At 39.9% G+C, this 461,373-nt stretch carries 337 protein-coding genes, 6 pseudogenes and 1 riboswitch (2 of these 344 running past the window's edge); of the genes and pseudogenes, 151 read left to right on the forward strand and 192 right to left on the reverse strand.

Translation table 11 applies throughout. From position 1 onward, the window contains the following. Positions 1–55: the end of an alkaline phosphatase D family protein gene (locus AC2CZC_RS23150; RefSeq protein WP_484585620.1), read on the forward strand. It extends 1,523 nt beyond the left edge of the window; 55 of the gene's 1,578 nt are visible here — the last part of the coding sequence; the start codon falls outside the window, past its left edge; its stop codon occupies positions 53–55. A gap of 198 nt (positions 56–253) precedes the next feature. After that, positions 254–703, forward strand: coding sequence for an Hsp20 family protein (locus tag AC2CZC_RS23155; protein WP_484585621.1), 450 nt, complete (start codon positions 254–256; stop codon positions 701–703). 91 nt (positions 704–794) lie between these two features. On the opposite strand, the gene AC2CZC_RS23160 is transcribed toward AC2CZC_RS23155, so the two are convergent. The 10 genes from AC2CZC_RS23160 to AC2CZC_RS23205 all read right to left on the reverse strand — a co-directional run bounded on the left by AC2CZC_RS23160 (position 795) and on the right by AC2CZC_RS23205 (position 15,347). Beyond that, complete coding sequence (locus AC2CZC_RS23160; protein WP_484585622.1) at positions 795–1,178, reverse strand: hypothetical protein; 384 nt, start codon at positions 1,176–1,178, stop codon at positions 795–797. A gap of 361 nt (positions 1,179–1,539) precedes the next feature. Continuing rightward, entirely contained in the window at positions 1,540–2,952 is a 1,413-nt protein-coding gene (gene cysS / locus AC2CZC_RS23165) for a cysteine--tRNA ligase (protein WP_484585623.1), read from the reverse strand. A gap of 272 nt (positions 2,953–3,224) precedes the next feature. Beyond that, positions 3,225–4,277, reverse strand: coding sequence for an efflux RND transporter periplasmic adaptor subunit (locus AC2CZC_RS23170; protein ID WP_484585624.1), 1,053 nt, complete (start codon positions 4,275–4,277; stop codon positions 3,225–3,227). Position 4,278: 1 nt separating this feature from the next. Further along, positions 4,279–7,344, reverse strand: coding sequence for an efflux RND transporter permease subunit (locus AC2CZC_RS23175; RefSeq protein WP_484585625.1), 3,066 nt, complete (start codon positions 7,342–7,344; stop codon positions 4,279–4,281). Beyond that, positions 7,329–8,567 (reverse strand): ATP-grasp domain-containing protein, encoded by a 1,239-nt coding sequence (locus tag AC2CZC_RS23180; RefSeq protein WP_484585626.1) that lies wholly within the window; start codon positions 8,565–8,567, stop codon positions 7,329–7,331. The genes AC2CZC_RS23175 and AC2CZC_RS23180 overlap by 16 nt, the downstream gene beginning before the upstream one ends. Positions 8,568–8,592: 25 nt before the next feature. Continuing rightward, the gene (locus AC2CZC_RS23185; protein ID WP_484585627.1) at positions 8,593–9,840 is read right to left on the reverse strand and encodes an MFS transporter; all 1,248 of its coding nucleotides are present in this window, start codon (positions 9,838–9,840) and stop codon (positions 8,593–8,595) included. After that, positions 9,833–11,314 (reverse strand): class I tRNA ligase family protein, encoded by a 1,482-nt coding sequence (locus AC2CZC_RS23190; protein ID WP_484585628.1) that lies wholly within the window; start codon positions 11,312–11,314, stop codon positions 9,833–9,835. Before AC2CZC_RS23190 ends, AC2CZC_RS23185 begins: the two co-directional genes overlap by 8 nt. Further along, positions 11,307–12,731 (reverse strand): KamA family radical SAM protein, encoded by a 1,425-nt coding sequence (locus AC2CZC_RS23195; RefSeq protein WP_484585629.1) that lies wholly within the window; start codon positions 12,729–12,731, stop codon positions 11,307–11,309. Before AC2CZC_RS23195 ends, AC2CZC_RS23190 begins: the two co-directional genes overlap by 8 nt. Positions 12,732–12,735: 4 nt before the next feature. Continuing rightward, positions 12,736–13,803, reverse strand: coding sequence for a trans-sulfuration enzyme family protein (locus AC2CZC_RS23200; protein WP_484585630.1), 1,068 nt, complete (start codon positions 13,801–13,803; stop codon positions 12,736–12,738). A gap of 77 nt (positions 13,804–13,880) precedes the next feature. Then, positions 13,881–15,347: a thioredoxin family protein gene (locus AC2CZC_RS23205; protein WP_484585631.1), complete on the reverse strand. Its 1,467-nt coding sequence runs from the start codon at positions 15,345–15,347 to the stop codon at positions 13,881–13,883. Positions 15,348–15,651: 304 nt separating this feature from the next. On the opposite strand from AC2CZC_RS23205, the gene AC2CZC_RS23210 reads away from it, so the two are divergent. Together AC2CZC_RS23210 and AC2CZC_RS23215 are read left to right on the forward strand one after the other, a co-directional pair. Then, entirely contained in the window at positions 15,652–16,575 is a 924-nt protein-coding gene (locus tag AC2CZC_RS23210) for a hypothetical protein (protein ID WP_484585632.1), read from the forward strand. Between the two features lie 302 nt (positions 16,576–16,877). Beyond that, complete coding sequence (locus AC2CZC_RS23215) at positions 16,878–18,062, forward strand: ATP-grasp domain-containing protein (RefSeq protein WP_484585633.1); 1,185 nt, start codon at positions 16,878–16,880, stop codon at positions 18,060–18,062. Positions 18,063–18,132: 70 nt separating this feature from the next. Here AC2CZC_RS23215 and AC2CZC_RS23220 read toward each other — a convergent pair whose 3' ends face one another. The 7 genes from AC2CZC_RS23220 to AC2CZC_RS23250 all read right to left on the reverse strand — a co-directional run bounded on the left by AC2CZC_RS23220 (position 18,133) and on the right by AC2CZC_RS23250 (position 26,680). Then, positions 18,133–18,303 (reverse strand): hypothetical protein, encoded by a 171-nt coding sequence (locus tag AC2CZC_RS23220; RefSeq protein WP_211036592.1) that lies wholly within the window; start codon positions 18,301–18,303, stop codon positions 18,133–18,135. Between the two features lie 105 nt (positions 18,304–18,408). Then, positions 18,409–20,640: a DUF4955 domain-containing protein gene (locus tag AC2CZC_RS23225; protein WP_484585634.1), complete on the reverse strand. Its 2,232-nt coding sequence runs from the start codon at positions 20,638–20,640 to the stop codon at positions 18,409–18,411. An 88-nt stretch (positions 20,641–20,728) separates the two neighbouring features. Further along, a riboswitch (cyclic di-GMP riboswitch) is annotated at positions 20,729–20,827 on the reverse strand. 269 nt (positions 20,828–21,096) lie between these two features. Continuing rightward, on the reverse strand, positions 21,097–22,356 hold the full coding sequence (locus tag AC2CZC_RS23230) for an ATP-binding protein (protein WP_484585635.1): 1,260 nt from the start codon (positions 22,354–22,356) through the stop codon (positions 21,097–21,099). A 29-nt stretch (positions 22,357–22,385) separates the two neighbouring features. Beyond that, positions 22,386–23,078 carry a response regulator gene (locus tag AC2CZC_RS23235; RefSeq protein WP_484585636.1) on the reverse strand — a complete coding sequence of 231 codons (693 nt, stop codon included), beginning with the start codon at positions 23,076–23,078 and terminating at the stop codon, positions 22,386–22,388. A 10-nt stretch (positions 23,079–23,088) separates the two neighbouring features. Beyond that, positions 23,089–23,457 (reverse strand): DUF3019 domain-containing protein, encoded by a 369-nt coding sequence (locus AC2CZC_RS23240; RefSeq protein ID WP_484585637.1) that lies wholly within the window; start codon positions 23,455–23,457, stop codon positions 23,089–23,091. A gap of 8 nt (positions 23,458–23,465) precedes the next feature. Beyond that, positions 23,466–24,314 carry a MipA/OmpV family protein gene (locus AC2CZC_RS23245; RefSeq protein ID WP_484585638.1) on the reverse strand — a complete coding sequence of 283 codons (849 nt, stop codon included), beginning with the start codon at positions 24,312–24,314 and terminating at the stop codon, positions 23,466–23,468. A 188-nt stretch (positions 24,315–24,502) separates the two neighbouring features. Further along, positions 24,503–26,680 (reverse strand): malate synthase G, encoded by a 2,178-nt coding sequence (locus AC2CZC_RS23250; protein WP_484585639.1) that lies wholly within the window; start codon positions 26,678–26,680, stop codon positions 24,503–24,505. Between the two features lie 230 nt (positions 26,681–26,910). Here AC2CZC_RS23250 and AC2CZC_RS23255 point away from each other — a divergent pair, with 230 nt between their 5' ends. From AC2CZC_RS23255 to AC2CZC_RS23265, 3 genes are all read left to right on the forward strand, one after another. Beyond that, positions 26,911–28,515, forward strand: a complete 1,605-nt coding sequence (locus AC2CZC_RS23255) for an isocitrate lyase (RefSeq protein WP_484585640.1) — start codon at positions 26,911–26,913, stop codon at positions 28,513–28,515. A gap of 454 nt (positions 28,516–28,969) precedes the next feature. Continuing rightward, entirely contained in the window at positions 28,970–31,006 is a 2,037-nt protein-coding gene (locus tag AC2CZC_RS23260; protein ID WP_484585641.1) for an ATP-binding protein, read from the forward strand. Between the two features lie 198 nt (positions 31,007–31,204). Continuing rightward, positions 31,205–31,681, forward strand: coding sequence for a hypothetical protein (locus AC2CZC_RS23265; RefSeq protein WP_484585642.1), 477 nt, complete (start codon positions 31,205–31,207; stop codon positions 31,679–31,681). 45 nt (positions 31,682–31,726) lie between these two features. Here AC2CZC_RS23265 and AC2CZC_RS23270 read toward each other — a convergent pair whose 3' ends face one another. The 6 genes from AC2CZC_RS23270 to AC2CZC_RS23295 form a co-directional block, all read right to left on the reverse strand. Continuing rightward, the gene (locus AC2CZC_RS23270; protein ID WP_484585643.1) at positions 31,727–33,184 is read right to left on the reverse strand and encodes a DNA recombination protein RmuC; all 1,458 of its coding nucleotides are present in this window, start codon (positions 33,182–33,184) and stop codon (positions 31,727–31,729) included. A 127-nt stretch (positions 33,185–33,311) separates the two neighbouring features. Further along, positions 33,312–34,001: a response regulator gene (locus AC2CZC_RS23275; protein WP_484585644.1), complete on the reverse strand. Its 690-nt coding sequence runs from the start codon at positions 33,999–34,001 to the stop codon at positions 33,312–33,314. Next, entirely contained in the window at positions 34,001–34,207 is a 207-nt protein-coding gene (locus tag AC2CZC_RS23280) for a hypothetical protein (RefSeq protein ID WP_063364233.1), read from the reverse strand. The genes AC2CZC_RS23275 and AC2CZC_RS23280 overlap by 1 nt, the downstream gene beginning before the upstream one ends. A gap of 303 nt (positions 34,208–34,510) precedes the next feature. Continuing rightward, a complete protein-coding gene (locus tag AC2CZC_RS23285; RefSeq protein ID WP_484585645.1) occupies positions 34,511–37,609 on the reverse strand; it encodes a DEAD/DEAH box helicase in 3,099 nt (1,032 codons plus the stop codon). Positions 37,610–37,756: 147 nt separating this feature from the next. After that, on the reverse strand, positions 37,757–38,722 hold the full coding sequence (locus AC2CZC_RS23290) for a transcriptional regulator (RefSeq protein ID WP_484585646.1): 966 nt from the start codon (positions 38,720–38,722) through the stop codon (positions 37,757–37,759). 17 nt (positions 38,723–38,739) lie between these two features. Beyond that, positions 38,740–39,969, reverse strand: a complete 1,230-nt coding sequence (locus AC2CZC_RS23295; protein ID WP_484585647.1) for an AAA family ATPase — start codon at positions 39,967–39,969, stop codon at positions 38,740–38,742. A 709-nt stretch (positions 39,970–40,678) separates the two neighbouring features. On the opposite strand from AC2CZC_RS23295, the gene AC2CZC_RS23300 reads away from it, so the two are divergent. Then, on the forward strand, positions 40,679–41,893 hold the full coding sequence (locus tag AC2CZC_RS23300; RefSeq protein WP_063364237.1) for a hypothetical protein: 1,215 nt from the start codon (positions 40,679–40,681) through the stop codon (positions 41,891–41,893). A gap of 46 nt (positions 41,894–41,939) precedes the next feature. Here the strand turns inward: AC2CZC_RS23300 and AC2CZC_RS23305 are convergent, their stop codons facing one another. Beyond that, positions 41,940–42,815, reverse strand: a complete 876-nt coding sequence (locus AC2CZC_RS23305) for a DNA replication terminus site-binding protein (protein ID WP_484585648.1) — start codon at positions 42,813–42,815, stop codon at positions 41,940–41,942. A 3,316-nt stretch (positions 42,816–46,131) separates the two neighbouring features. Here AC2CZC_RS23305 and AC2CZC_RS23310 point away from each other — a divergent pair. After that, on the forward strand, positions 46,132–47,487 hold the full coding sequence (locus AC2CZC_RS23310; RefSeq protein WP_484585649.1) for a class II 3-deoxy-7-phosphoheptulonate synthase: 1,356 nt from the start codon (positions 46,132–46,134) through the stop codon (positions 47,485–47,487). A gap of 26 nt (positions 47,488–47,513) precedes the next feature. Here AC2CZC_RS23310 and ppsR read toward each other — a convergent pair whose 3' ends face one another. Continuing rightward, positions 47,514–48,323 (reverse strand): posphoenolpyruvate synthetase regulatory kinase/phosphorylase PpsR, encoded by an 810-nt coding sequence (gene ppsR / locus AC2CZC_RS23315; RefSeq protein WP_484585650.1) that lies wholly within the window; start codon positions 48,321–48,323, stop codon positions 47,514–47,516. A 141-nt stretch (positions 48,324–48,464) separates the two neighbouring features. Between ppsR and ppsA the strand changes: the two genes are divergently transcribed. Further along, positions 48,465–50,840, forward strand: coding sequence for a phosphoenolpyruvate synthase (ppsA, locus tag AC2CZC_RS23320; protein WP_484585651.1), 2,376 nt, complete (start codon positions 48,465–48,467; stop codon positions 50,838–50,840). Positions 50,841–51,054: 214 nt separating this feature from the next. On the opposite strand, the gene nosR is transcribed toward ppsA, so the two are convergent. After that, positions 51,055–52,356 (reverse strand): response regulator c-di-GMP phosphodiesterase, NosR family, encoded by a 1,302-nt coding sequence (gene nosR, locus AC2CZC_RS23325; protein WP_484585652.1) that lies wholly within the window; start codon positions 52,354–52,356, stop codon positions 51,055–51,057. Between the two features lie 95 nt (positions 52,357–52,451). Between nosR and AC2CZC_RS23330 the strand changes: the two genes are divergently transcribed. From AC2CZC_RS23330 to AC2CZC_RS23370, 9 genes are all read left to right on the forward strand, one after another. After that, positions 52,452–53,531 carry a response regulator gene (locus AC2CZC_RS23330; RefSeq protein ID WP_484585653.1) on the forward strand — a complete coding sequence of 360 codons (1,080 nt, stop codon included), beginning with the start codon at positions 52,452–52,454 and terminating at the stop codon, positions 53,529–53,531. Continuing rightward, positions 53,528–54,067 (forward strand): heme NO-binding domain-containing protein, encoded by a 540-nt coding sequence (locus tag AC2CZC_RS23335; RefSeq protein WP_484585654.1) that lies wholly within the window; start codon positions 53,528–53,530, stop codon positions 54,065–54,067. Before AC2CZC_RS23330 ends, AC2CZC_RS23335 begins: the two co-directional genes overlap by 4 nt. 2 nt (positions 54,068–54,069) lie before the next feature. After that, positions 54,070–55,020, forward strand: coding sequence for a sensor histidine kinase (locus tag AC2CZC_RS23340; RefSeq protein WP_484585655.1), 951 nt, complete (start codon positions 54,070–54,072; stop codon positions 55,018–55,020). Between the two features lie 504 nt (positions 55,021–55,524). Next, positions 55,525–58,647: a glycosyl hydrolase family 18 protein gene (locus tag AC2CZC_RS23345; protein WP_484585769.1), complete on the forward strand. Its 3,123-nt coding sequence runs from the start codon at positions 55,525–55,527 to the stop codon at positions 58,645–58,647. A gap of 80 nt (positions 58,648–58,727) precedes the next feature. After that, positions 58,728–60,161 carry a lytic polysaccharide monooxygenase gene (locus AC2CZC_RS23350; RefSeq protein WP_484585656.1) on the forward strand — a complete coding sequence of 478 codons (1,434 nt, stop codon included), beginning with the start codon at positions 58,728–58,730 and terminating at the stop codon, positions 60,159–60,161. 69 nt (positions 60,162–60,230) lie between these two features. Next, positions 60,231–62,690 (forward strand): glycosyl hydrolase family 18 protein, encoded by a 2,460-nt coding sequence (locus AC2CZC_RS23355; RefSeq protein WP_484585657.1) that lies wholly within the window; start codon positions 60,231–60,233, stop codon positions 62,688–62,690. A gap of 153 nt (positions 62,691–62,843) precedes the next feature. Next, on the forward strand, positions 62,844–63,602 hold the full coding sequence (locus tag AC2CZC_RS23360) for a substrate-binding periplasmic protein (RefSeq protein ID WP_484585658.1): 759 nt from the start codon (positions 62,844–62,846) through the stop codon (positions 63,600–63,602). Between the two features lie 9 nt (positions 63,603–63,611). Then, complete coding sequence (locus AC2CZC_RS23365) at positions 63,612–64,019, forward strand: hypothetical protein (protein ID WP_484585659.1); 408 nt, start codon at positions 63,612–63,614, stop codon at positions 64,017–64,019. 4 nt (positions 64,020–64,023) lie between these two features. Further along, a complete protein-coding gene (locus AC2CZC_RS23370; RefSeq protein ID WP_484585660.1) occupies positions 64,024–65,208 on the forward strand; it encodes an anhydro-N-acetylmuramic acid kinase in 1,185 nt (394 codons plus the stop codon). Here the strand turns inward: AC2CZC_RS23370 and AC2CZC_RS23375 are convergent. Continuing rightward, positions 65,197–65,691, reverse strand: coding sequence for a hypothetical protein (locus AC2CZC_RS23375; RefSeq protein WP_484585661.1), 495 nt, complete (start codon positions 65,689–65,691; stop codon positions 65,197–65,199). The genes AC2CZC_RS23370 and AC2CZC_RS23375 overlap by 12 nt on opposite strands. Positions 65,692–65,807: 116 nt before the next feature. Then, the gene (locus tag AC2CZC_RS23380; protein WP_237139586.1) at positions 65,808–66,947 is read right to left on the reverse strand and encodes a Na/Pi symporter; all 1,140 of its coding nucleotides are present in this window, start codon (positions 66,945–66,947) and stop codon (positions 65,808–65,810) included. A 333-nt stretch (positions 66,948–67,280) separates the two neighbouring features. On the opposite strand from AC2CZC_RS23380, the gene AC2CZC_RS23385 reads away from it, so the two are divergent. Then, on the forward strand, positions 67,281–69,260 hold the full coding sequence (locus tag AC2CZC_RS23385) for a sensor histidine kinase (protein ID WP_484585662.1): 1,980 nt from the start codon (positions 67,281–67,283) through the stop codon (positions 69,258–69,260). A 76-nt stretch (positions 69,261–69,336) separates the two neighbouring features. Next, on the forward strand, positions 69,337–69,840 hold the full coding sequence (locus AC2CZC_RS23390; protein ID WP_484585663.1) for a YcgN family cysteine cluster protein: 504 nt from the start codon (positions 69,337–69,339) through the stop codon (positions 69,838–69,840). A 68-nt stretch (positions 69,841–69,908) separates the two neighbouring features. Here the strand turns inward: AC2CZC_RS23390 and minE are convergent, their stop codons facing one another. The 3 genes from minE to minC are packed head-to-tail and all read right to left on the reverse strand — an operon-like array spanning position 69,909 to position 71,690. Continuing rightward, the gene (gene minE, locus AC2CZC_RS23395; protein ID WP_039610476.1) at positions 69,909–70,172 is read right to left on the reverse strand and encodes a cell division topological specificity factor MinE; all 264 of its coding nucleotides are present in this window, start codon (positions 70,170–70,172) and stop codon (positions 69,909–69,911) included. Between the two features lies 1 nt (position 70,173). Beyond that, entirely contained in the window at positions 70,174–70,983 is an 810-nt protein-coding gene (minD, locus tag AC2CZC_RS23400) for a septum site-determining protein MinD (RefSeq protein WP_063362891.1), read from the reverse strand. Between the two features lie 5 nt (positions 70,984–70,988). Then, positions 70,989–71,690 (reverse strand): septum site-determining protein MinC, encoded by a 702-nt coding sequence (gene minC, locus AC2CZC_RS23405; protein ID WP_484585664.1) that lies wholly within the window; start codon positions 71,688–71,690, stop codon positions 70,989–70,991. 148 nt (positions 71,691–71,838) lie between these two features. Between minC and AC2CZC_RS23410 the strand changes: the two genes are divergently transcribed. Further along, positions 71,839–72,120, forward strand: a complete 282-nt coding sequence (locus AC2CZC_RS23410; protein WP_484585665.1) for a YcgL domain-containing protein — start codon at positions 71,839–71,841, stop codon at positions 72,118–72,120. Further along, complete coding sequence (locus AC2CZC_RS23415; RefSeq protein WP_484585770.1) at positions 72,113–73,129, forward strand: lytic murein transglycosylase; 1,017 nt, start codon at positions 72,113–72,115, stop codon at positions 73,127–73,129. The genes AC2CZC_RS23410 and AC2CZC_RS23415 overlap by 8 nt, the downstream gene beginning before the upstream one ends. A 64-nt stretch (positions 73,130–73,193) precedes the next feature. Here the strand turns inward: AC2CZC_RS23415 and cydB are convergent, their stop codons facing one another. From cydB to AC2CZC_RS23435, 4 genes are all read right to left on the reverse strand, one after another. Then, the gene (cydB, locus tag AC2CZC_RS23420) at positions 73,194–74,195 is read right to left on the reverse strand and encodes a cytochrome d ubiquinol oxidase subunit II (RefSeq protein WP_484585666.1); all 1,002 of its coding nucleotides are present in this window, start codon (positions 74,193–74,195) and stop codon (positions 73,194–73,196) included. Continuing rightward, positions 74,188–75,534, reverse strand: a complete 1,347-nt coding sequence (locus tag AC2CZC_RS23425) for a cytochrome ubiquinol oxidase subunit I (RefSeq protein ID WP_484585667.1) — start codon at positions 75,532–75,534, stop codon at positions 74,188–74,190. Before AC2CZC_RS23425 ends, cydB begins: the two co-directional genes overlap by 8 nt. Before the next feature lie 16 nt (positions 75,535–75,550). After that, a complete protein-coding gene (locus tag AC2CZC_RS23430; RefSeq protein ID WP_063362896.1) occupies positions 75,551–76,096 on the reverse strand; it encodes a GbsR/MarR family transcriptional regulator in 546 nt (181 codons plus the stop codon). Between the two features lie 403 nt (positions 76,097–76,499). Then, complete coding sequence (locus AC2CZC_RS23435) at positions 76,500–77,093, reverse strand: carboxymuconolactone decarboxylase family protein (protein ID WP_063362897.1); 594 nt, start codon at positions 77,091–77,093, stop codon at positions 76,500–76,502. Between the two features lie 66 nt (positions 77,094–77,159). Here AC2CZC_RS23435 and AC2CZC_RS23440 point away from each other — a divergent pair, with 66 nt between their 5' ends. Together AC2CZC_RS23440 and AC2CZC_RS23445 are read left to right on the forward strand one after the other, a co-directional pair. After that, a complete protein-coding gene (locus AC2CZC_RS23440; protein WP_484585668.1) occupies positions 77,160–77,762 on the forward strand; it encodes a MarR family winged helix-turn-helix transcriptional regulator in 603 nt (200 codons plus the stop codon). Between the two features lie 75 nt (positions 77,763–77,837). After that, positions 77,838–79,364, forward strand: coding sequence for a cytochrome-c peroxidase (locus tag AC2CZC_RS23445; protein ID WP_484585669.1), 1,527 nt, complete (start codon positions 77,838–77,840; stop codon positions 79,362–79,364). Between the two features lie 30 nt (positions 79,365–79,394). Here AC2CZC_RS23445 and AC2CZC_RS23450 read toward each other — a convergent pair whose 3' ends face one another. Next, positions 79,395–81,992: an ExeM/NucH family extracellular endonuclease gene (locus AC2CZC_RS23450; RefSeq protein WP_484585670.1), complete on the reverse strand. Its 2,598-nt coding sequence runs from the start codon at positions 81,990–81,992 to the stop codon at positions 79,395–79,397. Between the two features lie 521 nt (positions 81,993–82,513). Here AC2CZC_RS23450 and AC2CZC_RS23455 point away from each other — a divergent pair. Next, positions 82,514–83,500 (forward strand): hypothetical protein, encoded by a 987-nt coding sequence (locus AC2CZC_RS23455; protein ID WP_484585671.1) that lies wholly within the window; start codon positions 82,514–82,516, stop codon positions 83,498–83,500. Positions 83,501–83,561: 61 nt separating this feature from the next. Here AC2CZC_RS23455 and AC2CZC_RS23460 read toward each other — a convergent pair whose 3' ends face one another. From AC2CZC_RS23460 to AC2CZC_RS23485, 6 genes are all read right to left on the reverse strand, one after another. After that, positions 83,562–84,218, reverse strand: a complete 657-nt coding sequence (locus AC2CZC_RS23460) for a DUF1826 domain-containing protein (RefSeq protein ID WP_484585672.1) — start codon at positions 84,216–84,218, stop codon at positions 83,562–83,564. A gap of 176 nt (positions 84,219–84,394) precedes the next feature. Beyond that, positions 84,395–86,383, reverse strand: a complete 1,989-nt coding sequence (locus tag AC2CZC_RS23465; RefSeq protein ID WP_484585673.1) for a methyl-accepting chemotaxis protein — start codon at positions 86,381–86,383, stop codon at positions 84,395–84,397. A 551-nt stretch (positions 86,384–86,934) separates the two neighbouring features. Next, the gene (locus tag AC2CZC_RS23470) at positions 86,935–88,287 is read right to left on the reverse strand and encodes a DUF1501 domain-containing protein (RefSeq protein ID WP_484585674.1); all 1,353 of its coding nucleotides are present in this window, start codon (positions 88,285–88,287) and stop codon (positions 86,935–86,937) included. A 13-nt stretch (positions 88,288–88,300) separates the two neighbouring features. Beyond that, the gene (locus AC2CZC_RS23475) at positions 88,301–90,187 is read right to left on the reverse strand and encodes a DUF1800 domain-containing protein (RefSeq protein ID WP_484585675.1); all 1,887 of its coding nucleotides are present in this window, start codon (positions 90,185–90,187) and stop codon (positions 88,301–88,303) included. Between the two features lie 100 nt (positions 90,188–90,287). Then, positions 90,288–91,676, reverse strand: a complete 1,389-nt coding sequence (locus AC2CZC_RS23480) for a sensor histidine kinase (protein ID WP_484585676.1) — start codon at positions 91,674–91,676, stop codon at positions 90,288–90,290. Continuing rightward, the gene (locus AC2CZC_RS23485; RefSeq protein WP_484585677.1) at positions 91,669–92,343 is read right to left on the reverse strand and encodes a response regulator transcription factor; all 675 of its coding nucleotides are present in this window, start codon (positions 92,341–92,343) and stop codon (positions 91,669–91,671) included. Before AC2CZC_RS23485 ends, AC2CZC_RS23480 begins: the two co-directional genes overlap by 8 nt. Positions 92,344–93,012: 669 nt before the next feature. On the opposite strand from AC2CZC_RS23485, the gene AC2CZC_RS23490 reads away from it, so the two are divergent. The 15 genes from AC2CZC_RS23490 to AC2CZC_RS23560 all read left to right on the forward strand — a co-directional run bounded on the left by AC2CZC_RS23490 (position 93,013) and on the right by AC2CZC_RS23560 (position 112,201). After that, positions 93,013–93,384 carry a hypothetical protein gene (locus AC2CZC_RS23490; protein WP_484585678.1) on the forward strand — a complete coding sequence of 124 codons (372 nt, stop codon included), beginning with the start codon at positions 93,013–93,015 and terminating at the stop codon, positions 93,382–93,384. Positions 93,385–93,702: 318 nt separating this feature from the next. After that, a complete protein-coding gene (locus tag AC2CZC_RS23495; RefSeq protein WP_484585679.1) occupies positions 93,703–96,201 on the forward strand; it encodes a GH92 family glycosyl hydrolase in 2,499 nt (832 codons plus the stop codon). A gap of 210 nt (positions 96,202–96,411) precedes the next feature. Further along, positions 96,412–99,051, forward strand: coding sequence for an ATP-binding protein (locus tag AC2CZC_RS23500; protein ID WP_484585680.1), 2,640 nt, complete (start codon positions 96,412–96,414; stop codon positions 99,049–99,051). Next, positions 99,035–99,388 (forward strand): Hpt domain-containing protein, encoded by a 354-nt coding sequence (locus tag AC2CZC_RS23505; protein WP_484585681.1) that lies wholly within the window; start codon positions 99,035–99,037, stop codon positions 99,386–99,388. Before AC2CZC_RS23500 ends, AC2CZC_RS23505 begins: the two co-directional genes overlap by 17 nt. Continuing rightward, complete coding sequence (locus tag AC2CZC_RS23510; protein ID WP_484585682.1) at positions 99,378–100,565, forward strand: response regulator; 1,188 nt, start codon at positions 99,378–99,380, stop codon at positions 100,563–100,565. Before AC2CZC_RS23505 ends, AC2CZC_RS23510 begins: the two co-directional genes overlap by 11 nt. Positions 100,566–101,052: 487 nt before the next feature. Beyond that, positions 101,053–101,211 carry a hypothetical protein gene (locus tag AC2CZC_RS23515; protein WP_211037473.1) on the forward strand — a complete coding sequence of 53 codons (159 nt, stop codon included), beginning with the start codon at positions 101,053–101,055 and terminating at the stop codon, positions 101,209–101,211. Between the two features lie 432 nt (positions 101,212–101,643). Then, positions 101,644–102,384 (forward strand): MipA/OmpV family protein, encoded by a 741-nt coding sequence (locus AC2CZC_RS23520; protein WP_484585683.1) that lies wholly within the window; start codon positions 101,644–101,646, stop codon positions 102,382–102,384. After that, positions 102,374–103,444 (forward strand): efflux RND transporter periplasmic adaptor subunit, encoded by a 1,071-nt coding sequence (locus tag AC2CZC_RS23525; protein ID WP_484585684.1) that lies wholly within the window; start codon positions 102,374–102,376, stop codon positions 103,442–103,444. Before AC2CZC_RS23520 ends, AC2CZC_RS23525 begins: the two co-directional genes overlap by 11 nt. Continuing rightward, complete coding sequence (locus AC2CZC_RS23530) at positions 103,437–106,463, forward strand: efflux RND transporter permease subunit (RefSeq protein ID WP_484585685.1); 3,027 nt, start codon at positions 103,437–103,439, stop codon at positions 106,461–106,463. The genes AC2CZC_RS23525 and AC2CZC_RS23530 overlap by 8 nt, the downstream gene beginning before the upstream one ends. Before the next feature lie 19 nt (positions 106,464–106,482). Continuing rightward, entirely contained in the window at positions 106,483–107,148 is a 666-nt protein-coding gene (locus tag AC2CZC_RS23535) for a response regulator (RefSeq protein ID WP_063361712.1), read from the forward strand. Beyond that, a complete protein-coding gene (locus tag AC2CZC_RS23540) occupies positions 107,145–108,536 on the forward strand; it encodes a sensor histidine kinase (RefSeq protein WP_484585686.1) in 1,392 nt (463 codons plus the stop codon). Before AC2CZC_RS23535 ends, AC2CZC_RS23540 begins: the two co-directional genes overlap by 4 nt. Positions 108,537–108,555: 19 nt before the next feature. Continuing rightward, positions 108,556–109,011: a GNAT family N-acetyltransferase gene (locus AC2CZC_RS23545; protein WP_484585687.1), complete on the forward strand. Its 456-nt coding sequence runs from the start codon at positions 108,556–108,558 to the stop codon at positions 109,009–109,011. A gap of 156 nt (positions 109,012–109,167) precedes the next feature. Next, on the forward strand, positions 109,168–110,304 hold the full coding sequence (locus AC2CZC_RS23550; protein ID WP_484585688.1) for a glycosyltransferase family 4 protein: 1,137 nt from the start codon (positions 109,168–109,170) through the stop codon (positions 110,302–110,304). Between the two features lie 105 nt (positions 110,305–110,409). Further along, positions 110,410–111,075 carry a hypothetical protein gene (locus AC2CZC_RS23555; RefSeq protein ID WP_484585689.1) on the forward strand — a complete coding sequence of 222 codons (666 nt, stop codon included), beginning with the start codon at positions 110,410–110,412 and terminating at the stop codon, positions 111,073–111,075. A gap of 97 nt (positions 111,076–111,172) precedes the next feature. Beyond that, positions 111,173–112,201 carry a substrate-binding domain-containing protein gene (locus AC2CZC_RS23560; protein WP_484585690.1) on the forward strand — a complete coding sequence of 343 codons (1,029 nt, stop codon included), beginning with the start codon at positions 111,173–111,175 and terminating at the stop codon, positions 112,199–112,201. Between the two features lie 12 nt (positions 112,202–112,213). On the opposite strand, the gene AC2CZC_RS23565 is transcribed toward AC2CZC_RS23560, so the two are convergent. From AC2CZC_RS23565 to AC2CZC_RS23595, 7 genes are all read right to left on the reverse strand, one after another. Next, positions 112,214–113,089 (reverse strand): 2-phospho-L-lactate transferase CofD family protein, encoded by an 876-nt coding sequence (locus AC2CZC_RS23565; RefSeq protein WP_484585691.1) that lies wholly within the window; start codon positions 113,087–113,089, stop codon positions 112,214–112,216. A gap of 195 nt (positions 113,090–113,284) precedes the next feature. Further along, positions 113,285–114,607: a Na+/H+ antiporter family protein gene (locus tag AC2CZC_RS23570; RefSeq protein WP_484585692.1), complete on the reverse strand. Its 1,323-nt coding sequence runs from the start codon at positions 114,605–114,607 to the stop codon at positions 113,285–113,287. Position 114,608: 1 nt separating this feature from the next. Next, complete coding sequence (locus AC2CZC_RS23575; RefSeq protein WP_484585693.1) at positions 114,609–116,558, reverse strand: transglutaminase TgpA family protein; 1,950 nt, start codon at positions 116,556–116,558, stop codon at positions 114,609–114,611. Further along, positions 116,548–117,498 (reverse strand): DUF58 domain-containing protein, encoded by a 951-nt coding sequence (locus tag AC2CZC_RS23580; protein ID WP_484585694.1) that lies wholly within the window; start codon positions 117,496–117,498, stop codon positions 116,548–116,550. The genes AC2CZC_RS23575 and AC2CZC_RS23580 overlap by 11 nt, the downstream gene beginning before the upstream one ends. Beyond that, positions 117,498–118,409 carry an AAA family ATPase gene (locus AC2CZC_RS23585; RefSeq protein WP_484585695.1) on the reverse strand — a complete coding sequence of 304 codons (912 nt, stop codon included), beginning with the start codon at positions 118,407–118,409 and terminating at the stop codon, positions 117,498–117,500. The genes AC2CZC_RS23580 and AC2CZC_RS23585 overlap by 1 nt, the downstream gene beginning before the upstream one ends. Continuing rightward, entirely contained in the window at positions 118,406–118,789 is a 384-nt protein-coding gene (locus tag AC2CZC_RS23590) for a response regulator (protein ID WP_023399139.1), read from the reverse strand. The genes AC2CZC_RS23585 and AC2CZC_RS23590 overlap by 4 nt, the downstream gene beginning before the upstream one ends. A gap of 211 nt (positions 118,790–119,000) precedes the next feature. After that, positions 119,001–119,885, reverse strand: a complete 885-nt coding sequence (locus tag AC2CZC_RS23595) for a hypothetical protein (RefSeq protein WP_484585696.1) — start codon at positions 119,883–119,885, stop codon at positions 119,001–119,003. A gap of 341 nt (positions 119,886–120,226) precedes the next feature. On the opposite strand from AC2CZC_RS23595, the gene AC2CZC_RS23600 reads away from it, so the two are divergent. Then, positions 120,227–122,032, forward strand: a complete 1,806-nt coding sequence (locus tag AC2CZC_RS23600; RefSeq protein WP_484585697.1) for a ricin-type beta-trefoil lectin domain protein — start codon at positions 120,227–120,229, stop codon at positions 122,030–122,032. A gap of 283 nt (positions 122,033–122,315) precedes the next feature. Here the strand turns inward: AC2CZC_RS23600 and AC2CZC_RS23605 are convergent, their stop codons facing one another. The 3 genes from AC2CZC_RS23605 to AC2CZC_RS23615 all read right to left on the reverse strand — a co-directional run bounded on the left by AC2CZC_RS23605 (position 122,316) and on the right by AC2CZC_RS23615 (position 123,650). Beyond that, positions 122,316–122,651 carry a hypothetical protein gene (locus AC2CZC_RS23605; RefSeq protein WP_484585698.1) on the reverse strand — a complete coding sequence of 112 codons (336 nt, stop codon included), beginning with the start codon at positions 122,649–122,651 and terminating at the stop codon, positions 122,316–122,318. Between the two features lie 4 nt (positions 122,652–122,655). After that, entirely contained in the window at positions 122,656–123,153 is a 498-nt protein-coding gene (locus tag AC2CZC_RS23610) for a hypothetical protein (RefSeq protein ID WP_484585699.1), read from the reverse strand. Positions 123,154–123,245: 92 nt separating this feature from the next. After that, entirely contained in the window at positions 123,246–123,650 is a 405-nt protein-coding gene (locus tag AC2CZC_RS23615) for a type II secretion system protein GspG (protein WP_484585700.1), read from the reverse strand. Between the two features lie 480 nt (positions 123,651–124,130). Between AC2CZC_RS23615 and AC2CZC_RS23620 the strand changes: the two genes are divergently transcribed. The 15 genes from AC2CZC_RS23620 to gmtX all read left to right on the forward strand — a co-directional run bounded on the left by AC2CZC_RS23620 (position 124,131) and on the right by gmtX (position 174,551). Then, positions 124,131–124,304, forward strand: coding sequence for a hypothetical protein (locus AC2CZC_RS23620; RefSeq protein ID WP_484585701.1), 174 nt, complete (start codon positions 124,131–124,133; stop codon positions 124,302–124,304). 188 nt (positions 124,305–124,492) lie between these two features. After that, positions 124,493–124,945, forward strand: a complete 453-nt coding sequence (locus tag AC2CZC_RS23625) for a hypothetical protein (RefSeq protein ID WP_484585702.1) — start codon at positions 124,493–124,495, stop codon at positions 124,943–124,945. Between the two features lie 1,257 nt (positions 124,946–126,202). Next, entirely contained in the window at positions 126,203–126,913 is a 711-nt protein-coding gene (locus tag AC2CZC_RS23630) for a class I SAM-dependent methyltransferase (RefSeq protein WP_484585703.1), read from the forward strand. A 137-nt stretch (positions 126,914–127,050) separates the two neighbouring features. Further along, on the forward strand, positions 127,051–151,155 hold the full coding sequence (locus AC2CZC_RS23635; protein ID WP_484585704.1) for a non-ribosomal peptide synthase/polyketide synthase: 24,105 nt from the start codon (positions 127,051–127,053) through the stop codon (positions 151,153–151,155). Further along, positions 151,133–162,352, forward strand: a complete 11,220-nt coding sequence (locus tag AC2CZC_RS23640; RefSeq protein ID WP_484585705.1) for an amino acid adenylation domain-containing protein — start codon at positions 151,133–151,135, stop codon at positions 162,350–162,352. Before AC2CZC_RS23635 ends, AC2CZC_RS23640 begins: the two co-directional genes overlap by 23 nt. A gap of 2 nt (positions 162,353–162,354) precedes the next feature. After that, a complete protein-coding gene (locus AC2CZC_RS23645; protein WP_484585706.1) occupies positions 162,355–163,665 on the forward strand; it encodes an MFS transporter in 1,311 nt (436 codons plus the stop codon). A 127-nt stretch (positions 163,666–163,792) separates the two neighbouring features. Beyond that, entirely contained in the window at positions 163,793–165,043 is a 1,251-nt protein-coding gene (locus AC2CZC_RS23650; protein WP_484585707.1) for a type III PLP-dependent enzyme, read from the forward strand. A 50-nt stretch (positions 165,044–165,093) separates the two neighbouring features. Continuing rightward, positions 165,094–165,801 carry a YIP1 family protein gene (locus AC2CZC_RS23655; protein WP_484585708.1) on the forward strand — a complete coding sequence of 236 codons (708 nt, stop codon included), beginning with the start codon at positions 165,094–165,096 and terminating at the stop codon, positions 165,799–165,801. Positions 165,802–165,816: 15 nt separating this feature from the next. Continuing rightward, on the forward strand, positions 165,817–166,965 hold the full coding sequence (locus AC2CZC_RS23660; protein WP_484585709.1) for an efflux RND transporter periplasmic adaptor subunit: 1,149 nt from the start codon (positions 165,817–165,819) through the stop codon (positions 166,963–166,965). Next, positions 166,962–167,696 carry an ABC transporter ATP-binding protein gene (locus AC2CZC_RS23665; protein ID WP_484585710.1) on the forward strand — a complete coding sequence of 245 codons (735 nt, stop codon included), beginning with the start codon at positions 166,962–166,964 and terminating at the stop codon, positions 167,694–167,696. The genes AC2CZC_RS23660 and AC2CZC_RS23665 overlap by 4 nt, the downstream gene beginning before the upstream one ends. Then, a complete protein-coding gene (locus AC2CZC_RS23670; RefSeq protein ID WP_484585711.1) occupies positions 167,689–168,927 on the forward strand; it encodes an ABC transporter permease in 1,239 nt (412 codons plus the stop codon). The genes AC2CZC_RS23665 and AC2CZC_RS23670 overlap by 8 nt, the downstream gene beginning before the upstream one ends. A gap of 397 nt (positions 168,928–169,324) precedes the next feature. Beyond that, entirely contained in the window at positions 169,325–169,459 is a 135-nt protein-coding gene (locus AC2CZC_RS23675; RefSeq protein ID WP_484585712.1) for a transposase, read from the forward strand. Between the two features lie 387 nt (positions 169,460–169,846). Then, a complete protein-coding gene (gene gmtY, locus AC2CZC_RS23680) occupies positions 169,847–171,301 on the forward strand; it encodes a gamma-mobile-trio recombinase GmtY (RefSeq protein WP_484585713.1) in 1,455 nt (484 codons plus the stop codon). Positions 171,302–171,314: 13 nt separating this feature from the next. Then, a complete protein-coding gene (gmtZ, locus tag AC2CZC_RS23685) occupies positions 171,315–173,867 on the forward strand; it encodes a gamma-mobile-trio integrase GmtZ (protein ID WP_484585714.1) in 2,553 nt (850 codons plus the stop codon). An 18-nt stretch (positions 173,868–173,885) separates the two neighbouring features. Then, entirely contained in the window at positions 173,886–174,551 is a 666-nt protein-coding gene (gene gmtX / locus AC2CZC_RS23690; RefSeq protein ID WP_484585715.1) for a gamma-mobile-trio protein GmtX, read from the forward strand. A gap of 245 nt (positions 174,552–174,796) precedes the next feature. Here the strand turns inward: gmtX and AC2CZC_RS23695 are convergent, their stop codons facing one another. Further along, positions 174,797–175,174 carry a hypothetical protein gene (locus tag AC2CZC_RS23695; RefSeq protein WP_484585716.1) on the reverse strand — a complete coding sequence of 126 codons (378 nt, stop codon included), beginning with the start codon at positions 175,172–175,174 and terminating at the stop codon, positions 174,797–174,799. A gap of 869 nt (positions 175,175–176,043) precedes the next feature. Here AC2CZC_RS23695 and AC2CZC_RS23700 point away from each other — a divergent pair. Continuing rightward, positions 176,044–177,360, forward strand: a complete 1,317-nt coding sequence (locus tag AC2CZC_RS23700; RefSeq protein ID WP_484585717.1) for a trypsin-like serine protease — start codon at positions 176,044–176,046, stop codon at positions 177,358–177,360. Between the two features lie 62 nt (positions 177,361–177,422). On the opposite strand, the gene AC2CZC_RS23705 is transcribed toward AC2CZC_RS23700, so the two are convergent. Continuing rightward, a complete protein-coding gene (locus tag AC2CZC_RS23705) occupies positions 177,423–179,828 on the reverse strand; it encodes a PAS domain S-box protein (RefSeq protein ID WP_484585718.1) in 2,406 nt (801 codons plus the stop codon). A gap of 168 nt (positions 179,829–179,996) precedes the next feature. Between AC2CZC_RS23705 and AC2CZC_RS23710 the strand changes: the two are divergent. Next, a pseudogene (locus AC2CZC_RS23710) lies at positions 179,997–180,256 on the forward strand (response regulator); the annotation flags it as partial. A gap of 240 nt (positions 180,257–180,496) precedes the next feature. Here AC2CZC_RS23710 and AC2CZC_RS23715 read toward each other — a convergent pair. Both AC2CZC_RS23715 and AC2CZC_RS23720 read right to left on the reverse strand, forming a co-directional pair. Then, complete coding sequence (locus AC2CZC_RS23715; protein WP_484585719.1) at positions 180,497–181,861, reverse strand: DEAD/DEAH box helicase; 1,365 nt, start codon at positions 181,859–181,861, stop codon at positions 180,497–180,499. Beyond that, positions 181,858–182,418: a hypothetical protein gene (locus AC2CZC_RS23720; RefSeq protein ID WP_484585720.1), complete on the reverse strand. Its 561-nt coding sequence runs from the start codon at positions 182,416–182,418 to the stop codon at positions 181,858–181,860. Before AC2CZC_RS23720 ends, AC2CZC_RS23715 begins: the two co-directional genes overlap by 4 nt. Positions 182,419–182,518: 100 nt before the next feature. Between AC2CZC_RS23720 and AC2CZC_RS23725 the strand changes: the two genes are divergently transcribed. The 8 genes from AC2CZC_RS23725 to AC2CZC_RS23760 all read left to right on the forward strand — a co-directional run bounded on the left by AC2CZC_RS23725 (position 182,519) and on the right by AC2CZC_RS23760 (position 189,961). Next, entirely contained in the window at positions 182,519–182,842 is a 324-nt protein-coding gene (locus tag AC2CZC_RS23725; protein WP_484585721.1) for a helix-turn-helix domain-containing protein, read from the forward strand. Between the two features lie 566 nt (positions 182,843–183,408). Further along, complete coding sequence (locus tag AC2CZC_RS23730; protein ID WP_484585722.1) at positions 183,409–183,756, forward strand: hypothetical protein; 348 nt, start codon at positions 183,409–183,411, stop codon at positions 183,754–183,756. Position 183,757: 1 nt separating this feature from the next. Then, the gene (gene hxsB / locus AC2CZC_RS23735) at positions 183,758–185,164 is read left to right on the forward strand and encodes a His-Xaa-Ser system radical SAM maturase HxsB (RefSeq protein ID WP_484585723.1); all 1,407 of its coding nucleotides are present in this window, start codon (positions 183,758–183,760) and stop codon (positions 185,162–185,164) included. A gap of 79 nt (positions 185,165–185,243) precedes the next feature. Further along, positions 185,244–186,263, forward strand: a complete 1,020-nt coding sequence (gene hxsC / locus AC2CZC_RS23740; RefSeq protein ID WP_484585724.1) for a His-Xaa-Ser system radical SAM maturase HxsC — start codon at positions 185,244–185,246, stop codon at positions 186,261–186,263. Continuing rightward, complete coding sequence (gene hxsA / locus AC2CZC_RS23745; protein ID WP_484585725.1) at positions 186,260–186,838, forward strand: His-Xaa-Ser repeat protein HxsA; 579 nt, start codon at positions 186,260–186,262, stop codon at positions 186,836–186,838. The genes hxsC and hxsA overlap by 4 nt, the downstream gene beginning before the upstream one ends. Then, a complete protein-coding gene (locus tag AC2CZC_RS23750; RefSeq protein ID WP_484585726.1) occupies positions 186,835–187,200 on the forward strand; it encodes a TIGR03982 family His-Xaa-Ser system protein in 366 nt (121 codons plus the stop codon). Before hxsA ends, AC2CZC_RS23750 begins: the two co-directional genes overlap by 4 nt. A gap of 1 nt (position 187,201) precedes the next feature. Beyond that, positions 187,202–188,440 (forward strand): His-Xaa-Ser system-associated MauG-like protein, encoded by a 1,239-nt coding sequence (locus AC2CZC_RS23755; protein ID WP_484585727.1) that lies wholly within the window; start codon positions 187,202–187,204, stop codon positions 188,438–188,440. A gap of 168 nt (positions 188,441–188,608) precedes the next feature. Further along, positions 188,609–189,961 carry a phospholipase effector Tle1 domain-containing protein gene (locus tag AC2CZC_RS23760; protein WP_484585728.1) on the forward strand — a complete coding sequence of 451 codons (1,353 nt, stop codon included), beginning with the start codon at positions 188,609–188,611 and terminating at the stop codon, positions 189,959–189,961. Between the two features lie 512 nt (positions 189,962–190,473). Here AC2CZC_RS23760 and AC2CZC_RS23765 read toward each other — a convergent pair. From AC2CZC_RS23765 to AC2CZC_RS23830, 14 genes are all read right to left on the reverse strand, one after another. After that, the gene (locus AC2CZC_RS23765; RefSeq protein ID WP_484585729.1) at positions 190,474–192,552 is read right to left on the reverse strand and encodes a hypothetical protein; all 2,079 of its coding nucleotides are present in this window, start codon (positions 192,550–192,552) and stop codon (positions 190,474–190,476) included. Positions 192,553–193,560: 1,008 nt separating this feature from the next. Continuing rightward, positions 193,561–194,670, reverse strand: a complete 1,110-nt coding sequence (gene asd, locus AC2CZC_RS23770; protein WP_484585730.1) for an aspartate-semialdehyde dehydrogenase — start codon at positions 194,668–194,670, stop codon at positions 193,561–193,563. 652 nt (positions 194,671–195,322) lie between these two features. Continuing rightward, entirely contained in the window at positions 195,323–198,037 is a 2,715-nt protein-coding gene (locus tag AC2CZC_RS23775; protein WP_484585731.1) for a TonB-dependent receptor plug domain-containing protein, read from the reverse strand. A gap of 80 nt (positions 198,038–198,117) precedes the next feature. Continuing rightward, on the reverse strand, positions 198,118–199,770 hold the full coding sequence (locus AC2CZC_RS23780) for a hypothetical protein (protein ID WP_484585732.1): 1,653 nt from the start codon (positions 199,768–199,770) through the stop codon (positions 198,118–198,120). Positions 199,771–199,944: 174 nt separating this feature from the next. Next, complete coding sequence (locus AC2CZC_RS23785) at positions 199,945–201,249, reverse strand: tetratricopeptide repeat protein (RefSeq protein ID WP_484585733.1); 1,305 nt, start codon at positions 201,247–201,249, stop codon at positions 199,945–199,947. Between the two features lie 17 nt (positions 201,250–201,266). Continuing rightward, positions 201,267–201,872 carry an energy transducer TonB gene (locus AC2CZC_RS23790; protein WP_484585734.1) on the reverse strand — a complete coding sequence of 202 codons (606 nt, stop codon included), beginning with the start codon at positions 201,870–201,872 and terminating at the stop codon, positions 201,267–201,269. A gap of 9 nt (positions 201,873–201,881) precedes the next feature. Next, entirely contained in the window at positions 201,882–202,292 is a 411-nt protein-coding gene (locus AC2CZC_RS23795; RefSeq protein ID WP_039610430.1) for an ExbD/TolR family protein, read from the reverse strand. 18 nt (positions 202,293–202,310) lie between these two features. Further along, the gene (locus tag AC2CZC_RS23800) at positions 202,311–202,838 is read right to left on the reverse strand and encodes a MotA/TolQ/ExbB proton channel family protein (RefSeq protein ID WP_063361693.1); all 528 of its coding nucleotides are present in this window, start codon (positions 202,836–202,838) and stop codon (positions 202,311–202,313) included. A gap of 2 nt (positions 202,839–202,840) precedes the next feature. After that, positions 202,841–204,160: a MotA/TolQ/ExbB proton channel family protein gene (locus AC2CZC_RS23805; RefSeq protein ID WP_484585771.1), complete on the reverse strand. Its 1,320-nt coding sequence runs from the start codon at positions 204,158–204,160 to the stop codon at positions 202,841–202,843. Positions 204,161–204,220: 60 nt separating this feature from the next. Then, entirely contained in the window at positions 204,221–204,973 is a 753-nt protein-coding gene (locus AC2CZC_RS23810) for a DUF3450 domain-containing protein (protein ID WP_063361691.1), read from the reverse strand. Between the two features lie 185 nt (positions 204,974–205,158). Continuing rightward, complete coding sequence (locus tag AC2CZC_RS23815; RefSeq protein ID WP_484585735.1) at positions 205,159–207,048, reverse strand: methyl-accepting chemotaxis protein; 1,890 nt, start codon at positions 207,046–207,048, stop codon at positions 205,159–205,161. 177 nt (positions 207,049–207,225) lie between these two features. Then, positions 207,226–207,987 carry a basic secretory protein-like protein gene (locus tag AC2CZC_RS23820; RefSeq protein ID WP_484585736.1) on the reverse strand — a complete coding sequence of 254 codons (762 nt, stop codon included), beginning with the start codon at positions 207,985–207,987 and terminating at the stop codon, positions 207,226–207,228. A 2-nt stretch (positions 207,988–207,989) separates the two neighbouring features. Then, entirely contained in the window at positions 207,990–210,317 is a 2,328-nt protein-coding gene (locus AC2CZC_RS23825) for a GH92 family glycosyl hydrolase (protein WP_484585772.1), read from the reverse strand. A 185-nt stretch (positions 210,318–210,502) separates the two neighbouring features. Next, the gene (locus AC2CZC_RS23830; protein ID WP_063361687.1) at positions 210,503–211,774 is read right to left on the reverse strand and encodes a sugar MFS transporter; all 1,272 of its coding nucleotides are present in this window, start codon (positions 211,772–211,774) and stop codon (positions 210,503–210,505) included. A gap of 235 nt (positions 211,775–212,009) precedes the next feature. Here AC2CZC_RS23830 and AC2CZC_RS23835 point away from each other — a divergent pair, with 235 nt between their 5' ends. From AC2CZC_RS23835 to AC2CZC_RS23845, 3 genes are all read left to right on the forward strand, one after another. Beyond that, complete coding sequence (locus tag AC2CZC_RS23835) at positions 212,010–213,200, forward strand: AGE family epimerase/isomerase (protein WP_484585737.1); 1,191 nt, start codon at positions 212,010–212,012, stop codon at positions 213,198–213,200. Then, positions 213,200–214,150: a carbohydrate kinase family protein gene (locus AC2CZC_RS23840; RefSeq protein WP_484585738.1), complete on the forward strand. Its 951-nt coding sequence runs from the start codon at positions 213,200–213,202 to the stop codon at positions 214,148–214,150. Before AC2CZC_RS23835 ends, AC2CZC_RS23840 begins: the two co-directional genes overlap by 1 nt. Before the next feature lie 403 nt (positions 214,151–214,553). Next, positions 214,554–215,648, forward strand: a complete 1,095-nt coding sequence (locus tag AC2CZC_RS23845) for an MBL fold metallo-hydrolase (protein ID WP_484585739.1) — start codon at positions 214,554–214,556, stop codon at positions 215,646–215,648. A gap of 53 nt (positions 215,649–215,701) precedes the next feature. On the opposite strand, the gene rnd is transcribed toward AC2CZC_RS23845, so the two are convergent. The 3 genes from rnd to AC2CZC_RS23860 form a co-directional block, all read right to left on the reverse strand. Then, positions 215,702–216,832 carry a ribonuclease D gene (rnd, locus tag AC2CZC_RS23850; RefSeq protein ID WP_484585740.1) on the reverse strand — a complete coding sequence of 377 codons (1,131 nt, stop codon included), beginning with the start codon at positions 216,830–216,832 and terminating at the stop codon, positions 215,702–215,704. Between the two features lie 51 nt (positions 216,833–216,883). After that, positions 216,884–218,533, reverse strand: coding sequence for a long-chain-fatty-acid--CoA ligase FadD (fadD, locus tag AC2CZC_RS23855; protein WP_484585741.1), 1,650 nt, complete (start codon positions 218,531–218,533; stop codon positions 216,884–216,886). 118 nt (positions 218,534–218,651) lie between these two features. Continuing rightward, complete coding sequence (locus AC2CZC_RS23860; RefSeq protein WP_484585742.1) at positions 218,652–219,527, reverse strand: alpha/beta fold hydrolase; 876 nt, start codon at positions 219,525–219,527, stop codon at positions 218,652–218,654. A gap of 128 nt (positions 219,528–219,655) precedes the next feature. Between AC2CZC_RS23860 and AC2CZC_RS23865 the strand changes: the two genes are divergently transcribed. Next, the gene (locus AC2CZC_RS23865) at positions 219,656–220,951 is read left to right on the forward strand and encodes an alkaline phosphatase (RefSeq protein ID WP_484585743.1); all 1,296 of its coding nucleotides are present in this window, start codon (positions 219,656–219,658) and stop codon (positions 220,949–220,951) included. A 53-nt stretch (positions 220,952–221,004) separates the two neighbouring features. Here the strand turns inward: AC2CZC_RS23865 and AC2CZC_RS23870 are convergent, their stop codons facing one another. Beyond that, complete coding sequence (locus AC2CZC_RS23870; protein WP_484585744.1) at positions 221,005–221,523, reverse strand: DUF2867 domain-containing protein; 519 nt, start codon at positions 221,521–221,523, stop codon at positions 221,005–221,007. A gap of 259 nt (positions 221,524–221,782) precedes the next feature. On the opposite strand from AC2CZC_RS23870, the gene AC2CZC_RS23875 reads away from it, so the two are divergent. Continuing rightward, entirely contained in the window at positions 221,783–221,968 is a 186-nt protein-coding gene (locus tag AC2CZC_RS23875; protein ID WP_484585745.1) for a hypothetical protein, read from the forward strand. Between the two features lie 52 nt (positions 221,969–222,020). Here AC2CZC_RS23875 and AC2CZC_RS23880 read toward each other — a convergent pair whose 3' ends face one another. Next, positions 222,021–222,866, reverse strand: coding sequence for an alpha/beta hydrolase (locus tag AC2CZC_RS23880; RefSeq protein ID WP_484585746.1), 846 nt, complete (start codon positions 222,864–222,866; stop codon positions 222,021–222,023). 1,040 nt (positions 222,867–223,906) lie between these two features. Between AC2CZC_RS23880 and AC2CZC_RS23885 the strand changes: the two genes are divergently transcribed. Further along, positions 223,907–224,281: a hypothetical protein gene (locus AC2CZC_RS23885; protein ID WP_484585747.1), complete on the forward strand. Its 375-nt coding sequence runs from the start codon at positions 223,907–223,909 to the stop codon at positions 224,279–224,281. A 567-nt stretch (positions 224,282–224,848) separates the two neighbouring features. On the opposite strand, the gene AC2CZC_RS23890 is transcribed toward AC2CZC_RS23885, so the two are convergent. After that, positions 224,849–226,888 (reverse strand): alpha/beta hydrolase family protein, encoded by a 2,040-nt coding sequence (locus tag AC2CZC_RS23890; RefSeq protein ID WP_063361676.1) that lies wholly within the window; start codon positions 226,886–226,888, stop codon positions 224,849–224,851. Positions 226,889–227,480: 592 nt separating this feature from the next. Here AC2CZC_RS23890 and AC2CZC_RS23895 point away from each other — a divergent pair. Both AC2CZC_RS23895 and AC2CZC_RS23900 read left to right on the forward strand, forming a co-directional pair. Continuing rightward, on the forward strand, positions 227,481–229,058 hold the full coding sequence (locus tag AC2CZC_RS23895) for a S8 family serine peptidase (protein WP_484585748.1): 1,578 nt from the start codon (positions 227,481–227,483) through the stop codon (positions 229,056–229,058). 1,016 nt (positions 229,059–230,074) lie between these two features. Further along, on the forward strand, positions 230,075–233,356 hold the full coding sequence (locus AC2CZC_RS23900) for a TonB-dependent receptor (RefSeq protein ID WP_484585749.1): 3,282 nt from the start codon (positions 230,075–230,077) through the stop codon (positions 233,354–233,356). A 557-nt stretch (positions 233,357–233,913) separates the two neighbouring features. Here AC2CZC_RS23900 and AC2CZC_RS23905 read toward each other — a convergent pair. From AC2CZC_RS23905 to AC2CZC_RS23930, 6 genes are all read right to left on the reverse strand, one after another. Beyond that, positions 233,914–234,216: a hypothetical protein gene (locus tag AC2CZC_RS23905; RefSeq protein ID WP_484585750.1), complete on the reverse strand. Its 303-nt coding sequence runs from the start codon at positions 234,214–234,216 to the stop codon at positions 233,914–233,916. Between the two features lie 111 nt (positions 234,217–234,327). Further along, a complete protein-coding gene (locus AC2CZC_RS23910) occupies positions 234,328–234,933 on the reverse strand; it encodes a hypothetical protein (RefSeq protein WP_484585751.1) in 606 nt (201 codons plus the stop codon). 247 nt (positions 234,934–235,180) lie between these two features. Then, positions 235,181–235,774: a pentapeptide repeat-containing protein gene (locus AC2CZC_RS23915; RefSeq protein WP_063361670.1), complete on the reverse strand. Its 594-nt coding sequence runs from the start codon at positions 235,772–235,774 to the stop codon at positions 235,181–235,183. A gap of 478 nt (positions 235,775–236,252) precedes the next feature. Further along, complete coding sequence (locus AC2CZC_RS23920; RefSeq protein WP_484585752.1) at positions 236,253–237,809, reverse strand: alkaline phosphatase; 1,557 nt, start codon at positions 237,807–237,809, stop codon at positions 236,253–236,255. An 87-nt stretch (positions 237,810–237,896) separates the two neighbouring features. After that, the gene (locus AC2CZC_RS23925; protein ID WP_484585753.1) at positions 237,897–238,952 is read right to left on the reverse strand and encodes an alkaline phosphatase D family protein; all 1,056 of its coding nucleotides are present in this window, start codon (positions 238,950–238,952) and stop codon (positions 237,897–237,899) included. A 360-nt stretch (positions 238,953–239,312) separates the two neighbouring features. Continuing rightward, positions 239,313–241,664 carry a TonB-dependent receptor domain-containing protein gene (locus tag AC2CZC_RS23930; protein WP_484585754.1) on the reverse strand — a complete coding sequence of 784 codons (2,352 nt, stop codon included), beginning with the start codon at positions 241,662–241,664 and terminating at the stop codon, positions 239,313–239,315. A gap of 208 nt (positions 241,665–241,872) precedes the next feature. On the opposite strand from AC2CZC_RS23930, the gene AC2CZC_RS23935 reads away from it, so the two are divergent. Both AC2CZC_RS23935 and AC2CZC_RS23940 read left to right on the forward strand, forming a co-directional pair. After that, complete coding sequence (locus AC2CZC_RS23935; protein ID WP_484585755.1) at positions 241,873–242,586, forward strand: UTRA domain-containing protein; 714 nt, start codon at positions 241,873–241,875, stop codon at positions 242,584–242,586. Between the two features lie 112 nt (positions 242,587–242,698). After that, the gene (locus tag AC2CZC_RS23940; RefSeq protein ID WP_484585756.1) at positions 242,699–244,006 is read left to right on the forward strand and encodes a DUF5690 family protein; all 1,308 of its coding nucleotides are present in this window, start codon (positions 242,699–242,701) and stop codon (positions 244,004–244,006) included. A 65-nt stretch (positions 244,007–244,071) separates the two neighbouring features. On the opposite strand, the gene AC2CZC_RS23945 is transcribed toward AC2CZC_RS23940, so the two are convergent. Then, positions 244,072–245,118 carry a fibrinogen-like YCDxxxxGGGW domain-containing protein gene (locus tag AC2CZC_RS23945; protein WP_484585757.1) on the reverse strand — a complete coding sequence of 349 codons (1,047 nt, stop codon included), beginning with the start codon at positions 245,116–245,118 and terminating at the stop codon, positions 244,072–244,074. 284 nt (positions 245,119–245,402) lie between these two features. On the opposite strand from AC2CZC_RS23945, the gene AC2CZC_RS23950 reads away from it, so the two are divergent. Further along, positions 245,403–246,179, forward strand: coding sequence for a hypothetical protein (locus AC2CZC_RS23950; protein ID WP_484585758.1), 777 nt, complete (start codon positions 245,403–245,405; stop codon positions 246,177–246,179). Between the two features lie 145 nt (positions 246,180–246,324). On the opposite strand, the gene AC2CZC_RS23955 is transcribed toward AC2CZC_RS23950, so the two are convergent. Further along, a complete protein-coding gene (locus AC2CZC_RS23955) occupies positions 246,325–247,188 on the reverse strand; it encodes a hypothetical protein (protein ID WP_484585759.1) in 864 nt (287 codons plus the stop codon). Positions 247,189–247,765: 577 nt separating this feature from the next. Then, positions 247,766–248,314 (reverse strand): peptide deformylase, encoded by a 549-nt coding sequence (gene def / locus AC2CZC_RS23960; protein WP_484585760.1) that lies wholly within the window; start codon positions 248,312–248,314, stop codon positions 247,766–247,768. 568 nt (positions 248,315–248,882) lie between these two features. On the opposite strand from def, the gene AC2CZC_RS23965 reads away from it, so the two are divergent. Beyond that, entirely contained in the window at positions 248,883–249,026 is a 144-nt protein-coding gene (locus AC2CZC_RS23965) for a hypothetical protein (protein WP_196760638.1), read from the forward strand. Positions 249,027–249,123: 97 nt separating this feature from the next. On the opposite strand, the gene AC2CZC_RS23970 is transcribed toward AC2CZC_RS23965, so the two are convergent. From AC2CZC_RS23970 to AC2CZC_RS23990, 5 genes are all read right to left on the reverse strand, one after another. Beyond that, a complete protein-coding gene (locus AC2CZC_RS23970) occupies positions 249,124–249,603 on the reverse strand; it encodes a hypothetical protein (protein WP_484585761.1) in 480 nt (159 codons plus the stop codon). Between the two features lie 658 nt (positions 249,604–250,261). Next, positions 250,262–251,089 carry a S41 family peptidase gene (locus AC2CZC_RS23975; protein ID WP_484585762.1) on the reverse strand — a complete coding sequence of 276 codons (828 nt, stop codon included), beginning with the start codon at positions 251,087–251,089 and terminating at the stop codon, positions 250,262–250,264. 50 nt (positions 251,090–251,139) lie between these two features. Continuing rightward, a complete protein-coding gene (locus AC2CZC_RS23980; RefSeq protein ID WP_484585763.1) occupies positions 251,140–251,322 on the reverse strand; it encodes a hypothetical protein in 183 nt (60 codons plus the stop codon). A 190-nt stretch (positions 251,323–251,512) separates the two neighbouring features. Next, positions 251,513–254,587 carry an efflux RND transporter permease subunit gene (locus AC2CZC_RS23985; protein ID WP_484585764.1) on the reverse strand — a complete coding sequence of 1,025 codons (3,075 nt, stop codon included), beginning with the start codon at positions 254,585–254,587 and terminating at the stop codon, positions 251,513–251,515. After that, a complete protein-coding gene (locus AC2CZC_RS23990; protein ID WP_484585765.1) occupies positions 254,584–255,693 on the reverse strand; it encodes an efflux RND transporter periplasmic adaptor subunit in 1,110 nt (369 codons plus the stop codon). The genes AC2CZC_RS23985 and AC2CZC_RS23990 overlap by 4 nt, the downstream gene beginning before the upstream one ends. Positions 255,694–256,210: 517 nt before the next feature. Here AC2CZC_RS23990 and AC2CZC_RS23995 point away from each other — a divergent pair. After that, positions 256,211–256,456 (forward strand): hypothetical protein, encoded by a 246-nt coding sequence (locus AC2CZC_RS23995; RefSeq protein ID WP_484584915.1) that lies wholly within the window; start codon positions 256,211–256,213, stop codon positions 256,454–256,456. Between the two features lie 545 nt (positions 256,457–257,001). Further along, positions 257,002–257,187 (forward strand): hypothetical protein, encoded by a 186-nt coding sequence (locus AC2CZC_RS24000; protein ID WP_484584916.1) that lies wholly within the window; start codon positions 257,002–257,004, stop codon positions 257,185–257,187. Between the two features lie 907 nt (positions 257,188–258,094). Here AC2CZC_RS24000 and AC2CZC_RS24005 read toward each other — a convergent pair. From AC2CZC_RS24005 to AC2CZC_RS24030, 6 genes and pseudogenes are all read right to left on the reverse strand, one after another. Continuing rightward, positions 258,095–258,250 (reverse strand): hypothetical protein, encoded by a 156-nt coding sequence (locus AC2CZC_RS24005; RefSeq protein ID WP_484584917.1) that lies wholly within the window; start codon positions 258,248–258,250, stop codon positions 258,095–258,097. A 512-nt stretch (positions 258,251–258,762) separates the two neighbouring features. Further along, positions 258,763–258,846: pseudogene (locus tag AC2CZC_RS24010) on the reverse strand (Mobile element protein); the annotation flags it as partial. A gap of 97 nt (positions 258,847–258,943) precedes the next feature. Beyond that, a complete protein-coding gene (locus tag AC2CZC_RS24015) occupies positions 258,944–259,498 on the reverse strand; it encodes a hypothetical protein (RefSeq protein ID WP_484584918.1) in 555 nt (184 codons plus the stop codon). A 503-nt stretch (positions 259,499–260,001) separates the two neighbouring features. Continuing rightward, positions 260,002–260,643, reverse strand: a complete 642-nt coding sequence (locus AC2CZC_RS24020) for a hypothetical protein (RefSeq protein WP_484584919.1) — start codon at positions 260,641–260,643, stop codon at positions 260,002–260,004. 265 nt (positions 260,644–260,908) lie between these two features. Then, on the reverse strand, positions 260,909–261,880 hold the full coding sequence (locus AC2CZC_RS24025; protein ID WP_484584920.1) for a transposase: 972 nt from the start codon (positions 261,878–261,880) through the stop codon (positions 260,909–260,911). Between the two features lie 390 nt (positions 261,881–262,270). After that, a pseudogene (locus AC2CZC_RS24030) lies at positions 262,271–262,480 on the reverse strand (Mobile element protein); the annotation flags it as partial. Positions 262,481–262,557: 77 nt separating this feature from the next. On the opposite strand from AC2CZC_RS24030, the gene AC2CZC_RS24035 reads away from it, so the two are divergent. After that, on the forward strand, positions 262,558–262,821 hold the full coding sequence (locus AC2CZC_RS24035) for a hypothetical protein (protein ID WP_484584921.1): 264 nt from the start codon (positions 262,558–262,560) through the stop codon (positions 262,819–262,821). A 336-nt stretch (positions 262,822–263,157) separates the two neighbouring features. Here the strand turns inward: AC2CZC_RS24035 and AC2CZC_RS24040 are convergent, their stop codons facing one another. The 8 genes from AC2CZC_RS24040 to AC2CZC_RS24075 form a co-directional block, all read right to left on the reverse strand. Then, positions 263,158–263,541: a DUF7668 domain-containing protein gene (locus AC2CZC_RS24040; protein WP_247687032.1), complete on the reverse strand. Its 384-nt coding sequence runs from the start codon at positions 263,539–263,541 to the stop codon at positions 263,158–263,160. Beyond that, the gene (locus AC2CZC_RS24045) at positions 263,538–267,041 is read right to left on the reverse strand and encodes an RHS repeat-associated core domain-containing protein (protein WP_484584922.1); all 3,504 of its coding nucleotides are present in this window, start codon (positions 267,039–267,041) and stop codon (positions 263,538–263,540) included. The genes AC2CZC_RS24040 and AC2CZC_RS24045 overlap by 4 nt, the downstream gene beginning before the upstream one ends. A gap of 198 nt (positions 267,042–267,239) precedes the next feature. Continuing rightward, entirely contained in the window at positions 267,240–268,211 is a 972-nt protein-coding gene (locus AC2CZC_RS24050; RefSeq protein WP_484584923.1) for a transposase, read from the reverse strand. Between the two features lie 57 nt (positions 268,212–268,268). Then, on the reverse strand, positions 268,269–268,466 hold the full coding sequence (locus AC2CZC_RS24055) for a Type I secretion system protein TolC (RefSeq protein ID WP_484584924.1): 198 nt from the start codon (positions 268,464–268,466) through the stop codon (positions 268,269–268,271). A gap of 82 nt (positions 268,467–268,548) precedes the next feature. Continuing rightward, positions 268,549–268,941 carry an SMI1/KNR4 family protein gene (locus AC2CZC_RS24060; protein WP_484584925.1) on the reverse strand — a complete coding sequence of 131 codons (393 nt, stop codon included), beginning with the start codon at positions 268,939–268,941 and terminating at the stop codon, positions 268,549–268,551. 160 nt (positions 268,942–269,101) lie between these two features. Beyond that, a complete protein-coding gene (locus AC2CZC_RS24065; RefSeq protein ID WP_484584926.1) occupies positions 269,102–269,725 on the reverse strand; it encodes a hypothetical protein in 624 nt (207 codons plus the stop codon). A gap of 8 nt (positions 269,726–269,733) precedes the next feature. Beyond that, entirely contained in the window at positions 269,734–271,473 is a 1,740-nt protein-coding gene (locus tag AC2CZC_RS24070; protein WP_484584927.1) for an RHS repeat-associated core domain-containing protein, read from the reverse strand. A 244-nt stretch (positions 271,474–271,717) separates the two neighbouring features. Then, positions 271,718–272,689: a transposase gene (locus tag AC2CZC_RS24075; protein WP_484584928.1), complete on the reverse strand. Its 972-nt coding sequence runs from the start codon at positions 272,687–272,689 to the stop codon at positions 271,718–271,720. 262 nt (positions 272,690–272,951) lie between these two features. Between AC2CZC_RS24075 and AC2CZC_RS24080 the strand changes: the two are divergent. Next, positions 272,952–273,341: pseudogene (locus AC2CZC_RS24080) on the forward strand (integrase core domain-containing protein); the annotation flags it as partial. Between the two features lie 194 nt (positions 273,342–273,535). Here AC2CZC_RS24080 and AC2CZC_RS24085 read toward each other — a convergent pair. The 5 genes from AC2CZC_RS24085 to AC2CZC_RS24105 form a co-directional block, all read right to left on the reverse strand. Then, complete coding sequence (locus AC2CZC_RS24085) at positions 273,536–274,165, reverse strand: hypothetical protein (RefSeq protein WP_484584929.1); 630 nt, start codon at positions 274,163–274,165, stop codon at positions 273,536–273,538. Then, positions 274,141–285,072, reverse strand: a complete 10,932-nt coding sequence (locus AC2CZC_RS24090) for an RHS repeat-associated core domain-containing protein (RefSeq protein ID WP_484584930.1) — start codon at positions 285,070–285,072, stop codon at positions 274,141–274,143. Before AC2CZC_RS24090 ends, AC2CZC_RS24085 begins: the two co-directional genes overlap by 25 nt. Positions 285,073–285,177: 105 nt before the next feature. After that, complete coding sequence (locus tag AC2CZC_RS24095) at positions 285,178–286,611, reverse strand: Ig-like domain-containing protein (protein WP_484584931.1); 1,434 nt, start codon at positions 286,609–286,611, stop codon at positions 285,178–285,180. 578 nt (positions 286,612–287,189) lie between these two features. After that, positions 287,190–289,226 (reverse strand): S9 family peptidase, encoded by a 2,037-nt coding sequence (locus AC2CZC_RS24100; RefSeq protein WP_484584932.1) that lies wholly within the window; start codon positions 289,224–289,226, stop codon positions 287,190–287,192. Between the two features lie 269 nt (positions 289,227–289,495). Further along, positions 289,496–290,332 carry a DUF6597 domain-containing transcriptional factor gene (locus AC2CZC_RS24105; protein WP_484584933.1) on the reverse strand — a complete coding sequence of 279 codons (837 nt, stop codon included), beginning with the start codon at positions 290,330–290,332 and terminating at the stop codon, positions 289,496–289,498. A gap of 47 nt (positions 290,333–290,379) precedes the next feature. Here AC2CZC_RS24105 and AC2CZC_RS24110 point away from each other — a divergent pair, with 47 nt between their 5' ends. After that, positions 290,380–290,751, forward strand: a complete 372-nt coding sequence (locus AC2CZC_RS24110; protein WP_484584934.1) for a DUF3224 domain-containing protein — start codon at positions 290,380–290,382, stop codon at positions 290,749–290,751. Positions 290,752–291,292: 541 nt separating this feature from the next. Here the strand turns inward: AC2CZC_RS24110 and AC2CZC_RS24115 are convergent. Together AC2CZC_RS24115 and AC2CZC_RS24120 are read right to left on the reverse strand one after the other, a co-directional pair. Beyond that, positions 291,293–292,285, reverse strand: coding sequence for a hypothetical protein (locus AC2CZC_RS24115; RefSeq protein ID WP_484584935.1), 993 nt, complete (start codon positions 292,283–292,285; stop codon positions 291,293–291,295). A gap of 13 nt (positions 292,286–292,298) precedes the next feature. Next, complete coding sequence (locus AC2CZC_RS24120) at positions 292,299–292,688, reverse strand: hypothetical protein (RefSeq protein ID WP_484584936.1); 390 nt, start codon at positions 292,686–292,688, stop codon at positions 292,299–292,301. 530 nt (positions 292,689–293,218) lie between these two features. On the opposite strand from AC2CZC_RS24120, the gene AC2CZC_RS24125 reads away from it, so the two are divergent. After that, positions 293,219–294,571 (forward strand): M24 family metallopeptidase, encoded by a 1,353-nt coding sequence (locus AC2CZC_RS24125; protein ID WP_484584937.1) that lies wholly within the window; start codon positions 293,219–293,221, stop codon positions 294,569–294,571. A gap of 71 nt (positions 294,572–294,642) precedes the next feature. On the opposite strand, the gene AC2CZC_RS24130 is transcribed toward AC2CZC_RS24125, so the two are convergent. From AC2CZC_RS24130 to AC2CZC_RS24140, 3 genes are read right to left on the reverse strand one after another with little or no spacing between them, the layout of a single operon-like run. Beyond that, positions 294,643–295,302 carry a DUF6058 family natural product biosynthesis protein gene (locus AC2CZC_RS24130; RefSeq protein ID WP_484584938.1) on the reverse strand — a complete coding sequence of 220 codons (660 nt, stop codon included), beginning with the start codon at positions 295,300–295,302 and terminating at the stop codon, positions 294,643–294,645. Continuing rightward, the gene (locus tag AC2CZC_RS24135) at positions 295,292–295,618 is read right to left on the reverse strand and encodes an antibiotic biosynthesis monooxygenase family protein (protein WP_484584939.1); all 327 of its coding nucleotides are present in this window, start codon (positions 295,616–295,618) and stop codon (positions 295,292–295,294) included. The genes AC2CZC_RS24130 and AC2CZC_RS24135 overlap by 11 nt, the downstream gene beginning before the upstream one ends. Before the next feature lies 1 nt (position 295,619). Further along, entirely contained in the window at positions 295,620–295,952 is a 333-nt protein-coding gene (locus AC2CZC_RS24140; protein ID WP_484584940.1) for an NIPSNAP family protein, read from the reverse strand. Between the two features lie 84 nt (positions 295,953–296,036). Here AC2CZC_RS24140 and AC2CZC_RS24145 point away from each other — a divergent pair, with 84 nt between their 5' ends. Next, positions 296,037–296,735 carry an ArsR/SmtB family transcription factor gene (locus AC2CZC_RS24145; RefSeq protein WP_484584941.1) on the forward strand — a complete coding sequence of 233 codons (699 nt, stop codon included), beginning with the start codon at positions 296,037–296,039 and terminating at the stop codon, positions 296,733–296,735. A gap of 10 nt (positions 296,736–296,745) precedes the next feature. Here the strand turns inward: AC2CZC_RS24145 and AC2CZC_RS24150 are convergent, their stop codons facing one another. Beyond that, positions 296,746–297,492 carry a CPBP family intramembrane glutamic endopeptidase gene (locus AC2CZC_RS24150; protein ID WP_484584942.1) on the reverse strand — a complete coding sequence of 249 codons (747 nt, stop codon included), beginning with the start codon at positions 297,490–297,492 and terminating at the stop codon, positions 296,746–296,748. Positions 297,493–298,045: 553 nt separating this feature from the next. On the opposite strand from AC2CZC_RS24150, the gene AC2CZC_RS24155 reads away from it, so the two are divergent. After that, positions 298,046–299,113: an esterase-like activity of phytase family protein gene (locus tag AC2CZC_RS24155; protein ID WP_484584943.1), complete on the forward strand. Its 1,068-nt coding sequence runs from the start codon at positions 298,046–298,048 to the stop codon at positions 299,111–299,113. 106 nt (positions 299,114–299,219) lie between these two features. On the opposite strand, the gene AC2CZC_RS24160 is transcribed toward AC2CZC_RS24155, so the two are convergent. The 9 genes from AC2CZC_RS24160 to AC2CZC_RS24200 all read right to left on the reverse strand — a co-directional run bounded on the left by AC2CZC_RS24160 (position 299,220) and on the right by AC2CZC_RS24200 (position 308,550). Continuing rightward, positions 299,220–299,702: a helix-turn-helix domain-containing protein gene (locus AC2CZC_RS24160; RefSeq protein ID WP_484584944.1), complete on the reverse strand. Its 483-nt coding sequence runs from the start codon at positions 299,700–299,702 to the stop codon at positions 299,220–299,222. 255 nt (positions 299,703–299,957) lie between these two features. Continuing rightward, the gene (locus AC2CZC_RS24165; protein ID WP_484584945.1) at positions 299,958–300,773 is read right to left on the reverse strand and encodes a DUF4437 domain-containing protein; all 816 of its coding nucleotides are present in this window, start codon (positions 300,771–300,773) and stop codon (positions 299,958–299,960) included. Between the two features lie 292 nt (positions 300,774–301,065). Continuing rightward, positions 301,066–301,575: a phosphoribosyl-AMP cyclohydrolase gene (locus AC2CZC_RS24170; RefSeq protein ID WP_196760633.1), complete on the reverse strand. Its 510-nt coding sequence runs from the start codon at positions 301,573–301,575 to the stop codon at positions 301,066–301,068. A 467-nt stretch (positions 301,576–302,042) separates the two neighbouring features. Further along, a complete protein-coding gene (locus AC2CZC_RS24175; protein WP_484585773.1) occupies positions 302,043–302,804 on the reverse strand; it encodes an acyl-CoA desaturase in 762 nt (253 codons plus the stop codon). A 294-nt stretch (positions 302,805–303,098) separates the two neighbouring features. Next, on the reverse strand, positions 303,099–305,171 hold the full coding sequence (locus tag AC2CZC_RS24180) for an EAL domain-containing protein (protein WP_484584946.1): 2,073 nt from the start codon (positions 305,169–305,171) through the stop codon (positions 303,099–303,101). Positions 305,172–305,257: 86 nt separating this feature from the next. Then, a complete protein-coding gene (locus AC2CZC_RS24185; protein WP_484584947.1) occupies positions 305,258–305,548 on the reverse strand; it encodes a hypothetical protein in 291 nt (96 codons plus the stop codon). A gap of 40 nt (positions 305,549–305,588) precedes the next feature. Further along, complete coding sequence (gene tsaB, locus AC2CZC_RS24190; protein ID WP_484584948.1) at positions 305,589–306,275, reverse strand: tRNA (adenosine(37)-N6)-threonylcarbamoyltransferase complex dimerization subunit type 1 TsaB; 687 nt, start codon at positions 306,273–306,275, stop codon at positions 305,589–305,591. Then, positions 306,265–308,187 (reverse strand): DNA repair helicase YoaA, encoded by a 1,923-nt coding sequence (yoaA, locus tag AC2CZC_RS24195; RefSeq protein WP_484584949.1) that lies wholly within the window; start codon positions 308,185–308,187, stop codon positions 306,265–306,267. Before yoaA ends, tsaB begins: the two co-directional genes overlap by 11 nt. Before the next feature lie 132 nt (positions 308,188–308,319). Beyond that, on the reverse strand, positions 308,320–308,550 hold the full coding sequence (locus AC2CZC_RS24200; RefSeq protein WP_039610380.1) for a hypothetical protein: 231 nt from the start codon (positions 308,548–308,550) through the stop codon (positions 308,320–308,322). Positions 308,551–308,895: 345 nt separating this feature from the next. Here AC2CZC_RS24200 and hisG point away from each other — a divergent pair, with 345 nt between their 5' ends. The 12 genes from hisG (at position 308,896) to AC2CZC_RS24260 (ending at position 319,634) form a co-directional block, all read left to right on the forward strand. Further along, positions 308,896–309,795: an ATP phosphoribosyltransferase gene (gene hisG, locus AC2CZC_RS24205; RefSeq protein ID WP_484584950.1), complete on the forward strand. Its 900-nt coding sequence runs from the start codon at positions 308,896–308,898 to the stop codon at positions 309,793–309,795. A 3-nt stretch (positions 309,796–309,798) separates the two neighbouring features. Continuing rightward, the gene (gene hisD / locus AC2CZC_RS24210) at positions 309,799–311,094 is read left to right on the forward strand and encodes a histidinol dehydrogenase (protein WP_484584951.1); all 1,296 of its coding nucleotides are present in this window, start codon (positions 309,799–309,801) and stop codon (positions 311,092–311,094) included. Then, positions 311,094–312,143 (forward strand): histidinol-phosphate transaminase, encoded by a 1,050-nt coding sequence (gene hisC / locus AC2CZC_RS24215; protein WP_484584952.1) that lies wholly within the window; start codon positions 311,094–311,096, stop codon positions 312,141–312,143. Before hisD ends, hisC begins: the two co-directional genes overlap by 1 nt. Positions 312,144–312,152: 9 nt before the next feature. After that, complete coding sequence (hisB, locus tag AC2CZC_RS24220; RefSeq protein ID WP_484584953.1) at positions 312,153–313,214, forward strand: bifunctional histidinol-phosphatase/imidazoleglycerol-phosphate dehydratase HisB; 1,062 nt, start codon at positions 312,153–312,155, stop codon at positions 313,212–313,214. After that, complete coding sequence (gene hisH, locus AC2CZC_RS24225) at positions 313,211–313,801, forward strand: imidazole glycerol phosphate synthase subunit HisH (protein WP_063363734.1); 591 nt, start codon at positions 313,211–313,213, stop codon at positions 313,799–313,801. Before hisB ends, hisH begins: the two co-directional genes overlap by 4 nt. Before the next feature lie 13 nt (positions 313,802–313,814). Next, positions 313,815–314,549 (forward strand): 1-(5-phosphoribosyl)-5-[(5-phosphoribosylamino)methylideneamino] imidazole-4-carboxamide isomerase, encoded by a 735-nt coding sequence (locus tag AC2CZC_RS24230; protein WP_484584954.1) that lies wholly within the window; start codon positions 313,815–313,817, stop codon positions 314,547–314,549. After that, entirely contained in the window at positions 314,531–315,304 is a 774-nt protein-coding gene (gene hisF, locus AC2CZC_RS24235; protein ID WP_484584955.1) for an imidazole glycerol phosphate synthase subunit HisF, read from the forward strand. Before AC2CZC_RS24230 ends, hisF begins: the two co-directional genes overlap by 19 nt. Then, positions 315,301–315,912, forward strand: coding sequence for a bifunctional phosphoribosyl-AMP cyclohydrolase/phosphoribosyl-ATP diphosphatase HisIE (gene hisIE, locus AC2CZC_RS24240; protein ID WP_484584956.1), 612 nt, complete (start codon positions 315,301–315,303; stop codon positions 315,910–315,912). The genes hisF and hisIE overlap by 4 nt, the downstream gene beginning before the upstream one ends. A gap of 58 nt (positions 315,913–315,970) precedes the next feature. Beyond that, entirely contained in the window at positions 315,971–316,468 is a 498-nt protein-coding gene (locus tag AC2CZC_RS24245; RefSeq protein ID WP_284020686.1) for a hypothetical protein, read from the forward strand. A 450-nt stretch (positions 316,469–316,918) separates the two neighbouring features. Then, positions 316,919–318,037: a UDP-galactopyranose mutase gene (glf, locus tag AC2CZC_RS24250; RefSeq protein WP_237136637.1), complete on the forward strand. Its 1,119-nt coding sequence runs from the start codon at positions 316,919–316,921 to the stop codon at positions 318,035–318,037. Between the two features lie 3 nt (positions 318,038–318,040). Further along, positions 318,041–319,063, forward strand: coding sequence for a glycosyltransferase (locus tag AC2CZC_RS24255; RefSeq protein ID WP_237136636.1), 1,023 nt, complete (start codon positions 318,041–318,043; stop codon positions 319,061–319,063). A 418-nt stretch (positions 319,064–319,481) separates the two neighbouring features. After that, complete coding sequence (locus AC2CZC_RS24260; protein WP_155731913.1) at positions 319,482–319,634, forward strand: hypothetical protein; 153 nt, start codon at positions 319,482–319,484, stop codon at positions 319,632–319,634. Positions 319,635–319,706: 72 nt separating this feature from the next. Here the strand turns inward: AC2CZC_RS24260 and AC2CZC_RS24265 are convergent, their stop codons facing one another. After that, a complete protein-coding gene (locus tag AC2CZC_RS24265) occupies positions 319,707–320,171 on the reverse strand; it encodes a hypothetical protein (RefSeq protein ID WP_484584957.1) in 465 nt (154 codons plus the stop codon). 350 nt (positions 320,172–320,521) lie between these two features. On the opposite strand from AC2CZC_RS24265, the gene AC2CZC_RS24270 reads away from it, so the two are divergent. Continuing rightward, positions 320,522–321,073 (forward strand): YkvA family protein, encoded by a 552-nt coding sequence (locus AC2CZC_RS24270; protein WP_237136634.1) that lies wholly within the window; start codon positions 320,522–320,524, stop codon positions 321,071–321,073. A gap of 48 nt (positions 321,074–321,121) precedes the next feature. Here AC2CZC_RS24270 and AC2CZC_RS24275 read toward each other — a convergent pair. Then, positions 321,122–322,898: pseudogene (locus AC2CZC_RS24275) on the reverse strand (M61 family metallopeptidase). A gap of 174 nt (positions 322,899–323,072) precedes the next feature. On the opposite strand from AC2CZC_RS24275, the gene AC2CZC_RS24280 reads away from it, so the two are divergent. From AC2CZC_RS24280 to ilvN, 8 genes are all read left to right on the forward strand, one after another. Beyond that, positions 323,073–324,605, forward strand: coding sequence for a GGDEF domain-containing protein (locus AC2CZC_RS24280; RefSeq protein ID WP_484584958.1), 1,533 nt, complete (start codon positions 323,073–323,075; stop codon positions 324,603–324,605). A gap of 14 nt (positions 324,606–324,619) precedes the next feature. After that, the gene (ppnN, locus tag AC2CZC_RS24285; protein ID WP_063363724.1) at positions 324,620–325,963 is read left to right on the forward strand and encodes a nucleotide 5'-monophosphate nucleosidase PpnN; all 1,344 of its coding nucleotides are present in this window, start codon (positions 324,620–324,622) and stop codon (positions 325,961–325,963) included. Positions 325,964–326,075: 112 nt separating this feature from the next. After that, entirely contained in the window at positions 326,076–326,843 is a 768-nt protein-coding gene (gene xni / locus AC2CZC_RS24290) for a flap endonuclease Xni (RefSeq protein ID WP_484584959.1), read from the forward strand. Positions 326,844–326,921: 78 nt separating this feature from the next. Then, positions 326,922–327,317: a DUF3192 domain-containing protein gene (locus tag AC2CZC_RS24295; RefSeq protein ID WP_237136630.1), complete on the forward strand. Its 396-nt coding sequence runs from the start codon at positions 326,922–326,924 to the stop codon at positions 327,315–327,317. Beyond that, positions 327,307–328,992 carry a hypothetical protein gene (locus AC2CZC_RS24300; protein ID WP_484584960.1) on the forward strand — a complete coding sequence of 562 codons (1,686 nt, stop codon included), beginning with the start codon at positions 327,307–327,309 and terminating at the stop codon, positions 328,990–328,992. The genes AC2CZC_RS24295 and AC2CZC_RS24300 overlap by 11 nt, the downstream gene beginning before the upstream one ends. A 201-nt stretch (positions 328,993–329,193) precedes the next feature. Then, positions 329,194–330,201: an isocitrate dehydrogenase gene (locus AC2CZC_RS24305; RefSeq protein WP_063363720.1), complete on the forward strand. Its 1,008-nt coding sequence runs from the start codon at positions 329,194–329,196 to the stop codon at positions 330,199–330,201. 490 nt (positions 330,202–330,691) lie between these two features. Then, positions 330,692–332,413, forward strand: a complete 1,722-nt coding sequence (locus AC2CZC_RS24310; protein ID WP_484584961.1) for an acetolactate synthase 3 large subunit — start codon at positions 330,692–330,694, stop codon at positions 332,411–332,413. Beyond that, a complete protein-coding gene (ilvN, locus tag AC2CZC_RS24315) occupies positions 332,413–332,910 on the forward strand; it encodes an acetolactate synthase small subunit (RefSeq protein ID WP_063363718.1) in 498 nt (165 codons plus the stop codon). Before AC2CZC_RS24310 ends, ilvN begins: the two co-directional genes overlap by 1 nt. A gap of 182 nt (positions 332,911–333,092) precedes the next feature. On the opposite strand, the gene hupB is transcribed toward ilvN, so the two are convergent. From hupB to AC2CZC_RS24385, 14 genes are all read right to left on the reverse strand, one after another. Then, positions 333,093–333,368: a nucleoid-associated protein HU-beta gene (gene hupB / locus AC2CZC_RS24320; protein WP_023397797.1), complete on the reverse strand. Its 276-nt coding sequence runs from the start codon at positions 333,366–333,368 to the stop codon at positions 333,093–333,095. A 152-nt stretch (positions 333,369–333,520) separates the two neighbouring features. After that, the gene (locus AC2CZC_RS24325; RefSeq protein ID WP_484584962.1) at positions 333,521–334,039 is read right to left on the reverse strand and encodes a DUF2878 domain-containing protein; all 519 of its coding nucleotides are present in this window, start codon (positions 334,037–334,039) and stop codon (positions 333,521–333,523) included. Next, the gene (locus AC2CZC_RS24330; RefSeq protein ID WP_484584963.1) at positions 334,011–335,276 is read right to left on the reverse strand and encodes a class I SAM-dependent methyltransferase; all 1,266 of its coding nucleotides are present in this window, start codon (positions 335,274–335,276) and stop codon (positions 334,011–334,013) included. The genes AC2CZC_RS24325 and AC2CZC_RS24330 overlap by 29 nt, the downstream gene beginning before the upstream one ends. A 1-nt stretch (position 335,277) precedes the next feature. After that, entirely contained in the window at positions 335,278–336,003 is a 726-nt protein-coding gene (locus tag AC2CZC_RS24335; RefSeq protein ID WP_484584964.1) for a DUF1365 domain-containing protein, read from the reverse strand. Next, on the reverse strand, positions 336,000–337,253 hold the full coding sequence (locus tag AC2CZC_RS24340; protein WP_484584965.1) for an NAD(P)/FAD-dependent oxidoreductase: 1,254 nt from the start codon (positions 337,251–337,253) through the stop codon (positions 336,000–336,002). The genes AC2CZC_RS24335 and AC2CZC_RS24340 overlap by 4 nt, the downstream gene beginning before the upstream one ends. Further along, positions 337,250–337,963: an SDR family NAD(P)-dependent oxidoreductase gene (locus AC2CZC_RS24345; protein ID WP_484584966.1), complete on the reverse strand. Its 714-nt coding sequence runs from the start codon at positions 337,961–337,963 to the stop codon at positions 337,250–337,252. The genes AC2CZC_RS24340 and AC2CZC_RS24345 overlap by 4 nt, the downstream gene beginning before the upstream one ends. 2 nt (positions 337,964–337,965) lie before the next feature. Then, complete coding sequence (locus AC2CZC_RS24350) at positions 337,966–338,391, reverse strand: nuclear transport factor 2 family protein (protein WP_239032940.1); 426 nt, start codon at positions 338,389–338,391, stop codon at positions 337,966–337,968. Between the two features lie 2 nt (positions 338,392–338,393). After that, a complete protein-coding gene (gene phrB / locus AC2CZC_RS24355) occupies positions 338,394–339,776 on the reverse strand; it encodes a deoxyribodipyrimidine photo-lyase (protein ID WP_484584967.1) in 1,383 nt (460 codons plus the stop codon). Beyond that, positions 339,773–340,729 carry a YbgA family protein gene (locus tag AC2CZC_RS24360; RefSeq protein WP_484584968.1) on the reverse strand — a complete coding sequence of 319 codons (957 nt, stop codon included), beginning with the start codon at positions 340,727–340,729 and terminating at the stop codon, positions 339,773–339,775. The genes phrB and AC2CZC_RS24360 overlap by 4 nt, the downstream gene beginning before the upstream one ends. A 14-nt stretch (positions 340,730–340,743) precedes the next feature. Then, positions 340,744–341,424: a ChrR family anti-sigma-E factor gene (locus AC2CZC_RS24365; protein WP_484584969.1), complete on the reverse strand. Its 681-nt coding sequence runs from the start codon at positions 341,422–341,424 to the stop codon at positions 340,744–340,746. Beyond that, positions 341,417–342,040: a sigma-70 family RNA polymerase sigma factor gene (locus AC2CZC_RS24370; RefSeq protein WP_063363708.1), complete on the reverse strand. Its 624-nt coding sequence runs from the start codon at positions 342,038–342,040 to the stop codon at positions 341,417–341,419. Before AC2CZC_RS24370 ends, AC2CZC_RS24365 begins: the two co-directional genes overlap by 8 nt. A 58-nt stretch (positions 342,041–342,098) precedes the next feature. Then, a complete protein-coding gene (locus tag AC2CZC_RS24375) occupies positions 342,099–342,671 on the reverse strand; it encodes an LON peptidase substrate-binding domain-containing protein (RefSeq protein ID WP_484584970.1) in 573 nt (190 codons plus the stop codon). Between the two features lie 105 nt (positions 342,672–342,776). Next, on the reverse strand, positions 342,777–343,082 hold the full coding sequence (locus AC2CZC_RS24380) for an MGMT family protein (RefSeq protein ID WP_484584971.1): 306 nt from the start codon (positions 343,080–343,082) through the stop codon (positions 342,777–342,779). Continuing rightward, entirely contained in the window at positions 343,075–343,965 is an 891-nt protein-coding gene (locus AC2CZC_RS24385) for a LysR family transcriptional regulator (protein ID WP_063363705.1), read from the reverse strand. Before AC2CZC_RS24385 ends, AC2CZC_RS24380 begins: the two co-directional genes overlap by 8 nt. 107 nt (positions 343,966–344,072) lie before the next feature. On the opposite strand from AC2CZC_RS24385, the gene AC2CZC_RS24390 reads away from it, so the two are divergent. Continuing rightward, positions 344,073–345,152: an efflux RND transporter periplasmic adaptor subunit gene (locus AC2CZC_RS24390; protein WP_484584972.1), complete on the forward strand. Its 1,080-nt coding sequence runs from the start codon at positions 344,073–344,075 to the stop codon at positions 345,150–345,152. Positions 345,153–345,154: 2 nt separating this feature from the next. After that, entirely contained in the window at positions 345,155–348,220 is a 3,066-nt protein-coding gene (locus AC2CZC_RS24395) for an efflux RND transporter permease subunit (RefSeq protein ID WP_484584973.1), read from the forward strand. A gap of 33 nt (positions 348,221–348,253) precedes the next feature. Here the strand turns inward: AC2CZC_RS24395 and rluF are convergent, their stop codons facing one another. The 11 genes from rluF to AC2CZC_RS24450 all read right to left on the reverse strand — a co-directional run bounded on the left by rluF (position 348,254) and on the right by AC2CZC_RS24450 (position 364,742). Next, a complete protein-coding gene (gene rluF / locus AC2CZC_RS24400) occupies positions 348,254–349,150 on the reverse strand; it encodes a 23S rRNA pseudouridine(2604) synthase RluF (protein WP_484584974.1) in 897 nt (298 codons plus the stop codon). A 119-nt stretch (positions 349,151–349,269) separates the two neighbouring features. Next, on the reverse strand, positions 349,270–350,358 hold the full coding sequence (locus AC2CZC_RS24405) for an ABC transporter substrate-binding protein (protein WP_484584975.1): 1,089 nt from the start codon (positions 350,356–350,358) through the stop codon (positions 349,270–349,272). Then, entirely contained in the window at positions 350,359–351,450 is a 1,092-nt protein-coding gene (locus AC2CZC_RS24410) for a DUF418 domain-containing protein (protein WP_484584976.1), read from the reverse strand. It abuts the gene before it with no gap. Then, entirely contained in the window at positions 351,450–352,667 is a 1,218-nt protein-coding gene (locus AC2CZC_RS24415) for an EAL and HDOD domain-containing protein (RefSeq protein WP_484584977.1), read from the reverse strand. Before AC2CZC_RS24415 ends, AC2CZC_RS24410 begins: the two co-directional genes overlap by 1 nt. Before the next feature lie 142 nt (positions 352,668–352,809). Then, positions 352,810–354,339, reverse strand: coding sequence for a glycogen synthase (locus AC2CZC_RS24420; protein ID WP_484584978.1), 1,530 nt, complete (start codon positions 354,337–354,339; stop codon positions 352,810–352,812). A gap of 9 nt (positions 354,340–354,348) precedes the next feature. Then, positions 354,349–355,647: a glucose-1-phosphate adenylyltransferase gene (gene glgC / locus AC2CZC_RS24425; protein ID WP_484584979.1), complete on the reverse strand. Its 1,299-nt coding sequence runs from the start codon at positions 355,645–355,647 to the stop codon at positions 354,349–354,351. A 30-nt stretch (positions 355,648–355,677) separates the two neighbouring features. Continuing rightward, positions 355,678–358,161, reverse strand: a complete 2,484-nt coding sequence (locus tag AC2CZC_RS24430; RefSeq protein ID WP_484584980.1) for a glycogen/starch/alpha-glucan phosphorylase — start codon at positions 358,159–358,161, stop codon at positions 355,678–355,680. Then, a complete protein-coding gene (gene glgX / locus AC2CZC_RS24435) occupies positions 358,154–360,205 on the reverse strand; it encodes a glycogen debranching protein GlgX (RefSeq protein WP_484584981.1) in 2,052 nt (683 codons plus the stop codon). Before glgX ends, AC2CZC_RS24430 begins: the two co-directional genes overlap by 8 nt. 2 nt (positions 360,206–360,207) lie before the next feature. Continuing rightward, positions 360,208–362,445: a 1,4-alpha-glucan branching protein GlgB gene (glgB, locus tag AC2CZC_RS24440; RefSeq protein ID WP_484584982.1), complete on the reverse strand. Its 2,238-nt coding sequence runs from the start codon at positions 362,443–362,445 to the stop codon at positions 360,208–360,210. Next, positions 362,442–364,433, reverse strand: coding sequence for a 4-alpha-glucanotransferase (malQ, locus tag AC2CZC_RS24445; protein WP_484584983.1), 1,992 nt, complete (start codon positions 364,431–364,433; stop codon positions 362,442–362,444). Before malQ ends, glgB begins: the two co-directional genes overlap by 4 nt. Before the next feature lie 6 nt (positions 364,434–364,439). After that, entirely contained in the window at positions 364,440–364,742 is a 303-nt protein-coding gene (locus AC2CZC_RS24450) for an isoamylase early set domain-containing protein (protein WP_063363692.1), read from the reverse strand. 457 nt (positions 364,743–365,199) lie between these two features. On the opposite strand from AC2CZC_RS24450, the gene AC2CZC_RS24455 reads away from it, so the two are divergent. After that, the gene (locus AC2CZC_RS24455; RefSeq protein ID WP_484584984.1) at positions 365,200–367,113 is read left to right on the forward strand and encodes a putative bifunctional diguanylate cyclase/phosphodiesterase; all 1,914 of its coding nucleotides are present in this window, start codon (positions 365,200–365,202) and stop codon (positions 367,111–367,113) included. On the opposite strand, the gene AC2CZC_RS24460 is transcribed toward AC2CZC_RS24455, so the two are convergent. Then, positions 367,110–367,538 carry an Lrp/AsnC family transcriptional regulator gene (locus tag AC2CZC_RS24460; protein WP_063363762.1) on the reverse strand — a complete coding sequence of 143 codons (429 nt, stop codon included), beginning with the start codon at positions 367,536–367,538 and terminating at the stop codon, positions 367,110–367,112. The genes AC2CZC_RS24455 and AC2CZC_RS24460 overlap by 4 nt on opposite strands. Positions 367,539–367,689: 151 nt before the next feature. Here AC2CZC_RS24460 and AC2CZC_RS24465 point away from each other — a divergent pair, with 151 nt between their 5' ends. The 6 genes from AC2CZC_RS24465 (at position 367,690) to AC2CZC_RS24490 (ending at position 373,892) form a co-directional block, all read left to right on the forward strand. After that, positions 367,690–368,895, forward strand: coding sequence for an aspartate aminotransferase family protein (locus tag AC2CZC_RS24465; RefSeq protein WP_484584985.1), 1,206 nt, complete (start codon positions 367,690–367,692; stop codon positions 368,893–368,895). Between the two features lie 37 nt (positions 368,896–368,932). Next, a complete protein-coding gene (gene astA, locus AC2CZC_RS24470) occupies positions 368,933–369,958 on the forward strand; it encodes an arginine N-succinyltransferase (protein ID WP_063363689.1) in 1,026 nt (341 codons plus the stop codon). 71 nt (positions 369,959–370,029) lie between these two features. Next, a complete protein-coding gene (locus AC2CZC_RS24475) occupies positions 370,030–370,833 on the forward strand; it encodes a 2-oxoadipate dioxygenase/decarboxylase family protein (protein WP_484584986.1) in 804 nt (267 codons plus the stop codon). Between the two features lie 161 nt (positions 370,834–370,994). After that, the gene (locus tag AC2CZC_RS24480; protein ID WP_484584987.1) at positions 370,995–371,765 is read left to right on the forward strand and encodes a helix-turn-helix domain-containing protein; all 771 of its coding nucleotides are present in this window, start codon (positions 370,995–370,997) and stop codon (positions 371,763–371,765) included. 5 nt (positions 371,766–371,770) lie between these two features. Continuing rightward, positions 371,771–372,592 carry a polyphosphate kinase 2 family protein gene (locus tag AC2CZC_RS24485; RefSeq protein ID WP_484585774.1) on the forward strand — a complete coding sequence of 274 codons (822 nt, stop codon included), beginning with the start codon at positions 371,771–371,773 and terminating at the stop codon, positions 372,590–372,592. 1 nt (position 372,593) lies between these two features. Next, positions 372,594–373,892, forward strand: coding sequence for a DUF2252 family protein (locus tag AC2CZC_RS24490; protein ID WP_484584988.1), 1,299 nt, complete (start codon positions 372,594–372,596; stop codon positions 373,890–373,892). Here the strand turns inward: AC2CZC_RS24490 and AC2CZC_RS24495 are convergent. Then, positions 373,869–374,822 (reverse strand): ribonuclease Z, encoded by a 954-nt coding sequence (locus AC2CZC_RS24495; protein WP_484584989.1) that lies wholly within the window; start codon positions 374,820–374,822, stop codon positions 373,869–373,871. The two genes, AC2CZC_RS24490 and AC2CZC_RS24495, sit on opposite strands and share 24 nt — an antisense overlap. A 77-nt stretch (positions 374,823–374,899) precedes the next feature. On the opposite strand from AC2CZC_RS24495, the gene AC2CZC_RS24500 reads away from it, so the two are divergent. The 6 genes from AC2CZC_RS24500 to zapE all read left to right on the forward strand — a co-directional run bounded on the left by AC2CZC_RS24500 (position 374,900) and on the right by zapE (position 380,103). Beyond that, complete coding sequence (locus tag AC2CZC_RS24500; RefSeq protein ID WP_484584990.1) at positions 374,900–375,433, forward strand: isochorismatase family protein; 534 nt, start codon at positions 374,900–374,902, stop codon at positions 375,431–375,433. A gap of 49 nt (positions 375,434–375,482) precedes the next feature. Beyond that, positions 375,483–375,746 (forward strand): DUF3081 domain-containing protein, encoded by a 264-nt coding sequence (locus AC2CZC_RS24505; RefSeq protein ID WP_484584991.1) that lies wholly within the window; start codon positions 375,483–375,485, stop codon positions 375,744–375,746. Between the two features lie 52 nt (positions 375,747–375,798). Next, positions 375,799–376,056 (forward strand): hypothetical protein, encoded by a 258-nt coding sequence (locus tag AC2CZC_RS24510; RefSeq protein ID WP_484584992.1) that lies wholly within the window; start codon positions 375,799–375,801, stop codon positions 376,054–376,056. Between the two features lie 209 nt (positions 376,057–376,265). Further along, complete coding sequence (locus AC2CZC_RS24515; RefSeq protein ID WP_063363761.1) at positions 376,266–377,873, forward strand: AbgT family transporter; 1,608 nt, start codon at positions 376,266–376,268, stop codon at positions 377,871–377,873. A 317-nt stretch (positions 377,874–378,190) separates the two neighbouring features. Then, positions 378,191–378,826 (forward strand): glutathione S-transferase family protein, encoded by a 636-nt coding sequence (locus tag AC2CZC_RS24520; protein WP_484584993.1) that lies wholly within the window; start codon positions 378,191–378,193, stop codon positions 378,824–378,826. A 194-nt stretch (positions 378,827–379,020) separates the two neighbouring features. Further along, positions 379,021–380,103, forward strand: a complete 1,083-nt coding sequence (zapE, locus tag AC2CZC_RS24525) for a cell division protein ZapE (protein ID WP_484584994.1) — start codon at positions 379,021–379,023, stop codon at positions 380,101–380,103. 81 nt (positions 380,104–380,184) lie between these two features. Here the strand turns inward: zapE and AC2CZC_RS24530 are convergent, their stop codons facing one another. Next, positions 380,185–381,483, reverse strand: a complete 1,299-nt coding sequence (locus tag AC2CZC_RS24530; protein WP_484584995.1) for a DEAD/DEAH box helicase — start codon at positions 381,481–381,483, stop codon at positions 380,185–380,187. A 57-nt stretch (positions 381,484–381,540) separates the two neighbouring features. Further along, a complete protein-coding gene (gene dapA, locus AC2CZC_RS24535) occupies positions 381,541–382,455 on the reverse strand; it encodes a 4-hydroxy-tetrahydrodipicolinate synthase (protein WP_484584996.1) in 915 nt (304 codons plus the stop codon). Positions 382,456–382,604: 149 nt separating this feature from the next. Here dapA and AC2CZC_RS24540 point away from each other — a divergent pair, with 149 nt between their 5' ends. Beyond that, positions 382,605–383,258 (forward strand): DUF6058 family natural product biosynthesis protein, encoded by a 654-nt coding sequence (locus AC2CZC_RS24540; RefSeq protein WP_484584997.1) that lies wholly within the window; start codon positions 382,605–382,607, stop codon positions 383,256–383,258. Positions 383,259–383,367: 109 nt separating this feature from the next. On the opposite strand, the gene AC2CZC_RS24545 is transcribed toward AC2CZC_RS24540, so the two are convergent. Next, a complete protein-coding gene (locus AC2CZC_RS24545) occupies positions 383,368–383,643 on the reverse strand; it encodes a hypothetical protein (protein ID WP_237136587.1) in 276 nt (91 codons plus the stop codon). Between the two features lie 190 nt (positions 383,644–383,833). On the opposite strand from AC2CZC_RS24545, the gene AC2CZC_RS24550 reads away from it, so the two are divergent. Both AC2CZC_RS24550 and ykgO read left to right on the forward strand, forming a co-directional pair. Then, positions 383,834–384,091 carry a type B 50S ribosomal protein L31 gene (locus AC2CZC_RS24550; protein ID WP_063363675.1) on the forward strand — a complete coding sequence of 86 codons (258 nt, stop codon included), beginning with the start codon at positions 383,834–383,836 and terminating at the stop codon, positions 384,089–384,091. A gap of 99 nt (positions 384,092–384,190) precedes the next feature. Further along, positions 384,191–384,328: a type B 50S ribosomal protein L36 gene (ykgO, locus tag AC2CZC_RS24555; RefSeq protein WP_080672543.1), complete on the forward strand. Its 138-nt coding sequence runs from the start codon at positions 384,191–384,193 to the stop codon at positions 384,326–384,328. Positions 384,329–384,455: 127 nt separating this feature from the next. Here the strand turns inward: ykgO and AC2CZC_RS24560 are convergent, their stop codons facing one another. Together AC2CZC_RS24560 and AC2CZC_RS24565 are read right to left on the reverse strand one after the other, a co-directional pair. Next, positions 384,456–388,511: a rhombosortase-dependent cadherin domain-containing protein gene (locus AC2CZC_RS24560; protein ID WP_484584998.1), complete on the reverse strand. Its 4,056-nt coding sequence runs from the start codon at positions 388,509–388,511 to the stop codon at positions 384,456–384,458. Between the two features lie 272 nt (positions 388,512–388,783). Then, positions 388,784–389,170: a cytochrome b562 gene (locus AC2CZC_RS24565; protein WP_484584999.1), complete on the reverse strand. Its 387-nt coding sequence runs from the start codon at positions 389,168–389,170 to the stop codon at positions 388,784–388,786. 67 nt (positions 389,171–389,237) lie between these two features. On the opposite strand from AC2CZC_RS24565, the gene AC2CZC_RS24570 reads away from it, so the two are divergent. Together AC2CZC_RS24570 and AC2CZC_RS24575 are read left to right on the forward strand one after the other, a co-directional pair. Beyond that, positions 389,238–390,329: an ABC transporter substrate-binding protein gene (locus AC2CZC_RS24570; RefSeq protein ID WP_484585000.1), complete on the forward strand. Its 1,092-nt coding sequence runs from the start codon at positions 389,238–389,240 to the stop codon at positions 390,327–390,329. A 190-nt stretch (positions 390,330–390,519) separates the two neighbouring features. Then, positions 390,520–392,172, forward strand: coding sequence for a S8 family serine peptidase (locus tag AC2CZC_RS24575; RefSeq protein WP_484585001.1), 1,653 nt, complete (start codon positions 390,520–390,522; stop codon positions 392,170–392,172). Here the strand turns inward: AC2CZC_RS24575 and AC2CZC_RS24580 are convergent. From AC2CZC_RS24580 to dnaK, 6 genes are all read right to left on the reverse strand, one after another. Further along, positions 392,169–392,999: an EamA family transporter gene (locus AC2CZC_RS24580; protein WP_484585002.1), complete on the reverse strand. Its 831-nt coding sequence runs from the start codon at positions 392,997–392,999 to the stop codon at positions 392,169–392,171. The genes AC2CZC_RS24575 and AC2CZC_RS24580 overlap by 4 nt on opposite strands. A gap of 2 nt (positions 393,000–393,001) precedes the next feature. Then, on the reverse strand, positions 393,002–393,961 hold the full coding sequence (locus tag AC2CZC_RS24585; protein WP_484585003.1) for a phosphotransferase: 960 nt from the start codon (positions 393,959–393,961) through the stop codon (positions 393,002–393,004). An 85-nt stretch (positions 393,962–394,046) separates the two neighbouring features. Continuing rightward, entirely contained in the window at positions 394,047–396,299 is a 2,253-nt protein-coding gene (locus AC2CZC_RS24590; RefSeq protein WP_484585004.1) for an acyl-CoA dehydrogenase, read from the reverse strand. 211 nt (positions 396,300–396,510) lie between these two features. Beyond that, positions 396,511–396,969, reverse strand: a complete 459-nt coding sequence (gene ybaK / locus AC2CZC_RS24595; RefSeq protein ID WP_484585005.1) for a Cys-tRNA(Pro) deacylase — start codon at positions 396,967–396,969, stop codon at positions 396,511–396,513. Between the two features lie 522 nt (positions 396,970–397,491). After that, entirely contained in the window at positions 397,492–398,628 is a 1,137-nt protein-coding gene (gene dnaJ / locus AC2CZC_RS24600) for a molecular chaperone DnaJ (protein WP_039610309.1), read from the reverse strand. Between the two features lie 118 nt (positions 398,629–398,746). Further along, positions 398,747–400,675 (reverse strand): molecular chaperone DnaK, encoded by a 1,929-nt coding sequence (dnaK, locus tag AC2CZC_RS24605; protein WP_484585006.1) that lies wholly within the window; start codon positions 400,673–400,675, stop codon positions 398,747–398,749. A gap of 217 nt (positions 400,676–400,892) precedes the next feature. Between dnaK and AC2CZC_RS24610 the strand changes: the two genes are divergently transcribed. The 4 genes from AC2CZC_RS24610 to AC2CZC_RS24625 are packed head-to-tail and all read left to right on the forward strand — an operon-like array spanning position 400,893 to position 405,210. Beyond that, positions 400,893–401,702, forward strand: coding sequence for a thioesterase family protein (locus AC2CZC_RS24610; RefSeq protein ID WP_484585007.1), 810 nt, complete (start codon positions 400,893–400,895; stop codon positions 401,700–401,702). Between the two features lie 58 nt (positions 401,703–401,760). After that, positions 401,761–402,969, forward strand: coding sequence for a PqiA/YebS family transporter subunit (locus AC2CZC_RS24615; RefSeq protein ID WP_484585008.1), 1,209 nt, complete (start codon positions 401,761–401,763; stop codon positions 402,967–402,969). Beyond that, a complete protein-coding gene (pqiB, locus tag AC2CZC_RS24620) occupies positions 402,962–404,617 on the forward strand; it encodes an intermembrane transport protein PqiB (RefSeq protein ID WP_484585009.1) in 1,656 nt (551 codons plus the stop codon). Before AC2CZC_RS24615 ends, pqiB begins: the two co-directional genes overlap by 8 nt. After that, positions 404,614–405,210, forward strand: a complete 597-nt coding sequence (locus AC2CZC_RS24625) for a PqiC family protein (RefSeq protein ID WP_484585010.1) — start codon at positions 404,614–404,616, stop codon at positions 405,208–405,210. Before pqiB ends, AC2CZC_RS24625 begins: the two co-directional genes overlap by 4 nt. Here AC2CZC_RS24625 and AC2CZC_RS24630 read toward each other — a convergent pair. Beyond that, positions 405,203–405,718 carry a GNAT family N-acetyltransferase gene (locus AC2CZC_RS24630; RefSeq protein ID WP_484585011.1) on the reverse strand — a complete coding sequence of 172 codons (516 nt, stop codon included), beginning with the start codon at positions 405,716–405,718 and terminating at the stop codon, positions 405,203–405,205. The two genes, AC2CZC_RS24625 and AC2CZC_RS24630, sit on opposite strands and share 8 nt — an antisense overlap. Positions 405,719–405,810: 92 nt before the next feature. Next, positions 405,811–408,675 carry an insulinase family protein gene (locus AC2CZC_RS24635; RefSeq protein ID WP_484585012.1) on the reverse strand — a complete coding sequence of 955 codons (2,865 nt, stop codon included), beginning with the start codon at positions 408,673–408,675 and terminating at the stop codon, positions 405,811–405,813. A 339-nt stretch (positions 408,676–409,014) separates the two neighbouring features. Between AC2CZC_RS24635 and AC2CZC_RS24640 the strand changes: the two genes are divergently transcribed. Both AC2CZC_RS24640 and ushA read left to right on the forward strand, forming a co-directional pair. Next, positions 409,015–409,203: a hypothetical protein gene (locus AC2CZC_RS24640; RefSeq protein ID WP_484585013.1), complete on the forward strand. Its 189-nt coding sequence runs from the start codon at positions 409,015–409,017 to the stop codon at positions 409,201–409,203. 64 nt (positions 409,204–409,267) lie between these two features. After that, positions 409,268–410,851: a bifunctional UDP-sugar hydrolase/5'-nucleotidase UshA gene (gene ushA / locus AC2CZC_RS24645; RefSeq protein WP_484585014.1), complete on the forward strand. Its 1,584-nt coding sequence runs from the start codon at positions 409,268–409,270 to the stop codon at positions 410,849–410,851. A gap of 56 nt (positions 410,852–410,907) precedes the next feature. On the opposite strand, the gene AC2CZC_RS24650 is transcribed toward ushA, so the two are convergent. Further along, positions 410,908–411,831 (reverse strand): hypothetical protein, encoded by a 924-nt coding sequence (locus AC2CZC_RS24650; protein ID WP_484585015.1) that lies wholly within the window; start codon positions 411,829–411,831, stop codon positions 410,908–410,910. After that, entirely contained in the window at positions 411,828–412,718 is an 891-nt protein-coding gene (locus AC2CZC_RS24655; protein ID WP_484585016.1) for a hypothetical protein, read from the reverse strand. The genes AC2CZC_RS24650 and AC2CZC_RS24655 overlap by 4 nt, the downstream gene beginning before the upstream one ends. A 329-nt stretch (positions 412,719–413,047) precedes the next feature. On the opposite strand from AC2CZC_RS24655, the pseudogene AC2CZC_RS24660 reads away from it, so the two are divergent. From AC2CZC_RS24660 to AC2CZC_RS24670, 3 genes and pseudogenes are all read left to right on the forward strand, one after another. Continuing rightward, positions 413,048–413,789, forward strand: a pseudogene (locus AC2CZC_RS24660) (S1/P1 nuclease). A 44-nt stretch (positions 413,790–413,833) separates the two neighbouring features. Then, positions 413,834–416,968 carry a TonB-dependent receptor gene (locus tag AC2CZC_RS24665; protein WP_484585017.1) on the forward strand — a complete coding sequence of 1,045 codons (3,135 nt, stop codon included), beginning with the start codon at positions 413,834–413,836 and terminating at the stop codon, positions 416,966–416,968. A 215-nt stretch (positions 416,969–417,183) separates the two neighbouring features. Continuing rightward, positions 417,184–418,008, forward strand: a complete 825-nt coding sequence (locus AC2CZC_RS24670) for a hypothetical protein (RefSeq protein WP_484585018.1) — start codon at positions 417,184–417,186, stop codon at positions 418,006–418,008. Between the two features lie 50 nt (positions 418,009–418,058). On the opposite strand, the gene AC2CZC_RS24675 is transcribed toward AC2CZC_RS24670, so the two are convergent. Further along, complete coding sequence (locus AC2CZC_RS24675) at positions 418,059–418,505, reverse strand: MarR family winged helix-turn-helix transcriptional regulator (RefSeq protein ID WP_484585019.1); 447 nt, start codon at positions 418,503–418,505, stop codon at positions 418,059–418,061. Positions 418,506–418,623: 118 nt separating this feature from the next. On the opposite strand from AC2CZC_RS24675, the gene hmgA reads away from it, so the two are divergent. Together hmgA and maiA are read left to right on the forward strand one after the other, a co-directional pair. Beyond that, complete coding sequence (hmgA, locus tag AC2CZC_RS24680; protein WP_484585020.1) at positions 418,624–419,919, forward strand: homogentisate 1,2-dioxygenase; 1,296 nt, start codon at positions 418,624–418,626, stop codon at positions 419,917–419,919. A 75-nt stretch (positions 419,920–419,994) separates the two neighbouring features. Beyond that, complete coding sequence (gene maiA, locus AC2CZC_RS24685) at positions 419,995–420,621, forward strand: maleylacetoacetate isomerase (RefSeq protein ID WP_484585021.1); 627 nt, start codon at positions 419,995–419,997, stop codon at positions 420,619–420,621. 20 nt (positions 420,622–420,641) lie between these two features. Here the strand turns inward: maiA and AC2CZC_RS24690 are convergent, their stop codons facing one another. Next, the gene (locus tag AC2CZC_RS24690; RefSeq protein WP_237136562.1) at positions 420,642–420,872 is read right to left on the reverse strand and encodes a TIGR02647 family protein; all 231 of its coding nucleotides are present in this window, start codon (positions 420,870–420,872) and stop codon (positions 420,642–420,644) included. Between the two features lie 192 nt (positions 420,873–421,064). Here AC2CZC_RS24690 and AC2CZC_RS24695 point away from each other — a divergent pair, with 192 nt between their 5' ends. Together AC2CZC_RS24695 and AC2CZC_RS24700 are read left to right on the forward strand one after the other, a co-directional pair. Further along, complete coding sequence (locus tag AC2CZC_RS24695; RefSeq protein WP_484585022.1) at positions 421,065–421,349, forward strand: DUF1496 domain-containing protein; 285 nt, start codon at positions 421,065–421,067, stop codon at positions 421,347–421,349. Positions 421,350–421,374: 25 nt separating this feature from the next. Next, entirely contained in the window at positions 421,375–421,626 is a 252-nt protein-coding gene (locus AC2CZC_RS24700; protein WP_063363650.1) for a VF530 family protein, read from the forward strand. 39 nt (positions 421,627–421,665) lie between these two features. Here AC2CZC_RS24700 and AC2CZC_RS24705 read toward each other — a convergent pair whose 3' ends face one another. The 3 genes from AC2CZC_RS24705 to AC2CZC_RS24715 form a co-directional block, all read right to left on the reverse strand. After that, entirely contained in the window at positions 421,666–422,376 is a 711-nt protein-coding gene (locus AC2CZC_RS24705) for a transporter substrate-binding domain-containing protein (protein ID WP_484585023.1), read from the reverse strand. 150 nt (positions 422,377–422,526) lie between these two features. Next, positions 422,527–423,639 carry an arginase family protein gene (locus AC2CZC_RS24710; protein ID WP_237136560.1) on the reverse strand — a complete coding sequence of 371 codons (1,113 nt, stop codon included), beginning with the start codon at positions 423,637–423,639 and terminating at the stop codon, positions 422,527–422,529. A gap of 284 nt (positions 423,640–423,923) precedes the next feature. Beyond that, positions 423,924–424,703, reverse strand: a complete 780-nt coding sequence (locus AC2CZC_RS24715) for a DUF2189 domain-containing protein (protein ID WP_063363648.1) — start codon at positions 424,701–424,703, stop codon at positions 423,924–423,926. 258 nt (positions 424,704–424,961) lie between these two features. Between AC2CZC_RS24715 and udp the strand changes: the two genes are divergently transcribed. Continuing rightward, positions 424,962–425,726, forward strand: coding sequence for a uridine phosphorylase (gene udp / locus AC2CZC_RS24720; RefSeq protein ID WP_484585024.1), 765 nt, complete (start codon positions 424,962–424,964; stop codon positions 425,724–425,726). 18 nt (positions 425,727–425,744) lie between these two features. On the opposite strand, the gene cdd is transcribed toward udp, so the two are convergent. The 3 genes from cdd to ppc all read right to left on the reverse strand — a co-directional run bounded on the left by cdd (position 425,745) and on the right by ppc (position 429,834). Next, entirely contained in the window at positions 425,745–426,599 is an 855-nt protein-coding gene (cdd, locus tag AC2CZC_RS24725) for a cytidine deaminase (RefSeq protein WP_484585025.1), read from the reverse strand. A gap of 43 nt (positions 426,600–426,642) precedes the next feature. Beyond that, the gene (locus tag AC2CZC_RS24730) at positions 426,643–427,011 is read right to left on the reverse strand and encodes a hypothetical protein (RefSeq protein WP_063363645.1); all 369 of its coding nucleotides are present in this window, start codon (positions 427,009–427,011) and stop codon (positions 426,643–426,645) included. A gap of 189 nt (positions 427,012–427,200) precedes the next feature. Continuing rightward, positions 427,201–429,834 carry a phosphoenolpyruvate carboxylase gene (gene ppc / locus AC2CZC_RS24735; RefSeq protein WP_484585026.1) on the reverse strand — a complete coding sequence of 878 codons (2,634 nt, stop codon included), beginning with the start codon at positions 429,832–429,834 and terminating at the stop codon, positions 427,201–427,203. A 201-nt stretch (positions 429,835–430,035) separates the two neighbouring features. Between ppc and AC2CZC_RS24740 the strand changes: the two genes are divergently transcribed. Together AC2CZC_RS24740 and AC2CZC_RS24745 are read left to right on the forward strand one after the other, a co-directional pair. Further along, entirely contained in the window at positions 430,036–430,755 is a 720-nt protein-coding gene (locus AC2CZC_RS24740) for an SDR family NAD(P)-dependent oxidoreductase (protein ID WP_484585027.1), read from the forward strand. Positions 430,756–430,759: 4 nt separating this feature from the next. After that, positions 430,760–431,392 carry a flavin reductase family protein gene (locus AC2CZC_RS24745; RefSeq protein ID WP_484585028.1) on the forward strand — a complete coding sequence of 211 codons (633 nt, stop codon included), beginning with the start codon at positions 430,760–430,762 and terminating at the stop codon, positions 431,390–431,392. Positions 431,393–431,459: 67 nt separating this feature from the next. Here AC2CZC_RS24745 and AC2CZC_RS24750 read toward each other — a convergent pair whose 3' ends face one another. Next, entirely contained in the window at positions 431,460–432,269 is an 810-nt protein-coding gene (locus AC2CZC_RS24750) for a DUF6279 family lipoprotein (RefSeq protein WP_484585029.1), read from the reverse strand. 314 nt (positions 432,270–432,583) lie between these two features. Here AC2CZC_RS24750 and AC2CZC_RS24755 point away from each other — a divergent pair, with 314 nt between their 5' ends. After that, a complete protein-coding gene (locus AC2CZC_RS24755; RefSeq protein WP_484585030.1) occupies positions 432,584–433,309 on the forward strand; it encodes a tetratricopeptide repeat protein in 726 nt (241 codons plus the stop codon). 10 nt (positions 433,310–433,319) lie between these two features. Here the strand turns inward: AC2CZC_RS24755 and AC2CZC_RS24760 are convergent, their stop codons facing one another. Continuing rightward, a complete protein-coding gene (locus AC2CZC_RS24760) occupies positions 433,320–434,711 on the reverse strand; it encodes an aldehyde dehydrogenase family protein (RefSeq protein ID WP_484585031.1) in 1,392 nt (463 codons plus the stop codon). A gap of 563 nt (positions 434,712–435,274) precedes the next feature. Between AC2CZC_RS24760 and AC2CZC_RS24765 the strand changes: the two genes are divergently transcribed. Next, the gene (locus tag AC2CZC_RS24765; RefSeq protein WP_484585032.1) at positions 435,275–437,374 is read left to right on the forward strand and encodes a carboxypeptidase-like regulatory domain-containing protein; all 2,100 of its coding nucleotides are present in this window, start codon (positions 435,275–435,277) and stop codon (positions 437,372–437,374) included. A 132-nt stretch (positions 437,375–437,506) separates the two neighbouring features. Here AC2CZC_RS24765 and AC2CZC_RS24770 read toward each other — a convergent pair whose 3' ends face one another. The 10 genes from AC2CZC_RS24770 to AC2CZC_RS24815 form a co-directional block, all read right to left on the reverse strand. Next, positions 437,507–438,961 (reverse strand): SLC13 family permease, encoded by a 1,455-nt coding sequence (locus AC2CZC_RS24770; protein ID WP_484585033.1) that lies wholly within the window; start codon positions 438,959–438,961, stop codon positions 437,507–437,509. Between the two features lie 170 nt (positions 438,962–439,131). Beyond that, a complete protein-coding gene (locus tag AC2CZC_RS24775) occupies positions 439,132–440,649 on the reverse strand; it encodes a M20/M25/M40 family metallo-hydrolase (RefSeq protein WP_484585034.1) in 1,518 nt (505 codons plus the stop codon). 61 nt (positions 440,650–440,710) lie between these two features. Next, positions 440,711–442,882: a M4 family metallopeptidase gene (locus AC2CZC_RS24780; protein WP_484585035.1), complete on the reverse strand. Its 2,172-nt coding sequence runs from the start codon at positions 442,880–442,882 to the stop codon at positions 440,711–440,713. 382 nt (positions 442,883–443,264) lie between these two features. Beyond that, on the reverse strand, positions 443,265–445,256 hold the full coding sequence (locus AC2CZC_RS24785; protein WP_484585036.1) for a TonB-dependent receptor plug domain-containing protein: 1,992 nt from the start codon (positions 445,254–445,256) through the stop codon (positions 443,265–443,267). Positions 445,257–445,390: 134 nt separating this feature from the next. Then, positions 445,391–445,651, reverse strand: coding sequence for a CBU_0592 family membrane protein (locus AC2CZC_RS24790; RefSeq protein ID WP_063363753.1), 261 nt, complete (start codon positions 445,649–445,651; stop codon positions 445,391–445,393). A 155-nt stretch (positions 445,652–445,806) separates the two neighbouring features. Beyond that, positions 445,807–446,058: a hypothetical protein gene (locus AC2CZC_RS24795; protein ID WP_284020597.1), complete on the reverse strand. Its 252-nt coding sequence runs from the start codon at positions 446,056–446,058 to the stop codon at positions 445,807–445,809. Further along, positions 446,059–446,463, reverse strand: coding sequence for a DUF1761 domain-containing protein (locus AC2CZC_RS24800; protein WP_237136543.1), 405 nt, complete (start codon positions 446,461–446,463; stop codon positions 446,059–446,061). A gap of 76 nt (positions 446,464–446,539) precedes the next feature. After that, entirely contained in the window at positions 446,540–447,061 is a 522-nt protein-coding gene (locus AC2CZC_RS24805) for a response regulator transcription factor (protein ID WP_484585037.1), read from the reverse strand. Next, positions 447,058–448,293 (reverse strand): ATP-binding protein, encoded by a 1,236-nt coding sequence (locus AC2CZC_RS24810; RefSeq protein ID WP_484585038.1) that lies wholly within the window; start codon positions 448,291–448,293, stop codon positions 447,058–447,060. Before AC2CZC_RS24810 ends, AC2CZC_RS24805 begins: the two co-directional genes overlap by 4 nt. A gap of 82 nt (positions 448,294–448,375) precedes the next feature. Next, complete coding sequence (locus AC2CZC_RS24815) at positions 448,376–448,774, reverse strand: nuclear transport factor 2 family protein (protein ID WP_484585039.1); 399 nt, start codon at positions 448,772–448,774, stop codon at positions 448,376–448,378. 138 nt (positions 448,775–448,912) lie between these two features. Between AC2CZC_RS24815 and AC2CZC_RS24820 the strand changes: the two genes are divergently transcribed. Further along, entirely contained in the window at positions 448,913–449,986 is a 1,074-nt protein-coding gene (locus AC2CZC_RS24820; protein ID WP_484585040.1) for a beta-ketoacyl-ACP synthase 3, read from the forward strand. A 274-nt stretch (positions 449,987–450,260) separates the two neighbouring features. Further along, entirely contained in the window at positions 450,261–451,739 is a 1,479-nt protein-coding gene (locus AC2CZC_RS24825) for an aminoacyl-histidine dipeptidase (RefSeq protein WP_484585041.1), read from the forward strand. Positions 451,740–451,787: 48 nt separating this feature from the next. Here the strand turns inward: AC2CZC_RS24825 and AC2CZC_RS24830 are convergent, their stop codons facing one another. Beyond that, a complete protein-coding gene (locus tag AC2CZC_RS24830; RefSeq protein WP_484585042.1) occupies positions 451,788–453,152 on the reverse strand; it encodes a leucyl aminopeptidase family protein in 1,365 nt (454 codons plus the stop codon). Positions 453,153–453,290: 138 nt separating this feature from the next. Next, entirely contained in the window at positions 453,291–453,665 is a 375-nt protein-coding gene (locus AC2CZC_RS24835) for a hypothetical protein (protein WP_484585043.1), read from the reverse strand. A gap of 421 nt (positions 453,666–454,086) precedes the next feature. On the opposite strand from AC2CZC_RS24835, the gene AC2CZC_RS24840 reads away from it, so the two are divergent. Both AC2CZC_RS24840 and AC2CZC_RS24845 read left to right on the forward strand, forming a co-directional pair. Further along, entirely contained in the window at positions 454,087–456,708 is a 2,622-nt protein-coding gene (locus AC2CZC_RS24840) for a TonB-dependent receptor plug domain-containing protein (protein ID WP_484585044.1), read from the forward strand. An 88-nt stretch (positions 456,709–456,796) separates the two neighbouring features. Next, positions 456,797–458,236 (forward strand): tetratricopeptide repeat-containing sulfotransferase family protein, encoded by a 1,440-nt coding sequence (locus tag AC2CZC_RS24845; RefSeq protein ID WP_484585045.1) that lies wholly within the window; start codon positions 456,797–456,799, stop codon positions 458,234–458,236. A 20-nt stretch (positions 458,237–458,256) separates the two neighbouring features. On the opposite strand, the gene AC2CZC_RS24850 is transcribed toward AC2CZC_RS24845, so the two are convergent. Then, entirely contained in the window at positions 458,257–459,165 is a 909-nt protein-coding gene (locus AC2CZC_RS24850) for an alpha/beta fold hydrolase (protein ID WP_484585775.1), read from the reverse strand. Positions 459,166–459,285: 120 nt separating this feature from the next. Between AC2CZC_RS24850 and rlmF the strand changes: the two genes are divergently transcribed. Further along, positions 459,286–460,152, forward strand: coding sequence for a 23S rRNA (adenine(1618)-N(6))-methyltransferase RlmF (gene rlmF / locus AC2CZC_RS24855; protein ID WP_484585046.1), 867 nt, complete (start codon positions 459,286–459,288; stop codon positions 460,150–460,152). A 26-nt stretch (positions 460,153–460,178) separates the two neighbouring features. Here rlmF and AC2CZC_RS24860 read toward each other — a convergent pair whose 3' ends face one another. Next, a protein-coding gene (locus AC2CZC_RS24860) for a PAS domain-containing hybrid sensor histidine kinase/response regulator (RefSeq protein WP_484585047.1) crosses the window boundary here: on the reverse strand, positions 460,179–461,373 show its final stretch. 1,232 nt of this gene lie beyond the right edge of the window; 1,195 of the gene's 2,427 nt are visible here — the last part of the coding sequence; the start codon falls outside the window, past its right edge; it ends in the stop codon at positions 460,179–460,181.

The raw sequence follows: 461,373 nt of genomic DNA on the forward strand, positions 1-461,373 counted from the left end.
AGTACATATTGGAAAGCGCTTTACTGTGTATTCAGGCGAATCCAAGCTATGCTAAAACTCCCCTTAAAAGCCCGAAAAATGGGGCTTTTAAAATTTATTTTAATTTTTTACTTGAAAACTATTTGCCCCGTCCATAGATAGTATTGTGAGGACGCCGACAGGGTCCCAACCAAAACAAATGTTATTTTTTAGTTTGTTTATCCGTTCAAAAGAAGGGTAAACAAACATTATCGCTTATTAAGAGGATATTATTATGCGCAACGTAGATCTAACTCCACTATACCGTTCATTCATTGGCTTCGATCATTTAGCATCACTCATGGACCGCGCTGCCCACAATGGCAAGCAGGCAAGTTATCCACCGTACAACATCGAAGCACTTGACCAAGACAAGTACCAAATCACCATGGCAGTGGCTGGGTTCAGCGAAGATGAACTTCACATAGAGTCAGAGAACAATACGCTCAGAATCAAAGGCCAAAAGGTCAATAAAGATGACAGTGCAGAGCGTAAATTTATACACCAAGGCATCGCTGAACGTAATTTTGAACAAAGTTTCCAATTAGGAGATCATGTTCGAGTCATTGGTGCAGAATTAGAAAATGGTTTACTGGTAGTCAAATTAGAAAGAGAAGTGCCAGAAGCATTAAAGCCAAGAAAAATTGAAATTGGCAAAGGCAAATTGCTCGAAAGCGAGAGCTAATCTCAGCAAGCAACCTATTTGATTACCCCCTGGATAAAGTCGCTATATGCGGCTTTTTCTGTTGCCGTAAACCCCCTTTACAAACTGCCACTCATCGCTTTCTTTCAATTCCACACAGGTCACTATCTGAACATGACTTTGCAGATTCCTCAGTGCCTTTGGCACCTTGTTCCGAGTGTGCTCTGTCACCGCATTGTTTTTTGTACTCTATTGAGTCCTGTATATTGTCAAATATATAAGCAATAGATGAAAATGCTGCAGATGTTGCGGCGACCAATGCTGGAATATAAATATCATTCGGATAGTAAGGCGTCACATTAGATGCTTCATCAGCAAAGACTACGACATCAATATCCGTTTTTTCTCGCACAATATCACAGTGCTCATCTAAATAGGCCGTTTTTTTCGGTGCAAAAACGCAACCACTCAAACCTGCCGCCATTACCAATATTGAACACCATTTATACGTTTTCAAAGTCGTCTCACAAAATTAAACCAGTCAATAAATGTATCAGATTAACTATATACAATATGTATTATTTTGTATAAAAATTGGCAGTCAGTTTACTCCAAAAATTGCCTAAGTTAGCTCAGGGTCTATTTAAGAATAAGCCTTTTGGTTAGAACTGTCTTATAAAGCCAATAAATAAATGCAAAAAATGAAAAGATCACCAAGAACACGGATATAAGGGCAACATGATAATTGTTAGTATAGTGGAGTACCGCGTGAAAATTATATTTTGAATGGCCAAAATACGGGGATTTTGGCCATTCAAATAACTCTAAACTAGGTCAAAAATTGATATTACTAAATGCTCCCTATTACAGCTTATGTTTTATATGCGTATCCATTCCATTCCATCACTCGAATCTTTGACTTGAATTCCCATATTCAAAAGCTCATCTCTCAAAGCGTCTGACTGTGCCCAATCTTTATTTGAGCGAGCCACTCGCCTTTTTTCTAACAGGTTTGCCTCTTCATTGGATAACTCTCCACGAGTTATATTTTCTAATCCAAGGCCCAACACAGAATCGAACTCTAATACTAAATATAATTTTTGCGCCTCTGATAACAAACTCTCTTTAATTACAGCCCATAATATTGAAAGTGCAGATGGTGTATGCAAATCTTCTCTCATTGCCGAGAAAAATTCAGTGAGATAAGATTGAACTAGTTCGTGCTCTGCATGTTCACAACTTAACTCGGCATTATGGTTTGCTTTCCACTCTTGAACCTTATTTACAATACCATTAAAAGCATTCTGAGCTGATTCTAACGCCTCGTAACTGAATTTTAGTTCACTTCTGTAATGTGCTGTTAGGATTAAATAGCGATAAGAAAGTGGATTAAACCCATCTTTTACAAGCTTTTCAATCGTTAAAAATTCGCCACTTGATTTTGACATTTTACCCGTATCTACCGTTAAAAATGCACCATGCATCCAATAGTTAACAGATTTATGACCGTGAAAACAATCTGACTGAGCTATTTCATTCGTATGGTGTACACATATGTGATCTATCCCACCACAATGGATATCGAAGCGACTACCTAGATACTTGCTTGACATAGCTGAGCATTCAATATGCCAACCAGGAAACCCCACACCCCAAGGTGAATCCCATTTCATTATTTGATTAGGGTATTTGGATTGAGAAAACCATAACGCAAAGTCTATTTGATTACGCTTATTACTATCAAGATCTACGCGCTCAGTTGCTTTTTGAGCTTCCAACTGTAAGTTTGCAAACTCGCTATAACTTTTAAATGTAGAAACGTCAAAGTATACATTGCCATTTGACTCGTAAGCATGACCTTTTTGGATAAGCCCCGTAATCATATCTATCATATCTGTAATATGATCAGTCGCTTTACAAACAATAGTCGGCTTTTGGATTCCTAGTGCATGGCAATCCTTAAAAAATGCATCGGTATAATATGCAGCAATGTCCCATGGGGATTTTTGCTCACGCTGAGATGCTAGAGACATCTTATCGTCGCCTTCATCCGCATCAGACTGAAGATGGCCTACATCTGTAATATTCATTACATGTCGTACTGTATATCCATGTTTTTCAAAAGTACGAGAGAGGATATCCTCAAAAACATATGTTCTTAAGTTGCCTATATGCGCATAATTATATACCGTAGGCCCACAGCAATATATGCTAACCTCTTTCTCATCTAAAGGGACAAAGTTTTCGACTGAGTTTCTTGCTGTATTATATATTTTTATTTTACTAGACATACATTGATTTACTTTTTTTTCTTACTTTATTACTTTTATAACATGGAAAATGGCCACTACAAACTCAACAATGAAAAATCTCCCAACTTAATTTCATCGACCAAAAAACTATAATAACAACACATCTTGCATGGAACAAACCAACTTCAATATATAAAAAAACTAATTCACATATAAATTATGAATCTAAAAATTATAATATAATTAGATGCATGTAAAAAACACAAGCCTTTACGGCACGCAAGTTCTCTTTTCAAAGCACAAATTACGAGTTAGGAAATACACTTATTGTGTCCACTTATTTGAACCTTTCGCCCTTCATTGACGTTTTCAAAAGGCCAAACAAGCACCATATCTCCGTCATAAATATCTCCACGTACTTGAACTAACTCATTGTCACCTTCTTCCATAATATTGACTTCTATCTTCTTTATGGTGCATGCATCGGTCACTTTCAATAAATATGGCTGAGCACCATCAGTTAACCTTAATGCAGTTCTAGGGACCGCAATATTGCTATCATGTTCAATGTCAAACGTAACCAAAACTCGACTACCAGTGACCAGCGTTTCACTTACTTCTTTACTAAGGACTATAACAACATCTATAGCCTGTGTTTTATGATCGGTAAATGGCACCACTGCGCCTATATAACCTTCCTGACGCGTATGATAGCTATCAATTGCCACTTTGTGGCCTACCTTGATATGATTAATATATTTTGCCGGAAGCTTCGCAACCACTTCTGTAGTCTGTGTATCAATTAGTCCTAGTATTTTTTCTCCTTCGCTAACATATTCATTATTATTAAATAATCGTGAATACACAACGCTGTCATTTGGAGCATAAATTGTGGTTTTCTCTAAAAGATCTCTGATAATATTCAATCGGCTTCTTGCAACATTTATGCTATTTTTTGCGATATTTAATTCACTTTGAGTTAGCTCAATATCTTGTTCAGAAATGTAGTTTTCACCTTGTAACTTTTTAAGTCTTGACAGCGTTATCTGTATTTTTTCAAGTTTACTGATTTCCCTATCAAGAATTGATTCTTGCTCGGCTAACTCGAGCGCTAGAGGTTCCTCAACGAGTTGAACAATGACATCACCTTTTTTCACAAGGCTCCCAAGATCAGCAATATACTTAATAGTCCCTTTAACTTGTGTATGAATGCTCAAATCACCTTTGCTCGTAACATTTCCAGCTACTACAACTTGGTTAGAAACTGATTTTAAGTTTGCAACTTCAACTTCAACTTCAACCCCATATGCCATTTTTACCCAAATAAAGGATAACAAGTTTATAATTAATATAGTTATTCTCATCTTATGCTCTACTTATTATTTTATTTCTTATCTCACTATCTCTTTCATGGAGCACCTTGAGAATTGCTGACATTAGGAAAGGTGCCAAAACTGCATTAAACAATAGGCCTCCAATAATTACAGCAGCCATACCGCGATATATTTCTGTTCCAACAGCGGGACTTAACAGGAGGGGGAGCATGCCTAATACAGTAGTCAATGTACTTATATATATTGGACGCAGCCTTGAACGAATAGATGTACAAACAATCTGATTAAAATCAGAGAGTGATTCATTTAGCTTACGAGCTTGGATTAAAATTAATATCCCATTATTTACAACAACCCCAACTAAGATGATGAAGCCTAACATAGTCAAAAAGTCTACAGACTGATAAGTAAATAAATTAACTATTTTTAATGTTAGCAGCCCACCAAAAATAGATATTGGTATAATAGATATAACAATAAATGCATCTTTTATTGATTTAAATAAAATAGACAAAAGTACAATAACGATAAATATTGCAACAAAGAAGTTTACTTGCAATGATGCTGCTATGCTTTCAAAGCGCTCACTTGTACTTCTCAGTTGTATATGAATACCAGAATCAACAACTCGACTTTGATGCTTTTTAAGTTCTTTTTGAATTACCTCAGCAGCTTCACCAATAGTGATATTAGCTCCTGGGTTAACAACTAAAGACACCGTACGCTTACCATTTATTCGTTTTAAATTGCCATACCCAAGTTCCCTAGATAAGGACACTAAATTAGATAGAGGTTGTATACCACTTTCAGTAACGACAGGAAGGTTCAATACGTGTTCTGTTTTAGGTGTTTTTTCTGCAACAAGTTTAATAGGCATATTATAGTTACCATCAAAATAAGTATCTATATACACCCCACCAACCATGCTCTGCACAACTCGAGCTAATTCAGACCTATTCATACCTACTTGCTGTAGCCAGTGATCTTTTGGTTCAAAAATGAGCTCTCTTTGTTGCGAAGAAGAGTCAGGGATCGATCTAATTAATCCATCGTGAAAATGTTTAATTAACTCCGTTTTCAGTAATTCTGAAACTTTATATAAATCAGACTGACTAGAACTACTGATATCAACTATAAACTCTCTCGAATTTGGAATCGCTAGGTCGAGCAATGAAGATTGATACAACGAAAATGACCATCCCTCTGCGCCAGAAAAAATCGTATTTTTTATCTTATCTATGAGCTGAGCAGTCTCATCTTCATTTTTGGCCCTGATCCCCATGCCTGTAACACTTGAGCCATAGCTATAAAAGAAGTAACTGCCTATATGCGGCTCCATGCCACTTTGTATATAAGCTTTTATTCTAGCACTGACATCATCACCAACTGACGATTGTATATAGTCTAAGTTTCCCCCTTCAGGTAATTTAAAATATACGTCAACTCTATTGTTATTTACCTGAGGTAAAAAATCAGTTTTAGGGAACAACAAATAGGAACCAATTGATGTCACAGCAATAGTCATTATAAGCCAAGATATATTTCTGCTTCTTGATAAGGTTAAGGTATTAACGCATTGAGCAAGCCTGTTCCAAACAGAGCTCATTTTATCTTGCTTACCCGGTTTTTTAATTATGTAATTACCCAAAACAGGCATTACATAAATTGAGAAAAATAATGATGCAGTAAGTGAAAGTGAAACAGATAAAGCAATATCAGAGAATAATGCTCCCTCAAAATCTTGCAAAACAAGCACTGGGAAAAAGATAGATATCGTTGTAATCGTCGAAAAAGTCAATGCTGGAGCGACCTCTTTAACCCCCTCAGATAAAGCACGAAGTTTACTCTCGCCTTTTTGATATAGGCGTATGATATTTTCTTGGGCCACAATAGCAGAATCTAGAATTACACCTATTGAAAATGCAATGCCTGCCATTGAAATAATATTCATTGTTCGACCCATCAGCCAAAATACAATGAAAGTAACAAAAAGGGAAAAAGGAATTGAAATGGCAACAATCAAAACACTATCCCAGCGCCTCAAAAAAAGCATAAGAACCAAGCATGCCAGCCCAATTCCTATAAATAAATTCACTTGTAAAAAAGAAATTGCCTGATCAACAAAAACAGAATTGTCTAATGTAACTTTTAGCTTGAGTTCATCATCAACATGCGCCTCATTGTACTTTTGAACCTCACCTTTGAGTGCCTTAGTTAATGAAAGCACGTTTGCATTCGGCTCTCGATAAATTGCCATGCCCAACGCGGGCAAACCATCAACAATTGCAAATGCAGTTCTAGATTCAATTCCCCTAGTGACCGTCGCAACATCTCGCAAAAATACATCTCTTCCGTTTTGGTGTGCAATCGCTAAATTTGCAATATCATCCAGCTCATATTTACCATTATATCTAGCTGTGTATTGTAGTTGACTTGAGTTTACAGAATCTAAAGAAACATTACCGGATGCATTGACGGCTTCTGATATATGCTCAATTGTGAGGTTATAAAATGCCAAGGCGTGCGGGTTATATACAATATTTAAGATGTTAACCCTATCTATAGTAAAATCGAGCCTAGAGACCCCGTCAACAGAATTAAATTGTTGTCTAATTCTGTCTTTATATGGGTTTAATTTAGATTCAAACAACTCGCTGTCCATCGAACGAGTTGAATGTAAGAACATATACATTATCAATGTAGTATCACCGCCAACAGTGATTTTAGGCTCTTTAACACCTAAGGGTAAGTTAGTAACTTGATTTAACCTATTGGTGACTTCAATCAAGGCACGATTAAGATCTGATTCAGGTGAAAGAGTCATTGTAATTGAACCAAAACTTGGATAAATCGTGCTTTCTATTAACCTCACCCCAGAGACATGTCTCAGCACCCGCTCTTGCCTTTGAATGATTAACTCTTCAATCTCTTCAGCAGAAGCCGAATTCCACTCAGTTGTAATCGTAAGCTGTGGATAGTTTATCGAAGGTAATAGCTGAACAGGCAAGCGGAACATACTCAACAAACCTAGAATGATAATAATGAATACGCCACCAACAATATAGGGGCTATATTGATTTATTATTCTTGATTCCATAATACGCTCTTCTCAAACCACAAATTGATCTCATTCACCTTCTGCTGAAGTTCAGCTTCCGACTCACCTGAGAAGATAAAATGGGCAGCTTTTGATACGCTACATGTTGCCTTATCACCAGTAACTCCAATTTGGCTATGCAGTTTGTACTCATGTACCCAATCATAATTACACGAGCTCGGAGCATATATCAGTGTTGATTCCTTTGGAGGGATCAAACACCAGCCGAAGAGCTCACTGTTCACTTTCCTAATTTCTATATTATTCCGCTCTACAGCATCAATTTGGCATAATGCAAATGTGTGCTCTAGGTGCAGTCCCATAGCCCCTTCATAAGCTTCAACAACGCCGGCACCGCCAATGCGGCTAGCAATTTCGCAAAAAACAATTTCTCCTTGAGGTGTAACAAAGAACTCAGCATGAAAGCCAAATGAAGTAGGGGAAGGAAGGGAGTTAAGTACTTTTTTTGTCGCTTCAATCAGTTTTTTCGTGAGAGGATTATGTTTATCTAACGTGTAACTTGCTAGTGATTTATTCTCCTGAAATGCTAAACACCCATTTATATATAAAGATGGCCAGATAGAATATATTTCATCATGAACAACTATGCCGTCAACGTGATACATCTCCCCCTCAACAAAGGACTCTAGCATTAGGTTTGCGCGCTCTAAAGAGTTAAAAAGGGTGGTGATGCACGCGTTAAAGTCCTCCTCATTTTTAAGTATGCGAGTACCTTCAGAGCCGCCGCCACATCTAAACTTAAGTACACATGGAAATTGAACTTTATTAACCGCATCAAGTAGTTGGCCCATATCATCCACCGGATAATATTCTGGTATAGTTACGCCGCTCTGAGCAACATAGTCTTTCATCACGAATTTATCTCTAAACGCACTTGCGCTTATGGGCAACTGCCCAGCTAAGCCACAGGCTTCTCTAATATAGGCTGCACGTTCAATATCGAACTCAGCAAGTGCGACTACGCGATCAATTTTGTATTTTTTAACCCACTCTATTGCCTGTTGCGTCACCATGCCATTTAGCGAAAAGTTATTTAAAAATATATATTTTTGATACTTTTCCAGCGTTTTCTCGCCAGCCTCAGGTTGATTTTTGAAGTAATTTGGTGAAGAAATAAGGTAGAGGTTATCAGCATAGCCTTCAAACCAGTCATGATATGGGGCATTTTCTAGTAATAAATCATTCAATATTAATATATTCATGAGTTAAGTACTCCATTTATTATTCTTAATTTAAGAGGTTGCATTTACTCAAGAATTTTCGATCCTTTCTAAAAATTTCAGCGTTGAGCGTTCGACAAACACCGTATAGAGAAAGTAAAAAAATCCCAAAACAAAAGTATAGCGTCTGGAAGGAGCCGTATTCTGCGACTAGACCAGCTAGAATAGAGCCTAGAGGGAGCGTTCCCCAAGAAACCATTCTATAAAATGCATTCACTCGACCGAGCACATTTTTTGGTGTGTTTTGCTGCCGATATGTAATTGTCAAACAGCCCCATATGGCATTCAGCAGACCTAAAATAATTACAACTGCAATCAATGAATATAGAGATGGCCAAAAGCTAATTAAAAAAAATGGGATAGGGAACACCACAATAACACAGCGCAGAATTGAACTCAGTTCAAAATACGCAGGTAGCCTTGGAGCATAATATGAACTAACGGCAAACCCTACTGCATAAACTGTATACATATAACCTATATACGCATTCGGTAAATTTAGTAATTGAGTTAAAAGCAAAGGCTGTACCGCAACAAAGCCTGAGAGTACTGCATTTGAAATACATGTAGTCATAGCCATATTTCTTAGTACTGTCGATCGAACAACGATGCTCGCTCCAGTCCACTTATCTTGCTTTTCTGTACTGGGGGATATGTTCTCTTTTTCCATATCTAACAACTGTACATGAAATACGATGAGTGCAAGAAGGTATAACACCCCTGTAGTTATCACCCCATAACCTAAATCATTAGTAAATATGATTACAGCAAGAGAAGGACCAATAAAGAAGCTCAGCGCGGTTTCCAGAGTCTGTAACCTTGAATTAGCGCGACCTAACTCTTCTTTTTCTACTAACGACGGAAGGAGGGTCTGAGACGAGTTATCTGAATAAACCTCGCACACTCCAATAATAAAAGCACATAACAATAATATTGGATAGCCAAGATAATCCAGACCTAAAATCAAAAAAGCCAATACTATGAGCGTCAAGAAGCGGACAGATTGTGCATACTTAAAGACTGTCGAAGCGCCTTTGTTGTCTATAAACTGCCCCGCATGAATAGAACAAATTAGCCAAGGGATTGTCCTTGCGAAAAAAACAGCACTGACTAGAAGGGGTGACTCAGTCAACCCCAGAGCCAAAAGAGGCAGCAAGACAAGCGAAAACCCATCTGCTAAAAAGGTAGCAGAATAGGCCCAATAGAAAAAAGATGAGCCTACCTTTGTACCTTTTTCTTCAGTCAAATCACGCATCAGTTAACGCTCGAAAGTCTGAAACTGTAAAGGGTGTATGTAACTTTAACTTGTCAGAAATTTTTGCACACAACGACGGAAGTATAGGCGACGCTAACAACACAAATGTGATTAGCCAATCTTTAGATGACAATCTTTCTCCGCAAGACTGTTCATCATTAATCCACTCCTCAATTACCTCGTATGCCCCCGACAATTTAGGGCAACTGTGATCAAGTAATGAGGATTGTTGTGATAGATAGCTGAGAATGCGCTGATGATTTGTTGCTTGTATTGAACTCGGCTCATTCACATCTACTATTTCAATATGATGAGCCACTTTTGCTTCAATATTATGTCTTATTTTTGCAGAAAATGAATGCAACTCCGTGGTTGAAATATCGAAATCCTCATCCACCCTATGTTTATGACATAAATATGCCCTTACCGAATCACTGCTAATTTCATCCATGGAATATAAATCTTCAACCCATATCGCATGAGGCCTGCTTGTTGAAATTTTTTGACTTTCCAGCGTAACAAAATCACTAATTAAAATATGATCATTCGCTTTAAATTTATTTGTTGCCAATGCAATTGCAGACAAATCTGATACCACGGCCCCTGCATTATCCTTACCAAACGCCAATACCACCTCACACTCTGAATCTGCATCATATGCATTTACTTTCAGATCTAGTAAATCACGAACTACTTCACCGATTGTCACTTGATCTATAAAAGTAGAGTGGCGATATAAATATACTTGATATGGATACTTGCCAGTTTCTATGCCCCAACGATCATAGGTAGTCCATGGTATTAAAATATGATTGTCTTTAATTTTCTCTTCCACTAAATATCTGTATTTATTATGAAAGTTAAGTTGATTGGTATACTCTCTAAGTTGAGTGGCATTAATTCTAAGATGTGTATTTTTTACAGTACGCCAGACGATAGGTGAATTATCTGGCGTCACTGGATCCACAATATCGGTTGGCGCCAACTCCCTAGAACAGTAATCACAAGTGTAACCACAAACAGGGGCTGAGCAATGACAGCACTCTCCACGAAGCCATCGTCCACTCACTGGTAGGCCTGACTCTTTTTCATATGGAAAAAGCTCTTCAACCTCAACTTTATACTCTGCCAATAACGCATCCACTTCAGTTAAGCTATTGCGAAATCGTAGATTCCAGTCTTTCTCAATGTAATTCGCAAAAATATCTTGTTCCATATTCAAGTAACGCAATGATGACTGTATTGATGAACAATAATAATTAACCGTATCGGCAACAGACTGAGATCGCTGCTGTGCACTAAACATCACTGAATTGTCAAATGTATCCGTACCATTCACTGTTACAGCTTGATGGCCCAGTCGATTGTAATGACGCTTTAATACGTCCAACTTCAAATACTGACTTCCTATATGGCCCAAATGTAATTTACCATTTGGCGTTGGGATAGATGACATAAATACATACTTACTCATGGCAAGTCCTTTTAGGTAGATTTTGGACAAACGTATTTCCACTGATTTCGGCACTTTCAAGTGCTTTACTCTTCATTTTTTTCTGGAGCTTTTGGTCACCCCACTTTTGCTGGAACTGCTCTGGTAGGCTATGTAATGGATCTGCGTATATGAGCTTTTGTCCTTTTCTTACAGCAGGTGCAACATAAACACTTAACCCGGTATTAGTATCATAATGTTTAAATGACCAAGCATTACGTTTACCGCCACCTCCAGGTAAGTCGACAACAAAGGTCGGTGTATTAAACCCTGCTGTCATCCCCCTGATTTGCTCTTCTAACTCTAGTAACTTCCAAAGTGGCGTCCTCAAAAACTCTAAACCACTGACCATGTCATGTTGATAAACGTAATATGGCTGAATATTTATTGCTGATAGCTTTTTAATTAAAGTGCTCAATGTCGCAGTATTATCGTTAACGTGGCGCAACAACACAGTCTGATTTCTCACAATCACACCTTTGCTATGCAAAAACTCCATTGCCTTTTTAGTAAGATCAGTTATTTCTACGGGATGATTAAAGTGAGTGTGTAGCGCAACTTGTTTATTTAACTTCCTTGCATAGTCTGTTACATCTAACAATGCTTGTGTCCAATCATTGTCTTCCGTAATGCGCGTTGGATTAATTGCAAGACCTTTAGTTGCAAGCCGGATACGCAATACGTTTGGTATTTCTAGCAAGCTCCGCGTTATGCTTCTTAAATGTTTGGCTGATAAGTTATAGACATCTCCACCACTTAGCACTACGTCTTCAATATCAGGGTTATTCTTTATATACTTATAAACCTGCTCTTGATTTTCCAATGACCAACCACTTGTAGATTTTGACACAATGGATGTATCAGACCCTACACTATAACTCCGAGTACAATATCGACAATAAACTGGACAACGGTTTTGAGGCAAAAACAAAACCTTATCAGGATACCTGTGGACTAAATTGGGCAGTGGAGAATCATCCTCTTCTGCTAGAGAGTCTAAAAGCAATAATGGATGATCCGGCAATATTTCAGAAGCTAAAGGTATAAATTGCAACCTAATTGGATCTGACAATGGATCATCCCAGTTAATTAAACTGAGTAAATAAGGTGTAATCCTTACTTGCATCGGAACCAGATCTAACGCTTGAGTTACATCGCTTACAAATTCGGGCGACGATACCTCAATTAAAAACGCTAGAATGTCTTTTTTAGTGAAAATAGTATTTTTATTCTGCCACTTAAAACTCGTGAACTCTTCTACTGTTACGTTTTTATATGGTGAGATTTTCTGCCAGTACTTATCTGCTTGAAATTGCAGGTGTTCAGGTGTGCTTCTTTTTTTCTTTTTAGTTATTGTTATATCTGGAAAATATGTATCTTCAGAATACAAAGTATCCATATGGCTACCCCTTTTTTACTAACCAATTTTCCAGGTCACCGATCAGCATTTGTGTCTCTTCAAGACCAATACTAATCCTGTACATGGTTTGATCGTCGGGCAAAGCTAGGCATGTTCGCTTAGGCTTGGTTACGGAATCGGCCATACACATAATGGCACTTTTATATCCCCCCCAACCATGGCCAACTCGAAAGTACGTAAGTAAATCAGTGCTGCGATTGAGTTTTCTGAAGCTGTCTGTAACTGTAAATGCAAATAATCCAGAAGAGCCACTAAAGTCTCTGATATATATATCGTTCTGTTCAAAGCCCATACACCCTGGATAATACACTTTGCTTACAGAATCCATTGATTGTAATGACTCAACCACTAAAGCGGTGCTCTTTTCAATTAGATCTAATCTTGATGGCCAAGTATGTAAGCCTCTAAGCGCAGACTCACATGTTTTCTCATCGACTCCATCATCAACTCCACTGACATAGATAGCTCGCTTTATTTCCTTAGCAAACTTTGTGCGGGAGACGATTGCACCCAAATACAGGTCAGAATGACCACCAATATATTTTGATATTGATTCGATCACAATATCAGCACCCAACTCTAATGGCCTGTATAAATAAGGTGATGCCCAACTATTATCTATTGCAATAGGGATGTTATAGTTGTTTGCTACACTAGAGAGTGTGGGCAAATCAATTAATTCAAAAGACCAAGAACCAACCGTTTCACAGACTATAAGTTGCGTATTCTTGCGAATATACTCAGATAATCGTGATACATCATATGGTGAGATATAAGTTACCTCGATATCGATTTTGGCTTTAAGCTCCTCACAAATTGTTCTAGTGGGGCCATATATATTATCCACGACTAAAATGTGACATTTAGTATATGTGAATGCTGAAATAACCGTGTACAAGGCATTCGTACCTGTAGGCACAATGAACCCTTCATCACCCTTTTCGAGCATGCGCATAACATTAGCCAATCGACTTTTGGCACTAACTTTCAGATCGATTAATTGTTCTGTACTTCGAGCCAGTATTAACCTGCTGTCCAACTTATCATTCATAAAATTTGAGTTAATAAAGTTAATAGAATAGGGGGCATGAAATGCCCCCAATATCTGAAATCAACAGATTGACTTAATTAGGCCGAGATCATTTTTTCAATGTCACGAGTATATCGGGTGACCTCTTCAATTAAAGCAGATTGTTTTTGCTTAAATTCATCACTAAGCTCAGCGCCTATCATCGAAGCCTCAGCAATACCTAAACCGCTATACAGTAACTTTGCAAAGCGTTGAGTAACGCTAGGTTTATGCTCCAATAGGTTTAGTAAATGCTCAACACTGACAGTATGATCACGTAAGTGCCAACCTAATCTATCGAGTCTAAATTTAACAGTAACAGGCGACGGCTCCCACCACACTGAGCGGGTATTAATCTCTTCATCAGTAATGGTCGAAAACTCTGCTACGGTCTTATTATGAAGCTCTTCAAATCTACCAAATAATTCAGCTGTTGTTTCGAAGTTCTGAATTGGTTCGCCAAACTCAGTCATAATACTATCTGAATTAATTTTTGAAGGTTCCTGACCAGTGCGCTTCTGATAAATAGAATGGCGTATTTGAGGGCCGTGAGCCCACCACTCTGTCAACATACAGTGTACAATATTTTCTCTTAAAGAACGCTGCCCCAGTAATGGTACTTTGTCTAATAGGCTATCTGGCATACCAACGAAATGTGACTGAAAATCTCGATAAGATTTATGATGTAAATTCAAGATTCTCTGAGCCTGATTTTGTGCAGTCCCATTATTTATTCGTGCTTCATCAAGCTCATTTGCGAATGAACACAAGTTTTGATAGGTCTGAAACACAACCTCCCTCAAACAATCGGTGTACCAGCGCCAATCACTATCTGGAAATTGCCCCTTCCAATCATCCATTACATTTCTGTCTCTCACTCGAGAGACGGTGTCAGCGAACTTCTCAATTGTTGCTGCGAACGGAGACATATTTTCGGTAGGTGTTCTAGCAAAAGTTACATCCATAGCACCACTTGAATTAGCAACATCTAACCAACGTTTAGCCTCGGTTAGACCAAGCTCATCTGCTACATTGGAATGTTCGATCACTGACTTATACATCGAGGCAGCTTCTTTAAAAGCTCCTTTACGTAATAAAGCTTTACCCAATCCTATTTTAAGTTGAGAAATAAAACGACCAGCATCCAAATTACCATCAAGCTCATGGTGAGTTTTATCGTACCCGACTGAGTGCCTTGTTTGGCGAGGTGCTCCATTGAATTCATGAAACCGATCACCATTTGGTGATAAGAGTTGTACCGTAGATGACCAAACGAAAATATGGTTGTTAATAATACTACGACTCTTCTCATCAGGATTATCTGTCATTACTCGCAACGGTATAACACTATCGCCAATCAATGAGAGAACTTCTTCATTAGAAAATACATCGCTCTCCAACCGGTTACACCCCTGGCAAGATATTGAATGTAGATCTAATAAAATGGGTTTATTTTCTGCTTTAGCTTGCTCTAGAACTTTTTCATAATCGTATTGATTATTCCAATTTACTTCCTTGACTAACACGTTAAGTACCCCTAGTTATAATTGTTATAATATAACGCTTGTTAAAACGTCGAATCTAAAAATAATTATTAAAATCAAATTGTTTAGATTTAAAACCCTGCACAACTCAAAAAGCGCCAAACTAAAAACCAGAAACAACTCAAAGAATATATTCGATTTCGAATTTAATTTATCAATTTTACCTTGTCAAGGTTAAAAATTAACAAAAAAAACACAACGAATCCAAAAAAATAAATAATATTGACATTCATTTTTTAAAGTGAGAATAATATTTATTAATTAATAATAATAAGGGGCATAAGTCGTGTTAGTTTCAAATAGCAAGCTAATTTCTTATAAAGAGATAAGCTTTGAAAACCTAAACGTTGATGAGAATATAAAATACTATCAACAAGTCAATGAGTGGGGCGGTAAGCGATTTAATGGAAAATCAAAGTCCTTGTTTTATCCATTTGGAGGAATAGACCTGCTATTTCCACTAAACCTATTCGTAAGTAGTGGAATAGAAGAGTTTATTATCTTCAGCCAAGAACAAGCCTATCCCTACGAGGATATAGATCAAGAAATATGCATAGAAAAGTTTGAAAAATTCATAGAGAGTTCGACTTTCATCAAAAGCGGTTGGGCAACCTCTTACAAAGAAAAAGAAGATGAATACACTTTAGAATGCTTAAAAGAAATGGGCATTGCCAATGTTCTTCTAATGATGCTGAAACTTTTCAAACTTCAAGTGACTGATATATCTACATATAAAGATTTTGAAAATAGCGTAAGCATTACCTTTAGACATGATGGAGTAGATAAAAAGCTTGTTTATTTATCAACAGATTTATCTAATGAGGGGCTAAATAACAATGACGTATATGAACTTATTTCAGAGCTTGCCACAGAAACAGTCTTTATAAAAGCAGCCCATTACAACCTGTATAAAGAGTCTTTTTCCACACTGCGAGACTTAATAATAGATAACTTCTCTCATTTAGTGCAAGACCAAACAGGAATTCATTTATTAGACCTTATTAATTCAAACCCTATTATTGAAGATAACATAAGGGTGTTTGGCAGCATTGATCAAATAGACAAACTCTATTATGAGGTTTTTGACAATAAAAGTTTTAGGTTAGATTCATTCCTGAGTAAGTTCCATTCATTTAACAAAGAGTGTGACATTCCTTTCAATGTAAGCTATGTAGGTTCAAACTGCCTAATTTCGGCTTCAAGGGCTTAATTAACTTAGAAACTTAAAAGAAAAAATAAAAGTCCTATTTTTTAAAATTAACAACAAAAATTAAAATAGAACTAAAAAACAAAAAGGCCAATTCATTAAGAAAAACAAAATAAATAAATTTTGTTTTTCTTTTAAAATAAAAACCTATCAAAATATAAATATCATTAATATTTACAATCGTCAGTTAATTTAAAATAAACCTATCAAAAACGACAAACGATATTGATAACAATTATCATTAACAACTTAATAGTTAAGAATTATCTAATATGCAAAGCTCAAAAAATAAAAACATTATAATAATGAATCATTGGGATAACGATTTTTCATGCTATGAAAATTACGTCAACCATAAACTGCACCATGTAAACTACATTTGTAATGCAAAAGGCCGACGCTCAATAGATGAAAGCTTAGCAAACATTATTATAGAACTAGATGAATATGAGAACCAAAAACAGGTTATAGAGGCGGCAAAAGAAATTGAATTACAAACAGGGCCTATTGATATAGTAATTGCACTTTCTGAATTTGACCTTGAAAATGCATCTGCTATTCGAGAACACTTAGGAGTTCAAGGATACAAACTTACTCAAACGCGTCGCTTTCGCGATAAAATGCATATGAAACACAGCATTTCTACAGCTGGAATTCCAGTTCCAAAATACCTTGATGCGACAGCAAATACAGCTGAATTATCCACCTATCTAGATAACATTGAGTTCCCTGTCATATTAAAACCGAGGAAAGGCGCTGGTAGTGAGGGCTGCTATAAACTCACCAGCAAGCAATCTCTGGCAGCCAAGTTAAATGAGCTTAATGTGTCTGACTTTGAGATAGAGGAATATATAGAGGGACAAATTCATCATATTGATGGCCTAGTTCAAGATGGAGAGTTGCTATTTTACAAATGCTTTAAATATATAAATACCTGTCTAGACTTTGCCAATGGGCAGCCGGTTGCTTCCGTATTGCATCAATCTCAAGCACTCACTGAAAGGCTTATACACTTTACAAATCATTGCCTCAAAACATTATCACTTGATAATGGCGCATTTCACCTAGAAGTCATCGAAAAAGACGAACAGCTATACTTTTTAGAAGTAGGTGCACGTATAGGAGGCGCTGAAATCCCATACTTTATGCAAGACCTATTTGACGTTGATATGGTTCAATCTTGGGTCGATATTTTCCTAGGTAAGCCTCTAATTATTGATAAAAAAAAGCTTGAAAATAACCTCTCTGGAGGGTTCCTTCTATTTCCAGAAAACATAGGAAAAACATTTTTGTCAGCAAAGTCCTTACTCGGTAAAGTTGAAAGTATGTATTTCGAGAAATACCCTGCGTCAGGAACGCTCTTTGATGGCTCTGGTGGCTATCAATTGCTGCCTGGGCGTTTTAGGTTTCGCTCAAACAGTGCAAATAAAGTTGAGGCTGATATCATGACGACGATAAACCAATTTGAGTGCAAATTACAAATCCCTTAGGTTATTGCTACACAAACAACCCCCCGTATTGTTAAACTCGGTAAGCTGATTTACCGAGTTTAAAACACATTTACAGTACGTCTTTACTACATAAATCCATGTTTGCTTTATCTTTAAGCTTTAAGCAATACATAGAGGTTTCGTTCACTTCAATACCATTAATCATAAAGGTTGAGAACCAGCCAAAAACTAACGCCAAAGCCACGATTGCATACTTTTTATATGGAGGTAATGTTGTCATGTTTAATACCTTACTACTATCTTGTCGGCCTTCTACTGTGGCCAAATAAATCTTGAAATTAGGTGCCAACTGCTTGTATCCAGCTAGGTAGGCACCTTGTAAAAATTAGCGATATACGCGAACGTTTCTGACTTCACCTTTGAACGGATAAGTGTTCTTTGGTGTAGAGCCAACGCTAAGTGGCACGTCATTTTGCTTTGGTATCACAATGCTCTTGCTACCCATTGACTGACCATCAATGCTCAGTGATAAAACGTTGCCCTCTAACTGCATTTCAAGTTTGTGCCATTGACCATCAGCAAAATTACCAGCATTGACGCCTTTGCCATTGATGCGCGCACTGATCACACCTTCTTTGTTTACTTGGATATAATACGCGTTTTGTGTACCGTAATTGCCTTTCGATAACATGAAACCCGTTTTAGTTGTGCTGAAATTATCGTATTTAAACTCAAGCTCGATCTTGCTGAATTGGTCGATGTCACCAAGCTCAATACGCTGATCAACGCCGTTAAATGTACCTTGGTATTCACCATACACTTTGCCGTCTTGCCCTTGACCAGACAGGTCACACACACTGCCTTTCAATGACCAAGCACCAATTAAATTGTCACCAGTCACTTTTTTTGCACAGCGGCGTTGCTGTAACTGTTGCGCGTATAAACTTTCGATATCAGTGTGACTTTGCACATGTGCCTGTGACTTATCAGCCAAACTTGTGTCGTATCTTTGCTGACTCTCAAAGCCATTAAATCCAGCGCCTTTTAAGCCAACAACATACGGCATGATCACACGGCCATACTTGCTGTCATGGCGCATAAACGCCCACTTATCAATTGACTCGTTTTGTGCTGTATTGGTGATGTTCCAAAATACTAGATGCTTAAGGTGATTAGGCTGTGCACCGACAGAGCCGCCCATAAAGCCATAATTCCAACCGCCAGTACTATTTTCAATTAAATTGCTGTAAGGCATATTGGCATGCAAGTTATGGAAGCGATCAGGCGAGTGCGTTGAGCCAGAAATTACGTTACCCGCAGCTTTATGAGAAAAGCCCGCCGCATGCCAGTGCTCAGCTTGATCATCAATGTTTTGTGCCAAAACATGGGTCGATGCATTAATGTCCAAGCTGATATGACCAGGATTACCCGTAAACGCTAAGTCTTTTAGGGTCATCGCAGCGCTGTTTACCACTGAAACGCCTTGGTTTAAGTCGATAAACTCCACGTTTTTAAGCCATGCATGCGCAACGCGAGAGAAACGAATAGCGCTCCACCCACCATCATGCACACCGCTTTTATGGTGTTTAAATGCTTCCTGCCAATTACCTTGAATCGTCAGGTTTTCAACACCGATATTTTGTACCAGACGTGCTTGTTTCAAGCCCCAGTAGCCATCGTTTTCAACATCATGATGAATAACCGCGGCGAATGTCACTTCATTACCTTCAATGGCAGTAATTTGATGAAATTCTTGTGAACGAACCCCTTTTTTGATCATGCCCCACTTACCATCTAACTTATAAGGTGATAATGCTTTGGCAATCGTCTCTGGGCGAGGGTCAAAACGAGACAGTTGCACCCACTGACCGACTTTAAGCAAAGATGTATCACGAACTTGCACTGAGCGTGTAGATTGCCTTGGGTGGCTAGAAGTAATATCAGTAATAAAACGCTCTTTGCTAGGAGAGGTTACCGACTCGCGCACACTTTTCACTTTAGGGTCGCGGTTAGCGTAGTTATAACCAATTTCAAATAGATAAGGACTTGTCCACATTTTATTTGGATAAATCAAATCTAAGTGTTGATCCATTTTTAAAATACTGAGTTGGCTCTCACCACGCAATATCATGTTGCCACGTGATATCTTAATAGTTGCGCTTTCACGGCTTTTACGACCTTCAACAGTATCGGACTTATCTATGTCTGCAACATCAGACAAAGTGTTCAAGTCATACGTACCGTTAGGGAAATAAATCACTGCGCCTTTACCCCCCTCATCGATGTGCTTTTCAGCTGCCGCAATGGCATCACGTACCGCCTGCTTGTCAGAACGGCCAGGAGCGATATCTGCGCCGTAGCCAGTTACATCAAAAATACGGTAGCCCAGTTCATTGACACTCGGGATCGCTTGGTTTGAGAACTGGTAACCCGCGTATGAAAAGTTAGAGATGATCTGATCATCTGCTATTTGCGTGCTTGGATCTCTCAGATCAGATTGTGTTGATCTAGACTCTAGGTAGCTATGCCAGAAATCGTTTGCATAGCCTTGCATTGGAAGCCAACCTGTCGCAGCGCATAGTGCTACTAGCATTGGTTTATTAGAAAATGTTTTCATATCTATCCTCAAATAACTACGTTCAGTAGTGGTATTGAGTAGATCTGGCAGTCACATCCCTCTTGAATATTCACAGTATCCCTAACTATGAAGCAACCCCGCTATCGTGTGCATTGCATGAATATACAGCGCATTTAGACCGGAAGCTTTGCGTCCTAGGCTTTCACCTAGTTTGCCAGTAACTACAGTTTGTGTAAATTTCAGGAGGAATGTATAGGAAGGTTCCAAATTGGTCAAACACAAATTAGAGCAAAAATCCTAATCCGTTGTACAAACAGGAATTATAAATTATTAAACTTATGTTACAGATAAATTATTCCCTTTTAAAGGTACCAATATCAGCGTATTAGGCACTGTTTTGTGCACAAAGCACGCGGACTTTTAGATCCATGAAAGCTCAAATGCAGATTATAGCAATGAAATCGTTAGCATAATTATTCACCAATATAAGTGTCTTTATAAGGCTGGGAACTTCACGGTTATGCAAGCACCTCCTAATTCAGCGCAAACACCCGCAAAGATTTCCCCTCGATAGCGCGCAATAATTTTGGCACTGAATGCTAAACCAATCCCAAATCCAGTACAGTGCTGGCGATTAAGCCTGACAAACGGTTTAAATACTTCAGCGGCTTTGCTCGCATCAATGCCGTCTCCATCATCACTGATTACAACCACATACTCATTTTTCTCTTGCGTTACCGTCACCACACAACGGCTATGTCCATACTTCAGCGCATTATCAATGATATTAGAGATAGCCATAGTAAAATAACGTTGATCAACATGAATTAGCGCTTGTTGCAGTGTGATATTCAGCTCAACGGTATCATCAAAAGAGAGGTCAACCAAATTAGGGAGTGCCGTGACCAGATCAAGCGGCTGAGGGATAGCCTCATCTAAAATATGCTGCAATCTAGCAAAATCCAACATATGTATCAGCAAGCCTTCCATGTCATCTAATTGCTGGTTTACGCGCGCTTCGTATTTGCTCCTAAGCGCTTCATCTTGTGTTTCGACAATGGTATCTAGGCCCATGCGAATTCGGGCCAATGGCGTCCTTAACTCATGGGATAACCCACCAGCAAGTAATTTAATATCATCCATAAGCAGGTTAATCTTATTTGCCATCTGATTAAATGACAGCTCAATATCTCGAATATACCAAAGCGTGCCCACCTTTAACCTAACATCTAAATGGCCATCCCCAAATTTGGCGGCGGTATCGCTTAAATGCATTAGCCGACGAACAAAAGGGGTTAAGAAAAGCACTAAAATGATGACGAGAAGAAAATAAAAAATAAGCGTTAAAGAAAGACGGTAATCATCTTGTTCAGCCAGCTTATCATACCGATAAACCAAAATATTCTGATCACTGGTCAACAGATGAACTTTCACGTGATCCTGCGTCTCGAGGTACACAGGCTCTTGTTTTTGAAGCTGCTGTTGCAATTGAATCGGTAAAGGGTACTCATCCATAGAGTGAAGACGCACGGATGTATTGCGATCACCTAGCGTTCTCTGCTGAAGTTGTTTATCGAAAACGAGGTGACTTTCTTGAGATGCCATCATCTCTAATAATGGCAATGCCAAAGCAAGCTGCTCTGATACATCGGATTGTGCAGACTCCTCTGAGGAATAAAGCGCATCAAATACCTGACCCAGGGCTATGCTTGCGATGATCAACACACTTACAAGTGCTATGACAAACCGCCACATTTAAATAGACTGCCTTCTAGATAAATCCATTACCAAGTATCCTTAGACAGCTGATAGCCCTTGCCCCACACAGTGGCTATTTTGTATGGCGCCTCTTTATCGCCAAGTTTTTTCCGTAACCGAGATACGCGCAAATCGATGGTGCGATCAAAGCCGTCGTACTCAAAACCTCTTAGCTCCTGCACTAAATCCTGACGAGTTACAACGCTCCCGGCGTGCTTAGCTAGCACCCATAAGACATCAAACTCATTGCTTGATACTTGAATATTTTTACCACCGAGTAGCACTTGTCGATTACCCACATCGACTTCAAGGGCACCGATCACTAACTTTTCATCATTAACTTCTTGAGTCACTGTGGCACGCCTCAGCAAAGTCCGCATTCGGGCTTCCAATAAACGGCCTCTCACCGGTTTTGTTAAATAGTCGTCAGCACCCATTTCTAAGCCTAAGATTTCGTCAATTTCTTCATCTCTGGCCGTCAACATTAAAATCGGCGTTTGCATTAACTGCCTCAGCGCTTTGCACACATCTAAACCGTCCATACTGGGTAACATGCCATCTAAAATAATGAGATCGGGTTTGGTCTTTTGGATCGCTTCAAAACCAACTAACCCATCATGATAAACATCAACATGGTACTGTTTTGCGCTTAAATAATCGGCTATCCACTGGGCCAACTCAATGTCATCTTCTACTAAAGCAACCTTGCACTGGCTCATCTACACATCCTTAAAACATTCTCCATCGTACCGCTTTGCTTTTTCTTTTTTTATAAATCCAAGCGTATTCTATTGTTTTGGTGAATATAATTTTTTCACTGTCGCTTTTTAGGCGAACGGCTAAATTATCCGTCATCATAATTTCGCTTTGCCATTTTCCATGTGCAACGTTTTGCCAGCAATGCAACTGCTGCTCGTTGGCAAATAAGCAATAGTTACCGACACTGTTCGTTTTCCAGCTCACAGAAACATCGACATAGCATTCCTGTCCCTGCTCCAATGCAACGCATTGCTCAGGCTTAATGGTAAACTGTGGCTCGTTAGAGGCTGCGCATGCTAGGACTGGCGTAAGGAAAAAAACAGCAATATATTTTTTCATTTCGCCTCCTAAAACACGTAGCTCATGGTAACGCTAATATGGCGACCAAGCCTGCTACGATTGGAGGTAGTGTTAAGCGCATCTAACGAATACGGACTATCGTCTATACTAGTGGCATAATCAGTCAGACCAATAGCGCCATCAACCACCCAGCGCTTGCCAACTGGCGTCGTAAAGCCCAACTTTAATTTAGTGTTCACCCCACCAGAGGCTTGATAAGGATCTACTCTTGCTGATTGGTAAGGCACACCATAGTAATAATTAAGCATAGCGCTGTTACGATATTGAAAGCCGACCGAACTATAAAAGTGCCAATTTTTATGTTGCCATGATTTCGCAATCCAAAAAGAGGCGTAAGCCCCTCCATCATATTCACTATTGTCCGCTTTAGGCGCAAGGATGGTTTGAATTTGATAGCTGCCTATGGCGCCAGTGACACGAAGCCCTACATACCCAGTCAAATCCCGCTCATCATATGCATTTGATACATATCCATAGTACGATATGTGCGCATGCGCAGCAGAAAAAATGACATCAAACTCCCACTCGCTGGAATTATAAAGGTTGTAGCCCATCGCCCATTGCGGCTCAAATTTACTGTCACTCCCAGGCACTTCAACAAAAAGTCCATTTTCAAAGTAATAATTACCGTTGATATTTAAAATTGGCCGGGTAGCAATATTTGTAAGTAATCCCCCGCCATAAGAAGCACCTAAACCCAGTGACAGAAATCCGCCTGCTTCGCGCTTATTTGAAAACCCTTCCCAAAAGCTGGCCTCTTCTTCTGCGTAAGCGGCTGGAAAATGAAAAATTGAAGCAGCCAAACATATAGGCATCCACTTTCTTTTAGAGTACATAGAAGTTTCTTATCTTTATTATTAGCTAACTAATATATTGAATTTATAGAAAAATAGCGTGTGGAATTATAACAAACTGTATCAATTTGTATCTAACAACAAATCATCAAAATAAGATGGGTAATTGGAAAGGGGGTTTACAAAAGTGCTCTGGCAAAAGTAACTCAGAGCACTTAACAGAATAAATATTAATGTGCCTGTTTTTTCAGTCTGCGATAATAATGTAACAAGGGTTCCGTATAGCCGTTAGGCTGTTGCTTTCCTTCAAGTACAAGCGAAATGGCAGCTTGATATGCTAGGCTATTTGAGTTTGGATGACCATCTGTACACATGGGGACGTAATTGGGATCATGGCTATTTTGACTGTCGACCACACTCGCCATTTTCACAAATGTCGCCAGCACCTGATCTTGAGTACATATTTTGTGTTCCAACCAATTGGCAATGTGTTGGCTGGAAATTCTTAATGTGGCTCTATCTTCCATTAATCCAACATGAAATATATCAGGTACTTTTGAACACCCTATTCCTTGATCAATCCAGCGCACCACATACCCCAATATACCTTGAATATTATTGTCCAGCTCTGCTTGTATATCAGAGGGAGATAAAGGGATATTGTCTTGCAGTAAAGGAGGCGTGAGTAACGCATCTAAACAATGACCTTGATGATTGAGCAAGGTGTTTTGCAATGCCTGAACATCTATTCCATGGTAATGAATTGAATGAAGTGTTGCAGCTGTCGGGGAGGGTACCCAAGCAGTGCTTGCGCCAGCTTCTAATTGCGCCCCTTTTGCATTCATCATGTTTGCCATTTCGTCAGGCTTGGGCCACATACCTTTACCAATTTGAGCGCGACCTTTAAATCCGCAGGCTAATCCGACTTCGACATTCTGTCGCTCATATGCAGAGATCCAAGGTTGGGCTTTGATATCTTCCTTAGGCTTCACAGCACCTGCAAGCATTGAAGTATGAATTTCATCACCTGTTCGATCTAAAAATCCGGTATTGATAAATACAACACGCGCCTTAGCAGCCTCAATACACGCTTTTAAATTCACCGATGTACGACGCTCCTCATCCATGATCCCCATTTTTATGGTATTTTCAGGTAATCCAAGCATGTTCTCTACCTGATCAAATAATTCAGCAGTAAAAGCAACTTCCTCCGGCCCATGCATTTTAGGCTTCACTATATTAATACTGGCTGTTTTACTGTTTTTATAAGGACTATTTCCCTGTAAATCATGAAGCGCTGCGGTCGAGGTTATAACCGCATCCAAAATACCTTCGTACACTTCATTGCCTTGCGCATCAAAAACCGCAGGCGTTGTCATTAAATGTCCAACATTTCGAACAAACATCATGGCTCGTCCGCTCAAAGTCAATAACGACCCGTCAATGGCATGATAGTCTCTATCCTCGCTTAAACTTCGAGTTATTTGCTCGCCATTTTTTTTAAAGTGCAATGCAAGGTTACCCTTATTCAAACCTAACCAGTTTCGGTATACCAAAACTTTATCTTCTGCATCAACCGCTGCCACAGAGTCTTCACAATCCATAATCGTAGTCAGCGCAGACTCCAAAATAACGTCTTTGATCCCCGCTTTATCCACTTTCCCGATCGGATCATCATGATCAATACAGATCTCTATGTGCAACCCATGATGTTTCACTAAAATCACAGCTGGATTTTGCAACTGCCCCTGAAAACCTATCAATTGAGATGGGCTTGCAAGCTGCACTTGGCGACTATCATTTAAAGTGACGATTAATGCTCCATTAACGATGCCATAATGGGTACTTTCTATGTGAGAGCCTGCGCTCAGAGGCAGTACTTTATCGAGTAACTGCCTTGCATAGGCCATTACTTTAAAGCCGCGCACAGGGTTATATTTACTGCCCTTTTCAGCACCATCCTCTTCGCTAATTAAATCAGTCCCATAAAGCGCATCATACAAAGATCCCCACCTTGCATTGGCGGCATTTAATGCAAAACGCGCGTTGTTCACAGGTACCACGAGTTGCGGTGCTGCAACGTGGGCAATTTCCGGCTCAGATACTTCGGTCGTTATTTGAAAGTCTTGAGGCTGAGGTAAAAGGTAGCCTATCGATTCTAAAAATGTCCGATACTTTTTAGCATCCCAAACTGGGTTTTGAACATGGTAATTATCTATCTGGGCTTGCAGCTTATCGCGCTTGTCGAGCAAAGCATGGTTTTTTGGTGAGAGCTTGGTCACAATACTTGCTAAACCTTGCCAAAACGCATCAGAGTTTATTGATAAACCATCAAGTAGCTCCTGCTCCACAAAGTCATAAAAGTTAGCATCAATGGTCAGCCCAGCCTGTTTCACAGTTGCATTCATAGCTATGTTCCTAGTGCAATTTTTTTGAACGGGTTATTCAAAAATAAAGCAATTTGTCCAAAAACAAACCCCTTGAGCCATTCATAATAAATATACTGACAATAACAACTATAAATTTAAAAAATTTTAAAAGCCGTTCTAGTGTTTAATTAAGCCGCAGCAACTCTCACACAAACGCTTTGGCACAACCAATTTAATTTAGTGTACAACTCGTTCGAAGGATATTTATCATGAGCAATTATCAGTCTCAAATTGACCGTTTTTCTACCCTATGTACAACCAAAGATCATCACTGGCAATCTATTAACCCTGAATATGCCAGCAGAATGCACTTACAAAATCGCTTCAAAACTGGGCTAGATATTGCCAAGTACACCGCCAAAATCATGCGTGAAGATATGGCTCGCTATGACGCAGACCCAAAACAATATACGCAATCTCTTGGCTGCTGGCATGGCTTTACTGCACAACAGATGATGATGGCAATTAAAAGGCACCAAAAAACAACAAAGGGGGCTTATGTCTATCTTAGTGGCTGGATGGTCGCCGCACTGCGCTCTGAATTTGGCCCGTTACCTGACCAAAGCATGCACGAAAAAACCGCGGTGCCTAAATTAATTGAAGAGATTTATACATTTTTAAAGCAAGCTGATGCGAGAGAACTCGACCATTTGTACAAGGCGCTCGATGACGCAAAAGCCAAAGGTCAAGATACGAGTCAATTACAGTCTCAGATAGATAACTTTGAAACGCATATTGTGCCAATTATTGCTGATATCGATGCCGGATTTGGGAATGAAGAAGCGACCTACTTATTGGCGAAGCAGATGATAGAAGCGGGCGCTTGTGCTATCCAAATTGAAAACCAAGTCTCAGATGCCAAACAATGTGGCCACCAAGCTGGTAAAGTGACCGTGCCACACGAAGACTTTTTGTCAAAAATCAATGCTGTGCGATATGCATTTTTGGAGCTCGGTGTTGAAGATGGCATTATTGTCGCCAGAACAGATTCACTGGGTGCAAGCTTAACGCAAAAAATCCCTGTTTCTAAAGAAACGGGTGACATCGCAAGTCAATATACTGCATTTTTGGATACACAAGTCATTCATGACGTAGACCAATTACAAGACGGGGATATGGCAATAAAATTAAATGGGCAACTACAAAAACCAGTGCGTCTAGACAATGGCCTATACCAGTTTAAAGAAGGTACTGAAAAAGACAGAGTTGTACTTGATTGTGTCACTAGTTTGCAAGCGGGCGCTGATCTACTTTGGATTGAAACTGAAAAACCCAACGTTGAGCAAATTGCTGAGCTCGTGAATCGTATTAGAGAGCAAGTACCTAATGCCAAGTTAGTGTATAACAACTCTCCGTCATTTAACTGGACATTGAAATTCCGTGAACAAGCTTACGAGACACTCAAGGCACAAGGCAAAGATTTGTCATCTTACCCAGATCCATCACTTGATCCGAAAGCACTCATGGCACCAGAACTTGATTCAACTGAGCTGGCAAAAATAGCCGATGAAAAAGTAAAAAGCTTCCAGCTAGATGGCGCGATTCATGCTGGTATATTCCATCATTTAATTACTTTACCAACCTACCATACTGTGGCACTAAGCACTGATATTCTCGCCGAGGGGTATTTTGGTGACTTAGGTATGCTGGCATATGTCAGAGATGTTCAAAGACAGGAGATACGCCGAGAGCAAGCTTCAGTCAAACACCAAGACTTGGCGGGTTCCAATATTGGCGATACGCACAAAGAGTACTTTAGCGGAGACAATGCACTTAAAGCGGGTGGTGAAGCCAATACGATGAATCAATTTTAGATAGTTTAATCCCAACTTGGGCCCGCTGGGCCCTTTACTACATCTCATCTTTATTAAATCAAACGGCAGCATATAAGATCACACTTTTACTTACTAGCCCAAATACAGATCAGAAATATACTAGCATGCATGCTCAATACAGATTTAAAGTATAAATTTGAGTAACTCGTCAATTTTTAACCCAAAATAAGTCATTAAAGCGCTCAATTGCTCAGTGAATAACAACAATGACCTTATCACTGTCATTATAAAGCAAATTTTTACCAACTATACCGACCTATTGAGATCTACTTTTTACTAACTGTTTTCTTTGCCAAATCATAATTTTACTAACGCATTAAAGCTTAGAGCACAATTTTACTTACTCGTTCCCTGTAAACCCCCTTTACATGATCCATATTTGTCACACATTTGTTGCATAGGATGCAACCGTCTTGATTTAACTTGAAAAAACATGAAAAAAATATTCGTACCTTTGCTTTTAACTTGCATATTATTTACCAATACAGCCTCAGCAAGTATAGATATTGATGAATTAAAGCAACTTGAGAAGCAAGGGAAATATCAAATCGCTTTGGACTTGATCGAACCTTGGCGATTAGAAAACTTATCTCAAGACAAGGCATTGGAAGTGTTATTAATTCAAGCCGAAATATATCGAAAGCAAGGGCTGTTTGAAAAAGCCATATCGACCCTTAATCACATTGAACAGAATCATTATTTAGATACTCAGTTAATACGCACGATTAATAATGAAAAAGGTATCAACTATCGTCGCATGTCTCGGCTTGAAGAAGCGGAAGAGCATTACTATAAGGCCTTAAAAGCCGCGCAAGAACTGAATGACAAAACACTTATAGGTCTGGCATACAGTAATTTAGGTACATTGTCTGATCACAGAAGTGAATTAGCTCAAGCTATGCAGTTTCAGTTAAAGGCTCAAAGTTACTTAAAAGATAGTAATAATCACAGTATCAAAGCGAGTAACTTTTATAATTTAGGTGATATTTCGGTCAGGCTTGATGATTATGATCAGGCAGAAATATTTTTCCGTTGGGCGTTAGGTGAAGACAAAAAAGATGGAAATATTGTGGCTATAGCAGACAGCGCATTGCGTCTATCCCAAGTATCTTTAAAAAAAAATAACCATCAAGTGGCTATTGATAATATATACGATGCACTGAAATACTTGAAACAGACCAACGCAAATGAGAGCTTATCACGTGCCTATCACATGCTTGCTAGCAGCTACATAAAATTGGAACAAGGAGATGCTGCACTTATCAATGCACATCTGAGTCTAGATTTTGCTAAAAAAGCACAAAGCCAAATACAGATGATCTATGCACATATAAGCGTATCCCAAGCCTATTTGTATCTAAAACAACCTCATATAGCTAAAAACTATATTCAAGAGTTGCAAAAGCTCATTAACTCAGAGCACCATAGCCCATTGGCAATTTATTTTCACGAGGTCTCCGCCGATCTCGCTAACCAAAATGGTGATTTGGAGCTAGCATACAAGCATATTTATAAAGCATTTAATGTCAACAAAGCAATTGGAGAAGAATTCAATAATCAAAAGGCAGAAGCCTATCGCAATAGTATAAGTAGCCTTGTACAGCGACAACAACTCGAAGTCTCAGAGAAAGAAAAAGCCCTTGCGCAAAGTGAGCTAAAACATACCAAGCTTATGCAAAAGTCATGGTTAATAGCGGGACTATCAGCGTTGTTTATATGCTCACTTTTAACTTATATCTACTCTATTAAGCACCGAAGTGCAAACCTAGCTGCAAAGCTTTACCAGCAAAACTTAAAACAAAAAGAAAAAATGCTTGCTGATATCTCTCATGAACTTAGAACACCACTGAGTGTCTTAAAGCTACATATCGAAGCACTCGAACATGGTTTGTTTGAAGATAATAATAAGGCTTATGGCAAAATCAACGAAAAAATATCTCAGCTAAACTCTTTGATAACCGATGTATATCAACTTTCTCAAGCGGAGAACAATGCAGTTGCATTGAATCAGCAAATCCAATGCGTTCAAACTTTATCGCAAAATTATAGTTATGACATTAAACGCATGACTGAAAACCATGCCCTAACTTTTAGTAGTGAAATCAGCATTCCTGAAGGTTCGACTATCAATATCGATAAACCCAAATTAGATAGAGTTGTCGATAACTTGTGTAAGAACACGTGCTTATACACAGACAGTCCAGGAAAAGTGGTATTCAAAATGTACCAAGATAAACATCACCTCAATATACAAATTGAAGACTCATCACCAACAGTAACAGACGAAGAGATCCCCAAACTATTTGAGCGATTATATCGTGTTGAGAGCTCTCGAAGCAGGGCAACCGGAGGGTCTGGTTTAGGTCTTTCGATTTGTAAAAGCTTAGTAGAGCTCATGTCGGGAACCATTGATATAAAGCGCAGTAACCTCGGTGGATTGGATATTTCAATCGCTTTACCACTTAAATAAAACATGACCGACAAAAAGCCACTTATGCAAAATAGTGGCTTTTTTGATCTTGTTAGTAAAAAAAGAAATTAATTCTAAAGTGCTACTTTTATAAATTTGTCAGCCTAACTGATCCGAGCACTATAACTTCCATTTTGATCCATTTTTTATCCACATTGCCCTGTTTTAATAAGCAACATGAACGGGAGGAATTTACTTATGACACAGCGTACAATGAAACACAATGATTGGGTCAAAATTGCCGAGAGAAAAAGGCATAGGAATAAAGTACGACCTAAAAAAAATGTATTACCTTTTTGGTCTTTGCTACTAGCTGGATTTATCATTTTGGCTTCAGCATGGAACTACTGGGTAGACAATAAATCTCATTCTGTTGTACATGCTGAAATAAGTCACGATGCCCAAGCTCGAATTGACCGTTATTTTTCTAAGCAATATATGATGGGCAGTTGGAAGCTAAGTCGCATTAATTTCAACGATGGTGAATTGAATGTTTTTGTTCAAATCCCAACGCCACTGGCTATGACCAGCAGCGAGATTAAAAGCTATATAAAGCAATCTCTTTGCCCACACCCAAAGAGTACTGTTTGGAATGACGTGAAAAATAATTCACTCTTTATCTATCTTTACTCTGATAAGCCAAGAAATGGCGACTATGCGCTGTGTACTAGGTAAATTAAGCAATATTTAAAAAGGGCGAAAGCCCTTTTTTTGTGCCTATTACTTTAATTCTAGCTTCGCCTTTTCAAGCATTTCTTCTGGTAGTTCTTTGGTGACCGAAACACCCAACTCCTTAAACTCTGAAGCTTGCTTAATTAAGTTGCCTTTTCCAGTATATAATTGTCCAACAGCCTTATCATACGTCTCTTGTGCTTTATCAAGCTGCTTGCCAACACCTTCAAGGCTATGTAAAAAACTATTAAGCTTGTTATAAAATTTTTCCGCTCTGAGTGCCAGTTCTTTGCTGTGCTTGCTTTGTTCTTCAAAACGCCAAAGCTGTTTAACGATGTTCAAGCTCGTTAGCAGGGTAGTAGGCGTGGCTACGAGTACTTTATTTTCTAAAGCATACTGATAAATATCAGGCTCATATTTAATTGCTTCTACAAAAGCAGACTCAACAGGGATAAACATGATCACAACTTCTGGCGAGTTCAGTCCAGGCAAACGTTCGTAAGACTTATCGCCCAGCTCTTTCACCCTCGCTTTCACCGCACTTACATGCTCTTTTATTGCTTGCTGTGCCGATATCTCATCCTGTGCATTGACATATCTTGTGTAAGCATTCAAAGATGTTTTCGCATCCACAACCAAATGACGGCTTTGAGGTAGATAAACAATCACATCGGGGCGGTACTTTCCTTCTGATGTGGTGAAACTGACTTCACGCTTATAATCATATCCGGGCCTTAACCCCGCACTATCTAGCACATTTTCCAGCATTAACTCACCCCAGTTACCTTGGGTTTTAGTTTGCCCCTGCAATGCCGTCGTCAATTTGCTCGCTTGATCCGTCATGGCTTGGTTGTTAGCTTGTAAGTGAAGCAGCTCAGTTTTTAAGGCCGCTCTTTGCTTCAACTCTTCACTGTGGATCGCTTCCATTTTATCTCGGAAACCTTTAATTTCTCCCTGAACAGGACTCAGGATTGTTTGAATTTTTTCCTGACTGTGGCGGGCAAATTGCTGGCTCTTCTCTTCAAATAACTTACTTGCTACGTTCTCAAACTCTTGTTTAAGCGTATTTTTAGCCTGCTCTAACTGTGCTATTTGCGCATCAAATGCCAATTGCTTTTCGGTAAGTTTAGCTTCCATATCTGTGAGCTGGAGTGCCAATTGATGCGCTTCCTCTTGAGATTGTTGTGCTTTATTTTGAGCTTGCTGCCATAAACTGTAATACTCTTTAACTTGTGCATGTTTTTCAGCAAGCCTTGCCTGATATTGCTGGGCCTCTCCATGGGTTTTTAACTGAAGTTGCTGCGCCGCATTTAGGTTGTCTTTAAGTTCATCATGCGCCTGCTGAAGTGCATCAATTTTTGCCTGAGACATTTCATGCAGTGCCCGTGCTTTTTGTTTCGACAGGTGGGTAATAATAAAAAAGCCAATACTGGATATCGTGGTACCTAAGCCTAAAAGTACCAATATGGTTTGCCAACTCATGGCAGAAAAACCACTTAAAAGCATAGTGTGACTCTAACAATTAATTCTTGTTAAATCATACCTTAGAGTCGGGTTTTAAGCACTGATAACCAAGAGATATATAGAATAAAAATAGGTGCCAACAGATGTTAGCACCCGTAGGAAAGGAGAATTAACTGTTAATATGCTGTTCGTTAAATCGATAACCAGCGCCATAAACTGATTCAACAATTTTTGGTGATATTTCGATGTTTTTAATCTTTTTACGTATATTTTTAATATGGCTATCGATAACGCGATCTGAGATATCAAAATTATCTGGTTGTATATGATCAAGAATTTGCTGACGTGAAAAGACACGATTAGGCGCATTATAAAGCATCGCAAAGACATCAAACTCAACTTTAGTTAAGCTTAAGGATTGTCCTTTTAATGAAACCAGTAATTGTGACTCATTCACCTCAATTTCAGGTGCTTCTGAAGCTTGCGGAGCGCTGCAACGACGCAATATCGCTTTAATACGCATGACCAGTTCAGCCGCGCTAAAAGGCTTACAAACATAATCATCAGCACCAAACTCAAGACCTTTGAGTCGATCGGCCTCAGATACCTTCGCAGTAAGCATAACTATGGGCACCATAGAAAATTCGCGGATCTGTTTCATACACTCAACGCCATCTTGATTGGGCAACATAATATCCATCAAAATAGCATCTGGGCTGTGTTCTCGCACCCAGTCAACCACGTCTGCACCGTCGGCAATGTGTGTTATCTCAAAGCCTGATGCCTTGAAAAACAACATAACTTGTTCTGCAATATCAAAGTCATCTTCGACGATCAAAATGTGGTTTTTGTCTTCCATTAGTTTCTCTTATTCGCTTTTAATACTCGCAGTTGCTTTTTTACCTGCTTTTTAAGATTTGCTGAAAGCGTATCATCAAAAAGCAAGGTCGTTAAAATGCTCGTCAAGTCTTCAGAGCTTGCAACTTCATTAATAAGATCATAGTCGCACAGCGATTGTGGTTCAATAAAGTTTAACTGCGAAATCGTATTTTCATAGCACAACATAATAACCCACCTTTAGTCCAATTCATTTGGTTTTCGTTTTCCTATGAGTGTATTAAAGTGAAAGAATGTGGATCAAATGTGGAACACATCAAGAAATGAAGACAAATGCCATTACACTGCATTACACCAAGTATGTTTTATTACAAAGCCATAGAAAAAGAAAAACCAGCTCAATTGAGCTGGTTATTACAAATACGTAAATGTAATTAATAAGGGGGAAATCAACATGTGCTCATTGCTGAATGTAAGCTCACAATGTGCAATTAAATAGACACGCGCTATTTGAATTAGTTCAAAAAAATTTTAATTTTTTATCAATTCGAGCATTTGTGCTTCGTTAAACTCGTTCAAATTGACACCTGTATCAGCAAACAAAGCATCCACTAAGGCCTGCTTGTCTTTTTGCATTTGATATACCTTCTGCTCAATCGAGTTCGCAACAATCAACTTGTATACAAATACAGGTTTATCTTGGCCAATACGATAAGCTCTGTCAGTTGCTTGGTTCTCAACAGCAGGGTTCCACCATGGGTCGAAGTGGATCACCGTATCAGCTTGCGTTAAATTCAAGCCCGTTCCACCCGCTTTCAGTGAAATTAAAAAGACATCCACATCACCTTCAGTAAAGCGCGCAATTGCTTTGTCTCTGTGTCTAGTTTGTCCGGTTAACATGGTGAAAGGGATTTCAATCTCATTACAAAGCGAAGAGATCATATCCAGCACAGTGGTAAACTGACTAAAAATAATGATCTTCCGACCTTCTTTTAACAAGATAGGTAAGTGCTCTTTTAACCACTTAAATTTAGCACTCTGTTGATGTCCGCCGGCTTTATCAACAAGCTCAGGATGACAACAAATTTGCCTGAGTTTAAGCAGCGCGTCTAAAAATGCCAGCTTACTACTTTCAACGCCTTGCTCCTTAAATAAATCAATTAAACTGCTTTCTATCTGGCTTTGTACGTGCTGATATAAGGACGCTTGCTCAGGCATGAACTCGAGCTTTTTAATTAGCTCTGTTTTCGCAGGTAGTTCACGTACAACCTCTGACTTGGTCCGACGTAAAATAAATGGTGCAATTAGAGACTGAAGTTCTTTGGCTCGCTTGCTGTCTCGATCTTTTTCAATAGGAAGTTGAAAGTTTTGCTTGAATTGCTGTTTAGTGCCAAGTACATCTGGCATAACAAAATCAAGTAACGATTTAAGCTCCATTAAATTATTTTCAACTGGTGTCCCACTCATGCACAGCTTGAACTCAGCTGATAACTGTTTTACACATTTTGAAATTTGAGCAGTCTCGTTCTTAATATACTGCGCTTCATCAAGTACGATTGAGTCAAACTGTAGCTCTGAATAATGCGCCAAGTCTCGCTTTAATAAAGGGTATGTTGTAATAATAAACCGCGCTTTCGCAACTTGGTTGAGCTGCTTATCTCGATTACTGCCATGGACCGTTAAAACGGGTAAATGTGGTGCAAATTTCTTGAATTCATTTTGCCAATTTCCAACTAGAGAAGTTGGGCAAACAATTAACGAAGGTTTCGTCACCAGAGTATTATGTTGCGAGATGAAATACGCAATAACTTGTAAAGTTTTACCTAGCCCCATATCATCTGCAAGAATCCCACCTAATTGATGGCGATTAAGAAACTTCAACCAGCTCACGCCTTGTAGCTGATAGTCTCTCAACGTAAAGCGCTCTTGGCTGTCACCTAATAATGACTCGTTGGCGTTGATAGGTTTGTTTAGCTCAGCTAGGTAGTCCAAAAGGCGAACATCATCAGAGACGCTCTCGACGGCATCTAACTCAAACAAACGTTTGGCATAAGACAAAGGAAATTTAAATTGGGAACTAGATAAATAATAGCTAAAACGTGATTTTAGCAGCAACAACTCTTCATAAACGTCTTTAGAGACAGCATAGTACTGCTGTGCAATTTGAACGTACTGAAATACATTGGCAATTGAGTTAACTTCATGACAAGGCGCTTTATCCCAGTCGAGGAGAATCTGCCTGTCATCAAACATGACTTTGCCAATAACATGGTGTTTTTTATCACGTTTAAGTTGAAGGGTAACCTTAGGTACTAACACTTTTTTGGTTTGATGAATTTCCTCTACCTGCCACATCTTTCTCTGCAAGTAAGGACGAACTTCACAGTTATACCAATGATGTGAAACCTCATCTTCTACTGGCAATTTAAATCCGTCACTTTGTGCTTCGAAGCCAAGGCCTAACAACATTTTTTCACAACGATTAAGCTGCTTTTCTGTCGAATACTTTTGAGCAGAGTTAAACAACGTCAATTGTAAATGCGTATACTCACCATCGTTAACTGACAATTTTGCGACCAACTTGTCTTTATCAATTAACTGTTCATAGCCTTGTGGTGGTGGAATAACATTATCCGCGAAGATATCTTGAAAACGTTTAATGACCGCTTCAATTTTATCTTTCTGGATACTGGGCATAGTATGCAAATGTGCAATTTCCTGCGCACTTAATTCCGACTCAATGCGCCCTAGCAGCATGTTTTCAGTATCAAGATAAACAGGTGGATCAGACTTAATAAGTAACCATTGCTCTACATCAGACAAATGACTAACAAGCTTAAAACTATTATTTTCATTCTGCCATGAAAAATCCAAGTGTTGCATATGGCCAAATTGTAAAGGTTTTCGGCTATTTCCAAAGAAGCATCGTTTCGTAGCTGTCAGCTGCTGTAACGCTGCAAATCCCCACTTACCTGACAACTCAAAATGACCAGGCGTATTTTGTGACCTCACCCAGCTAAATAAGCGATAGTCACTTTCTAAAATATCTTTAGGTGGAACATGCGCGTTAAGTTGTTTCTCAGTCAACACTCGACCAAGAGGATAATGTCCATCAGGTTTGTGTGGTGACATCTTGGGGTTTAATAAAACCTCATTACCTCTATGTTCCAAAACAAACAACAATACGTTTGATACATTCAAATCGGAAGACTGTTGCAAAGAGGATAATTCGTTGAACCAATCATTGACTAAGAAAGACTCTCCAAACCCACCAGAGTGGTCAACCTTCAACTTTAACAATACTGCTGCTATATGTCGGCATTTAGGGTTGTTAGAACAAGAACACTGCGCCTCAACAGAGGGGGCTCCCTTAACCAACTCTATCTTGATGTGCTGTGTAAAGGTATTGCCAAAATTGCCTAAAACTTGAGCATCTATTTTTGAAAAGTCTTCACTATGTTCTAAAAACGATATTTGATCATCATTTAGATACTCTTTAGCTTTCGCTAACATGGCAGAATTAAAATACTGCTTCAAAAAGCGATCAGACAAAGGAAACTGAGAAGACTGTTCCTGTTTAATTTCTTCAAATAAAGCTAATAGTTGCTCTTTAGATAACTGCGAGGACATTATTCTAACAAGTAATAAAACGTAAAAGACCAGTATATGAAATTACTGATTTGAGCTAAAGAGCCAATTGGGACTAAATTATGAAAAATTGACTGGTTGGATGACAAAAGGTATAAAAAAGGCCTAGAAGATCTAGGCCGCAACATACTAATTAAAACTATTTAACAGTTTCTGAAGTTGCTCTAAACGTTTGTCTGTTAGAACCTTATCATCAATTTTGACTGTCACCGCGCCGGAATTTAGGCTGCGTTGAATTTTAACATATTCATTTTCAAGCAATGATTCTGAACGATTAGTGATTGGGATTTCAAATGTCGTTAAAAACTTCGTTATCTCAATCGCACGTTTTTCATCACTCATTTGCTCTGTAAGCAATGAATGATTCGATATTGTTTTTAATTTAGTGGTGAATTGTTCTGGGCTTTCTTTACAAGCATTGATGAGCTTTTTCGCAACTTCACGGCCAAGATGATTGGGGGTAGGGTACAATAAAACGATTTCTTTATCGATTTGTTGAAATGCTTTAACAGCGTCAGCGACTGCCGTATGAGAAACGCCTTCGATCGCAGCAATCTCACGATAAGATCCTTTATTGCCTGTTTCAATCAACTTTTGACGAGTTTGATCATAAGCTTTACCCAGCTCCCAAAGACTTGGAGCAATATATTGATCAGAAGAAACGGCAAGCGCTTTTGCATCTTCATTAGTAAAGTCTTCCGAAGTTAACACCACGTAATCAGCACCAGCTAGTAGGCAAGCTTTACGTCTTCTAGAACCTGACAAGACTTGTAGTTCGTTGCCTTTAGACCAACAAAGTGCAGGATGCATATTTTTGCCGTCAGCTTTAATAGCAGGCAAAATATCGGCAACAGACTTTTCACTCAATAATGATTGTTCTCGACGGTTCTGACCAAATACAGTAGTTTTTTCGTCGATTTTGGAATGAGGGATCACTTCACAATTTAGATTGATCATTCTTTTGGGATCGCTAGGAGAGGGCATAGTGATCACATCACCTACATTTGCTTTGCCAAGCAAATCATCCAAACTACTGTTTTCAACAGGGGTTGCAAAAGGATCTAATCGAGTATCGTTTTTACGTTTTCTAGCCATTATTTAAACCTGTTTTTTTAATCTAAGTTTGACTGGGTAGATGACCAATTTGAGCGAATTAGCATTTCTAATTCGTCAACAACATCTTTAATATTTTCTTGTGCACGAAGTAATGACTCTCTGCTGGCAAGGGAATCAGAAGTTTTTTGATCAAAAATAGTGTTAAAAGAGGACGAGCTCGCTGTAATCGCTGAACTATGATTGATTGGGTAACTCATTACTTGTCTACCAAAAGCAGTTCTAACATCTTTAACAATGTCACGTTGAGAGTGATTACCTTTTACATAATTCGTTACTAGAAATTGCATGAAATCCCAGCCATCATGCCCTAGCGCAGCAACAGTGTGATAAATTTCGCCTAAACGTTTTAAATATTTGTTATTTGCATCAAAATCTACTGCCTCTGGATGAACTGGTATTAGCATCGCTGTAGAAGCCATCAGAGCATTGTAGAACATGAAATTAAGAGAAGGTGCTGTATCTATCAAGATAATGTCAAATTCGTCTTCTACAGGCTGTATGACGCGTTCTTTTAGCTTGTGATAATGTCTTGTTTCATCATAACTACTGGATTCTTTAAGCTCTGTTGCAGTTTCGTGCTCAAAATAAAAGTCATCCATCCCTGAAGGTAAGATTCTGATATTGGGAATATGTGTCTTTTGAAAAGAATCAGCAACCAATTGACTCCAAGTTTCGCCTTCATCTAATTCTATACAATCTCTCATAAGATCACCTACAGTGATCGGATCATGTTCATTAGAAGGAAAGAAACTAGAAGATGATCCTTGCGGATCAAGATCAATAATCCCGATTCTATATCTTTTAATGTTCGTAGTAGCTAAGGCAGCAGCTAGGTTAACTAAAGAAGTTGTTTTACCACAACCTCCTTTTAAGCTATTGATGACAAGAACCTGAAGCTTATCGGCAGGATCTCTATGATCGGCCTTGATCCCAAGTATTTCTGCCATAGCAAATATATTGCTTAATGTATAAGCATAATGTCCATTGGCGCCTTTTTGAATAGATAAATGATCAAAGTCGCCTTGATCATGTCGGCGTTTCAAAGTTCTATTATTCACACCTAACAAATCTGCGGCTGCTTTTTGTGTATATGTTCGCAACTCTTTATCTTCAGACTTGAGGTGAGCTCTGTAGTGCTGAATTCGACCTTCTAAAGATTGTTCTGCAACTTCAGCTGTTGCCTTTAACAATTTATAAGTGGAAAGTGCATTGCTATTGATAGACATACGTATATTCCTTAAATTTATGTCTAATATTATAATGTCCATTAATTAAAAGGTAAACATCAAAAGTAATAGACATTCAAAAAAATACTTATTGAATATTAAATTAAGAATAAATAAGGAGGTTAAGTATGTTTAAATATATAGGTATATAAGGATAAGAGGTGTAAATATATGCTTAAGTCTTTGTTTTATATATAATTGTATTAATTTAATAGATCAACAAAATACGTAGTAAAGATCAGATCTTTCTATACTCACAGATCATAAAAATACTAACTCTAAATACGTAATTGATAATATATACAGCTTATCCACATATTAATTAACAAAATGAGAGCGCTAGATCGGCTTTGTACTAACTTAAAGCCTTAACTTATCAACAGGTAAAACTAAATATATGAAATTTAGTAGATATAGATCTGATCTATACTACGAACAGATCAGATCTTTACCAAATGAAGCTACTGTTATACACAAGCCTTAGAGAAAATGGCTTTTATGCTATGCCTTTGTAGTTAAAACTGTCAGAAACAGCTAAAAAAGAACACTTAGTTAGTAAAAAAATGATCTACAAAACAACATTAGTAGATAAAATACTGATCTGAGAAAAAACTTGAGCACAGATCAATTTTTTACTAACTTTAATTATTAACTTTTGCCTTTGAATGTGTTGTTATTAGCTGTCGAAAGAATCAGGAAGTAAAAAATCATGAGCCGCAAGGTAAACATCTCTGTTGATAATCTACCAGACTCGTTGCGAGGTCAAATTCATGGTGTTGAAAGTGCGATAGATAACGAGAGTTTAGCCCTTTTCACAGACAACAAAGATGTTCGTATTTCAATTGAAAATACAAACCATGGCTTAAGAGCATATTCAAACACGTTTAACCATTACGATCTATGGGGTCGTTTTGTGCGTTCTGGTTACAAAAAACTACCATTAGAAGAAGCACCAAAAAAAACTATTATAACAAGAAGAATATCCGAAAAAGTTGATGGTATTTTATACGATGGTGAAATAAAAATTACACCAGCAGTTGTTAGTAGCAAAAAAGATGGTGAAGAAACAGAGTTTCTTGTTTGGCCTTCTGATAGAGAAGAAAAAGTAGAAAGGGCGCTCATCCGTCTGGCTTCAAAAGGTAAAATTGTAAAAATCAATTTTAAGTCCGGTATTCAATATGCTGTGATTTTTTCAATGAATGAATTGGCTCAAGAGTTAAAAGCTGTTGGCCAATCAATGCCTTACCCTCAAATAAAAGAGTCTTTAGAAGCTTTGCAAGGTTCAAAGTTATCGTTTAAATATCGTGCTACAGATACAAAAAATAATGATGTTGATGATTCTTTTTACGAATCAAATATGAACTTTTTATCTTCACTGCACTTTAGCGGTAAAAAAGGTCAAGGTGGAAATATAAAGTGTGTTGCTTGCTTAAATGCATTTGTGCATAACATGATCGATAATCTTGAATACAAAGGTTACTATTTTAATAGTGCACAAGAGTTAAAACGTGGACTGTCAAGATGGATGATGTTGCGTCTTTATCACCTGTGGCGTTATGCTGCACCTGGAAAAACATACCATTTTAGGCTTTTATCTATCATGGAGAAGTACGGTTCCATTTACTCTACGGATGAAATTACAGACAATAAACTAAAAGCACTTCGTCGAGATATGACAACCACGATGAAAGATTTGATTGAAAAAGGAGCTATTTCAGAATACAACATTTCAAATGTTAAAGATGAATCTACCGGTCGAATCATAGATTATGTGTATGAAATGCATCCATCTACACAATTTTGTGAAGAGATATTGGCACTGAATAAGCATAATAAACGTATTGAAATTCAAGGTGGAAAAAGGCTGGTTGAAACTGCTGAAATTATAGACGAAGATATTTTAGAAGAAATTGTCAAAAAGTAATTTTTTAAGGTCAATTATGTTAAATTGACCTTAAATCAGAACTTTGTTAATCATTAGGCAGATTTTCTAAATAAATACGCTCTACAAGATAAGAGTAATCTTTCTTTCGAACATCTATATTTTTTGCCGAATAATCAGGCAAAGTTCCAATTTTTGTTTCTTTTTGCGGGTTTAGCAAGATAAATGGTAAAGCCGCACTAACATGGTATCTATTTTTAGCTGAGAATCGTATATTTACCTCAGGCGTTACTCTTGTTGGCCGTTTTATTCTTAGTTTTGAGTCTTCATTTAAGCTCGATACTCTTATTTTTTCAGACTCTACTATTTGTAACCAATTTTGCTGATCTATCACTCTTGGATTAGAATATCCTGAGGATTTACTCAACATTTCGAGTGCTAGTTTCTTTGAAAGTGTCCTAGTTGAATGTTTTTTCATCCATGTAAATCTTACAGAGTAGGGGATTTGATCTTCACAGTGTATTTTCCTATATGCTGCTAATGTTATTAAGTTTGGAATTGCATTATGCACTGCGTCAAATCTTGCATCGTTGCTATTAATTTGCAAAATTAAGTTTTTAAAATCTTCTTTTGACTTGTTGACTTCTCTGATGCGTGATTTTAACCTTCCTTGAAGGTCATTGACAGATATGAGACCTGGATGTCTAGTTAAGATTTTACTACTTTTTTTTTCTCCGACAAATAAGTCTAAATAACTACTGATACATTTATCGAGTGCTTCCTTACCTGATAGTTTAGATACTTGAATATGTTCTGGTGCTTTTTTTTCGTCTTCAGTAGTTATTGCGGGAAGCTCATAATAAAAACTATTTACTATTTCATGTGTTCTAAGCTCTTCACACAAAAGATTTATTTGGTCGAATAAATAATCAAACTGACTTCTTAGTTCAAATTTAGTTGTCATATAAATATATAAGTAAGATGTGTTCCTTTTATTATAGCAAAATTAATAGATTTTTGTATGTTTTAAATAGCTTCTTATTTAGTGAGGGCTACAAGAACACATCCTACAATTATTTAGTGATTACTAAAATTTTATATTTCCTATATTGTTTATTTAAATTATAAATGAAGTAAATGTATGATGTGTTCTTATAATTATATCTAACAAAGAACGAATCTTCAACTTTAACCATTTATTTGGTTAATATGCTAAATGCAACGTAAGCATTTTATGCATACATATAAATTAGTGACATCAGGTAAACTGGAATGCAGAAGGGTTTGTAAAAACAAAATCTTTAAATTTTCCAGAATCAAATGAAAAGAAAGAAATTAAAAACTAGCTATTAGCCTGGAACGAAAAGTAATCAATTATCCTAATTAAATAGATTTAAATTAGCGCTTTAATGGCCGTTGACTTAATCTATGTCACACCAATATGATGCATGAAGTAAAGATTTTTTACTTCGATGAATCCTAAGATAGCTTTCAAATCGAATGTAAAAAGAATTGAAGTATAAAAATCTATGATATACATCCAACAATAATAATGTTGTTCATAACCCATATGCAGTATGAACCCTGGTTGAGATTGATGCAAAACCTAAAAAGTCGCAGAAAAAACATAAGAAAAGGAGTTAGTTTTGATACTTTGTATCAATTGATAGCTAAGGACTATCAAGCAGATGGATGGTTAAATAAAGAACTACCAAGAGGGCAAAAAATCAATGTAGTTACTGCGATTTACGTGATTAGAAAAAATTAAAGACTGGATTAGTACTCAAGAACGTTAATTTATTGAGCAGGACTAGATTCATATTGGCGGATGGCAAGGAGATTGTTGAAGGAAAAGGAATGTTTGGCATATAGTTACTTGTTAAAAGATTGACTAAATAACTAATAAGAAAAATAAATTTCTACTTCGCCGACCATTATTGCTCATGGTTTGAGAGGCAAGTTAAATTTATCTTCTTCATTATTAACTAGTAGAAAACTAACTTTTAGACGATTGATGAAAACTGGTCTAGAAAAGTTTAGATTATCAAATACTGAAGGAAGCCTGTTGTATCGAAAAACGAGTGGTGTATTTGAGGATTAAATTTAAACAAGTTGTGCGGAACATTATTATAATTGTTAATGCAATAGCAAAAAATTTTATCTTAAAATCTCTACTCGAAGAATATAAGTTTACTGGATATTTTAGCTCTAAATACTAAAGAGTTTGCTACGTTTAACTTTCAAAAACATGGTATGATGTGTTCCTTTATTATAGATAGATATTCTATACTCTTCAAGTATTTGTGTGGTTTAAAGCCTATATATAGATTGTTGTCTTATAAGTTATAGAGCAGGTTATTTGCAATAATTTTATTTGTTTCAATGTGTGTTTGTGGTGAGTCACTTATGGTGGTGGGTTTTGTTGACTTTTGGTATTTATGGACAGAATGATAAAACATATTACCTAAACAAAAAGTAAGATGTGTTCCTTTATATTATTGATAAGTTTTTTTACTTTTGCAAGTTGAATGTGATTCACTTTAACTGAGAGCAGTAACTTTTGTAGGATAAATAGTTGCTGCTCTCATAACAATTGAATTAAACATTCAGCGTAGATTGTTATTATATCTAAAAAAAGAAATACCTATCTTTCAAGTAGAGTTTTATCTTAGGATATTCTACAAAGCAATGTAAAACAAACTGAAAGATTAAGAAGTATCCTGAATACAGATTTTTGTGATGACTAAAATAGAAAATAAACATTCTAAATTAATATAAGCTTTGTTAATTACACATTTTTAAAATTTAAGAAAGACTATGGAAAAATTATTTTCCAAAAATCATAAATATTGAGATAGCGTCATTTCTGACAATGCATTTGTATAATTTTAATTCCTTCAAAAAAAGTGACTTGAAAATCTACTTTACAAGAAAGTAAGAATTCTAATCACTAATGTGAACTGCTCTCGATTTCTTTCAAAACAACAAGAGTTGACGGTCAGTGAATGACTAAGTTAGTTCTATTTTAAATCTGAGAATTGATGAATAATAGTTGAGTAGGGCATCTCATAAAAGGTTTTGTAACTTGTACATTGAGCTTTTATTACTAAAAGAACGAAGTAGTAATTTTCGACGGCGTAACTAGAAAGGAATTTTTTTAATTATTAACAAAAAGCACTTTGTTTAAAGGATCTTAACTCATTAAATTCTAGGCTCTAGATGTTTAAGCTAACATCAATTTTAAAGTTAGAGATAATTTATGATAAATAACTCACGTAAAGTTATAGGAAAACATCCAATTTAACATAATTTAAGTAGTTGCGATATGCTACGAACATGATTCTTAGATAATTTCACCTAAGGAGAGGTGATGAAGAAAATGACCAATTAAATCTGCTTACAATCAAGCATTGATACTAAACTAAATTTTGTTTCAGTGATATTTTTATTGGACAATGAAAACAAGTTGGATGAAGAGGTTTGTATTAATGTTCTAAATTTGCGACTGAATCTTACCTAGCATTCTACCCTGATTTCGATTTTTTCACATCGGTGATTCTTGAATTTCTTTAGTTCACTACACTTTTAATGAAAACAATTTTATAAATCTGTGTATTGAAACAAAATAGTTCAATATCGTAGGAAAGTAAAGAACGTAAATGATCACGTGATTTTCTCTAAGAGCTCGATATAGGCCAATACTATATTGCGAGAGTATAGCTATTGACTCTTAATGTTCTTGGTAGTTTTGTTTTCTGCCACGCAAAGTTTATAGCTATAAATAAAGTCTGTGAGATAACTAGCGTGCTTTGATTTCAAAAGGAAAAGTTCCAATTTGTTGGGAAAAATAAATGGCAAAACATCATGAATTCAACAATTTGGCTTCAAAGCATACTTGAAAAGTCTACTTATTTAAGACGTTCGTTGTTTAAAACGGGTGTTTATAGATATCAACCGACAAGTAAGAAACCCATAACGAAGATAAAGAAGTGAAGAAATCTAAGAATCAAGAAAATTATTGAAAATAAAGACCCATCTAAGAGCTGAGTGATTTAATACAGTTTATTCAAGTAATTTAAGGAATTATTTTACACATAATTTCCCTGTTTATTTTTTATAATTTAACTCTATTATTTCTAATGCTATGAGCATTTAATGTATGATGTGTTCTTTATAGTTTTTGTATATTAAATTAAATTTGAAATTTAACTAATTTGTGCTTGAAGCATACCGTCCTATACGATAACGTGCATTGTGAGGTAACTAATGAGGAATGAGAAATGAAACCTTGGAATCCAGATAGCTGGAGAGACTTTCCAATTGTCCAACAGCCAGAATATCCAGATCAAAAAATATTGGCTAATGTTGAGTCAGAACTTAATGCAGCACCACCTCTAGTGTTTGCTGAAGAAACAAGAAGTTTATATAAAAGTCTTGGTGATGTTTGCAACGGAAAAGCTTTTCTGTTGCAAGGCGGTGACTGTGCTGAATCTTTCGCTGACTTCAGTGCTACAAACATAAGAGATACTTTTAAAACCTTGCTTCAGATGGCTGTTGTTTTGACATACGGAGGAAAATGTCCAGTTGTTAAAATAGCTAGAATGGCAGGTCAGTACGCAAAGCCTAGATCATCTGATTACGAGACCATTAACGGTGTCTCTCTACCATCTTATCGCGGCGATATAATAAATAATTTTGAATTTACTGAAGAAGCTAGGATCCCAGATCCAAATAGATTGATGAAGGCATATCACCATAGTGCATCCACCCTAAATCTATTAAGAGCTTTTGCGCAAGGTGGTTTAGCGGATTTACATCAGGTTAGCCGTTGGAATATGAGCTTTGTTGCTGCAAATCCTTTACGTGACAAGTTCCAACAAATGGCAAACCGTATTCAAGATGCACTTGAATTTATGGAAGTATGTGGAATTGATGCATCAATTGCACCTAGCTTAAAAGAAACTCACTTATATACATCACACGAGGCACTTTTACTTGGTTATGAGCAAGCGTTAACCAGGAGAGATCACTTATCAGGCGATTGGTACGACTGCTCAGCCCATTTTGTGTGGATAGGTGAAAGAACACGACAGTTAGACCACGCACATATTGAATTCTTCCGCGGGATCAAAAACCCTATAGGTGTTAAGGTTGGGCCAGGAATGGACCCAGATGAATTGATCCGCTTGATTGATGCACTTAATCCAGAAAATATCCCAGGTCGCTTGACCTTAATCACTCGAATGGGAGCAGATGTTTTACCCGAAAAATTACCGAATCTTGTGCGCAAGGTAAAAACAGAAGGCCGAAATGTTGTTTGGTCATCAGACCCTATGCATGGTAACACTGAAAAGGCGAGTACAGGCTATAAAACAAGAAGTTTTAATAATATTTTGCGTGAAATTAGTCAATTTTTTGCGGTACACAAGTCTGAGGGTACATACCCTGGAGGCGTACACCTCGAAATGACAGGTCAACACGTCACTGAATGTATTGGTGGTGCATATGGTTTATCAGATGAAGACTTGGCTCAACGCTATAGAACACAATGTGATCCAAGATTAAATGCTGACCAAGTATTAGAGCTCGGGTTCTTAGTCGCCGACTTACTAAAGGATGCAAGAGATAGAGTATAACCATAAGGCCGCTTACGCGGCCTTTTTTAATACTTGTTTCTTGATAGACCAGCCTCGGCTATAATTTTTGCAGATATTTCTTCTACAGAAAATTTTGTAGAATTCAAAAAAGGAGTTCTGTGACGTTTAAATAACATCTCAACTTCTCGAACCTCGATACGGCACTGCCTAATTGAGGCATACTTAGAATTGGCCATTCTCTCTTGACGAATTGATGCCAGTCTATCTGGGTCGATAGTAAGCCCAAATAACTTGTTTTTATGCTCAAGTAAAAATTTAGGAAAATTACCTTTTTCTAAATCATCTTCTGTTATTGGATAATTTGCTGCTTTGATACCGTACTGTAAAGCGAGATACAAACTTGCCGGCGTTTTTCCACTTCGGCTAACACCCACTAAAATGATGTCAGCCTCGTCATAATCCTTTATATTGGCGCCATCATCGTTCGCTAGTGCATAATTAACAGCAGAAATACGAAAGTCATATGTCTTTTCATGAATACTATGCGTTCTGTGAACTTTAGGGACTGGTTTTACTTTTAATTCGCGTTTAACAATTTCGCTTGCGTAAGACAAAAAATCATAACACACACCTTTTGAAGACAAAATAATATCGGACAATTCAGGATTAACGAAAGTAAAAAACACAAGCGGAGGTTCGCCACTGGATTCTGCAACCTTATCAATTGTCGCCTTAACAGCCAATGCCTTATCAACAGATTCGATAAAGGGTAATGTCTTATGTTCGAATTCGACAGGAAACATAGATAAAGTTGCATGCCCAAAAACTTCTGCTGTAATGGCTGTGCCATCTGATATATAAAATGCTGTTCTCATTTTAACCTTTTCATTACTTTTTTAGTATTTTTTCAAGTCTTGGTTTACGAGGCTATACTTACCGTTGTAGAATGCCTTCGACCTAAAGGAAGGTCAATTAATCTCTCACATTTATTACAATTTGTTTTTGGAGACAGTTCCGTGCAAGACTACGTTCTCTGGTATCAAGAATTGGGTATGCAAGACGTACCTCGAGTTGGTGGTAAAAACGCTTCTCTAGGTGAAATGATATCTAACCTTGCTAACGCTGGTGTACAAGTGCCTGGTGGTTACGCAACCACAGCAGAAGCTTTTAATGAGTTTTTAGAGCAATCTGGACTCAATGAAAAAATCCACACCATTTTAGACACCCTTGACGTTGAAGACGTTAATGAGTTGGCCAAAGTAGGAAGCCAAATCAGACAATGGGTTATCGACACTCCCTTCCAACCAGAATTAGACAAAGCAATTCGCGAAGCCTACGCCACTTTACATGGCGATGATCAAAATGATGTCTCCTTTGCGGTAAGATCATCTGCTACAGCAGAAGACATGCCTGATGCATCATTTGCAGGTCAACAAGAAACTTTTCTAAATGTACGTGGTATTGATGCCGTAATGGTCGCAATCAAACACGTTTTTGCATCTCTTTTCAATGACCGTGCCATCTCTTATCGTGTACACCAAGGTTATGATCACAGAGGCGTTGCATTATCTGCAGGTATACAGAGAATGGTTCGTTCTGATAAAGCATCATCAGGTGTAATGTTCTCTATAGATACTGAATCTGGTTTTGAAGATGTAGTTTTCGTAACATCAAGCTATGGCCTTGGTGAAATGGTTGTTCAAGGTGCAGTAAACCCTGATGAATTCTATGTTCACAAACCAACTCTAGCTAAAGGCAAGCCAGCAGTTGTAAGAAGAAACATTGGTTCAAAAGCAATACAAATGATTTACTCAGCCGATGAGTCTCACGGCAAACAAGTTGAAATCGTGGACATGGACCCACAGCTTTCCAACAAGTTCTCAATAACTGACGAAGAAGTACAAGAACTTGCTAAACAAGCAGTCATCATCGAGAAACACTACGGTAGACCAATGGATATCGAGTGGGCAAAAGATGGAAATGACGGCAAGCTTTATATTGTTCAAGCTCGTCCAGAAACTGTTCGTTCCAACGAAGATTCAAACGTTATGGAGCGTTTCCAGCTTCAAGAAAAGTCTGAAATCGTTTGTGAAGGTAGAGCAATTGGCCATAAAATTGGTACTGGTGTTGTAAGAGTACTTTCATCAATTGATGAAATGGACAAAGTACAGCAAGGTGACGTACTTGTAACTGATATGACCGATCCTGATTGGGAACCAATCATGAAGCGTGCATCCGCGATCGTTACTAATCGAGGTGGTAGAACGTGCCACGCTGCAATTATTGCACGTGAATTAGGCATACCAGCAGTTGTTGGTTGTGGAAATGCAACAGCGACCATAAAACATGGCGATGCTGTTACTGTTTCTTGTGCAGAAGGTGATACTGGTTATATTTACTCAGGCGAACTAAAGTATGAAGTCATTTCATCTCGTATTGATTCAATGCCAGACTTACCATTGAAGATCATGATGAATGTGGGTAACCCTGATAGAGCTTTTGACTTCGCAAAGTTACCACATGCAGGTATCGGCTTAGCTCGTTTGGAATTCATCATCAATAGAATGATTGGCGTACACCCTAAAGCGCTTATTAACTTTGATAGCCAATCAGATGAATTAAAAGCAGAAATCAATGAGATCATTGCTGGCTATGATTCTCCTGTAGAATTTTACATCGCAAAATTGGTTGAAGGTATCTCAACTCTTGGTTCGGCATTTGCACCAGAAAAAGTTATTGTTCGTATGTCAGACTTTAAGTCAAACGAATATGCAAACTTAATTGGCGGCCAACAATACGAACCAGAAGAAGAAAACCCAATGATTGGTTTCCGTGGTGCGTCTCGTTACATCTCTGAAGATTTCAGAGAGTGTTTTGCTTTAGAGTGTGAAGCTATTAAACGCGTTCGTAATGAAATGGATTTAACGAACGTCGAAATCATGATCCCATTTGTCAGAACACTTGAAGAAGCAGCTAAAGTAATCGAACTTCTTGAAGAGCATGGCTTAAAACGCGGTGAAAACGGACTGCGAGTGATTATGATGTGCGAACTACCATCAAATGCATTACTTGCTGATGAGTTTTTAGAATATTTTGATGGCTTCTCAATTGGCTCAAATGATTTGACGCAGCTGACTCTTGGTCTTGATAGAGATTCAGGTCTTATTGCACATCTATTTGACGAAAGAAACCCAGCTATTAAAAAGCTACTTTCAATGGCTATTAAAACTGCTAAAGAAAAAGGCAAATATGTTGGTATTTGTGGCCAAGGTCCATCTGACCACGAAGACTTTGCAGCTTGGCTTGTAGAGCAGGGCATTGATACAGTATCACTGAATCCTGATACTGTATTAGAAACTTGGTTGTATTTGGCTGAAAAGTTCAATAAATAACTAATGAGAGAGCACCTAAACTTGGTGCTCTTTTTTTACCATCTAGTAAAACTATTTCCCTTGTTGACCTTCTGAAATATATGATTATTGCTACTTACTATTATACCTCTTTAACGTATGATGTGTTCTTTTTGTTGGAAAACCAATTATTGGTATCTTAAATAATTGGTTGGAGTAAGACTAGAATAATTAAAAACAACCTAATTTAACATAACTAATTGTCAACTATCATGATTCGAAATGGATTTGGTTTCTGAGTTTCAAGTTGTTGTAATTTTGATATGGAATTTTGTGAAAACACATGGCCTTTTGGAAGAAGCATAATACCTTGTGCATTATGCATAGCTAAACCTAATTCCATGCCAGGCTTAAGCTGATGAGCGGTTAATATGCTCATACTACCAACTTTATCTGTTTCAACTTGATCAGTGGACAGTACATTCAAAAAAGACTCAACGACTTTTGGATGATAAAAGCTACCACCATACATCTTAATTATTTCAAGTGCATTTTCTTTTCTTTCACTCATTGGCCTTTGGCTCTGATATAGGTGCTCAATATAATCTCTTGAAACAGCTAAAATCTGAGCACCTATAGGGATCTCCTTACCTTTTATGCCTTTTGGAACGCCTTGACCATTATATTTCTCAAACTGACTATAAATTGCTTCGGCCACATCACTAAGGTGCTGCGCAGGCATTAACATTAATTGAGCTGTTGCAGGGTGAGTTAAGAATACTTTTTTCTTCTCGCTATCAAGTTCGTGAAAAGGTTTTGAGTATAAACTTGGATCCATCGCTAAGAGGCCAACTTGAGACAAATAACCAGACATTCTTACCATATCAGCCACCTCATTGCTCAGAGATAAACCTTTGGCTATTTGAAAGCACAGCTTAGCGATATTCTTTGCTTTGTCTGCATCGAGATATGGATTAGCATTTATAAAATTATACAGTAGCTCAACAGTACTTTTGTGTTCTTTTTTTTCATTCTCATTTGCAGCTTCAAGCTGCTTTAATACCTGGCGGATTTGAGAAGTTCTTTTCTCAACTAAACTTTCTAAACTAGTATTGAGTGTTTTTAACTCTTCGTTTTGTGCCTGAACCTGCTTTTGTAAAATGTCGTTTTGCTTTTTTAATTTTGTCAATTCAGCAGCTTTATTTATTTCTCGAACAAGCTGTTCATTATTCCATGGCTTTTGTAAGTATCCATGTATACCACCGCTATTAATTGCATTAATTGTATCTTGGATATCGGAATAGCCTGTCAAGAGAATTCTTCTTGCATCTGGCGAAATTGCTTTAGCATGAGTTAAAAACTCCGCGCCATCCATATTCGGCATACGCATATCAGAGATGATTACATCAAAATCAATCTCTCTTACTCTATCTAGTGCTTCATGACCAGATTGGAATAGCTCAGCTTTAATTCCATTCTGTCTCAATAACCGACCCAATGAGTTCAAAACACTTTTCTCATCGTCAAGGCATAGTACGACTATTGTTTCGTCATTCATATATGAAGAGATCTCCAACTCAAAAACACGATTTGTTATTAATTTTAAAATTAGACTAAACTTTAATAAGAAACAATAAAATAGGCACGGATTTGATGAAAATAAAACCGACGAATGTTTTGTTACTTGATGATGATAAGTTGATTCTAAGAGCGCTAACTAGAGCACTAAAAAAACAACTCGGTGCAGACAACATTGTCGCGTTAAATGACCCAACATTGTTAGAACAATACCTCGCCAATGCATCAGAACCGTTTGATTTATTTATTACTGATTTTCAGATGCCAGTTTTAAACGGAGAACAGGCATTAAAGATTGTACAGCAAATCAGCCCACTAACAACACGCATATTAATGTCTGGGGACATTGAAACTTTAAGAAGTAGACCACAGAATATCCCTGCCAATCTTATGATAGCTAAGCCTTTTACAATTGATGATTTATGTCTGATAGGTGATATTTATGAAAGGTCGCAATCAACAAACCTTAGTCATGAGCAGCAGCTACGACTGGGGTTTATGCCTTATGTGCCATTACCAAATATAGAATTAATAAACTCACAAAAAAGCCAGAAAGTAACAGAGTTGGCTAATCAAACTCAGTTAATAAAACACTTAGGTAGTATCGTAGAGCTCGAAATACAAGATAAGACTCTAATACCCCAAATACAGCATGCTAGCTTTGAAATGGTACAGATTCTCAGTCAATTTGTAGAGCAGCTTATTTATACTTTATCGGCCTGTACCGCAAATAAAAGAGTTGAAAAATACTATTTGTTGGCTACTAAAGCTTTTGTTTTTGCGAAGAGAAATAATTTACAAATTAGTGAATGCGAAAAACTTTTACAGTGTTTACTTAGCTTAACAATTAATGAATTAATCAGTGTATATCTAGATGAGCTATACAGAATCCGCATTGATACTTCTTTATATGATCACTTTGCTGCCATCTGGGGGGTAGACACTCAAATTTTGGCAGGTAGGAAAATGTTTATTTGTGATAATACAGATAGTGAAATAGGACGCATATTCAGAGCCATTATGCTTAATTTAGGTACGGAAAATGAGGATTTAGTATCGGACATTATCAATTCAAGTGAATCAACACTTGATAGTTTAAAACTATATTCACAGCAATCATCAGCTAGCACATACATAGAAGAGGAATTTTTATGAAAGGTTTGATATTCAGATGCTTAGAAGAGCTCGTTATTGAGCAAAAAGGCATGGATTTATGGGAACAGTTGCTTGAAAAGCATTGCCCTGAAAATCGCGTGTATATTAGTGCAAGATCATACCCTGATGAAGAGCTTCTCGCTATTGCAACGAGTGTCGCTAGTGCATTAGATTTAAGTATGGAACAAACCCTGAAAGCTTTTGGTACTTACTTATTTTCATTTTTGGCAAAAAAACATCCAGCAATTGTAAAGGAGTTTAAAAGCTTCGACGAATTAATTATGTCAATTGATGTGGTGATTCACAGTGAAGTACAAAAATTGTATGAAGAGCCAAACTTACCAACAATTAGCGCCAAAATACTCAATAAAAATAAAATTGAACTGATATATAATTCACCTAGGCAACTTTGTTTCTGTGCTGAAGGATTAATCTACGGTTGTGCAGAGCACTTTAATGAAACTGTAGCAATAGAGCATACAACCTGCACGCATCGTTCAGATCCCGTATGTACTTTCATAATAACACATGGATAACTATGCAGAACTACTACAAGGCATATATGCGCGAGAAACAGGCTCGCGATGAACTAGAAGAGTTACTTGAAGAAAAAACGAGTAAATTGTATGCATTAAACCTCGAACTTGAAAAGAAAATAGAGATTCTTCAAAAGCAACAAGTCGCAGTCGTTGAATCAGAAAAAATGGCCACGTTAGGAACACTGTCAGCCGGCGTCGCACATGAAATCAACAACCCTTTAGCTTATTTGACATGTAACCTAGACACGCTGTCTGAATACACTAATGACATACGTCAATATCTAATTTTAAGTTCAAAACTAATAAACAAAGATATAAATATTTCTGAATTTTCTGACGAAATCGCAAAGCTCCAGAACAGTATTTCAACTTCAGATCTGATCCAAGATGTCAACGACATTACTATCGACTGTAAGGAAGGGTGTGAAAGGATCAGTAAAATCGTCGCTAACTTATTAGATTTTGCGAAGTCTAAAATTGAGACTATCGCTGAATTTGACGCGTTAGAGCTAATTGAACAGACAACTCAACTACTAGAAAATAAACTAAAACAACTAAGAGTTACTATCAATTGCGAGGCTGAATTAATAATTAAAGGCAACAAATCAAACTTAATTCAGGCATTAATCAACATATTGGTGAATGCGGCGCAATCCTGCAACTCAAAAAAAAGCACAGAGCCATCCTTTATTCCAACACTTACTATTACGGCAAAACAAGAAGGTCAAAGTGCGGTACTCAAGGTTATAGATAACGGCCAAGGTATAGACCCCACAATAATAAGCCGAGTATTTGACCCGTTCTATTCTACAAAGCCGCTTGGAGAGGGCACCGGAATGGGTCTTGCTGTAGTCTACGGCATAATCTCCAACCACGGAGGATTAGTGTCAATAGACAATAATCTTGACGCTGGTGCCACAGTTACTATAAAAATCCCCCTAGTTAATTAAACTAAACATCTGTCTTCAAAGTTATTTTTAATAAAGACACTAGACTTAAGTCTAATGTCTTCTATTTGTATGAAGAAAATAATTTAAATTTTTCACTGCGCCAAATCAAATTCGAAAAGATTTAATCATTAATTTATATAACTAATAGATATATTATATAACCTACATAAGTTTACGTGTGCGTAAACTTTCGGATAACTTTTATTTATGCGAAAGTTTACATTTAGACCTAGTTCAGACACACAACTTCATTAAGCAACTGTTATATATGCAATAGTATTGAATTTTACCTAAAAAAGAGATGAATTGGATTCATACGTTACTTTTGTAACTAAAAATTAAATTTATTCATATCGAGTCTAAAAACACCATACATAAGTACTAAAACAACACAATGAAAGGTCATTTTTTAACCACCACAACATTGACGTGTTTAATTTCTATGTTAGCTTTATTTAACAAATGTTAATCACAATTAATGTAAAGGTTGGTGATAAAATGAAAATGAGAAATCATATAATAAATGCGCTCAAGTTGAGCTCCATAGCAATTGCAATTAGCACAACGTATGCGCATGCTTATGACTGCACAGGAATTGCCGATTGGCAAAGCGGTTCTACTTACGTAGGTGGCAATCAAGTCGTTCAAAACAATACAGCGTACGAAGCAAAGTGGTGGACTCGCTCAGAGCCTGCACTTAACTCAGGACCAAGCCAAGAGTGGAAAAAACTAGGAGACTGTAGTGGTACAGGTGTTAATAACCCACCGGTTATCAGTCAGTTAAAACCACTTGAAGGTTCTGAATTTAGCCAAAATGACAGCGTTGCCATAAGCGTAAAAGCGGTTGACGTTGACGGAAGCGTCAACCGAGTGGAGTTTTATGTTGACAATAACTTAATTGCTACCGACAACTCAGGCGTTGCTGATGTATTTGATGCTACTTGGACAGCTGGGCAACCAGGTCAATATCAAGTAAGCGCAAAAGCATTTGATGATAAAAACGAAGCCTCAAATATACTTTCTAATTTACTCATCGTTAAAACTTCTACTCCAGTCAATGAGGCACCACTTGCGACTTTAAATATCAAATCAAAACCTGTTGAGTTAGTAGTTGGCAGCAGTGTTGTATTCTCACTTTCAGGAAGCGATACAGATGGTTCACTAAGCAAACTCAGTTTCGCTGTTAATGGAACAGAAGTATTAAGCACGAATGGCACAGCGACTGAGCACACATGGGTCGCCGAAGCTGACGGGACATATAACTTCACGCTTACAGTGACAGACAATGAAAATGCGAGTACGAGTGTTAGCACACAACTTCAAGTAGGTGCGCAAAACCCTGGTGACAGAGATGCTTGTAAACCTGACGGGCTTTACCAAACCCCTGGTGTGAATACGCCTTACTGTACAATTTATGACGCTAACGGCAGGGAGCTTATGGGTGCTGACCACCCTCGTCGTGTGATTGGTTACTTTACTAGTTGGCGAAACGGCGCGAATGGTCAACCATCTTATCTTGTAAATGATATTCCTTGGGACAAAATCACCCATATTAACTATGCATTCGCACACGTTGACGCAGCAAATAAAGTATCAATAGGTGACCCAAATGCATCAGGTAACCCAGCAACAAATATGGAATGGCCTGGTGTTGCAGGTGCAGAACTTGACCCCACATTGCCGTATAAAGGACACTTTAACCTTCTTAATAAATATAAAAAACAATATCCAGATGTAAAAACGTTAATTAGTGTCGGTGGTTGGGCAGAAACTGGAGGTTTCTTTGGTCCTGATGGTTCACGTGTAAACAGCGGCGGTTTTTACACGATGACTACCAATGCTGACGGCTCTGTAAACAATGCAGGCATTGAAACGTTTGTTGCAAGCTCAGTAGAGTTTATTCGTCAATACGGTTTTGATGGTGTTGATATTGATTATGAGTATCCTTCTTCAATGAAAGACTCAGGTCACCCTGATGATTTCCCAATTTCAAATGCAAGACGCGCTGGTTTAAACGCATCTTATCAAGTATTAATGAAGCGTCTGCGTGAAGAATTAGATAAAGCTGGTCAGCAGGATGGTGTTCACTACATGTTGACTATCGCTTCTCCTTCTTCTGGTTACCTATTACGTGGTATGGAAACGTTCCAGGTAACAAAATATCTAGACTATGTAAACATCATGTCATATGACTTACATGGTGCATGGAATTCACACGTTGGCCATAACGCGGCACTTTACGATACCGGCTTGGATTCTGAGTTGATTGCCTGGAATGTTTACACAGAAGAAAACTTTGGCGGTATTGGCTACCTAAACACAGATTGGGCAGTTAAATATTTCCAAGGTGGGCTATCTGCCGGACGTATCAATATTGGTATTCCATACTATACTCGCGGCTTTAAAGATGTTCAGGGCGGTACTAACGGTTTATGGGGTCAAGCTGCACTACCGAATCAAGCTAACTGTGCACCTGGTACGGGGGTTGGTGAAAAGAATAAATGTGGTAATGGCGCACTTGGTATAGACAATTTGTGGCATGACAAAAATGATGCCGGACTTGAAATGCCTGCAGGCTCAAACCCACTGTGGCATGCTAAAAACTTACAAAATGGCGTGATGCCAAGCTATTTATCAGATTACGGTTTAACACCTGATACTGACCCAGACGATCAGTTAACAGGTACATATACGCGTCATTATGACAGCGTTGCCGTAGCACCATGGTTATGGAATCCTCAAAAGAAAGTATTTTTATCTATTGAAGATGAAGAATCAATGGGTACGAAAGTCGATTATGTAATCAACAAAGGCTTAGGCGGCATTATGTTCTGGGAACTCGCTGGTGATTTTGATTATGACCAAGCGAAAGGTGAGTACTTCATGGGTTCAAGTATGACAACACTTGCCTATAACAAGTTTAAACAATCAGGTGCTCAGTATGATATCCACCGCGGTGATGTTGCATTCCAAGTACCAACTGAGCAAGTCGATGTCACATTTGAAGCTAAAAACTTCCCTGTTGGTGATGATAACTACCCAATTGCACCAACTTTCACCTTTACGAACAATTCAAATATCGATTTAACAGGTGCGAAGATTTCATTCGATATACCGGTATCAACGTCTCCGGTGTTTAAATCGAATTGGAATGCGCAAGAAAAATTAGTCATGGCAGTAGATGTAGACAATTCAAATGCTGCTGGAAATAACATTGGCGGTTTTGATGGTGACTTCCACAGATTTTCAATCACGCTAATTGATGATTGGGGTAATCAACCAAAATCATTTGCGCCAGGTGAATCAGTGGGTGCACAAGTCATGTACTACATGCCTGTAACTGGTCCTGTTAACTTCACAGCAGAAAAAGACGGTAAACGTTACGCGTTCAAGTTTGAACAACCAACGCTACCAGCTGCAAAGCCTGGTGATGGTAATGGCGGCCCGATCACACATTGTGAAGGCACACCAATTGCTGAAATCCCAGTATATCCAACTTTCCCAAGAGGTACACATGCCGGTCAAGGTGACCTAATCATCGACGGGAAGGGCGTATACAAGGCTAAATGGTGGAGTAACAAGCAACCATCAACAAGTTCAGATTATCAAAAAGTCTGTTCACTTTAACTAAGTAAGGGGGAGGGCTCCTCCCCCAAATACAAACCTAAAACAAATTAAATTAGCATGTAGTCATCAAGGTGAGCGAAATGAACACTATAAAAAGAAAGGCTTTAACATCAATTTCAGTTGTTTGTACGGCGTATTTAACATTAAACGCAATTAACGCTTCAGCACATGGTTTTATGGACTTCCCTAAGGCAAGACAATCAATATGTGAAGCACAAGGTGGCTACTGGTGGCCAGACGACGGTACAAACATACCAAATTTAGCATGTAGAGCGGCCTTTTTAGAATCTGGATATGTCCAGTTTGTTCAAGAACATGAGTTTGCCGCACTTATAGCTGACTACAATAATCAAGCAGCAGTTGAAGCAGCCATACCTGATGGAACATTGTGTGCCGCTGGCTCAAATGAAAAAAGAGGAATGAACTTACCACATAAAGATTGGCAAACAACAGATGTTAAACCTAATGCCAATGGTGATCTGGCAATACGTTTTAGAGCAACAACGCCGCACAATCCAAGTTTTTGGAAATTTTACTTGTCAAAGCCTACGTTCAATACAGACACAGATATTCTAAATTGGGCTGATTTACAGTTAATCTCAGAAGTTGGAAACATCAACTTTGTGACAGACCCTGATGGTAAAAAATTCTATGAAATGACAATCAATATCCCTCAAGATAGAACTGGACGCGCAATACTCTATACCAGATGGCAGCGAAATGACGTTGCAGGTGAGGGCTTTTATAATTGCTCGGATATAAACATTACGTCAGATTCTCAACCAGTTAATTGGTATTCCGCAGGATTTTTTGTCAAACAAGGCCAAGATGCAAACGCAGGAGATACAGTTTGGGCACGTGTATTCAATGGCACCGGACAAGAACTCGTTAAGCAATCATTAAAAATCACAACTACAAACCTAGCTAACTGGCAAGAAGAACTAGCTACAATTCTCAATACTAATTATGCAACTGATGTACAAGTCGGCGTAAAAGATGCCGCTGGCAATATTAGCTTCGATAAAATTAATCTCTTAACTAACGAAGTTTATGTTGCTGATGCAGCAAACACATACAATCTAACGATTCAGGTCAAACAACCTAATACACCACCGACTGTACACAAACCTGACCCAATTATTATGAACGAGTTAAGTGAAGTTCAGTTGCATGTTCACGCATTTGATACCGATACCATGGAACTAACATATACATGGAATGTACCGAACGGTCTTACTTACACAGGTTCTGGAGCAACAATTAATCTAGCCGCCGCTGACGTCACCCAAGATACAAATTACACGGTAAGCGTAAATGTGTCAGACGGAGAACTTTCGTCTTCCACGACAGCCGAAATTACCGTCAAAAATGTAGTAAGTACACTACAGCCATGGAGTAAATCAAAAACATATGTTGCTGGCGATAAAGTTAGCCATAAGGGCGCTGATTACGAAGCAAAATGGTGGAATAGAGGCGAAGAGCCTGGCACTACACAAGTTTGGAAAAAGATTTAAACAGATGTAAAGGTCACTCCAAATTATTTGGGGTTTGGATATAACATGTAAAATAAGGTTGAGATAGTAATGAAGATTAATAATTTAACTGCAGCAATAGGATTGGCATTAATGTCTACTGGATTAATGGCCGCACCTTCAGCACCACAAATCAGTTGGGAACCACAAACGTACTCATTTGTAGACGTTAATTTAGAAGGAAATGGTTCTTATAAACAGATTGTTCAAGCTAAAGATGTCGTTACAGTGAACATTAAGTGGAACTCATGGAGTGGTACTGGTGCTGACAGTTATAAAGTTTATTTTGATAATCAAGTTGTAAATAAAGGGTTGTTAGAACCAGGTACAAAAACTGGTGTAGTCACTTTCCCTTATACAAAATCTGGACGTCATACACTGTATCTAGAAATCTGTGATGCAACAGGGTGTGCTAAAAGTGCTGGTAAACCAATTGTAATCGCAGATACAGATGGCGGTCACTTGCAGCCTCTAGCAATGGATGTAGATCCGAATAATGCGAATAATGGTACTATCCCTGGTATGGTTACAGGTGCTTACTTTGTAGAGTGGGGTATATACGGTCGTGACTTCGATGTATCTAATATTCCAGCACACAACCTTTCTCACCTGCTTTATGGATTCATTCCAATTTGTGGTGCGAACGAATCACTTAAAGAAATTGAGAATGGCAATAGCTGGCGCGCATTACAAAAAGCGTGTGCTGATTCACAAGATTATGAAGTTGTTATTCACGACCCATGGGCAGCAGTTCAAAAAACATTACCAGGCACAGATAACAACGACCCAATTCGTGGTACTTATGCGCAGTTAATGGCACTTAAACAGCGTTACCCTGACCTGAAAATTTTACCTTCAGTAGGTGGATGGACTTTATCAGACCCGTTCCATGGTTTTACAACAAAAGCTAATAGGGACACATTTGTTGCTTCAATGAAGCAATTCCTAAAAACTTGGAAATTCTATGACGGCGTTGACATCGATTGGGAATTCCCTGGTGGTGATGGTCCAAACCCAGGCCTAGGTGATCCGGTAAATGATGGCCCTGCATATATCGCATTAATGCAAGAACTTAGAGTTATGCTTGATGAATTAGAAGCTGAAACAGGTCGTAAATACGAGCTAACATCAGCGATTGGGTCAGGTTACGATAAAATCGAAGATGTAGACTACCAAGTTGCTCAGCAGTACATGGATTATATCTTTGCTATGACTTACGATTTCTACGGTGGTTGGAATAACGTAACTGGTCACCAGACGGGTATTTACTGTGGCTCACACTTAAGTCAGGGTGAGTGTGATGGGACAGGTCTAGATGATAATGGCGAGCCAAGAAAAGGGCCTGCTTATACACTTGATAACGCAGTAAAAGCACTTCTTGCACAAGGTGTAAACTCTAAGAAAATCGTAGTTGGTGCCGCAATGTACGGACGTGGCTGGGAAGGTGTATACGATTCAAATACAACTATTCCAGGTAATCCAATGACTGCACCAGGTAATGGCAAGTATAAAGGTTCTACCAGCGAAGGAGTCTGGGAAGACGGCATCATGGACTACAAAGGCATTGCTAGAAACCTAGTAGGTGGTGGTAACGGTCTAAATGGCTTTACTGTAGGTTATGATGAGCAAGCAGAAGCGGCTTGGGTATGGAATAAAGCAAGCGGTAAACTACTTACATACGATAGCCCTCGCTCAGTTCTTGCAAAAGGCCAGTACGTTAACTTGCATAATCTAGGTGGTTTATTCGCTTGGGAAGTAGACGCAGATAACGGTGATATTCTAAATGCAATGTACGATGGTTTAACAGGCGGTATGCCAGTAAACAGAGCGCCAGTTGTAAACGTAGATGCTAACCTAACATTGAACTCTGGCCAATCTTCAAACTTGACTGTTAATGCAACAGACCCTGAAGGTGCTGCTTTAACTTATGCTTGGTCAGCTCAAGGGCTAACGCTCACTTCTGCAAATACTGCGACAGTTGGAATTACAGCGCCATCAGTAACAACTGATACGACTTTCCAACTAAAAATTGCTGTAACGGATGACCAAAATGCGACGACTGAAAAAACAGTCTCTGTATTGGTCAAAGCGGAAGTACCAGCGGGTGCTCCTGTTGTTCAGCCAATTAGCAATGTTACAGTACAAGAAGCACAATCTGTGACTGTTTCGGCTGTAGCAACGGATCCAAATAATGACCCACTAACGTACACTTGGAATGTGCCTGCAGGCCTGACAGTATCAGGTCAAGGTTCAACAGTATCTTTAACAGCAGGTGATGTTGCACAAGATACAACGGTAACAGTAACAGTTGATGTATCGGATGGCACTAACACAACTTCAGCGTCGTTCGATGTCACTATTACAAATGTTGACGCAGGTGCACCAGCTTGGGATGCAGGTACAGTCTATGTAGGTGGTGACAAGGTTACACACAACGGTTCACTTTATGAAGCAAAATGGTGGACAAGAGGTGAAGAGCCAGGTCGTGCACAGGTTTGGAAGGCACTTTAAGTAATTAATTTCAATCATAGGGCTGATATTTATAAATTAATTATGAATTGACCAATGGATAGGCCAGCCCTCATAAAACAAAGGCATAAACTGCCTTTGTTTTTTTTTGTAAATAAATCATAATTAGAAAATAATTCAATTTAGAAAGAACATGTGAAACTACTTTTTTTTCTGCTCATCTTAGCTTCAAATTTCGCCTACTCAGCTCCCAACTGTAAGTCTGAAAAGAAAGTTGGTATTGGTGGAAGTTGGCCGCCTTACATAACCTATAAAGATGATGTGCCAAATGGCGTCGACATTGAAATTACCAAACTTGTTTTTGAAAAAGCAAATCTGTGTATTCAGTTTTTAAGACTACCTAGTTCAGCAAGAGGGTTAGTTGAACTTTATAAAGGCTTTATTGATGTTTTACCATCAGCCAGTTTTAACCGAGAAAGAGCAGAAAATGCGCATTTTAGTAAACCATACCGGCGAGAACGCATGCGATTGTTTACAAGACTTCAGCTGCCACCAGTAAAGAGCCTTACCGAATTATTTGCAGCAGAATATACGTTTGTTACAAACCCAGGCGCGTATTATGGCGAAGAGCTTCGGCAAATTTTACAGATCCCATGGTATCAGCAACGTTTAGCCGAGGTGGCAAGCGCATCAAGGCGAATGGAATTAGTAAACAAGCGAAGAATTGACTTTTTGATCGAAGATGAATATAGCGGTTACTACTATATAAACCGTTTAGGCTACGATCAGTTAAGGTTACACTCATATGTAGTCAATGATAATGCAATTCATTTTATGCTCAGCCGTGTTAATTTTACACAAAAAGAAATTGAATCCATAAATGATGCAATTGACAGCTTAAAAACGGAAATTCAAAACATACTATTAGTGTCACAACCTAAGGTAATAAAATAGGAGAGCACGTTGAAATCTTTATTATTGGCAACACTATTACTCATATCACCTATTCTACTCGCAAAAGAAAAGCCCTACACCGTGGACAGCTATTTACCTCAAATAAACATAAACCAGTTCTATCAAGAAGAGCAGATAAAACCTAATAAAAGCGATTTTATAGTAAGGTCGTCATTGGCTATGTCAAATGAAGATGGGGGTAGAGCAGTTCTTATTAATATCGAAAATTTGTCAAGCAGAAGAAGAATTTTAGAGCCTGAGCAATTAATCGTTTTATTTGCAAATGGCGATGTTCAAACGCTGACTTCTTTACCGAGGAAAACAACTGTAGCAGGAGAGTCTGCAGTGAATATAACAATTGAACTAGGGTATAATATGTACCCTGTCATTTCTGTACTAGCATCAAATAATATCTAAAAATATGAATCCATATATTGAAAAACTTTATAAGCTCTCGACCAAAAAAGAAAGAATCATAATAGGCTTAATGAGTGGGACATCTTTAGATGGTTTGGATATCGCTGTCTGCAAAATATCTAACTTTGGCACAGACACACAGTGTGAGGTTACGCATTTCGCAACTACGTCATATAACGATGACATAAAAAATAAAATACGCCCAGTATTTTCAACTGAAACTGTCGAACTTAAATATCTTACACTATTAAACCCATGGATAGGGACGTTACATGGCCATTTTATCAACCAGAAATTGACAGAGTGGGGCATAAAAAATGAGGATATAGACTTAATAGCTAGCCATGGACAAACAATCTATCATTGCCCAAATAGCTTTCATTCATTTTCTGATTTCAATAATGGTACATTGCAGATAGGTGACGCTGATCATATAGCCGCAGAAACAAACATAATTACCTTATCTGACTTTAGACAAAAACACATTGCTGCGGGCTTCGAAGGTGCACCACTTGCACAATATGGAGACTACAATCTATTCGCAAACCATCAAAAAGATACGTTGCTGCTGAACATTGGCGGTATTGCAAACTTCACGTTTATTGGTAAAGGCTATGATGTAAATGACGTCATCTGCTCAGATATAGGGCCAGGCAATACCCTGATGGACCAGTATGTACAAAAGCATTTCGGTATCGATTTTGATAAAGACGGAGAAATCGCGTCGAAAGGTGTCATAAATAGTGACTTACTCGACTCGCTGTTATCATTACGCTTCATCAAGCAAGCCATGCCTAAAACAACCGGCCCTGAACTATTCAATCTCGAATTAATAGAAAAATTGATTTCTGAGCAAAATATCGACGTATCGCACCACGACATCATGGCAACATTAAATGAATTCACAGCAAGTTGTATTGTTAAACACATACAACAATTAGATATAACACACTCAGCGGATGTACTGGTGAGTGGCGGTGGTGCATACAACTTGGCTCTAGTTACGAAACTTCAAGATAAATTAGGTAAGTATTTTAGGGTTACTAAACTTAATGAGAACGGGATCAATGCAGATTCTAAGGAAGCGGTACTATTTGCAATATTAGCTAATGAAACCGTTATGAACGCGGATACAGGAAGTAATAACGGCAAGCAATTGACGATGGGAAAAATATCCCTACCTTTGTAAAGCAAACCCATCAATTAATTCATTTTTCCACGCAGTTAGTCGCATAGATAGGGTTTTAAAGAAGGGCTGCTCTTTTTTATAAGGGAGCTCTTCTGAATTGTGATTCTCTATTGCGCGAGCGAGTTCGACCTGTGCATCTACAACGTTTTTTACTCCCCCAGTTTCGCCAAGTAAACTAAGTTGAGTCATATAGCTACCAGCATCTCCGCTACCCGTCAAAACGAGTTCAACAGAACCTTTAACAATATCCAAATCATCCAATAAGACAGCCCCACAAAAGTTGACATACCTAGCATCTACATGGGTTGCTGTAATGACTAACTTGTTTCCAGATACAGCATCAGATGGAAGCAAGCAGTCTAATACAAGTTCTTCACCTTGCATTTCAAACTCAATCTCATCAATTGCTGAAGCTTTACCGATAGGGAAAAGTGGATCAGTGTGAGTATACAATTCAAATTGGATGGTTCTAGTATTTCTCATCAGACACAACAGGAAAATAATTAACAACTAAAGTATGAATGTGTTTTATTGCATTAATATGAACAAAACCTCGACAACCATCATGGTTGCCGAGGCTTGTGCTTGTATGCTTGTGCTTAACGAACAGCTAGCATGATAAGACCAGGTACTACGAAGAATGAACCAAGTACATATCCGAACGCTGCTGTCTTGTTCTTAGCACCCACCTCAGCAAGCTTTTCAGCGCACTTGATTGGGATTTCGCGAAGTAGTGGCAGGCCATAGATTAAGCCTACAGCGAATACATTGAACATTACATGCACTAGCGCAACTGTTAACGCTACTTCACCTGCTGGGCCTGTGATAGACGTTGCAGCAAGAAGGGCAGTGATAGTAGTACCAATATTAGCACCTAAAGTGAATGGGTAGATTTGACGAGTCGTGAATACGCCGCTACCAGCTAGTGGAATCATTAAACTTGTTGTTGTAGATGAAGACTGAACCATTACCGTTACAACTGCACCTGAGCTGATACCTGCAACTGGACCACGACCGATTGCACCGTGTAGAAGGTCCTTTGCTTTACCAACAAGTGCTTGTTTAAGTAGCTTACCTAGCGTTGTTACAGCGAATAAAATAAGTGCAATACCGATTACAACCATTGCAATACCAGCAGCTTTGCCATCAAGGAAACTGACTGAATCTTTAACTACACCAACAGCAGGCTTAACCAAAGGCTTAATGAAGTTATAGCTCTTGATAGATAAATCTGCATCGCCAACAAAAAGATGTGCAAGACTTGCTGAAAACTTTTCTAATAGACCGAACATGATTTCTAGTGGTAAGAAGATAGCTACCGCGAATAAATTGAAGAAATCGTGTACTGTAGATGCAGCAAAAGCTCTTTGGAATTCTTCTTTAGAGCGAATGTGTCCGATTGATACAAGCGTATTAGTGATAGTTGTACCAATATTTGCGCCCATGATCATAGGAATTGCAATTTGCAGAGGAAGACCACCAGCAACTAAACCCACTATAACAGACGTTACAGTAGATGATGATTGAACTAAGGCTGTAGCAAGTGCACCTAATAAAAGCGCAACAAATGGATTAGTAGCAAACGCGAAAATTTCTTTCGCACCTTCAGAACCGCCGGAAGCAAGTTTAAAACCACCACTAACTGTACCTACGGCAACTAGCACTAAATAAACAAGAAATGCAATTGCACCCCAGGTTAGTAACTTTGATGGTAATGACTTTTGGCTATATTCACTCATTGATTTATCTCGTTATGTCAATGCCATTCTTTATGGCACTTTGATGACGTTTTTGTTTCAGGACGCATTTAAACAAACAAATATGACAGAAATATTTCAGTCGTGATAATTGTACCTAGAAACCATTACTGATTAATGTCCTAAATCAATGAGGACGATGCATAATACCCATTTGATTAAGCTATCTAGTTGTTTTATTGTGTTTTTATCAAAATTAAATGTGTTACAATCTTTTACATTGCACTTTAAGTTAAACAGAAATCATTCTCAGCCTCCATATTTGCTACATGATTGAAGGCTAAAATTTGACTAAAAGAATGAAGAGAATAAGTAATGCGTTGTTTTTTACTGGTACTGCTGTGTTTTTTTTGTACACCAATCATTGCTAGTCCATTGATAAATATAGAGCCAACAACAATAAAACCAAACACTCAGGCTCTCTCTTTAAATAATGCAGCGATGTTTTACCTCGACTACGATGGAGAATTTCGCAGCGCCTTTGATTTCGAGCGTCATTCATATCACTTTAGAACTATCAACGATATCAACAAAAAGCCTAAGATAAGCATTTACTCGAAGTGGGCATATATAAAACTTGATAATCAAAGTAATGTTAAAGACTGGAAAATGTCATTTGGCTTTCCTCGCCTCGCAAAATTATCTGTATATAAAAAACTGCCAACTGGCTGGCAAGACCTTTTCAACTTAGATGAGTCTGATCCTTTCAGCAAACGTCCAGTTCAAGACCCGCAAATGTATATCCCTTTAAATATGGATATTGGTGAAAACATCTTTCTTATCGAATATCAGACATTTGCAAATGCGCCAGCAAATTTACAAATACATACACCTGAAAACTACCTTAAAGAATCCCACAAAAGCTTGATAACCAATGCCAGCCTAACAGGTGTTGTCGCCGCAATTTTATTAATCGTATTAGTAAATTTGTTTTTTAATCGAAATAGCACAAATGTTTTTTATGCGGCATGGACCTTTTTGTTCTTCTTAATTGTCGTTGATACTGCGGGGTTCAGTTTTCAATATTTCTGGCCTTCACACAATGCATTTTCAGGTCAGTTTTCAATATTTTTAATGGCCACAGTCCCACTATTTCATTTACTCTTTGTTAGAGGGTTTTTACAGCTAAAGCATTACCACCCAGCGCTAAACAAGGTTTATGTTGCATTCATTGCACTTTACACAATCACAGTACCTACAGCATTGTTATTAAATACTGTCTATTTCAACCTTATATTAAGTACGCTAGTCATCCCAGTCTTTGTTTACACCTGTTCTTGGAGCATCAAGCAAAAAGGCCCAGGTATGCGTACCTTTACATTTAGTTTGATTAACCATTTATTGTTTTTAAATATATTTACTATTTTAGGCGCTAGCTATGGTAATTTTATTGATGTTTTTGATATCACATCATTTATCAAAATTGGATATCTAATCGAAGTCCTATTGTTTACCATAGCATTGGCTTTACAGCATAAATCTCTACAGTCAAGGCTGTTAAATCAACTACAACATCAAGTTCATGCGCTAAACCAAACTGTAAATACCAAGCACAGAGAAGTTAGCTACAAAGAAGAAAAACTTAAAGAAAAAGAAGAAAAGCTATTTACTGATCTGTCACATGAGTTAAGAACACCACTTACAGTAATGAAAATCCAAGTTGAATCGTTACAATACAATATAGTCGACAATGTTCAAGACTCATATAACAAGCTAATGAGTAAAATTGATGAGTTAAATACATTTATTGACCAACTCATGCTAGTGACAGATGATAAAGATATTGCCTCTTTGCTAAACAAAAAGCCAACCAATGCGCGTGTCTACATAAACGAGGTATTTCAAACTTGTATTGGTGAGGGTGATCCTAAAACATCAAAATTCACCATTACAAACAAATTAGATAGTTCGCTAGTTGTTACCCTAGATAAACAAACCATTGAAAATGCAATCTGTGAAGTTGTTAAAAACGCACTGAGGTTTGGCGGTGAAGGAGTAGAAATTTCACTCAACACATATATAGAAAATGACAGTCTGATAATAAGAATTGAAGATTCCGGCATGCCATTATCATATGAAGCCCATCAACAATTGTTCCAGCCGCTATTTCGCGAAGAAATTTCTAGAAGTACATTAATGGGCGGCAAAGGAATGGGTTTAGCCGTTTGTAAGAAAATTGTCGAGTCACATAACGGTCAAATAGAATCACATAATAGTTTGCTTGGCGGCCTCTGTATTGAAATCTCACTGCCGATGAACAATGAATTGACATTGAACACAGAAAGAGTGAGTTAAACATCTCGTTTTTAACTCTTTGCGCTATAACTGACTATACAGTAAAATCCCTCGTTCAGTTTTTTGGGCGTTAATTATGAGCAGTTTAGAATTTTGGGAAGCTAAGTCTTTATCGGACATGAGCATTGAAGAGTGGGAATCTATTTGTGATGGGTGCGGCAAATGCTGCCTCCATTCTTTTATCAATAGTGATGATGAAGATGAACACTTTGAAAGTACAGATGTATTAAGAGATGGAGAAGAGCTTCTTTATACAGACGTAATTTGTCAGTACAGCGATATTCAAACTGGCGGGTGTACGCGTTACAGCGAGCGACAAACACTCGTACCAACCTGTGTCCAATTGACCAAAGATAATCTTAAAGACATTTTCTTTATGCCACAATCATGCAGCTACCGTCGACTTCATGAGGGCAGGGGACTTGCATCTTGGCATCCGTTAAAAAACAATGGTTCAAAAGAGCTAATGCATGGTTTGAACGTTAGCATCAAAGGCAAGGTTGTAAAAGAAACTGAAGTAGACCTTGAGGAAGAGTTCGAAGCGCATATAGTTGAATGGCCTGAATTTGATTGCGATTAAAATAAATATACTCATGTAAACATAAGTATATTAAAAAGCCCATGATACACATATCATGGGCTTTTTAATTATTTTTGCTCGTCTTCAGGTAAAGTAACGTTTAGCTCAAGTACTGCTAAATCATCTTCGTTTTGTTCAAACTGAACATTTACCGCATCTGAGTCTACTTTTACATACTTACTGATTACTTCCAGAATATCTTGCTTAAGCTGTGGAAGGTAATCAGGCGTACCGCGCTTAGAACGTTCATGAGCAACGATGATCTGTAAACGCTCTTTTGCCAATGAGGCACTGTTCTTTTTTTCTGAACGGAAATAGTCAAGTAAAGACAAGTTAACCTCCGAAAATTCTTTTCAGTAGACCTTTCTTTTCAACATTTAGAAATCTAAAGTCGATAATTTCACCCAGTAATCTGTCAATAGCATCACTGTACGCTTGGCCTGCATCAGACTCTGTGTCTAAAATAACAGGCTGACCAGAGTTAGAAGCGTTAAGTACGGACTTGGATTCAGGTATCACACCAAGCAGGTCAATCGCTAAAATTTCTTGTACATCTTCTACTGATAACATTTCACCAGTCGCAACGCGTTCTGGGTTATAACGAGTAAGCAACAAATGCTCTTTAACCGGTGAAGCACCTTCTTCAGCTCTTTTTGACTTACTTTGTAAGATACCTAAAATTCTATCTGAGTCTCTTACAGATGAAACCTCAGGGTTTGTAGTAACGATTGCTTCATCGGCAAAATATAGCGCCATCATAGCGCCTGCTTCAATTCCAGCTGGGGAATCACAAATGATAAAATCAAAGTCTTCTTTTAACTCATTTAAGACTTTTTCTACACCTTCACGCGTAAGTGCGTCTTTATCACGTGTCTGAGACGCAGGAAGAATAAATAACTTTTCGACTCTTTTGTCTTTAATGAGCGCTTGATTTAAATTGGCTTCGCCGTTGATGACATTTACAAAATCATAAACCACGCGACGCTCGCACCCCATGATCAAGTCAAGGTTTCTCAGGCCAATATCAAAATCGATGATGGCTGTTTTATAGCCTTTTAATGCTAACCCCGTACCGATTGCTGCACTCGATGTAGTTTTTCCTACACCACCTTTACCGGAAGTTACGACAATAATTTTTGCCATTAGATTTATCCTTTGACCAATGCTGTTAATTCTAAAGATTCGTTTGTTTGAGTAATCTTACAAGGATTGCCCCAAAATTCCCCCTGGAGGGAATCGCTGATCCAGTAGCTACCATTAACTGATACTAGTTCAGCTTCCAATTTTTGACAGTAAATACTCGCAGAATCATTACCTTGTGCACCAGCAATTGCACGGCCCCGCAATGTTCCATAAATATGAATATTCCCGTCAGCTATGACTTCTGCACCGTGGCTAACGGCACCCATAATAATCAAATCCCTGTCTTTTGCGTATATTTGTTGACCGGACCTCACTGTTCCGTTTACCACTTGAGCAGGCACATAAACATGTTTTTCGACAACTTCCGTTTTCGTATTACTAGAAACGCTTGGTGCAACGTCTTTTGTATAATTCAAAACAGACATACCTAAGGACTTAGCAGTCTCGTTATGCTCGTCGTTGCCGTTGCAAATACCAACAGGGTTGAGTGATAGCTCACTTAAGATAGACTTTAAATCTGAGAGAACCAAAGGCTCGTCTTGAACTTCGGCCAGATTTATTACAATAGGTGCACCTTTAAAAAACTTAGGCGCCTGAGATATTTTTTCACTCAACTGCGCTTTTACAATGCTTAAGTCAGCATCTAAAAGCTGTAATACAGATAACGTGAAAAGGTTCCCTTTGAGTTCGAAAGATTGTGTAGACATAAGCGCTCAAAAATATAACTGCGTACTCTTTATTAAATCTTATTTTGACCCCGTACTGTGTACGTTTGAGAGCAGCAAAACTTTCCAATTATTATATATGTCATGGTATAGTGCTGCTCTAAGATAAGCAAGAATTTATAGGGTTATAATGCTAAGTGCAATATACAAAAGTAGTAAAAAAGCCGACACCTACCTTTTTGTTGAAAAAAGAGACGATTTCAGCAATGTTCCTGAGCCTTTGATGAGCACTTTTGGTACCCCAATATTTGTAATGTTAGTTGATCTTGCCAGAAGAGAGAAACTTGGGGTTGCAGATTTAAGTACGGTTAAGGAAAAATTAACCGAACAAGGGTTTTACTTGCAAATTCCACCTCCAGAGGAAAACCTTCTGGATGAATTTAAAAAACGAAATGGAGCAAAGAGTGACTAAGACTTTAAAAGTTATACTTACATCTCTGTGTTTTTCAGCGTCAGTCAGTGCAACGACGCAAGCCGACTTTGATAAATACGTTCAAAAACTAAAATCAGAAGCCGTTGCTAAAGGGTACGAACAATCATTAATAGACTCTGCTTTTGCAACTGCGAAGTTTAAAAAGAAAGTAATAAAAGCAGACAAAACACAGCCAGAAATCGTAGAAACACTTGAAACATATTTGCCAAAGCGTGTACCCGATTGGAAAGTCAAACGCGCTAGAAAACTATATCAAGAAAACAAAGAACTGTTAGATCAAATTGAACGTGATTTCGGTGTTCAAGGCCGTTTCATTATCGCGCTTTGGGGCCTGGAAAGTAGTTTTGGTAGAGTACAAGGCGGCTATCCAGTTATTAGTTCATTGGTAACTTTGGCGTTCGATGGCAGACGCGAAGCCTTATACAAACGTCAACTATGGGCTGCTCTTGATATTTTACGTGATAGACATATCGGCTTAGACAAGTTTAAAGGCTCATGGGCTGGCGCAATGGGTCAAACCCAGTTTATGCCTACCTCTTTCAATGCCTATGCAGTTGATTACAATAAAGATGGTCGAAAGGATATTTGGACAACAAAAGAAGATGCCTTTGCTTCAATCGCTAATTACCTTAAAAGTGTTGGTTGGAATAACAACTTAACGTGGGGAAGACAAGTTAAGCTTCCAGAAGGCTTTTCTGAAAACTACGTGTTACAAAGAGGCACTAAAAATCACAGTCAATGGCTTGAGTTTTTCAATAACTCAGAGCGCTCTTTATCAGACTGGCAAGAGCTCGGTGTAAGACGTACAGACGGCACCGATTTGCCAAATGTTAATATTAATGCCGCACTCGTCATGCCAGATGACATTAATGGCAGAATGTATTTAGCGTATGATAATTACAAAGCGCTGATGAATTGGAACCGTAGCTATTATTTTGTAACAAGCGTAGGTTACCTTTCAGATAGAATAGGCTATCCAAAAATTTAGTTAAGTATTTGGCATAAAAAAGGCAGCTGATAGGCTGCCTTTTTGTTGGGCTAATGAATGAAAATTAGTAATAAGATAACGCCTGTGTTTTTCCCCAAAACACACGATAAGAAAACAATGTATATCCAATAATTGCCGGAACCACCATCACAACACCATAAAGCATAAATGTCAGTGCTGAAGGGTCTGCAAGAGACTCATAAATAGTCAGTTGGTTTGGTACAACATAAGGGTAAAAACTGTTAAGCAAACCTAAAAAACATAATAAAAATATGCAAGTCGCAATAGCAAATGGCGCCCAGCTCTTTTTAATATTGTCGACACTTGAATAACGTGTAAGAGAGCAGTGGAGCAACACAAACAGAGCTAAGCATAAAATAGGGATAGGCAATAACAGTAAAGACTCGTTTATGTTAAACCATTTTGACGCGACGAAATCGTTGATTAATGGATTCACAATGGATATTGAAATCACACCAATTGCAGCAATAAGATTGGACTTTGTGCACCAGACTATGGCATTTTTTTGAAGTTGACCATTGGTTTTCATAATCAACCAAGCAGAACCTATGAGTGCATAAGCAGCAATTACACCAAAACCGCTCAACATTGCGAATGCATAACTTTGCATGCTCTGCTCAAAAGACATGACGTATAGACCCAGCATGAAGCCTTGCGCAAACGCAGTAATAATACTACCAACTTTAAAACTAACGTCCCATGCATCTTGATATTTTGTTTTTGCTTTAGCACGAAAATCAAATGCGACACCTCTTAGAATTAAACCAAGTAGCATTAAAGCGACTGGGAGATATAAGGCCTGTAGAATAACTGAATGCGCCATAGGAAATGCAATCAAAGCCAAACCGACAGCAAGTACAAGCCAGGTTTCATTCGCATCCCAAAACGGGCCAATGGAAGCTATCATGGTATCAGCTTGTTCTTTTTCTTTAAGAGGCAGCAAAATGCCAACCCCTAAATCATATCCATCTAGCACTGCATAAACCAAGATAGCCAATGCCATAAGTGCACCATAAAACTGCGCCAAAAATTCACTACTAAGCATAGTTTTCACCTCGCATTGGGGGGTTAAGCTCATATTCTTCAACTTCGACAGCTTTATCAGCTGTATAGAAAAGTGTTTTGATATAAGCACTCAAAAGCAGTGCATAAACGCACAGATAACCAATCAAAGTATAAAGCACATGCTCAGAAGGGACTTGTGTAACCAACTCATCAATTCTAACTAACCCTTGGACCATATAGGGCTGTCGGCCAATTTCTGTCACATACCAACCAGCCAATGTGGCGACCCAACCAGAGAAAGTCATAACGACGAGTAATTTGAGCTGCCAAGCGGGTAAATTCTTATGTTTCCATAAAGTGACTCTCGTCACAGCTGCTACTAAGATCATCAGTAAGCCGAGCCCAACCATAACTCGAAATCCGTAAAATACAGGCTTGACGGGCGGGTGTGCCCCTTCAAATTCATTAAGGCCTTTAATTTCGCCATCTAGTTCATGAGTTAGAATTAAACTCGCTAAATTTGGAATGGCTAATTCAAAATGGTTCGTTCTGTTGATCTCGTCCGGGGCTGCGAATAGTAACAAAGGTGCCCCTTTTTCAGTCTCCCAAACCCCCTCCATTGCAGCCACTTTTTGCGGTTGATGCTCAAAAGTATTTAAACCATGCAAATCACCGACAAAAGCTTGTAACGGAGCCAACACCATAGCCACTGTTAGTGCCACTTTAAGCGTTAATTTTGGCGCATGTTTATGATCATTCTTTAATAACCGATAAGCACTGATCCCGGCTATCAGAAATGAAGCCGTGATCCCAGAAGCCAATAGCATGTGTGACAAACGATAACCAAAAGAAGGGTTAAAAATGATAGTAAACCAGTCCTTGGGATAGAATACTCCATCAATAATCTCGTAACCAACCGGCGTTTGCATCCAGCTGTTTAGAGACAATATCCAAAAAGCAGAAATCGTTGTGCCTATGGCTACAACCACTGTAGAAAAAGTGTGTACAGCGGGGCTGACACGCTTCATACCAAATAACATGACCCCTAAAAAGGTCGCCTCCATAAAGAAAGCAGTCAGAACTTCATATCCCAACAAGGGGCCTGCAATATTACCAATCCGTTCCATAAAACCCGGCCAATTTGTGCCAAATTGAAACGACATGGTAATACCACTGACAACACCTAAGGCGAAGGTGAGGGCAAAAATTTTAACCCAAAACCGATAAGCCCGGAGCCAAACGGGCTGCTTAGTTTGAACATATCTGACTTTAAAAAAAACCAAGAACCATGCAAGTGCAATGGATATGGTCGGGAAAAGTATATGGAAGCTTATATTCGTCGCGAACTGAATTCGCGACAGCAATAAGGTATCAAGCATGACACACCTCTGTTAGTTACGACTTTTTCAATAACTTATCCTTGAGGTCGATCACCTTACTAACAGACGAGCCTAGCTTCATCAATGATTGCAATTGTTCAGGTGTCAACCTCTGCAATTCAGCTGACCATTTAGTCACTGTTTCTAAAAGATCATGTATGGATTGCATTTGCTCCTGAGCGTACTTTTCTTCTGGCGTATTCGCGGTATCCAATATTTGGTCACGTAATAATGTCAGAGTAGGGTCAATTTCTCGCTTGCGTCTTTCTTCAAACACTTTATTCGCAAGATCCCAGATAGTACCGTTCGGCGCATAATATTCTTTTCTATCGCCAGGAATATGATGAACTTTGACTAATTGCCATGATTGCAACTCTTTGATCCCCATACTTACATTGCCACGGGAAATCTTTAGAGCTTCTGCAATTTGGTTTGCAGTAAGTGGGTGTTCATTAATAACGAGTAACCCGACCATTTGCCCAATTGTTCTATTAAATCCCCAACGACTGCCCATTTCACCGCAATGGAGCACGAAGTTTTCGATTTTTGGTGATAAATTCATAATTCTAAACGTTCAGTAATTATTGAAAGTTAAATATACAAAGATAACTGACTCAGATCAAGTAAAGTTTCAGTTTTTTCTGAAACTTTAAAAAGCCTCTATTTTTAAATCTAAAATAATGGAGTCAGTACCTAAAGCCAGACTGTAATCTAGTCTGTTTTGAACTGTTTGTATATCGCTTGAGTAAAAAGTTTTAAAAGTTTTGGTAAATAATGAAACTTTCGAACTAAAACTGTTCAAATTCGCTATTTACAATTAATCGGAATGCCAAAATGAAGGTTTAAAATAGCTAGAATTTCACATTCAAGCACAGATGTTGAACACGTCATTTAATTTAAAAGACTAATATAAAAAGGCTTTATCTTACGAAAAAGCCTTTGGTAGTTGAGATGTAAAGGTAGGTTTAAGACTGATGTTTTCCAACTTCCCAGTTGTTTTGTTTTAAAAGTGTCTCTCCAGCATCAATTGCACCAGACTCTAAAGATGTGCCCATGGAGTCATTCCAGCGGTTTAAATAGCCAAATAACGAAATAACACCAAGAATTTCAACTATTTCTCCATCATCCCAATACTTTTTGAGTTCTGATTCAATTGTATTATCAACTGCGTTAGGTACGCTCGATGCAGCAAGGGCAAATTCAAATGCAGCTTTTTCACCAGCTGTAAATACATCCGATTCACGGAATTGCCAAATCTGCGCTAGACGTGAATCTGTACCACCATAGCGTTGAGCCGCAAGAATAGTGTGCGCTTCGCAATAGCGGCAACCTGTATTTGCACTGGTGATGTATCCAACTAACCTTTTTAACTCAGAAGTTACTCGACCATGATTTTCCATAACCGCTTTATTTAAATTAATGAAAGCGCGTGCAATTGCAGGCCTAATCTGCATTGTAAGGACACTATTAGGACAAAAGCCTAATGTTTCATTAAAAAACTTCGCGAGCTCAGTAACTTCCTGATCGTGATCTTGAGAAAGTGGGGTAACTAAGGGCATAATCAGCTCCTGTTGAATATTATTATTTGTTGCATATGCAACATAACATAACTCTGGAGATTCTAATTGTCTAGTGAAATTTCGTATCAAAATGCATTAAAAAACAGATTAGAAAGCTTTTCTAAAAAACATGACAGTGAACTTGCACTCGAGACACATATTCCATTTCAAGTCGCAGTGGTGAGCAATCTCTTATCAATATCCAGAGACCCTATTATTCGTAACCTCACAGACTGCGATACCAGAGAGCTCAGAATTTTAATTAATATAGGTTCTTATGGACCAATAACAGCGTCAGATATTGCTTATCAAACTAGGCTCGACCCTTATTCAACAACACGCGCTATCACGGCTTTAATAAAAAAAGACTTGGCTCAATACGCAAAGGTACAACCAAATACTCGTAGTAAACCTGTTGAATTAACAAATGAAGGAGTTGATATCTACAGTAAAATAACTGCGCATCTGAAACAAAGAGAAGAGAGATTATTAGAGAGCTTCACTGAAAAAGAACAAGCGACTTTGAGTGCTTTGCTGCAAAAGTTAGAGCTAAGTGCTGAAAATGTACTGGCTAACGAGGTGAAACAATGCGAATTAGAGGGCGATTCAGTGACTAGAGATCATAAAGAAATAGTTAGGTGGAACAACAGAACAAATAAACAAACCTAAATTGAACTAAATCTAAACATATTTTTTGCACATTTACTGACCAAGCTAAAGGTTAGTAAATGAAGGGGCGAAAATATGAAACTAAAAAATATATCCAACTTGGGAGTGTTAGCTTTGCTTTCCCTCTCCAGTTACCATCTCTGTGCTAAACCAACACATGAACCTAAAAAACACCCTAACAACAAAAAGCAAATCGTTAAAATTCAAACTGAAGCTGATATTCGACTTCAAGAAATCGTTATTCAACAAAACTTGAAAGCAACTATTCCCGATATATCAAGTCTACCAAGACTCGATCACCCTGTTTCACAACTGGGGATGAAATTATTCTTTAGTAAAGCGCTTGGCGGCGAAAAAACCGTTGCATGTGCAAGCTGCCATCATCCAAGGATAGGCGGCGCAGACGGCCTATCTTTTCCAATAGGGACAAATGCTGTTGACCCAGATATTATTGGCCCACTGAGACTCACATCAGATACCATCAATATACCAAGAAACTCACCGACTATTTTTAACGTCGGATTATCAAACTCAAGTCTATTCTGGGACGGAAGAGTTGAGCGATTTACCATCACAGATAACCAAGGGAACGAGCAAGAAGTGATTAGTACTCCGGACTCAGGATTTGGTGTGCCTGATCTTGATGTAGGCAATGACTTAGTTGACGCGCTTTCACGTTTCCCCGTGACATCAGTTGAAGAAATGCGAGGAGCCGCATTTGAAAATGCTTTTAATAACCAGTCCGTTCGTGAACATTTGGCCGAACGACTCGGAGACTATGGTAGTGGCAAAGGCGACTTAGAACAAAATAATTGGCTTAACGAGTTCAGACGTGCATTTAATAGTACAGATAATGCCGAATCACTCATCACCTTTGATAGCATTGCGCTTGCACTTGGACAATATCAATCTTCAGTAAACCTGATTAATTCTCCTTGGAGCGCATATCTGAAAGGCGATTTCAATTCACTATCACAAGCACAAAAACGCGGTGCCAATTTATTCTTTTCTCAAATTAGTGATGGAGGAGCAGGGTGCGTAAATTGTCATGGTGGTACTCGTTTTAGCAATGACGGTTTCTTTAATCTGGCATTTCCCCAATTTGGTATTGGCACAGGTGATCAAAACATAGACCACGGGCGTTTTAATATTGATCCACAGCAACGTAATATATTTGCGTTCAAAGTACCCAGCTTACTCAATGTTGAACTGACAGCACCTTATGGCCATTCAGGCGCTTATGAGACACTTGAGGAGGTGGTTGCACACTATGTTAACCCAGCTGACGCCATTAATAACTTTTTTTCGAAAGGTGGAGCGTGCGGCCTGAGCCAATTCAAAAACGATGCAAGTTGTGAAACTCTTAACAACAATGCCCAAAATAACAGCCAACAAGCACTCGCTTTACTTCAGCTATCACCATTTGTTGCACCGCCATTAGATGCAAACCAACAAGATGACCTTGTACAGTTTTTAAAAGCACTGACAGATAGATGTGCCAAAGATCATCGCTGTGTAAGAAAGTTTGAACCAGCGACTAAATCACCAGATCCTGACAACTTAAGATTAAAAGTAGAAAAAGCAATTTTAGGATTGAGTTAAAAAAGGTGGCTAAGCCACCTTTTTATTCTCTTATTTTGAGATTTTATAAGACAACTTTACATCTCTATATGGTAAAAACCCACGTAACCCAATGTGCCAAATGCCCGGCTTCGCGTTATCGATGATACAAGATTCATTACTTCCCCATAAGTAAGGTCGACAATCAAATCTGTGATATCTTGGCTTTTTATTGTGTCTTAAATATAGATCCGCTTCTCCGTACCCTTCGATTTTCACCTCTAAATTACTATAACCCTCTGGTACTTCAATAGAAGTGCGCTGCCACCAAAACCAACCGTAAATATTATCAATTGTACCTTCAATAACAGGGTAAGGGTCTTGCGTTTGTATGTCGATAACAATTGGATCATGATCTGATGAACGGTAGGCATGTTCGGCGTATAAAGACTGTTGATGCTTTTCTGATTTGTATTCAGTATTGTAATCGAGCGCAACAGGTTCATCTGCATTAATATGCCAATCCGCCACACCAAGTACTTTTTGCATCATAGAATCGCTTGCAAAAGCATGGTCAAGACTACCCAAACGGCCCTTGAAAACATAAGAATAGCTTGAAACATCGCCATTAATCACATTACGTAAGTTAGCGTAACCATTGGTTGTCATCTGGCTAATTGGGTCTTCCATGTTATAAGCATTAAAATCACCTAATATAACCGTATCTTCATCGACAACAGACGTAGGATTGCTAGATAACCACGCATGAAGCTCGTTTACAGCCGTAACACGTGTTTGGTTCCAGCAGCCTTGTCCATCACTTTGATCTTGATCTAGACCTTCCGCCTTACTACAGCTTCCTTTAGAACGTAAATGCGCTACAACAACGTTGAATACATCTGTCGTAGATATATCCTCAAAACTTTGCACGACAGGTGGTCTATTGCCATAGTCAAAAGGAACTGCGTCTGTAAATGCAGGTGTGCCAACTTCCTTCACCTTGTTAGTACGGTAAATAATCCCTGACATGATGGCATCAGTACCCACATTATCAGAACCAAAATCAACGTAATCATAGGTGTTGTTGCTATCCGCGTTAGTTAACACGTCTGCTAGCTCTGCGATGGCTGAATGCTCGCCAAAGCCATCATTTTCCAACTCTAATAAACCTATAACATCAGCATCAAGCTTAATAATGGCTGAGATAAGTTTAGCTTTTTGACGTTCAAATTCCTCTAAAGAGTCTGCACCACGTTCAGTTGGGAATCCACCACCTAAACCATCGCCATTAAAGAAGTTCAAAACATTCATACTCGCCAGCCTCAAGTTTCCTTGCTTTTCAATTTCAGGCGCGTCTGTTCTAGGATTATCTGAAATGAAATTTGGTGTAACCGTAGGATGAATACGGTATTGCGAGAATCCATACCCAATTACACCTTCAATACTTGATACCTTATCTCCAAGACGCAACGTATTATATGCATCCAATTCTGGTGAAGGGTAGGGGATCACCTCTGGATTTTGTTGAGATGATCCGTCATCAAGTGTAATTTCTTTCGTTGCATTTAAACGCTCGATTTCATTAGCCGCTTGACCAGGCAGTGCTACTTGAGTGCCTTGGAATAAACGCTCAGATCCTAGTTTAACTTCACCGTATCGCTTTAAGCCATATGTATCGTTTACTACGAGTTCATTTGTGATGTTTACAAACATGCCCTCATAAGCTTCAAGGCCTAACTCAGTTGGAATCGTGATATCTGTGCTAGACACCGCATCAGTACCACAAGAAGTAAAGCCTGTAACGCTAGAGATTTGAGTTTGGCCATAAGACTCTCTCACTGTGCCTGCAAGTTTCAATACTTGACCTTCTTCGATAGAAATATCTTGATAGGAGACAAATATGCCTTCTGACGTAAGCGGGTTATCATCCTGCTCCAACGTCTCTTCTTGTATAAAGAAGCCCTTCATTTGGTCATCACCTACTAAAGAAGCTGTAACGACACCTTGTATTTCAACTTGTTCACCAACTAATGGGCTTTGTGCATCTTCGCCCTGTATCGTAGAGATTAATGTGTTGTTTAAATCACATTCAAGCGCTGGTGGCTCAGTTGGGTCAGTCGAGTTGTGTAACCCGATATTAGAAAAATCATCTTTAGGAAGCGCTTCCCACTGAACAGAAGGTACAAACTCGTCATCTGCTACTACATCGCCACTCGCTACTGATGCAAAACGGATCAGTGTTTTATCCTTGGTTGAAACACCTTGGTCACTCCAAGAAGAGCCTGGGTCAACGCCTATCTGGCCAATGCTATCAACAACGACACCGTTATTAGTCAAGACAATCGCATCGTCGCCATTAAACCAGCTACCATCTTTTTGTTGCTGCGCCTTTAAACGTAGTTCTTCACTCGCCCTTGCATGCACTAAAACATGTGTTTGCTTGCCTGCAAGCATTCCTTCCAATGAAATACTCGTACCTGCTGTCGTATTACCATTGAAATAAAACTGCAAACGATAGTTTTTTAAGTCGACCTCAGTCTCATTATTATTATAGATTTCTATCGCTTTATTATAGCTGCTGCCTTCAACATATTCAGATATGAGCACTTCGGCATGAGCAGGTATTAAGAAGCATGCAATCGCAGAAGCAATTAGGGATTTTTTGAACATAGTTATTTCCGTTTACCGTGTTTTTTAATGAATTATTTAGTAATTAAGGATGCAACTTTATATGAAAAATATTTCAAATGTAATATTAATGTGATTTTTTAATATAATATTTGATGTTATTGAAGCTGTTACTAAGCGATTAATTCAACTTAGCGGTGATTTTTAATGGTTGCTAACAAATAATGTCAACCGGTACCTGAAAAGGCATATCCAAAAAATCTGTCAGAACACCGCTATTCTACACAACTCTATCTAATCTAATATTTCAAAATCATGAATAAAATAATTTATGATACCTTATAACAATTATTACACCTCAGTTGTCGATTAAATTTTGACCGAAAAAGCTTTCTTACGTTAATGTCTAATAGTCAAACAATTTGACTAACTTAAAAGCTGCTGTAGAAAAGCGGTATCAATTGAATATGGATACAGCTTAGAAACAAGCTTTGAATAACGGCTAATAATAAGTATTAGTTGCGCAACAACATGTAAAGTAAATTTGATATAAGGACGATTAAATGAAAACTAATCAATTGATTAAATTAACATTATTACCTCTGGGGTTAATGACTACCCAGCACGTATTTGCCCACGAGGTAGGGAACAATAATTCCATTCATGATACTGAGATTATAAAACGTCTTGATCTAAGTATTGATTGTAATGAAAATCCAACAGCACTTAGTCAAGCGGTGACACAAGCATATTCAGCCAAATCAGTTCAATTTACAATTTCTGGAGTATGTAATGGCCCAATTAGCATTGAACAAAGCCATTTCGAAATTCAAAATGACGAAGGGCGTACAGGGTCAATTCGAATTAGGCATAATCAAGAACATACTCAAAAAAGCGCCGTCTTAGTGGAGGCTAGTGATTTAGTCCTAAAAAATATCAACATTGATGTACCAAATGATTTGGCTGCTGTTGAGTTGAAAGCAAATAGTTTGGTAAAATTTGACCACGTTACCACGAATGCAAAATCAGCTGAAGATGCTGCATTTTTGCAATTTTCAGTTACAGACAACAGCACTGCGTACTTTAAAAATATGTCTGGAAATTCTATTGGCGTATACGGCAGCTCATATGTTGAATTCAACAAGCACACAGATCAAATGAGGCTAGAAATCTACGATACGTCTGCAGGGCAATCGACTGATAGCAATCATTTTAAATCTGTTCAAGTGGCGGGTAATGGCTACTTTTTAGCCGACAATAAAAGTAACATCAGTCAATTGATGATTTGGAGTAAAGGTGCAGCAGAGATAAATAACAAAAGTCGAGCTGGTGAAATCATGATGGGCGGGCAAAGTCACTTTGCAGCCTACAAAGAATCAACGGTAGCTGGGCCATATTCACTCTGGGGCAATGTGGTATTTGAACTCGAACATTCAAAAGCATATAACTGGAAAGCGGTAGATAAGCCACTGTCTATCATTATAGGGAACAATGCGAACGTAAATGGTAAATTGTATCCGGGTTGGAGCTGGACAGGCCAAGCAAAATAAATAGAAGTAACATATGAAAGAAGAGGTTCTCTCTTCTTTCAAATAGTATTGTACTATCAGGTTAGCTCAAATAATCAATATAAATACAAAGTTTTGATTCATTGGTATCAAAAGCAGGGGATGAACAAACTGCCGCATTGTGTTCTTGATCTTGCCAGTTTTTCCCCTTAACAAGAGCTATATCACCATTGCAAAGTGTATTAACATCACACTCTCTGGGTTCCTTTATTGCTGGCGCAAGCTGATTTTTTTCTAAAGGATGATATTTCACATACTCTTTTTCAATCCACCTCTCTCCAGAGCCACCTAGTGTCGACATCATTTTTACAACACCGTTTTGAAAATGAAAAGCTGGGCTCAATGAATAAGTGCATGGCAATATCCGCAGACCAATCTCTTTCGGCTCAAATAGCTCTTGAAACATCAACAGCATTAACTCGATATGTTCAAAAAGTAAATCACCATGCGTTGTAGCAGAAAATAAACTTTTCACCCGTTCAAACAACTCGCTCTCAATTGCACCCTGATACTGAAAATAGTTATCTGATGCCTTTTTAACATAATGAATTGCAGCATTACTTTTAGCCCAGTTTGCAGGGCTGCAAAAACAAGTTAAAGCCGTATCTGGCTCATAAATTTTTGAAAGGATGCTCGCGGAGTCATCAATGAGGTATTTAGTGCTTGTGGCAGGGACACTTACTTCTGAATTAACGCTCATAAAACCATATTGTTATGTGATAATGTAGCAACACTATCATTTTACTTAACCCAATTAAAGTGTTTACATAAAATAATTGAGAATAAGAATTAATTTTATTAGTGGGGGCTTAAGATAGAAAAGGCCTTTAACCAACTACATATCAAAAGCCTAAAATTTCAAAAGCGAATTGAGCGCTAGTCAATCTTAAAATTATCCATCGTTCTTTGCAGCGTATCACTGTTCAACTTCATGTCCTCAAAAAGTGCTTTAAGCGCAATGGATGTTTCAAGTTCATCGTTTGCCGCTTCTAATACAGCCGATGTATTGGTCGAAATATCTTGTGCAACCGTTGACTGTTGCTGCGCAGCCGTTGCAACTGATGTGGTAAGTTGTTCAACATTATTACTGTGCTCACTAACTTGCATAGAAACAAGACGTGTTTCCTCAACTTCGCTCATTATCTCGCTAGCAAGTTGAGTATTCTCTTTAATGGCATTAACAACACTTTGACTGATTTCATTTAAATTACTAAGTAGCGAAGATATTTGTTCAGACGACTCCTTACTGTTATTAGCAAGTCCACGTACTTCGTCTGCCACAACAGCAAAACCTCTTCCGTGCTCACCAGCTCTCGCAGCCTCGATTGCAGCATTGAGCGCCAGTAGATTTGTTTGATCTGCAACACTGCGGATTGAATCTAAAATAGTGTTGATTTCAGCAACTTGCTTTTCCATTTTTGCAGCCATCTCATTAACCATATCCATATGCTCGGATAGGGCATTCATGGCGTCTAAGTTTCGTTGATTATCCTCAAGAAGTTTTTGCGATTCATTGTTCAATTGATCGCTTGCAGCCAGGGTGTCAGAAGCAGAACGTGCAATCTCTTCACTGGTTGCAGCCATTTCTTCAATCGCTGCAGCAATACTCGATGCCATTGATTGTGTACGCTGTGCATCTTCGTTAACATGGCTTGCTGCCTTATCCATTTTCTCGCCTAAGTCTGTTCCGACATTAATTGATTTTGAGAGCCCTAATAGTAGATCTTTGAATGCATATACTGTGTTATGAATAGACTCAGATATTTGTCCAAGCTCGTCACTGGTTTTCAATCGCACATCCAAGGTCAAATCACCTTCATTAGCAACTTTTTCTAAGATGTCAGTTAAATGGTGCAACTCATGCTTGAGTGATGTCACCAAATGCATGTTTATGACTGCAATCACACTCATTGCTAACACAAACGAAATTGTAATAAACCAGCTTTGACTAACAAGGTCACTTTTAACAGCAGCGCTGTGATCGACTGTTTTAAGCCATTGTTTGTCGAGAATCTTTTTAACAGCAACAATTTGGTTGGTTGCTTTTGGAAACCAATCACTACTTGACATCAGTGTAGAAAAATCAGAGTTGTCTTCATCAATTAAATAGTTAATGACTCTGTCAAGTTCTTTGGCGCTGGAGTCAGACATGGCTCTTTGATATTCCTCAAGCTGCGCACCTTCTAAAGACGTCTCTAACTGCTCCTTTAATATACCTAATTGTGTTTGATAGTAAGTAAGCTCACCCCGTACCTGAGAACTAATAGCCTTCTTCGACAGCACACCGTTAATTTTTCCTCGTAATTGTCCTTTACGCTCTTTGCTTTTGGCGAGTAAAAATGCGATAGAAAGTTTTGACGCTAAATCACGGTTGCTAATATAAGCTTGCATACGCGTTGCTGTATCAATAGCTATCTGATTTAAATGGCTATAATACTTAAATGCATTTTTGCCATTTTGGCTGTCAACTTCACGCCTGATTGAAGGCTTCTCATTCAATTCTTTGAATAGAAAAGGAAGCCATTTTTTAACTTTTTCGTCGTCCCTAAACTGACCAGAATATAGATCTCTCACGACTTTCTCAGCATTGTCGGCTTTTGTTCGTTGAGCTGAAACCAGCCTTTTTTTGTCTGCGCTTGGATTACCCAAGTAACCTGCTGACAAGCCACGTTCAACCGCATGATGATGAGCAATTTTTTCTATAGCATCTAATAGCTTAATGTATTCAATGTCTTGTGTTGTAGAGGTGTAGTCATGCCAGTACTGAGTTGCCACTTTTGCAAGTAAGATAAAAATAAAAAGAATTAGGGCGAGAGAGCTAATAACGGTCAATTGTAAAATGGATAAGCGTTTTAGCAAATTCATTTATTTCTCCAGGGCGTAAACCTAATGCCAATCACTAATAGATGGCCAATAATTGTTCCTTACCCTAAAAGATAGTCAAAAAATCGCTAACGATATAAGTTTCATCATAAAAATATTCGTAAAATGATTAAAACAGCCAAATAGAGCAGTAATCTCAACTCGCTTGTGCCTAAATGGGAATCGAATAAACGAATCAAACATCCTTCAAGAAGGTTATGGATAAGTAAAAACAGATGGTTTCAATGCATGAGGTGTCTATAAGACAACTAAAAAGATAAACACGCTACACTAAATCAAAGTACCGAACTCATAGTCAGTCACTATCTACTTATTATCCTTATCATTTAATTTAGGTGGTTGCTTCTTAAGTTTTGATTTATACCTATTCCCATATATAAAGCAAATACAGATAAGGAGTATGATTAAAATTAGAAATAAGCTCCCGCTGTCGACTTTCATCATCTTCTTAATCCAGTAATATTTTACTTAAGTATAGCTGCGTCGTTTAATAATCTTGTCTAAACGACGCATATATCTTTCTACAAATATTGTTACGCAAATAAGGCAGGGCTCGCACCAAACTTGTTTAAGTTCGGAAAAACTTGCGCAAGTTCGGTATCAGATATTCCTAACCATTTACCTAAAGCCGCGCCATACTGATCAACAGACATTGTTGGGATCAATCGGCCACTGCCCGCATCTAACTCATGATTCAACTCAGCAAGAGGAATATCACCAAATACGGTGCCACCATTGATTGCACCGCCCATTACAAAGTGATGCGCACCCCAACCATGATCTGTGCCGTCTCCATTAATTGCTAAAGTGCGTCCAAAATCAGATGCTGTGAACAAGGTTACATTATTGCTCAGCCCCATACTTTCCATCGCACTATTAAATGCACCAAGCGCGCCATCTAATGCACTTTGCAATTTAGGTAAGCTCTTCGCTTGACCTGAATGAGTATCAAACCCACCCATGGAGACAACAAAAATCTGTCTATTAGTTCCTAACTGGTCTCGCACAGACAATGTCCTAGCAACAGACTCTAGCTGACGGCCTAACCCCGTTTTGGGAAACTCTCCAACACTTGCTGTTTGAGATGAAATAGCTTGGTTAAACATTTTATTGGCTTCAAAGGACTGACCAATTTTCGAAGCAAGGTCTTGTTCGAGTAGATTATTGGTTTGGTGACCTAGTGCGCTAAAGTGTGCGTTAACCGCGTCATTGCCTTCAAAGAACTCTAGTGCTTGTATTGTCGCAGCTTTGCCATCTGTTACATGATACGGGGTTGTATTCGTTCCAGTCAGTAGAAGCTCTCCACCAGCAGTGGTGACTGCAGAAAATGTATTAGATTGGACACTCCCTTGGTTTATAAGCGCATCATAAAATTTTCCTGCCCAACCATACTGTGCACCTTCGGCTTTGCCAGACATCCACGTACTTTGCTGGTCATTGTGTGAAAATAATCGCGAAGGCAGATTGGCTGTCTCATTACGAATGCTGGTGGCACTCACGTTTTCTAGCAAAGGGCCAACGTTGCCGACAACGGATAATTTACCTTGCTGATAAAGCCCTGCAATCGACGGCATTTCTGGAGGCAAAGCAAATTGTCGAGAGCCAAACCTGCTTGGTGTGGTGATCGGTAATAATGTGCTTATTTCGCGTTTAGTGGCATACTGATTCAAAAGTGACTGCCTGATGCTCGCCCACTTGTTATAACTTTGCGTGTCATAGGGGATAATGGTGTCGTGGTTGTCCATTCCACCGAATAAAAACACACAAACCAATGCACGATATTCATTTGAGTCGACTTGAGTATTTGCCAATACTTGAGCCATATTCATGATGGAAGAGGCAACAACACCTGCACTTGCTGTTTTAATAAAATTTCGTCTGTTCATTGTTATTAGCCCTCTATTTTTGTACGAGATAATCAGGAGATGACATGACCATTAAAATGGACAAATGTACTCGATCAAGAAAGCCATCTTCTTCGTCCTCACCTATCGAGCCGATCACTTGCCTAATACTTTGTTTTGTTTGATCACTTAACTGGTTCGCACATAGAAGAAGATTAAGTTGATCGATGAGGGCAGTCGGATCATTTGCCACACTCAGCAATCGATCATAATTAGGTTTAAAGCTTAATAATGCTTGGTCTAAGTTAAGATCGGTTCCTATTTCATCAAACTCTTCTTTAAGTTCTTCAAGATCAGCTTCTTGTTGTTGGCCGGTAATAAAATACGTCATGAAATTAATGTATCCCGGTATGGAACTAGCATTGGTTATCTGAAGCTCTGGTGAAACTAGGCCATTTGCAGCAGTAACACTGCCCGGTGCTTTATATCCAGGACGAAAAAAATTAAAAACACTGGGAGATCGGTAGGGATGCTGAGCAAGATCTGCGCTGGCGCTGGTATCCCACAATTGCGGCACAAATTCAGGGGTAATATTCGTTAGTTCAAACGCCCGAGCCCACTGCGTAAATCTAAGAATAGGTTCTCGAATTTTTCCACCTGTTTGTGGGTTAGGCACTCTTGCTTCTTGATCAAATAGAATTGCAGCGAATGTGGCACTGAGATCTCCACGTTGGTTAGCACCAACTTCACGACCATCCGGCAAAGTAAATTTACCTGACTCAAACGCCGTCACAACACGCTGAACGTAATCAGGGCTCGGATTAGATGTGATCAATCTTTGTATGAGCTGCTTAGTAACAAATGGTGCTAAATTTTGATGATTGAAAATATGATCTAGCGCCTGAGAGATTGATGTCGGTGCATCTGTACCGGCTGCTATCGTATGCCCCAAAAATGATTTTTCTTTTTCAGAATGTGAATCTGCAAATACAGCCATTGGCATACTAAACCGTTTACCTAAAAACTCCTCAGGATCATCCTCATTTAAGTTTAGACCAGTAAAAACGCGCGCTAAACCAGTAATATCTGAATTATCATAAAGTTCAATCGTATTGCCATTTGAGTCTAGTTGTTCACTGCCATCTTTATTTAACGCGACAACACCTAATGTAAATAGCTGAAGTAGCTCTCGCGCATAATTTTCATCTGGCATTCTTCCCGTTTCGTCATTGCCTTTCTCACTCCCCATATAAGTCAAATAGTGACCCATTGCAGGAGAGTAAGTTACACGTTCTAATAACGTTCTATAATTTCCAAAAGCATTATTTATAAGAATGTCTTGGTAGGCAGCAACTGCTTCTGGGACATCAGTTAAGATTTCACCACCCACATTTGAAACAACTAAGATTTCAGATAGTGCAAAGGCAGCACGCTGTCTCAGCTGATCAGGTGCACCTATACTATTTCTCCAAAATGCAAAACTCGTTTGCTCAATGTAAAACAGATTAAAACCTTCTTCAGGATCACTAGGTGCTTGCGCTTCAACACTTGGTAAAATCAAACTCGGTGTCACTTTGATCTGGCTTAAAAACCACTCTGAAGCACTTTTGTTTTCTAATTCAGATAACAATGTAGGCGTAGCACCAAAAGTTGCTTGCTGCAAAAATCTTGAAACCTTTGCTTGCGAAGAGAACGTTGTGTCCGTTAGCGTAGGGGTTTGATCAACATCATCATTGCCTGTTGAATCATCATTATCATTTGGCTCTGCAACAACGTTGTTGTCATCAGTGGGATTATTTGAGTTATTACTATTTGCTTGGTTTGTTTGTTGACTTTGATTGTTAGTAGTTGGGCTTTGTTCAGAGCCACTTCCACCACAACCTGATAAGAAAATGATAATAAAAGTAATAAATAACGCTCTTATTTTTATATATCGATTCATAACTTAGCCTATGTTCACTACATGATTAGACTAAGTTTAGAGTAAGTAGTAAATTTGTGTGTTACAACGCACATACATTTACCATACAAAATTGTATGGATCACAATGATGATCTTGAAATCGGTATTTCTATATTAAACACGGCGCCAGTTTGATTTGGTAGCAAAGTCAATTTTGCATCATGTACATCACAAATCGCTTTAACGATACTCAGGCCTAAGCCATTCCCCGGTTTAGACCTACTTACATCAGCGCGAAAAAAGCGCTCAAACACATGTGCTTGGTCATCTGAGTGAATGCCAGGTCCATCATCTCCAACTTGCAGTAATGCGCCACTGGTATGGCTTTGCAGTCTGATCCAGACATTCGCGTCTGCGCTACTATATTCAAGCGCATTTTCTAACAAATTACAGAGTAGTTGATTTAATAAATCAGTGTCGCCAAAGCAAATAACGTTATGAACAGTAGAGTAACTTAGCTTCCTCCCAGAATCTTCAAAAACTGGATCGTAACTAAGCGCTAGATCGTGAACCAGCTCTGATAAATTAAATAGTTCAAAGTTCTGTTTATGTTTACCTGACTCAATAGCATTAAGTCGAACAAGGTTATTAAATGTAGAAATGACGGCGTTAAGATCTTGGCTGGCTTTACTTATATGTGACTCAATCGCTTGGGTATCACCGATATCCTGACGCATGCTTTGCAGGCGATTTACAACTCTTGAAAGAGGCGTTTTCAAATCGTGAGCGATGCCTGTGGACATCGTCTTAGTCGTGCCATGCAATTCGCTTATCTTATCAAGCATTTCATTCGTGCAACTTGCAAGCTGCTTAAGCATTGCTGATTTAGTTTCAACGGATAGGCGTGACGAGTCTGGTGACTTTGCAATAACATGCATTTGTTTTTTGATGTCTAGTAATGTTAGCTGGCTTCGAAAACTTGCAAAATAGCTCATTAAAAATGCAAAAATGAATAGTAAAAAAGAGCTAAACATGCCAACATTAACTAGCACATCTGATGCGAGTCCAGTCTCATAACTATTAGGCTGCGCAACCTTTAGCAGCAATGTATCCTCTAAAACTTTTGAATACACTAAAACCTTAATTTCATGTCCATTATCGAAATCAAAATAACTCCAAGTGGGTTTAGCTTCAAAGGGAATATCTACCTCACTACCTACCAAAAGCGTATTTTCTTGAGTAATAGAAAATATGGCTTCGTGGTCAAATAACCTCTCAATACTCTGCTTTTTGTTCCAAATAGGTTTTGACTCTAAATCTAATTCCTCCAACATACTTTGAAGACCATCATCGTCATACAAAGATTGAACTTCTTCCATATAATCAACTAACTCATGTTGCTGTTCAGAAGAAAGGTTAGCTAGGTAAGATAATGAAACAATGAAGAAAAGGGTGATAAAACCTGCTGTACTGATAATACCAATAAGTAATGACCTTAAAAATATTGCTCTAGAGAGTAAGCTATTCATCAGAGATAATGTATCCGCAGCCACGCACAGTTTTGATGAGTTCAAAACCAAACGGTTTATCAATTTTATTTCTCAGACGACTAACATGCGTTTGAACCAAACTAGTTTTTGGATCAAAACTAAATCCCCAAACCTTTTCAAGTAACATGGTTTTAGTCACCAACTGACCAGGCGTTTGCATGAGAAATTCAAGAATTTGATACTCTTTGGTATTTAACTCTATCTGTCGGCCTGCTCTGATCACTTTCCTGCTAGTTCTCTCCAATACTAAATCACCCAAACTTAATGACAGTGACACTTTAGAAATAGGCTTTCGTCTAGTTATGGCTTTAAGCCTTGCGTAGAGCTCCGAAAAGTCAAACGGCTTTACCAAATAGTCATCTGCGCCAGCATTTAAGCCATCAACCCTGTCTACTGTATCACCAAGTGCGGTAAGCATGATTATAGGTGTGGCAATGCCACTCGCTCGAAGTACTTTAACAGCATCTAGCCCATCCATATTTGGCAGTAATCTATCGAATATAATTACATCAAACTCAGTTGAAGACGCCACCAATATACCTTCTTGGGCTGTGGCAACATGTTTGACAAGTTCTCCGTGTTGCAGCAACCCTTTTTCGATAAAAGCGGCAGTATCCAAATCATCTTCAACAATCAGTATGTTCATATATCATTCTTTTGATGCTTTTTGCTAAGTTTAACGCAAAGGCTTACATTTAAAATATACAAATTTGTATGGGTTTGAGATGTAATAAGCGATTTGAGTCCAAATCTAACTGTTCGGATCATAAATAGAGAGGAATGTAAGCATGTAAGATGGCGTACCTTGTCTAAAAAGTTATTTGATAACAACTTAACAACGAACATGGAAACGCAACATTAACATGATAGGCTTCCAATTAATCAAAACGACCATATACCTCAGGTAAGTAACATAATTCTTGCTGGAGAAAATTTAGATTGTAAAGCACAAGAAAAAGGTTAATTCTGCCTGTCAAAATATCCGCAGCTTTACATCAGGTCATGACCTGAGGAATAAATATAACAATATAAAACAATACTTTATTATATATAAATCCTGAATTTAAGTTGAAATTACAACCAACATGTTTAGTCATTTAAAATCGCCAAATAAGTACAAAAATCTATATAAAACAATAAATGGCAATAATTTGAAACATGTTAGTCAGCGCAATTTATTAACACTTAAATATAACTGTAAAGTTACTTTTTCAAGGCTTTTAAGAATCAATATTGACCAGTTATTTTCCCTGACACTAGTATGAAAAAGCGCCAAGCAAGGCGTGCTATAAAATTAGTTAAAAGGAAATAAAAAATGAAAAAAACAATAAGGTCATTAACGTTAATAGCGGCGGCCATGTTTGCAAGTTCAGCTTTTTCTGCAGAACTAGTTTGCGCCGTTTACTCCAAAAATGGCGGGCCAATGTGGAAAACCGGCACTCCAAATTGTGAAGGCTATGACAGGACACATGGCAATACAACTAGAGGGCGTTTTTACTTAAAAAATGTAACAAAACAGATCCTGTCAGTTAAATGGTATGGTGTTGCTAAATGCAGTGGCGGCCAATCTTGTGATGTAACTGTATTTGCTTATGGTCCAAATAGAGCGTGGGCACGCATTATGTATACTGATGGGACGTGGCAAGATACCAATGTTGCGAATGCACACTACGAAACGGGTCTATAAACTTTAAAATTAATTAAGCACCCAACTCACACCCATGTACCTAGGCATACGCTTAGGTACAACCAAACATAACAAGCTAAAAATTAACATTACTCCTATCAAGACTTTAAAAAGTCAAAGTAATAAAGATTACCTAACTAGTATGCGCATCTACCTATGTTACAAAGGGGCTAAAAAACAAGAGTCATGTAAATCATCGCTAAAAAAACGTAAACTAACGCATCGAAATTTTACATTACAATCAAAAGGTGGCATCTTTTAAAGCAATTCATTTTTTATCAAATTAATTTTTTGGAACGTTCTAAATTAGAGTTCACCATGAATCATATTAAAAAAAGCAAAAATCATATCCTTTTACCACTCAGCTTAGCGGTGCTTACTGCGTGCAGTTCGGGGCAAAATGAGTCACAGATTTCAGCTGAAAAAGAAAAGCAAGCCAATTATGTCACTGATGTCGTTACTTATGTTGATCCATTAATAGGTACCAAGGGCCCTTATAATCACCGTCAAGCTGGTAACGTAACACCCGGCGCAGTCATTCCCTTTGGTATGTTTAATTTCGGTCCAGAACATGCGTATACCGAAGACTTAATGGCAGAGTCTGAAGGCATTTCAAAAAAAATACTTGAGGAAAAAAAGCGAGTACCAGTCTCACCAGGCGGATATAACTATCAAGCGAGTCGCGTGAAAGGGTTTTCATTCACTCGATTATCAGGAACAGGCTGCCTAGGTGCCTCAGGCGACATTCCAGTCATGCCATTCACAAAAGATATTACGTTCTCGCCAGCAACAGATCCAATCAACGCTTATTACAGCGCAGGATTTAGCCATGACGATGAGACAGCCATCCCGGGATATTACCAAGTAGGCCTTGATAACGGCGTTAATGTCAAATTGGCGGCAACGACTCGAACGGGCATCGCAAACTTTACTTTTGAGCAATCTGAAAATGCAAAACTGCTGTTTAGAACAGCCTATTCGCAGCTTGGTAGTGGTGATGCTTATGCAAAAGTAGACGCCGAACGCGGTGAAATCACAGGTTATGTTACATCAGGTAATTTTTGTGGTTACCTTGGCGAGTATAATCAACGAGATTACTACACACTGCATTTTGTTGCGAAGCTTGATAAACCAATCACTGGCTCAGGTGCCTGGAAAGATGGTCAAGTCAAGCAAGGTGCTGATTCGTCAAAAGGCGGGATGGGCTATGGAGATACTGGTTGGCCAGACATTGGTAAAGGCTCTGGTGTATGGGTAGATCTTGGGATTAACAACGGTGATACAGTACAAATGCGCGTGGGGATCTCCTACGTTAGCTTGGACAATGCCAGAGAAAACCTAGCGAAAGAGCAGGGGAAACAGACATTCTCTCAACTAAAAGCTAACTCACAAACTGCTTGGGAAAATGAGCTATCAAAAGTTAAAGTTGAGTCACAGGACTCAAGCAAATTAAGAGTATTTTACACAGCGCTTTACCACAGCTTATTCCATCCAAATGTATTTTCTGATGTAAACGGCGAATACATGGGCTTTGACCAAAAGGTACATAGTATAAGTACCAACCAAACGGCACAATATGCGAACTTTTCTGGATGGGACGTATATCGCTCGCAACTTCAGCTTGTCACCTTACTAGACCAAACCAGAGGCAGTGATATTGCACAATCACTATACAATCAAGCTAATCAATTTAATGGGATTTGGGATCGCTGGACACACAATGCTGGGCCGACTGGCGTAATGAGTGGTGACCCATCAACAATTGCCATTGCAAATTTTGTTGCCTTTGGTGCCAAAGACTTTGATATAAACGGTGCATATAATTCACTTAGAAAAGCAGCGGTAGCACCTACTGAATACGACTTGTCAGATGTAGGTTGTCCAGTATTCTGCCGTGGTCAAAAGCCTTCTTTAGATCAATGGCAAGAAATTGGTTACATTTCTGATCAATCAAATAGCTGGGAAGGTGCATCGGAAACACTAGAGCAAACGTCGAGTTACTTCTCTTTATCACAACTGGCTGAGCGTTTAGGTAACAAAGATGACGCGAAAAGATTTGTTAACGAAGCCGGTTATTGGAGAAACATTTATAACCCAAATGCCACTGATACATTTGGATATATTCAAGGTCGTAATCAAGACGGTAGCTGGAAAAATGAATTTGACGCATTCTCGGGTCACCTATTCGTTGAAGGCAGTCCAGCTCAGTATTTATGGATGATACCACACGACGGAGCAGGGCTTGCCCAAATACTCGGCGGTGAAACCGCTATGAGTCAAAGGCTAGATGCACACTTCAAAAAGCCAGACGGAACTTGGGTGCTATATCGTGATTCAGCTGAATATGCAGATGTATCAAACCAACCATCTATTTTGTCACCTTGGATGTACCTTCATACGGGCAATGCATATAAAACACAGCAAACTGTCCGCGAGACAATGAAGCAATTATGGCTTGATGCACCAGATGGGATCCCTGGGCAAGACGATTTGGGTCAAATGTCATCTTGGTATGTATTTAGTAGTTTAGGTATTTATCCAAAATACCCTGGCCGTGCAGATTTAGTGTTATCAAGCCCACAGTTTACATCTGCAAAAATTGGTAATTTAACCATTCGTGCGCCAGAAGCATCAAACGATAATATCTACATCAACTCGCTACGTGTGAATGGTAAACCTAGCTTAAATAGCTGGATTGACGAGGCGTACATAAATAAGCCAATCACATTAGACTTTACACTGAGCGACGTACCTAATAAAAGCTTTGGTCAGGCTATGGAGAATAGACCACCAAGTTACTCTCCTTCAAAAGGTTAATAACGACATAGTTCCCCTTCAGAGGCAGTAACTAGCTGCCTCTTTTCAACCATACAAAAATAACTAAAGCTAATTAGCTATTATTAGTCTACTTCTTTAATTAGCCTGAAAGAATAAGAATTCTTACATTGGCTAACATAAAGCTGCCATGTATTGGATTGCTGCTATATTTAAAACTAACGATGATAGCGTGTAAGTGGCAAGGACAGCATGGACAGTAACACTCCTCACATAATTACTGATCTCAACTTGCAAATTAGATTTGTAAGCCAAGCCGCAGCTGAACTACTAAATAAAAAGAAATTTACAGATTTGAACCTTAGGGAACTATTCGAAATTGAATCCATAACAGATGATCTGTCAATTGGCTCATATCAATCTGATCGCTTTATTTTGAATTGTTATGACTGTCAGGATGGCTATTGCTTTTTGCTTCAAGATCAAAAAACCAATACTGAACATTTAGATTTTTTAATGGATGCTATCAGCAGTTCAAGTATTGGGATATGGCGCTACAACATCGAAACAAAGACGATTTACCTTTCTGATATTTCAAAGCGAATACTGGGGATTAACCCAAACATTAATCTAACATGGCGTAAATTACTATCACTTGTACACTATGATGATCGGGCATTATTTCCACTTTTCTTCGAAAACCATGTGCAATTTGGTGTGCCATTACAATTCGAGTTTAGGCTTAAGCTATCAGGTCAACAGTCTTGGTTTGGGCTAAAAGGAAGTTGCATTCATAAATCAAGCGGGCAATGGATCAATGGTACCTTACAAGACTGTACCGTTGAGAAAACAACTGTCATTGCTCTAAACGATGCTGATGAAAGCAAACAGCTAGCAATAGAAGCAGGAAAAATTGGCACCTGGCGTGCCACAAAGTCAGGAAATCAGTGGCTTTGGAAATGGGATATGCTGGCAAACACCATTTTCAAACTTTCTCCAGAGGACATAGGGGATTTAAATAAGTGGGTTGAATTGCTCCACCCAGAAGACAAGCCTCGAGTTCAAGCTGCCCTTGAAGACAGCCTGCGCACGGGTGTTGAATTTAAGCAACACTACCGAAGCATTCTCAAAAGCGGTGAAGTTATTTACGTCTTCGCCCAAGGCCGCGTAGGTAAAAACTATAAAGGTGAATATTGTCGTATAGACGGCGTTTGTGTCGACCAAACTGAAATTCACACAACACAATTAGCACTTAAAAAATTGAATTCAGAGCTAGAAACTCGGGTGAATGATAGAACAGCTGAGTTACATAATACGCTTCAAAAAGCTGAGCAAGCAAATCGAATAAAATCTGAATTTTTATCCATGATAAGCCATGAGTTACGAACGCCACTCAATGGCATTATTGGCGCTTTAGATTTGCTCTCTCACTGCCCACTTTCTAGTGAGCCTCAAGACTTAGTCGAAACAGCGTCGACTTCTGCAAACCACTTAATTACCATTTTAAATGACTTACTGGATTTAAATAAAATTGAGGCCGGTAAACTTGAGCTCGAAACCGTCAAATTTAATTTACCTTCTTTGGTAGCAAACCTAGTGAACACTTTCAGTGCCACAGCAAAAGAAAAAGGCATTGAACTAAATATATTTGAATCACCTACAGAATCCTTAATTTTAAAAGGCGATGAAAGCAGATTTTTGCAGATTTTACTCAATATTTTGAGTAACGCTGTCAAGTTCACTCATTGTGACTCAGTGCCAATCAAGAAAATTACTGTCGAGACGCATATCAATAAACTTAATATATACCAGAGTGAAGTCTGTGTGTGTGTGTCTGATACAGGTGTTGGCATGAGTAATGACACTTTACAGAAACTATTCACGCCATTCACTCAAGCAGAGAAATCAACCACGAGAAAGTTTGGGGGTACAGGCTTAGGACTTTCAATTTGTGGCAAACTTATCGATCTAATGGGGGGTAAAATTTGTGTAGAAAGTAAGCTTGGCGTCGGCAGTAAATTTACGGTTACGGCGCCTTTTTGGCTTGAGCTTACAAAGACTAATGCCGAAAATAAAAGTGCACTTAATTGTTACCCGATTGGTAGGCTATCTCATAAAAACCAGCATATACTGTCACTACTTCAATCTGCTTTCGAAGTGAACATAATAAGTCTAGAAAACCATCAGGTAATATCTAGTTCAGACATACCTCATAACGTTGTACTAACAAACGATTTAGACATGTTTATAGGCCATATCGAGACGCTTTCAACGATTAATAAAGTTATTGTTTACTCTGACCGTTCACTTGTTGAGCTTATCGCGTTATCGGCCCCATTTTTAGCAGTATTTTCTAATCAACCTATCACACTCAAACTATTAGAAAAGCAAATTAATGCCCAGCAACAAGACCAGCTTCAGATTGAAGAATTTTCCTTAGATTTTGATACTGATGACTCTATCGAGACCTCTGTAAATGAGGAAGATAATCAGTCGATAGTAGAATACGACATACATGACATTCTCTTAGTAGAAGACAACCCTTTCAATCAAAAGCTAATAAAGAGCCAATTAGCTAAATTGGGTTTATCTTGTGATGTTGCCAACAATGGCGCTGAAGGGTTTAACTTTTGGCATGGTGGAACTTATAAGCTCATCTTAACCGACTGTCATATGCCTAAAGTTGACGGGTATGAAATGACTAAACAGATCAGAACCGAAGAAGCAAAAACAGATCAGCCACCAATCCCAATAATCGCCGTAACTGGGGCCGTGATGCAGGGAGAAAGAGACTTATGCACTTCGATAGGTATGAATGACTTTTTATGTAAACCCATCCGACTAAACGACATAAAATCTATTATGGAGCGTTGGTATGAACACTCAGCTTAATGAATTAAAAACATTAAATCGAAATACCATTATTGAATTGGTTGGCGATGAACCGGCTAAGATTACCAAGTTTCACGTAGAGTTTTTAAAACAAGCGTCTGTTGTATTAAAAGGAATAGTTAAGTCTTTTAATATCAGTGACTTTAATGAACTAAAAAACCAAGCACATTATCTTAAAACGTCGGCTCGAGCAGTTGGCGCAGAACGTTGTGCGTATTTTCTTGAAACTATTGAGAGCTATAGCTTAGATCAGAACAAACCTGCGATTAAACAAGTTATTATCAAATTAAATGGCGAGTTTGGGGCAATTAAAAAGGAGTTGAGCCATGACAAGTAACAACCGGATGGCTAAAAGACACCCATCGGTTTTACTGTTGGCCCATAGAGAAGACGATGTGCAGGGTGTATCTGAACTCATTGCAGAGCAAACAGATGACTTTAGGTGCTTAATAGTCAGAAAAACAGCTTTAGATGATATACAGCAGCTAGCGCCGAAAGTACTTTTATTTGCGCTATCTGACGTTAAAAAAAGTATCTGCTTATATAATTTGTTAATTAAAGAAAATAGACTGATTAAGAACCACTATAGTGTTTTGCTTTGCAGTAATAAAGAATCCGGAGTTGCTTTTAAATGCTGTTTAAAAAACCTATTTGATAGCTATTTTGTGTACCAACCACTTTACGAAAAATTTAGATTACAACTGATTGTCTACGATGGACTCAAGCAATTTACAAATTCAGATACATATATTGAGTCATTAGACATCATTGTTCAGAACCAAAACGAAGAGTTAAACGATCTGATAGAAACTGGCTTAGGTTACAAAACGTCTCTTGTGGATGAAATTAATAAACATAAAGAAGAGGTCAATTCAATCAATCAAAATATCCTGTCTCAATTACCCGACAGTATGCATAAACAACTGATGTCGGAGCTTAATGAGTCTCATATACAGCCACTTTTACATGCCCTTGAGTCTTCAATATCAGAAAAACTCATGGGCTTAGTTGACGGACTTAAACAGTCTCAAAATTTGAACTCGCAACTGATAAATCAATTGCAACAGCCCTTACAGTCAAGACAGTCCATCCAAAATGAACTGGCAACAAGTAATAACTTTCTAAACAACGACTCAAGTACTCAACAATCAATTTTATTAGTTGAGGACAATCATATATACCGAGAAATGATAAGCGACGTTTTGAGTAATGTTGGCTACGAAATTGAACAAGTGGATGATGGACTAGCAGCAATAAAAAAAATCAAACTTACACAATATGACTTGATAGTCATGGACCTATTCTTACCCAATTTGGACGGGCTAAATACCACCAAACATATTAGGAATGTCGGAAAAAACATAAAAACGCCAGTAATCGCACTAACAGGCAATAAAAACAAGCAACTGGTAAAGAAGTGGGCTGAACATGGATTAGATGGATATATTCTGAAGCCGTCAACCAAGCAAGAGATTTTAGCAGTTGTGAATAAGGCCATCGGACATCAGCTTTAGAAAAGGTCATGACAGCTAAAGACTAGCTGATTTTGAAAGCATAAATCGTTGAAGGATTTTATACAATAGACTTTGCGGCGCAGAGCCAGTGGCTAGCCTTTTATTCTTCAATGTGCTTACCTACGTTTCTTAACGATTAAGTGACTCATCAACCAAAAGCGAGCTACGAAAGTCTAATAAATAATCTACTTTCTTATTTCCAACGGCGGAGTAAGACCTGAGACAGCAAAATTTAAAAAGATTTTTATAAAAATAATTCAGCGCCCTAAAAGAAATAAAATATAAAATAAGAATTAAAATCAAAGTATTAAAAAAACAAGCCCAACCTAATACTTATAAACGTACAATTTACGATTGAATTTTATTCATTTATCTTCTTGTAATAAGTTACAAAGCAATGCTATTAATATTAACAGGCTTGCAACAAGCTTTGATTATGTAAGCTGTATATATGGCTAAACAACTATTTTAGATAAGGAAATAGACAATGAAACTTGCAATTAAAAAGCAACAACTAAAGCAGTTAAGTAAAGATAAAAACCTAGACGCAAACGCAACACCAAATGTAGCTGGTGCAGGTTACACGCTTCGTTGCCCACCGCGTGAATCTGAAACAGGCAATAGATACTGGGCTTGCCAGTGCTAAAAAATATTTAGCGTTCAAGGGAGACACTGCGTCTCCCATTTAAAGTCACTAATGACTTAACTGTTATCAACCTACCTTCAATCCATAGCTAACTACTTTGATCAAGTTATCTCTTTATTAAAAATGTCAGGCTTTCAGTCATTTAAACCAAACTTAAGACATCGCGACAATACTCCTTAGCTAAACTTATCATCAAGCTCGTCACACACATAAAATCACATTAGCGACAATAAAAATAAGTCATAGATAGATCGCTTCATTTCATCAGTCCACATTAATAAGCTGTATTTAATACATTATTTGACCCTCAAAACATTTATTTTTAAAAATTACAGCCTTGTAAGTTTCGAGAAAGTTTCCTGGATTATTGTTTGCCTTGTAGAAACAAATACACCCAATTTTAAAGCTTAAATACTCTATTAAGGAAAACACATGAAACTAACAAAATACCTTTGCGCTTTGACACTTGCTTGCAGCACAGCTTCTTTTGCAGAAGAACAAGAACTCAAACTGGGAATTGGTGGTGCAATTATCGTTCAGGATGAAGGTTACAAAGGCGTTGGCAGTGAGGCAGAGTTTGTGCCGGCTATTGCAGTTGAATATGGAGACTTTAGATTATTAGGGCCGTACGCTTCTTACACATTTTACAGAAGAGAAAACTTTGAAATTGCAGCAACTGGTATGCTCAGACTTGATGGATATGAGCAAGCCGATGATGAATTGTTTACAGGCATGGAAGACAGGGATATGAGCTTCGATTTCGGTTTTGAAGCAGAAATTGACACTGACTTTGGCGAATTTGGTGTTAAATTCACTCATGATGTGACAAGTACTCATGAAGGGTACGAAGCAAGCCTTTCCTACGGTATTCCAATGCGAGTAAAGCAAGGTCGCATTATGCCTTACGTTTCAGCTAATTTCGCAAGTGAGGATCTAGCAAACTACTACTATGGTGTAAGACGTTCAGAAGCGACAACATCAAGATCATTTTATGAAGTAGACAGCGCAACCAACATGGAAATTGGCATTAGCAGTGATTGGTTTTTTGGTGAAAATCATATGATTAAAGCTGATGCCAGTTACACCGCTTTTGACAGCACAATTAAAGACTCACCGCTGGTAGACAAGTCCGGGTCTTTCCAATTTTTACTGGGGTACGTTTATGTCTTTTAAACGCAAAGCGCTATCTAGCGTAGCAACCATTTTTGTGCTGACATTTACATCAGCTTGTAGTGAGACTAATGCCAAGCCAGTTGCACAGATAAAAGTTCAACCAACGACACACGCTGAACGCGTATCTGCGCCTACTAAAATATTATACGGAAAAGTTCAAAGTGAGCGTGGTTATGATATGGCGCTTTTTAATAGCGGGCGAATAGAGCAGCTCTCTGTTAGAGAAGGACAATATGTCCGAAAAGATACGTTAATCGCCAGATTATACTCACCCAATTTAACAACCCAAGTCATAGAAAAAGAAGCTGTTCTCAGCGCTGCAATTGCAGCGGCTGAGGAAGCTCAAAGTGAATTTGAGCGCAAAAAAAACCTACGCGAAAAAGCACTGACTTCAGTTGCCCAATTAGAACAGGCAGAAAAAGCTGCTAGGATAGCAAAAGACACAGTAACGCAAATGGCAGCACAATTAAAACAAGCTAGCAATGCATTAGATGAATTCTCTATTTATGCGCCGCAGGATGGCGTGGTTGCATCACTCTACGCCAGAGAAGGGCAGTTTGTCTCATCATCAAATCCAATCATTCGATTCGAGGAGTCTGGTAAATTCAAAGTTGAATATTGGGTGCCTGAACGAGATGCTTTGACTCTAAAGATTGGCCAATTTGTCCCAGTTTTCATCCCAACTATAAACAAAGAAATAACCGGAACAATCAATGAAAAAGCCATACCATCGGTAAATGGCCCGTCGTTATTTAGAGTATCAGTGTTAATTGAAGATAGGGCTGAAAGCTTACTCGGTCTGACAGCTCAAATAAGGATCGCATCTACAAATAAGCAAGTTTATCGGATTCATACTAACGCTATTAGGTTTATGCCAAATGGCGAAGTCTATATGCTCGATAAAGAACACAACAAATATCCTGTTGAGCTTGTTAGCACTCGCGGGAGTGACTTATTGATCACTGCTGAAGGAAATTTAGATTCGATTCAATTTGACACATCACCTGAGCCAACACTAAGCAAAAACCTAATGGCAGCATTGGAGGAAAATAATGACTGATAAAGCCTCTCTCAAATGGTATCAAAGCCCAAGGCTTATCCTTGGGGTGATTGCAATTTTAGTCACTGTAGGGATCGCTGGCTGGTTCAGTGCCAACGAACAAGAGGATCCTCAGTTTCCATATCGCAATGGTTTTATAACTTTGAATGCCAGCAACATGACCATATCTCAGCTCAAAGATACGGCGGTGATCCCACTAGAGCGAGCGATAAGCGAGATAGATGAGGTAAGTAACTACCAGTCAAGAATCAAAAATGGCAGCGCCACCATTGATATTGAACTTCACGAACATATTTATGAAACAGACACGGTGTGGGAGCGAATAAAAGATACCGTAAACAACCAAAAACAAACTATCCCTAATGTTGCGATCCAACTCGTAGATAGGGCACAGGACACGCAAGGAATTGTGATTGCAATTACAAATCCAAATGACTTATTGCGTCAACGTGCAATTGCGCTCGATTTGAGAACAGAACTTGAACAGCTCTCAGCAATTAGAAGTGTCACGCTGGTGGGTGATCCGCAAGAACAAATCGTCATCAACTATTCGCAGCAAGCAATGACAGAGTTTGGCATTTCCCCAATGCAGATTGCACAAAGGTTCAATAATACTGCTGGAACGGGTATTAGCTTTGAAAACCAAGGTTTAGCAACCAACTCTAATGCTGTTGGCAGAGTACAATCTTTAGAGGATATAGCTAACAGCCAAATAACACTCGATGATGCAAGCCCTATCAAGATGTCAACCATGGCTGATATCTACTACCGAACGAATCCAATTGCACCTGAGCGCTTTATGGTAAATGGTAAAACTGCGGTTGGATTAGCCGTGACTTTACCCGCAAACACTGTGCGTGTAACCGCAGTCGGGGAGCAAATAAAGCAAGTTGTAGAGCGTTTTAACAACCAATTCACAGCGCCACCAGCACAGATAGTACTATTTCAACCTAAGTGGACACAAAAACGAAAAACAGACTTACTCTCATCACTGGCAACAGGATGTTTGGCGGTTGCAGTAGTGCTGATTTTACTCATGTCAGTAAGAACAGCTGTTATCGTAGTCATATCGATACCGACTATTACGCTTATCGCAGTGGGTTTGTTTACTGCCGCACAAGGCGTTATTCATCAAATGACCATCGCAGGTTTGGTCATCTCGCTTGGACTAATGGTTGATAACAGTATTGTAATGGCAGAAAAGATTGTACAGCTAATTGACCAAGGGCTAAACCGACTAGAAGCAAGTAAGCAAGCCGTAAAGGCCCTTTACAAGCCACTCGCTACTGCAACAGTTACCACAATAGCCGCATTTTTACCTATGTTATTAGCAACAGGCAGCGTCGCGGATTTTATCGCAACCATACCTGTGCTAGTGATCCTTTGCATTAGTATTAGCTATATTATTGCGCTAGCGTTTATACCTATTTTGGCAAACTTTACCCTTAAAAATAATACAAAAAACACCTTTAAAAATGACCAACTGCAGTCGATGGGTAGCAAGATAGCAAGGTTCTCATTAAACAAGAAAAAAACAACATTAGCGGGAGTCACCTTTGTTTTATCTCTGATATTCGTGCTACCAGCAGTTAATGGCGAGTTTTTCCCAAAAACCAATAGGAATCAGGCTTATGTGGATATCCAATTACCCTATGGCTCTAGCATTACGAAAACCACACAAGTCGCGAACGAAGTAAGTGACAGCATTCAAACGCTTGGGTTTGTCACGCAAACACTGACTTTTAGCGGCTCATCTGGCCCAAGATTTTATTACAACTTAGTGCAACAGCCAGGAGAAAGTCACATCGCCCGTGTTGTTTTCGAAGTTGAAGAAAATATCAACCTTAAAGAAATAGTTGAACGACTTAATACATTTTTACCGCAGAACTTTCCAGAAGCACTCATAATTGCGAGAGAACTTGGACAAGGTCCGCCGATTGAAAGCCCGATAGAAATAAGACTGATAAGCAACGATACAACTGCAAATTTACGTGCAGCAGAAGACATTTTTATGCTTTTGAATAAAAGTAAAGCCACACAGCATGTCAGAAGAGCTTATAGCTATGGCATTGCGAATATAAATTTTGAAATTGATCAGCAGTCCCTTAGTTTGTCTAGCTTGACAGAGGCAGAACTTGCAAGCTATTTCGCATGGCAGGGGACCGGGTTACAGTTGGCTGATCTAAGATACAAAACGGAAGCGGTTAGTCTGATATTACAAGACACCAGTTCGTCACAAAGTGCTGAGCGTTTAATGTCATTACAAGTGATAAATAATGAACAGTTTTTACCAATTTCAACATTCGTTTCTACGAAAATTACAGGGGCTGCTGCCGTGGAAACACGTCGAAACGGCAGAACAGAACTAAGAGTACTTGCAGATGTTAAAGCTGGATTTGATGAAGAGTCTGTTCTAGAACAATTGCAACCAGAGCTCGAAACAATAGCGAATAAATACAGCGTTAAAATGGAATTTGGTGGTGAATTTGAAGAATCAGAAGAGGCAAACTCTGCGCTGCTCATGGCATTACCAGCAGGTTTAATCCTGTTATTTGTTGCGCTTATGATTCAGTTTAATTCTTACAAGCTCACCGCACTGGTAATGATAAGTATCCCAATGGGTGCTATTGGCGCACCGATTATGCTTTCACTTGTAAATATACCTTTTGGATTCATGTCTTTGCTCGGGATACTCGCATTAATGGGGATTGTCGTTAACACAGCCATTTTGCTCATTGATTCAACAATCGAAGAAATGAAAAAGGGAAAAAGTAAGATTGAAGCCATTGAGCTTGCTATATCAAGTAGACTCAGGGCCATTATTTTAACCACAATCACAACAATTATCGGGATGTTACCACTCTCATTTGGTCAAAGCCCATTGTGGCCACCACTTGCTTGGGCTGTGATTGGCGGGTTAATAAGCTCTACTCTGATAATGTTGTTCGTTATGCCAATTTGTATGCACTGGTTAATTGATCCAAAAAGGCATTTAAAACGAATTAATATAGAACAATAAAAAAGGACAATTTAAATCTATGCGCATTTTAATCACAGAAGATAATCAACAACTTGCAGAATTTATACAACAAGCAATATTACAAGATGGCCACGCGGCAGATATCGCAAACAGTGCAGGTGAGATGAATAGTCTGATTGACAACTGGCAGTATGATGCGCTGGTTCTTGATCTTGGGCTACCGGACACAGATGGTATTGACGTGATCAGGCAGCTTAGGGGTGCCGATAATCCAATTCCCATTCTTATTTTGACTGCCCGAGGAGGCGTCGAAGACAGAATTAAAGGGCTAGATTTAGGCGCAGACGATTATCTCAATAAGCCCTTTGCAATTGATGAATTAAAAGCGAGACTTCGTGCCATTTTAAGACGGCCAGTAGAGTATTCAGGTAACCTATTAACCAGAGGCAATGTGTCTTTAGATAGTAAGGCAAGGCGCGTTATGGTCGACGATAAAAATATCAATATGGGTAAAACTGAAGTCGCAATTTTAGAATATATGATCAGACACGCTAGCTTGACCGTTAGCAAAGATGCTATTTATGACGCAATATACGCGCTAGGCTTTGAAGTCACAGACAATGCCATTCAAGTGGCTATGCACCGCATTAGAAAAAAACTTGAGCAAGCAGGGTCAAGTACAGACATAAAAACAATCCGAGGAATAGGATATATTTTGTCATGAACCAGTCAGGCATTACCAAAAAGGATTCGCTAGCACGCAAACTATTTATACTATTTAGTGTGATGGGCGGTGCCGTATTTGCGCTCATCGGCGCAATTTTATTCTTGTTTTCAATTAACTTTGCCAACATTGCGGTGGAAAAAAGTATGCATGGCATGGCTGAAGACATTCCCGAAAGCCTATATTTTGATGAGCAGGGCACGTTAATTTATTCATCCACAAACATGGCTAAAAAATGGGGCTATGACGCACTGTTTAACAACCTTGCATTTAAAGTTATCGACCGTGCGACGAATAGTGTGATCCTGACTTCTAACGAGCACTTGGAAACATCTGCTGCCTTGCTGGCTCTGCCGCTAGATTTACCAGAAGGGTACTCGTTTTTGAATGGCATTGACAGATACCGATTTTCGGTAACTTTACAGGGCAAAGACTTATATGTCGACTTGGCGAGAGACGACCTGATTGGCGAACTTGCCAATGAAGCTGTATTGCCTATGCTAGGACAAGTGCTCACGCTCACAATGATTGCCGCTTTCTTAATATTTATATGTGTTGGCTATGTCTCTATTAAGGCCGTCGTCAAACCCGTTAACAAAGTGGCTGAGCAATTAGATGGCATAGAGCCCTCTCAACTTGATAGACGACTTGATAAAAAAGGCGTCCCAAGCGAAATGCTGCCGCTTGTCAATGCACTTAACGACACCATGGAGCGCGTTGAAAAGGGCTTCAAGGAGCAAAAACGATTTGTTGCAAATGCAGCACATGAATTAAAGACTCCGCTTGCTGTACTTCGCACACGCCTAGAATTAGCAAATGTGCCAGAAAAAATTGGCTGCGAGCTAATGGGTGACATTTCATATATGACGCGTGTCGTTGAACAGCTACTAGATTTATCTCGTGCACAAAATCAAAATAGCTATTTGCATAAACCAGTGAATATATCTGATGTCGCAAAAGATGTTTGTATGTTACTGGGCCCATTAACATTGACATATAAAAAAGAATTGGCGCTCGAAGAGATTGATAAAAATGCGACTGTTATTGGTGACCAAGCAGCGCTAATCATTATGCTCAAAAACCTGTTAGAAAATGCACTTAAGCATGCAGACGAAGGCGCAAATATTATTGTTGAAGTTGCGAATGACAGGATTTCTGTGAAAGATTCAGGACCTGGCATAAAAGAAGAAGACAGAGTTAAGCTGTTTGAACGTTTTTGGAGAAAGGAGCAATCAACTTTAACTGGCAGTGGTTTAGGCTTAGCCATCGTACACGAGGTAACGCTCGCACATAACGCTAAAATTGACGTTGAATGTAACAATGAGCTCGGCGGAGCTACCTTCCATGTATATTTTTATGATAGGGTGGAAAATACACATGTTTCATAGCATTTAAAGGAGTTTAGCTATGCAAATTAGAGCCTTAAAAAATGGGGATCTGCAAAGTATTTCAAAGCTCGTATCTGATGTATCCAATATGGATATACTGCCGCATTTTTGCAGGCAAGGCCAAAGCGAATTCATAAGTCGTGTCATACCAGACCTTGAGGCAACCATGAATCCAGCCCTGTTTAAAAGCATAGTAGCAACAGATCTAGGGCAAATCATTGGATTTGGAGCAATCCGAGAAAAAAATTACATTACCCACGTTTTTGTATCGAAAAAAGCTCAGGGCAAAGGAGTAGGGAAAGCCCTAGTTAATAAGCTCGTGAGCTTTGCTGATGGCAAGCAAGTGTCTCTTCGAGCATCCATTAATGCCCGTAGCTTTTATGAGGGGCTTGGATTTATCGCAACTGAGCCGGAAGGGCGATTTAATGGGATCCGCTTTATTCCAATGTCTATGCCGCTGGATAAAGTTATGTAAAACATGAATATAAAATTGCTTTCGTATTTTTAATTTGCAACGCAATTTGCGTTTTTCGTTAGTCTAAAACAGCTATACCTCATACAAATCAGACACTTAAAAATGGCCTGCTTTTTGATGTAGTTAACCATCAAAATCAAATGAGTAGGCCAGTGAATGAAACATATTGGAATTTATACAACATCGAGGAATATCGACGAAGTCTCCATGATGCTCAGTGAAGCAAATGCACTCGCTGAAATCGGCCATAAAGTAACTATCATCACCCGCGTTAAATATAAAAATATCAGAAACTTACATAAATCAGTTTCAATTGCGTATTTAGGTTCTCCAAGCCTTATTGAGTCCAGTGGCCTGTGCTCAACAATTGGATACTTACGACGATGTTACGCAATTCGGAAGCAATTCAAAGGACAAAACTTCTTCGACTTGTTAGGTAAGGGTACAAGGCTTACAAAGTTACTCAAGAAGAAAGATATTGATCATTTACACTGCAGCTTCAACCAAAATGACTACTATATCAGCCTTGCCAGTACAAAATGCGCCGATATTTCACTATCAAGCTTTTGGGATGTCAAAAGCCAAAACAAGATAGGTGAAAAGCAGTTTAAGCTATTTGAGCAGTGCGACCTGCCACTCATGGAGCTTGAATGCCAAAGGTTACCTGAGCATGTTCAACCTTTGGTGTTGAATAGAGGTCTAGATATTTCTAAATATAAGCCTTACGAACGAAATAAACCCAGTCTAAAACTGGTTTTCATCGGCAATATTGTTAAGGAGTCAGGGCTAAACGTTATTCTAAACGCACTGGCAAGTCTGCCTGCTCGCGTTGAGGTGAATCTCGATATTGTCGGGGATGGGCCGATTAAAAAATCGCTCGTCAATGAGCTAATTAGAAAACGACTTAACAGGCGCGTGCACTTTTTGGGTGCGAAACCACGCTCTTGGATATTGAAAAACCTGCCAAAGTACAGTGCTATCGTTGCACCTTATTGCTCAGATAACAGCATAGCGCAAGTAAATAACATCACATATATCAAAGAAGCAATGGCCTGCGGACTACCAGTATTAACGTCAAATATCGCTGCATGTAAAGAAATTACCAGTTCAAATACTGGGATGAAATGCCCGCCAAATAGTATCGATGCTATGTCAAACATGTTGACTGCATTTATGCAATTAAGTGCCTATCACCAACATTTACTTGGTAAAAACGCCAGAAAATATGCAGAGGACAATTTTAACGTTAAGCACCAAACCAGAGCTTTATCGAGGTGGATACAAGCTTTGTAGCCATAAATCACCATATTCGCAGATTTTGTTCTATACCTATATCTTAAGGTGCCGGAATTTAGGCGGCACCTTCTTGACTAATTATCCATAACAAGGAGTAATGGAGTGTCTGATTCGATATATAGAGCATTACAAGGGCTGAGCCGCAGAGAAACTATCCTATGCAAGCAGGGAAGTCGATTACCTAAACACCTAGAGTTTAAACTGTATGCCTTTTATTTGTCTCTGATCTTAATTGCCATTGTTATTGCGTTTGTATGGCAATTAACTCGGCTAGAAACATTCAAAGTAACGTCTTTGATTTTTTTACTTTCTGGCTACTTTGGGATAATTGCTCATCCAGCGTTGTTGTTTATCGTGAGAAGCAAAGAGATAAGTTTACATTTCAAGAACCCTTTCAACTTAGTGTATGCCAGCGCTAAGGAAACTGAAAAGATAGACAAAAAATATATAGATTTTTTATCGAAAAAAAGCCCCGAAAAGCTAGAAATAGTTTTATTAGAAGTCAAAGCACAAAAACATATCTTTGAGCAAAAGACAGCCTTGCTTGTTGGCTCAATCGAACGCATTGGCTTTGCCCCGGGTATATTGGCTCTACTTATATCGCTCGATAAACTCAGCGAAATAGAACTTGATTGGGTGTTATCAATTGCTTATATCATTCCAATTATCTATTTTTTTGGTGCCTTTAGTCGTCTGCTTGCCTCTAAAGTGTCACGCCATATCTCCATCCTTGAATTAGCAATTGCAAATCAAAAAACACATAACTGACTTTAATTTTTTAATCAGATGCACGACAAAATAGTGTGCTGCCATGACTTATTTCATTGCCATCATTTTAAAACACGTTAAACTCTAGATGTTAACAGTGACATATCATAAATTAGTCAAGGACTTAGAATTAGTGACTGATGTGAAGCGTATTACATATTGTTTAATGGTAGGACTCATTTTTTTAAGTCCACGTACTCTTGCACAATATACATTTGCCTTAATAGGTAAAACTAAAAATGACAGTTTTTATCAGCAGGCTTTTGCTGGCTGTAAAGATTTTGCACGTGTTCAAAGCAACCTAACATGTGTTTATGATGGCGCAGATGACTACCAAGATGTGCGGACTCAGGTGCTCATTGTCAAAGAGTATATAGACAAAGGTGTAGATGGTCTTTTGATATCAACAACAGACTCTAAGCACCTTGTATCTGGCGCATTAAAGTATGCAAAGAAAAAAGGCATACCGGTCATCACTTTTGACTCTGATCTACTAAAAAAAGAACGCGATTATCGTTTAGCGTATGTTGGCACCAACAACTTTGATTTTGGCGTTGCGCTGGGTGAGGCCGCCAAACAATACAAAAAACAAACACCACAGCCAATCTGTATTCAATCAGGGCATTACACAACACCTAACTTAAACATGAGGATAGAAGGAGTAAGGTTTGCATTGTCGGGAAATGCAAAGAAAAAGCTGGACGGTACATCTGGTTGGATAGAGTACGATAGGTGTCCGCTTTATACACTCGGTAAGCGGGATGAAGCACTAAATCAACTACTTACTATTTTGAATTATGACAATCCGCCGATATTTATTGCTGTCGCAGGGTTTGCTCAATTCAATGCGAATTACATAACGGCGTTAACCCCCTATAAAAAACGATTATCAAAACAAGAAGTCACGATTATTTCGGCTGATACAGAAAATATTCAACTAAGAGCACTTGGGTTTGGATTATCCACTATCAATATAGGTCAGAAACCTTACCAAATGGGTAAACAAAGCACTGAGCTCCTTTACGATTATGTTAAATTTAAGACTAAGCCAAAACAAAGTGCCTATTACCTTGATTTTCATTATTGTAATCAAGGTAATGCAACGACATGCACCAGCAACAGATAAGGTATTAGTTCTCTAGTACCTGACCGGGGTTACTTGCAATCTTGCTTTAGTCATAGCCTCCAAAGACACTGCAGTTGGTACCTCACATAACGCATTCAACATACCTAAAGTCTTATTATGTGCTGCATCATTAGGGTTGATCGACATACTTTCCTGATAATGATACTGCAAGATTTCAGAAAACTGGTTAGAGATTGTCACATCGAAAAACTGATATCCAATCTGACATTTCATCCAATGTAAATACTCTGCTGACGTACAGCTATTAACCAGTGTGCTGGTGGAATTTGGCATATCGATAAATAAACGACTGGCTGTAGTTTGTAAAATGGCTCTTCTGATATCTTGTATTAGTAACAAAGGCATTAAGTCTGTGATTGGATTACAAGGACCGAATATAATTAGATCAGCATCTTCTATCACCGCGACAGCATCAAGGGATGTATTTACATCTTTTGAGAGAAACACTTCTTTTGGCAGAGCTGTGAGGTCGTTAATATTTTTTGCACCAATAACCGTTTCTCCGCCATACGTAATTGCAATCAAATCGGTTGCAAAGTCCGACATGGGTAGCACACTGTTAGACGTATTTAAGGACTGATTAAAAACAGTCATCGCTTCTGTGGGTGTATAACACATTAACGCCAATAATTCCAAGTTGGCTACATGCCCATGAGTTGCTATTTCCTGCTCTTTGCACGAGTTCAAAGCAAGACTCATACTTTGTAAAATCTCCAATTGGGAATATGAGAGTAACGCGCATTTATTATCAATATCCAAACTCGGCTCAGCAGTTGCGCATATTGCACTGAGCCTTTGACACATAGGTTTAAGTGACTTCATCAAATCAAGCATTTCTTGCCCTGCACCTACAAACACTACATTCATATTATTAGTCCTCGCCTTTAAATTTGCTAAGACTTTTGCAGTTAATAGGCCAATAAGCAACCAGTTGATTTTTATAGGTATAGTGGAAATGTAGATAGAAAAATTTGCATTTTCAAAATGCAAATTGAAAAAGTTTACTTAATGAAAAAGGGGAGATAAATCAAAAAAGAAAGGGGCAAATGCCCCAATCTAATTTTATAAAACCATTGCCGCTATCCAACCAAAGATCAAAAGCGGAATATTGAAGTGGATAAAGGTCGGAACAACAGAGTCCCAAATGTGATCATGCTGACCATCTGTATTTAAACCCGAAGTGGGGCCTAATGTAGAATCTGACGCAGGGGAACCTGCATCTCCCAAAGCACCAGCAGTACCAACCAGCGCCACTGTAGCCATAGCTGAGAAACCAACTTCTAAAGAGAGAGGGACAAACAGCGTCGCAATGATTGGAACCGTCGAGAACGAACTACCAATACCCATAGTGATCAATAGGCCAACAAGTAAAATCACCGCAGCAGCAATTGGCTTGCTGTCACCAATTAAATTGGCACAAGTTTGCACCAAGGATGCAACATCACCTGTCTCTTTCATCACAGATGCAAAGCCTTGAGCCGAGATCATAATAAAGCCTATCATCGCCATCATTGCAACGCCTTTGGTGAAGATATCAGAGTTTTGCTCCCACTTAATTAAACCAAAAAGAGCAAACATCATCACACCAACTAGGCCACCTAAAATCATTGAGCCACTGACATTTTGCGCCAGTAGCGAACAAATAACGGCGATTCCACCAGCAACAAGTACCTTGCGCTGATCTTCTACAACTAAATCACTTTTTTCAGAAGTCATTTCATTTGACTGATACTCTCTTGGCTTACGATAGCTGATAAAAACAGCGACCAATAATCCTATCAACATGCCAATTGCAGGAATTATCATTGCATATGGCACGGATGTGTTAATAATTTCAAGTCCATTATCAGTTAAGTTTTTATGCAAAATTGAATACAAATAAATGCCACCAAAACCATAAGGTAAAACCATATATGAGGTTGCAAGACCAAATGTCAAAACGCATGCAATTGCGCGCCTATCCATTTTCAGTTTATTGAATATCACAATCAGAGGAGGGATCAATATAGGAATAAATGCAATATGAACTGGTACTAGATTTTGTGATGCAATCGCACAGCCCATAATAACCACAAGGATCAACATACTTAAATAAGAGGCAGAGTCTTGGTTTTTACTATTCACCAAGCTAAGTAGCTTATTGGCAAGAATCAAGGTTAAACCGGATTTAGAAATAGCTACGGCAAATGCACCTAACATTGCATAGCTAAGTGCAATTTCGGCACCACCAGACAAACCATCATTAAACGCATTGAGTGTATTTTCTAGCCCTAAACCAGCAGTTAAACCTGCAACCAAGGCGCTAATTGTCATTGCTACTATTACGTTGACACGCAATAGTGAGAGGCCAAGCATCAAAATGACCCCAATAAATACTGCATTCATATTATTTTATTTTTGCCTTTTTTATTATTTGTTTGTTTAATTGAGAAAGCCTTCGAGATTGCTTGGCAGAAAGTGGGCGCATGTGAAAACGCGCAATTTCAAACAAACTATAAAACTCATCCAGTTCTTTAGAGGCACTTGGCCATTTAACTTTGAGGTTTTCACACAATTGTTTAGGCGTTAATTTATCAGATTTTTCATCACTCAACACCATCAACTTTTTATATATTCTTACTTCTTTAGGGTCATTAAACCGGGTTCTTAGGTTTAAATAAGTAAACCAACTGCCAAACACGATTACCAGCAATAAAATCACACTCAGTGCAGGTAAAAATTTATGCTTGTTTCCGAACAACATTTCTAGCAATGACGACTGTTTTTTATCATCAAAGTTTAATACCCAACGCGTCCAGTGAAAGTCTAATTGCTCTAATTGCAATCTAAGCCAGTTCACTGCTGCAAAATTAGAGAATGCCTGTAAGCTCAGTCCCAGATTATCTTTAAATTCATCTTCAAGGTCCTGCAAGTCTGCCAATGACCCGAGCATCCTTTGCGGTGAAACCCAAGCAGTTGGATCTAGTCTTTGCCAGCCAACTTGCGGGACATAATATTCGACCCAAGCATGGGCATCATATTGATATACCGCATAATAGTTACTTTCTTCATTTAACTGCCCGCCCAAATAACCAGATACAAGCCTAGTTGGGATCCCAGCTGTACGCATTAAAAAAGCAGCGGACGATGCATAATGTCCACAAAACCCGACTTTAGAACCAAACAAAAATGCATCGATGGTGTCTTCTGAATTAATTCTGGGTGGAGTCAAGCTGTATTCAAAGTTCTGCGTCGTATAAAAAGATTCCATCTTAGCGATAAATGCTTGAGTCGAGCTTGTCTGTGCATCCCACTCCTTTGCTAAAGCGATAGCTTGAGGGTTGATATCATTCGGTAAAGCCGTATTTAAGTTATATTCCCAACGCGACATTCTCGCATCATCTAACTTAACTGGAGACACCTCATATTGCGTAGGCTTATTGGATAAATGTCTTTGATACACCATACCAAAATAATTAACCCGAATTCCCTTACTCGCAGGTATGCCTTCATCCAAGGTATACAACCAACGGGTATTAGACGGACTTGCAATAACAGTGTAGTTGGCAGCAGTAGGTTCATAGGTTTTACTTAAAAAACGGTTTTGTAAGTCAGACATTGCCCACTTTTTACCATCAAATCTATCATGAATAATTGCACGCCAATAAAAGGGGGGCTCAAAACCATTGGCGTCGGGTAATAAAGCGCGAAATGCCAATTCAGACGAACGGGATAGCTCTGAAATCTGAAATGGATCAACATCTTCAGATAACCCCGTCGAAGCATTTTTTGCACTGGGCAGCTGCCAAAAGGGCGGCAGCTTTGGCACCAACACCACCATAGCAATGGCTAGCGGTAAGCTAAATACAAACTTTCTAACTGAACTGTTAACAGAAGCTTTTAATGGCACACGATGTGTAACACTAAATAATTGTCCTAAATTTAGTAGCAGTAATGCAGCAACTAACAAAAATGATAAGATATTTTGCGAAAAAAGATAAAAACACGGGTAGGTAAAAAAGTTTAAGATATAAACACTTTGTGCTTGTTTTGTCGTACTCACATTCAACATTTTTAAAGAGCAAGCGCCAAACAGCATAGCAACAAACATCTCAATGGCTTGGTTAAAGCCAAGAGATAAAAAGACCACAACAATTACCGTTATCGCTAGCAAATTAATCACCAGCTTTGATGGATATTTAACAGCCCCTACAGACGTGCTAATTTTAAAAATACAAATCAATAAAATTGAAACACAAAAAACGTAGCCCAAACTTTGGAATAGCAATAATGACAAACCACAGTATGCAAATGAAGTAATTAGCGTATTCTGACGAATTAGCTCTTTAGCACTCACTTAAGTTCTCCAAACACTTAACGACATGAGCTTCGGTATCACCAGGCGGCGTATAGCCATTTGGAAGATTTAGTGCAAATTCATATCCTAATCTATCAGCTTCAAGCACCTGAAAACATAATTGAGACAACCGAGATTCCTTTGTACCTTCCATAAAATTGAAATCGAGTACTAAGCTGACACCATGGCTGTCACCTACATAGTCTTTGACAAGCAACTCTTGATTTTTAGCAAAATGCCGCCACGAAATCCGATTACGACTCATTCCTTTTTGATATGGTTTTAACCCAGAAAATTCGTCTAAACTATCGGATTTATTCGCCAATAACTCAGTGTCATCACTCATATTGACCGACTCATGAAGACTAAGCTCACATTTTTGCGGAGCAGGGTAAGTAAAAAAGCTTTTGTCTGTGAGCAGATAACTCCAAACATTGACTAATCCAAATGGGTAATTGCTATGAATTTTAAATTTACCGCCAACATATTTCCCCCGCTTTTTTTGATTCAAACGGACCAGATGAACTGTGTTTGTGTCGACAATGTTTTGCTGCTCAAAGCCATGACCATCCCAATCTGAACTGAGCACGTTGAGCGAGTAAACTGGTTTAGAAGAATGCAACTTAAATTTACACTCATTGTGGTTACCAAAAAAGTTGCTTGTAATATCAAGCAACTCTAGCTTTACGCCGTGTAAGTTGAAATAACCATAAAACAATGACGAAATTTGCAGCATAAGCATTAAATAAGAAACACCAAGGATCAGGTTATTTTGATAATTGATACCGAGAATAAAGTTGAGTAGGGCAAAAGCTAAAAAGAACAAGCCAAGAAGTGAAGGCATAACATAAATGTTGTTATGTGAAAACTTAATGGTATTGGCACTGTGCTTTTTTGCGATAAGTTTGTCTATCCAGCTTCTATAAATAGCCTCACGCATTACACTGCTACCGCGACTCGTTCAAAAATTGAGTTAACAACGGTATTTTGTTCATTACAAGGGATATTTAGTCGATGCCCTGCCACACAGCCAAAAACAGCTTGTACATCGTCTGGCAGTGCAAAGTCACGACCATTGATCAGTGCATGTGCTCGAGCTGATAATCCAAGAGCGATACTCGCTCTAGGCGATAACGGATCGCTAAACTCTCCAGAATCACGGGTAAAGCTCACTAAATCTAAAATATACTGTACAACTGGCTCAGACAATTTCACTTTCATAACTTCATCTTGAAGCACTGCCAACTGCTCATTGCTTATCGCAAGACTTGGGTCGGCAACATCTAAATCTCGCTTATTACCTTGCTGTATTAATGATTTTTCAACTTCTGAATCGGGGTAACCCAAGCTAATTCGCATAAAAAACCGATCCAGTTGTGACTCTGGCAATGGGTGAGTGCCTGATTGATGGAGTGGATTTTGAGTCGCTATCACAAAAAAAGGCTGTGCCAAAGGGTGTGTATGACCATCTATGGTGACTTGGCCTTCTTCCATTGCTTCTAACAGCGCGCTTTGTGTTTTGGGGCTTGCCCGGTTTATTTCATCAGCAAGTAAAATTTGGCTGAAAATAGGCCCGGGATGAAAATCAAACGTGTGGGTTTGAGTATTGAAGATACTTGACCCGGTTATATCAGCAGGTAGTAAATCACTGGTAAATTGAACACGCTGATAACTTAAACCGAGCACGCTTGCAAGGCCATGAGAGAGCGTTGTTTTACCCATGCCCGGTAAATCTTCAATTAACAAATGGCCTTTACTTAACAAACAGCATACAGCTAATTTCAACTGCTCGTTTTTCCCTAAAATTAATTGGGATAAATTTTCTATTATTTTGCTGGTAATTTGGTTCATGCAATCATTTCTAATCTTTTCATTACAGTATCAACTTTTTTGGCATTGAATGGCTTTGCTATAAACCCTTTAGCGCCAAGCTCCCATGTATTTTGCACATTTTCCAGGCTGTTATGTCCTGAGCACATAATCACATGTGTATTTGGGAACTGATCATTCACATACTCAAGTATTTGCGTACCATCTGTATCTGGTAATTCTATATCGAGAAAAAGTACGTTGGGAGATTTGGATTCAAGTAAAGGTTTGGCTGACGTAAAGTCCTTTGATTCGTATATTTCTTCGAATCCTAAGTTTTCTAAAATATCGATTAAGTAGCTTCTGACTTCTTCTACATCATCGATAATAAGTATAGGTTCTAAAGGTCTAACAAGTTCCATATTGTAATACTATCTGACTGCGACTGACTTAATACTATGTCATGGCGGCTATGAGCTCAATGCTTTATTTATATCAAATCAAAGTACTGGCTAAGTTAGTTTATTTTTTCAGGGCACAGTCATAGCACCCAACGCGATGTAAATGCTTTAAACTGGTATTTAGCTGTTTGCAACAAAGAGCAAACCAACAAAAGCAAACATAAATGATGAGCTAGCGCTTTATATGCACATTTCTCTTTATGTATTGCTCAAGGTATGCCTTAAGCAAACTGTGCTCTTCGTTAGGTAGGTAATCTAAATGCGCTTGCAAAAATGCATCGCCGCTATAACTGTTTAACAAAATTTTATTTACTGTTGCGATAAACTGTTTGCTGGTCGGGGTTTTATTACACATGAAATGTCCAATAATCACTTTTGGTGAGCCAGCTATGTAGTAGGAGCGAATAGGAAAGTCAACGTTGTTACTATATCGATGAAACTCAGCAGGATAGTTGAGTAAAAAATCGACTCGGTTTGATATGAACATCCGGTATACCGTTTGATAGTGATCTGCACCACCGCGCAAAATCAAATTGCCTGCACTAATAGAAGCCAATTGCTTGTCAAGAAAGTCACCATACGAGAAGTTCTCCGCAATAACTATTGCGCTCTTGTCATATGCATCAAACAACGCAGGCAGTGATGTTATTTCACCCTCTGCGTTTAGCACACCGTCAGATGCTTTTGACAAATCATGATGGGAGTAAAGTTTATGTGCCCAATAAAAGTTAACAGGCAAGCTGAAGTAATAATCAGACTTGCGCTGCTCGTTTTTAATCATATTGATGTTACAAGCCGCAACATTAGACTGCTGTAATGATTTAATCGCCCGTTTCCGGCTAGATTTAACATAATGAACGACAATGTCTTCGACTTGTGAGAGCACAAACATATTCGTTGCGCCGGCGATATTAAGAGGCTGCTGATCGCCAGAGCTAAAAAGCTCGTAGTCCAATTGATCATCTAGGTAGATATGCACACCATGTGCATTCAAACTTTCGCTAAAGGTGCAAGCAACTATCAAAAGCAAACCAGCCAACCTATCACTGCAACTCACTATTTATGCCTCTATCATCAAGTCACTATTAAATTGTAGCCGAGAATCTCATTTCTCTACACAACATTTAGAAATTTGCCTAGTAAGATAACAAGTATTCCTCATAAAGATTATCTATCACGCCTGAACAAAATGACCATAATCAAGTGCTTCTCTATTGCATTTCATTAAAACCTCAGGCCCAAAGGCACTTGCCACAAAAATGACACATCATTTACATATGTAATGCACTGTAATAGAAAAGCCACACTCATTAGTGTAATTTACGAAACGATTTCAAAGCCAGTGTAAATGCCTTTGAGCGTCGTGTAATTAAACAATAATAAATTTTGGAGTAAATAATGGGTTCACGAAAAGGGATCGTAAATTCAGCAGTCGTTGCCTCTGTGGTAGCTGGCTCTATGGTGATGACGAGCCAAGCAAATGCGTTTGGTTGGGGCAGTATTGGTGACTTCTTTAAAGATCCGATCGGGACCGTTGGTGGTGCGGTTTCACAAGTGGCACAAGTAGTTAGACACGTTACAAGCCCTGTAACCAATATTGCAATTGACACACTGAGACATGGTGCAAATGTTGTTAACAGCGCAACTAACTTGGTTGGTGTAGATTCATCAGCAATTACTGATAAAGCCATATCGCTTGCACAGCAACTGGCCACTTTAGACAACATTGGAACATTTGTAGCAGACCAACAACAAAAACTCGCTGCACTTGAGCACTTTGCCACTGTTGCAGTCACCAATGCACACCACCTAGGTCAATTAGAAGACCTAGTTGATGGCGTTAATGAAAACAACGTTGAAGTAGCAAGAACCATAGTACATAGCCTAATCAAAGATATTGACTACAATACCTTAAAGCAGGTCGTTGATCAGGTTAAGACATATGATGGCGCACAATCCCTAATGTTTATGGTCAATAAAGGTAATCTAGGAGTCGGGGTTGCAGTTGACGTTAACGAGCTTGAACGCATAAAGTATGGCCATCACTCTAACCGTCACGAACCAATCATGAGCTTTTTTGTTCAGGCTGTGAATCCAGGAACACCTAACAACCAATTAAAGTTTTCTGTTGGTTATCATAAGAATGCTCCTTTGCAGGTATCCGGAAACAGCGTTAGCCTATCAAGTACGGTTAAAAAGATGAAAGTCAGCCTGGCATTTGCATCATTGAATAGCAGTGACTTCCTTTCTCTGGTTGATGTACAAGCTTTGCGAAACCAACATAAAATGACCGCGGTTGGAGTCAGTGCAAATCCAATCAGCTTGCAGCCAGGTAGCACATCAAGACAAGTTGCATTTAAAGAATGCCAAAACGGCAGATTACAAGCGAACGGCGTTGATTGTAATCAACAAGACTTGTCTATCAGTGCACTGACAGGTGTCCACGCTTTAGACCAGCACACAGCCCTTGGTGGTGTATCATTTACCTTTAAATCATTTGGCAAAGTAGATGGTATGTACTGTGTACAGACAGTGGAGCCAGCAGATCCGCATACGTGGCACGACAACTACTTCTGCTCATCCCAAGACCTTGGTATGAAATGGTCCTATGCTGGCCCAATTGATGGCATGCGCTGTACGCAAATCATTGAATTAGCAGATCCGCATGCATGGCAAGACAATTACCTGTGTTTACCAAATGACTCAGACTATCTATTCTCATGGAGAAGTGCTGGTAAAGGAAATATGAAAAATACAGTAAGATGGCTAGAATCCGCAGATCCACACACTTGGAATGACAATTACCTAGGCATTGAAAAACATGTTGAGATGAAGCTATTCGATAGGTGTTTAGATATTGCAGGGTATCATCCAAGCAATGGCCAAGACATCATGCTGCACGACTGTCACAATGGTGCAAACCAGAAGTGGTTATTCACCAATGATGGAAAAGTGAGAAGTAAAGTAGACTATAACAAATGCTTAGATTACAGAAACGGAGCGACCAGCAACGGTGAAAAACTCATGATTTGGGACTGTAGCACCAGCCCAACACAGCAGTTTGAATACATTAACGGCCAATTAAAAACGGTATTGCAACCATCTCGCTGTGTAGATGCACCGGCACCACATAACTTCACAAGAACACACTTGTGGGATTGCCCAGTGTTAACAAGGCACAACAACGTGGTTATTTCTAACTAATAAAATACACACTGCCGGAAGGTGAGGCGCTTTCCGGCAGGGGTTTTGATTGAATGGGGGAGTTACAGCTGCACTTTCTACTGTGTTCTGATTGGTAATATTGAACACCACATTTTGGCCTGCAGCTTGTCTGTTGCCAGCATTATAATGCCTGGACATATGGTTGATCTCAATGTTTTTTTAAGTGAAAGGACACGCTCGCAGCGTTTTAGTAAGTATGAGTTTTCGTTTGGTACCTATTCTAAACCACTATATGCGATGCCAACAGGTTGCGGTGTTTTAATCATACAAAAAGCCATATAGCTGAGAGCACAGTTACCAATAAGTAAGACTTGAAAACTTTATGAGACTTACACTTTTCCATTACACCAACTATTGCTGCAATACACGATAAAGTAATCAAAGCAAGAGCGAGATGGTGTTCAGAATAGGTAGTAGCTGAACGATATTTTTCACCTCCATAAAATACCATCGCTTCTGAACCAAAATTATAGTTTTTTAAAACTTCTGGGCTTTGAATTATGGCAATGGTCCAATATTCTAAAAAGCTAATTACGGATACGATACTTAGCATAATAATCAGTGGTAGCACCGGGTAGTAGCGGCTTAAGTTGTTCACAAATTTAATCTTCCATACTGTCGACATATAAAATTTCAAAGTTAATATCTGCATACAGTTCGCCCTTACGAAAAGTAAACTTCTCAAACCGTATCGATTTTATTTCATATTTGTATTGTTTTAAGGTTTTTTCTATTAGACGGTACTCTGAAGTAGACCTAATTGCATTTTTAAAGTTTTCTTTTAAGGGGGATAGAGCTGGGTTATGCAAATTGCCTGAAGATTTTAATGCTACTTCTAGTTCACTGGGAATGTGATCTTCATAATACTTAACCACTTCACCAATAAAACTCTCCTCACCGAAACAGCACAATAGCCGCACACTATGCAAACCACCTTCACTTTCATTTAAAAGCAGTTCATTTAAGCTAACCAGGCTGGCTACATAGTACCGTACATGATATGAGCTAGAGCCCGAACCAATCAGCTCTGATTCATTAGCACTTAAACTAGTTGAAAATAGAAGGTAAAAGCTAACTACACTAAGCATTTTAAAACTCATGTACGATATATCCTTTATTGGGGTTTTACCAGACTACACCAAAACATAACAAAAAAAGCGCCTAATTTCCCTGCTCAATTCACCAGAACAAATTAATCGTTACAGCCCCAAATAGGTCTATCTATAATGCCTATGATTTTTTCAAACTCTTCATCAGTTATATCTGAATGTATATCTGAGGCTGCTCCAATTCCACCTTTAGCGGCGTCTGACCCAAATGAGGATATTTTGTATCCACCAGAAGTGGTGTCATAAAAGTAATCTTTGTCCCAGACGTCTAGTGGTATTTCTGAAGCGTACTTTGGCACAAGGTCTTGAAGAGACTTTGGTAGCGAGTTATTTTCTAGTCTGTATAGCTTAACAGCCTCAGACAAGATTGTAATATCTAAAGCAGTTTTATCTAAAGCTAATTTATGTCGAAAACACCTTTCTGGGTAAATAGTCGAAAATAAGAACCAAATAATAAATATAAAGACCCCTGTCAGTAGTGCTTTCATGAGTACCCGTTATCTCTAGTCAAAATCCAGCAATACATTAATATGAATCTCCTGAACTAAACATGAAGTGATTGAACGACACGGAGTCTTGATTTAGCCTAATATCTTGCCTCACTCATAAAGCCACGCAAAACATTTTACACTTAATTTGCTAGACCAACTATTTAACTTGCGACATGAAAAAACAACAAACAACTTATTAGCCATGAAAGGGATGAACGAACAGTTTATATGTACCCAAACGGCTATCAATGGATTGGTGTTGGCTGGAATATTAAACAAAGTGGCCTAACTTATGACAAAATTAATTACCTACTTAACGAAGAAATTGCATACTTTACAGCCCCAATTCAAAAAACATATCAACACCTCAATATACAACTCCGCTTGCAAACCCGTAATCACTAAGAAAGTATTTAACCTTTGTATTGATGGTCTTATCAATTCTAAAAAGACAATTTAAGTTATGATTTTAAAAAATTGACCGATAACAAAAACGGGCAAGAAACGCGCTTTGATTACATTGGAGAGAATGCCGAAAAAGTTGAAGAAAAGGCCACACCAAGCTGGTTCAAAATCGCAACTTTAGTTGACTGTGCTGGATTGGCAGTAGCAATAGCAGCTGAAGAGTTAGAACCAGATCGAAGCTCTTAATTTTACGACTGGGCAATCACACCAATCTTAATAAATTCAACCAACTAAAACTCACACAAAATTTAATCAAAAAATATCAATAATTTTATTTGTCACTTTGTGCTTTGAATTGCTAAACCTAACAATGCAAAGAGCAGTTTTAGTCTGTTCTACACATACAACATGCTAAGCAAAGGGAGTGAATGATTATGGCACTTAAACCAACAACCACAGCACAAGATGCCTATGTTGAAATGTTTGAGAGACACCATAGCCAAGCGCACAATGAGTTGATTGATAAACTCAACGAAGTGGCCTTAAAGCTTTATTCAATCTCCATGGATAAGCATTATCTAAGAGACGCAATCTTGGTTGAAGTGTCAAAAGCACTGATGGAGACCAAAAAGTATTTTCGTGCATTAGAGTCCAATACACCTCGCAATTATGAAACTGAAGGCAAACTTGTCATGCTTTGGGGCTTAGCCGCAGCACCACTTAGCATGTTAGACAAAGAGCTAGGGATATTATGTGAATTAGAAGACGAAAACTGGTTGCACCCAGATGGCTGGACTAATGATGAAATCATCGAGTTTGGTGTAAAACTCGATTTAATATCGCGAACATTTATGCGTTTGTCATTTCCAGTTTCTGTTTGGCATTAGATAAAAGAAAATATTTTTTACATATACCTAGGTTACCTTGGGGGCTGATGGTGAAGTCTATCACCCTCAACTTACAATTGTATTTTATGAACATGGGGGCATCCTAGAGGTACAGATATATTTTGAAGCGTTTTTTAAATATATTGCAGCTAGCCATCTATGCACCTATCGATTAATACCATAAAGGTACTAATGACATACATGAGTGCAGTGCTTTTTTGACATAAAAAATGCAACTGCGAGTGCTCAGCTGCATTTTGGCTTTGGTCAAACAACATCTTTTTGCTTATAAATACTTTCTTTAGCTAATACGGGGTAATGTGAACCTCAAACAGCCTTTCAATTTCATCAATAGTTTACATGGTGCCTGACTCCCTATTCACCGTTAAGTTTTACATGTATTCGCCTAAGCATATTAATTTTCATCCTCTGTTTTAAACAAAGTGGTGAAAAATAGGAATGTTATTTTTTCAAAATAACTTAAGATTTGGTTACAACCCCTATATAAACAAATGTTCAAGCCGACATCACTATCAGCATAATGAGACTAGAAGACCTCACATAAAAAATAAAAATAAACTAATAAAATCATAAAAAAACAGCAAAAACATATCTTTCATTAAAACTAAAAATAATAAAAGAAAAAGATCTTAAAACTGTATCAAAACATATAAAACCTAAATTTCTAAATGTTACAATTTAACAATATTTAAAAGTGTTAAATACCTCCTTATACACGCAATATTTTAAACTTGGTTGCAGGCCACGACGCTTTAGCATTTTTACACACCAATATTTCAAACCTGTAATTGTTGACCTCCCCCCATTCTTAACTGATCATAAATTACCCATAGATTGCATTATTGTTAAATTTGGGTTTTTCACTTGTTATCTAATGTTTATAGATGTATCCTGCATGGGAACGATTTGGAACTTAAAGGTAAATCAGTTGCGTTTGAACTGTTGGGGTTGAGTGTGTTTAATATTGAAAAAAAAATAATGACAATTTAAAGCTCACCATTGAAAACCCAATTATTTCAGCATATTAAATATGTCAGCAATACGAGAGCGCGTATAAAAAATATCTTTATGCCACCAAAGAAATTGTTTAAAGGAAATTTTTACAAACAAGATTTGGCAAATAAAAATGGCTTTATTTTTAATATTTAGGCAAATCAGGATTGAAGTATTTATAACTAACGTACTAAAAACCTAAATTTTAAAAGACATCAATATTGCTCAAAAGGAAATTAATTAATGAGCCCTAAAGAATATTTAAGAACTTATTATTCAGACGATCCCTCTTATGATTATGAAGAAGGATTTCATTTAAACTGGTGGCAGCATTGTTATGATACGACTAAACCAGAAGGCTCTCTTTTGGTTATTGGTGGCGGACCAGTTATTAGCTCCATAATTACAGCTTCAAAGTATGTTGATTCAATAGACTTTACTGATTTTAATGAGGAATGTCTGACTGAAGTCAGAGAATGGGTAGAAGGGCATGGTCACAACTGGGACTTTTATGTAAAAAAAGCATTAGAACTTGAAACACAGCCAAATGATGCCGCAGAGATAGAAACAAGAACACAATTAATTAAAGATAAAATTAGAAACATTACCCAACTCGATATTTTACAGCCACACATCACTGAAAAATATAGCATCGTCGATGCACACTTTGTTTTAGACTGCATTAGTGACTCAAGAGAAATCTTTCTCCAGTCTCTTCAAAATGCATGCTCCCTTCTAAAAGACGATGGAATCTTCCAAGGCGCATTTTTAAACCGTACAAATGGTTGGCGTTCTGGAGATAACTTCTATAAAAGCATCCCTCTGACTGAAGATGAGTTGGATATGTGCTTCTCTGATTTAGGATTTAAAATTTCCAAATCCGCGTCCATTTCATTAAAAGAAGATAATCGAACTGGCGGCTATATCTTTGTAAAAGCAATCAGAGTTTCTTGAACTCGTTTTTAAATGGCCTTTTAGGTACCGTTTTTATTTTAATTTCTTGAAATTGTTTACTCCAACTTCGATCTTTGTACCTTTTAAAAAGCTTAGGTATAGAGCCCTCGTATAGCTGGAGGTTGAGGGTTTATTCTATGCAAAATAAAAAAAACAATATAAATCAGACGATAGCCACCTCTGTTGATGAGAATTACCTGAAGCAAGTATGTGAGTGGAATGACACAGACAATGCATACCCGCATGATCAGACACTGGCGGAATTGTTCAACGAACAAGTAAAGCTATACCCAGAAGCTATCGCTTTAGTCTATGAGCATCAGAAGCTTAGTTACCAAGCATTAGATGAAGCCTCTAACCGCCTAGCCCGAGAAATTAGAGCTCAGTATTTAGCCTGTCATGGTCAACCATTGACAGCTGGCACCCTCATCGCAGTATACCAAGAGCGCAGCGTGAACATGGTGGTCAGTATTTTAGCGATACTCAAAGCGGGCGGTGCCTATGTGCCGTTATCACCTGAATATCCGGACGCTCGAATTAAATACATTTTAGATGATACTAACACTGGAATAATCATCACCGAATCGCACTATCAAACGCAACTGACACAGTGGATAGACTGTGACAATATGGCATTGGTGTCAGCATCCGCGGCATGGTCATCAACTCATTCTATTGAGCCATTAGACTCATACAGCACCGCTCAAGATTTGGCGTATGTAATTTACACCTCGGGCACAACAGGTCAACCCAAAGGGGTGATGATCCCACACCAAGGCGTTGTTTCTTTGCTTAAAGATACAGACTACGTCGACTTATCAAGCAAAGATGTATTTGTGCACATGTCATCGCCTAATTTTGATGCTGCAACCTTTGAGATATGGGGTGCGTTACTGCATGGCGCTAAGTTAGTCGTCGTGCCATCTAAAGCGCCTCTCACTGTTGACTATGTCGAACAGCTCCTCACTGAACATGCTATTAGCGTACTTTGGCTAACTCGAACTTTATTTGACACTTTGTATATAGAATCACCAAATGTGTTTGGCAGCTTGCGCTATCTGTTAGTGGGAGGTGAAGCCCTCACGCCGCATTTAATAGAACGTTTAGCGCTACAGGATGTTAGGCCTCTATACATTCTTAACGGATATGGACCAACAGAAAGTACCACCTTCACCACGGTTCATCGCTGTGAAGGTAAACAAGGCAACTCGGTTCCGATAGGCAAACCCATTAATACCCGTAAAGTGTATGTGCTGGATGAAAAGGGAGAGTTAGCTCCCGTCGGCAGTCCCGGTGAACTTTACATTGGTGGTGCAGGTCTGGCGCACGGGTATTTGAATCGCCCCGAACTCACTGCGCAGCATTTTGTCGATAACCCTTTTGCCAGTGAAGCTGACAAAGACAAAGGCTATACCCGTTTGTACAGAAGCGGGGATATTGTGCGCTGGCTACCCAGTGGAGAATTAGAGTATATCAGCCGTAATGATGACCAGGTTAAGATCCGTGGACATCGTATTGAGCTAGGTGAAGTTGAAAACGCGGTGAGTGCTTTAGATGGAGTACAACAGAGTGCGGTCATTGTGCGCCGCCAAGCGCAAAGTCACTACCTTGCAGCCTATGTCGTATCAAAACCAGGCGCTTCTATATCGATTGAGAGATTACATGAACAGTTACGTGATCAGCTGCCCGGTTTTATGTTGCCAAGTAGTATTATGGAACTCAAGAATCTACCTCTGACACTAAATGGTAAGTTAGACAAAGCTGCTTTACCTGATCCAGTACTGGTTGATAAATCTCAGTATGTCGCACCAAGAAATGACCTAGAGGCTGGCTTGTGTGAAGTATGGCAATCGGTCTTAGAATTGGAACAAGTGGGAATATACGATAACTTCTTTCATATTGGAGGAGATTCCATCATGGCGATTAAGCTTAACCAGCTTAGCCGTCGTATCTTGGGTGTAGATATTCCATTAGCACTGTTGCTTGAACATAAAACAGTTTCAGGGTTGGCAGAGAACCTAAATGATGCACCGCTTATCATTATTGAAAAAACACAGCTAACTCGGGTTCCACTATCTTTCGCACAAGAGAGCCTACTTTTCATCGAGCAGTATTCTGGTGGTTCAGATGCCTACCATATCCCTATGGTGGTCAAACTGGCCCCTGAAACACAGGTTTCTCATTTAGAAGCCGCCTTCAATATCTTGATGGATAGACATCCGGTATTAAAAACGGTGTATCTCCATGATGAGCATGACAATACTTATCAAACCCCGCTGGAACAGTCATTATCACTGATATGGCAGTCATTTGAAGATAAAGAAGACCTACATGCCACATTAGCCGAGCATATATCGACTCCTTTTGATTTGAGTTCACAGCCTAGCCTCAGGTTACATGGTTATGAGATGTTGGGTTGTCGCTATCTACTTATCATGTGGCATCACATTGCCTTTGATGGTTGGTCAATTGATATCTTTATGCAGGAATTAGCACAGTGCTATTACACATTGTGTAAGGGGCACGCGATATCATTGCCAGAACAAGAGATTGTCTACGCCGACTACGCAGCATGGCAGCGAACCTACTTACAAGGCGACACTTTAGAACCATTACAGTCATATTGGCAACAGCAGTTGGCAGGCGTTGAACCGCTGCGCTTATATACAGATAAAGTCAGGCCTCAAGTTCAAGATTTCAAAGGTAGAGATCACAGATTTAACCTAAACACTGAACTGTCCGACCAGCTACGAGCAATGGCCAAAACACATGAAACAACTTTATATACCGTATTGTTAAGTGGCTTTTATTTGACGTTATCGGCTTTATCAGGCCAACGCGATATAGTTATAGGTACACCTTCGGAGAATAGGCACCATGCACAAACGCAATCCTTAGTCGGCTTCTTTGTGAACTCCTTAGCACTGCGCACACAAATAGACGAAGCACAGCGCCTAAAAGACTTTATTGCACAAGTACATGAGGTGATCAGCGGAGCCAAAATTCACCAAGAACTGCCTTTTGAGCAGGTAGTCGAACTCTTAGACGTCGAGCAAGACCGTGCAAGACACCCAATTTATCAAGTGATGTTCAGTGTGCAAAGTTTTGGTGATTCTATAACTGGTGATGCATCCTCACTATTTGAAAAAATGAACTGGCTTGAATCTGAGGAGCTTTTTAGTCCAGCTAAGTTTGACTTGAGCTTAATTGTAACGGATGCTGACGCGAGTATTTCTGGTCAGCTGAACTATGCACTGAGCTTGTTTGAAGCCGAGACTATTGAGCGACTATTGAGCTTGTATACACGCATACTCAAAGCCATGGTGAGTGGTAAATATGATCGACTAATTGATATACCACTCCTTTCTAAGCAAGAACAGCAGCAACTTTTAGTAGATTTCAATAATACATATTGCGAACAAAAAGAGCATAACGGCCTTCACTCTTTATTTGAGACTCAAGTCTTAGAGGTACCAAACCAAGCCGCAGTAATATTTGGCTCTGAATCCATTAGCTATTATGAATTAAACGAAAAAGCAAATCGTTTAGCTCATAATATACGGGACAACTATCACAATCAGCATTCTCAGCCGATGCCTGCACAAACCATTATTGGTTTGTATGTAGAGCGTAGTATTGACATGGTTGTGGGGCTGCTAGCCATTTTGAAAGCTGGGGGAGCTTACGTTCCAATTTCAGCAGAGTTACCAGAGCAGCGTGTATCATTTATGCTATCTGATACTGCTGCTCCTATGGTTTTAACCCAGACTATCCACCTAGAAAAGCTTAAAGAATTAACCTCTCAAATGGCACTGGAGCCCATATTAACAAGTATTGACGAGTGTGAGGGCGATTGCACAAATACCGATTTGACACTTCCTATACAAGGTAATGACTTAGCTTACGTTATTTATACCTCTGGTACGACGGGTAAACCTAAAGGTGTTTTGATTGAGCATCAAGGTGTCATCAACACAGTTATAGATAATGCCAAGGCTATTTGTGTTGATAATGATAGTGTCTTTTTCCAAAACACCTCTCTAAATTTTGATGCCGCTACTTGGGTGATATTTATGGCGCTAAGTCGCGGTGCGCAATTGTGCTTGTCAGATAATTCGTCCGATTTATCTGAGCAAATAAACACACACAAAGTTACTCACCTGATGATGACTCCATCTATGCTGAAAATGCTTGAACCAAAGAGTGTGCCAAGCGTAACCCATGTCACTGTTGGTGGAGAAGTGTGCGACGAGGCGCTGATACAAAAATGGGCTCATAACGTATGTTTTTACAACGCATACGGACCCACTGAATCTTCAATATGTGCAACGATAAAACAGTTGGATGTAATGGATAAAGTAACCATTGGTGGGCCAATCAGTAATGTAAGTTTATACGTTCTTGATGAACAACAAAGGTTGGTACCAAATGGCGTCGCCGGAGAGTTGTACATAGGTGGCGCTGGTGTTGCAAGAGGATATCTCAAACGTGAGACATTAACAGCTGCTAAATTTATAGAAAACCCATATTACGATGAAGCCATAGTAGGCAGTAGTAAACGAATATACAGAACCGGAGATCTAGCCTGCTGGCTACCCAATGGTGAGCTTGATTATATTGGCCGCATTGATGATCAAATAAAAATCAGAGGGTTTAGAGTTGAGCTGGATGAAATTACTAATGCTCTTATGTCTTTGGAGGGAATAAAACAAGCAGTTGTGTTTGATGTAACAAAACATAGCACCCAATTTTTAGTCGCTTACTTTGTCACTGACAAGAACCAGTTGTTGTCAATTGAGACCATTGAAAAACAGTTACGCACATCTTTGCCAGATTATATGGTGCCAAGTAACTTAATAGAAGTAGACAAAATTCCATTAACGGTAAATGGAAAAGTAGATAAAGCTGCATTACCAGAGCCCGAATTGGTGGAAAATTATCAATATGTTGCGCCTAGAAATGACTTTGAAGCAAGCCTTTGTAAGGTATGGCAAACAGCATTAGAAATAGATCAAGTGGGGATATACGACAATTTCTTCCGTATTGGTGGCAACTCCATCATGGCGATTAAGCTCTCTCAAATAAGCCGACGTATATTAAATCTGGATATTCCCTTAGCACTGCTGTTCGAGCATAAAACGGTTGCAGGAATTGCGTCAAACCTAAACAAAGAGCCATTAAACAATATTGAAAAGACAACTTTAACTCGTGCACCTTTATCTTTTGCACAAGAAAGTTTGTTATTTATAGAAAAGTTTGAAAATGGAAGTCACGCTTACCACATCCCTAATTTAATTGAATTAGACGATACCTTTGACTTAGAAACTCTTCAGCAAGCAATCAACATTGTTATTAGGCAGCATCCTATTTTAACGACGGTGTATTTGGAAGATGAGCTTGGTAACCCATTCCAACAAATTGTTGATGTCGACGTAAACATTAAAACTCATAATATTGAGGAGCACAATGAACTTCAACAGGCTATCAGACAGGTTATTGAAACGCCTTTTGAACTGGGGAAAGAACCGAGCATTAGAGTAAATTATTTCCAGTTAAAAGCTCATCGTTACGTGCTGTTTCTTTGGCATCATATCGCGTTTGATGGCTGGTCAGTAAATATATTTATGGAGGCTTTAGAAAAAGCATATGTTTCTATCAAAGATTCTTTACCTATTGAGCAAACTGAGCCGACACTCCGTTATATAGACTATGCAATATGGCAAAAAGATAAGCTGCAAGGCAGTTATTTTGATAACTTGCAAGCATATTGGCACGATTATCTAGGTGACTTTGAGGAACTTGAATTACCGATAGATTATCCGCGGCCTAAACAATTTGACTATACCGGAAGGAATCACCTTTTCACTATAGATGTAGAGTTATCGTCTAAGTTACGGACAATGGCTAAAAACCAGTCCACGACATTGTACACGGTTTTACTCAGTGCTTTTTACATAACACTGGCTCGCTACAGTGGACAACAGGACATCATTGTAGGTACCCCTTCAGAAAACAGAGCACAGGCTCAAATTCAGTCTTTAGTAGGCTTTTTTGTAAACTCATTACCTTTAAGAGCACACATTGATTTTAGCGACAGTGTCAGCGCGTTGATACAAAAGGTTCACCAAACCGTGACACAGGCTAAAATACATCAAGAGATGCCATTTGAGCAGATAGTAAACACTTTAGATATCAAGCGTGATCCAGCTAAACACCCAATATTCCAAGCTTATTTCCGATTAGAACAATTTACTCAAAATAACAACAGTTTATTTCCTGTTGCATTTGAAACACATTCAATGTTGGAAAGCTTTAGTCCCGCGAAGTTTGATCTGGATTTATTTTTAAATGATGATAACCACATTATCACTGGTGGGTTTAATTATGCGGTCAGTCTCTTCAAACCTGAACGTATTGAGCACATAGTCAATTCGTATCAACAAATTTTACAAGAGTTTGTAAGCAATACCGTACCCAACATTGGTCAAATCAACTATTTGTCAAATTTAGATGTAACTAAGCTTTTAAATGTATGGAATCATTCAGAAGAGCCTGCTTTTATCGAGCATACCCTTTATGAAGCATTCGAAGAGCAAGTTAATAAAACACCGAACAAAACCGCACTAGTTTTTAATGGTCAAACTTTAAGTTACGAAGAGTTAAACAGTCGAGCTAATATACTTGCTCATAGAATTAGAACTGAGTTCATTTCTCGTAATGCTGCTCCTTTAGAGCCAAATCAATTTGTGGCTTTGTATTTAGACCGTAGTTTAGAAATGGTTATTAGTATACTTGCAGTGCTCAAAGCAGGTGCAGCCTATGTACCGATTGCGCCAGAACAAACAACAAATAGAATACAATTTGTATTAAAGGACACGCAAGCTTCTATATTACTTAGCCAAAGTTGGTTTAGCGAAAAGTTAGAAAAAGATTTAGCAGACACTAGGCTTTGTTGTCATGTATTAGAAGTCGATAAAGTTGACTTTTTAGACGTTAGTAATAGACAAAATCTAGACCAGCTTTGCGCTATTGATGATTTAGCTTATGTAATCTATACATCTGGCACTACTGGCACTCCGAAAGGGGTTAAGATCTCTCATGGTGCAAGTACACAAAGAAATGCCTGTATAGCAGAGTTGAGCAATTCAGCGCAAAATCACTACCTATTTAAAACCAATTATATCTTTGATGTATCAGTATCTGATTTATTTAGTCACTTAACAGTTGGTGCTACAGTCTACATCACTAAATCAAGTTTTGATCCACAAGAAATTGATAGTTTGTGCAGTTCAGAACCCATTAACGCTGCGCATTTTGTACCTTCGCAATTTAATGCATATTTGTCTTTATGTAACAATCAAAAGCCTTTAGAAAGGATCTATTTTAGCGGTGAAAATCTCACTAAAGAACAGCTTCTATCAATTGATTTCACAAAAACTGTAGTACTTAATTACTATGGCCCAACCGAAACCGGCGAAGCAACTTTTCATCAAGTAACCAACGTTCAAGAGCAAGGCGTTATAGGTCGACCTTTGGCTGGTGTCAAAGTATATGTATTGCAGCCTGACCTCGGATTATCACCCATCAATGTTCCTGGAGAATTATTCATTGGAGGGGCAGGGTTAGCACAAGGATATTTGAATTTACCGGATCTTACCACTGAACGATTTATTAAGAATCCTTACAAACATACTACAACTCCAACAAACAAAGATGAGCTGCTGTATAAAACTGGAGATATTGTTCGCTGGCTGCCTGATGGCCGGTTACAATTTCTTGGGCGCAATGACGATCAAATTAAGGTTCGTGGATATCGTATCGAACTAGGGGAAATTGAGTCTGCATTGATATCGATCCCTGAAGTTGAACAAGCTGCTGTGGTACTGGACGAAAATGACTTTTTATGCGGCTATATTGTAGCTAAGAAAGATATTAACCCTGATTCTGTTCAAACTGAACTAGCCAATACGCTTCCTGAACATATGATTCCAAATGGAATAATGCAATTACCGCAAATTCCATTAACTATCAACGGTAAACTTGATAAGAAGGCACTTCCAAAGATAAAAGTCGTTTCTAACGAAAACGACACAGCGCCAAGAAATGAGTTGGAAAGGCTGTTGTGCTTAGTTTGGCAAAGAGCATTGGAGCTTCCAAAAGTTGGAATTAATGATAACTTCTTTCAAATCGGCGGAAACTCTATAAAAGCACTAAAACTAGGATTTGAATGTCGACGCGAGCTTAATGTTGATATCCCATTACCTCTGCTATTTGAAAAGAAAACAATCGCTAAAATCGTACCTTTTTTGAACAGCGATTCGATTAATAGAATTAGCCGTGCGAGTGTAGAATTTCCGCCGTTATCATTTGCTCAAGAAAGACTTTGGTTTATTGAACGCTTTAACGAAGGTGAAGATACCTACCATATCCCATATTTGGCAAAGTTGAACAGCAATGTTGATATTGGATTATTAGAAGAAGCGGTCAATATGATCGTCACCAGACATGATGTCCTAAGAACGGTCTATCGTGAAAATAAAGAAGGTGAATTCTATCAATATAAGTTAAATAAACGTCTAACTATCAGTATAGAAAAGCAAATAACCTGCAACGAATTAGATCATTATGTTTCTCAACTAAGTGCACAGTCTTTTGATCTTCAGAGTGACCTAAGTGTCCGGGTGCACTGTATATCTGCAAAAGAACAGGATTATATTCTTATTGTCTGGCATCACATTGCTTTTGATGGTTGGTCAATTGAGTTATTTATGAACGAAGTTGCGCAGGCATACACAAGCTTAGTTGAAGGTCAATCTGCCCAATTGCCAGAACTATCAATTGACTATAGTGATTATGCAATTTGGCAACGAGATTTAGTGAGTGGTGATACATTAGATAGATTACTGGGCTACTGGAAAGAGCAGTTAAACGGTTATGAACCGCTTAACTTGATTATTGACTATAAAAGGCCAAATCATTTCGATTATCGTGGTAATGATATTAAGTTTGAATTAGACGCTGACTTATCAGAATTATTAAGAGGGTTTGCTCAAAGCAATGAAACTACCCTCTATGCTGTGTTACTGAGTGGCTTCTATTTAACATTATCGGCGTTGACAGCACAAAAAGACATTGTCATTGGTACACCCTCTGACAATCGTGACCATAGCCAAATTCAGTCTTTGATAGGTTTTTTCGTTAATGCTCTACCGTTGAGAATTTGTGCACAAACAAGCGATAAAATTGAAACATTAATTAATCGTGTCCACGGCTTACTTACTCGAGGTAAAGAGAATCAAGATCTGCCATTTGAAAAAATTGTTGACGCATTAGATGTAGAACGGGACACCTCTAGCCACCCTATTTTTCAAGTCATGTTTTCGTTGGACAGTTTTAACGATACGCCTCAAAAGAATAGCAATCTACCTTGGTCAACAATTCCACTGCCTAACACAGTCAATAGTCCAGCTAAGTTTGATTTGAACTTAGTCATGACCGATGGGCAAACCAGTATCGCAGGCCAGTTGAACTATGCAGTGAGCTTGTTCGACGTTGACAGTATCGAACGTCTATTGCGCTTGTATCAACGTGTCCTAACCGGCTTGGTCAGTGACCAATATACCCAAGTGGGTGATATTCCTCTGCTGTGTGACACAGAGCGCGACACCTTATTGAATACGTTGAATGACACAGACAAGGCGTATCCACAGGCGCAAACACTGGCACAGTTGTTCAGTACTCAAGCGCAACAATCCCCTGAGGCGATTGCATTGGTGTGTGACGATGAACAGCTCAGCTACCAAGCATTGGATGAAGCTTCTAACCGCCTAGCGCGAGAAATTAGAGCCCAGTATTTAGCCTGTCATGGTCAACCATTGGCAGCTGGTACCCTCATTGCGGTATACCAAGAGCGCAGCGTGAACATGGTGGTCAGTATTTTAGCGATACTCAAAGCCGGCGGTGCCTATGTGCCGTTATCGCCAGAATACCCTCATGCTCGCATTGAATATATTTTAGAAGATACGAACGCAGGGCTCATCGTCACGGAGCCTCAGCATCAAGCGCAACTGGCACAGTGGTTAGAGCAGGGCGACCTCGCCATGGTATGTGCCTCTGCAGCTTGGTCAGCAGCTCACTCATCAGCACCAGTAGAGGCGTACAGTGCGGCACATGATTTGGCGTATGTGATTTATACCTCGGGCACCACTGGAAAACCCAAAGGGGTCATGGTGGAGCATGAAGCCGCTGCCGCATTTGTCTTCAACCAAGCCTATGTGGATCGTGATCGTGTCAACCGAGTCGCCAGTTTAGCGCCTTACTCATTTGATGGCTTTGTGTTTGATGCATTCTATAGCTTATTACAAGGCGCAAGCTGTCATTTGTTCGGTAAAGACACCTTACTCGATACGACCCGCTTTAATGATGCATTACGTCAGCATAATATCGATACGTTCTTCACCACCACCGCATTGTTCAATCAACTTGTTAAAGCAGGTGCGTTAGACAATACCAATGTGAAAAATGTCTTGTTTGGCGGTGAAGCCGCTGACGTGCAACTTGTACAGCGCGCCATCGAGCAATACCAAGCCATTCAATTTATACATGTGTATGGCCCAACTGAAACCGTGGTGTTTGCCAGTGCTTATCATTTTGATACACACGCAGGGGAAGCACCCATTGGCCACCCGCTAGATAATAAACGCTTTTATGTGCTTGATGACCGAGGTGAGTTAGCCCCAATGGGTAGCCCTGGTGAACTTTATATTGGGGGAGCAGGCTTAGCACGCGGTTACTTAAATCGCCCTGAACTCACCGCACACAGCTTTGTCGATAATCCTTTTGCCAGTGAGGCGGACAAAGCCAAAGGCTATACCCGCTTATACCGAACCGGTGACATAGTTCGCTGGCTCCCTGATGGCGAATTGGTCTATATCAGTCGTACTGATGACCAAGTGAAGATCCGCGGACATCGCATTGAGCTTGGTGAAGTCGAAAGCGCGGTGAGTGCATTGGCCGGAGTACAACATGCCGCCGTTATCGTACGTAGCCAAGCGCAAAGTCATTACCTTGCGGCTTATGTGGTACCACAAGCTGATGTCACGCTCTCGATTGAGGGGCTGCATGAACAGTTACGCCAGCAGTTACCTGATTACATGCTCCCAAGCAGCATTATGGAGATCCCGGGGATCCCACTGACAGTGAATGGGAAGTTGGACAAAGCAGCGCTGCCGGAGCCCGAACTGGTAGACAAAGCGCAGTACGTTGCGCCAAGAAATGACCTAGAGGCCAGCTTATGTGAAATATGGCAAACCGCCTTAGAGTTAGAGCAAGTGGGGATATACGATAATTTCTTCCATATTGGCGGCAATTCCATCATGGCGATTAAGCTTACCCAGCTTAGCCGCCGTACCTTAGGTGTCGATATTCCCTTAGCGCAGTTATTTGAACATAAAACGGTGGCGGGGCTGGCTGCCAACTTAAGTGATGCGCCGCTCATCACCATTGAAAAGACGACCCTAACGCGGGTGCCTCTGTCTTTTGCACAAGAGCGTTTACTGTTCATCGAGCAATACTCGGGTGGCTCAGATGCCTACCATATTCCGATGGTGGTCAAACTCGACCCAGCAGCACAACTGTCGCATTTAGAGACCGCGTTCAATCTCTTATTAGATAGACACCCAGTGTTAAAAACAGTCTATCTCCATGACGCGCATGATAATGCTTATCAAACGCCGCTTGCACAGTCGTTGTCACTGACATGGCAGTCATGCGCTGATGAGGCAGCCCTACATGCAGCATTGACCGAACGTATGTCAACGCCTTTTGATTTGACTGCACAATTGAGTCTCACGTTACAAGGCTATGAAGTTTCTGGCGCTCGATATCTCCTTATCATGTGGCATCACATTGCCTTTGATGGCTGGTCACTGGATATCTTTATGCAGGAACTGATGCAGTGTTACCAAGCCCTTTGTGACGGACAAACCATTTCATTGCCAGCACAAGATATTGTGTATGCCGACTACGCAGCATGGCAACGCAGCTATTTACAAGGGGAGACCCTTGAGCAGTTACAATCATACTGGCAACAACAGTTGGCTGAGGTTGAACCGCTCCGTTTGTATACAGACAAGATCAGGCCTCAAGTTCAGGATTTTAAAGGCCGAGATCACCACTTTAGTTTAGATAGTGAACTGTCAGCGCAACTACGTGCGCTGGCCAAAACACATGAAACAACCGTGTATACCGTGTTGTTAAGTGGCTTTTATCTGACATTATCGGCTTTATCTGGTCAACGAGACATCGTAGTAGGGACGCCTTCGGAAAATCGCCATCATGCACAGACGCAATCCTTGGTGGGCTTCTTTGTAAACTCCCTCGCACTGCGTACACACGTAGACCAAACACAACACCTAGAAGACTTCATTGCACAAGTCCATGAGGTGGTCAGCGGTGCCAAAGTGCACCAAGAGCTGCCTTTTGAGCAGGTGGTTGAACTTTTAGAGGTCGAGCGAGACAGTGCAAGGCACCCAATTTATCAAGTGATGTTCAGTGTGCAGCGTTTTGGTGGTGAATTACTGACAGACAATAAGCTACCATTTGGAACCCTTTATCAGCTCGATGAAGAGAACGCATATAGTCCAGCTAAGTTTGATTTGAACTTAGTCATGACCGATGGACAGGCCAGCATTTCAGGCCAGTTGAACTATGCGATGAGCTTGTTCGACGTTGACAGTATCGAACGTCTATTGCGCTTGTATCAACGTGTCCTAACCGGCTTGGTCAGTGACCAATATACCCAAGTGGGTGATATTCCTCTGCTGTGTGACACAGAGCGCGACACCTTATTGAATACGTTGAATGACACAGACAAGGCGTATCCACAGGCGCAAACACTGGCACAGTTGTTCAGTACTCAAGCGCAACAATCCCCTGAGGCGATTGCATTGGTGTGTGACGATGAACAGCTCAGCTACCAAGCATTGGATGAAGCTTCTAACCGCCTAGCGCGAGAAATTAGAGCCCAGTATTTAGCCTGTCATGGTCAACCATTGGCAGCTGGTACCCTCATTGCGGTATACCAAGAGCGCAGCGTGAACATGGTGGTCAGTATTTTAGCGATACTCAAAGCCGGCGGTGCCTATGTGCCGTTATCGCCAGAATACCCTCATGCTCGCATTGAATATATTTTAGAAGATACGAACGCAGGGCTCATCGTCACGGAGCCTCAGCATCAAGCGCAACTGGCACAGTGGTTAGAGCAGGGCGACCTCGCCATGGTATGTGCCTCTGCAGCTTGGTCAGCAGCTCACTCATCAGCACCAGTAGAGGCGTACAGTGCGGCACATGATTTGGCGTATGTGATTTATACCTCGGGCACCACTGGAAAACCCAAAGGGGTCATGGTGGAGCATGAAGCCGCTGCCGCATTTGTCTTCAACCAAGCCTATGTGGATCGTGCTCGTGTCAACCGAGTCGCCAGTCTAGCGCCTTACTCATTTGATGGCTTTGTGTTTGATGCATTCTATAGCTTATTACAAGGCGCAAGCTGTCATTTGTTCGGTAAAGACACCTTACTCGATACGACCCGCTTTAATGATGCATTACGTCAGCATAATATCGATACGTTCTTCACCACCACCGCATTGTTCAATCAACTTGTTAAAGCAGGTGCGTTAGACAATACCAATGTGAAAAATGTCTTGTTTGGCGGTGAAGCCGCTGACGTGCAACTTGTACAGCGCGCCATCGAGCAATACCAAGCCATTCAATTTATACATGTGTATGGCCCAACTGAAACCGTGGTGTTTGCCAGTGCTTATCATTTTGATACACACGCAGGGGAAGCACCCATTGGCCACCCGCTAGATAATAAACGCTTTTATGTGCTTGATGACCGAGGTGAGTTAGCCCCAATGGGTAGCCCTGGTGAACTTTACATTGGTGGTGCAGGTTTGGCACGCGGTTACTTAAATCGCCCTGAACTCACCGCACACAGCTTTGTCGATAATCCTTTTGCCAGTGAGGCGGACAAAGCCAAAGGCTATACCCGTTTATACCGAACCGGTGACATCGTACGCTGGCTCCCTGATGGCGAATTGGTCTATATCAGTCGTACTGATGACCAAGTGAAGATCCGCGGACATCGCATTGAGCTTGGTGAAGTCGAAAGCGCGGTGAGTGCATTGGCCGGAGTACAACATGCCGCCGTTATCGTACGTAGCCAAGCGCAAAGTCATTACCTTGCGGCTTATGTGGTACCACAAGCTGATGTCACGCTCTCGATTGAGGGGCTGCATGAACAGTTACGCCAGCAGTTACCTGATTACATGCTCCCAAGCAGTATCATGGAGATCCCGGGGATCCCACTGACAGTGAATGGGAAGTTGGACAAAGCAGCGCTGCCGGAGCCCGAACTGGTAGACAAAGCGCAGTACGTTGCGCCAAGAAATGACCTAGAGGCGAGCTTGTGTGAAATATGGCAAACCGCCTTAGAGTTAGAGCAAGTGGGGATATACGATAATTTCTTCCACATTGGCGGCAATTCCATCATGGCGATAAAGCTTACTCAGCTTAGCCGCCGTACCTTAGGTGTCGATATTCCCTTAGCGCAGTTATTTGAACATAAAACGGTGGCGGGGCTGGCTGCCAACTTAAGTGATGCGCCGCTCATCACCATTGAAAAGACGACCCTAACGCGGGTGCCTCTGTCTTTTGCCCAAGAGCGTTTACTGTTCATCGAGCAATACTCGGGTGGCTCAGATGCCTACCATATTCCGATGGTGGTCAAACTCGACCCAGCAGCACAACTGTCGCATTTAGAGACCGCGTTCAATCTCTTATTAGATAGACACCCAGTGTTAAAAACAGTCTATCTCCATGACGCGCATGATAATGCTTATCAAACGCCGCTTGCACAGTCGTTGTCACTGACATGGCAGTCATGCGCTGATGAGGCAGCCCTACATGCAGCATTGACCGAACGTATGTCAACGCCTTTTGATTTGACTGCACAATTGAGTCTCACGTTACAAGGCTATGAAGTTTCTGGCACTCGATATCTCCTTATCATGTGGCATCACATTGCCTTTGATGGCTGGTCACTGGATATCTTTATGCAGGAACTGATGCAGTGTTACCAAGCCCTTTGTGACGGACAAACCATTTCCTTACCAACACAAGATATTCTCTATGCCGACTACGCAGCATGGCAACGCAGCTATTTACAAGGGGAAACCCTTGAGCAGTTACAATCATACTGGCAACAACAGTTGGCTGAGGTTGAACCGCTCCGTTTGTATACAGACAAGATCAGGCCTCAAGTTCAGGATTTTAAAGGCCGAGATCACCACTTTAGTTTAGATAGTGAACTGTCAGCGCAACTACGTGCGCTGGCCAAAACACATGAAACAACCGTGTATACCGTGTTGTTAAGTGGCTTTTATCTGACATTATCGGCTTTATCTGGTCAACGAGACATCGTAGTAGGGACGCCTTCGGAAAATCGCCATCATGCACAGACGCAATCCTTGGTGGGCTTCTTTGTAAACTCCCTCGCACTGCGTACACACGTAGACCAAACACAACACCTAGAAGACTTCATTGCACAAGTCCATGAGGTGGTCAGCGGTGCCAAAGTGCACCAAGAGCTGCCTTTTGAGCAGGTGGTTGAACTTTTAGAGGTCGAGCGAGACAGTGCAAGGCACCCAATTTATCAAGTGATGTTCAGTGTGCAGCGTTTTGGTGGTGAATTACTGACAGACAATAAGCTACCATTTGGAACCCTTTATCAGCTCGATGAAGAGAACGCATATAGTCCAGCTAAGTTTGATTTGAACTTAGTCATGACCGATGGACAGGCCAGCATTTCAGGCCAGTTGAACTATGCGATGAGCTTGTTCGACGTTGACAGTATCGAACGTCTATTGCGCTTGTATCAACGTGTCCTAACCGGCTTGGTCAGTGACCAATATACCCAAGTGGGTGATATTCCTCTGCTGTGTGACACAGAGCGCGACACCTTATTGAATACGTTGAATGACACAGACAAGGCGTATCCACAGGCGCAAACACTGGCACAGTTGTTCAGTACTCAAGCGCAACAATCCCCTGAGGCGATTGCATTGGTGTGTGACGATGAACAGCTCAGCTACCAAGCATTGGATGAAGCTTCTAACCGCCTAGCGCGAGAAATTAGAGCCCAGTATTTAGCCTGTCATGGTCAACCATTGGCAGCTGGTACCCTCATTGCGGTATACCAAGAGCGCAGCGTGAACATGGTGGTCAGTATTTTAGCGATACTCAAAGCCGGCGGTGCCTATGTGCCGTTATCGCCAGAATACCCTCATGCTCGCATTGAATATATTTTAGAAGATACGAACGCAGGGCTCATCGTCACGGAGCCTCAGCATCAAGCGCAACTGGCACAGTGGTTAGAGCAGGGCGACCTCGCCATGGTATGTGCCTCTGCAGCTTGGTCAGCAGCTCACTCATCAGCACCAGTAGAGGCGTACAGTGCGGCACATGATTTGGCGTATGTGATTTATACCTCGGGCACCACTGGAAAACCCAAAGGGGTCATGGTGGAGCATGAAGCCGCTGCCGCATTTGTCTTCAACCAAGCCTATGTGGATCGTGATCGTGTCAACCGAGTCGCCAGTTTAGCGCCTTACTCATTTGATGGCTTTGTGTTTGATGCATTCTATAGCTTATTACAAGGCGCAAGCTGTCATTTGTTCGGTAAAGACACCTTACTCGATACGACCCGCTTTAATGATGCATTACGTCAGCATAATATCGATACGTTCTTCACCACCACCGCATTGTTCAATCAACTTGTTAAAGCAGGTGCGTTAGACAATACCAATGTGAAAAATGTCTTGTTTGGCGGTGAAGCCGCTGACGTGCAACTTGTACAGCGCGCCATCGAGCAATACCAAGCCATTCAATTTATACATGTGTATGGCCCAACTGAAACCGTGGTGTTTGCCAGTGCTTATCATTTTGATACACACGCAGGGGAAGCACCCATTGGCCACCCGCTAGATAATAAACGCTTTTATGTGCTTGATGACCGAGGTGAGTTAGCCCCAATGGGTAGCCCTGGTGAACTTTACATTGGTGGTGCAGGTTTGGCACGCGGTTACTTAAATCGCCCTGAACTCACCGCACACAGCTTTGTCGATAATCCTTTTGCCAGTGAGGCGGACAAAGCCAAAGGCTATACCCGTTTATACCGAACCGGTGACATCGTTCGCTGGCTCCCTGATGGCGAATTGGTCTATATCAGTCGTACTGATGACCAAGTGAAGATCCGCGGACATCGCATTGAGCTTGGTGAAGTCGAAAGCGCGGTGAGTGCATTGGCCGGAGTACAACATGCCGCCGTTATCGTACGTAGCCAAGCGCAAAGTCATTACCTTGCGGCTTATGTGGTACCACAAGCTGATGTCACGCTCTCGATTGAGGGGCTGCATGAACAGTTACGCCAGCAGTTACCTGATTACATGCTCCCAAGCAGTATCATGGAGATCCCGGGGATCCCACTGACAGTGAATGGGAAGTTGGACAAAGCAGCGCTGCCGGAGCCCGAACTGGTAGACAAAGCGCAGTACGTTGCGCCAAGAAATGACCTAGAGGCCAGCTTATGTGAAATATGGCAAACCGCCTTAGAGTTAGAGCAAGTGGGGATATACGATAATTTCTTCCATATTGGCGGCAATTCCATCATGGCGATTAAGCTTACCCAGCTTAGCCGCCGTACCTTAGGTGTCGATATTCCCTTAGCGCAGTTATTTGAACATAAAACGGTGGCGGGGCTGGCTGCCAACTTAAGTGATGCGCCGCTCATCACCATTGAAAAGACGACCCTAACGCGGGTGCCTCTGTCTTTTGCCCAAGAGCGTTTACTGTTCATCGAGCAATACTCGGGTGGCTCAGATGCCTACCATATTCCGATGGTGGTCAAACTCGACCCAGCAGCACAACTGTCGCATTTAGAGACCGCGTTCAATCTCTTATTAGATAGACACCCAGTGTTAAAAACAGTCTATCTCCATGACGCGCATGATAATGCTTATCAAACGCCGCTTGCACAGTCGTTGTCACTGACATGGCAGTCATGCGCTGATGAGGCAGCCCTACATGCAGCATTGACCGAACGTATGTCAACGCCTTTTGATTTGACTGCACAATTGAGTCTCACGTTACAAGGCTATGAAGTTTCTGGCGCTCGATATCTCCTTATCATGTGGCATCACATTGCCTTTGATGGCTGGTCACTGGATATCTTTATGCAGGAACTGATGCAGTGTTACCAAGCCCTTTGTGACGGACAAACCATTTCATTGCCAGCACAAGATATTGTGTATGCCGACTACGCAGCATGGCAACGCAGCTATTTACAAGGGGAGACCCTTGAGCAGTTACAATCATACTGGCAACAACAGTTGGCTGAGGTTGAACCGCTCCGTTTGTATACAGACAAGATCAGGCCGCCAGTTCAGGATTTTAAAGGCCGAGATCACCACTTTAGTTTAGATAGTGAACTGTCAGCGCAACTACGTGCGCTGGCCAAAACACATGAAACAACCGTGTATACCGTGTTGTTAAGTGGCTTTTATCTGACATTATCGGCTTTATCTGGTCAACGAGACATCATAGTAGGGACGCCTTCGGAAAATCGCCATCATGCACAGACGCAATCCTTGGTGGGCTTCTTTGTAAACTCCCTCGCACTGCGTACACACGTAGACCAAACACAACACCTAGAAGACTTCATTGCACAAGTCCATAAGGTGGTCAGCGGTGCCAAAGTACACCAAGAGCTGCCTTTTGAGCAGGTGGTTGAACTTTTAGAGGTCGAGCGAGACAGTGCAAGGCACCCAATTTATCAAGTGATGTTCAGTGTGCAGCGTTTTGGTGGTGAATTACTGACAGACAATACGCTACCATTTGGAACCCTTTATCAGCTCGATGAAGAGAACGCATATAGTCCAGCTAAGTTTGATTTGAACTTAGTCATGACCGATGGACAGGCCTGTATTTCAGGCCAGTTGAACTATGCAGTGAGCTTGTTCGACGTTGACAGTATCGAACGTCTATTGCGCTTGTATCAACGTGTCCTAACCGGCTTGGTCAGTGACCAATATACCCAAGTGGGTGATATTCCTCTGCTGTGTGACTCTGAGCGAGAGACCTTGCTCACTACCTTGAATGACACAGACAAGGCGTATCCACAGGCGCAAACACTGGCACAGTTGTTCAGTACTCAAGCGCAACAATCCCCTGAGGCGATTGCATTGGTGTGTGACGATGAACAGCTCAGCTACCAAGCATTGGATGAAGCTTCTAACCGCCTAGCACGAGAAATTAGAGCCCAGTATTTAGCCTGTCATGGTCAACCATTGGCAGCTGGTACCCTCATTGCAGTATACCAAGAGCGCAGCGTGAACATGGTGGTCAGTATTTTAGCGATACTCAAAGCCGGCGGTGCCTATGTGCCGTTATCGCCAGAATACCCTCATGCTCGCATTGAATATATTTTAGAAGATACGAACGCAGGGCTCATCGTCACAGAGTCTCAGCACCAAGCACACCTAGCCCAGTGGTTAGAGCAGGGCGACCTCGCCATGGTATGTGCCTCTGCAGCTTGGTCATCCTCTAACAGTTGCGAGCCACTTGATGCATTCAGCTGCGCTGAAGACTTAGCGTATGTGATTTATACCTCGGGCACTACAGGTCAACCCAAAGGCGTGATGATCCCACACCAAGGCGTTGTTTCTTTGCTTAAAGACACAGACTACGCCGACTTATCAAGCAAAGATGTATTTGTGCACATGTCATCGCCTAATTTTGATGCTGCAACCTTTGAAATATGGGGCGCATTACTGTATGGCGCTAAGTTAGTCGTCGTGCCATCTAAGGCGCATCTCACAGTTGACTATGTCGAACAGCTGCTCACTGAACATGCTATTAGCGTACTTTGGCTAACTCGCACCTTGTTTGACACTTTGTATATAGAGTCACCAAATGTGTTTGGCAGCTTACGCTACTTGTTAGTGGGTGGTGAAGCCCTCACGCCGCATTTAATTGAACGTTTAGCGCTACAGGATGTTAGGCCTCAATACATTCTTAACGGGTATGGACCGACAGAAAGTACCACCTTCACCACGGTTCATCGCTGTGAAGGTAAACAGGGCAACTCGGTTCCAATAGGCAAACCCATTAATACCCGTAAAGTGTATGTGCTGGATGAAAAGGGTAAGTTAGCCCCAATGGGTAGCCCTGGTGAACTTTACATTGGTGGTGCAGGTTTGGCACGCGGTTACTTAAATCGCCCTGAACTCACCGCACACAGCTTTGTCGATAATCCTTTTGCCAGTGAGGCGGATAAAACCAAAGGCTATACCCGCTTATATCGAACCGGTGATGTTGTGCGCTGGCTACCTAGTGGAGAATTAGAGTATATCAGCCGTAATGATGACCAAGTAAAGATCCGTGGACATCGCATTGAGCTAGGTGAAGTTGAAAACGCGGTGAGTGCTTTGGATGGAGTACAACAGAGTGCGGTCATTGTGCGTAGCCAAGCGCAAAGTCATTACCTTGCAGCCTATGTCGTATCAAAATCAGGTGCTTCCATATCGATTGAGAGATTACATGAACAGTTACGCCAGCAGTTACCTGATTACATGCTCCCAAGCAGTATCATGGAGATCCCGGGGATCCCACTGACAGTGAATGGGAAGTTGGACAAAGCAGCGCTGCCGGAGCCCGAACTGGTAGACAAAGCGCAGTACGTTGCGCCAAGAAATGACCTAGAGGCGAGCTTGTGTGAAATATGGCAAACCGCCTTAGAGTTAGAGCAAGTGGGGATATACGATAATTTCTTCCACATTGGCGGCAATTCCATCATGGCGATAAAGCTTACTCAGCTTAGCCGCCGTACCTTAGGTGTCGATATTCCCTTAGCGCAGTTATTTGAACATAAAACGGTGGCGGGGCTGGCTGCCAACTTAAGTGATGCGCCGCTCATCACCATTGAAAAGACGACCCTAACGCGGGTGCCTCTGTCTTTTGCCCAAGAGCGTTTACTGTTCATCGAGCAATACTCGGGTGGCTCAGATGCCTACCATATTCCGATGGTGGTCAAACTCGACCCAGCAGCACAACTGTCGCATTTAGAGACCGCGTTCAATCTCTTATTAGATAGACACCCAGTGTTAAAAACAGTCTATCTCCATGACGCGCATGATAATGCTTATCAAACGCCGCTTGCACAGTCGTTGTCACTGACATGGCAGTCATGCGCTGATGAGGCAGCCCTACATGCAGCATTGACCGAACGTATGTCAACGCCTTTTGATTTGACTGCACAATTGAGTCTCACGTTACAAGGCTATGAAGTTTCTGGCACTCGATATCTCCTTATCATGTGGCATCACATTGCCTTTGATGGCTGGTCACTGGATATCTTTATGCAGGAACTGATGCAGTGTTACCAAGCCCTTTGTGACGGACAAACCATTTCCTTACCAACACAAGATATTCTCTATGCCGACTACGCAGCATGGCAACGCAGCTATTTACAAGGGGAAACCCTTGAGCAGTTACAATCATACTGGCAACAACAGTTGGCTGAGGTTGAACCGCTCCGTTTGTATACAGACAAGATCAGGCCTCAAGTTCAGGATTTTAAAGGCCGAGATCACCACTTTAGTTTAGATAGTGAACTGTCAGCGCAACTACGTGCGCTGGCCAAAACACATGAAACAACCGTGTATACCGTGTTGTTAAGTGGCTTTTATCTGACATTATCGGCTTTATCTGGTCAACGAGACATCGTAGTAGGGACGCCTTCGGAAAATCGCCATCATGCACAGACGCAATCCTTGGTGGGCTTCTTTGTAAACTCCCTCGCACTGCGTACACACGTAGACCAAACACAACACCTAGAAGACTTCATTGCACAAGTCCATGAGGTGGTCAGCGGTGCCAAAGTGCACCAAGAGCTGCCTTTTGAGCAGGTGGTTGAACTTTTAGAGGTCGAGCGAGACAGTGCAAGGCACCCAATTTATCAAGTGATGTTCAGTGTGCAGCGTTTTGGTGGTGAATTACTGACAGACAATAAGCTACCATTTGGAACCCTTTATCAGCTCGATGAAGAGAACGCATATAGTCCAGCTAAGTTTGATTTGAACTTAGTCATGACCGATGGACAGGCCAGCATTTCAGGCCAGTTGAACTATGCGATGAGCTTGTTCGACGTTGACAGTATCGAACGTCTATTGCGCTTGTATCAACGTGTCCTAACCGGCTTGGTCAGTGACCAATATACCCAAGTGGGTGATATTCCTCTGCTGTGTGACACAGAGCGCGACACCTTATTGAATACGTTGAATGACACAGACAAGGCGTATCCACAGGCGCAAACACTGGCACAGTTGTTCAGTACTCAAGCGCAACAATCCCCTGAGGCGATTGCATTGGTGTGTGACGATGAACAGCTCAGCTACCAAGCATTGGATGAAGCTTCTAACCGCCTAGCGCGAGAAATTAGAGCCCAGTATTTAGCCTGTCATGGTCAACCATTGGCAGCTGGTACCCTCATTGCGGTATACCAAGAGCGCAGCGTGAACATGGTGGTCAGTATTTTAGCGATACTCAAAGCCGGCGGTGCCTATGTGCCGTTATCGCCAGAATACCCTCATGCTCGCATTGAATATATTTTAGAAGATACGAACGCAGGGCTCATCGTCACGGAGCCTCAGCATCAAGCGCAACTGGCACAGTGGTTAGAGCAGGGCGACCTCGCCATGGTATGTGCCTCTGCAGCTTGGTCAGCAGCTCACTCATCAGCACCAGTAGAGGCGTACAGTGCGGCACATGATTTGGCGTATGTGATTTATACCTCGGGCACCACTGGAAAACCCAAAGGGGTCATGGTGGAGCATGAAGCCGCTGCCGCATTTGTCTTCAACCAAGCCTATGTGGATCGTGCTCGTGTCAACCGAGTCGCCAGTCTAGCGCCTTACTCATTTGATGGCTTTGTGTTTGATGCATTCTATAGCTTATTACAAGGCGCAAGCTGTCATTTGTTCGGTAAAGACACCTTACTCGATACGACCCGCTTTAATGATGCATTACGTCAGCATAATATCGATACGTTCTTCACCACCACCGCATTGTTCAATCAACTTGTTAAAGCAGGTGCGTTAGACAATACCAATGTGAAAAATGTCTTGTTTGGCGGTGAAGCCGCTGACGTGCAACTTGTACAGCGCGCCATCGAGCAATACCAAGCCATTCAATTTATACATGTGTATGGCCCAACTGAAACCGTGGTGTTTGCCAGTGCTTATCATTTTGATACACACGCAGGGGAAGCACCCATTGGCCACCCGCTAGATAATAAACGCTTTTATGTGCTTGATGACCGAGGTGAGTTAGCCCCAATGGGTAGCCCTGGTGAACTTTACATTGGTGGTGCAGGTTTGGCACGCGGTTACTTAAATCGCCCTGAACTCACCGCACACAGCTTTGTCGATAATCCTTTTGCCAGTGAGGCGGACAAAGCCAAAGGCTATACCCGTTTATACCGAACCGGTGACATCGTACGCTGGCTCCCTGATGGCGAATTGGTCTATATCAGTCGTACTGATGACCAAGTGAAGATCCGCGGACACCGTATCGAGCTAGGTGAAGTTGAAAGCGCGGTGAGTGCATTGGCCGGAGTACAACATGCCGCCGTTATCGTACGTAGCCAAGCACAAACTCACTACCTTGCGGCTTATGTGGTACCACAAGCTGATGTCACGCTCTCGATTGAGGGGCTGCATGAACAGTTACGCCAGCAGTTACCTGATTACATGCTCCCAAGCAGCATTATGGAGATCCCGGGGATCCCACTGACAGTGAATGGTAAGTTGGACAAAGCAGCGCTGCCGGAGCCCGAATTGGTAGACAAAGCGCAGTACGTTGCCCCAAGAAATGACCTAGAGGCGAGCTTATGTGAAATATGGCAAACCGTCTTAGAGTTAGAGCAAGTGGGTATCAACGATAACTTTTTCTACATCGGGGGCAATTCAATTCAAGCCACACGTTTAATCGCGAAAATAAAACGCGAACTAGATGTAAATATCAATATTAGCGATTTGTATAACAACCCAATGATCAATTGCTTAGCAGTTCTAATTGAGCAGCAACTTAGTTGTTATGAAGATGAAATTATTTTTGAAATATAGTGAAGTATCCATGTTATTTTTAATCAAAGAAATAAGAAAAGCACAAGCTTCTATCTGGGCTGAATCCGGCGCTTTGAAAATGTCTGGTTCTAAAGAAAACCTTGATTTAAATAAGCTACTCCCTGTAATTAAAGAAAACAAAAAGCGACTATTAGATCTACTAGACTTTAATGGTATCCACAGCAAACAAGATTTTAGAGAAAATCAAATTTTAAAAGATCAGGATAACGATTGCTACCCGGTCTCTTTCTCACAACAAAGTTTGTTTATCATTAGCCAGTCTGATAAGACGTCTAGCGCATACCATATACCTAGCTTATTTAAACTCTTACCTGATACAAACTTTGATCTTCTGATGAGAGCTATCAATATAGTTGTTGAACGTCACCCGGTGCTCAAAGCTGTTTATCAATATGACGACCATTACAATATACATCAGAAAGTTTTAGAACAAGAAATTAAGGCAAGTTCAACGAACTTAAATGAAGATGATTTTAAGCAGCAGCTTATTAAGGATTTTGAGCAGCCATTTAACTTAGAAAAGGAGCCTAGTTTTCGTGTTAAGCACTACCAATCAGAAGCGGGGCAATATGTACTACTCCTTTGGCACCACATTGCATTTGACGGTTGGTCTTTAGGTGTATTCTTTAACGAATTAACACATGCTTATAACGCACTGAAGGATGGTAAAGTTATTGATTTACCTAAGCTTCACATCGATTATCGGGATTACGCTGCATGGCAGCGCACCTACTTACATGGCGAAACCCTTGAGCAGTTGCAATCATACTGGCAACAGCGTCTAGCTGGCATCGAACCGTTGTGCTTGCACACTGACAAAGTTAGGCCGCCAGTTCAAGATTTTAGAGGCCGAGATCACAGCTTTAATTTAGATACTGAGCTTTCAGAGCAATTACGCACACAGGCCAAAAAGCAAGAAACAACCTTGTATACGGTGTTATTAAGTGGCTTGTACCTCACGTTATCGGCCTTATCAGGTCAAAAAGATATCGTGGTAGGAACTCCATCAGAGAATAGACACCATGAACAAACGCAATCCTTAGTGGGCTTTTTTGTTAACTCTCTAGCACTGCGCACACAGATAGAGCAGACACAAAGCCCAGAGGAGTTTATTGCACAAATTCATGAAGTAATAAGTAGTGCAAAAGTTCACCAAGAACTCCCTTTTGAGAACGTAGTGGAACTAATGGAAGTAGAGCGAGACAGTGCAAGGCATCCAATTTATCAAGTGATGTTTAGTGTGCAGCGTTTTGGGGGGGCTTTAGATACTGAACAAGGACTGCCATTTAAGACAGTGGATGAATTTGGGCCTGAAAGTTTATATAGCCCAGCAAAGTTTGACTTGAGCTTAGTCATTACAGATGGCCAACCAAGTATTTCTGGTCAGCTGAACTATGCACTGAGCTTGTTTGAAGCCGAGACTATTGAGCGACTATTGAGCTTGTATACACGCATACTCAAAGCCATGGTGAGTGGTAAATATAATCGACTAATTGATATACCACTCCTTTCAGAGCAAGAACAGCAGCAACTTTTAGTAGATTTCAATAATACATATTGCGAACAAAAAGAGCATAACGGCCTTCACTCTTTATTTGAAACTCAAGTCTTAGAGGTGCCAAACCAAGCCGCAGTAATATTTGGCTCTGAATCTATTAACTATTATGAATTAAACGAAAAAGCAAATCGTTTAGCTTGTAAGATACGGGACAACTATCACAATCAGCATTCTCAGCCGATGCCTGCACAAACCATTATTGGTTTGTATGTAGAGCGTAGTATTGACATGGTTGTGGGACTGCTAGCCATTTTGAAAGCTGGGGGGGCTTATGTTCCAATTTCAGCAGAGCTACCAGAGCAGCGTGTATCATTTATGCTATCTGATACTGCTACTCCTATGGTTTTAACCCAGACTATCCACCTAGAAAAGCTTAAAGAATTAACCTCTCAAATGGCACTGGAGCCCATATTAACAAGTATTGACGAGTGTGAGGGCGATTGCACAAATACCGATTTGACACTTCCTATACAAGGTAATGACTTAGCTTACGTTATTTATACCTCTGGTACGACGGGTAAACCTAAAGGTGTTTTGATTGAGCATCAAGGTATAATCAATACCATCACCGATAATGCAGACGCAATTTGCATAGATAGAGATAGTGTATTTTTCCAAAACACCTCACTAAATTTTGATGCCGCTACTTGGGTGATCTTTATTGCTCTAAGCAGAGGTGCGACATTGTGTTTGTCAGATAATTCGTCCGATTTATCTGAGCAAATAAACACACACAAAGTTACTCACCTGATGATGACTCCATCTATGTTGAAGTTACTTGATCCTGGTAATGTGCCCTACGTATCTCATGTCACTGTGGCAGGGGAGGCATGTGATGAGTCGCTCAAGCAGCAATGGGCTGATAACGTATGTTTTTACAACGCATACGGACCCACTGAATCTTCAATATGTGCAACGATAAAACAGTTGGATGTAACGGAGAAAGTAACCATTGGTGGGCCAATCAGTAATGTAAGTTTATATGTTCTTGATGAACAACAAAGGTTGGTACCAAATGGCGTCTCCGGAGAGTTGTACATAGGTGGCGCTGGTGTTGCTAGAGGATACCTCAACCTCAAAGAACTCACCGCATCAAAGTTTATAGAAAATCCATATTACGATGACACCATATTAGGATGTAGTGAACGTCTATATAGGACCGGAGATCTAGTCCGTTGGTCATCCAATAGAGAACTTGAATATATTGGCCGCATTGATGATCAAATAAAAATCAGAGGGTTTAGAGTTGAGCTGGATGAAATTACAAATGCTCTAACCTCATTGGAGGGAATAAAACAAGCAGTTGTATTTGACCTAGCAAGGCAAGACAACCAATTTTTAGTCGCTTACTTTGTCACTGACAAGAGCCAGTTGTTATCAATTGAGACTATTGAAAAGCAGTTACGCACATTTTTGCCAGATTATATGGTGCCAAGTAGTTTAATAGAAGTTGATAAAATTCCATTGACGGCGAATGGTAAGGTAGACAAAAAAGCGTTACCAGTTCCCGATGATGGCGCTTTACAAGGGGAGTATATTGCTCCAAATACGGAAACAGAGAAAGTTCTGGTAAGGATATGGTCTGAACTGTTGAACATCAAAGAGGACAACATTAGCACCACAGCAAACTTCTTTGCTTTAGGAGGACACTCGTTACTGACAATGAAGCTGGCTGATAAAGGAAAAAAGCACAAGTTATACATAGAAGCGAAAGATATATTTGAAACTAGCAACTTACAACAATTAGCAGAGCTAGTTGATGAAAATTTTGAGCTACGCAGACGAGTTTCTTTTGAAGTACCTGAAAACCTTATCCCTACAGGTTGTCAGCATATAACCCCGGAAATGCTGCCTTTAGTCCAATTAACTACTGAAGAGATTAACTATATAACCCAGCATGTTCCATATGGCATACAAAATATTGAAGACATTTATCCTCTAGGGCCTTTACAGACAGGTATATTTTACACACATCTTATGAGTAACAGCAGTGACCCTTATGTCACTCCGCTACTTTTTAATATGTTTACACTTGATGCAGTTCATTCATTTATTGAGGGTATAAAGTTTCTAGTTAAGCGTCACGATATACTCAGAACATTGATTCTTCATGAAAATTTGTCTGAGCCTGTGCAAGTTGTGTGTCGTGAAGTGTCGTTACCTGTCGAGTGGCTATCTTTGAATGATGACATTGATGTAAAAAGTGCCATGTTAGAGAAGTGCTTACCACAAAATCAGTGGATCGACTTAACACAAGCACCATTGATGCAAATACAAATCGCAAGCGATAATCAACAGGGTTGTCATTACGTACTATTCCAATTACATCACATGTTGGTCGACCATGTTGGGTTAGAAGTTATTCAACATGAGTTGAAGTATTTCTCCCAGGGTCAAACAGCTTCTCTGGCCGCCATTACCCCTTATCGCGATTTCATCGCGCATACCCAGCATTACTTTTCAGTTTCAAAGGCAGAGACTTATTTTAAAGAGATGTTAGGTGATATGGAAGAGCCCACATTGCCATTTGGTTTGGTAGACATACAGGCTAAAGCTGACGCCGTTGAAGAACTTCACGCAGATATCCCTGATGCAGTAGCTCTAAATATTCGCCAGCTATCACGACAACTTCAACTCAGTCCCGCGAGTATTTTTCATGCAGCCTATGCAATGGTTTTATCAGCATGCAGTGGTCATCAAGATGTTGTTTTTGGGACGGTCATGTCAGGACGTTTACAAGGCTTAGCAGGTGGAGAACAAATGCTAGGTGTATTTATTAATACACTGCCTATTCGTTTGCGATTAATGGATGTTACTGTTGAAAATTTTGTAGAAGAAGTACAAGCGTGTTTAAGAGACTTGTTAGCATATGAGCAAACTCCTTTATCGCTGGCGCAAAGTTGCAGTGCTTTGCCGAATAATACGCCATTATTTAGTGCAATGCTTAATTATCGCCATTCTGTAATACCTGTGCAGAGTGACGATAATAGTTCTGATGGTGCCTTGGATATGGAACTTGTGCATTGTCACGAACGTACGAACTACCCGTTCAACCTGAGTGTAAACGACTTCGGCGTTGATTTTTCAATGAGTTTGCAAGTTGATTCATCCATTGATCCTGAAAGGGTGATGGACTATATGCAAGTTGCTCTAAAATCTCTAACAGAGTGTTTATTATCGTCACCAGAGAGTAAAGTCTCATCTTTATCAGTACTACCAGAGTTAGAAAAACGCCACTTAATCGATACACTTAATGATACAGCAGTGGATTACCCTAAAGACAAATGCATCCAAGAGCTATTTGAATCGCACGCGAAAAATAACCCTGACAATATAGCTGTTGTATTTAAGAGTGAACAACTTACTTATCAAGAGCTGAATGAAAAAGCCAATCAACTTGCGCATCATTTGGTAGAAACACAAGGCGTAAAACCAGAAACCTTAGTGGGTATATGTGCTGAGAGAAGCCTTGAGATGATGATAGGGATATTAGGAATATTAAAAGCAGGGGGAGCTTATGTGCCCTTAGATCCTAGTTACCCACAGCAGCGTTTAGATTATATTATTAAAGATACTAATATCACTACAATTATCTGCCATGAGCAATCCTCCAATGTCCTCAATGAGTTTAATGGTCAAGTTGTAAATATTGATCGTGATAGCTTACTAGAAAACTATCCAACAGTTGATATAGACAAAGATATTATCGGATTAACGCCTAGTCATCTGGCGTATGTAATTTACACCTCGGGCACAACAGGTAAACCCAAAGGGGTGATGGTCCCACACCAAGGCGTTGTTTCTTTGCTTAAAGACACAGACTACGTCGACTTATCAAGCAAAGATGTATTTGTGCACATGTCATCGCCTAATTTTGATGCTGCAACCTTTGAGATATGGGGTGCATTACTGTATGGCGCTAAGTTAGTCGTCGTGCCATCTAAGGTGCCTCTCACAGTTGACTATGTCGAACAGCTCCTCACTGAACATGCTATTAGCGTACTTTGGCTAACTCGCACCTTGTTTGATACTTTGTATATAGAGTCACCAAATGTGTTTGGCAACTTGCGATACCTGTTAGTGGGTGGTGAAGCCCTTACACCGCATTTAATTGAACGTTTAGCGCTACAGGATGTTAGGCCTCAATACATTCTTAACGGGTATGGACCGACAGAAAGTACCACCTTCACTACGGTTCATCGCTGTGAAGGTAAACAGGGCAACTCGGTTCCAATAGGCAAACCCATTAATACCCGTACAGTGTATGTGCTGGATGAAAAGGGTAAGTTAGCCCCAATGGGTAGCCCTGGTGAACTTTACATTGGTGGTGCAGGTTTGGCACGCGGTTACTTAAATCGCCCTGAACTCACCGCACACAGCTTTGTCGATAATCCTTTTGCCAGTGAGGCGGATAAAGCCAAAGGCTATACCCGTTTATATCGAACCGGTGACATCGTTCGCTGGCTCCCTGATGGCGAATTGGTCTATATCAGTCGTACTGATGACCAAGTAAAGATCCGCGGACACCGTATCGAGCTAGGTGAAGTTGAAAGCGCGGTGAGTGCATTGGCCGGAGTACAACATGCCGCCGTTATCGTACGTAGCCAAGCGCAAAGTCATTACCTTGCGGCTTATGTGGTGCCACAAGCCGATGTCACGCTCTCGATTGAGGGGCTGCATGAACAGTTACGCCAGCAGTTACCTGATTACATGCTCCCAAGCAGCATCATGGAGATCCCGGGGATCCCACTGACAGTGAATGGGAAGTTGGACAAAGCAGCGCTGCCGGAGCCCGAACTGGTAGACAAAGCGCAGTACGTTGCCCCGAGAAATGACCTAGAGGCCAGCTTGTGTGATATATGGCAAACTGTCTTAGAATTAGAGCAAGTGGGTGTATACGATAATTTCTTCCATATTGGCGGCAATTCCATCACGGCGATTAAGCTTACTCAGCTTAGCCGCCGTACCTTAGGTGTCGATATTCCCTTAGCACAGTTATTTGAACATAAAACGGTGGCAGGGCTGGCAGCCAACTTAAGTGATGCGCCGCTCATCATCATTGAAAAGACGACCCTAACGCGGGTGCCTCTGTCTTTTGCCCAAGAGCGTTTACTGTTCATCGAGCAATACTCGGGTGGCTCAGATGCCTACCATATTCCGATGGTGGTCAAACTCGACCCAGCAGCACAACTGTCGCATTTAGAGACCGCGTTCAATCTCTTATTAGATAGACACCCAGTGTTAAAAACGGTCTATCTCCATGACGCGCATGATAATGCCTATCAAACGCCGCTTGCACAGTCGTTGTCACTGACATGGCAGTCATGTGCTGATGAGGCAGCCCTACATGCAGCATTGACCGAACGTATGTCAACGCCTTTTGATTTGACCGCACAATTGAGTCTCACGTTACAAGGCTATGAAGTTTCTGGCGCTCGATATCTCCTTATCATGTGGCATCACATTGCCTTTGATGGCTGGTCACTGGATATCTTTATGCAGGAACTGATGCAGTGTTACCAAGCTCTTTGTGACGGACAAACCGTTTCCTTACCAGCACAAGATATTCTCTATGCCGACTACGCGGCATGGCAACGCAGCTATTTGCAAGGGGAAACCCTTGAGCAGTTACAATCATACTGGCAACAACAGTTGGCTGAGGTTGAACCGCTCCGTTTGTATACAGACAAGATCAGGCCGCCAGTTCAGGATTTTAAAGGCCGAGATCACTACTTTAGTCTAGATAGCGAACTATCGGCGCAGCTACGTGCGCTGGCCAAAACACATGAAACAACCGTGTATACCGTGTTGTTAAGTGGTTTTTATCTGACATTATCGGCTTTATCTGGTCAACGAGACATCGTGGTAGGGACGCCTTCAGATAACCGACATCATGCACAGACGCAATCCTTAGTGGGCTTCTTTGTGAACTCCCTCGCACTGCGTACACACGTAGACCAAACACAACGCCTAGAAGACTTCATTGCACAAGTCCATGAGGTGGTCAGCGGTGCCAAAGTACACCAAGAGCTGCCTTTTGAGCAGGTGGTTGAACTTTTAGAGGTCGAGCGTGACCGTGCAAGACACCCAATTTATCAAGTGATGTTCAGTGTGCAGCGTTTTGGTGGTGAATTACTGACAGACAATACGCTGCCATTTGGAACCCTTTATCAGCTCGATGAAGAGAACGCATATAGTCCAGCTAAGTTTGATTTAAACTTAGTCATGACCGATGGGCAAGCCAGTATCGCAGGCCAGTTGAACTATGCAGTGAGCTTGTTCGACGTTGACAGTATCGAACGTGTTTTATGCATTTATAAGCGTGTACTGGCAGGCTTAGTTAATGGTCAATACAGTCAAATCTCAGATATTCCTATGTTGTCTAACTCCGAGAAAGATAACTTATTGAATATGTGGAATGACACAGACAATGCATACCCGCATGATCAGACACTGGCGGAATTGTTCAACGAACAAGTAAAGCTATACCCAGAAGCTATCGCTTTAGTCTATGAGCATCAGGAGCTTAGTTACCAAGCATTGGACGAAGCTTCTAACCGCCTAGCCCGAGAAATTAGAACTCAGTATTTAGCCTGTCATGGTCAACCATTGACAGCTGGCACCCTCATCGCTGTATACCAAGAGCGCAGCGTGAACATGGTGGTCAGTATTTTAGCGATACTCAAAGCCGGCGGTGCCTATGTGCCGTTATCGCCAGAATACCCTCATGCTCGCATTGAATATATTTTAGAAGATACGAACGCAGGGCTTATCATCACCGAATCGCACTATCAAACGCAACTGGCACAGTGGATAGACTGTGACAATATGGCATTGGTGTCAGCATCCGCGGCATGGTCATCAACGCATTCTACTGAGCCATTAGACTCATACAGCACCGCTCAAGATTTGGCGTATGTAATTTACACCTCGGGCACTACAGGTCAACCCAAAGGGGTGATGATCCCACACCAAGGTGTTGTTTCTTTACTGAAAGGCACTGATTACATTGATTTATCGAACACGGATGTTTTAGTGCATTTGTCATCGCCTAATTTTGATGCTGCAACCTTTGAGATATGGGGTGCATTACTGCATGGCGCTAAGTTAGTCGTCGTGCCATCTAAAGCGCCTCTCACTGTTGACTATGTCGAACAGCTCCTCACTGAACATGCTATTAGCGTACTTTGGCTAACTCGAACTTTGTTTGACACTTTGTATATAGAATCACCAAATGTGTTTGGCAGCTTGCGCTATCTGTTAGTGGGAGGTGAAGCCCTCACGCCGCATTTAATAGAACGTTTAGCGCTACAGGATGTTAGGCCTCAATACATTCTTAACGGATATGGACCAACAGAAAGTACCACCTTCACCACAGTTCATCGCTGTGAAGGTAAACAAGGCAACTCGGTTCCGATAGGCAAACCCATTAATACCCGTAAAGTGTATGTGCTGGATGAAAAGGGAGAGTTAGCTCCCGTCGGCAGTCCCGGTGAACTTTACATTGGTGGTGCAGGTCTGGCGCACGGGTACTTGAATCGCCCTGAACTCACTGCGCAGCGTTTTGTCGATAACCCTTTTGCCAGTCAAGCTGACAAAGCCAAAGGCTATACCCGTTTGTACAGAAGCGGTGATATTGTGCGCTGGCTACCCAGTGGAGAATTAGAGTATATCAGCCGTAATGATGACCAGGTTAAGATCCGTGGACATCGTATTGAGCTAGGTGAAGTTGAAAACGCGGTGAGTGCTTTAGATGGAGTACAACAGAGTGCGGTCATAGTGCGTCACCAAGCGCAAAGTCAGCATCTCGCGGCTTATGTTGTGCCACAAGCCGGTGTCACTCTCTCGATTGAAGAACTATACGAACAGTTACGCCAGCAGCTACCTGATTACATGCTTCCAAGCAGTATCATGGAAATTGAAGGGATCCCACTGACGCTGAATGGTAAGTTGGACAAAGCAGCTCTACCTGAGCACGAATTAGTGGATAAGGCTCAGTATGTTGCGCCAAGAAATGACTTAGAAGCTGGTTTGTGTGAAGTATGGAAAACCGTCTTAGAGTTAAAACAAGTAGGTATTTACGACAACTTCTTCAAAATTGGTGGGAATTCTATCTCAGCAATACGTGTTGTGAGTGCGTGTAAAAAATCATTAGGAATAGATTTTTCGGTTTCCGTACTTTTTGAATATCAAACTATTGCTGAGTTACACAGTTATGTAACTGAGAAAAATGAACAAGAAGTACAGCAGCTATCGCTCAGCAAGCACTTTTTATCAACGGATCGTGGGCTATTAGACCAAAGAGACCGCTATTTAATCGAAGCGCTAAACATTAAAAAGCAGGAACAAATATTCCCTGTAACAGCTACTCAAAGAGATTGGCTATTACACACATATACTCATCCTGGGGACGAAGCGTGGTGGGTAAATATGTTATTCAAGGTTAAACCTGTAGTAGCTGAAAAATCTGTTAATGGCGGACTATTAAATGCTTGGCATAGTACTGCAAAGTCGACCCCGGCACTACGTTCTAGGTTCCATATTGAGAACGATAGGGTATATCAGATAGTTACAGATGAACCAAATATCGAGCAGTATGAAGTAGACGTGCATGATTTTAACGAAGTTAATGAAGTAATCAAACAAAGGATGTCAGATGTGATAAACGTATCTACTTCTCCTTTGCTTCGTATATTTATTTTCAATACATCAAACAATGAGCAGTATCATGCATTTTTTGTTCATCATGCGATAGTTGATGGATGGAATTTATCTAAAATCGTACTAGAAACTTACAACACTCTATTTGGTTTTTCTAAAGAAGGAGACTCTGAAGTTAGTTCTGGTATCGATTATGTGAGATGGCAATTAAGCCAAGATCAAGAGAAAGCTTTAGATTTTTGGCAACATGAATTGAAGTCACTAGTTGATTCCACGCCATTTTATACCGGTCAAAGCTATATCAACCGAACCAGAGATAACGTTTGCCAGCCCGCTTTTTCATTAGGAATTAAACACTCACAAATGATTTATAGTGCTGCAAAGCGCTTATCAATTACACCTTATATTTTGATAGAGGCCGCTTGGGCAAAAACATTATCACTGCTGATTAATCAGACGACAGTGTATTTTTCAACAATTGATTCAGGGAGAAGTATAAACCTTAGTGATTTAGATACATTGACTTTTAATACCCTTACTGTTCTTCCAGTAAAAATCGATGTATCTCATGACGAGAATACTGATGATTTTGTTCGGTTACTTCATAAAAAAATGATTAAGCGACAGGGAAATGGGTATATAGATGTATCAAAAATAAACAAAAGCTATAAAAACTCAGGGTTTAGTTCACTCATTATCTATCAAAACAATGAGTTACTAGAATCAAACCCAGGGGATGCTTCAGGGCAAGATGACTTAATTGAGCTCTTAGATAAGTACGATCCGTGTCCTTACAAAATTAGTTTAGTAGTTCACCCACATGAAAACTTATCTGGCTTCTTTGAATATTTTACTACAGATATTAAGGAAGAAGATTTTAATAAAATAAAAACAACCTTTGAAAACGAATTAAAGAAATTAGCTGAGCACTTATCAGAAGTTAAAAATAAGGATTAATAATGAAAAATTTGATATTGAAGTTTGGTTTAGTCCAAGCAGGTGTTGCCGCAATAGGTGGTGTTATCGCTCCTATTATGTATTTAATGTTCATGGATAAAGGTCTTGGCTTAATTGAAATGGGATTACTATTGGCAGCCAGTACTTTATTTACTGTTATATTTGAAATTCCATTTGGATCGCTAGCTGATACCTTTGGAAGAAGAAAAACATTTCTGATCGGTGAGTGTACCTTGTTGCTCGTTATAATAGGTTTTACCTTCGTAGATAGATTTGAGGGACTACTATTAATAATGGCCTTGAATGGTATTTCAACAGCTTTATTCTCAGGAACCTTAGATGCGCTATTTGTCGAAAAATTTAATGCGGAAAAAGGTTCTGACTCACCGAACATAATGGAGGCACAGGCACAAGTTACATCATTTCAAGTGTTAGGTTTAGCTTTAGGTGCCGTACTAGCTGGGTTTTTACCTATATGGTTTGAGTTTATAAGTGAAGGGAATGACTTTATTGGATTCTATGAAGTTAACTTCTTCTTATTAATACCATTAGTTATCTTGCATATCTTTATGACTGTTAAATTTATTGATGAATCTGATGTAAAAAGAAGTAATAAATCTGTTTTTGATGGGATAAGTGAAGTTCTTAGTGAAGCAGGTAAACAAGTGGCGTCCAGCCCAATATTAAAGATATTATTTATTCTTGATTTTATGGGAGGAGCTGCATTTATATCTTTAGAGCAATTGTGGCAACCTATGCTAAGCGAGATTATTAATGATAAAAGCTCATCATGGATATTTGGTTTAGTTTTCGCAGCAAACTTTATTTGCTTGGCAGTTGGACAGGCTCTGTCTATTCCGTTAGCTAGATTATTCAAAAATAACTACGTCCCACTGTTAGTTATAATTAGTTTTATAATAGGCGGTTTATTTGTAGTTTTTTCAATTCAAGAAAGCTTATTCGGCTTTATCAGTGTTTATTTATTAATGTTCATGTTCTCTGGGATCACAGTTGCTCCTATTTTAGCCATGTTCCACGAAAACGTTGAGGAACAAAGCCGCTCTACGATGCTATCTATCAAATCTTTAGTGGCACAAGCAGGAGCATTCTTAGGAGCGCTTACAGCTGGCTTTGTTGCTGATAAATTCGGTCTGCCTGCGGCATGGCTTATAGCAGGTGGGATAGTTATAGCTTCCACACTCTTATACTTTGCACCATCAGTTATTAGCTTCTCTAAGCAATATGCTAAAAAGCTATCAGATGAGCAGAATGAACTAGGCGATGAAGCATCTGTAAATCAGCAAGCAGGATAAAAATAAAACTTGTCCATTTAATTTTTTAAATGGACATACACTATCAGTGTTTTACATGTTATATATAAAATAAAAACCCTGATTAACACGATATTTATTATAAATATATAAGCGATTGGTGGATTGAATGGACAATGCTACGCAGTTAAAAAAGAGAGTTAATCAACTAATTAATAACAATGAAATATCAACTCCCTGCCTAGTAATGGGGCTTGGATTAATTGATAAGCAATTTTCTTTGTTAAAAAAAGTTTTACCTAATGTAGAAGTCTACTATTCGGTAAAGTCAAATCCAGATCCTTTGGTGCTATCGCACCTAAGGCACTTGGGTTCAAGCTTCGAAGCGGCAAGCTTAGGTGAAATACAAAGGTGCTTTGAAATTGGTGGATTATCTACACAAGTCCACTTCGGGAACTCGATAAAAAAACGTGAGGAAATAGCACGCGCTTACGAATTGGGTATACGCTCATTTAGTGTAGACTCTGAACAAGAAGTGATGAAAGTTGCAGAAATGGCACCCGGTGCTCAAGTAATGGTACGTCTATCAACAAATGGTAAAGGTGCCGTATGGGGACTATCAAAAAAATTTGGTACTTCTGTAACTAGAGCGACAGAACTATTGAGATTAGCAAATAGCCTCGATCTAGTTCCTCATGGATTATCATTTCATGTAGGGTCACAGCAACAGAGTGCCGATGCTTGGGCTGATGCACTTAAAAATTGCGAATTAGTCGTTTCTGAACTTAAAAAAGACGGTATTAAACTGAATGCGATTAACCTAGGTGGAGGTCTGCCAGCCAATGGTTATATTAACCGTGATAGAGTAATGGATTTCGATTTAGTAAGTTATTTGGAGACGTTAAAAGCGCACATCGACAAATTTGAAGATAACTGCAAAAGTAAATTTAAATTTATGTTGGAGCCTGGGCGTTTTGTCGTCGCGAATACGGGGGTTGTAGTCAGTAAAGTGCTATTGAGAGCACAAAGGGAGTTTGACGGAAGAGTCGAAAACTGGGTTTATATGGATGTAGGAAAGTTTAATGGACTATATGAAGCAAGTGACATTCAATTACCTATTCATTTGTTAGATGATGTCAACCTACACTCCATGAAAGACACTACCCCCACAGTATTATCAGGCCCGAGCTGCGATAGCGATGACATGTTGTTACCACCGAATACGACCGTTGTACTTCCATCCTCACTCAAAGAGGGTGACCATTTATTATTTGCTTCCACAGGTGCTTATTCTAACAGTTATGCTACCCAAAATTTTAACGGCTTTAACCCGATAAGTGTTGTATGTGTCGATAGTAATGGCGAGCTCATCACGAAAGAAAATGCTGTAACCTATGGTGTTCATAAAATAGCCATTTAATTTGAGTTATTTTATTACTAATTTTTAAAGGATTTATTGAAGAGATTTTTATGAGTTATACAAATAGTCCCGTTGCTCTTTTAGATATATTTCTTGCTCCAAGAAACGTTTTTGAGCAACTTTGTAATATTAAGAAGTGGAGCTGGTTTGGGCTCTTAACGCTAATTATTCTAACAATTTTAAGTACAGCAATATTTTACTCTAACATGTCGCAAGATTGGCTTATTGAACAACAGTTGGCACATGCAGGAGAAATTTCACCATCCGAGATGGATGCTGTTGTTGATTTAATGAAACAAACCGCAGAACACTTCGCTCTGATTAGTAGTGTATCTGCAACAATTTTTATCTTATTTCTCAGCCTTATTATGGCAGGCTATATAAAACTAATCGCGAGTATTTCAAAAAATGTAAAAAGTAGTACTTTTGGAGACTGTTTTAGCCTAGTTGTTTGGACTTACATGCCATTATTAATCCATGCGCTGGGATTCATTTTCCTATTTTCTACCGCTAACGATACTGATTTACCAATCGTACTGCAGAATTATTCTTCTTTAAATCAGGTATTCTTCAACTTTTCACCTGACGAAAAGTTCTACAACATATCAGATAATTTCAACTTATTTTATATATGGTCAATTGGCTTAATGACTATTGGAATGAAGGTTTATTTAAAGCTATCGGTAATAAAGTCACTACTGATTTCTGTTTTACCCTATGTTCTTGTATTTGGCTCTTGGTTTTTCGTTGTAATGTAGTAAGGGTGTTTAACTATGAAAAAAGTAATTATTTTTTTAGTGATTTTAGCTGGTTTTTTCACGCTCATTAAATTCTCGGCAGGGAAGGGAAGTCAATCAAAATTAACTGTCAGCAGTGAAAAAGTTGAGCGTCAAGTTTTAGCCGACACTATTTTAGCATCTGGTAATTTAATATTTGATTCGAAGGTAAAAGTAAGTTCAGAAGTAACTGGCTTAGTAACCGAAATACTAGTCGAGGAAGGAAATTTTGTAGAAAAAGGCGATGTACTTTTACAACTAGATAAAACAGCTTACGTAGCAGATGTATCGAATTATCAGTCAACAGTTAAAGCGCAAGAAATAGAAATTGATTATACCAAAGAGGTTTCTAAGGACATTGAAAGACGCTTAAACCTACAACGCAAACTCTATGAACAAAGTAGCATTGGTTTAGAAACCCTAGAAAGCCTTAAAAGTGAATATAGAATTGCAAAAATAAAGGAGCAAGCAGCAATTGAAAGCCTTAACCAAAAGAGAGCTTTATTACTCTATGCCAAAGATAAGTTAAATAAAACAACATTCAAAGCTAGCATGTCAGGTTTAATCTCCTCGGTTGACGTTAAGATAGGAGAAACTGTTATTGCCAGCGCTATGAACTTTGCTGGTACCTCATTACTCACACTCGCAGATCCTCAGACTCTGATAGCTGAGCTAAGAGTAGATGAAGCTGATATTGCAAATGTTCATATTGGACAAGTTACACATATTTATACCGCAGCTAACCCAAGGCAATTCATAAAAGGGAAAGTAAGTAGTATCGGTACAACCGCAAGAAGCTCTAAAGTAGGGCATGGGCTTTATTATGCTGTAAAAGTAGTTCTTGATGACTCAGCTGAGTTACACCCAGGTATGAGCTGCCGTGCAGAAATTATTACACAAGAAACAAATCCCTCTTTGAGTGTATCTATTTCAGCAGTTCGTAAAGAAGATAATCAGCATTATGTATGGGTATTAGATAACGGGAAAGTTGAAAAGCGCTTGGTTGAAGTTGGGATGGCCACTGATACTCACCAATCAATCCTCTCAGGATTAAACCTTGAAGATGAAGTTGTAACTGGCCCTAGCCGCTTGTTTAACCAATTTAAAGATGGTACTCGAGTTTTACTTAAAGAGAGTAGATCATGAGTTCTCCAATAATTATGTTAAATAATGTATACAAGCAATACATGATGGCTGAGGAAGAGTTTTGTGCTTTGAATAGTGTAAGCTTGTCTATCAGCAAGAATGAGTATGTTGCTATCACTGGCCCTTCGGGCTCGGGGAAATCCACATTAATGAATATTATTGGCTGCTTAGATACTTTGAGCTCTGGAGAATATATTCTAGACAATCAGGATACTGCTAATGCAACAGAAGACTCCTTGGCTAAAATTAGAAACCAGTCCATTGGGTTTATTTTCCAAAGTTTTAACCTGTTGCCGAAGTCATCGGTGCTCAATAATGTTATTCAACCATTAGTCTACAGAACAATGAGTAGCGCTGAGAGAAAAAAGCGAGCATTGAAAGCCTTAAGTGAAGTGGGTTTGGCAAACAAAGTAAACCACCTTCCAAATCAACTTTCTGGAGGTCAAAGACAACGCGTAGCAATTGCGCGAGCATTAGTAACTGAACCAGCGATATTATTAGGCGACGAACCAACAGGTAATCTAGATAGCAAAACAACTGCTGATATTATGTCTTTATTCGATAGATTACATCAAAAAGGCCATACCATCGTAATCGTAACGCATGAGAGTGAGATTGCAGACCACTGTGAGCGAGTCATTCGCCTCGTGGATGGCCAAATAGAATCTGATAAATACAATCAGCAACGTATTAGCGTTGTAGATAGTTCAAAGGAGGCTAGTTATGGGTGATTTTGCCAATACTGCCTATCAAGGATTACGCGCTGCGCTTCAAGCTATTTATTCAAATGCTATGCGTAGTATTTTAACTACTCTCGGGATCATTATAGGCGTAACCGCCGTGATATCTGTGGTAGCAGTGATGAATGGACTAAGCTCTAATATTAGTAGACAGTTCAATGATTTGGGGAGCGATATGGTCACCCTGCGAGCCTTTACAAGTGCTAACCAAGAGATGTTAGGGTTTATTAATAAGTTAACTTATGACGACTTCATCGTTTTAAAAGGGAAGGTCAGGGGTGTTGAAGATATGACCGTCACAATGAGGGCATATAGTTTGGGCGCGAATATTGAGTATGGTGGAGATACAATACAAACTCACATAATAGGCACTGACAGTAGTTACCAAAAAGTAGTCAACGTATACCCAGTTGAAGGACGCTTTTTATCTGAAAGTGATGATTTAAGACGCCGAAGAGTTGCGTTTGTTGGGAGTTCAGTGATTAAAAAATTGAATATGCCAGAAAACCCAACCGGTGAGTTCATAAAACTCAGTGGTGATTCATTTCGGATCATTGGTGTTGCAGAAACATTGGGAAGTATTCTAGGTTATGATCAGGATAACTACATCATCGCGCCTTTTAGTACAATAAGATCATTAAATGGTAGTCAAGTTACAGAGAATATTGAAATCATGTTTCGCCCCAAAAAGGGGACTTCACTAGAGGTAATTAAGGCTCAAATGCTTCAGATATTACGTAGCCGCTATAATATTGAGGATGGAGAAAAAGACTACTTTGAATTTGTCACTGCAGAAAAAACAAAAGAACAGTTTGATAGTATATTAAGGTCTGTAACACTGGTTGCATCTGGTGTTGTTGCAATCAGCCTATTGGTTGGCGGTATTGGCATAATGAATATTATGCTTGTGTCTGTCACAGAGAGAACTAAAGAAATAGGAATTGCAAAAGCACTAGGGGCTTCGTCAAACATCATACTCTATCAATTTTTAGTCGAAGCACTGATTTTATCGTTGATTGGAGGAGTAATAGGCATAGTACTAGGATATGGGATCGCAGGTTTGATTATTTTATTTTTACCTGGAGCGCCAGAATTAGTTGTTCCAATGTGGTCTGTAATGCTGTCATTTGGCTTTACAACATTTATTGGAGTAGTATTTGGCTTAGCACCCGCCATAAAAGCCTCAAAACTAGTGCCCGTTGAAGCGCTTCGTTACGAATAATACAGGCTAGTTTAGTTTTAACTTATTGGCAGTTACCCATTTATTATTGGGTACTGCCAATCTTGTCGAATCCATTTAGATATAATCCGAAACCAAAAGCCCGTTGGATGTCGCCATTGAGGCAATGCTAAAAGCTGAGACTTCCACGTTATATATGATAAACCTAAATTTAATTCAAAACTTTCCTTGAAAAGAAACACCCACATAAAGTCCGATACTGTCTATTGTATATAGTGTTTATTGTGTACTTTTAAGTTTAAAGCCGTTTAAAACTTTAGCGAAACACTGCTTTACAGCTTTAGATGTAATCTATGCAGAAGTGGCTAGGCTATATTTGGTTCAATAAACTCGAACACAACTTTAGATGCCATAGCTACCACTTAACTAAAAGTGTCAAATGGCTAGAAAACGTCGAACATTTAGTAATGAACATAAACTTGAAGCGGCTTGCTTGGTTATAGATAAAAGTTACTCATTTCCAGAAGTCTGCCGTACCTTGGAAGTGCCCAAAGACGGTGGGACAGCAACTTGAAATTGAAAAGATTGGTGATAAACCGTAGCCGAAAGCTTTGACGCCCGATCAGCAACAGATCCAAGAACTTGCCCCCCGTACCAATCGCTTAGAGCGAGAGAGTTAAATACTAAAAAACCTTAATATCAGAAGAAATAAACAGTATTCGATTATAGACAAATTAAGTGTACCACTATAGATAGCTAATTTTTAAAGAAACAGGAAATTATTAGAAAAGACGGCTAGGCTATGTATGTAGAGTTACTTTAAGCTCTAAATCAATAAAGTGTGGTATATGGTACTGCCTAAAAAACTTTAGGCAAGGCTTGAACTACGAAAAAAACAGCATTTCAGTTTTGGTAATGCTTAGAGATTATTTCTATTCGATCTAAAATGAGTCAATGAAATATGACATCTGTTAAGGTAATAGCCAAAGTTATTGAAGACAATACGGGCATAGAAACTGATTTGCCCATTTTGCTAACCGAGCAAGGTGAAATTAGTAGCCTAACAGATTACATTATTAGTATGGACACTAATGGATATAGCAATTCCTCAATCAATGCGACAATACGTACAATAATGCTTCTACTAGACTATATGGAAGCCAATAAAGATATTTTTTCCGACCCTAAAACCTTATTTCGCACTTTTTCTCGTCGTTTATATGAAGGAACTATTGACTCTGAAGGGTATGACTCATCAGGACTTTACTGGCTTCCTAGATCAGTTACCAGTGTCAACATGCATATCAAACGGCTAGCAAAGTTTGTAGATTGGTTTAAAGACAATAGTTTAACTGAATTTACCGACTATAAACACGGCATACCCTCCGATGAAAAGCGACTACAATATGCAGCTTTCTACTACGCTAGCCATCGGCAGCTTCTTGGACACTTATTCAATGGTAATGTGAGTAAAGCAACTACGACGGCCCATATATTAAAAGGGAAAGCAACGTTGAGTACGCAACAGCAAGATGTATATTGTTTTCCCGAACAATACTTTCAAAAGTTTCTTGAATCTGGAGTGGGAGGCTCAAAAAAAATCGCGGTGGCAATCCGAGATCAACTGCTTGTGCTTTTAATGCACGGCGGTGGGTTAAGGGAAAGTGAAGCCTTGCTGCTTTGGGTAACTGATGTATTCGAGCAAACTGAAAACCCCAATAATGCGTTAGTGAGGATATACAACGAGATTGAAGGAAAAGCGCCAGGGAATAGAACTCGAAGTGAAAAAACAAATAGCCGGCAGACTTATTTAAAAATAGAGTATGGCAGAATTCCAAGGCAGCGCATGCGAGGCACTGCGCATCTAGGTTGGAAAAATAAGGTCGTAGACCACACAGAAGGTTACATTCAAGTCCAATGGTTTCCCTCTGATTTTGGAATGTTATTCATGAAGTTATGGAAAGTATATCTAAGAATCAGGGCAAACATAGAGTGCCATCATCCGTATGCTTTTATTTCATTTCATCACAGTAATATAGGAAAGCCATATACATTGAATGCCTTTCATCAAAATTATATATCAGGCTTAAAGCGAATCGGGCTAAAACCAAACAAAAAAGAGGGACTTGGACCCCATGGACACCGCCATAGCTATGGAAGAAGACTTGCGCTTTCAGGTTTAAGCTCATTAATAATTAGACGTTGCTTACATCATAAATCTCTTGAGTCTCAACTAGTTTATACAACTCAAAGCCAGCAGTCCCTGACTTATGAACTTGATCTTGCCACACAGCAATTAGAAGAGCCTAAACCAACTATGCCTGATTTAGAATGGAGTAAGTTAACTGAATATGGATTTGAAGATATTGATCCCGATGGGTATTTTAGTGGCAAAAACCCAAAGCTTGTTAAATAGCTAGGTTGATAGAATGAAAATAGATGGGCGCTCTAATGATTTAACTTTTTCTTGGATGCTTACATCGTTAGGGCCTGAGTGGAGCGAGTGGCAAAAGCTTGCTGCGGAATGGATGTCAACGCAAAAAGAAGGAGTTGCTCCAAAGCAAGTGTCTCTCACACGCTTTTTCGAATCCTATTTGTATAAAGTTGCTCCATATTCAGCAAATATAGAATTGTTTTTCAAAGGCCATAATGGCCACCGCTGCAGTACTACTGAATTTGAAAAAATAATAAGGCAAACAGTAAACCAAGCTCTAGCAATACAAAGAGCAATAGGTCAACCCAGCGAATTTTTAGATTACGTCATTGAAAAACATTTTTCAGCGCAAAATGAAAAAGGTCTTAGAGTCCCCTTGGTTACAAACCCATTAACGAAGATAAAAATAAATAACTCTGTTGTAGAAACAGTTAGAAACGCATTACCTTATCGATATGTTCAAGAACTTAGGAACATTTTATGCCCGCCGATAAAGCCTGCGAGAAGTAACAGACTAGAAGGCCAAGATTTTCTCAAAGAGCAACATTTTAAACATTGGAAATGGGCCCATAACACAAAATCAGACTGGTTCGAAATAGATCCCTGCACTCTAGACAAAACTGACCCTGATTGCGTATGGCGCACAAAAAAAGTTGTAAGAAATGGAAAGGTAGCTACTATTTATCAAATTTGGTCGCCTGTTAAAGCTACGATAATATTTATGAAACTTCACTTGCCTCTTCGGACATATCAGATCCGAATGCTAGATAGCGGAGAGGCTGATACTTGGCGATATGAAAAAGGCAAATGGAGGCTGAATAATAGGCATAAATTTGCTCTCGGTAGTGAAAAAAAACCATATTCAAGAGGAGTATTTCGACGAATATACGACTTCACGACTGGGGTTTATTCAACTGGGCTTTATATAAATACAAATAAAACAGCAGATCGGCATAAAAATGACCTAGAGAAAGGCTATACAATACCATGGCAACATAAAGAAATATTATATTGGCTAGAAAAGTTAAGAAACTGGCAAGAAAAATATAACCCAATTCCTCACCCAACTGACTGTACAACTCTACAGAACAAACATACTGACCAAAAAAAAAGTCAATATCAGTTAAAAAATATGGGAGAAATATCTTTTTTATTTCGAGATGCCTCTTCATCAGGCGAGGATAAATTTAAACCAATTTACGACAAGTCTGTGAGAAGACTGTGGCAAAGCCTATTAAATCAGCTAGAAATTGTATTGGATAAAAGAGGAGAAAAATTAGAAAACGGCGAAAGGATTACTTTTTCAAAAAGTGAAGATTCTGGAACAACCCAATTTCCCCTTCACAGTTTACGAGTATCACTTATTACAGCATATACAATGGACACAAGCTTGCCACTTCCAGTGATATCAAAAATTTTAGCAGGTCACTCTCGAATGTTAATGACTATTTACTACAATAAGATTTCGCCTTCAGTTTTTAGTGAAAAAATGAAATTAGCAGAGAGGGAATTATACAAGTCATCCGAAAGTTCGGTTAAAAACTTTCTAAAAGACGCTTCTATGGAAAACATAAAAAATACGCTTGTATATAATCAAACTGAAAGCTTAGAAGCGGCATTGGTAAATCGAAACCCTATCGGTTGGGAAGAGCGAGGACTAGGCCTATGCTTGGTTGGAGGGAATACTGTGCGGGTAGACGAAACAAAAACGTTAGGTGGCTGCTGGAATGGGGGGGAAATATTAAAAGATGATAGTAATGCATTGAAACGAATATACTCTCCTGTGCCGCATGGTCCAGAAAACTGCGTAAGATGCCGATGGTTTATTACGGAAGCACGATACCTTCCGGCTTTGAATGCCAGATTTAATCTACTCAGTTTTAAGGCCCATCAGGCTGCTAATTTATCTTTAGAGTTAGAGTCCTTACTCGAGCAGTTGAAAGATGAGCAATTTTTTTGTGTAGAAAATGGCGAGTACTTTACAAAGAAAGCCAAATTACTAGAGACCCAACGTCGTTTTGAAAAACAACAAACAGAGGCTGACGAGTATACAAAAGACTTAATTGCATGCTTTGGGTTGATTGGGAAAATAAATAACATCGAAGAGTCGCGATCGGAAAAAGATAATAGGGATAAATTTATCGCTATCGGTAGCGAAAAAGACGTAAAGCACGCTGTAGACCTTATAGAAACAAAATCTGAATTGTTACATATTTCACTACTTTGTGAAGATGCTGAGTTTTACCCTGATTTGCGCGATGAATTAATCAAAACATCTGCAATACAAAAGCGTACTATGCATATATCACGTGCTTTAATGAAAAGAGGAATGAAACCTGTATTTCTCGAAATGGGTGCTAATGAACAGTTAATTGCATGTAATGCGCTCATGAGGTATATGGCAAAAGCCTCAGACCCTAATAATAAATTTGAAGGGTTTAGAAAAGCGGCAAATTATATAGAGGCTGGAGAATATCTTTCTGATAGCAAACTCTTGAATAAAGCACTAGAAAGCATGAATAATAAATCCCATAAGCTAATTTCATGATTAGCTAGGTAGCGTCTTATGGATAACAACATAGGTCTAATTTTAAAGCAACTTAAAAATGGCCGAGTCAAAAGAACACAAGATAGTTTGGATAAACTCAACAAAATACTTTCATCCTATGTAGAGTCAGGATATAGAGACTTCTCTATTGCTCAGATAGGCCGTATTTCATCTGCCTCTGGCGGCCCAGGTTACCAAGCGATAAGAGCTACACGTAATGTACATTATCGAGATTTAATTAAGGCTTGGGAAAACAAATGCACTGAAAGTGGCACTATTAAAAATTCTAATGATCCAAATGCTCAAAAGATTCCAACCGATAACCTTTTATTGGAAAGAATTGAAGACCTTGCGGTAAGAACACTATTCGGCCAAATACTCGCGGAACGAAACCGTTACCGTCAACAGCTTAATGTGCTAAAACAGCATTGCAATATCACAATTGATAGGCGCCCAACAAAAGAGCCTCAATTTTTACCAGACATTAAAAATGGACTAAAAGATCTGAATGAGTATGAAAAATCGGCTTTGCTTTATTCGATATCCGATGAATGCATGAAAAATAACGGTTGGCAAAGCACACAAGCAGGGCAAGTTAAGGATTTGGAGTATAATGTTGAAATATTTCCTCGTGGCTATCTTACTGGTTTAAAGAAGATAATTGATAAAATAAAGAATGGATAATGTATGAGCCTTGAAATCTCGACTGACAATGACAACCATAGTTTGTTAAGGATTATACTAAACATTGTCTTTATCAAGCTGGAATCTACAATTTGTTCTTAACTGCTTTTTATCGCCTACTACTTAAATTACTCCACTCTCACCACAGAAATATTCGAATAAAAACTTGCCTTTACGAATATGGGGTTATTCTGAGTAAGTTCCTTAAAAAAGCGCCCTGCAGAGCGCTTTTGATGACACAACTTTTAACGAGGGTCGTTACTAGCGTGTTGCACTTTTACTTGAACTATCGGTGCATGAATTAAATACCACTGATGCACATCTTGAGTTTTCCCTTTACCTTTCTGAGGCTTACACACAACCATCAAACCTACATTAAGCAAGCGCTTGTTAGCATTACGAAAAGCTTCGGAGATATTACTACATCCGGATTGACTTCGAACGACATGTGTAATGTCCCCAGGGTGTGAGGCTACATACTCGATGGCATTCCTCATTTTAGTTTTTCCAAAGCCTACGAGAACTTTGTTTAATTCACTCTTTGTTAAACGAGCAATACGGGAAGGGCTAAAATTCAATGTTTGGTTGGCGGTTTCGTTAAAAAATATTTCTTTATTAATCATTAAATAAAATTTTCCTTATTAGGATTGGCTAATATAAAGATTTGGACTGATAAGATCCAAAAATAAATCTAACCTGATATTTACAGGAAGATAACTCATGCTAATCCACATAAGAAATCATGTCAACACAAAAAACCCACCTCTATATTAGACAAAGGTAGGGTATTTAATCTTGTAAAATTTTTTATCATTTTCTCTAGCGCAGAGGGTTATCAAGCCTCTGCGCCGACCGTTGACTTATATGCAACGAAGAAATATTTTTGGAATCTAACCGCCAAGTGAGATTCGAACTGATATTATGCAAAATTGAATTATGCGTCAAGAGCCGAACTTAGTTCTATTACTTCAATGCCTACGTCACAGTACTAATTACAAATAAACCAGCTAAACAGCATTAAAACGCATTTAAAGCCATTTAAATGGACCAACAAGAGCTTTTTATGACCTTTCTAAGGGGGCAGTGAGGGTTTTGTCAAAACATCACAAATTGTGATGTTTTGCGCCGTTTTAACATATTTTATTTTTTTTCATTTTTTACAATCAATTTATAGGCAGAGTCTAAATATCGATGACGAACTGAAGTGTAAATGAAAACTCACTGATGAGACCTGGGTATTTAGTGGCCCTTAGATAAGTCAACAGCATAAGGGCCATACTCAGACAGTTTTTTTAAGATAAGTATGACAAGCCCTCCTATTGATGCATAAATAACAAAACTTGGGCTTTTAACTAAAAGTAAGAAAGTTGCTTAAAACTTTGCAAACTTCAAATCACGCCCAATAATTAACATCAACTAAAGGAATGTTAACACCAATATACCAAAGGAGTATTAATATAATGAAGATGAATCCCATTAATAAACTAGCCCTATGCTTAATCTCAACAGCTGTTTTACAAACATTGGTTACGCATCTGAACAAACATATGTCGACTCCATTAAAAAGGCAGAGCTTCAAACATCTTTCAATCAAGAGCGATATCACAACAATGAGGTAGTTGATATTCAAGCAATCGGCACCGAACTAGATGAGAGAGACTTGGAGTATGGATATGCCATAGGGTGGACATATAAAATAGGTGAAAGATATAAAAGTCGTTGCTCAGGTACCCTTATTACCAAGGAGTGGGTAATGACTGCTGCACACTGCCTTCATCCAGAATATCTTAAAGAAGCATTTAATTTGAATGAAGGTGAAGAGGCCGTACCAAGAATTATGCTGATTGGGAACACGGCTAACAGAGACACCGATGGTAACCAAACGTACTTTCTAAATATAAAAGGTCATTCACAATCATCACCTGCCATATATTTTCATAGTGAGTATAGCAATCGCACTCCACAGAATGATCGAGCAAACATAGAATACGCTAAAGATGATTTTGCAATTTTCCAACTAGAGTCGGCAGTGTCAGGTAATTATACCCCTGCTTTTATGCCTTCACGCCTCAGCTTTGCAAAATATAACAAAACAAATAAAGTGCTGAATGTAGTCGGTTCTAGCCCTGCATATGGTGATATAAACGAATCAGATGGAACTAGAGATATAACTTTCAGAAAAGCAAGACCAACGATTGGGGCAGGAAATGAAGGCTCAACTTACAGAAGAAACGAATATAAACACCAAATTTTATATTCTGATCGTGTGTTATGTGGAGGGGATAGCGGATCATCAATCACAACTACATACCGCCCTACGACGATTTTAGGTGTTGCTTCCAGAGCAAGTAATGCTCAAGCAGGGAAATGTGCCTCAGGTGTGAGTGAAACACATAACTTTGCTTTATACGGTGCACTTGATTTAAGTAGCAACGCTCCTTTAGTAAGGTTACTTGAGAATGCCGGTATTGTTATTGTGAAAAAGACCAATTACATTTCAGATTCCCAGACGACTGGAATATTTGTCGATAACCCAATCGTAAATGGGAGCAGAGATACTAGAGCTGTTGTGGATGTCAAAGCAATTGGCAATATTACAGGCTCTCTTAACTTTACTGTCATAGGTGTAAAGCCAGGAGGCGGTAATGTAACCCTTGGTAGAACTTATCTTAAGTCTACTCGATACGAAGGTACAGCGGAATTGAGGCTCGCCGGGATACAGAGTTACTCTAAATTATTAGTTGCGTTTGACAAATCAGCAGAGAACCATGGCGCAGAGATTTCAATTAACATCATCCGCCAACCTTAGTGGTGAATAATAAGAACACGCCTGACAAGCCACCTTCAGTTGGAAATATTTCAAGGCCTACTTCAGGTATTTGAGTAGGCTTCTAATACTCCAAATAGATTGCTCATATCTATTGGTTTACCTATATGAGCATCAAACCCTAACGCTAAATATAATTTTACATCTTCAACCATCACATTTGCTGTTAAAGCGATAATCGGAATATTGTTTTTAATACTATGAATGTGTTTTTGTGCTTCAACACCATCCATTTCTGGCATATGGATATCCATGAGTATTAAATCAAATTCTCCTTCTTCAACTGCTTGTATGGCGAGTTTACCATTTTCTACGATGGTTAGATTTGCCTTTGTGTCCTTTAAAAAAGATGCAATTACAACCTGATTTATCTTATTATCTTCTGCAATTAATAAGTTTTTCCCAGTTAGGTCTGGTGCAGATATTGATTTTGTTTTTCTCTCAACGTCTTCTAATGACGATTGCTTAAGTGGCAAAACAACCTGTACTTTGGTGCCGACATTTGGCGTGCTGACTACATCAATGTTGCCTCCCATCATTTTTATTAAATTGAGTGTGATAGACATACCCAAGCCAGTGCCACCGTATTTCCTTGTTGTGGAAGAATCAGCTTGAGCAAACCGTTCAAAGATCCTTTTTTGTGCCTCTGTACTCATCCCAATACCTGAGTCTATAACCGTGACACAGATAGCAGGCATATTTTCATACGTTTTAATACTTACTTGCAGTGTTACTTTACCGATGTCAGTAAATTTAACTGCGTTCGAGGTTAAATTCAGTAGGATTTGTTTGATCCTAACAATATCTCCAAGCCAGCCATCTGAAAAGCCATCATCAATGATAGAAATAAATTCAATCCCTTTATGACTCACAAGAGGGTCTAAGTCATACTTTACGGATTCAATTACTTCGATGAATGATAGGGGGGCTTGTTCTAACTCTAATTTGTTAGACTCAATTTTAGAGTAATCTAAAATATCATTGATAATAGTTAAAAGGCTTTTCGCGGAGTAAGCGGCATTATCTATGAGCACCTTGAGGTTATCGTCAAGAGCTTCATTCTGTAAAAGTTGTAACCCTCCTAGAATGGCATTCATGGGCGTTCTAATTTCATGACTCATATTTGCTAAGAAATCGCTTTTTGATTTAGTTGCTTCTTCTGCTTTTTTTCTGGCTTTTTCTAAGGTTTCCAGCGCGGTGATTTTATCGGTGATATCGTAATTAACACCAATTACTCTAATAGGATTGCCTTCATTGTCACAGATGACCTCAGCACTAGCTTTGAGTGTTCTGATTTCTCCACTAGGGTGAATGACCCGAAACTCTGGGTCATAAATACCTGTGTGTTCAATAGCGGCCTGTAGTTTGCTTTTAGCGGATGCGATATCATCAGGGTGAACACTGTTTTCCCAGGCTTCATATGCACCTGAGAATTGCTTTTCATCAATCCCGTATAGTTTGTACATCCATGCATCCCAGATTAGCGAATCATCATTAAGATCCCATTCCCACACACCAATACCTGCTGAGTCGTTTGCCAATTGCATTCGATGAGCATAGGTATCAGCTTCGTGTTTTGCTTGGGCTAGTTGTTGTTCGATTTGCTTTTGCTGTGATATATCCTGTACAACTGACCAAATGTAATCAGTTCCATCTATTTCCGTAATCTTAATTCCAGATAACAGTACAGGGAACGTATACCCATTTTTGTGGATGTATTCTTTCTCGTATGGGCCATAGCGACCTGTTCGAGCTATATCAGCTAACTGTATTTTCTCTTGTACTTTATATTTTTTGGGTGTCAGTTGCCAATAATTCATACCATTGAGTTCATCAAGGCTATATCCTGAAAATTGACTAAACTCATGATTAATGTAGTCAAAAGCGCCATCATCCAATCGATTAATGGCAACACCAACGGGCGCCAAATCAACAAATTCGGAAAAGCGTTTTTTCTCTTGTTCTAGTAGATTTGAGATGTGTACAGCTTGTGCTTTAAGTTTTTCAGCTTCTTGTTTTTTCTCGGTTAAATCAGAGATGAAAACAATAAACATCTCTTCATTATTTGATTTGAAGTAATGGCCTTTCAATTGGATAGGAAAAGAGTCACCCATTTTCGTTTGCTGCAAGCTTTCAAATTCAATATGTTTACGTGTTTGTAGTTCTTGCCAGAAAAGTGGCCATAACTCTTTTGAAAAAGTTGTGTCCCACTCCCATATCTTTGTGCCGTTTAACTCATTTTGTTCATATCCTAATTTTAAGTGTGCTGCATTATTGGCGTATAAGATTTCAGCATTAGCGCTTATCCAAAAGACTTCATCAGCGGCGAATTCCATAGATGCTTTCAAAGCACTCAGCAAATCATCCTCATTTAACTTACTAGGGAAATCAGCATAGGTCTCTTGGCATGATGCCACTTTCAAGTTGTTTAGATGAGCGTTTTTGGACATAGGATAAAGTATGGCTAATTCCTTTTATTCTTAAAAGAAATATAGCAAAGATTATTCTATGTTCATCTAAAACATAAAAATTATTAATGCTCTAGTAAAGGCATTCAGCTGTTGTATCATTTTAAGTTAAAGTAGTTCAGCTTTTTCTGAGGCAAAAATTTCGAGATTCGACCTGATCTTATACTACTTGATCTTAATTCACCCAAAATAGACGGGCGAGAAGTCCTTGATGCTGTCAAGTCTGATAGTGCTTTAAAACGTATACCTGTCGTTGTATTGACAAGCTCCGAAGCCGAACAAGATATTATTAAAACCTAAGATTTGCATGCCAATAGCTATGTAGTTAAGCCAATCAATCTCAGTCAATTTGTGAAGGTGGTGAAAGCTTCTGGTTTTCTGTAGTTACGTTGCCAACTGCGGATATTTAAACGCCAAGAGTGACTCGACAATCCTATGAGACATCATTAATAATAGTATCTAAACCATGTATCGGAGTATATATGGCGAAAGAGCGAGTAGAAATTTCCTAATCTAATTCAATAAGTTAGATTTACAAGCTCAAACTTATTCTGACAGCTCCCGATTTTTATATCGAGATTGTCAGTTTAGATTTGAGCTAAACTCATCTATTATAGTTAGTTTGTTTATGATAACTTTATAATTCTACTTTAGAAATGGCTGATAATGCGTGCTCTAAAGCGATCTAAGGTCAATGTTGTATCACTTTGATTTTCGAAAAGCTTTCCTAAGTGATTGCTTTTATTCAATTCTAATAAATCAGTGTCTGTGATATGTACTTGTTCTTCGTTTTCAACAAAAGGTTTAACTAGGTCAATTTCGGTCTTCGACATCAACTCAACCTCTATATTCACATTATGTTCTTCAGGTATATTCTCAATAATACGTTCAGCATATTGTATTAAACTTCGCTCTGCAATTGTAAATAACCAAGCATCTTGTCTCTGATTTCCAGTTTGTCTAATGACTCGCCCCAACACTTGACGAAAGTACAGCTCAGTTTTTGTCGTACTTAGGTGACAACACACTTGTAACCGGGGGATGTCTGTTCCTTCGGATATCATCCCAACACTTACTACCCATTGTGAATCACTTCGACGAAAGTTATTTATAATTTCCTGAGCGTTATGATCACGATATGATACAACAACAGCCGATTGCAAAAAACATTCTACTAATATCCTCTTTAATTCTATTGCATGCTCTACAGATGAGGCTACAACTAAGCCAGCGGCTGAAGGCTCATACTTCCTTACTATACGTAGCTGTTCAACACCTCTTTTCAAAACATAATTCATAGCCTCTTTTTGTGTGACTATATCTTGGTAAGATAAGAGTTTACTACGAATCAACTCTTGAAAAGATCCAAATATTTGGGTTTGGTTATCTGTTTTAAGTGTAAGACGATCGCTATCTATTACTATGATTTTAGGTACACGACAAACTTGATCTTTTATAGCATCTGACAGTCCATAAATATAATCACAACTTATCGCCCCATGTTCATCAGCGTATTTAGACAATACAATAGGTATCTTGTCTGATCGCCACGGAGTGCCTGTTAACGCTAAAGTATACTGAGCGTTGTATTGAATCTCGCTCAAAATTAAGGCTCCCCAACTATTAGAATCTTCGACTGAAATACCGGCACAATGATGTATTTCATCTAATACTACCAGCACTCGATTATTTTTGAGTAGTCTCCAAAAACGACCAGTTTTGTGTGACATGCTTTGATAGGTATAAGATCCACCATTATCTCCAATTTGTCCTTCGAAATTACAGCCTAACAAATTTGAAAATGTTTCTTGAATACTCTTAGCGATAGTAATTGACGGAGAAAAGCACAAAACAAAATCGATTAGCTCTGCTTCAAAAAGTTTTTTTGCCGTTTGCGCTGCCATAACAGTCTTACCTGCACCTGGTGATGCTAAACACAAAAAGTGAAATTGACTATTTTTATAATTGTGTAAAGCTATTTGACAACACTCACGTTGCCACTCTCTCAGTTTCATTGATTATTGCCCTGTGGTGATGGGTAATGCTTAAGCAGTTTAGTTACTGCTTCTAAATCGCCTTGAATGTTAGTAGCTTGAGCTCTGGACTCTAAATAAAATGGATTAATAAAGCTGGCTTCTTCAGGGTAACGAGAAAGTAACTCTTTGTACTTCTCCATTTCCCTAATTGCAATAACTTGATACGCCTCAAGCTCTCGTCGTTCATTGCTTAATGCTTGATAAAACCCTTGCGGGCTTGATTCAATTGTGCTTTTTTTAGATACTTGAAGTAATGCTCGTCTTTGTGGTTGTATTGACAAATACTTACTATCGAATATTGTCGTTTTGTAGAAGACAATACTGCGCCCCCTCCTTAGCTCACTTTTACCTAAATAACCATGTTTGACTAATTTGGTAAGCTGACGATAAACAAGCTTGGTTAGCTTATCTTTGTTTTCATTAAAATTTTCTACTTTGACTACCACGTCAATTAACTCACTTACAGTAAAATGGTCAAAGTCCCTTAAAATTAGTTGATTATAAAGATGCCCATTTAAAGTCACGATTTCGAACATGGCTGGCTCCAAAAAACAAAGCTTAGGATTGCTAAGTATACAGAATTGAGTAAAACTTAGAAAATCTAAGTTACATAGAGATTTATTAAATGACTTGTAAGTGCAATTCGAAAGTCCAATACCAAAGCGCCTTAAAGAAGCAAGAACAAAAGCAGGGTACTCTCAGAAAGCTCTGGGGGTATTGATTGGTATGGATGAAAGCTCAGCTAGTGGTAGGATGAATCATTACGAAAAAAATCGACATACACCAGATTTACATACACTAAAGAGGATTGCCGATAGATTAAACGTTCCCCTTAACTACTTTTTTTGTGAAGACGACAATTCAGCCGAGATAGTCTGCACACTCAATAATTTAAGTGAAACGGACTTAACTAAAGTCAAAAACCTAATTGAGGAAATTCTGAACACAAATCAAAAATAAATCCTAATTTTACTATGTATTGTTCGATTGTTTTTGACATCTCAGTAGTAAACAATTCAGCAATAATACACTTTCCTTTAAAAACCCACAATTTATGTCATCGCGACACAATATTTACACATAAACTTTTGACTTTAAATGAAGAGCATTTGCTTTTTTTAGCTATTTGCTAAGTTGGATCCTGTACCAATTATTTACGTAAATTAGTTATAGAAGATGCATGTCTTCAATTGGAATTCCACCAATTTAATTTATAAGAAATAATATGTGCTAACCTTACTATATCATGTTATCAAGGATAGTTAGATGCTAACCACAATATATAAGCGCGATATATTCTTTTTCCTTACGAAAAGCTTTTTTGAGCCAGCCGATAAGAGCACTGACAGTACAAACATTCTGGCAAAGCCTACTCTAACATAAACAAGATATTCAATCACATAAAGCTTTATTTAGTCAGAGAGGTGGGGCAAGTAGTTCGAATGTTAATTTATATTTCAAATGGATACAAATGAATAGAAAACAATCGCCAATATACCTGCAATTTATTATCAGTAGGGAGAGTTATGGCTGTGCAGGGGTATGAAAAGCCTTTTATTGATAACCCTATACATGCAGACAAAGGTGTGGAGAAATCAATGCCAAAATTAAGTTACCTAAAAATAGCAGTTAACGAACTTCCGCTAAGACAAGCACTCTACTGGATGCCTGAAAAAACAAATAGTTTCCTCTTTCAAGACGAAACCCATTGGCATATCCATTTTGATTCGAATAGTAGTAATGATACCTATCAATTTACAGCTTTGTTCGAAAAACAGCTAAATGACTATATTTTAAGAGAGAAGCTTGACCTTAATTTACAAGGTCTAAAGTCAGCGATTATAACTAAAGCGCTTACAGGATTAGGCGATTGACATGAATGAATATCGCTTACTCCCTCTAAATTTTCGGGAGCTCCGTGATGGACGGGTTGTTATCTCCAACTTATCAAACAACTACATGATGCTCGATTCAAAAGAAGTGCTTCACCAAATAGTTGATGGTAAAGCTTCGGCTTCACTACTGAGAAGCTTAGAAGAAAACTCGTTCATTGCACATGAACACGACTTTGAGTCAAAAGTAAAGTTAACCACTGCTGCATACGCCCAGCTCTTAAGAAGAGATGTTTTAGGACAAAGGTTAATTATGATTGTGCCCACACTTCGTTGTGACCATAGTTGCACTTATTGTCAAGTAAGTAGAGCAAATCAAAACGAAGAAGGTTACGACCTTCCTTACTCCGCTATACCTAAGATTATTGAATTTATTGAGCGGACTGAAGCGCCTCCATATAAAATTGAGTTTCAAGGGGGAGAGCCATTACTTGCGGAAGGTTTCATAAGAGAATTTTACGATCAACTTGAAAATGCAGTCGGTAGGCAAAACTTCATTATTATCATCGCAAGTAGCCTGTCCTTGCTCAACGACGGTTTCTTAGAATTCGCAAAAAATAAAAACATTGGATTTTCAACTTCTATCGATGCAGGAAAATATGCTCACAACAAACACCGAAAACTAATCACAAAAAACTCATTTGAGTTGATGAGAGAAAATGTACGTAAAATTTCAGACGAGCTTGGTGAAGGCCATTTAGGAAGCGTTACAACCGTAACTAAAGAAGGAATAAACCATTATAATGAATTGGTTGATATTCATCTTGATTTGGGTTTAAAAGACTTATTTGTAAGGCCTGTTAGCCCATTTGGGTTTGCAGCCAATAGAGAAACAAACGTGCTTTCAAACAAAGAGTTTGTAGACTTTCTAAAAAATCTTGTCCTGCGCTTAGTGAGTGAACATCACTCTGGTAACGTAATAATTGAACATTTCTTTTTTATTCATTACAAGCGGATTATCAATGCTGCACAAGGCGGTTATGTAGATTTGATGTCTCCTGCAGGATACGCCAAACAAAGCCTTATTATTGACTATACTGGCAACATATTTGGTAGTGACGAAGCTCGTATGATTTTTAGGCGCCATGGGGGGAATCAACTTATTCTAGGAAACATACAACAGCCATCCGCCGCACTTGAACTCGAGTTTTCACATTATCTGTTATCGAGTTCATTCAATTTTGATATTCCAGGGTGCAGCGATTGCGTCTATCAAACAGCATGTGGATCGGATCCAATATATCATCTTCAAGAACAAGGGGAGCCAATCGGCAATAAATCTGCATCGGCATTTTGTGACCTGCATAAAAGAGTATTCGATCTAGTAATTGAGCTTATGGAAGATCCGACAAATAACTCAGTATTTGAAAAGTGGATTGAATATGAGTGAAGTACTTCGAACAGATTCATTTTTTAATGAATCTCTAATAGGTCTTTTTGGGCCCGCGCAAATTGTTAAAAGCCACAATGTGACTTTAGAAAAAGGTTTTTTGCCAAGCGTATATGTCGTGCCTAGTGATGCTACAGCATTTTTAGAGCAAGTTCCTATAATTGAATCCAAGATTGCAGATAAACACACCGCTCATGGCGATATATTATTGCTTGATGGTAAAGGTAGTGGTCGAGTTATTCTCAGTAAAACAGCTAATTCAAATACAGTCCTAGTGACCGAGCAATGCGACAACATGTGTAAGTTTTGCTCTCAACCGCCAAAAACAAAGGACGATAGCATTTTGTTTGCGTATGCAGCTCAATCTCTCATCGCTTTTGAAAGTAAGGAATTTGTAGGCATCACAGGTGGTGAGCCATTATTAGATAAAGCACTGTTTCTTCAGTTTTTAGAGACATTAAAGCATGCAGAATGTCACACCCCATTACATCTGCTCACTAATGGCAGAGCATTTCATGATCTCTCGTTTGTGAAAGAGTTTAAAAATGCTCAGCATGGCCGTGATATAATTTGTGGGATCCCTCTATATGGAATAAATAGCAAAATACACGATGACCTTGTAGGGGAAGCAGGTGCTTGGTCAGAAACAATAGATGGACTTATTAATGCTGGAAATCATGGCCTTCCTATAGAGATCAGAGTCATTCCAACAAAAAGAAATATTGAACAACTACCAAGCATCGTCAAACTTGCATTTGAAAGCATAAGCAGTATCACGAGCATATCAATCATGAACCTAGAACAGGAGGGGTGGGCTAAAAAGCATTGGGACGAACTTTTTGTGCCTCCTGATCAATACATAAAAACGCTAGAAAGAACTCTTAAACTACAGCATCGCTATAAAACACCTATAAGGCTTTTCAATTATCCACTTTGTCACCTTCCAGAGCACCTCAGAGAGTATGCCTGCAAGTCAATCAGTGATTGGAAGGCCATATACGAAGAGGAATGTTTCAGTTGTAGCTTAAAGTGTCAATGTGGTGGATTCTTTGTTTCCCAAAAACACAAATGGACTAACCCAACTATGAGAATAATATGAAAAAGCGAAACAATATTGTCGGTATGTTTGCAGGGTTTACTGCATTGGCAACTCATGCTAATAGCAGTGATTCAGACCTCAGCATCAGTTTACCCAACAACTTCAAATTCTTAGATGATATAGTGACTGCGCCTCTAAACGATTTCAAACTACCAGATTTCATAGCAAGTCATAGAAGCCACAGAAGTCACTCTTCACATAGGAGCCACTCTTCACATCGGTCTTCGGCAGGGGGAGGCTATTCAGCTCCAAAAAAATCTTCACCTACACCAAGCAGAACTAATCAACAGTCAGAGCCTTTGAGTCAACCGGCCAGACCAGATTCCACAATACCTAAATCACAAGACGCTCTGCGCCTAGAGCAATTAAAACAAGATAAAGAAAAACTTAAAAATATTATTCTAAGAGTGCAACTTACGTTAAATGCACTTGGCTACTACAAAGGTGAACTTGATGGAGTTATGGGGCCACAAACTAGAAAGGCTCTCAATTCTTACCGACTTGACCACGGGTTGAAGCAAAGTGAAACGTTAGATGTAGCAACCTTAAACGCATTAGGGATACTTATTAGATGAAATGGCTAGATATAATCTTCAAACTTTCAGTAGTGACAGGCGTCATAGCCTACCTTTGCAAAGAGCTATTTGTTCCGAGTGTTGTTTTACATTTGAATAAAGATGATTTCATGGCCTACTCTAAAGCATGCGCTCAAGCTATGGACGGTAACTGGTATATTGAACAAGAAGACAACAACAACCTATCAAAATCATCAAATATTCAGCTCTTAGATTGCCATGAATACGATATGCTTCAAAAGCACATGCTTAAGTATGGTGTGTCTGAATACGCATTATCTGAGCTTGGATTAAAAGCACTTGAGCTTCACCAACGACCTGCCTCTGAAATAGCAAAACAACATAAGTTTACGGAGAGGTAGTATGAAGCCACTATTATGCTTCCTGTTGCTGATAAGTGTAAATATTAACGCGGCCACAGACATTGATTTTAAACTTGATAAGGTTATTGAAGCATATGATCTGAAGGGGCTTGACTGCTCTGACGTGCAACATCATGACCTTTCGCTCTTTGACCTAGGTAAGTTTGTTTTTGAAAGTACATTGTTAAGCGGTAATAACGATACATCCTGCTCTACATGTCATATTGAATCACAAACCCGAACCGATGGATTGCCAGTATCAGTTGGAGTTGGAGGTAAAGGTGAAGGAGTAAAAAGGTTCAATCATGGGAAAGGAATTCTAGTACCTAGGAATTCGTTTACTTTAATTGGAAGAGGGTTTTCAGGTTACCAAGCGTATTTCTGGGATGGTAAAGTTCAAAGTCAAGGTTCAGAATGGGTAACGCCAATAGGCGATGGAAAAAAGTTGGGCTACCACTCATTGTTAGCCGTATCAGCTACGCTACCACTTCTAGCTCGAGATGAGTTCCTCGGCTTGAAATATGCTGAGGATTCAAAGTCATATGTTTCCCAAGTCGATTCAAAATATCATAGTGAAAGGTTCCACGCTTCTACAGATGCTATCAGAAAAAAACTTGCATCAGCAACAACTAAAGAATGGGTTAAATTCAAAACTCTACTTGCTCAAAATCAGATAACTGAAAATTCATTTCAGTTATCTGATTTAGGAAATGCTATTGCCGCATTTATCATAAAAAACGAAAACTGTGTCGACACTAGATGGTCGAGCTACATCAAAGGTGATAAATCAATCCTTTCCCAATCTGAGAAACAAGGAGCCTTTCTATTTTATGGAAAAGGGCGGTGCGCAACCTGCCATTCAGGCGATTTATTTTCTGACTTTTCATTTCACTCATTGGCAGTTCCTCAAGGCCCTGTTGGAGTAAGTATATTAAGCCAAGACTTAGGACGTTCAGAGATATCGCTAGACGCTTCTGATAGATTTAAATTCAAGACCCCCTCATTGCTCAAGGTCTCAAAAACTGCACCTTATGGACATAATGGAGCATTTGAAGATCTTTCTGAAATCGTGAATTTTCACCTTAACCCCATAATATTTCTTAGCGACTATGAATGGGCGGAAAACGAAAAATATAATTACGGAAGACTCCTTAGTACTAGAAGTCCTTTATTATCATACACAGGTTTAATGACTCAGGAGGAGGTTGAAAAGCTACTACAATTCTTATCTACAATTTAACTCTGACATGCCTAATATATAACAAATAATTTAAACTACTTTACTTAGTTAAGAATCATTTTTGGGCTCTACTAGTTCACTTGCTAAAAGATAGTCTTCAATCATTCAAGGTAGTGCACCTTACATGCTTTTGAGTAGGGGAAGTGCATTAAAAAAGAGGAATGTAAAATGAAAGTAATTTTTCTAATATTAACCATGATCATGCTATCTAGTTGCGCTTCATCGACATATAAGCTCTCTCAAAAATGTTACCTCGGAAAAGGTAGCTCTAGTTATTCAGAACTAGCGGAGACAAGGTCCTTTGCTATATTTTTTGATGGTACAGGTAATTCTCCTTCCGATAATACAAACGTGTTCAAAATGTATGAAATTGTTAATTCAAAGTGTGAGAAAAATGTAATTTCAATGTATGTAGAAGGTGTAGGAACGGAATGGTATCGTATAGTATCAGGAAACCTTTTTGGTAACGGATTAGATTCCAGATTGGAAGAATCTTACGACTATTTACTAAAAAATTACCGTGAAGATAAAGACGATCTGTACTTGTTTGGATTTAGTAGGGGGGCTCACAACGCTAGAATGTTAGCTGGATTGCTATTTGTTGCAGGATTACCGGATACTTCGCGTTTAAATGATAGTGAACGGAAAAAATTAGTTGAAAAAATCGTTGACATCTATAGAAATGATGAATCATTTAAAATAAAAAAAGAACGTATATTTTCCTTAGAAAATTTTAATCCTTCTCAATTAGATGTAACCGTTAAATTTATGGGAATATGGGATACAGTTTCAGCAACTGAAATGAGACTTAACAATGAAATCTTTTTAGAAAAGCCATCAAACAAACACATTGACCAAGTATGTAATATTCAAAAGGTTGCTCATGCAGTATCGATAGACGACAACCGTGCTAAACGATTCACACCAGAATTGATGATACTGCCATCTTTAGCTGAACATTGTAAACTTAAACATAAAGAGGTTGGTGACTATTTGAACGAAAAGATTGATGAAGTTTGGTTTTCGGGAGCTCACTCTGATGTTGGTGGAGCTTATGCTCAAGAAGAGCCATTGGGTGGCATATCGATGAACTGGATGCTTCGGAAGTTGTCTCAAATAGAGGACTCTATATTAACTCGCGAACATGTAGTTAATGAAAATGCTTACTCCGTATCTCATATTGGAGAGGACTCAATACTTGGAGGCCATGTATATCTAAACTGGAATAGAAATATCCCAGAGTATATGAAATCAGCCCATCCTAAATTGAGGATATTTACTATACACAGCAGTGTCTTAGCAAGACTAAAGGTAGTGCCTAGGACACTCCGTGAGTTTGCTTGGATCCCGGATGAAGATTCTGAAACAATCAACTTCAAAAATTGTTTTGAGAGAGTAGAGCTTGAAGATGGACCATTAAAAAGGGACCCCAAAAAAGCAGACTATACACTGGAATACAGCCCTAAAAATGGAGCTAAGTGTTTCCACATTGACGAACCAAACCTTTATAACGATAAATAATTTAGCGAATCAGCTCTAACTACTGTCAGGAGAGTAGTTAGAGTTGTCTGCTGCTCTGCACAGCAAATCCAATAACAAATTTTCAATCACTGTCTATGTCAGCTCCCAACTTATTAAATGCCGATAGGAAAGAGGCTAAGATGACACACAACTTTTATACACAGTAAAGGGCATTTCCCCAAATTTATACTTCTGATATATAATGATTTTTATAATTGTACACATTGTAAACTATATATAATGTCTAGTATTGGACATAATATAGAGATGCAATTTGGCCCTTTAAATTAAAGTGAAGTAGTATGTTAATAAAGTACACACAAACTCAATTTAACATAACGTAAATTATAGGATGTTTTTATTGCGTCACTGATAGCTTTTTGATGCTAATCACTAATGAAAAAATATTGAATCAAATATAAAAGCAATACATATTTTCAATACTTGTAGTTACTCCTCTTCACAAAGCCATGTAGCGGCCAGCCCTTACTATGCTGGCCACAATGAACAAATTAATTGATACGGTAAACCTCTAAATCATCAAAATGAATCTCACTGTCAACCTGCCAATTTGTTGAATACAGATAAATTTGCAATTGATGCCCTGCGGTTTCTGGCGCTGTAAACTCCATAATTAATGGCGACCAAGTTCTACTTGTTGAGATCTTCTGGGCGATTGATTTTTTAGTCGTCGCATCGTAAATCATAATGCGACTGTTCGCGTCTCCAGACAATACGCGTGTCATCGATTCCAACCTATACGTCGCTCCAGGCTCGTAATCAAATACCTTTTGCGCAACTTGCCAGCCATAAGTTGGCTTATTCTTTACAGTTAACCCTTGTGCACCATTAAATGCACTGCTCGCACTCAAAAACACGGTCTCTGGCGTTGACTGCCAGTGGCGCCATCCTTCTGGTAAAGCATTTTCATAAGTAACATCAAATGATTGATCATAAACTTTATACCCTTTAACAAGTTGCGCAATGGCGCCCATGTAATAGCGTTGGTTTACACCTTGAATGGCATTAAACACCGAGGTTAATTTAGCTTCCGAATCGTGATAAATACTTGGTTTAAATTCAGCTAGTTGCATCCACCACCTTAAAGACGTTAAAGATTCAGAGTCGTAGCATTTATTCACATGCCTACTAAAGTTTGCGCAATGTGAAATCATAAAATCAGCCGTATTAGCAAAGTAGTTCATTTCCTCTTTGCTAAACCCAACTCCTGCATTATAACTGCTTACTACAGCAGCGATATCTAGATTGCCATGGCTAGTATCTTCCGTTCCTGTCCAGTTAAAACCGTCACTTACTGTGTCTTTGTCAGTAAGTACACTCCAATAACTCCATTCATATTTATTAACTGGTAAGCCTGAATTTGGCTGATATTGTCCAAGCGTTAGATTGCTTTTAAAAGCCCCAATCAACTGGTTTGCCATAAATTGGTGATTAGGATCACTACCCTCAATCTGAGCAAGCTCAGCATATGTCCGCTGTAACGCAAGATACTGATTATGAGGTAAGGATTGGCCAGGCTTTCTGCTAGAAGAGTCATTGGCAAACAAATAAACTAGATTACCATTTAATGTACTGTGTAGGTCTTTTTCCCACTTAGGGAATGTATGCTTTATTAAAAAGTCATAATAGCCATCAGCCAAGGAGTTAAAACGTGCATCAAGTCGCCCTGTCCTTGCCAACTTAATAAACTTAGCCATCGGTGCCGTTATCATGCCGTCATGTACGAGATATTCACGCCAAGATCTTACTCGAATATTGTCAAAATGCACTGTGCAATTCTTTTTATAATCCGTTGCGTATAGCCTAATTTGAACGTTATTTGAGGGGGTTGAAGGCGCAATAAATTCCGCCATATGGTTAGTGTAACTATGAGATTCAACGTATGTGTTTAAAAGCAATTTTCTTTCAGTAAAATCATAGACTTGCAACAAACCTTTAACGCCACTATCGCAATTCTCAATTTTTGCATGGAAATTAATTTGATACTTGCCATTAGGATCAAAGTTTTCGTTTGACTTATGAGGGTTCCTCAACGGTGTCTGCAAAACATGCCAACGATTAGTTGCAGGAGCAGTTTTCACCGTAAACCCAGCGCGACTTTTGCCATCAACAACCTTGTCAGCAGTATTTCTAAAAGCAGTTTCTGCTGTCGACTGCCAGCGATGCCAGTGTGCAGGTAACGAGCTGTCCTGAGGATCAACGTCTTCAGCACCAAAATTATCAATTGCGTCAATAGAATATACCCACTCTCCCCAACCTTTATAGCCATCTATGCCCATTCCTGTATCATCTTTAGCAAGGGCAATCGCCATATCAACACGTAATGTGAATATATCTAAGTATTCTGGATTGTTTGTACCCATATACATTTCTAACAAGGCGTCTAAATAGTACGCTTCTGCCCAAGCTAGATTGCTAGACCGGCTAAAACTATTTGGGTATTGAGCCTGATATTGCGCACTAATTAGTTCAAACTTATCAATCCACTCATTTCGAGTGTGTTCTGCATTAGCACTATATGCGCCAAGCAATAAAAGAGACAAGGAAGCATTTTTAATTGCTTTTTTCATAAATCATCCTTTTAAAATTGAGCGTAAATCGCACAGGTATATTACCCGACAATCATTATTTTAGAAGTGTCGACAAGTGTGTACTTTGTAAAAATGCTGAATAATAGAGTGATTATATTGAGTTTTATGAACTAACTTACATGGAGCAGTATGGGAAATTAGTCACTCGATTTAGTATAAATTTCATTACATATATAAAAATAAGACTGGCTTTCACCTGTTTTAATTGTGTAGTTTCTTCAATATACGATAGAGATGCATTGCCATATTACCCCCTCTTTTTTAGGTACACATTTATTTTGTCCCTTTTTATGAGTATATTATCGTTAGTTCACTGCATTTATCATGGCTTTTGCAATAGATTCAATTATGAAATCCAATTAAAATGTTAAATTAAAGTTAAACTTAGGGTTCTATGTATTTGGGCGTTTTTCCCTTTTATAGTTACTAAAAAGTAGACGGACCTAGGGCTAAGTGCATCGGTCAAATATGCATTTCATTTGGATGTTGTCGTTAGATGTTCATTCAGAATGGATAAGTGGATACTGCCAATTGCAGACCCATGCTTAGGTGAATATTTTCTTAGGTATTGAAGTTGTATTTTTATAACTACTTTGGACATTTTATCTTAATAACGATATGGAATTAAAAAACTAAAAAAAGAACATAGTATGGCCCCTCATATTATAAAAATACAAAGATGTGTTTTGAGGATACCCTATGAAGGTTAATTACAAGTTTGTACCTTATATTACTCCTAATTCAGAAATACGCCTATGCTGGAATAAATATGTATCTGAAGGTGTCTCAGCAGGCCAAAAAGTTGCTTATACATAAGATGCAAGATGTCAGGATGGTGCAATGGTTTGGGCTAAGTGGTTCTTAGATAGTAACTTCCTACCTGCAACTGTAATTGATTGTAATAGCGCAGAGCACACTTACAGTATTTATGACTTCCACTTTTAAAAAATTGCGGTGCCTAGTTTAATTACTAGGCACTTTTAACAGTTAACCTGTGATGATCCTCAACATGCGTCTCAATGGTTCCGCAGCACCCCATAATAGCTGATCGCCCACTGTAAATGCGCTGATGTATTTATCGCCCATAGACAGCTTTCTGATCCTGCCAATTGGAATATGTAAAGAACCTGTCACTTTAACCGGAGTTAATTCTTGCTCCGTAACGCTTCTTTCATTTGGAATGACTTTAACCCATTCATTATGCTCATCAAGGATACGCTCAATTTCACTCACTTCGATATCTTCACGTAACTTAATGGTCAATGCTTGTGAGTGACAACGCATTGCACCGATACGCACACATAGACCGTCTACTGGAATTGGCTGCTTAACTGAACCTAAAATCTTATTGGCTTCTACTTCAGCCTTCCACTCTTCTTTACTCTGGCCAGACTCCATAGGTACATCAATCCAAGGGATCAAACTACCTGCTAGTGGTACACCAAACTGATCTTTTGGTAACGCATCATCTTTGAGTTTATCAGCAACAATTTTATCAATTTCCAAAATAGCAGAAGATGGATTCTCAAGCTGCGCACTTACACTACTATGGATAGCACCCATTTGAGTAATAAGCTCTCTCATATTTCTAGCACCGGCGCCTGAAGCAGCTTGATATGTCATAGGGCTAACCCATTCAATCAAATCTTTCTCAAACAGGCCACCGAGTGCAAGCAGCATTAGAGAAACTGTACAGTTACCGCCAACAAACGTCTTAACGCCCTGCTCTAGCCCCTGCTGAATAACATCATTGTTTACCGGGTCAAGTACAATGATACTATCACTAGACATTCTTAACGCTGATGCAGCATCAATCCAGTAACCTTCCCACCCAGCATCTCTCAAGGGTTGATATACTTCTTTTGTATAGTCACCACCTTGGCAAGACACGATAATGTCCATTTCTTTTAAAGTAGGTATGTCATATGCGTTATTGAGCGGTTTTGCTGCACCCGCAAAGTCTGGGCCTAATTGGCCAGACTGAGAGGTAGTAAAAAAATGCGCATTAAGGTGAGCAAAATCACCTTCTTGTTGCATACGCTCCATCAACACTGAGCCAACCATGCCGCGCCAGCCGATAAATCCTACACTATTCATTACATTACCCTTTATTTATTTAAAATTACTCATTGCGTGAGGGGTACGTCTAGACGTCTAACCTATCAAAATTAATCAATCAGCTCTAGTACTTTTTAAGCCAACTAAAAAATAACTCATATCAGCTCATTTTAAATAGCTTAATGACCTTAATGATAATGTAGGTTCTAGGGAGGCAAGTATAACTTCAGGTATAAAAAAACCCCGCAATGCGGGGTTTGGATACAACATGTAAAGGTTGCGTCCAAGCTTGATGCTGCGCATCAAACTAGAACTCTGTTTCGGCATAATGTTTATTTTATGTAAACAAAATACCTGAATGTGGTAAGGATATGCGATAACCTTTTTGTGTTAGCTATTATGAGTCAAATTAGTACTATTTTCAAGTAAAAATCAGTCTTAATATTGATCTAGATTATAAAAAAAATCCAAATCTAATATATGTTTACGCTTACGTAAATGTAATATTTCTCAAGTGAAAGTTATTAATTATAAACAACAATATCTAGCCTCAAGCTTTAGACGTACATAAGTGGTAAATATTTAAAAAAATTAAAATAAATATACTAATATAGATATATTATTATTTTAATAAAATCAAGAATAAAAAAAAGACCACTAAAAAGTGGCCTTTATTCCTATTAAGCGTTATTTAAAACTCAATAGCAAAATCTAAGCTTACTTGTTGCGCTGTTTCTTTAGAGCGGATCAACGCACCATTTTGTTCAACCTCAAAGTCTTGACCAAGCAAATTCTTAACTTTAAAGGTGACTGTCGTGCTGAAGGTCGGATAATAGCTATACACGACATCCAAAGAGTTAATTGGTTGCTCATAAGCATCGTCAAAACCATTGACACCAGCAGCTAAGATACGATCACCAAATACGTTATAAATAACCGAGCCCTGATGATTGCCATCGTGAGAATCATAGTTCAACTGTAAGTTAGCAACGTACTTAGAGTGACCAGTCATGCGACGTTGAAGGTTCGTTAAGTCCCCTCTTGCACTCTCTAGGATTTCAACTTCTGAATCACTTACTGTTAAGTTACCAGAAGTAAAGAACGCACCACCTAAGAAATCAGATGATAATTCCACCAGCCATTCGGCTTCAAGACCGTATACATATGCCGTATCAGCGTTTTCAAACTCTAAAGTAAAACGCCCGTCTCGCTCGTTTAGCTGAGCTTCGATAGGTTTTTCGATATCTTTATAGAAGGCACCAACTGAGAAATTATCACCGCTTTCAAAGTAGAACTCCACACGCACATCAAAGTTATCTAAATTACTTGATTGTAGCGTTGGGTTACCCAGTGTTCTGTAATCTGTGAGTGGGTCTTGATACTGAACAGGTGTTAATTCACGTAGGTCTGGTCTTACAATCGTTTGACCCCAGCCAGCTCTGATTTGATATGTTGGCTGACTATATGTCATAGATAATGAAGCGAAAGTCTCATCTTCCATTACTGAAGCTTGCTGGATTGCTTCACCACTTAATTGTTCGCTTAATAAGGCCGAATCAAATACAGAACGTGAAAATGCAAGTGCTACCTGTCTAAAGTCTTCATACCTTAAACCGCCAGAAAAGCGCCAATCATTCGCATATATGTAGTCAAAACTACCATAATACGCATCTGTTTTTTGTGCTGCTATGTAATCATCGGCAGTTGGCTCCTGGAAAAGAAGCTCTATTTCTGTATTATCAACGCGCTCGTCATCTCGGAAAATACTACCGATACCCAATGCCTCGTTTGCATTAGTAGCTAAAACGATATTTTCTGTTGGGCCAAAGCGATATTTGAAGAAATCCGTTTTATATTCACGGGTTTTATCTACAAAATATGCGCCGCCTTTAAGCTCAACTTCAGAAGAGTCAAAATAGAATGCTTTTGACAGATTCCAACCGTAGTTTTCAACCTTATCTTCCATATCTACAAAACGATATAGGAAGGGATCACCACCTAATGGGCCGCTCGTATACGTATTTGTGTAAACACCATCTGTATAACGATCCCTGGCAGTGATTTCAAGTTCACTTGGAATATCAGTCGTTGCAGTTGAGTCCGTATACTGCCAATCGAATCCTACGCCTTTGACAAAGTCATATTCGATATTATGCGTACCACGGAATTGGATCACTTCTAACTCACGTTGCTCGAACGAGGTTAAGTTTTTACGTTGTATTTCGCCACTTTCAATACTTAATGACTTTGAAGGCTCTTGATAAAGAGAAACTGACGCCTCATCTTCTGTATCTCTGAGCATCATATAAGACGCATTTAAGTCATGACCATCAAGTTTATAACCCAGGTTAAGGGATGTATTTAACTTAACGTTTTTCTTAGTTGATTCTTTGTCGGTTCTCGCAGAGTAACACTCTAGTTCAGACTTACCACAATCTTCCGGTTTTACATCAACGGACGACAGAACCGCTGAGTATCCTTTACTATGAGACCACTCATGATCATAAGCCGCGGAGAATAAGAACCCAAGTGCGCCACCAAATCCAAAAACGTCATCAAACTTGTCACCATAAACGAGCTTTGCGCCAAAATCCGGGTCCAAGTCTTTTTCAACCATACCAAAATCGCGGTGCAGTGATTTAGTTAAAGACTTGTTGATATCGATCGCTTCGTTTTGAGAAACGGCCTCACCACGCTCTTTTGATTCAATATCACGAATATTTAAAACTGAAATGTCCGAAATACCGTTGATATATTTGTTAAGCGCCGCATTCATTGTGCTTGGCATTGCGCGTAGTCCGTCGTCTTCGCCTAACCAATCGTCATCGCTGCCGTTATATACAAAACCAGTGCTGTTCGTATCTTTGTGCGTTAAACCAACTTCTAGCTTTATTATGCGATCGTTCGGGATGCTCTTAGTACGAATATTTACATCACCACCACCAAACGCTGCTGGCATATTAGGTGAATAAGCCTTTTGAACAGCCAATGACTCAATAATGCTGGATGGGAAGATATCCAATGGGATAACGTTACGTGTTAAATCTGGACTCGGTACTTGCGCACCGTTTAGACGAACACTAGAGTAACGCTCACCAAGGCCTCGGACATAAATAAATTTGTCATTTACCAGACTCAGACCTGTAACACGGCGTAGTGCTGATGCTGCGTCACTGTCACCTGTACGAGAGATTTGCTCAGCGCCCATGATATCAGCAACAAAGGCTTGGTTCTTACGCTCTTCAATGACAGCACTTGCACTGCCCTTTAAGCGGCTTCCTACCGCGACAACTTCTTCAATTTCTTGTGCAGTCTCTTGCGCCATAACCTGTGCAGACAAAGGACTTAAAAGAGAAAGCAAAGAAATCGTTATCAAATTTGTTTTAAACACTTTGATTGGTTTCATTTGTAATTCCTCTAAACCAAAATTTCGATTCACAAAGGGCGCATTAAAGCGCCCTTCAATTTTTTCTTTTATGGCTTAGATTATTTTGTACGTTCGATTGACTGTGCTACGAATTTTGCCCAGTTTGTGTCCGTCTCGTCTTCACCTAATGCACCAACATATGTTACGTCAGTAAAGAATGAATTCTGGTCGCTAAGCTTTGATGACTCAACGCTTACATTGTTACCATCTTTATCTTTGATAGTACCGTTAGTAGTCGCTAAATCTGCACCAAGTACGTTTTCAAATGCGCTGAAACCAACTAGTTGGTTACCATCTTCTGTGAACCACTGTTCGATATCAAAATCAGCCAAATCTCCGTCTAACACGATATTTTCAGGTTCAAAGTTATATGCACAAGCAAAAATTGAGTTGTGGAACTTAATGTCACCAGCTTTTGCATTTGCATGAACGCCTACCGGACCAGAACCTTCATTTTTGTCATACAGGTCAAAACATGCAGAACCTGCTTCAGTACCTTTACTTACGAACAACATGTTATGAAGTTGAGCTTTACCCCACTCTTTCATCTCCATGCCAGCACCGTGACCACGTGGACCTTTAATACCGTTGCTTACTACTGTCGCATTAGCAATTGTTGGGTTAGAAACCGTTGTTGCTCTGTCTGCGCCAGCATCAGTCGTCGGGTCTTTTTTGCCACCATCCGTTTCAAAACCATGGTTACCTTGGTTAAGCGTTTGAACTAGGATGAACTGACCGTTACCTTTCCAACCTGTATCCCAGTCAATACCGTCATCAGCAGTGTCTGTTACAACAATATGCTTGATGTTAACTTGGCCACCAAATAGCTCAATACCATCGTCGTAACCTTGGTGGATGTGGATATATTCAACTGTAGTACCTGAACCAACCGCATTTAATGTAATAGAGTTAAGCTCATCACCCTCTACACCGTTACCTGCAAATTTAACAACAACATGCTCTAATGAACCACTGTTGTCAGCATCGTTGTTACCACCGTAATAAGACACTACGCCTTCAGCAGGTACATTACACATGCCTGATTCAGCTTCAGTTTTAGTACACTCTACGGTTGTCGCTAAACCATTAATCTGGATACCACCCCAGTCCTGCATTGCAGGTACTGTTGATGCATCACCGTCGATTTCTTTGATAGAGGTGAATGTAATTGGCTTGTCAAGCTCACCAACCGCATGGATTTTAGAACCTCGGCCAATACGCACAAAGCTATCAGCTTTAGTAAATGCAATCGTCGCACCTGCTTCAATTGTCAGAATTGGACCATCAAGGTCAATTGTGCCGCCTTTAGAAGTATCAACATCATCACCGATGAAAAGTGCACCTTCAAAAATGTGCGAGCCGCCATTTGGTAATGCTTCTAGTAAGAATGAAGATGAGATGCTCTTGCCACGGCTAGCGAATGACTGCGGGTATTTACAATTAATACCTTCTACGTCACCTTCAAACGTAGAACCACCAATTGTGTAACTTGCACATGTAGGTCCTACAACTTTATCACCGTCGTTATCATCACCACCGCCATTATTATCACCACCAGTGCCTGTATCTGGAATAACGACCGGATTTTCAACTGAGTTGTCTACATGATTGTCGTTATTTGTAGGTGTGATATTGATGTCGCCGCCACCGCAACCAGCTAGTACAAGAGCAGAAGAAATTAAGCTTACTTTAAATAAACCAGAAAGGTTCATGTTGGTCTCCAAAGATATAATTGTTATAACCGTATTTATTTAATAGAGTTAGAATAGGTATTACGTGTTACAAATGGGTGACAGATTTTATAACTTAAGATGACAAGGATAATTTTATTTAAAATAAAAAAGCCACCCGAAGGCGGCTTTGGTGTTGCGAATAATTATTATACTTTACATTAAGGATTCTTTTAAACTCTGCTTATGAAGCTTTTCATTTTTTACGTATTTAATCCATTGACGCGCTAACACTGCTGATTTTTTATGCTTTTCCGCTTGTTCAAATGCCAGTATAGATGCGTCGAAATTTTCTAAATTATACTGCGCCATACCAAGCGCAACATACGCATTTGACTCAAAGGTCAACCCACCTTTTTCAAGCGCAGCCCTTGCGGCGTCTGCTGCTTCGTCAAAATGCTCTAGATTAATATATACTTCCGCTAGTCGCTGCTGAAATTTACCATGAGACACCAGCTCATCAGCAGATTTGAAAAACTCGATTGATTTTTTCTCATCACGCGCTTGTACGTAGGCTTCGGCAATAAAAGATAAGTTCTTTTCGGTATTTTCGATTACCTTATTCTTTATACCTTCTTGCAAAGTCTGCGCAGCTTTAAATGGCAAACCATTGTATAAATAAACTTGAGAAAGCTGTAGTACTTCAGATTTGGTTTTAATAAACCCACGCTGTTTAGCCGTTTCTAAAATAGCAAGCTGCTTTTCTTCAGCTCCAACTTCACTATACATACCTCCAAGTTGGATCCAATACTGCGGCTTATCAAAAAGCTTAACCATCTTTTCTAACGTGTTTACCACATCCGTAGGTTGATTTAACGAATAGTATAAAGCACGTTGAAGTACCAACCAGTTCTCTTTTGGTGCTTCATTTTTAGATTCAGCGAGTGCAATCGCAGTATTAATATTTTCAAGAGCCGCTTTATACGATTTATTCTGATATAAAGCTTGGGCCTTCAATGTATAATAGTTTTCTTTTACTGGCTGAGTATTTAATGCTTTCCAATCATCTAAATACGAGACTGTTTTTGCATAATCGCCATTGGCCATGGCAAGTTGCGCTAAACTGAACGTCGTGGATAACTTTAATGACTCTGGAATTGCCTCTTCAGCCACTACGAGTTCAAAAGATTCAATCGCTTTATCTAGCTGGTTTTCGTTGTAATAAATAAAACCATAAAAGTTGTGCATCATAGCAACTTCATAGGAGTTCATACTCGATGAACGCGCTTTAATTGAATCTAAAACCTCTAGGCCTTCTTGCACATTACCATCATCTGCAAGCTTCTGCGCCCTAGCAAGTTGGCTATATACCTTTTCTCTGAGCGCCGGGACACGTTTTGTTTTAGTCGCAGCATACGCACTCGAAAGTGACACTTCAGGCACTAAAGACACCAAACTAATAGACGCGTTAATGGCTAGAGCCGTCGCGCTAAGAACCAGTATATTTTTGATTAATGTCATAATACAAACTCCTAACTCTACCCATTAATTTGGAAGGTGATTTTGTTTTGTACACCGCCAACTTCAACGGCTTCACCGTTAACAACACGCGGCTTGTACTTAAACTTGAGGGCAGCATCCATTGCGGCACGGTTGAAAATATTTTCAGGCTCAGCTTGTACAACCACAGGATCTCGTACTGTGCCTTGCTTAGTGACCACAAACTCAACGATAACAAACCCTTCAATTCCTCTTGAAAGTGCACGTCTTGGATATACTGGCGCCACTTTTACAATTGGTAAGTACTCTCCGTCACTGGACTCAAGTGCTAATCCCCCTGCTAAATCTACATCAGCATCTACATTTGCAGAGAAATCAAAATTTGCCCCCGCTGCATCTAGATTATTCGCCTGCATTTGTGGCGCCTCCATAGGGGGAGGCGGCTCTTTAGGCGTTGGTGGCTTTTCAGGCTTGCGCTCTTTCTTTTCAATCGTTTCTTCTTTTTTCAATCTAACAAAGTCAAGGACGTTGCCTTTGACAGGCTCAGTGGCAGTGCCTTGACCGCCATTGATCAAAGCCTGCATACCGAGAAACAAGAAGAATGTAACGACACCCGCAACTAATAATGCAATTATGTAACGCATTTTCTTCCCTTAGGACTCTTGTGCAGCAATAGATACATCAAACGCACCTGCCGCTCTTGACGCGTCCATTACCTTAATTAGTATTTCAGTCGTTGCCTTTTTATCGGCTTGAATGACAACACTGCCCTGCGGGTTTTCTGCTTTTAAACGCTCGATATTTGCTTGAACAGCTCGAATATCGATTTGACGTTTATTAATCCAGATTTCCCCTTTGTCTGAAATCGCAACCAGAATATTGGCACGTTGCTTTTTCACGGCTGTTGCAGCTTCTGGTCGGTTAACATCTATCCCTGCTTCTTTAACGAATGAAGCAGTCACAATGAAGAAGATAAGCATGATGAATACAACATCCAACATCGGCGTCATGTTAATTTCTTCGGTTTCTTCTTCTTGGAAAACTTTTGCTAGAGGGGCTCTCATTTTTATACCTCAAATTCTTTAGTGATCTAACAGCAATTTATCTTCTAAAAGCTCAACTTCTCGTTTCGCTTTACGCTGTAAATAGGTAGAAGCGAATACTCCTGACAATGCCGCTACCATTCCGGCCATTGTCGGTATGGTCGCCTTTGATACGCCTGCTGCCATTGAACGTGCGCTGCCTGAACCTGTAATTGCCATGACGTTAAATACTTCAATCATGCCTGTAACCGTGCCGAGTAGGCCGAGTAAAGGACAAAGCGCTACCATCACATTAATAAATGGTAAGTTACTGTTTAGCGCAATACCTGCTTTAGAAATCATGGCTTGGCGGATTTGCTCTGCATTCCAGCTGTTTCTTTCAGCTCTATCTTGCCAAGTTTTTACCGTCTGCTTTTTATAGCCTCTGTACTTACCAAAAAAGTACATAAAACGCTCCAGGATAAGTAACCACATAGCAAAGGTGACTACTGCGATGACCAGGAGAACCTGGCCACCCGTATCAAGGAACTCTTGTAGTGCGGTGATAGCATCTACTAGTAGCACCATGATTACGCTCCCTTTTCACTTCGCTCTGCGATAATGCCTGCGCTTTGCTCTTGAAGGATAAGAAGCAGGTTACGTGAACGTGTATTCAATACCGTATATAAGAATACCGTTGGGATAGCGACGACAAGGCCAAGTACCGTAGTTACAAGTGCTGTCGAAATACCACCTGCCATGAGTTTAGGGTCACCCGTACCAAACAAAGTAATTGCTTGGAAGGTATTGATCATACCGGTCACTGTACCAAGTAGACCCAGTAATGGCGCGACCACTGAGATGATCTTAATTAACGTTAAGTTACGTGTAATTTTTGGCATTTCGCGTAGAATTGCTTCGCTTAATTTAAGCTCTAACGTGTCATAGGCAACATCAGGATATTGATCTTTGACTTTCATTACACGACCAAGCGGATTGTCATCCTTTGCCACATCTGATTTAAGCTGACGTTTGATCTTAGCGCCTACTAACATAAGAGATGCAAAGCGCTCAAGTGCGATTAAGAGTGCAAGTGCACCGACAGCTAAAATAACGTAGCCAACAACACCGCCTTGCTCTACTTGCTCTTTTCTATTTGGTGCTTGAACTAATAGCCCTAAGATTGAACCGCCCGTTGGGTCTAACGCAAAGTCGACATTACCTGAGCTTGTACCTTGTAAATCTGCCGCGCTCTGTTGGAAGCGAGAGACAGGCTGACGAGTCAGTTCTGAGATTGTGTTTGTTTCTGGGTTAAAAGTTAGGTACTTGCCATCTGCGATAAGGTTAAAAGCACCAACACGCATAACTTCTTTATTAACTTTCTCGCCACCAGCAACAATGACATCAGTATTATAGCGGGTAACCTTACCCTGCTCTGTCATTTCGCGTTGAAGCTCAAACCATACTTTTTCGATGTCTTCTATCGACGCAAGCTTGGATGTAGAGCCCATTTTTTTGGCCATTTCATCCATCACATCACTGCGGTTTTGAATTTCAGCAGAGACAACTGACGTTCTGAATTTAGAACTTGCATCACCTGACGCTTGCTGTAAAACACCGAATAGCTCTTTTAAAGAGCCCATGCGCTTAGATAACGTATCGCTTAGGTTACCTAGTTTAATTTCATTTTCTTCAAACTGGGTTTCCATGCGCTCAGAGCGATTTAGCTGATTGTTACGATCTGATACAAGTGCGTTCAACATTCTCACTTGCTGATCTTCACGCGATTTAAACTCAGCTTCACGCTGTTTATTTTGCTGAGTCTGCGCAGCTTGACCTGATTCTAACGTTTTAAGTAGCGCATCTAAATCCATCGCTTCATTTGCAAATGCAGATGCACTTAACGCCATTGAAGATACAAGTAATGCTTTGCGACTGAATGATTTTAAAAAGCTCATTAGTTATACCTCTTATTGAGCAGCTTGGACTGGCAGTGTTAACATATCAGGGGCAAGTTGCTTGCGAGCAATGCGAACGCCCTTATTGATTTGGCTAATGTTGGTGTTAGGTAGAGCGACAAATTGCTTTGACTCTTTATTCCAACTGCCAGCTTTTGCAGCGTCTTTAGTGACATACAGCAGCTCTAGACGACCTATACGCAGCATGTCTACTTCGCGCTCTTGTCCATCAATAGTAATAAGTGTTGAATAAGCTTCAATTGTGCGACCGTATTCAACTTCAACTTGATACGCTTCTAACACGCGACGGAATTTTTCACTTGAAGTGATGTCGGCTCTGTCCATCATTGATTTAAGCGTCGCTATACGATTTGCGCGCTCTTCTGATAAGAAAGGCACATCTAACGCGACAAATTGCTCAAGACCTGCAATCATTCGCAGCATCAATGGCGTGATCTGGCGCTCAATAACAGAGACCTGATCCATTGACGCATTTATGGCTGCCATTTCCTCAAGCTGATTATTAATTTGCTTTTCTAGTTGGCTGTTATAAACAACAAGACCTTCAATTTCCTTATTAAGCGTTCTAAATTGCTGCAGACGAGACTGCATATTATCTGAAATCGCATCGATTTTATTTTGAGAAGTTAGCGCTGATTTATTAATGGCAGAGCTAGAGTCTATTACTTGATTGAGATCATTTGCCTGCGCACTGCTTGCTACTGCAAACGCGCCCGCTAAAAGCAATTGGTTAACGCACTTCATCTCACACACCTTTTATAATATTTGCTTGTTCCAATTTTGAAGTGTGTGCAGTTTAAATATGAAAAATGACAACCGTGTTGCGCAATTAATACATTACTGTGACAGGTGTAATATAAGCTTAAAGAAGGGATTTATACTAATTAATTCAATATTAAAAAGGGCTGCATTATGCAGCCCTTTAATTGTTATACCTTAAATTTATTCATCATGTGTTCTAATTCATCAAATTGCAATTTTAAGGTTTTGCATTCATCCAACGTTTGTTGCAAGCTTGCGCTCCCTTGAACACATAAATCGCTAATGCCGTGAATGTCCCCATCTAAGGACTGTATTACGGTGTTTTGCTCTTGTGTTGCATTTGCTACCGCGTGGTTCATACCATCGATTGATTCTATCGCGTGAGATACTTCTTGCATTTTGGTACCCGCAGACTGTGCCTGCTCTGCACTTGCACTAGAGTCTTCAATACTGAGTTTCATCACTGCTACCGCCGAGGCAGAGCCTTGCTGCAATTCACCAATCGTATTTTCAATCTCTTGCGTCGACTCCTGAGTACGCTGTGCAAGTTGTCTTACTTCGTCTGCAACAACCGCAAAGCCGCGACCCGCCTCACCGGCACGTGCAGCTTCTATCGCCGCATTAAGTGCAAGTAAGTTTGTCTGCTCACTCACCCCTTTAATCACTTCCAATACCTGACCGATACTTGCGGTCAGTCTATCAAGTCCGTCGATGGTTGACTGAGCTTCTTGCATTTTAGAGCTCAGAGCACCAATTTCTTCAATATTTGAATTTAACGCTGATTGACTTTGATCAGATAAATTATTGGCACCCGTTGCTAATTCCGATGCATGCTTGGCATTATTCGAAATTTCAATCGCACTTGAAGACAGCTCGTTAATAGCAGTAGCAACATTGTCCGTACGCTTTGTTTGCTCAGTATAAATATCAAGCGCTTCTTGGGTTTGCTTTTGCAACCCTTCCATCACATTTTCAAGTGCATCTGTGGTGCTCTTAACTTTAGAAATACTTTGGTGGATCTTCTCGACAAACAAATTGAAATAATTAGAAAGCTCACCGAACTCATCGTTATTCTCAACGACAAGACGTCTAGTTAAGTCACCTTCACCTTGCGCAATATCTTTTATCGCTTCGTTTAGGTGCGTCATTGGTCTCATTAGGTACTTAAGTAGCAATTGCATCATCACAACAATAACCACTACACCCAACAACATATAGATCAAGGCCATATTTCTGAACGAAGAAATAGAGGAATACGCTATCTCTTTGTCGATCACCACGCCTAAAAACCAATCTACGTTTTTAATGCCATGCATTTTGACAAAAGACACTAGCTTTTCTTTTCCATCAATCTCAAGCTCTACAAACTCTTGTTGTAAATTAAGTTGCTGACCGAACAGTTGACGCATGTTTTTATCATTCATTTGCGTATTAGGGTGGCTTAATATACGTCCTTCACCGTCGAGTAAAAAGCCATAACCAAAACCCAGGAAATCTATTTCATTGATAATTTCTGTGATGGTTGCCATATCAATGTCACCGCCCGCAGCACCAGACAACACACCATTACTGTATACAGGCACAACCGCAGTAATTGTCAGCTCATTAGTTGTTGCATCTGTATAAGGTGTTGTAAAAGCCGTATCACGCTTTTGCATCGCGAGTTGATACCAAGGGCGAGTTGTGGCATCAAAATCGCTTGGTAACACAATAGACGCGTCATTCAAGACGAATTGACCATCGGGTGTACCAATAAAAGTATTTTTAAAGTGACCTGCTGCGGCAGCTGTTTGCAATCTCCGGCGGACATCTTCGTTACTATCAGATTTTAAATGGCCATTTGCCACAGCCTGAACGATGTCTAAACGGTCATTTAGCCAATTAGCAATATTTTGTGACACAGATTGAGAAATTTCTTGTAATACAAGTGTTAACTGGTCTTGTGTTTGAGAACGCATCAAGACAAAGTTATTCACTGTAAATAGACTTAAAACGATAACAAGTACGACCGAGGCCGCAAGTGTGATTTTGGTGGTAAATTTAAAGGCGCTAAACATGCAGATCCTGTTGTTGTTCTTATCTACTACTAAGTAGGTTGTATCAAATCTTTACGGGTTTGTCCCCCTGTTATCGGCAGTTTTTATCTTTATATTATAAATTTATTGAATTATTTTTAATTGGCAATAAAAAAGGCAAGTTAGACTTGCCTTTGATATAGTAAAAAAGAACTAAAATTAGAGTTTATTTTGATAACTCGACCAAGCTGTATCGAGATTAATTTCCATCTCAGATGAAAAGCTCTTCCAGCTCCATTTTTTGTTATCAGAAGGATCTAATTGGGCGTTTAGCTCTACCAACAAGTTAGGGTGGTGATTTTCTTCTAACCAATGCAAGAAAAACGCAGTGGTTTTATAGCCTGTGTCGTAATTCCCACCCGCCTTACGATGTTCAAAATCGACATAACCGCCTTTCATACGAACAACATCAGCGATACCTTCGATAATTGGCCCAATCTCTTGGTAATTATGATCATCTAGCTGATACGCATGGGCAATCTCATGATAAAGCACGCCGATTAACTCATCATATAGCGCTTGTGCACTGTTGTTTTGTGCAAATTTGTTGAGATATTGCGCACTAATATGGATTTTAGCGCCATCGAAGTTACCTTCTTTATAAGCGACGCCATCCATATCTTCAATGATGATTTCCAATAGTGGTAACTTGGGTGCACGCTGTTTTTTACTATATAAAATACGCGCGACGTTATACGAGATCTGCTTTATCAAATTGACATTAACGTGCTGCCAAACAGGCACGGTTTCTTTGCTGAAGTTTCTAATTTGCACATTCGGCAGAGGAAACTGCTGCCACGCAATGTCTGCTTGAAACTGGATTGGCTTTATTGCGGTATCAATTTTGTCTAACGCTGATACGCTATGGACCATCAGGCCCATAGCCACTGCAAGCGAAGAAATTGCAGTTTTCACTTTCATGCTTAGTTATACTCCGACATTGACGGTGGACGTGCGCTAATTTCGCTACCCCATGCTTTGTTCGGCTTATCACTCATTACATACTTAAGCTCACCACCTGCCATAATATCGGCGTGCGTTAAGTAGTTACGGTTTAGTGGCTTACCATTTAAGCTCACAGATTGAATATACTTATGTGTTTTGCTTAAGCCTTTAGCAGTCGTTGTGAATGTTTTACCATTTGCCAGCTTTAAGGTGACTTTAGGTGTTTGCGGCGCGCCAATTGCGTATGACAAATCACCTGGTGCTACTGGGTAGAAGCCCATCGCTGAGAAAATATACCATGCAGACATTTGACCAACATCATCGTTACCCGCAAGGCCATCAGGCTTGTCAGAGCTCAGTGTATCCATGATTTGACGGATACGCTCTTGTGTACGCCATGGCTTACCCGCATAGTTATAAAGGTAAGCAATATGGTGACTTGGCTCATTACCGTGTGCATAGTTACCAATTAAACCTGCGATATCTTCATGCTCTTTAATCATGTCAGCAGATAAGTGGGTATCGAATAAATCATCTAAACGCTTTTCAAATGCGTCATCGCCGCCCATCAAATCAATTAGGCCTGCAACATCATGCGGTACGTAGAAGCTGTACTGCATCGAGTTACCTTCTGTAAATGCGCCCATATATTTCGCTTCATATGCATTGAAGTCAGGGTTCCAGTTACCTTTTGTATCACGACCACGCATGAACTTAGTTTCAGGATCAAACACGTTTCTGTAACTCATTGCACGCGCATAGTAATCTTTAGCCAGCTCTGTTTTACCCATCGCTTCAAACATACGTGCAATAGCATAATCATCGTACGCATACTCTAATGTAATAGACACCGACTCTGGCAATACATCCATAGGCACGTAGCCATACTTTTTATACTCAGGGATCGCGTCATACACTTTGTTATTTGCCGTGTTAGTTATCGCTTCAACCGCTAAATCAATGTCATAGTCACGAATACCTTTAAGATAAGCGTCTGCAATGACCGATACAGCGTGATAGCCAATCATTGTCCAAGTTTCATGGGCATGGAAAGACCAAATAGGCAGCATCTTTTCATAACTTTGTTGATAATGAACTAACATAGATTGGATCATACCCGATACGCGATCTGGGTCGATGTACGTCAGCAATGGGTGCAATGCACGGTAAGTATCCCAAAGAGAGAATAATGTATAGTGCTCAAAGCCTTTTCCGTCGTGGATCTCACCATCAACACCTCGGTATTGACCGTTTACGTCTTGGTAAATGCTTGGCGCTTGTAATGCGTGATAAAGCGCTGTATAGAATTGGCGCTTTTCAGATACAGTGCCTTCAACATCAACTTTATCTAAGTAATTAGCCCAAAGCTGCTTAGACTCAGCACGCACTTTATCAAAGTCCCAATGCGGGATTTCTGCATTTAAGTTTTCAAGTGCATTTGAACGGCTCACCGCTGACAAGCCAACTTTAACGTAAAGCGGTTTATCTTTTAGGCCATCGAATGAAGCAACAAACTTTACAGCTTTACCCGCAGTCATTTTAACTGCTTTGTTTTCAATCGTTGAGTGCTTTTGCTTGGTATTCAGACAATTCATACATCTGTAACGCATGTTGTCTTCGTTGATAAACTCATAGTCATCGATTGGCTGCGAGAATTGAATTGCAAAGTACATTTGTCTGTTGCGCGCCCAGCCATTAGTCGCACGGTAAGCAACTAGCGTTCTGTCATCAACTTTACGAATGTCACTCCAAATAACTTTGTTCTCGAAGTTATAAATTGAGCTAGTTAAATCAAATAGGACATGACCGTCATCATGGCTATTAAAGGTATATTTGTGCATACCCACACGAGTTGTTGCTGTTAGCTCAGCTGTCACGTCGTAGTCTTGTAATTCAACGCCATAATAACCCGGTTCTGACCACTCTTTATCGTGAGAAAAGCGCGAACGATAGCCAGTATCTGGCTTTTCTGCAGTACCTGCTGTTAGCTTTACATCGCCAGTTATTGGCATAACCAATAAGTCACCTAAATCAGAGTGACCAGTACCTGAGAAATGCGTATGAGAGAAACCTACTATCGTATGATCATCAAAGTGATAGCCTGCACAGCGCTTGTATATTTCTGGTTGTGGTGAAACGCCGCGCATAGGGTTATCAGTATCAGGACTTAATTGGACCATACCGAATGGAACAACTGCACCAGGGAATGTGTGACCATCTCCGCCAGTACCAATGAATGTATCAACCCACTGCGTGTTTGATTCGCTTGCCACACTTACCGACGAAACTGAGGTAAGTGACAACATAGCTGCAGCCCAAATAGAGCGATGCATGTGCCTCTCCTTTATTCTAAATTATGATTGGATCGTTCCAACTAGGTTTAATATACAACGTCTATGAATACGTATTCAATACTTATGAGATAGAAATTTATAAATTTAAGTTAAAAAAGGCAAGTGAACACTTGCCTTATTGGAAAGAAGTTTTAGCGTTACGCTATTTTGTCATGCCATTGCTTTGATAGTTTGACAACATTTAAGCCATACCAAGCAATAAAAATATAGCAAACAAGCGGCACAATGAAACTAATTTGAATATGCATTGTGTCTGCTACAACCCCTTGTAATAACGGAATAATAGCACCACCAACAATGGCCAAGCACAACCAACCTGAGCCTTTACTTGTCAGTGAGCCTAGACCTTCAATAGCAGTTGTGAAAATAGTTGGGAACATGATTGAGTTAAACAAACCTATCGCCAATACAGACACCATCGCAACATTACCTTCTGTAAACATGGTCACTGCCAACAACAACATGACAAATACTGAGTTGAATACCAATGCTTTCGAAGGCGCTACGTATTTAAGTGCTTGAGAGCCAATAAAGCGACCAACCATCGCCCCACCCCAATAATAACCAAGCAGTTTTGCTGCGGTTGGCGCATCTAAGCCACCAATATGTTCTTCAGCAAAATAGTTTACTATAAAGCTACCTATTGAGACCTCCGCACCTACGTAACAAAATATAGCGACAACACCCATCATTAAATGCGGCGCTTCTTTTAAGTTTTTGTCTTTGACTTTACAGTCTTCAGTTTCAATATGCGCTTCGATTGTTGGCAGCTTCAAAAACGCAAACACAACCGCGATTGCGAGCAAGCAACCTGCAATGACCAAGTAAGGTACTTTAACCGAATCAGCATTAGCTGCTTCGACCACCGCTGCACTGCCTGCACCAAATAACAACATACCACCAGCGATTGGGCCTAGAGTTGTGCCCAGTGAATTCAACGCTTGCGCTAAGTTTAAACGGCTAGAGGCTGTTTTTGGGGTGCCCAGTGCTGCAACATACGGGTTAGCAGAAACCTGTAAAATAACGATACCTGATGCCATCACAAATAAAGCAGTTAAGAAAACCCAGTACTGGTGCACTATCACCGCAGGATAAAATAGCAAACACCCAGCAGCAGCGACAACAAGGCCGATAATAATGCCTTTTTGATAGCCTAGTCGCTTGACCAGATTACCGGCGGGTAGAGAGACAACAAAGTAGGCAATGAAGAAACAGAATTGGATTAACATCGCTTCTGTGTAGTTTAAGTCAAAAACGCTTTTTAATCTTGGAATTAAAACATCGTTAAATACAGTAATAAAACCCCATAAAAAGAACAGGGTTGTCATTGCAGCAAGCGGAAAAAAGTAGTTTTTTTCGTTGTTCTGGGTGCCTGCAGCAATGCTTTGATTCATGTTGATTTCACTCACTCGGATTACTCCATGTTAAAGGATGTAATGATTCTACACATTGTTACAAGAAAATCACAAATGTTTTATTGGATCGTTCCATTATTTTTTTTAAGATGCTACAGTAAATGAATAAATGAGAAAACACGGTCAATATACTGAATAGACCAAGTTCAGATTTTTATTGTATATATCGCAGTTTAAAATGCGCTTACATACATTGACCGCTACGCGATTTGAGAGTGGAGCACAAATAATGTCGCTAGATTTTAAGAGTAGAGATTTTTTACAGCAACATATTGATAAAACGATGGCGTTCTATCATCCGAGGTGCGTAGACAACAAGGGTGGATTTTATCAGTTTTTCAAGGATAACGGTGACATTTATGATGACAGCACACGTCATCTAGTATCGAGTACGCGATTTGTTTTCAACTATGCCATGGCATATATCAATACCGACAACGCGGAATATTTGGAGTTAGTGCAACATGGCCTAGATTACTTAGAAAAGGTCCATAAGCAAGAAAGTGGCGGATACGCTTGGCTTATCGAAAATGGTGTTGCGAGCGACCTAACCAATCATTGCTACGGCCTTGCATTTGTATTACTTGCAAACGCCATGGCTGTAAAAGCAGGTATCACTTCAGCAAAAGAGACTATCGAGCAAGTCTGGTCACTATTAGAACAAAAATACTATGACACTGAGTTCGGGTTATATCTTGATGAATTTGATGCAAACTTTACTAATGCAGACAAATATCGCGGTCAAAACGCGAACATGCATATGTGTGAAGCACTACTTATGTGTTTTGAAGCAACCAATGATAACAAATTTTTAGACCGCGCCTACATACTTGCACACAATATGACAGTGAAACAAGCAAGCTTAGCTGATGGTCTAGTTTGGGAGCATTACAACAGTAATTGGGAAATAGATTGGGATTACAATAAAGACAACCCTAAGCATCTATTTAGACCTTGGGGCTTCCAGCCAGGCCACCAAACAGAATGGACCAAACTACTATTGATCCTAAATAGGCATAAACCAGAAGCTTGGATGGTAGACAAGGCTAAATTCTTATTCGATCAAGCGCTTGAACATGCGTGGGATGAAGAGCATGGTGGTATTTGCTACGGCTTTGCACCAGATAAAAGCATTTGTGATGGCGACAAATATTTTTGGGTTCAAGCAGAAAGCTTTGCAGCAGCTGCTCTGTTAGCAATTGAAACAAACGATGAGCAGTATTGGCAATGGTATGAAAAAATCTGGCAATACAGCTGGGATAATATGATCGATCATAAATACGGCGCTTGGTATCGAATTCTGACCCAAGACAACCGCAGTTACAGCGATGAAAAGAGCCCTGCTGGTAAAACTGATTACCATACAATGGGTGCCTGTTACGAAGTGTTAAGAGCCTACAATTTAAGTGAGAGAAGTTAATGAGCGTTATTTGTTTTGGTGAAGCGCTAATCGACTTTTTATCTGATGGTGGCACACCAGAGTCCTTTACTAAATATGCTGGTGGCGCGCCAGCAAATGTCTCTGTAGCCGTAGCAAAACAAGGTATAGGTAGCATATTTTGCGGTATGCTCGGTGATGATATGTTTGGTCACTTTTTAAAAGATGAACTCTCCAATCAACAGGTGAATACCGAGTTTGTGAAATTTACTTCTCAAGCAAAAACAGCACTGGCCTTTGTCTCGTTAGACAGTGATGGAGACAGAAGCTTTAGCTTTTATCGACCACCAGCAGCGGATTTGCTATTTCGTGAAGAAGATTTCGAAGAAAGTATGTTTGAGCAGGGAACCATTTTACATGTGTGCTCTAACAGTCTGACAGAGAAAAACATTTATCTAAGCACTGTCACAGCAATGGAAAAAGCTAAGCAATATGGCCTTATCAAAAGCTTTGATATGAATTTGCGTGAAAACCTTTGGCCTTCGATGAATCATTGCCTCGATAGAATTTGGCACATTATGTCTCAATCTGATGTGGTTAAGTTGTCTAAAGAAGAGTTGGTATTTTTAAACACACATGCTCACCCTTCTAAAGATGAGCAAAATACCATTGAGGCAATATTATCTAGCAAAGTTAAATTACTGGTCATCACTGACGGTGCTAATGACATTCGTTATTTTACTGAGCAGTTTTCTGGATACATCACCCCACCGAATGTAAAAGCAGTTGATACAACCGCGGGTGGAGATGCGTTTGTTGGAGGCTTACTTGCTGAGCTAACACGAAAATTACCTCAAACCACATTTGAAGAAATAGTCAGTAGTGAAGCGCAAGTGCTCGACTTGGTAAACTTCTCAGCGAAATGTGGGGCGTATGCCGTCACAAGGTTTGGCTCTTTTGTTTCTCTTCCAAGCAAACACGATATTGAATAATAAAATTTCCTAAGTGTGAGACAGGCTCAGGGATGAGCCTATTTAACCACTACACATATTGCAAATATTCTCCATAAAACCAATATACAATTGGTCCACACACAACCCAACCGATTAAAAAAGGTCGAAAAAACCCCAGTCGCTTTGCGTTTAACGTCTCTACAACAGAGTCATGCTCAGAGGGTGTGTATGGAAACACTTTTCGATACACTTTAAATATTGCGAGCCCTATTAAAAAAGGTACTATTATCAGCGCGAAAAATAATAAAACTGCGTACCAGGTTTCGTCTGAAACTCGTTCCATAACACTCCCATAGTGAATTAAATTGGTTAACACTCTAAATGTTAAGCAATTTTAGGATAGAGACAGACTAGGATAATTACAATAAGAAATTTTATACCCATGATAAACAAATACTCCCCTCTTCCACTTTGCATATTACTAGCAAGTTGTGCTTCACAAAATAATGTAAATCGATTGGAACCGACTAAAGACATTAAATACAAAGTGACTGAAGGCTATACCCATCAATTTGCCAATACATACAAGATGCCCGAAGATTATCCTTTTACTTGTAAAGAGAATTGCTACCCAAAAAGCCAAGATATTCAGTGCGAAAATGACATGGAACGCTGCCAGTATGTTGGTCAAAACCCTGTTTTTTCCATTGCTACAGAAAATGCATTTAATGTTAGATGGTTAGGTCACGCTAGCTTTGCCGTAACGACACCTTCGGGAGAAACCATACTGATTGACCCTGTCACAGGTCAATTTGATTGGCCTGTAGATTGGGCATTTGTTCACTTAGCTGGTGGTTTTTATCGAACCGAGCCCACTGCATACAGTAAACAAACACTTAAAGATACTCAGGCAGTCGTCTATTCGCATATCCATTATGACCACTTCAATAAATCAGATATTGAAAACATAGGTAATCATCCAACCTACCTAACCCCTTTAAACTTTGCGGATTACTTTCCTGATGGTGGGTATAATATTGTCGAAATGCCTTGGTTCTCCAAATATGATATCGGTGACACACAAGTGCATTTTGTCCCCGCACACCATTTTAGTAGTCGTATTGTTGTGCCCATGATCACAAGCGATGATGATGAGACACTCTGGGGGGGCTGGGTATTCGAAAGTAAAGGCAGAAAATTGTTTTTTGCCGGAGATACGGGCTACTCAGGGCACTTTAAAGATATTCACCAACAGTATGGTGATATGGATATCTGTCTTATCCCGATTGCATCTTACCATCATGAGAAACATGGGAAGTGGTATAGAAATGTCCATTTAACGCCAGAAGATGCGCTAATTGCAGCTGATGAGCTAAATTGCGGTGTTATGATCCCTTGGGGACACGGAAATATGAGCTGGAAAATGGGCGATCATACATCTCACTCAGCCCTGTTTCGTCTGTTACATATGAAAAATGAACTGAAAAGCCGCTCCCCACTGTATATTTTAAATGAAGGCGAGCAAGTTAAATTCTGATTAGATAGTTCGAGCGAAGTACACTACTTCGCTCGAAGAAACTAAAACAACTGTTATACTTCCCACTTTTTAAGCGCATCTCCAATCAGCTGCTTACGCCAACCTTGGAATAAATCAGGCTTTATCATTACTTCGCGCTCTTTGGCACTGAGCTTCCAATTCCAGCTGATCACTTGATTAATTTGCTTTTTAGATGCAATGACATCAACAGGTAAGTTACTCTTCTTAGCAACATCCGTAATATCTGACTTAATCTCTTTCGCCGCTCTTTTGTACTGTGCAAAATCAATGAGTCTTTTTACTTTTGCAGGTAAAGCATCTTCTTGTACAGCTTTACCTTTCTCGATACACGCTAATATTTCTTTACCAGAGCGATTTACTTCCATGGCATCCACTTCTGGAATATTGCGCATACTCGAAAGTGAGCTAGGACGCCGCTTAGCAATCTCAACCATATTGAGCTCTTTAAGAATGAAATTCACCGAGATATTTTTCTTTTCAGCTTTATTCATGCGCCAAGCCGCCAGTTCTCTCAATACAGCAAGATCACGCCCTCTTAACTGCCAAACATTTTTAATGTTTAAGTAAAGGTATTCATCCGGCGTTCTAAAAGCACGCTTTTGAGCAATCAATTCACTTTCTGATATCACGATATCAAATAACTGTTTTTCTTCTATTTTCTTTATTAGTTTTTCAAAACAAGGAAGAAGGTAGTAAACATCAGCTGCGGCATATTCCAACTGTTTATCTGATAATGGTCTTTTCAACCAATCTGTGCGCGACATGCTCTTATCGATTTCAACATCCAAAAGGTTTTTAACCATGTTTGCAAAACCAACGCAATTCCCCTCGCCCAACAACTGCAAAGCAAATTGAGTATCAAATAAAGGAGAAGGCACGATGCCACCAAATTTTTGGAATACTTCAATGTCTTCAGAGGGAGAATGAATTACTTTTATCACATCATGTGAAGTAAACAGTGACCACAAAGCTGAAAAGTCCATATCAATCAATGGGTCAATTAAAGCTAGATGTGTACCGTCATACACTTGAAATAAAGCACTTTCAGGATATAGCGTTCTACGACGCATAAACTCGGTATCAATTGCTAAAATTTTACTTTCACAAATGAGGTTAATAAATTTATCTAACTCCGCTTGAGTTTGAATAAACTGATACTGCACATTGACTCCTTCGCTTCTTGCGAAAAAAAACCGGCATAAGCCGGTTTTTTGTTATTTTAACGCCCTACGTAATATCTTACCTACGTTCGTTTTTGGCAGTTCATCTCTAAACTCAACCATTTTAGGAACTTTGTAGTTTGTTAGGTTTTCACGACAATGCGCTATTATATCTTTTTCTGACAAAGATTGGTCTTTTCTGACAACAAAAACTTTAACTTGCTCACCACTGACCTCATGAGGCACACCAATAGCAGCAACTTCAAGCACGCCATCGTGGCTCGCAACAACCTCTTCAATCTCATTAGGGAACACGTTAAAACCAGATACTAAGATCATATCTTTTTTACGGTCGACAATGTAAAAGAAGCCTTCATCGTCATAGGTTGCAATATCACCTGTTGCAAACCAACCATCTTGCAAACATTCAGCCGTTGCATCTGGGCGGTTATAATATCCAGCCATTACCTGAGGGCCTTTCACTAAAAGCTCACCCGGTTCACCTTTAGGCGCTTCCTCACCATTTTCTAGCACTATTTTTAAATCTGTGCTTGGTGCTGGTAAGCCAATTGACCCGTTATAACCTTCTAAGTCTAACGGACAGATAGTCACAAGCGGTGCACACTCAGTTAAACCATAGCCTTCCAGTAAACGCGAGTTAGTGACAGACTGCCATCTTTCAGCAACAGGTCTTTGAACCGCCATACCGCCACCTAAAGACACTTTCAGGTTCGAAAAGTCTAACTGCGCAAAGCCATCAGTATTGAGTAAGCCGTTAAATAGTGTGTTTACACCCGTAATCACAGTAAACGGATACTTAGCTAAGTCTTTAACAAAGCCCGCCATGTCACGAGGGTTTGTGATCAAAATATTATGCCCGCCGTACTTCATGAAAGTCAGACAGTTCGCGGTAAGTGCAAAAATGTGATAAAGCGGCAGCGCCGTGATCACAACTTCCTTGCCTTTATCTAGTACTTTGTCTAAACACCCTGAGACTTGTTCTAAATTAGCAACCATATTGCCGTGCGTTAACATCGCACCTTTTGACACACCTGTCGTTCCACCGGTGTATTGCAAGAATGCAAGGTCGTTTTGATTAACGTCAGGCTTTTTGTAGCTATTAGGATCAGCACTCATTACATTTGCAAAAGGGATCGCCGATGGCAAATTATAAGCTGGTACCATCTTTTTGACTTTTTTGACGACAAAGTTCACTAAATGCTTTTTCACACCGCCAAGTAGGTCACCAATTTGAGTTAAAACAATATGCTTAACCGGTGTTGAAGGAAGCGCTTTTTCTAACGTACTTGCAAAGTTCGCTAGAATAAAGATAGCTTTGGCCTCAGAGTCATTTAATTGATGCTCTAATTCCCTTACAGTGTATAGCGGGTTCACGTTTACAACCGTACAACCAGCTCTAAGTACACCTAAAATCGTGATTGGTGTTTGCAATAAGTTTGGCATCATCACCGCAACTTTATCGCCTTTACCAAGTTTAAGCGTATTTTGAATATAACTTGCAACCGATTTAGTCGCTTCATCAATCTCTTTGTATGTCAGCGTTTTGCCCATGTTTGAATAAGCGGGTAACTGAGCATAATTGGTGAAACATTCGTCTATTAATTCTAGCAGCGAGTTGTAGTGTTCTGGATCAATCGTTGCCGGCATGCCTTCTGGATAGCGCTTTAGCCAGATTTTTTCCACTCTTAGCTCCTGTGTTCTCGTTCTTTTTTTACATTAACCTTAAAGCAAATAAGGCACTTAAACAATTGAGTAAATACTCTAACTGATGGATATTCCCATATTTAAAGCAAAGTTACAATCAGCAAAGCACCTGCTTTTCGATATGTCCAACAATCTCATTTAAGATATCTTGAGGGTGTTGCATATGGCAATGATGACCTCCAGAGACCTTAGAAACGCTAAGTTTATCAAAACACGAAAGAAATTTTTTCATGTTATCACGCATTTGAGCATATCCTTCTTCAGGTAAGATAAGCATAGTGTCTACTGAAATTTTATCTAATAAACTCAGCGCTTGTTCCTGATTTAACCTAATGGTCGAAGGCAGTTTAAGTTTAGGGTCTGAACTCAATCTGTATTTACCACACTCGGCAAGAATCGTTCTTTCCATTAAAACCTCTGCGATTTGCTCATCAAAACCGCCAACCTTAGCTCTTGCCTTAATCATTGATGACCTATCATCAAACCAACGGTTACGTTGAGAAGACAGCTTTTGTCTTTCTTCAAACGCCTTTACTAAGTTGGTTTTTGTATATTGATTACCTTGATATATGAGTCCAATGCCATCAATTAAGTTCAATGAACGCACGTAATCAGGAAAAGTACTGGCAAGTAGATTAGCGATGAGCGCGCCCATGGAGTGGCCTACAAAGTGTGCGCTAGTTATGTTCGCTGTTTGCATGAAGCGCATTACATCGTACACGTACTCGACAAAATAATACTGCGCATCGTCAGATTTCCAAGCTGATTTTCCATGTCCTGGTAGATCCAAAAAATACCAAGTGTATTTTTTTTTCTGATCTTCAGTGAGTAGCTCAGCTATCGGTTTAAAGCTATTACTGTTATCCAACCACCCATGCAAACAAACAACAACGCCGGGTCCATTACCAACCTGTTGCCAAGAAAAGCCATCTTTAAAATTGTCTTTCATCTCATTTTTTTTATTAATCAGCATTTATTGATATTCTTCACAAACACATTTAGTTAAGATCATACGCGATAAAATCTATACAGCTATAGAAATAATTAATTCAATTATTGCATCAGACTTTAAATCAAACACGGGAATTCAAAGGAAAAACTATGTCACGCAAAATTTCGGCAGTTGCAGCGGCAATTTCATTATTGGCGAGTAGCCAAGTTTACGCTGCACCAAAAAACATCATTTACATGATTGGTGACGGCATGGGTCCAGCATATACCACGGCATACAGATACTACAAAGATGACAAAACAACCAAAGTGGTTGAGCCTACAGTGTTTGACTCTATTTTAGTTGGTATGGCGCATACATATCCTGACGACAACACAGTTGTAACAGACAGTGCAGCCGGTGCAACAGCGTTAAGTACAGCTAAGAAGAGTTACAATGGCGCAATCGCGGTCGACACTGCTAAAAAGCCGCTTAAAACAATGTTGCAAATGGCAAAAGAAAAAGGCATGACTACAGCGTTGGTTGCAACATCACAAATTAACCATGCAACACCAGCAAGCTTTGCTGCGCATAATGAGTCTCGACGCAATTATGATGAAATCGCCAACGATTATGTAGACGTTAAAGTAGCAGGAAAATTACCTGTCGATTTAATGCTAGGCGGTGGTACACAATACTTCATCCGAGAAGATAGAAATATCGTGTCCGAATTCAAGCAAGCAGGATATCAATATATTGACGATTTAAATGATTTAAACTCGCTTAAATCAATTCCTGCAATCGGACTTTTTGCCGAAAAAGGCATGCCACATGCTATTGATGAAAGCCCTCTTCGCCTTACTGATATGACCAATAAAGCACTCGCTCTACTTGATAAAGACAAAAACAAAGAAGGCTTTTTTGTCATGATCGAAGGCAGTCAAATTGATTGGTGTGGACATGCTAATGACATTGCGTGCGCCATGAAAGAAATGGATGACTTCGCTAAGTCGATTGAACTCGCTAAGGCCTATGTCGACAGAAACCCTGATACACTTTTAGTTATTACAGCTGATCACTCTACCGGTGGTCTAACGCTGGGGGCAGACGGCGACTACAAATGGGAGCGTGACGTCGTTGCAAATGTTAAAGCCTCAGTTAAAACCATTACCCAAAAACTGAAAGATAGTAAAAACCTAGAAAAAGACTGGGTTGCACTAACCGGTTTAGAATATACGTCTGAAGTTGCTGAGGAACTTAAAGAAGCAAAATCCGAGGGTGATAGAGCACTTTTTAAAGCGATAAACGAGCAAATAAATGAAGCCAGTTACACCGGTTGGACAACTGGGGGGCACACTGCCATAGATGTTCAGGTATTTGCACATGGTAAAGGCCGTGAAGATTTCATTGGTTCGCAAAACAATACTCAAATAGCTGAAAGATTAATTTCATTTATTGAGCGATAAATTCTGATTCAATACTTGGTTGGTTACTGTATGCTGGTAACCAACTTATCCAATCATCGATCTTTGTTTTTTACGTTGCACAGTCGCTGTAATAATGTTGGTACTATCATCTTGTGCACTGGTTTTACAAAAAGCAAATAAAATTTACCAAAAGTATTATTTAAATGAACAACTGTGGTTGCATGGAGTTTGGCTCCAGTGCCGTATGGTATAACATAAAAAGACACTTTGACGTTTAAGTGTTTATCTTTATCCTCTAATATGACTTCTTGCTGCGTATTTTTGTAAAGACTAAAAATCCCGACCCTGTCTCCAATTTTTATGCTCTCTAGATTTTTCTGCGGATTAACAGCGTAAATCGCTCCAAGATCTTTCAAACCAAAGCTAGAAACTAGCTTATTACGCAAATTCATTAAAAAGTTGAACCACGCAGGTGAGCGTGTCACTAACTCGATAAACAGCTCTAGTGCTGTTTCCCCTCGGTAACAATCGATATCAGACGCAAAGCAATCATAAAAATCTGCACCACCTGCATATGACTTAATAAGAGATGAGCTTGGTATTTCATTCATAACACGGCCAGTGTATTAAGGTGTTTAAATAGAAATTATCAATGTCACCTTTCATGTTCAAGCACCTATAACTTTATATAATTAATCTCATAAAGTTACAAAGATTTCGTTCATACCGCCTTAGGGGAGCGATATCGCTAAGTAACTATAATCCGGATACAAACCCGAAACAACAAACAACTTTAACACATTATATTTACATTTATTTATTATTGATATACGTTAATTAGAACCAAGTATCACTTAAGGAAAAAGAAGAATGAAAAAACTAAATAAAAGAACACTAAAAAGTTTGTCTAAAGACAAGATGAAACTGCCATTGGATATGACACCTCACATTGCAGGGGGTGATCACACTGATCAATATTCTGATGATTGCGGCCCCTCAGTACCGCGTAACCCTACTTGGTACTCTGAATGCGGTTGTCCAACATCACCCTGCTGATCCGAATAAACGGGCTAGCAAAGACATAATGCTAGCCTATTAAACACCTTTTCTAAAGACTCACAACAAAATCAGCATAAGCACGACGCACTTTATCATTTTCAAACATTTGATAGTGGTCAGCTTCTTCAGAAATTACAATTCGCTTATTCTGACTGCTGCTCGATTTATACAGTGCATGTGAAAGTGAAACAGGAGTTTGCTTATCTTCTCCACCACCTATAACCAATAATGGACCTGTATACACCTTCCCTAACACTTGCTTGTTATCTACAGAGTAAAAGACATCATCCACTTGTACATCAACTATCATTTTTTTGTACCAAGGAATTGCCTCATCTATCCACTCTTGAACATTAGTGGCTGAACCTTCCATTACCAGCCCATCAATTGGCTTTTCGCTGGCTACTTGAGCTGCCAAGAAACTACCTAAGGAAAAACCATGCACTAGCACTTTATCAGCATTAAGTTGGTTTTTAACATATTCAAAGCTCATTTTAGCATCTTCAACTAGGTTCGAGATCGTTGCTTTACCATTGCTTGCGCCTAAGCCCCTGCGATCGAATACAACAATATCAAAATTGTAATTAGCTAAATGTAGTAATGCTTTTTCAGTTGCTGGACTTTCAACTGTCATTCCATTACCTGGTATAAATAATATCGTGTTATCTGTATCCAAGGAGTCGAAATGCAAGCCATGTAATTGAACTGTCCCGTCATCTGGGGACATATTAAGTTCTTTAACAGTATGCTTCGTCATAACCTGATCGAGTCTTTTTATAAATTGTAGTTCGTATGGTTTTACCGAATCTGATTGGCTTATAAAGTTAGACTCATTTATCGCAACAGAGCAACCATTAAGCACAAAACAAGCTAGTACAATCACGTACTTGTTCATTGTGATTTCCTTATTGTTAAATAAATTGTGTCCTCGAATGTATCAGAAAACATTTACTAAATGTCACATATACATATTTTGTAACCACAAAATTCAAATAAAAAACAATCCTATCGTGATAGCTAGACACTTCAAAAAGTCAAAATGCTTTTAATTGCAATTAAAAATAGAAACTCTTTATTCCATACCTGATACGACCTTTAAGAAAACAACTAGTTACAATACGCTCTTCAAAGCTAGATAAATAAATTAGAAAATGTCCACAAAGCGATAAAAGAAGTTCAATGGGAAAGTGCAGTCAAAAAGTGCAGTGATGGTAACAATTGTCATGTGATAGTCAGAGCGTATGGTGACAATATTGCATACGCACTTATTATTTACAAAGATGGAGCTTGGGAAAGAGCCAATACGACCAAAGCAAATTACCAAACTGGCCACTAAACGCATCTTTTAGATGTTCATGTATACATTCAATATATAATTTTATATATAAAAACTCATTAAGACATTGATATATATTATCTAAAATTTTTCTCATAGGCTTTTCGCCTAATTAGTAAAGAATTGAAATGGCCAACCATTAACTTTTTCTCCGAGCGTTTTAGTAACAATGAATAACCTGCAAACACCTCAAGCTTGATTTTCGTAAATCCAAACAAAAATTAAACAAAGACAAATAAGGAATTTGAAATACTAGGGCAAATAGATGTGTACACCCTTCAACAAAAAAGGGAAACAATGACAATCAACTGTTCAAAACTCGTTCGAAAAACAACAAGAGAAGAAAGTAATTAACATAAAAACACACCGATTGTTAAATAAAAAATATCTAACGAAAACATAGGCATTAAATATTTAAAAAAACCAAATCAAATATTTAATTATATTTTTCAGAAACTTGAAGCAGAAAATCCCAATCCAAATATTAACAGTTATCGTTTAATTAGTTAAAAACACTATTGACTAAAGCTTGAGTATTTTACTATCTTGTTAATGCGAAATCGCGTTCAATAAACACATAAATAAACAGGAATTTAAAAATGAAAACTACTTTAAAAGCTCTCACACTTGTAGCAGGTACCTTTTTTGCTGGTTCTGCATTCTCGGCAGACCTTGTGTGTGATGTGTATCCAAAAGGTAATGGTAACGCTTGGGGCAATGGAACAAAGAGCTGTTTTGGCTTTGATTTTTCTTTCGGCAGCTCAACTTCAGGTCGTTTTTATCTTAAAAACGTAACAAAACCTATCCAAGAAGTACGTTGGAGTGGCGCGGCTAGATGTGGCACGTCTAGCACAAGCTGTGGCGTGACAGTAAGAGCTTATGCTTCTACAACAGCTTCTGCATTGATCTTATACAAAGACGGTACTTGGGAGCAAACAAACACTGCTAGAGCATCATACGAAACTGGTCACTAATTAAAATAAAACCAGGCTAAAATTTGATGGCGCCTAAAGTTCCTTTAGGCGCATATATAACCAACAATTAATTATGAGCGCCCTATTTTTGCCCCCTAAGCGCCAACGTCACTCTTCTTCATATTAGTCATCCAAATTAGCGGATAGCACAAACCAAAGTCAACAGTTATCAAGCTAATATTCGGCTCTTTCTATTAACTTATGTTTAGTTTCTTTCACTCGAAGTCGTCAAAATAAAACCTTCGACCGAAGACTCGCCAAAAATACTTTAGCGTGATGGAAATGTGTGCTTTTATTCAGATAGTGCGTTGCGTTAAGTATTTTGATAACAGTATCAATAGAAAAGAATAGGTATAATTAAAGTAAGATGGATAACGCAGCAGATAAAACAGTTAGCCATGGCCAATATATCAATTGCTCAGGCTACTCATAATTCATTTCAAGGTTTGTTTATCTAGTTTGTTTCAACATAGATTTGTTTGCTATTCAGATTGCCACCTGAGACCTTGTGTAAAACTGGTCAGCAAAAAATGGGGTATAACTGCTAGTGATACCCCAAAGTCTAGTTTATTTGCCACCCGGTTCAGCAAATTTTGTCATCCATTTCTCAACTTCATTGTACCAATAAATTGAGTTATTTGGCTTCATAATCCAATGGTTTTCATCTGGGAAATAAATCATGCGTGATTCTACCCCTTTGGTCTGTAAAGTGCGGAATAACTCAAACCCCTGACCTACAGGAACACGATAGTCTAACTGACCATGGACTATTAAAGTCGGTGTATCAAAGTTCTCAGCATAAAAATGAGGTGAAATCGTTTTATAAATTTCAGGTTGTTCCCAATAGCTACCAAAACGAGGCGAATGCACCGCAAAATCAGCTGACATTTGAGAATACATATTATACACAGCAGCGTGGATTAAAAACGCTTTGAACGAATGGTTATCGCCGAGTAAAGTAGAGCTCAAAAAGCCACCATAGCTTGCGCCTGCAGCAACCATACGTTCCGCATCAATCCATGTTTTTTGCTCAAACCATTTTGTTGCTAGTTGCACATCTTTAAGCGGCTTAGTACGCCAATCTGGGTTGATTGCATCTGCAAAATCTTGTCCAAAGCCACTTGAACCATGGAAGTTAGGCCATGCAGTTACATAACCCCAAGAAGCAAAAGTCTGTGCATTCCAACGATAATGGAATCCATCAGTAATTGCATTGTGTGGTCCACCATGGATCAGCATCATCAATGGATATTTTTTGGATTTATCAAACCCTGGCGGATAATGAACCCACATCTGTATGTCCTGCCCACCAGCGCCTTTGTAGGTTACAGACTCATAAGTGCCTAACTCAACTTCAGACATAACAGATTCGTTCAAGCTATCTATGCGACTTAATTTTCCATTACGCGTATTGACTACGACCAAACGCTTTGGATATAAAAAGCTCTCATTCGTTGTTACCAGTTTGCGCGAACCAAGTAATATGGGCGCACCAAAGTTAGTATCTTTTGTAATTGCACGTGTTTTCCCGCTTTTCCCATTAATATGGTAAATACGCCTTGTTCCGGCATCATCTATCGAACTATAAAAATCACGGCCATTATCTGCCCATGTAATATTTGTGACTGAACGGTCTTTGTCTATATTGAGTACTTTGGTTTCTTTATCTTTTAAGTCATATAGTTTTATGACAGCAGTATCAGCGTAAAAGCCGAGAATGCTGCGGCTTAAATAGGCTAAGGTTTTGCCACTTTGATTAAACTTTGGAGAGAAGTCGGGAGCATTGTTATCAGGTGAGATATTTACAGCTTTCTTAGCACCAATTTTGCCAACAAAAATATCTGTCTTAGTGTCTACTTGGTTTTCCCAACCATTAGAATTAAACGCAATGTGTGTCTCCGTTGAGTCAATGTCATAACTTAGTGCTGATTGACTCGAGCGAACCAACTGTCTTCCCATTGGCTCAGTAATAGGCTCAACCTGACCGCCATTTTCAGGAATACGAAAAACGTGCGCTTGTCTATCTTCATTAATGAAATGATCAAAAGAAGAATATGGCAAAGCGTTCCATTGTCGAGCAGATACTTTGGTATCCTTTTGTTCTTTCAGAAGCCCTTCCATTTCAGTCCAGGTTTTTTGCGGCCAAACCGAACTAATAAAGTAAAGGTGCTTACCTACCCATTTAATACCTTTTACACCAGTTGGGACATTCGTTAATCTTTTTGCTTCACCGGGCTCAGTTAGAGGCAAAATATAGATTTGACCAGCCTTATCCCCTGCACGCTTACTAATAAACGCAAGTTGATTGGAATCAGGAGAAAATACAGGCTGACTCGCCCTTAACTTAGCAGATGTTAATGCTCGCGCGGGTTTTCCTTTCGCATCGAACAACCACAATTGCGTTTCACCTTTATCTTTTGCAACATCGAATTTAGTCACTGGTGCTACGATAAAATTTCCATCTGACGAAACAACAGGTGAACCTAATCGTTCTAGCTGCCATAAGCGCTCTATACTCAAAGCTGTATTTGCTTGTGAAGAAGTCGCATGTACATTAAGCGCCAACCCAACCAACAACACAAACATTAAAAATAATCGAGTTTTCATCGGTTTGTGATACCTATATCTTATTAGTATTAAAGATGCAAAAATACCACTTAGCATCATATTATTCATACAATTTGGGATAAAACACCCCAAACAAATGTTAACTTAACTCTTGGGAGAAAACTTTAGTGCTCTGCTACGCAAGTTGAGTAAACACACCTTTCTCAAAAGGCTGTAAAAATACTAGCTGCACCTTCCAAACTTTGCATCGGATTGATAGAGATAAAACGACGGATACAGCTTCTCTTCATCGAAATTTTCCCTAACAACCACAATTCATGTACCCATTATTCAAGCTGAAACCTCATTATTAGTATTTTTCAAGTTGTTATATATATTCATATATAACAATAATTTCTGCTCAAAAAACAAACTGAAAAATAGGTATTTTTAATTTAAATTCGCAAACGACATTGCCATTAGACCGTTCCAAGTATTATGTTATTTAAAAGAACACAACATGTTGCCGTGATGTTTACACCTTATGACAGGCACACCCAAATGCTTATGAATATTAAGATTCTAATGCATATGGCTGAATAAGAAATGTTTTCTCACAAGCATCATTAAACCTAAACAACAAGGAACAAACATGAGTATCCAGCGATTTAAACTATCTGCAATCACAACCCTAATGGCAGCTGCTGTAAGTTTGCCCACATTAGCAAATGAGCCTGTTTTCGAAGGTCACAGCTCAGACCATAAGTTAAAAGCAAAAACGGTTGAGTCTAACCGATACATTGTAAAATTTAAGAAAGAAAAACTAGGTGAAAAAAGAGCATTCAACGATTTTATAGCACTAAATTACTTATTCACAGCGGGTGCTGAGCCATTATTTGCACTGAATGATGAGCAAGCCATGATAGCTGAACTAGACGAATTTAGCCTTAGAACATTACGTAAGATGTCATCTGTTGAGTCAATCGAAATTGATCCTAAGCGTTACTTGTCAAAACCAACCTCTCAGGACTCTATTGCGCCCTATGCGCAAAGCACTCCTTATGGCATAAACATGGTACAGGGAAACCAACTGTCACAAACTAACACTTCAGCACGAAAAGTGTGTGTTATAGACACTGGTTACAATTTGGGCCACCCAGACTTACCTTATGGCAATGTGACTGGTGTTGCTAACAACAATGCAGTTGGTAGATGGAACAATGATGGAAACGGCCACGGTACACACGTAGCTGGCACAATTGCTGCTGAAAACAACAATCAAGGTGTTGTCGGTGTTTATCCTGGTGTAGACCTGCATATTGTAAAGATCTTCGATGATAACGGTCAGTGGACTTACGCATCAAACCTCATTAACGCAATACAGCAATGTAAAGATGCGGGCTCAGATGTGGTTAATATGAGTTTGGGTGGTGGAAACTACTCAAATACTGAAAACACTGCAATGCAGAACTTTGTTAACGGCGGCATGATGTTGGTTGCAGCCGCCGGTAACGATGGCAACGGCACGAAATCATACCCAGCTTCTTATGATTCAGTCATTTCTGTTGCTTCGGTGACTTCAAATGAATCTCGCTCATCGTTTTCCCAGTACAATGATCAAATTGAAATATCTGGCCCAGGTTCAAACATTAACTCCACATACCCAACCAACACATACAGAAGTTTAAGCGGTACCTCTATGGCCTCGCCTCACGTGGCTGGTGTTGCAGCACTCGTTTGGAGCCATCACACACAATGTACAAACCAAGAAATTCGTGCTGCATTAAATGCAACTGCTAAAGACAAAGGTGCAGCAGGATATGATATCTACTATGGTCATGGAATTGCGCAAGCAAGAAGCGCATCTGACTACTTATCTGCAAACGGTTGTCAAGGTGGCGGTGATCCAGGTAATCCAGGCGGTGTAAAGCCGGTCAATGGTTCTTTGCCTAATTTACAAGGTACGCAAAACGGATGGACGCACTACACTTGGGATATACCGCAAGGGGTGAAAGAAATGAGCTTGAATATCACAGGTGGAACCGGTGATGCAGATCTATATGTTCGTTACAACGCACAGCCTGATTCAAACAACTATACCTGTCGCCCATGGAAAGACGGAAACGAAGAACAGTGCACATTTACCAACCCGAACTCTGGCACATGGCATATTAGTCTATTTGGGTATACTAATTACAGTGGCGTAACACTTAATTATGCTTACAAATAAATAACTGGAAAATATCCAAAACTTAAGTTCGAGGTTAATTAAACAACCCTAATTAACCTTGAACTTACAGCGCCATACAAATGATAAAAATACAACAATATAGATATAACAAAAACAAAATTTTCTTTCAAAAAGTCCACAAACAGAACCTAAAAGCAATAAATTATTCAATCGTTAAAATTTTATGAATCAGCTGATACTTTGAACCCACAACCAAGATCCTCCGTTGCAACCGGAGAGGGTTTATAAATTTAATTATCATAATATACAGTCATATAAGAATAAATCATTAACACTTTAGTGACCTGCACACACTTCAAGCAAACAACTGTACATTCAAACAGTAGATCATAAAACCTCAACTTAACAAATAAAAAATATAAGCAAAAAATGAGTATTTTTTATTCTTTTTTAAAATAAGATCTTTGATAACCTAATCAAGCTTGATGTATAATGCGCGCCCATAATTGCACAAAACCAAAGGGTGAAGGGTTTTTCTCTCGTGTTTAAGTTAACTACAACTGCCGTTTTACGAGTTGACTTAAATGAAGGGAGGCGGACTTTAAAGTACATTGAATTGAATACACAGGATGAATGTCCGGTAAATCAAAATTTATTGATTCAATAACAACGGCAAGACCTTTATAGATGACTAGAAAGAGTAGAACGTGTTAACTCGAAACATTTTGTTGTTACAAACTAAAATAGCGACTTTTTTCAAAGTGCCCTTTGCATTTTTGATCATTGCTCAGTTATGCATTCTTATTTGTAATCTTCGTGGTCAAACACTCTTTGGTACTAATTATAAATAATAAGCAGTAACTCCTATCTATTAATTCTCATACCAACTTTATCACCGAGTAAGCCTCCTTTTGGAAGCTTGCTTGATTTTGGTCTGAATAAAATAGTGTGGATGAAGCAGATTTTAACTAATTATTGAACTTTATATTTAAAGTCAGATAGTTAGAAAGTTTAATTTAAGATTGAAACAACCTAAACACACGGGAAACAACACAATGAAAAACGTTCGCTTATCAAAAGTGGCCGGCGCCTTAGCACTTGCTATTGGTGTGTCAGCAAGTGCATTTGCATCTGACACTTCATCAGCCATGCGTGGTAAAATCACTACACCTGCTGGCGATGCTGCCGCTAACGTTAAAGTTACGGTTATTCACGAGCCGACAGGCACAATAAATACATTTACGACTAATGACTCTGGTGCATTCATCGCAAAAGGTCTTCGCGTTGGTGGTCCTTACCGCGTCGTAATTGACTCTGACAAATATTCTGATGCAGAGCTAAACAATATTTCACTTCAGCTAGGTGACACACACCGTATTACAAAGCAGCTAGAGCCACTACAATCAATCGAAAAGATTCAAGTAAGCGGTTATAAACTAGTACAACAAGCCGGCGGTTCAAGCAGTGTATTTGGTGAAGATACCATTAATAACGTACCTAGCTTTAACAACGATATCAAAGACGTTGCACGTCTTAACCCACTTGCAAGCATTAATGGTAACGGTGAATTAACCATTGCTGGTAATAACCCAAGAACAAACGGTTTAACTGTAGACGGTATCGGCCAAAACGATGACTTTGGTTTAAACTTTGGTGGTTACCCAACAGCTCAACCACCAGTTGCACTAGATGCAATTGAGCAAATATCTGTTGATAGCTCTCCATTCTCTGCGAAAAAAGGTAACTTTGGCGGCGGTACTATCAATGCCGTAACTAAGTCAGGTTCTAACGAGTTTACTTTCTCTGGTTTTTACGAGACAAGTACACCTAGCCTAGCTGGTAAAGTGGATAACATCTCAGAAGCCAAATATAAAGAGAATGTTGTCGACGACAAAGGCGAAGTAGTCCACTACGCTGGTTCTAATATTTTAGACGAAGATGGACACAAAACGTTTGAAGTTTCAAGCACAGACCCAATCGAAACTGAAGCGAGAATGGGTTTTAGCACAGGCGGCGCTATCATCAAAGATGAGCTCTTTTTCTTTGTAAACTACAACTCTTGGAAACAAGAGAGAGAAATGGACTATGGCTTTGATGGCTCTGGCACATCACACGAATTTGATATTTCTGAGCAGGATTACAACCGATTCAATAGCATCTTAAGCAATACGTACGGTTTACAAGACGAGCTTGGTGGTGATCCAGAAAATACAAGTGACAGCCTACTAGTAAAGCTGAGCTGGAATATCAGTGACCTTCACCGCGCAGACTTTACTTACCAGTGGCAGGATGAAGAGAGCGACAAAGGCTACGCAACAGGTGGTAACACCATTACGATGGCATCTAGCCGTTACCAGTACGTCACTAAATTCAACAACTTTGCGACAAAACTTTATTCAGATTGGTCTGATGACTTCTCAACTGAAATTGGGTTTGCTTATAAAGATGTTTCAAACAACAGCCTTACAAATTCTGATCTAGGTCAAATTGAAGTTTATCTAAATAATAGCGACCGTGGTGAGTCTATCCAGTTTGGTCGTGATGATATTCGTCACATCAACGTATCTGAGACTGAAACGTACGCTTTCACATTCGATGCAACTTACTTAATGGGCGATCACGAGATCAACTTTGGTGCTCAACTTGAAAGCAAGCGTCTTTACAACCTATTTGGTCAAAACTCAAAAGGTACTTGGAAGTTTGGCAGCCTTGATGATTTTGAAAGTAAAAAGCTGTATCAAAATAGATGGGATGATTACCAATTCTCATACATGAATGCGCACTCAAACAATGTGAATGACTTAGCGTATGATGCAACACGTGAGCAACTTGCACTTTATGTGGAAGATAAGTTCTACCTGACTGATGATTTAGAAATTACTGCTGGTGTGCGTTATGAGCGTCTATCATCAGGTGATGAGCCGAACCTGAACGAGAACTTCCTACAAACGTACGGTTATACTAACCAAGAAAACCTAGATGGCGCAGACATCATCCTTCCGCGTATTGGCTTTAAGTTCTACGCAACGGACGCACTAACCATTAACGGTGGTGTTGGTCGCTTCCAAGGTGGTATCCCTAACGTTTGGTTTAACAACCCATTCCAAAAAGACGGCATCACTCAGGTTGTTGCGAATCAAGATGATATCAACGCTTATTTTGCTAATGTAGAGCAAGTTGATATCACGCGACTACCAGAGGCTATTCAATCAACGCTTACTCAAGGCGCGGGTAACACAGCTTATACAGATCCAAACTTTAAACTACCTTCAAGCATCCGTGCTCAGATTGGTTTCGAATATGAATTCGATTCAGCACTATTAGGTGATGGCTTCAAATGGTCTGCTGAGCTAGCATACCAAAACAAGCAAGACGAAGCAGTTTGGCGCAATACGGCTATTCGTCCAATGATGGAAAACGGTGAAGTTGTTCGTTCAGACACTGGCCGTGTCATCTATGAAAGCATTTATGCAGATGACCCAGCACGTAAAGACAATCACGACATCATGATGACGAACTCAGATCTTGATGCACGTTCAATCATCTTCTCAACAGCAATTGCTAAAGAATTTGATAATGGTCTATATGTATCAGCAAGTTACACTCATCAAGACGTTGAAGACATTGCACCTGGTAGCGCTTCACAAGCTGAAGGTAACTACAAACATGCAACTACACACAGCCGTAATGTAGACTTAGTTGGTCGTGGTCACTACGAAGTTGAGCACAGCTTTAAGCTTAACTTACGTTATCAGACTGAGTTCTTCGAAGGTTATGCATCTAAATTCAACATGTTCTTCGAGCGCCGTTCTGGTCGTCCATTTAGCTATACTATGGGCTCATACAACGATGGCGACTTTGGCGATACACGTGGTCTAGACAGAACATCAGCTTACCTTGCATACATTCCGACAGGTGCTGACGATAATAAAGTTGATTGGGAAAAATCAAAGTTATCGTGGAATGAATTGGAAGCGCTTCTAAACAGAGCAGGAATTTCTGAACGCGGCCAGTTACTTGACCGCAACACAGGTACTCAGCCTTGGGTTACAACGATGGATGTAAGCTTCACTCAAGAAATTCCTGGTATCTACAAAGAACACAAAGGTGAAGTTTACTTCATGATTGAAAACTTCGCTAATCTACTTAACAGCGATTGGGGTGTTGAGAAGAGACTTGGTTACAGCGACCAAAAACTATATGATTTTGGTGGTTTAGAGGACGGTAAATTGGTTATCGACCCACGTTTCCAAGGTTCAGACGTTCGCAACTACTCTCAGATCACTAAAGGTGCATCTGCATGGCAAGCTAAAATTGGTATCCGCTACTCGTTCTAATAGCGTGATTATTTAGTAATTGAAAGGCCAACTTGTGTTGGCCTTTTTCTTATCGCTGGAAAAAGTGTAATTGGCCAGAACACATGCTAGATAAACAAGTACATAAGCTAAGCGCCTTTCTCAATCTGCTTAAAACACAAAGAGCAACTTTAAACCCTTACCCCCTCTAAATCCCCTTGTCACAATACAGCAAAAACGAACCAGCTTACAAATTATGTTAAATTGGTGAGAATTCAATTTATAGCACAGATTACACTACTGTATTTCGAATTGAGTACAGCCAGCACGCTTTTTTTTAAATGCGATATACTCACTGAAATATTTAACATTTACAGGGAAATGCTCTATAGGCTCACCCCCATCTGGATAAGCTTTAGCTTGAAATGACAACGCATTTTGCAGTGCCTCACACTCTTTATCCTGCTCGCCAGTAGTGCGATAACCTAATGAAAGTCTCTCATATAAACTCGCTATAAATGCTTGATTATTACCAGGGTCGACAAAGCTGATCGCCTTTAAGTAGTGCTTAATACCTTGCTGCTGTCTGTTATCATATGTTACACCTGCTTCTGCAAAACCAAAACGTTAAACGTACCTTTATGGTTGGTCAGCATAGAAGAAAGGTAAAAGTCACCATAATACAAATGAGTGTACACCAAACATTTTGGTTTTTTAGTTTCATTGCAAAACTCCAACACATTACTCAGCAGATTATCTACCCCTTTAGGCGCTTTATTTTGCTTTAAAAACCTAACAGCTTTATTGAAATCCCTATCTGCATCTTCTTGCTTATATGTCACTTCACACCCAGTTAAAACAAAGGTAGCACCAACCGCCAACATAGTATTTTTTATATTCATAAATTCACTGAAACTGATCTTAATCATCGACATGACTATCGGATAGTAAAAAATTGAAAAGCCGCCCTTCAAGCTATGCTTAATCGAGTGATTAAGCACTATAAGGATATGTTATTCTAGTTTGCTTGCACAGCCTGCTCGACTCTGTAGATGCAGAATATAGTCACTAAAGCGTTCAAAATTTATTGGAATTTCATCCTCAGGCATATCACCTTCTGGGTACGCTTGAAAATGATACTGTAAGCTTTTCTCTAACGCTAAACACTCTTTTTTTGTATCGTCAATTAAGTGATGACTCAAAGATAACTGCAGATAAAGAAAAGATATTTCTTTGTGATCTTTATCATGATCCCAATAGCTAATGGCTTTTTCAAAATGTTTAGCAGAATGCTCAAACCTATTTTCAAACGTAACATTCGGCTCTACGAATCCTTTTTCTTCGTAGTGCGTCTGTTCAGCCCTGATTATATTGGAGCGATATAAATGACCATAAAGTTCATACGCAAGTGCTAAACATTGCTTATCATTTTCTCTTAAGCAAATTTCTGTAGAGTTTTTAAGGCGGTGTTCATTAAGGACAGGATGGTCACCGGGCACTTGTACTGAGTGACGGGCCTTATTAAGTGTGTATCGCGCTTTCATTAAATCTTCGGTCATGCCACAACCACTCAGAGATAAAAATGCAATCATAACAATCAAAAATAGTTTTACTTTCATGAGTTTTATAAAAAACGTAGTCGCGATTAAAGGAAAGTTATTATAAGTAATCAGGACTGCCTTGCATATTAAAACCTAAATAGCCTTAGCTCGACTGTTTGTTATTCACTCAAAAAATCTGCTCTCCTGTCGTTTACTTAAGCTGTTAAATGTAGGTACATAATTTTCATTCATACTGCGCACTTTCTAATAGAGATAGGATCTGAGTGTTTCGAATAAATTAAGTGCTTTAAACTTCGAACGTCAATTATACTAACTCTACTTCCAAACAATTCAGTAGTCTCGTCGCTTCAAAGCGATCAAACTTCGCTTTATTTATCGTGTTACTAAAGATATCAATATCAAATCCCGTCGCATTTGAAAAATCAACAGCCGACAGGTTAGTGCTCGAAAACATAGACCCAGATAGCTCACTATCTCTAAAGCTAGCTCTGGCAAAGTCACCATCTCTAAAATCGACACCACGCACGATACATCGCTCTAGTGCAAAACCTTGTAACTGTAAGCCATAAAAAGAGCTGTCGTTTAACATGCAATCGTAAAACTTAATAGGCGCACTAAGCATTAACCTTGGCCAAGCGGCTTTGGTCCAATCAATGCCAATAACTTTAGAATCGCGAAAGATGACGTCCGAAAATTCGCTGTAGTGAATTTTAGTCAAGCTTAAATTGCACTTTATAAACTCGCAATCTACAAATTTACAGCTGCGAAAGCTGGCTTCTGAAAAGTTACAGCCGATAAAAGTACAGCTTTCAAAACTTTTGGATATGAACTCATCTGAAGAGTGATCTTCACCTTCAAACGTCATTGACCACCATTCACTTTGCTCATGAATACTCAATTTACTTCCTTATTAATTTATAAGTGTTTAAACTTTTCCACTTTATAACACAATAGTGTTTACGTTTTATATGTTTATTACATTGCAGAAAGCCCCAAAAAGGGGCTTTTAATTAGAAATAAGCCTTGCTAATTAGTATAAATTTTTTGGATCCTAAAATCCCCACCTTGCGAGGTGCAACGCTGGATTATACTTCTGATCTGTGAACTAGACTCCGCGATTTCGTACCACAACATTGTGTTTGTTCCAGATCCATAACAACCAATATGGTAATACGCAAAATCTCCAACTGATTTCGCTGAAACAGTCATTGAGGTGGCAGTACTAAGCGCAATTATTACGCTAGCGAACATAGATGCTAACTTCATTAATTATTCTCCTTTTTTTGAATAGCCATTATTTTTTATACTTAACACGTCCAAATGTAAAGTTAAATGTTGCAAATTAGTAAACTCAACTATTTTTATTCTGATTTAATTTAATTCACATCTACCTTATCTATTAAAATGCGCTGCATTTTCTTGCCAAGCTCTACATGAGTATACAATCCACTGAACTGTTTAATCACATGCTGTGGACCTAAAGCAAAAACCCCTACGGGGGTATGTGTATGCGTACCTGTTGACCAAACAATATTTTGTTTTGTTGATAGCGCCCTACCAATTAGATTGAGCGGTCGTTCATTTAGGTAAACATAAAAAGGAGAAAAATCATGGATCTTACTGCTAGTCTTGAGACCTAAACTTTTGTGTCCACGTTGAAAAAAGGCATTTTTCTGCTCTGTCAAAATAGCATTAGCATCTGCATCATTTATTTTAAATTCACTGTTTAAGTTGACTGTTTGTACTAGTTTCGCGGCACTGGGGTTATTATGATCATGCTTAGCAGCTTTCCACATCGCACTATAACTTCGTTTTTGCAAAAAAAGTTTGTCTAAAATCTCAAGCTCACCAAAATTATAATTAGGCTTATATGTATCATTATTAAAATTGTTGAGCTGCTCTGCTTGAGGCAAATCCGCACCGCTATAGCTAAAACCAAAGCCGCCTGTTTCATGATCGGCTGTCACAACAACTAAGGTGTCATCTCGACCCTTAGCCCATTGTAAAACAGCATCTACTGCGCTATCGAACTTGATCATTTCATGCAATAAAGTGCCTGCGTCATTATTGTGACCAGCCCAATCGATTTGCCCGCCTTCGACCATCAAAAAGAAGCCTTCTGGGTTTTGTGATAATTTACTGAGAGCAACTTGCGTCATGTCCCGTAAACTTGGCTGACCCAGATAACGTAGATTTGAGGCTTCAATGCCATCGACCATAGCGCTATTTGCAAACAAGCCTAAAATACGCGCTTTTTGAGTATCTTGCAGTTGACCCTTATTAAATACCAATTCATAACCTTGATTTTCAGCTTGCCTCAATAGGTTTTTGCTATCACGGCGTTTTGACTTAAATGATAAGCCGCTCTCAGCAAGTTTTTTTTCAAAACCCGCTTGTTCGCCCGATACCACATAGGCTTTAGGTATAAAGTGGCGCAATCCACCGGATAACATAACGTCAACAGCGTTACTTAACACCATTTGCTCCGCAATGGCGTTTTCCATCGAACGATGGATTTGATGCGTTGCAAAAGCAGCTGGTGTCGCATGCGTTAAACGAGTATCAGATACTAATCCCGTCGACTTACCCAACGCTTTGGCTTTTTGCAAAATGGTGGGCACTTTATGCCCAGCACGGCTTAACCCTATCATCTCATTGCCAGAAGCAACCCCTGTCGCTAATTGCGTTGCTGAGCAAGCGGAGTCCACTACCAGCTTATCAGCTGGCCCATGTAGAGATAGCCCTGTCACGCCTAAATTGGCCAGTTTAGATATCGCGCTATTGTCACCTCGATAAATTGATTGCGGTGCACGCGTCGCATACTCCTCCAATAAACCAACTTGCTGGGGACCCATGCCATCCCCAATCAACAAGATTATATTTTTAATCTGTGGTGGTTTAGCCGTTTTATCACCAACATTGCTTTCAAGCATTTTGCATCCCGATAGGCTTAAAAGTAAAACAGCGAAAATTAGCGAGTGTTTTTTAAATTTTGACAGCATATTAATTGCCCTCCACGACTATTTAAATTGCAGTGAAGAAAGCGTCATACTTTGCTGGTGCGTGATATCTCCATGGATATCTTTGAGGCCAAATTGAATTTTCGGATCGGCTTGCTCCCAATCAATTTCAACAAAGCCATAATTAACTTGCGCAGTGTAATCACCGATACGATGGCGGTTCGGACTCACGTCTTTCCATTTTTGCGTTAACCCTGAACTTGTTATCTCCCAAAGTGGATAACCATGTTGAGTATCATACCTAGATAACTCACCCCAATGCGTGTCGCCACTGATCATTATCACACCGCCAATCTTGTGCTTTTCGATAAAGTCCAATAGCCTTTGCCTGTCAGCTGGAAAGTTAGCCCAACTTTCCCACCCAGTGAAATCTGGAATAAGCTGTAAGCTAGACGCTATTATTTTCACTTTTGCTGGTTTTAAAAGCTCTTTCTCAAGCCATTGCCACTGCGCTTCTCCTAGCATAGAGCTCTCATTTTCAACTGGTCGATACGGGCCTTTATTATTGAAGAAGCTGCCAACCCAATAGCTCAATGCGCCAACTGAGTTGAGTTCAGGGCGGTTCCAACGTAAGTCAGGCAAAATCACTTGCACATTTTGATGCTGCTCCCCATACATGTAAGAAGTATAAATACCCGACGGACGTGTGCGTCTCGGACTATTTTTCGGCTCTTGCCAAAAATCAAGCATGATTTGACGAGATTGCTCTTTGAATGGGTACTCTTTCCCCGCGTCATTTTCACCATAATCATGGTCATCCCAAATAGCGATGGTAGATGTCGTTGAGCGCAGCGTTTTAAAGCCTTCTTTGCTGCCCAATTTTTGATACTTAGCCGCTAACTCCATCATATTCTCAGTGTCGCCATAGACATTGTCGCCAAGGAACACAAAAAGATCTGACTGCTCTTTGTTAATTGCATCAAAAATTGGAATATCCTTGTCTTGGTGACTACATGAGCCAAATAGGATTTTATCAATAGAGCCTGTCGCTTGCGCATTGGCTGCTGCACAACCTAGCACAAATAAAGTAGCTAGTATGGGGCGTTTAACATTCATGATTTGATGTTCTCTTTTTGGACCACCTACCTGTAAAACAGACATATATTGACTAAGCAAACGCTCATTAGAATCGAGTTTGTATTTATTAAACACAGGTCATATAAAAGGCAGATAGTAAAAATTGTTTAGTAGATTTCTTGCATTTACTTTTTGCCAGAAAAAAGAGCTAAGTGATCAGGGGAAAGGGATCTCTCAGCTCTTACGGCATAGTGCTTTAGAGTGTATTATGCTTACTGTTCCATGCTTGCGCGCAATGCATAATCAAATCCTCTACAAACCACTATCAATATCCTTTTTTACCGCAATACTTGGCAAAAGTTGATGGCGAACGCTATTCATCGCTCGCCAACAATAAGATTAAAAACGTGTTTGGAAGTTGATTGCTGCAGTTCTCGGGGCGCCGATCCAGCTACCCCAACCACCTGCAACACTACCGATATAACTCTTATCAAATAGGTTGTTCACTGTTAGGCGAATTGAGGCACCTTTTAGTGCACCAACTTCTTCTAAATCGACAGCAACATACAAATCACTAACTGCATAAGCGTCAATACGCTGAGTATTGTCTGAGTCCATCCAACGCTCGCCAATCCACTTAGTCGAAAGACCCGCTGAGTAAATTTCTGATTGCCAATCAAGCGACAGCACAGCCATGTCTTCAACTGAGCCAAATACCGTATTGCCCGCTTTGATATCAACAGTACCATCTGTGTACTCTGAGTCATTGCTTGTATATGACATATACACAGACAGTGATTGAGTTGGATAGTAAGTCAATGACGCTTCAACACCTGATGATTCAATACCGCCCGTATTGATGTACTGGCCACTCGTACCAACCAAGTAATCATTACCAGACGCAGACTCAGGTGCAACAAACGTTAGGCGGTTTTGAAAGTCAATACTATATAAAGTAACACTCGCATCAAAATCGTTGTTGTCATAACGAATACCGAAGTCCATGTTTTCCGCAGTTTCAGGCTCAATATTACCCAGTGCCGACGCATCTGCTTCAAGTACTTGGTCTTTAATTGCCGCAAAGTTCTCTGCATAACCTGCAAATACTTCTAAACCTTCAACTGGCGTGTACCACACAGCACCCGCTGATAACAGAGTATCTGAATCTGAATTAACTGATTTATTCGTGCTTGTGAACTTATCGTGGCTATCTAAATCGACCAAGTACTTTTTCACACCTGCACGCAATGTCACCGTATCCATCTCAATTGAGTCTTCAAGGTATAACATGGTTGTTTCTACTGGATATGTGCGATCGTACTGGATCCAATATGGATTGTGGTCAAAGTCAAAGCTGCTTTTCGAATCGATGATTTTGTGCCAATCACGGTACTCAGAACGCTCGTAATCTTCATACCAAATACCGCCACGTAAGATGTTGTTGTAATCGCCAATCTTGGTTTCCCATGTCAGGTCGGCATTGATGCCAAAGCGATCTTTTTCATAGTGGCTGTTACGGTAGGAACCAACAGGGCGTGCAGTTGACTCATAGCAATTTGGATCATACTCAGCATCTGCACCGCCGTATGGGAAAGTAATTGAGCTTTCACAGCCTTTCATTGGCTGAAGTGATTTACCATCTGCATCAACAAAATAAATCTTACCTAGAGAGCTACCACCTTGATAAGTCGTGCCAGACACAAGTTCAGAATGGCCTTTAGCGCCATCGTGATTCACATCAACAATATAAGGCGGTACCCAGTCACCACGGCCTTCGTTTTTATGGAAGTAGGCATTTGCAGTCACTTCCACTTCGCCAACCATCGTATCCACTTCGATGTAACCAAATAAGTTTTCACGCAGTGTTGACCAACCGCGACGATAAACTTGGTCAATATAAGGAATACCTGTCCACTCACCGGTTAGACCATCTGACTCAGGGTTCTGCTTAAAGCTTTCTAATGAAACACGCTGATAGTTGTCTTCGTGTACATCATCATATGATAAGTACGCAGTGATCTCTAAATCACTATCCATACCTTTAACAAACTTAGCAGCAAAATGGTCACGGGTATTTTCTGCTGTACCGGTGATCCAATCGCTGTTGCTTGAGTTTGAATAGCTCAACCAGCCAAAGGTGTCATCCATCACTTCGCCCGTTTCAATACGCATGTAGTATTTCTGCGCATCAAAATTCGCTAACGACAGACTTGCGACAATGCCTTGCTCAGTGCTTGGGTCAATGGTCGTAAAGTTTAACGTACCGCCAAGTGCTTCGTTAGAACGAGAGCCAATATCTGCTGTACCTTGAGATACCTCAACTGCCATTAAGTTTTCTGTATCAATATAACGGTTTGCTTTAGCGCCACCACCGTAGTTTGAATTACCGTTTGAGATGCCATCAATGGTAATACCAACTTGCTGCTCATCTAAGCTCAGTTGAAAGCCGCGAATCGACACTGTAGTTGACCAATCGTCAGAGCCAAATGTATCACCCTCGTTGATAAGCACACCCGGTAAGTTGTCAATCATCGCCATCGCGCTGGTCATTGATGACTGTTGCTTAAACATTTCTTCAGACGTTGCATTATTTGCGTAAGAAACACTTTTACCAACAACCATGATCTCTTCGATTTGCTGGTCCGCTTTTGCTTGATCATCCTCTGCAAAAGCTGGTGCCGATAAAGCTGCTGCGACCGCCATTGCCAGCATAGATATTTTTGTAGAGCCTGTAGAGTATAAAGTTTTCATTATAATTCCCGAAAGTGATTGGTACATACCAAAATTACGAACGGGGCAAATCTTAGTTACGTATCATTACAGGGACTTTACAGAAATATTTAAGTTTTAATTTAATTGGTATGGACCAAAATTGATTAAGGTAAGTTTTCATTTTGTGAAGTTTGTTGTAATGTGATAACAATAAATATCATCAACACATTGCCAGAATAAGCCACCTATGAAAGACACGAGTTATGCCTATGCCCAAGTTCGGGAAGCCATCAGCCAACAAATTGCTGAGCAAAAATTAACAGGCAACCTGCCTTCTGAGCGTGAATTATGTGCCACCTACGACGTGGCACGCTCGACTTTAAGGCAAGCGCTGGGCCAGCTTGAGCATATGGGTATGATCTACAGAAAAAACCGCAGCGGCTGGTATGTTTGCCCTCGCAAACTTAAATATGACCCAATGCAACACACCTCTTTCTTGCAGTACACAACTGCTCAAGGCTTTCAACCAAGTACAAAGTTAGTTGAGCAAAAAAAGCAAAAGCCGTGCAAAGAAATAGCCAACGCACTTGAGTTAGATGGCAGAACTAGCCTAACAAGCATATTGCGCGTCCGTTCAGTTGACGGTCGAGCCGTTGTCGTCGAAGAGCTCAACTTTAGTAACAAACACCTGCCCAACATTGATAAACATGACCTGTCTTTATCTATAAGCGTATTACTTAAAAATACGTATCACCATCACAATGTTCTATATGATATTGCGGTTGAATCATGCTGCTTATTCAATCCTATTGCACAATATTTAAATACATATGATGGCGCTTTGGGGCTTAAAGTAACTCGTATAGTGAGAGATTTAGAGGGAACGGCCTTTGAGTTTGACCGCGAATATTGGCGCCATGATGCATTAATGATAGAAAACAAAGCTAAGCTCCATTTTTAAACTGAAACACATTGTAAAACAACTGCAATATAGCCCAATTAAACTGTAAAAAAATTCAAGACAGCCACCATTTGGTCCATACCAAATATGCGCGTTCCACTATGAGTGTCACATGTTTTACCGATTGGGCAAGCAGATACAAAACAAACTTAGTACAAATACTCTTCTTTTTTGTTTATTCGCCATTATTGCTGCATGCAGTACCTATGCATTTATGTATGGCTTTAGAAAGCCTGTTGCAGTTGGTCTATATCAAGACATTACTTGGTTAGGCCTATCCTTAAAGACCGTGTATTTAACCGCACAAATTTTGGGTTATGCGCTCTCTAAATTTATCGGAATTAAAGTTATATCAGAACTACAAAGCCATGGCCGTGCCAAAGCAACCCTCGCTTTGGTATTGTTTGCATGGTTCGCTCTTTTAGGGTTTGCCGTTACCCCTTCTCCATGGAACGCCGTGTTTATGTTATTGAATGGTCTGCCCTTGGGTATGGTTTGGGGCATTGTGTTCAGCTATTTAGAAGGACGCCGTGTTACAGAAATACTCGCCGCAGGCCTTTGTACCAGCTTTATTCTTGCATCAGGCCTAGTTAAAACAGTGGCCAGCATCTTACTGCTTGACTTTAACGTGAGTGAAATATGGATGCCATTTGTTACTGCATCCATATTCTTACCCTTTTTGTGTGTGTCAGTATGGATGCTGGACCAACTGCCGCCACCAAATCAAGACGATATTGAACAACGCTGTAAACGTGTACCAATGAATAAAGCTAGTCGTAAAGAGCTGCTCAAGTTACTCGGCTTTGGGATCACTATGCTCATTTTAGGCTATATCCTATTGACTATTTTGCGCGATTTACGCGACAGCTTTGCAGCCGATGTCTGGCAAGCGACAGGACTTAGCGGCGAACCTGCACTATTCACGCTAACAGAATTACCAATCGCAGTGGTTGTGTTAGTCATAATAGCGCTACTAAAGCTTGTAAAAAATAACCATACGGCCATGATAATCAATCACTTTTTGATTTGCTTTGGTTTTGTTATCACGCTGCTAAGCTCAATGGCGTACGAACACCATCAAATCGGGCCTATCAGTTGGATGATATTGAATGGCATAGGTCTTTATCTAGCTTATGTGCCATTCACAACGTCGTTATTTGAACGACTCATCGCCACATTTAATCGCCCTGCTAATGTCGGTTTTTTAACCTATTTGGCTGATTCGTTTGGTTATTTAGGTACGGTCGGTATAATGGTTTATCAAAGCACGCATAACCACACTATTGATTGGAATGTCTTTTTGCGAGATTTAGGATATTTTACTGGCATGGTAGGTACTATTTTAACGCTCCTCTCGCTCGGCTTTTTTCTACATAAAGAGCGAAAAAACAATCAAAGTCCAAATACTATAATTGCATAAACGTTTATTAAAACTCGCAGTATTATAAATCACTATAATACTGCGAATTAATTATGTGGGCTGTATTATCTAACCCATAAAAGACCCCATCGGCTACCATTTCCTTGAGCATTAAAACTACACTGCGCGGTTCCTTTAGCCCATGGTGTATGTAGTCCGTGTCCCAACCAGCATGAATGATGGCTAGAGTGGATATCACGCTGCCAGCCGACGACATTCATGTTGTTACGGTCCTGATTTATTAAACACTTTGTGAAAGTGTTGCTATCAGCTGCATATTGTGAACGACAGTTTGGTAACGGTACTTCTTCTGTCTGCTTCTCCTGTTGATCCATATATCCCCATGTATAGCGGATCATCTCTAGCTCAGCTTCTTTTAATGAAGATTGGTAAGCAGTACTTTTACAACCAGCAAAGTCGCAAGCAACTTGCTCTCTGACATCTCTAAATGCACTGAGTGACCCTTGATATAACCCAGTCGCCGGATCTGTCGCAGTAACAGCTGGTAAGGGGTTATATTCACTAATACGTTCTTTCCCACCAGGCTCAGTCCTTGCGTACGTACCTATTAATGTCCAACCCCCTTCATCTGTGTCCATGTCACAATAGGCCTCAAAGCTATCGTGTGCACCTTCACCGTCTGGATCAATTGAATAAACACCTGATGTCGCCTCTGGATTTTCACTTAGAATTTGCGCACAACTTACCGGAGTCGTGACAATATTAACTTTAGGCCCAAGCGTAAAGTCGCCAGAGTCATTATTCGGACCATACCATGTACCTTGATAACCTTCTTGCAAACTCCCCTGACCAATATAGTAAAAACGACTTCCATCTTTAGAAATAGTAAATTGGACACGTTGAGTAGTACCAGAACCTAACTCAAACGTGTTTGGGTGCTCAAACTCACCCTGTATAAGTAGTGGCTCTACCTCTTGAACATCTATCGCGCTAAACTTGTTCGCCAAAATCGTCATATTTAAGTTTTGAACATGGGCATTAGAAGATTCAAGCATGCCATTTAGAGTCGTGTCCGAAAATAGCTCCCATTGTGTACTCGCAGACGCGCCACAAGAGATACTAGCCAATAATACAGCGGTTAATTTATTCATCGTATTTTCCTTTAATATACTCGAATTAATAATGCCATAAATGTTGATTTAAAAAATAATCAATTATTATCATTTTTTGTAATTATACCCACCTCGTTTCATCACAAAAAGACGAGAAAAAACCACAGAAAAGTAACAAGTGTAACTTTTGTATATTTAACTCTATAAACGCCGTCTATAAAAGTATAAATCTAGATACATGATGAGCATGAAAGCTAGTTTAACCTCATAGCACTCCAATCAATGGGGTACATCCACATAAAATGTAACACTAACAAGGAAAAATGATGAAATTACACAAATTATCAATGGTTACTGCATTACTTGGCTTCGCCTTGAATGCACAGGCACAAACTGTAACATTTCAACTTGCTGCGACAGATGACGCTGGCTTACCTGCCAACCCAACCGTAGCTCCTGGACAAAAGGCATATTCGTACGATATCGAGATGGCTTATGAATACGGTACAACTAAAAAGTGCAGAATTAACTACAACCAAAACAGCTGTGTATTTGAAGGAGTAAATAACGGAAACCATCTCGTTAGATATAAGTGGAACGGTTTGTTTGCGGGTAAAATGAGCCAAATGATTGCTGGTTGGATGAATGTAAACTTATATTCACCAGCACATGTCCTGATCCCTTCAAGTAATGTTCACTTTTATATGATAGACAATAAGCCATACGACGGTGCCGTTCAAATTTATGGCCGCACATCTTATGAAGCCATGATGTATGGATATGGCAGCCTTCAAACAACGCAAAATGGCAACAACTTAGGTAATCATATTGCAACGATGGAACGTTGGGATATGCAAAGTGGTAAAAGATTTCCGATGTTAGCAGGCTGTATGAGCCTTGCTATTTTGCCTCGTACCACCAGCACAATCAAACGCGTTGAGTACCCACAAGCGACAAATGATACAGGCCCTCAAACAACATTGCTGTGTGTACCAGGCAATGACACAGATACTTATGTAGGCATTGACGCACAAAAGCTTCGCGTTACCAACATCTCTTCGCAGAAACCTGCGGAGCTTATGGCTTCCGGTGCACAGTAACCTTAACTGCCCCCCTGGTATAAGTGCGCAAATTGTGCACTTATACCAATACATCAACTCTATCAGCTTACCTTAGCCACCTGACTTGAAGTCATTTATCTAGATTACAAGTAGTAGTCTAATTACCTTTGGCGAAACGAGCTATTTAATATGCACTAAAGTAAAGTGGTGGATTAACAGAATTAAGCGACTTATCTTCTATCAGTTGACCATTCGTTAATTCTCCATTCAAAGCGTCTACCAAAGAGTGTGTAGAAGAGCCCACTTTATACGCAACGGCCACATCATCATTCCATTCTTGCGCGCCGGTACAATACTTCATACTCAATTGCTCACTTTGACTGCGCCACTCACATTGAAGCAGAGTTTGCTCAAACCCATTTACAACACGCTTTTTCGGATAGGCTCTAAAATAAACAGGGCCAATATCACAGGCATCTGTTTTAGGTGCGCTATCAATAACGACTGTGCCGCCATCAATGGTTTTAAGCGTATTCTCATTGTAAATCATATAACAACTACCAGAATTCTTCTGTTGTAATTTGGTTGCAATTGGCAAGTTAAGTGCCTGTCCTTGATTAGTATTACACATTAATTGATGCGTATTGTTTCCCTTAGGCTTCCAACTACAATCAAGCAGGTTTTCAGTTACGCCATTAACTATTCGAGACCTCCGTGCAGGTTTGAAAGAAACAGCAGATCCATAGCAAGATGATTTCTCCCCTGTGACTTGAATACTGCCTTTTAACTCCGTTCTATAACCATCAAGCCAATTGATACTACAAAAACCTTGGCTCGGTATAAAAACTTTTTTGGCTGTCAGTAAATCAGAAGAACTTGGATCTACTGGATTGTTGCAAAGTAAGCTCTCATATGTCGCAACTTCGTTTTGCTGCTCAAATTGCCAGTGGCAAGACATAGGCTCTGAGCTTTGAGCGAATGCAGACGTCATTGAGCTTCCTGCTATTACAACCAAAAATTGAATTGTGTTTTTAATCTTGGTCTTCATACTAATTATCCTTTTATATATTTGTCATCGTTTTGTATTTAAGTAAAGCTTACACATGCAAATTAAAAACAAATAGTCTATATTACAGTTACTTACAATCTATTACCGGCGGCTACATAATCCGTAGTTCATTTACTAAAAAGAATGTGACTTTCTGTTTATATTCATCGTCGGTACAGTATTGAATTAGATTATTTATAAAAAGCTGGAGGCGAAAACTTAAGAGAACAAGACCTAACCGAGATGCTTTGTGATCTACTCGATAAGTGAGATGGCTTATGCAATGACGTTGTAAAGTTGAGATTAGTAAATCAAATAAAAAATAAATGAATAACATCCCCACTCTTATACTTCATGATTACTGGAAATCAAAGAAAGATGGCGATATCAGTACATTAATTTGCGGGTATAGACTCACAACAACGATGGGTTAGGTGGTAAATTATCAAACTTACGAACAAATTATATGATAAGCGCATTGCTTCATTTTCGCAGTATTCGAAATAAAGCCAATATCAATTGATTATAACAATCATATGCCTAAAAAAACGATGCAATGCTCTACTTTTAATCAAAGTCACTGTTTATTAGCAATGTGCTCATACCAATAACTTTCGCTCACCAAATCTCGCGGTGACTCTAACCGGTCAATAAAGGTTAAACCGTTTAGGTGATCCAATTCATGCTGAAAAATACGTGCGATAAAATCGTCAAATACTTTTGTATGCACCTTAGCATGTTGATCATAATACCGAACCGAAATATGTTTATGCCTAGGTACTAATCCGCGCATACTGGGCACACTTAAACACCCTTCCCACCCTTTTTCTAACTCATCGCTGGCTTCAATGATCTCCGGGTTAATGATCGCAGTTGGTTGCATAGTAGGCGCACTCGGATATCGAACACTTGGTTTAGAACACATGATAAAAAGTTGTAAGCTCTGATATATTTGTGGCGCAGCCAATCCTACGCCGTTTGCTTTTTCAACAGCTAACATCATTTCTTCAATTAGGTTTTGACACTCATCTGACAAAATATCATCAACCAATTCAGCTTTTTTTCGTAATACTGGATGCCCCAATTGTGCAATAACGGGTTGATTAGCTTTACTTTGTGACTGCATTTTATAACCTATTTTGAATCCATTGCCTTAATCATACTGGCTAGACAGTATCAAATATCAAGGGTAACTGAAAAGAAAACTTTGGGGGCTAAATTCGTAATGAGCCTCTAAATTATTGCATAAGGTCACAATTTTTCTGCTTTTCAATTCTCAAATATGCGCTTTAAGGTGTTGTATCAATGTGCATAAACAAGAGGTTCAACATACCAGCCCGCATAACCAAAACACAATTAAGAAATTGATTTAAAATAAAATAAATAAAAACCAACTCAAACTAAAGCACAAAAAACCAATACTTCAGTTTAATTAACTGCACAATAAACTTTCAAATATTTCTAAAAGTTCTGCACTTTCTAATTATAGTTTGACAATCTTATCTCAGATCAATATATTGTCGTCTCGAGCGAGTAGCATTTATAAAAAATTGCCCACGCCTATTGGCAAGCCCGATAAAGTATGACAGTAAGCGTACAGCAGCCAAGGCAAATCAGAATTGAAATTCAAAAAGGCAATTTTGTAGCATCGCTCTTCATTATGGTAAATGAAAAGTAATTGTGTGGAGTGTGTGATGGAACAACATTGGTCTGATTTTTTCCCATATATTTTTATGGGTGTTAAGGTAATTGCGTTGGGTATAGCTGGATTCTTTGCTGTGAAATGGCATTTTGATCAAGATAAAAAGCTTAAAGCAAAAGAGCAAAAAGAAAGTTAATCAAAAATATAAGTCTAGCTGAATATTTTAAAACATGTTAGTTTCGTGTACTTAGAAAGCCCCTAACTATGGGGCTTTGTAGAAACTAATAAGTACTTTAACCTTGCTTCTTGTTATAAAAGTATACAGGCTCATAGTTTACAAACTTTGCGTCGGCTGCCACGTCACTGTAATTCTGCTTTATATCTAAAATCGCTGCTCTATGGCCTTTATTCGTCCTCCTCGTGGCAATAACGACTGTACCTAAATTATTAATTTGATTGTCACTAATAGTAAAGCACACTGGATTTACAATCGTCGCGTTTACAGAGAAGAAAACCTGTTTGGATAAGAAACAGTATTCCCCTGGTTCTAAGTAAATAGATTTAGCTTTTTTATTTTGAAAAATATTGGTTATTGCACCAGTGTTTATATTTTCAATTTTGAAACTACTGCGTCGTTTACGAATAGATGATTTGTCGAATTTATTCTGGTCGCTCATAAAAGCCGCATGAATAGAAATAATCGTATTCTCCTCATTGGCTACACAACTAGCAGATACCAGTAAAGCTCCTAATATAACTCCTATTTTCAACATATTCCTTCCCCTTGTTAGATAGATTGTGCATTCTTTATTTTTAGCTTAACGGCTTTCGAAACATGACTACTATTTAGTTTTTCTGAATTTAAATTAACCACACTTGTGTGTTTTTATAAATAAAAGCTAAGTCTTTATCAATTATATGTGATGAACATTTATAGGCTTTAAGCTCCAAAAATAGATTGGGCTTTACTAAACCAGCAGTTATTGTAAACGTGCTTGATTTTGCCAATTTTGATATTTATGCAAAAATATATAAACAAACTTATACCTGTGGAATCGAAAGATTTACTCTTTCTAGTTCTGAAAAGTCTACTCATTGAGCAAAGTATCATAATTGGAAAGCTGTGCAATGAGGTTCGAAATGAAAACTCACTTCAGGAGTTGGAAATTAGGGCCATAGCAATTATTCACCACAAAGTTCTCGCTTACTGTGGATAAAGATAACTATTTTATACCTTAAGCTATATTGAAATTTACAGCCGATTCTTAAAGTGTCCCGCTTTCCAGTGGTTTACTTAATTGCTCAAGCTTATTACACCTTTAACAGGTTGGCTTTTACGTATTTCCTAAAGGCAACTTAAAATACCATAAAACCAACCAATGTGACTTGATTATTGACCTCGATACTCCATCTGAAAAATATCAAATTTAGCTAATTAACACTATCTGTTGCATCTAAAACTGCCAGTTGAGTGTTCAATTTACGCTTTGCGTCTGCTCTCTCTTTAGTTAAGTAAGGATTAGAACTTTGACCTTCTAATTGCTGCAATGCCATGAGGTAGGCTTTTGACTTTGCAAACCCAACCTCACTATTGATGTCTGGCATTACCCCTTTCCCTTCCCAGTTTTCATCAGTTATTGGGCTGACACTTGTTCCGATTGCTACAAATGCAATAAAATCATGTGATAATTTAAATTGATTGATCGGGTTTGCACCACCTTTTGATGGCTCACCAATCAAAGTCGCTCGCCCTAGATGCTTCATCGCGTATGCAAATGCCTCTCCAGCAGAGAATGTATCTGGACCAATTAATATATACAAAGGCATATCACGAAATCGGCTAGCGCCCATAGGTTGGCCGCTTCGAAAAGGATAACGGCTGCCATTTCGAAATAAGTAAGTGTGCAGTAACGTCGGATCTTTTAAGAAATAACTAGCAAGGTGAGAAACCATAAAACCATCGCCACCACCATTTTGACTAAAGTCTAAAATAAGCGCGTCGGTCCTCTTCAATAAAGTCATCGACGCAGCAATCGCTTCATTGGCTTGATGAGAGACAGTATCAAAACCCCACATCTCTAAATAGCCAATATTTCCTGCAAGTACTTCTACTTGGCGTACTCCAGAATTCTTACGTTTTAATTCAGTGAACCAAGGCTCTCGCGCACTATTGCTGTGTTTACCATTATTATCAACTCTGGTAACTAATGCTAAATGTTTATCGTACTGACTCACTAAGTCTGTAATTTGCTTGGACAAGCCATGACGAGATAACGAACCTTGAAACGTTAGCCCACGTAGCTGAGCTGCTATTTTTTTGCTATATCAGTAAAAACATAATTTTGCTCAATAGATTGGGCAAACTCTTCCACTATTTGCTTTGCCTGTGTCGGTTGTAATCGCTGAGCAGGACTAATTGCACCAGCCCTAGCCTGTAGTTTGTTCACACCAAAAATACACAAACTCAAACACAATAAAAATCTCGCAATCATAAAATCTAACCATCCCTTTAATCACATGAACCTAGTTGCACAAAGCAAAGGCTCACACAAATGTCTATCGCATAACTTGCGACCTTCCATTTATGGCGTACCTAAAAACTTGCACCTACAATGAATCGTTATGGCTTCAACTGCTTACCTACTCAATAAAAAAGACATCGCAAAAGAAGCCATATTGCCATTAACTTTCTAACAAGGGCTCATTTTCAGAGTTATCTTTCAATTGAGGCTGCCTATTAAATATCGGCAGTGACAGTAAAGCCGACATAAAGCCTAAACTAAATAAAGCGCTGAACGTCATACCACCGACAATAACAGCAGCTAAACCTCGATAAATCTCTGAACCATCGCCAGGGCTGAGCATTAATGGCAACATGCCAAAAATACTTGTGCCTGTGCTCATATAAATGGCGCGCATACGATAACCTGTTGACTGTATAATCGCTTGCTGCTGAGTTTGACCAGCCGCCATTGCAGAACGATATTGGCTAGCAAGTAAAATGGCATTATTTATCACGAGCCCCATTAAAATGATAAAGCCGATCAGTGTAACAATGTCTAAATTTTGTGGAGCAAAGTAATCGACTAGTTTCAAGCAGAGCATGCCACCAAGTAATGCCAATGGCATCGACAACATAACAGCAATGGCTAGCGACCATGAGCTAAGTGCAATTCGTATCAATAAAAATAAAATTAATAACGATACAAGAAACATCTGGAAGAACTCAGATAAAAACCCACTTAATTGATCTGCGCTACCACGGTAATTGATATATAGCCCCTGCTCTTGTCTCTGCGCTAAAAAAGCATCAACTTCTGCTTTCACTTGCGAAATAAACGGGCCAACAGGCTGACCGCTCGCAGGTACTAAATTAATTGACATACTGACTTCTCTGTCTGTGCGATATATCGCACTTGGTGCCAAGTTTAACTGCGTGTCTACCAAAGAACGTATTGGGTGCAGCCCATGATTGGGTATCATCACTTCTGTATGCAATAATTGCTCAAGGTGCTCAGGCGTTTTACCTTTCAAGTAGAAAGGTAATGTATCACTATCTGCATAAAACTGACCGAGATAGGCGCCATCGGTTAATGTCACCAAGATCTGGTTTAATTCAGATTGAGACATCTCCATAAAAGCAAGGGTATCAACTTTAGGCGTAAACTCTATTCTTGCTACTGTATCTCTCATTGGAATGACTTCGGTGATCCGAGCGTCAGGAAAAGTTTCGACTAAATGGTTAAGTAATGCTTGCCCAGCCTTTTGTAGCTCTGGCATCCTTAAACCTTTTAAATCCAGTTGGCTGGTGCGCGCATCAGGCAGTGCTAACCTAAGTAAGGTCCCCTGATAAACATAGGTTCTTGCATCAGGTAAATCCTTGACTATTTCAGTTTCCACCCACCTTTTGAATGAAGGAAAATCCCAATCTCCTTCGGGATAAAAATACAACAAGCAATTAGCAGGTCGGCAAAAAGCGCCATGAATGTCAAAAGCAGGATTATTACCAAGCTTTTTTTGCGCTGCAATGCGCTGCTCCATAACATCCCCTATCTGCAATTTTGCAGCATTAACTGAAAGCGGTTCATCAAAAGCAGTGTACACCAACACAATGTTTTCTTTCGGGTTGGGCAGTAAATCTAGCTCAGGCTTCATCCACCAACTAATTAACAAAGCACCGGGGATTGCTATTATCAGCCATACTACGCCTTGAAGCTTTGAACGAGACGGCGCGGTGACAAAGGTAGTCCATTTTTTTGATAGTTGTTTACCAGATGAAACTTGGTTTTTAGGCAAAAGCTGCCGTGATAACGCAGGTAATAAAAACAGCGCAACCAAAATCGAGGCCACTAACGCACTAGAGATAGTAAATGCGAGATCACCAAATAGCTGGCTGACTTCAGAATGCATTAAAACGATAGGTACAAAAATGACAATACTAGATAAAGTAGAAGAAATGAGCGCTGCTCGTACTTGTAATACCCCTTGTCGGCAACTGTCTAACAGCGATAACCCTGTGCTCCTCAAGCGCTGGATGTTTTCAACTATGATGATGGATGCATCCAGTAATAGTCCGACAGACAACGCCATCCCCGCCAAAGAAATTAAATTCAAGCTGCGCCCGCCCAATTGCATTCCAAGCAGTACTAAGGACAAACACACAGGAATACTGACAAAAATCAAAAACACAACGCGCAGGTTACGTATAAAATAATACAAGAATCCGCATGCAAGCAGCACACCTAACAACAAGTTGCCATAAACCAGTAATAGCGCTTGTTTAATAGGTACTGAATTGTCTCGGCTCATGACAACTTTTAAATCAAGTGACGACAAAGGTCCCTCATTTAACTCTGCTAAAGTTGTTTTAATAAGATCTATCGTTTCTAAAACATTGATGTCTTTATCAGGCTGCAAGAAAAAGTATATTGCCTGATTGCCTTTGAAGGATGAATAAGACCAATCGTAAACAAACCGTTTGTGTACAGTTGCAACTTCTCCTAAACGCACGACGCGAATGCCAGTAACAGCAATAGGTAAACTCCGTAATTCACTTAATGCCATTTGGCCTTTAAAGTGTAAATCATACTCTTTTGAGCCCAACATTAAGCTGTCACCAGAACGGTCAATCAAGCCTTGAAGCTTACGAATGACTTGATCAATGGTCAGTGAAAATTGCGTCAATTTTTGCGGGTCAAACTCAATATCTACTCTTTGTGCCAGTCGATTATTATCCATGTTAATGTTGGTAATACCTGGAATATCTGTCATTGCAGGTTCAACATAAGCACGATAGGCATGCATAAACTCTTCTTGTGACTTTTCTGTCTCAGAGTACAAAAACAAAGAAGCTAAAGTTGAGCCCGCACCATTGCTAAAGTCAATCACACGAGGTTTCGCAACTTGAGAAGGCCAATCTGGTACTTGATTAATGCGCGCCAGAACCTCCATATACACTTTTTCCATATCAGCTTGATAATGAAAGTTCAAAGTAGTCCAAGCTTGTCCGTTCGAAATATTGGTTTGTAAATTTTTTAATTGACCTAAGCCAGCCAATTGACGCTCAAGCGGTGAAATTAAACTTTGCTCAATTTCGGCCGCCGTTTTACCAGGCCATGATGTGACCACCGCGATCTGTGCTCTATCAATTTTGGGTAAAAGCGCATTTGGCAGTTTTAAACCAGCAAAAACGCCTAGTACAACAAGTAAAAAAGAGAAAGCGATAATAATAGAGCCATACTTTTCAACTAATCTCATAATTTACCCTGATCATTAATGGTGATTGTTGTATCTTCTTTCAGCGCAACTTTCCCTTTAACCACTACTTTGTCACCAGCTTGTATCTCTCCTTGAATTACAGAGTAACTTTTCTCAGAATCAATTATTTCTACAACCACTTTGCTCACTTGGTTGTCTGGGCCTACGCGCCAAACGTAATATTGAGTGTTGTTTATGGTCAAGGCATCATACGGCACCTTGGTCAAATTGCTGGCAGCCATCGATGCATAAACCACGTAACGTTGGCCGATTAAAAACTTTTCTGGTGGAGTATTTTTGAACTTTAAATGTAAATTGATTGTTTGATCTTGGCTACTAACCAAACCAGCATGGCGGTCTAAAATTAGCTCTGTACCATCTGAAAAAGCCAATTCAACGTCTTTGAAATGATTGAACTCCTGATACAAATCTAGTGTTACTCGACAAGTCATTTCATGATGATCAGCAGGCAAAAACTCTAAAATACTTTCTCCCTCTCCAACCCACTGGCCCGGCTGACCTGATAAAGACAGAACAATGCCATCAACAGGCGCCCGATGTGTTAAGTTATTTAGCTGGTGTTCGACTAAACGAAATTGCTCTGCATATATTTTATTTTGCTCTAATGCGGTCTGATAATCTCTTTTGTGTTGCTGTAATTCAGAGCTGGAAACAACCCCACCTTCATCTAACTTGCTTAGCCGCTCATACTCATTAAAAGAGTATATATAGTTTGCATGCGCAGCTTTTGCGTTTGCATCCAATTGCGCAAGTTGACGCTTTAGATAAAAGTCATTTTGCTTTGCTAATAACTCACCTCTTTTAACCTGACTGCCAGCGGGCAATAACCAAGTTAACTCCGCAGATACGTGACTAGAAATTTGCTGACGAAATGGTACGTCAGCATGACAATACAATGGCTTTTGAATGCCTTTTTGCCATGGCTGAGCTTCGCCAACTCTAACAGCTGGTGTTGAATTTGCGTTGCAAGATAAGAGTGAAGAGCCAATGACCATGTTGGCTAAAATAAAATGTCGTAAAGCATTTGGCACTAAAATAAACTCCCTTATTATTTTTATAAACTCAAAGCCGGTCTCATTTTGCATTTGCAAAAGTTGCCCTGCCAACCTTGATACTACTTCCTATTTATTTTGAGTGAATGAACAAATTAACAAATTTCGGCCCACAACTTAAAGCATTGTTTTATTAAAAATTTTTAATTTATTAGACTTATTCGATAAAACCAGTTCGATACCGGACTAAATCTATCGAATTCAGACCTCTACTAAAGACACAACAGTAATCAGATTAAACAGCCACACCACCACGTACGGGCTTTAAAATTAACCTTTAATATTAGTGATATAAGCAAGGTTTAAGACAACCCATGGACCGTTGAAACAAGAAAAACACGCCCGAAAAAAGCCATTAGTAATATGAATTTTACCTTAAAGTAAAAGTGCATATTTTATTTATAATAAAAAACACCACCTGTAAATAATGAGATTTCTCAAACAAAAGCATTGACAATAACTATGAATTAAAACAACATTCAAAAAAACAAAGGCATCTTTAACAGTGTGAAAACACAACATATATATTAAACAAAAAAAGGAAATTAATATGAAACTATTACTCGCTTCAATTTCGGCGCTCACTATATTTTCAGCAACTGCTCAAGTTAATGTCGCAGCAGAAGAAGGAGTTACTCCTCAATCAGTACAAAAAACTTATTATGTATGTAAAAAAGGCGGTAAAGTGCTTAACTTCGGAATTACATATTTCTCATGGGATACTGCTGTAGAACGCAGAAACTGCGAGTGGCAAGGTGGTGTGCTGTTTACTTCAACGACTGGGTATCCATGGTAAGAAGTAAATATTGATTTAATGGGTTGATATTGCTGACATAGGATATCAGCCCTTTCGATATAAATAGAAAAATAAAGCATCCATATATTATGGATAATATATATTTACCCAGATTATAATCTAGATTTTCTTAGATACAAGGTGCACTATTACCAGCTCTCCATTCAGTACCTTCTTACCAACAACACCTTGCTCTACACCCTGCAGGCTCATTTCTTCTCTGATTGAGAAAACAAATAAAATTAAAATATTTATAAACAACTTAATTTTTTAATTCCACCAAAAAATGAGATATAAGAATCACATCAACTATCGATGAAACCAAATTACACTAAACATTAATTCTGACTATAAAATTGAGATCAAACTCAGAATGAATACTACCTTTAGTCTATTATAATCTCACAACCTTACAACCCCACACGCACTACCAAGCAATTTCATATAAAAATAAAAAATCCAAATTAAATTGATTTATCACTTGAATAATAAAATCCTCGCTGTTAATGTAGATTTGCTTTTTACATTAATAAGGAGATTTAAATATGAAAATCAAACTAAAAGCAAAAAAAATAAAGCAACTTTCTAAGTCATCACATTCGCTTAATAAAGAAGCGACACCGCAGGTCGGTGGTGGTACTGGAAACTGTAATTCAGATGGCCATACGTGTGGTAGTCAGTTTTGTTACTCTCGCGAAGCATGGACTAAGTGTAACAATCTGCTTTGGTAGTATTCTTAGCTGTGCAAAAATCAAATTAGCTTAGTTTGCAAACTAAAAAAGCCAGACTTTTCTGGCTTTTATTACCACATATTGCCAAGATAGGTGACGCGCATTTATATTATGGGCAAATCTAAAATCACTCAGTCACCCTTTCCCCCAAATATATATAATAATCAATATTTATAGACTTTAGGAGTATCAGGTATGACTAACTATTTATCTAACTACTGTTTTTATTTATTGAAAGTTAAGCAAGCAATTCACTAAACTGTTTAAAATTCCTTCGTCGTTTTAAATTTAGGTTTTATCGTGTTTTTATTTTGTGTCTGAAACCACCCACCGAGCTTTTAAATACGATGGTTAATTTAGTTGTGAGTTTTAGCCAATTCCCTATTTGGATATTGAGTCTGGCCAAAATGAGTTGAGAAGCGTTAATAGAACTATGTTTATCCTAGCACATGTATCGACATGCTAAATCGACCAGTTCTACACTGCGTTTTAATTCAAATCGCAAGCCTTTTAGTATCCATTTCCATGGGTTATAGACAAAATATATACAGAGTTTAAATCAGCCCTCCCAAGAGTCGACCTGTGCAACAAATTTTTTTATTGACTTAACGTGCGATATATTCAATAAGTGTACGTATGAGCCATCTTATATCGGCGACATAGTTTTTGCATTAACTCATTCAATGTGTAGAAATGGTTAGAGACTCGCCATTAGCAAACCAGTACCAAACAAGCCAACTTATCTATCCCATGTAATTGCTATAAAAAAAGCCATCTATACTTCAATATTCATTAAAGCATAGACGGCTTTTTAAACTACTACCAATCCTTGGGAGTGTGGTGGCTTTTAAAAAAATACTATTAGTACAATGTTAAAATGTAAAATTCTTACAAGCCATTTTCGAAATTACTTTTCTTGACACCAATCATTTGGACCGCCTGTTAAGCAGTTTAAAGTATAACGAGCATTACCACCAGCTACATTTTTTGTTTGATTTTTAGCCATTTCCGAGCCTTTTTGGTTAAGAGATTTAAGGCTTGTTTTTTTAAATGATAATTTCATTAGAAATCCTTTGTAATTAGTTATTAATGTAAAATATAAATTATTGCTTGAGTGAAATATATTTACAAACAAGATTAATGTCAACACACTTTTCAAACCAAGAAAAAACAACCACACTGAAATGTAAACAAATATATTAATAAAATAAAATTAAAAAACTCAAATAAAAAACAAAACGATCAACTTTCGATCTAGGCAGTGCAATTTTAGATCTTAAATGTTATTTCAAAAACAAAGAGTGTTAACAAAAATATTTTTCATTACTTTTAAAATATTTTAAATTAAACAAAAAATAGAGGGGGATTTAATTTACAATTGCTTACCACTCACCCAACTATTGGCGTGAAGTCCATTTATTTAAGTAAAAAACAACATTAAACCATGATGAGTACAAATGTTAAATTTAAGATGTTTGTAGTAATGATGGCGATTGGGAATGACATACCTTTATTTCTGTAAAGATCCACCTTTGATGCTGACCCGAATTCAACATGTAAGTGCACCACATATTAAAATGCGCGCTTAACGCATCGTGATATGCAGTGGTAATATTTGGCATTCACCAAGCTAACTTGTCTCTTCCTTGCTATTGCCATTAAAAAAGCCATCCATACTTTAACATTTAGTAAAGTATGGATGGCTTCTTAAACTATTCCCAAATTTGAGTGGGTGTCATATTTATTTAATTTTATATTACTCTATTTTGAATACTTTACCATTTATAATTATTTCAGATTGACCTGATAACCCAGAAAACTCTTTGAAGTAGCTACAACCTACGAGAGTACGAAACCGATCAAGCAACAATCCAGAAGCAGTGGAAATGCTTACAAACTCACCAATAGGAAAGTCTGCTAGGAAAACAGTAATGCTATCTTCTGATTCACGCCTTATACTTGAGTATATATCTTTGTTAGTACAAGCTTCAGGCTGAAAATGCTCGTACAAAAAACGTCCCCCCTCATTCTCATAGTATAAAGCTACCGATGTCTCCGTTAAATCAATTTCGCATTCATCAATCATAGCCTGAGATTGACCATGGATTCCTTTAACAAAAATATTTTTGCCACATAACTTGAATTCCACTAGTTCTGAACCAACCCCTCCTTTTAATACATGTAACGCTTGCAATTCGAACTTTCCATCTCCTCGATCGTAAACATTAAACTCGGTTAAACCCAGTTTTTTCCCTGCCAAGGCAGCAGGTGATAAAAATAATAAAAACGCCAGTAGTAATTGAATCTTCATTGGAAACTAATGCCTCCCGTAAGTGCCATTTTTCACACTCCTAATATTTTTTCAATATTACGTATAAAATTTCTATGCTCAGATTTAGGTAAAAACGATTTATAGTTTGTTAACTCCCAATCAAACACATAGAACTCAGTTTGAGTGTGGTACTGGATCCAGTTAGATATGTTGATTTTATAATCCCTGAAGTGAATCATTTCATGACCAAGAATTAACATTGCTCAACCTTCAGTCTTGGCTTCATTTGGAACTTGAATTCAGGAAACGGCCGATCGAACGGTAACTTTCACCGCTATTATAGCGATAATAGATTGCCTTTTGTCCAAAGCTGTTAAGATGTTCACAAGACATTTCTTAACTCCTAAAATGTAATTGGTCACACATTTACATTAGCAGAAGCTGAGAAGTGCCTTATTTCTATCTTTTTTTTATATGTGGTGCACTTGCATGTTGAATTCGGGGGGCTTTGGATTGGATGTTTTTATATCTACCCTATCTTATTAAACTAGAGAGTGAGATTTAGCGGTCTTCAAAGTACTCTCTTTAAAACTTTCAACTAACTGATCAGCTAAAATCCAGTTTTCCTCTTCAAGAGCCACATAAAACTCCTTTATTTTTTTATATGCTGGGTGTTTTTGAATTGAATTATCATAGGCAACTCTTATGTATTTTTTAGCTTTTTCTTTATTCTTCAGCTCATAACAGGTAGCTGAGAAGTTTGCAGCATTAATCGGTGAAGACAGATTAGATGAAAACCTACTTTCGAAAACCTCCACAAGATTATTAAGTGACTTTATTTCACTCAACAACTTACTATTTTTATTTATAGTGTTAATTATTATTTCCGGTATTTCCTCATCGCTATAATCACTCTTACTTATTAATGAGGAATCACCACCTTCTGGACGTCCACAGTATGGTATAAAACTGAAGAACCCCATAAGCTTATCACTATACAACTGAGTCATTGGGAAGAACCAGTATAATACACTAACTCCTTGTGGGCTTTTATAGATTTGAAACCCTTTGAGCAACTCATTACTATCCGGCTGAAGACACAATATAGGCCCTTTCTTTTCATTTGCTATTGACACAATGTCAGGCATTCTTTTTCTGATATAATCTAAACTAGACTTTTTCATTGGCTTTCCAATATCTAATATTTTCACTTACTAAAATTTTAAATTTAACAATAAATCATTTTTAATTGAGCACTAAACATGACACCCATTTATATTTATACCATAACCATACTTCGGTGAGTTTCAAAATAGAAACAAACTGTTCAGCAACCTTTTTACGCAGGACGTTTTCTAGAATTTACGCTTATCGCAGGATTTCAGACATGGCTATCTACGTAACTTTAAAAAGCTACGTTGAAATTGGAGTGTTATTGCTTATTAAAGGCTAAGCTAGTAATTCACTACACTGAGCCAAGTTGGCTCGCCGTTTTAACTTTAAATGCTCACAGTATTTTTGCTTGGCGTCAGGTCTGCCCACCGAGCCTTTAAACACTTTGGTAAATTTAGTAGTTAGCTTTAACCAATTCTCTGGTTGGATATTGAGTCTGGCTAAGATTGGTTGCGAGTCTGTAATATATCCGCGTTTGTCTTCACGCATACATCGACCAGATAAATCAACAAGTTCTAAATAATATTTAAATTCAAACGGTAAGCCCTTTGGCATGTTTTTTCTTGGATTGCCCGCAAAACGCATGAGTGATTTAAGTTGCTTACCTAATTTTGCTGTTTCAACACGCTTTTTAATGCTGGTATGGTCTGACTCTTCTGGGGTTTCAGCCATTTTAGCTCTGACTGGATTCAAGTCCACATATGCTAAACATGCTGCCAACGCGGCTTCATCTAACAAGGCTTGTGATTTAAATCGCCCTTCCCAAAAGCGGCCTGTGCAACCATCTTCTTTATTGGCTTTACGCGCGATATCTTCATTAAGCGTTCGCATAAACCAGCTGATATCAGCTAGACGCTTTCTATATTCGTCTATCAACTCTGACAGCAAACAACGCTCTGAGCTGGTCAGTAACTCTCCACTGACAAACTTATGAGTCAGCCAAGTCCCTTTGAACTGTTTATGCCATCGAATAAGAACGGCTTTATCATTTAGTCGTTGTGCTTTTTTATCATCAACATGCAAAACAATATGCGTATGGTTACTCATCACCGCATAAGCACATACATCAATGCAAAACACCTTAGCAAGTTGTAGTAGCTTCTCTTCAACCCACCCTCTTCGATGCTCAAACGACTTACCCGTTGCCTTATCTTCTCCACACAAAAACGCGCGTCTTACGCATCGTGATATACAGTGGTAATACTTGGTATCCACCAAGCTAACTTGTCTCTTCCGTGCAATTGCCATAAAAAAAGCCATCCATACTTTAACATTCAGTAAAGCATAGATGGCTTCTTACACTATTCCCAAACTTAAGTGGGTGTCATGTTTATTTTTTTTAAAGCATAGACGGCTTCTTACACTATTCTCAAATTAAGATGGGTGTCATGTTTATTTAAACTCTTTAACATTCAGTAAAGCATAGACGGCTTCTTAGACTATTCCCAAATTAAGATGGGTGTCATGTTTATTTACTATTCACAAATTTGAGTGGGTGTCATGTTTATTATTTCATATACAGTGGTAATACTTAGTATCCACCAAGCTAACTTGTCTCTTCCTTGCTATTGCCATAAAAAAAGCCATCCATACTTTAACACTCAGTAAAGCATAGACGGCTTCTTAGACTATTCACAAATTTGAGTGGGTGTCATGTTTATTCTCATCAATACAGAACACCTTAGCTAGCTGCAATAACTTCTCTTCAACCCACCCTCTTCGGTGTTCATATGACTTACCTGTTACCTCATCTTCTCCACACAAAAACGCACGCCTTACGCATCGTGATATACAGTGGTAATACTTAGTATCCACCAAGCTAACTTGTCTCTTCCTTGCTATTGCCATAAAAAAGCCATCCATACTTTAACATTCATTAAAGCATAGACGGCTTCTTACACTATTCACAAATTTGAGTGGGTGTCATGTTTATTACTGTACCGACAGAATACCTGACAGCACTGAGCGAATATTATTGGGATGTTACACAAGACATGGTATCGCTCGGTTTAATTAATGATGACCCATTTAACAAAATGTTGTTTAGCAATTTATATAGTAACTCTGACCAAGGATGGGTAAAAGCAGGCATTGCCGGGCTAAAACACGGTCACTCAGAAGATCATAGCAATGGATGGTTGCCAAAAATATTACACAGCATCAAGTATCTTCAACGTCTTCAATCATGAGTACAAACAAAAACAGCGTGATAAGCAGACCAAATCAGTAGAACTATGCAATGACTGCCAGCGCGAGTCGTCAATTTCAACGGTACAGTCAGTTGGTGGGGCTGGCCTCAAATGCAATATCTGCTGGTTAGTTGTGCATGCCTGTACTTGTTTCCACTGCACACCGCGCTGGCGTGATTGCACAAAAAAAAGGCGCTCACTGAGCGCCAATTTTGAATGGATGTCACCTAAGATTCTTCAATAACGAGGCAGTAATTACTGCCCCGATAGATTTGCTTAACTTGGAATAAATGGAGTGTCCATATATGTCAAATGTATTTGTGCCTTAGAAATTAATTAGGGAATATGAAGCGATTGCACTTCAAAATAATAAGATTCACTTCGCTCATACACTCTAATTGAAAGAACTAGGTCACATAAGCCACTTTCCAAAGTGTATAAATCAATTAAGACTTCCCAATAACTTTCCATCCACTGACAAACTGACGTATCCCAAGTCTCCTGAGGTAAGCTAACTAGTGTTTCGTCAAACTCTTCTATATTCTCTTTTATATACGAAGCTAAACTGTCTGAGATACTGCCAACTGAATCAATAGCTTCATTTAAGTTATAATCTTGATTTACGAATGACTCAATTATTTGTTCGAATGTTTTTCTCCATATAGATGGTATTTTTTGTTGGTGATACTCATCTTTCACAACTGAAACTTTTTCTTTCATTTTTTCCTCCTAGAATGCAAGGATTTGTGGCATTCGGTACATACTTCCGCATGGTTTTCACTCACTGTTGGTCCTCCGTCGGCCCAACGTATAATATGGTGCCCAGCTGAATTATTAGCATCAATAATAGTCCCGCAGCCATTTGCACATTGATAGTTTTGCTGCTCTCTCTTTATAGTTCGCTCTGATGAAGTAAATAGCCTTTTTGGATCTCTTTCATCTGCTGGGACAGCTCCACGGCCTGTAGGAGGCTTGGGCAAACTGTTCTTATTCCCACTGTAGAACTTTTTCGCTTGCTCATATGCCTTATCGGCAGGCATATGCAAGTCGTCCATTAGTTCCTGAGTATATTCAGCTATCTTTTGCTGTCTAGTCCTATCATCACCATAGAAGTGCCTTTTAAGATCTTTAAAAGCTTTAAACAGACCTTTCCCTGCATTTCCACCCTTCGCATTATACAAATACTGGAATGCACCTGTCACTGCAGCATTCGCAAATTTTCCTCCAGTTAATTTCGAAATTGTGCCAGCAATAACCATGGACTGAGCGGTACCTACAACAACACTGTCCATGTTTACAATGCCAGAAACTTGAGCGCCTTTGGTAAGACCTGCACTCCAAAATCCATGCCCGAAATTGCCTCCTTGGACATCAGAAATAATGCCTCCAGTTAAGGCATGTGCTCCCAAATGAGCTATACCACCTTCTTTCCAAAAGCCAGCCTTTGCACCAAACGCATCACCAATTTGGCTAAATGCCCAAGCTGTAGCATAAGACGTTAAACCTGATTTAAATGCTTTACCTAAACTACCAGATTCAACAAATTTTGATGTTCCAGTAAACAGTGCTGAACACCAAGCTGTGCAACCAGGTGCAAAATTTAGACCTACATTGACCAGATTCCGCAATAGCGGATTTTTATTAAGAAAGCGATATACATACCAGCTACCGCTAAGCTGCATCGCTCCTTTTAATAACTTCTTAAACAAATACCCACTCGGATCCGTATATGACAGCGGATTATTCAGCACATAACTATATCGGTTATAGTTCTGCAAATTCCCCGGCGCTTGCACAAACGGGTCGGTTTGCATAAATCGGCCAGTATCTGCATCGTAGATCCGACCATTCATATGAATGACGCGGTTATCATCACCCAACTTAAGAGACTCATGACCAGTATAACCACGCAGGTTACCAAATACTCTGCCAAGCACAGCGGTTTGTAGATCATAATTAATGGCCGCATCCACTGCCGTTGGTTTTATGACTGACTGTTTGCCGAATGCATCGTATGTAAACTCTTGTTGTATTTCATACTTCTCATTCGTAATTGCGATTATTGAACCCTGATAATCGGTAAACAACCACTTAAGTTCTGCATGAGAGCTAATTGATTCATCAGCAGCGACTTCTACGGTGTAACTTTGAATTGCATCATTACCTACATAGCGCTTGATCACATTCGTGGTCAGTTCAGAGCCTTTTGGATAAGTTAGCTCCAACGCGCCAACATAATAAACCGTTTGTTCATTGTCTTCGCGCTTGTAACGACTGTTGTTTGCGTCATATTCAAATGTAACCGTTTCATTGTTCGCAGTAATAGAGCTAACTTTGTTACGGTCGTTGTATTGAACTGCTCGATAGCTTATGCCATCTTTGCTCATGCCCGTTTGGTTGCCATTTGCATCATAATCAAACGATTCAGCTACATTTCGCTTAAGCACGTCGTTGTACTTTTCACGCCCAGCGATAGCATGTAACGGTTTACCAGCCTCTCCATACGTTTGAGTCCAACCATCTTTAGACGTTAAATTGCCATTTTCGTCGTATCCGTAACGATTGGTCACACCATTTTTTGTGACCGTTTCTAAACGATTAAGCGCATCATATTTAAAATCTTGCGTATTGGTCAGCTCACCAGGATCATTGAGGCGTCCGTCAGAGCGGCTAGTCAGATTACCTATACCATCAAAGTCATAAGACTCAGCAAAGATCTCCCCTACCTTTTTGCTCTTAAGCATACCGTTGCTATGATGTTCAAGTACAACAAGTTGCCTGCCTTTGTAGTAGTCTAAGATTTGACCTCTATCATTGGTGTTATGAACTTTGAAGTAAGCTCTACCTTGCGCTCCCTCTCGGGCTTCATATCTGGCATATAACTGCTCATTTTGATACTCAAAACGTGTGCCACGCGCTTCCAGATATGTGCCGGAAGCTTCACGACGATAGTCATCAAACTGTTGCCAAACTCGACCACGCGCATCATAAATAGTTTGCTGAATAACGCAGCCACTGGTCAGTGGATCTCGCAAGCTGGCATCGCTAATGCGAATATCACCTATGTTTGCATCAACCGATACATTACACTGATTACCTTTAACAGAGGTTACGCTACCACTCGGTCGACCATAGTTGTCATAATAATACGATCGCTTCCATTGCCCTTTTTGCTCATACTCAAGTTGATGTGCCAGATAGTTAAATGTGCTAGTTCCATCATTGCTCGTTACTACCTCCTGCTTACGACCTAAAGCATCGTATTTTATGTCTGTTTCAACACCGCGTGCATCCTTTTGCCATACGAGCTCGCCAAATACGTTGTATTTATACTCCCAAGTCCCTGAGTCCACGTCTTGCATTTTTACTTTGCGTCCAAGGTAGTCATAAGTGAATACTTGCAACTGGGCATTGCCATCCGCGCTCGACTTCACACTTTCTTGATTGCCAGTGATATCGTATGTATACGTAAGCACATTTCCGCGTGCATCGGTGACAGAGGCAACCTGACCAAATTTATTGTAGGTTGTGATTGTGCTCAATGTACCACCATTGGCACCGTCAATGTTTCCAGATAGAGACAGTGTTTCATCTAAACCGGAGCGGCTATAGGTCGAGTGTACTCCATTTTCTATATCTGAAGACTTTAACAAGGTGTCAAAAGCGTTATATGTATTTTCAACTTGGCCAAAGTCGGTTGAATAGTATGTCGTAGAATAGGACTTTGTTACCCGACCATGTATGTCATACTCATTGTGAGTAGTATACGTTTTGCCATTGACGTCCATCAGCTCAGTTTTATATGCACGGCCTAAACGATCAACAAAGGTGCGTTTCACACGCGTGTCATTTTTGTACTCTTCGGAAATAAACGCACAGTAACCGATGTCACTTTCACATTGAACATTAATCGTTTTAGTGAGCTCTCCTGTTGCTACAAATGCGCCTAAGGTTGAACCAAATTTATCATAGTACAAGTGCGTCGCGACCTTATCAGCATTTTTCACCTCTGTAGGCTGGCCAAATGCATTGCGCTTATCAACCTCAATGGTTTTTTCCGTAAACACACCATTTGACTGGCTTATTACAAAACGGCCCTCATTATCATATGTGGTGATTTTCTTACGCGGTAATAACTCACCGCATTCAACAAAGTTTGTAGTGCCTGAGTGGGTAGGCTGAGTACTGACTTCAGTGGTATTACCAAAAGCGTCGTACACGATTTTAAAGCGACACCCACTTATATGACAATTACGCCTCGATAGGATTCTAAGCAGGACCCCCCTCAAAATTACTCAATTCATTTTGATCGCCTGATAAATTGCTAAATTTTATAAATTTGTCGGAATTTCAGACATGACTAACAATGGCAGCTTTTAAAAGCTACCTTAATATTGGGTTTTTATGTGTATTACTGATTAAGCAAGTAATTCGCTACACTGAGCCAAGTTGGCTCGCCGTTTTAACTTTAAATGTTCACAGTATTTTTGCTTAGCGTCAGGTCTCCCCACCGAGCCTTTAAACACTTTGGTAAATTGGGTGGTCAGTTTTAACCAATTCTCTGGTTGGATATTAAGCCTGGCTAAAATGGGTTGAGAATCCGTAATAAATCCGCGTTTGTCTTCTCGTATACACCTGCCCGTTAAATCAATAAGCTCTAAATAGTATTTAAATTCAAACGGTAAGCCCTTTGGCATGTTTTTTCTTGGATTACCTGCAAAACGCATGAGTGACTTAGGTTGCTTACCTACTTTTGCTGTTTCAATACGTTTTTTAATGCTGGTATGGTCTGACTCTTCTGGTGTCTCTGCCATTTTGGCTCTGACCGGATTCAAATCAACATATGCTAAGCATGCAGCCAACGCGGCTTCATCTAATAAGGCTTGTGATTTAAATCGCCCTTCCCAAAAACGGCCTGTGCAACCGTCCTCCTTATTGGCTTTGCGTGCAATATCTTCGTTGAGCGTTCGCATAAACCAGCTGATATCCGCTAGACGTTTTCTATATTCGTCTATCAACTCTGACAGCAAACAGCGCTCTGAGCTGCTTAGTGACTCTCCGCTGACAAACTTATGAGTCAGCCAAGTCCCTTTAAACTGTTTATGCCAACGAATCAGAATGGCTTTATCATTTAGCCGTTTTGCTTTTTTATCATCTACATACAAAACAATATGGGTATGGTTACTCATCACCGCATAAGCACATACATCAATACAAAACACCTTGGCTAGCTGCAATAACTTCTCTTCAACCCACCCTCTTCGGTGTTCATATGACTTACCTGTTACCTCATCTTTTCCACACAAAAACGCGCGCCTTACGCATCGTGATATACAGTGGTAATACTTAGTATCCACCAAGCTAACTTGTCTCTTCCTTGCTATTGCCATAAAAAAAGCCATCCATACTTTAACACTCAGTAAAGCATAGACGGCTTCTTAGACTATTCACAAATTTGAGTGGGTGTCATGTTTATTCTTGGCTAGTTGTAACAGCTTTTCTTCAACCCAGTCTCTACGGTGCTCATATGACTTGCCCGTTACTTTATCCTCTCCACACAAAAACGCGCGTCTTACACACCGTGAAATGCAGTGATAGTACTTGGTATCCACCAAGCTAACTTGTCTCTTCCTTGCTATTGCCATAAAAAAAGCCATCCATACTTTAACATTCAGTAAAGCATAGACGGCTTCTTAGACTATTCACAAATTTGAGTGGGTGTCATGTTTATTCTATGTAAATGGTATTTGGCACTCTGTAGTTATGCCCCAACGCGTTTGGCATAACTATATCAAATGGCTGTTGGAGCGATAAATCAATTGACCGCGAATTATCATCTCTCAAACCATATAATGATATTGCACCGCCGAATAACTTTAGTCCATTTAATGATTTATAAAAACATTTCAACTCGTCAGGAAAAGTAACCCCAACACTAGCCTCCACAGCTCTAATATCATTGTCACTAAGAGCTCTATATATGGCGTGTAAGTATGCTCTAGGCGCTACAACGGGAGTATTTTTTATTAAAATAGAGCCGTTTTCAGTTTCTACCTTGTCTTTGTCAGAAAACTCATTTAATAAATTTAAAGTGAATTCCTGAGCATTACAATTATTCATATCTTTTCCAAAGTCAGTAAGTAAGTTTCGTCTGAATGTCGAACTACTCCACTCATAAATTGTTATTTGTGAAACAGCCTGTTGAACAAACTTACAAAAGTGAAAGCTCCAGCAGGTGCACTGGAGCTGTTGACTAGGTATCTTTTATACTCTTTTAAACTTAAATTGCCTTTTGAAAAAATAACCTCAATGCCTTCACACGACAAAATAGCCTGTCACTAGGCTGCTTGTTAAATACTCTTTGTAACTTTTCAAATTCCTCGTCCAACTCAGAAAGTTTTTTAGCATGAAGTAAAAGCAGCTGTAAAATTAACTTCGGGTTTATAGAATAAGCAGGAATAAAAGACACATCATAGCTATAAATTCTACTTACTAAATCTGAACTGCTTTTACTATCAGCTATACGGGACAATATTTTTTCGGCCCAATGAGTAGCACTTTCAATAGGCATATCCAATGACTCAAGATCTTTATCCATCCTTAAATCCCAACAAACAATGCACTTCGTATTATCACTGATGAGCACCTCTTTTTTTGATTTCTCAAGAGGCTCAATGTTTAATCTATTCCATTCCCACTTCTCAAATAAATCATATCTATTGTTAAGTTCATCAACGCAAAGTCCTATATTTAAAAAAGTAACATTGCCTGAGAGCATTGAACCATAAACATAACTTGAAATCCCATCACCATGATTCCTAAGGAAGAGGAAGTCTGTTTCAGATTCCTTCCCTTCTTCCCACAATAACAGTTCATACCCATACTCTATTAAAAAATCTTTCATTCTTTTTCCTAATTATTTCTATCCAATGTTACACGGAACAGCTGTACCGGGTATGGAGTTCCTGTCGAGAGGCCTTTAGGTCCATGAGGAACAAAGTCAAAACCTTGGGTTGTTACAACTCTGTCAAAATTAACTTGCCTCTTTATGAGCGGTGACGTATTTGTTTTCGTCTCAATCAACACCCAGTCACCACCATTTGGATCGCGATATGCTCCATCATATATACGTTTACTACCGTTTATATTTACCACAACACCATCAGCAAAAACTTCGAAACCTTGTTTGGCTAGTTCAGTCCAAACATGTCTTTCGCCATCTCTACCTATTTGAACTCTGTACTTACCAAGACTTTGTTGTCTTAGCTCTTCAGTTGCACTCTTCATATCGGTGGCAAGAGCAACATCTGCGTTCTTTGAAAAAGGATAGCCACTATCCGGATCTGCAACATCTGCTAGACTCAATTCTTTCTTCGGGTGCAACTCATCGTTAAACATCCTCGAAAACGCGCCAGTAATAGCACCGTTTGCAAACTTTCCTCCGCTAACTTTGGATGCTGTACCACCGACGATAGCCGCAGCTACAATTCTCAATGCGCTATGATTTACGTTTGGTTGAATACGATCAATACCCGGTGCAAACGCCTGAGTAATACCAGCGGCGGCAAATCCGTGACCAAACTTACCTCCTTGAAGTTCAGCCATAATTCCGCCAACGACTCCATGTGCTGCAACTTTTCCAAAGTAGCCTGCAGAACCAAAACTAGTATTTAAGCCTTCAAAACCATTTCCGACGCCATAAAAAGCGGCTGCAGATAAGCCAGAAATAGCACCTGCTCTCAAAGAAGTACCTAAATCTCCTGTCTGGTAGTATGTGTTCTGAGCCGTTGCCAACGCAGTAAAACCAATACTACAAGGGCCACATGCTGCACCGGTTATCATACTGACGCCTGCAACATACAGTGACGATAGAGTTTTACTATTCGCAATAAAACGCTGCATTTGGTGAGCCACAATCGCTCCCACGAAACCACCAGATACAAACCCAGCTATCTTTGTCAACTTATCAAACAAATACCCACTCGGATCCGTATACGACATCGGATTATTCAGCACATAACTATATCGGTTATAGTTCTGCAAATTACTTGGCGCTTGCACAAACGGGTCAGCCTGCATAAACCGCCCGGTGTCTGCATCGTAGATCCGACCATTCATATGAATGACGCGGTTATCATCACCCAACTTAAGAGACTCATGACCAGTATAACCACGTAGGTTACCAAATATATTGCCAAGCACAGCGGTTTGTAGATCATAATTAATGGCCGCATCCACTGCCGTTGGTTTTATGACTGACTGTTTGCCGAATGCATCGTATGTAAACTCTTGTTGTATTTCATACTTCTCATTCGTAATTGCGATTATTGAACCCTGATAATCGGTAAACAACCACTTAAGTTCTGCATGAGAGCTAATTGATTCATCAGCAGCGACTTCTACGGTGTAACTTTGAATTGCATCATTTCCTACATAGCGCTTGATCACATTCGTGGTCAGTTCAGAGCTTTTCGGATAAGTTAGCTCCAACGCGCCAACATAATAAACCGTTTGTTCATTGTCTTCGCGCTTGTAACGGCTGTTGTTTGCGTCATATTCAAATGTAACCGTTTCATTGTTCGCAGTAATAGAGCTAACTTTGTTACGGTCGTTGTATTTAACTGTCCGATAGGTTATGCCATCTTTGCTCATGCCCGTTTGGTTGCCATTCGCATCATAATCGAATGGGCCACGTTACGTGACACCCAATTCAATTTATATCACAACTACACCTCGACATGCTTCAAAGCAGAAACAAACCACTAAAAATAGCTCAACTCGCTTTGAACCTTTGATAAATTGCTTAACTTGATAACTTTGTTGGGATTTCAGGCATGACTAACCACGTAACTTTTAAAAATCACGTTGAAATTGGGATGTTAATGCATATTAAAGGCTAGGCGAATAATTCACTGCACTGCGTCAAATTACCTCGCCGTTTTAACTTTAAGTGCTCGCAATACTTTTGCTTAGCATCGGGCCTACCCACTGAACCTTTGAACACCTTGGTAAACTGAGTAGTGAGCTTTAACCAATTCTCTGGTTGGATATTAAGTCTGGCTAAGATTGGTTGCGAATCTGTGATATATCCGCGTTTGTCTTCGCGCATACACCGACCTGTTAAGTCAACGAGCTCTAAATAGTATTTAAATTCAAACGATAAGCCCTTTGGCATGTTTTTTCTTGGATTACCTGCAAAACGCATGAGTGACTTAGGTTGCTTACCTACTTTTGCTGTTTCAATACGTTTTTTAATGCTGGTATGGTCTGACTCTTCTGGTGCCTCTGCCATTTTGGCTCTGACCGGATTCAAATCAACATATGCTAAGCACGCAGCCAACGCGGCTTCATCTAATAAGGCTTGTGATTTAAATCGCCCTTCCCAAAAACGGCCTGTGCAACCATCCTCCTTATTGGCTTTGCGTGCAATATCTTCGTTGAGCGTTCGCATAAACCAGCTGATATCCGCTAGACGTTTTCTATATTCGTCTATCAACTCTGATAGCAAACAGCGCTCTGAGCTGCTTAGTGACTCTCCGCTGACAAACTTATGAGTCAGCCAAGTCCCTTTAAACTGTTTATGCCAACGAATCAGAATGGCTTTATCATTTAGCCGTTTTGCTTTTTTATCATCTACATACAAAACAAGATGGGTATGGTTACTCATCACCGCATAAGCACATACATCAATACAAAACACCTTGGCTAGCTGCAATAACTTCTCTTCAACCCACCCTCTTCGGTGTTCATATGACTTACCTGTTACCTCATCTTCTCCACACAAAAACGCGCGTCTAACGCATCGTGATATACAGTGGTAGTACTTGGTATCCACCAAGCTAACTTGTCTCTTCCTTGCTATTGCCATAAAAAAGCCATCCATACTTTACCATTCAATAAAGCATAGACGGCTTCTTACACTATTCCCAAATTAAGATGGGTGTCATGTTTATTTCTGTTTTTCGTGTTTATTTCTGTTCCAAGCTAACTTCATGTTTATTTCTGTTCCAAGCTAACTTGTCTCTTCCTTGCAATTGCCATAAAAAAGCCATCCATACTTTAACATTCAGTAAAGCATAGACGGCTTCTTAGACTATTCCCAAATTAAAATGGGTGTCATGTTAATTGCGCTACCTTACTTCGAACAGCATGAGTTGCCAATGCTACGCATACTCACTGACAGAGGCACGGAGTATTGCGGTAAAGTCGAGCATCATGATTACCAGTTATATTTGGCGATTAACGATATCGACCATACAAAAACTAAGGCCATGTCGCCACAGACAAACGGTATCTGTGAGCGGTTCCATAAGACAATACTAAATGAGTTTTATCAGGTTACATTCCGCAAAAAGCTATATAGCTCCCTAGAAGAATTACAAAAGGATCTGGACGAATGGATGGTTTATTACAATAATGACCGAACTCATCAAGGAAAAATGTGCTGTGGCAGAACGCCACTTGAAACATTGGAAGATGGAAAACGTATTTGGGCAGAAAAGAATTTAGCTCAAATCTAAGCTGACAATCACCGATTGAAAAACGGGTAACTGTCAGATCAAGTCTGAGCTAGTACAGATAACGAGGCAGTAAAAACTGCCCCGATAGGCTTACTCAACTTGACATAAAGGGAGTGTCCATATATGTCATCTATATTTTTTTTATTTTCTGTTTATATTTCCTGACATAAAGGGAGTGACCATATATGTCATGTTTATTTTTCGCTAATTTCACAATCAGGCACATCAACCAAAGATAACTTACCACCTTCATCAACTACTTTTAAAATGCAGCCACCGTGATTAGTTGAAACTTTAACCAACCAGTAATTATAAACATAACTAATAGAATCAAAATGAAAACAGCTCGCTTCTTGACACCTTGCTTTGACTTCCTGAAAGTTGTTAAATCGGTATGTCAACTTGTTGTACAGATACCCCAAGTTTCCATACATCCACTTTTCATCTTTCAACATTCCCAAAAACATAATGTGAAAACTTTTAAACAAGTAGCTTGTGCCTTCTTTATAAAAACCATCAATATTTGTGTATTTTTCAAAATCCAAATTACAACGCCCCCTTTTGAAGAAAACATCAATTGGTCCAAGATTTCCCTTTGATTGAACCCTTCTTTTCAAAACACAGTTTTCATTGTTATCTTTAACAGGAACTGAATAGTAGTATACATAGCTTTCTGAAGAAAGATTACACACTTTTTGATAAAGAAAACCATCAACTTCCACCTTCATAGGGTAGACATCCCCACATCTCAACACAATTCCATTATCCGCGAAAGAAAGCGAAGAAAATAACAGTAGTATTAATTGAAAAACCTTATATGCCATGGTGTATACGCCTTAGTAAGAGCTTGTATCTGATCAGAACTCAAAGTTGGTGAAACATACCTAAATGATTTTGAGCCATTGCCATAGTAGCTCATAAAGTTCTGAGATGAATTATATTTATGAGACAAACCAAGAACATGACCATATTCATGTTCAATAATTTTGTATGCCACTTCACTACTCCCTAAGAGATAATCACTATTAATATTTAGAACATTATATTTATGATTATAGTGACCAGCCGAATTAGCTTTATTAGTAGTTATAAAAACCTCATGTGTCCCATCTGAAACGAGTGTATTTTTAATATCTAGAAAGCTATTCTCTGCAGTAACCTTATCCATTCTATTAACTGCAACTTGACACACACTAATATCTACCTCGTTACAACCAAATCGAATCTCTCCAGTTAGCTTTCCATCGACAATAGAAAGCCCGTATCCGGTATCTTTGGCTTCTCTAAAAGGTCCAGAGGGTACAGGGTCGCCGTTGCTATCAAGTTTAACCTGTTGCAACTCACCCTTCCCCCAATCTGCCCTCAACGCCGTAGCAAAAGCAGCTGTCATAGCGCCATTCGCAAATTTTCCACCTGTTACCGCAGACACTGTACCACCAACAATAGCAGCTCCAATAACTCGATTCAGAGGACCTTTTCCAGACATACCACCAGTGGCCGAGCCTATACCTGCACTGATAAAACCATGACCAAATTTACCATCCTGCATCACAGACATCATTCCTCCAGTAAGACCACTAATTGCAAAGCCTTCAAAACCACCAAGGCCAGCGCCACCAATTGCGCCAAATATGGCACCACTGACAGCCCCACTAAGTGCGCCTTTAAGTGTTCCCGAAGAGATTGCACCATTGACCGCACCTGCTGCTGTACTGCCTGCGATCAGAGCCGCCGCTTTTAAGTCTGCAATCGCTTTAAACGTCCAAGCACTGGTCGACAAACCAAATGTCACATACGCTGCGCCTATCGCCGCTATCGTCCGCCAGTTTTTCTTCAAGAACTTCCCAAGCTTCTTAAACAAATACCCACTCGGATCCGTATAACTCAGCGGATTATTCAGCACATAACTATATCGGTTATAGTTCTGCAAATTGCTCGGCGCTTGCACAAACGGGTCTGCCTGCATAAACCGCCCAGTATCTGCATCGTAGATCCGACCATTCATATGAATGATGCGGTTGTCATCACCGAGTGACACAGGTTCGTGGCCCGTATAACTTCTCAGATTTTTGGGTACAGTACTGAATAAATCATCGCCAACATTTGATTCATAATACTCAGACCACATATCATCCTGTTTTGCAACGACAGACTTTTTACCCCAAACATCATACTCAAAACGCTGTACAACTTGGTATTTCCCATTGGTAATGGTGATGATAGAGCCCTGATGGTCAGTAAATAGCCAGTGAGTGTAACTTTTGCCTGTCTCATAATATTTCTGAATCGCGTCATTACCAATATAACGCTTAATATGAGCAATATCACTTTGCGTATCTTTAACAGTTAGCTCTAATGACCCAACATAATATATCGTTTGCGCTCCATCTTCCCGCTTATACCTTCTATTGTTAACATCATAAGCAAACTTAACAACTTCACCATTGCCTGACATTTGTACCGCTTTGTTTCTACCTGAGTAGATAATGCTGCGATAAGCTGAACTGCTATCCCCCTTGTACATGCGGATTTCATTACCATTACTATCGTAATCAAATCTCTCTTCAAGCGGTACGGTAGGTGAGCCTGATAAACAGCTATGCGTTGTGCCGCTACTTGATACAAAACGCCTTGATAACGCATGGCGGGGATCAGTTTCTTCGCCATATTTTTGCGTCCATGTGTGGTTGGTAAACAAAAAGTCTTCTGACAAGCTCGTACAACTATAACTGTTAATAAAACGATAATCTGTTTTGGTGCTCAGGTTGCCGTTTTCATCGTAGTCAAATAATTTCTGATCATTAATCGTTGTCAGCCGATTTAGGTCATCATAATCATAAGTTCGAGTATTTTTCATTGCCCCTTGCTGGCGGCTCAACAAATTACCGAGTGCATCGAATGTATAAATATCGTTTTGGATATAATTCTTTTTATCGGTGTTAATTGTGCTGACCATACCTCGATCATCATAAGTCACATTTACTCGCTGAGACCCTTTAAAATAAGATGTCACCTGACCTAGCTTGTTTTCTGTACTAACTAGATAGTAAGAGAGGTTTTGCTCTGGGTTACGCGCTTCCAATATTGCATATACTTGGCCAAATTGGTAACGCTTTAATGTACCTCGGGCTTCAATATAACTGCCGTTACTTAGGCGCCTGTAGTCGTCAAAACTATATGACACCCTGCCGTACTGATCATAATTAGTTTGTCTAATTACACACCGGCTGTCGAGCGGGCTGCGCATCAACTCGTTATGCCCGTTTATCAGCCTCATATCTGCAGTATCGGGATTAAATACCACATGAGCATCACACGATAGATTTGATTCAAGTGAAGTAACTGCGCCTGCTGTTCGACCAAATTTATCGTAGTAATAATACTCTTTCCAATCACTACCCTGAGATACAGAAATAAGCTGATGAAGGTCCTCCTGCTTTTTGCCATAGTGCCATTCAGATTTTCCTTCGAGCTTAAGGTGCGCATGGGCCTGACTTACTTCTGTCCATGATTTTACCTTACGGCCCAGTGAATCATAACGAATATGGGTAGTAACCCCCCGCGCATCGGTTTGACTCGTTAACTCACCAAAACCATTATAATTATATGTCCAGTCTCCTTTATTGACATCTGACATACTCTCTTTTCTACCCAAAGCATCATATTTGATATCGATCACTGGTGAATCAACAGGCTCTGCAGAAGAAAACACCTTAGTTTGATTACCCATGACATCGTACTTATAAGTGAGTACTTCATCATTGTAGTTGTTCAAGACATTGGTAACTTTAACGGTTTGCCCAATTTCATTGGTTTGTGTGATTGTCTGCTTCTCAACTGTCCCTCCATCATATAGCGTCACTGTCACACTTTTATCGCCATATGAAGTCTTCGTGGTAAGCCCTGATGTTGAATCCGTGACTTCTTCTACCCTATCCAAAACATCATACTTTGTAACAATGGTGCCTGATTCACCCGGCTTTATGACTTTAGTCAAGCGACTATGCTTATCATATTCATTTTCGGTTATTAACCACCTGTCAAGCACAGTGCGCTTTTTGCTGAAGATAACTCTTCCTAGCCTATCTAGCTCTTGTTGCTCAACAAGCTCAGAATTAACCACTTTATTGATACGATAAACACAGTTATTAGCAGAGCAACTTTCCTTATAGGTGTATGCCTGAGCACCACTGGCATGATAAGTACCTACTTTATCCCCAAACGCATCATAGATAACCTCAGACCTAACACCGTTAGCATCTTCCAATATGGTTGGTTGACCATAGCGGTTGCGCTCAATCACAGTGTCGCTTTTAAGTTTTACCCCCCCATTTTCATCTGCATATTGTGCGGTGTATTTTGCATAGCGACCATCGTCTTCAAACACTGTTTCAGCAACTCTCGTTAGCGTACTTTTAGTGTCACAGTCCTCAGTCGAGCTGCTTATTTTAGAAATACTGCCCCATGCATTGTACTCATAGTCTTTCGTTAGCTTTTTATTACAACCTAGGTTTGCACCCACGATTTCTTGCTTAAGCATATGAGCATATTGAAGACCTTCAGCATAATAACTAAACTCACTCCGTCGAGTTTGCACATTTTCATCGTCAAGCTTATGAGTGACCGTGCTGTCTAATAATCTACCAAGGCGCTTAGCTTTTGCACTTGTCCCATAGGTATTATCCGTTATTACCGTCTTATGTGTTGCATATATTGACGTCCCATCCATAAACCCGGGGATATCAGTCGTCGTATGACTGGTTACCGTTAATTTTAGGACATTACCAAATTCATCTGGATCAGTTTTTGTTTGAGTACAATCATAGCCATCAGAACTAAAATCCGATTTTATTCTTGCACTACACTCACGAGCAGTTTTAACAAATACTTGCTTTATTCTGGCATCATTTGAGGCTGGATATTCGTTAACCGCGGCACTGAGTAAGCTTCCATCTTTGCGTTTGTATGTCGAATATGGCATGCCAGTTAAGGGGAATGCCTGGTGATATTTAGTGGTTGATTTAAATACTGAGCCATCTTTGGTGTACTCCGTAGACACTTCCTCAAACCCAAGCATTCCTCGTCCACCAAACTGTGCTCTCGCCCCCTTATATTGATAGCTCACACTTGATGTATCAGTCATGTTATGTGAAGAAGGACTATCCGTGGTCACTTTGCTCACAAGAAGCATAGGTGCATTAACTGACGAAACCTTGAGCTGTTGCTCATCAAATCGAATGCTGTCCTCTGCCAACGGACTAAAACTTGGCATATAAACCGTTGAGAGAGGATCAGTTGCTACTTCATACTTCACTTCAGTTACATTGCGTTTATCTGCACTGCCGCCTTGGGATATTGTGCTTAAAACCCCTCCTGTTGCGCGCTCTACACTATTAAAGTATACAGTTGCACTGTTCTTAGCCTTATGAAGGAGATCTAATTTTCCATCTCCCTGCACGTCAGCAAAGAATGCATAGTCACCGTAAACTGGAGAAAAGCCTTCAATGGATAGATCTTCATTGCTGACTCTATTTATGGCCTCACCATCTGGTGACCATTCATACTTTTGCCATACAGGAAATCGAGAGGATGGGCTGGCAAAGAAGAGCTCTGTTAACCCATCTTTATCTGTATCCGCTACCATCGGTGCTAACTCGTCAGATACAAGGCCCCCAGACCCAGCAACCAAACTCGTCACTTGTTGAAAACTCGGCTCTCTAGCACTTTCATTTAGTAAAATAAGCCACTGTTTCGTATCTAAGCTCTTTCTCTTTTGCATGTATGCTAAATCAATAAGACCATCATTATTGATATCTAACGGTGTCAAAAACTTTAAGTACTCAATGGTATTTTGGGAAACTTGATCAGACACCCGTGTACCATTGAATGTTTTTAACAGCTTTCCTTCAGAGTTAGGGTTAACTCCTTGGTTATAGTGAACATACAGTGAATTGGCTTGATCCTCATTACAACGATTTTTAGGGCATCCAAACGAGACAATATCAGCCAAACCATCAAAGTTCATATCTAGCACATGCCAATCAGTTCCCTTTTGCGTAAACTGTCCCCATGAACTTTGTACAGTGGTATTAATTTTTACACCTTTCTCAAAGTGCTGTTCGACTTGATCCCACAAGCTTACATAAAGGTTTGAATCGTCATAATCAGCTTTAAATATCAAATCAACATAACCATCTCCGTTAAAGTCGGCGGTTTTAATCTCAAACATGGACTGACCATGTCCGAGTTCAAGCGGGAGTGTTTCTCCATCTGAAAACATACCATTTTCGAGACGATATTCTCGCCAATATTTAACGCCTGAAGACTTGGCCTTTTCACCAACCATGTTTACCCAAATTGATTGCTTACCATCGCCATCAATATCGATTGAAATCATTGAAACAACTTTCTCTTCTCCCAGCCTTGCGTCGTCACTGTGAGTAAGATGGCTATTCCCTACACCTCGAACAATATCTTTACAAGCAATAAGCTCTGCTGAACCTGTGTGTGCACACAGTCTATAGGCTTTGCCCTCGACAACTTCGAGAGTAATAATTTCACCACTGCCATCTCCTTGAGTATCAGCAAGCGTCAATGCGGCCATTTCCTTGTGCGTTTCCGATATTCTGCCATTAAATTCTTTAAAACCTAGACGACTATTTATTGGATCATATTTGAACGTGATTGGCTGCTTACACACTTCATGACCTGAATCACTCTGCGTGCAATGTTTCACTTCTGTTAGCTGGCGTACTCCATTTTCTTCATGATCAAAATTAAAATCATACTTTGCCACAACCTGACCTAGGTGGTTTTTAACATTGATGCCATCAATACGCGCATCATCTCTCAATCGATGGCCATCAATAATGGATAAGGCACGAGTTCTGTTTGCTGTATGCAAATCAAATATAACTTCATTGCCACTATAACGGATTGAGTGCAAAGTAGGCACTGATTGAATTGCATTATCACCGAAGTGATGTTTGTACTCATAGAATATTGCGTTGTCATCTGATTGAATATTGTCGCTGACTTTTCGCAAATACCAGGTCATAGTATGAGTTTGATTGTCCAATGCTGTTATTTGCAACTGTGCGTTTTCAGTATCTCCAAACAACTTGATTGAGCCATCTTTACCCAATACTTCAAAATAATCGCCATTAATACCGTTACGACGCAGCACTCTTATGTGACTGTCAATTTCAGTCTTATATACAGCTAAATACCCATAATCATAATTTTGGTCCGGTTCATCCACTTCAATCAGACGCTGACCATTCAAGCAATATCTATCGTTCTCATCGTAGCTTATCCCTTTGAATTGACCATCTTGTGCTTTTGTTTGTCGGCAACGCGATATGCTCTCAGTCGCATTTATACTCCAACCTAAAGCAAGCGCACTTTCAGGGTTTTGAGAGTTATAGTTAATACTGACCTCAGGCTTTACACCCGCAATACCCTGTGGCAAAGATACTGGAATGCTATAGCTGGCAGCACCGCCTTCAGTGACTCTAAAGTTGCCCAAAGTCGCTGATAACTGGGCATGCGCTTTGAGTTTTCCTGAATCGCTGAATTCATTTGAAGCTGGTTCAACAGCTCCTAAACTCACCCCCACAGCACCATCATCAATGGTGTCATTCACCTCAAGTACTTTTTCCAGCGAATAATTCAAGCTACAAGCCTGTACAACATGATTAGGTTTTACAGTTACATCTAAGCACGAGCGTACTCTAAATCTATGCATTCCACGATCAAAGCGCTGGTTGTATGTCGTTAAGTAATTGACACTATCTTTGTTGGCCTCTACTACTGCTATCTCACGATAATCGGCACCTGCAAAAGTATGCTCCAAATGGTATGTGCCAATTTCATCAGCTGAAGAAAAAGCAAAATTCACATCGCCTTTATTCTCATACACTGTTAATTCTGGTGCACTCAATGCGTCAGAGCTATCTGAAGCATTGTGGCCAGTAACGAGCTCTACCCAATCACTGATCCCATCGCTATCGCTGTCAACGTCATACACACACTTGTTTTGGTAAATACAAAAACCAAAGAAATAGTACAATGCACTATAAGCTGCGTCAGAATATACAACATGACTGTACATCATTAGCGATATCGCAACATTTGCATGGGTCTCGCCACTTTCAAGTTCGGCAACCCACTGTGCTTGAGTTAGACCGCCCAAGCTATTAGGAATACTATTAACAGATACATATTCAAATAACTTTGCCACGAAATCACTATAGTGTTCATGGCCTGTTTTAAGTTGGCTATTTGCATTGATTAGCGCATTTACTAATTCATTAAATGGATGTCCATTGGCGTGCAAATATGTTAGCAAGCCTATCTCTGCACGAGATGGGTTGCGCTGCAATAAAATGAAAATCGCTTTGGTGATATCAGCTACGCCTTCGTGCTCTTGGGTTGGGACCCACTTAGTTAAATCCCATTCGGCCAATTCGTCTTTAAATGTATCACCGAGCAGCTTATCGATATCCTGCCATTTGAACGCATTCGCACCCAATACCCTATCATCTATGTCATGGAGTTGCTTATCGCTTGTTTTCACCCTAATCATAGGCGGCTTTGCATCTAGGGGGCAGTTTTCTGGTGTTGTCGGGTTACCAGCTAAATCGACACATTCTGGTGCAAATACTTGAGGCTGTTCAATCACACCCAAGCCATGGCCAAAGGAATAATGCCATTGAACTTGACCGTTGTCTGGGTTAACCGAGTAAAGAGCTCCCCCTGTCGTGCCAACATATAAGTTTTTTTGCTGATCTAAATTAGCCTGAGCCATGGCTATTCCGGCAGTTTTTAATTGCCACCTAAAAAGCATTCTGTCTTGATTGTAAAGATGATCAACCTTATAAAAATAGCCATTGTCAGCACCGAAGTAGACAGAGTCACTTCCATTATTGCTGTCAACTAGAGGTTTAGACCTAACAGGAGTTGAAACATTTGATATTTCGAAGCTTTCAGCCAATGACAGTCCACTATGTGCCCTAGACATATTTACAAAATAAGAGCTTATTCCGTACTCATTACCGATATATAAATACCCATTGTCGCTGTATGTAAACTCTCTATCTAAAATAACCTCATCATTTGACACTGTGTTATTTAAAGAAATGACACCATATGATGGCTCACCATTATTAGACACGCCATTCGACACAGTCACTATTACGCCACCATCTTGCATTGCATTACAATACTCGCTCGGTATTTGCGCTTCCAGTAAATGGTTTGATGCACTAAGCTGATCACTTGAAACAAACAGTGTCTCGCCCGTTTTTAATTTCCGTATTTCAAGCTCAGATTGGCTATCATGAAAACCACGTCCTTCAATTATTAAGCTGTTCTTCTGGTCGTGACAATTCCCTTGCGCGTTTTTAACAATCTCTGCCCGAACAATTAGAGGAGGAATGTGTTCAACACTGCGTTGATGCCCTGCAACACATTCATCACTGGAGTTACAAGAAACAATCTCGTAGGTGCGGATCCCTGCCTCTCTATTTGTCACTGTTAATGACAGACTTGATGTCGTTCCTTCTAGCCTTGTATTTTGAGAATGTTTATCGCTAGGTAAGCCTGGCCAAGATAAAACTTTATAGTACGCAGTTGCGCCGTCTTGAGGGTCATGCCAACTTAAAGTAAAGTTCCCGCCTACCTGTGCTGGTGTATCTGTAAAGCTAGTCGCAAGTGGGGTTAAAGATACATGATCAATGACAACAGAACGAGCTGAACTCCATTCCCCAATTTTGTGCTGGGAACTGCCGGCCAAGCCGTTATGACCACGTACTCTAATATACATCCACATTTCATGTTGAGAAGACTTTGTAGGTATAAATACCTCTTTTCTCACTGCATTATCTATATTAATAATACTTGGGTTTATGGCAACAGGTATATCTTCAGGAATTTCTCGTCCCAACATCGCTTCAACTTCAACTCGTTCGGTATTTATAGCAGTTATAGAGACATAAACACCTCGATCTTTTTCGTGACGAAGTTGAAACCAAGGCTCTCTAGGAACGTCAAGATGGTCTTCGATCACAAAACCCCAGTTTGTGCCAGTTGCAATATTTCCAACGTTATCGGTTGCGACCACGGTTAAAGGTAGATTTCTAGCGTATTGATGTGGCTCTGGAGTCCAATGAATTTTCACACGAAGACGACCAGTACTGGTATTAAAGTCTGCTGGTAAGTTTACAGACCAGTTAGCATTATTAATCGGGTTTAGTCTCGACTTTAACTCAAGGCTTGTAAGTTGTCTGACCTTATTTTCTGGGCCTTGGATATCAACACTAAAAACAAATGTGCCGCCTTCATTAATTAGAGTTACGTTGTCATCCAATACAGGGAAAGATATGTATAGATCATTTTGAAATGTAACAGTCTTGCCTATTTCATTAAGTTCTCCTTCATTGCTTTTGGAAAATACAGTATAAGTTACTTGCTGAGATACTGAATGGGTGTCATGGGCATCACATTGGCCATTGCCAAAATTTTCGCACGCAATTCGTTTTGTGCCAGTACAACCTTGCTTGAGGGTAATTTGACTTAACCTAGTAGCTGGGTACTTACAAAAATACATTTCGTCAATATTGTTAGACGTAACAGATGCAGACAAAGTAACTGTCTCACCTATTTTCGGGGTTTGTGGTGTTATAGTAAAACTTGAGAACTCAGGTGGCTTTTTGGTCTCAACTTGTAAACTTTGCGATACTGACTCATTGCCATCTGAAGCGGTTAAAGTGATCGCAGAATTTTCTAATATCGTTAGTTCAATAGTACAATCTACAGACTTAGTCCCTCCACACTCACTATTGTAACTTGTTAGTGGCTGGCCATCAGTGTTCACACTTAAAGTTACAGCTTCGAGTTGCTGTGCCTCATCATCATTAGGATCTGTTACCTTGATTGATATGTTCACTTTTTCACCCGCTGCCACCGTAGTTTTATCAACAGTAAAGTTATCTATTACAGGCCCTTGATTCGGAGGTGTAAAATTCAGACTAATTGTGCTGCTGTCACTTGTTCCGCCAAAATAATCCGTTGCTTTTGCATAAATATTTATAGAGCAACCAGATGTTTTACAATTATCTGAAAGTGAACTTGGAGCAATTGTGTAGCTACAGGTGTGACTTGTTTTAGGTGAAAATGAACAACTATTAACACTATTTTCATTTCTTATAATATCTATAGACGTTAAATCGTCACCTTCGTCACTAGCAGTAAATTGAAAAGTTACTGAGTCTTCCGTGCTAACATCGGTTCTGGCCGGGTCGTGTGTAACAGACGTAAACTCTGGATTTGTAATAGGCTTTACGGTAATACTGTGTTGAATTTTATTTGTTTTGGGAACTAGTATATAATCATCATTTGTCAAATAAATATAATCAACCTGAATATCATATGTTCCTGCATGAAGATTGGTAATCTTGACACACAACTTATTGCTATCTTGAGTTAGCCAGGTTTCATAATGTTGATAATTATTAATACTACCTACTTTTACAGAATCAACACTGTCATAATCCTCATCGTGTGATAACCATTCAAGAGATTCTGAAAGTAATAAATAGTCTCCTTCTCGAATAACAGTTTTCCCAATTTCACCTTCCGCCCCACATGTACTTGCAGCAAATGCAGATGTAAACCAAGTCATACCATATAAAAAGGCGAACACACTCCAATAACAAAAACGTTTAATCATTGATACTGTCCTCCCCGACGTGTGAATTCGCTTTTTTTCTGTTTCCTTTACATTCGACCTTTTGCATACCCTGTGAACTACGATTATATTTGACAGATAATATCATCATAAGGTTGTGCTCCATGCTTGTTTGATTTGAGGTAACTGCATGTTTTTGCTAGGCGTAGATTGCTTAGTTGGAAAACCTAAAAATACACGCACGCGTTCATATAATGAATCTCCAGCACTTTTTAATGGAGCGTGCAAGCCTTTCAATTCATTACCATCTTTCACTGCGAACTGAAGTAACCCTTCACTAGCTGAGTTCGGCGCACCAACAAATATCTCAGGCGTTCTCAAAATCGCGTTATTCAGCGTCCTATCAAACCCAAACACTCCGATTACGCGACTCAAATTATTGATATCTAGAACCTCAACATGACCCGCCGCATAAAAAATATATATACCTTCTAAAACTCTATTTTCAATAGGCGTGTAGCCATTACGCTGAAGCCAACTTAAATGTGAATTCGGTAATAAATTTGAATCTATAATAATGGGGCTTGCGTATAAGCGACGCAGCTTTACAGGAGAGCAATCTTGAACAGGTGTTTTATTTATATCTATCGCACATACCTGACTGCGTCCACCAAACATATTTAAAGAATAATATATGTGATTACCATTAACTGAAGGCGGATTGTGGATAGTTCCTTTTAGTTGCTTCTCCCAAATAAAGTGCCACTTAGTTACTGATGACGTACCAGCCATTCGCTTAAAATGAACTAATTTACCATCATGGGTGCCGAAAAACGCTTTGTCATCAAAAGTTAAAACCGTATTGTAGTTAACATAATAATCAATATTATGAAGTAACTGAGTAAAGTCGGATCTATAAGAATCAGAGGTGGAGTGATTTTGCTCTACTTCAACTACTAGGCTTGTAGAGACACTTTTATTGTAAAAACTACTTGCTGTTAATACATACGTACCAGATTGATTTGCCGTAAGAGTAATTTTATCACTTTCACTTTTTGTTGTTTTGTAAACACTTCCATTCGCATTTTTAATCGTAATGGTATGTGCACCATTTACCGACCAATTTAATGTAACAAGTTGTCCAGCAGAAACTTTTGTGCTACTACTATAAAAAGCATTTACAAAAATATCTTCACTCACGGCTTTTAAATTATTTTGCCAATCAGAACACCCAAAACTATTGCAGGCACGTATTCGATAGTCCTTACTTTTGAGCTTCAACTCTTGACGCTCATCAACGAAATAATTATTTAAATGATATGACGATAAAGCAAACCAGTTTCCACCGGAGAACCTTTCAATTTGGTAATAATCAGCATCCTTTACGGGAAGCCAATGCAATTGACTTTTACTCTGCAAATCAATGCTAATTTCGCCGAGCATTGCTGGCCTTAAGTCAACTGGAATAATGATGGTTATACCATTATTAATTATTGGTATGTAACCCTGCTTAAAATCACTAGCAAAGCTAAAAGATGAAAAAAACAACAAAAAAGCCATTAACAACTTAAATTCTTTCATTTTTAATTTCCATATAAACCCACAAATAAAAAAACACTAAAAACCACAGAATAATAACAACAAGAACTCAACCCATCAACACACAAAAAACAAAAAGAAAACAAAAACACACAATTAAACAACAAAATATAATATTATTAATAGCCTTCTCTCTGTAAGGATTTCCTGCGGAATTTGGCCTCACACTTTTATAAATAATCACCACAACAGACAAAAAACATATGATTAAAATTAAATCGCAATCATTTATTGTACAAACATGGTAGATATAAATTTTTAGTTCAGTGTTCTCACCGACTTTAAATGGGGAAAGCTAGAAATGCGAATATTACTTATTAACCTATTAATTAAAGATAAAAGTGTCACTTCATTAAAAATGAAGTGTCTAAGCCTAGAGGCCATAACGAAAAATATGCAAGTAATAAGGAAATTCAATTTTCAAGTGACGTTAAGAACGGAATAAAGGCAGCTCAAGCTGCCTTTGAAGTACCACTATAATTAGTGTGCAGATGCTTCAAAGAGCTAACAAAAAATATGTTATAAAAAAGCCTAAAACGCCCGCGTTTATTATTTGAAAACTACTTATTATAACCCTCAAACCATGCCAATATATGCTCAATTCGCGCTACTAGGTTAGTAGGCTTTCCTGAACGAGATAAAGAATGCGTTTCGCCTTTGAACACAACCATTTCAACTGGTACTTCGTTCACTTTAAGCGCGTAAAACCACTCTTGCGCTTGGCCTATGGGTGTGATCATGTCTGCATCACTATGAATAATAAGCGTTGGCGTAGAGACTTTATCAGCATACTTTAATGGCGACCTATCCCAGTATGCATCAAAGTTATTCCACAAGTGACCACCGAACTCTTTCGTCATTTGGCTAGGCGTATACTCTTGCGTACCCGCCTCAGAGATCCAAGAGCTCACGCTGCGCTGAGTGACTGCGGCTTTGAACCTATCTGTTTTTGTCGTTATCCAATTCGTTAAAAAACCACCATGACTACCACCGGTAATGAATAGCTTGTCTTTATCCATCCAAGTATTTTTAGCTAATACATTATCTAAAAACTGAATATTATCTTGATAGTCAGCGCCACCATAGTCTTTACGTACTGCTTGACTGTGTTTAATGCCATAACCGCTACTACCGCGATAGTTTACATAAACAACTGCATACCCTTGTGCCACATACATTTGATTTTCAAAGAACCATTGATGACCCCACATACCACCAGGACCGCCTTTGATATTTAAAATCACTGGATATGACTTATTTTTATCAAAGTTAAGTGGTTTATGAACAAAACCCTGAACCTTCATGCCTTTGTCATTTATAAACCACACTTCTTGTGCAGCAGACAGAGCTTTCTCAGAGCGCAACTTATCATTAAATGTAGTTAGCTGGTTTAACTTGTTATTATTTAAGTCTAAGCGATATAGCTCGGGTAATTCAGTTGAGCTCTCCGCGGTGAACACCAAATACCGGCCGTCTTGTGATACAGCTAAATTATCAATTTTTTGGTTTTTATCTAATAGCTTGGTGACTTTACCGCTTTTAACTGACACTGAAAACAGTCGCTTCGCGCCATGATCATTTGCTGTAAAATAAAGTTGCTTGTTGTCGGGCGACCAAATTGCAGATGTGGCGTTTCTGTCAAAGTTTTTAGTCAGATTGAATGGCTTTTTTCCTTTACCAGCCAACAACATGAGATCAGTTTGCTCGTAGGTGTCTTCAGAATGTAAATAAACCAGAGCCTCACTATTTGGTGCCAACGCCGGACTATATTGTGAATGAGGATGATGAGTTATTTGCGTTACATTTTTAGACGCCACTTCTAAGCGATAAACATCACTGTTTTCATTGCCTTCATAAGCTTGCCCTGTTTTATTTGCATGATAGTAAATGTGCGCACCATCATTGGAAATCACAGGGCCTTGTGCATTCCAGCTAGTGCCAGATGTTAGCTGGCTGAGCGCTTGAGTTTTTAAATCATATTCGAATAAATGCGTTCGTTTATCACTTAAATAGCCCGAACCGTTCGAAATATATTTGGCATTTTTAATGATAACAGTGTCTGGCTCAGCACGCTTGTTGGCTGACTTGTCTTCAGCCTCTTTATCGTCAGTTGTATCTTGTGAGTCCTCAACACGCAGTGATAAAAGCAGCTTATCACCAGATGGAAACCATTCAAAAGATGAAAGGCTCTGCGTTAATGACGTAACTTGTTTGGCTTCACCGCCATCAGCTGGCATAACAAATACTTGTGACTTACCGTCCACTGAACGTATAAAAGCAACTTGACTACCGTCTTTTGACCATTTGGGAGACCAATCGCCATTACCTTGGGTAAACTCTGAGACCACCCCTGCCTTATTTATTTTATAAATTTGATTATCTCTGCCACTGGCATCATCGTTAACCGTTTGCTTTACAAACAAAATGACATCGTTATTTGGAGATATTTGCGGACTGTTCATGTACACAAAATCAAAGTAATCTTCTGGTACTAATCCCGTTTTAACTTCTTCTTGTGCTGCGCTATGCCATGAGCCAAGCGCCGTTGAAAGTAATAGCAAGCTAGGTAAGCTTACAGACTTTAATTTTCTTATCATAATATTGTTCCGAATTACGTATTTCATTATGTTACTAAATATCATGATCCCTTAACATTTATTAGAGATAGGACGCAATTTTGTGCTTTGAATTGACTAGTAACGGCCTAAAGTTGCTTAGCCTGATAAACATGTATGGTTAGAAAGCGCAATCATTGGGACAATAATGTACTTATGGGGGTCATAGAGTTAGAGTGTATGCAAAAGATAAGCTCAAACCTAACTGGTAATTCGATAAGGCATGATAGCTTGTTATGCACTCACAACTCTTATTTAAGATACTGGCCAGGTGTGATGCCAATAATCTCTTTAAAGTCACGGATTAAATGAGCTTGGTCAGTATAACCGAGTAATTCAACAACACCTAAAATGTCTATACTGCCTATTTCTAGCTGCTTTAATACTTGGTGCAAACGATATTTGCGAATAAGCCACTTCGGTTTTAATCCAACATACTTATTAAATACGCGCTGGATAGTCCTTTTTGAAAGGTTGGTTTTTAAAGAGAGAGCTTCAACGGAAAAAATACTTGTATCATTCTTTATCAGTGTGCAAAGTGCCAAAGCTTGGCGCTGGCTCACACAATAGCCTGCAGTATAATTTAATAAAAATGCACTGAGTGTATTAAATATAACTCTGTCTGATTCAACATCGAGTAAAGGTAACAGTCTGCTTTCAACTTGGTCGCCAAATATTTCACTCGCAGAAAGCTCTTTATCCACATATCGACTGAGCGGTTTGTCTAATAAATGAGATAACGCACCGATATTAAACTTAACGCCAAGTATTCTCCCTTTTTCCTTCATAGTATAAGTATATAATTTACTCACTGGACCTATCAGTTTAACTTGATGTGCTTCTATCACTAAATGAAAGTTAGGATCAGGTAAATTCTTTTGAGTATGGGGTTTATCTCCACTCAATTGCCAATCCACAAACCAAAATTGCTCAATTAGATCCTCAAGCGGAGCTTGTGGATAGTATCTACGTAAATCATAATTTTTGTTGCCTGCTTTATGATGCAATACACCCGCCACACTCGTATTGTTCTCTTGCAAAACTTCCAACCCATTTGTTTGTCGCGTTTTTACAATACCAGATGTCAATTCAAATGCTAAGCTGCAAAAAAACACTCACACGAGAGAAACTAACAATGAAACTTACTGGTATATTTCAAGTAAACGATTGGCAAGAATCAGATGTCGCTTTAATCAACGATGGCACTAAAATAAGCAATGCCACTGTACAACAGGCATATGAAGGCGACCTCATTGGCACTAGTACGGCGCATTATCAGCTGTACTATGACCGTAAAGGCAACGCTGTATTTAATGGTTTTGAAGTATTTAAACACACTAACAACGATGAAAACACACTGATTATTAGTCATAAAGGTCAATTCATCGATGGCATCGCATCGAGTATTTTGACCATCATAGACTGTAAATATAATCAAGATATGATAGGAAAAACAGGCAACTTCACGTCAATTGAAGGCCAAAAATCCCTCTACTCATTTGAATAGCAAGGTATTTGTTGAATTTACCATGACCAACGGTTCCACTCATCTATTTTTCAATGAAAGTACCGATTCATTGTTAGAGCTTCTTGCGCTTCAGTGCTGATCTTATATGCAGCACTCGATGGGCAAGAAATGGAACATAACCATGTTGAAGAATTGATTAGCAACCTTGTCGTATATAACCTGCCAATGCAGGGTTTTATACGGCTGTGAAGCTTATAGGCTGATGTACCAAGCCATTAACCAAGAAGGGTTTCAAAGTGACAATGGAAAGCTGCTTGAATTAAGAAGAACAATCACGTGACTCCGAAATAGGCCTTTTACTTAAAATCATCAGCATCCTAACCTTTAAGAGTCAGCTTTTGACTGGTTATCACGAGCTTTCTCTGGCTAAAACCGATGTTGATCGTTTTTAGCTTTCTCAAGGCCGAAAGTTAAATAACCACATCTTCAACAGCCAACACATTGAGGTCGTGATTAAAGCATAAAGAGCAAGTATGAAGCACAGGCTTGTTATGCGCAAAAACCCGAAAAATAACGCGAGTTATTTTTTATTGGTTCCCAAGTAAACCTTTGCTTCAACTTTACCCGCCTCTTTGACAACAAGTTTTAGATTTGTGTCTTTTCTAAGTCCCTCTTCTTTTGGATGTACGTTGTAATCATTCCAATGAAGTGCGGTATTCACTCTTGCAGAATCGAAAAGCTCACTTTTTTGCAATCTCAATAATGTTTTTTCTAGCGCTTCAAGCTTTTTCTGCCCACTCCCAGCCATTAATTCAAAGCCAATGTAATTTTCAACCTGCTCATTGATCTCAATCTGTATCCCTATTAAAGGCCATTCATCCCCAGCAAGTGTGAAGAGGGTTTCCACATCTGACATTGAGCCGCTCCAACCGACTTTTTGAAGCCATGGAATAATCTTTGGTGGGGGTAAATATAATGTCAACCTAATGCCACTCTCACCTCTTGGGCCGAGAGGTGCTATATGGCTGATGTTATACCTAAATGGCAACGCATCAGCACATCGTTTAAAACTAGACTCTAGATTTGCCGTAATTGGCATATCACTAATAAGACCCATTGTTTTCACAAAGTCTTGCCAAGACTGTTGAGTACTGACGTTCTTTTTTAAAAAGTTGTTCCTTAGGTTAGGGTCTATTGACGCTGTAACCAAAGTAGTTTGGGTTTCATCATCAATCATGTCACATTCAAACCAAATAACAGCATCTTCAACGCAGTCTTTCTTGGTATATAACCGCTCAGAGATCTTTTTAATATCTTTTATAGTCGTATTGTCAGAGTTTTTATACTTTAAACATTGCTCATAAAACTTTTCTATATCACTACTATGTATCTCTACTAAAAAATCTGTTCTTGTATCGCTTTCTGCCAATCGAACTTCAAAAATACTCGATAACCATACCGCTTCAAAAAGTGATATAATCTCAGTTATCATCTCATATATATGAGACGACAACTGTACTGAAGATTCTTGTTCAACTATATCTGCAACGGCTTCTTGTAAGCTATAGTCCACGCGAATAGCCTGCTTAATTCACTACAAAAATGGCAGTATCTGCTACCTGACCATCTTCTGACATTATCTGAAGAGAAGCTTGTTTTACACCCTCTGTAAGATTTGCATCTGTAGGAATACGCATAGTTACTACAACATTACACTCATCATTATTCAGAATAGCTTTACTCTCTTTCTTCTGCGCTTTAATAGGTGAAGGCGCGAGATTATGGATATAAATAGTACTTTCTTCTATTTCCAAAGCATTGATATTATCCACTTCTTTTTGCTCAATTGGACTACCACTCACTTTTTCAAGAGGCAATGTAAGCGTAACTTCGTCCCCTAGGATCACTGGATTATTTTCACTCCCCCCCAACCCCGTTGGGTTTTGCAGTACTATTTGGTCAAAGTGCCAACCCATAACTATTCTCCTTTGTCATTAATTTACATAAATATCGCGCCTTTCATTTTAGCTTGATAAAAGCAATTTGCTTATCTATAGCCTACAGATAAAACTTTATTTATCTGATAAATAGACGACTTTTTTGAAGCGTTTTTATTTTATAAACAACATCAGTACCAATCAATAAAAAAACAAAAGATAAGCAATTTAATCAATGCTTTATCACTACTCACATGGCAAGTTCAAATGATTAAAACCTATTTCTATTGCAACCAAGTACTTAATTACAAGTCACAATTAAGCCAGTCTATTTAAACCATTATGAATAATGACTAAAAGGCAGGCTTATATTATCCATATCATTATTTTCACTCTCTGTTAATTGTGAAAAAATTGCTTAGGTGCAATTCGTAGCATTTAGGTTGCTGTTAAATACACATTGCCATACTATTTCAAGCCCTTACTAACAATAAATACTCGATCTTTTAGGTAAGCTAATTCATGCGGACCTTTAAGTTCTATATAAGCAAATAAACAGTAGGACCATTATGCACAAGTTTTTTGGACTATTTGGGGCCATATTAGGCCTAAGCACGTCATTGTCTGCACAAGAATTTACACAAGGGCGCGAAGTAACAGAGCTACCCGATATCCTCAGCTTTAAAGAGCGCGTAGAGCCGATAAATCATATGGTCACAGATAGGCTCGACAATCTATTACCAAAGCTCATGGATGAAGCCGATTTAGACATGTGGCTCGTCATTAATCGTGAATATGGTGAAGATAAGTTGTTTTATACACTTGTGCCACAGCCCACTTTTGCAGCAAGACGCACAACCTTATTAGTGTTCTCTAAAAAGCCAGATGGCAGCGTAGAGCGATTCAGTGTTAGCCGCTATCCAATTGGGGATCTATACCCTACTGTCTGGAAAGGCGGCAGCAAAGAAGAGCAATGGCAGCGCCTAGCTGAGGTGATTGCTGAGAAAGATCCAAAACGCATTGGTATAAACATCAGTGAAGATTGGGCATTAGCTGATGGCTTAAGTGTTGGCCTGCATAATCAACTGAAAAAGTATTTACCTAGAAAATATGAAAAACGCTTGGTGAGTGCAGAAAACCTGGTAATTAGATGGCTAGAAACAAGAAGTGAAAAAGAGCTTAACGTCTATCCACAGGCTGTTACCATAGCAAGACGCGTGATAGCGGAAGCATTCTCGAATAAAGTGATCACCCCGGGCGTCACCACAACAACAGATGTTGAGTGGTATCTTCGTGAACGTTTTGAAGAGTTGCAGTTGCGACCTTGGTTCCAACCTTATGTGAATATTCAGCGCCGTGGTGATAATCCACCAAAAGATGAAATGTTTATGGGCAAATACAATCGCGTTATATTGCCTGGAGACATTATTCATACCGATGTTGGCATATGTTACTTAAATCAATGTACCGATACGCAAGAGATGGGCTACGTTTTAAAGCTCAATGAAACTGATGTGCCAAAAGGACTGAAAAATGCGATGTCGGTGGGCAATCGCTGGCAAGATATCCTCACAGACAACTTTAAAACTGGGCTAACGGGTAATCAAATTTTGGCCGAGACCATCAAAGATAGCCAAGCTGCTAATATTATCAGTAGTACTTACACGCACCCTCTGGGTTTTGTAGGCCATGCTCCGGGCCCCACAATTGGTATGTGGGATAACCAAGGTCCAACCCCAATTCAAGGTGACTGGAAGCTATATCCAAATACAGTTTATGCAATTGAAGGCAACATTAAGGTGCAGTTGCCAGAATGGGATAACCAATGGATCCAAGTCAAACTAGAACAAGACGCAGTGTTTGATGGTAAACAAGTTTGGTATTTGGCCGGTAGACAAACCAAATGGCATTTAATTAGATAAAGGTTTAACCAAGTCTTTTTAACGACAAACATAAAGCCACTTTATGTGGCTTTATGTTTTATTCACAAACCTTAAAAAGATAAACTTTCTAACCGCGCTAATAATTGATGCTGTTGAGACAAGGCACGCTCGTGCGGCGCAAATTGACTCCCCACCTTTTTTAAACAACGCACTGCTCGCGACAAATGCGCTTGTTCCGTGACAGATAAAGATGTTTTATCCAGTAAAGTACGGATGGTTGTCACCGCCAATTCTTTACTTAAAATATCAAACGGCAACCCCCTTTTCGTACACACACCATAGGTGCCTGCTAAAAAGTGCGGCCACTGCTGCGCAATAAATTCATCAAATGCAATCATGATTTTATTGTCATCCAACCAAAACATATCTTCTGATAATTTGTCTTTTGCTTGATAGAATAACCGAGAAAATTCAGTTAATGCTTCTTGCTGTGTATCATAACCAACGCACTTTTTTAGCCAGCCTGCGTATGCTTTGGGGTAAAAATACACCAGCTGTTGACCAGCCTGGCTGCCAAAATAAGAATGACACGTGAGTGACATAGCTAATTTGTAAGACGCTTTTGGCATGATAGAGCGCATTTGCAGCTGAATGACCTCAGACTCTGACACATTACTGCGGTTCAATAATTCTGAACCGGTATAAAAGTACTCCGTTAAATACTTAATCAGAGCCAAATTGCACGCCGTGCTCTGCATTTTAGACCGCATTTGAAGCCTTCATATTATTCATATCATAATCTCTGATGACATTAGCAACACGTAATCTAAAATCCAAAAACAGCTCAGATTTGCCTATATATTGAGCACGCTTGTGTTCAAATTGGTCTCTCCAGACTAAAAGCGCCTCTTTGTTATTCCAAAATGATAAAGATAAATAGCGATCCGAGTCAGAAACGTTGACAAAGCGTTCAATCGAAATAAAACCTGTTTGCTTAACAAGCAGGTTTTTAAGCTCGGCCGCAATATCAAAATAGGCCTCTTTTCCCTCTGGTTTGAGAGTGACTTCAAATATAACTGCAATCATCTTACATGGCTCCAATTTGCCTTAAAGTGCTCTCAACCCCACTGAGAAAGTAGCGTCTTTCGTGCAAAATAAAACTTTCTTGTAGCGCAAATTCAAAGTTTGTTTGAGCTTGTTCATCAGCGCTTAATCTGAGGCGGTAGGCTTCGTAATCTGCAAGGCTGGCAAATGCAATCAGCCCATAAGCTCGCTTATTGTCCCCTTCGTAAGGCATAAAGTAGCCAATCAACTCACCCCCCAATCTCGGAATAATCTCACCCCAATTTTTCGAGTATTGATTAAACTGCGCTAATTTACTTGGGTCGATTTCGTATTCTATAAAACAGGTCATATACATTGGATTTGCTTCCTTTATTGTTTTGAGGCAGTCTAACGTTTTGAAAATGTTATGCTTCGATGCACATCGAACTATTAAGAAGTTATGGAACCAAATATCTCTCTTGTCGCTGGGTTAATTGCAGATCCTGCTCGCTCAAAAATGTTAATGGCCCTAATGGGTGGAAAAGCTTTGACTGCAACCGAGCTATCAATTGAAGCAGAGATCACTGCGCAAACAGCCAGTAGTCACTTGGGTAAATTAGTCGATGGCGAGCTATTGCAAGTTCGAAAGCAAGGCCGTCATAAGTATTTTCAATTAAAAGGGCAACACATTGCTGTGATGCTAGAGCAGCTATTGGTTATCACCTCCCTATCCAAACCACAGACAACAACAGGCCCAAGTGATCCTAGGTTGCAATTTGCAAGAGTCTGTTACGACCACTTAGCTGGTGAGTTGGGCGTTAAGCTCTATGACGCATTGGTATCTGAGGGCATGCTTCAAGATATGGGGGAGCAGTCTGTACTCACTGAAAAAGGTAAAAAGCACCTTGCTAGCTTAGGCGTTGATGTAGCAGCCCTTGAAAAAGCGAATCGACCTATTTGTAAATCCTGCCTAGATTGGAGTGAAAGAAGAAACCACTTGGCTGGCAGTTTAGGAAAGTTGATATTGGATTTCATATTTGAAAAACAATGGGCAGAAAGAGACTTAGATAGTCGTGCTATTGCATTTTCGGTCAAAGGGCTGAAATCTTTCCACAACACATTTTTAATAAATCCTGATATCCAGAAAAAGAGGCTTTAGCTATGCTTACTTAAAAAAACTGCCCGATCAAGTTAATTGCATTATGAGAAAAAATAGGCATTAGCAGACTACCTGTTCGCTCTCTGAGCCACAAGAATATAAACCCGTAAAACCCTGTCAGTAAAGTATTCAAAGCAGAAAAAGCAACACCGCCATCACTATAAGAAAGGCCATGTAATAAACCAAACAAGATAACAATAGCTACTCCTGCGATATTTATCTCGGCACCAAAAGTATTAATGCGCCCTGATATTATAGCTAAAGAGAGGATATACAATAAAACGCCTCTAAACATAGGCTCTTCATCTAACCCAGGCATAAGAGCTTGATACGCAAGCTCTTCATAATCATATTCAGGACCATCACCAATTATAATTCTCATGAAAATATGAAACAATATACTGAAACTGATCACAATTAATGCGGGTATGACAGATCCTTTTGCTTGCTTTAAAGTAAAACCGGCCTGATTTAATGCAAACCCTAATTTGCAACGTATCAAAACAATAAGCGTTAAAACCCAAAGAATAATAGCTGATAATTTACCTGACCAATTCCATTGCAACCCAGGTATATATTCACGTAATGGGATAAAGTATTTTCCATAAAAGAGCGCAAAAAAGTAGAGGGTTACAAGTGTTAGGAATACACCAGCCCAGCGAACATTAAATTTGCATAACTTAAACTGCGATAAGCCAAACAATAAACATGAAACTATCGCAATATTCATGAAAAGCGATACAAAAAAATCAGGCATCAAAAATACTCCTTGCTCTTTCTCAGCGACGACATAAAAGTTTCATTCCAAACATATTTTTTGCATCTCATTACATTTAAAACAGTAAAAAAACGTTTCAATATACCGCTTTGCCCCTACCACACAATGAGTCTGGCGGAGTAAATATGAAAAAACATGTGGTGGGGATTTATTCGTGCTTCTGTTGTAAATGACTTGATAATAAATAACCGTATCTGATTTTGATACAAAGTAATAGACTGCAATGTAAAATAATTAAAAATTTAATCAAAGAAACTCAACAAGTCACAACAAGCTTTTCACAATTAAGCCATGTCCTACTGTTTCCTTCAAACTTAAGATTAAATCGCGCCTGATATAAGTTAGCTCGCTCAACAAAGGTTATGTTACCCAATAGCACTTTTTTCTTCCGCTAATACAATATCCAACGAGCAATAACGACCTCTTTCAGTGAAAAAGTGTAAATCAGCTAATTTTTTATTCGTTTTGTGATGCAAACTTCACGTTACCCGCGTATATTCCTCGGTTCTATTTCCTTTGTTGATAAAACATTATGCGCAATTATTTATTCTTGGCTTTGTTCGCCCCTTTTTTTGCTCACTCAACCACGATTGAGCTCTCCTATTTAGATGAGTTCATTGTACCTGCAGACTTAAAGGTCGATGGAGACACTGTAGGTGGCTTATCAAGTATCGAATACGCCGATGGCAAATTTTTGATGATAGCGGATGATGCTGACAAACCAAGGTACTTCAGCGCAAGTATTCAAATCAAAGCAAACAAATTTAAAGATGTAAGGTTTGAAAAGTCTGTCCAACTCATTGATAAACATAACCCATCCCTTGTTGCAGATCCCGAAAGCCTGAGAGCACTGCCAAATGATGGCGGTATCGCTTGGAGTAGTGAGGGCAGTATAAAATACAACAAAGCACCAGCTGTGTTTTTGCAAACAAGCGCTGGGCTGACTCAGTTTGAACTACCAGACATGTTTAGTATCAATAAGTTGTCAGGCCCTAGGCATAATGCCGTATTCGAAGGGCTCACAATTGCACCTTCAGGAAAAGGGATGTGGGTATCAATGGAAGGCCCGCTTAAACAAGATGGTAAAAAAGCAACGGTCAAGCATGGCAGTATGCTACGTATTTCTTATTTTGATTTTGCTTCAAAACAAATGCAAAAACAATTTGCTTACTTCCTAGAGCCTATGGTTAATCGACCTGAAGCAAAGCCTGATGCATTTCGCACAACTGGCCTTGTCGAAATTTTACAAATCAATGAGCATCAATTCTTGACCATGGAGCGCTCTTACACCGCTGGTATTCCTGACGGCGGAAATAGCGTTAGTATTTTCCTCATTGATATCAAAGGTGCAACTGATACATCGCAGCTAGCATCATTAAAAACAGGTCAATATCAAGCTGCGAAAAAAACCTTGGTATTGGATATGGAGTCAATCAAACACCAACTGGGTTCAAAACATATCGATAATTTAGAAGGCATGACATTTGGCCCTCAGCTTTCAAATGGAAACCCAAGCTTATTAATGGTGTCTGACAATAATTTCAATATTCACGGTAAGCAGCTTAGTCAGATTTTATTGTTTGAAGTGAATATCAAATAAGTCGAATGAACAAATGATTTGTCAGGCAAGAATGAGCAACTTAACTTTTCTGGCAAATCATAAGCTCTCTGACAAAACGATTCTGTCTTTAGGCTATGCTATTGCCTTACTCTTTATCGCTGCTATTAAGTAACCTCTTTTGACTTAAAAAGTCATAGAGTATGTTCAACCCGAGCAACACAAAGCCAGCTATAAAGCACACTCCGCCAAAATCTAAATATCTAAAGTTGCCATGCATTTCATACTGTTGGTTAAAGTCAGCACCTTTGAGTGTCGGAATTAGAATATCAATAATCCACAGCCCAAAGAATAGACTTGCACCAGCAAATGCCAAGAGCCATGCGTATTTACATATAAATCTAAAAGTAATGTTTTCGACTCGATTTGAGACCTGAAGTGCGACCGGTGAAACCTCAAAAACAGACGCCAGTGCTTTTGTGGTTTCTAACGATGAAGCACCCGTTTTTTCCACTCGTTGAATAGTCCGTACACTTAACCCGCTCGCAGCAGCGAGTTCATCTTGGCTCCAACATTTGGCCATACGCAACTTATAGATTTTTTCTTTGCTCAGCTTCACATCCTGACTCATTTTTGACCATCCTTTAACATGATAATAAAAGGTTATGATACAAACTGTAAGTAAAACTTGTCCTGACAGAGGCCTGCCGTCATCGCGACATTGTCCTGACACAAAAGCGACAACCCTATGAAATAGAGTGTATTATATGAAAAAACCGATTAGTGGCTCTTAAGACGCACGGCTAGAGATTTTCAATCATTTTTGGAACAGTAAAAGCTTAGCGCTTAGACTTACAAAGTACTGTTCGCTTCAGTGGACTCCCCGTCAATAAACTTCAAATTGACCGTTTGTTCGAATGTAAAAAATGGCATCTTCGTCACCATTGTTCGTTATAACATGCTGAAACTCAGTGGTAGACCCAAAGTAACTCCCTTTGCTAAGCGTGATCTTCGTTTGTTCGATAGACTGATATGCAACTCCGCCAGCAATCAATACAGCCCTAAACTCATTGGCTTTACTCGCTATCACGCCACTAAATTTTGCAGGGAGCTTAATCATCACCCCTCTCGTGGCTGCATAACTGCCCCACAGGAAAGCGTGCTCTACCCCAGTCGTTTTAATGTGCTTTATCGTTTGTTGATCAGACCAGACAATATTGTTTTTATGCAGGTTAAGAGGCACTTCACCACTATTAAACGCTTGTTTAGAAGGTTTTACCAAGTAAGGACCTGAATCAATTTCAAGATAAATCATATTGGTATGACCGTTTGCGGCGGTTATGTGCGACTCGCCGGCTGGCTGAGTCCAAAACGACCCTTTGGGCATCCACATTTTTTCAGCACTCGGATCATCATTGTGCAATAGTCCATCAATGACCACGCCACGATACAGGATATTATGAATATGCGGTGGGGACTCAAACCCTTTGTTAAAACGCACCAACATACCTGTCGCAGTATCTTGTGTTCTATCCCCCCATAAATTCACTGCACCAGGGCTCAACTTACCCCGAAGCGGATTAAGATATCCCCGCTCTAAGTTCTCTGTAATAACAACCTCTGACACGCGCGCACTCGCTGAAAGTCCAAGAGGCAGCAATATAAATGAAAAACTGAATAAAACTGAAAAAACTGATCGCATAAAACTACCTAGCATTGACTTTAGTGCAGCTATCTTATGGTAAACCTCAGCGTGGGATAAGCGCATAAACACTATAAACACTTTCAAAAAAAGATAGATAATAACCACACGCATAGCAAATCAATGCTGAGCGCTATGCTTAGCGTGTACTTAACTCACTCTATTTTGTGTTTTTAATTTTGATAAAAGCCAAACTGAAGGAATTAATAGGTTAAGCTGCACAAAAGTTGATGAACAAGATAACTGTCTAATGCCTGTATGAAACAGATATTAGACAGCACTAATCAGCCGTTTATAGCTTGAAAGGAAGTGAAGAGTGGTGAAGGTTAATCTTTACATTACCCTCTTTATCTTTGATATAACCAAATGAATACTCTACTTTGATTTCTTCACCATTTTTCTTCGTAAAGTAGTAATTACCCATCGACATAGCTGAGTCACCATCTGTGATGATCCCTTCATTTTCCCAACGAACCTTAACATAAGGGGCCAATGCAAAGCCTTTATCTTCCGCCAAATCTTGACCTACGAAGTAAGACAATGCCTCTTTTTGAGTGCCTCTAAATTGATCAACTGACGCCAAAGTCGGCTTAAATAATACCTGACCGTCATTAAATGCATAAAACTGCTCTAGGTGCTTAACTGCCGCTTTTTTCGGGTTTTTCGCTTGACCAATTTTTACGATCCCCTCACCCCAGCCTTTTTGCGCAGCTTCTACTTCAACGGTTGTAATTGGCGCAGCTTGCGCACCCACAGACACCAATGACGCAATTGCTAGAGATAATGCAGCTAACTTAATCATGAAACTCTCCTTTTGAATGTTCTTTATTTTTTATCGCTAGTTAAACCTGATCACAATATGTGCAATCAATTTTAAGGGCTCGTTAAACCTATTACCCTAATGCGAGTACCAATTCCTCGCTCAAAAGGACTACAGTAAAAGGCCCAACCATTGTCGTTAAAAATAAGTTATATAACAATTAACTTTGTGTAATATTACAAAGTTTCACGATTAGTGGATTCGAATAAAGAAATGGAGAAAAAACTCTACAAAATTATATAAAAAAGATTCATCTTGGTTGCTCTGTTATGGCAGGCATCAGCAAGTAAGCTCATTAAAGATTAACAGCTTAAGCTATAAAGCCATGAGGTAGATCACCTATAATAAAAACAATGGAGCAAGGGTTGAACAACTAATAATACGCTTACTTGTTTTAGATCCATCTATTGGAAATCATAAAGCCCTAATTCAGTCAATGCGGTAGCTGGTTAAGTATCTTTACGAAGAAACTGAGCGACTTTACAATCTTGTGGGACTCGCTCAACTCGCTGTGCCATATTTTTAGACACAGTCACTAACTCAGCACGCACAGGTAACTGCTTAGGTAATTTGATGTTTTTTACGACCCCAAGGTTATGCAAAGCGTTTAACACCCACCAACCGGGATCCGGTTCATCCTTATAAAGTCCTAACATGGCAGATCCCGGGTAAGCATGGTGATTGTTGTGCCACGCCTCCCCCATCGACAAAAAACCAGCCATCCTGATGTTATGCCCTTGTACTGCGGCTCCTTCAACTTCCCAAGTTTTATCACCTTGATTGTGCGCAAAATACCCAATCAACCAATGGCCACCAACAGATATGACAATCCTTACTGATACACCCCATACGAGCCAAGCTAACTCGCCATAAATATATAAAGGCAGGGCTAAAATTAACTGCTGAAACATCCAAGTTTTTTCGAGCAATTGATAAAACCGACTTTGAGATACGCGCTCTTCTATTTCAAAATTAGGCGGGTTATTTAAGACAAGGTCGCAATTAAGTTGCCACCAAGCGTCTTTTATCATCGTTGAACCATGCAATAAGTAATCATGGCATGCCTTTTGTCTTTGCGCCCAATCTCTAAGATCATGTTGGATCATCATACCTATGGGGCCTGCCATACCGACTAACACACCGAAATAGACAAATAGATACTCCATCCATTTAGGGCACTCATATGCACGATGAATAAGCAATCGATGCATCCCTAGAGAATGTCCAAAGCATAATGTCGTGGCTGTAAGCATAATAAAGATAAGAACTGAAGAAAGTGAGATAACAAAAGGGGCAATAAAAAGGGTTAATGCTAGGTGCGTCAGAAACCAAATAGACTTACTGGCTTCCATTTTACAGAGCCAGCATATGCACTTGTGACATTTTGGGAGTTAACCCTTTGCGTATTCAACATAACACCCTGTAACTCCATCATTGCAATACTGGCCTAACTTTATTTATAACAGCATCTTAAATTTAAGCTCAATGTAAAATTAAACAGCTCGCTACTCCTCTACAGGCTCGCCTTTATCCTTTGCTGTATTGTCGGTGTCGACTGAATCACCTTTGGTCATATACAAATAAATGGCTTCTTCCACTGGCATGGCTTTGAAGTATAAAAATCCCTGCACACACTCAATATGAGACTGCTTTACAACCTTTTCTTCATCAGTTGTTTCCACCCCTTCGGCCACCAGCTTAAAGCCTAATTTAGAGATCATCTCAGACAAGTTGGTATATAACGAAATTGATTTACTGTTTAATTGTTCCGGTAACAAGCTGCGATCTAGCTTGATGGTTTCAATATTTAACTTAGACAAAACAGACAGGCAAGAATATCCAGTACCGAAATCATCCATCGCACAGTCAATTTTATTCTTTTTCAAAGCATCAACTATGGTCACTGTTTTATTAAAGTCTTCAATATAGCTGGACTCGAGCAGCTCCACTTCAACTTGACCTGGGAACTTAGCAAAAGCCTTAATGATCCGACGATACCCGCCAGTTAACAGGTTTTGTGGTGAGATATTAAAACTGATTTTTGGTTTTAGACCATGCTTTGCAAACTGTTCTAAGTCTATTTCTAATTGGTCAATAACGTAGTTATCAATGATGTGTAGTAAGTTATGCTGCTCAAGCGTTTCTAAGAACCACGGGCCAGATACCGTTCCATCTTTATTGGTTAACCTTAAAAGTGCTTCAAAGCCCACAACTTGCTTATTATAAGGATTAATTTTAGGTTGATAGAATAACGTCAAAGCGCCTTGATTTAGTGCCTCGGTCACTTCTTTAAGACTGTGCGCGTTAATTTGCTCTTTTCTTTGTGTGGCGCTAAATGAGCCTTCCGCGCCTTCTTCAATCAAGCGCCCCGCTGTGTAACGCTTCATCAATACGTCAAGCGCTTTACCCGATAAGTTATTATCTCTATTTGCTTTTAAAAATGGAAAATAAATCAATGCATTAATTAACACTAAGCCCACTTGCAACACAATACCTTTCACGCTTTCAGTGAGCAGCCAGCCATTGACAAAGATGGGGGTAAACCATGGAATTTCATCAGCGTATTCCACCGTTACAAAACCACTGTAAAATGCGAAGTATGCAATAGAAGCATTCACCAATGGGCATAGTAAGAAGGGCAATAAAATATAAGGATTAAACACAATCGGCAAGGCATAGATCATGACTTCACTGATGTTAAATAACGCAAGTGGAGAAGAAATAGCAGCAATGCGCTTTTCATGTTGGCCATTTTTTAAAAACATCGCCGCAACAATCAAGCCCCAAAGGCACCCAGTGCCACCTAAAATCACAAAGCCAGTAAAAAAGTTATAGCTGATCAACTCCGGTAACACGAAGTAGCCTGTCAGTTCACTCGATACAAGTAGCTGGTACGTGTTATCACCATGAACACCAATAAACCACAACAAATGAGAAATAATAAGTTGCATCGACAACTTTTCAAATACATTCCAATGCGGGTTAAGGGTTTTCAGTACCTCTACAATGGCTTCGGCGGCTAAATCAATATAAGGAAAAAGCAGTAACACCACGCTTGTGACAATGAGGTAAGGTAAGATTAAATTTAAATGCTTACGTAAAAATAGACTGATTGAGCTCACACCAACTAGGCGAAAAACCCGCAAACTTTCCAAATAAGACAGGAAATAGCAACAAACAACAGGCATCAGTAACGAATATAAAGCGCCCATGCGATGGTTAATGGCCAAATCTCCATCAGAAATGGTGATGTAACCAGTTGTTGCTGTGAAGCAAGTAAAAACTAATATGGGACTAGCAATTGAGTGGACTTTTAAGTTTTTAGATAAGTAGTAGCTAAAGGACATCAAGGTTAATACAGGGAATATCCCCCATACCAATACATTAAAGTCTTCTAAAAACTGATGCTCAACCCCCTTCATGGAAATATTAAGCCATTGATTGATGAGTGTGATAAGCGAAGCAACGATGAAAAATGGAATTAACGCAATATAGCCTTCACGCAGTGAAAGTATCACTGTGTTTGAAGAGATTTTAAATGCATATTGGTTAAATTTATTAAGCAACGTTCTTGTCACAACTATGTTTTTCTTTTTACATTACCCCAATAAATTTAGATTACAATCGGTTCTTGCATTTTTTTACTGAAAATAATTCAACCTGATCAAGCGTATATATCAACACCAATGAGAGATTGAATTTCGGAACGTCTATTTTCGTTTTGTACGAAGGAATAAGCTTGAACAGCTTTGTTTGAATTGAAGGTAGGTTGGTCATAGATGACCGAGCGCTTGTCTTGTTGAAACTGCTCGGCCAACTTAATGCCTTGAGGGCTGAATTTTATATCGCTAACTGGGCTAGCAATATCATTAGAGCGCGCATTCTCCTGAGTTTTAACCACTTTGGAGTTAAATTGATAAGTGTCCTGATTTTGAACAACTTGATTAATCCGCATTACACGCGCCTATATTTGTGCCTAATATAAGAATAGTGCTTTATTCTCTACCTGGCAACTTCTTCCAAGTAACGGTATCCCTTACATAGTGAGGCTGTGCATCCTGTGCCGCAACTGTATCACCATGGGTAAAGCCAATATCACCAATCGCCAGCATATATTGCGCATTAGGCAGCGAAACTGAATCAATGACAGATACATTTAAGCGTTTAGCATCATCAGCATAAGTCTGCCACCCAGTGCCGACACCTTTTACCCCATTAAAATCTTCGTTGATGGTATCAGGCTTAATCACAATTTCGTCTTGTTTAGCAACCGCATTTCCCTGCTCGTCTGTACCAAAGTGACCAAGGTAAATCTCGCCCATACGCGCATCTATGGCACTGACGACTTCTTTGCAGTCTTGTGTTTGCAATGCTTCTTGCGCCATCGCCTGTAAAGTAGACACGCCATGTAATTTCAACCCTGCTGAGTAAGCAAGACCTTGTGCTACTGCCACACCTATTCGAACACCAGTAAAACTACCCGGGCCACGACCATAAACAATGCCGTCTAAGTCTTTTAATGAGCAATTTGCTTCAGATAATAACGCATCTACAAGTGGCAGAATTTTCTGACTGTGTTGCTGTGGACACACTTCAAAGTGAGTAAAAGTGTTACCTTTAAAGTGAAGGGCAAGGCTCAAAGCTTCTGTAGAAGCATCTATTGCTAGCAAATTATGTTTCATGTTTATCGATGTTCTCTAAAAAATTCAATGCCTTCTCCAAATCTCGCGTACGCGTCATTGGTGGAAGACTTTTAATAAACGTTTCGCCGTATTTTCTCGTAACTAAACGATTATCGCAAATGATAAGCACGCCTTTATCAGATCTATCTCGGATCAAGCGCCCTACACCTTGCTTGAGTGCAATGACTGCCTGTGGTAATTGAATGTCCTCAAAAGGCTCTTTACCGCTGAGCTCAGCGTCTTTCATTTTAGCTTGTAACAGTGGATCATCAGGAGAAGTGAAAGGCAGCTTATCGATGACAACACAACTCAAAGCATCGCCTCGTACATCCACCCCTTCCCAAAACGAGGCGGTACCAAGCAAAACAGCGTTACCATGACGAATAAACTGCTCAAGTATAATGCGCTTTGACGACTGGCCTTGCATAAAGACGGGGTACTCAGTCGCAGTACTGATCCCTTCATATACCAGATGCATAACACGATAACTAGTAAAGAGTAAAAATGTTCGCCCCTCGGCCGCATTGATAACTGACTTTGCTATTTTAACCAAAGAGTGCGGCATGAGTTCGTCTTTGGTCTCAGGTAAATACCTAGGTAAACACAATAATGCTTGCTTTTGATAATCAAACGGACTGTCTACAATTTTGTGAAAATCCGGTTTTAGACCAAGGCTTGCATTAAAATGATCAAGCTTATTGTCAACCGACAGCGTCGCTGAGGTAAAAACAAAACCAGCCTCTGTTTTTTTAACTAATTCCTGAAAACGGTTTGATACATCCAGTGGGGTAATGTGAATAGTTACAAATCTACGTGTGGTTTCAAACCAGTAACTATACCCAGTTTGAGCAACATCAAACGCCCGCTCCATTTGTCCTTTAAACGCCAATACACGCTCAAATGGGTGCTCAATTTTGTCACTTCGATCAAGGCAAAGTTTGAGCACTTTATACAAAAAATCTAAATTGCCAATCACTCGGTGCAGCGCTTCACAAATTACTTTATCTTTAAGCGCCTCCCGCCAATCTCCACGGGCGCCATCACCGCCAAATACTAGCCTTAAATCAGCAATACTGGTGGTTAACTTATTGAGTGTTTTACCCAATTGCAGCATATCTGGCATATCACTCAGATAAATAACACGAATATCATTGACTAAATCATTGAGCTGCTTAGTACTGATTGATTCGCCAAAGTAATCGCTCGCAATCTCATTAACCTGATGTGCTTCATCAAAAACATAGGTATCGGCAGTTGGCATCAACTCGGCAAAGCCAGAATCCTTAACCGCCATATCAGCAAAGAATAAATGATGATTTATCACCACTAAGTCGGCTTCCATGGCTTTTAGGCGAGCTTTACGTATATAGCACTCAGAAAAATCTGGGCACTCTTTCCCTAAACAGTTATCTGCGGTGGAACTGACATAAGGTAAGACTTTGGCATCTTCCTCTATACCAACGCAATCAGCCAGATCACCACTTTGCGTTTCTGTTGCAAACTTGGCAACCATTGCAAGTTGATGCATGACGTCAGGATCGTCTGTTGGCACATGAGCAACATGTTGATTTAAGCGATAAGTGCACAAGTAGTTTGCACGACCTTTAAGCAGTGCTGTTTTTCGCCCTTTGCCCAGCGCCTTTAAGAGATTTGGTAAATCCCTGTGATAAAGCTGCTCTTGAAGGGCCTTAGATCCAGTTGAAATGACAATTTTTTTGGTATTTATTAGTGCAGGAACAAGGTACGCGAATGTTTTACCAGTACCGGTACCAGCTTCTACCACGCATTGACCACCGTTTTTGACTATATCGTCAATCGCAATAGCCATTTCAATTTGAGGTTGTCTTGGTTGGTACCCACTAAAATGATTCGCAAGTGGACCGGTCTTTGAGAAGTACTGTTCTATGGACAAAGAAAAATATTACCTGACTAAATAACTCAGGCAATTCTAATTTTAAATCAAAGCGAGAGCAAGGTGCCCAACAAACTCTGCCGTTATTTTTCTTTTAAATTAAACACGTTTTACCCAGCCTTTATGACTAAACTAAGCCCAAGTATCCAGATGTTTTTCATCATCTGAGCTGTGACTATTTTCATCGTCCTCATCTGGGGGCAGCTCCCGCTGATGTTTTAATTCACTGTCTACACTATTAGTCTGAGATTTACCTTTGATCTTTTCCGCTTTGTTATCGAGCACACCAACAATTTTAAACGGACCATTATGCGCAACTTTTAATCGTACGATAGGCGCCATGTAAGGTTTAAAAACATCCATAAGCTTATCCTCCTAAGAAATAAACCACTGACCTATATACTTATTATCGGCAGCTATAATGTATTCTTTATTTATTTTCAAAAAGTACTTGCATGCTTTGGCAATTTCATGATTATCTATAAAAAGTTAATCGAATTACAGAAAAATTTACAACTAGGTAAGAACATGTTTTTAAATCTGACAGCAGTACATCATCACCATCATACATCGGGATAGCCTGTCAGGTATTTCGCTGGTGGGTTATTCCTAAAAGGAACCTCCGGCGAATCATTCAACGTATTTAAAATTTATTTCGCCCTGAGGTTCCCTCGGGGTTTTTCGTTTTTGAATATTAGGAAATAAATTATGAATACATCTAATCGCTTACGTATCGCAATCCAAAAATCAGGCAGATTGTCAAAAGACTGCCAATCCTTATTAAAACAACTCGGCGTTAAGCTGAATTTACGTGAACAACGTCTAATCGCGCACTCAACAAATATGCCAATCGATGTACTTCGTGTCCGTGATGACGACATTCCCGGCTTGGTAATGGACGGCGTATGTGATTTAGGCATTGTTGGTGAAAACGTACTGGTAGAAACGCAAGCAGAACGAGCGCGCGCAGGCCAACCCAACGCAGTTAAAAAACTGTCGAAACTTGATTTTGGTTATTGCAGGCTGGCACTTGCTTGGCCACAGGAGTTAGGTGAACAATCAAAAGACTGGTTTAACGGTAAACGCATTGCCACCACCTACCCTGAAATCCTTAAGCAATATCTTGTTAAAGAAAATATCGATGCCAGCGTGGTTATGCTGACGGGTTCAGTTGAAGTTGCACCACGTGCAGGCCTTGCAGATGCAATTTGCGACCTAGTATCAACAGGTGCAACACTCGAAGCAAACGGCTTAATGCAAGGTGATACCATTTTAGAGTCAAACGCATGTTTAATCCAAAATGCGAACCTGAATGACGACAGTAAGCTCTCATTAATTAACAAATTACTACCACGCTTAAAAGGCGTTCGCCAAGCCAAAGAAAGCAAGTACATCATGCTGCACGCACCAAAAGCAAAACTTGAAGAGGTATGCGCACTATTACCTGGCACTGGTCAACCAACGCTGTTATCACTTGCAGGCAGTGAAGATTATGTTGCCCTACACATGGTGAGCAGCGAAACATTGTTCTGGGAAACCATGGAAGAGCTAAAAGCGTTAGGTGCGAACTCTATCCTCGTCATGCCAATCGAAAAAATGATGGAGTAAATTATGCTAGTTTGGGATCAACTTGACCAACAAGCACAGCAAGCAATACTCACTCGCCCTGCCGTTAGTGCAGGTGCGGGAGTGCAAGTAGCAGTCGAAGGCATCATTGACAGCGTGCGTCAAAAAGGCGACCAAGCACTACTGGAAATGGCCAAACAGTTTGATAACCGCCAATCAGATAGACTACGAGTACCTGAAGATGAAATCACACAAAGTGAATTTCAGCTCAGCAATGAGCTAAAAAGCGCCATCGATCAAGCTTACAATAACGTACGCGCATTTCACGAGCTTCAACTACCTGAGCCTAAACAGCTTGAAACGCAGCCCGGCGTGGTATGCGAGCTAAAATATCAGGCCATTGAAGCTGTTGGGATTTACGTACCGGGCGGGAGTGCACCTTTGCCTTCTTCTGTGTTAATGCAAGGTGTATGTGCGCAGCTAAGCGGCGCAAAAACCGTGGTGCTCGCAACCCCAGTGAAAGGTGAAGAGCCGATCCACCCTGCTATTTTATATGCAGCAAAAAAATGCGGCATAAATACCATCATAGAAAGCGGTGGTGCCGGTGTGATAGCAGCCATGGCACTGGGTACTGAGAGTGTACCAAAAGTGGATAAGGTGTTTGGTCCAGGTAATGCGTTTGTCACCATGGCAAAGCAACTGTTATCCCAGTCTGTCCCTGGCTTTGCTATCGACATGCCAGCAGGTCCTTCAGAAGTACTGGTCATCGCAGATGAAAACGCTAACCCCGCTTTTGCTGCAGCTGATTTACTATCACAAGCTGAGCACGGCGCTGACTCTCAAGTATTACTACTCAGTGATAGTGAAGCCTTTATCACTGAAGTAGAAGCTGAAATCACAAGGCAACTGGCTGAGTTATCTCGAGCTGAAATCGCAAAACAAGCCATGAACAACAGTGCGCTGGTCTTAGTTGAATCAATCGATAAAGCCTTTGAATTATCAGCTGAATATGGTCCAGAGCACTTAATACTGCAATTAAGAGATGCGCAATCTCGTGTTGATTTGGTGAAGAACGCAGGCTCTGTTTTTGTCGGCGACTACACACCAGAGTCAGCTGGCGACTATGCATCAGGAACCAACCACGTACTACCAACGTATGGTTACTCTAAAACTTATTCCAGTTTAAATTTAATGGACTTTTTTAGAACCTATACCGTTCAGTCAATCACTAAACAGGGCTTGTCTGATTTAAGTAAGGCTATCTTGCCGTTAGCAGAAGCCGAAGGACTTGATGCACACGCCAATGCCGTTGCAATTAGATTAAATGGTGGAACACAATAATGGCTACTTCATTGCTACCAAAAAATATCGAGAGCTTGAAAGCATATAGCTCAGCAAAGAGTGAAAAGCTCACAGGAAATACCTGGCTAAATGCCAACGAGAGTCCATTTAGTAAAAGCATTGAGGTTTCTATTGATGATTTAAATCGCTACCCAGAGCCTCAACCAGAATCCGTAATTAATGCATATAGTGAGTATACTCAATTGTCGCCAACTCAGGTGTTGATGACCCGAGGTGCCGATGAAGGCATTGAGCTATTAATGCGCACATTTTGTGAACCAGCCAAAGACAGTATCGCCATTTTCACACCGACTTACGGTATGTACAAAGTCTCAGCTGATACACAAAACATTGCCATTAATGCGCTGTCGCAAGATCAATTGAAAGAAGAAAAAATCAGCGAACTAAGCGCACTAATCGGCGATGCTAAACTGGTGTTTGTTTGTAATCCAAATAACCCAACTGGCAGCTTAACTCCGGTAGATAGAGTTGCAGCGCTCGCCAAAGCACTTGAAAACTCTGCACTGGTCGTCGTGGACGAAGCGTATATTGAGTTTGCGCCAGAGCAAAGTGCGGTGTCTTTACTTCAAGATTTCAATAATGTCGTAGTACTAAGAACCCTTTCTAAAGCTTTTGCGTTAGCAGGGCTTAGAACAGGCTTCTTGTTGGCCAATGATGCGGTATTAAACCCTGTACGCAAAGTCATCGCCCCCTACCCGGTATCAACCGCAGTGGCAAAAATAGCAGAACAGGCGCTGTCTGTAGATGCAATCACGCAAATGCGCAGACAGGTCAATATTTTAAATAGTAATAAAGCCAAACTAAAAACATGGCTTAGTAACTCACCAAAAGTCACTCAGGTTCTTTGCGGTGAGGGCAACTTTGTCACGCTGCAGTTAGGTGACAAAACACTTATCGAACAAGCAATGAAAGTCGGCACCATTATGCGCCCGTTTACACTATTTGGTGAAGACAACTGGCTAAGAATATCAATCGGCAGCGAGCAAGAATTAGAACAAGTCAAACTTTGGCTAGAGCAAAGCGAGTAAGGAAGTAAAATGAGTACGCCATATCTATTCATCGACCGTGATGGCACATTAATCGAAGAACCAGTCTCAGACAAGCAGGTAGATAGCCTAGAAAAATTAGCCCTTCTACCTAATGTGATCCCAGCAATGCTGGCACTGCAAAGCGCAGGATACCGTCTTGTCATGGTGTCTAATCAAGACGGTTTGGGCACAGACAGTTTTCCTGAAGAAGACTTTGCCGCACCGCACAACAAAATGATGGAAATCTTCTCATCACAAGGCATTAAGTTTGACGAAGTACTGATTTGTCCGCACTTTGACGAAGACAACTGTGATTGCCGCAAGCCAAAAACCGGTCTACTCACCTCTATTATGCGCTCAGGTAAAGTCGACCTCGCTCGCTCTTATGTGATTGGGGATCGCCAAACAGACATCCAACTTGCGCAAAACCTGTGTATTCAAGGCATATTGTACGACGGTGATTGGAACAAAATTGTCACCGAGCTGACCACGCAAAACCGTCAAGCCAGTGTGATCAGAAATACTAAAGAGACGCAAATCTCCGTTGCAGCAAATCTAGACCAGACCGCCAATGGCGAAATAAATACAGGCCTTGGCTTTTTCGATCACATGCTTGATCAGATCCGTACCCACGCCAATATTGGTCTAGAAATTAAAGCAAAGGGCGACCTACACATAGATGAGCACCACTTAGTCGAAGATGTCGGTATCGCGCTTGGGCAAGTATTACGAGAAGCACTTGGTACTAAATCACAAATCGCACGATACGGTTTTGCCTTGCCGATGGATGAATGCAAGGCGGAGTGCCAATTAGATTTATCAGGTCGCGCATCATTTGTACTCAATGCCAACTTTAGTCGTGAAAATGTTGGTGACTTAGATGTGCAAATGGTCGAGCACTTTTTTAAATCGCTATCGGATAATGCCCAAGTAAGCCTGATATTAAGTGTTTCAGACGGTAACTGCCACCACCAAGTTGAAGGCTTATTCAAGGCATTTTCTCGCGCTTTAAGAATGGCCATAGCCAAAGATGCGTCTCAACTTACTGCTAGCTCAAAGGGGTGTTTATGATAGCCATAATTAATACCGGGTGCGCCAATATCAACTCTGTTCGCTTTGCTTTCGAGCGTTTGGGCGTGACACCTGAAGTGTTATCTGATCCAAATCAGTTAGCTAAGTTTGACCGCGCTGTCCTCCCGGGTGTTGGCCATGCCAATGTCGCCATCAAACGCTTGAACGAGCAAGGCTGGAAAGACGCCATTAACGCTTACCAAAGACCCCTCATGGGCATTTGCTTAGGTATGCAAATGCTTTGTGATTACAGTGAAGAAGGTGATGTCACGGGTCTTGGGATCATCGATGGCAGCATTAAAGCACTGCAAACCGGTGACTTAACGAGTCCACACATGGGTTGGAACAATATCAATGTCACCAAGGCACACCCTTTAACGCAAGGGATCAGCAATGATGATCAGGTTTATTTTGTGCACAGTTTTGCACATGAACTCAATGACACAACCCTAGCAAGCTGCGAGTACGGGCAGGCATTTTCTGCCATCATCGCTAAAGATAACTACGCAGGCATGCAATTTCACCCTGAAAAAAGCGCCAAAGTGGGCGCACAGCTTTTAACTAATTTTATGCAATGGCAAGTTTAATAAAGGAACGAACATGATAATTCCAGCACTCGATGTTTTAGATAGCCAAATTGTTCGCCTCTATCAGGGCAAATACGATACAGCGCAATTTTACCCGTTTGACTTGCAAACTCGCCTACATGAATACCAAGATGCAGGGGCAATCAAATTACACCTTGTTGATTTAGAGGGCGCGCGCGACCCGAGTAAAAAGCAGTGGCAACAAATTCAAGCTGCTACGAGCAAACTTGATACACCATACCAAGTAGGTGGTGGGATCCGCGCTTATGAAGATATAAAACAATGGCTTAAAGCAGGTGCAAACCAAGTGGTTATTGGGTCATTAGCCGTCGACCAAAAAGAGCAACTGGCTCAGTGGATCCAAGAGTTTGGCGCTGAACGTTTTGTCATCGCATTAGATGTAAATAAAACCACAGATGGATGGTCTGTGGCTACGCACGGCTGGCAAAGCGACTCTAGCGTGTCATTATTTGAGTTAATCGACTTTTATTTGGCATTAGGCGTGTACGACTTCTTGTGTACGGATATAAGTAAAGACGGCACAATGACCGGCCCTTCGTTTGAACTGTATCAGCAAATTGTGCAATACAGTCCAGCTGCAAAAGTACAAGCTTCTGGTGGTGTAAGCTCATTAGACGACATCAAACAGCTAATTGAAATTGGCGTCACAGGCATCATCTTAGGTAAATCCTTATTAGATGACGCATTTACTGTTGAGGAGGCAATTGCATGTTATCGAAACGCATAATCCCCTGCCTTGATGTGAAAAATGGCCAAGTCGTTAAAGGGATCAAGTTTAAACAGCACGAAGTCGTTGGCGATATTATTGAGCTTGCCAAGCTATATAGTGAGCAAGGCGCTGACGAGCTGGTTTTTTATGAGATCAGTGCCAGCGTCGAAAAGCGCTTACTTGATTTAACTTGGGTCAGAGACATCGCCAAAAATATCGATATTCCTTTTTGTGTTGCCGGTGGTATTAAATCCGTGGCAGATGCCGCAAAAGTGTTAGAGCAAGGCGCTGATAAAATTTCAATCAATAGCCCTGCTATTGCAAGACCTGAACTTATCAAAGAACTACATGACGAGTTCGGCAAACAATGCGTGGTTGTGGGCGTTGACAGTTTTTACGATGATAAAAGTGGTGAGTATTTAGTATACCAGCTAACCGGCGACCCAGACGCAGCCAGTCAAACACGCTATAAAACCCAAGAATGGATCCAGCGAGTGCAGGATTTAGGCGCTGGTGAAATTGTACTAAATTGCATGAACCAAGATGGTGTACGCAAAGGCTATGATTTATCTCAACTAAGTGAAATGAGAGCACTTTGTGACATTCCTCTCATTGCATCAGGTGGTGCAGGAAAAGAGCAAGATTTTGTGGACGTATTTAAACAAGCCAATGTGGATGGTGCATTGGCAGCCAGTGTTTTCCACAAACAAGTTATTGAAATACCGAAGCTAAAGCAATATTTAAAAGATAATAAGGTAGCGACAAGATTATGAAATTAACGCCGGACAACATCAGCAAAGTTGACTTTGGTAAATCAGAGTTAATTCCTGCCATCGTACAAGATTACGCAACTGGCGTGATCTTGATGCAAGGCTTCATGAACTTGGAAGCGCTACAAGTGACTTTTGAGAAAAAGCTTGTCACTTTTTACTCACGATCTAAATCTCGATTGTGGACTAAAGGTGAGTCATCAAATAATGTGCTTAAACTTGTTGAAGCGCACACTGACTGCGACAAAGACAGCATTTTAATTCTTGCAAATCCAGCCGGGCCAACTTGCCATTTAGGTACTGAAAGCTGCTTTGAAGATGCCAAACCAGATCTTGCCTTTTTAGGTACTTTAGAAAAAGTCATCAAAGAGCGCAAAAACGCCGACCCTGAATCGAGCTACACAGCATCACTCTTCGCAAAAGACTTAAGTCGTAGCTGTCAAAAAGTTGGGGAAGAAGGTGTAGAAGTGGCTCTCGCGGCCATGAAGCAAGATAAAGAAGAATTGCTTAACGAATCTGCAGATTTAATTTACCACTTGTTAGTACTTTTACAACGAACTGATCTCAACTTTTCTCAAGTTGTCGAGACATTAGCCAAAAGGCACCAATAACCTACCTCATCCTAAATGACCATGGTATGCTTAGGGAAAATTTGAAAAGGAAGCTGCCATGGTTTTTCGCAACCTATTTTACTCTATTGGTTTTATCACGTTAGTTGGCTGTAATACATTGCCAAATGACGTAGAAAAAAAAGTTGAAAACATGACTGACTGTGAAAAAGTCAATGCACTTATCACAGGTGCTGGTGATGGCTTTTCTATATTGAAAGGCAGCGAAATAAACGGCAAATTAATGAAGAGCTGGCGACCTAAAGCGCACTTAATTGAAGATAGTTGCCAAATTAACTTGTATACAAGCGGCAATACTGCCTATGAATGTAATAAAGCGTTTGCGGGTAAAACGCAAGCGTTAGTTAGATTTGAACAAGTGAACGAAAAGCTTAAAACCTGCTTAAGTCCAGACTGGGAAGAGAAGCAGCACTTTGGTAAAGAAAGTAGCCGCTCGACTTTTACCAGTGAGCTATCAGAGACAAAAGTCGCTGTCAATTTTGGTACTACTTTAGACAAGCAAAAGCCTTGGGCTGTTAGCTTAGAAATTGTCAAATAATCTGTTGGGTAATCATCTTTATGGTTGATAACATTTACCATTGAACGCTCAAACAGCCAAACACATTTCAACCAGTTAGCTGGCGTATTCAAAACGCCCGCTAATTCAAGCATATTAAATTTGGTAAAGAAGTAGACGCATATTTAAAGTCAAAAACCTATACCGCTTTCATAGGCATAGTTCCAACATCCTACCGCTTTTCACTATTGATTGCTTTCACACTAAACCGACTGGTTTCAAAGCGCACAACATGTCAACGCAAAGTATAAAAACCATTCAACATTTTTCTGCTTATACGAATTAAATCATAAAGATAGGAATCCAGTTCGCTTATTGATCGATAGCGACCTTTCGAACTAATAATTTACAACTAATAACGTTTAATGACGCTCGATTATGGTATCATCCGATTTTGCTATCTTCGAAATAAATAAAGCGAGGCTAATTCGAATGAAAGACACTCAATACGACTATCTTATAGTCGGTGCTGGTTTGTTTGGTGCAGTGTTTGCCCGAGAAGCTACGGATCAAGGAAAAAAAGTATTGGTGATTGACAAGCGCAATCATACTGGTGGCAATATTTATTGCGAGAATATAGAAGGCGTCAACGTACATAAGTACGGTGCGCATATTTTTCACACTAGTAATCAAGAGGTTTGGGATTACGTAAACCGCTTTGTTTCATTCAACCACTATGTAAACTCTCCTGTCGCACGTTATGAAGATAAGCTATATAACTTGCCTTTTAACATGAATACTTTCTATCAATTGTGGGGAGTAACAACACCGCAAGAAGCAAAAGATAAAATTGCCGAAGAGCGCGCGCCTTATGCAGACTTAGATCCTCAAAACCTTGAGGAACAAGCTTTATTCTTAGGCGGTAAAGACTTATACGAAAAACTAATTAAAGGCTATACAGAAAAGCAATGGGGACGCCCTGCCACTCAGATCCCTTCGTTCATCATTAAGCGTTTGCCTTTTAGGTTTACTTTCGACAATAACTACTTTAATGACTTATACCAGGGCATTCCTATCGGGGGCTACAATGCACTCACTGACGCACTACTTGAAGGTGTCGAAGTGAGAACTGGCGTAAACTATTTTGAAAACGCTGAACAATACAATGAATTAGCAGACAAAGTACTCTACACCGGTAAGATCGATGAGTTTTTTGATTGTCAATTCGGTCAGCTAGAATACCGAAGCCTACACTTTGAAACTGAAGTGTTAGATCAAGAAAATTATCAAGGTAATGCCGTGATTAACTACACCGAGCGTGATGTACCTTATACTCGTATTCTTGAACATAAGCATTTTGAATTTGGCACACAAGAAAAAACGGTAGTGACTAAAGAATACCCGCATGAATTTAGTAAAGACAACGAGCCTTACTACCCAATCAATGACGAAACAAATAATGCACTTTTAGCACGCTATCAAGAGCTAGCTAAGACCGAACCGTACGTCAATAAGTTTATCTTTGGTGGAAGACTAGCAAATTACAAATACTATGACATGGATGACACAATTGAAGCAGCATTAGCACTTACTGCTCAGGAGCTTGTGTAAATTATGACGAAGAAGGTATACATAGCTCGAAACTACCGCTCTAAGTTTGATGCAGCAGGCAAAGCCAAAATGGACTGTGAAACCATCTTGGAGAATAACGGCTGGCAGAATATTGGATTTAAGCAAACTTGGATAGCTAACTCTATTTTAGGCACATTAATTAGTGCTTTGGGTGTGACTTGGGCTATCTTAAGGCTCAAGTCTGGCAGTACCGTCTGTTTACAGTATCCATTCAATAAGTTTTACGGATATTGCTTATGGGGCGCAAAACTTAAAAAGAGTAAAGTCATTACCTTAGTCCACGACCTTAAAAGTTTAAAAGGTAAATACGGACACTCAGACAAAGAAGTCAATTTACTAAAGCAATCGGATCAGCTGATTGTACACAATGACAAAATGGCCGCTTGGTTTGCAGAGCAAAACTTCAATGCTGAAATAGCGAATATCGAAGCATTTGACTATTTGCACACTGATAACCCAAACGCCAAAAGAACTGAGACTGACTACAATGCAATACGCATTGTGTTTGCTGGTAATATGGGGCCGTTTATATACGAACTCGACGGCCTAGATCGCGGTAATTTCAAATTCGATTTATACGGTGTTGGCTATGATGAGAAAAAAATCAAAAACATCAATGATACCGTGCTTGACTACAAGGGTTGCTTCCCTTCCAATGAAGTAATCGACCATATTGATGGCGATTTTGGTCTTGTTTGGTATGGCAACACGCTAGATTCTTGCGATGGTGTTACAGGTAAATATTTAATGTACAACAATCCGCATAAGCTCTCGCTATACTTATTATGTGATATGCCAATCATCATTTGGGACAAAGCTGCAATGGCTGACTTTGTTGAAAAAGAAGGTATTGGTTTTAGCATAAGCTCGTTACGTGATATTAAGCAACGTCTTGCAGAGCTCACTCCTGAGCAAATAGAACAAATGAAACAAAATGTTCAGCGCGTAAAAGCAGATGTTCAATCAGGTCAGTACCTTTCTCGAGCTTTAAATAAGCTGTCGTAAATTTTTGCATAAAAGCCTTAATGACTCTTTCTATCCTGAAAGAGTCATTAATAATAAGTGACAAACATATTTTAACTCCCCCCGTTATGTAAGAGCTGCTCAGCTATAACTTTCCGTATCACAAAAACAACACCATGAGATAACCCTTCAATATTGCTGATCAAGTAAATGCTTATTTTATTCCTAACCATATAGCCATTTAGAATAAACAAAGTGTTGATTAATTAAATAATCATGTTAACTTAAAATTTACACTGATATAGCAGTTGTTTCACTGTTAGGCTTGCTTGTCTTCGCTGTAGCTGACGCTAACAGCGTTACAGTTGTGCAAATGACATTTTCAACTCCGCACTACAAGCTAAACCGTGTATCCATGTAAGTGGATTTTTTATTTATTAAATTAGGAAAGGAAATAATCATGTTAAAACTAAATAAAAGAAAACTAAAAAATTTGTCGGATGATAAGCAATTAGTAGATAAAAAAATGACGCCATTTATTGCCGGTGGTGTTACTACTAGTCGTTCTTGGTGTTGGACAACAGGGCTATGTACAGACACTAAATTGTGCTAAACCAAAGCACCAAATATATAGATAATTTTATCTAAATAATTCCCCAATGCTGAGGAGGCAAAGCCTCCTCATTTAAAAAGGTTTCCCTTGATTTATGTCACGCCACGACAAGCTACCACCTGCAGTCCAATACATCACACTGGCTTGCACCGCATGTGTTAAACATGAATCAGACGACCAAGTTAATTTGGCAGTCCCCCAATGCGTCTGACCGCCCCTTGAAATGGTAATTTGACCTGTGTTGGCAGCTGGCAATATAGCGGAACCATCAAATGGGCTGCTTCGAAATTGTGAGGCAACTAATACTTGCTGCCCAGACTCTCTAGATTCAGTATACGGCCTACCCGCAGAATCAAATAAATGTATTCGGATGCTAATATCAGAAGTCGATACATTACTGACATAAAACCGATAACTTTCGTTATCACTCTTAGTCCATTGTGGCAATTGAAAAGTTTTCTGCGTAGAGCACTCTATGGCTTGCACAGTGGCCGAGGCAGTAAAACCAATAAATAAAAATAACGTGCGAATGTTCATTTTTCTATCCTTAATTCAATAATTAACATTTATTTCTTCCCCTAAATACATGATTCAATTCACCGGAGAAACTGTACTACTACACAAAGACCTGACGATTAAATTTTACATTTCACTCAATTCAGAATTAAAAAACACGACTTTTTCTCCCAAAATGCTTTTTATTTACTAAGATATTTATAGAGTTGCACACTACTCGACCATCTTTTGACTTTTTTTCAATTATTGTTAATTTGAGCTTAAATTAGTGATGATTTAATGGCATAGTGTCGTTACTAAAGTAGGTAATTACATACCTTGTAATACCTGACGGATATAAAAATAATTTTAAAGTGCGTAAGGGAGAAATAATGTCCATCCAAGTAAATTTTGAACTCACAGATATCGATTTAGAACATTTTCGTTCAATGATGCAATCAGCAATCGAGCGCAGTACTCACCTCAGTGAAGAAGAAATTATCACCAAAGCACGCGAACTTGTTGAACAAATGGAAGGCACTAACGTACCTGAGTTCGTTAGAACAAGAATGATGTCTTTATCAGCTCTTATAGACGCAGTTCAAGATGAAGAATGGCAAATGCCTGAAGATGAGAAGAAAGAAATCATGCTATCTTTAGCGTACTTTGGCGAGCCAGAAGATATCGTACCAGACAATGTACCTGTACTAGGTTACATCGATGACGCAATTATGATTGAGCTTGTTCTTCAAGATTTATCTTTAGACCTTAAAGCATACCGTGAATTCTGTGGCTTTAGAGCAACGGAAGAAGCAAGACGAGGCGACCACGCAAAAGTGAACCGTGAAAGCTGGTTAGCGAGCACACGTGCACAAATACGTTCTTCAATGAGAAGAAACCGCTCAGGTTCAAAAGGCTCACGCTTTTTCTCTCGTATCATGTAAAACATAGAGCTAACAGCATAAAGGGGAACAAATTTGTTCCCCTTTTTTTTATCTAGCATTGGGATGGGTCACGCCTAACCAAGCTTTGTAAAGTTTAGCCTGTCTCGGTGTTGGAGAATATACGTGCCTCACAACTTTACTCCTGCTCCCCTGTCCACCTAGCTTAAGCTTTGTAGTCATTAACTTATCTCGGCGAATAAAGTCAACTTCAACTGTTTGCTTAGGTTCAAACAGTGCGAGTGTATGCGGTAAATCTTTTCGAACATGATGTTTATCCACTGCAACAATCTTATCACCAGATGTTAAGCCGGCCTGCCACGCACTTCCGCCACGCGCTACATGTGTCAATTCTAACAGTTGCCCTGTATTTTTTGCTGTACCATCAAAACTTGCAACAATCACTGTATCAGCCGGATAAACATGCTCAAGTCCCACTTTTGCAAACAACGCATCAAAATCAATAAGTACAGGACTATCTATATGTACACTCCACCACTGGCTGTAGTCATGTCCACTAACCTCTTTTAAGATCCGCTTAACATCGCCACTATTATACGAGTTGGGCAGCTTGTGTTGCTTATACAGCTCACTATGCACATCTCTATAGCTCACTTTACCATCGGTTTTATCAATTAAATCAATATCCAGCGCCATAGAGACTAACGCACCCTCAAGATAAATATTGGTGCTAAAGTTCTTGCCATGATCACCGGCTTGATTGATCCATTTATCATAACTGGTGTGAGCCACCGACTGCACCTCTCGACCAGGTGTTTTAAGATGCCGATTAAGCGTACTCGTAAGTGATTTGTAAAACTCTTGGTTGGTCGTGATACCGGCACTAAGTAGTAAGTAGTTCTCTAAATAGCTGGTTGAACCTTCGACTAGCCACAGTAAGTCGCTGTAATTAATATCTACATAGTCGTACGGTACCAAGCCATCAGGTCGATAATTTTTCACATTCCAAATATGGATAAACTCATGCGCAGCCGTGGAGATGAAGCCAATATAATCATCTCTAGATGCAAATTTATCCCTGTGCCGCTGAATAATCGTCGAGTTTAAATGTTCTGTTGCTCCCCTTGCACCGCTAGTTGCATGAACCATAAAGACATATCGTTCATAAGGATAATCATGCCAAATTGAGCTACCTGTTTTAACAAGCTTTTTTAAGTCCCTGATCATTAGCTCAACATCGTAGTTACCCTCTCCCCAAATGACCAATTCATAATCACGACCATCAACCGTATATTTATAAAGTTGATTTATGCCTGTTTCAATTGGCGAATCAAGTAATACATCATAATTATTCGCTTTAAAGCTGTGCTTAGAGTCAGCAAAATCCATTCCGGATACTGAGCGCCACTCGCTTGGAACTTCTAGGTTTACTTTTACAGGCTCTTGTCTAAATGAATCACTGAACATAAAAAATCCCGATGCATCAATAAATGCATGCGTGTCATCTATATGCCGAGACCTGAGGCCTAATTCATTCGCATAAACCTGGTAGGATACAACTACCTCTGTTGGCTTGTTGAGGTGTATACGCCAAGTGTTTTTGTCAATTTTGTGCCAGTTTAATGCTTGACCAGTTAAACTACTTGCTGAAAAAAAGCGAATTCCATTGGCCATATTCAATATTTCATATCGTCCAGTTCGCCAATCAGGTAATTGAACGTCGATATAAGATTGTGCCGTTTTGGGAAAGCTTACTTCTACCTGCCCAAGGTGATGTAGGATCCGTAATCGATAATGTGTATTTCACATCTGCATGTGACAGGTGGCTGACTAAAGCCAAAGTTATCAGGGATAGGTTTCTTATCATATTAGAAAAAAATAAATAGTTTTCTTAAAATTAGCAAAAATCTTTATACTTGAGTTAATAAATTCGTTGAAGCGACAAGATAAAAAACTGAGTTGACCCTCAAATTCTCCCACATTTTTCAGTAATTTGATGTAAACTTGCAATTGATATAGTAAATAAAGACGTTGGATTTTTGTGACTGATAAAACTGTACTATTGGAAAAAAAACTTTCTCAGGCTATCTCTGCTAGAAAAGCGCTTGAAGAAGCGAAAAAGACGCAGGTTTCGATGTTATCTGACTTTGCGACGCGTTTATCTTTCAGTTGTAGAGGCCAAGATGTCGCACTAGATAATCAACTAGCCAAGTTTAGAAGTGCCTTGAATAAGGGCATGGAAATTGAGCAGATCACCCCGCTCATTGAAACAGCCATAGTACAACTAAAACAACAAGAGGCTGTTTACGAAACTAATGAGCGAGCGCTTACAACACACATTCAGTCTGCTGGTAAACAGTTACAAAAACTCAAAGGTATACCTGATGACACCCGCCGCAAACTTCGTCATGTGCTCGACCATGAGCTTGCCGATGTTAAATCTGTTGCGGAGTTTGTACCACTACTTGAAAAGATTTTGCAATTTTATATGCAAACCCTTCAAGCAAAAGCAGCCCCAGAATTTAGTGCGTCACAAAGCAACCCCGAACTGGCTATTGAACTTCTTTCTTTGACCAATGAGTTAGTATTCGAAGAAGATGTCTCTGAGCAAATAAAGCAAATAAAGCAAAGCCTATCATCCGATGATTCTGTAGATTCTTTGCTAGATAACGCAGTCAGTATTATCCGCATATTTGCCAAGTCTATTGCCCGTGAGCGACAATCTGCACAAGGCTTTTTAGTTTCTTTAAACCAAACTCTCGAAGAGCTCCACAAGTCTATTGTTGAGACAACGAGTCAGTCAAAGTCAGTAAACCAAGAAGTCTCTGCGTTAAATAAACGCATCGAAGACAAAATCGCCACATTAAATACTCAAACACAACAAGCAACATCAATCACAGAGCTAAAACAACTTGTCGATAATGAACTTAAAGAGCTGAGTAAAGACTTAATTGAGCGAGAGAGTATCGAGCGCCGTGACAAAGAAGTACTACTGCAAAGCTTTGATAAGATTAATGACCGCATAAACTTACTTGAAACCAAGGTTACTAATTATAAAAAGCGTCTCAACGAGCAGAAGTTTAAAAGTTTACTCGATGGGCTTACTAAATTGCCTAATCGTGCCGCATTTGATGATCGATATAATCAAGAATTTCATTTGTTCGAAGTTCACAGTAGTGACGTGACGCTCGTCGTCATAGATGTAGATCATTTTAAGTCAATTAATGACAAATATGGTCATAGCGCCGGTGATAAAACTTTACAAGTAATTGCAAGGGCACTTAAAAAATCTATTAGAAAGGCTGACTTTATTGCCCGCTACGGTGGTGAAGAGTTTGTTCTATTGATGCCAGGCATGCCGCTGAGCTCGGCACAAAGCCCACTGGAGAAAATACGTAACACGGTGAAAGCTATTCCCTTTAAATTTAAAGAAAAAGAAGTACAGATCACAATTTCACTAGGCGCAACACAGCTTAAAAAAGGTGATACAACGCTATCGGCATTTGACCGTGCAGACAACGCCTTGTATGACGCTAAAAACTCAGGTAGAGATAAACTTTGCATTAGAGAATAACATGGAGAATGCCTATGCATGTACAGCTAAACCCCACTGGAGTTCTTAATTTATTATCACAACTAGAAGTTGACTTGTTACAACAGTCATCCACTTTTGAAAGGTATCAATTATTTAGAAACTGCGTTTTAGCTGTTCTCAACGTAGGAAGCCATACAGACTCAAGCTATGAGATATACCGCAAGTTTGAGGATTTTAACGTCAAACTAGTTGCGCGCGAGCGCGGTATAAAAATAGAGCTAACAAACCCGCCTGAGTCTGCTTTTGTTGATGGCAAAATTATCAACGGGATCCACGAACACATATTCTCTGTTATTCGCGACATATTATTCATTTGTCAACGACACCAAGATAGCCTGATTGATCCCAAAGAAATTACCCACATGGTATTTGACATGTTGCGAAATGCAGATGCCTTAGAGGTCAATACAGATCCTAATATGGTGGTATGCTGGGGTGGTCATTCAATTAACGAGCAAGAATATAAATACACCAAAGAAGTAGGCTATCAACTAGGCCTGAGAGGATTAAATATCTGTACAGGTTGTGGGCCAGGCGCAATGAAGGGGCCGATGAAAGGCGCTACAATTGGGCATGCTAAACAGCGTATCACCAACAACCGATATTTGGGCCTGACAGAACCCAGTATCATCGCAGCTGAACCACCAAACCCAATCGTCAATGAATTGGTCATATTACCCGATATTGAAAAAAGACTTGAAGCGTTCGTTAGAACTGCACATGCCATTATTATTTTCCCTGGTGGCGCGGGTACATCAGAAGAGCTGCTGTATTTACTAGGGATCTTGCTCCACCCAGAAAATAAAAAGCAAGTGTTGCCAGTGATCTTAACAGGCCCCTCCTCTAGCGCGGCTTATTTTGACGAAATTGCAAAATTTGTTGAAAAAACTCTGGGTAAAGAAGCACTCGATAAATTTGAAATCATTATTGATGACCCTGAACGTGTAGCAAAATACATCAAATCAGAAATGCCCAATGTGAGAGAGTACAGAAAGTCGGAAGGGGATGCTTACTATTTTAACTGGACACTTAAAATTGAAGAGCCTTTTCAAATGCCTTTCGAACCAACGCATGAGAACATGGCTTCACTCAACTTACACCTAAATCAGCCCAAAGAAATACTTGCAGCAAATCTAAGACGCGCTTTTTCAGGGATCGTTGCGGGGAATGTTAAGGACAACGGTGTAAAAGCCATTAAACAACATGGTCCTTATATTCTGTCTGGTGATAAATCACTTATGACAGATATGGATAGGCTGCTACAAGCTTTCGTTAGCCAAGGCCGAATGAAATTGCCTGGTAGCAAATACGAACCCTGTTATAAAATTCAGGCTTAGTTAAAGCACACCTGTAAACTCAGTAAACAAAACCAATATGGGGCGATGAACTCTCATTGCCCCTCTGTTATAATCCCCACACCAGCAACTTATTGTTAATTAAATTATATTTATGGCTCACTTACTTCTGATTGACGCACTGAACCTAATTCGTCGTATTTATGCTGTTGATTGCGAACAATCCGGGCTGACAGATGAGCAAATCATTAAAAGCTGTACCCAACGGGTAAAAAATGCGACCCGAAAATTACTAAAAGCATCTCAAGCAAGCCACGCCATTGCCGTGTTTGATGGTGACAGAAGCTGGCGATATCATCTTTACCCACAGTACAAAGCAAATAGAAAGCCCATGCCTAGCGAACTAAAAACAAGTTTAGAAACGGTTGCTACAGGGTTTACCGAACACAATGTCAAAGCTTACTTTCCTTTGCAGGATGAAGCAGATGATATTCTTGCTACTTTGGCATTTAAAGCAGCAAGCCATGGCGTTAGCTCTACCATAGTGTCGACTGATAAAGGATTTTTACCTTTAATCAATGAACATATAAGTGTTTACGACTATTTTAAGCAGCAAACCATCAATGCAGATGATGTACAGAAAAAGTTTTCCATAGATAAAAATAAACTTCATGATTTTTGGGGCCTAATGGGCGATAAGACCAATGACATTCCCGGCGTCAAAGGTGTTGGAAAAAAGACAGCTATCGATGTATTGAGTGAATTTGGTTCCGTTGAAAACGCGCTTGAAAGCCAAAACCTTAATGCCACTGCCAGAAAGAAAATTGAGTCTGATATTGATAACTTTATATTAAGCAAATCACTTGTGGCACTTAGAACGGATATTGAGGTTGGCTTTACTTTAAAAGAACTTAGACTGTAGTTGTTGCGTTAAACTCAAATTACTTGTTATAGATACATGCTTCAGATAACCTTAGCGTGCTGTATTCAGGTGACGTAAATGATAAAAAAAGTTCTACAATATATATTTCTCGGCCTCGCCGTGTACGCGGGTATTGTCTATCTTGTTATCAACTTTTATAAAGATGACCCAAGAGCCATGCTTTGGAAAGATAGAGAAGCATTTAATAAAAGGTTTATCAGTAAGCTTAGACCTGATACAAAAATGAATTTAGAGGCCGTGTTAGATAATTTAGGAAGCCCAGATCTTACCTATGTAAAGTCTGATGACGATACCGTATTTCAAATTGTGTATTACAGAACACAACTAATGAAGCCTGATGGCATTACCACTCAAGATGAGTGCACCGGTTTGCTGTTTAAAAATGGTCAACTTATTTTATGGGGTGCAGGTGCCATAGTAGCTTACGAGAAAGCGCTCACCAATGACGAATAATAAAGACGTATCTAAACAACTGTTTGAACTGGTAAATAAAACTGAACAAATACTGAGGCTGTACTATAACAAGCAAAAATGGCCAAGTATTTTCCCAACCCTTGCAGAGTTAGCACAGCTATATACCGAAACATATCAGCACAGTCCAAATGCTCTTCATAGCTACTTATCGTTACACTTTAAGCAATTATCTCCAACTACCAACCTTGTCGTTAAGAAATGCGTACTTGTTTGTATGATTGCGCAAGGCCACGGTTACTCCCATAAAATCCGCCAAGAGCTCCTTGTTGCCTGCTTGGCCAGTTTCTTATGTGTCAAGAATGAAAGTGATAAGCTACTTAGTGGTCAATCATTAACTGAACAGGGTAAGAAGATATGGAAAGTCAGGTATCAACTTGCTGTAAAAGTGCTGGAGCATGGCGGTTCGATCAACAAGCAAGCCGCAAGAATAATGTCTAGGTTGCACCCTTACTGTGAAACATTAAAGAGCAAACTCAATACACCTTTGTATGACAACATCACCTTAATTGTGGCCATAGCGCAAATTATTGCAACGTCACTGATAAAAAAAACCACGCCCAACGTATTGGCTCAAGCGGTTAAAAAGCTGCATTTGGCAAGCCAAGATGAGTTCACTCGCGATACATTAAACAAATTAGCCACTCAGTTTAGTTACTTCCCTGTCGGCTGCTCAACTCAGTATCGTGGTCAAACAGCGCTTTTATTGCAAGTTAATGGCAAGAATCAAATAATTTGCACTTTTAAAGATAAAAAAATAGATCGACTAGTTAAAACACAGCACCCTCTAAGACTAGAGTTCAGACCGTTTAAGACAGCAGATAAACACCTGCTATTTAACGTATGGGGTCACGTGGAGCCACAAATACAAGAAGCTGATAATGATGCATTTGAACCTACGTATTCAGTAATAGACAAGCTCGGCAAAAATAGTTTTAGTAGCTTTAGAGCGATAGAGAAAACCATTGCGCCCTTTCCATATATTGAACAAGCGCTGCAGCAAGCAGCCAAACAATATAATCGCGAATCGCAAAAAGGCGCAAACACACGACATTGCTTAACGATGGTTGGGCTTAACACCGCCAGCTTACTATGCCAGCGAGTGCTCATAGAGCAGGTTATTTCTCAATTAAAGCACCCTTTTGCTTTGGATATTTGGCATAAGTACCAACAACTCGCTCTGATCCTCGCGACATTGACAAAGCAAACCTATGGACAAGACTATGAAAGTGTTCTTTCTCCAATTAGTGCTGTTATTGCTTTTATGCTCAAACACCATGATATAGACATTAAACGCTTTACCTGTGTTAGTGAGCAAAGTGACGATAACACGCCATATTCTCTAGCAAGATTATTTGGCTTCTTAGAATTCAACTCCGCCAAATTAGACGAATACTTTACTCACCATTTTGATAACAGCGCCCCCCATAATGCATTTATGCAATCAGAAAAAGAAAAACATAATGCATTAAGTGAAGAAGCTAAGACATTTGTCGCTATAAAGGTACTCGCTATGCAATGGAGCAGCGCATATTTTGAGCCCACTAGCTGGCAACGCCTTGTTTTAGAAAATCAAATAAGTTTGTTTGGTTGGCGTGATGAGGCACAGTTGAACGACGCAATACTCGAGCTATCTTTATACAGTGTGATTGAATAATATTTATTCTATAAATATAGAATATAACAGACATAATTAGAATTTATGCCTTTTTATCATTCCTTGCTGGAATATCTATGAATAAATTGCTATAAAACGCGCTTAATTTTTCAAGCGAACACACACTTTTTATTTGATTGACTACAATAAACAAGTCCTTCTTTTATGTGTGTACAATTTATTTTGATAAAGGAAAACTAAATGGCTAAGCAAACAGTTACCGTTATTCGTGGTGATGGTATCGGTCCAAGCATCATCGACTCAGCGATTGAAATTTTAAACGCAGCAGGCTGTGACTTCGAATACGAATATGTTGACGCAGGTCTTGCAGCGCTAGAAAAAACAGGTGAACTTCTTCCACCTGAAACCCTAGAAGCAATTGAGCGCAACAAGCTTACATTAAAAGGTCCTTTAACAACGCCTGTAGGTGAAGGTTTCACATCTATCAATGTAACTTTACGTAAGCAATTTGGCTTATATGCAAACGTACGCCCAGTGAAATCTTTCGAAGGCACACAAGCGCGTTACGACAACATTGACATCATTACCGTACGTGAAAACACGCAAGGTATGTATTCTGGCCTAGGCCAAGTAACATCTGAAGATGGTACTGAAGCTGAAGCAATGTCTAAAATTACACGTGAAGGTGCAGAAAAGATTGTTACTTTCGCATACGAACTTGCACAGCGCGAAGGTCGTAAAAAGGTAACTGCTGTTCATAAAGCAAACATCTTAAAATCAACGTCAGGCCTATTCCTTAAAGTTGCACGTGAAGTGGGTGAGCGTTTCCCTGACATCGAGTCTGCAGAAATGATCGTTGATGCAACTTGTATGAAACTAGTTATGAATCCAGATGAGTTTGACGTTGTAGTGACAACTAACCTATTTGGTGACATCATCTCTGACCTATGTGCGGGTCTAGTTGGTGGCTTAGGCATGGCTCCGGGCGCAAACATTGGTGAGAATGCGGCAATCTTCGAAGCGGTACACGGTAGTGCTCCTGACATCGCGGGTAAAAACCTTGCAAACCCAACATCAGTTATCCTAGCGTCTATTCAGATGCTAGAGTACTTGGATATGGGTGATACAGCTGAGCGTATTCGCAGCGCTGTTGCAGATGTGATCAAATCAGGCGATCGCACAACTCGTGACCTTGGTGGAAACCACGGAACAACAGACTTTACACAAGCTGTAATTGAGCGTCTATAATAACGCCCCCCAATAAGGTAGCGCACTTTGCGCTATCTTTTAAACATATACCCGCTTTGCTTCTTCCTATCCCCTAATTCCAATTGATACTTTTAGCACATATTCTTAACTCGTTGTGAGATAAGCTATTTCTCAATAAATGCATGTCGAACTATTGCGTTTTCAGAACTAAAAAACACAATAAATTATGCGCATTTGTTGGTTTTTATAAACTGAAATACTACCTTTCAAATTTATCAACACGAAAAAGGGCTATATTATGCAAACAAAAGCCCCATCCCCTTGACAGAAACATCGATTGCCCTTTAAATAAACAGTGTTTAAATAATTTAGTAGATTTGAAATGACTTTAGTTAAGCTTGTACAAATGGTTCTCGTGGTGGTCTTAGTGTTAAGTCCATAGGGGCCTGTGTGAGTATACGCTTTCATCGACCCCGCAAAATGCGGGGTTTTTTTATGCCAAGATTTGGCTTGGCTGAGGAATGAGGTAATGAATGAGCAATTTAATGGCTCCGAGTTAGTTGTAAAGGCGCTAAAAGATTTAGAGGTAGAATTCATATTTGGCTATCCAGGCGGATCTGTATTGGACTTATATGATGCATTATTCGAGCAAAGCGATGTTGAACATATTCTGGTACGCCACGAACAAGCTGCCACACATATGGCTGATGGGTACTCACGTGCTACTGGAAAAACAGGCGTGGTATTAGCAACCTCAGGACCAGGAGCGACAAACTGCATAACAGGTATTGCAACAGCTTACATGGACTCCATCCCCATGGTTGTTTTATCAGGCCAAGTTCCCTCTAGTTTAATCGGTGATGATGCATTTCAAGAAACAGATATTGTCGGCTGCTCAAGACCAATCGTGAAGCACAGTTTTAACTGTCGAAACGCAGAAGAAATTCCCGCAATCTTGTCTAAAGCATTTTACTTAGCCAGTACCGGGCGACCTGGACCGGTCGTCGTTGAGCTGCCAAAAGATGTACTAAACCCTCAAATCAAATTCAACTATGTAATGCCTCAACAGCTGGATATGAGGACTTATAACCCGAGTAAAAAAGGCCATACGAAACAAATTAAGAAGGCCGTTGAAGCAATTTTACAAGCCAAAAAGCTGGTCATTTATTCTGGTGGTGGGATCATACTATCAGATACATCAGATAAGTTGACTGAACTTGTTGAAAAGCTTAACGCACCTATTACAAATACGCTAATGGGATTAGGAGGAATAAGCGGAAATCACCCAAACTTTATCGGTATGTTAGGCATGCATGGTTCTTTAGAAGCCAACAAAGCAATGGCCAATGCAGATACCATTTTAGCGTTAGGAGCAAGATTTGATGACCGAGTAACAAATAATGTTGAAAAGTTTTGCCCTAATGCCAAAATTGTTCATGTGGACGTAGACCCAACATCTATCTCAAAAACTATTCAGGCGCATATTCCTGTCGTGGGTTGTTTGGACACCGTTTTGACTCAGCTTCTAGAGGGCATAGATCAAAGTAGTATGACCATAGACCGAAGCGCTCAAGAAGCATGGTGGCAAGATATTACATTATGGCGTGAAATGAAGTGCTTAGACTTTGAAACCGAGGAAGATAAAATTAAGCCTCAAACCGTTATCCAAAAACTTCATGCGATCACAAATGGTGATGCATACATCACTTCAGATGTTGGGCAACACCAAATGTTCGCAGCGCAATACTACCCGTTTAAGAACCCTCGTCAGTGGATCAATTCTGGCGGCCTCGGCACCATGGGCTTTGGGCTACCTGCTGCAATGGGTGTAAAAGTGGCTTTCCCTCAAGATGAAGTGGTATGCGTCACGGGTGACGGCTCAATCCAAATGAACATCCAAGAGTTATCAACTTGCTTGCAATATGGTTTAAACGTAAAAGTCGTTTCGCTCAATAATCGCTCTTTAGGCATGGTCAGACAGTGGCAAGATATGCTTTACGATGGCCGCCATTCTAGTTCTTACATGGAATCCTTACCAGACTTTGTGGCTTTAGCCCAAAGCTATGGACATGTTGGGATCCGCGTTGATCATCCTGATGAGCTCGATGAGGCATTAGAAAAAGCATTCTCGATTAAAGATCGCTTGGTATTTTTAGACATTCGTGTAGATGAAAGTGAGCATGTATATCCAATGCAAATTAAGCATGGTGCAGTTGATGAAATGTGGTTGAAAAAAGGGGTGAAAGCATAATGCGACGTATATTAGCAATCTTATTAGAAAACGAGCCAGGTGCCCTATCCAGAATAGTTGGTCTTTTCTCTCAAAGAGCATACAACATAGATAGCTTAACTGTTGGTACAACTGATGACAAAACGCTCTCTCGGATCACTATCACAACGCATGGAGATGATAGAGTGGTCGAACAAATAACAAAGCAAGTTAATAAACTGGTGGATGTGCTTAAAGTGTTCGACTTAACAGAAATCAATCACATCGAACGTGAACTTTTAATGGTTAAGGTATTCACCAGGAACGAAGCAATGAGAGCCGCTGTAACGCGTGTGAGTGACGTTTTCGGTGCAACCATTGTAGATATGGGAAAGCAAAGCTATACGCTTCAGCTAGCCAGCAGTACCGATAAAATAGAGAGCTTTTTAGATATGCTACGCCACGAAAGCGACTTAATTGAACTTGTCAGATCTGGTGCCGTTGGTATTGGCAGAGGTGACAAGGCACTTAAGAGCTGAAGAAACACTGCCTCGATTTAGTACGGGCCACAGCGCCCGTCATAACGACGCAAATCTTGATTGGAATTTATACTAAATGTATACGCCAAATATGAGCGGTATTTAAACTAAAAAAAGAGCCATTGGGCTCTTTTTTAGTGTTGGCTTCAAGAGAACTCAAAGCCGAATGATTCATTGGTTTACTATAGGTTAACCTGATCTTTTAAGCCTTTACCCGCTTTAAAGCTTGGGATATTTGCTGCTGGGATTTGGATCTCAGCGCCAGTTTGTGGGTTACGACCTGTACGTGCTGCGCGCTCTTTCACAGAGAAAGTACCAAAACCAACTAGTGCTACTGAGTCGCCTTCTTTTAGAGCTTCAGTTACAGCACTAGTTAAAGCGTCTAATGCACGGCCAGCCGCCGTCTTAGAGATATCAGCGTCGTTCGCGATCTTTTCAACTAGTTGAGCTTTGTTCATTTTAAAAATTCCTATATTTTTTTATTTTCTGCCGGAGCAAATTCTATGTTTATTCATTTTAACCATGAGTGCAAGCCAAAATTCAACTATATTCTAAATTAATCAAACAAATTGTGCTTGTACCGCATATATTTAGCTAAAAAGGGAACTATTTAGCTCAATACCTCGCCATTGCGTCTGATATGAGATTGAGCATCTAACCAACGCAAACATTCAAAACCGACAAACCATATTGCCCCATACATAATCCAAAAAATCCACAGTGGTTCTAAAGTAGACAAAATACCTGCCTTAGAACCCGCGTAATAACTGCCAGGCGTGCACAACCAAACAATGGGCGCCCTGTATTTTAATGGCAAATGAAAAAGCTTATTTAGAGATTCTCTAAACGAAAACAATAATGCCAGCCATAATAATAAAAGCCATAAAGGGATCACGGCGGTGCCATAATCGATCACACCGACAGTGACAGCCACCACCTCAATGGCCATGCCTACGGATAAACCTACTAACACAAACTTTACATCTCTAGCTTTAGCAGGACTGAGTGCAAACATTAATACTATCGTAGCAAACACCACAAGTAGAGACTCTTCTTTTAAGAAAAAGACGGCAAACCAAGCTAGCTGAAATAAAACAAAATTAGTAACGACAGAATACTTTTTCATCATCACTCACAAACCTTGGTTTTCTTGCTACCAAATGCACTGCACTTGTCGCTCTTTGCTTAAAACCGCCTTCGCAATAGCACAAGTAAAACTCCCAAAGTCTGTAAAAACGCTGGTCAAACTTTTGATTGTCTAAAGACGGCCACGCCTTATCAAAACGCTCCCGCCAATCAAACAACGTTTTAGCGTAATGTAAGCCGATGTCTTTTATAGAATGAACGACCAAATCAGTACTATTGCAAATTTGTTTGCTCATTTCAGTGATCGAAGGTAAACACCCACCTGGGAAAATATATTGCTGAATAAAATCGGAGTTCTTCAGATAGTGATGATAACGCTGACAAGCAATCGTAATAGCTTGTATCAGCATAATGCCATCTGGTTTAAGCAAACTGCTGCATTTTTCAAAAAAGCCTGATAAGTATTCATGGCCTACAGCTTCAATCATTTCGATTGATACAAGCTTGTCAAATTTGCCATTTAACTCTCTGTAATCATCTTTTAATAGCGTAATCTGCCCCTCTAAACCCAACTCAGTAATTTTCTCACTGACATAGGCATGCTGTTCTTCAGAAATTGTCGTCGTTGTCACCTTACAACCATAATGTTGCGCGGCATAAATCGCAAAAGCCCCCCACCCAGTTCCAATTTCAATTACGTGATCGCTTTTTTGTAAGTCGACTTGCTCGCATATTTCTTTAAGTTTGTGCTGCTGAGCCTGCTCTAAGGACGCATCATGAGTTGGATATACAGCACTTGAATACAGCATTTCTTCACTCAAAAATGAGCTATATAAATCATTACCTAAATCATAATGAGCAACTATATTTTTCTTTGAACCTGATTTTGTATTACGATTTTTAAAGTGTGTGGCTTTATTAAACAAGCCAGAGATTAGTGCAAATTTTTTTTCAAATGCATCTAGCACGTCCTGATTGACTACAAAAATTTCTATTAGCTTAGTTAAATCAGAACAGCTCCAATGGCCGAGTATATAAGATTCGCCAGCACCAACGCTGCCACCCAGTGCAAACTTATTATACATTTGGTTGGACTGAACATGTATAACGGTACTGTCGTCGCTACTTTGGTCGCCAAAAGAAAATTCTTGTCCACCATCGATTAATTTTATGTGTCCCCAAGTGATTTGTTCAAACGCTTTTAAAACCAAGGTTCTACACATCTTTGTTAAAAAGCTGTCACTGCTCTCACTATTATAGGATTGTGTCGTTTTTTCCATCTTACAAACTTCCAGGATGACTGATAAAAGGAACTCGCTTCAAAAAAAGCTTTAACGCTTGCCAATAAATGCCCTTAAGTATTGAAAAGGTCATCGCTGGGAACTGCTTTAATAAATTACTAATAGAATGCTTTTCTAACGGCACTCTACGCAGTCTTAAAGTCGCGTCAAATAAGAGTTCACGCTCTTTTTTGTTCTCGATATGGACAAAGGCATGTTGCGCTGGTGCTTTGATATGCCAATGATATTCCATATCTAAATTCATGAAAGGTGATACGTGAAAGGTCTTTTCAAAGTTCACTTTTTTTCCAAGAGGCACGAGGTAATAATGTCTCTCATTCCATGGCGTGTTACTGACTTCGGCCAACATGTGAGTATATTCGCCATCTTCCTTGGAAAAAAAATAAAAGTTTACTGGGCTAAAATAATACCCAAAACATCGGCACAGCCCCATTAAATAAACTTTACTGTCAGATGCATCTACACCTAACGCCAAACTTTTATCTAATGCACGCTGCTTCAAACTACCAGCAGACCCATCTAAATAATCAGCCTGTTCAAAACGTAGTAGCTTTTTCCCCTTGGTGCCAAATAAAGGATGAATATCATCGAGCTGATTTAATTCATCCAAATCGATACACATCATATACATAGGATATCTGAAGTTATGTTCAGAAACGGCAAAGCGACGATGCCTAACATCTCCTAAATAGATGGCACTATTCAAAATGCCACTCCCAGCTTTTTGGCAACGTCAACTGCGCTACGAACGCCATCTTCATGGAAGCCATTAAACCAATAAGCACCGCAAAAATAAGTACGATTTACACCATCTACTTCAGACTTTCTTTTTTGCGCACGAATACTTTGTGTATTAAATACAGGGTGATAATAAGTAAACTTTTGAATTACTTTCTCTTGGTCAATCTGACTGTCATTGTTCAGCGTCACGCAGTACTGCTGTGAGGATGATAGCCCTTGGAGGATATTCATCTGATAAGTCACACTAGCAGGGCGAGTTTGGCTTTCGTCTAACGCATAATTCCAGCTCGCCCAAGCTGCTCTTCGTTTAGGTAGAAGTGACACGTCAGTATGCAAAACGACGCTATTTGGCGTATACGGGATTGCACCGAGCACCTCACGTTCAATCTCACTGGCATCTCCAAGTAGCTTCAGGGCTTGATCTGAGTGACACGCAAATACGACTTCGTCGAATTGCTCTGAATGACCATCTTGAAAAGTGATTTCAACATAGTCGTCATGCCGAACAACTGACTTGATGTCCGTATTTAACTTTATTCTATCTTTGTAAGATTGCGTTAATGGGCCAATATATTGCTTCGACCCGCCCGGGATAACATACCATTGAGGGCGACCTGCTACATCCAACAGCCCGTGGTTATAAAAAAACTGGATAAAGAACTGTATTTCAAAATCCAACATACCTTTCAAGCTGGTAGACCAAATAGCAGCGCCCATGGGCAAGATATAGTGCTTTTTGAAAAAATCATCAAACCCATGTGCGTTTAAAAAGTCACCCAAATTTGTGTAATTAGAGTAATCACCGCTGTGATATAAGTCTTTCGATAGCCGATTAAACTTAACAATGCTATACAAAAACCGCCAAAATTTGAGTGACAAAATATTGCGTTTTTGCGCAAATAACGAGAAAAATGTGTGACCGTTATATTCAAAATCTTTATCTGCCGTTTTCACACTAAAACTCATTTGTGTTGGTTTACGCCCAACGCCTATTTGATCAAGCAGCTTTTCAAATAAAGGATAAGTACGGTCATTAAATACGATAAAGCCGGTATCAATGCCTTTTGTGCCTTCGGGGGTGTCAACATCAATAGTCGCGGTGTGACCGCCTAATCTATCTTCTTTCTCAAATACGGTAATATTGTGTTTTTTATTCAGTAAGTAGGCTGCACTAAGTCCAGAGATCCCAGTTCCTATTATTGCAATATTTTTCAACGTTTTATCCTTTTTGCTAACGGCAGCCACCAGTTAAATGGTAGTAATGAAAATAACTTTAAAAACAAGGTAAAGCGCCTTGGAAAATGCACTTCCTTTTTACGTTTAAATACACCTTGATATATTCTCTCTGATGCCTGCTCTACAGTGACTAGACAAGGCATAGGGAAATCATTTTTATTAGTTAATGGTGTTTCTACAAAACCAGGGTGAACCAAAGTTACATCAATACCTTGAAGTTCAACCTGCATAACACGCGTTAAATAGCTTAATGCCGCTTTTGACGCACCGTAAGCTTGCGCACGGGGCAGCGGCAAAAAGCTCGCGCTAGAACTGACTATAACGAGTTGTCCACCAGACTTAATTTTCGGGATGAAAGCTTCTAAGCAATACCCTGTCGCTATCAAGTTGGCATGAATAACTCGTTCAAACAATGCAGAATCAAAGTTATTCGCATCGTCTATATATTCGCAAACCCCTGCATTTAGAATGATTATATCTTGCGCTTCTATTTTGCTGGCAGCGTCGAAAACTTGCTCTTTATCTGTCATATCGAACCTTGAAGTGCTAACGCCACTTGATTCAAATTTCGACAGTTTCTCTTGGTTTCTTCCACATGCTATTACTTCGGCAGACTGCGCGTAACGATTAACTAAAGCCTCTCCAATTCCAGATGTAGCACCGGTTATTAGTACACTTTTTGCTTCCATACTTAAGACACCGCCCTTTTTTCTAGCGTTTTGATCACGCTACCTAGTACTGGTATGTTTCGGTAAAGCAAAGCACCAACATCAAAGTAATCTCTATGGTTTATTACTTTAGAGCCTTTAAAGGTAAGATGGCTATGACCGGCGACTGTGATATTTTTCTTATTATTAAGTTTACTGTGAGAAAAATGCATCTCCCAATATAAAAAACCTTTGTTATCTACAACATAGTGTTCTTTTATGTCAAAAGAAATTGAGCTTACATTTGCATACAAGTTTTCAAAATATTTTGTCAGTGCTTCAATTCCTTCGACTTTGTGTAACGGATCTGAAAATACCACACTGTCATCGTAAATGTTTTTCAATAAATTTAGATTTTTGTCTGAAAGCTGATTATATATATCTACGAAATTGTTAAGGTGCTGTTCCATTTCTATACCTTAAATGCATCAAGCGCCCTGGCTCTTGCTTCTTTATGTTCAACGATTGGTGCCGTATAACACTGTCTACCAACAGCGTTAATATAATCATGTGGAAAGTGAATATACTTCGCTGGCACCCATTCTAATTCATGGACATATTTACGAATAAAAGTGCCGTCAGGATCAAACTTTTCGCTTTGAGTAATTGGATTGAATATTCTGAAATATGGTTGGGCATCACAACCTGTACTTGCAGCCCACTGCCAGCCGCCATTATTTGCTGCCAAATCACCATCTATCAACTTGCTCATGAAATATGCTTCCCCCCTGCGCCAATCAATAAGCAAGTGTTTAGTTAAGAAACTAGCGACAATCATTCGAAGTCGATTATGCATCCAACCGGTTTGGTTTAGCTGGCGCATAGCTGCATCTACAATTGGATAACCAGTATTGCCCTCACACCAAGCAGCAAACGCATTTTCATCATCTAACCATTGTACGGCATTATATTTTTCATTGAAGTTTTTACTTTTACAAAGTTTAGGGAATATAAACATCAAGTGTCTATAAAACTCTCTCCAAAGTAATTCGTTGATATAAGTAAAAGCTGATATTTTTGTTCTATATAAGACATCGGGTATTCTTTGCTGAATCCTGGCAATTAAGTCAGTAGCAGATATAATCCCTAAAGCCAAATAAGGGCTTAATCCAGATGTACCTTTAATGCTAGGTATATCTCTATATTCACTATATTCATTTATTTTATCTTCTAAAAATTGTTCAATAACCTGCGAAAGTACTACATCATCTACAGGCCATTTATCAGATAGCCCATTTGACGTTAATAAAGTAGGCGTTTGCCAAGGAATAGACTCGCCAACTGGGCGAATAAATTCGCTTATTTTAAATATATATTGCGAGTACTGAGCTAACCATGCTTTTTTAAATGGTGTAAAAACCTTAAACATTTCGCCGCCTTTGGTCACAATACTACCTGGAGAGCAAAGTACATCCCCATCATATAAGTGCAACTGTGCCCCCAATGATGCGCATCTTGTGTCACGGTCTAGCTCATTAATTTCATACTCTCTGTTGGCAAAAACTTGAGTGAAGCTATGCTCATTGATAAACGCTTCAAGCTTACTCGGTAACACATCAAATGACTCTCCATTGATAACATGAAGCTTAATACCCAGCTTTGCTAACTCGTTACCAAGGTAATCTACTCGTCTTTTTACCAAATCAATTTGTATCTCACTGGTGTTGTGTAATTGCCATTGTTTTTCACAAACAAAAAACAGCGCCTCAGTGGCGCCGTTGTTAATTGCGTCTTCAAGCGCTTGGTTACCTGATAACCGTAAATCGCGCCTGAACCAAAAAAGTATTTTACTCAAATTGCGAACCTTAATTTCAAATCATGTGGATACGGGTCGAAGTATACTTGCTGTTCCAAATACGACTTTGGGTGCACTCGTAAATGATGTTTAAGTAATGTCAAAGGTACATTTAGTGGCACTAGCCCCATTCTGTATTCTTCGATTGCTTCCACCATCTCAGATTTTTCAATACCTGATAACTCGTTTTTAAAATAACCTTGCAAGTGTGCAAGTGTGTTCGCTTGCGCTTTTCGACTCGCAGGCTTTTTAAGTGCTGCCATCAACCCTACTATATATTCGTCAGCTACAAGCTGAGGCTCTTTTGGATCGCCTTGCGCAAGCAAACGCCCCAATGTTCTATATGCTGCATAATTGTGGCTCATCAAAAGGTATTTGTGCTTAGCGTGAAACTCAGTCAGCCTATGTTTATTAACGTCACCTTCCATCAGTTCTTGCCATGATTTATAAACAAATACACGCATTACAAAATTTTCGCGTAAATGAATGTCGTTTAGCCTACCGTTTTCTTCGCATGGTAATAATGGATTGTGGCGCATAATTTCGGCAGCAAACGCACCTATGCCTTCTGCAGTGGCACCTGTTCCAGTGTCATTGTAGACTTTGACTCTTTCCATGCCACAACTTGGACTTTTTGCGCAAAAGACGAACCCTGACAGACTTTTTGCTTTGGTCTGGGCGATTTTTTTACCATATTCAGTTAACTTTGGGCCAACATCATTAGACCCGTCAGGGCGACACACCTTAATCGTGTCGCCAAATCGAACCTGTCTTATGGTTTCGCGGGGGACAGGCATACCTATCGCAACTTCAGGACAAAATTTTACAAATTCCACATGGTTACTGAACTCGCCCATACAAAAATTAGAACGCTTATGACCTTTGTCGAAACGTACCCTATCTCCACCAAGACAGGCACTTAATCCAATCTGTATAGGTGTCTTAAATTTCATATTCTTCACACTCCCTAATAAATCAGCTTACCAATAGGATTTAGGAGTTTGCTTAAGCCTTTGTTAAAGTGCAATGCATTGTCAACCAAGGTAAAACACAGGCATCCATCTTTAGTTTTAGGCGTATGATTGTGGCGACCATCGAGCATGATAAAATCACCTGATACGTACTTACCACTTTCATCTTCAAACGTCCCATCTAACAATAATGTTAGCTCAAAACCAGTATGTGTGTGTTCTGGTATTTCCCCACCTGGTTTAATATGCAGTAAACTACTACGCATGGGACCTTCATCAAGTTCAAATCGAGCTCGGGAGACTTTTCCGGCGTTCATAAAGCTGCCCAGTTTTAGCGCGGCTATTGCTCTTGGCAATTGAACAGACCTATCCTGATAGTCGAACATGGTTACTTCATGAGGCACAACCTCAGTTTCGACGTCAAGTGATGTAATATCACTGAGCATTGCATCAAATAACAGATTGTCTTCTACCAATGACGCATCTTTTGAATCACTGTCGACATCCACCTCACTGGTAAAAAACATATCGGCTTGTTTAGCTTCAATTGCTTCAACTTCAGCCCTACATTTATCACAAAGCTCAACGTGCGCGGCTATAGCAACACTTAAACCGACTGGCAGCTCACCAGCTACGTGCTTATGCATTAACTGTTTAGAGGGATGATACCTAATCATGCTGCTCTCCCAACTCTACTTTTAACTTTTTCAACGCTAAGCGCAACCTAGATTTCACCGTACCAACAGGAATACCCAAATGCTGAGCTAACTGCTCTTGAGTCATATCTTCAAAATAGACACCAACAACCACATCTCTTTGAGCTGCTGGTAGGTTTTTAATTTTTTCTTTAAGCTGATTAGTTTGTAAGTGGTCTTTGAAACTTTTCTCACACACTTGTTCGTCATGGAACAGCGGCCAAATCTCTTCGCTTAAGTTATCTTCTCTGTTACTTTTAACTTTTCGAAGCGCATCAAATGAGGCATTCCTCATTATCGTATACACCCAGGTCGTTGCGGCGCCTTTATCTTGGTGATAAAGCTTAGCTTTTCTCCAAACTGACGTCATGGTGTCTTGCACCAATTCCATCGCCATGGCTTCTGAACCGAATTGCTTTATTCCAAAGCGCTTGATTTTTGGGGCAAAATAAGAAAACAAATAAGCGTAAGCTTTCTTGTCCGCGTTATTAGCGACATTGACTAATGCTTGAGTTAACTGTTCTGAAGGGGTTTCTTGCATCCCTTGGTTTATACCTTTTTTTGTGCGGCAATCACGTGATTGCTCTAAACTAACCATAATTTAACGCTCTCAGCCAGTAACATAGTAGACTATACGTTAGGCTTTAACACCCAGATCACTCTTGTTCGTCAAAAACTTCAAACAAAACGCCAGCCACAGCTTGATATGTTTTGCAGCTTTGTATTTTTTGCTTTTGAGTCAGTGTTAATGGCAACAACTCTAACCATCTGGCCGCAACCCAAATCGGATCTGCGTAATTCTTTTTCTTATATAAATCATTAAGCTCTGCATTAACAACAAATAAATCTCTGAGCAAATCAGCTAAGCGTTCGTGATAGGCAAAGTTTTCACTATCTAGTTCCCATAAAGGCTCATCAATAGTATGGCACCACCCATGCTTTAAGTTCATCTCATCCGCAGTTACATCTGTTATCACTACTCTATGTTTGGCATACACATCTATCAACAGTTGTCCGCCATTATCTTGAGAGAAATCAACAATTTCCACAAATACCCCTTCTCTGGACACTACTGTGTCTGAGGCTTTATCACCGTGACATAACACAAAGCCGCTTTGCTCTTTCATAGCCACCTTAACCATATGCAAATAGCGAGGCTCAAAAATACGTAACCGTGTGTATCCCTGCGGTAAAATGTAAACTGGTAAAGGAAAAAGTGCTCGTTTCATATTGACTTAGTAATGATAATCTCTAAGTCTATTTACGCCAATGTAAAACAAACCGATCAACCCTGATTCTGATTTATCTTCTATACTTGCTAGTTCGTTTGCACCTTAATTCCAAAGATACTTTTTAAGAGATACCCTGCCGTTGAGTGACTCCACGCCTTCAGCTTTCAATTTCAACGCTTGAGAATTAAACTTGTCGCTGTCTACAGGAAATGAAATTTTCCCCTGACTATTGATGACTCTATGCCAAGGCAATGAACTATTATTCGGGAGATGTTTTAATAAATAGCCCACCGCACGCGCATGTCTGGGAGCTCCCGCTAGCTTAGCTATTTGACCATATGTCGCAACATTCCCTTCAGGGATCGCACCTATTAGCGTGTATACTTTTTGCTTGAATTCATCATTCACGATATTGCTTACCTAACTCTTTAAATCCTTCCCACAAATATTGCGCGACAGAACCATGATGCGGTAACTGCCTTCTAAATGCATGAATATCTACTGTAAACTGATCTTGTCTATCAGATACCCTAATTTGCTCAAGTAACCCTTGTTCAAGTTCTTTCTCACAATGATTTAAAGTCACAATTGCAAAACCCAGCCCTTGCAGTAAAAACATTTTTATTGTCGCTATATCATCTAACTTCATCACACTGCGACTTTTTGAATACTCTAAACGGTCACTATCAAACTCGAAACCACTTTCGGTCATTGCCAAACAAGGATATTGGTTGAGCTCTTCAAATGTAAGCCTATTCGGTATCAACCCTTTTTTAGCAACTAACCCTAGCTTTACTTCACCGATGGCCACAGACTCCAAATCACCAGTCGCGTGAAACAAATTAAACCAAGGCCCAACACCAATATCCGACAGGCCTTGATTTACTCTATCTAGTGCTACAAAGCGTTTACCGCTGGTTATTTCAAATGCTGTAGAGGGAAATTGCCTGAATGTACGTTTGATTAGTTCATTACAGCTATAGTCGTAGCTCATCGCTTCATAGCAAATATTAAATTTAGGCTCATTTCCTTGCGCAAAATCCGCTGCCATAGACTTTAAGTTCTCATGATGTTCTATCAGCTTTACCGCTTCTTTGTAAAATCGTTGCCCTTGCTCAGTAAGCTTAATTCTATACTCCTCCCTTGTTACCAAAGGAAAACCCAACTCTGTGCTGAGCCTTTTGAGCGCTTGGGTCACTGCGGGCTGCGTTTTAAATAAGCGCTTGGCAGCATCATTGAGACTTTGGGAATGTGCCACAACATGAAGGACTTCTAAATCAGATAACTTCATAAATTTTATTTATTAAAACCCTAATTATTTATAATTTTTATTTTAGTACTATTTTATATATCCTGCACTACATTATCTTAGGAGTCATACATTTCGGAGTAACTTAAGTGTTTAAACGCGTACTCGTATTATCTTCCGCACTTTTACTTGGCGCATGCCAAGATGAAGTTATCCAATCACCAAAACAGGACTTGGTCAGACCCGTAAAACTGCATACGGTCAGTGATCCTGCAGCTGCCACAATTAGGCACTTCCCCGCTGAAGTCGTCGCGAACCAAGGCTCATATCTTGCCTTTAGAGTTAATGGCGAGCTTATCGATTTTCCCATTTTGGCGGGCCAAGAAGTAAAGAAAGGTCAATTACTTGCAAAATTAGATCCTGAAGACTTTGAGCTGCAATTCCAACAACGCAAAGCACAGTATGAGCTAGCCGCCTTGCAACTTAACCGCATTGAATCACTTTTTAATAAGTCGACTGCAAGTAAAGCTGAGTACGATCAAGCGCTCGCTAATAAGCAAGTTACAGAGTCTGCTTATCGTATCGCACAAACTAATTTACAAAATAGCGAGTTGCGAGCGCCTTTTGATGGCACAGTCGCTAAGGTCTTCGTCAAAAACTTTGAAAATATTGTTGCTAAGCAAAATATCCTTCGATTAGAAACTCGCGACAGAATGGACGTCGTCATTCAGGTGCCTGAAAAACTCGTTGCAAGAGTCAACAAAGATTTAGACTACCATCCAACGGTTGTTTTTGATGGCTTTCCCGATAAGTCATATTCTTTAACGATTAAAGAGTGGGACACTCAGGCAGATCCTGTCACTTTAACGTATAAAGTGGTTTTCTCACTGCCAATCCCTGAAGACTTCAATTTGTTTGCGGGTATGACTGGACACGTATACATTGACCCAAGCAAAGTCATGAATTTAAAAAAGGAAACCTTATTAGTTCCAAACGAAGCGGTATTCTCAGCTCAAGATGAGAAAATAGATAACAACCACTATGTGTGGGTTTATAACGCGCAAACGAATACGGTTAATAAACGTCATATCACCTTAGGAGAGATGAGAGAGTCTAGCATTGAAGTACTTGAAGGGCTTCAAGCAGGTGAAATCGTTGTCGCCGCTGGCGTACATCATTTAAAAGAAAACTTAAGAGTTAGGCCTTGGACAAAAGAGCGAGGCTTATAATTATGAGCTTAGCAAGTTGGTCCATTGAGAATAAAGTCATTAGTGCGATGTTTGCTGTACTGCTGTTTGCAGCAGGTGGCGTATCCTACTTTGGCCTTGGGCAGTTAGAAGATCCAGAGTTTACTCTAAAAAAAGCCATGGTGATCACAGCATACCCTGGCGCCTCTCCTCAACAAGTTGAAGAGGAAGTGACCTACCCTATTGAAAACGCCATTCAAAGTCTTCCATACGTTGATTATGTCACTTCCATTTCTTCGCCAGGTAAATCTCAAATTTCAGTTGAGATGAAAAGCACCTATCGAAAGGAAGATTTAAAACAAATATGGGATGAGTTAAGGCGTAAGATCAATGACCTGACTCCACAATTACCATCTGGTGTGCAACCGCCAACCATTATGGATGACTTTGCTGACGTATACGGGATGTTATATGGCGTTACTGGTGCAGGATATACATATGATGAGCTCAAAGATTATGTCGATTTTTTACGCCGCGAACTGGTGTTGGTTGACGGCGTGAGCAAAGTGAGCGTTGCAGGTGAGCAACAAGCACAAGTCATTGTTGAAATCTCGACACAAAAAATGTCTCAATTGGGTATCTCTCCAAATCATATTTTCTCTTTGCTACAAACTCAAAACACCGTGTCAAATGCTGGCAGAATTCGCGTGGGTAACGAGTCTATTCGATTGCACCCTACTGGTGAGTTTTCTGATGTCTCTGAGCTTGAAAATTTACTGATCTCCCAACCTGGAGCACGAGAGCTTATCTATCTTGGCGATGTGGCAACCGTATCAAGAGAGTATCAAGAAGTGCCTAACCATATCACTCGCTTTAATAATGACAGAGCATTGTTAGTCGGCATTTCGTTCACATCGGGTGTAAATGTGGTTGATGTGGGCGTGGCTATTAAGAAGCGCTTAGCAGAATTAGAATATCAAAAACCTTATGGTATTGAAGTAAACTCCGTATACAACCAGCCTGCTGAAGTTAAGAAATCCGTAGATGGCTTCATTGTTAGTCTGTTGGAAGCAGTCGCTATCGTTATCATCGTTCTGCTTATTTTTATGGGCGTAAAAAGCGGTATTTTAATCGGCGGTATACTGCTTTTAACCGTGCTAGGCACTTTCATTTTCATGAAGTTGTTTGCCATCGATTTACAAAGAATTTCACTAGGTGCTTTGATCATCGCACTCGGTATGTTGGTTGATAACGCCATCGTCATTACGGAAGGTATTTTGATCAACTTAAAGCGCGGTCAAACAAAAGTGAAAGCGGCGGTGAATATTGTTGAGCAAACCAAGTGGCCACTGTTGGGGGCAACCATCATTGGTATCACAGCATTTGCACCTATTGGCTTAAGCTCTGATGCCAGCGGCGAATTCGCAGGTTCATTGTTCTGGGTATTATTTATTTCACTCTTACTAAGCTGGGTGACTGCAATTACGCTGACGCCTTTCTTTGCGAACATGCTATTTAAAGAAGAAATTAAAGCCGATGAGAATGAGCAAGAAAGTGACCCATATCAAGGTGTCATCTTTACAGCGTACAAAGCATTACTCAGCTTTAGCTTGCGCAATAGATGGAGCACGGTGGTCTTTATGGTTGTATTACTTGGCAGTGCTGTTGTCGGCTTTAAATCGGTGAAGCAATCATTTTTCCCAGCCTCTAACACCCCAATGTTTTACGTCGATTATTGGAACTATCAAGGTTCGGATATCCGCACAACATCAGAGAATGTAAAAAAATTAGAGGCCTTCCTTAAACAACATGATGCGGTAACGGACGTGACAGCAACAATTGGTCAAGGCGCACCGAGATTCATGTTGACTTATAGCCCTGAAAAGCAATATGACGCGTATGGACAGCTCATTATTCGGGTGAAAACACGTGAAGATGTGACCGACATGATTGCAAAAGTACGTGCCTTCAGTGCAGAGAATGAGCTCGATGGACAACTTAAAATTAAACGAATGGAAATTGGCCCTTCCACAGATGCAAAAATTGAAGCAAGGTTCTCTGGTCCCGATCCAGTAGTTTTGCGCCAGCTTGCTGCAGAAGCGAAAGCCATTTTGGCGAATGATCCAGGGGCGCACAGTATTAAAGATGACTGGCGTCAACGCAGCAAAGTACTACAACCTGTATTCAATGAGCAAAAAGCACGTCGCCTAGGAATAAGTAAAAGCGATCTAGACCAACTTTTGCTGACGAGTGTATCGGGTAAGCAAGTTGGCCTATACCGTGATGGCACCCAGATGCTGCCTATCGTCGCTCGTTCTCCAGAGACAGAGAGATACAGTGTTGAAAACTTACAAGACTTACAAGTATTCAGTCCGGTATTAAATGTCTACGTACCAGTTAGCCAAATCGTAGATAAGTTTGAAGTGGTCTGGGAAGACAGCTTGATCATGCGTCGTGATAGAAAGCGCACTATTACTGTCATGGCCGATCATGATGTCATTGGCAACGAAACCCCTGCTAAGTTATTTGGTCGTATAAAAGCAAATATAGAGGCCATTGAGCTACCGGTTGGTTACAAGATGGAATGGGGCGGTGAGTATGAGTCCTCCTCTAAAGCGAAAACAGCCATCTTTGGCTCGCTACCTCTTGGCTATTTAAGCATGTTTATGATCACGGTATTACTGTTCAACTCAATTAAGAAGCCTCTGGTCATTTGGAGCACTGTGCCACTGGCAATTATTGGTGTAACGGCCGGATTGGTTGCCTTCCAGGCACCCTTTAGCTTTATGGCTTTACTTGGATTGCTGAGCCTCTCTGGCATGCTAATTAAAAACGGCATTGTACTGATGGACCAAATAAATCTTGAAGTCGACAGTGGTAAGTCACCTTACCAAGCAGTATTTGATTCTGGCGTGAGTCGAGTAAGACCCGTGTCGATGGCTGCAATCACAACCATACTCGGGATGATCCCCTTACTATTTGACGTGTTTTTTAAATCGATGGCTGTAACAATTATGTTTGGGCTAGGCTTTGCAACCATCCTTACATTAATCGTTATACCTGTTGTGTACTGCTTAGTATTTAAGATCAAAGCACCTAAGGCACAATAACCGCAAAAAAATGGCCGCAATTGCGGCCATTTTTTATCTCTTGAGTGATAACGTCCCTTTCACACGTTCAGGCTTTTTACCTGATTTTCTGCTTGGTTTGTCTGGGCGAGCATGATTGCTCTTATTTTTACTACGAGGCTTATCAGATGCGCTTCGATTTTGATTAAACGATTCTTTTGGTTTCGCTCTTTTTTTATTATCGACCGATGCTTCCTCAGTTTTTGATGACCCCTCAATCGACGCGTTGATTTCAGCCATTTCCTTTTCACTTAGATGGCGCCACTCCCCGGCTCTAAGCCCGTTAAGATTCACATTCATGATCCTAACACGCTTTAACGTTTGCACTTCATATCCGAAGTATTCACACATCCTTCTGATCTGTCTATTGAGGCCCTGAGTTAGAGTAATCGTAAACTTCTTTGGCCCAGTTTTTTTCACAAAACATTTTTTGGTGACAGTGCCAAGGATGGGCACGCCTGAGCGCATGCCATGAATAAACTTATCATCGATAACTTTATCAACTGTGACGATATATTCTTTTTCGTGATTGTTGCCCGCACGCAAAATTTTATTGACGATATCGCCTTCATTGGTCAAAAAAATAAGACCTTCAGAAGGTCTATCTAGGCGACCTATAGGGAAAATTCGCTCCGGATAATTGATTGCATTGACAATATTGCTTCTAATTTTTCGCTCAGTAGTGCAGGTCACACCAACGGGCTTGTTGTAAGCAATATAAACGCGCTTAGGCTTGGATTTTAAAGGCTTGTTATCTACCAAAATAGTGTCTGCATCAGTGACCTTTAAGCCCATCTCTGCAATTTGGCCATTCACGGAAACTCTTCCGTCACTGATCAGCGTATCTGCTTCTCTACGGCTGCAGAATCCAGTCTCACTGATATACTTATTTAGTCTCTTTGGGGTATCCACGCCATTCTCAATGTTCTAAAAAACGCTAATTGTATAATGATTCCAACTTAAAATGAATTGGATAGCACAAGTTCAAGCTAGTTTCCGTAAGGATAATTAAGGTTTTCAAAGAGTCGGGTCTAGTTTTTCTTTTGACGCAACTGATCAGGCGAAAAATCATACGACTTTAATGTAGTGTCTAAGATACTTAGGCTTTTGTAATTTACCTTTGACCAATCCGGTGAAGAAGAAATCCAAAGGTACTCATCGACATTCTCAAGTGTAATAGCGGATAAATTAAAGGTAATTGCGCTGTTTTCTTGCCAGTATTTTACGCCGTTGTGAAAGTCAAAGATAGAAACCAACGCCCATCCACCCATCATAAAATGCCCGCCAACTGACGCTGATAATGCGCCTTTATCAATTAAAGCTAAACTATCAGGTAGCCAATCAAACCCGCCAATGGCAACCTTGCCCGCATCGTTTTTTACTAATTGTCGGACTGCAGTTTGTGCCCCCATCGCCATCAAATCTGAAGCACTCCAAATGATGTGCGTTTGCGGATATCGTTTAAATAAACGCTTAGTTTTTGAGTAAGCTTGTTCTTTAGACCAACTGGCATGCACTGTCTGTTGTAAATTTATGTTATGTTGTTTGAAATAATCTGCCGCCCCTTGATTTCGCTTATCAGACTCACTACCGTAGTGCCCATTAATGGCTAACCCATTTACTTGCCCTTTGTGACCACCCGCAAGTACGCTTTGATGTAATGATTTTGCTAAATCATAACCCGCTTGGTAGTTATCAAAAAAAACCTCTCCTAACCAATGCTCAAAGCGCTCTTTTGGAATGCCTATTTCTTCTTTTTCGAGCCCAGTAATTGTCTGCTCTAACGTAATAAACTTAATGCCATAGTTGTTTAACATGGTGAGCGTTTGCTCTGCACCACCGGGATAAAGCATCAAAATCACATAATCTGGGCTTGCGCGATAATCTAGATATTTTTTCAGCTCAGCAAGCTGAATATGGCGGTTGCCATCACCGTAAATCACATCAATATTGATATCGAGTTGTGCAGCCGCCTCTTGGGTTATTTTTTGTACTTTCCCCCAAAAGGGCTCCCCCTCTAAAGACGGGTTTACAAACAGCACAGAAAAATTGTTTTTAGCATAAGACGTAAATGAAACCGTCAGCGCAAACAGTAGCAACAACACTTTTATCGAAGACATTTAATACTCTCTTCTATTCAAATAGTTCTGACAGTGAGCAAACACAACTTCCGCGGGCCCTCTTAAAGATTTACATTTAAACCACCACACTACTGCCAATTGTAGAATAGTAAAGCCAATAAATAGTAAAAAATAATCTGTTTGGGTGAAATAAATTTTCCACGCTGGAAAGACAAATTGAAAAAGCACTACACCTACTAAAGATTGCAACAAGTACAGTGATAATGAGTTACGACCAGCATAGGATAAAAGTGACACGCTCGTATCAAAAGGTTGTTTGTGTTTGAGTACTAAACAAATTAGAGCAATGCTAAAGGGAATGGCACATAGCCAATTAAGTAGTTCATAAACTAAGCGGTATTGCTCTGCAAAATTCAATCGCGCTACAAGCGAGCCAAAAATAGAGATAGGTATCAGAATGAATATACAAACAAATCTTGATAGATGGACTTTACTCACCCAATACACGCGATAAATCAGAACGCCAATAAGCATCAAGCCAAATATGTACCAAAGCGTGATAGTGGGAAGCAAAGCCAGCATAGCTAAAAAATTTTCAATGTTAAATTGCAGTAACCCAAGGGCGGTAAACCCGATTTCGTCTAAGTTGATAAGCCCCTGCTCTGTACTTGTATCACCACTTTGCAATATCAGTAAGATAAGGGTGAAGATAGGAATGAATATCGCGCAAATGGCCAACTTAATAAGTGTTGAAGACTTTAACTTAATAACAGCAAGAACCAGCAAACCTGATACAGCGTAATTTAATAAAATATCACCAGGCCATACTACAAAGCCATGTATACAACCCAAAAATCCAAGTACTAATAGTCTATTTTTTATAAGTTTAGTGCTCTTTGCTCCGTACTTCTCATACAACAAACAAATCGACACGCCAAATAAGATACTAAAAATAGTCCTAAACTTTCCATGCGCAAATATATCAACAAGATAAGTTAATAGAGTATCAGACCATGCGCTGCTTGGAACCATAGCGCCCGACGTGAAATTGGCCATATACATGAGATTTGTTAGGGGCAAGCCAAGCAAGGCAATGCCCCTTAAAAAATCAACAGAGTCTACTCTTTGCATTAATAAACATGGTCACGATACATATCAGCCCAGTTTACAGCCTGGGCATGAAAATCAGGAAGGTTTTCGTCAGAAATATTCAGCATAGTGCACGCCTCCTGCATAGCCCACCAGCTACCACTTTCATAAGCTTTTACTGTATTTAATATATAATACAGAGTGTTAGGCTCACCAATCAAGGCATCTCTGAGCACTTCAGGAAAAGGTAACCGCTCCACAACGACATCCATCGGCTTATCCAAAATAGCGTCTAAAAGAGAAAATAACCCTGTTAAAAAGCTCATATTGGCTAAAGAAGGAGCGACTTGTCGGCTTAGTAGTTCACAGAAACGCGATCGAACAATGCTTAATCGCGTGAGCTCTGTTGGTTTTGTTTCAGCAACATGCGCAGTCATAATGAGGTTAACAAACTTAATAATTCGCTCATGCCCCAGATAAACTAAAGCCTGCTTTAGTGACTCTATGCGATTTTTAATAGGGAAAACACCTGAATTGATCAGCCTGAGTAGTTTATAAGCCAGCGCAGTATCCTGAGCAAATAGCTCTGCGATCCGAGGGATATTCATATTTGGCTTTAATGCTTCTGAATAAATCAGCATCACAATGGCGTAATTAATTTCGATATCATTTTGCGCAATCATTGCCGGCTTTGCGAAAAAATAACCCTGAAAGAAACTAAACCCCATTTTTTTAGCGTTTATAAATTCTTCTTCAGTTTCTACTTTTTCAGCTAAAAGCTTCAAGTTTTTACGCTTTTTAAGTTGATTTACTAATGGCTCAATTTCTTCAAGCGGGGTTTCAACTAGGTCAAACTTAATTAACCTAACCAATTTTAAAAACGGTTCCCACTCTTTTGAGTAAGTAAAGTCATCAAGCGCCAAACGATAATTACTGTGAAAAAGCTGTCGCACCTTTTCATAATTTTTAGTAGTCGGTGGAATAGTTTCCAATAGCTCTAAAATCACATCATCAGCGGGCAAAAACTGTGCAAGCTCTTGATTTAAAGAATCTTCTCCTATATTTATTAGTGCTTTTTTCCCTGAAGTTAAGTAACGAGTACCCAGATTAAGCTGGTTATCCATAATTAACTTTGCTGTAGCAGCGTTTTCAGCGACATTAGGAAAGCTGTTTTTTGTGCCGTCACGAAACAATAGCTCATAAGCTACCACGTGCTTTTTGCGATTAAAAATGGCCTGCCGAGCCACAAACACTTTCAAATCATCGCTCCTAGCTATACTGTTCCAATAACAGTACTTTAGTTTTATTCTTTTTTATTATTTTAACCCGAATTTCTGATAAATAAAATCCAACAAAAACATTAAAGTACTAGTTTTGTGACTCTAGAATGAGTAGTTTTACCTACTCATATAAATGTTCCTTGTACTGCTGTGCGCTTTTTTCCCATGTAAACCGGCTTTGAGAAGCTCTCAAAGCAATATCATTATACTCTTCTTTGCAACTATTAAATACCTTTACACATACCTTAAACTGCTCAATTAAATTAGTCCCTTGCTGCTGTATATTTTCTCCATAAAATGTAAAGCCATTAACGTTGTGTTGTACCGTATCTGCCAGTCCTCCAACAGCATTGACTAAACATGGCTGACCCGCCCTCATAGCTAGCATTTGACTGATTCCACAAGGCTCGAATGAGCTTGGCATGAGAAACAGATCCCCAAGGACGTACATCAAGTCACCAACATCTTCCCCATACCCGTTTAAGTAAAGCACATTTTCATGGCGTGCCATAACTTGTGCAAACAAATATTCTAGCTCGTGAGCACCACTACCGAGAATAATCAGTCTTCCATGCTGTTCACGCAAATATAGAGCAAGTTGATCAATGACCATATTGGTATCAACTCTTTGCGTCAGCAAGAATACTTTCTGGTTTGTTAAACGACCAACACTCGTTACCAGAGGCCCTATCATTGATGACTTTTGCCATGCGAGTAACCTTTGATGGGCTATATAGTGCACACTCTTTAGCTCAGTAGATTTTGACATCCAGTTAAAAATATTCGCTTCAGCACAACGATAAAAATCGTCCGTAGCCTTTTCCGGCAGTGCTTTTGAGTATTCACATCCATTTAAAATACCAACGAGCTTACCTTTGCCCGCTGCTATTTGCATATCATGCTCTAATCCCTCACCACCAAAAAAACCAGCCTGATGATCACTACTTCTTTGCACTTCGTGGCAGTATGTAGGGGACACTAAATGTAACTTATCACATAGACCTATCGCAGCCCTCATAGGGTTAAAGCAATGGGGGTAAAGATGGTCGCAAATCTTTTGACCATCATAACTCAAGGTGGGAAACCAAGCTTCAAGGCTAGATTCATCGCCATTGAATGGCCTGACGCCTTGTAGAGCCAAATTATGCACTGTAAAAACAGTTTTAACTTGCTTAAGCGCTGTAAACCTTGGGCTAAACTCTCGTAAAACAGCGACACAAGCGGCATGCCAATCATGTAAATGAAGCACATCAACATTGCCAATCAAACCGTGCTCGATAACTTCGCAAACAGCTGCGCTAAAAAATGCGAACTTATTTGCATCGGTGTAAAATGGCCGTCCATCATCATTACAATAAACCGCACCGCCATGTTCAGAAAATAATGAATGAGAAATCACATATTGTGATACACCATCTTCCGATTCTACCAACCACAATACGGCCGTTTCCAAATGTTGCTTAAACGGTACCGCTATATCAGCCACAAACTCTCTATTTAAGCGGGCTTCACCATAGTCAGGAACAATCACCGATGTATTGATATCCAAACGAGACAAGGCATAAGGGATGTCACGGATAACATCCGCGACACCACCAACCTTGCAATTTGGCAGCCTATCGTTCTCTGCTGCCACCATTACTACATGCATACTTTACCCTTAGGCGCTTTCTAATTTTGACTCGGTCGGTTTCTGACTTGCTTGCAAAGCTGCAAGCATATCTCTGGTCACTAGAACAATGCCCTTATTTGAAACCCTAAACCCGTTACTGCGGTCCTCCTCTGGATCGAAACCTATTCGCATTCCGGTTGGGATCTCACAACTTCTATCAATAATCGCATTTCGAATCTTACAATGCCGGTTTATTTTAACACCAGGCAATACGACTGCACCTTCTATTTCGCAATAAGAATGCACATGAACATTTGAAAATAATAGGGATTTCCGAACAATTGACCCAGATATGATACACCCACCTGAGACAGTAGAGTCCACCGCCATACCCCGTCTATTTTCATCATCAAAAATAAACTTCGCTGGCGGGAGCTGCTCCTGATATGTCCAAATAGGCCAAGATGGATCATACAAATCTAACTGTGGCTGAACTGATACCAGCTCCATATTAGCTTCCCAAAATGAGTCGATTGTTCCAACATCACGCCAATAAGGTTGACCTGGGTGGCTCGGATCTCTAAATGGGAAAGCAAACACATTATGCTCTTCAATGATGGATGGAATAATATCGTGACCAAAATCACGGCCAGAACCTTCTCTTTGCGCATCTCGCTTTAACTGCTCAAATAAGAACTCTGTATTAAACACATAATTACCCATTGAAGCCAAACATGTGCCCGGTTTGCCCGGAATAGATGTTGGCTCTGAGGGCTTCTCATCAAAACGCCTAACACGCTTACCTTCATCAACAGTCATAACACCAAATGTGTTTGCCGCCTCTTCACAGTCTACTTCGATACAGCACACCGTCATATCAGCACCCGTTTCAACGTGCTTGGCGATTAATGCTCCATAATCCATTCGATACACATGGTCACCAGATAAAATCATCACATACTTAGGCAATTCATGACGGATTATATCCATATTCTGAAATACAGCATCCGCAGTACCACAATACCATTCATCGCCATAACGCTGTGATGCAGGCAAAATCTCTACAGATTCTCCCAGTTCTTTTTTAAAATGCCCCCAAGCGCGATTAACATGTCTGATCAACGAGTGAGATTTGTACTGTGTTGCAATTCCAACTCGGCGTATTCCAGAGTTAATGCAATTAGACAATGGAAAATCAATTATTCTGTGCTTACCACCAAAATACACCGCTGGCTTTGCACGCCAATCGGTTAACTCGTGCAACCGACTGCCACGTCCACCTGCAAGGATCAATGCATAAGTGTCTCTTGTCAGGTTACTTATATAACGGTTTGCATAACTCGGCATTTCTTATCTCCATATTATTGTTCGTGGCGGTTACTGCATTGGTTTTAATCGCCAAATCTCTTCGCTGTATTGGGAAATAGTACGATCGCTAGAAAAAGTGCCACTAGCTGCTGTATTTAGAATACTCATACGATTCCACAGTGTCTTATTCGTGTAACTTTGCGCGGCCCGCTTTTGAGCATCAAAGTAACTTTCAAAATCCTGTGCAACTAACCAAGGGTCATTCGGGCTAGTAATGGATGCAATAATGTCGTTGAATAGGTTGGGCTCAAAAAGGTTAAAGTGGCCACTTTCAAGTAGTTTCATGGCATTTTTTAAGGGCGCAAATCCATCGATAATACTTGTTGGGTCATAATGCTGCCTCACTTGACAGGCCTGCTCGGCCGTAACACCAAACAAGAAAAAGTTGTCATCCCCAACCTGCTCCCTAATTTCTATATTTGCACCATCTAAAGTCCCAATTGTCACAGCCCCATTCATCATGAACTTCATGTTGCCTGTACCACTGGCCTCTTTACCTGCGGTTGAAATTTGTTGTGAAAGATCCGTAGCAGCGCAAATCGTTTCCATCGCAGTGACATTATAATTTGGTAAAAAAGCAACTCTTAAATATGGTTTTGCTGCATTGTCTTTATTGACGACATTTGCAACATTATTAATCAGCTTGATAATCAATTTGGCCATGTAATACCCAGGAGCCGCCTTACCACCAAACAATACGCATCTAGGCACCATATCTTTCACATCACCTCTGCGGATCTGATCGTATAACGCAATGACATGTAAAATATTTAATAGTTGCCTTTTGTACTCATGGATACGCTTTACTTGCACATCAAATATCATGCTTGTATCAAACTCTACATTACATCGCGTTTTAACCAGCTCAGCTAACTTAGCTTTGTTACTTTCTTTAACTTTTTGCCACTGTGTGTGAAATGCAGGCTTGTCATAGTATCTTCTGATCGCACTGATCTCTGAAAAATCCGCTTGCCACCCCTCGCCTATTTTATCTGTGATAAGATCAGCTAAATCAGGATTGCAATGCGCAAGCCACCTTCTTGGTGTCACACCGTTAGTCTTATTGTTAAACTTGTTAGGCCACAGATTATAAAAGGTGTTAAACAGTCCTGATTTAAGCAGCTCTGTGTGCAAAGCGGCCACGCCATTGACTGAGAAACTGCCTACAATTGCTAGATAAGCCATTCTGATTTGAGGTTCATGACCCTCTTCGATTAAAGAAAGTTGCCTTTGTTTTTCTACATCTCCTGGCCACATGAGTGCAACCTCAGCTAAGAAACGCGCATTAATCTCAAAAATGATTTCCATCACTCTTGGCAACAAACGACTAAACAAAGGTACCGACCATTTTTCTAACGCTTCAGGTAGCAAGGTATGATTGGTATACGCCATTGTTGATGTAGTAATTTTCCAAGCGTCATCCCACTCCATTTCATGCTCATCTAGTAACAAACGCATAAGTTCAGCAACCGCAACACTTGGGTGTGTATCGTTAAGTTGAAAAACGTGATACTGAGCAAAGTCGCTAAAATCACTACCATGCTGCTCTGTCCACTGGTGGAGAATATCTTGTAAACTGGCACTAGATAAAAAGTATTGCTGGCGAAGCCTCAGTTCTTTCCCGTTTTCACTGGCATCATTAGGGTAAAGCACCATGGTAATTTGCTCAGCAAGGTTTTTCTTAGCAACGGCTTCTGAGTAACTGCCAGCATTGAATTCTTTGAGGTTAAATTCATCTGTTGCCTCTGACTTCCATAATCTAAGCGTATTTACTACGCCATTACGATAGCCTGGTATAGGCACATCGAAAGGAACAGCTAACACATCCTGAGAATTCACCCACTGATGATGGATCCGGCCATGCTTATCGGTATGTGTTTCGACATTACCGAAGAACTTAACAGTCTTAGCTTGCTCAGGCGCGCTTAACTCCCAAGGGTGACCTTCACGTAACCATTTATCAGGCTGCTCTATTTGCACGCCATGCTCAATTGATTGATTGAACATCCCATACTCATAACGAATACCGTATCCAACCACAGGTAAAGCTAATGATGCACAACTATCTAAAAAACAGGCTGCAAGCCGACCTAAACCGCCATTACCCAATCCGGCATCATGCTCAGCAGACTCAAGCTCCTCAAGATTTGTTCCATATTCTTTAAGTGCAGATTTCACTTGTTCTTCAAGATCTAAATTCAAAATCGCATTGCCAAGGGCACGCCCCATTAAAAACTCTAATGACAAGTACGCTGCTTTTTTAGTCTTTTGCTGTGATAAATGCTGGTTTGTTGCACGGCAACGGGCTACTAATCTGTCTCTGATTGTCAATGCTAGCGCTTGAAATAAATAATGCTTTGATTCCCCAACCCGATCACGACCAAGGGTATAATAGAAATGTCGATTCAAATCATCTGCCAATGCGCTCTCATTGAGTTTTGGCGCATCTTGCCAGTGCTTAACAACACACACATTAGACTTTTTATCAGCCATTCGTGTTTTCCTCTAAGTTTGACATAAGTACCCAAGCACTTTGTCCTGTAAGACAAAAAGAGATAGGAAGTACGTCGCTGTCATTTACTTGCTCTGACGTAAACACACATTCCCAGTTACTAGAAAAAGGTGGAGTTGGTAGCGTAATAGATAAACGCTCAGTATCCGCATTTAAAATCACCATGACGGCTTTTGAGTTAAGTTTGTCAGCGAGAATATACATGAGCGTTTTATTCCCTTCATCGTGCCAATCATGTTCGTTCATCGGGCGTGTTTCTTTATTTAACCACTCGACCGAAAACCGCTCATCATCAGCGTGAACAAAGAAAGGATGTTGAAAAACACTTAATTGACTTCTCAACTTCATCAACTCAGAAATTGGTCTAATGAGTGTTTGACTCCCTTCGTATTCGGGCCAGTTTAACCAACTCACTTCATTATCTTGGCAATAAGCGTTATTGTTCCCGGCTTGACTATGTTTCAATTCTGTACCTGCAGCTATCATCGGCACTCCCTTTGACATGAACAAAGTTATCAGCGCGTTAGTCTGCATTTTGTGGCGTAACTGGATGACTTCTGAGTTATCTACATTACCTTCAAAGCCGCAGTTAAAAGAATAGTTTTCACTATGACCATCTCGGTTATTCTCGCCATTGGCCTCGTTATGCTTTTGCTCATAGCTCACCCAATCAGCCAAGCTATATCCATCGTGACTGGTCAAAAAGTTAATTGAATTGAGTGGACCACGTTGATTATGCTCAAACAAATCATTGGAACCATGGATGCGTTTAGCAAGCTCTGGCAAGGTACCACTATCCCCTCGCCAAAATCGCCTTACAATATCTCTATATTTGTCGTTCCACTCTCGCCAAGGTGAAGGGAAAGCGCCGAGTTGATACCCGCCAGGCCCTACATCCCAAGGCTCTGCAATTAATTTTACAGAGGACAAAACAGGGTCTTGCAACACTGCTTGAAAAAATGCGTGACGGCAAGAGAATCCCTCTACCGTGCGACCAAGTATGGTCGCTAAATCAAACCTAAACCCATCTACCCCCATCACTTCTACCCAATATCTCAGGCTATCCATAATGAGTTTTAATGTGATCGGGTCGTCAATATTCACCGTGTTACCACACCCTGTATCATTGATGTAAACTGATTCCGGTGAATTTATCGTTCTGTAATAGCCGTTATTATTCAGCCCCTTAAAAGACAACATCGGGCCATCAATACCGCCTTCTGCAGTATGGTTGTACACTACATCTATAATCACTTCGATTTTATGTTCATGAAACTGCCGAACCATATCTACAAATTCAGTCATATCGCCGTTCACGCAATATGCTTTGTGCGGAACAAAAAAGCTTAGAGTGTTATACCCCCAGTAATTTTGCAGCCCTTTTGTCGTTAAAAACTGCTCACTCACAAATGCATGCACTGGCAACAATTCTATGGCTGTTACACCCAAAGATTTAAGGTGCTGCAAAAATGCAGGATCAGTCAATGCCGCAAACTTCCCCACTTTCAACTTGTCAATCTGTGGGTGTAGCTGCGTAGCCCCCTTCACATGACACTCGTAAATAAACGTATCTTGCCAAGGTGTATTGGGCTTTTTCCCTGTGTAAGCTTGTACTTTGACAACTTTACATTTAGGCATATCAATAGCGTTATCTAAGCTATTAAATTCACCAACAGGCAGGTGACAATAATGCCTTTCACTCCAAGTAAAGTCCCCACTAAAATCTTTCGCATATGGATCTAGCAGTAATTTATTAACGTTAAAAAAGTGGCCATCCAAGTGATTGTATTTGCCATCTGCTCGATAGCCGTATAGTGCACCAGAAGTGAGTGAGTCAACAAAAATACTCCAGACTCCTCCCTCATGACTATGCATCTCAAGACGATTTTTTTCACACCGTCCAAACCCGTCGAACAAACACAAATAAACCTTCTCTGCATTAGGGGCGTAGACTGCAAAATTAACACCTGTGTCTGTTACCGTGCTACCAAATGGATAAGTACTGCCTTGTCGGGAGCCAATCATGTTTATGCCGATATATATTTTAAATAAATAGTACTTAGCGGCGGTATTGTAATTTCAATACTGTTGTCTAATCCATGACATGCCACAGCTTTACTCTGAACAAGTTGCTGCTTGTGTGCGACAACTTGAACGCCACTGCCGTAAAATTGCTTGTCATCAGAGTTGAAAACGACTTGATATGCCCCTTCTTTTGGTACTCCTAACCTGAAGTGGTGGAATACTTGTGGTGTAAAATGGCTAACAGCAACCAAAAGCTCTGATTGCTTTTTACCAAACCGCACAAAGCTCAGAATTGATTGCTCAGCGTTATCACAATCAATCCACCTAAAGCCAGCAGGTGATCCATCGACTTCATATAAAGAGGGGGTTGATTGGTAGACTGAATTCAGCGCTTTAACTGACTCAAAAACACCTGTGTGTGCTTCACTTTCCAATAATGACCAGTCTAACTGCTTGTTGTGATCCCACTCATCTCGAGGTGCTAATTCACTGCCCATAAACAGTAGTTTTTTGCCTGGGTGAGCAAACATAAACCCATAATAAGCGCGTAAATTAGCAAACTGCTGCCAGTCATCACCTGGCATTTTACTTAAAAGAGACCCTTTTCCATGCACAACCTCATCATGGCTAAGAGGTAAGATGTAATTTTCTGAAAAGGCATAAGCCATAGAAAAAGTCATTTCATGATGATGAAATTTTCTATGAATTGGATCTCGTTGCATAAAGCCCAAGCTGTCATTCATCCAGCCCATGTTCCATTTATAGCCAAATCCTAACCCGCCATGGTCTACGCTTTGTGTCACCCCAGGCCAAGCTGTAGATTCTTCTGCAACCATCATGGCATGTGGTGCATTTTTATAGCAAACAGCATTACTTCTCTGTAAGCAATCTATGGCGCCAAGGTTTTCTCTGCCGCCGTACTTATTAGCTATCCATTCCCCATCTTTTCTTGAGTAATCGAGATAAAGCATAGATGCGACAGCATCCACTCTAAGCCCATCTAATTGAAACTCTGACACCCAGTAATTCGCATTAGAGAGTAAATAACTCTTAACCTCGGGTCTATCATAGTTAAAAACGCAAGTGTTCCAGTCTGGATGAAATCCTTGGCGTTTGTCAGCATGCTCGTATAAATGTGTACCATCGAACCGATTTAAACCGTGAGGGTCCGTCGGGAAATGACCTGGCACCCAGTCGAGCAACAAACCAATTTCGTGTTTATGGCACACCTCACTAAAATATAAAAAATCGTCTACAGAACCGAAGCGACTGGACGGGGAAAAAAGGCCTACAGGTTGATACCCCCAAGAACCATCAAAAGGAAATTCGCTAATGGGCATCAATTGAATATGCGAAAAGCCTAAATCTTTTACGTAAGGCACAAGATCATCTGCTAACTCTCGATAAGTTAAATATCGATTTTGCTCATCAACCCTTCGCTTCCACGAGCCCAAATGCACTTCGTATATAGAAATGGGTGACTCTACATGGTTGCGCTTCATGCGCATTTCATACATTTCATCATCATAAATTGGCGCTTGAATTGTCTGCTGCAAAACACTTGCAGTGCCAGGCGCTTGTTGCATTTTTTTCGCGTAAGGATCTGCTTTTTCTAGCCTTTCTCCACTTACTGTCGTGATCGCAAACTTATAACTTGTATCTGCTGATAATCCGGGAATAAACAAATCCCAAACACCACTTGCGGGGTGAAAACGCATATAATGTTGATTAGCTTGCCAAAAGTTAAACTCACCAATAACAGAGACGCTTTTTGCATTAGGTGCCCAAACACTAAATTGCACCCCTTGCACACCACCATGCTTAATAAAGCGAGCGCCAAAGTGATCATAGCCATGCTCGAGTGTGCCCTCATTAAACAAGTACATAGCCTGTTCATCCAACGCACTAGCAAAGCTATACACATCACGAAAGTACAAAGTGCTATCTTCAAATTGTACTTTGAGACGATAATTTTCCGCGCTCAATTCTGCATCAAGTACCACAGTAAACAACTGACTGCCACAAAATCGGGTCATATTCGTTACCGTTTTACCCAAAATAACTGCTACAGATAATGCGCTTGGAATGAAGACCCGTAAAACTGTATATGTTTTTGGCCCAACCTTAACTACATGAGGTCCTAAAAAGCTAAACGGATCTGAAAATGAGCCAGCTTGTAACGCAGCCACTTGTTCCGTGTAATCCTCTGTCATTTCAACATTTTTATTTACGGTATTCATTGTTGCTTCCTGATTGCATTGAGTTGTTGAATGAAGTCTTTATGAAGTTCAAATAGCTCAACAAGCTCATGATTTAATTTTCGGCGCCAATTCGGGTACTCTGTATTTGTACCAGGTATATTTACAGGGAATTCTTGCAGGTCTAGGTCATCCAATTGAATGGCAAGCAATTGACTTGGACAGCTTGCTAACACAAGCATAACGGCCTGATATACTTCCTGACTCGAAGCGTTAATTTCTATACCTGTTATATCATGCTGATTAATCCAGCTAATTAACCGCGCTTTTTCAATACCTCTAGCATGTTTTTGATGATGGCGCTGATGCTCGTCAATCAATGCATAATCAAATTTAATATCAATGTCCGCAGCATTCCACCAGCCGTGAAATGGAGGAACATCATGATTAGCGACCATAATCAGCGCATTTTTCCTCAGTTGCTCACTGCCTTTAAACTCACCATTTTGGTTTTTCTCGAAATAGAATAGTGTGTTACCAAAAATTGCTGACTCTTCCAACGCCTGAGTTACCTCTGGCGGTACAACCCCCAGATCTTCACCTATTACAATTGAACTATGTAAGTGTGACTCTATTTTTAAAATGGCCAGCAAATATTCAAATGGATAATAGACATAACACCCAAGTTCTTGACCTTCTTTTGCAAAGCACCACCACAAACGCCTTAGTGACATCACATGATCGATACGCAGCGCACCAACTTGACTCAAATTGGAACGCACCAAAGATTTAAAATATGCAAAGTTGTTATGTTTTGCTTTTATCGGGTTCAGCGCAGGCATCCCCCAGTTTTGGCCTTGTTCAGCCCAAGGGTCGGGTGGCGCGCCTATGTTTGCCTGCTCACTAAAGCAAGCGCGATAACTTTCAAACTCAAGTCCGCCACCTGTGCAACCGACAGCCAAATCATTCACCAACCCTATTTCCATTCCTCGCGCAATACATAGTAACTGACAACGCTTAAGTTGCTCAGATGCCAACCACTGTAAAAACCATTCAAATTGACTTAGCTCTACATCCCCAAGTATTGATGTTTTTTCTTCTATAAAAGCATTTAAGGCAGTTTCTTGGCGCGCGTCCTGTTTCCAACAGTCATACAAGCTTTCAAATAAAGCGTACTTCACATTGGATGTTTGAGTGTAATCAATAAACTTGCTTGCCACTGAACGTCCATGTCCTAAATCTGCAACAGACGAGAACAGCTCAGCACATTCTTGGCCAACTATTTCTTGGATATCATCTAGTGCTATGTATAGAGGATTAATTAAGCAGCGATGAGAAGGACTATAAGGGCTCGCTTCTTCAGGTTTTGCACTAAATAGCAAATGCAATGGATTTAAAAGGATAAAATCCCCGTCATGTTGGGAAAACAGCGCTATTAACTGCTTTAGATCAGCGAAATCACCGATACCATAATTCCTATCGCTTTTCAGAGTATAAAGCTGTAACGACACACCAAGCGGCTTTTTACTGCTGTGAGATACATAGGGGTTATAGCATTGCTTTGGTACTGACCAAAGCTCAGTTACTACTTGCCCAAATGCACCTTCTATCAATAGTTCAAAATAGCCAATTGGCAATTTTCCCAGATTGACTTTTAACGCAACATATCGATTGTCAGCATGTATATAGTCTCCTACTTCCTCACACTCAGAAAGCTTAACCGTTATATCTATATTTGCCGAAGGTGCCTTTATGCTTGCTATTGAATGCTTTAAAGTCTCTGAGACCTTAATTACAAAGCTGCCGGTATCACTATCGCTCAACGTCACGGGTTCTACAACTCGTGTCCATGGCGCAATGTCTAGTTCAAAATTGAGACGGTCAACGGCATGTTTATCGTGCGGTTCAATACCACAGCATTCAATGGCAGTCTGCCTCGTTAGCGCATCAAAAACAACATGTTCGCCGTCATATTTGACAAAGTCGTAACCGATACCATGAAGGTAATATAGCTGTTGTAGTCCTTCCATTGGCAACTAAGCCAATCTTTGAGTGTCAACAATGCTATTTTCACTACCAAAGCCATTGGCAGCGTATCCATCAGCACTGTTGTCATTGTCCCATTGGTTACCATTTATCAAATATCGAAAGTGGAATTGCTTATCCGTTGGTAGCCTGTGCTTGAGCTTAAATCGCTGCTCTTTTTTATTGAACCTCATACTAATGGGTTGCCAATCGTTAAATTCTGCAACGAGTTCAACTTTTTTGGCTTCGGGGTGAGAAAATTCAAATGTGATTTCGGCTTCGTTTTTCGTTTTAAAAAAACGTTTTGTTAACATTTTTGGCTCCAAAAACCTAACTTGGTTGGTGTTCCTTGCCACAAAACTATGTCGTATAATGTATGATTACGCGAACATATTTTGTGAGAATAGTTTAGTACATAAATAAAAACTTGTACGCCTCACAACAGTGCAATACAACATACCTTTGCACCAGAAAAGTACATTTTTGGACAGAAAGCCCTTTGGTTTTTAATGCCCAACACTGTTGAGCAATTATTAGGCCAATGACTTAAAAAAGTAGATAAGAATCATTATCGTGTAAAGTGAATTATATTGATAATTGATCTTGCTCAGAGAAGTGTAAATGATTGTCCCTAAATTGAATTGAAATAATTTTGATAATTGCACTTGTAAATAAAAGCGTGTAAAAGGTTGTCATCCCTGAAGTCAAATTGATGTATACTACAGGAACATGAAGGATCCGGTTTTCGGTTAATTTTGGATTGTCTCAATCATGCAGAATGTTTTTAAAAATTTAGCTTATGCTGTTGTTAGCCTTGTAGTAATTGGTATTGCTGCAAATCTAACTTTTGCTAAACATGTCCTGAATGCGCAATCCGGGTTACTTTCTTTGCAAACTCAGATCAGCGATGTTGAGCAAGTTGAAAGATCGGCTCCTTGGTATCAATTTGTCTACTACGACCAGCAATTCGTTCGTAAGGACAATCAAACTTTTGTTATCATCGCAAATCAGCAGTCCCAATATGCCATAGCGCCGACCTCAAGAGTATTTAAGCTCGTATGGTCATCCCCTACTTTATTAATGCTTTGCTTAATCGCAGTACTGTTTTTTATTGCTCAGTTCAAAAGCAACAAAAGAGACAAAGCACAGTTAGAAGCACTCAATGCCATAAATAAAGACCTCAATGCCCTGCTCGATGGACTTGAAATTAAACATAAAGAGCTTCACTCTGGCGGTCCTGTCGCACAAATTTGTTATGCAGTTCAATCATTAAGCGATAATCTTCAACGCATAAAAATACAGTCAGATAGTCACGTCTACCAAGATAAATTGACCAAACTTATAGACCGTCATGCATATATAGAACATATTAGCGAGCAGCTGACCATTGCGGATAAAAGCAAATCCAAATGTGGATTGTTATTCATTGATTTAGATGGTTTTAAACAGGTTAATGATTCCTTTGGGCACAGTTTCGGTGATGAAATACTTATTCAGGTTTCAGGGCGATTGGAACAAGTTGTTAGACAGTTTAAGCTCAATGATGCGCATCCCGTCCATGGGCTAGACCAAAACCTTTCTCGACTAGGTGGAGACGAGTTCTCGATTTTTGTGCCCAACCTGAATGACACCAGTTTCTGTACTGAGATAGCACAAACTATCCTTAGCGAAATTGAACGAGACTTTGTGCTTGGTAACAAGCTAGTGAAAATAAGCGCCAGTATCGGAATTGCTGTATTCCCTGATAGTGCCTCTACGCCTAATGCGCTGTTGCAAATGTCAGATGTTGCCATGTATCGTGCTAAAACGGATGGTCGCGGTATATTTAGAGTCTATTCACCAGAGATGGGGAATAAAATCAGGCGCTACCACTATTTATTAGAAGAATTGAGACTTGCGATTGCCTCTCAAAATTTTCAACTTTCATTTCAACCAATTGTGCATGTTGAAGATTGCTCAATAGACTATTTTGAAGCCCTCACCCGTTGGCATCATCCCATCGAGGGGTTGATCCCACCGTCTGAGTTTATTCCAATTGCCGAAGAGTCAAATTTAATTTTAGAGCTTGGCGACTGGATATTGCTAGAGTCATGCCGACAAATGTCTGCTTGGCACAATGCTGGGATGAAAAAAGTTAAAATCTCGGTGAATGTATCCGGCATTCAGCTCAAACATAGACCTATTTACGACTGGGTTTTAGATGCACTTAATAAATCGGGACTGCCTGCTGCCTCCCTAATGATAGAAATCACCGAGTCAACACTCATAACAGCAAGTGATGAAATCATTGCTCAGCTTGAGCGTTGCCGCAGTGCCGGTGTGACTATTGCAATTGATGATTTTGGCACGGGTTTTAGCTCGTTGAGCACACTAGCTGATCTGCCAATCGATGTGATTAAAATAGATAAACTGTTTATTTCACAAGCAAAAGACAACCCTAAATACTTTAAGATTTTAAACTCTATCAGCGAGCTTGGTGCGCAGCTAGGCCTTAAAATCGTTGCAGAAGGTGTAGAGCAGCTTGATCAGTTTGAACTGGTCAAAGATATGGGGATTTGCTGTGTCCAAGGTTACCTAGTGAGTCGCCCTGAGACCTCTCGTAATGTGGGCGACAAGGTGCTCAAAGGCAATGTTAACCACATCGCTACTACTGGAACGAGTGTGTGGTTACCCAAAGCAAATTAACGTTGAAATTTAGTTTCCAGTATAACAGCTGAATTAGTTCTTTCGACGCCGTCTAAATTACCTATTTCATCCAGCAACTGGCTTAATTGCTCTAGGCTTTGCGCTTCTACAATAGCTATCATGTCGTATTCGCCGCTAATCGCATATAAAGCAGAAATATGTGAGAGCTGCTTCAGGGCAATATTAGTTTTTGCCGTGAGCTTTTGCTTGACCTTAATTGAAACATGAGCAGAAACTAGGCTACCTAAATAATCTTGACCAAAATCAATCTTATAACCCTGAATAACACCGCTTTGCTCTAACTTTTGCAATCGTGATTGCACCGTTGTTCGGGACATATCCAATAGTCTTGCTAGCTCAGAAATACTCGCCCTCGCGTTGCTTCGCAGTACAGAAATCAATCTCTCATCTTGTTTGCTAATCATTTTGCACAATACCAATGTCATTTTGACGAACATTCTACTCATTTTATACAAAATTACACTGCAAATTTTCATCGCATCACGCAATAATGTCGGAATAAGAATAGGCACATATTTTCGTGCCAAGAAGTTGAAGTTATATGAGGACGACGTCATGCAAGTGAATCGCGAATTATTCGATGAAGTAATGGTACCTAACTACAATCCATCTGCAGTTATACCAGTAAAAGGTAAAGGTGCGCGAGTTTGGGACCAAAACGGTGATGAGTACATCGACTTTGCTGGCGGTATCGCAGTAAACTGTCTAGGTCATAGCCACCCAGCATTGGTAAATGCACTGAAAGAGCAAGGTGAAAAGATTTGGCATTTATCAAATGTAATGACCAATGAACCTGCACTTCGTCTAGCTAAAAAGCTGACTGATGCGACATTTGCAGACAAAGTCTATTTTGCAAACTCTGGCGCTGAAGCAAATGAAGCAGCTTTAAAACTGGCACGTAGATTTGCTTTAGATAAATATAATGAAGAAAAAACGCAGATCATTGCTTTCAATAAAGGTTTTCACGGCCGTACTTTCTTCACGGTAACCGTCGGTGGCCAAGCAGCCTACTCTGATGGCTTTGGTCCGAAGCCACAAGATATCACTCACATTGACTACAATGACTTAGAAACATTTGCAAAAGTAATTTCTGACAAAACGTGTGCAGTTATGATGGAGCCTCTACAAGGTGAAGGCGGTATCATCTCTCCGGATATCGAGTTTGTGCAAGGTGTACGAGAGTTATGTGACAAGCACAATGCCCTGCTTATTTTTGATGAAGTACAAACAGGTGTTGGCCGTACAGGTGATTTGTACGCATACCAAGGCTTGAATGTTATGCCTGATATTTTAACAACAGCTAAAGCACTAGGTGGCGGCTTCCCAATTGGTGCAATGATCACCACAACGGATATTGCGAAGCATTTAAAAATTGGTACTCACGGTTCTACTTACGGTGGTAACCCACTTGCTTGTGCCGTTGCTGAAGCGGCTTTTGACACGGTTAATACGCCTGAAGTATTAAATGGTGTCAAAGAGCGTGAACAAATGTTCCGTGATGGCCTAAATGCAATTAACGAAAAGTACAATGTATTTAGCGAAGTGCGTGGTAAAGGCCTATTGTTAGGTTGCGTACTTAAAGGCGATTACGAAGGTAAGGCGAGAGATTTCCTAGTCGCAAGTGCAAAGCATGGCTTAATGACTTTGGTCGCTGGCACTAATGTAGTTCGTTTCACACCGTCTTTAGTGATTACTGAAGAAGAAATTAAAGCAGGTCTAGCACGCTTCGAGCTGGCTGTCGCGGATGTAGTAAACGCTTAACCTTTATGGGCGATTCGTCGCCCTAAATGATATTTTTATGCAAGTACTTAGACCTATTAGCAGCAAAGATTTTGCGGCTTTAAAAAACATCGCGGTAGAGTCAGGCCATGGTTTCACATCTTTGCCTGTCGACGACGAACTATTAGCGAGTAAGATACAACGCTCTCAAGAAAGCTTCAGTAAATCATTAAATGCGCCAATCGATGAGGGATATTTATTTGTCCTCGAAGATTTAGAAACAGGTGAAATTAGTGGTACTACAGCCATTGAGGCAGCTGTTGGGATGCAGGTCCCCCTGTATCACTACCATCAAGGCAAAACCGTTCACCACTCTAGCACCTTAAATGTGTATAACACCGTTGATATTCTATCAATATGTAATGACTACACAGGTAGTTCGGAAATCTGCACATTGTTCTTACGAGAGCAATTTAGACGCGGGTTGGCAGGTCGATTCTTGTCGCGTATTCGCTTTTTATTTATGGCTGAACATGCCGAGCGCTTTAGCGATAGAGTGATTGCTGAAATGCGTGGCGTCAGTGATGAAAACGGCCACAGCCCTTTTTGGCAATGGTTACAGGAACACTTTTTCAGTATTGAGTTTCCAAAGGCCGACCACCTAGTGGGCTTGGGCGATAAAGTGTTTATCTCTGAGTTAATGCCAAAATATCCGATTTACGCCAATTTGCTCAGCCCAGAGGCCCAATCAGTTATCGGCCATGTGCATGAAAAAACAAAACCTGCACTGCGACTGCTGCAAAAAGAAGGCTTTGAACACAGAGGGTATGTCGACTTATTTGATGCTGGCCCCACTGTCGAAGCTAGGTTAGAAAATATTCGAACCGTGCGTGAAACTCAAAACGGTACATTAGATATCGTCGAAGAGCTGCCACACAGTGAAACAACTTGGGCCCTATCCAATGGCCAACTAGCGCACTTTAGAGCCACATTTACTACTGCGGTAGTATGGAATGAACATACACAAATATTCACAATCACCTCAAAAACGGCTGAGGCATTGCAGTTAAAGCAAGGTGATAAGATCAGTGGATTTGTTTTATAAATACTAAATACGTCGTGCTTTGTCGTAACATTTACAACGCGGCCAAGCCGTTATATTAAGGAATTGTCATTATGCACAACAATGTAGATAGCTTATTTGAGAACCTTTGGAGCAACTATTTAGAAGTGACTCCATCTGCTGTAAAAGTACACGAGCTGTTAGGTTCTACTCAAAAAGATGATGTCATCAACGACCATATCGCACTACGTACTTTCAACCATGAAAAAATTGGTCTAGAAAAACTGGCTGCGCATTTTAAAGCTGTTGGTTACAAAGAGTGTGGTGAGTATCATTTTGAAGCTAAGAAATTGTATGCTAAACACTATGAGCATAGCGATCCAAGCAAGCCAAAAGTATTCATCTCAGAACTACTTTTAGAAAAGTGCTCAGAAGATCTTCAAGCAATTGTTGGCCAAATGATTGATAGCATCGATGAGAGTGCCGTCACTGCAGAAAACTTCTTGTACTCTGGTACACATTGGCAAGTGAGCCATGAAACTTATAAAAAGCTACTTGCAGAAAGCGAATATGCAGCTTGGATGTCAGCTTGGGGTTACCGTGCAAATCACTTCACAGTAAACATTAATTACCTAGCTAATTTTGAGACCATAGAAGCTGTAAACCAAGCACTTAAAGATGCTGGTTTCGCTCTAAATACATCAGGTGGTGAAATCAAAGGTTCACCTGAAGTACTACTTGAGCAATCTTCTACACTTGCTGATCACCACCCTGTTGAGTTCTCTGACGGCAAGTTCGAAATCCCAAGTTGCTTCTACGAGTTCGCCCTGCGTTACAACAAACCTGATGGTGAATTGTACACGGGTTTCGTAGCAGCTTCTGCAGATAAAATCTTCGAAAGTACCAACGCAAGATAAATACCTTGTGTTGATATGAATTGAAGTAAACTAACTTAAACACCCAAAGCAGCCAATGGCTGCTTTTTTATTGCGCTTAAATGAGTTAAGCGGTAGATTAAATGAGGCAATTTAAAGTCGCTCAAGCATATTTTTGAGTACCCACAAGGAGTGAGGTCACCGTGTATACTATTTTGTCCCCACCACCAACGCTTGCCCCCTATGTTATCAATTATTGGTATGCAAGTTCCCAAAGCCTATTGCCTCAAGCATTACACAGTGACGGCTGTATTTCGATTTTATTTGTTATATCAGGTAAATCAAAAATGGGCACTACAAGCCTGAATCAAAATGCTTACTTCATCGGCCCACAGACTAAAACAACCATATGGCACTTTGAAAAAGACGTGCAAAACCTCATTGGTGTTAGGCTCACACCATTGGGCGCCAAAAACTTCACCGCTATGCCGCTCAAAGAATCAAAAAATTTGTGTATTGAATTATTAGACGCAATCCCAATTGATCAGGTCTTACTTAATAAAATTCGCCAAGAAGGTGCCTCTATTTCAGATAAAATTGAGCATATTTCTCAGTGGCTTGAACAGCAATTCAAAAATTTAAATCAACCACTTCCCAACATTTTAGAAACCATTACCAAAGAGATCCAACTATCACCAAGATCAATAAAGCTGGCTGATATTTATGACACCCTACATATTAATAGCCGACGAGCCGAAAGAGCCTTTGATCAAGCGCTAGGCATGACGGCTAAAGAGTATGCAACCCTTGTAGAAGTATCGAAAGCGAGAAACTTGCTCAAACAAAAACCGACATGCTCTTTAACTGATATAGCCTATGAACTTGAATATACTGATCAATCTCACTTCACGCGGCAATTTAAAAAAGTGATGAACATAACGCCAAAGCAATATAAACAGAGGATCTCAATGTGAGCCAAATTGATATAGATAATCAACAAACAACACAGTCCCCCTCTTTAAAACACATCAATGAATATCCAGCTATTGATAATAAAAAAGCGTATAAACAGGCGCTTAAATATTGGCAAAATGAGTTACTTCATGTTCAGCAAGCCTATTACCATCAAGGGCAAAGAGCTGTTATCGTTTTTGAAGGCTGGGATGCAGCAGGAAAAGGCGGCGCAATCCGCCGCGTTACTGAAAAACTCGATCCCCGTGGCTACCAAGTTTACCCAATTGCCGCGCCCAGAGACGATGAGCAAGGCAGGCATTATTTATATCGATTCTTCAACAAACTTCCTAAGCAAGGCACTCTGACTATATTTGACCGCTCCTATTACGGCAGAGTGTTAGTAGAACGAATTGAAGGTTATGCGTCAGATGCACAATGGCAACGCGCTTATCGTGAAATCAATGAATTTGAGCAGCTTTTGCTCGACGATAACATTAAAGTCATAAAACTGTTTTTACATATAAGTAGTGACGAGCAACTAAAACGATTCTCTGAACGGTTAAATAACCCTTACAAACGTTGGAAATTAACCGAAGAAGATATCAGAAATAGAAACAAACGCACTGAGTATGAAACCGCCATCGATGATATGTTTGTAAAAACACATACCTCTGGCGCCCCATGGTCGGTCATTGTTGGCGATCATAAATGGTTTGCTCGTGTGGAAGTACTTAAAGCACTTACTAAAGCATTGAGCAAAGGTATGCAGATTGAACCACCTCCGATAGACGCAAATATTGTAGCGCTTGCAGAGCAACAACTCGGAATAAAGCACAAGAGGACGTAAAATGAATCGTGAGAACCTACTTACATCTTACTTCGAACGCCATGACGGTATGGTGCCATCTTTAGAGTTAAACAAGCATGAAAAAATGGCAGGTAGCGCGTTTCATTTTTTCCGTGGTACCGCGCCACTGATGTACAGTGATCTATTTGATGGCGTTATTGATTTACCTACGTCAGTGTATGAAATCCCCGTTACCACGATTATGGGAGATTGTCATACCAGTAACTTCGGGTTTTTGAGTGAAGAAGGCTCGCACGGTGAAACCTTAGTTTTTACACCTAATGACTTTGATGATGCTTGCATAGGCCATGCAATTTGGGACATATTCCGGTTTCTAGTAAGTCTCAATTTAGCACAGCAAAGTGGCGCTGCTTTTAGAGAATCAAGCGACTCTATGAACATAAAGCAAAAACCAGTTGTGCTTACTGAGCAAATACCTCAAGCGCAAATGACTTTCTTACAGCACTATGTTGAAACCTGCCAAGCTTCCATCCGCGGAGAAAATAACAGCCAAAGTGCGCTAACGCATTTTGATAAAGACCACATACTTCACAAACGGTGGCAAAAAGGCTTGCAAAGACTCGTAGGAGGATCTGCATTCACTGTAAAAAGTACTTTAGCAAAAGATGTAGAACTGACCGCGTACCCCCTGAAGTTTAAACCAGACCCACTAAAGTTCGAAGCCATTCATAGCGACATTAAAACCAACCTTATTGAGCAGTTCAGACCTTATGTCGATGACGACATCATAGACTGTGTAGAACGATTGGATGCAGGCACTGGCAGCAACCACTTGAAGCGTTACTATTTATTAGTCGGGCCCAAAGAGCAAAAGGAACCTGAGCTATATCACATCGTAGAAATTAAACAGCAAGCTTTAGCGGCACCGTTGCACTACTTTAAAGAGTTGAGTCCAGTAAACCGCCTCAATCACGCCCACTTAACGGTCAACTGCCAACGACAAATGCAGCGAAGACCAGACCTAATAATTGATGATGCACTGTGGCAAGGATTACATTGGTTAGTTCGCTCCCGCCATCACGCACGAGTCGGTATTGATCCCGAGCATATTACCCTTGGCAAGCGTGCGGCACAAAGGAATGGTTTCGAGCAATATGCGCAAAGCTGCGCACAAGTACTCGCTTATGCGCATATGAGAGGCGACCGGCGTTCAATGAACTATCAAGAGCATTGCATAACCGCCCTGCCACCACTGTTTACAAAACTTGTCGAAAAAGCAAATCAATATGCACAGCAAGTAAATGAAGACTGGGAATTATTCAAGGCACTCAGAAAGTAGCTTTTTTGGAATATCGACAACAAGACCATCATTGGCCAGAATAAGCTCTCCACAAAAATGTGTGTGAGCTTCCTCTTGTAAATTATCCAACAACCCGGGGCCATGATAGCGGACACTAAAGTGCGTTAAGATTAATAGAGGTAGATTAGATTTATTAGCAAACTCCGCAATACGTTTAGCATCACTGTGTCCAGTGTGATGACCAACTTTTTTTAAATCTTTATGAGTAAATGTTGCCTCATGCACCAGTGCGTCGACATCACCTATAAATTCTTTTAACAGACTCGGCCTTTCGTTATCACCGCAAACAATCACTTTGCGTGGCAGCCAGCTATCAAAAGCATATTTTTTGGACTCCAGCTTTTGCCCCTGATAATCAGCGTCTACGCCTTTTTGCAACTGATTGTAGTGAGACCCTGTCTCAATTCCATCTTTTTTTAACAAATTAATCTTTAGCTTTTTAGGAATTTGCGTCTCAGTGACTTTAAAACCAAAACTAGGTACTCGGTGTTTTAATGTAATAACCTCTAGGTGACAAAACCCAATATTTAGAGATGTGCTGTTAAGGTGTTCAATGGCACAGGTTTTAAGATCAAAAGGCAACGTTAAGTCAGTCAATGAAAAAGTGGCATGCAAAAACTCAATCACTTTTTTGGGGGCGACTAAATAGACAGGCTGCTTTCTACCAGACATCGCCATAGAAGCCAATAAACCGGGTAACCCATAACAATGATCGCCATGAACATGGCTAATGCAAATTAAACTCAGTTGATACAAGGTTAATTTCGATTTTAGTATTTGATGCTGAGTGCCCTCACCACAATCAACCAACACCCACTCTTTTGACTTTTCAAACTTCACGGCCGTTGCTGATACATTGCGAAAAGTTGACGGGCTTCCAGACGAAGTCCCCAAAAACTCCAATTGCATAACTGACTAAAATCCATAATGATAATACTACAACATCCAGTTTAAGTGATATCGCTCGTTAGCTAAAGGATTAATCTATGCATCACACTTCAGAATATCAAATTCTTGTCGTCGACATACAAACACGTTTTCAGCCCCATATTCGAATATATTCTGAACTTGTAAATACAACGGGAAAGCTTTTAACAGCGGCTGAGCTATTATCAATACCGGCGTTAATATTTGAACAATATCCAAAAGGTCTTGGGCATACAGATCCTGCACTGACACAATTCCAAATCGAGTGTCATGAAAAGACCACTTTTAGCGCTCTAAATGACGCGTCAGCAAAAGAAGCAATCAGCCTAGACCCTGCTGTCACTAAAATTGTCGTTGGCATTGAAGCCCATGTTTGTGTTTATCAAACGGTAAGGGATTTATTAACATTGCAGCAGCCAGTCATCGTCGTGGCTGATGCAATAGGCTCTAGGGACACTCAGAACAAAACATGGGCGATTGAACAACTAAGACATGATGGTGCCGTGATCATGAGCTTAGAAAGCTTGCTCTTTGACATCCTTAAGGATGCAAAACATCCGCAGTTTAAGTCCGTATCAAAACTGATCCGTTAGTTAGTGCAGCCAGTAAAAATAAATATAAATATGCAACTTGCACTGAGATATGAAAAACGAGCTTAACAGTAACCTTATTTTGAAGGTATATGAACACATAAGGCAACAAGGTCAAGAGTATGAAGAGGGAAAGCAATTCGAGGGGATAACAGCGTTCTCAGATCCTGATGGTTATACAATTTATTTGAAAGGCAGCGGTGTTTTTTTACGCTTCGGTTTTCACAATACATATCAATTTAATTACGACAAAGAATCGCAAAAAGCTGACTTCATGAAAAAGGTTCATTACATAGCGAGTATGCTGGATGAATAGAAATAGGAACAGAAGTAGAAGCAGATCAAGCTCGAGTTCATCACACACTTACATGGAACAAGTCATCTCAGCGCTAAGACAAAACCCAGCAGCCGTTGAGATTATAAAAGCGAATTGCCAACACTATCAGTCACAGGCATATCTAAAAAAAGGACTTAAACGCACCATCGAACACCTAGAGTGGGTACTTGCGGCGGATAACGATATTGAGCGAATTTGCACTCAAATTATGGCTGATGATCATATCGGTGGAAAATTCAGACAATATCCCTTGTTATTCAAAGGAGTAAATTCAGTACATAACGAATAAAAAATTAACAATAAAAACCATTCAACTGAATAGACTAATAATTACCCACCTAAAACCAAGTACTTACTTACATCAAAAGCATAAGCTGCTCTTTATCACTGATACTTGTAATTTTATCTCATTTTCACCTCGAGTTAACTTTTATAAATGACCACTGAATGAAAAAGTGATATGGTATGCCGCATTTTTTGGAACCGAGAAAACTTGCTATGTCGAATGCAGTAGAGACGAAAGCGAATAAAAACTCTCAATCGCCAGAACAACAAAGCGGCTTATTCAATCGCTTTTTGGCAACCGTTGAGTTTTTAGGGAATATGCTCCCACACCCAATCACCCTTTTTGCAATGTTATGTGTTGCAATTGTGGTCTTCAGTGGCATTGCCGACTGGATGGGCTTGAGTGCAATTGACCCTCGCCCAGAGGGAGCTAAAGGACGTGATGCTGACGGTGTCATTGAAGTTGTAAGCTTAATGAGCGCAGAAGGCTTACAAAAAATTATGACTGGTCTTGTCACTAATTTCACTGGATTCGCACCACTTGGTACTGTGTTAGTTGCATTACTAGGCGTGAGTGTTGCTGAACACTCTGGCATGCTATCAGCTGCCATGCGCGGCATGGTTATGGGCGCTTCTAAACGCCTTGTGACCTTTATGGTGGTGTTTGCAGCTATTTTATCAAACACAGCATCAGAACTCGGTTATGTCGTACTTATCCCACTCGCTGCGATGATATTCCATAGCTTAGGTAGACATCCACTGGCTGGTCTTGCAGCCGCTTTTGCAGGTGTATCCGGTGGTTATAGTGCGAACCTATTACTAGGTACAATCGACCCATTACTAGCAGGTATCACAACCCCTGCAGCTCAAATGATAGACCCAACTTACCATGTAGGACCTGAGGCAAACTGGTACTTCATGATGATTTCTGTATTCTTAATCGCCATTGTTGGTACTTTGGTGACAGAAAAAATCGTTGAGCCACGCCTTGGCAAATACAACCCAGATGATGCAAGCGTTGACCTATCTGAAAACAACATTGAGCATTTAACTGATAAAGAAAAAAGTGGTTTAAAGTGGGCGGGTGTTTCTCTACTGATCGTATGTAGCATTTTAGCACTCACCATCGTACCTGAAGACGGCATTTTGCGTCACCCAGAGACTGGCGCTGTAGCTGGCTCTCCATTCTTGAAAGGGATTGTTGTTCTTATCTTTGTTACTTTTGCTATCCCAGGTTTCGTATATGGCCGTGTTGTAGGCACGATGAAAACAGACAGAGACGTGATTGATGCCATGAGTAAGAGCATGAGCTCTATGGGCATGTATATCGTGCTTGTCTTCTTCGCAGCACAATTTGTAGCATTCTTTAAATGGACAAACCTTGGTACTATCCTAGCGATCAACGGTGCAGCATTACTTCAAGCTTTGAACCTAACAGGTCCAGAAGTATTCATCTTATTCATCATGATGTGTGCAATGGTTAACTTATGTTTAGGTTCATCTTCAGCGCAGTGGGCTGTTACTGCACCTATCTTTGTACCAATGTTGATGCTTGTTGGCTATGCACCAGAAACCATTCAAGCTGCATACCGTATCGGTGATTCAGTTACTAACCTGATCACACCAATGATGAGTTACTTCGGGCTTATCTTAGCCGTTGCAACAAAATACAAAAAAGACATGGGTATTGGTACATTAGTCGCGACTATGTTGCCTTACAGCATGTTCTTCTTCGTTGGCTGGGTTGCACTATTTTATATTTGGGTATTCGGTTTCGGTCTACCAGTAGGACCAAACTCACCGATATATTACACCCCTTAATTAATAAAAAGAGCATTTTTGCAGCTGCAAAAGTGCTCTTTTTATCTTCAAAATTCCTTCAAAAAGCCCTTTAATTATATTTTTCATTATTTTTATCCCCTATCACTAAATTTATACACAACATTCCTATTTAAGGTAAAATCATTAACGGCAGAGAAACTCAAGGTTAAACTTGTTAACTCACTTTGGGCAATTTAAATTTTTGAATAAAAATACGTCATTGTATTTGTTATTATTCCAATGCTGTCCTAAAGTCCTAAAGGAATAATCTTAAAAGGAGCTTTCTCACCAATAAAAACTTGATGATAAGGCCAGTTATGTACACTTTGTTTTATTACCCTCGTAATGCCAGTCTCGCACCACACTTTGTATTAGAAGCCCTAAAAGTACCATATCAACTAGAACTCGTTGATCGTAAAAAGCATGCACAAAAATCAGCACAATATCTAAGACTCAACCCCACAGGCAGGATCCCAACACTGGTTGATGATGAATTTGTGCTATTTGAAAGCGGAGCAATTTGTTTATACCTTGCAGAAAAGCACCCAGAAAGTCAGCTAATACCCGCAGATCCAGTACAAAAAGGTGTTTTTTATCAATGGCTAATGTATTTTACAACCACGATCCAAGCTGAGTTGATGATTTACTTTTACCCTGAGCGACACACGCAAAGCGCTTTGATGTATGACGACATCATTAAAACCCAGCAAACTCGCCTAACCGAAATGTTTACTATCGTAAATAGGCATTTGGCGGGTAAAAGCTATGTGGTTAATGAACAGTTCACGATATGCGACTGCTATTTGTTTATGTTGTGTATATGGGCAGATGAGCTAAATACCCCTCCTCTACAGTTTGAACATTTAGCAAAATACTTACGTGAGATGGCTAAGCACCCTGTCATCAAAAAAGTATGCGAAACAGAGCAGACAGATTTAAGCCCGTATAAATAGGACTACTATTCTCTTTCAGCTCTTATATCATGAAAATTTAATTAAAAGCCAATTTTACATAATATAGTGATTGTGAAAATTGGCTTTTTTGAATTTTAGTAAAGTAATATCGGACTTTACTGTTTTTAATCAACTCACTTCTATTCTAGCTAAGTTAACCGTATCATTATTAAAAGTCCAAAATACTATTTTTTATGCATCGCCTTTTAGATAAATATGAACAATTAATTGCAACCAAACATTTATCACTCGATCCGGCTCAATTAGGTGCCATCAATATATTAGACAAACTGTGTCTTGACGTTGAAGCTGGAAAGCCATCGATGGGGGTGTATTTATATGGGCCTGTCGGGCGAGGCAAATCCATGCTAATGGACATGTTTTTCGATACTATTTTGGTAGAGAAAAAGCAACGGCTGCACTTTCACCATTTTATGCAAACAATCCACCAGCAATTAAGACAAGTCCAAGGAAAAAAAGATCCCTTAAAGGCGATTGCTAAACAGTGGGCAAAATATACCAAAGTACTTTGTTTTGACGAATTTTTTGTCAAAGACATTGGCGATGCCATGATACTCGCAGGATTACTTGAGGCTTTTTTTAAAGCGGGTATAGTTTTTATAACAACCTCCAACAGCCACCCAACAGAGCTATATAAAAATGGATTACAAAGATCGCGATTTGAGCCAACCATTGATTTAATCATGGCGCATTGCAGTCTTGTTAATGTCAGCGGTGAACTTGATCATCGATTCAGCAACGGCACCCGCACCAACTTTTACTTCGAAAATAACCTCAGTGCGTTTTCTTCTCTGTTTAAGACTCTTGAAGGTTCTTACCAAGATTTAGATATACAGATCCACAACCGCCCCATCGCTATTTTAGGAAAATGTAAGAATGGCCTATTAATTGAGTTTATGTCTCTATGCTCTTCGCCAAGGGCGACACTAGACTACATTCAATTGGCACTAGACTATGATGTTATTTTCATAAGAAACGTCCCTGCTATGGGTGCTTCACCAAACCGCCACTGCGTGACTCAAGGTATCGAAGATAATTATATGCGAGAAAAATCGACACTATCAGCACGCACTTTAGACGACGAAGCTAGACGTTTTATCGCACTTGTAGATGAATTTTATGACCGAAAAAAATTGATTGTGATTGAATCAGATTTTTCGTTGCAAACACTTTATGCTGGTGAGTTATTAGCTTTTGAATTTGAACGGACAAAAAGCCGCTTGGTTGAGATGCAATCTTGGCACATGCCCGTATAGATTTATATCTTTGCTCTGAATTCTAAAGTACACATTAAAAAACGGGCTAATTAGCCCGCTTTCACATGTGAGAAATTGTGTCTATTTATCTAGCTTTAATTGCACACCTTTTAAGCGACTTCTTACTGAGCTAATTTTATTTCGGTTTTTAACTCGCGCTTCACCACTTGCTTGGTTGCTTGGCCTGTTAGTACGTACCTTACGTCTTTGGTGACTCGGCTTTTTACTCAAATTATCGATTAAATTTTCGCGGCTTGCGACTTCATAACCTGGTAAATAATAGCGCTTAATTTTTTGACCGATCAAAGTTTCAATGTGAAGTAAAAATTGTTCCTCTTCTCTGCTTACAAAAGAAATTGCTTGACCGCTGTTACCAGCCCTACCAGTACGGCCAATACGGTGCACATAGTCTTCAGGAAGATATGGCAGATCGTAGTTAACAACGCGTGGTAGCCCCTCGATATCAATCCCTCTAGCAGCGACTTCAGTTGCGACTAATACGCGAACTTTGCCCTCTTTAAACTCTCTCAAAGCACGACGCCTTGCGCCTTGCTTTTTGTCACCATGACAAACCGTGGCTGCAATCCCATCCAGCTCCAGCTCTTTTACGATAGTATCAGCATCGTCTTTCATGTTGACAAAGACAAGTACTTGTTGCCAGTTTTTCTTACCAATTAGCTCTGATAACAGCTCTTTTTTACGCTGCTGTTCAACTGGGTATACCACGTGACGTACGGTTTCAGCAGTCGTATTCTCCGGTGCTGTTTGCACAAGTTTTGGCTCTTTCAGTACCTGTTTAGCAAACTGCTTTACTGCTGAAGGAAAAGTCGCTGAAAATAATAGCAACTGCTTTTCTTCTTTAGCCAGTGAAATAACACGCTGCATTTCATCGATAAAGCCCATATCTAACATACGGTCAGCTTCATCAAGCACTAAATGTTCAATGTTAGCTAAGTCAACACTGCCTAAGCGCACCAAATCAAGTAACCTGCCTGGTGTGGCAGCAACAATGTCTGCACCTTGTGCTAATCGCTGAGTTTGACCATCGACATTTACGCCGCCGAATACGGCAACGGTGCGAAGAGAAGTATGCTTTGTAAACGCCTCACAGTTATTTGCGATTTGTTCCGCAAGCTCTCTGGTAGGTGCGAGAAATAAAGCACGAGGTGACTTTGTTGAAGTACCCTTTAATAGGTTATGGATAACTGGTAATGCAAAGGCCGCGGTTTTGCCCGTGCCCGTTTGTGCAGTTGCTAGCACATCATGACCCTTTCTGATCACAGGGATGGCCGCCTGTTGGATCGGAGTGAGCTCTGTAAAGCCAATTTCATCTAAGGCTTTTAATAACGGCTCTGGAAAACTAAACGATTTAAAATTCATAAGGGCAAACCTGCGACCAATACTGAAGGGTCGCAGATTATACGTCAATTCTTTGCATTAACAAAGCTTAAGAAGCGTTTCATCCACTAAATTAGCTTTTCCACCAACAATATACTGCTCTTCTAGTGCATTGATAAGCGTCTGCCCTTCAATTTGCTGCTCACGCGTAAGCGGTACATAGGGTAATCTAAATACTGGGTTAACAGCGCCAGTCATGATTAACGCTGTGTTTATAGCGATTGGATTGGGCTCACAGAATAACCAGCTCATCAAAGGCTGTAAGTCTCTATTTAGCGCCTCATCAGGCTTGTCCATCAGCTGTCTAAATAATTTTGGTACCAAGTTTGAGGTAACAGAAATAACGCCGTGAGATTGATATTTATGACGACCATCATGTGCTTCATCATCGTTGCCTGACCAACAAGCAATACCCTGTGACTCATAATGAGCAATGCGCTCATTACCCGCACACTCTTTCACGCCAATGAAATTCTTATGCTTGGCAATTGGTTCAATAATATCAGGCGTTAAATCTTGTCCTGTTCTCCCTGGGACGTTATATACAAAAGCAGGACCAATTTCTAAAACACGTTCTAGGTGTTCAACTACACCAGCAGTTGATGTGCGGCCATAGTATGGATTAATTTGTAGTGCTGCATCCATACCAGACGCAAAACCATACTCAGTGGCTTTAATCGCTTCTCGGGTATTGTTACTGCCAGTATTACCAACAATCACCAGCTTATCTGCGAATTTATTGACGCTATGGGCTATCAACATCAGATGCTCTTCCCAGTTCATCAACTGACCTTCACCTGTTGTACCACCAACAATGATGCCGTCTACTCCGGCTGCAATTTGCGCTTCGACAAGTGCGTCATACGCCTGCAAGTCGATTTCGCCTGACATAAGATAAGGGGTTTTGATTGCCGTAATTAAGCTGGCTTTTTTTATCGATTGTATACTTCGCATGCAATTTCTAGCTAGTTGTTTATATACGATATGTTTTATCACAATTGCTCCGGTATGCCGAGGCCAAATATACAGAATTATAAAATTTCTTGCTTATGTGCTAAAAATCATACAAACTAAAAATAACTGTATAAATAACCAGTATTACTATGAGATTATCTGACTACTTAAAATCTAACTTTTATGATGCCAATGAACTGTGTAGTTTAATTAAAGTTGAGCCAGAACAATTACAGCAATGGCAAGAGAACAGTATTTTTCCTAACGCGAGCTACAGTATTGATAATCTCATTAAATGTAGCTCATATCTTGGTTTGTATGAATGTGTTGAGGTAACCGACTACTATCCTAGAGGCGCTCTAGATTGGGGCCATATGCTACTTAGGCATGAAGTTGAGCACTCAAGTCATGCTTATGAGTTGTTTCAGAATAAATACATTACTACACTAAAAGCCTGTGCTGATAAGGGCATAGTAAGTGAAGATGATAAGTTTGGTGATGACTTAATTGAGCATGTACAACAAGTTTGGCAGCAATTTTTGTGTAGTAAATACGGTGTGATCAGTCAAGACGGTACCGTAGAGGAAGTTGTATTTATCGACCTTGGCCGTGCTTTAGTTGATAAAATAACTGAAGATAGAACCTGTATAACTGTGCCAACGGAGCAACGTGCCTTGTTGCATGAAGCACTTAAGCTGCTCAATAGATCTTTAAGTCATAACGCCGCGCACGAGCGCCAAGATTCCCTCAGATATAAATATATAGATAGTGTCATGCAAAAATATGATTTATCAACTTGTTAGTATACAGAACATATTGTCAGCACTTCAGTTTACTGATTAGAAGCCAAAAAACTAAAAGCCACTTAGATTACTCTAAGTGGCTTTTACTATTTGGGTAAACGAGGTTTATTTAAGGCTTGTTCACAGTCTCTAACTGTTCATAATGCGCTCTATAAATCTCAAACCCTTTTAAGACCTTCATTTTGTCTTCGCACAAGTTGTCGTACCAAGTATCAAACTTTTCGTCATCATCTTGCTCACTTAAAACCTGATATTGTGCCAGTAGCTCTATAATGTCACTGTGTTCGCAAGTTAACTCATCCAATTGCTGAGCTAGCGACGAATGATCCCTATTTTGCAGTTCCGCAATGACACTGTTGTCTAATTGTTGTGATTCTTCGCTCACAGTGTAGTCCTCTTTCTCAATCTCGGTTCTAGTTATAACAGTCTGATATTGAAGATCCAGTAACAATTGCTTTATTCGTATAATCAATAAACAAAAAGTGTAAAAAAAATTTCAGATAAGCAATTGAAAACTATTCTCAAATAGAATACCATTTGTGACGTTATCACATTTCGTAAGGTTAAAATTTATTATGAAAGCAAATATCCACCCGGATTATCAAGCTGTTGCATTTCATGACACGGCAGTAGACAAGTACTTCATCGTTGGTTCAACACTTAAATCTGATAGAACTGTTGAAATCGATGGTGTTGAGTATCCATACGTGCCAATTGATGTTTCAAGCGCATCTCACCCATTCTACACAGGTAAGCAGAAAATCGTTGCAAGTGATGGCCGTGTTGCTAAGTTCAACCGCCGTTTCAAAAACCTTTCTGCTACAACTAAGTAAGCATTGGTTTTTAGTTTACATCGCTGCTCTGTGCAGCGATGTAAACTTCAACAAGCGCGTTGAAGCGTTAAGTTGTAAAAACATATTAAGGAGCATAAGTTGAAAGTTTTAAGTTCATTAAAAAGCGCAAAAAACAGACCTGGTTGTCAAGTAGTTAAGCGCCGCGGACGTGTTTACGTGATTTGTAAAACAAATCCAAGATTTAAAGCTGTGCAGGGTAAGAAGAAGAAACGCTAATTACCTGATAGCTATATGAGCGCTTTGCTGCGAAAGTGCTCAAAATTACACTTTACAAAGCCCCCACCTCTTATCACCATCTAGATATAAAAAAAAGCGACTTTCGCCGCTTTTTAGTTAATTCTAATTAACGTCTACGCCTTCTTAGCAACGCCAATGGTAAACTGAGCAACGCAAGTAAGCCAAATGAACCCGAATCTCCATCTTGGTCATCATCATCGTCGCCTCTGACATCAATAATATTAACCGTTACCTCTGTGTATTCTGATACATTACCAAACGAATCTTGTGCTCTTACACCAAAGCGGATCACACTTTGAAACTCAAAATCCAATTCGCCTTGAACAACAATGTCTCCATTGTTGGCAATATTGAAAGGCGCGTTACCTATCACCATAAACGATTCAACAGGAGAAACGTCTGAGTCAGGATCAGAAAACTCTAACTGACCTATAATTGTTCCAAGCGCAGTGTTCTCTCTAGCTTCGAAAGTTTGCCCGCTTGGTATCATTGGTGACCTATCTGGTACCTGATCATCTTCTGGGTCATCAATTACATCGATTTTAACTTCAACGAAATCAGATTCATTCCCCTGTGTATCTACTGCTTTTACACCAAATACAAATGATCGGCTCACTTCGAAATCAATTTCACCAATAACTTTAATTTCTCCATTCGGTGTAATTTCAAACGGCACATCGCCTAGGATAACAAAAGCATCAACAGGCGACTCATCAGCATCTGGATCCTCATATTCGAGCATGCCTATAACAGTATCTATCGGTGAGTTTTCCATCACCTCAAATTTCTGCTCTTCTTTAATGACGGGATCAACATCATCGTCACCCACTTCATCCAACACTTCAACTGTCACTTCAGTGTATTCTGAATAATTACCCAACGAGTCCATTGCGCGAACAAAGAAGCTATATTCGCTTTGCATTTCATAGTCTAATTCTGTCGTAACAAACAGCTCTCCTGTAGGCTCAACTATAAAAGGCACTTCATCAAGGATCATAAAGCTTTCCACTGGTGAAATATCCGGATCAGGGTCACTGAACATCAGTATACCTATTGACGTTCCAGACTCATTGTTTTCCATTACTTCAAATGACTGGCCTGACTCAATAACAGGCCCTCTGTCAGGTGCGACTGAAATACTAATATTGAATTCCTGCTGTGTTTGCAACTCGCCGTCACTGACGATTAATGTCATCGAACTATCAAACTCAGTAAAAGGTCTACCAGCAAGAACGCCGTCAATGAAAGACATGCCCGGCACAGATGGCTCAAGGTGCAGCATTAGGTCATTATTGTCAACATCTTCAACTTTTTCGTTAAAGTCTAACTCCGTTAACTCCCCAATATAAAGTTCAACATCTTCTAGAGGTTCTATGACAGGCGCATCATTCACAGGGGTAACAGATATCGTTACAGCATATTGCCCTTCAGGGAGCGTACCATTTGCGGGCACAGGCTGATTGTTTGCAGCCATATCTTCGAAGATAAACGAATCTTCACCAGAAAAATCCTCACTTGGCATATACACTAGATTTCCATAATCTTGTGCCATTACCTGAGCTCCTTGTTCGAGCACCTGCTCCCCAAGTTTTAACGCTCCATTATTAGGTAATTGCATAATTTCAACAGAATCAAAAGCATTATTTAAACTGTCAACAAAAGCCGAACCAACAGCAATCTCAGTGTCTTCATCAGTCGTAAAGCTTCTGTCCACTGTCTCCGTGTTCATGGCCACTTTATAAGTGCTTCGACCGTGAGTAAACGCAAATAACTCTCTTCCTTTAATCGCAAGCTTGGCAATATTGGTATTGGCGAGGCCGGAACCATCAGCCATCCAATTTTGCCCACCGTCAACTGATACAAACACACCTAAATCAGTACCAACAAATAGCTTCTGAGGGTTTTCAGGATCAACTACAATTGTCATGGCTGGTATATCTGGCAGTCCGTTGTCACTTGCTTGCCAAGTTTGACCGCCATCCATTGTTTTCCAAACATGGGTTGCGCCAAAATTAGATACTGTCGCGTAGATTGTTTGATTGTTGTCTGGGTCAAATGCAATTGAGCTGATTGTTACTCCTTGCGCAAGCGTAGAGCTTACCCAAGTCGAAGATGCTGAAGCTTGATCTGCCTGATAAGAAACATAGACAGTTCCATTATTTGTACCCGCTGCGACGGCAGTTTCTGTATTAGGCGCTATTCCAATAGAGTATACTGAACCGTCGAGCGCTCCCGAAGCTGCTGACCAACTGTCAGCTTGATCGCTTGTTCTCCAAAGCTGATTGCCCCCAATCCACAACACTTGAGGATTAGATGGCGCCATTTCAAAACGTGTGATGAACGGAAATCCGTTATCTCCAGAAATTCCACTGACCGCACTTGAAAAATTTTCCCCTCCATCAGTCGACTTTCTCAGCGACAAACGGGTAGTCTCTGCAAACATGATATTAGGATTAGTCGGATCTATTGCAGTCCAACCGCCATCACCACCAAGTATCTCGACCCAGCCATTAAATGACCCATCTTCACCCACTAACGTCCCATTATCTTGTGTACCGCCAAAGTAGCTCGTTCCACTTGGCTTAACCGTACCATGATAAAACTGTGTGACGGCATAGCCATTATTTAGTGTCGACCAACTAACACGCTGATTAGGATCTGCTTCCGCATTACCGCACACTTCATCTATTGTTAAACGGCCACCAAGAGAATTATCTGTTTTTTGGATACCACCATCATTGGCTACATATAACGTTGTATTATTTACCCCATCATAATCTGGGTGGAAAACGAACTCGTGATGATCCGCATGAGCATATTGCGGATTTGTTGGGTTAAGCCACCAAATACTCGCAGGTACGAATGTCTGACCTCCATCATCTGAACGAAATGTATCTATACCCCCAGTCCAAACCACATCAGGGTTTACTGGATCAACCGCTATGATGTTGTCATACCATCCTTGATTAAATGATTGAGCAGTTCCTCCTGTACACAAATCCAATAGTCCAAAATACGGGTTACTGAGTAGCACACTTGTAAATCTGTCAGCTGTGGCCCTTGTCACTGTGGTTGTCCAATTAACCCCCATATCAGTCGATTTATAAACAGCATCCATTCCATGATCGTTGCGATTAGCTGCCAAAGCATAAATAATATTGTTATCTGACGGTGCCACTGCAATGGTCGTTCTGCCCTGCTCTGTCCCCGCGATTACCTGCGACCAGTTCTCTGCGGCATCGGCACTTCTGTGAACGCCACCAGTATTAAATGAGCCACATGCAGTAAGCAGAATATCTGTGTTAGACTGAGATATTAGCTTCAAGTCTGTACAACCTGCTGAAGACCCCTGTGGTACAAACTTAGTTTCCCAACTCGCTCCACCATCTGAAGATTTGAGCACACCTGAACGTGTCGCCACATAAAGTGTATTGGCATTATTTGGACTAAAAACAATTTTATTCACGTAATGAAAATCTGTATTGCTCGAGGTACTAGAAATTTGCGTCCAAGTAGCACCTGCATCCTCAGATTTGAAAATACCATCACCACGCAGTGCATCAAAGTTGAATAGGCCTTCACCTGTTCCCGCATAGATTGTGTTCGCATTATTGGGATCAAAAGTAAGCGTGGTTACAGCAAGGTTTGTGGCTAAATCACTCAATGGTGTCCACGATGCACCAGCATCTGTCGTTTTCCATACCCCACCTGCTACCCCTGCTGTATACATAATATCATGATCAGTTGGGTGAATAATTAAAGTCCGAGTACGCCCACCAATATTACCAGGTCCAAGTTCCTGCCACTGACCTAACTCCTGATTTTGTCCATCTGGAGCATTCAATTGGAGCGAAAAGTCCTCAAGCACACTATTTGAAGGTATAGAAAAATGTGTCATTTGCTTGATCTGCTTCAATGCAGCAGAATACTTTTCGACAGGTAATGATTGTACGCCTACTGGGAGTCTTTGCTGAACGAAAAACTCCTGCGCTTCTTTAGGCTTGTCATAACGCTTGGGCGATTGCGACTTGGATTGAGCTTTCTTTTCTAGGAATTCAGCTTTACGTTCGTACGGTGTTGAAGTTTGAGATTGTAGTGCTACGTATGTTGCTCCGCCAAGCGCAATAGCGACAGCAATGCTAACGGGGTGAAGAAGTCTCATTCATTTTTCCCTTTTATTTAATATTTCAAGAGCCTACCTAGGCTTGGAATCGAGACTTCTTAACTATAACTGCATTAATAAGGTAGATTGGGCCGAAGTAAGCTCAATCTAGGAATATACCTGTAATACAGGGCCCCTTAATAAATATACTTAACATCGTTCTTAGATAGGTTTCCGATATGAGTGTAGTAACAAACCACAATTTGACAATAAACTTTTTAATGGTTCATTTATAAAAAGGAATTTGAACATTTGATCAGAATCTTTCGTTTTTATTGACCAAACAGAAGCTCCCAGAAGCTAGGTGGCTCATGAAGTTTATGATACTCCGTTCTTAAGGAGTCGACTTTTTGTAACACTTTGCGAGCGTCGTCAAGTCGGCCCGTCCCTGCAAACGCCATCGCTTTATTAGCCTCAGCAATTGTGAGATTAAGACCCTCAATAGATTTTTGCTTTTTATCTTGTTGGAACTGATGCTTTTTAGCTTGCTCAACTAATAAAATGAACTGTGCTAAATGCTTGTGCATAACATCCGCAGATTGCGCTTTTACAGCAAGTTTGTATTCAAGGCCCATTTTTTTCATGAGCTGGTTTAGTTCACTCGGCTGTGCGATGGCTGAAAGACTAAAAAACATAAAAATAACAAAAAAAAACTTCATAACACCCCCTCGAAAGTTTGAGCTAGTATATATAAATAAGCGTTGTAAACAAGGTACAATACAAGCAATGAAAACAGCCACTTTAATCTTACAAATACGTCTACTTTTCATTGTCTTAACCTGCAGCTTTTTCACTCCACCCTGTGACGCGTTACAAAAGCAAAACGACCGCCCCCTAAGAGTGACATTTGTTAATCCTGGTTCCGGCGGTATCAACCCAACCGGAAATTTTTGGTTAAATGTATCAAAAGTCATGAATGCGGTTGCTCAAGATACCAATATTGATCTCACTGTGTTGTACGCTGAGCGCAACCATATTTTAATGAAAGATTTGACTAAACAAGCACTTGAATCGGACGCCGATTACCTTATTTTAGTCGACGAAAAGCGTGCTATAACCGAAGTGCTCCTCAACTCAGTAAAACCCCACCCCAATATTCTATTTCTTTTAAACAGCCCAAACCAACTTGAAATAAACAGACTCAGTGCCAAAGGTTTTGGTATCAAAGCCGCCATACTTCCTGACAATTATCAGGCAGGAAAAGAACTTGCTCGTGAACTTGTGCATTCGGTGCAAAAAGAGGCTCAAAACCCTGAGTCATATTCAATGCTGGCTTTTCTTGGCGATGTTGTGACAACCGCAGCATTAGAGCGAGAGCAAGGGCTACTGAGCTACATTAATCGCTTATCGAATTTACAAGTCATAGATAAAGTTGATGCACATTGGTCTCAAAAACGTGCTCATGAACTAGCAAGAGGTTTGCTAAGGCGATATAGAGATGTTGAATTGATCTGGTGTGCTAATGATGCAATTGCTTTTGGTGTCAATCAAGCCGCTATTGAGCTTGGCATTAGAGACAAAGTCAAAATAGGTGGCATTAATTGGGACAATGGACACGTAGATAAGTTGGATGTCTCGATTGGTGGTCACGTATTACTCGGCGGGTACCTACTGGTTGAACTTGCAAAATATCAGCAAGGGTTAATCAAATATATTGGCACGCAAAAAGTCGCGATTTTTAGACCATATAACCATACTTTTGAACCAGTTTACAAAGCAATACATGAAAACAACCTAAATCAAATAGATTTTTCACAATTTGTCAACCAAAAGAAAAGTTACAATATTATGACCTTGAACAAAGAATTAAATTTTTAACCTGATTAAAACTTAATCACACAATATTTATCTACCATAAAAACATTAGATGAATATGTATTTCATATTAAATTTTTAATGTAAAAATATTTTCCTCCAAGTTTTTAAGCGCATTTTTTGCACTATTGACAGATTTTAAAATACCTGTTTTAGTTAAATTGGTTAACAACATGTAACTTGGACAAACAAAATGAAACATAATATTCTAACAAGCAAAAAACATACTTTACTTGCCCTTGGCGTTGCGTCTGCGCTTGGTGCTGCTTCTGCAACAGCAGCAACATCAGAACGTATGATCGTTACTCTAAAAGAACAATCTATGGCCAACACATTCCCTGTAGCCTTAACAGAAGCTGAATTAACAGACTATAAAGCGCAATCACTCAGTTTGTTTGCAAGCAATATAAACGCGCAAGCGATTAAAACATTACCAAGCATCAATGCGGTTGTAATGGAACTGACACCAGAGCAATTAACTTCACTTGAAAAAGATGGTAACGTCGTGACTGTCGAAGTGGATCCAAAGCGATACGTACCAGAACTTATTGATAGCGAAATCGCACCTTTCGCTGAATCAACACCTTATGGTATTAACATGGTTCAAGCAAAATTAGTAAGCGATGCAGCAGCTGCTAACCGTAAAGTATGTATCATGGATACAGGTTACATGCGCAGCCACGAAGACCTAGTTAGCGCAGGCGTAACGGGCGATGACGGTTACGGCTCAAACGATACTGGTCTTTGGTATAACGATGGTAACGGTCACGGTACCCACGTTGCAGGTACTATCGCTGCGCTAGGTGGCAATGGTACTGGTGTGGTTGGTGTGAATGCATCAGGTAACCTTAAACTACACATCGTTAAAGTATTTAACGACTCAGGTCGCTGGGCTTACGGCTCAGATTTAATTGAAGCAATTAACCAGTGTGAGACAGCTGGTGCACATATCACTAGCATGAGCTTAGGTGGAAGTGGTAGGTCTACAGCAGAGCGAAATGCCTTCGACCAAAGTTACCAACGCGGTATGCTACACATTGCAGCAGCAGGTAATGGTGGCAACAGTGCTCTTAGCTACCCAGCATCTTATAACAATGTTGTATCTGTAGCAGCTGTAGATAGCTCTGAAAATAAAGCGTCATTCTCACAGTACAACAGCCAAGTTGAAATTGCAGGGCCAGGTGTTGGCGTTAACTCAACATGGAACAACGGTGGTTATAGAAGTATTAGTGGTACATCGATGGCAACGCCACACGTTTCTGGTGTAGCTGCACTGGTATGGAGTAACTACCCTACTTGTTCAAATGTAGAGATCCGCGCGGCGCTTAATGCCAGTGCAAAAGACAAAGGCGCAGCAGGTCGTGATACTTCTTATGGCCACGGTATTGTTCAAGCAAAAGCGGCATATGATTACTTAGCTCAAAGTTGTGGTGGCGGTGGTGATCCGGTGCCTGTGGCTAACTTCTCGTTCTCAACAAGCGGTTTAACTGCAACATTCACAAACGGCTCTACTGCTGGTACTTATAATTGGACATTTGGCGATGGTAACGGTAGCTCGCAAAGCGCACCAACGCACACATATGCTCAAGCAGGTACATACAATGTAACGCTTAAAGTAACAAACTCAGCAGGTGATTTTGATTCAATTGTTAAGCAGGTTACAGTAGAAGATGCGGTAACACCTCCAGGTTGTACTGGCCTTAGCGAGTGGAGCGCGTCTACGTTCTATCGTGTCGGTGACCGCGTCTCATATAAAGGTTATGAGTACAGATCAACTTGGTGGTCACGTGGCGCAGAACCAACAGTATTCACTAACGTGTGGAGCAAAGTTGGTAAATGTAACTAACCTGCCAACTGAATAGACGATATTGCACTTGTGCATAAAATAACCCCGACACAGCACCATTGTGTTGGGGTTAATTTTTCCTTAAATAGGTAAACCCCTATTAAACCCGCTCCAATAATGCCAATAGCGCGCTTGAGCGCTTCTAGCATACCCGGTTGGATTGACTCCAAAGCGATAAATTGAAAAGTCACTGCCAGCGAGAAGCACAGCGCAGCAGAAAACCAAACTGATAAATACTTCTTTATTTCATCAAAAACTATCACTGGTCTGTACAATGTCGCGTTCAGTGCCAGTACGATAAAAGTGACATACACAATATGAAAGTCGACAGGACTAGACATCAAAGCTTGTTTATCAAATACAATGCAAAGACCCCAGCAAATTGAAGTGATAACAATATAGCCAATTCCGGGCTCCTGAATTGTAAAGCGCCCTCCCTGAAGTAAAAATGATGCGACAACAAGAATAGAGATAGCTATAAGCTCTAACTGTGAGAGTGCCTCACCGAACCATAACCAAGCTGCTGCCCCAGAAATAACCGGTGTCAAGCATAACATTGGGAGCATTACGGCTACTTTGCCGAGTGCTAAAGCACGAATGAAACACACACTGCCAATGCCTGCTAGTAAACCACTTACCGTTGCAGGCACATAGTAACCTGAAAGTGGTAATTCCCTACTCATAACAAGCCAATATACTAAATAAACAGGTAAAACAATGGCACTGAAAATCACGGACATTAAGGGCGCGGAAAAATGCGCAGACAATCGTTTACGGGTGTAATCAAACCCAACCCAACTCAGTGCGCTCAATAATGCAAATTCCATATTTATTTCTCAGTTTGCCTCAAAGCAATTGTCGTTTGCTTTTTCATATAATCATTAATTTTCGGGTGTTCTGGGCGCCAGCCTTGCAAAAAACGGTAAAAATCAGCCCAAATTAAACACCAACTTTCCTGCCATTGTTGCTGTAAATCACAGAAACTAATCGTAGATTGTTTATGCACAAGTGCTTGTTGTAGTCGAGAGAAATAATAGGCTAACAAATCATTGCACTCTGTTTCTAGCTGTGCGTTATTCAACACAGTCGTAAAAAGTAACATCACATCGCTGAGGCCGTTACCTAAGCCAACATGCTGAAAGTCATAGCCAATAACTCGGTGCTCATCAAAAGCAAAGTTTGCCAATTTAGCATCCCCATGGATAAGAGTTTGGTATCGAATACGCTTCAATGTTTCGTCAATTTTATGAGCCGATTCTTTCAAAGCTGAGTTAGGCATTTTTTGATATTCATCAGGGCGTGTATCTAAATGCCAATAGTTTCCATAGCCAAAAGTTTCAAACTCATCATTGCACGTATCTTCTGTCAGCCAATTAGCATGAAATGTCGCTAGCCAATCCAAAACCCTTTTAATATGTACAGTAGACACTGAATTCTTGTTTTGAAAACCTAACGGCTCAAAGTCCTCAAGTATAGTAATAAATTTGCCATTAATTTCATGCAGCTCAATCGCTTGCGGTAACAAGCATAAGTCTCGTAAACATAATGCATAATGTCTGTAAAAATGTTGCTCTTTTACATAACTTTTGATCTTTCTTTGCAAAGAGAATGAAGTTTGCTCAATATTGACATGCTGTAAGTCGTCAGGCACTTGACTAATCTTAATCGCATATTTACGAGTCCCTATTTGGCATTTTTCTAACGTACCACAGCCATTCCAGAGCGTTTGAGATATTTGATTTTGTTGAGGTGATAAATGAAGATATTGACTGTAAAGAGATGACTGCATAAAAAAATACTCGCTTTTTTGTGCAGTTTATATGAAACGCCCAATTATAGAAATAATTGGACGTTCGCTTTTTTAAATCGAGACTTTATTGATTTACTGCCGCTTTAAGCTCCTCGGTGGTATTTTTGTCTTCAACCAAGTTCAAATCAAAGTCAAACTCATCAACACGAATTGCCTTTTCACGCTTACGGTTATAATCAACTAGCTGCACATATTCTTGCTCATTTACGATACTGGCAACAAAGGCATTATTTAATGTATCGCTAAATGTAACGCCAGCTTTAATCTCTCTCTTTTTCAGTGCTTTCTTCACTTTTGCCAGCGAATCTAAACATGCCATTTTGGCTTTATAGGCCTGCTCATTGATATCGTGTCCATCACCCGGTGTTGGCTTCACTAAATGTGTCAGCTGCTGCTTAAACAAAGTATCTAGCTGTGCTGCTTTAGCAAGCTCTCTGACCAAGTCATCATTTATTTGTGGCATACGATGCGAAAAGTTCATTGTCGCCACACGCATAAAGCGTCTTGCAGCAGTATTTGGGAAGTTATCCAAAAACTTATGTAATGCTTTTTCCGCTTCAACAAGTGCATAGCGCGTCGCGTAATGGAAATAAGGCGCAGCTTGCGCTCTATCTTGCTCTGACACTTTTTGCTCGTAATACCTAATGGACGCCATTGCTGCGTATACGAAACTCATTACATCACCAAGCCTCGCAGACAATAGCTCTGCTTGCTTAAGCTTACCACCCAGTACAAGTAGCGAGAAATCAGCGTATACAGCTAGCTTTGACGCTAATTGCTGTGCTGCTTTCTCATACTGCACCACTTCAGGTAAACGTGACGACCCAGTGGCTAAAAACGGAAATGCACCTAGCTTAAATGCACGTAAACCATTGCCAATACTGTATCCGACCGTTTTTCTTAGGATCTTATTGAACTCTTTGTCAGCATTTAGCTGCTCGCTGTGAATTGACTCAACCATAGATTGCAAGTAAGGGTGGCAACGCATCACACCTTGACCAAATATCATCAAGTTACGTGTTAGAATATTTGCACCTTCTACAGTGATAGCTATCGGCTGTGCTACATAACCGCTCGCCAAGGTGTTTTGTGGTCCAGTTTGAATTGCTTTACCAGCTAATATATCCATTGCTGAATCAAGTACATCTCGACCAAGCTCTGTCATATGATACTTTGCAATCGCTGTCACAACTGACGGCTTCAACCCCATGCCAAGACCTTCAGTTGTTAAAACTCGCATAGATTCTTGCAAATACGCTTTACCCGCGATATCAGCAAGCTTTTCTTGAATACCTTCAAATTGACCGATTGCTAGACCAAATTGCTCGCGCACTGCTGCATATTCAGATGCAGATTTTAGTGCCACTTGGCTCGTTGAAACGCCTAAAGCTGGTAGTGAAATGCCTCGGCCTGCACCTAAACAGCTCACGAGCATTTGCCAACCGCGACCAATATTTTTTTGACCGCCGATAATAAAGTCCATTGGGATAAATACCTTATTACCGCGCGTTGTACCATTGTAAAAACGAATACCCATTGGATCGTGGCGATTGCCCAGCTCGACACCCGGGTGAGATTTAGGAATAAGCGCGCATGTGATCCCTAAAGATTCTTTACCACCTAGCAACCCTTTTGGATCGAATACTTTAAATGCCAAGCCAAGTACAGTCGCAATGGGTGCAAGCGTGATATATCGCTTATCCCATGTAACTTCTAGGCCAAGTACTTCTTTGCCTTCAAACATCCCCTTGGTGACAATACCTTGATCTGGAATACCGCCAGCGTCAGAACCCGCCTCTGGGCTTGTCAGCGCAAAACAAGGAATATCACGCCCATTAGCAAGTCGAGGCAAATAATGCGCCTGCTGCTCAGCAGTGCCATAGTGAAGTAATAATTCGCCAGGGCCCAATGAATTTGGCACCATTACAGTCACTGCCACTGCCGACGATTTTGTAGCAATTGTGCCAACAATCGTTGAGTTTGCATACGGGCTAAATTCTAAACCACCGTACTGCTTTGGAATGATAAGAGAAAAGAATCGCTCTTTTTTCAAAAATTCTAAAATGTGCTCAGGTAAGTGTTTTGAGTTTTGAATATGGTTTTCATCGATCATTGCCATCAACTCATTCACAGGGCCATCTAAAAATGCCTGTTCTTCTGCCGATAGCTTTGCTTCTGTTACTGAGCGTAAAGCTGAAAAATCTGGCTTTCCTTGATAGATAGAGCCTTCTAACCAAACATCTCCTGCGTCCAGGGCTTCTTGTTCGGTAACAGAAATGCTAGGTAAAATTTTTCTTAGTTGTGTTCTTAAACTCATAATAAACTCATCCGACCAGATAGATATACCTACATTACGGCATAAAAATCAATTTAGATCAATTGCTCAAATGAAATAATTAACTAATTTTTTACTGTAAATTGCTTTTTTGAGGAAAAACTTTCTGATAATTAATGGCTTACACGTGTACGCTGAATTTATATTATTTTTGCATGAATAGACATAAAACTAATATGGAGAATTATATATCTCAAAAAACTGCATAATTTGCGCGCGTAATAGCCATAAGTGATTGCGGGCAAATCGAAATTTCCAACCCACGCCGACCACCACTGACGTAAATTTCATCATAATCTAGCGCAGTTTTATGCACAATCACGGGGATATTTTTTTTGTGAGCGAAAGGACTTATCCCACCAAGTAGGTAACCAGTTGCACTTTGCGCACGATTTTTTTCTGCCATTTGCGCTTTTTTACCCGAGGCCGATTTTGCAAATAGCTTTAAATCTACCTGCTGAGAAGCTGGGGTAACACCGATGAATAATGTCCCATCTACATCAATCACTAGAGTTTTAAATACTTTTTTCTCATCCAGTTTCAGTTTAGTCGCAGCTTCTTGGGCATAGTTGGGAGTGTTGGGATCATGTTTAAACTTTAACACATCGAATTTCACTTTATTTTTTTTAAGTAGGTTTATAGCTGGTGTCATTATAAGTCCTTATTTATTAGTGATTTAAAAAGTTAAATCATATCGAGATATGAACAGTTTTTTACTTGTGCACGACAGAAAAAAACCGTCAGTAGTCGACATAACTAAGCACACTCAAAATTATACTAAATTACGCTCGACATTATGATAATGTCGACTAAAGTATTATGTATCAGCTGACTGAGTTGTGATTGCGTATTCATTGGCAATCGATGTTAAGCCCTAATTATTTTTACCTAGTGTAGATTGTTGTATGTATGCAAGTTTTTCAAGCATAGTCTGTATCACTTTAACTGCTCTAACCGCAGTGGTGTTTTTAAGTAACGAATATAATGCGTGGGCAAACAAGCTAGCTTGTGATAAAAAGTGTGAAATATTAGGGTGCAATTCTGGAACACTGATTTCAGGAGAAAACCGACCAGATTTAGTGTGTCGGTGCAACGATGATATGGATTATCTCGTAATATTAGACTGAGAGTAAAACGGCGCCAAAGGCGCCGTTTTGATTTAATTCATTACCAATTATTTGGTTAAGTCATCAAAAAACTTTTTCACACCATCAAAGAAGCCCTGTGCTTTAGGACGATTTTTACTGGTGTCACCACTCATGCTTTCTTCAAGCTCTTTAAGTAGCTCTTTTTGACGCTCGTTTAAGTTCACTGGCGTCTCGATAACAACTTTGCAAATTAAGTCGCCTACAGACCCACTGCGAACAGACTTAACGCCTTTGCCACGCATACGGAACATCTTTCCAGTTTGGCTTTCTGAAGGGATCTTCAGGTTAGCTCTACCATCAAGTGTTGGTACTTCAATCTCACCGCCTAACGCTGCGGTTGTGAAGCTAATTGGTACTTCACAGTACAAATTGTTACCGTCACGAACAAAAATCGGATGTTCACGAACACTTACTTGAACATACAAGTCACCAGCTGGCGCGCCGTGCATGCCCGCTTCACCTTCACCAGAAAGTCGAATGCGGTCACCAGTATCAACACCTGCTGGTATTTTAACTGATAGAGTTTTAGTTTTCTCTACGCGACCTTGTCCATGACAGCTGTCACACGGATCTGAGATAACTTGACCAGTACCTTGACACGTAGGACAAGTTTGTTGAACAGCAAAGAAGCCTTGGCGCATCTGCACTTGACCTGCACCATGACAGGTAGAACATGTTTTTGGCTTTGAGCCAGCTTTTGCACCACTGCCATCACATGGTTTACAACTTACCCATGTAGGGACTTTAATTTCAACGTCTTTGCCCTTTACGGCTTCTTCTAAACTTAAGTCTAAGCTGTAACGAAGGTCGGCACCACGTTGCTGTCTTGATTGACGACGACCACCGCCGCCACCAAAAATATCACCGAATACGTCCCCGAAGATATCGCCAAAGTCGGCTCCGCCACCGAACCCGCCATGGCCTCCACCACCGTTTTGTTCAAACGCTGCATGGCCGTATTGATCATACATCTGGCGTTTCTGACTATCCGTTAGGACCTCGTACGCTTCTTTTACTTCTTTGAACTTAGCTTCTAAAGCTTCATCACCCGCAGTACGATCTGGGTGATACTTCATTGCTAGGCGCTTATAGGCCTTTTTAATATCACGTTCACCGGCGTCTTTTGAAACACCTAATACTTCGTAATAATCACGTTTGGACATAGTTATCACACTACTCTTACAAGACAACTCTCCGACCAATATATCGGTAGTGAGCCAAAATTTAAAAACACGAAGGGCGCGTCTAGCGAAGTCGCCGCGCGCCCTTAACAGTCAACAATTACTTGTTGTCTTTAACTTCTTCAAACTCAGCATCAACAACATCGTCGTCTGCTTTCGCAGAACCTTGTTGTGCGCCTGCATCAGCACCAGGGCCTGCTTGCTGTGCTTGTGCATTTGCTTGAGCGATTTCCATTAGCTTTTGAGATTTCTCTGCAAGTACTTGAGTTTTTGCATCGATGTCTTCTTTGCTGTCGCCTTTGATAGCTGCTTCAAGCTCAGTTAAAGCGCCTTCAATTGCAGTCTTGTCTTCAGCTGGAAGTGCATCACCTGCTTCTTCAACTTGCTTGCGAGTAGCATGGACTAAAGCGTCAGCTTGGTTACGTGCACCCACTAACTCTTCGAACTTCTTATCTTCTTCAGCGTTTGCTTCAGCATCACGTACCATTTTCTCTACTTCATCATCGCTTAGACCTGAAGAAGCTTGGATAGTGATCTTTTGCTCTTTACCAGTATCTTTATCTTTAGCAGATACGTGTAAGATACCGTCAGCATCAACGTCAAAAGTAACTTCGATTTGCGGTGCACCACGTTGCGCTGGGCGAATACCTTCAAGGTTAAACTGACCAAGAGACTTGTTATCAGTTGAGCGCTTACGCTCACCTTGTAAAACGTGAATTGTTACTGCTGACTGGTTATCTTCAGCTGTCGAGAATACCTGTGACTTCTTCGTTGGAATAGTCGTGTTTTTCTCGATTAGCGCAGTCATTACTTGACCCATAGTCTCGATACCTAGAGATAGTGGGATAACGTCAAGTAGAAGAACGTCTTTTACGTCGCCAGAAAGAACGCCACCTTGAACCGCCGCACCAAGTGCAACTGCTTCGTCAGGGTTTACATCTTTACGCGCTTCTTTACCGAAGAACTCAGCAACTTTTGACGGAACTAGTGGCATACGTGTTTGACCACCAACAAGGATGATGTCATTAACGTCGCTTACAGAAAGATCTGCATCTGCTAGTGCACGCTTAAGCGGCTCGATAGACTGAGTGACTAAGTCTTCAACTAGTGATTCAAGCTTCGCACGCGTTAGTTTAACGTTCATGTGCTTAGGACCAGTTGCATCTGCTGTCACGTAAGGAAGGTTAACTTCAGTTTGCTGTGCAGATGAAAGCTCAATCTTAGCCTTTTCAGCAGCTTCTTTAACACGCTGCATTGCAAGCGGGTCAACTTTAAGGTCGATGCCCTGCTCTTTCTTAAACTCTTCAACAAGATAGTTGATAACACGATTATCAAAATCTTCACCACCAAGGTGCGTGTCACCATTTGTTGCAAGTACTTCAAACGTGTGCTCACCGTCTACTTCGTCAATCTCGATGATTGAGATATCAAATGTACCACCACCAAGGTCGTATACTGCAACAACATTGTCGCCTTGCTTTTTATCCATACCGTAAGCTAGTGCAGCAGCAGTTGGCTCGTTGATGATACGCTTAACATCAAGACCCGCAATACGGCCAGCATCTTTAGTAGCTTGACGCTGTGAATCGTTGAAGTATGCAGGCACTGTGATAACAGCTTCTGTTACTTCTTCACCTAAATAATCTTCTGCAGTCTTCTTCATTTTCTTAAGAACTTCAGCAGAAATCTGTGGCGCTGCGCGCTTTTCGCCGCGAACCTCAACCCATGCGTCGCCATTGTCAGCTTTAACAATGTTGAAAGGCATGATGCTGATGTCACGTTGTACTTCTTCATCTTCAAAGCGACGACCAATTAGTCGCTTGATTGCATATAGCGTGTTTGTAGGGTTAGTAACTGCCTGACGCTTTGCCGGTTGACCTACTAGCGTTTCGCCTTCTTCTGTAAATGCAATAATCGACGGGGTTGTACGATCGCCTTCAGCGTTTTCGATAACGCGCGTGTTCTCACCATCTAATACTGCTACACAAGAGTTAGTAGTACCTAAATCGATTCCAATAATTTTACCCATGTGAATCTTCTCCGACCTCAAAAAATTCGTTGTTCTGTTAGATGACTTGATAGATAGGGGCGGCAAATTCTAATTCAACCTTAAACAAGAAAAAAATTTCATTTTTTTTCAATTTTTTTTATTTTTAGGATGAACAGAGCAAAAAGCAGACAAAAAATCTGTATTTATTCGTTTAGAGTATATATTCTAAACAAAAATAACGAGACATGGATTTACTATGAATTTCGAAGCTATCATTTCATCTATCGAGCTCAGTGAGCACCCCTGCCACCTCAGTGTGCCAAACACATGGAGCCAAGGTCGAACCGTTTTTGGTGGGCTAAGTGCCGCGCTAATGCTAAAACATATGTATACTCAGCTAAATGACCAAGACCGAAAGCTACTTTCGTTCAGCTGTAATTTCGTCGCCCCTTTAATTGCCTCTGAACCTTTCACCATCAATACAACTATATTGAGGCAGGGTAAAAACGTCACCCAGCTAGAATCGCGGATAGAACAACGTGACTCGGTATGCCTAGTATCGTTGGCAAGTTTTGCTAAGCAGCGCATGTCAAATATCAAAGTTGAATCACAAATCAAACCTACGATTCTTAATACAGATATAAATAATGAAAACACAATTCAATATGTAGAGGGTATATTTCCGGCTTTTATTCAACATGTAGATTTAAATATTCAAGCGGGTGCTATGCCTTTTAGTGGTGCTGACTCTACCGAACTTCATGGTTGGATGAAGTTCAAACAAATGCCTCAAAAAACAGCACTTGAATTATATATTCTAGCATTAGCAGACGCATGGCCACCGACGCTTCTTCAACTATGTGATAGACCTTCACCTGCTAGCACAGTATCTTGGTATATAGAATTTCTCCAACCTTTAGAGGTTAGTAAACATGATTGGGTGGGCTATGAAGCAATCACGCATCAAGTTAACAATGGCTATGGCATCGAAGACGCCAAAATTTTCTCAAAAGCTGGCGACCTAATCGCATTAAGCCGACAAACAGTTGCTGTATTTGATGGTTGATATTATTGAATTGCTGGAACACAATAGAGTATAGATATATTTTATTGTGTTTCTAATTGTGATAACTGCTTGCCAACATTGTGATTATTTAGTGTCTATCGCACACATGGACAAGCACCAACGAGCCATATGTCCGCACTGCGGTAACACTTTAGCCAACTGTAAAATTGACTATAATCAAAGCATTAATGCATTTGGTTTATCTTCAATATTATTTCTTTTAGTTAGTTTACACCCCCACTTTATTTCGTATGCTCAGCATGGTTTAAAACAATCAATTAGTTTAATTGAAGCAATATCATTGCTCGCAACTAATTTTAGCGCACTACTTGCTGGCTTACTTGCATTCACCATCTTATTAATGCCCTTGGCTGCACTGGTACTCATTATGTTGGCGCACTCCCCATTTTGGCGTCACCTTAACCCGGGCAATGCCCGCATAATTGTCAGGGCACTGATGTTGCTCAAACCGCTAAACTTAGCTGATATATTTTTGGTTGCAGTGCTTATAAGTGCATTTAAACTGACGGAATTTGCAGAAATAGAAGTTGGTCTCGGGTTTTGGTCTTATATTTTATTTGTTTTGTGTTTTATAGAAACACTCTCGTTACTCAATAAAGAGCAATTGTGGGAAAGAGAACAAGTCACTTATTGCCCAGACGAAAAGACCTGTGCCCCACGAGCACTTCAGCAATCATTGAAAAAATGCCACGTCTGTGGGCAACTAAGTAAAGAAACTCGCTGCCCAAGATGTACTACGAAGCTTAAATTTCGCAAATCAAATTCGTTAGAGAAAAGTGCCGCCTGGATGATCACTGCGATGGTGCTGCTAATCCCCGCGCTTTCCCTACCTATTATGGATACGATTAATTTGGGACTTCACACCAAAGCTACAATCTATAGCGGTGTTGAAGTTATGTGGCATGCAGGTTCCTACCCTGTTGCCATTCTCATTTTTGTGGCGAGCATTTGTATTCCTATCATTAAAGGGGTTGCTCTCTTTTACTTAATTTACCAAGTAAAGCGTTGCACTAAACCAAAGCTCGCGAGCAAACTGTACAGAGCACTAGAGTTTATGGGTAAATGGTCGATGATTGATGTTTTTGTTGTAATATTATTAGTCTCACTTGTACAGCTTGGCACTGTTTTAAGTGTTGAACCTCAATCAGGTATTGTGTTTTTCACAGCTATGGTATTATGCCAAATTATATCCGTGAACCATTTCGACCCTCGACTACTTTGGGATAATTTAAATAAAAATGAATGAGCAAGCTTATATCGAGTCAAAACCAAAGTTTTCTGTTATTTGGATAGTGCCTATTATCGCAATTGTGATCACAGGCTGGATGTTATATCAACATCAAGCAAATAAAGGGCACACCATTTTCTTAAAAATGGATAACGCTGATGGCATCATCGCGGGTAAAACCGAAATTAAAGTCAGAAGCGTTCAAGTTGGGTTAGTCGAATCTCTAAAACTACAAATAGAGCAAAATGCTGTAATTGCCACAATACGAATTTTTAAAGATTACGACACACTGTTAACTAAGGATGCTAAGTTTTGGACAGTGAAGCCTCGTGTCGATGAATCGGGTATTTCTGGCCTCAATACGCTTCTCTCTGGTGCATACATCGAACTTTTGCCGGGTGAAAGTAACGAGCAAGCTTCTTTATTTACCATGCAAAATCAACCTGCCTTGATTGCTCCTGATATCGAGGGCTTGAGGTATAGCTTAAAGGCAGCTAACGCAGAAGTCTTGGACGTTGGAACAGGCATCTTCTTCAGAAATTATAAAATCGGTCAAGTTGAGACAGCAAGTTTTAATGAGAAAACCTTAGAGATGGATTATGGTATTTTCATCAATTCTCCATATAACGAATTGATATCAAAGAATGCTATATTCTGGGTGAACTCTGGCGTAGAGGTTGATTTGTCTACTGAGGGCATAAGAGTATCTACAGGTTCGCTGTCAAAGTTAATTAAAGGGGGGATTTCTGTTGATTATCCGCCTAATACCTCGGCGGATGGACTTGCAGAGCAAAACACACAATATAAGCTACATAAAAATTTTGCTGTGGCGCTAGAAAGACGATTTGACTTGTTTGATTTATACCTCGTTGAGTTTGAACAATCTATCAAGGGACTAAAACCTGGCGCACCTGTAGAGTACCGAGGGATGAGAATTGGTACGGTTGAGCAGGTCCCCGCACACATTGTTCGCAATGGGCAACCCTTGTACTTTCAACAAGATAACACTTCAATCCCAGTATTAATCAAAGTCGAATATGGCAGGATCTACGATGTTGATGAACAAGCTAAAATGTATTGGCAAAGTAATATTGACAAATGGATTAGAAATGGACTCAGGGCCTCATTAAAAAGTGGTAATTTGTTAACTGGTGCGGTATATATAGAGTTAGACTTCTACAGCGCAGCAAAACCTGAAACCATTGCAAAACACTCTGTGTACCCAGTTTTACCAAGTGTACCAAGCGGGTTTACGGCGCTTTCAGAGCAAGTTATCGCGTTGCTTAACAAGCTAAATAAATTACCGTTAGACGATACATTAAGCGAAGCAAACAAAACTTTGGTTGCTTACAAACAGCTTGGCAGTGAAACAAAGCAACTAATTGAAAATTTAAACAACAAAAAAGTACCGGAAAAAGTGGATAAGAACCTAACCCAATTACAAGGCACGTTGACCCAATTAACTTCAAGCTTGAAGCAATTTGAAAAAACACTATCAACTTACCAACAAGGCTCAGGTGTTATGGAGCAACTGACAGATACGCTCAGTGAACTTGAAAGCTTGTCAAACACACTAAAGCCCGTCACCAAGGGCCTCAACGAGCAACCAAACATGCTAATTTTTGACAAAGACGCATCTGAAGACCCAACGCCAAGGAAACGATGATGAAACTCCCAATTTATCTTGGTTTAATCTCATTACTATTGATAGGTTGTAGCAGCAATCAAAATACGCATAAGTACTACAAATTTTCAGATCAAAATTTGCAAGTATCTGCGACGCAGAAAACAACAACAGGTCACCTTTACTTAGAAGATGTGTCCATTATTGGCGTATCAAACCAGCAGGCCTTTGTCCAATACACTAAACCAAATACTGTTAATATCGCACGCTTTCACTTTTGGGCAGAGCACCCTAAAAACATGCTGACACAGTTAACACAAAGCTATTTCCACACATTAGGGTTTACTGTCGTGCCCAGAGCACTCGCAGGAGATGTTGAAAAACCTTTATTCTCACTTAAATTAGTGTTGAATGAATTCGCGGGCCATTATAATAAAGGTGCTTTATTAAGTGGAAATTGGTATTTATATAAGCAGGAACAAGGTGAGCTTAAGCTTATTCAAACTCAAAGATTTACATTGAACAGTCAACTAAGTAAAGATGGGTTTGAAGCTTTGGTGTCCGCTCATCAACAGAACTGGATAAAACTTATTGATACAATTCATCAAGAAGCCTTATCGACTCATCTCAAATAAATTTATAAGTGAATAGCCTGTCTATTTTACCAACCTGACAGTTTATTTCGCCACTCAGCTTAAAACCAAGGCTTAGCAACAATTTTTGGCTTTTCAAATTACTGATAACCGTAATTGCGTGTAACTTACTCAGCTGCATATTGTTTTTAGCCATACAGATAAGGCTGTTACAAGCCTCAGATGCAAACCCTTGCCCAGTATACTCGTCTAAAAATGCATAACCCAAATCTGGCCCTTGTAAATAAGATCTTTGATAAAACCCTGCGATACCTATCTGTAACCCTGTCTTCAAGCATACAATATAAGGGGCAAAACTTTGGGCTTGATACTGCATTTGAAAAGAACGCTTAATATAATCATACGCACTTTTACGATCTCTAACCTGTTTATCACCAATATTATCTATAAAGCTCTTTTGATTAAGGAGCTTTATAATAAAATCAGCGTCATCAAAGTTTGCATGTCTGACTTCACACCTATGTGTTTGCGCGACTAATTTATTATGCATATCTACCAACTGTTATTATATTAAAAAGGCAATGGGGTTAGACATTGCCTTTAAGATAATATAAACATGTACATACAATGTATATTGTAAATCTATTTATATTTTACCTTTTTGTATAGCTCTTTCATCGAGTTTATCTTTGTTTGGTTAGGCAAATCAGCGAATGCATGTTCCTTGAATTTACTGCCTCTCAACTGAACATTTAAGCGCGGTGCACTTTCATTCATAATCGTCTTTTCAAAATATTGCTTAATGTCATCTTTAGTCACTTCTTCAGCTGCCTGAATTAAGCGCGCTTGTGAATCGAAAGATAGCGTATTTTTGTACCAATCAGTAAAGAAAGGCTCTGCTTCATCAGCAAGGTTTTTGGGCTCTTCTTTTAAATTCGCCAATGTGGACGCTTTAATTTGCGCAAACTCTTCGTCAGTTAACTTTTGTAACTCTTCTGAGTACTCAAGTTTGAAAGCATCAAAGCGGGATTGCATTTCTTGCGGACCTTTAACTGGTGTTTGAATAAACAAACCGATTGCAGAATATTCATCAATACTGGTTGAAAAAGCGCCCACAGCATATGCAAGTTGCTCTTCTGTACGCAGAGTATTAAACGCTTTTTGCCTTAAGTGGTTCTTCAAGATCAAAGCAGTCGCCTTTTGCGCATACCCTTTTACTGGGTGGACAGACACATCAACTACCGCAACATCCGCTACGTCGACATCTTTTTGTAATACGACATACTCATTTAACTTAGGTTGCCAAAAGCCGGCTCTAACGTACTGAGTTTGTTCAGCCTGTTTACCAAAACTATGTTCAAGACGCGAAACAACCTTTTCAATATCGGCCTTATTATAATTACCATAACCAAACACGCGCACTAAATTGTTTTCAAACAAATCTAACTGCGCCTGTTTAAAACTCTCTATCGTGATCCCTTTGGCTGCATCAATAAGTTCTTCGGCATCAAAACTGCCCTCACGGGTTAATTGCCTATAGGCATCAAAAGCTTGGTAATACGGTATCTGCTTGCCTTTGTTTTTCACTGCTCTTACATACCTGTCAATCGCTTGATCAAGCTGTTTTTGAGTTGGTGTGACCGCAAAACCCTTCAGAGCCTCATCAAGTAACTTCAGCTGTTTATCAGTAAAACCAGATAAAGATAAAACAAGGCCATTTGAGTTTCTCAGATTGAGCCCCATGCCAGCTACCTGAGCTTCGGTTATTAATTTCGCTTTTTCAATTTCATAAAGATCTACCCAAATACTGGCAGATACACGCGCAGCGATATCATTGATTGGCAGCTCGCTATTTAAGAAAATTTCAATGTTGCCTTTAGGTTGCTCTGCAAAACGCTCACTTGATTTAAGCCAAGCTTGAACTCTGTCGCCATCATAGACTTGCTCTACATTGTTAGTCGCGGCCGTTTTCAAATCAAAATTCTCTGGCAATAGTCGATTTACACTCGGTAAACTGAGGGCAAATTCACTTGGCTGAGACCATGATGCCACTTCACTTTCAGAAATAGCTTCAACTTTGTATTCACCATCATAAAAATGCAATTTACTATCTACAGGTTCATTCTTGCTGATGTACCATACTCGCATAGACTGAGGAGTAAGCTGGTCCAAAACCTGTTTTACCGCTTGGCGATCAAACTTGGCAAAATGATAGTTCGCATTAACAGCATGCGTGAGTGGGTAATCCTGCATATTCGCGGCGAGCGTGCTGACATAAGAGAATTCATCTCTTTTTTCTAAAAATCTAAACTGATTGTCGAGAGATGTTTTGATTTCTTCGAAATATTTGCTATCAATACCCTGCTCTTTAATCAAGTTTATATACTGCATTACGGTCGCAACAATAACCTCACGTTGATCCATACCCTGATCTGTTAGTTCAATTTCAACATTGAGTACGCCATAGTTTCCGTAGTGATTGGCTGAAGCATTTGCAGTCAAAGAAGCTATCAAACCTTTATCTTTAAGAACCTGCGCAGGGCTGCCTTGCATTTCATTACTCAGTAAATAACTCACAAAGTAATTTGGTTTAACTGCAAAGTCAGACATATTATTTTCAATAATAAATTCTACGTTAAGTGACTTAACATCTTTATTCGGTCTGTAATGAATACGCTTTGATCCGATTTGGTCAAAATCTAATTTGGTTGTCACAACGGGCTCAGGGATCTGCTTGTTTTCTATCCCACTAAAATGCGCTCTTGCTTTTTGTTCCATCTCAGCAAGCGGCATATTTGATACCATGGCTAATTTCATGATATTTGAAGAGTAGTACTTGTTATAAAAGGCGACTGTTTCTTCGTGTAAATTGCTGTTTTCTTTATCGCCTAGTGTTTCCAAATTACCAATTAAGAAACGGTTTGCAGGGTGCTCCCCCAATAAATCTCTAGCAAGTTTAAACTGACCAAAAAAGTCCATTTCTCGACGCATTGACCACTCGGCATTTACTGCATTCTTTTCTTTCTCAGTATATTCCGGATAGAGTTTTGCTGACTTAAAAAAATCAGAGAATCTATCCAGCGCTTCATCAAAAGCATCATTGTTTATTTTAACCATATAGTTGGTAACATCTAACCAAGTATAGGCGTTGTGAGACCCGCCATTTTTTTGTACAAATGCCGCATACTCCTCTGGATCAGGATACTTTTCCGTCCCTAAAAACAACATATGTTCCAAGTAGTGCGCCATACCCTGTTGTGTCATAGGGTCGTGCAATAAACCAATACCAACACTCAATGCGGCGGCAGACTTCTCAGCACTGGGATCTGACACAAGTACCACATCAATGCCATTATCAAGAGTCAGTATTTTGTATGCCCTATCATCATTAGGACTCACAATTAAATTATCTGCAATAAGTTGACTACTAGAATTACTAGGAGTCGTAGAGGAGCAAGCTGTTAAAATACCGAGAGATATAGCACCCAAAGCCAATAATTTTTTCATATACTTTCCATTCAGAGTATGCATTTAGTCCTAAACGACACTGCATACTACATTAAACAATTATTCATATACTGATATTAAAGTCGCATACGCACAAGTACAAGCTCAGAAAAAGTGTAACTGTTTGTTAAACATAGATAAGACCCAATAAATAACACGCGTATCCTCAGTTTTTAATCCCATTGCCCACTGATTTAGTTTTAAAAATGGACAAAAAGGTTAAATTTTATGATCAAAAGTGTTTTTTTTGATTCAAAAACGCTCTAAACTGCCTAAAACCGCACAGTAAGTAAGCTGACGATACAGGGCAAGTAGTATAAAAATAACAGGGGCTAAATTATGATTGAAGAGCAAATTTGCGACTTTGGTATACATGCAGGGGAACCATACAGTAAATTACCAGCATGCTTTTTAAACTGGATGGTCGAAACTAACCATCAAAAGCAAGAATACGCCAAGTGTGAATTGAATAGACGAGAAGAGGCTGTGATGAGCTCTCGTAATCACTCCAATTCACCAACTTTGTAATGTCATTTTCGTGTAATTGCTTTAAACTACGCGCATAAATAAGTTCAGATTTTAAAAATAATTTATGCGCATAATTATTTCTTTGTTTTTACTCTCTTTTTTAACTGCTTGCCAGCTAATCGAAACCAAGGCAAATACGCAGTATCTCACCGTTTTACACACCAATGATAATCATGGACGCTTTTGGCACAATGAAAATGGCGAATACGGCATGGCAGCACGCAAAACGCTTATTGATAAGCTCCGTGATGATGCAGAATCAAAAGGCCATAGTGTGATTCTTTTGTCAGGTGGTGACATTAACACCGGTGTACCAGAGTCGGACCTCCAAGTTGCAGAGCCTGACTTCAAAGGTATGAGCATTATTGGTTACGACGCCATGGCGATTGGTAATCACGAATTTGACAATCCATTAAGCGTACTAGATAAGCAAATCGTTTGGTCTAACTTTCCAATATTGTCAGCAAATATTATCGATAAAAACACTAATCAACCTGCTTATCAAAGCTATGCCATCATTGAAAAGAGTGGGCTAAAAATAGCTGTTATCGGCTTAACAACTGTCGACACAGCAAAAATTGCAAACCCAGAATACATTGGTCACCTAAACTTTATTACGCCTGCTGCGGCAACACAGCCATTAGCTGATAAAATTAAAGATAAATATAAGCCAGATGTCGTTCTTGCCGTTACTCATATGGGTCACTATCATGACGCAAAGCACGGAATTAATGCCACTGGAGATGTCACGCTTGCCAGAAGTCTTAAACCAAATACGCTCGACATGATCATTGGCGGGCATTCTCAAGAGCCTGTATGTGTTGATAAAGATGGTAATCCAGATGCTACCTTCTCTCCTGGTAAAGCTTGCTGGCCAGATCAACAAAATGGTACTTGGATCATGCAAGCACATGAGTGGGGGAAATACGTCGGTAAAGCCGTCTTTAAAATAGAAAAAGGTAACAAGACGTTATTAAGTTACGAGCTTGTGCCTGTAAATTTAAAAGACGTAAAAGGCAACTTCATCACGACCGAAATCTCAAAAGATCAAGCGCTCTACGAATTCCTTTTACCGTATCAGCAAAAAGGCTCAGAAAAACTCTCTGGCGCAGTAGGCAACATCGATGCTTTCTTAGATGGTCGCAGGGACATTGTTCGATTTGAACAAAGTAAACTTGCTGACTTGATAATCAACGCTCAGGCAGAAGCAGTTGGCGCCGATTTCGGCATTATCAGTGGCGGAGGTATTCGTGCAAGTATTAAAGCAGGCGACGTCAATTATAAAGATATTTTAACAGTTCACCCATTTAAAAATCGTATCGCCTACATAGATTGGCAAGGCCCTGAGTTATTAGAGTACCTAGCCATAGTTGGTAGCTTCCCACCTGATGCTGGTGCTTATCTGCAACACCACAAAATTGACTTTGAAATTGAAAATACTAAGGTTGTAATACACTCAATCAATGGTAAAAAGTTTGATATAAATGGGACATATAGAATGAGTATCAATAGCTATAATGCAGCCGGCGGCGACGGATACCCTACTTTAACGGAAAAGAAAAACTTTCAAATTACTGACAGTACTGATGCACAAGTACTTCGTGCGTATATTGAAAAACACTCACCAATAAAAGTCGAAAATCTTTAAAACTATATCAAAATAATTTAAGCATGTAGTACAAAACCTACATGCTTAAGCCTTTGTTACTTGCCTATAATTTCAATATCGCCCTCTTGTATTTGCGTCAAAGCGTAGCTATGCAGCTTAGAACGTGATCCCTCACCATGTGCTTTTGGTGGATAGTACTTTAATTTTAAGTCTGGTGAGCTTAGCAATAACTCATCTAAAGATGCACGAATTTCACTTAATGTTTTTTCTAAGCTATTTGAAAAGTTTGGGCGTTTTCTAATTGTGTGTCCCAATGCAACTAAACGATGGAAATATTTATCTGCCATGTCGAGTAACTCATCAGGCAATTCTTTATTCTGATTTAGTGATGCATCCGGATACGATTTACAATATTCAAGTAAGGCTAAGTAAAAGCATAATGGCTTATTTGCCAACTGAACTTTTACTTCCTTGTCTGAGGTTAATTGCAAGGTTTTAGAGTATAAATCAATTTGCAACGCGGTTTTCTTTGGTGGTGTATTCTTTTTCTCTGGGCGAGTCTGTGCTTTACGCTTTGTTCTCGTTATATTCTTTAGCAATGCAAAGTTAAGGATTGCAAATACCAAAGGAAAAATAAGTAAGAAGTTATTATGCTCTTCATTGATTTTTAATAATATGTATGTTCGATTTCCAGGAGAATTCAATTGCTCAACGCTCTCCCCTTCAGAAGGTAAAATAGGCGAATTTGAAATCGCCAATAATTTAATTCGGCTATTTTGTTCCTGCAAGCTGACGTTTATACCTTCAATGTAGCTTTTAAGCGCCTCAGGATCGCCAGAATAATTCAACATAGGATCTGCTAGTGGCAATCTGTATTTATCTAGTGAGACCCTCAATTTTACCTGTTGCTGCTCATGATAAATCACATCTTCAATCGTCGATTTTGACATCAAAACAAAAATAGCTGAAAAGAATATTAAATATGACGTAAACGTTGCCAACTTCTTTAGCTTTTTCATGGCCGTTCTCCTAAAAACTCATAAGGAAAAGCGCGACATTGCCAATACTGTTTGACACTATCAAAATAGCTTGAACCCGAATCTTGAACGATTTGATTCAACAGGCGCTGCAATGAACACGCAAGCTCTGTGTTGTCATTCAGCATTTTTAAATACCATTTACTGCCACTAATATTGCTGCCCGTTGGAGTAATATAATTCTTAGAAAAATATGCTTCATCATCTTCATTCCAATAAGTTGCAATGATATCCAGCTCTCCAGAGGAAAGCTTTTCTCTTAGCGTTTTATGGGACGTCACATATTGAATATCGAGTGCATCAATATCTATGTCGAGCAGCTTAAATGTTTGTTTAGGCAAAATATGACCTGATCTACTTGTGGGGTAATCGAGTAAACCAATTTTTTTGTCCAAGAAATAAGCTTTTTCAAGTTTTGGCTTTTCTCTATTCGAAATAAAAAACGCGGTATATTCAGGGTAGCCAATCACAGCACGGTAACTGTACGTTGATTCAGCCATCAATGCCTTCATCACGTTGTCTTTTGACAAAGTCAAATCAGCAAGCCCTTTGGCAATAAAATCAATTTGCTCAGCTAAATTACCACTCCAATATACATTTACTAACCCATATTGCTTGGCAAGCACAGGGTCAGCACACAGTTTTGGTGCAAGTTCATCAGCTAACTTTTTAACTGGTACATGCACATTAAACGATTGAGTATTAGACACAGAGCGAGTTTTACATTGCACGTGCTTCTCTAGAAGGTTAGGTAATACGACCGAAGTCGCACTATTTAACTGCTTTGCAAGAAAAAAGCAGGCCAAAATGGACAGAAACAAAACTGTAACAATGGTTGTATTATTGCTTAATTTGAGATTGTAATTCACATCAATTAGATTCTTTTATTTCCTACATGCTTATTAGATCAACTTTAATTACTTATTGCAACAGGTAAATTTACCAATAAAAAGTAAACCTTTGATTTTAATACTTTATTAATAAGAAATTATGAATTCTATTGACTCCTTTTTTTTTCCTAAAAAAACCGGACAATTGACCTCATTGGAATTCACGGTAATTTTTTGATTTACATTTAGTCGAGCGAGTGATGTTTAGAAGTTCAATTCAAGTTTTAGTACTGGGAACATGCCTAGTAAGCAGCTCTGCCATTGCCTGGGGTCAAAACGGGCACAGAGTAATAGGTGAGCTCGCTCAAATTAACCTCACTCCGACTGCAAACTCTCATGTGCAAATGCTACTAGGTGATGATTCATTAGCAGAAGTATCTACATGGCCAGACGAAATGCGTTCAAGCTCAGATGCCTTTTGGCGTAAACAGTCTGCTAAATGGCATTACATCAATATTAATGACGCTTCGAAAATGCACCATCACAACAATCCATCTATAGAACATAAACACCAAGTAAAGCACATTCTTGATGGTATCAACTACTCAATTAATGTACTCAATAACGCCTTCTAATACAGAAGACAAGCAATTCGCTTTAAAGTTCCTCGTCCACTTAGTTGGGGATGCACATCAGCCATTTCATGCAGGAAGAGCAGCTGATCTTGGTGGCAATAAAATCGAAGTAGAATTTTTTGGAAAGTCTACTAACCTTCATAAAGTTTTCGACACGGAGTTAGTGGAGCACCAAAAGTTATCATACACAGAATTTACTCGCTCAGTAACAACCTCGAACAAACAACTTATTGCTGATTATTTAAACAGCGCCCCTTCTGATTGGTTATTAGAATCAAACGAAATTGCAGAGAAAATATATCAAAGCAATGAAACTGAAATAAGTTGGGGTTATATATATAAGCATACGCCTACTATTAAACTGCGCCTACAACAAGGTGGTTATAGACTGGCAGGAATACTAAACCAAATTTTTGACACTAACTCAAAGCCTTTAATTAATGCGCTTGCTATAAATAAAAGTTTTGAAAAATGATATTTAAACTAACTGATAAACCTAATAACACGGGAAACAACATAATGAAAACGCAACTACGCAAAACGGCACTTTCTCTAGCGGTAATCGCTGGCCTTGGTGCTAGTGGTGCTGCTAGCGCGAACTCTTTAACAGCAACTATCAAAGGTACGGTCGTAGGCCCTCAAGGAAACCCTGATACTTCGTCTGTAATCACCATCATTCACGAGCCTACAGGTTCAAAGAAAACTTTTTCTCCTAATGATAGTGGTGTGTTCAATGCGTCTGGTTTGCGCGTAGGTGGTCCTTACACTGTCGTGATCGACTCTCAAAAGCACAGAGATAAAACGCTAACAGATTTATTCCTTACCCTAGGTAAGACATCTGCTTTAGATATTGCACTTAACTCTGATGTTGAAACAATCACAATCACAGGCTCTTCTCGTCACTCAATCATCAACGCATCTAAAGACACTATCGGCAGTGTTTACGGCGCGGCTGATATTGAACGTGCACCTTCATTTGACCGTGACCTAAAAGACATTGTTCGTCAAAACCCTCTTGTGAACATCTCTGATGATTCACGCGGCGAAATGTCAGTTGCTGGTGTAAACCCTCGCTTTAACAGCATCTCGATTGACGGTGTTAAACAAAATGATGACTTTGGTCTAAACGACAATGGTTACCCAACAAATGGTTCTCCTATTTCTCTTCTAGCTATTGACCAAGTTTCTGTTGATATCACACCATTTAACGCAAAAGCGTCTGGTTTTACAGGGGCATCAGTTAACGCAGTAACAAAGTCTGGTACTAACGAGCTTTCTGGTGAATTCTTCTATGAGTACGAAGATGATTCATTAGCCGGTACGCCAAAACGTGAAGACGGCACAGATGTAGATTTACAGTATGAGCGCAAAACATTTGGTGCAGCGCTTGGTGGTAAAATCATCGAAGATGAGCTTTTCTTCTTCGTTGCTTACGAAGAATCAACAACACCATTTGTAACTGAATGGGGCGTGCAAGGTTCTGGTGCAGCAAACGAAGTCACTTGGCTATCTAATGCTGACATCTCAGATGTGCAAAGTGTCGCTAGCAGCAAATATGGCGTTAATACTGGTGATGCACCAAACGGTTTAGACAATGATAGTGAGAAATTATTGTTAAAACTTGATTGGAATATCAACGACTATCACCGTGCAGCGTTCACTTACCAAGACTCAACAGATAACTCAATCACGCCGCAAAATACACGTGATGATCGTTTCTCTTTATTAAGTAACTGGTACGATAAAAAAGGCGAAATTACGTCTTATGCTGCTCAGTTCTATTCAGATTGGACTGATGAGTTTTCAACTCAGGTAAAAGTCTCATATAAAGATACTAAGACTAATCAAGCACCTTTCTCTGATGCACTTAATGATGCAAAAGTTGGCCAAGTGCGTATAGACTTTGACGACAATAGATTATATTTCGGTACAGATCCATTCCGTCACGCTAACCAGCTTGAAAACACGACAACGACAATTGATGTTGAAGGTGAGTACCTATTTGATTACCACACACTAAGCTTTGGTATTGGTGTTGAAAAGATTGACGTATTTAACCAGTTTGTACCATTCTCACGTGGTGACTGGACGTTCGACTCTTTGGAAGACTTTAAAGCAGGTAAAGCGAGTCGCGTTTCTTATTCAAACGCACATACAGGTAACCCGAATGATGCTGCTGCTGATTTCGAAGTGCAAAACCTACATATGTTTGTTGAAGACCGCTGGGATATCCAAGATGACCTATGGATTAATGCAGGTGTTCGTTATGAGCGCATTTCAACATCAGGTTTAATCCGTGAAAACAGCACTTTCACCGGTTTGTACGGTTTCTCAAACACCAACAGCTTAGATGGAAAAGACATCGTCCTTCCTCGTTTAGGCTTTAACTGGACTGCGGCTGACGACCTTACAATCAGTGGTGGTGTGGGTCGCTACTACGGTGGTACCCCAAATGTTTGGATCTCTAACTCTTATTCAAACGATGGTCAAATCAACGTACGTGCTAATACTGACGGTGTAGATTTAGAAAACCCTAACTTCACTCAACCACCAGCTGGCGCAACTCTTGAGCCGGGCAACGGCGACGTAAACCTTATCGACCCTAACTTCGATCTACCATCAGAGTGGAGATATGGCATTACAGCTAACTACTCTGCAGACTTCTCAAGCATTGGCCTAGGCAATAACTGGGATTTTGAAGCAAGCTTCATGTATGTTGAAGAACAAGATGCCGTTCGCTGGTACGAACTGTATCGTCAGACACAAGAAGTTGTCGTAGGTCCAGATGGTCGTAATATTTATGTCGGTACTGGAGAGCGTGACCGTGCTGATATCATGTTGACAAATGGCGATGGTGGTACGCGTAAGACATTTACATTAAGCCTATCAAAAGCATTTGAAAACGGCTTTTATGTAAATACCTCTTATGCAAACCAAGACGCGTCATCTTTAGTAGGTGGTACTTCTTCAACGGCTAACTCAAACTATGAAAAGTACAACACAGCTGATAGAAACAACCCTGTTGTTGGCCGCAGCCGCTACGAAATTGAACATAGCTTCAAGCTAAATGTATCATACTCTACTGAATTGTTTGCTGGTTATAAGTCTACTTTCTCATTACAAGGTGAGCGTAGCTCAGGCAGACCTTACAGCTGGATCTTTGATAATGGATTTGACACTTTTGGTGGCCAAAATAACTTCGACGACGGTGAATTCCTAGCTTATATCCCAACAGGTGCTGATGATACTAAAGTAAGATATGCTGACGGCTATAGCTATGAGCAATTAAAAGCATTAATTGACGAAAATGGTTTAGGCGGTCACGCTGGCAACATCGTTGATAGAAACACAGTTACGGGTCCTTGGACAACGCGTTTAGACTTTAAATTCACTCAAGAAATCCCTGGATTTATGGAAGGTCACAAAGGCTCTGTATATTTCTCAGTTAAGAACCTACTTAACCTAATTGATAGTAGTGCAGGTAAGGTTTACAGAACTGATTTCTTCAACAACCGTGATTTAGTAGGTGTTGAATATGACCAAGCAACTAATCAGTATGTATACAGCGAAGGGTATGAAGACGAAGCGCCTACAACATTTGATGCTGAGCGTTCTTCATGGCGTATCAAGTTAGGTGTTAACTACAAATTCTAATATCTAACTTAAACATGTAATTAGATACCAAAGGCCAGTTTAATTTCTGGCCTTTTTTTATGCCTTTCACTCTATTAAATTCGCCTATTTCTACTCAATATCATTAAACTTTTCACTTATATTCATATAACATACACACCAAAAGGAATATAATATTCACGAAGTTAAGCACTTCAAGTATATATACATCTACATTTTGAAAAGGATAAATTCAAATGAAATTAAAAACATTACTGTTAAGTGTAACCATATTTGGCAGTATCGCTGCCACACCTACCTATGCGACTCAGCAAGAAGCTGACGCAGCCAGCGCAGGCGAGCAAATTTTAGACCTAGCCAAAGATCAATTGCTATCAGGCGTCGGCTCTTTACTATTCAACCGCTTTTTTGGCTCTAGTGGACCTAATTATGTCATGCTCAGTGAAGCTAGTTTACAAGCAATTCAGGAGCGTGTGAGAGCTGAGATCATCAGAGATGCTGAGTTTGAATTCATCTCAGAATTTAGGTCTTTAGAGTCATCAATGGAACATTATTCAGACACTGCCAGATATGGTTCGCCAGATCTTGCTTTGCTAAGTAGCTTACTGGTTAAGTCAGAAGACGTTATTAATCATAGAGCGCTAAATGTTCGTTACAACAACGACTTCTACTATATGGCAGATACCTATGCACTTGCAGCATCAGTGGTAGTTGCAATTTATACCGAGCGCTATTTGCAGGGCTATGTTTCTAAAAGTGTCGTCTCAACCAAAGCACAAAACCTAGCGAATATATTAGATACGATGCTGAGAAAGAAAAAAAGTGTCGATTTGCCTTTGCGTGAACGCTGTGAAGAGCCAGATCCTTATGATCAAGTCGTAGAATATAAATGCTCACTACGAGACCCTCATGGCAATACAATCACTTCATATGTTATTGAACCTCAGTATCCAGGCGATGAAGCCTATTGGGAAAACTTAAAAAGAGTCAAAGAGGCTCAGTATAGAAAAACTAAATTTGATGGTATTCAAACGGTTATAAACAAGTTACGTAGCCTTTAGGGCGAGAAACTTTGGCGCATACTAGTATATCGTGATGCGCCAATTCTAGCCTACTCTTTATCAACGCTTTGTGATAATTTTGAGATAAGCTTTTTCAGAATATCTTTTTCACCTTCAGAGAAATTTTCTAACAAAGCTTGTTCCCACTCTAAGGCTTTTGGCGTCAGCTGTTTATACAAATCGAATCCCATATCAGTGCATTCTATAACTGTTGCACGCTTATCGTCCGGGTGCTGATTAAGACGAAGGAATTGCTTCTGCTCTAATTGTTTTATTGCACGTGACACCGTAGATTTATCCATATTAGCTAACTCACAAATTTGCTTCGCCGTTGCAAATTGAATATTTATCACATGCGAGAGCACGCGCCATTGAGCCTGAGTTAATCCGGCTTCTTGGCTATAAACGTGTGCAAAATCGTTACTTACCTTGGTAGACAAGGCGACAAGTTGATAAGGCAAAAATTGGCTAATATCTAAAATCTTTGATTTACTCACAGTGCAAAGCACCTCTCATTTTTGTAATTATTAATTTACAGTACATCTTTATCAGGATGTTTGCAATTACTCTCACATGAGAGTATCTTACAGAAAACATCAATGGAGTCTACGTAAAATGAGTACAGAATTCGACTATTTGACAGGATTTGGTAACGAATTTGAAACTGAAGCACTACCGGGTGCGTTACCAGTAGGACAGTTTTCACCGCAAAAAGTGAAATACGACCTATACGCAGAGCAATATAATACAACTGCATTTACAGCCCCTCGCGCTGAAAACCGCAGAAATTGGTTTTATCGTATTCGTCCATCTGTTTTACAAGGTGAGTACCAACCAATGGACAATGGCCTAGTGAGAACAGGTCCTATTACAGAAGTACCAACGCCACCGTCAATGCTGCGTTGGAACCCAGTGGAAGTGCCTACTGAGAAAACAGACTTTATTGATGGTCTAATTACAATGGCCGCCAATGGCAGTGCAAATGGCCAAGTAGGTATTGGCATTCATGTATACGTGGCCAATGCCTCAATGGAAGGCCGATACTTTTATAATGCTGATGGTGAGTTATTATTTGTGCCTCAGCAAGGTGAACTCGTATTACATACTGAGTGCGGTAAGCTGGCGGTTAAGCCTGGTGAGATTGCAGTTATCCCACGCGGTTTAAAGTTCCGCGTTGAGCTAATTAGCGAACATGTACGTGGCTTTATTTGCGAAAACTATGGCCACCCTTATGTATTGCCTGAACGTGGACCGGTTGGCGCAAATGGTTACACCAACGAACGTGATTTCCAATACCCTGTCGCAGCATTTGAAGACTTAGAAGGTGACTTTGAACTTGTTGCTAAGTTTAATGGTAACCTATTTCGTTGTGATATCGGTCATTCTCCACTGGATGTGGTTGCATGGACAGGTAACAGCGCCCCGTATAAATATGACCTCTCGCGCTTTAACGTGATGAATACAGTGAGCTTTGATCACCCTGATCCATCAATATTCACTGTCTTGACCTCTCCTTCAAGCGAAGAAGGCGTTGCTAATGTTGATTTTGTTATCTTCCCACCGCGTTGGATGGTTGCAGAGAATACGTTCCGCCCACCATATTATCACCGTAACATCATGAGTGAATTTATGGGCCTTATCGAAGGTGTGTATGACGCAAAAGAGCATGGCTTTGTGCCTGGTGGCATGAGCTTGCATAACTGCATGTCTCCACATGGTCCTGAAGCTGATGTATTTGAAAAAGCCTCAAACGCAGAACTTGAACCGCAGCGCTACGAGAATACCTTGGCGTTTATGTTTGAATCACGTTATGTGATTTCTCCAACTAAATACGCGCTGGAAGGTAAAGAGCGCCAACCACACTATTCAGATTGTTGGAAAGGCATCAAAAAGTACTTCAAAGGTGCATAATAGATAAATCTGCTTAAAAAACTATATGTATATTGGCCACTGCAATGTGGCCTTTGTCGTGAATAAGGATTTAAAATGAAACTATATACTTACTTTCGCTCGTCGGCGGCTTATCGCGTTCGCATCGCGCTCAACCTGAAAGGTATTGAGCATCAGCTTGAAGCTGTTAACTTGTTAAAATCTGAACAACAACAAGCACCTTACACAGATAAAAACCCACAAGGCCTATTGCCAGCAATGGAAACTGAGCAAGGTACTTTAGCGCAATCTTTAGCAATCCTAGAGTGGCTAGAAGAAACACACCCAGACACACCTCTTTTGCCATCAGATCCATGGCAAAAGGCACAGGTACGTAATTTCAGTTATGCCATTGCATGCGATATTCACCCTATTGATAATTTGCGTGTTCTTAAATATTTGAGTGGTGAATTAAACGTAACTGATGAGCAAAAAACGACTTGGTATAAACACTGGGTCATTGAGGGCTTTGAAAAGCTAGAGCCGACATTAGGTGAAGGACCTTTCTGCTTTGGCGAACAACCGACGTTGGCAGATCTTTGCCTGGTACCACAGGTATTTAATGCACTGCGTTTTAAAGTCGATATGACACAATTTCCAAAAATTGCAGCCATTTACACACACTGCAACACGCTGGAAGCATTTATTAAAGCAGCACCCGAGAATCAACCGGATGCAGCTTAATTAAATCAAGTATTGGGGCGTTATTTTAATGCCCCATGAACTTGATCAATATGAGACAATAAATCGTGACCCAAGTCAGTCAAATAACCCCCATCAGGTCTATCTATTACGCCTTTCGCAAATAGCCGCTCAGCTGCTGCCAAAATGCTTTGATCCGCACTGCTATGTATTTTGAGGCCTTGGTGCAAACTACTCCTTGGAAATTTTGCCAATAGTTCTAGCTCCGCCATTAACTGAGTGTCAAATGCCATACTTCCCCCTATTACAATCAAGCTACCATTCGGGCATGACTTGTGCTTACATTTTAATATAATCGGTCAGACGGTTTTGCCGCTGACAATCCTTTTGAACAGCCGTTTTCAGTACTAGGTTGTTACAGTAAAATTAGTGCCGATAAACGTACTTCGACCTAATAAACATTAGCCCAGACTATGAGTAATGCCATGTATAAGATCAATTTTTTATCATTTTTAATACTTTTTTTATCTTGTTTGCCATTAAATGCAAAAGAAAATTCGCCAAGGGTATTTATTGACTCACCTCAGCGCGTTTGCTGGTTCAATTCATCTCAATATAGCGAAGGGTCATTAATCAAACAGTTTAATGAACTTTATGTTTGCAGTCACAAATATACAAACCAACCAGATAGCCAGCTTGTATGGTTAAAACTAGATGAAAATGGGCAGCCTAAAAGGCTGGATCTCAGAGGTAAGATAAGAGTACACTAGCGCGTCACGAATTTTAGGTTTAAACATGAGTACACAGCAACCAAATAACCCACTCCATGGTGTAAAACTACAAGACATAGTTGAAAAGCTTGAAGCTGAGCTAGGCTGGGAGGAAATGGCGCAGCATGTTGACATCAACTGCTTTAAAAAAGACCCGTCCGTTAAGTCTAGTTTAAAGTTTTTGCGCAAAACGCCTTGGGCTAGAGACAAAGTTGAACAGCTATATTTAGACACTTTTCACGGCTTTGCATGGCCAACCAGTCCTCAAAAAAAGTAACTACTGACAGTGAGAGGTGAACGCCTCTTGCTGATAAAATCAATTCAATTTAAGCTTTTCATAACTATTTGTAATTCTTCTCGTCACATGAGGTGAAAGACCTTTATTACAGGCAAAATATAGTTCAGTATCCAAATTACGCAGGGTTAAAACCGGCTCTAATAGCGCACTATTGGGCTCATTCTGTCTTTTAAATTCAAACTGATTGTCGCTTAGAATAACCAAGTCGACAAACTTTCGCCTCGTTGCAAGTAACTCAAATACTCTGTCAAATGAGTTTATTAATACTAAATTGTACCCTTCAATAAACCCATTCTTAATTAAAAACTGGTGACTGTAGTTATCTTTGATCACTGCAACTTTATACTGTTTTGTGTCTTCTATTGTTTCTAGAGAAATTTGCGACGACTTGAGCGCATAAAAGGAAGTTGTAAACTTACTAATGGGGAAAATCCAATTAAACTTTTCACTGCGGACTTCATTTTTGGCCATCGAGAAGATACACGTATTCTCATCTCGTGCTGCTGTATTGTATGCCGTCGTCCAACTCTGCACAGAAATTCTATAGTTTATTTTTGACTCATCTAATACCGCTTTAACTTTGTCTACCGCACTGCCAACTAATTCGCCTTCACCATTAAGATATTGAAACTTAGGAAAGTTTTCAGTCACTATATTGAGCGTATAATTAGCTTGAGCGAATGTCGCAAACAAAAAGAAATAGCATCCAAGCACCCACAAATACAACACTTCTCTCCAATCAGACTAGGTATATTTATACAAACTATAGGTAAGAATCGATACTCTGTGAAATGTGTAGGAAAAGATATTTGAATTGGGTATTCACAGGGGAGTTAAAGGTGATGAAAGGAGCAAATACCCCTCTCATCATATCTGAGCTTATGCTTTGTTCATTGCATCAATCAAAAATGCAGAGATCTTAGCCCCTTCTCGTAAAGTCGTTTCTGAGCTAGATTGCCCAGCTAAAGAACTATCTGTAAACGGTGCAATTTCCATCATATCAGCACCTGTAATTGGGAACTCTTTAGCAAGTGCTTTCAAAATCGTAAGCGCTTCCTCAGGTGTTAAACCGCCTGTTTCAGGTGTACCTGTCGCCGCAGCAAACTCTTCATCAAGGGCATCGATGTCAAAGCTAACGTACAGCTCATCAACATTATCAGCTTTAAGCTGCTCAATAACACCAGCAACAATTGCGTCTGCGCCTTTTTCGCGAATTTCATGTGCCCAATGCTGCTTAACGCCAAAAGTACCTTCCCAGTGCTCTTTCGCTTTTCCGCTTGAACGAATGCCAAACTGGATAAGATGATGTGGAGCCGGTAAAAATTCAAGAATGTGAGTACACCAAGAGCCAAAGCACAGATCGATGCCTAATCTTTCTACTAACAAGTCAGTGTGCGCATCAAAATGAATGATAGCCGTACGCTTGCCCTGCTCTCTTTTTGCTTTTAAGTAGGCTTTTGTAAGTGGGTAACTGATAGAGTGGTCACCGCCAATACCAAATACACCTTTATCTGGATAATGCTTATAAAAACCGTCACAGACGTCTTCAGTGATTGAAAGCGGTGCCACAAAGTACTCACTGTTTTCGTCTTGATAAAGCGCTTTTTGACAGTTTGAGATCGTACCTTCATTTAAATACTTGTCATGAAGTAAGTGAGGAATAACACGAACATCACCTAAATCAAATGCTGATGTTTGCGGCTGTTGCTCTATTAAAGTACTTCTTAAAAACAGTGGACCCCAGTTTGCACCACGTAAAATACCACCACCACAGTCAGAGCTAATACCTAAAATCGCGGCTTTATGCTCACTCGCATCAATTGCTTGTAGCGAGTCTTTCCAAAGCGCTTCAACACCTTCTGTTTGGCCATATAACTTTTGTCTAAGTGCGTCCTTACGCTCCTTAGCTGTATTTACAGTGAAAACACCATCACCTGGTGGACACAAACAATTTTCTAGTTTTTCAAGGTATTGTGATTTGCTGTTGCTCATAGCGTGCTCCTCAATAATTTGCATAATCATGCTAAATTAACTCTACTTCAAAAACGTATTCCGCTATTGAATTTAACCCATTTCCAATCGTACTCCCCTTTAGGTTTTTCAAATCGAAATTGAAAAAACGCTTTAAATTCAAGGGAGTTATTATTAAAAATAATGAGCTAAGAGAAAATTACAATTAGAATAACGCTGATATAACATGGTGGAAATATAAGTCAACCGCTAAGAGGAAATTGCGTTTTACTCTAAGCGGTTGAATATTCACAGATGATGTCTAGTTATTCGTATCCTCTGGGTTTTTTCGTTTTTATAATTGCGATATAGCCATGCCAACTTGCGTAAGATAACAACGGCATGATGATGATAAAGCCTGCTGCGCCAGTTAAGAACCCGATGACAACAAGCGTGACTATGGTTAAGCCCCACACAATCATCGCTGGTACATTAGTCCCAACAGCATGAATGGAGGACACTACCGCAGTCATTATGTCAACACGGCGTTCCATCATAATTTGAGGTGTAAATGCCGAAATGGCAAACACAGCCATCATAAGAATGCCACCGACAATAGAGCCTAATGCCAAAAAGGCAGACAACTGTTCAAAATTTGGGTTTGGCACATTCGGGTATAGTGCATGTATTAGTGCAGCCAAACGCATCCAGACTATCATGATCACCATTAATAGAATTGCAAAACCCCACTCACCTGCTGGGTTTCTGAACATAGACTTTAAACTGTGCATTAATGTTGGCTTGTGGCCTTTTTCTAACTCCCAAGCAACATCATACAACCCAGCGGCAAATGCCGGACCAATTAAGGCAAATGCGACGGAGGCAGGTAAAATCACTAAATGCGTACCAGACTGAAAAACAAGCCACATTATAAATGCAGGAATGATACTAAAAACCAAACCGTAAACTAAGCTAAGAATTGGCGCTCTAACAATATCCTTACAGGCTAATGATAACCAGTGAAATGGGGCGAGTGCTGCTATTTGGTTACTCTCTAAACACCGAGCAAACTCCGGATTTTTATCTACTGAGTGAGATGTTGGCATAAAATTGTCCTCTCTACATTGCTATATTAAGGTTTAGATTAGCGAAGCCCAACATGCAAGCATGGCAATAGTTCACTTATGTTTTTATTGATCAAATCGATATTATGAGTTTGTTAGTAACAAGTTTACCTATATTGCAACCAAGCTCGATTTTAAAGTAACCAGTTAACTAACTTGCGCCGATACAGAGGACATGTGTCCTGTACTTAAATCTCGCTAACTTTAACCATTACGTTTTAGAACACAGAAAGGTTTTTTATGGAAAAGGTATTTCACTTAGGGTTGACCAAAGCAGATCTTCAAGGGGCAACACTTGCTATCGTGCCTGGCGATCCTGAACGCTCAAAGCGTATTGCACAGCAATTAGATAATGCTATTTGCCTTGCACAAACTCGTGAATTTCACATTTACCTTGCGACAATCAAAGAACAACCTGTGGTTGTCTGCTCAACGGGAATAGGCGGACCATCTACTTCAATTGCTGTTGAAGAACTTGCTCAGCTTGGTATCAAAACTTTCCTACGTATTGGAACAACAGGTGCAATTCAGCCGCAAATTGATGAAGGCGACATTCTTGTCAGTACTGCATCTGTAAGATTAGACGGTGCAAGCCAACACTTTGCGCCGTTAGCTTACCCGGCTGTATCTGATTTCCATAGCACGCAAGCAATGGTACAAGCATGTGAGTTTGAAGGCGTGCCATACCACACGGGCATTACAGCATCTAGCGACACTTTCTACCCTGGACAAGAGCGCTATGACACCTTCTCTGGTTATGTTTCTAAAGCATTCCAAGGCTCATGTGAAGAGTGGCAAAAGCTTAACGTTATGAATTATGAGATGGAATCGGCAACGCTATTTACTATGTGTGCGGCGCTTGGGCTTAAAGCAGCTTGTGTTGCTGGCGTATTAGTTAACCGTACGAGACAAGAAATTCCTGATGTTGACCACCAGTTAGTTGAAAAACGCGCTGTGTCAGTGGTTATCAAAGCTGCAGAGATACTGCTTACACAAGCAAAGTAGGCTGGCGCCTACTTTGTACTAAAATACGTGGTGTATCAGCGGTAAGTTACCCTTTAAGCTCGTTAATACAGCTTGCGCCACGGATTTTTGATTTTCATTTCCCGCTTTTTCAACCAGTGTAATACGTTCTACATCCGCTTCATTTAAAGCTTCGCCTGCTAAAGCTAATTGGCTTAAAACGCTATTCATTGGCGATAGGCTTGGGCTATACGCTGCATTTTCTGCATATCGACCATAAAATGCTCGGCCATCTTTTAACACAAGCTCAGCAGCAGACAGATTTTGTGTATAGGGCACATATGCATAACGAAGGTGTTGCTTGAGTGCTTCAGAAATAGGTAAATCAATATCAATATCTGATACATCGCTTGCCATCAAAGAAGATGCGTTGCCCAAATCACCTGGTCCAAAGTCACAGGGAAGCAGTTCACTTAAAATATATTTTCCAGTTGGTAGTAGTATGCTTAAGTTACCAGCTGAGCTTAACTCATTCATAAATTGACGGCAAAACCCACATGGCGCCGCATTAATCGCTATTGACGTGATCTCATTTGCACCGTTAACCCATGCATTATTAATCGCCGCTTGCTCTGCGTGCACTACTAAGGACAATGCTTGATGTTTAAATTCAAGGTTTGCACCTAAATAGAGGTTCCCAGTGATTTTGTCGAAGGCGACTGCACCAACAAAAAATGAGGAAATAGGCGCTTGAGAAAATTTTGCTGCAACAACAAGCAAAGCTTGCTGTAATTGCTCACGATCGCAATTGAGCTTTTTGGTCAGTTCCGATACCACATCTGATGCAATAACACCGTTTGATTGCTTTGCAATATCGTAAATATATTCTTCTGTTTTGCTGTCTATTATTACCATAATTTAATTATTATAGAATATGGCATGTCAGTTTACGCAGGTTTTATGCGTTACTCAACCATTCCTTTGCAGATTTAAAACATTCAAAGTTTTCTGCATGGATACCGAACCTTTTAACTTTTTGTAAAAATAAATCGTGCATATAACCTTCAAAACCGACTACCCGAGCAATTTGCATATTTGTTAAATAGTGAGCCACTTTTGGCATCACATTAACGATGTCAATTGCCGCAAACTTATGTTCCAGCTCAGAGACATCCACAAGTACTTTTTTACTACCATGCTGCTCCGAGTAGACTTTTGCTGCTTTATAGGCATTCACTACATCTTCTGCTCCGGCTTTACCACGCACCGTCATCAGAATTAGAGAGGTTGTTTGATCAAAGGTAATACTGGTTGATAGTGCTGACATAGAGAACTCTGCAAAGGAACTAATTAATAAATTTATAAATAGGCTGAGGATTTTAATTTAATGGGCGCTGCTGTCAATAAAATAAGATTTAAAAATGAGTAAAAAACAAAAAACCAACCCTTTGGGATTGGTTTTTTATTTCTATAGGTTATATAAATGTGTTACTACGCTGCAATTAGCACATAAGTATTAACCTGTATTGCGTAAACCAGCCGCGATCCCCATCATGGTGATCATCAGTGCACTATCTAAGCTTTGATTATCTGTATTACGGGTTCGCTTGAGTAGTTCAACCTGTAATAAATTGAGTGGATCAGTATAAGGGTTTCGTAATGAAATTGATTCCTTTATCCATGGCTGTGCCGATAGCAAGCTTCCTTTTGGTGCAAGGCGTAAAACCTCATCTGTTGTCTCTTTTAACTCAGCTCTAAGCTGCTCACCTATTGGTTGAAGTGCTTCCGGTACGAGCCTTTCATCATAATATTCGGTAAGCCAAAGATCTGCTTTGCAAAAAACCATTTCAAGCATTTCTAACCGGGTTCTAAAAAATGGCCACAACTCGCTCATTTCTTCAATTAGCGCTTCCCCACCCAAATCAAGCACAGCCTTAATCCCCTCATTGGCTCCCAACCAAGCGGGTAACATTAAGCGATTTTGACTCCATGCAAAAATCCATGGGATTGCCCTCAAACTTTCTATTCCGCCTTTAGGGTTTCGTTTAGCGGGACGTGAGCCTAAGGGTAATTTTGCAAGCTCAATTTCTGGTGTTGCACTTCTAAAATACGAGACAAAATCGGGGGTGTTTCTCACGTATTTTCTATACCTCTCACATGATGCTTCACTCAGCACATCCATAGCTTCACGCCATTGTGACTTGGGCTTTGGTGGCGGAAACAAGTTATTGTCTATAATAGCACTGGCGTACAAAGACAAGCTTTGAATAGCAACGGGCGTGAGGCCAAATTTAAAACGGATCATTTCTCCTTGCTCTGTAACACGTAAACCATGTTTAAGTGAGCCTGGGGGCTGGGAGCGCAACGCTTGACGCGCAGGCGCGCCACCACGACCGATTGTTCCGCCACGGCCATGGAATAACTTCATTTTAATACCATGCTTTTCTCCAAGCTCAATAAGAGACTCCATAGCACGGTATTGTGCCCAACCAGCAGCCATCATACCTGCATCTTTGGCCGAGTCAGAGTAACCAATCATCACATACTGTTGATGAGATAAATGCCCCTTGTACCAACTTGAGCTAAATAACTCTGTCATGACTTTATCTGCACGATTCAAGTCATCGAGCGTTTCAAATAACGGAGCTACTGGTAAGTTAAACCTGACACCACTCTCTTTTAATAGCAATTGAACAGCCAATACATCTGATGCATATTGCGCCATAGAAATGATATAAATCCCCAAGGCTGCTCGGTCTTGCTGAGCGATCACATCAAATGTATCGAGTACCTCTTTAACAGAATCATTCGGGCGCCAATGCTTTGGAATAATGGGCCGCCTAGAGCTCAATTCAGACAATAAGAACGCTTGCTTGTCTTCTTCTGACCACTGCGCATAATCACCAACTCCCAAGTACCTCGTTAACTCTGAAAGCACCTCGGTATGACGGGCTGAGTCCTGACGAATATCGAGTTGACATAAGTTAACGCCAAAGCAATTTAATCGTCTAAGCACATCAAGTAGTAAACCATTGGCAACAACTTCCATCCCCATATCATTTAAAGAATTAAAACAGATCAATAGAGGGTCTTGTAACTGCTCTGTGTGTTTAACCCTATCTCTGCAAGATGTCGGGACACCTTTGATCTTGCTCTCTAGAAAATCTATTGTTTCTCGAACGTCTGCTTTAACATTTTTAAGTAAGTCTCGATATGGTTCACTGGTATTGCCAGTATGGGATAACAGGGTATCATTTGCGCCACTCATTGAGAGCTCAGCACTGAGCTTATCCAGATCTCGGTAATACAGGTCCAGTGCCATCCAACGACCATGATCAAGCACACTTTGAGTCACCTTTGCGGTCACATTTGGGTTGCCGTCCCTGTCTCCCCCCATCCAAGAAGCAAGCTTTACAGGCGAAAAACTCTGTGGTAACACGACACCTAAGTGCACTTTCGCCATTTTTCTCAATTCGTTCACAAACCTTGGTATTGCATGCCACAAGCTATTTTCAACTACCGCAAACCCCCATTTGGCTTCCTCTAAAGGGGTAGGTCGTTTATCTCTAATTTCATTAGTATGCCAAGCTTGGCAGATCAGCTGCGCTATTCGAGAAAGTACAGTGTCGCGCTCAACGCCTGAGCACTCGATATTCTCTAGCTCTTTTAAACAATCACTTAACTCAACATGTTTGCTGATGATGGTTCTACGAGTGACTTCTGTCGGGTGTGCTGTGAGTACCAGCTCTATTTGCAAAGATGAAAGCGCTTGAAGCGCATGTTCTTGAGTACAATCACCTTTTGCAATTATTTCTGCCAGTTCTTTAATCGTGCCTTCAATGGCTTCAAATGCACCATCCGGTGATGCTGCCTTAGACGTGGTGTGATATTGCTCTGCAACATTTGCCAAATTAAGAAAATGATTAAAAGCTCTGCAAACAGGTAGTAATTCTTCATTGCTGAGCGCTTTGAGCGTATCGATTAGCAAGTCTCTAGCTTGGTGGTCACCACTTCTGGAGGCTTTGGCAAGATGTCTTATTTGTTCAACTTTTTCGAGTAACTCTGAACCTTGAGCGTGTTCGATGGTTGCCCCTAAACACTCACCTAACAGACTCACATTACGGCGAAGATTTGTATATTGCTGATCCATACACTTTCCTTTGAATACATTTTATTCAAACCAATATACTGTTAAAACGACTTAATTGAAAAGACCATTTGGTTACACTTTTTTCAATCATATCCATGGTAAGCAAGGATAAGTTTCCTTGGCACCTGCAAGCCAGTGATCTAAATTTAGGCACATTTCGTATTTGTAATGATAAATATCTATCTGTGTAGAATCCGTTTTATGTCTCAAAAAACTGTTGTCATCATCGGAGCAAGTGGTGCAATTGGTAAAGCGTTAGTCAATTTGAATTTACGTCTAAACAACCAAGTCGTTGCAGTGAGCCGAGAAACACTCAACATCTCACATCCACTGTTGAAAAAATACCAAACTGATTATTCGCCTAAAAGTATCAGAGATGTAGCCAGCCTGATTTCAAGAGTCTATCCGATGTTGTCGTCCATCACTGCATGCAATGGGGTATTACATACGCAAACAAACATGCCCGAAAAGCGCATTGAAGCGTTTGACATTGATTATTTCAGTACGCTCTTACACGTGAATACAATGACGCCTTTTATGTGGCTGCAAGCATTTATGCCGCACCTTCTATCAACCCAAACGCCTTGCGTGTTCACAGCATTAAGCGCTCGAATAGGGAGTATTTCTGACAACCAATTAGGTGGGTGGTATAGCTACAGAGCATCAAAAGCGGCACTGAATATGTTATTCAAAACAGCCAGTATTGAATTGCAAAGGAGAAAATGTAACGCAAAGCTCATGCTATTTCATCCTGGTACAACTGATTCTGAATTATCTAAACCTTTTCAAAATAATGTTCCTGAAGGAAAGTTATTTAGTCCGGAATTTGTTGCCCAGCAGCTACATACATTTCAACTCAATCGAGAATTCAACGGAGCCATCGACTATATCGATTGGCAAGGTCACAACATACAATGGTAAGTTCATGATTTTAAACAACCAAGACATACTCAATTTATCTGAAAGATACCGCGCGCACTTCATCAACAGTCTGTCTGGGTACAAAAGCGCCAATCTAATTGGAACCAAGGATTTAAACGGCAGAGAAAACCTGTCAATTGTGAGCTCAGTCTTTCACTTAGGTGCAAATCCACCACTTATGGGTGTTATATTCAGGCCCCACAGTGTAAGGCGTGACACATTAGAAAACATTTTAGAAACAGAAACTTATACGATTAATCACGTAAACTCTTTGATTTGGAAAGAAGCCCACCAAACGTCTGCACGCTATGATGAGGGGCAGTCTGAATTTGACGAAACCGGATTGACACCTTATTACCATGCAGATTTTGAGGCGCCATTTGTAACGCAAAGCCAAGTAAAGATAGGCTTAAAGCTTAGGCAACATCAAACTATCGAACTAAACAAAACAGTACTTGTTATTGGTGAGATTGTGCATGTTGAAGTGGATGACAATGCAGTGAAAGAAGACGGCTTTGTTAACTTAGAACAATTAGACACAGTTGCAGTCTCTGGCTTGGACTGCTACCACACGGCAAGTAAGATTGACAGATTAGAATACGCAAAGCCTGACATGCCGACGACTTGCAAAACATAAGCTGTACTAGCAATTAGATAAAACTGCAGTCACTATTAAACAATGCCTGCAGTTCTTGCTATCAACCTTAAAGCTCAGTAGATTGAATTACCCTGAGGATATCGCCTATCTCTGTTAATTGTTCTTCGAATTCTTGTTTCTGATTAGCAGTAAGTGTATCTCGTAAAGTGATTAAAAAATCGATTTGAGACAACACACGCTTTTCTCTTTGCTTGACTTGATAATCTGCCCTGCTGTTTGGATGATTCACTATGAGCACACCAAGGCGCTTTAATTCAGTGTCTGAAGGTTTGTTTTTCAACAAAATAGTTTCGATTCCTGAAAGCCTTTTTTGATTATTTAAGTTTCTGATTTGTCGGTAATACGACATGGACTCACTGTGCTTCTTAATCATTTTTAGCTGCTCATCACTTAGTCGACCTAGTGACTTTTCAAACCGCTCCTGTGTTCTCTCTTCTCTTTCATTTGTGCTTGTCTGCTCAGCCATTTTTTCCTTGATATTTTCGATAAACTGAACTCGCTGTGCCGCATCTAAAGACAGCAAAAACTCTACCATTATCGGCTCTAAATCTTGTAAAAGCGCGAACCAATGCCTACTCACTTTTTTGCTTAGCGAATAAAGTTCAGCTCGCTCTGCGCTTTGCCAATCCGTTTGCAATTGCGAATGCCACTGCAAATAGGTTGGTAGATAGCGTATTTGGTGCCAACTTTGCACTTTTTTCACTTCGTTAAGCACCCACTTTCTTTGAGCTTTATTTAAATCAACATACTCCTCAAGCCTATTCAGCACCAGCTTATCTGAATTTTTATATACAGTTTGATAAAAACACCCTGTCAGCATCAGCACAGCTAAAATAACAATCGATACTCTAAACATCACACCCTCAAATACAATTAATTATCATTTGCAGTTGACAAACAAAAACAAGTAATTGATAATCATTCTCAATGAAGCGAAGGCTTGATTATACGCACAAAGCTTGTTTCATTAAGTGGATAACTATTCGACCCAGTATATTCACAAACTCATTTACTTGCTACATTGCTCATATCGGTGACGGTAGATATGAAAATTAAAAAGCCCGAAAGGGCTTTTTTTATTCCCCTTCATAAACTTATAGTCTAAACTGCATTGATATATACAGTGCTTAAAACTCAATACACTTCCCCTGCTCTACAAGGAGAAATTAGATGCGAAAAATAACTCAAACACTTTTATTCTCAGGGTTTCTGCTCAGCTCAACGCCAACGCTTGCAGGGTTAGAAGAAGGTATCGCTGCTGCAAATGCGGGTCAGTTTGATGTTGCTATTCAAGAATTCCAATATTTAGTCGATATGGGCTTTGCACCAGGTATGTATGAGCTGGCTAAGATGTATGATGGTGGACATGGCGTACCGAGAAACCCAAGAAAAGCCGCAGAACTTTTGCAACGCGCTGTTAAGCTTGGCAGTGCCGATGCCATGTTCGCACTGGCTGTGATGTATCAAGAAGGCCGAGGTGTTAAGTTGGATAAGCAAAAGGCGGTTAGCTTGTTTACTCAAGCCGCAAAGAAAAGCCTACCAGCTGCGCAGTTTAATCTTGGTGTCATGCATGCAAATGGTGATGGCGTTGTCCAAGACTATGTACAAGCACGTTTTTGGTACGAGCGGGCGGCTGCCAATAACTATACCCTTGCAATGTACAATCTCGCCTTGCTTTATTACCAAGGTCTCGGAGTGCAAAAAAATATAGAGCGTTCATACATATGGAACTTGCTTGCCGAATTCAACGGTTATAAACAAGCAGCCGAAAGCCGACAATTGGATGAGCAAAGCTTATCTCGCTCGCAGCTAGAGCGTGGACAACGAATTGCTAATGAGATTTACCATAAAATCCAAGCTAATACATACATTGCTGGCAGTGGTTTTGCCGAGTAATTAAAACAAGCTACCTTAAATATAGTCGTATCAGTATACGTTGAATGATATGACTATATTTGCTAAATAGTTTGCTTCGCCATATATTGTCGCTTGACTGGAATATAGCCTTACAGTGACTAAATGTAACAAACCCCTCTTTACCATGGTAGTTACCAAATCCCGAGCTTCCTACACCACCAAACGGTAAATCGGGTACTGCAACGTGAAAAAGCATATCATTAATACATAAAGCCCCGCTTTGTAGATTCTGCCTAATATCGATCTGAGCAACGTGACAGTTTGTATACAGATAGCAGGCAAGTGGTGTCCCTAATTCTTGAACAATCATTTTTGCGTGTGCAATACTTTGTACTTTAATGATGTTCAGCACCGGTCCAAATACTTCTTCTTTCATGATGCGCGCATCAAGTGGTGGCTCAACAACCATATGCGTGCCAAAATCCTTGGGGGTTAACGAACTTAACTCTACTGAGTGATAAACCTTTGCTCCCCTTTCTTGAGCATCAGCCATCAAGTTTTTAAGCCTTTGAGCATGTGCTTCATTCAATATGCCTGTTTTTGATGTCCCTGTATTAGAGCTCAAGAATTGCAGCTTCAATTTTTCAACAAATTCATCATAGATCCCCTCATGCACAAGCGCATAGTCAGGCGCCACACACACCTGCCCTGCATTCATATTTTTCGCAAATACAATATCTAACACCACTTTTTCGATGTTTGCATCTTCTAAAACGATTAAGGGGGATTTTCCGCCAAGCTCTAACGTAACCGGTACTAAATTTTGTGCCGCAGCTGTATATACTTTTTTGCCAACCTCTGTAGAGCCGGTAAAAAACAAATGATCAAATGCTTGATAGCTAAACTCAATAGCAACATCTGAACCGCCTTCAACCACTACGCAATCTCCTTCTAAAACAGCTAAGGCATCCTTTAAGACAGCGTTAATAGCAGGAGTATATTCACTCAGCTTAATCATGACTTTATTGCCAGCAGCAATTGCAGTGGCGAGCGGCACTAATGCTAGCTGAACCGGGTAATTCCATGGTGCAATTATACCAACAACGCCTTTAGGTACGTATTCAGTCCAAACCTTAGATGGATAAAACTCGAAACCTGCAGATTTAGACTGAGGCTTAGCCCAGTCAGCTATGTTACGAGATATATAATTAATATGCTTAACGGTGGGTAAAATATCAGCTATAGCTGTATCGTATTCTGAGCGAATACTAAAATCATCACTCGCAGCCTTAACAAAACGCGCTTTATTTTTAACAATCGCTAATTCAAGCATTTTAAGTTTGTCTTTTCGGCTGAATATTGAAGGAAATGAGTCATCTTGAAAAGTCGACTTCAATTTTTGAAGCTCGCTTGCCATTGAATTATGTTTATTACTAATCACCAAGGCGCCTCTGTATCTAAATAATTAATAGTAAGTAATTTATCGAAGGTGATCTGTTCTAAAACGAGATTACATCAAGCACAATTACATACAAAAGATGTACAGAGTGAAGGTTAGCCACATACTAAAAAACTTACAATACAAATATTTATTAGTTTGTTGTTCTTGTGAGCCCTCAGCAGTAATTTCAAAAACAAATACATACTAATGGCAAACCTAAAAAATGAGCATATTCCAATCAACTTCCAAGCCTAAAGCATGGAAAATATAAAAAACCACATGAATTTATACTGACAGAACTGAAGGATTCGAAGCTCTCTAAGCAAAGTGCTTAGTATTTATTAGAAATGATATAGCTATTAAGACCTCTAGATAAAAGGGCTCAGCCTCTTTCGTTATTATATAATTTAAACAAACCCACAGGACCAAGTTAATTAACATTTAACTTACCTATTTACAAAAAACATTTGTAAAGCTTAATTATCCAAATTAATTTTTTTGTATTCCACTATGATAAAATCAACTCTGACAACAAAAATTAACTCAAATATAGGAAATATATAATGTTCAAACATTCAAAAGTCGCTTTAAGTTTAGCAACTTTTTTTGCCCTAACAGGGTGTTTAAAAGTGGAAGATGATGGTAATAAGGAAATTTCAGATCAATTAAACAACCAGAACGCGACTTTGAATAGTCTTAATGAATCACTGAATAGTCTTAATGAATCACTGAATAGTCAGAATGAATCTTTAAATAACCAAAATGACTTACTTCAATCTCAAATCGACTTGTTAACTCAACAGCAAGAAAATGCAAAAGCGCCAGCAGCAGTCACCGGTACTGTTGTATCTGCTTCTGAAGGGGTGAGCGTGACAGACGCCAAGGTCAGTGTCTTTGTCAATAACGAATGGACAGAAGCAGTTAATGTAGCTGAAGATGGTAGATTTACCGTCTCAAAATTGCCTGCTGGGCGTGATATTGCTGTTAAAGTATACAGTGAAAGCAATGCTTTTCTAGATCGTTATTTCATTACACGAACCAAAGGTTATGTAGCCAACGCCGTTGAAACAACAGACCTATTAGAACTTAAAGTCTCAGCTGGATTCACAAAAGAACTCCATATCTTAGATGCTGATAATGAAAACCCAATTGAAGGATTAAGAGTATGGGCTCTAGACTACCTGAATATGGTCGAGTCTGAAGACAATGGTAATTTCATAAAGTTTTTCACCGATAAGATCATTTCTCCAGCTCAATATAATGCAGAGAAGGGCGTGTATGAAGTTACGCTACCTCAAGATTTTGGCGCAATCGTTTTTTATGACGCTGGCGAAGATGAAGACTTAATCTATTATTCAAATGCCAATATTGAAGATGACCCAGCGAATCGTAGGTTATTAGCCATGCCCTTCGAATTGGAACAAACGGATCGTGTATACTTAGAAGCGCAGGAGGCAATGCATGAGTTTGATGTTGCAATTACCATGCTAGATGAAAATGGAGAACACATGCAAGTGAAACGCATGTCAACTTTTGGTTTTCATAGCGGAGACAGATACGCAACCTATAATGAACAAACACAACAATATGAATTAAAAGCAAAGTTTTCAAGCAACTTGACAATACAGATCCCAAGCTTTAGAGATGATGAAACAGTGTTTAATTCAGGCTATATCAGGATAACACCTAATACGGGCAAATCTTCATATAATGTTGAAGCGAAAAGCCCTACGAGTGATTACCATTACAATCGAGATTTAGAACTATCAAACAATACCTTACATATAGTTTCGGGTTTAGAATCAACAAAGATTGAAGATACAACAATAAGTATTATAACTGAGGTAAGCCCTAAGACAACTATCGATAACGATATTCAACTATATCTTAATTTACCAGTGCAAATTAGCCGTGATGACATTCAACTCGTTTCAGTTGATCATGCAATCGAATCTAAAGATGGCATATCAAAGATTGTTGAGGTCGCAACGCCAATTGATTATGATTTAAAAGTAGACTTGGACAACACTCGTTTTTCATTTACGCCAAAAGGCGAAGTAAACCCAAACCACGAATACAGACTCATTATTTCTCAAGCTACAAACTTAATAACCAATGAAATTGAAAAAGTTGATATTGCGAGAGCATACGAGCTTACACCAGAAAACGTTGAGTTTGACATCAATGAACTTTTAATTGATAACATAAATCACACAACCAACGGCGAGCTCATCGTCGGTAAGAACTCTGCAGGTACACCTACAGATCATTGGTATTATGATAGAAACGCTCACCTCATCATGCCCAAGCACTTGCACCTTGTACAAAACTTAAGTTATGAAGTGATCAAATACTCAAGCGGCGGCCAAGAGAACATCGTATCTGATCCTGAAATACAGCATGTAATAGAGGACGAGAACCATTACACACAAAAACACTTTTTTGCTAAATTAGCAGAAAATGAGCAATTTGGTGGGGGCATTCACTTTAGGAGAGGTGCATCAATACCAGATGGTTACTACTCTTATATACACGTTATCCCGTCACTCAACCTCGGTGATAATACCAATGATTCAAAGAATAGCATCACGATTCGTTACAGCTATCAACTTAAGCAGAGTGAGCAAATAAACACAGGAACTCTGGAATTACCAGTTAAATAAAATAAAAAGAGCTTGGTAATTACCAAGCTCTTTTTGTATATAGTGATTACCAATCCCGTCTATTATTAATACGCTCTTATATAATAAACATTCAGTCACTTAATTTAGAAAAATAAAGTCGCATAAAACTGATTAAAAGACAAAAACCCAACGTGCAACTGTTAACGTCAACAGGCTTATTACAGCAATTGCAATTAAGTTCAACACAAATCCTGCTTTAATCATATCCTTAATTTTAATTTCGCCTGAGCCAAACACAATCGCATTTGGCGGCGTTGCTACAGGCATCATGAATGCGCAGCTAGCGGCCATTGCAGCTGGGATGATCCATACAAGGGGTGTGCCGGTTACTTGCTCAGCAACAGGCCCTAGCAACGGCAAAAACCCGGCAGCCGTTGCGGTATTACTGGTCAACTCAGTTAGGAAAGTAATGAGGGCAGCAACAGCAACAACGCTCAACACGAGAGGAATTGCACTGGCACCTGCTAATAAATTAGCGATGTACTCAGCAAGGCCTGAACCTTTTATTTGGCTTGCTAAGGTTAAGCCACCACCAAATAACAATAATATGCCCCAGGGCACTTCTTTAGCCGCAAGCCAATCCATCACTTTTTGCTCACCTGAGCTATCTGCAGGTAAGATAAACAACATAATTGATGCTGCAACAGCAATGCCCGTATCTGTTATGTTTAATCCAGTCCACGTCTGCAAGTAAGGCCTTAAAAGCCAACCAAAAACCGCAAACAAAAAGACATACATCACGTTCTTTTCGGCTATCGTCATCTTCCCTTGCTCTTTAAGTTGAGCAGAGAAAACCTCGGTCATTTGAGTATCATTTTGCTGAGGTGTAAGCTTGAATGCGAACTGAGTCAACCAAAGCCAACACAACACAATCATGCCAAATGTAAATGGCACAGCGACCATCATCCACTGTCCAAAGCCAATTTCTATCTGATGATTATCCCACAAGTAGGCAACCATCAAAGCATTTGGCGCAGTACCGATAATTGTACCGACCCCACCTAAACTAGCACTATAAGCAATTGCCAGTAGTAAAGCTTTAGCGTAGTTATCACAATGGGCACCATTTTTCTGCAAAACATGAATAACAGATAAAGCGATTGGCAGCAACATTAGCGTCGTTGCAGTGTTATTAATCCACATTGATAGAAAACCACTCACTAACATCATCGCCAATACTTGATATTTAGGATTCGTGCCGCTTTTTAACATGGTTTTTAAAGCAATACGTTTATGTAATTGTGACTTTTCCATCGCAATAGAAATGAGAAAACCACCTAAAAATAGAAATATCAATGGGTGTGCATAGGCAGACGAGGTACTCCTAATATCGTTAATATCTGCTAAAGGCACAGCCAATAAAGGCACTAAAGAAGTCACTGGAATTGGAACTGCTTCGCTCACCCACCAAACGGCCAGCCACATTGCTAATCCTGCCGTGCGCCACCCCTGTTCAGATAACCCCTCTGGGCTTTGCGTTAAACATGTAAGTAAAAAAAGAAAAGGGCCTAAAAATAGCCAAAACTTATTGTATAAGGAACTGCCTTTAACCATTGTATCCGTCATTTATCTATTTTTTATAATTATGTATTTAAAATAAGGAGGCAGTATGAATGAGAGTATGACTTTCTACAAGCGAACAGAGTGGTTATGAAACATAAAAAACACCTCTTAGTTACCACTACATAAAATACGTAATTATTTATGCTGCCACAAAGTGACAGCATCGCACTTAATTAATTTGCACTCACAGTCAAATTAACACCCGAGGCTTGCGTATAGCCTCTCAAATCAAAATACCACTGGCCAGACTCTGGTGTTGTAATTTCACACCTTTCCTCATTACCATACCGATAAGGTCGGCATCGATATTGAGAAGTCGTAGACTGAGCACCAAAATTAACATAGAGGTCGGCATCACCTGTACCACCTGAGATGGTCACAATGAGTGAGCTGTATCCACTGCCTAAAGTCAAGCTTGTACGCCACCATTGCCCTTGGGCCACAGCTATGTCGTTGTAGCTCTTTTGAATTGGCGTTGGATCAGTGGGCGGCGGTGCAGAGCCTGCCGTTTTAGCAAGCTCCGCCACATACGCACTAGCTAGCTTGGCAAAGTTTATTGAGTGATTGGCATCAAACTCAGTATCATTTGACGTATGGATCAATCGATTGGACTCTCTCATTCGGGATTCGAAAGGAAAAGAAGCAGGATAACTTTGCTGATACCATGACGCATGATCTGAACACCCATAACCACATCTATCAAAGCCATAATTAACATTGCTTAAATAGGTATCTAGCAACTGACTCATAAATGTGTTTTGACTGCTGTTTGTGTAGTCTGTAATAAAAACAATGTCATACTGACTGCCCTTATGCCCAGACATGTCAAACTGCGCCATACCCGCCACGTTTTTACCTAAGCTCTTATAATCTTGTGCAATTGCTTTTGATCCCCTCAGCCCAACCTCTTCCGCTGCAAAGCCCATGATTTGAACGGTTCTTTTGGGTTTATAATTACTCGCCACAATGGCTTTAAGTACTTCGCTGAGCACCGCAATACCAGAGGCATTGTCATCTGCCCCAGGCGCTTTTCCACTGCTTGGATTAGAACCATTAATAGAATCTAAGTGCCCACCAATAATCACTATCTCATCTTTCAGTTCGTTGCCAGGAATAGTGACAACTACAGATGACTGTGGCCAAGAGTGATTATAAGATTCCACTTTTATATCCGTGCGACTTCGCGCCAAATCTATCCAGTGCTGCTTCACCCAATTAGCGGCATCTACCCCAGATTGCTGTGTATAGTATCTGTTGTAGAATGCCGTCATAGCGCTAACTGTACTCTCCAAACCTGTCGTCGACACCTTACTCATTAGGGCTTGTACAGTATCAGCGTTGTCTATTGAGTACGTGAGCTCTGGCTGGTTGTTGTGCGCATAGTCTAATGTACGCAGATAGTCTAAAGCCTCCTCTTCATTTTCATGTAATACAAACCCGCCACAGCGATGATAGTTATCATGCATAAAGTGACTAACATGGACATGTTCTGCTTCATTCATCAATAGTAAATCAACGGATGAATTATCACTCTTTGATTGAACGTAAGAGCGGCCTTTAACTGAGTTTTCTAGCTGGTAATGATGACTTGCTGTTGCGCCTAATGTAATCCATTTTTTTTCAGATACTTCATTTGATAAACAAGGGAAAGTCAGACACGTCAACAAACATAAATAAGTGTTTGTACGCATAGTTGTTCCTTTGGGCAGTGGAAGTAAAAGGCGACACAATGCCGCCTTTTGTTGATATGTGTTAGTTGGCTTTAATATTTAAACTAACGCCACTTGCATTACTGTAACCGCGCAAGTCTATGTGCCATGTACCAGATTGTGGATTGGTAAATGTACAGGTCTCACTGTTTCCATTTTTGTATGGGCGGCATTGATATGTTGTAGTAGAAGAGGCAGAACCAAAATTCACGTAAAGATCAGCATCGCCAGCGCCACCAGAAATCGTCACCGTCAAATTTGAGTAGCCTGCACCAAGTGATTGAGTGTATCTCGCCCACTGACCAGTAGATACCGAAATATTGCTTTCAGTTCTATCAATAGGCGGGGTTGTGTTTCCTCCATCTGAATAACTACCAGTCAGGGAAACTCCTGAGATTTGATTCCAAGCTTCAACCATCACAAAATAAGTACCGGCTTGTACAGCTGCTATTGAACATGACTCAGCACTTGTAGACGTTGTGCTCTTACAGTCATATGACTGCAAAGTTGGTCGACTACCAAATTTAACATATAAATCCGCATCACCTGTGCCGCCCGTTGTGACAAACTTTAGGTTGCTTGCATTTGCAGGTACATCCAAGGTGAAAAACTGTTGAGATTTGGCACTGCCACTGATCCCCGTTCTTGCAACGCCATTGGTCAACGCTTCATCTGTTGGCGGTGTGCCACAGCTACTTCCAGAACTTAACTGAGAGTTTACGCCGACCAGTGCAAGCGCTGCTTTCACATCATCCGGGTTGTAACCTAAGTCACATGCAGCATCCATCACGCCGTTACCTGCTAAATCCCAATCAGTGCTTGCTGTCCAGTACATCTGATTTGCCTTAGCCATCACAACAAATGCCTTTTTAGTGTCCCACCCTGTTGTCGTTGCGAGGTGATAGAAAGCTTTGTTAAACACACCCGATGAGTGGTGCACATCCATACCTGAGGTGAAGTTTGACTGATGTTCAATAGAGCGACCATCTTTTGTCGGGTCGTTCATATATCGCAGCGCACCGCTGCCTTTAAAGATATCTTGGCCTACCAGCCAATCATTGCTGCCTTTCATATAATACTCAGCAGCTTCACCAGCCATATCTGAAAATGCCTCGTTCAAACCACCAGATTTGTTACGATAAATCAATCCTGAGTTTTGCTCTGTAAAGCCGTGACTTACTTCATGTGCAGACACGTCTAAACTTACCAAGGGATAAAAACGGTCTTTACCATCACCAAATGTCATCGACCGACCATCCCAAAAAGCATTTTCATAATTATTGCTATAGTGGACACGCATTTGTAATTGGAAGCTCAGTGGTGCTGTGCCTAGCCAATCACTGTACATGTTAAAAACCACATTACCAAAATAGTGCGCATCATTAAGCGGAGAGTATGCCCCATTTATTTCTTTAACCGTATTTTCTGGACAAGTAAAACTGTGCGCACTTGAACCGCTGCTTCCGTGATTTAAGTGAATGGTCTTTACATTGGCATTGTTCATGGTGCATATATTGCCAGACTGGCTGACATCTAAATGACCATAATCTGTGCCATATTGGTACTTACCTGTTTTTTGGTTGCCACCTGGGCCCGTTGCATTCGCGTGTTGAATGTTGTCATAGCTAACTAAAACCTCACCTGTATTCGCATCAACAATTTGGTAAGGTCTTGAAGGGTGTTCACCATATGTCACATGCGACAGCTCATACACTAAGCGCGCTTGATTATTGCTATCAATCCAAATAGCTAGCCTATCAGTCTCATGAAACTTCTCTTTTCCCTTTTGCAACGAAGCAATCGACGCAGTTGACATCGTTTTTGCCTGCTCCACTGCCAAGGATGGCTTTGTTGACAATACATCTCCCGCAATGCCATAAACGGCCGCCCCATGTGCGTGTTTCAAAAGCCCTTGTTTGTCAAATGTCAGGCTGACCGTATCGCCTATCACAGGCAACCCTTGGTGCAACTGCTGATAGCGATAGGTTGTCGCACCGTTTTTGTGTTTAAACGTTTTTAATACTTTGAGTGAGTCAGCTGAAGAAAGACCTATTATTTGTTCTGCTGGGGCCGATAAAACACTCATTGAGCCTGATACCAGCATCATATTTAAATTATTTTGTTGGTTTAAATATTGCTTTTGTGCGGCATTCGCAGCGCAACTTAATATCGCGAGTGTGGCGAGAGATAATTTCGTTATTTTATGTAGTTTCACTTTATGCTCCTTGATTGTGTGTTTTTACATTCAAGTTCTGAATGTGCACCTGAGTTGGATGCATAGTTGAGACTAGCCAAATAAAACAAAAAATAAACCTTTAATTTACATAAATTACACCTTTGCAATCTGTATTTTTTTAATCAAATTAATCATATGGTTAAACAAAAGTTTTGATAAACTTTACATTGTACAATAAATAAATGTAAACAAAGCACTACATACATAGTTACTAAGTTAGAATAATGACGTGTTATAAAATCTAATTTAAGGAGTTCTAAAGAGGTGTATTAAGACTGATAAACCTGATTTGCGCTAGAGTTTTAGATTGACTGTACTGGGTAAAGAATTTACCGGTTTGAATACTTTGCTCCATCAAATATTAAAAGTCATAGGTATAACGCAACCTAATTTGACGACCTTTTTGAGGCACTCTTCCATCATACCTTCTTGGGTCAAATGCATCAGTTGATTTATCAAACAAGTTTTGCACTTGTAATGCAATTCCTTGCTTTTCATCAACTTTCCAGCTCACAGTTGTACCAAAAAGCCAGTGGCTAGGCTGATGATAAGGAGAAAATTCCGGATCATCTGGCAGCACTGCTGGAATAACAGTAATACTATCTCGCCAAATGCCGTTGAAAGAGTACTGTATATCACCATGGCGATGATTAAACACTAGTGAACCAAACTTTTTGTAACTCGGATTAAAGGGTAAGTCTATATACTGTGTAAACGTGCTAGAAAGCCAAGTATTATCGCTGATATGTAAAGTACCACTAAACTCCAAGCCTTGCATACTGGTTTCAAATACATTATCAAACGTAAAACGAGATTGCGCTTCATCCACTGGAATTAAATTAATAAAGTCTTCTAGTTCATTATCAAACAAAACTAAATCAATTTGCCAATTCTTATCTTTAGCATGCCAAACCAATTCCGTCGTTTTTAGATATTCAGCTTTCAAGCTTGGATTTCCTGATGTCACCTCATCGTTGGAATATAGCTCATTGCTTACAGGCACCCTAAATGCCTCACCATATTGTAACTTAAATGTGTGCACCGGATTAAACTGATATATCAGCGCCAACCTTGGCGAAAGCTTTCGATCTATATCTACCACATCGTCATAACGCAGCCCTGTAAACAGGGTAATCGATTCACTCAGTACATACTTTAATTGCGTATACACCGCATAAGAATCAAAACTCGCTTCAAGCGGTTTAAATGGTTCGTGATTACTTATCACTTGAAGGCCGCCTAAAAAGTAAGGTTCATCGACAAAGATTTGTCCTGTATCAGCATTATAATAATTAGTATAAACATCTGCTCTAGACTGCTCTTCCCAAGAGTATTCAGCCCCAAAAATCACATTAAGTGACTCATCGTATGTATACACAGTTTCACTGTTTAAAGTTAAATCTCTAGATTGCCAACGAGGCCCGACAAAAAAACCGTTTTCTAACTGGAGAACTTCTGCACTGGCAATGAGGCCCGCACTTTTAATATCGTGTTTAATAAAATCCAACCGAGTGGTGTTGGTGATCGAGTCATGCCATGAAGAGTTGACTTCTAATTGCATACCTAGATTGCGGCTGGTGTGACGATTATCTTTTGATTCTCCTGATAAGTTAATAAACTCATCTAACCGAGTCTCCGTATTATGAATTGCAAATCGCCAATTGTGCCAACTGAACTCAAGCTCAATAAACCGGCCATCAACAGGATCTCTCACTTGGGCTTCAAAATATTTATCTCCATCATCTCGATATAAAGAGGTATTTGCTTGAACTGTTAAGCCATTATCAAAGGCTTTATGTAAGCTCACAGCGCCTTGATACATCCCATTATCTCCGACTGCGGCCATGATCTGATTAGCGCCCTTTTTGGTTACTATGTTCATCACACCTAAAAAGGCATTACTTCCGTAAAGTGCAGAACCTGGGCCTCTTATAAACTCAACTCTTTCAACGATTTCAACTGGGATAAATGGCGCATAAACAGACGCTTTGCCGAATGATGCATCATTGAGTCGCTGTCCATTGAGCATAACAAGTACATTACCGCTATCGAGATAAATACCGCGCGCATGCTCTTTTGGCACCGCGCCGACCCAATCGCCACGGGTTGACTGCATACCAGGCACAAAATTCATGAGCTCATATACGTTCGCAACGCCTAATAATTGAATATGTTGTCGGTTGAAGACCGTGGTGCTGGATGGAACTGATGTGGGAGTTTCAACGGTTTTGGTCGCTAGGGTGATATTGACATCAAGTAGCTCTTCAAAGCTCAATTCGAACAACTCATCTTGAGAAGCGGCTGCACTTAAGCAAAAAGAAAATAAAAATATCAGCGGGGTTGTTTTTTTCATATTGAGCCTGGCTACTGATACCGTAACAAGCTCAATTTAAGAGATTAAAATCACTCAATTTTGCTTACACAGTTACCGTTCATACATCTAAATAATACGCATGAAATGTAACTGTGCAAGTTTTTACTTAAGTTTTATGCCGCTTGTAATCTCTTTGCCTTGAAATACTTATACAAACCGATGAGTGAAGCAACTATCCAAAATAGCTCAATCACAAAGCTTGCAAGGTTAAAGTTATAGCACAAACTGATAAGTAGCAATATTGCACCAGAAAGGTTCATGAGGTTATATTTGAGGCCATCTGGCGTGACTTTTTCAAGTTGTAGCAAAAAGAATGCGCCAACCACAAGAAAAGTACCAGTCATACCAATTACATCAAATAAAATATCAATCATGTTTTTGTCCATATATTTTTGTGGATACTCACCCAAACACGCTGGCCCTTTTCCATGGGTAGGGTGACTTTCAATCGTTGAAACAGCACAAACTTTGTGAGTATCTTAAAAATAGAGATGAGAAAACAGGATAATTGTCCTTATCGATAAGGGTGTTATTTAAAAGTCACCTTATTGCCAACAATTTTCAGTGCAGGTGCACCTCTAATCAAAGTTTTACGGGAAAACTCCTGCTCACACTCGGGGCAATGAGTCTGATTATTAGTGTGATCTACACTAATGCGCTCAATAAAACACTTTATTAAGCTGCCCTTTCCGCCTTTACGGTATTTGAAAAGCTTTGCTTTACAATTTGCGCAGAAAATATCGACTGTTCTAACAGGGCCTTTTTTGTTCGGTTTTGCCAATTAATTTAAACTCCCTATCACAAACCCAATTAACGTGAATTGTAACGTGTGATAGCCGGCATTCACCAGAAATAATTTAAGTGGTCTTTGTTCAAAGAGATAACTCACACCAAAAGAGCTTGCGACAAACAAAATGCCAATAAATAGCCCAAATGACATCGTGTCGATTACAGAGGATCCTTTACCTACCAAGGTTGCTACTGCTACTGATGCAACAATACTCAACAAAAATGATCCCAAGAAAATGACTTTATGGTTGGCGGCTTTCAAGTCCAGTTCAGTTAATCCAGCGCCCTCAAGCCATGTACGTTGAAAGAGTAGAGGCGAATACCATATCCCGCCAAGTAAAAAAGAGCTTAATGCAGCAAGTAGTACCGCAATGATATTGATGTCGAATACGTACATGAGCACTGCCCCATTGTTTCACTATTTTCAATTTAGTTAAAATCTATCAATAGGGCAATATATGTGTATCAGTAGGTTATTTAGATACAGGCTTTTTCTGTAGTTTTCGCTGCAATGTTCTTCTGTGCATATTTAACTGTCGAGCTGTTTCTGAGACATTCCCGTCATTTGCCTGCAACGTTTGCTGTATATGCTCCCACTCTAGCCGCTCTGGTGACATGGTAGATTCAAATGTGTCTTCTATTACCACATCTTCACCCAAGAGCTTTTTCGCAATGAGTTTGGTATCTGCGGGCTTTGTTAAATAATCATCAGCGCCAAGTTTAATGGCCTCCACTGCGGTCGCAATACTTGCAAAGCCTGTGAGTAAAACTATCTTTGCGCTGGATAATACTTGTCTAATTGCACCAATGTGCTGCAACCCTGACGAGTGCTCTAGTTTCATGTCCAAAAGCACATACTCGGGAAGAAAAGTTTCGCATTGAGAAAGTATCTCTTCCTCTCGATTAACAATTTGACACTCAAAGCCCATTTTGGCCATTCGCCTTGCAAGCGTATTAGAGAACGCAATATCATCTTCAATGATCAATAACTTCATAACTCACCCACAATTGGTAAAACTGCTGTAGATAACACACCGCCCTCACTTAGGTTTTCAATGTGCAACTCTCCATTCACTCTTTCTAGGGTCGCATGGGTTAATAATAAAGCCATGCCAAAACCAGTATCACTCTCAACAACAGACTTTCCGATATCATCTAGCTTTTTCTGTGCGATCCCTTTACCTTGATCTTTGATAGTTAAATGCCATTTACCCGCTTCAGAAAACGCGCTCAGCTCGATTAGATTTTTACCCGCTCGTTCATTAGCCTTCGCGGCGTTCACGATTAAATTAAGTAAAGAAGGCACTAACATTGGGTCACCATTAATATCCACACTGGAGGTCTTCTCTGATACCGTCAAAGACTGCCCAGGGTATTGCAATGTCATTAACTCTTCAAGCTGCTCTAAAACGAATTGAGTAGATTGCGACTTTTCTTGGCGTTTAAGTTTGAGTAGCTCGGTCTGCTCTCGAAAGCTATCTAATTGTGTTCGACATTGTAATAATGGCCCATTCATCTCCGCGACTGCAGGATGCGCAGGAAAGTCCTCTTGTAACTCCTCCAACAATAAGCTTAGATGTGCAATTGGCGTGGCCAATTGGTGAGTAACTTGCGCTGCGGCGCTCCCTAAAGCCAAAAGCTGCTCTTGTTGTAATTGTTTCTCTCTGGTTTTTGCAAGTAATGCTTCCCTTTCTCTGATCCTTTTAACCAATATGGCAACAACACCGACTGTCACAACCACCATAAAGACAAAGTTGACAAACATCCCAAGTAAATGCTCTCCCATGTGCATTCCATGGTGATGCATTGGCATGGTCACAGCAACATACAAATAGCCATAGGCAACTAAGGCACTTGCTGACACAAATAAGACGTATCCTATTGAAACAGTTACAGCCGCAATAATACAAGGCAATAATAAAAGAGAAACAAAGGCGTTGCTCGCACCACCTAAAAAAGACAGCAGAACAGATAAAAATACAATGTCAGCCATGAGCTGAAGAGTCATTGCCCTTTCTGATATTTCTCGGCTGCGGCGATACATCACAATACTTATCAACTGAAACAGTGACTCTAACGCAATGACCGAAAACACAGGCTGATGTGGAATGCTTTTATCCAATAGCAAAATTGAAATCAAAACTAAAACAAGTTGCAACACGATGGCTATGGAGCGAAGCAATAACAACTGACCAAGTGCGGACTGGGGGGAAAAAGCGATAACCATAAGTCGAGCCAAAGATTGAAGATGCGCGTACTTTACCCGAACAACAAACTAACTTAAAGAGAACAGGCGTGCTTTTGCAAACTCAATCATATCTCAAAGCAAACTCTGGACAGGGCGTTCCCTGATGAAAGAGCAATCGCCAACCTGAGCCTATGTCGCGCCATAATGACATTCTTAATGAAAACTGTAAATTGCTGTATGCGTTTCTTCTATACGCTGCATGATAAGTTAACTGCGCGATTGTTTCAGATAACATCTGCCCTCTAAAATCTTGATTGTAAAATTGAGGCACTTTTTCACAAGGCAAGCGTGACAAAACATGTCTTTTGTCGAAGAGTAAGCCGTTCGCAGATATTTCGTAAAAGTCATCATCCAACAACAAAGACAAGCGTTCTTTGGATTCTCTTACATGAGGTTCAAGTAAAAGCCGCTCTAAAGATACAAGTTCATCAAGTAATTCTTGAGTGATTTTCTGAGTCATAAACAACTGATATCTGACCTGTTTCTCATTTTATTTTAGTCAAATGTGCTAATTCAACAAGGTATTCTTTGAGTAAAAATCAATAGTTTGTTATAAATACGCAATTAACCAAGTGGTCGGATTTGATAAAGAGACACTATGATATATGCCAAAATTACCGGCTGGGGGAAAGCAGTACCACCAGCGTCAATCAGTAATGATGAAATAAGTACGATCGTTGATACCACAGACGAGTGGATCACAACGCGTACAGGGATCCGTTCACGACGAGTAAGTCATGTTAGCACAGCAGAGCTGGCCACCATCGCTAGTAAGCATGCGCTTGCATGTGCAGGCATTAATGGTGAAGACATTGATCTTGTTTTACTTGCAACGTGTACGCCTTCAACCATGGTTGCCAATACCGCCTCCCTTGTGCAAAAAAACATTGGCGCTACAGGTGCCGCTGCATGTGATACAAATGCAGCATGTTCTGGCTTTTTATACGCATTACAAAATGCAACTGCTCAGATCCAAGCTGGCATGATTAAAAAGGCGGTTGTCGTCGCAGCGGAACGTATGACCTGGTATGTCAACTGGGCCAAAAGAGACAGTGCGGTTTTATTTGGAGATGGCGCAGGCGCCGTTGTTCTTGAAGCGAGCTCTGAGCCGAGCGGTTTAATGGGAACCAAGACTGGATGTGATACTGAAGACAGAGATATATTGCACATTACGAACTATGGTACGGATTTAAATAAATATGAAGCGGTTGGTCCATCAGATTTACTATTTGAAGGCAGAGAGATATTTAAGCGTGCTGTTACCGGTATGAGCTTAGCTTGTGACGATGTACTACAAACAACAAACCTGCAACTTGAAGATATAGATGTACTGATCCCTCACCAGGCTAACCTGAGAATAATACAAGCCATTCAGAAAAAGTTAGATATTGACGACAATAAAGTCATGGTCAACATTGACAATTATGGCAACACATCGGCAGCAACGATTGCAATAGCGCTTTGTGAAGCTGTTGAGCAAGGTATGATCAAACCACACGCAAATATCATGTCTGCGGCATTTGGTGCAGGATTAACTTGGGCAGCAAGTTACATCAAATGGGGCGAACGTGTAACACCTATCTCAACATCAGATTATACATTCCCAGCTTGTGAAAAGTCAGGTTTAGAACTTGTCAGCGACTCTGTTGCTGCTTGTCAAAAAGCGGATTAATCTACACCGAGCAGTAGTAGACGCTGCTGCTCGATATAGATGTGAATAACTGATAATATACCTTCCGCAGCGCGTCTAGACTATATGTCCTTGGCATCTCATCGTCTTATGTAAATAATCTAAAGTGACGCCTTTATACTTATTTTAACGACATTCAAACGTCTTAATTTAATGTGAAGTTGCTTTTGCATACCGCACAACGAACGCTGTTATAAAGCAACCAACGTTTGCTATTAAATCAAATTACTGACAACAAGCTAGTTATTAGGGGAATATGGTGTTTAAACCTCATTCAGAGATAAGCCAACTCGAACCACAAATCGTGTGGCAATTTTTCGACCAAATCTGTTCAATCCCACACCCATCAAAGCATGAAGAAGCACTTGCACAGTTTATTGTTGACTGGGCAACGTCACAAAATTTAGCTACACGCCGAGATAAAACCGGTAACGTCTTCATCAAAAAACCGGCTACTGAAGGCATGGAAACTAGAAAGCCGGTCGTATTGCAGGCGCATATCGACATGGTGCCGCAAAAAAATGATGATACCAATCACGACTTTGTGACAGATCCAATTAAACCCTTCGTCGATGGCGATTGGGTAACAGCTGATGGTACAACGCTTGGTGCTGATAACGGCATCGGCATGGCATCTTGTTTAGCTGTTTTAGCCTCAAATGACGTTGCACACGGTCCACTTGAAGTGATTTTAACCGTCGATGAAGAAGCTGGTATGACCGGCGCATTTGGTCTAGAGGCAGGTTGGTTGGAAGGCGAAATTTTACTAAACACCGACTCTGAGCAAGAAGGCGAGATCTATATGGGCTGTGCCGGTGGCATTGATGCTAGCCTGACACTCGATATCGAAAGACAGACTGAAGCAACTGGACAAGTTTATGTTGAAATCGCATTGAAAGGCCTTAAGGGCGGCCACTCAGGTGTCGACATTCATACCGGACGTGCCAACGCGAACAAACTATTAGCTCGTACATTAAAGCACCAACTCAGTGGTATTGATTTTCAAATTGTTGAGTTCAAGGGCGGCTCGCTAAGAAATGCAATTCCTCGAGAAGCTTACGCTACGATTGCAGTTCAAGATGCTGATATTAATCAATTAGCAGAGCGTATTGAGGAAGTTCAGGCGCTAATGCGTAAAGAACTTGCTGCAATTGAAACTGGCCTTACTTTTATCACTACACAAGTCGAAGCATCACAAACACCGATGACATCAAAAAGCACACAGCAATTGCTGTCATTGTTGAATGCTTGCCCTAATGGTGTAGTAAGAATGAGCGACGATATTCAAGGCGTAGTAGAAACCTCTTTAAATCTTGGCGTGATCACCACAGAGCAAGACAGCGTAGAAATTTTATGCCTGATCCGCTCTTTGATTGACTCAGGTAGAACGGACGTTGAAGGTACGCTTGCTTCACTAGCCGAGCTGGCGGGCGCAAAAGTTGAGTTTTCTGGTGCATATCCAGGTTGGAAACCTGAACCAGAATCAGAACTCATTCACATTTTCAGAGATATGTATGAAGGTATCTACGGTAAAAAACCTGACATCATGGTGATTCATGCTGGCTTAGAGTGTGGCCTGTTCAAAGAACCTTATCCAGACATGGATATGATTTCATTTGGCCCAACCATCAAATTCCCTCACTCTCCAGATGAAAAAGTACATATTGGTTCTGTGGGGTTATACTGGGAGCAAATGAAAGCATTGCTTTCAAATATCCCCGTAAAATCTGCATAATTCTGCATAATAAAAAACGGCTCAATTGAGCCGTTTTTTAAATTTTTCCTAAGCAAAACGCTTTTGCAAATATGAGAAGGTAGCTCTTAAGCCTAAGCCTTCACCGCCTACTGGGCGACCCGGTAAATGACGAACATTCCACGCCATAACATCAAAGTGAAGCCACGGTGTACTTTCTGGTTCAACAAACTCTTTGAGATATAACGCAGCAGTAATAGAGCCACCAAAAGGCGTTGAACCGCAGTTCGCAATATCCGCAATATCGCTTTTAAACAACCCTTTATATTGATCAAATAAAGGTAATTGCCATACTGGGTCATTTAACTCAATTCCCTCAGCAATGATGTCGTTAGCAATCTTTTGATCTGTACTATAAAAACCGGGTAATTCAGTACCTAAGGCGATTCGACAAGCACCTGTTAATGTTGCAAAATCAATTAGCAGATCAGGCTTTTCAGTCTGTGCTTCAGCCAAAGCATCACACAACACTAAACGCCCTTCAGCATCTGTATTGTCAATTTCAACTGTGATCCCTTTACGCGTAACAATCACATCACCCGGCCTAAACGCATTTTTTGACACTGCATTTTCAACCGCAGGGACTAGCACGCGTAATCTTACAGGCAGGTTTGCCGCCATAATCATATGTGCCAAGCCTAGTACATGCGCTGCACCGCCCATGTCTTTTTTCATGTTTCGCATACCTGCAGCTGGTTTAAGATCCAAACCACCGGAGTCAAAACATACGCCTTTGCCCACTAATGTCAGCTTAGGTGCGTTTTCGTCACCCCAAGTTAAATCTAATAAGCGAGGCTTGTTATCACTTGCACGACCAACCATGTGAATAGTCGGATAATTGTGCTCTAAAAGTTCGTCACCAATAAGTTGTTTAAATTCACCACCAAACTGCTCGCTGAGTTCAATGAATGTTTCTGCCAAATGCTGAGGCATCATATCGGCAGCTGGCGTATTCACTAAATCACGTACCAAGTATATACCAGCTGTGATATCAGATACTTTCTTAAACAGGCCCTCTTCTGAGATAGCTAGCTTTGCTTGAATAGGGGCGGTTTTTTTATATGCGCTATATTTGTATGCACCAAGTATATAACTCGTGGCAGCTCGCTCGATTAACTCTTCACCACCAACAAACTGATACATACCTTTCGGTAGCTGCTTGGCTAGATCACCTGCTAACCATTGATCATCAAGCGATTCAACTATGCATACAACACTTGATAATGCTCCACTTTCCAAATCCGGGACCAGTAATACATTTTGTCCCTCTTGACGCGTTGACAACACAAAACTTTTGGCCGTTTGTGCATTTTCTGACAACCAGCTTTCTAGCTGTGACTCTGTTGTTAAATGGACTGGTGTTCCTTCCTGGGAATGAACGAGTAAAGTACTCATACGTGCCTCTTATTCTAAGTTGTATTGACTCAAGGATATCAATAACTGAGACACAATTCACCGTCATAAGGGTAAGTTTTTTCTATAATTATGTTGGCTTAGTGTAAATCACTGAATAAGCGCGGCATTGAGTAACGCTCACTCACTTTTATTTCTTTTTTCTTCTTTTTTTATTGAGAATGAACTGGGAAGTACTTCTACTCCAAATTTATTACCCAATGCGATGATTAAAGGTATCGTAATGGGCGCAAATGGCAAAATAGCAAAAACACCTAACCCCAAACCTTTTAAAACATCTACAAACTGCTTGTTGGCAACTCTTAGCTCTGACTTAGATGCATTACCAAGTGTATAGCGCTTATAAATATCAAGCATCTCTTCCGTTTCTTGCTTTTCTTGGGCGAGCGCCCCTTTCAACGCAATCAGCGTACGTTTTATCCTTAACCTTTGCCTTTTTCTACTTATCCGTGCCACCCTTATGGGTGCTTTATGCACGACTTTTATTAACCGCATTGATGTCCAAAATCAGCTTATTTACCATCATTCTAGCAAAGTTCTCTGTAAAAATCGTGTAGATATTTGGTCCAACTAAAATGACTTTCCTTACTAAACTGTGGACTCCTCCTCATAACCGCGTTTACAAATACAGAACGCTCTTCCTTACTTTGTTAATTCACAAACTAAACAAAACACACTAAACGAGATGGGATTACCTATTTGAAATACAAATTCATTCCACTCTAGTGAAAAATTGGGTCTATGCCAGCTTAATTTAGAAATAAATGCAATTAAATCAACCAAAAAATTGAACTTGGCGAATTGGCTGCTACTTTTATTATTGTGTTAACGAATTGAATACATTCAAGTGATAACACGTTATTGCATATTGCAATTTGGTTTATAAAAAGAAGTTTAGAAAAACTGGGGAAACAGGATGAAACTACAGAGATGCAAACTAAGAAAAGCGATACAATTTGCTATTTCTACTACTGCAGCGACCACAGCCTTACTCGCATTTAGCGCTCAAGCAGATGCAAGAGAAGAAGGAGCAAACAAAGATATTGAGAAAATTGCCGTCGTTGGTTCAAGGGCAGCGCCTAGGTCAATTGGTGAGTCACCAGTACCGATCGATATCATAGGCGGCGATGAGCTAAGTAAAGCTGGTGGGGATGATATGCTCGAGCTTTTAAAAGGTTCAGTGCCCTCACTCAATGTACATGCTAACCCAATCAGTGATGCGGCGAGTTTAGTTCGTCCAGCGAACCTTCGTGGCCTTCCTGCTGACTCCACTCTAATTTTACTTAACGGTAAGCGCAGACACCGCTCATCTGTTATCGCATTTTTAGGCGGTGGTATTAATGATGGTGCACAAGGGCCAGATATTTCTGTAATTCCCAGTGTCGCGCTTAAACAAGTTGAAGTACTGCGTGATGGCGCTGCTGCGCAATATGGCTCCGATGCAATCGCAGGTGTTTTGAACTTTGTGCTTAAGGACGCTTCAGAAGGCGGTAGTTTTTCCGTTAAACAGGGCGAATATTACGAAGGTGACGGTGATACAACGACATTTGAAGGTAATATTGGCTTACCATTTACTGATCAAGGCTTTGCAAACCTAAGTTTTCAGTACAAAGAAGCCGACGCAACAAGCCGAAGTGTGCAAAGACCTGATGCGCAAGCATATATTGACGCGAGTGTCGAAGGCGTAAGAAACCCAGCGCAAATTTGGGGTGCACCAGAGATCAAAGACGATATTACCCTTTTTGGTAATGTTGGACTTGAATTAAGTAATAGTTCTGAATTTTATATGTTTGGTAACTACTCTGAACGTGATGTAAAAGGTGGATTCTACTATCGTAACCCACAGACCCGCCCTCAAGTATATTCTAATGACGGAGGTGATACATTACTTGTTGCCGATCTCGACGGCTTAAACACAGGAATTGGTTGCCCCACCGTAAACCTGAAAGATGCCGACGGCAACCGCATATACAATGTCGCGACCATTGCCGCTTATCAACAAATTGCAGCCGATACAGAAGTTGGTAGAAATTGTTTTGCTTTTAATGAGATCCTACCTGGTGGCTTTACACCAAACTTTGGCGGTAATATTACCGATACATCCCTAACGATTGGCACAAAAGGCGAGTTTACAGAAGGCTTTATGGAAGGCGGCTACTATGACATTAGTGGTTCTGTCGGTCGAAATGAATCTCGTTATTTCATCACCAACACAGTCAATGCCTCGCTAGGCGCTGAAACGCCGATGGAATTCAGCCCGGGTAAATATATCCAGCTAGAGAAAAACTTTAACTTTGATGTATCTAAAGAATTCGACTTTGGTTTGGCCTATGAGGTGAATGTAGCAACAGGCTTAGAATGGCACGAAGAGACTTTTGAAGTTATTGCTGGTGATGAAGCTTCATTTATAGCCGGGCCGTTAACTCAACAAGGGTTTGGTATCGGCTCAAATGGCTTCCCTGGGTTCCAACCTGCAGCAGCAGGCGAGTTTTCCCGCCGCAACTATGCCGCATATGTAGATATAGAAACCCCATTCACAGAAGAATTTTTAATGGGGTGGGCACTCAGATTTGAGGATTATGATTCATTCGGCTCTACAACTAACTTCAAAATCATGGGTCAGTATCAACTTACTGATGACCTATCAGTACGTGGCTCTGTGAGCACAGGCTTTAGAGCGCCAACCGTTGGCCAGGCTAACGTAAGTAATGTGCAAACAAACCTGAGCAGCGGTGTACTCGTAGACTCAGCGCTATTACCACCTACAAACCCAGTATCAGAGATCTTAGGCGGTACGGAATTACAACCTGAAGAGTCTGAGAGTTATACACTTGGTTTTGTATACCAGACAGGCGATTTATTCTTAACCATCGACTACTACAATATTCAGGTAGAGGATAGACTCAGTCAATCTGAAAAAATTAATCTAACACCGACTCAAAAAGAAGCACTTAAAGCCGATGGTGTCCCTAATGTAGATAGTATCGCGCAAGTGTCTTTCTTTACAAATGACTTCGATACCACAACACAAGGTGTTGATGTTGTTGCTAATTACTCGATGGACTTGTTAGGCGGCTTTGCAACCTTCAGCATGGCGTATAACTGGAATGAAACTGAGGTAGACAAGTTTTCCGCTATTACAGGCGCTTTTAAAGTAAAACGCTTGGAGAATGACTTACCTCAACATAGAGCCACTTATACTTGGACTCAGCAGTGGGAAGACTTCTCAGGCTTTATTCGTTACAACTACTTTGGCGAATATCAAGGCGTTCACGTTGACTATGACGCGACTGCAATCATGGCAGATCCAAACTTTACATTTGATGCTGAGCTGACATATTACGCGACAGAAAACATTAGCCTTACAGTTGGTGCAAATAATATCTTTGACCAAGATGCTGAAAAAGTAATCAACTTCGCTGAGGAAGGCGCGACTGAACTTACACCATCCAACACATGGGGCGGTGTCTATTATGAAACGTCACCATTTGGCATAAATGGCGGATTCTACTACGTCAAAGCAACTTATACGTTCTAAACTTTATCTGTAACCCAGAGCAAAAGAGGAATTAGCGGTAGCTATTTCCTCTTTTTATTTTTATTATTAAAATAAACTGCTGATTAACATGTTACTTTTAGATCGCGCAACAGAACTGCTATTAGAAAACAGGCTCAGAGAAGCTGAGTTTATGTTTAAGCAAGTGCTTAAGCAAAACCCCACCAATGGCAAAGCCCTATTTGGCCTAGGTCGTATATGTATGCGTTTAGAGCAGTATGATAACGCAATATACTATCTAAAAAGAGCGTGTGAACATCTACCTAAAATGCTCGACCCTTTATATGCTTTAGCTGATGCATTTATTGCAGTTGGTTCGCCTGTTGACGCTAAAACTGTCCTAGAATACGCCTTAAGTGTAGCCAGACACAACGCCCAAATTCACTATCATCTTGGCCAGTTCTATCTAGACCATGGCTTCATAGATAACGCTTATCAAGTTTTCAAAAAAGGATTAGAGTGTCCCGAATCTGGTGTTTCTGTATTTATGATTTTTGAACTCATGCAATTGGCTCCCCCCTCTGAAATACCTGAGTTAATGGCACGTTTAGAGAAATTTGATGGGAAGTTTGAGCACCCACGATTTCAAGTTGTTGCCTATCACGCCTTTGCAACTGCACATCAAGCTCTGGGCGACAATAAAGAAGCCTTCGAATACTATAAAAAAGCCAATGATCTACAGCTGACACAATGCGAATTTAGCACAGTGGATATGCTGCCATTCTATAACCGTCTATTAGCCACTTGTGATGAAGACTTTTTCTCAAAGCCAACAGATAAAGTTCAGTCAACGTTTACACCTGTGTTTATCGTTGGGCTGCCAAGAACCGGTTCTACACTGCTTGAGCAAATCCTGACACAACATAGCCAAGTCGGCACAATTGGCGAAAGCATAGTGCTCAGTGAAAAAATAGTGCCATACCTTGAAATGCGAACTGAACGCCCTTTTCCAGATTGTATTTATGAACCATCCACATCCATGCTTGATTACTGTCGCAGTGTTTACGTAGATGAAATCAAGAAAAACAGGGTTCAAGAAGAAGCTGTTATCAATAAGCTTCCAGCAAACTTTCAGAACATAGGACTGATTTACAGGATATTCCCAAACGCCAGAATCATTCATTTAACCCGTGATTTTATGGCTAACGCTTGGTCAGTTTACAGTAACCATTTTGCCGAAAATGAACCCTACTTTTGTTCGCTCCCCGAGTTCAAACTTTACTCTGAAATTGAACAACAAGTGATGTCCCACTTTTCTGCACATCTAAAAAGAAATGTATTCAATGTCAGCTATGAAAAGCTAATTGATGAGCCAGAGCGCACCATTCAGAAAATTCTTAACTTTATTTATCTAAAGTATGAGCCCGAATGTATGGAGTTTTATAAAAGTCGCAGCAAGGTCTCAACACTGAGTAAAACTCAAGTGCGTCAACCAATCCATAACCGCTCATTAAACCGCTGGCAAGTCTTTGAAAAGGATATAGAAAAGGAGCTTGCGCAGCCTGAATAAAATATGGGCTGCTATAAACTTCAGCCGTCATAACGATCAAACCAACTGAGAACATCTTTAAATTGATCTTGCAATGCGCTTGGATGAGTGAGCATATCGATATGGCCATAGTTATGAGAGTGACCATATTTTTTTCCATAAATATTTAATTTTTGAACGCCCTCTCCTGACTCTTTCATAAACATTTCAATATCGATTGGCTGAGCCAAAGCCTTGTCACTTACTCCTGCTATGTGTAGCGTAGGTGGCAGGGATAGTCCACTCAAAGCTTGGCCATAATCAAAGTTATCATCGCTATCGACCCAAGGGCTAATCTTTGCCCATTGTGCGCTTTGCGCGTGTGATTTAATTGTCTCGCTATCGGCGCCCCAACGAAGCTTTTTCGCCGGTAAAAAGCCGTGTTTTTTAACGTAATAATATGCAAGCCAAAACCACAACAGATTTGCTTTGAATAATTTTTCAGGGTGATTATTGTATAAGCTTCGCTTGGAGCCAAAATAAGCGCAAGCTCGTACATGGTTGATTTCATCTGGATAGCGGGCAAACACACTATTCAATATGACTCCGCCCCAAGAATGCGCAACCCAATAATGCGGACGCTCGCCGACTTTTTTTGTTATGTACTCGAGTACCGCTGGTACTTCTTCTGTGATTGATTCAGTCTGACCATAGTCATGTCCTGACGAAATAGAGGGTACGCTTTCACCTCTTCCACGTAAATCCAACACAAAGCATCTATACCCTTGTGCTGCGAGATAGGGCGCAAAGCCTTTATTTGAATTTGTATAAAAAATTTTGCCATTTTCTATTGCGCCATGCAGACACAACACTACAGGCCCCTGCTTAGCTGTGTTATGAATGTATCTAAGATGCAATGAAGCTTTTTTATCAGGTATTGGTACTTGTATCGACTCTTGCTTTATCATGATATGTACAGGCTATTTTTAACTCATCGTACCAGCTGAATTACTTAAAAGTAAACCCATTAGTGAAGGCATTGAAATTAAGGTATAATTCTGCAAAGTAATTTTGCGATATATATTCTAAGCATGCACCCTAGAAATAAACACGCCAACGGCTACGATTTAGCTGGTCTCTCGGCCATAGTCCCTGAGCTAGCAAATTATCTTGTGAAAAAACCAAATGACCAAACTACGATTGACTTCTCTGACGCTCAAGCTGTTTTATTTTTAAATAAAGCGCTGTTACTCAAGCACTACGGGATCAAATATTGGGACCTACCGCCGCAATTCTTATGCCCGCCAGTGCCAGGAAGAGCAGACTATATTCATGCCCTTGCTGATTTACTCGCAGATGAAAATGAAGGCGTGATCCCCACAGGAAAAAAGATAAAATGCTTAGATATTGGAACGGGTGCTAACTTAATCTATCCTATATTAGGACATGCGGAATATAAGTGGCGATTTGTCGGTAGTGACATTAATCCAATTGCAGTGAAAGTAGCTGAGAATATCGCCAAGGCAAACAAGCTGGCGGTGAAAATAAAACATCAAGCTGACAGCAATTCAATATTTCAAGGTATCATCACAGAAGATAGCTATTTTGATATCACTATGTGTAATCCACCATTTCATGCAAGTGAACAGGCAGCTCAGCAAGGTACCCAAAGAAAGTGGAAAAACCTTGGAATCACAAAAACAGCTAAGCAACTAAATTTTGGTGGCCATGCACCAGAGCTTTGGTGTGACGGGGGCGAACTTGCCTTTATTACAAATATGATAAAAGAAAGTGCTCAGTTTAAAGAGCAAGTAGGATGGTTCACGACCCTGGTATCAAAAAAAGATAACCTGCCGGCTTTAACAAAGTGCTTGAAGCAGCAAAAAGTTAAAAACCATAAAGTCGTTAATATGTTGCAAGGCAATAAGCAAAGCCGATTTATCGCATGGCAGTTTTAATTAACTGCTTGCCCAAAATTATCGCCCTACTTGTCATTGAGAATATGTTGCAAGACGCCAAACAGCGCTCTCATGTCGATGGGCTTTCCTACATGAGATACAAAGCCCTGTGCAAGATACTTTTGCACATCACTCTTCATCACGTTCGCCGTTAAGGCAACTATAGGTAAGTTTGGCTGCTGCGTATTTATAATAGATTGCGCTTCAATACCGTCCATTTCTGGCATGTGAATATCCATTAAAACCAAATCAAACTCACCTTTCTGGCAAGCGTCAATTGCTAATTTTCCATTTTCTACAATAACTAACTCAGCTTGCGTCTCTTTAAGCATCACTTTAACCAGCATCTGGTTAATTTTATTATCCTCTGCAATAAGCACTTTTCTTCCAGCTAAATCTGGAGGAGATAACGATTTACAGGGCAATGAGCTCGGTGTTTGACTCGTTTTTTCAAGTGGCAGTACAACGCGGATATTGGTGCCTTTTTCTTGTTCACTCTTTAACTGTATTTCCCCTCCCATCAGTCGCACTAAACTGGTAGTGATCGACATACCTAAACCAGTCCCACCATATTTTCTTGTTGTCGATGTATCCGCTTGTGAAAACCGGTCAAATATACAGCGTTGCACCTCCTCACTCATGCCAATCCCTGTATCATCTATATTCAGGACAACCGCTGGGTTGTGTTCATATTTTCCGTTCATCACGCCTATTTTTACTGACCCTTCATCCGTGAACTTAACAGCATTAGAGGCCAAGTTTAGAATTACCTGCTTAACCCTCACCAAATCCCCGAGCCATCTGTCATCAAACTCTTCATCGATTATGACATTAAAATCAATACCTTTTTTGCTGATCAACCCATCCAAGTCATACTTGACCGACTCGACTATATCTGCAAATGAAATAGGTGCGCTTTCTAGTTCCAGCTTATTCGACTCTATTTTCGAATAATCCAGAATGTCATTGATAATTGTCAGCAAGCTTTGCGCTGAAAATGACGCGTTCGCCAGTGTTTTTCTAAAATCGGAATTTAAATCTGCCCCTTGAAGCAACTGCAGACCGCCTAAAATCGCATTCATGGGTGTACGTATTTCATGACTCATGTTGGCAAGAAAATCACTCTTGGCCTTAACTGAATTTTCTGCAGCTAGTTTTGCTGCTGCGAGTTTTTCTATCACTGCGACCTTATCGGTCACATCATAGTTAACCCCAATGACT

The organism is Pseudoalteromonas sp. MMG033, from assembly GCF_057197785.1.

Coding starts and splice junctions, on each gene's coding strand:
- AC2CZC_RS23370 (WP_484585660.1), top strand. CDS start 64,024: ATGAATCCATATATTGAAAAACTTTATAAGCTCTCGACCAAAAAAGAA.
- AC2CZC_RS23905 (WP_484585750.1), bottom strand. CDS start 234,216: ATGAATATAAAAAATACTATGTTGGCGGTTGGTGCTACCTTTGTTTTA.
- AC2CZC_RS24065 (WP_484584926.1), bottom strand. CDS start 269,725: ATGAAAGATTTTTTAATAGAGTATGGGTATGAACTGTTATTGTGGGAA.
- AC2CZC_RS24450 (WP_063363692.1), bottom strand. CDS start 364,742: ATGTTAACAAAACGTTTTTTTAAAACGAAAAACGAAGCCGAAATCACA.
- AC2CZC_RS23245 (WP_484585638.1), bottom strand. CDS start 24,314: ATGTACTCTAAAAGAAAGTGGATGCCTATATGTTTGGCTGCTTCAATT.
- AC2CZC_RS23350 (WP_484585656.1), top strand. CDS start 58,728: ATGAACACTATAAAAAGAAAGGCTTTAACATCAATTTCAGTTGTTTGT.
- AC2CZC_RS23550 (WP_484585688.1), top strand. CDS start 109,168: ATGAAACATATTGGAATTTATACAACATCGAGGAATATCGACGAAGTC.
- hupB (WP_023397797.1), bottom strand. CDS start 333,368: ATGAACAAAGCTCAACTAGTTGAAAAGATCGCGAACGACGCTGATATC.
- AC2CZC_RS23475 (WP_484585675.1), bottom strand. CDS start 90,187: ATGAATCGATATATAAAAATAAGAGCGTTATTTATTACTTTTATTATC.
- AC2CZC_RS24820 (WP_484585040.1), top strand. CDS start 448,913: ATGATATATGCCAAAATTACCGGCTGGGGGAAAGCAGTACCACCAGCG.
- AC2CZC_RS24520 (WP_484584993.1), top strand. CDS start 378,191: ATGTACACTTTGTTTTATTACCCTCGTAATGCCAGTCTCGCACCACAC.
- AC2CZC_RS24500 (WP_484584990.1), top strand. CDS start 374,900: ATGCATCACACTTCAGAATATCAAATTCTTGTCGTCGACATACAAACA.
- AC2CZC_RS24805 (WP_484585037.1), bottom strand. CDS start 447,061: ATGAAGTTATTGATCATTGAAGATGATATTGCGTTCTCTAATACGCTT.
- AC2CZC_RS23185 (WP_484585627.1), bottom strand. CDS start 9,840: ATGCGTGATTTGACTGAAGAAAAAGGTACAAAGGTAGGCTCATCTTTT.
- glgC (WP_484584979.1), bottom strand. CDS start 355,647: ATGCCGAGTTATGCAAACCGTTATATAAGTAACCTGACAAGAGACACT.
- AC2CZC_RS23815 (WP_484585735.1), bottom strand. CDS start 207,048: ATGTTTAGCGCCTTTAAATTTACCACCAAAATCACACTTGCGGCCTCG.
- asd (WP_484585730.1), bottom strand. CDS start 194,670: ATGAATAGTGTAGGATTTATCGGCTGGCGCGGCATGGTTGGCTCAGTG.
- AC2CZC_RS23375 (WP_484585661.1), bottom strand. CDS start 65,691: ATGAGAAATACTAGAACCATCCAATTTGAATTGTATACTCACACTGAT.
- AC2CZC_RS24455 (WP_484584984.1), top strand. CDS start 365,200: ATGCAGAATGTTTTTAAAAATTTAGCTTATGCTGTTGTTAGCCTTGTA.
- AC2CZC_RS23235 (WP_484585636.1), bottom strand. CDS start 23,078: ATGAGCCAGTGCAAGGTTGCTTTAGTAGAAGATGACATTGAGTTGGCC.
- AC2CZC_RS23310 (WP_484585649.1), top strand. CDS start 46,132: ATGAAACCTTGGAATCCAGATAGCTGGAGAGACTTTCCAATTGTCCAA.
- hisF (WP_484584955.1), top strand. CDS start 314,531: ATGTTATCGAAACGCATAATCCCCTGCCTTGATGTGAAAAATGGCCAA.
- AC2CZC_RS24610 (WP_484585007.1), top strand. CDS start 400,893: ATGAATTTCGAAGCTATCATTTCATCTATCGAGCTCAGTGAGCACCCC.
- AC2CZC_RS23825 (WP_484585772.1), bottom strand. CDS start 210,317: ATGTTGTCACTTACCTCAGTTTCGTCGGTAAGTGTGGCAAGCGAATCA.
- AC2CZC_RS23600 (WP_484585697.1), top strand. CDS start 120,227: ATGGGTTCACGAAAAGGGATCGTAAATTCAGCAGTCGTTGCCTCTGTG.
- AC2CZC_RS23935 (WP_484585755.1), top strand. CDS start 241,873: ATGAAAGACACGAGTTATGCCTATGCCCAAGTTCGGGAAGCCATCAGC.
- ybaK (WP_484585005.1), bottom strand. CDS start 396,969: ATGACACCAGCTATAAACCTACTTAAAAAAAATAAAGTGAAATTCGAT.
- AC2CZC_RS23470 (WP_484585674.1), bottom strand. CDS start 88,287: ATGAACAGACGAAATTTTATTAAAACAGCAAGTGCAGGTGTTGTTGCC.
- AC2CZC_RS24145 (WP_484584941.1), top strand. CDS start 296,037: ATGGAACCAAATATCTCTCTTGTCGCTGGGTTAATTGCAGATCCTGCT.
- AC2CZC_RS23645 (WP_484585706.1), top strand. CDS start 162,355: ATGAAAAATTTGATATTGAAGTTTGGTTTAGTCCAAGCAGGTGTTGCC.
- AC2CZC_RS23340 (WP_484585655.1), top strand. CDS start 54,070: ATGCAGAACTACTACAAGGCATATATGCGCGAGAAACAGGCTCGCGAT.
- AC2CZC_RS23480 (WP_484585676.1), bottom strand. CDS start 91,676: ATGAATAGCTTACTCTCTAGAGCAATATTTTTAAGGTCATTACTTATT.
- AC2CZC_RS24310 (WP_484584961.1), top strand. CDS start 330,692: ATGAATGAGCAATTTAATGGCTCCGAGTTAGTTGTAAAGGCGCTAAAA.
- hisB (WP_484584953.1), top strand. CDS start 312,153: ATGAGTACGCCATATCTATTCATCGACCGTGATGGCACATTAATCGAA.
- hisH (WP_063363734.1), top strand. CDS start 313,211: ATGATAGCCATAATTAATACCGGGTGCGCCAATATCAACTCTGTTCGC.
- AC2CZC_RS23500 (WP_484585680.1), top strand. CDS start 96,412: ATGGACAGTAACACTCCTCACATAATTACTGATCTCAACTTGCAAATT.
- AC2CZC_RS24835 (WP_484585043.1), bottom strand. CDS start 453,665: ATGCGGTTAATAAAAGTCGTGCATAAAGCACCCATAAGGGTGGCACGG.
- AC2CZC_RS24465 (WP_484584985.1), top strand. CDS start 367,690: ATGCAAGTGAATCGCGAATTATTCGATGAAGTAATGGTACCTAACTAC.
- AC2CZC_RS24325 (WP_484584962.1), bottom strand. CDS start 334,039: ATGATGAAAAAGTATTCTGTCGTTACTAATTTTGTTTTATTTCAGCTA.
- AC2CZC_RS23530 (WP_484585685.1), top strand. CDS start 103,437: ATGACTGATAAAGCCTCTCTCAAATGGTATCAAAGCCCAAGGCTTATC.
- AC2CZC_RS24130 (WP_484584938.1), bottom strand. CDS start 295,302: ATGCGGTCTAAAATGCAGAGCACGGCGTGCAATTTGGCTCTGATTAAG.
- AC2CZC_RS23970 (WP_484585761.1), bottom strand. CDS start 249,603: ATGTTGAAAATAGGAGTTATATTAGGAGCTTTACTGGTATCTGCTAGT.
- AC2CZC_RS23225 (WP_484585634.1), bottom strand. CDS start 20,640: ATGAAAACATTTTCTAATAAACCAATGCTAGTAGCACTATGCGCTGCG.
- AC2CZC_RS23625 (WP_484585702.1), top strand. CDS start 124,493: ATGGCACTTAAACCAACAACCACAGCACAAGATGCCTATGTTGAAATG.
- AC2CZC_RS23335 (WP_484585654.1), top strand. CDS start 53,528: ATGAAAGGTTTGATATTCAGATGCTTAGAAGAGCTCGTTATTGAGCAA.
- AC2CZC_RS23615 (WP_484585700.1), bottom strand. CDS start 123,650: ATGAAAGCACTACTGACAGGGGTCTTTATATTTATTATTTGGTTCTTA.
- AC2CZC_RS23280 (WP_063364233.1), bottom strand. CDS start 34,207: ATGTTGTGCTATGAAAATACGATTTCGCAGTTAAACTTTATTGAACCA.
- AC2CZC_RS23980 (WP_484585763.1), bottom strand. CDS start 251,322: ATGATTGCGAGATTTTTATTGTGTTTGAGTTTGTGTATTTTTGGTGTG.
- AC2CZC_RS23630 (WP_484585703.1), top strand. CDS start 126,203: ATGAGCCCTAAAGAATATTTAAGAACTTATTATTCAGACGATCCCTCT.
- AC2CZC_RS24155 (WP_484584943.1), top strand. CDS start 298,046: ATGCGCAATTATTTATTCTTGGCTTTGTTCGCCCCTTTTTTTGCTCAC.
- AC2CZC_RS24060 (WP_484584925.1), bottom strand. CDS start 268,941: ATGAATAATTGTAATGCTCAGGAATTCACTTTAAATTTATTAAATGAG.
- AC2CZC_RS24085 (WP_484584929.1), bottom strand. CDS start 274,165: ATGGCATATAAGGTTTTTCAATTAATACTACTGTTATTTTCTTCGCTT.
- AC2CZC_RS24360 (WP_484584968.1), bottom strand. CDS start 340,729: ATGAAATTTAAGACACCTATACAGATTGGATTAAGTGCCTGTCTTGGT.
- AC2CZC_RS23180 (WP_484585626.1), bottom strand. CDS start 8,567: ATGAATATATTAATATTGAATGATTTATTACTAGAAAATGCCCCATAT.
- AC2CZC_RS24120 (WP_484584936.1), bottom strand. CDS start 292,688: ATGGGTTGGCACTTTGACCAAATAGTACTGCAAAACCCAACGGGGTTG.
- AC2CZC_RS24110 (WP_484584934.1), top strand. CDS start 290,380: ATGAAACTTACTGGTATATTTCAAGTAAACGATTGGCAAGAATCAGAT.
- glf (WP_237136637.1), top strand. CDS start 316,919: ATGAAAGACACTCAATACGACTATCTTATAGTCGGTGCTGGTTTGTTT.
- AC2CZC_RS24730 (WP_063363645.1), bottom strand. CDS start 427,011: ATGTCAGCACTATCAACCAGTATTACCTTTGATCAAACAACCTCTCTA.
- AC2CZC_RS23435 (WP_063362897.1), bottom strand. CDS start 77,093: ATGCCCTTAGTTACCCCACTTTCTCAAGATCACGATCAGGAAGTTACT.
- AC2CZC_RS24175 (WP_484585773.1), bottom strand. CDS start 302,804: ATGCATCGATTGCTTATTCATCGTGCATATGAGTGCCCTAAATGGATG.
- cdd (WP_484585025.1), bottom strand. CDS start 426,599: ATGGTAATAATAGACAGCAAAACAGAAGAATATATTTACGATATTGCA.
- AC2CZC_RS23590 (WP_023399139.1), bottom strand. CDS start 118,789: ATGGAACTTGTTAGACCTTTAGAACCTATACTTATTATCGATGATGTA.
- AC2CZC_RS24550 (WP_063363675.1), top strand. CDS start 383,834: ATGAAAGCAAATATCCACCCGGATTATCAAGCTGTTGCATTTCATGAC.
- AC2CZC_RS23965 (WP_196760638.1), top strand. CDS start 248,883: ATGGAACAACATTGGTCTGATTTTTTCCCATATATTTTTATGGGTGTT.
- AC2CZC_RS24815 (WP_484585039.1), bottom strand. CDS start 448,774: ATGACTCAGAAAATCACTCAAGAATTACTTGATGAACTTGTATCTTTA.
- AC2CZC_RS23860 (WP_484585742.1), bottom strand. CDS start 219,527: ATGCTGATTAATAAAAAAAATGAGATGAAAGACAATTTTAAAGATGGC.
- xni (WP_484584959.1), top strand. CDS start 326,076: ATGGCTCACTTACTTCTGATTGACGCACTGAACCTAATTCGTCGTATT.
- AC2CZC_RS23255 (WP_484585640.1), top strand. CDS start 26,911: ATGAGCAATTATCAGTCTCAAATTGACCGTTTTTCTACCCTATGTACA.
- AC2CZC_RS23330 (WP_484585653.1), top strand. CDS start 52,452: ATGAAAATAAAACCGACGAATGTTTTGTTACTTGATGATGATAAGTTG.
- AC2CZC_RS23700 (WP_484585717.1), top strand. CDS start 176,044: ATGCTTAATCTCAACAGCTGTTTTACAAACATTGGTTACGCATCTGAA.
- AC2CZC_RS23570 (WP_484585692.1), bottom strand. CDS start 114,607: ATGAATGCAGTATTTATTGGGGTCATTTTGATGCTTGGCCTCTCACTA.
- AC2CZC_RS23200 (WP_484585630.1), bottom strand. CDS start 13,803: ATGAATGATAAGTTGGACAGCAGGTTAATACTGGCTCGAAGTACAGAA.
- AC2CZC_RS24560 (WP_484584998.1), bottom strand. CDS start 388,511: ATGAGACTTCTTCACCCCGTTAGCATTGCTGTCGCTATTGCGCTTGGC.
- AC2CZC_RS24840 (WP_484585044.1), top strand. CDS start 454,087: ATGAAACTACAGAGATGCAAACTAAGAAAAGCGATACAATTTGCTATT.
- AC2CZC_RS23445 (WP_484585669.1), top strand. CDS start 77,838: ATGAAACTAAAAAATATATCCAACTTGGGAGTGTTAGCTTTGCTTTCC.
- AC2CZC_RS23580 (WP_484585694.1), bottom strand. CDS start 117,498: ATGCGTGAGGCTATTTATAGAAGCTGGATAGACAAACTTATCGCAAAA.
- AC2CZC_RS24845 (WP_484585045.1), top strand. CDS start 456,797: ATGTTACTTTTAGATCGCGCAACAGAACTGCTATTAGAAAACAGGCTC.
- AC2CZC_RS24810 (WP_484585038.1), bottom strand. CDS start 448,293: ATGGTTATCGCTTTTTCCCCCCAGTCCGCACTTGGTCAGTTGTTATTG.
- AC2CZC_RS23455 (WP_484585671.1), top strand. CDS start 82,514: ATGAAAACTAATCAATTGATTAAATTAACATTATTACCTCTGGGGTTA.
- AC2CZC_RS23925 (WP_484585753.1), bottom strand. CDS start 238,952: ATGAATGTTAAACGCCCCATACTAGCTACTTTATTTGTGCTAGGTTGT.
- AC2CZC_RS24170 (WP_196760633.1), bottom strand. CDS start 301,575: ATGATTAAGTTAGCTGCATTATCTCTAGCAATTGCGTCATTGGTGTCT.
- AC2CZC_RS24830 (WP_484585042.1), bottom strand. CDS start 453,152: ATGAGTACTTTACTCGTTCATTCCCAGGAAGGAACACCAGTCCATTTA.
- def (WP_484585760.1), bottom strand. CDS start 248,314: ATGCAGTCACAAAGTAAAGCTAATCAACCCGTTATTGCACAATTGGGG.
- AC2CZC_RS23795 (WP_039610430.1), bottom strand. CDS start 202,292: ATGAGAGCCCCTCTAGCAAAAGTTTTCCAAGAAGAAGAAACCGAAGAA.
- gmtZ (WP_484585714.1), top strand. CDS start 171,315: ATGAAAATAGATGGGCGCTCTAATGATTTAACTTTTTCTTGGATGCTT.
- AC2CZC_RS24770 (WP_484585033.1), bottom strand. CDS start 438,961: ATGACGGATACAATGGTTAAAGGCAGTTCCTTATACAATAAGTTTTGG.
- AC2CZC_RS24475 (WP_484584986.1), top strand. CDS start 370,030: ATGCACAACAATGTAGATAGCTTATTTGAGAACCTTTGGAGCAACTAT.
- AC2CZC_RS23900 (WP_484585749.1), top strand. CDS start 230,075: ATGAAAAACGTTCGCTTATCAAAAGTGGCCGGCGCCTTAGCACTTGCT.
- AC2CZC_RS23720 (WP_484585720.1), bottom strand. CDS start 182,418: ATGTTCGAAATCGTGACTTTAAATGGGCATCTTTATAATCAACTAATT.
- AC2CZC_RS23880 (WP_484585746.1), bottom strand. CDS start 222,866: ATGAACAAGTACGTGATTGTACTAGCTTGTTTTGTGCTTAATGGTTGC.
- AC2CZC_RS24785 (WP_484585036.1), bottom strand. CDS start 445,256: ATGAAAAAAACAACCCCGCTGATATTTTTATTTTCTTTTTGCTTAAGT.
- AC2CZC_RS24150 (WP_484584942.1), bottom strand. CDS start 297,492: ATGCCTGATTTTTTTGTATCGCTTTTCATGAATATTGCGATAGTTTCA.
- AC2CZC_RS24695 (WP_484585022.1), top strand. CDS start 421,065: ATGTATAAGATCAATTTTTTATCATTTTTAATACTTTTTTTATCTTGT.
- AC2CZC_RS23410 (WP_484585665.1), top strand. CDS start 71,839: ATGCTAAGTGCAATATACAAAAGTAGTAAAAAAGCCGACACCTACCTT.
- AC2CZC_RS24020 (WP_484584919.1), bottom strand. CDS start 260,643: ATGAAAAAGTCTAGTTTAGATTATATCAGAAAAAGAATGCCTGACATT.
- AC2CZC_RS23505 (WP_484585681.1), top strand. CDS start 99,035: ATGAACACTCAGCTTAATGAATTAAAAACATTAAATCGAAATACCATT.
- AC2CZC_RS23465 (WP_484585673.1), bottom strand. CDS start 86,383: ATGAATTTGCTAAAACGCTTATCCATTTTACAATTGACCGTTATTAGC.
- AC2CZC_RS24015 (WP_484584918.1), bottom strand. CDS start 259,498: ATGAAGATTCAATTACTACTGGCGTTTTTATTATTTTTATCACCTGCT.
- AC2CZC_RS23805 (WP_484585771.1), bottom strand. CDS start 204,160: ATGGCGTTAAGTGCATCTGCATTTGCAAATGAAGCGATGGATTTAGAT.
- AC2CZC_RS23520 (WP_484585683.1), top strand. CDS start 101,644: ATGAAACTAACAAAATACCTTTGCGCTTTGACACTTGCTTGCAGCACA.
- zapE (WP_484584994.1), top strand. CDS start 379,021: ATGCATCGCCTTTTAGATAAATATGAACAATTAATTGCAACCAAACAT.
- AC2CZC_RS24370 (WP_063363708.1), bottom strand. CDS start 342,040: ATGGTTAGTTTAGAGCAATCACGTGATTGCCGCACAAAAAAAGGTATA.
- AC2CZC_RS23190 (WP_484585628.1), bottom strand. CDS start 11,314: ATGAGTAAGTATGTATTTATGTCATCTATCCCAACGCCAAATGGTAAA.
- AC2CZC_RS23460 (WP_484585672.1), bottom strand. CDS start 84,218: ATGAGCGTTAATTCAGAAGTAAGTGTCCCTGCCACAAGCACTAAATAC.
- hxsA (WP_484585725.1), top strand. CDS start 186,260: ATGAAAAAGCGAAACAATATTGTCGGTATGTTTGCAGGGTTTACTGCA.
- AC2CZC_RS23865 (WP_484585743.1), top strand. CDS start 219,656: ATGTCACGCAAAATTTCGGCAGTTGCAGCGGCAATTTCATTATTGGCG.
- AC2CZC_RS24690 (WP_237136562.1), bottom strand. CDS start 420,872: ATGGCATTTGACACTCAGTTAATGGCGGAGCTAGAACTATTGGCAAAA.
- glgX (WP_484584981.1), bottom strand. CDS start 360,205: ATGATTGGCTCCCGACAAGGCAGTACTTATCCATTTGGTAGCACGGTA.
- AC2CZC_RS23265 (WP_484585642.1), top strand. CDS start 31,205: ATGACACAGCGTACAATGAAACACAATGATTGGGTCAAAATTGCCGAG.
- AC2CZC_RS23780 (WP_484585732.1), bottom strand. CDS start 199,770: ATGAACCTTTCTGGTTTATTTAAAGTAAGCTTAATTTCTTCTGCTCTT.
- AC2CZC_RS24825 (WP_484585041.1), top strand. CDS start 450,261: ATGGTGTTTAAACCTCATTCAGAGATAAGCCAACTCGAACCACAAATC.
- AC2CZC_RS24580 (WP_484585002.1), bottom strand. CDS start 392,999: ATGGAATTTGCATTATTGAGCGCACTGAGTTGGGTTGGGTTTGATTAC.
- AC2CZC_RS23955 (WP_484585759.1), bottom strand. CDS start 247,188: ATGAAGACCAAGATTAAAAACACAATTCAATTTTTGGTTGTAATAGCA.
- AC2CZC_RS23940 (WP_484585756.1), top strand. CDS start 242,699: ATGTTTTACCGATTGGGCAAGCAGATACAAAACAAACTTAGTACAAAT.
- AC2CZC_RS23300 (WP_063364237.1), top strand. CDS start 40,679: ATGAGCCGCAAGGTAAACATCTCTGTTGATAATCTACCAGACTCGTTG.
- ppc (WP_484585026.1), bottom strand. CDS start 429,834: ATGGATCAGCAATATACAAATCTTCGCCGTAATGTGAGTCTGTTAGGT.
- AC2CZC_RS24650 (WP_484585015.1), bottom strand. CDS start 411,831: ATGAAAAAGCTAAAGAAGTTGGCAACGTTTACGTCATATTTAATATTC.
- AC2CZC_RS23695 (WP_484585716.1), bottom strand. CDS start 175,174: ATGATTAATAAAGAAATATTTTTTAACGAAACCGCCAACCAAACATTG.
- AC2CZC_RS24395 (WP_484584973.1), top strand. CDS start 345,155: ATGAGCTTAGCAAGTTGGTCCATTGAGAATAAAGTCATTAGTGCGATG.
- AC2CZC_RS24775 (WP_484585034.1), bottom strand. CDS start 440,649: ATGCGTACAAACACTTATTTATGTTTGTTGACGTGTCTGACTTTCCCT.
- AC2CZC_RS23220 (WP_211036592.1), bottom strand. CDS start 18,303: ATGACAACATTACCTCCATATAAAAAGTATGCAATCGTGGCTTTGGCG.
- AC2CZC_RS24385 (WP_063363705.1), bottom strand. CDS start 343,965: ATGAAGTTATCTGATTTAGAAGTCCTTCATGTTGTGGCACATTCCCAA.
- AC2CZC_RS24125 (WP_484584937.1), top strand. CDS start 293,219: ATGCACAAGTTTTTTGGACTATTTGGGGCCATATTAGGCCTAAGCACG.
- AC2CZC_RS23715 (WP_484585719.1), bottom strand. CDS start 181,861: ATGAAACTGAGAGAGTGGCAACGTGAGTGTTGTCAAATAGCTTTACAC.
- AC2CZC_RS23885 (WP_484585747.1), top strand. CDS start 223,907: ATGAAAACTACTTTAAAAGCTCTCACACTTGTAGCAGGTACCTTTTTT.
- cysS (WP_484585623.1), bottom strand. CDS start 2,952: ATGTCTAGTAAAATAAAAATATATAATACAGCAAGAAACTCAGTCGAA.
- AC2CZC_RS23290 (WP_484585646.1), bottom strand. CDS start 38,722: ATGGCTAGAAAACGTAAAAACGATACTCGATTAGATCCTTTTGCAACC.
- AC2CZC_RS24570 (WP_484585000.1), top strand. CDS start 389,238: ATGAAAACAGCCACTTTAATCTTACAAATACGTCTACTTTTCATTGTC.
- ilvN (WP_063363718.1), top strand. CDS start 332,413: ATGCGACGTATATTAGCAATCTTATTAGAAAACGAGCCAGGTGCCCTA.
- AC2CZC_RS23355 (WP_484585657.1), top strand. CDS start 60,231: ATGAAGATTAATAATTTAACTGCAGCAATAGGATTGGCATTAATGTCT.
- AC2CZC_RS23215 (WP_484585633.1), top strand. CDS start 16,878: ATGAATCATTGGGATAACGATTTTTCATGCTATGAAAATTACGTCAAC.
- AC2CZC_RS24530 (WP_484584995.1), bottom strand. CDS start 381,483: ATGAATTTTAAATCGTTTAGTTTTCCAGAGCCGTTATTAAAAGCCTTA.
- AC2CZC_RS23545 (WP_484585687.1), top strand. CDS start 108,556: ATGCAAATTAGAGCCTTAAAAAATGGGGATCTGCAAAGTATTTCAAAG.
- AC2CZC_RS23730 (WP_484585722.1), top strand. CDS start 183,409: ATGGCTGTGCAGGGGTATGAAAAGCCTTTTATTGATAACCCTATACAT.
- AC2CZC_RS23585 (WP_484585695.1), bottom strand. CDS start 118,409: ATGAACCAAATTACCAGCAAAATAATAGAAAATTTATCCCAATTAATT.
- nosR (WP_484585652.1), bottom strand. CDS start 52,356: ATGAATGACGAAACAATAGTCGTACTATGCCTTGACGATGAGAAAAGT.
- AC2CZC_RS23535 (WP_063361712.1), top strand. CDS start 106,483: ATGCGCATTTTAATCACAGAAGATAATCAACAACTTGCAGAATTTATA.
- AC2CZC_RS24050 (WP_484584923.1), bottom strand. CDS start 268,211: ATGGCAATAGCAAGGAAGAGACAAGTTAGCTTGGTGGATACTAAGTAT.
- AC2CZC_RS23750 (WP_484585726.1), top strand. CDS start 186,835: ATGAAATGGCTAGATATAATCTTCAAACTTTCAGTAGTGACAGGCGTC.
- AC2CZC_RS24630 (WP_484585011.1), bottom strand. CDS start 405,718: ATGCATAATAAATTAGTCGCGCAAACACATAGGTGTGAAGTCAGACAT.
- AC2CZC_RS23655 (WP_484585708.1), top strand. CDS start 165,094: ATGAGTTATACAAATAGTCCCGTTGCTCTTTTAGATATATTTCTTGCT.
- AC2CZC_RS24160 (WP_484584944.1), bottom strand. CDS start 299,702: ATGAGTCAGGATGTGAAGCTGAGCAAAGAAAAAATCTATAAGTTGCGT.
- AC2CZC_RS23950 (WP_484585758.1), top strand. CDS start 245,403: ATGATGAAATTACACAAATTATCAATGGTTACTGCATTACTTGGCTTC.
- AC2CZC_RS24070 (WP_484584927.1), bottom strand. CDS start 271,473: ATGAGCAAAGATGGCATAACCTATCGGACAGTTAAATACAACGACCGT.
- AC2CZC_RS24740 (WP_484585027.1), top strand. CDS start 430,036: ATGTCTCAAAAAACTGTTGTCATCATCGGAGCAAGTGGTGCAATTGGT.
- AC2CZC_RS24230 (WP_484584954.1), top strand. CDS start 313,815: ATGATAATTCCAGCACTCGATGTTTTAGATAGCCAAATTGTTCGCCTC.
- malQ (WP_484584983.1), bottom strand. CDS start 364,433: ATGGAAGGACTACAACAGCTATATTACCTTCATGGTATCGGTTACGAC.
- AC2CZC_RS23425 (WP_484585667.1), bottom strand. CDS start 75,534: ATGCTTGATACCTTATTGCTGTCGCGAATTCAGTTCGCGACGAATATA.
- AC2CZC_RS24510 (WP_484584992.1), top strand. CDS start 375,799: ATGGAACAAGTCATCTCAGCGCTAAGACAAAACCCAGCAGCCGTTGAG.
- AC2CZC_RS23985 (WP_484585764.1), bottom strand. CDS start 254,587: ATGAGATTAGTTGAAAAGTATGGCTCTATTATTATCGCTTTCTCTTTT.
- AC2CZC_RS24140 (WP_484584940.1), bottom strand. CDS start 295,952: ATGTATATGACCTGTTTTATAGAATACGAAATCGACCCAAGTAAATTA.
- AC2CZC_RS23790 (WP_484585734.1), bottom strand. CDS start 201,872: ATGCGTTACATAATTGCATTATTAGTTGCGGGTGTCGTTACATTCTTC.
- AC2CZC_RS23945 (WP_484585757.1), bottom strand. CDS start 245,118: ATGAATAAATTAACCGCTGTATTATTGGCTAGTATCTCTTGTGGCGCG.
- AC2CZC_RS24260 (WP_155731913.1), top strand. CDS start 319,482: ATGTTAAAACTAAATAAAAGAAAACTAAAAAATTTGTCGGATGATAAG.
- AC2CZC_RS24750 (WP_484585029.1), bottom strand. CDS start 432,269: ATGTTTAGAGTATCGATTGTTATTTTAGCTGTGCTGATGCTGACAGGG.
- ppnN (WP_063363724.1), top strand. CDS start 324,620: ATGCATGTACAGCTAAACCCCACTGGAGTTCTTAATTTATTATCACAA.
- AC2CZC_RS23285 (WP_484585645.1), bottom strand. CDS start 37,609: ATGTCCTCGCAGTTATCTAAAGAGCAACTATTAGCTTTATTTGAAGAA.
- AC2CZC_RS24055 (WP_484584924.1), bottom strand. CDS start 268,466: ATGGCAATAGCAAGGAAGAGACAAGTTAGCTTGGTGGATACCAAGTAC.
- AC2CZC_RS24800 (WP_237136543.1), bottom strand. CDS start 446,463: ATGTACGTATTCGACATCAATATCATTGCGGTACTACTTGCTGCATTA.
- AC2CZC_RS24515 (WP_063363761.1), top strand. CDS start 376,266: ATGTCGAATGCAGTAGAGACGAAAGCGAATAAAAACTCTCAATCGCCA.
- AC2CZC_RS24505 (WP_484584991.1), top strand. CDS start 375,483: ATGAAAAACGAGCTTAACAGTAACCTTATTTTGAAGGTATATGAACAC.
- astA (WP_063363689.1), top strand. CDS start 368,933: ATGCAAGTACTTAGACCTATTAGCAGCAAAGATTTTGCGGCTTTAAAA.
- AC2CZC_RS24025 (WP_484584920.1), bottom strand. CDS start 261,880: ATGGCAATTGCACGGAAGAGACAAGTTAGCTTGGTGGATACCAAGTAT.
- AC2CZC_RS24665 (WP_484585017.1), top strand. CDS start 413,834: ATGAAAACGCAACTACGCAAAACGGCACTTTCTCTAGCGGTAATCGCT.
- AC2CZC_RS24640 (WP_484585013.1), top strand. CDS start 409,015: ATGATTGAAGAGCAAATTTGCGACTTTGGTATACATGCAGGGGAACCA.
- AC2CZC_RS23565 (WP_484585691.1), bottom strand. CDS start 113,089: ATGAATGTAGTGTTTGTAGGTGCAGGGCAAGAAATGCTTGATTTGATG.
- AC2CZC_RS23920 (WP_484585752.1), bottom strand. CDS start 237,809: ATGCTTGAAAGCAATGTTGGTGATAAAACGGCTAAACCACCACAGATT.
- rlmF (WP_484585046.1), top strand. CDS start 459,286: ATGCACCCTAGAAATAAACACGCCAACGGCTACGATTTAGCTGGTCTC.
- AC2CZC_RS24710 (WP_237136560.1), bottom strand. CDS start 423,639: ATGAGCAACAGCAAATCACAATACCTTGAAAAACTAGAAAATTGTTTG.
- AC2CZC_RS24410 (WP_484584976.1), bottom strand. CDS start 351,450: ATGCAAAGAGTAGACTCTGTTGATTTTTTAAGGGGCATTGCCTTGCTT.
- AC2CZC_RS24255 (WP_237136636.1), top strand. CDS start 318,041: ATGACGAAGAAGGTATACATAGCTCGAAACTACCGCTCTAAGTTTGAT.
- cydB (WP_484585666.1), bottom strand. CDS start 74,195: ATGCTTAGTAGTGAATTTTTGGCGCAGTTTTATGGTGCACTTATGGCA.
- hisC (WP_484584952.1), top strand. CDS start 311,094: ATGGCTACTTCATTGCTACCAAAAAATATCGAGAGCTTGAAAGCATAT.
- AC2CZC_RS23755 (WP_484585727.1), top strand. CDS start 187,202: ATGAAGCCACTATTATGCTTCCTGTTGCTGATAAGTGTAAATATTAAC.
- AC2CZC_RS24700 (WP_063363650.1), top strand. CDS start 421,375: ATGAGTACACAGCAACCAAATAACCCACTCCATGGTGTAAAACTACAA.
- AC2CZC_RS23760 (WP_484585728.1), top strand. CDS start 188,609: ATGAAAGTAATTTTTCTAATATTAACCATGATCATGCTATCTAGTTGC.
- dnaJ (WP_039610309.1), bottom strand. CDS start 398,628: ATGTCCAAACGTGATTATTACGAAGTATTAGGTGTTTCAAAAGACGCC.
- AC2CZC_RS24365 (WP_484584969.1), bottom strand. CDS start 341,424: ATGATTAGGTATCATCCCTCTAAACAGTTAATGCATAAGCACGTAGCT.
- AC2CZC_RS24495 (WP_484584989.1), bottom strand. CDS start 374,822: ATGCAATTGGAGTTTTTGGGGACTTCGTCTGGAAGCCCGTCAACTTTT.
- AC2CZC_RS23820 (WP_484585736.1), bottom strand. CDS start 207,987: ATGAAAGTGAAAACTGCAATTTCTTCGCTTGCAGTGGCTATGGGCCTG.
- AC2CZC_RS23175 (WP_484585625.1), bottom strand. CDS start 7,344: ATGGAATCAAGAATAATAAATCAATATAGCCCCTATATTGTTGGTGGC.
- hmgA (WP_484585020.1), top strand. CDS start 418,624: ATGAGTACAGAATTCGACTATTTGACAGGATTTGGTAACGAATTTGAA.
- AC2CZC_RS24095 (WP_484584931.1), bottom strand. CDS start 286,611: ATGAAAGAATTTAAGTTGTTAATGGCTTTTTTGTTGTTTTTTTCATCT.
- gmtX (WP_484585715.1), top strand. CDS start 173,886: ATGGATAACAACATAGGTCTAATTTTAAAGCAACTTAAAAATGGCCGA.
- AC2CZC_RS23270 (WP_484585643.1), bottom strand. CDS start 33,184: ATGCTTTTAAGTGGTTTTTCTGCCATGAGTTGGCAAACCATATTGGTA.
- AC2CZC_RS24265 (WP_484584957.1), bottom strand. CDS start 320,171: ATGAACATTCGCACGTTATTTTTATTTATTGGTTTTACTGCCTCGGCC.
- AC2CZC_RS24635 (WP_484585012.1), bottom strand. CDS start 408,675: ATGAAAAAATTATTGGCTTTGGGTGCTATATCTCTCGGTATTTTAACA.
- AC2CZC_RS24345 (WP_484584966.1), bottom strand. CDS start 337,963: ATGGAAGCAAAAAGTGTACTAATAACCGGTGCTACATCTGGAATTGGA.
- AC2CZC_RS24540 (WP_484584997.1), top strand. CDS start 382,605: ATGAGATTATCTGACTACTTAAAATCTAACTTTTATGATGCCAATGAA.
- AC2CZC_RS24585 (WP_484585003.1), bottom strand. CDS start 393,961: ATGCAGTCATCTCTTTACAGTCAATATCTTCATTTATCACCTCAACAA.
- udp (WP_484585024.1), top strand. CDS start 424,962: ATGGAAAAGGTATTTCACTTAGGGTTGACCAAAGCAGATCTTCAAGGG.
- AC2CZC_RS24000 (WP_484584916.1), top strand. CDS start 257,002: ATGAAAATCAAACTAAAAGCAAAAAAAATAAAGCAACTTTCTAAGTCA.
- AC2CZC_RS23305 (WP_484585648.1), bottom strand. CDS start 42,815: ATGACAACTAAATTTGAACTAAGAAGTCAGTTTGATTATTTATTCGAC.
- AC2CZC_RS23540 (WP_484585686.1), top strand. CDS start 107,145: ATGAACCAGTCAGGCATTACCAAAAAGGATTCGCTAGCACGCAAACTA.
- hisIE (WP_484584956.1), top strand. CDS start 315,301: ATGAAATTAACGCCGGACAACATCAGCAAAGTTGACTTTGGTAAATCA.
- AC2CZC_RS24715 (WP_063363648.1), bottom strand. CDS start 424,703: ATGCCAACATCTCACTCAGTAGATAAAAATCCGGAGTTTGCTCGGTGT.
- AC2CZC_RS23775 (WP_484585731.1), bottom strand. CDS start 198,037: ATGAAACCAATCAAAGTGTTTAAAACAAATTTGATAACGATTTCTTTG.
- AC2CZC_RS23910 (WP_484585751.1), bottom strand. CDS start 234,933: ATGAAAGTAAAACTATTTTTGATTGTTATGATTGCATTTTTATCTCTG.
- AC2CZC_RS23930 (WP_484585754.1), bottom strand. CDS start 241,664: ATGAAAACTTTATACTCTACAGGCTCTACAAAAATATCTATGCTGGCA.
- AC2CZC_RS24185 (WP_484584947.1), bottom strand. CDS start 305,548: ATGCGGATTAATCAAGTTGTTCAAAATCAGGACACTTATCAATTTAAC.
- AC2CZC_RS24090 (WP_484584930.1), bottom strand. CDS start 285,072: ATGATTAAACGTTTTTGTTATTGGAGTGTGTTCGCCTTTTTATATGGT.
- dnaK (WP_484585006.1), bottom strand. CDS start 400,675: ATGGGTAAAATTATTGGAATCGATTTAGGTACTACTAACTCTTGTGTA.
- AC2CZC_RS23705 (WP_484585718.1), bottom strand. CDS start 179,828: ATGTCCAAAAACGCTCATCTAAACAACTTGAAAGTGGCATCATGCCAA.
- AC2CZC_RS23295 (WP_484585647.1), bottom strand. CDS start 39,969: ATGTCTATCAATAGCAATGCACTTTCCACTTATAAATTGTTAAAGGCA.
- AC2CZC_RS23240 (WP_484585637.1), bottom strand. CDS start 23,457: ATGAAAAAATATATTGCTGTTTTTTTCCTTACGCCAGTCCTAGCATGC.
- hisG (WP_484584950.1), top strand. CDS start 308,896: ATGAATACATCTAATCGCTTACGTATCGCAATCCAAAAATCAGGCAGA.
- AC2CZC_RS24300 (WP_484584960.1), top strand. CDS start 327,307: ATGACGAATAATAAAGACGTATCTAAACAACTGTTTGAACTGGTAAAT.
- AC2CZC_RS24165 (WP_484584945.1), bottom strand. CDS start 300,773: ATGCGATCAGTTTTTTCAGTTTTATTCAGTTTTTCATTTATATTGCTG.
- AC2CZC_RS24245 (WP_284020686.1), top strand. CDS start 315,971: ATGGTTTTTCGCAACCTATTTTACTCTATTGGTTTTATCACGTTAGTT.
- AC2CZC_RS24135 (WP_484584939.1), bottom strand. CDS start 295,618: ATGATTGCAGTTATATTTGAAGTCACTCTCAAACCAGAGGGAAAAGAG.
- AC2CZC_RS23840 (WP_484585738.1), top strand. CDS start 213,200: ATGAGCGTTATTTGTTTTGGTGAAGCGCTAATCGACTTTTTATCTGAT.
- glgB (WP_484584982.1), bottom strand. CDS start 362,445: ATGAATACCGTAAATAAAAATGTTGAAATGACAGAGGATTACACGGAA.
- gmtY (WP_484585713.1), top strand. CDS start 169,847: ATGACATCTGTTAAGGTAATAGCCAAAGTTATTGAAGACAATACGGGC.
- AC2CZC_RS23380 (WP_237139586.1), bottom strand. CDS start 66,947: ATGAGTGAATATAGCCAAAAGTCATTACCATCAAAGTTACTAACCTGG.
- hisD (WP_484584951.1), top strand. CDS start 309,799: ATGCTAGTTTGGGATCAACTTGACCAACAAGCACAGCAAGCAATACTC.
- AC2CZC_RS23810 (WP_063361691.1), bottom strand. CDS start 204,973: ATGAAGTGCGTTAACCAATTGCTTTTAGCGGGCGCGTTTGCAGTAGCA.
- AC2CZC_RS24295 (WP_237136630.1), top strand. CDS start 326,922: ATGATAAAAAAAGTTCTACAATATATATTTCTCGGCCTCGCCGTGTAC.
- AC2CZC_RS23610 (WP_484585699.1), bottom strand. CDS start 123,153: ATGAGTTTTAAAATGCTTAGTGTAGTTAGCTTTTACCTTCTATTTTCA.
- AC2CZC_RS24405 (WP_484584975.1), bottom strand. CDS start 350,358: ATGTCTTCGATAAAAGTGTTGTTGCTACTGTTTGCGCTGACGGTTTCA.
- dapA (WP_484584996.1), bottom strand. CDS start 382,455: ATGCGAAGTATACAATCGATAAAAAAAGCCAGCTTAATTACGGCAATC.
- AC2CZC_RS24100 (WP_484584932.1), bottom strand. CDS start 289,226: ATGATAAGAAAATTAAAGTCTGTAAGCTTACCTAGCTTGCTATTACTT.
- pqiB (WP_484585009.1), top strand. CDS start 402,962: ATGAATGAGCAAGCTTATATCGAGTCAAAACCAAAGTTTTCTGTTATT.
- AC2CZC_RS24590 (WP_484585004.1), bottom strand. CDS start 396,299: ATGAGTTTAAGAACACAACTAAGAAAAATTTTACCTAGCATTTCTGTT.
- AC2CZC_RS23890 (WP_063361676.1), bottom strand. CDS start 226,888: ATGAAAACTCGATTATTTTTAATGTTTGTGTTGTTGGTTGGGTTGGCG.
- AC2CZC_RS24625 (WP_484585010.1), top strand. CDS start 404,614: ATGATGAAACTCCCAATTTATCTTGGTTTAATCTCATTACTATTGATA.
- AC2CZC_RS23170 (WP_484585624.1), bottom strand. CDS start 4,277: ATGAGAATAACTATATTAATTATAAACTTGTTATCCTTTATTTGGGTA.
- AC2CZC_RS23385 (WP_484585662.1), top strand. CDS start 67,281: ATGCGTTGTTTTTTACTGGTACTGCTGTGTTTTTTTTGTACACCAATC.
- AC2CZC_RS24330 (WP_484584963.1), bottom strand. CDS start 335,276: ATGGAAAAAACGACACAATCCTATAATAGTGAGAGCAGTGACAGCTTT.
- AC2CZC_RS23800 (WP_063361693.1), bottom strand. CDS start 202,838: ATGGTGCTACTAGTAGATGCTATCACCGCACTACAAGAGTTCCTTGAT.
- ppsR (WP_484585650.1), bottom strand. CDS start 48,323: ATGAGAACAGCATTTTATATATCAGATGGCACAGCCATTACAGCAGAA.
- AC2CZC_RS23660 (WP_484585709.1), top strand. CDS start 165,817: ATGAAAAAAGTAATTATTTTTTTAGTGATTTTAGCTGGTTTTTTCACG.
- AC2CZC_RS24040 (WP_247687032.1), bottom strand. CDS start 263,541: ATGAAAGAAAAAGTTTCAGTTGTGAAAGATGAGTATCACCAACAAAAA.
- AC2CZC_RS23845 (WP_484585739.1), top strand. CDS start 214,554: ATGATAAACAAATACTCCCCTCTTCCACTTTGCATATTACTAGCAAGT.
- ushA (WP_484585014.1), top strand. CDS start 409,268: ATGCGCATAATTATTTCTTTGTTTTTACTCTCTTTTTTAACTGCTTGC.
- AC2CZC_RS23640 (WP_484585705.1), top strand. CDS start 151,133: ATGAAATTATTTTTGAAATATAGTGAAGTATCCATGTTATTTTTAATC.
- hxsB (WP_484585723.1), top strand. CDS start 183,758: ATGAATGAATATCGCTTACTCCCTCTAAATTTTCGGGAGCTCCGTGAT.
- AC2CZC_RS24490 (WP_484584988.1), top strand. CDS start 372,594: ATGAATCGTGAGAACCTACTTACATCTTACTTCGAACGCCATGACGGT.
- AC2CZC_RS23490 (WP_484585678.1), top strand. CDS start 93,013: ATGAAAAAAACAATAAGGTCATTAACGTTAATAGCGGCGGCCATGTTT.
- AC2CZC_RS24765 (WP_484585032.1), top strand. CDS start 435,275: ATGTTCAAACATTCAAAAGTCGCTTTAAGTTTAGCAACTTTTTTTGCC.
- AC2CZC_RS23430 (WP_063362896.1), bottom strand. CDS start 76,096: ATGAATTTATCACCAAAAATCGAAAACTTCGTGCTCCATTGCGGTGAA.
- AC2CZC_RS23450 (WP_484585670.1), bottom strand. CDS start 81,992: ATGTTCAAAAAATCCCTAATTGCTTCTGCGATTGCATGCTTCTTAATA.
- AC2CZC_RS23765 (WP_484585729.1), bottom strand. CDS start 192,552: ATGAAAAAAGCAATTAAAAATGCTTCCTTGTCTCTTTTATTGCTTGGC.
- AC2CZC_RS24745 (WP_484585028.1), top strand. CDS start 430,760: ATGATTTTAAACAACCAAGACATACTCAATTTATCTGAAAGATACCGC.
- AC2CZC_RS24270 (WP_237136634.1), top strand. CDS start 320,522: ATGTCCATCCAAGTAAATTTTGAACTCACAGATATCGATTTAGAACAT.
- AC2CZC_RS24200 (WP_039610380.1), bottom strand. CDS start 308,550: ATGGATGTTTTTAAACCTTACATGGCGCCTATCGTACGATTAAAAGTT.
- AC2CZC_RS24790 (WP_063363753.1), bottom strand. CDS start 445,651: ATGATTGATATTTTATTTGATGTAATTGGTATGACTGGTACTTTTCTT.
- AC2CZC_RS23515 (WP_211037473.1), top strand. CDS start 101,053: ATGAAACTTGCAATTAAAAAGCAACAACTAAAGCAGTTAAGTAAAGAT.
- AC2CZC_RS24565 (WP_484584999.1), bottom strand. CDS start 389,170: ATGAAGTTTTTTTTTGTTATTTTTATGTTTTTTAGTCTTTCAGCCATC.
- AC2CZC_RS24430 (WP_484584980.1), bottom strand. CDS start 358,161: ATGGCTGATAAAAAGTCTAATGTGTGTGTTGTTAAGCACTGGCAAGAT.
- AC2CZC_RS24075 (WP_484584928.1), bottom strand. CDS start 272,689: ATGGCAATAGCAAGGAAGAGACAAGTTAGCTTGGTGGATACCAAGTAC.
- AC2CZC_RS24575 (WP_484585001.1), top strand. CDS start 390,520: ATGAAACATAATATTCTAACAAGCAAAAAACATACTTTACTTGCCCTT.
- AC2CZC_RS23870 (WP_484585744.1), bottom strand. CDS start 221,523: ATGAATGAAATACCAAGCTCATCTCTTATTAAGTCATATGCAGGTGGT.
- AC2CZC_RS24755 (WP_484585030.1), top strand. CDS start 432,584: ATGCGAAAAATAACTCAAACACTTTTATTCTCAGGGTTTCTGCTCAGC.
- AC2CZC_RS23495 (WP_484585679.1), top strand. CDS start 93,703: ATGAATCATATTAAAAAAAGCAAAAATCATATCCTTTTACCACTCAGC.
- minD (WP_063362891.1), bottom strand. CDS start 70,983: ATGGCAAAAATTATTGTCGTAACTTCCGGTAAAGGTGGTGTAGGAAAA.
- AC2CZC_RS24005 (WP_484584917.1), bottom strand. CDS start 258,250: ATGAAATTATCATTTAAAAAAACAAGCCTTAAATCTCTTAACCAAAAA.
- AC2CZC_RS23990 (WP_484585765.1), bottom strand. CDS start 255,693: ATGCAAAATGAGACCGGCTTTGAGTTTATAAAAATAATAAGGGAGTTT.
- AC2CZC_RS24375 (WP_484584970.1), bottom strand. CDS start 342,671: ATGAAACGAGCACTTTTTCCTTTACCAGTTTACATTTTACCGCAGGGA.
- AC2CZC_RS23995 (WP_484584915.1), top strand. CDS start 256,211: ATGAAACTATTACTCGCTTCAATTTCGGCGCTCACTATATTTTCAGCA.
- minC (WP_484585664.1), bottom strand. CDS start 71,690: ATGTCTACACAATCTTTCGAACTCAAAGGGAACCTTTTCACGTTATCT.
- AC2CZC_RS23485 (WP_484585677.1), bottom strand. CDS start 92,343: ATGAACATACTGATTGTTGAAGATGATTTGGATACTGCCGCTTTTATC.
- AC2CZC_RS23875 (WP_484585745.1), top strand. CDS start 221,783: ATGAAAAAACTAAATAAAAGAACACTAAAAAGTTTGTCTAAAGACAAG.
- AC2CZC_RS23785 (WP_484585733.1), bottom strand. CDS start 201,249: ATGACATTAATCAAAAATATACTGGTTCTTAGCGCGACGGCTCTAGCC.
- AC2CZC_RS23250 (WP_484585639.1), bottom strand. CDS start 26,680: ATGAATGCAACTGTGAAACAGGCTGGGCTGACCATTGATGCTAACTTT.
- AC2CZC_RS23275 (WP_484585644.1), bottom strand. CDS start 34,001: ATGGAAGACAAAAACCACATTTTGATCGTCGAAGATGACTTTGATATT.
- AC2CZC_RS24420 (WP_484584978.1), bottom strand. CDS start 354,339: ATGCATGTAGTAATGGTGGCAGCAGAGAACGATAGGCTGCCAAATTGC.
- AC2CZC_RS23835 (WP_484585737.1), top strand. CDS start 212,010: ATGTCGCTAGATTTTAAGAGTAGAGATTTTTTACAGCAACATATTGAT.
- AC2CZC_RS24460 (WP_063363762.1), bottom strand. CDS start 367,538: ATGATTAGCAAACAAGATGAGAGATTGATTTCTGTACTGCGAAGCAAC.
- AC2CZC_RS23260 (WP_484585641.1), top strand. CDS start 28,970: ATGAAAAAAATATTCGTACCTTTGCTTTTAACTTGCATATTATTTACC.
- AC2CZC_RS23650 (WP_484585707.1), top strand. CDS start 163,793: ATGGACAATGCTACGCAGTTAAAAAAGAGAGTTAATCAACTAATTAAT.
- tsaB (WP_484584948.1), bottom strand. CDS start 306,275: ATGAAACATAATTTGCTAGCAATAGATGCTTCTACAGAAGCTTTGAGC.
- AC2CZC_RS23895 (WP_484585748.1), top strand. CDS start 227,481: ATGAGTATCCAGCGATTTAAACTATCTGCAATCACAACCCTAATGGCA.
- AC2CZC_RS23675 (WP_484585712.1), top strand. CDS start 169,325: ATGGCTAGAAAACGTCGAACATTTAGTAATGAACATAAACTTGAAGCG.
- AC2CZC_RS23195 (WP_484585629.1), bottom strand. CDS start 12,731: ATGGATACTTTGTATTCTGAAGATACATATTTTCCAGATATAACAATA.
- AC2CZC_RS23670 (WP_484585711.1), top strand. CDS start 167,689: ATGGGTGATTTTGCCAATACTGCCTATCAAGGATTACGCGCTGCGCTT.
- AC2CZC_RS23525 (WP_484585684.1), top strand. CDS start 102,374: ATGTCTTTTAAACGCAAAGCGCTATCTAGCGTAGCAACCATTTTTGTG.
- AC2CZC_RS23155 (WP_484585621.1), top strand. CDS start 254: ATGCGCAACGTAGATCTAACTCCACTATACCGTTCATTCATTGGCTTC.
- AC2CZC_RS23665 (WP_484585710.1), top strand. CDS start 166,962: ATGAGTTCTCCAATAATTATGTTAAATAATGTATACAAGCAATACATG.
- AC2CZC_RS23635 (WP_484585704.1), top strand. CDS start 127,051: ATGCAAAATAAAAAAAACAATATAAATCAGACGATAGCCACCTCTGTT.
- AC2CZC_RS24350 (WP_239032940.1), bottom strand. CDS start 338,391: ATGGAACAGCACCTTAACAATTTCGTAGATATATATAATCAGCTTTCA.
- AC2CZC_RS24670 (WP_484585018.1), top strand. CDS start 417,184: ATGAAATTAAAAACATTACTGTTAAGTGTAACCATATTTGGCAGTATC.
- AC2CZC_RS24305 (WP_063363720.1), top strand. CDS start 329,194: ATGGCTAAGCAAACAGTTACCGTTATTCGTGGTGATGGTATCGGTCCA.
- AC2CZC_RS23345 (WP_484585769.1), top strand. CDS start 55,525: ATGAGAAATCATATAATAAATGCGCTCAAGTTGAGCTCCATAGCAATT.
- AC2CZC_RS23230 (WP_484585635.1), bottom strand. CDS start 22,356: ATGTGGCGGTTTGTCATAGCACTTGTAAGTGTGTTGATCATCGCAAGC.
- AC2CZC_RS23390 (WP_484585663.1), top strand. CDS start 69,337: ATGAGCAGTTTAGAATTTTGGGAAGCTAAGTCTTTATCGGACATGAGC.
- maiA (WP_484585021.1), top strand. CDS start 419,995: ATGAAACTATATACTTACTTTCGCTCGTCGGCGGCTTATCGCGTTCGC.
- AC2CZC_RS24035 (WP_484584921.1), top strand. CDS start 262,558: ATGTTTATTACTGTACCGACAGAATACCTGACAGCACTGAGCGAATAT.
- AC2CZC_RS23510 (WP_484585682.1), top strand. CDS start 99,378: ATGACAAGTAACAACCGGATGGCTAAAAGACACCCATCGGTTTTACTG.